Source organism: Bacillus sp. 204(2023) (genome assembly GCF_037027505.1).
Taxonomy (GTDB): domain Bacteria; phylum Bacillota; class Bacilli; order Bacillales; family Bacillaceae; genus Bacillus; species Bacillus subtilis.
Genome location: NZ_JAXCHE010000001.1, coordinates 460,565 through 787,870, shown reverse-complemented (window position 1 = coordinate 787,870; position 327,306 = coordinate 460,565). Strand labels below are relative to the sequence as shown.

At 43.5% G+C, this 327,306-nt stretch carries 379 protein-coding genes, 1 tRNA gene, 1 other RNA gene, 1 pseudogene and 4 riboswitches (1 of these 386 running past the window's edge); of the genes and pseudogenes, 74 read left to right on the top strand and 308 right to left on the bottom strand.

Features of this window, described 5'->3' with window-relative positions:
• Positions 1-162 precede the first annotated feature (162 nt).
• The 8 genes from odhB to cdaS all read right to left on the bottom strand — a co-directional run bounded on the left by odhB (position 163) and on the right by cdaS (position 11,784).
• A complete protein-coding gene (gene odhB, locus WA279_RS04385; RefSeq protein WP_015383870.1) occupies positions 163-1,416 on the bottom strand; it encodes a 2-oxoglutarate dehydrogenase complex dihydrolipoyllysine-residue succinyltransferase in 1,254 nt (417 codons plus the stop codon).
• Between the two features lie 15 nt (positions 1,417-1,431).
• Positions 1,432-4,266 carry a 2-oxoglutarate dehydrogenase E1 component gene (gene sucA / locus WA279_RS04380; RefSeq protein ID WP_015483337.1) on the bottom strand — a complete coding sequence of 945 codons (2,835 nt, stop codon included), beginning with the start codon at positions 4,264-4,266 and terminating at the stop codon, positions 1,432-1,434.
• 228 nt (positions 4,267-4,494) lie between these two features.
• Entirely contained in the window at positions 4,495-6,411 is a 1,917-nt protein-coding gene (locus tag WA279_RS04375; protein WP_336154388.1) for a nitric oxide reductase activation protein NorD, read from the bottom strand.
• 10 nt (positions 6,412-6,421) lie between these two features.
• Complete coding sequence (locus WA279_RS04370; RefSeq protein ID WP_010886530.1) at positions 6,422-7,336, bottom strand: AAA family ATPase; 915 nt, start codon at positions 7,334-7,336, stop codon at positions 6,422-6,424.
• A 62-nt stretch (positions 7,337-7,398) separates the two neighbouring features.
• On the bottom strand, positions 7,399-7,989 hold the full coding sequence (locus tag WA279_RS04365; protein WP_015251895.1) for a superoxide dismutase family protein: 591 nt from the start codon (positions 7,987-7,989) through the stop codon (positions 7,399-7,401).
• Positions 7,990-8,081: 92 nt separating this feature from the next.
• On the bottom strand, positions 8,082-9,326 hold the full coding sequence (cwlS, locus tag WA279_RS04360; RefSeq protein WP_004399265.1) for a D-gamma-glutamyl-meso-diaminopimelic acid endopeptidase CwlS: 1,245 nt from the start codon (positions 9,324-9,326) through the stop codon (positions 8,082-8,084).
• 381 nt (positions 9,327-9,707) lie between these two features.
• Positions 9,708-10,925 carry a macrolide family glycosyltransferase gene (locus WA279_RS04355; RefSeq protein ID WP_336154387.1) on the bottom strand — a complete coding sequence of 406 codons (1,218 nt, stop codon included), beginning with the start codon at positions 10,923-10,925 and terminating at the stop codon, positions 9,708-9,710.
• A 235-nt stretch (positions 10,926-11,160) separates the two neighbouring features.
• A complete protein-coding gene (gene cdaS, locus WA279_RS04350) occupies positions 11,161-11,784 on the bottom strand; it encodes a cyclic di-AMP synthase CdaS (protein ID WP_326248482.1) in 624 nt (207 codons plus the stop codon).
• Positions 11,785-12,049: 265 nt separating this feature from the next.
• On the opposite strand from cdaS, the gene WA279_RS04345 reads away from it, so the two are divergent.
• Positions 12,050-13,393, top strand: a complete 1,344-nt coding sequence (locus tag WA279_RS04345; protein ID WP_336154386.1) for an MATE family efflux transporter — start codon at positions 12,050-12,052, stop codon at positions 13,391-13,393.
• A gap of 30 nt (positions 13,394-13,423) precedes the next feature.
• A complete protein-coding gene (gene rsbRC / locus WA279_RS04340) occupies positions 13,424-14,272 on the top strand; it encodes an RsbT co-antagonist RsbRC (protein WP_014480032.1) in 849 nt (282 codons plus the stop codon).
• 25 nt (positions 14,273-14,297) lie between these two features.
• Here the strand turns inward: rsbRC and bshB2 are convergent, their stop codons facing one another.
• The 4 genes from bshB2 to rarD all read right to left on the bottom strand — a co-directional run bounded on the left by bshB2 (position 14,298) and on the right by rarD (position 16,579).
• Positions 14,298-14,963, bottom strand: a complete 666-nt coding sequence (gene bshB2 / locus WA279_RS04335; RefSeq protein ID WP_003231215.1) for a bacillithiol biosynthesis deacetylase BshB2 — start codon at positions 14,961-14,963, stop codon at positions 14,298-14,300.
• An 18-nt stretch (positions 14,964-14,981) separates the two neighbouring features.
• Entirely contained in the window at positions 14,982-15,332 is a 351-nt protein-coding gene (locus WA279_RS04330; RefSeq protein ID WP_003231213.1) for a YojF family protein, read from the bottom strand.
• Positions 15,329-15,607, bottom strand: a complete 279-nt coding sequence (locus tag WA279_RS04325; protein ID WP_336154385.1) for a hypothetical protein — start codon at positions 15,605-15,607, stop codon at positions 15,329-15,331. Before WA279_RS04325 ends, WA279_RS04330 begins: the two co-directional genes overlap by 4 nt.
• A gap of 75 nt (positions 15,608-15,682) precedes the next feature.
• Entirely contained in the window at positions 15,683-16,579 is an 897-nt protein-coding gene (gene rarD / locus WA279_RS04320; RefSeq protein ID WP_336154384.1) for an EamA family transporter RarD, read from the bottom strand.
• A 98-nt stretch (positions 16,580-16,677) separates the two neighbouring features.
• On the opposite strand from rarD, the gene gerT reads away from it, so the two are divergent.
• Positions 16,678-17,151 (top strand): spore germination protein GerT, encoded by a 474-nt coding sequence (gene gerT / locus WA279_RS04315; RefSeq protein ID WP_015383878.1) that lies wholly within the window; start codon positions 16,678-16,680, stop codon positions 17,149-17,151.
• 33 nt (positions 17,152-17,184) lie between these two features.
• On the opposite strand, the gene WA279_RS04310 is transcribed toward gerT, so the two are convergent.
• The gene (locus WA279_RS04310) at positions 17,185-17,421 is read right to left on the bottom strand and encodes a hypothetical protein (RefSeq protein ID WP_336154383.1); all 237 of its coding nucleotides are present in this window, start codon (positions 17,419-17,421) and stop codon (positions 17,185-17,187) included.
• Positions 17,422-17,505: 84 nt separating this feature from the next.
• Complete coding sequence (locus tag WA279_RS04305) at positions 17,506-18,840, bottom strand: gluconate:H+ symporter (protein ID WP_336154381.1); 1,335 nt, start codon at positions 18,838-18,840, stop codon at positions 17,506-17,508.
• Positions 18,841-19,202: 362 nt separating this feature from the next.
• On the opposite strand from WA279_RS04305, the gene WA279_RS04300 reads away from it, so the two are divergent.
• The gene (locus tag WA279_RS04300; protein ID WP_336154379.1) at positions 19,203-19,592 is read left to right on the top strand and encodes a tautomerase family protein; all 390 of its coding nucleotides are present in this window, start codon (positions 19,203-19,205) and stop codon (positions 19,590-19,592) included.
• A gap of 404 nt (positions 19,593-19,996) precedes the next feature.
• Here the strand turns inward: WA279_RS04300 and yodB are convergent, their stop codons facing one another.
• Entirely contained in the window at positions 19,997-20,335 is a 339-nt protein-coding gene (gene yodB, locus WA279_RS04295) for a transcriptional regulator YodB (protein WP_004399427.1), read from the bottom strand.
• Positions 20,336-20,464: 129 nt separating this feature from the next.
• Between yodB and WA279_RS04290 the strand changes: the two genes are divergently transcribed.
• Positions 20,465-21,073, top strand: coding sequence for a nitroreductase family protein (locus WA279_RS04290; protein ID WP_014477092.1), 609 nt, complete (start codon positions 20,465-20,467; stop codon positions 21,071-21,073).
• A gap of 42 nt (positions 21,074-21,115) precedes the next feature.
• Here the strand turns inward: WA279_RS04290 and WA279_RS04285 are convergent, their stop codons facing one another.
• Positions 21,116-21,718, bottom strand: a complete 603-nt coding sequence (locus WA279_RS04285) for an alpha/beta hydrolase (RefSeq protein ID WP_015714108.1) — start codon at positions 21,716-21,718, stop codon at positions 21,116-21,118.
• Between the two features lie 15 nt (positions 21,719-21,733).
• Entirely contained in the window at positions 21,734-22,645 is a 912-nt protein-coding gene (locus WA279_RS04280) for a ring-cleaving dioxygenase (RefSeq protein WP_063335180.1), read from the bottom strand.
• 183 nt (positions 22,646-22,828) lie between these two features.
• On the opposite strand from WA279_RS04280, the gene WA279_RS04275 reads away from it, so the two are divergent.
• Together WA279_RS04275 and WA279_RS04270 are read left to right on the top strand one after the other, a co-directional pair.
• A complete protein-coding gene (locus WA279_RS04275) occupies positions 22,829-23,029 on the top strand; it encodes a DUF3311 domain-containing protein (protein ID WP_003231189.1) in 201 nt (66 codons plus the stop codon).
• Positions 23,029-24,519 carry a sodium:solute symporter family protein gene (locus WA279_RS04270; RefSeq protein ID WP_336154375.1) on the top strand — a complete coding sequence of 497 codons (1,491 nt, stop codon included), beginning with the start codon at positions 23,029-23,031 and terminating at the stop codon, positions 24,517-24,519. Before WA279_RS04275 ends, WA279_RS04270 begins: the two co-directional genes overlap by 1 nt.
• 33 nt (positions 24,520-24,552) lie before the next feature.
• Here WA279_RS04270 and ctpA read toward each other — a convergent pair whose 3' ends face one another.
• Positions 24,553-25,953 (bottom strand): carboxy-terminal processing protease CtpA, encoded by a 1,401-nt coding sequence (gene ctpA, locus WA279_RS04265; RefSeq protein ID WP_123373185.1) that lies wholly within the window; start codon positions 25,951-25,953, stop codon positions 24,553-24,555.
• 152 nt (positions 25,954-26,105) lie between these two features.
• On the opposite strand from ctpA, the gene WA279_RS04260 reads away from it, so the two are divergent.
• Positions 26,106-26,807: a class I SAM-dependent methyltransferase gene (locus WA279_RS04260; protein WP_014480045.1), complete on the top strand. Its 702-nt coding sequence runs from the start codon at positions 26,106-26,108 to the stop codon at positions 26,805-26,807.
• An 88-nt stretch (positions 26,808-26,895) separates the two neighbouring features.
• Positions 26,896-27,147, top strand: a complete 252-nt coding sequence (locus WA279_RS04255; RefSeq protein ID WP_014477099.1) for a hypothetical protein — start codon at positions 26,896-26,898, stop codon at positions 27,145-27,147.
• Positions 27,148-27,217: 70 nt separating this feature from the next.
• Here the strand turns inward: WA279_RS04255 and ldcB are convergent, their stop codons facing one another.
• Positions 27,218-28,039, bottom strand: a complete 822-nt coding sequence (ldcB, locus tag WA279_RS04250; protein WP_251187763.1) for an LD-carboxypeptidase LdcB — start codon at positions 28,037-28,039, stop codon at positions 27,218-27,220.
• Between the two features lie 82 nt (positions 28,040-28,121).
• Positions 28,122-28,823: a purine-nucleoside phosphorylase gene (gene deoD, locus WA279_RS04245; RefSeq protein ID WP_251187764.1), complete on the bottom strand. Its 702-nt coding sequence runs from the start codon at positions 28,821-28,823 to the stop codon at positions 28,122-28,124.
• Positions 28,824-29,024: 201 nt separating this feature from the next.
• Between deoD and WA279_RS04240 the strand changes: the two genes are divergently transcribed.
• Entirely contained in the window at positions 29,025-29,150 is a 126-nt protein-coding gene (locus WA279_RS04240; RefSeq protein ID WP_003231174.1) for a hypothetical protein, read from the top strand.
• A 39-nt stretch (positions 29,151-29,189) separates the two neighbouring features.
• On the opposite strand, the gene yodL is transcribed toward WA279_RS04240, so the two are convergent.
• The 3 genes from yodL to WA279_RS04225 all read right to left on the bottom strand — a co-directional run bounded on the left by yodL (position 29,190) and on the right by WA279_RS04225 (position 30,429).
• Positions 29,190-29,504, bottom strand: a complete 315-nt coding sequence (yodL, locus tag WA279_RS04235; RefSeq protein WP_004399431.1) for a shape determination protein YodL — start codon at positions 29,502-29,504, stop codon at positions 29,190-29,192.
• Positions 29,505-29,564: 60 nt separating this feature from the next.
• The gene (gene pgpB / locus WA279_RS04230) at positions 29,565-30,176 is read right to left on the bottom strand and encodes a phosphatidylglycerophosphatase PgpB (protein WP_004399336.1); all 612 of its coding nucleotides are present in this window, start codon (positions 30,174-30,176) and stop codon (positions 29,565-29,567) included.
• A 76-nt stretch (positions 30,177-30,252) separates the two neighbouring features.
• The gene (locus WA279_RS04225; RefSeq protein ID WP_003231166.1) at positions 30,253-30,429 is read right to left on the bottom strand and encodes a YozD family protein; all 177 of its coding nucleotides are present in this window, start codon (positions 30,427-30,429) and stop codon (positions 30,253-30,255) included.
• 118 nt (positions 30,430-30,547) lie between these two features.
• Here WA279_RS04225 and WA279_RS04220 point away from each other — a divergent pair, with 118 nt between their 5' ends.
• Positions 30,548-30,691 carry a hypothetical protein gene (locus WA279_RS04220; protein WP_003231164.1) on the top strand — a complete coding sequence of 48 codons (144 nt, stop codon included), beginning with the start codon at positions 30,548-30,550 and terminating at the stop codon, positions 30,689-30,691.
• Here the strand turns inward: WA279_RS04220 and WA279_RS04215 are convergent.
• The 14 genes from WA279_RS04215 to cgeC form a co-directional block, all read right to left on the bottom strand.
• Entirely contained in the window at positions 30,688-31,368 is a 681-nt protein-coding gene (locus tag WA279_RS04215) for a hypothetical protein (protein WP_014480050.1), read from the bottom strand. The genes WA279_RS04220 and WA279_RS04215 overlap by 4 nt on opposite strands.
• Positions 31,369-31,514: 146 nt before the next feature.
• Positions 31,515-31,739, bottom strand: coding sequence for a YozE family protein (locus tag WA279_RS04210; protein ID WP_003231160.1), 225 nt, complete (start codon positions 31,737-31,739; stop codon positions 31,515-31,517).
• Positions 31,740-31,825: 86 nt separating this feature from the next.
• The gene (locus WA279_RS04205) at positions 31,826-32,104 is read right to left on the bottom strand and encodes a YokU family protein (RefSeq protein ID WP_004399539.1); all 279 of its coding nucleotides are present in this window, start codon (positions 32,102-32,104) and stop codon (positions 31,826-31,828) included.
• Positions 32,101-33,516 (bottom strand): lysine 2,3-aminomutase, encoded by a 1,416-nt coding sequence (ablA, locus tag WA279_RS04200; protein ID WP_004399420.1) that lies wholly within the window; start codon positions 33,514-33,516, stop codon positions 32,101-32,103. Before ablA ends, WA279_RS04205 begins: the two co-directional genes overlap by 4 nt.
• 28 nt (positions 33,517-33,544) lie before the next feature.
• Positions 33,545-34,372, bottom strand: coding sequence for a putative beta-lysine N-acetyltransferase (gene ablB, locus WA279_RS04195; protein ID WP_336154370.1), 828 nt, complete (start codon positions 34,370-34,372; stop codon positions 33,545-33,547).
• Positions 34,350-35,660, bottom strand: a complete 1,311-nt coding sequence (locus WA279_RS04190) for a peptidase (protein WP_336154369.1) — start codon at positions 35,658-35,660, stop codon at positions 34,350-34,352. Before WA279_RS04190 ends, ablB begins: the two co-directional genes overlap by 23 nt.
• Positions 35,661-35,668: 8 nt before the next feature.
• Positions 35,669-36,322, bottom strand: a complete 654-nt coding sequence (locus WA279_RS04185; protein ID WP_015383895.1) for a 3-oxoacid CoA-transferase subunit B — start codon at positions 36,320-36,322, stop codon at positions 35,669-35,671.
• Positions 36,307-36,996, bottom strand: coding sequence for a CoA transferase subunit A (locus WA279_RS04180; RefSeq protein WP_032725995.1), 690 nt, complete (start codon positions 36,994-36,996; stop codon positions 36,307-36,309). Before WA279_RS04180 ends, WA279_RS04185 begins: the two co-directional genes overlap by 16 nt.
• Before the next feature lie 6 nt (positions 36,997-37,002).
• A complete protein-coding gene (locus WA279_RS04175; RefSeq protein WP_251187768.1) occupies positions 37,003-38,337 on the bottom strand; it encodes an aspartate aminotransferase family protein in 1,335 nt (444 codons plus the stop codon).
• The gene (locus tag WA279_RS04170; RefSeq protein ID WP_015714119.1) at positions 38,318-38,473 is read right to left on the bottom strand and encodes a hypothetical protein; all 156 of its coding nucleotides are present in this window, start codon (positions 38,471-38,473) and stop codon (positions 38,318-38,320) included. The genes WA279_RS04175 and WA279_RS04170 overlap by 20 nt, the downstream gene beginning before the upstream one ends.
• Positions 38,467-38,616 carry a YjcZ family sporulation protein gene (locus WA279_RS04165; RefSeq protein ID WP_015251877.1) on the bottom strand — a complete coding sequence of 50 codons (150 nt, stop codon included), beginning with the start codon at positions 38,614-38,616 and terminating at the stop codon, positions 38,467-38,469. The genes WA279_RS04170 and WA279_RS04165 overlap by 7 nt, the downstream gene beginning before the upstream one ends.
• Positions 38,617-38,659: 43 nt before the next feature.
• Positions 38,660-39,439, bottom strand: coding sequence for a spore maturation N-acetyltransferase CgeE (gene cgeE, locus WA279_RS04160; RefSeq protein WP_251187769.1), 780 nt, complete (start codon positions 39,437-39,439; stop codon positions 38,660-38,662).
• A 28-nt stretch (positions 39,440-39,467) separates the two neighbouring features.
• Positions 39,468-40,748: a spore maturation glycosyltransferase CgeD gene (cgeD, locus tag WA279_RS04155; protein ID WP_335388611.1), complete on the bottom strand. Its 1,281-nt coding sequence runs from the start codon at positions 40,746-40,748 to the stop codon at positions 39,468-39,470.
• A 64-nt stretch (positions 40,749-40,812) separates the two neighbouring features.
• Positions 40,813-41,118 (bottom strand): spore maturation protein CgeC, encoded by a 306-nt coding sequence (gene cgeC, locus WA279_RS04150; RefSeq protein WP_014477111.1) that lies wholly within the window; start codon positions 41,116-41,118, stop codon positions 40,813-40,815.
• Between the two features lie 204 nt (positions 41,119-41,322).
• On the opposite strand from cgeC, the gene cgeA reads away from it, so the two are divergent.
• Positions 41,323-41,724 (top strand): spore crust protein CgeA, encoded by a 402-nt coding sequence (gene cgeA / locus WA279_RS04145; protein ID WP_336154362.1) that lies wholly within the window; start codon positions 41,323-41,325, stop codon positions 41,722-41,724.
• Between the two features lie 6 nt (positions 41,725-41,730).
• A complete protein-coding gene (gene cgeB, locus WA279_RS04140; RefSeq protein WP_336154360.1) occupies positions 41,731-42,684 on the top strand; it encodes a spore maturation protein CgeB in 954 nt (317 codons plus the stop codon).
• A 70-nt stretch (positions 42,685-42,754) separates the two neighbouring features.
• Here cgeB and WA279_RS04135 read toward each other — a convergent pair whose 3' ends face one another.
• Entirely contained in the window at positions 42,755-43,903 is a 1,149-nt protein-coding gene (locus WA279_RS04135; protein ID WP_283934436.1) for a phytase, read from the bottom strand.
• A gap of 371 nt (positions 43,904-44,274) precedes the next feature.
• Here WA279_RS04135 and WA279_RS04130 point away from each other — a divergent pair, with 371 nt between their 5' ends.
• Complete coding sequence (locus WA279_RS04130; protein ID WP_064671101.1) at positions 44,275-45,300, top strand: SDR family NAD(P)-dependent oxidoreductase; 1,026 nt, start codon at positions 44,275-44,277, stop codon at positions 45,298-45,300.
• 43 nt (positions 45,301-45,343) lie between these two features.
• Here the strand turns inward: WA279_RS04130 and msrB are convergent, their stop codons facing one another.
• Together msrB and msrA are read right to left on the bottom strand one after the other, a co-directional pair.
• Positions 45,344-45,778 carry a peptide-methionine (R)-S-oxide reductase MsrB gene (gene msrB / locus WA279_RS04125; RefSeq protein WP_021481498.1) on the bottom strand — a complete coding sequence of 145 codons (435 nt, stop codon included), beginning with the start codon at positions 45,776-45,778 and terminating at the stop codon, positions 45,344-45,346.
• The gene (msrA, locus tag WA279_RS04120) at positions 45,779-46,312 is read right to left on the bottom strand and encodes a peptide-methionine (S)-S-oxide reductase MsrA (RefSeq protein ID WP_014477117.1); all 534 of its coding nucleotides are present in this window, start codon (positions 46,310-46,312) and stop codon (positions 45,779-45,781) included.
• A 131-nt stretch (positions 46,313-46,443) separates the two neighbouring features.
• On the opposite strand from msrA, the gene WA279_RS04115 reads away from it, so the two are divergent.
• Positions 46,444-46,869, top strand: coding sequence for a MarR family transcriptional regulator (locus tag WA279_RS04115; protein WP_004398634.1), 426 nt, complete (start codon positions 46,444-46,446; stop codon positions 46,867-46,869).
• Between the two features lie 49 nt (positions 46,870-46,918).
• Here the strand turns inward: WA279_RS04115 and WA279_RS04110 are convergent, their stop codons facing one another.
• The 7 genes from WA279_RS04110 to ilvA form a co-directional block, all read right to left on the bottom strand.
• Positions 46,919-48,256: an MATE family efflux transporter gene (locus tag WA279_RS04110; protein WP_014477118.1), complete on the bottom strand. Its 1,338-nt coding sequence runs from the start codon at positions 48,254-48,256 to the stop codon at positions 46,919-46,921.
• Positions 48,257-48,327: 71 nt separating this feature from the next.
• Positions 48,328-48,522: a protein YpmT gene (ypmT, locus tag WA279_RS04105; RefSeq protein WP_003230808.1), complete on the bottom strand. Its 195-nt coding sequence runs from the start codon at positions 48,520-48,522 to the stop codon at positions 48,328-48,330.
• A gap of 12 nt (positions 48,523-48,534) precedes the next feature.
• The gene (locus tag WA279_RS04100) at positions 48,535-49,098 is read right to left on the bottom strand and encodes a YpmS family protein (protein WP_015251867.1); all 564 of its coding nucleotides are present in this window, start codon (positions 49,096-49,098) and stop codon (positions 48,535-48,537) included.
• 9 nt (positions 49,099-49,107) lie between these two features.
• Positions 49,108-49,875: an SGNH/GDSL hydrolase family protein gene (locus WA279_RS04095; RefSeq protein ID WP_038828635.1), complete on the bottom strand. Its 768-nt coding sequence runs from the start codon at positions 49,873-49,875 to the stop codon at positions 49,108-49,110.
• A 77-nt stretch (positions 49,876-49,952) separates the two neighbouring features.
• Positions 49,953-50,534, bottom strand: a complete 582-nt coding sequence (gene scuA / locus WA279_RS04090; RefSeq protein WP_024572006.1) for a cytochrome c oxidase assembly accessory protein ScuA — start codon at positions 50,532-50,534, stop codon at positions 49,953-49,955.
• Between the two features lie 147 nt (positions 50,535-50,681).
• On the bottom strand, positions 50,682-50,933 hold the full coding sequence (locus WA279_RS04085; RefSeq protein WP_014480066.1) for a DUF2535 family protein: 252 nt from the start codon (positions 50,931-50,933) through the stop codon (positions 50,682-50,684).
• Between the two features lie 85 nt (positions 50,934-51,018).
• On the bottom strand, positions 51,019-52,287 hold the full coding sequence (gene ilvA / locus WA279_RS04080; protein ID WP_014480067.1) for a threonine ammonia-lyase IlvA: 1,269 nt from the start codon (positions 52,285-52,287) through the stop codon (positions 51,019-51,021).
• A gap of 248 nt (positions 52,288-52,535) precedes the next feature.
• Between ilvA and WA279_RS04075 the strand changes: the two genes are divergently transcribed.
• Positions 52,536-53,531, top strand: a complete 996-nt coding sequence (locus WA279_RS04075) for a sigma-54-dependent transcriptional regulator (RefSeq protein ID WP_336154353.1) — start codon at positions 52,536-52,538, stop codon at positions 53,529-53,531.
• Between the two features lie 20 nt (positions 53,532-53,551).
• On the top strand, positions 53,552-54,193 hold the full coding sequence (trhA, locus tag WA279_RS04070) for a PAQR family membrane homeostasis protein TrhA (RefSeq protein ID WP_251187780.1): 642 nt from the start codon (positions 53,552-53,554) through the stop codon (positions 54,191-54,193).
• Positions 54,194-54,231: 38 nt separating this feature from the next.
• Here trhA and WA279_RS04065 read toward each other — a convergent pair whose 3' ends face one another.
• From WA279_RS04065 to WA279_RS04020, 10 genes are all read right to left on the bottom strand, one after another.
• Positions 54,232-54,852 carry a lysophospholipid acyltransferase family protein gene (locus tag WA279_RS04065; RefSeq protein WP_336154349.1) on the bottom strand — a complete coding sequence of 207 codons (621 nt, stop codon included), beginning with the start codon at positions 54,850-54,852 and terminating at the stop codon, positions 54,232-54,234.
• The gene (dfrA, locus tag WA279_RS04060; RefSeq protein ID WP_015383909.1) at positions 54,853-55,359 is read right to left on the bottom strand and encodes a dihydrofolate reductase DfrA; all 507 of its coding nucleotides are present in this window, start codon (positions 55,357-55,359) and stop codon (positions 54,853-54,855) included.
• Positions 55,360-55,501: 142 nt separating this feature from the next.
• Positions 55,502-56,035: a phosphatidylglycerophosphatase A family protein gene (locus tag WA279_RS04055; protein WP_003230797.1), complete on the bottom strand. Its 534-nt coding sequence runs from the start codon at positions 56,033-56,035 to the stop codon at positions 55,502-55,504.
• Positions 56,036-56,052: 17 nt separating this feature from the next.
• Positions 56,053-56,664 (bottom strand): YpjP family protein, encoded by a 612-nt coding sequence (locus WA279_RS04050; protein ID WP_335388617.1) that lies wholly within the window; start codon positions 56,662-56,664, stop codon positions 56,053-56,055.
• A 259-nt stretch (positions 56,665-56,923) separates the two neighbouring features.
• The gene (locus WA279_RS04045) at positions 56,924-57,697 is read right to left on the bottom strand and encodes a class I SAM-dependent methyltransferase (RefSeq protein ID WP_336154346.1); all 774 of its coding nucleotides are present in this window, start codon (positions 57,695-57,697) and stop codon (positions 56,924-56,926) included.
• A gap of 41 nt (positions 57,698-57,738) precedes the next feature.
• Positions 57,739-58,173: a bacilliredoxin BrxA gene (gene brxA, locus WA279_RS04040; RefSeq protein ID WP_003230794.1), complete on the bottom strand. Its 435-nt coding sequence runs from the start codon at positions 58,171-58,173 to the stop codon at positions 57,739-57,741.
• Between the two features lie 106 nt (positions 58,174-58,279).
• Entirely contained in the window at positions 58,280-59,956 is a 1,677-nt protein-coding gene (gene ilvD / locus WA279_RS04035) for a dihydroxy-acid dehydratase (RefSeq protein WP_009967560.1), read from the bottom strand.
• Between the two features lie 288 nt (positions 59,957-60,244).
• On the bottom strand, positions 60,245-61,378 hold the full coding sequence (locus WA279_RS04030) for a conserved virulence factor C family protein (protein ID WP_335388618.1): 1,134 nt from the start codon (positions 61,376-61,378) through the stop codon (positions 60,245-60,247).
• 59 nt (positions 61,379-61,437) lie between these two features.
• Positions 61,438-62,055 carry an Mn(2+)-dependent (deoxy)ribonucleoside pyrophosphohydrolase gene (gene hdhQ / locus WA279_RS04025; RefSeq protein WP_335388619.1) on the bottom strand — a complete coding sequence of 206 codons (618 nt, stop codon included), beginning with the start codon at positions 62,053-62,055 and terminating at the stop codon, positions 61,438-61,440.
• Between the two features lie 15 nt (positions 62,056-62,070).
• Positions 62,071-62,553 (bottom strand): glutathione peroxidase, encoded by a 483-nt coding sequence (locus WA279_RS04020; RefSeq protein ID WP_335388620.1) that lies wholly within the window; start codon positions 62,551-62,553, stop codon positions 62,071-62,073.
• Positions 62,554-62,895: 342 nt separating this feature from the next.
• On the opposite strand from WA279_RS04020, the gene metA reads away from it, so the two are divergent.
• The 4 genes from metA to cspD all read left to right on the top strand — a co-directional run bounded on the left by metA (position 62,896) and on the right by cspD (position 65,623).
• Positions 62,896-63,801 carry a homoserine O-acetyltransferase MetA gene (gene metA, locus WA279_RS04015; RefSeq protein ID WP_015714134.1) on the top strand — a complete coding sequence of 302 codons (906 nt, stop codon included), beginning with the start codon at positions 62,896-62,898 and terminating at the stop codon, positions 63,799-63,801.
• A gap of 230 nt (positions 63,802-64,031) precedes the next feature.
• Positions 64,032-65,180 (top strand): diglucosyl diacylglycerol synthase, encoded by a 1,149-nt coding sequence (locus tag WA279_RS04010; RefSeq protein WP_072175969.1) that lies wholly within the window; start codon positions 64,032-64,034, stop codon positions 65,178-65,180.
• Positions 65,181-65,260: 80 nt separating this feature from the next.
• Positions 65,261-65,407 carry a hypothetical protein gene (locus WA279_RS04005; RefSeq protein WP_120028300.1) on the top strand — a complete coding sequence of 49 codons (147 nt, stop codon included), beginning with the start codon at positions 65,261-65,263 and terminating at the stop codon, positions 65,405-65,407.
• A 15-nt stretch (positions 65,408-65,422) separates the two neighbouring features.
• The gene (gene cspD, locus WA279_RS04000) at positions 65,423-65,623 is read left to right on the top strand and encodes a cold-shock protein CspD (RefSeq protein WP_003153604.1); all 201 of its coding nucleotides are present in this window, start codon (positions 65,423-65,425) and stop codon (positions 65,621-65,623) included.
• Between the two features lie 51 nt (positions 65,624-65,674).
• Here the strand turns inward: cspD and degR are convergent, their stop codons facing one another.
• Complete coding sequence (degR, locus tag WA279_RS03995; protein WP_003230774.1) at positions 65,675-65,857, bottom strand: transcriptional regulator DegR; 183 nt, start codon at positions 65,855-65,857, stop codon at positions 65,675-65,677.
• A gap of 155 nt (positions 65,858-66,012) precedes the next feature.
• On the opposite strand from degR, the gene WA279_RS03990 reads away from it, so the two are divergent.
• On the top strand, positions 66,013-66,282 hold the full coding sequence (locus WA279_RS03990; protein ID WP_004398863.1) for a DUF2564 family protein: 270 nt from the start codon (positions 66,013-66,015) through the stop codon (positions 66,280-66,282).
• A 27-nt stretch (positions 66,283-66,309) separates the two neighbouring features.
• Here WA279_RS03990 and WA279_RS03985 read toward each other — a convergent pair whose 3' ends face one another.
• Both WA279_RS03985 and WA279_RS03980 read right to left on the bottom strand, forming a co-directional pair.
• Positions 66,310-66,492: a zinc-finger domain-containing protein gene (locus WA279_RS03985; RefSeq protein WP_004399003.1), complete on the bottom strand. Its 183-nt coding sequence runs from the start codon at positions 66,490-66,492 to the stop codon at positions 66,310-66,312.
• A complete protein-coding gene (locus WA279_RS03980) occupies positions 66,485-67,165 on the bottom strand; it encodes a ribonuclease H family protein (RefSeq protein WP_014477138.1) in 681 nt (226 codons plus the stop codon). Before WA279_RS03980 ends, WA279_RS03985 begins: the two co-directional genes overlap by 8 nt.
• An 82-nt stretch (positions 67,166-67,247) precedes the next feature.
• On the opposite strand from WA279_RS03980, the gene WA279_RS03975 reads away from it, so the two are divergent.
• From WA279_RS03975 to sspL, 3 genes are read left to right on the top strand one after another with little or no spacing between them, the layout of a single operon-like run.
• On the top strand, positions 67,248-67,937 hold the full coding sequence (locus WA279_RS03975) for a queuosine precursor transporter (RefSeq protein ID WP_014477139.1): 690 nt from the start codon (positions 67,248-67,250) through the stop codon (positions 67,935-67,937).
• Entirely contained in the window at positions 67,937-68,335 is a 399-nt protein-coding gene (locus WA279_RS03970; protein ID WP_336154343.1) for a reverse transcriptase-like protein, read from the top strand. The genes WA279_RS03975 and WA279_RS03970 overlap by 1 nt, the downstream gene beginning before the upstream one ends.
• Positions 68,336-68,376: 41 nt before the next feature.
• Positions 68,377-68,505, top strand: a complete 129-nt coding sequence (gene sspL, locus WA279_RS03965) for a small, acid-soluble spore protein L (RefSeq protein ID WP_003218255.1) — start codon at positions 68,377-68,379, stop codon at positions 68,503-68,505.
• Between the two features lie 7 nt (positions 68,506-68,512).
• On the opposite strand, the gene exnP is transcribed toward sspL, so the two are convergent.
• The 14 genes from exnP to kdgR all read right to left on the bottom strand — a co-directional run bounded on the left by exnP (position 68,513) and on the right by kdgR (position 83,151).
• Entirely contained in the window at positions 68,513-69,403 is an 891-nt protein-coding gene (exnP, locus tag WA279_RS03960; RefSeq protein ID WP_003230763.1) for a 5'-3' exonuclease ExnP, read from the bottom strand.
• A gap of 100 nt (positions 69,404-69,503) precedes the next feature.
• Positions 69,504-69,650 carry a hypothetical protein gene (locus WA279_RS03955; protein ID WP_003230761.1) on the bottom strand — a complete coding sequence of 49 codons (147 nt, stop codon included), beginning with the start codon at positions 69,648-69,650 and terminating at the stop codon, positions 69,504-69,506.
• Between the two features lie 74 nt (positions 69,651-69,724).
• Positions 69,725-69,982, bottom strand: a complete 258-nt coding sequence (locus tag WA279_RS03950; protein WP_014477141.1) for a YpbS family protein — start codon at positions 69,980-69,982, stop codon at positions 69,725-69,727.
• Between the two features lie 64 nt (positions 69,983-70,046).
• Positions 70,047-73,628, bottom strand: coding sequence for a dynamin GTPase (dynA, locus tag WA279_RS03945; RefSeq protein ID WP_336154341.1), 3,582 nt, complete (start codon positions 73,626-73,628; stop codon positions 70,047-70,049).
• A 176-nt stretch (positions 73,629-73,804) separates the two neighbouring features.
• Positions 73,805-73,894, bottom strand: coding sequence for a Fur-regulated basic protein FbpC (gene fbpC, locus WA279_RS03940; RefSeq protein ID WP_100069434.1), 90 nt, complete (start codon positions 73,892-73,894; stop codon positions 73,805-73,807).
• A 63-nt stretch (positions 73,895-73,957) separates the two neighbouring features.
• Positions 73,958-74,470, bottom strand: a complete 513-nt coding sequence (gene bpsB, locus WA279_RS03935) for an alkylpyrone methyltransferase (protein WP_336154339.1) — start codon at positions 74,468-74,470, stop codon at positions 73,958-73,960.
• Positions 74,471-74,473: 3 nt separating this feature from the next.
• Positions 74,474-75,571, bottom strand: coding sequence for a type III polyketide synthase BpsA (gene bpsA / locus WA279_RS03930; RefSeq protein WP_336154338.1), 1,098 nt, complete (start codon positions 75,569-75,571; stop codon positions 74,474-74,476).
• A 72-nt stretch (positions 75,572-75,643) separates the two neighbouring features.
• The gene (pbuX, locus tag WA279_RS03925) at positions 75,644-76,960 is read right to left on the bottom strand and encodes a xanthine permease PbuX (protein WP_021481516.1); all 1,317 of its coding nucleotides are present in this window, start codon (positions 76,958-76,960) and stop codon (positions 75,644-75,646) included.
• Positions 76,957-77,541, bottom strand: a complete 585-nt coding sequence (gene xpt / locus WA279_RS03920) for a xanthine phosphoribosyltransferase (protein WP_032726019.1) — start codon at positions 77,539-77,541, stop codon at positions 76,957-76,959. Before xpt ends, pbuX begins: the two co-directional genes overlap by 4 nt.
• A 90-nt stretch (positions 77,542-77,631) precedes the next feature.
• A riboswitch (purine riboswitch) is annotated at positions 77,632-77,731 on the bottom strand.
• A gap of 141 nt (positions 77,732-77,872) precedes the next feature.
• Positions 77,873-79,378, bottom strand: coding sequence for a carboxypeptidase (ypwA, locus tag WA279_RS03915; RefSeq protein ID WP_336154336.1), 1,506 nt, complete (start codon positions 79,376-79,378; stop codon positions 77,873-77,875).
• 112 nt (positions 79,379-79,490) lie between these two features.
• Positions 79,491-80,483, bottom strand: coding sequence for a 2-keto-3-deoxygluconate transporter (gene kdgT, locus WA279_RS03910; protein WP_015714144.1), 993 nt, complete (start codon positions 80,481-80,483; stop codon positions 79,491-79,493).
• A 44-nt stretch (positions 80,484-80,527) separates the two neighbouring features.
• The gene (gene eda / locus WA279_RS03905; RefSeq protein WP_015714145.1) at positions 80,528-81,118 is read right to left on the bottom strand and encodes a bifunctional 4-hydroxy-2-oxoglutarate aldolase/2-dehydro-3-deoxy-phosphogluconate aldolase; all 591 of its coding nucleotides are present in this window, start codon (positions 81,116-81,118) and stop codon (positions 80,528-80,530) included.
• 1 nt (position 81,119) lies between these two features.
• Entirely contained in the window at positions 81,120-82,094 is a 975-nt protein-coding gene (kdgK, locus tag WA279_RS03900; protein ID WP_015383934.1) for a 2-dehydro-3-deoxygluconokinase, read from the bottom strand.
• 37 nt (positions 82,095-82,131) lie between these two features.
• Complete coding sequence (gene kdgR / locus WA279_RS03895; RefSeq protein WP_089172577.1) at positions 82,132-83,151, bottom strand: pectin utilization transcriptional regulator KdgR; 1,020 nt, start codon at positions 83,149-83,151, stop codon at positions 82,132-82,134.
• 221 nt (positions 83,152-83,372) lie between these two features.
• Between kdgR and kduI the strand changes: the two genes are divergently transcribed.
• Both kduI and kduD read left to right on the top strand, forming a co-directional pair.
• Entirely contained in the window at positions 83,373-84,200 is an 828-nt protein-coding gene (gene kduI / locus WA279_RS03890) for a 5-dehydro-4-deoxy-D-glucuronate isomerase (RefSeq protein WP_336154333.1), read from the top strand.
• A gap of 1 nt (position 84,201) precedes the next feature.
• A complete protein-coding gene (kduD, locus tag WA279_RS03885) occupies positions 84,202-84,966 on the top strand; it encodes a 2-dehydro-3-deoxy-D-gluconate 5-dehydrogenase KduD (protein WP_077671375.1) in 765 nt (254 codons plus the stop codon).
• 41 nt (positions 84,967-85,007) lie between these two features.
• On the opposite strand, the gene WA279_RS03880 is transcribed toward kduD, so the two are convergent.
• A complete protein-coding gene (locus tag WA279_RS03880) occupies positions 85,008-86,933 on the bottom strand; it encodes an ATP-dependent DNA helicase (protein ID WP_336154331.1) in 1,926 nt (641 codons plus the stop codon).
• Positions 86,934-87,035: 102 nt separating this feature from the next.
• A complete protein-coding gene (locus tag WA279_RS03875; protein WP_336154415.1) occupies positions 87,036-87,227 on the bottom strand; it encodes a hypothetical protein in 192 nt (63 codons plus the stop codon).
• Positions 87,228-87,389: 162 nt separating this feature from the next.
• Between WA279_RS03875 and WA279_RS03870 the strand changes: the two genes are divergently transcribed.
• A complete protein-coding gene (locus WA279_RS03870) occupies positions 87,390-87,542 on the top strand; it encodes a YpzG family protein (protein ID WP_010327933.1) in 153 nt (50 codons plus the stop codon).
• Positions 87,543-87,594: 52 nt separating this feature from the next.
• Here the strand turns inward: WA279_RS03870 and WA279_RS03865 are convergent, their stop codons facing one another.
• The 9 genes from WA279_RS03865 to WA279_RS03825 all read right to left on the bottom strand — a co-directional run bounded on the left by WA279_RS03865 (position 87,595) and on the right by WA279_RS03825 (position 94,960).
• On the bottom strand, positions 87,595-88,752 hold the full coding sequence (locus tag WA279_RS03865) for a THUMP domain-containing class I SAM-dependent RNA methyltransferase (protein ID WP_021481520.1): 1,158 nt from the start codon (positions 88,750-88,752) through the stop codon (positions 87,595-87,597).
• A gap of 100 nt (positions 88,753-88,852) precedes the next feature.
• An RNA gene (rnpB, locus tag WA279_RS03860) (RNase P RNA component class B) lies at positions 88,853-89,234 on the bottom strand.
• A 65-nt stretch (positions 89,235-89,299) separates the two neighbouring features.
• Positions 89,300-89,596 (bottom strand): cell division regulator GpsB, encoded by a 297-nt coding sequence (gpsB, locus tag WA279_RS03855; RefSeq protein WP_003225629.1) that lies wholly within the window; start codon positions 89,594-89,596, stop codon positions 89,300-89,302.
• A 77-nt stretch (positions 89,597-89,673) separates the two neighbouring features.
• The gene (locus WA279_RS03850; RefSeq protein WP_015714149.1) at positions 89,674-90,216 is read right to left on the bottom strand and encodes a DUF1273 domain-containing protein; all 543 of its coding nucleotides are present in this window, start codon (positions 90,214-90,216) and stop codon (positions 89,674-89,676) included.
• Positions 90,217-90,304: 88 nt separating this feature from the next.
• On the bottom strand, positions 90,305-90,532 hold the full coding sequence (gene cotD, locus WA279_RS03845; RefSeq protein ID WP_010886551.1) for a spore coat protein CotD: 228 nt from the start codon (positions 90,530-90,532) through the stop codon (positions 90,305-90,307).
• Between the two features lie 83 nt (positions 90,533-90,615).
• Positions 90,616-90,744, bottom strand: a complete 129-nt coding sequence (locus tag WA279_RS03840) for a hypothetical protein (protein WP_003230707.1) — start codon at positions 90,742-90,744, stop codon at positions 90,616-90,618.
• Between the two features lie 100 nt (positions 90,745-90,844).
• On the bottom strand, positions 90,845-92,086 hold the full coding sequence (mrfB, locus tag WA279_RS03835) for a metal-dependent exonucleaseMrfB (RefSeq protein WP_230488221.1): 1,242 nt from the start codon (positions 92,084-92,086) through the stop codon (positions 90,845-90,847).
• A gap of 15 nt (positions 92,087-92,101) precedes the next feature.
• Positions 92,102-94,351 carry an ATP-dependent helicase MrfA gene (mrfA, locus tag WA279_RS03830; RefSeq protein WP_153256152.1) on the bottom strand — a complete coding sequence of 750 codons (2,250 nt, stop codon included), beginning with the start codon at positions 94,349-94,351 and terminating at the stop codon, positions 92,102-92,104.
• 102 nt (positions 94,352-94,453) lie between these two features.
• On the bottom strand, positions 94,454-94,960 hold the full coding sequence (locus WA279_RS03825; RefSeq protein ID WP_015483368.1) for a PTS sugar transporter subunit IIA: 507 nt from the start codon (positions 94,958-94,960) through the stop codon (positions 94,454-94,456).
• Positions 94,961-95,097: 137 nt separating this feature from the next.
• On the opposite strand from WA279_RS03825, the gene WA279_RS03820 reads away from it, so the two are divergent.
• Complete coding sequence (locus WA279_RS03820) at positions 95,098-95,517, top strand: Hsp20/alpha crystallin family protein (protein ID WP_336154326.1); 420 nt, start codon at positions 95,098-95,100, stop codon at positions 95,515-95,517.
• Positions 95,518-95,537: 20 nt separating this feature from the next.
• Here WA279_RS03820 and WA279_RS03815 read toward each other — a convergent pair whose 3' ends face one another.
• On the bottom strand, positions 95,538-95,915 hold the full coding sequence (locus WA279_RS03815) for a YppG family protein (protein WP_015251832.1): 378 nt from the start codon (positions 95,913-95,915) through the stop codon (positions 95,538-95,540).
• A 187-nt stretch (positions 95,916-96,102) separates the two neighbouring features.
• On the opposite strand from WA279_RS03815, the gene WA279_RS03810 reads away from it, so the two are divergent.
• Entirely contained in the window at positions 96,103-96,291 is a 189-nt protein-coding gene (locus tag WA279_RS03810; RefSeq protein ID WP_003230690.1) for a YppF family protein, read from the top strand.
• A 41-nt stretch (positions 96,292-96,332) separates the two neighbouring features.
• Here WA279_RS03810 and WA279_RS03805 read toward each other — a convergent pair whose 3' ends face one another.
• Together WA279_RS03805 and WA279_RS03800 are read right to left on the bottom strand one after the other, a co-directional pair.
• A complete protein-coding gene (locus WA279_RS03805) occupies positions 96,333-96,704 on the bottom strand; it encodes a YppE family protein (protein ID WP_336154325.1) in 372 nt (123 codons plus the stop codon).
• Between the two features lie 45 nt (positions 96,705-96,749).
• Positions 96,750-96,995: a YppD family protein gene (locus tag WA279_RS03800; protein WP_015251831.1), complete on the bottom strand. Its 246-nt coding sequence runs from the start codon at positions 96,993-96,995 to the stop codon at positions 96,750-96,752.
• A 198-nt stretch (positions 96,996-97,193) separates the two neighbouring features.
• Between WA279_RS03800 and sspM the strand changes: the two genes are divergently transcribed.
• Positions 97,194-97,298 carry an acid-soluble spore protein SspM gene (gene sspM, locus WA279_RS03795; protein WP_003225606.1) on the top strand — a complete coding sequence of 35 codons (105 nt, stop codon included), beginning with the start codon at positions 97,194-97,196 and terminating at the stop codon, positions 97,296-97,298.
• A 24-nt stretch (positions 97,299-97,322) separates the two neighbouring features.
• Here the strand turns inward: sspM and WA279_RS03790 are convergent, their stop codons facing one another.
• Positions 97,323-98,285 carry a DUF2515 domain-containing protein gene (locus tag WA279_RS03790; protein WP_336154324.1) on the bottom strand — a complete coding sequence of 321 codons (963 nt, stop codon included), beginning with the start codon at positions 98,283-98,285 and terminating at the stop codon, positions 97,323-97,325.
• A 40-nt stretch (positions 98,286-98,325) separates the two neighbouring features.
• Here WA279_RS03790 and recU point away from each other — a divergent pair, with 40 nt between their 5' ends.
• A complete protein-coding gene (gene recU / locus WA279_RS03785; protein WP_004399067.1) occupies positions 98,326-98,946 on the top strand; it encodes a Holliday junction resolvase RecU in 621 nt (206 codons plus the stop codon).
• 21 nt (positions 98,947-98,967) lie between these two features.
• The gene (locus WA279_RS03780) at positions 98,968-101,718 is read left to right on the top strand and encodes a transglycosylase domain-containing protein (RefSeq protein ID WP_336154323.1); all 2,751 of its coding nucleotides are present in this window, start codon (positions 98,968-98,970) and stop codon (positions 101,716-101,718) included.
• A 75-nt stretch (positions 101,719-101,793) separates the two neighbouring features.
• Here the strand turns inward: WA279_RS03780 and WA279_RS03775 are convergent, their stop codons facing one another.
• From WA279_RS03775 to WA279_RS03690, 18 genes are all read right to left on the bottom strand, one after another.
• Complete coding sequence (locus WA279_RS03775; protein ID WP_336154322.1) at positions 101,794-102,288, bottom strand: YpoC family protein; 495 nt, start codon at positions 102,286-102,288, stop codon at positions 101,794-101,796.
• Entirely contained in the window at positions 102,285-102,944 is a 660-nt protein-coding gene (gene nth, locus WA279_RS03770) for an endonuclease III (protein ID WP_009967580.1), read from the bottom strand. Before nth ends, WA279_RS03775 begins: the two co-directional genes overlap by 4 nt.
• A gap of 18 nt (positions 102,945-102,962) precedes the next feature.
• Entirely contained in the window at positions 102,963-103,661 is a 699-nt protein-coding gene (dnaD, locus tag WA279_RS03765; RefSeq protein WP_004398499.1) for a DNA replication protein DnaD, read from the bottom strand.
• A gap of 92 nt (positions 103,662-103,753) precedes the next feature.
• Positions 103,754-105,046, bottom strand: coding sequence for an asparagine--tRNA ligase (gene asnS, locus WA279_RS03760; RefSeq protein ID WP_004398777.1), 1,293 nt, complete (start codon positions 105,044-105,046; stop codon positions 103,754-103,756).
• A 143-nt stretch (positions 105,047-105,189) separates the two neighbouring features.
• Complete coding sequence (gene aspB, locus WA279_RS03755; protein ID WP_003230667.1) at positions 105,190-106,371, bottom strand: aspartate transaminase AspB; 1,182 nt, start codon at positions 106,369-106,371, stop codon at positions 105,190-105,192.
• Between the two features lie 22 nt (positions 106,372-106,393).
• Positions 106,394-106,879: a cell wall elongation/penicillin-binding protein regulator TseB gene (gene tseB, locus WA279_RS03750; RefSeq protein WP_014477164.1), complete on the bottom strand. Its 486-nt coding sequence runs from the start codon at positions 106,877-106,879 to the stop codon at positions 106,394-106,396.
• Between the two features lie 8 nt (positions 106,880-106,887).
• Positions 106,888-107,058, bottom strand: coding sequence for a YpmA family protein (locus WA279_RS03745; RefSeq protein ID WP_003225588.1), 171 nt, complete (start codon positions 107,056-107,058; stop codon positions 106,888-106,890).
• A 142-nt stretch (positions 107,059-107,200) separates the two neighbouring features.
• Positions 107,201-109,996, bottom strand: coding sequence for an ATP-dependent DNA helicase DinG (gene dinG / locus WA279_RS03740; RefSeq protein ID WP_336154319.1), 2,796 nt, complete (start codon positions 109,994-109,996; stop codon positions 107,201-107,203).
• A gap of 125 nt (positions 109,997-110,121) precedes the next feature.
• A complete protein-coding gene (gene panD / locus WA279_RS03735) occupies positions 110,122-110,505 on the bottom strand; it encodes an aspartate 1-decarboxylase (RefSeq protein WP_003225586.1) in 384 nt (127 codons plus the stop codon).
• A gap of 1 nt (position 110,506) precedes the next feature.
• Positions 110,507-111,367, bottom strand: a complete 861-nt coding sequence (panC, locus tag WA279_RS03730; protein ID WP_042976362.1) for a pantoate--beta-alanine ligase — start codon at positions 111,365-111,367, stop codon at positions 110,507-110,509.
• Position 111,368: 1 nt separating this feature from the next.
• The gene (gene panB / locus WA279_RS03725) at positions 111,369-112,202 is read right to left on the bottom strand and encodes a 3-methyl-2-oxobutanoate hydroxymethyltransferase (RefSeq protein WP_003230652.1); all 834 of its coding nucleotides are present in this window, start codon (positions 112,200-112,202) and stop codon (positions 111,369-111,371) included.
• A 245-nt stretch (positions 112,203-112,447) separates the two neighbouring features.
• Entirely contained in the window at positions 112,448-113,425 is a 978-nt protein-coding gene (locus WA279_RS03720; protein ID WP_046340246.1) for a bifunctional biotin--[acetyl-CoA-carboxylase] synthetase/biotin operon repressor, read from the bottom strand.
• Positions 113,410-114,603, bottom strand: coding sequence for a CCA tRNA nucleotidyltransferase (locus WA279_RS03715; protein ID WP_336154314.1), 1,194 nt, complete (start codon positions 114,601-114,603; stop codon positions 113,410-113,412). Before WA279_RS03715 ends, WA279_RS03720 begins: the two co-directional genes overlap by 16 nt.
• 4 nt (positions 114,604-114,607) lie before the next feature.
• Complete coding sequence (gene bshA / locus WA279_RS03710) at positions 114,608-115,741, bottom strand: N-acetyl-alpha-D-glucosaminyl L-malate synthase BshA (protein ID WP_033884169.1); 1,134 nt, start codon at positions 115,739-115,741, stop codon at positions 114,608-114,610.
• On the bottom strand, positions 115,738-116,448 hold the full coding sequence (gene bshB1, locus WA279_RS03705) for a bacillithiol biosynthesis deacetylase BshB1 (protein ID WP_336154312.1): 711 nt from the start codon (positions 116,446-116,448) through the stop codon (positions 115,738-115,740). Before bshB1 ends, bshA begins: the two co-directional genes overlap by 4 nt.
• Positions 116,441-116,854 carry a methylglyoxal synthase gene (gene mgsA / locus WA279_RS03700; protein WP_014477171.1) on the bottom strand — a complete coding sequence of 138 codons (414 nt, stop codon included), beginning with the start codon at positions 116,852-116,854 and terminating at the stop codon, positions 116,441-116,443. The genes bshB1 and mgsA overlap by 8 nt, the downstream gene beginning before the upstream one ends.
• 15 nt (positions 116,855-116,869) lie before the next feature.
• A complete protein-coding gene (gene dapB, locus WA279_RS03695; protein ID WP_003230638.1) occupies positions 116,870-117,673 on the bottom strand; it encodes a 4-hydroxy-tetrahydrodipicolinate reductase in 804 nt (267 codons plus the stop codon).
• An 11-nt stretch (positions 117,674-117,684) separates the two neighbouring features.
• On the bottom strand, positions 117,685-118,020 hold the full coding sequence (locus WA279_RS03690) for a nucleotide pyrophosphohydrolase (RefSeq protein WP_004398044.1): 336 nt from the start codon (positions 118,018-118,020) through the stop codon (positions 117,685-117,687).
• 139 nt (positions 118,021-118,159) lie between these two features.
• Between WA279_RS03690 and WA279_RS03685 the strand changes: the two genes are divergently transcribed.
• Entirely contained in the window at positions 118,160-119,032 is an 873-nt protein-coding gene (locus tag WA279_RS03685) for a YitT family protein (RefSeq protein WP_003230635.1), read from the top strand.
• A gap of 41 nt (positions 119,033-119,073) precedes the next feature.
• On the opposite strand, the gene ypjB is transcribed toward WA279_RS03685, so the two are convergent.
• The 36 genes from ypjB to WA279_RS03505 all read right to left on the bottom strand — a co-directional run bounded on the left by ypjB (position 119,074) and on the right by WA279_RS03505 (position 150,887).
• On the bottom strand, positions 119,074-119,868 hold the full coding sequence (ypjB, locus tag WA279_RS03680; protein ID WP_015251822.1) for a sporulation protein YpjB: 795 nt from the start codon (positions 119,866-119,868) through the stop codon (positions 119,074-119,076).
• 68 nt (positions 119,869-119,936) lie between these two features.
• Positions 119,937-120,530, bottom strand: coding sequence for a DUF1405 domain-containing protein (locus WA279_RS03675; RefSeq protein ID WP_017696530.1), 594 nt, complete (start codon positions 120,528-120,530; stop codon positions 119,937-119,939).
• Positions 120,531-120,640: 110 nt separating this feature from the next.
• Positions 120,641-121,408 carry a menaquinol-cytochrome c reductase cytochrome b/c subunit gene (locus WA279_RS03670; RefSeq protein WP_003225562.1) on the bottom strand — a complete coding sequence of 256 codons (768 nt, stop codon included), beginning with the start codon at positions 121,406-121,408 and terminating at the stop codon, positions 120,641-120,643.
• A gap of 34 nt (positions 121,409-121,442) precedes the next feature.
• Positions 121,443-122,117: a menaquinol-cytochrome c reductase cytochrome b subunit gene (gene qcrB, locus WA279_RS03665; protein WP_003225560.1), complete on the bottom strand. Its 675-nt coding sequence runs from the start codon at positions 122,115-122,117 to the stop codon at positions 121,443-121,445.
• A 1-nt stretch (position 122,118) separates the two neighbouring features.
• The gene (locus WA279_RS03660; protein ID WP_003230627.1) at positions 122,119-122,622 is read right to left on the bottom strand and encodes a ubiquinol-cytochrome c reductase iron-sulfur subunit; all 504 of its coding nucleotides are present in this window, start codon (positions 122,620-122,622) and stop codon (positions 122,119-122,121) included.
• 143 nt (positions 122,623-122,765) lie between these two features.
• Positions 122,766-123,212, bottom strand: a complete 447-nt coding sequence (locus WA279_RS03655) for a YpiF family protein (RefSeq protein WP_014480115.1) — start codon at positions 123,210-123,212, stop codon at positions 122,766-122,768.
• A 54-nt stretch (positions 123,213-123,266) separates the two neighbouring features.
• On the bottom strand, positions 123,267-123,806 hold the full coding sequence (locus tag WA279_RS03650) for a ReoY family proteolytic degradation factor (protein WP_004399171.1): 540 nt from the start codon (positions 123,804-123,806) through the stop codon (positions 123,267-123,269).
• Between the two features lie 71 nt (positions 123,807-123,877).
• A complete protein-coding gene (locus WA279_RS03645) occupies positions 123,878-125,149 on the bottom strand; it encodes a tetratricopeptide repeat protein (RefSeq protein WP_032726037.1) in 1,272 nt (423 codons plus the stop codon).
• 334 nt (positions 125,150-125,483) lie between these two features.
• Positions 125,484-126,770 (bottom strand): 3-phosphoshikimate 1-carboxyvinyltransferase, encoded by a 1,287-nt coding sequence (aroA, locus tag WA279_RS03640; protein ID WP_015251819.1) that lies wholly within the window; start codon positions 126,768-126,770, stop codon positions 125,484-125,486.
• A gap of 10 nt (positions 126,771-126,780) precedes the next feature.
• The gene (locus WA279_RS03635) at positions 126,781-127,896 is read right to left on the bottom strand and encodes a prephenate dehydrogenase (protein WP_336154309.1); all 1,116 of its coding nucleotides are present in this window, start codon (positions 127,894-127,896) and stop codon (positions 126,781-126,783) included.
• 48 nt (positions 127,897-127,944) lie between these two features.
• A complete protein-coding gene (hisC, locus tag WA279_RS03630; protein ID WP_336154308.1) occupies positions 127,945-129,027 on the bottom strand; it encodes a histidinol-phosphate transaminase in 1,083 nt (360 codons plus the stop codon).
• A 10-nt stretch (positions 129,028-129,037) separates the two neighbouring features.
• Positions 129,038-129,841: a tryptophan synthase subunit alpha gene (gene trpA / locus WA279_RS03625; RefSeq protein ID WP_336154306.1), complete on the bottom strand. Its 804-nt coding sequence runs from the start codon at positions 129,839-129,841 to the stop codon at positions 129,038-129,040.
• Positions 129,834-131,036 (bottom strand): tryptophan synthase subunit beta, encoded by a 1,203-nt coding sequence (gene trpB / locus WA279_RS03620; RefSeq protein ID WP_021481540.1) that lies wholly within the window; start codon positions 131,034-131,036, stop codon positions 129,834-129,836. Before trpB ends, trpA begins: the two co-directional genes overlap by 8 nt.
• The gene (locus tag WA279_RS03615) at positions 131,017-131,664 is read right to left on the bottom strand and encodes a phosphoribosylanthranilate isomerase (RefSeq protein WP_327829364.1); all 648 of its coding nucleotides are present in this window, start codon (positions 131,662-131,664) and stop codon (positions 131,017-131,019) included. Before WA279_RS03615 ends, trpB begins: the two co-directional genes overlap by 20 nt.
• Positions 131,665-131,668: 4 nt before the next feature.
• Positions 131,669-132,421 (bottom strand): indole-3-glycerol phosphate synthase TrpC, encoded by a 753-nt coding sequence (gene trpC, locus WA279_RS03610; RefSeq protein ID WP_336154302.1) that lies wholly within the window; start codon positions 132,419-132,421, stop codon positions 131,669-131,671.
• Positions 132,414-133,430, bottom strand: coding sequence for an anthranilate phosphoribosyltransferase (gene trpD / locus WA279_RS03605; RefSeq protein ID WP_336154300.1), 1,017 nt, complete (start codon positions 133,428-133,430; stop codon positions 132,414-132,416). The genes trpC and trpD overlap by 8 nt, the downstream gene beginning before the upstream one ends.
• A complete protein-coding gene (gene trpE / locus WA279_RS03600; protein WP_336154299.1) occupies positions 133,402-134,949 on the bottom strand; it encodes an anthranilate synthase component I in 1,548 nt (515 codons plus the stop codon). The genes trpD and trpE overlap by 29 nt, the downstream gene beginning before the upstream one ends.
• 216 nt (positions 134,950-135,165) lie before the next feature.
• Positions 135,166-135,549: a chorismate mutase gene (gene aroH, locus WA279_RS03595; protein WP_004398675.1), complete on the bottom strand. Its 384-nt coding sequence runs from the start codon at positions 135,547-135,549 to the stop codon at positions 135,166-135,168.
• Positions 135,546-136,634: a 3-dehydroquinate synthase gene (gene aroB / locus WA279_RS03590; RefSeq protein ID WP_043857724.1), complete on the bottom strand. Its 1,089-nt coding sequence runs from the start codon at positions 136,632-136,634 to the stop codon at positions 135,546-135,548. Before aroB ends, aroH begins: the two co-directional genes overlap by 4 nt.
• The gene (gene aroC / locus WA279_RS03585) at positions 136,634-137,806 is read right to left on the bottom strand and encodes a chorismate synthase (protein ID WP_004398727.1); all 1,173 of its coding nucleotides are present in this window, start codon (positions 137,804-137,806) and stop codon (positions 136,634-136,636) included. Before aroC ends, aroB begins: the two co-directional genes overlap by 1 nt.
• A gap of 74 nt (positions 137,807-137,880) precedes the next feature.
• The gene (gene cheR / locus WA279_RS03580; RefSeq protein WP_336154294.1) at positions 137,881-138,651 is read right to left on the bottom strand and encodes a protein-glutamate O-methyltransferase CheR; all 771 of its coding nucleotides are present in this window, start codon (positions 138,649-138,651) and stop codon (positions 137,881-137,883) included.
• Positions 138,652-138,887: 236 nt separating this feature from the next.
• Positions 138,888-139,337, bottom strand: coding sequence for a nucleoside-diphosphate kinase (gene ndk / locus WA279_RS03575; RefSeq protein ID WP_010886554.1), 450 nt, complete (start codon positions 139,335-139,337; stop codon positions 138,888-138,890).
• A 115-nt stretch (positions 139,338-139,452) separates the two neighbouring features.
• Positions 139,453-140,415: a heptaprenyl diphosphate synthase component II gene (hepT, locus tag WA279_RS03570; protein ID WP_336154413.1), complete on the bottom strand. Its 963-nt coding sequence runs from the start codon at positions 140,413-140,415 to the stop codon at positions 139,453-139,455.
• A gap of 25 nt (positions 140,416-140,440) precedes the next feature.
• Positions 140,441-141,142, bottom strand: coding sequence for a demethylmenaquinone methyltransferase (menG, locus tag WA279_RS03565; protein WP_003230580.1), 702 nt, complete (start codon positions 141,140-141,142; stop codon positions 140,441-140,443).
• A 6-nt stretch (positions 141,143-141,148) separates the two neighbouring features.
• Positions 141,149-141,904, bottom strand: a complete 756-nt coding sequence (gene hepS, locus WA279_RS03560; protein WP_014480130.1) for a heptaprenyl diphosphate synthase component 1 — start codon at positions 141,902-141,904, stop codon at positions 141,149-141,151.
• A gap of 163 nt (positions 141,905-142,067) precedes the next feature.
• Positions 142,068-142,295 carry a trp RNA-binding attenuation protein MtrB gene (gene mtrB, locus WA279_RS03555; protein WP_003230576.1) on the bottom strand — a complete coding sequence of 76 codons (228 nt, stop codon included), beginning with the start codon at positions 142,293-142,295 and terminating at the stop codon, positions 142,068-142,070.
• Positions 142,296-142,316: 21 nt separating this feature from the next.
• On the bottom strand, positions 142,317-142,889 hold the full coding sequence (gene folE / locus WA279_RS03550; RefSeq protein WP_003225516.1) for a GTP cyclohydrolase I FolE: 573 nt from the start codon (positions 142,887-142,889) through the stop codon (positions 142,317-142,319).
• Between the two features lie 187 nt (positions 142,890-143,076).
• Positions 143,077-143,355: a non-specific DNA-binding protein Hbs gene (gene hbs / locus WA279_RS03545; protein ID WP_003153447.1), complete on the bottom strand. Its 279-nt coding sequence runs from the start codon at positions 143,353-143,355 to the stop codon at positions 143,077-143,079.
• Positions 143,356-143,728: 373 nt separating this feature from the next.
• Positions 143,729-145,207 (bottom strand): stage IV sporulation protein A, encoded by a 1,479-nt coding sequence (spoIVA, locus tag WA279_RS03540; protein ID WP_003230572.1) that lies wholly within the window; start codon positions 145,205-145,207, stop codon positions 143,729-143,731.
• A 182-nt stretch (positions 145,208-145,389) separates the two neighbouring features.
• Entirely contained in the window at positions 145,390-146,124 is a 735-nt protein-coding gene (locus WA279_RS03535; protein WP_015714176.1) for a hypothetical protein, read from the bottom strand.
• A gap of 21 nt (positions 146,125-146,145) precedes the next feature.
• Entirely contained in the window at positions 146,146-146,349 is a 204-nt protein-coding gene (locus tag WA279_RS03530; protein WP_004399143.1) for a DUF2768 domain-containing protein, read from the bottom strand.
• Positions 146,350-146,687: 338 nt separating this feature from the next.
• The gene (locus tag WA279_RS03525; RefSeq protein ID WP_003230566.1) at positions 146,688-147,725 is read right to left on the bottom strand and encodes an NAD(P)H-dependent glycerol-3-phosphate dehydrogenase; all 1,038 of its coding nucleotides are present in this window, start codon (positions 147,723-147,725) and stop codon (positions 146,688-146,690) included.
• Between the two features lie 17 nt (positions 147,726-147,742).
• Entirely contained in the window at positions 147,743-149,053 is a 1,311-nt protein-coding gene (der, locus tag WA279_RS03520) for a ribosome biogenesis GTPase Der (RefSeq protein ID WP_021481550.1), read from the bottom strand.
• A 153-nt stretch (positions 149,054-149,206) separates the two neighbouring features.
• On the bottom strand, positions 149,207-149,401 hold the full coding sequence (locus tag WA279_RS03515) for a capping complex subunit for YIEGIA (RefSeq protein ID WP_014480135.1): 195 nt from the start codon (positions 149,399-149,401) through the stop codon (positions 149,207-149,209).
• The gene (locus tag WA279_RS03510; protein ID WP_003230562.1) at positions 149,398-150,291 is read right to left on the bottom strand and encodes a YIEGIA family protein; all 894 of its coding nucleotides are present in this window, start codon (positions 150,289-150,291) and stop codon (positions 149,398-149,400) included. The genes WA279_RS03515 and WA279_RS03510 overlap by 4 nt, the downstream gene beginning before the upstream one ends.
• Entirely contained in the window at positions 150,288-150,887 is a 600-nt protein-coding gene (locus WA279_RS03505; RefSeq protein WP_003230560.1) for a YphA family membrane protein, read from the bottom strand. The genes WA279_RS03510 and WA279_RS03505 overlap by 4 nt, the downstream gene beginning before the upstream one ends.
• 77 nt (positions 150,888-150,964) lie before the next feature.
• On the opposite strand from WA279_RS03505, the gene WA279_RS03500 reads away from it, so the two are divergent.
• Entirely contained in the window at positions 150,965-151,096 is a 132-nt protein-coding gene (locus WA279_RS03500) for a YpzI family protein (protein ID WP_003225499.1), read from the top strand.
• Between the two features lie 42 nt (positions 151,097-151,138).
• Here the strand turns inward: WA279_RS03500 and fni are convergent, their stop codons facing one another.
• From fni to WA279_RS03415, 17 genes are all read right to left on the bottom strand, one after another.
• Complete coding sequence (gene fni, locus WA279_RS03495; protein ID WP_336154289.1) at positions 151,139-152,188, bottom strand: type 2 isopentenyl-diphosphate Delta-isomerase; 1,050 nt, start codon at positions 152,186-152,188, stop codon at positions 151,139-151,141.
• Between the two features lie 12 nt (positions 152,189-152,200).
• On the bottom strand, positions 152,201-153,349 hold the full coding sequence (gene rpsA, locus WA279_RS03490) for a 30S ribosomal protein S1 (RefSeq protein ID WP_249850954.1): 1,149 nt from the start codon (positions 153,347-153,349) through the stop codon (positions 152,201-152,203).
• 232 nt (positions 153,350-153,581) lie between these two features.
• Entirely contained in the window at positions 153,582-154,256 is a 675-nt protein-coding gene (gene cmk, locus WA279_RS03485) for a (d)CMP kinase (RefSeq protein ID WP_015383984.1), read from the bottom strand.
• 78 nt (positions 154,257-154,334) lie between these two features.
• Positions 154,335-154,511 carry a YpfB family protein gene (locus WA279_RS03480; protein WP_021481556.1) on the bottom strand — a complete coding sequence of 59 codons (177 nt, stop codon included), beginning with the start codon at positions 154,509-154,511 and terminating at the stop codon, positions 154,335-154,337.
• Between the two features lie 44 nt (positions 154,512-154,555).
• Positions 154,556-155,209, bottom strand: coding sequence for a cyclic di-GMP receptor DgrA (dgrA, locus tag WA279_RS03475; RefSeq protein WP_336154284.1), 654 nt, complete (start codon positions 155,207-155,209; stop codon positions 154,556-154,558).
• Positions 155,210-155,302: 93 nt separating this feature from the next.
• On the bottom strand, positions 155,303-156,655 hold the full coding sequence (ypeB, locus tag WA279_RS03470) for a germination protein YpeB (protein WP_336154283.1): 1,353 nt from the start codon (positions 156,653-156,655) through the stop codon (positions 155,303-155,305).
• 34 nt (positions 156,656-156,689) lie between these two features.
• A complete protein-coding gene (sleB, locus tag WA279_RS03465) occupies positions 156,690-157,607 on the bottom strand; it encodes a spore cortex-lytic enzyme (RefSeq protein ID WP_014480142.1) in 918 nt (305 codons plus the stop codon).
• Positions 157,608-157,745: 138 nt separating this feature from the next.
• Positions 157,746-158,402, bottom strand: a complete 657-nt coding sequence (prsW, locus tag WA279_RS03460) for a glutamic-type intramembrane protease PrsW (protein ID WP_336154281.1) — start codon at positions 158,400-158,402, stop codon at positions 157,746-157,748.
• A 119-nt stretch (positions 158,403-158,521) separates the two neighbouring features.
• Positions 158,522-159,496, bottom strand: coding sequence for a YpdA family putative bacillithiol disulfide reductase (locus WA279_RS03455; protein WP_336154279.1), 975 nt, complete (start codon positions 159,494-159,496; stop codon positions 158,522-158,524).
• A gap of 108 nt (positions 159,497-159,604) precedes the next feature.
• Positions 159,605-160,879, bottom strand: coding sequence for an NAD-specific glutamate dehydrogenase (gene gudB / locus WA279_RS03450; RefSeq protein ID WP_003230536.1), 1,275 nt, complete (start codon positions 160,877-160,879; stop codon positions 159,605-159,607).
• Positions 160,880-161,034: 155 nt separating this feature from the next.
• The gene (locus WA279_RS03445; RefSeq protein ID WP_003230533.1) at positions 161,035-161,619 is read right to left on the bottom strand and encodes a genetic competence negative regulator; all 585 of its coding nucleotides are present in this window, start codon (positions 161,617-161,619) and stop codon (positions 161,035-161,037) included.
• 158 nt (positions 161,620-161,777) lie between these two features.
• Positions 161,778-162,557, bottom strand: coding sequence for a metallophosphoesterase (locus WA279_RS03440; protein ID WP_336154277.1), 780 nt, complete (start codon positions 162,555-162,557; stop codon positions 161,778-161,780).
• 86 nt (positions 162,558-162,643) lie between these two features.
• Positions 162,644-163,087 carry a YpbF family protein gene (locus WA279_RS03435; protein ID WP_015383991.1) on the bottom strand — a complete coding sequence of 148 codons (444 nt, stop codon included), beginning with the start codon at positions 163,085-163,087 and terminating at the stop codon, positions 162,644-162,646.
• A gap of 62 nt (positions 163,088-163,149) precedes the next feature.
• Positions 163,150-163,881, bottom strand: a complete 732-nt coding sequence (locus WA279_RS03430) for a LysM peptidoglycan-binding domain-containing protein (protein ID WP_336154276.1) — start codon at positions 163,879-163,881, stop codon at positions 163,150-163,152.
• Positions 163,832-164,434 (bottom strand): CPBP family intramembrane glutamic endopeptidase, encoded by a 603-nt coding sequence (locus tag WA279_RS03425; protein ID WP_336154275.1) that lies wholly within the window; start codon positions 164,432-164,434, stop codon positions 163,832-163,834. The genes WA279_RS03430 and WA279_RS03425 overlap by 50 nt, the downstream gene beginning before the upstream one ends.
• Before the next feature lie 26 nt (positions 164,435-164,460).
• A complete protein-coding gene (locus WA279_RS03420; protein WP_336154273.1) occupies positions 164,461-165,951 on the bottom strand; it encodes a RecQ family ATP-dependent DNA helicase in 1,491 nt (496 codons plus the stop codon).
• Positions 165,944-167,002, bottom strand: a complete 1,059-nt coding sequence (locus tag WA279_RS03415) for a helix-turn-helix domain-containing protein (protein ID WP_336154411.1) — start codon at positions 167,000-167,002, stop codon at positions 165,944-165,946. Before WA279_RS03415 ends, WA279_RS03420 begins: the two co-directional genes overlap by 8 nt.
• A 265-nt stretch (positions 167,003-167,267) precedes the next feature.
• On the opposite strand from WA279_RS03415, the gene WA279_RS03410 reads away from it, so the two are divergent.
• Positions 167,268-167,516, top strand: coding sequence for a ferredoxin (locus WA279_RS03410; RefSeq protein ID WP_003225461.1), 249 nt, complete (start codon positions 167,268-167,270; stop codon positions 167,514-167,516).
• Between the two features lie 39 nt (positions 167,517-167,555).
• Here the strand turns inward: WA279_RS03410 and fmnP are convergent, their stop codons facing one another.
• A complete protein-coding gene (fmnP, locus tag WA279_RS03405; RefSeq protein ID WP_004399159.1) occupies positions 167,556-168,128 on the bottom strand; it encodes a riboflavin transporter FmnP in 573 nt (190 codons plus the stop codon).
• Between the two features lie 153 nt (positions 168,129-168,281).
• Positions 168,282-168,416, bottom strand: a riboswitch (FMN riboswitch).
• A 208-nt stretch (positions 168,417-168,624) separates the two neighbouring features.
• Between fmnP and serA the strand changes: the two genes are divergently transcribed.
• The gene (gene serA / locus WA279_RS03400; RefSeq protein ID WP_004398713.1) at positions 168,625-170,202 is read left to right on the top strand and encodes a phosphoglycerate dehydrogenase; all 1,578 of its coding nucleotides are present in this window, start codon (positions 168,625-168,627) and stop codon (positions 170,200-170,202) included.
• A gap of 45 nt (positions 170,203-170,247) precedes the next feature.
• On the opposite strand, the gene aroD is transcribed toward serA, so the two are convergent.
• The 15 genes from aroD to scpA all read right to left on the bottom strand — a co-directional run bounded on the left by aroD (position 170,248) and on the right by scpA (position 184,128).
• Positions 170,248-171,015: a type I 3-dehydroquinate dehydratase gene (aroD, locus tag WA279_RS03395; protein WP_336154272.1), complete on the bottom strand. Its 768-nt coding sequence runs from the start codon at positions 171,013-171,015 to the stop codon at positions 170,248-170,250.
• Between the two features lie 111 nt (positions 171,016-171,126).
• Positions 171,127-172,233 carry an anti-sigma-X factor RsiX gene (gene rsiX / locus WA279_RS03390; protein WP_336154271.1) on the bottom strand — a complete coding sequence of 369 codons (1,107 nt, stop codon included), beginning with the start codon at positions 172,231-172,233 and terminating at the stop codon, positions 171,127-171,129.
• Positions 172,169-172,753 (bottom strand): RNA polymerase sigma factor SigX, encoded by a 585-nt coding sequence (sigX, locus tag WA279_RS03385; RefSeq protein WP_003230521.1) that lies wholly within the window; start codon positions 172,751-172,753, stop codon positions 172,169-172,171. The genes rsiX and sigX overlap by 65 nt, the downstream gene beginning before the upstream one ends.
• A 203-nt stretch (positions 172,754-172,956) precedes the next feature.
• A complete protein-coding gene (resE, locus tag WA279_RS03380) occupies positions 172,957-174,726 on the bottom strand; it encodes a sensor histidine kinase ResE (RefSeq protein ID WP_336154270.1) in 1,770 nt (589 codons plus the stop codon).
• Positions 174,723-175,445, bottom strand: coding sequence for a DNA-binding response regulator ResD (gene resD, locus WA279_RS03375; protein ID WP_003246107.1), 723 nt, complete (start codon positions 175,443-175,445; stop codon positions 174,723-174,725). The genes resE and resD overlap by 4 nt, the downstream gene beginning before the upstream one ends.
• Before the next feature lie 80 nt (positions 175,446-175,525).
• A complete protein-coding gene (resC, locus tag WA279_RS03370) occupies positions 175,526-176,701 on the bottom strand; it encodes a cytochrome c biogenesis protein ResC (RefSeq protein ID WP_336154267.1) in 1,176 nt (391 codons plus the stop codon).
• Between the two features lie 19 nt (positions 176,702-176,720).
• Positions 176,721-178,349, bottom strand: coding sequence for a cytochrome c biogenesis protein ResB (gene resB, locus WA279_RS03365; protein ID WP_336154266.1), 1,629 nt, complete (start codon positions 178,347-178,349; stop codon positions 176,721-176,723).
• Positions 178,346-178,885, bottom strand: coding sequence for a thiol-disulfide oxidoreductase ResA (resA, locus tag WA279_RS03360; RefSeq protein ID WP_003230513.1), 540 nt, complete (start codon positions 178,883-178,885; stop codon positions 178,346-178,348). The genes resB and resA overlap by 4 nt, the downstream gene beginning before the upstream one ends.
• A 94-nt stretch (positions 178,886-178,979) precedes the next feature.
• Entirely contained in the window at positions 178,980-179,714 is a 735-nt protein-coding gene (rluB, locus tag WA279_RS03355) for a 23S rRNA pseudouridine(2605) synthase RluB (protein WP_004398815.1), read from the bottom strand.
• A gap of 91 nt (positions 179,715-179,805) precedes the next feature.
• A complete protein-coding gene (spmB, locus tag WA279_RS03350) occupies positions 179,806-180,342 on the bottom strand; it encodes a spore maturation protein SpmB (RefSeq protein ID WP_003223896.1) in 537 nt (178 codons plus the stop codon).
• Between the two features lie 4 nt (positions 180,343-180,346).
• A complete protein-coding gene (gene spmA / locus WA279_RS03345) occupies positions 180,347-180,937 on the bottom strand; it encodes a spore maturation protein SpmA (protein ID WP_004398980.1) in 591 nt (196 codons plus the stop codon).
• Positions 180,925-182,073, bottom strand: coding sequence for a D-alanyl-D-alanine carboxypeptidase DacB (dacB, locus tag WA279_RS03340; RefSeq protein WP_336154263.1), 1,149 nt, complete (start codon positions 182,071-182,073; stop codon positions 180,925-180,927). Before dacB ends, spmA begins: the two co-directional genes overlap by 13 nt.
• A gap of 122 nt (positions 182,074-182,195) precedes the next feature.
• The gene (locus WA279_RS03335; RefSeq protein ID WP_014477219.1) at positions 182,196-182,735 is read right to left on the bottom strand and encodes a YpuI family protein; all 540 of its coding nucleotides are present in this window, start codon (positions 182,733-182,735) and stop codon (positions 182,196-182,198) included.
• A gap of 54 nt (positions 182,736-182,789) precedes the next feature.
• Positions 182,790-183,383 carry an SMC-Scp complex subunit ScpB gene (gene scpB, locus WA279_RS03330; RefSeq protein ID WP_014480158.1) on the bottom strand — a complete coding sequence of 198 codons (594 nt, stop codon included), beginning with the start codon at positions 183,381-183,383 and terminating at the stop codon, positions 182,790-182,792.
• Positions 183,373-184,128: a segregation/condensation protein A gene (scpA, locus tag WA279_RS03325; RefSeq protein ID WP_014477220.1), complete on the bottom strand. Its 756-nt coding sequence runs from the start codon at positions 184,126-184,128 to the stop codon at positions 183,373-183,375. Before scpA ends, scpB begins: the two co-directional genes overlap by 11 nt.
• A 280-nt stretch (positions 184,129-184,408) precedes the next feature.
• Between scpA and WA279_RS03320 the strand changes: the two genes are divergently transcribed.
• Positions 184,409-184,933, top strand: coding sequence for a DUF309 domain-containing protein (locus WA279_RS03320; protein WP_336154259.1), 525 nt, complete (start codon positions 184,409-184,411; stop codon positions 184,931-184,933).
• 13 nt (positions 184,934-184,946) lie between these two features.
• Here WA279_RS03320 and ribT read toward each other — a convergent pair whose 3' ends face one another.
• From ribT to sipS, 7 genes are all read right to left on the bottom strand, one after another.
• Complete coding sequence (ribT, locus tag WA279_RS03315; protein WP_335388641.1) at positions 184,947-185,321, bottom strand: GNAT family N-acetyltransferase RibT; 375 nt, start codon at positions 185,319-185,321, stop codon at positions 184,947-184,949.
• Positions 185,322-185,433: 112 nt separating this feature from the next.
• Positions 185,434-185,898, bottom strand: a complete 465-nt coding sequence (ribH, locus tag WA279_RS03310) for a 6,7-dimethyl-8-ribityllumazine synthase (protein WP_003223915.1) — start codon at positions 185,896-185,898, stop codon at positions 185,434-185,436.
• Positions 185,899-185,930: 32 nt separating this feature from the next.
• Positions 185,931-187,127, bottom strand: a complete 1,197-nt coding sequence (locus tag WA279_RS03305) for a bifunctional 3,4-dihydroxy-2-butanone-4-phosphate synthase/GTP cyclohydrolase II (RefSeq protein ID WP_336154257.1) — start codon at positions 187,125-187,127, stop codon at positions 185,931-185,933.
• A gap of 14 nt (positions 187,128-187,141) precedes the next feature.
• Positions 187,142-187,789, bottom strand: coding sequence for a riboflavin synthase subunit alpha (gene ribE, locus WA279_RS03300; RefSeq protein WP_014480161.1), 648 nt, complete (start codon positions 187,787-187,789; stop codon positions 187,142-187,144).
• A 10-nt stretch (positions 187,790-187,799) separates the two neighbouring features.
• Positions 187,800-188,885 (bottom strand): bifunctional diaminohydroxyphosphoribosylaminopyrimidine deaminase/5-amino-6-(5-phosphoribosylamino)uracil reductase RibD, encoded by a 1,086-nt coding sequence (ribD, locus tag WA279_RS03295; protein WP_336154256.1) that lies wholly within the window; start codon positions 188,883-188,885, stop codon positions 187,800-187,802.
• Positions 188,886-189,014: 129 nt separating this feature from the next.
• Positions 189,015-189,158, bottom strand: a riboswitch (FMN riboswitch).
• Positions 189,159-189,278: 120 nt separating this feature from the next.
• On the bottom strand, positions 189,279-189,623 hold the full coding sequence (locus WA279_RS03290; protein WP_336154255.1) for a hypothetical protein: 345 nt from the start codon (positions 189,621-189,623) through the stop codon (positions 189,279-189,281).
• Between the two features lie 234 nt (positions 189,624-189,857).
• Positions 189,858-190,412 carry a signal peptidase I sipS gene (gene sipS / locus WA279_RS03285; protein WP_015483398.1) on the bottom strand — a complete coding sequence of 185 codons (555 nt, stop codon included), beginning with the start codon at positions 190,410-190,412 and terminating at the stop codon, positions 189,858-189,860.
• Between the two features lie 267 nt (positions 190,413-190,679).
• On the opposite strand from sipS, the pseudogene WA279_RS03280 reads away from it, so the two are divergent.
• A pseudogene (locus WA279_RS03280) lies at positions 190,680-190,918 on the top strand (hypothetical protein).
• Here the strand turns inward: WA279_RS03280 and WA279_RS03275 are convergent.
• A complete protein-coding gene (locus WA279_RS03275) occupies positions 190,861-191,067 on the bottom strand; it encodes a zinc ribbon domain-containing protein (protein ID WP_003230483.1) in 207 nt (68 codons plus the stop codon). The pseudogene WA279_RS03280 and the gene WA279_RS03275 overlap by 58 nt on opposite strands.
• A gap of 168 nt (positions 191,068-191,235) precedes the next feature.
• Between WA279_RS03275 and WA279_RS03270 the strand changes: the two genes are divergently transcribed.
• Positions 191,236-191,448, top strand: coding sequence for a spore germination protein (locus tag WA279_RS03270; protein ID WP_003230479.1), 213 nt, complete (start codon positions 191,236-191,238; stop codon positions 191,446-191,448).
• A gap of 135 nt (positions 191,449-191,583) precedes the next feature.
• Here WA279_RS03270 and WA279_RS03265 read toward each other — a convergent pair whose 3' ends face one another.
• Positions 191,584-192,015: a peptidylprolyl isomerase gene (locus WA279_RS03265; protein ID WP_003223931.1), complete on the bottom strand. Its 432-nt coding sequence runs from the start codon at positions 192,013-192,015 to the stop codon at positions 191,584-191,586.
• 256 nt (positions 192,016-192,271) lie between these two features.
• Here WA279_RS03265 and WA279_RS03260 point away from each other — a divergent pair, with 256 nt between their 5' ends.
• The gene (locus WA279_RS03260) at positions 192,272-193,144 is read left to right on the top strand and encodes a DUF1002 domain-containing protein (protein WP_021479957.1); all 873 of its coding nucleotides are present in this window, start codon (positions 192,272-192,274) and stop codon (positions 193,142-193,144) included.
• Between the two features lie 29 nt (positions 193,145-193,173).
• Here the strand turns inward: WA279_RS03260 and lysA are convergent, their stop codons facing one another.
• The 23 genes from lysA to ansA form a co-directional block, all read right to left on the bottom strand.
• Positions 193,174-194,493 carry a diaminopimelate decarboxylase gene (lysA, locus tag WA279_RS03255; RefSeq protein WP_251187845.1) on the bottom strand — a complete coding sequence of 440 codons (1,320 nt, stop codon included), beginning with the start codon at positions 194,491-194,493 and terminating at the stop codon, positions 193,174-193,176.
• Positions 194,494-194,598: 105 nt separating this feature from the next.
• The gene (spoVAF, locus tag WA279_RS03250) at positions 194,599-196,080 is read right to left on the bottom strand and encodes a spore germination protein SpoVAF (protein WP_003230471.1); all 1,482 of its coding nucleotides are present in this window, start codon (positions 196,078-196,080) and stop codon (positions 194,599-194,601) included.
• Positions 196,031-196,642 carry a stage V sporulation protein SpoVABEA gene (spoVAEA, locus tag WA279_RS03245; RefSeq protein ID WP_003230469.1) on the bottom strand — a complete coding sequence of 204 codons (612 nt, stop codon included), beginning with the start codon at positions 196,640-196,642 and terminating at the stop codon, positions 196,031-196,033. The genes spoVAF and spoVAEA overlap by 50 nt, the downstream gene beginning before the upstream one ends.
• A gap of 7 nt (positions 196,643-196,649) precedes the next feature.
• Positions 196,650-197,000, bottom strand: a complete 351-nt coding sequence (gene spoVAE / locus WA279_RS03240) for a stage V sporulation protein AE (protein WP_003230467.1) — start codon at positions 196,998-197,000, stop codon at positions 196,650-196,652.
• A 1-nt stretch (position 197,001) separates the two neighbouring features.
• Positions 197,002-198,018 carry a stage V sporulation protein AD gene (spoVAD, locus tag WA279_RS03235; protein WP_003230465.1) on the bottom strand — a complete coding sequence of 339 codons (1,017 nt, stop codon included), beginning with the start codon at positions 198,016-198,018 and terminating at the stop codon, positions 197,002-197,004.
• Positions 198,019-198,030: 12 nt separating this feature from the next.
• The gene (spoVAC, locus tag WA279_RS03230) at positions 198,031-198,483 is read right to left on the bottom strand and encodes a stage V sporulation protein AC (RefSeq protein WP_003223947.1); all 453 of its coding nucleotides are present in this window, start codon (positions 198,481-198,483) and stop codon (positions 198,031-198,033) included.
• 12 nt (positions 198,484-198,495) lie between these two features.
• Positions 198,496-198,921 carry a stage V sporulation protein SpoVAB gene (gene spoVAB / locus WA279_RS03225; RefSeq protein WP_003230463.1) on the bottom strand — a complete coding sequence of 142 codons (426 nt, stop codon included), beginning with the start codon at positions 198,919-198,921 and terminating at the stop codon, positions 198,496-198,498.
• Entirely contained in the window at positions 198,911-199,531 is a 621-nt protein-coding gene (gene spoVAA, locus WA279_RS03220; RefSeq protein WP_015714205.1) for a stage V sporulation protein SpoVAA, read from the bottom strand. Before spoVAA ends, spoVAB begins: the two co-directional genes overlap by 11 nt.
• Before the next feature lie 126 nt (positions 199,532-199,657).
• Positions 199,658-200,425 (bottom strand): RNA polymerase sporulation sigma factor SigF, encoded by a 768-nt coding sequence (sigF, locus tag WA279_RS03215; RefSeq protein ID WP_003230458.1) that lies wholly within the window; start codon positions 200,423-200,425, stop codon positions 199,658-199,660.
• An 11-nt stretch (positions 200,426-200,436) separates the two neighbouring features.
• Positions 200,437-200,877: an anti-sigma F factor gene (spoIIAB, locus tag WA279_RS03210; protein ID WP_014477237.1), complete on the bottom strand. Its 441-nt coding sequence runs from the start codon at positions 200,875-200,877 to the stop codon at positions 200,437-200,439.
• Entirely contained in the window at positions 200,874-201,227 is a 354-nt protein-coding gene (gene spoIIAA / locus WA279_RS03205) for an anti-sigma F factor antagonist (protein ID WP_003223957.1), read from the bottom strand. Before spoIIAA ends, spoIIAB begins: the two co-directional genes overlap by 4 nt.
• A gap of 95 nt (positions 201,228-201,322) precedes the next feature.
• Entirely contained in the window at positions 201,323-202,492 is a 1,170-nt protein-coding gene (gene dacF, locus WA279_RS03200; protein ID WP_031315198.1) for a D-alanyl-D-alanine carboxypeptidase DacF, read from the bottom strand.
• Between the two features lie 154 nt (positions 202,493-202,646).
• The gene (locus tag WA279_RS03195) at positions 202,647-203,462 is read right to left on the bottom strand and encodes a purine nucleoside phosphorylase I, inosine and guanosine-specific (RefSeq protein ID WP_003230447.1); all 816 of its coding nucleotides are present in this window, start codon (positions 203,460-203,462) and stop codon (positions 202,647-202,649) included.
• A gap of 12 nt (positions 203,463-203,474) precedes the next feature.
• Positions 203,475-204,659, bottom strand: coding sequence for a phosphopentomutase (gene deoB / locus WA279_RS03190; protein ID WP_032722059.1), 1,185 nt, complete (start codon positions 204,657-204,659; stop codon positions 203,475-203,477).
• A 159-nt stretch (positions 204,660-204,818) separates the two neighbouring features.
• The gene (gene xerD, locus WA279_RS03185) at positions 204,819-205,709 is read right to left on the bottom strand and encodes a site-specific tyrosine recombinase XerD (RefSeq protein WP_336154248.1); all 891 of its coding nucleotides are present in this window, start codon (positions 205,707-205,709) and stop codon (positions 204,819-204,821) included.
• Positions 205,710-205,716: 7 nt separating this feature from the next.
• Complete coding sequence (locus WA279_RS03180; RefSeq protein ID WP_014477240.1) at positions 205,717-205,944, bottom strand: YqzK family protein; 228 nt, start codon at positions 205,942-205,944, stop codon at positions 205,717-205,719.
• Between the two features lie 123 nt (positions 205,945-206,067).
• Positions 206,068-206,517, bottom strand: coding sequence for a ferric iron uptake transcriptional regulator (gene fur / locus WA279_RS03175; protein ID WP_003223972.1), 450 nt, complete (start codon positions 206,515-206,517; stop codon positions 206,068-206,070).
• 112 nt (positions 206,518-206,629) lie between these two features.
• On the bottom strand, positions 206,630-207,274 hold the full coding sequence (spoIIM, locus tag WA279_RS03170; protein WP_014477241.1) for a stage II sporulation protein M: 645 nt from the start codon (positions 207,272-207,274) through the stop codon (positions 206,630-206,632).
• Positions 207,275-207,374: 100 nt separating this feature from the next.
• Complete coding sequence (locus WA279_RS03165; protein ID WP_336154246.1) at positions 207,375-207,590, bottom strand: hypothetical protein; 216 nt, start codon at positions 207,588-207,590, stop codon at positions 207,375-207,377.
• 99 nt (positions 207,591-207,689) lie between these two features.
• Positions 207,690-209,009, bottom strand: coding sequence for an NAD-dependent malic enzyme (locus WA279_RS03160; protein WP_004398731.1), 1,320 nt, complete (start codon positions 209,007-209,009; stop codon positions 207,690-207,692).
• Between the two features lie 17 nt (positions 209,010-209,026).
• Positions 209,027-210,433: a malate-H+/Na+-lactate antiporter MleN gene (gene mleN, locus WA279_RS03155; RefSeq protein ID WP_014480178.1), complete on the bottom strand. Its 1,407-nt coding sequence runs from the start codon at positions 210,431-210,433 to the stop codon at positions 209,027-209,029.
• A 140-nt stretch (positions 210,434-210,573) separates the two neighbouring features.
• The gene (gene aspA, locus WA279_RS03150) at positions 210,574-212,001 is read right to left on the bottom strand and encodes an aspartate ammonia-lyase (protein WP_014480179.1); all 1,428 of its coding nucleotides are present in this window, start codon (positions 211,999-212,001) and stop codon (positions 210,574-210,576) included.
• A gap of 44 nt (positions 212,002-212,045) precedes the next feature.
• On the bottom strand, positions 212,046-213,035 hold the full coding sequence (ansA, locus tag WA279_RS03145) for an asparaginase (RefSeq protein ID WP_004399032.1): 990 nt from the start codon (positions 213,033-213,035) through the stop codon (positions 212,046-212,048).
• Between the two features lie 181 nt (positions 213,036-213,216).
• On the opposite strand from ansA, the gene ansR reads away from it, so the two are divergent.
• Positions 213,217-213,567 (top strand): HTH-type transcriptional regulator AnsR, encoded by a 351-nt coding sequence (gene ansR / locus WA279_RS03140; RefSeq protein WP_004399024.1) that lies wholly within the window; start codon positions 213,217-213,219, stop codon positions 213,565-213,567.
• Between the two features lie 8 nt (positions 213,568-213,575).
• Here ansR and WA279_RS03135 read toward each other — a convergent pair whose 3' ends face one another.
• Together WA279_RS03135 and nudF are read right to left on the bottom strand one after the other, a co-directional pair.
• Entirely contained in the window at positions 213,576-214,739 is a 1,164-nt protein-coding gene (locus WA279_RS03135) for a TIGR00375 family protein (protein WP_336154242.1), read from the bottom strand.
• A complete protein-coding gene (nudF, locus tag WA279_RS03130; protein ID WP_251187842.1) occupies positions 214,736-215,293 on the bottom strand; it encodes an ADP-ribose pyrophosphatase in 558 nt (185 codons plus the stop codon). The genes WA279_RS03135 and nudF overlap by 4 nt, the downstream gene beginning before the upstream one ends.
• A 74-nt stretch (positions 215,294-215,367) precedes the next feature.
• Here nudF and mciZ point away from each other — a divergent pair, with 74 nt between their 5' ends.
• Together mciZ and WA279_RS03120 are read left to right on the top strand one after the other, a co-directional pair.
• Positions 215,368-215,490, top strand: a complete 123-nt coding sequence (gene mciZ, locus WA279_RS03125; protein ID WP_003230420.1) for a Z-ring formation inhibitor MciZ — start codon at positions 215,368-215,370, stop codon at positions 215,488-215,490.
• A gap of 62 nt (positions 215,491-215,552) precedes the next feature.
• Positions 215,553-216,473: an aldo/keto reductase gene (locus WA279_RS03120; protein ID WP_167408268.1), complete on the top strand. Its 921-nt coding sequence runs from the start codon at positions 215,553-215,555 to the stop codon at positions 216,471-216,473.
• Between the two features lie 31 nt (positions 216,474-216,504).
• On the opposite strand, the gene WA279_RS03115 is transcribed toward WA279_RS03120, so the two are convergent.
• On the bottom strand, positions 216,505-216,729 hold the full coding sequence (locus WA279_RS03115; RefSeq protein WP_003230416.1) for a YqkE family protein: 225 nt from the start codon (positions 216,727-216,729) through the stop codon (positions 216,505-216,507).
• 160 nt (positions 216,730-216,889) lie between these two features.
• Between WA279_RS03115 and WA279_RS03110 the strand changes: the two genes are divergently transcribed.
• Positions 216,890-217,807, top strand: a complete 918-nt coding sequence (locus tag WA279_RS03110; protein ID WP_085186438.1) for an alpha/beta hydrolase — start codon at positions 216,890-216,892, stop codon at positions 217,805-217,807.
• 39 nt (positions 217,808-217,846) lie between these two features.
• On the opposite strand, the gene WA279_RS03105 is transcribed toward WA279_RS03110, so the two are convergent.
• The 7 genes from WA279_RS03105 to WA279_RS03075 all read right to left on the bottom strand — a co-directional run bounded on the left by WA279_RS03105 (position 217,847) and on the right by WA279_RS03075 (position 222,025).
• Positions 217,847-218,086, bottom strand: a complete 240-nt coding sequence (locus WA279_RS03105) for a YqkC family protein (protein ID WP_003230411.1) — start codon at positions 218,084-218,086, stop codon at positions 217,847-217,849.
• Between the two features lie 12 nt (positions 218,087-218,098).
• Positions 218,099-218,422, bottom strand: a complete 324-nt coding sequence (locus tag WA279_RS03100; protein ID WP_003226552.1) for an iron-sulfur cluster biosynthesis family protein — start codon at positions 218,420-218,422, stop codon at positions 218,099-218,101.
• The gene (locus tag WA279_RS03095) at positions 218,419-219,450 is read right to left on the bottom strand and encodes a bifunctional GNAT family N-acetyltransferase/GrpB family protein (protein ID WP_336154240.1); all 1,032 of its coding nucleotides are present in this window, start codon (positions 219,448-219,450) and stop codon (positions 218,419-218,421) included. The genes WA279_RS03100 and WA279_RS03095 overlap by 4 nt, the downstream gene beginning before the upstream one ends.
• Positions 219,443-219,787 (bottom strand): antibiotic biosynthesis monooxygenase family protein, encoded by a 345-nt coding sequence (locus WA279_RS03090; protein WP_003230407.1) that lies wholly within the window; start codon positions 219,785-219,787, stop codon positions 219,443-219,445. Before WA279_RS03090 ends, WA279_RS03095 begins: the two co-directional genes overlap by 8 nt.
• A gap of 9 nt (positions 219,788-219,796) precedes the next feature.
• Positions 219,797-220,267: a GNAT family N-acetyltransferase gene (locus WA279_RS03085; protein WP_015384025.1), complete on the bottom strand. Its 471-nt coding sequence runs from the start codon at positions 220,265-220,267 to the stop codon at positions 219,797-219,799.
• A gap of 184 nt (positions 220,268-220,451) precedes the next feature.
• Positions 220,452-220,790 (bottom strand): YolD-like family protein, encoded by a 339-nt coding sequence (locus WA279_RS03080; RefSeq protein ID WP_003230403.1) that lies wholly within the window; start codon positions 220,788-220,790, stop codon positions 220,452-220,454.
• Positions 220,787-222,025 (bottom strand): DNA polymerase IV, encoded by a 1,239-nt coding sequence (locus WA279_RS03075; RefSeq protein ID WP_072175567.1) that lies wholly within the window; start codon positions 222,023-222,025, stop codon positions 220,787-220,789. The genes WA279_RS03080 and WA279_RS03075 overlap by 4 nt, the downstream gene beginning before the upstream one ends.
• A gap of 165 nt (positions 222,026-222,190) precedes the next feature.
• Here WA279_RS03075 and WA279_RS03070 point away from each other — a divergent pair, with 165 nt between their 5' ends.
• The 3 genes from WA279_RS03070 to WA279_RS03060 all read left to right on the top strand — a co-directional run bounded on the left by WA279_RS03070 (position 222,191) and on the right by WA279_RS03060 (position 224,382).
• Positions 222,191-222,397 carry a YqzH family protein gene (locus WA279_RS03070; RefSeq protein ID WP_095431485.1) on the top strand — a complete coding sequence of 69 codons (207 nt, stop codon included), beginning with the start codon at positions 222,191-222,193 and terminating at the stop codon, positions 222,395-222,397.
• Positions 222,398-222,940: 543 nt separating this feature from the next.
• The gene (locus tag WA279_RS03065; RefSeq protein WP_336154233.1) at positions 222,941-224,194 is read left to right on the top strand and encodes an MDR family MFS transporter; all 1,254 of its coding nucleotides are present in this window, start codon (positions 222,941-222,943) and stop codon (positions 224,192-224,194) included.
• A gap of 29 nt (positions 224,195-224,223) precedes the next feature.
• Entirely contained in the window at positions 224,224-224,382 is a 159-nt protein-coding gene (locus tag WA279_RS03060) for a hypothetical protein (RefSeq protein ID WP_335388684.1), read from the top strand.
• Here the strand turns inward: WA279_RS03060 and WA279_RS03055 are convergent.
• From WA279_RS03055 to WA279_RS03035, 5 genes are all read right to left on the bottom strand, one after another.
• Positions 224,379-224,765, bottom strand: coding sequence for a VOC family protein (locus WA279_RS03055; protein ID WP_327829330.1), 387 nt, complete (start codon positions 224,763-224,765; stop codon positions 224,379-224,381). The genes WA279_RS03060 and WA279_RS03055 overlap by 4 nt on opposite strands.
• A 4-nt stretch (positions 224,766-224,769) precedes the next feature.
• Complete coding sequence (gene coaA, locus WA279_RS03050) at positions 224,770-225,729, bottom strand: type I pantothenate kinase (protein WP_003245966.1); 960 nt, start codon at positions 225,727-225,729, stop codon at positions 224,770-224,772.
• A gap of 71 nt (positions 225,730-225,800) precedes the next feature.
• Positions 225,801-227,147, bottom strand: a complete 1,347-nt coding sequence (dsdA, locus tag WA279_RS03045) for a D-serine ammonia-lyase (protein ID WP_336154231.1) — start codon at positions 227,145-227,147, stop codon at positions 225,801-225,803.
• Positions 227,148-227,222: 75 nt separating this feature from the next.
• Complete coding sequence (locus WA279_RS03040; RefSeq protein WP_015483409.1) at positions 227,223-228,002, bottom strand: SDR family oxidoreductase; 780 nt, start codon at positions 228,000-228,002, stop codon at positions 227,223-227,225.
• 5 nt (positions 228,003-228,007) lie between these two features.
• Positions 228,008-228,967 (bottom strand): MBL fold metallo-hydrolase, encoded by a 960-nt coding sequence (locus WA279_RS03035; RefSeq protein WP_336154230.1) that lies wholly within the window; start codon positions 228,965-228,967, stop codon positions 228,008-228,010.
• A 404-nt stretch (positions 228,968-229,371) separates the two neighbouring features.
• On the opposite strand from WA279_RS03035, the gene proC reads away from it, so the two are divergent.
• The gene (gene proC, locus WA279_RS03030; protein ID WP_216998749.1) at positions 229,372-230,208 is read left to right on the top strand and encodes a pyrroline-5-carboxylate reductase; all 837 of its coding nucleotides are present in this window, start codon (positions 229,372-229,374) and stop codon (positions 230,206-230,208) included.
• Positions 230,209-230,248: 40 nt separating this feature from the next.
• On the opposite strand, the gene WA279_RS03025 is transcribed toward proC, so the two are convergent.
• Complete coding sequence (locus tag WA279_RS03025; protein ID WP_336154224.1) at positions 230,249-231,892, bottom strand: M20/M25/M40 family metallo-hydrolase; 1,644 nt, start codon at positions 231,890-231,892, stop codon at positions 230,249-230,251.
• A 171-nt stretch (positions 231,893-232,063) separates the two neighbouring features.
• Between WA279_RS03025 and namA the strand changes: the two genes are divergently transcribed.
• Entirely contained in the window at positions 232,064-233,080 is a 1,017-nt protein-coding gene (gene namA, locus WA279_RS03020) for an NADPH dehydrogenase NamA (protein WP_003230377.1), read from the top strand.
• A gap of 109 nt (positions 233,081-233,189) precedes the next feature.
• The gene (locus WA279_RS03015; protein ID WP_336154221.1) at positions 233,190-233,951 is read left to right on the top strand and encodes an alpha/beta fold hydrolase; all 762 of its coding nucleotides are present in this window, start codon (positions 233,190-233,192) and stop codon (positions 233,949-233,951) included.
• 43 nt (positions 233,952-233,994) lie between these two features.
• On the opposite strand, the gene rpmG is transcribed toward WA279_RS03015, so the two are convergent.
• Both rpmG and rnz read right to left on the bottom strand, forming a co-directional pair.
• A complete protein-coding gene (rpmG, locus tag WA279_RS03010; RefSeq protein WP_003226511.1) occupies positions 233,995-234,144 on the bottom strand; it encodes a 50S ribosomal protein L33 in 150 nt (49 codons plus the stop codon).
• 81 nt (positions 234,145-234,225) lie between these two features.
• Positions 234,226-235,149, bottom strand: coding sequence for a ribonuclease Z (rnz, locus tag WA279_RS03005; RefSeq protein WP_336154219.1), 924 nt, complete (start codon positions 235,147-235,149; stop codon positions 234,226-234,228).
• 226 nt (positions 235,150-235,375) lie between these two features.
• Between rnz and zwf the strand changes: the two genes are divergently transcribed.
• Positions 235,376-236,845, top strand: coding sequence for a glucose-6-phosphate dehydrogenase (gene zwf / locus WA279_RS03000; RefSeq protein WP_336154218.1), 1,470 nt, complete (start codon positions 235,376-235,378; stop codon positions 236,843-236,845).
• A 119-nt stretch (positions 236,846-236,964) separates the two neighbouring features.
• Here the strand turns inward: zwf and gndA are convergent, their stop codons facing one another.
• A complete protein-coding gene (gene gndA, locus WA279_RS02995; RefSeq protein ID WP_336154216.1) occupies positions 236,965-238,374 on the bottom strand; it encodes an NADP-dependent phosphogluconate dehydrogenase in 1,410 nt (469 codons plus the stop codon).
• A 109-nt stretch (positions 238,375-238,483) separates the two neighbouring features.
• On the bottom strand, positions 238,484-239,728 hold the full coding sequence (locus WA279_RS02990; RefSeq protein WP_336154214.1) for a DNA polymerase IV: 1,245 nt from the start codon (positions 239,726-239,728) through the stop codon (positions 238,484-238,486).
• Between the two features lie 72 nt (positions 239,729-239,800).
• Between WA279_RS02990 and mifM the strand changes: the two genes are divergently transcribed.
• From mifM to WA279_RS02975, 3 genes are all read left to right on the top strand, one after another.
• Entirely contained in the window at positions 239,801-240,088 is a 288-nt protein-coding gene (mifM, locus tag WA279_RS02985; RefSeq protein WP_010886563.1) for a membrane protein insertion/folding monitor MifM, read from the top strand.
• Positions 240,089-240,118: 30 nt separating this feature from the next.
• Positions 240,119-240,946 (top strand): membrane protein insertase YidC, encoded by an 828-nt coding sequence (locus WA279_RS02980; protein WP_336154212.1) that lies wholly within the window; start codon positions 240,119-240,121, stop codon positions 240,944-240,946.
• Positions 240,947-241,127: 181 nt separating this feature from the next.
• Positions 241,128-241,856 (top strand): YqjF family protein, encoded by a 729-nt coding sequence (locus tag WA279_RS02975; RefSeq protein ID WP_336154410.1) that lies wholly within the window; start codon positions 241,128-241,130, stop codon positions 241,854-241,856.
• Between the two features lie 40 nt (positions 241,857-241,896).
• Here WA279_RS02975 and WA279_RS02970 read toward each other — a convergent pair whose 3' ends face one another.
• From WA279_RS02970 to mce, 3 genes are read right to left on the bottom strand one after another with little or no spacing between them, the layout of a single operon-like run.
• Positions 241,897-243,012 (bottom strand): tripeptidase T, encoded by a 1,116-nt coding sequence (locus tag WA279_RS02970; RefSeq protein ID WP_336154210.1) that lies wholly within the window; start codon positions 243,010-243,012, stop codon positions 241,897-241,899.
• Positions 243,013-243,029: 17 nt separating this feature from the next.
• The gene (locus tag WA279_RS02965; protein WP_336154408.1) at positions 243,030-244,553 is read right to left on the bottom strand and encodes an acyl-CoA carboxylase subunit beta; all 1,524 of its coding nucleotides are present in this window, start codon (positions 244,551-244,553) and stop codon (positions 243,030-243,032) included.
• Complete coding sequence (gene mce / locus WA279_RS02960) at positions 244,546-244,968, bottom strand: methylmalonyl-CoA epimerase (protein ID WP_336154208.1); 423 nt, start codon at positions 244,966-244,968, stop codon at positions 244,546-244,548. Before mce ends, WA279_RS02965 begins: the two co-directional genes overlap by 8 nt.
• Before the next feature lie 89 nt (positions 244,969-245,057).
• Here mce and prli42 point away from each other — a divergent pair, with 89 nt between their 5' ends.
• Positions 245,058-245,150 (top strand): stressosome-associated protein Prli42, encoded by a 93-nt coding sequence (prli42, locus tag WA279_RS02955; protein WP_003226489.1) that lies wholly within the window; start codon positions 245,058-245,060, stop codon positions 245,148-245,150.
• 19 nt (positions 245,151-245,169) lie between these two features.
• On the opposite strand, the gene WA279_RS02950 is transcribed toward prli42, so the two are convergent.
• The 6 genes from WA279_RS02950 to brxB all read right to left on the bottom strand — a co-directional run bounded on the left by WA279_RS02950 (position 245,170) and on the right by brxB (position 249,717).
• Complete coding sequence (locus WA279_RS02950) at positions 245,170-245,700, bottom strand: L,D-transpeptidase (protein WP_336154206.1); 531 nt, start codon at positions 245,698-245,700, stop codon at positions 245,170-245,172.
• Positions 245,701-245,751: 51 nt separating this feature from the next.
• Entirely contained in the window at positions 245,752-246,720 is a 969-nt protein-coding gene (locus tag WA279_RS02945) for an aromatic acid exporter family protein (RefSeq protein ID WP_014480207.1), read from the bottom strand.
• 70 nt (positions 246,721-246,790) lie between these two features.
• The gene (gene artR, locus WA279_RS02940) at positions 246,791-247,513 is read right to left on the bottom strand and encodes an arginine ABC transporter ATP-binding protein ArtR (protein WP_004398740.1); all 723 of its coding nucleotides are present in this window, start codon (positions 247,511-247,513) and stop codon (positions 246,791-246,793) included.
• Entirely contained in the window at positions 247,506-248,165 is a 660-nt protein-coding gene (gene artQ / locus WA279_RS02935) for an arginine ABC transporter permease ArtQ (protein WP_003230340.1), read from the bottom strand. The genes artR and artQ overlap by 8 nt, the downstream gene beginning before the upstream one ends.
• Before the next feature lie 79 nt (positions 248,166-248,244).
• On the bottom strand, positions 248,245-249,012 hold the full coding sequence (artP, locus tag WA279_RS02930) for an arginine ABC transporter substrate-binding protein ArtP (protein ID WP_251187969.1): 768 nt from the start codon (positions 249,010-249,012) through the stop codon (positions 248,245-248,247).
• Between the two features lie 267 nt (positions 249,013-249,279).
• Positions 249,280-249,717 carry a bacilliredoxin BrxB gene (brxB, locus tag WA279_RS02925; protein ID WP_003226477.1) on the bottom strand — a complete coding sequence of 146 codons (438 nt, stop codon included), beginning with the start codon at positions 249,715-249,717 and terminating at the stop codon, positions 249,280-249,282.
• Between the two features lie 160 nt (positions 249,718-249,877).
• Here brxB and WA279_RS02920 point away from each other — a divergent pair, with 160 nt between their 5' ends.
• The 3 genes from WA279_RS02920 to bmrR all read left to right on the top strand — a co-directional run bounded on the left by WA279_RS02920 (position 249,878) and on the right by bmrR (position 252,950).
• Positions 249,878-250,771: a diacylglycerol kinase family lipid kinase gene (locus WA279_RS02920; protein WP_327829321.1), complete on the top strand. Its 894-nt coding sequence runs from the start codon at positions 249,878-249,880 to the stop codon at positions 250,769-250,771.
• Between the two features lie 100 nt (positions 250,772-250,871).
• Positions 250,872-252,041, top strand: a complete 1,170-nt coding sequence (gene bmr, locus WA279_RS02915) for a multidrug efflux MFS transporter Bmr (protein ID WP_336154203.1) — start codon at positions 250,872-250,874, stop codon at positions 252,039-252,041.
• A gap of 72 nt (positions 252,042-252,113) precedes the next feature.
• The gene (bmrR, locus tag WA279_RS02910) at positions 252,114-252,950 is read left to right on the top strand and encodes a multidrug efflux transcriptional regulator BmrR (protein WP_336154202.1); all 837 of its coding nucleotides are present in this window, start codon (positions 252,114-252,116) and stop codon (positions 252,948-252,950) included.
• Between the two features lie 61 nt (positions 252,951-253,011).
• Here the strand turns inward: bmrR and bfmBB are convergent, their stop codons facing one another.
• The 8 genes from bfmBB to WA279_RS02870 all read right to left on the bottom strand — a co-directional run bounded on the left by bfmBB (position 253,012) and on the right by WA279_RS02870 (position 263,083).
• Positions 253,012-254,286, bottom strand: a complete 1,275-nt coding sequence (bfmBB, locus tag WA279_RS02905) for a branched-chain alpha-keto dehydrogenase complex dihydrolipoyllysine-residue (2-methylpropanoyl)transferase (RefSeq protein ID WP_336154199.1) — start codon at positions 254,284-254,286, stop codon at positions 253,012-253,014.
• Between the two features lie 22 nt (positions 254,287-254,308).
• On the bottom strand, positions 254,309-255,292 hold the full coding sequence (bfmBAB, locus tag WA279_RS02900) for a 3-methyl-2-oxobutanoate dehydrogenase subunit beta (protein WP_336154196.1): 984 nt from the start codon (positions 255,290-255,292) through the stop codon (positions 254,309-254,311).
• A 13-nt stretch (positions 255,293-255,305) separates the two neighbouring features.
• Entirely contained in the window at positions 255,306-256,298 is a 993-nt protein-coding gene (gene bfmBAA / locus WA279_RS02895; protein WP_336154195.1) for a 3-methyl-2-oxobutanoate dehydrogenase subunit alpha, read from the bottom strand.
• Between the two features lie 21 nt (positions 256,299-256,319).
• Complete coding sequence (gene lpdA, locus WA279_RS02890) at positions 256,320-257,744, bottom strand: dihydrolipoyl dehydrogenase (RefSeq protein ID WP_336154194.1); 1,425 nt, start codon at positions 257,742-257,744, stop codon at positions 256,320-256,322.
• Between the two features lie 20 nt (positions 257,745-257,764).
• On the bottom strand, positions 257,765-258,856 hold the full coding sequence (buk, locus tag WA279_RS02885; protein ID WP_049141231.1) for a butyrate kinase: 1,092 nt from the start codon (positions 258,854-258,856) through the stop codon (positions 257,765-257,767).
• An 18-nt stretch (positions 258,857-258,874) separates the two neighbouring features.
• Positions 258,875-259,969: a branched-chain amino acid dehydrogenase gene (gene bcd / locus WA279_RS02880; RefSeq protein WP_336154191.1), complete on the bottom strand. Its 1,095-nt coding sequence runs from the start codon at positions 259,967-259,969 to the stop codon at positions 258,875-258,877.
• 11 nt (positions 259,970-259,980) lie between these two features.
• On the bottom strand, positions 259,981-260,880 hold the full coding sequence (yqiS, locus tag WA279_RS02875) for a phosphate butyryltransferase (RefSeq protein WP_336154189.1): 900 nt from the start codon (positions 260,878-260,880) through the stop codon (positions 259,981-259,983).
• Between the two features lie 124 nt (positions 260,881-261,004).
• A complete protein-coding gene (locus WA279_RS02870; protein WP_336154186.1) occupies positions 261,005-263,083 on the bottom strand; it encodes a sigma 54-interacting transcriptional regulator in 2,079 nt (692 codons plus the stop codon).
• Positions 263,084-263,235: 152 nt separating this feature from the next.
• Here WA279_RS02870 and WA279_RS02865 point away from each other — a divergent pair, with 152 nt between their 5' ends.
• Positions 263,236-263,472 (top strand): DUF2627 domain-containing protein, encoded by a 237-nt coding sequence (locus WA279_RS02865; protein WP_003230304.1) that lies wholly within the window; start codon positions 263,236-263,238, stop codon positions 263,470-263,472.
• A 41-nt stretch (positions 263,473-263,513) separates the two neighbouring features.
• Here the strand turns inward: WA279_RS02865 and prpB are convergent, their stop codons facing one another.
• The 9 genes from prpB to WA279_RS02820 all read right to left on the bottom strand — a co-directional run bounded on the left by prpB (position 263,514) and on the right by WA279_RS02820 (position 272,130).
• Positions 263,514-264,419 (bottom strand): methylisocitrate lyase, encoded by a 906-nt coding sequence (prpB, locus tag WA279_RS02860; protein ID WP_327847413.1) that lies wholly within the window; start codon positions 264,417-264,419, stop codon positions 263,514-263,516.
• 16 nt (positions 264,420-264,435) lie between these two features.
• Positions 264,436-265,854 (bottom strand): bifunctional 2-methylcitrate dehydratase/aconitate hydratase, encoded by a 1,419-nt coding sequence (locus WA279_RS02855; RefSeq protein WP_015251743.1) that lies wholly within the window; start codon positions 265,852-265,854, stop codon positions 264,436-264,438.
• A gap of 14 nt (positions 265,855-265,868) precedes the next feature.
• Positions 265,869-266,987 carry a citrate synthase gene (gene mmgD / locus WA279_RS02850; protein WP_336154184.1) on the bottom strand — a complete coding sequence of 373 codons (1,119 nt, stop codon included), beginning with the start codon at positions 266,985-266,987 and terminating at the stop codon, positions 265,869-265,871.
• A 33-nt stretch (positions 266,988-267,020) separates the two neighbouring features.
• Positions 267,021-268,160, bottom strand: a complete 1,140-nt coding sequence (locus WA279_RS02845; RefSeq protein WP_336154183.1) for an acyl-CoA dehydrogenase — start codon at positions 268,158-268,160, stop codon at positions 267,021-267,023.
• Positions 268,161-268,187: 27 nt separating this feature from the next.
• Positions 268,188-269,051: a 3-hydroxybutyryl-CoA dehydrogenase gene (locus WA279_RS02840; RefSeq protein ID WP_251187959.1), complete on the bottom strand. Its 864-nt coding sequence runs from the start codon at positions 269,049-269,051 to the stop codon at positions 268,188-268,190.
• Positions 269,052-269,075: 24 nt separating this feature from the next.
• Complete coding sequence (locus WA279_RS02835) at positions 269,076-270,257, bottom strand: acetyl-CoA C-acetyltransferase (protein WP_251187958.1); 1,182 nt, start codon at positions 270,255-270,257, stop codon at positions 269,076-269,078.
• A 126-nt stretch (positions 270,258-270,383) separates the two neighbouring features.
• The gene (locus WA279_RS02830) at positions 270,384-271,115 is read right to left on the bottom strand and encodes a glycerophosphodiester phosphodiesterase (protein ID WP_251187957.1); all 732 of its coding nucleotides are present in this window, start codon (positions 271,113-271,115) and stop codon (positions 270,384-270,386) included.
• 78 nt (positions 271,116-271,193) lie between these two features.
• On the bottom strand, positions 271,194-271,814 hold the full coding sequence (locus WA279_RS02825; RefSeq protein WP_077671425.1) for an N-acetylmuramoyl-L-alanine amidase family protein: 621 nt from the start codon (positions 271,812-271,814) through the stop codon (positions 271,194-271,196).
• A gap of 19 nt (positions 271,815-271,833) precedes the next feature.
• Entirely contained in the window at positions 271,834-272,130 is a 297-nt protein-coding gene (locus WA279_RS02820) for a hypothetical protein (RefSeq protein ID WP_086344612.1), read from the bottom strand.
• Positions 272,131-272,453: 323 nt separating this feature from the next.
• Here WA279_RS02820 and WA279_RS02815 point away from each other — a divergent pair, with 323 nt between their 5' ends.
• Both WA279_RS02815 and WA279_RS02810 read left to right on the top strand, forming a co-directional pair.
• The gene (locus WA279_RS02815) at positions 272,454-272,573 is read left to right on the top strand and encodes a hypothetical protein (protein ID WP_216999220.1); all 120 of its coding nucleotides are present in this window, start codon (positions 272,454-272,456) and stop codon (positions 272,571-272,573) included.
• Between the two features lie 72 nt (positions 272,574-272,645).
• Complete coding sequence (locus WA279_RS02810; RefSeq protein WP_336154180.1) at positions 272,646-273,764, top strand: NADH-dependent flavin oxidoreductase; 1,119 nt, start codon at positions 272,646-272,648, stop codon at positions 273,762-273,764.
• 465 nt (positions 273,765-274,229) lie between these two features.
• Here the strand turns inward: WA279_RS02810 and spo0A are convergent, their stop codons facing one another.
• From spo0A to WA279_RS02675, 27 genes are all read right to left on the bottom strand, one after another.
• The gene (spo0A, locus tag WA279_RS02805; RefSeq protein ID WP_003226427.1) at positions 274,230-275,033 is read right to left on the bottom strand and encodes a sporulation transcription factor Spo0A; all 804 of its coding nucleotides are present in this window, start codon (positions 275,031-275,033) and stop codon (positions 274,230-274,232) included.
• A 275-nt stretch (positions 275,034-275,308) separates the two neighbouring features.
• Positions 275,309-276,589, bottom strand: coding sequence for a SpoIVB peptidase (gene spoIVB / locus WA279_RS02800; RefSeq protein ID WP_021480004.1), 1,281 nt, complete (start codon positions 276,587-276,589; stop codon positions 275,309-275,311).
• A gap of 174 nt (positions 276,590-276,763) precedes the next feature.
• Positions 276,764-278,494: a DNA repair protein RecN gene (recN, locus tag WA279_RS02795; protein ID WP_336154178.1), complete on the bottom strand. Its 1,731-nt coding sequence runs from the start codon at positions 278,492-278,494 to the stop codon at positions 276,764-276,766.
• Between the two features lie 34 nt (positions 278,495-278,528).
• Entirely contained in the window at positions 278,529-278,978 is a 450-nt protein-coding gene (gene argR / locus WA279_RS02790; protein WP_021480005.1) for an arginine repressor ArgR, read from the bottom strand.
• A gap of 97 nt (positions 278,979-279,075) precedes the next feature.
• Complete coding sequence (locus tag WA279_RS02785) at positions 279,076-279,921, bottom strand: TlyA family RNA methyltransferase (protein ID WP_336154176.1); 846 nt, start codon at positions 279,919-279,921, stop codon at positions 279,076-279,078.
• Positions 279,918-281,819 (bottom strand): 1-deoxy-D-xylulose-5-phosphate synthase, encoded by a 1,902-nt coding sequence (gene dxs / locus WA279_RS02780; RefSeq protein ID WP_015384069.1) that lies wholly within the window; start codon positions 281,817-281,819, stop codon positions 279,918-279,920. Before dxs ends, WA279_RS02785 begins: the two co-directional genes overlap by 4 nt.
• A 174-nt stretch (positions 281,820-281,993) precedes the next feature.
• Positions 281,994-282,884, bottom strand: coding sequence for a polyprenyl synthetase family protein (locus WA279_RS02775; protein ID WP_336154174.1), 891 nt, complete (start codon positions 282,882-282,884; stop codon positions 281,994-281,996).
• The gene (locus WA279_RS02770; RefSeq protein WP_003226409.1) at positions 282,874-283,128 is read right to left on the bottom strand and encodes an exodeoxyribonuclease VII small subunit; all 255 of its coding nucleotides are present in this window, start codon (positions 283,126-283,128) and stop codon (positions 282,874-282,876) included. The genes WA279_RS02775 and WA279_RS02770 overlap by 11 nt, the downstream gene beginning before the upstream one ends.
• Complete coding sequence (gene xseA, locus WA279_RS02765; RefSeq protein WP_198878640.1) at positions 283,125-284,471, bottom strand: exodeoxyribonuclease VII large subunit; 1,347 nt, start codon at positions 284,469-284,471, stop codon at positions 283,125-283,127. The genes WA279_RS02770 and xseA overlap by 4 nt, the downstream gene beginning before the upstream one ends.
• A gap of 137 nt (positions 284,472-284,608) precedes the next feature.
• Complete coding sequence (gene folD, locus WA279_RS02760; protein WP_003230259.1) at positions 284,609-285,460, bottom strand: bifunctional methylenetetrahydrofolate dehydrogenase/methenyltetrahydrofolate cyclohydrolase FolD; 852 nt, start codon at positions 285,458-285,460, stop codon at positions 284,609-284,611.
• Positions 285,461-285,471: 11 nt separating this feature from the next.
• Positions 285,472-285,867, bottom strand: a complete 396-nt coding sequence (nusB, locus tag WA279_RS02755; protein WP_003230256.1) for a transcription antitermination factor NusB — start codon at positions 285,865-285,867, stop codon at positions 285,472-285,474.
• Between the two features lie 263 nt (positions 285,868-286,130).
• Positions 286,131-286,538: a fatty acid biosynthesis protein YqhY gene (gene yqhY, locus WA279_RS02750; RefSeq protein WP_003230254.1), complete on the bottom strand. Its 408-nt coding sequence runs from the start codon at positions 286,536-286,538 to the stop codon at positions 286,131-286,133.
• A gap of 20 nt (positions 286,539-286,558) precedes the next feature.
• Complete coding sequence (gene accC, locus WA279_RS02745) at positions 286,559-287,911, bottom strand: acetyl-CoA carboxylase biotin carboxylase subunit (protein ID WP_003230253.1); 1,353 nt, start codon at positions 287,909-287,911, stop codon at positions 286,559-286,561.
• A gap of 11 nt (positions 287,912-287,922) precedes the next feature.
• Positions 287,923-288,402 (bottom strand): acetyl-CoA carboxylase biotin carboxyl carrier protein, encoded by a 480-nt coding sequence (gene accB / locus WA279_RS02740; protein ID WP_003230252.1) that lies wholly within the window; start codon positions 288,400-288,402, stop codon positions 287,923-287,925.
• Positions 288,403-288,558: 156 nt separating this feature from the next.
• Entirely contained in the window at positions 288,559-289,215 is a 657-nt protein-coding gene (gene spoIIIAH, locus WA279_RS02735; protein ID WP_003230250.1) for a stage III sporulation ratchet engulfment protein SpoIIIAH, read from the bottom strand.
• Positions 289,216-289,905: a stage III sporulation protein AG gene (spoIIIAG, locus tag WA279_RS02730; RefSeq protein WP_017696430.1), complete on the bottom strand. Its 690-nt coding sequence runs from the start codon at positions 289,903-289,905 to the stop codon at positions 289,216-289,218.
• Entirely contained in the window at positions 289,898-290,518 is a 621-nt protein-coding gene (gene spoIIIAF / locus WA279_RS02725; protein ID WP_336154171.1) for a stage III sporulation protein AF, read from the bottom strand. The genes spoIIIAG and spoIIIAF overlap by 8 nt, the downstream gene beginning before the upstream one ends.
• Before the next feature lie 13 nt (positions 290,519-290,531).
• Entirely contained in the window at positions 290,532-291,731 is a 1,200-nt protein-coding gene (gene spoIIIAE, locus WA279_RS02720; RefSeq protein ID WP_336154170.1) for a stage III sporulation protein AE, read from the bottom strand.
• Between the two features lie 18 nt (positions 291,732-291,749).
• Entirely contained in the window at positions 291,750-292,151 is a 402-nt protein-coding gene (spoIIIAD, locus tag WA279_RS02715; RefSeq protein WP_003230228.1) for a stage III sporulation protein AD, read from the bottom strand.
• Positions 292,152-292,157: 6 nt separating this feature from the next.
• Positions 292,158-292,364, bottom strand: coding sequence for a stage III sporulation protein AC (gene spoIIIAC / locus WA279_RS02710; RefSeq protein WP_003153142.1), 207 nt, complete (start codon positions 292,362-292,364; stop codon positions 292,158-292,160).
• A gap of 22 nt (positions 292,365-292,386) precedes the next feature.
• Positions 292,387-292,902, bottom strand: a complete 516-nt coding sequence (spoIIIAB, locus tag WA279_RS02705; protein WP_014477309.1) for a stage III sporulation protein SpoIIIAB — start codon at positions 292,900-292,902, stop codon at positions 292,387-292,389.
• Positions 292,896-293,819 (bottom strand): stage III sporulation protein AA, encoded by a 924-nt coding sequence (gene spoIIIAA / locus WA279_RS02700; protein ID WP_029317922.1) that lies wholly within the window; start codon positions 293,817-293,819, stop codon positions 292,896-292,898. Before spoIIIAA ends, spoIIIAB begins: the two co-directional genes overlap by 7 nt.
• A 75-nt stretch (positions 293,820-293,894) precedes the next feature.
• Complete coding sequence (locus WA279_RS02695; RefSeq protein WP_004398639.1) at positions 293,895-294,176, bottom strand: YqhV family protein; 282 nt, start codon at positions 294,174-294,176, stop codon at positions 293,895-293,897.
• Between the two features lie 145 nt (positions 294,177-294,321).
• Positions 294,322-294,879 carry an elongation factor P gene (efp, locus tag WA279_RS02690; protein ID WP_003226377.1) on the bottom strand — a complete coding sequence of 186 codons (558 nt, stop codon included), beginning with the start codon at positions 294,877-294,879 and terminating at the stop codon, positions 294,322-294,324.
• A gap of 24 nt (positions 294,880-294,903) precedes the next feature.
• A complete protein-coding gene (papA, locus tag WA279_RS02685) occupies positions 294,904-295,965 on the bottom strand; it encodes an aminopeptidase PapA (RefSeq protein ID WP_015251726.1) in 1,062 nt (353 codons plus the stop codon).
• Positions 295,962-296,408, bottom strand: a complete 447-nt coding sequence (aroQ, locus tag WA279_RS02680; RefSeq protein ID WP_251187950.1) for a type II 3-dehydroquinate dehydratase — start codon at positions 296,406-296,408, stop codon at positions 295,962-295,964. Before aroQ ends, papA begins: the two co-directional genes overlap by 4 nt.
• A gap of 86 nt (positions 296,409-296,494) precedes the next feature.
• Positions 296,495-297,031, bottom strand: coding sequence for a YqhR family membrane protein (locus WA279_RS02675; RefSeq protein ID WP_003230222.1), 537 nt, complete (start codon positions 297,029-297,031; stop codon positions 296,495-296,497).
• Between the two features lie 226 nt (positions 297,032-297,257).
• Between WA279_RS02675 and WA279_RS02670 the strand changes: the two genes are divergently transcribed.
• Both WA279_RS02670 and WA279_RS02665 read left to right on the top strand, forming a co-directional pair.
• The gene (locus tag WA279_RS02670) at positions 297,258-298,214 is read left to right on the top strand and encodes a DUF1385 domain-containing protein (RefSeq protein WP_017696209.1); all 957 of its coding nucleotides are present in this window, start codon (positions 297,258-297,260) and stop codon (positions 298,212-298,214) included.
• Between the two features lie 39 nt (positions 298,215-298,253).
• Positions 298,254-298,649 carry an SA1362 family protein gene (locus WA279_RS02665; RefSeq protein WP_003226367.1) on the top strand — a complete coding sequence of 132 codons (396 nt, stop codon included), beginning with the start codon at positions 298,254-298,256 and terminating at the stop codon, positions 298,647-298,649.
• Here the strand turns inward: WA279_RS02665 and WA279_RS02660 are convergent.
• The 3 genes from WA279_RS02660 to lipM form a co-directional block, all read right to left on the bottom strand.
• Complete coding sequence (locus WA279_RS02660) at positions 298,646-299,521, bottom strand: patatin-like phospholipase family protein (RefSeq protein ID WP_003230220.1); 876 nt, start codon at positions 299,519-299,521, stop codon at positions 298,646-298,648. The two genes, WA279_RS02665 and WA279_RS02660, sit on opposite strands and share 4 nt — an antisense overlap.
• A 125-nt stretch (positions 299,522-299,646) precedes the next feature.
• A complete protein-coding gene (gene mntR / locus WA279_RS02655; RefSeq protein ID WP_003236923.1) occupies positions 299,647-300,075 on the bottom strand; it encodes a transcriptional regulator MntR in 429 nt (142 codons plus the stop codon).
• Positions 300,076-300,174: 99 nt separating this feature from the next.
• Positions 300,175-301,011: an octanoyltransferase LipM gene (gene lipM / locus WA279_RS02650; RefSeq protein WP_014664579.1), complete on the bottom strand. Its 837-nt coding sequence runs from the start codon at positions 301,009-301,011 to the stop codon at positions 300,175-300,177.
• Positions 301,012-301,201: 190 nt separating this feature from the next.
• On the opposite strand from lipM, the gene WA279_RS02645 reads away from it, so the two are divergent.
• Positions 301,202-301,582 carry a rhodanese-like domain-containing protein gene (locus WA279_RS02645; RefSeq protein WP_004398485.1) on the top strand — a complete coding sequence of 127 codons (381 nt, stop codon included), beginning with the start codon at positions 301,202-301,204 and terminating at the stop codon, positions 301,580-301,582.
• 34 nt (positions 301,583-301,616) lie between these two features.
• Here WA279_RS02645 and gcvPB read toward each other — a convergent pair whose 3' ends face one another.
• The 3 genes from gcvPB to gcvT are packed head-to-tail and all read right to left on the bottom strand — an operon-like array spanning position 301,617 to position 305,540.
• Positions 301,617-303,083, bottom strand: a complete 1,467-nt coding sequence (gene gcvPB, locus WA279_RS02640) for an aminomethyl-transferring glycine dehydrogenase subunit GcvPB (RefSeq protein WP_336154164.1) — start codon at positions 303,081-303,083, stop codon at positions 301,617-301,619.
• Positions 303,076-304,422 carry an aminomethyl-transferring glycine dehydrogenase subunit GcvPA gene (gene gcvPA / locus WA279_RS02635; protein WP_336154163.1) on the bottom strand — a complete coding sequence of 449 codons (1,347 nt, stop codon included), beginning with the start codon at positions 304,420-304,422 and terminating at the stop codon, positions 303,076-303,078. The genes gcvPB and gcvPA overlap by 8 nt, the downstream gene beginning before the upstream one ends.
• A 29-nt stretch (positions 304,423-304,451) precedes the next feature.
• A complete protein-coding gene (gcvT, locus tag WA279_RS02630) occupies positions 304,452-305,540 on the bottom strand; it encodes a glycine cleavage system aminomethyltransferase GcvT (protein ID WP_336154162.1) in 1,089 nt (362 codons plus the stop codon).
• A gap of 170 nt (positions 305,541-305,710) precedes the next feature.
• Positions 305,711-305,812: riboswitch (glycine riboswitch) on the bottom strand.
• A gap of 168 nt (positions 305,813-305,980) precedes the next feature.
• Between gcvT and WA279_RS02625 the strand changes: the two genes are divergently transcribed.
• The 4 genes from WA279_RS02625 to sinR all read left to right on the top strand — a co-directional run bounded on the left by WA279_RS02625 (position 305,981) and on the right by sinR (position 309,194).
• Positions 305,981-307,654: a DEAD/DEAH box helicase gene (locus WA279_RS02625; RefSeq protein ID WP_004398544.1), complete on the top strand. Its 1,674-nt coding sequence runs from the start codon at positions 305,981-305,983 to the stop codon at positions 307,652-307,654.
• Between the two features lie 20 nt (positions 307,655-307,674).
• On the top strand, positions 307,675-308,469 hold the full coding sequence (locus WA279_RS02620) for a YqhG family protein (RefSeq protein ID WP_003230200.1): 795 nt from the start codon (positions 307,675-307,677) through the stop codon (positions 308,467-308,469).
• Positions 308,470-308,651: 182 nt separating this feature from the next.
• Positions 308,652-308,825: an anti-repressor SinI gene (gene sinI, locus WA279_RS02615; RefSeq protein WP_336154161.1), complete on the top strand. Its 174-nt coding sequence runs from the start codon at positions 308,652-308,654 to the stop codon at positions 308,823-308,825.
• Between the two features lie 33 nt (positions 308,826-308,858).
• On the top strand, positions 308,859-309,194 hold the full coding sequence (gene sinR / locus WA279_RS02610) for a transcriptional regulator SinR (RefSeq protein WP_003226345.1): 336 nt from the start codon (positions 308,859-308,861) through the stop codon (positions 309,192-309,194).
• Between the two features lie 92 nt (positions 309,195-309,286).
• On the opposite strand, the gene tasA is transcribed toward sinR, so the two are convergent.
• The 3 genes from tasA to tapA form a co-directional block, all read right to left on the bottom strand.
• Positions 309,287-310,072, bottom strand: coding sequence for a biofilm matrix protein TasA (gene tasA / locus WA279_RS02605; protein ID WP_003230183.1), 786 nt, complete (start codon positions 310,070-310,072; stop codon positions 309,287-309,289).
• A 63-nt stretch (positions 310,073-310,135) separates the two neighbouring features.
• Positions 310,136-310,708: a signal peptidase I SipW gene (gene sipW, locus WA279_RS02600; RefSeq protein ID WP_003246088.1), complete on the bottom strand. Its 573-nt coding sequence runs from the start codon at positions 310,706-310,708 to the stop codon at positions 310,136-310,138.
• Complete coding sequence (gene tapA / locus WA279_RS02595) at positions 310,692-311,453, bottom strand: amyloid fiber anchoring/assembly protein TapA (RefSeq protein WP_029726724.1); 762 nt, start codon at positions 311,451-311,453, stop codon at positions 310,692-310,694. The genes sipW and tapA overlap by 17 nt, the downstream gene beginning before the upstream one ends.
• A 271-nt stretch (positions 311,454-311,724) precedes the next feature.
• Here tapA and WA279_RS02590 point away from each other — a divergent pair, with 271 nt between their 5' ends.
• Complete coding sequence (locus WA279_RS02590) at positions 311,725-312,051, top strand: YqzG/YhdC family protein (RefSeq protein WP_003246051.1); 327 nt, start codon at positions 311,725-311,727, stop codon at positions 312,049-312,051.
• A gap of 41 nt (positions 312,052-312,092) precedes the next feature.
• On the opposite strand, the gene WA279_RS02585 is transcribed toward WA279_RS02590, so the two are convergent.
• From WA279_RS02585 to corA, 10 genes are all read right to left on the bottom strand, one after another.
• Complete coding sequence (locus WA279_RS02585; protein ID WP_029726723.1) at positions 312,093-312,272, bottom strand: YqzE family protein; 180 nt, start codon at positions 312,270-312,272, stop codon at positions 312,093-312,095.
• 71 nt (positions 312,273-312,343) lie between these two features.
• Positions 312,344-312,718 carry a ComG operon protein ComGG gene (gene comGG, locus WA279_RS02580; RefSeq protein ID WP_029726722.1) on the bottom strand — a complete coding sequence of 125 codons (375 nt, stop codon included), beginning with the start codon at positions 312,716-312,718 and terminating at the stop codon, positions 312,344-312,346.
• Positions 312,719-313,102 (bottom strand): ComG operon protein ComGF, encoded by a 384-nt coding sequence (comGF, locus tag WA279_RS02575; protein WP_029317913.1) that lies wholly within the window; start codon positions 313,100-313,102, stop codon positions 312,719-312,721.
• A gap of 25 nt (positions 313,103-313,127) precedes the next feature.
• Positions 313,128-313,475, bottom strand: a complete 348-nt coding sequence (gene comGE, locus WA279_RS02570) for a ComG operon protein 5 (protein WP_336154160.1) — start codon at positions 313,473-313,475, stop codon at positions 313,128-313,130.
• Positions 313,459-313,890 (bottom strand): comG operon protein ComGD, encoded by a 432-nt coding sequence (comGD, locus tag WA279_RS02565; RefSeq protein ID WP_038829732.1) that lies wholly within the window; start codon positions 313,888-313,890, stop codon positions 313,459-313,461. The genes comGE and comGD overlap by 17 nt, the downstream gene beginning before the upstream one ends.
• A complete protein-coding gene (gene comGC, locus WA279_RS02560) occupies positions 313,880-314,176 on the bottom strand; it encodes a comG operon protein ComGC (protein ID WP_003230162.1) in 297 nt (98 codons plus the stop codon). Before comGC ends, comGD begins: the two co-directional genes overlap by 11 nt.
• Positions 314,177-314,189: 13 nt before the next feature.
• Positions 314,190-315,227, bottom strand: a complete 1,038-nt coding sequence (gene comGB / locus WA279_RS02555; RefSeq protein ID WP_336154158.1) for a comG operon protein ComGB — start codon at positions 315,225-315,227, stop codon at positions 314,190-314,192.
• Positions 315,214-316,284, bottom strand: a complete 1,071-nt coding sequence (gene comGA, locus WA279_RS02550; protein WP_004399124.1) for a competence protein ComGA — start codon at positions 316,282-316,284, stop codon at positions 315,214-315,216. The genes comGB and comGA overlap by 14 nt, the downstream gene beginning before the upstream one ends.
• 211 nt (positions 316,285-316,495) lie before the next feature.
• Complete coding sequence (locus WA279_RS02545) at positions 316,496-316,693, bottom strand: CBS domain-containing protein (protein WP_014480259.1); 198 nt, start codon at positions 316,691-316,693, stop codon at positions 316,496-316,498.
• 1 nt (position 316,694) lies between these two features.
• Positions 316,695-317,648: a magnesium transporter CorA gene (gene corA / locus WA279_RS02540; protein WP_004399136.1), complete on the bottom strand. Its 954-nt coding sequence runs from the start codon at positions 317,646-317,648 to the stop codon at positions 316,695-316,697.
• 142 nt (positions 317,649-317,790) lie between these two features.
• On the opposite strand from corA, the gene WA279_RS02535 reads away from it, so the two are divergent.
• Positions 317,791-319,119: a hemolysin family protein gene (locus tag WA279_RS02535; protein WP_014480261.1), complete on the top strand. Its 1,329-nt coding sequence runs from the start codon at positions 317,791-317,793 to the stop codon at positions 319,117-319,119.
• 52 nt (positions 319,120-319,171) lie between these two features.
• Here WA279_RS02535 and rsbRD read toward each other — a convergent pair whose 3' ends face one another.
• Positions 319,172-320,008, bottom strand: coding sequence for an RsbT co-antagonist protein RsbRD (rsbRD, locus tag WA279_RS02530; protein WP_336154157.1), 837 nt, complete (start codon positions 320,006-320,008; stop codon positions 319,172-319,174).
• Between the two features lie 85 nt (positions 320,009-320,093).
• Between rsbRD and WA279_RS02525 the strand changes: the two genes are divergently transcribed.
• Positions 320,094-320,164 (top strand) — tRNA-Gln (locus WA279_RS02525).
• Between the two features lie 66 nt (positions 320,165-320,230).
• Here the strand turns inward: WA279_RS02525 and mgsR are convergent.
• Positions 320,231-320,611, bottom strand: a complete 381-nt coding sequence (gene mgsR / locus WA279_RS02520; protein WP_014477337.1) for a transcriptional regulator MgsR — start codon at positions 320,609-320,611, stop codon at positions 320,231-320,233.
• A gap of 231 nt (positions 320,612-320,842) precedes the next feature.
• On the opposite strand from mgsR, the gene WA279_RS02515 reads away from it, so the two are divergent.
• Positions 320,843-321,088, top strand: a complete 246-nt coding sequence (locus WA279_RS02515) for a DUF2626 domain-containing protein (protein WP_003226300.1) — start codon at positions 320,843-320,845, stop codon at positions 321,086-321,088.
• A gap of 39 nt (positions 321,089-321,127) precedes the next feature.
• On the opposite strand, the gene WA279_RS02510 is transcribed toward WA279_RS02515, so the two are convergent.
• Positions 321,128-321,763, bottom strand: coding sequence for an MBL fold metallo-hydrolase (locus WA279_RS02510; protein WP_029726715.1), 636 nt, complete (start codon positions 321,761-321,763; stop codon positions 321,128-321,130).
• Between the two features lie 156 nt (positions 321,764-321,919).
• On the opposite strand from WA279_RS02510, the gene WA279_RS02505 reads away from it, so the two are divergent.
• A complete protein-coding gene (locus WA279_RS02505; protein ID WP_003230141.1) occupies positions 321,920-322,093 on the top strand; it encodes a DUF2759 domain-containing protein in 174 nt (57 codons plus the stop codon).
• Positions 322,094-322,124: 31 nt separating this feature from the next.
• On the opposite strand, the gene WA279_RS02500 is transcribed toward WA279_RS02505, so the two are convergent.
• The 5 genes from WA279_RS02500 to glcK all read right to left on the bottom strand — a co-directional run.
• A complete protein-coding gene (locus tag WA279_RS02500) occupies positions 322,125-322,439 on the bottom strand; it encodes an MTH1187 family thiamine-binding protein (protein WP_336154155.1) in 315 nt (104 codons plus the stop codon).
• Positions 322,440-322,441: 2 nt separating this feature from the next.
• The gene (locus WA279_RS02495) at positions 322,442-323,503 is read right to left on the bottom strand and encodes a hypothetical protein (RefSeq protein ID WP_336154154.1); all 1,062 of its coding nucleotides are present in this window, start codon (positions 323,501-323,503) and stop codon (positions 322,442-322,444) included.
• Between the two features lie 61 nt (positions 323,504-323,564).
• Positions 323,565-324,695, bottom strand: a complete 1,131-nt coding sequence (locus tag WA279_RS02490) for a M14 family metallopeptidase (RefSeq protein ID WP_336154405.1) — start codon at positions 324,693-324,695, stop codon at positions 323,565-323,567.
• Between the two features lie 82 nt (positions 324,696-324,777).
• Complete coding sequence (locus WA279_RS02485) at positions 324,778-326,694, bottom strand: LTA synthase family protein (RefSeq protein ID WP_003230133.1); 1,917 nt, start codon at positions 326,692-326,694, stop codon at positions 324,778-324,780.
• Positions 326,695-326,810: 116 nt separating this feature from the next.
• Positions 326,811-327,306 carry the 3' portion of a glucose kinase GlcK gene (gene glcK, locus WA279_RS02480; protein ID WP_003230132.1) on the bottom strand. 470 nt of this gene lie beyond the right edge of the window, so the window shows 496 of its 966 coding nt (coding positions 471-966); its start codon lies beyond the right edge, outside the window — the gene reads right to left on this strand; it ends in the stop codon at positions 326,811-326,813.

Below are 327,306 nucleotides of genomic sequence, written 5' to 3'. Positions count from 1 at the left end.
GAGAAGAGTTTCTTGTGTGGAACATGAGAAAGACACCGTCCTTTTCAGTCTTTCTTTTATTTTATTACAGGGGAATTGATATTTTAAGGGAAAAATAAAGGCTGTCGAGATTTTCTCGACAGCCTGAAGGTACATCACTTTATCGTGATGTACCTTTTTTTATTATCCTTCTAATAAAAGCTGTTCAGGATCTTCCAGTAAATTTTTGATTGTCACGAGGAAACCAACCGCTTCTTTACCGTCTACAATTCGGTGATCATAAGATAAAGCGATATACATCATCGGACGGTTTTCGAAACGCTCTTCATCAATGGCTACAGGGCGCAGCTGAATCTTATGCATGCCGAGTATACCGACTTGCGGGCTGTTTAAAATTGGAGTTGACATCAATGAACCGAAAGTCCCTCCGTTTGTAATCGTGAAGGAGCCTCCCTGAAGCTCGCTAAGGGTTAATTTATTGTTTCTTGCTTTTTTCGCAAGCTCGCCGATCTCTTTTTCGATTCCTGCAAATGTCAGGCGATCCGCATCCCGCACAACCGGAACGACAAGGCCTTCATCAGCAGCAACAGCGATTCCGATATCGTAGAATTTTTTAACGATCAACTCATCGCCTTGAATTTCTGCATTCAACAGCGGATATTTTTTCAATGCAGCCACGACCGCTTTCGTGAAGAAAGACATAAAGCCGAGCTTCACTTCATTTTGCTCAAAGAATTGATCTTTGCGGCGTTTTCTGAGATTCATGACAGCCGTCATGTCCACTTCATTAAATGTGGTCAGCATCGCTGATGTTTGCTGTACCTCTACAAGGCGTTTTGCAATCGTTTGTCTGCGGCGTGACATTTTTTGCACTTCAACAGGTTTGTCAAAGCTTTGCTGTGCTTTTTGAGCCTGAGGCTGCTGCTTTTGCTGAGGAGCCGGTTTTGATGCCGGTTTTTCGTACGCTTCGACATCCTGCTTGCGCACTCTTCCAAGCGGATCTCCAGTTGGAACTTGAGACAGGTCAATTCCTTTTTCTCTCGCCAGCTTACGGGCCGACGGAGAAGCGATCGTTCTTGATTTTGCTTCAGATTGTGCTTCCTCGCTCACCTCTTGTGCAGCTGGTTCAGCCTGTTTCTCTTCTTTTATGCTTTCCTTGCTTTCTGCTTTCTCTGTAGGAGCAGGGGCAGAACTTTCACCCGCGCCTTCTGAAATCGTACCGATAATTTCTCCGACCTGGACGGTATCACCCGAATCTTTCAATACCTCTTGAAGTACACCCGATTCTTCTGCTGTCAATTCAACATTCACTTTATCCGTTTCTAGTTCAAGCAGATATTCACCCTGTTCTACATAGTCACCAGGCTGCTTTAACCATTGGGCTATTGTTCCTTCTGAGATTGATTCTGCTAATTCAGGTACCTTAATTTCCGCCATTTTTTCATTTCCCCCTTAGTTTTTGCGAGTCAAGCTATCAGATACAATACGTTCCTGTTCTTTTTTATGAACTGTCGGATCTCCCTCTGCAGGGCTGGATCGTCTTCTGCGTCCAATATATTGAACGCTTACTCCCTCTGGTGCAATCTCTGTCAAATACGGGCTGATATAACCCCAAGCCCCCATGTTCTGCGGCTCTTCCTGCACCCAAACGATTTCTTTCAGGTTCGGAAGTTTTGCAAATAATTCTTTGACTCCTTTTGCCGGGAATGGATACAGCTGTTCGATTCTCGCAATGTGAAGCCACTCTTTACCGTCTTCTAACTTATTAAAATGATCGCTAATGTCTATAGACACTTTACCGCTGGATAATACAAGTCTGGTTACTTTTTCATAGTCATGAGAAAGTCCCGACTGTTCATAAACAGGCTGGAAGCGGCTTTCGCTGAGCTCCTGCACTTCCGACACCGTATTTGGGTTGCGAAGAAGGCTCTTCGGCGTCATAATGACGAGCGGTCTGATTTCTTCACGAAGCAGCATTTTAGCCTGTCTTCTTAAAATATGGAAATACTGTGCCGCGCTTGTCAGGTTGGCAACCGTCCAGTTGTTTTCCGCTGCAAGCTGCAGGAATCGCTCGATTCTTCCGCTTGAGTGCTCAGGCCCCTGTCCCTCGTAACCGTGCGGAAGCAGCATGACTAATCCAGATTTTTGGCCCCATTTCGCGCGTCCGGCAGAAATAAATTGGTCAAAATACACTTGAGCAGCGTTGGCAAAATCTCCGTACTGTGCTTCCCACAAAACAAGCGTTTCCGGTGAATGCACGTTATAGCCGTATTCAAAACCGAGAACTGATCCTTCAGACAGCGGGCTGTTATGAACAGCAAATGATGTGCTGCAGTCAGATAAGTGATGAAGCGGCACAAATTCTTTGCCCGTCTCACTGTCATGAAGCACAAGGTTTCTTTGGGCGAACGTTCCACGCTCGGAATCCTGTCCTGTTAAACGAATCGGTGTTCCGTCTTTCAAAATTGAAGCAAACGCGAGTGATTCTGCCAAAGACCATTCCACTTTTCTGTCATCATCGAACGCCTTGGCGCGTCTTTCTAAAATGCGCTTTAGCTTGCCGAAAACATTAAATGACTCCGGCCAGTTGATCAATTCGCCATTCAGCTTGCGGAGCACATCAAAATCAATCGAAGTGTCCACATCTGGGAAACCGTTTGATACAGGCTCTGGAAGTTCAATTTCACAAGCAGTGTGTTCCTTTTTAGACGGAACTTTCTGATATGCATCCTCAATGCGCTTCGTTACCGATTTTTCGATGTTTTGAACGACTTCCTCGGTAAGTACGCCTTCTTTTACCAGCTTTTCAGCGAAAATTTGTTTGACGGTCGGATGCTTTCTGACAGCATCATACAACATTGGCTGAGTGGTTGACGGTTCATCCATTTCGTTGTGTCCATAGCGTCTGTACCCGATCAAATCAATCAGAAAATCCTTGTTGAATGTTTTTCGGTATTCGACCGCAAACTTAACAGCTGAAAGACAAGCTTCAGGATCGTCCGCATTCACGTGAACAATCGGAATTTCATAACCCTTGGCCAGGTCGCTGGCATATTTTGTCGATCTGGATTCAGCGCTTTCTGTTGTAAATCCGATCATGTTATTGGCGATAATATGAATCGCACCGCCTACTTGATACCCTTTTAAAGAGCTTAAATTCAATGTTTCAGCTACAATTCCTTCCCCAGGGAATGCAGCATCTCCATGGATTAAAATGGCCAGCGATTTTGTTTCATCTTGTACCGGGTATCCGCTTTGTGTTCGCGTTTCCTGTGCCGCTCTAGTGCTGCCTTCAACAATCGGATTGATAAATTCCAAGTGGCTCGGGTTGTTCGCTAACGTAATGCGCGCTGATTTTGTTTCAGCGTCTTGAAGCTCCCGATTCGCCCCCAAATGGTATTTGACATCCCCTGTCCATCCGTAGCTGATTCCAATGGATCCCTCAGACGGAACAAGATCTTTATTCGGCGCATGCTGGAATTCAGAGAAGATGATTTCATACGGTTTGCCGAGCACATGTGCCAAGACATTCAGGCGTCCCCTGTGCGCCATCCCGATGTTGACACTTGTCGTGCCTGATTTGACAGATTGTGCAATAATGTCATCAAGCACTGGAACAAGAGCGTCCAGACCCTCAATGGAAAAGCGCTTCTGCCCGACGAATGTGCGGTGCAAAAACTGCTCAAAGCCCTCTACTTCTGTCAATCTTTCCAGCACAGCTGACAGCTTTTCAGCTGAGTTCTTCTGGAACAGCTCGCCAGATTCAATCTTTCTTGTCAGCCACTCGCGCTCTTTGAAGTCATGCACATGGTCAAATTCAAAAGAGATGGTTCTTTTATACGTATTTCGTAAATACTGAATGGCTTCTAAACCGTTCGTAATGTTTTTAGGAGCGTCTTTGCAGATGACAGACGCAGGTATTGCTTTTATTTCCTCTTCTGTTAGCCCGTAATCGGATAATGGAAAAAGTTCACTCTTTTTCTCATCCTTTCTGAGCGGATTGACGGAAGCGTTCAAATGGCCATAGGTTCGGATATCTTCTGCAAGTCTGACTGCGGATGCGATCTTTTGAATCAGATCGGCTGTAACACGTCCCTTTTCTTTTGTTCCCGAGGCCTCTTTTATATCGCTTGGCGGAGCACCGAGCTCGTCGAACATTTCCTTCAAATCCGGGTCAATGCTGTTCGGATCCTGGGTATACTGATCGTAAAGCTCCAGCGCATAGCCGAGGTTCGGACCGTAAAAATCTTCCCAATTCATTCGTTGTTTCATACTATTTTGAAACATTTGAATATTACCCCCAACTTAAATAATCAAGTGATTGATTCACTATCTTGAAATAACTTTCGAACGCTGTGTCCAAAATTATGTAATAAAAACGCTTCCAACGATATTTTACCACTGTTTGCAATTTGATTCTACCTTGATTGTTCACAAAATAGTAAAAAACCTTTATAAAAAACAAAAAATTTAATCATTCGAAAAAACAAACGCCAAAAAGCATAGGATTAAGGGCTATCCTATGCTTTTATGAAGCAGTTTTTTCAGCAGCGGATACAAAACATCCGGTAGCTGATCAACATCCGGGACAAATATACTGAATTTTCCGTACATATCCTGGATCGTCTTCATTTGCGATTCTTCTATTTCTGAGTTGGAGAGAAAAACATTTATCACTTCTATTCCTCTTTTTCGGGCTTCGATAACCGCCTCACTTGTATCGACGATCCCATTTTGTTCATAGCCAAATGCGGCCGGCTCTCCATCTGAGAAAACAATTAAGAACTTTTGCGCCTCGCTGCGATGCAGCATTTTTTTCGTCATCTGCCTAATTGCGTACCCGTCACGGTTATCTTCTTCTGGCTCAAGCTGCATAATGGCCGGTCCAGACTCTTGTCTTAATGATGATTGGAAGGGAATAACCGTATTGAAATAGTTTGGCTGGCTTGTTTCGGTTGCATCATTTGTGTCCTCCCAGAACCCGACAATCTGATGCGGAACCGCTACCGATTTCAACGCTTCGTGAAACAGCACGATTCCTCGTTTTGTTTCGTCCATTTTGTCGAACATGCTGGCTGAACAATCGACCAGCAATGTAAAAACTGCGTCTATTTCTGAAGATGGTTCTTGCTTTTTGTAGAATAGGCGCGGATTTCGCTCAGTGAAGTAGCGAAGAAGCTTATTATTCAGTCTCCCGGCATGAAGATCTGTTCTCGGCAATGTTTTTTTATGCTCCAGCGTTTTTTGAATCATTTGTTTCAAACGCTTTTGATACGATTCAATCGTTTTTGCCTGCTGTTTATAAGAAAGCTCCTCTTCACTAGTTGCCGGCTGCGGTTCTTTATAAATTGGAAATGCATATTTATTTTCTTTGCCGTCAGCCATACCCGCTCCGTTCGGCTGGTCTTTTTGAGACTCCAGCGCTTCCAGCTTGGAATAGTCTTTCCGTTTCGTTTGTCTGGCTGATCCTTGAACAGAGCCAAGGGCCTGATCTCCATCGTCGCCTTCCCTTGAAGCATCTTTTCCTAAATCTGATTTTGCGCCGTGTTCAATATCAAATTGAAGGAAGCTTTTAGACGGTGCTTCTGTTTCCCGATGCCATGTCGGCATTTCTTCTTCATGGATATCCTCATCACCGTCTGATTGTTTTGGAAGCGTGATGTCATCACTCAGCTTCGGCGCTTTTTTCTCTTCTTCAAATAACGGCTGTTCTGCAGCTTTTGCGTAGTCAAGCTCAGGCAAAAAGAAGTAGGTGTTCAACATGTCTTTATCGAGCACCTCTTCAAGCCCATCCATGAGGTCCTCAACAATTTTCAGAACCTGCCGTGTCGAATCTGCTTCATACACACGCAAGAGCTGCTGTTCAATAAACGGGCGCATTAGATCGATATCTTCACGCATGGACGGAAGGGTCTCAAGCGGCGATTCCGTTGTGAGCTTGACATAGATCGCGCAAAAGAGCGCATCGGTAAAAATGCTTCGTTCCAAATTTAAGGTCAGCTGGGTAGAGAAATGTTTTCTGTACATGTCTTTTCGCTTCGCAAATACATGTTTCGTACCCGGACGCTCACGTTTGATGCATTCTTCGATCCTAATGTCTTCAAGCAGCATAAAGAGCTGCTTGGCAAAACTTTTAAAGGTAAGATGGCGATGGATATCATTCAAAAAGTTCGCAAACTCATGCAGCGAGCTATATCTTGTTCCGACTGAACGCAGGTAGACGTCGCTTTTCAGACCCGCTTCCATGTCCTCAGCTGCCCTGTCTTTCCAAAAGTGGCTCATATAGATTTTCTTTTCAAATGGATTGTAATAGGACTGAACGCCATACTCCACTTCTACCGCTTCACTCTTGGTGAGTGTTTTGGCCAAATCAGTCAGCATCATAAATAAAAATGAATCAATCGTGCTGTCGTTAAATTTGATAAATTTCATCGCAGCCCCCTCATTCAAACAGAGTTTCTGCAATATTTCGGACAGCCGCTTTTTCCCGATCATCATCAAGCTTTTCTACAATTCCCCGCTCAATGGCACGACGCGGCGGAATATAAGCAGCTAAATCACATGTATCGATTAAAGCTCTGATGGATGCCGCTTCTTCAGACACCTGTCCGTTATTGGCCTGAACGATCAAGTCAGAGGAAAGCGTAATAAATCTGTCAATCAATTTCTCGTCTTTCAGGGCTGACTGAGACATGAGCACTTGTTTCAGCAGCTCGCCTTTAATATAAGGCACATCAATGATGACAAAACGGTTTTTCAACGCTTCATTCAGAGGAACAGTTCCGACATAGCCTTCATTGATGGCTGCAATGACTCCGAAACCGCTTTTAGCCCGTATGACCTCGCCTGTAAACGGATTTGTCATCATTTTTCTGTAATCTAATACACCGTTTAAAATAGGCAGTGTTTCCGGCTTCGCCATATTGATTTCATCTATATAAAGAAAATGGCCTTCCTTCATTGCCTTTGTAACAGGTCCTGAAACAAACTCGATTGTCGCCTGGCCAGATTGATTTTCAATCGTTTTATAACCGACCAATGCCTCAGCGTCCAAGTCGACTGAACAGTTGACGCTGTGCATCGGTTTATGAAAATAGCTGGACAATGTTTCTGCCAGCTTTGTTTTCCCTGAACCTGTAGGCCCTTTCAGCAGGACATTTTTCCCCATGGCTAATGCAATAATGGCGTCAAATAAAATGGCTTCATCCTCCGCCTCATAGCCTGATGTTCCTATAAGCGATTGAAACTCTGGGGAAATAGGCTGCTCTTTATATGATAAAAGCTTTTGTTGTATATCTTCCGGCAATGTTAAGTGCTGTAGTTGTGTTGTCATAGACAGATTCCCTTTCCTATTCATATTCCTTAACGAGTATACTAAAAAAGCCCCTGTATGCTCAATACAAAAGGGCTTGGATGATATTACTGCTTCTCGTTATTTCCCAAAAGGGCTCCGCAGACAATACGCGCACCGGAATTGCCGCTTGGGTTTGTCAGATAATCGTCCGCTTGTTCATGAATAATAAATGCACTTCCGTCCTCGTCGAGAATATTTAGTTTACTTCCTTTTTTCAGTGAAGTGTCAGGCGCATTCATTATGACATCTACCTTTCCATCAGCACCGACTTCAAGGTTCGGCAGATCTCCGGCATGATGCCCCATCGGATTATTGAAGCCGTGTTCTTTGTTCAGTGGATTAAAGGGACCGCCCGCTGATTCAAAATCCGGCCTGACACAAGAACCTTTCTCATAAATATGAAAACCGAGAGAAGCACCTGGACGCAGGCTGTTTGCGGAAATATGAATATCGAGGCCTTCATCATCTGATTCTTTGATCTCTATAAAGCCGACTGCTTTCCCTTCACGATTGACCAACTGGACATGATGACCAAACGCTGACGTTTCAACCACTTTTTTTTCCGGCACCCGGTTAGGAGGGTCTGGAGGTTTTTTTTGTCCGCATCCGGCAACTCCCAGTGCCGTCAGCATCATCAACAGCAAGAGACGGTACATACTGTCTCCCCCTTGTTTTTTCTAACAGTGTGGTCAATCATTGTCTGGTATAAACAAAAAAGCCTATAAAAGGCTTTTTGTCATACTCATTTTTAAAAATAACTTCTTGCGCCCAAGTACCGCTGTTTCCAATACGAATTGCTGAGATTGGAAATGTCGACGCCCGATGAGCTTGCATGAATAAAATCACCGCCGCCTAGATAAATCCCCATGTGAGACGGGCCGGATTTATATGTGGTAAAGAAGACAAAGTCTCCTACTGACGGCTGGCTGACTTTCTGCATGACATTCCAATACCCTGCCGTACTCAATCTTGATATAGATGATACATTATTAATGAGGTAATAAATGAAGCCGCTGCAATCAAAACCAGCAGGCGTGTTTCCGCCCCATCGGTAAGGCACTCCGACATATTTTTTCGCTTCCGTTATCATTCTGTCAATCTTCGAACCTATTTGAATGTTTGACCCTGAGTTATCTTTTGGCTTTGTTGGCTTTGTCGGATTTGAAGGATTAGATTTTGATGCTCCCGAAATAGTCAGAACCTGCCCGATTTGCAACACATCCGATGATAAATTGTTTTTATCACGGATGCTTTGGACAGTGACTCCGAGCCGATTTGCAATTTTCCACAGCGAATCGCCTGCTTTTACCTTGTACGTCGTTGTTTTTGAGGGATTGGAGTTTGACGGCTTTTTGGAACCGCTGTTTCCGTTCTTAGGTGAACTGCTTCCTTTTATTTTGAGCACCTGTTTAGGATAAAGTGTATCTGATGTTAAGCCATTTAAGGTTTTTAATTCGGCTACAGTCATATTTAAGCTGTTTGCGATTTTCCACAGTGAGTCACCAAGCTTGACCGTATATGTACTTTTTGAAGAACCTGAAGAATTGGAACCGCTGTTTTTCTTTGATCCATTTGATCCGCTTGAACTGCTTGTCCCTTTGATCTTAAGCTTTTGCCCCGGACGAATCAGGTCACTGCTCAGGCTGTTTAAGCTTTTAAGCTCAGAAACACTCATTTTATGATTTTTAGCAATCATCCATAGGGAATCACCATATGCAACTGTGTATGTTGATGTTTTGCTTGAGTTAGATGGGGATGTCGTGCTTTTTTTGCTGCTTTCAGGAACCTTAAGACTTTGTCCGACATAAAGCACCGTTGATTTCAATTTGTTTTCGGATTTCAGAGCTGATATTGTCGTATCATACTGGCGGGAAAGTTTCCAAAGAGAGTCACCGCTTTTTACTTTTATCGTTTTTGCTTCCGCTGGTGCTGCGGCCATCGACGACCCAACAACTGCAGAAACAGCCAAGCCGGCTACAATCTTCTTTTTCATTCATTCAACCTCCTAAACTGTTTTTTTGTAAAAACAGCTAGTATTTTGTTTCCAAAAATGGCACACAACTGTTTTATCGTCAATTTTTCAGCAAGTTAAACCCTTTTCAAACATTTGGCGCAGTATTTTCAGCATCGTTCGACCTTTAAACCTTCAAATAAACATCTAACATTTTACATAAGCATGATATGTTTTTCGAAAGTCTAAGGAACTATTTAAGTGAGGGTAAAAATGATGGTTTTCTATTGATGAACGAAGCAGTTTCTCCTCCTTTCTTGTCTATTTTTCTAATCAATTCTCTATCGGCGTGTCAAATCCCTTCCTCTGCATTCTTATGAAATGGCAAAAAGCCTGTTCTTTCGATAAGAACAGGCTTTTACACTATGCATTTGCTGATTGAGTTTTTTGTTTTACAGCTTCAAGAATGCTATCGGCCGCTTTTTTAGAGCCGCCTGCCACTTTCAGTGATTGTCCAATTTCTTTTGCCTTTTCAGCATACGAACGATTATTCATTACATCTTGTATCGTCTCTTTCAGAAGGCTTTCAGATAATTCTTCTTTTTTTAACACTTTTCCTGCGCCGACTTTTTCCACCTGATCTGCGACAACAAATTGGTCGCCTCCCATCGGAATGACAACGAGCGGGGTTTCAAAATACAAACCTTCACTTGTGCTGTTCATTCCGCCGTGTGTCACAAATAAGCTGGCTCTTTTCAATATCTCAAGCTGAGGGACATACGGGCGTACAATGAAATTCTCCGGAATGTCGTTTAACTCACTTGTTTTAATATGCTTGCCGATGGAAAGCACAACTTTACCGTCAAAGTCCTTACACACTTCAAGGCATTGATTAAAAAACTGCTTTTGATTATTAAAAATGGTTCCCATTGAAATAAACAGCACGTTTTCATTGTCAATCTGATCAAATGGGAAATCATTGTTTCCGGCTCTTTCTGTAATGGAAGGACCGACAAATACATATCGCTCGCCAAATCGCTCAGCCAGTGGCTGAAATCCCCTTGATGTAAAGACGATTGTCAAGTCACCATCAGCTAAAAAAACATCAAATGGCTTCTTGATCTCTGCTTGAAAATCATCATTTAACGTTTCTGCAAGCTGCTGGTATGATTCATAATGAGGCGAATCTTCAAGTGATCCTTTCATGTACGCTCCCATCATTTTCTTCGCAAATTCCTCATTCATCGCAAAGGTTGTACACAATGAAAATCTTGGCAGCTTCAGCATGTTGGCAATGACTTTACCGGCGAGAAGATGGTGATCATATATGACATAATCATACAATTCATGTTTGACTTCCTCATAAATATGAGTCGCGATATCCTTACAGGCTTTCAAAAAAGCGCAGAGCATTTCTGTGAAATCTCTTTCTTCATCGCCGGTTGCGTTTTTCCCGAAGTAATCTCCTCTGAAATCATGATACTCACGAAACTCAATATCAAGAGCTGTGATTTTTTCTTTATATTCCTTCACTGCGTAGTACGTAATGTTTTCTCCCCGGGATTTCAGCTCCTTCATCACACCGATAGAGGGATTAATATGCCCTTCACCGGGGAAACCGATCATTAATACATTTGCCATGCGGCAGCACCCTTCCTTTGAAAATTTATATAATATTTTATACGGTACTATAAATACATAAACAGGTAAAGTATTTCACTTGATTAATATTCATCACATATAACTTTTCTACCAGTTTATATTCCCTGTCTTCAAGACAAAAAGCATTCAGCTTGAAGCGAATGCTTTAATAAAGATACGAATTCAGTCATTTTGTCTCATGATAGGATTCTTAATCAGGCCCTTTTTATTATTTTTACGTTCTTGGTGAAATTAACGGATATAATACACCGTCTTTGGCAAACGACATCTTCCCTGTTTCCTCTGAAACCACGAGCACCAGTGCATCCGTATAGCCCGACATACCGAGAGCCGCCCGGTGCCGGGTTCCCAAATGGATATCCACTTCCTTAGTCGTCAGCGGGAGCACATTGGCTGCTGACACGAGTTTGTTTTCCCTCACTAACAAAGCGCCGTCATGAAGAGGGTTTCCGGGAAAAAAGATGCTTTCAATTAATGAAGAGCTGATCTCGGCGTGTAGGGAGGTGCCTTTTTGAATAAAATGTTCAACCGGGTCTGCTCTTTCAATCACAATTAAAGCTCCATGCTTATGTTCCGATAAGGCTTTAATCGCCTTGGCCAGCTCAATAAATGCCGGCGTAAATTCCTCAATGTATGATTGCAAATAAAAGGAGGATGCAATCCCCTGCATGTCCTGAAAAACGTGCCCCAAATCATCTAATTCACAAAGAAGGCACTGGTCTTTTTCGTGAAGCGTTTTCAAGATTAGAGATGCATCCCCTAATATTTGCTCTAAGTACACCTGTATTTTCCCCTTGAACGCATTTTCTGATATCTGCTCATAGCGCATAATCTTCATCTCCTGTTCAAATTTCCAACTTTTCACGAATGCTTATCTTATTGATGCACATTCTATTGGTAAAGGAGGGATGTAAAGAATGGAAATCGAAAGAATCATTCAGTATATTTGCACCTTTTTAGGCGTGATTTCGCTTTCTTTTATTTATGCCCAAATGTTTAGAAAAACGAAACCGACAAAAAAAGAATAGGCCCGGCGTTCATTGCTTTTTATACATAAAATGTTATAATTTCTCTCGTTATGAAAAAGAAACGGAGATCAATGTATGAAAGAAACTCAAAATGCCCGGGAAAAAATCAAACAGCTCTTGCACATTTTAATACCGATATTCATTACCCAGGCGGGGCTTTCTCTTATGACTTTTCTAGATACGGTGATGTCAGGGAAAGTCAGCCCCGCTGATTTAGCGGGTGTCGCGATTGGCTCAAGCCTTTGGACCCCTGTTTACACAGGACTTGCAGGTATATTAATGGCGGTCACCCCGATTGTCGCTCAGCTATTAGGCGCAGAGAAAAAACAGAAGATCCCCTTTACTGTTTTACAGGCTGTATACGTGGCCGCGCTACTTAGCATCGCCGTTTTATTGATTGGATATGCTGCAGTTGACCTTATTCTTGGCCGATTGAACCTTGATATTCACGTGCATCAGATTGCTAAACACTTTTTAGGCTTTTTATCACTGGGAATTTTCCCTTTATTTGTTTACACCGTGTTGAGATCATTCATCGACTCATTAGGAAAAACGAGAGTCACCATGATGATTACACTCAGTTCTCTTCCGATCAATTTTGTATTGAATTATGTATTTATCTTCGGGAAGTTCGGAATGCCGGCACTTGGGGGTGTCGGCGCGGGGCTGGCATCCGCGTTAACTTATTGGTGTATCTGCATCATCAGTTTTTTCATTATTCATAAAAACGCACCGTTTTCTGAATACGGGATTTTCCTTACCATGTATAAGTTCTCTTGGAAAGCATACAAAAATTTGCTCAAAATCGGGCTGCCTATTGGGTTCGCCGTGTTTTTTGAAACGAGCATTTTCGCAGCTGTCACGCTTCTCATGAGCCATTTTCATACAGTGACCATCGCGTCCCACCAGGCAGCCATGAATTTTGCGTCTCTTTTATATATGCTGCCGCTCAGCGTATCCATGGCTTTAACAATTGTTGTCGGGTTTGAAGCTGGTGCAGCCCGTTTTAAGGATGCACGCTCATATAGCTTAATCGGCATCATGATGGCGATCGGCTTTTCTTTGTTCACTGCCGCCTGTATCCTTTTATTCAGAGAGCAAATTGCGGGCATGTACACCTCTGACCCCGATGTGCTCCGGCTGACACAGCACTTTTTAATTTATGCGCTATTTTTTCAGCTTTCCGATGCTGTTGCCGCACCGATCCAGGGAGCACTCAGAGGGTACAAAGATGTGAACTATACGCTTGCGGCCGCTTTTGTCTCTTACTGGGTCATTGGCCTTCCGGTCGGTTATATGGTCGGTACGTTTACAAGCCTCGGTGCATTCGGCTATTGGATTGGATTAATAGCGGGACTCGCCGCCGGAGCAGTTGGGCTGTTTTTCAGGCTGGCAAAACTGCAAAAACGTTATTCGTAAAAACAACACATTTAAAAGAGGTGATCAATCATGGCAAAAAACAAAAAATTATTCGAGTATCTTTCCCAGCATGCGGAAACCATCAGTTCAACATGGTATGAAACAATCGAGGAGACTGATCCCAATTCCATTTATGCCTCAACAGACCCTGTTGTCATTCACAATTTAAAGAGCCAGAATCTTGCCTTTAACTATAAAATAAACCGTATTTTTATAGATGATGAGGACGTATACTTGCCTATACTGAAAGAATGGGCCTTTGAAGTCACACAGGATCAAGAGCATTTAAAAACTCCTATCCACTATATTATTCGGGAGTTTGTCAGAGTGAGAGATTTATATGTTTCCTATGTGAAAGAATTTGTCCATCTCAATCAAGATACTGTGAAAAGCGAAGAAGCCGAAGACCTGTATCACGCCCTTATAAAAGCGTTTGATCTTGTGATTCATATTTTTATAGAAGAAATGTACAAAAACACAAGCCTTCAGCTTCAGGCCCAAAAAGATATGATTACTGAATTGAGCGCTCCGGTCATCGTGCTGTTTCACAGCGTCGGACTGCTGCCTTTAATCGGAGATATTGATACAGTCCGCGCCAAGCTGATTATGGAAAACACACTGCATCAATGTGCGAAAAAAAAGGTGACACAACTGTATATTGATTTGTCAGGAGTAGCTGTGATTGATACGATGGTTGCCCATCAGCTGTTCAGTCTGATTGAGGCGCTTCGTTTAATCGGTGTTTCTTCAACTTTGTCTGGAATCCGTCCGGAAATCGCGCAAACAGCGGTTCAGCTAGGTTTGTCTTTCGAAGGTATTTCCTTGAGATCCACTCTCGCTTCAGCAATTGCATCGGACTTAAAATTAAAAAAGGTATAAGGCTTAAGGCCTTATACCTTTTTGATTAATCATTCCATTGATACGTCCAATATATTTCTTCTTCAAACCATGTTGCCATAACAGGTTCATTATTTTTCAATTTCTCTTCAAGCTCTCTGAGCATGCCTTCTGTTTGTGTGCGGTGAGCTCTTAACGCATTCATTTTAATATCAGCTACTTCTTTGATATCAAGTACGACATCAGCTTCGCCGAGAACCTCTTCTCTGTTGCGGGTAATGGCCATGCAGATTGTACGCGGACGGTCTTCTTTCTTTTTGCGATATAATGCACGGATAACCGCTTCCCCGCATGCATCATGGTCAGGGTGCACGCCGTGTCCGGGATAAAATGTGACAATTAAACTTGGTTTTACATCATCTATGATCTCTTCCATGATATCAGCTAAATACTCATCATCTTCAAATTCGAGCGTTTTGTCACGGAGTCCAAGCATACGAAGGTCATTGATATCCATTTCTTTGCAAGCGTTGATGAGCTCTTGTTTTCTTAGCAGCGGCAACGTTTCACGATTCGCGAAAAATGGATCGCCCATATTTCTGCCCATTTCACCTAAAGTGGCGCAGGCATACGTAACGGGAATGTCTTTTTTTCTGTTTAAGGCAATTAGACCTGCCACTCCATATGATTCATCATCAGGGTGAGGCAGGATTACTAGTACATGTTCTTTCATTATTATTCACCCTTTTCTTTAAACTGTGAACGGTTTTTCGCTGATTTGCAGAGAAATAGCCAGTTTACCGCCCGGCAGGTGTCCCGCCATTAATAAACGGTTTTCTTCATCTACCGTGTATTCAGTCAAGCCTTCAGCATAAATCCAGCCTTCTTCTGTTTTCAAGCCAACGCGGTAAGGTCCATTGCCTTTGATTTTTGCCTGATGATAAGTGACTTTTGCATTGCGGATATACGCAACAACCGTCATGTTCTTTTCATTTAAATGCGCTGAATAAGAACCTGTGGTGGTTTCTAAATGGATATATACAGGGCGGTCCGCATATCGTTCTAAAGATGCTTGCACATCTTCTTTTATGATTGCTTTCATGATTGCTCCCCTCTTTCTTCTTTTAAATACTCTGCACGTTTTGTATGTAATTTGACCAGCTGATATTTCACAGCCGGTTCGAGCTGTGAATTCACGATGCGCTGAATCGCGGCAAAATATTTTTCCAGCATCGGTTTTCGGAGTCTTGGATGTGTTCGTTTATCCAAAAGCTCAAGATCAATCGCCTCTGCTACCGCTTCTGCATTATCATGTGCGAGAGATCGGTTATTCCAAAGTGAAGCATAGGCTTTCACTATCTCTTTATCATTGTCCATCGTCTTGCTCCTTTATGTCTTACATACATGAAATGATTATACATAATATATGCATCAGCTGAAAAGCCAAAGGCCTCAATGGCTTTTTGACGCCCGTTTCCACTTCACTTGTGAAAACGTAAACAAGAGCAGCGCAGCCCATATACAGCTGAATGTAAAAGCCTTCGAGCTTGAAAATGGCTCATGGTAAACAAACAGCCCGATCAGCAGAGTAATGGTCGGCGCAATATATTGTAAGATACCGACTTGATACAGCGGCAGCCGTTTCGCTCCTTCCGCAAACAATAAGAGCGGCAAAGCCGTAAACACACCGGCCAAAAAGAGAAGCAGCCACGTCCCTCCGCTTTCTGCACCCGCTGGCTGAACATGTCCGCTGAACAGCAAATACCCCAATGCAATCGGCATAATCATGAATGTTTCCAGCGTTAAGCCGATGGCGCTCGGCAGGCTTGTTCTTTTTTTGCTTAACCCGTACAGCCCAAAACTGAATGCCAGCAGAAGCGAAACATAAGGAATGGAGCCGTATTGGAACGCCGAGATGATGACACCGGCTGCCGCAATCGAAACGGCCACTAATTGCAGGCGATTCAGTTTTTCCTTTAAAAATAAAATCCCAAGGAGCACTGATACAAGCGGATTAATGTAATAGCCAAGACTAGCCTCAAGCAAAAAGCCATGGTTGACAGCCCATATGTATACAAACCAGTTGATCGAAATCAGGATAGAAGCAAGAAATAAAGAGAGGATCCCTCCGTTCTTTTTCAGAGAGCGCAGCTCCTGCCATCCTATTTTCCATTGCCGCAAGAAAAAAAGTACGATACACATAAAAACAAAAGACCATATAATACGATGAGCCAAAATATCAAGAGCCGGCAGCTGTTCGAGAAGCTTCCAATAGAGCGGAAACAGGCCCCACATGATAAAGGAAACGGCTGTGTAAATAACGCCTTTTTTTGTTTCTGAATATTGCATTTATATCCCTGCCTTTCTTTAGAGCATCTTATATTATATCACGTGAAAGATCTGGCGGGCATATACTATTTTGTCCGTGAAGAAAGGATGTGAAGACAATGTTTGAGTGGAACAAGTACTTTCCTTTCCACAATCAATTTTCTAAAGAAGCATTAAAAAAAGCTGATCCGAAAGAAGTTGAAACGTATGTCAATCGTGTGATGGAAAGTGTGTTCGGCAGTGATTATGCGGCTCAATTTCCTTTCCGCGATCCTCTCCCCCAAAAAGAACAGCCCGCCAAACCTGATGCAAAACCTGATGTCAAACCTGATATTGATATATTCGAAACTGCAGACCATGTGTTTGTAAAGGTGCCAATCAGCGAAGAATGGCTGGAACAAGTGAGAATCAAACACACATCTCACGAATTATGGTTGGAAAACTTCCCAAGAGCAGATCATCCGAAAAAAGTAAATCTTCCTTGTTTAGTCAAACGCAAAGGAACAAAAGCCGTCTATAAGGATGGCCTTCTGGAAGTCATGTTTCAAAAGCAGCAAGACTACAATATGTCTGAGGTAGAAATCATCCGATAAAAAACGGCCTGCAATCGATGCAGGCCGTTTTTATTAATAGAAGCCGGGATATCCCCCGTATGGCTCGCCGGCACCAAAACCGTACGGTCCGCCTCCGTATCCATAAGGGCCAGGAGGATAGGCATAGGGACGAGAATAGTTAAACAGCGCACTCCCGAGAAAACCGCCTAATAAACCGCCGACTAGAGGAGCGCCAAACAAAAAAGGACTACGCGCCGGATATCCGGCTGGACCTGGGATTCCGCGTAAATACGAATGATGAGGGTACATGATTTTTTCCTCCTTTATGTCTGCCTATACGTAAAGTATTCAGCAAGGAAGAAAAACGATTGGGCTACGGACTGTCTATGATTGTTACATCACAAGCCCTGCCAATAACACACAGCCGAGCCCTGTAACCGAAAGAACTGTTGTAAGCAGCGTCCAGGTTTGAAATGTTTCTTTCATGCTCAAGCCGAAAAATTCCTTTACCATCCAAAATCCTGCATCATTTACATGACACGCAATGACACTGCCGGCTCCTGTTGCAAGCACCATTAACGCGGGGTTTACACTGCCAGCCTCCATAAGCGGAGCTGCCATTCCCGCTGTGGTAAGCGCAGCCACGGTAGCAGAGCCTAGACACAGACGCAGAACCGCGGCGATGGTCCATGCAACGAATAGCGGCGACATGTTTGTTTGACGGAAAAAATCAGCGACATAATCGCCGACCCCGCCGTCAATCAGCACCTGTTTAAACGCTCCTCCCCCTCCTATGATGAGCAGCATCATCGCAATTTGCGAAATTGATTCTGAAATAGATCTACTGATTTCCTGCATAGATATTTTACGGGCATATCCCATCGTATAGAGTGCAAGCAACAGCGAAATGAGCATTGCCGTTCCCGGAGTGCCGATAAATTCTATAATGTCTTTTCCTTTTGAATGTTTACTCAATAATAAAGAAAAAACTGTTGCCATTGCCATAAAGATAACCGGGAATAAAGACGTGACAGCACTGATCGCAAAGCCCGGTGTTTCATCCAGCTGAAATTCTTTCCTTGGTCCTAACTCCGATAAGTTTCCATGCTTTTGATACGCACCAGGAAAACGTTTCATCGCAAATTTATTAAATAAAGGCCCGGCAATCACAGTTGTCGGAACAGCGATGATGATTCCAAAAAGCAGCACCTGGCCAATATGAGCACCGTATGCAACTGAGATAGCAGTTGGAGCAGGATGCGGGGGCAAAAATCCGTGAGTAACATTTAAGGCGGCGGCCATCGGGATTCCCAGATACAGAAAAGGCATTTTTAATTCTTTAGCAATCGCGTAAACAATCGGTATCAACAGAACAAGACCCACTTCAAAAAACAGCGCAATACCGATGATAAAAGAGGCAACTACAACCGCCGCCTCTATTCGTTCCTTCCCGAATTTGTCAATCAGCGTAATGGCAATTCGGTAGCCGCCCCCAGCATCTGAGACAAGCCTCCCGAGCATCGCGCCAAGTCCAAACACTAAAGCTAAATGCCCCAGCTGCCCGCCAATTCCCGTCTCAATTGAAAGAACAATTTTATTGATTTCCATTCCAAGTCCGATGGCTACTAAAAATGAAACGACAATCAGTGAGACAAAGGTATTTAATTTTACTTTAATAATGAGAAATAACAGAATCAGCACTCCGACAGCTACAATTAAAATCGGCATGGTACCCCTCCAAAAGTGTTTTATATGATTCTCGCGACAATGTTTTGGCGCTTTTCATGCCTGGATGAAAAGAAAACGCTTTCATCAATAACTAAAAACGTCTTGGTTATATGATTGTTATCTTTTGATCAACTAATATGTTCATACTAATCTCCTAATCAATGACTGTCAATCGTTTTTATGAGCTTGTCTCGATACCTACCGCCTAACCAATGATTTATTAGTTATATGTTGATTAACTTTTGGTTATATGTTATGTTTTTTAAAGTTGACTGCCAATCATTATATCTATCCATTGTCTGGAAGCAAATGAGACAATATGAGAACAGACGGATAACAACTTCACAAGAGGAGGAGTACACATGCCATTATTGCGTTTTGATGTAATTGAGGGCCGTGATGAAAAAGCGCTGCAATTGTTATTAGATACTGCTCACCAAGCGATGGTTGAAGCGTTTGGTGTTCCGGAAAGAGACCGTTATCAAATTGTCCATCAGCATCCCGCAAACGAGCTTATAATCCAAGATACGGGATTAGGGTTTCAGAGAACCAAGGACCTGGTCATCATTAGCATGACAAGCAAAGCAAGAACCGAAAGCCAAAAGGAAAAATTGTATGCTCTGCTTGCTGAAAGGCTAGAAGAAAAATGCGGAATTTCCCCTGAAGACCTCATAGTATCTATTACTGAGAATGGTGACGCAGACTGGAGTTTCGGTCTCGGTGAGGCGCAATTTTTGAATGGAAAACTATAAGATTTTGTCTCCCCATAAAAAAAAAGAGAGAGCTCCAAAGAAGCTCTCTCTTTTTTCATAAATGCGGAAGTCATCAGTATAGAAGCATCCAGCAATACGAAAAACCTGGATTTCCTTTTAGATCCGGTTTAAATGCCAATTGGAAGCTGACTGGGTTTTGGCCGAAAATATAAAATTTTGCTGATTTGCATAATAAGATACATCATAATCCCCATTTACAATAGGTTGGATGTTATAACTTATTGATCATTTCCTATTTTATATATCCCCTTCATATGCACATGACACTTTTGCCAATCCAGAAATGTCAGTCTGACAAATATAAAAAGTCATGTAAACGGGTGTGAACCGTACTTACATGACTCACCATGGAAACAAACGCTCTTTTTCAGACGCCGCTTTCCTTATTTCTCTTCTTCACACACTGTGTCACCAGGCTCGCAAAATTGATCGGCCCATGCCTGCATCTCTTGAAATACAGCTTGAAGCGCTGTTCCTTTTTCAGTCAGCGTGTAGATGACTTTGACCGGCGTTTCAGGGAGAACCTGCCGTTCGACAATCTCGTTTTGTTCAAGCTCCTTCAAGCGCTCTGCCAACATTTTTTGGCTGATCATCGGTATTGTTTCCGTTATCTCTTTAAACCGTTTCGGCCCATCCATTAGCACATGGATGATCAGACCGTTCCATCGTTTTCCCAGCAATGAGAATGCGGATTCCATTTTAGGGCACATCGTATTTCCCACAAGCCTTCATCCCTTCATCTATTGATTGACATGTATTCAATGATCCATTACAATAATCTTTCAAGTTACATTTAGTAAGCTTCTAACTTTTCTATTATCATACCACGTTTATCCGAAGGAGGAAACACTATGACGAATACTCTGGATGTTTTAAAAGCACGTGCATCTGTAAAGGAATATGATACAAATGCCCCGATCTCTAAGGAGGAGCTGACTGAGCTATTAGACCTTGCCGCTAAAGCGCCTTCCGCTTGGAACCTTCAGCATTGGCATTTTACAGTATTCCACAGCGATGAATCAAAAGCGGAGCTTCTTCCTGTAGCGTATAATCAAAAACAAATCGTTGAGTCTTCTGCTGTTGTTGCCATTTTAGGCGATTTAAAGGCAAATGAAAACGGTGAAGAAGTTTATGCTGAATTAGCAAGCCAAGGCTATATTACGGATGAAATCAAACAAACATTGCTCGGCCAAATCAACGGTGCTTACCAAAGCGAGCAATTCGCACGTGATTCCGCTTTCTTAAATGCTTCTTTAGCTGCTATGCAGCTTATGATTGCCGCAAAAGCAAAAGGTTATGACACTTGCGCAATCGGCGGATTTAACAAAGAGCAGTTCCAAAAGCAATTTGATATCAGTGAGCGCTATGTTCCGGTTATGCTAATTTCAATCGGCAAAGCAGTGAAGCCTGCGCATCAAAGCAACCGTCTGCCGCTTTCAAAAGTATCAACTTGGCTGTAAGGATATGAAAAACCTTAGTCCGAAATCCGGACTAAGGTTTTTTTATACAATCGCCTCTTTGTACCATTCACGAGCCTGTTCAGCTTCATGCTGAGTCAGCTGATGGCCCCCGTCCTGCCAGAAAACGGAGGCTGATGCCCCGCTGTCACGTAAATAGCGGTAAAGCTCTTCTGATTCTTCCTTCGTGCAAAGAGGATCGTATTTCCCGGCACCGATAAAAACAGGGAGCCCCGCCATATCAGGCAGCTCGATACCCCGAATCGGAACCATTGGGTGATGCAGAATAGCCCCTTTTAACACATCTTTATAATGAAAAAGCAGGCTTGCCGCAATGTTTGCGCCGTTTGAATAACCGACTGCAATCACTCGGCCGCGATTAAACTGATGCGTTTCTGCAGCCTCGTCGATAAAATCTTTCAATTCTCTTGTCCTCACCACAAGATCCTTTTCATCAAAAACTCCTTCACTCAGACGTTTGAAAAATCGCGGCATTCCATTTTCAAGCACCGATCCTCTGACACCAAGCAAATGGGCATCAGGGTCTATAAACCGCCCCAATGAAAGCAGATCGTGTTCATTACCGCCCGTGCCATGCAATAGCAAAAGTACGTTGTCAGATGTTCCTTTTTCATAAATATGCTTCATTATAAATTCCCCCTTTTAAAGTTCAGGTAAAATGTCTGTAATTTGTTGTCTATGTTTCTCCAGCCATTCAGGCAGTTTTAAGGAAGTTCCTAGCTCAGCAAACGTTTCATCTGTCATAAATCCTGGTTCATCTGTGGCAATTTCAAATAAGATACCGCCTTTCTCCCTGAAATAAACTGATGTAAAGTATTCCCTGTCGAGAATTTCTGATGAAGGCAGATGGTTTTCAGCAATTATCGGCAGCCATTTCGCCTGTTCCTTTTTCTTAGTCCGAAACGCTACATGGTGTACCGTACCATATCCTCCGACTCCTCTTTTTTCAGGGTGTAAATGGACATCAATGACACCGCCGACGGCCGCTGAGGTTGCCAGTCTGACAATCTGGTCTTCTTCGGCCACTTTGGTATATCCAAAGCTTTCCGTTAACAATTGTATGGTCGCCTGCGGGTCGTAAGAATATAGCAGCACACCTTTCATTCCCGTAATTGCTTCATTTGTTGTGATCCCGTCAGGCGTCCACTCGCTTTTGCCGCTTTTCGCATCCTCCATGATCGCCAGCGGAAGGTCTTCTGTATCATCAAAAATAAGACCTTTTTCACCAAACAACGTTTTTTCCTCTAGGCTCAGCCCGCTTTTCTCAAGACGCTCCTTCCAAAAAGACAGGGAGCCTGAGGGAACTGAAAAGTACACCCGGCCCGCTTGGCCTTTTCCTACCGTTCCCTGTCCGCTTCCTTGGAACGGAAAAAAGGTCATTATTGTACCGGGATCTCCGTTTTGATTCCCAAAGTAAAAATGATACGTCCCGGGATCATCAAAGTTTACTGTTTTTTTAACAAGTCTGAGCCCAAGCACTTCTGTATAAAATCGCAAGTTTTCTTGCGGATCTCTGGCGAATGCTGTGACATGGTGCAATCCTTCTGTTTTCATTTTCTCACTCCTATTTATCTCGATTTCAAGATATTTATTATTTTAAACCTTTATTGAAAAGGATGCAAACCATGTGTTTTGTTTAAATAATTGAAAAAATCATTTTTTTCTAATAATTATCTTGTGATCTTTTCTAACAACTGCTATTATAGTGAGCATTATCATGTTTCAGGAGGAAAGTAAATGGTTAAAAAAGCACTTATTGTTATTCTCATTCTTTTGCCATTCGTTCAGCTCGCGCTTTTGCCGCTTGTGAATCGAATAGAACCGATTATGTTCGGCCTACCGTTTTTCCACTTTTGGCTGCTGCTGTGGATTATTGTTACGCCGTTATGCTCGTTTGGCATTTATCAGATGCAAAAAAAAGATGGAGGACTTGAATAATGCAAGGGAATCTGACTGCACTTCTCATTACTTCTATTATTGTTTTAACCGTTGTCTGTATCGGCTTTCTCGCCGGAAGAGACAAATCCTCGCGCACTTCTGTGGAAGAATGGTCTGTCGGCGGCAGACGCTTCGGCGGTCTTCTCGTCTGGTTTTTAGTAGGCGCTGACCTTTATACGGCCTATACTTTCTTAGGGTTGACCAGTACTGCTTTTACAGGCGGAAGTGTTGCATTTTTCGCCATTCCTTATTCTGTGTTGGCCTACTTTATCGCCTACTTCTTCTTGCCAAAACTTTGGAAAGTTGCGAAAATTCATAAATTAACAACACTCGCGGATTATGCCCGAGAACGTTTTAACAGTAAGCTTTTGGCAAGCCTCGTTGCCATCGTTGGGGTACTCATGCTTATTCCGTACATATGCCTTCAGCTGAGCGGCATCCAAGACACGCTTCAGGTTGCCGGCACTGGCTATATTAACGTAAAATTCGTTGTGATCATTTCATTTATTCTTGTTGCTCTTTACACATTCTTCAGCGGGATTAAAGGGCCCACATATACAGCCATCATTAAGGACATTTTAGTATGGGTCATTATGCTGTTTATGGTGGTGTCCCTCCCTCTCATTCATTTTAACGGCTGGACGCCAATGATTGACACGTTAGTGAAGGAAGCGCCGCAAATGCTGACGATACCGGCAGAAGGGCCAAAAGGCATCCCTTGGTTTATCACAGCATCTATTGTTTCCGCTCTGGCACTTTTTATGTGGGCACATGCCGCTACAGGTGTTTTCACGGCGAAAAGCGCTGATGCAGTAAGAAAAAACAGCATGTTTTTGCCGCTTTACAATATTGTGTTAATTTTGGTCATTTTTCTTGGCTTTATCGCCTTTCTTGTCCTGCCGGAAGATACAAATCCAAGGCTGGCGCTGCTGCATTTGATTCAAACATCTTACGGCGGCGTGACACAAGGCTTTGCATATGCCACGATCGCTCTTGCTTCATTAATACCTTGTTCCATTATGGCAATCGGCGCATCGAATTTATTCGCCAACAACCTATACCGGGATTTGATTCATCCGAATGTGTCGCAAAGCAAGCTGACCCTCGTCACACGTTCAATGGTATTTGTTGTCATCGGTCTCGCGCTGCTGTTTGGAATGCTGTTCCCGACTGCCTTAGTGACACTCCAGCTATTAGGTGTATCCGGCATGGTGCAAATCTTCCCGGCGATTGCTGTCAGTCTATTCTGGAAGCATCAAACGAAAGAAGCGACAGTTATCGGATTATTAGTCGGCCTTGCGGTTACGTTTATTGTGTATACCACTCAATCCGCACATGGCATTTATGAAGGATTCTGGGGATTGGCCGCCAACATGATCGCTGTGGTTATCCTGAATCCGCTGTTCGTTAAAAACGCGGGATCCAATCCTGTCATTGAAGGTTTATTTGGCAAAAAACAAGACGCTAATCCAAATCAAAAGGGTGCATAAAAAAACCATACGCGGCAGCCGCGTATGGTTTTTTTACATTTCTTTTTTCAGTGTTTCAATTGCCTTTTCCATTTGCGTATCATTATCAGACAGCTTCTTCTGAAGTTCTATCATTAATTTCGTTGTTGTATCGCCAGTCAGTATGCCTGTCTCTTTCAGCTTCTCTTTTTTCTGGAACTGTTTGACGACAGATACAAAGTCCTGGTCATACGTACTGTTAACGTTTACCTTGTAACCAAGTGCTTTGAGCATTTTCTGAGCCACTTTGACGTTTGTGCCTGTATCACCTGATTTGTACGTTTTATCTGCGTCCAAATACGGCAGCTTCGCGTAATCAGGCAGCTCTGCTTTCACTTGAGGCTTGATGCCTTTTTTGTGAATCCATTCGCCGTCAGCAGTCAGCCATTTGGCAACTGTCAGTTTGACAGTAGAGCCATCATCATATTCTTTTGCCGTTTGCACTGTACCTTTTCCGAATGTCGTCTCGCCGATTAACGGTACGTTTGACGATTCATGAAGGGCAGCGGCCATAATTTCGGCTGCGCTTGCTGTACCGTCATTTACTAAAACGACGGTCGGCTTGGTCACTTTCCGTTCTTTTTCGGCCTTCATGACTTCTTTTGAACCGTTTTTGTATTCAACCTGCATGATGTTTTTCCCTTTATCAATGAACAGGTTGCTCATCGTAATCGCCTGTTCCATTAAGCCGCCCGGGTTGCCTCTCAAATCTAAAATATAGCCTTTGGCGCCTTTTTTCTCTAAACTGTCAATCGCATCTGTCAGCTCTTTAGCTGTTGTTTCAGAGAAAGAAGTGATTTGAATTTCTCCGATGTTGTTGTCTTTCATCTCTGAATAGACAGTCTCTACAGGAATGGTATCGCGCTTAATGGAAAGATCGATATTCCCCACTCCCGCTCTGTTCAGTTCAAGCTTCACCTTTGTGCCCTTTTTGCCTCGGATTAAAGCGACGGCTTCATTTACATTCATGCCTTTTACGCTTTTTCCATTTACCTTAATGATTTGGTCCCTCGGTTTGATACCGGCTTTTTCAGCAGGTGAACCTTTAATTGGGGATACAATAAGGATTTCTCCGTCTTTCTCCTCTACTTGGGCTCCGATTCCTTCAAAAGATGCTGAAATCGTCTCGTCGAATGATTTCGCTTGCTCTTGATCCATATATGTAGAATACGGATCATCCAGTGATTGAATCATTCCTTTAATTGCTCCGTCTACTAATTTGTCATCATCTGTTTTTTGGTAATAATCACTTTTGATTTGCTCATACGCTTTATTTAATTTGTCGAACTTGCTGTCTCCTGTGCTTGTTGATTTTTGGCCCAGGATACTGGAATTGCCCGTAATAAATAAAGTAAGCGCCGAAGCGACAACTGCAGTGATCAGCACAATAAAAAACAGTTTTAATTGCCGTTTCAATTAAACACCACCTTTTTCTTCTTACATTATTATCATGGACGAATTCTTATTCGTCAACTCGGAGCAGAAATGAAAGAGAAACGCCCTTCTTTTGCTTTTCATAAACCTATGGCTTTATACGACATATGATAAGGAAAAAGGAGGATTCGATATTGAGCCGATATTTAGAAATGCTGTCCTTATTCGGTGTCGCAGGGGCGCACCCAGGCGGGCTGGCTTTTTCAAAAGCGGTCTTGCAAAAGGCTGCACCCTCTCCGAATCAGCCGATTCTTGATGCCGGATGCGGAACAGGGCAAACGGCGGCTTATTTAGGACATTTGCTGTATCCTGTAACAGTCGTTGATAAAGATCCTATTATGCTTGAGAAAGCGAAAAAAAGATTTGCGAATGAAGGGCTTGCCATCCCTGCATACCAGGCGGAGCTGGAACATCTCCCGTTTTCTTCTGAGTCCTTTTCCTGTGTCCTGTCAGAATCGGTCCTCAGTTTTTCACGCCTGACATCCTCTCTTCAAGAAATTTCAAGAGTTTTAAAACCCGGCGGGATGCTGATCGGTATCGAAGCTGCTTTAAAAAAACCGATGCCCCCTGCAGAAAAGAAGCAAATGATGGATTTTTACGGATTTACTTGCTTACATGAAGAAAGCGAATGGCATAAACTCCTAAGATCCTATGGCTTTCAAAAAACAGAAGCGATGACACTTCTTCCGGAAGACATGGAATTTGAACCAACCACAGAAATGGATTTATCGCAAACGATTGATCCCATCTATTACGATACGCTTCAAACACATTATCAGCTCATGCAGTTATATAGTGAGTACATGGGTCATTGTATTTTTATCGCGTACAAGTAAAACGGCGTATCGCCCCCTGTTTTCGTCCAACCTTTTTTTCCCCATCTATCATATGCTGATAGAAAGTCAGGATAGGAGGGGAACAATATTGGAGAGATATTATCACCTTTGCAAAAACCATCAAGGTAAAGTCGTCAGAATTACAGAGAGAGGCGGGAGAGTTCACGTCGGCAGAATTACCCGTGTAACAAGAGACAGAGTTTTTATAGCTCCGACCGGCGGAGGGCCAAGAGGTTTCGGTTACGGATATTGGGGCGGTTATTGGGGATACGGAGCAGCTTACGGTATTTCCCTCGGTTTAATTACAGGGGTCGCTCTTGCTGGTTTATTCTTCTGGTAAGCATAGTACAAATGCTAGATTCACCAGACACAATGAAGCCCGCTTATCTAGTGTAAGCGGGCTTTTCATTTTAAATTTTCTTCACTTTTTCAAAGTACTCTTCAAGCGTTAAATCATTATCTTGGATGACCTTTGCGGCTTTTTTGCCTACATAGCGCAGATGCCATGGCTCATATTCATATTTCGTGATATCTTCTTTATTTTTCGGATAGCGAATGATAAAGCCATATTTATAAGCATTGTCCTGCACCCATTTCCCGTCTGCCGTGCTTCCGAACGCTTCATTTAGCTCAAAGCCATTGCTCCGGCTCGAAATGTCCATCGCAAGGCCTGTTTGATGCTCGCTTTCACCCGGGTAAGCGACCGCTTCCTTTGCCTTCTTTTCCCCTTTTAGGCTTACTTCATTGTCAAAAATGACTTTCTGTCTGTCATACGAACGGTACCCTGAGACAGCTGCCAGTTCATAGCCTTCCTTTTTGGCAGCATCGAACATTGTTTTTAATGCGTCGGCCGCTTCTTTTCTGATGTAACGTTTTTGAATCTTTTCTTCAAAAGAAAACTCTACATCAGGTATGACAAGATCGCTAGGTTCATAGTTTCCGGGCAGTGCATATTGTTTATTGACAAGCGCGAGTATATTTTCTGGATTTTGAATGGTTTCCAGACCATCGACTTTTTTAATATCATTGAAATACTGGCTTTCCAATGAAAACTCACTGTTTTGAGTGTTTGATTTTTTGCTGTCAGCTGCTTTTTGTTCTGTTTGCTTTGTTTCTGCTGTGGTTTTCGTATCCTTTTGAGCATCACCGTTCGACATGCTGCAGCCGGCTCCGACTATTGCCGTTACACTCAGAGCGGCAGCCAGTGAGAACCATTTACCGGACTTTTTCATATTACATTACCTTCCTTTTATCAATCGTTTCCGCATTCATAAAGAAGAGGCTGCCGGCACCCAGCACGCCTCTTGATATATTTTATTGTGATACGGAATGTAAAGCCACTTCTATCATATCATGAAATGTCGTTTGACGCTCTTCCGCTGTCGTTTCTTCTCCTGTTAATACATGATCACTCACGGTGAGAATTGACAGGGCTTTTCTTCCGTGCTTCGCTGCTAATGTATACAATGCAGTTGTTTCCATTTCAACGCCAAGCACACCGTATTTTGCAAGTTTTTCAATTTGCGAATCGTCGTTGTAGAACTGGTCAGCTGTAAATACGCTCCCTACAGTCACCGGCACACCTTTATCCTTTGCGGCATCATAGGCATTTTTTAAAAGCTCAAAATCTGCGCAAGGCGCAAAATCAATGCTTCCAAAAGCGACTCTGTTCATTTGTGAATCAGTTGAGGAGGTCATCGCCAAAATGACGTCTCGCACTTTGACATCTTTACAAATAGCGCCGCAGGAACCGACTCTTATTAGATTTTGCACATCGTAGCTTTGAATTAATTCATTCACATAAATTGAAATAGACGGAACACCCATTCCCGTGCCTTGTACTGAGATTTTTTTACCTTTATATGTACCCGTAAATCCATACATGCCTCTGACTTCATTGTAGCATTCTACATTTTCAAGATACGTTTCTGCAATAAATTTTGCTCTGAGAGGATCTCCCGGCAAAAGCACTGTATCCGCAATTTGTCCTTTTTCAGCACCTATATGTACACTCATCTCATATCCTCCTGTAAATCTAAATTATCATCCAGCCCGTCCATTTTACAACGAATGTCATGATGAAACAAACTTCAGCATTGATTATAAAGGAATATGTCGAAAAAAGAAATGTTCGAGGATCTGTTAGGCACTTCCTCAGAAAAACGGATAATCGGGGTGTTAATTTGAAAACCTAACCGCAGGAAGGAGGGGTGGGACATGGGTAAAAAACATCGCAACCGGATCACCGGCCAAAAAAAGAACAATCATATACCTGAAAAAGATATCATTGCAGCTGAAGAAGCACACGGGAAAGAATATTCTGCTGCCAAACGCAAGCCTTAAAACTGCAGAAAACTGCGGGTTTCCGCAGTTTTCTTTTCATTATGTCGTTTGTACAATCAGACGATTGATTTTCCTCCAGCCGGCGGGAAGCAGTTGATAATATGTTTTCCCTTTTCTGCCTTCATCAATCAGGATCACGTCCCCTGTGGCCATGAATCTTGCATCATAATCACTCGGAACAGTGTCGAATACATTAAACAAAGAGAATGCTCTTTTCAGCACGTCTTGATGATCGCTCCCGTTCAGTTCAGTTCGATAGACGGCTCTGTAGCCCTTTTTTTCGCCAAACCGGGGTGTCTGAAATATTGTCACGTCATAGGAACAAGACTTCTTTTTAAACACGGATAACATCATCAAGATCCCCTCCCTTTTATTTCTTTAACATATTGGCGTTTTTGCTGTATTTTCCTCTCTCTATTTTTGTCGAAACCGCTTAATCTTTTCGTCAAAACCTTTTACTAGGAAAAACAGAAGCAAGCCGAGGCTAAAGCCTCCTAACACATCTGTCACAAAATGAACCCCCAGATACACTCTGCTTATGCCGACTAAAACAGCAATTACACCGGCTATGATATATACCATTTTTTTATGCTTGGACAAAAACGGGAGGTGTTTCACTAAAAAGTAGGCAATAACAGGATAGACACAAGCAGCATTCATGGAATGGCCGCTCGGAAAACTGAAAGATGATTCATGAACCAGCGGTGCAAAATCAGGCCTCACTCTTTCGATCCATTCTTTTAAGACTTTGTTTAACAGCCGATCTGTGCCGAATACTAAGAGCATCAACAGGCCGTCCCATGTTTTTCTGTAGAAAAACATGCCTGCTCCAATGATGACAATTAGAGGGAGCAGAAAAGAAGAAGCACCAAGATGCGTGATCCCCGTCATGACTTCATTAAGCCATGGCTGACGGATCAAAACAGCTGCCTTGCTTATTGCTTCATCTGCAGATTGAACAGCATTTGTATGAATGGCCGCAGCTAGAATGAGAAAGAAAAGAAACAAACTAACGGGCTTGTACAATTTAACCACCTCAATTTTTTCAGAAGTCATAGAACACGAATAATAAAACCGGAGCTGACCGCTCCGGTTTTAAGCCTCACTCATCTTCATCCAGCTCTTCATCTATCATACATTTTTCTATCAAATAATCAAAGGTGATATCAGCGATTTCAAACAGCTCATCCTCACTCGGTATGTAGCCCCGTCTTGCAAGCTCTCTGTAAAAAAATTCAGCGATTTCTTCCGTATCAATCACAAGATCTATTTCTTTCATCTCCGTACCGCCTCCTTTTTTATGTTTTATGAAAAAACAGGCTGAATTATACCCGGTGTTCTAAACAATTCTTTCAGTCATATATTGAATAAAAAACGAGCCATGGGAGGCTGACGCTATGATTGCTAAAATGATGGAAGCACTGGACGGAGAAAGATTTGATATCATAATGGAAAAAACGCTCAAAGGAATGACGCGTGTGATGATTTGGGGCTGTCTGCCATATTTTTTATATGTCTTGATCCGTATGTTCACAAACTAACTGAAATGCTCTTTTAAACTTTCCAAAACAAACATCATCATGTCTTTATATTCTTCATCATGAAACATTTCGTACAGAATTTTGTAGTCATTATAAATATCCAGAAGCTCATCAACAATTGACACAGCAAGGATGTGAAGGGTATCTTGATCTTCATCATCGCCTTCAAACTGAAGAAGAGCAGACGATGCGATATCTTCGCCGATCTCATGGCCAGTTTCTCCGACATAATGGACAAACAACAGCTGATGCACAAACTGGTCCATTTCATATTTTCTAAGCACCAGCGTGAGATCCTCTTCCTCCGTTTCAAGCCACTCTCCATCCTTTAAACGGGTCAGCTCATAAATGATATCTTCCCAGCCATCTTCTAAATATCTCCAAATTTCTGTTCTATGGCCGATAATGCGAAAGAGTTCTTTTCCATAATCTTTTACATAAACAACGTCCCCAATAAGGAATTCATACTCAATATCAAGCTTCTCCATGTCGACAATGACACCCTCATAATCTTTATAAAGCTGAATAGATGATTCAAAGTATAAAACTTCGTTATGATTGACTTCATAAAGATAGTGTTTATCAATTTGGTGCACTTTTGTGATGGTGCCGACTGTTCCATACATAATGACGACTACGATATCCCCTACTTGGAATTTCGGTTTATTTTGCTTCATGGTGTCTCCCCCTCGCCGCAACATTTCTCATACGCTATCGTATGCCGGGTGAAGCCAATTCGCATGGGCATGAAAACCAAAGGAAATATCCAATTATGGTATGGGGGACATAAAAAATCCGCAGTGATCTGCGGATGAAACAGCTATTATCTGCCGTGCACTTCAGACTCGTATTGATCCCAAGCTTCATCAAACGTCGCCATCGTGTGAAGGTAATCAGCATTCAGCTCCAAATATGAACTGATTTCATGATAATCGGTTGATGTTTTTGGAAAGCTGTGATCCTCATACGCCTGATTGGCAAATTCACTGATGCTGTCCTTCGGCTTAGGGTGTCTGTATTTCAATAAATAGTGATAAAAGGATTTCATGGGTTTCCCCTCCTGGTGTCTGTCTTTTGTTGTTCTATTATACAGTTCAAGTGTAAAATTACAACAAAAGAATACTGAAACATGACTCAGGAGAAGTCAAAATAGTTGCGTTTCAAAATTCTTTCTGTCTCCATGAGCTGCTGATATGTCAGGCTTTCAGGCAGTTTTTTTGTTTGAATTAAAAGCAGCTGATCCTCAATCTCCTTAACCGTGTTTTCCTCTTGATAAGTCATACCGCAGGAAGAACATACCATGGCAGGGGTGTCTGTCAGTTCTATAGCCCTCGTTCCATCAGGGAGCTCCCAGTACACCGTGTTCCTGCCGGGCACCGCTTCAAGCTCTCCGCACCACTCGCATGTTTTCATGAAGAATCCCCTCCGCATTCAGTCTCTTTCTGTTTTTTCTGCTGCGCCAAAAATTTCTTTTCTTTAAGCTGATCTCTTTTCTCACGCCGATCTTTTAATGTTTCATGCTCCGGATTTGCGATGTATGCCTCTCTCCTTTTGATTCTGTCTACATTTTCAGGTGTAAACGAAACTTCTTTGTCAGCAAAAATGGCACTCAGCCCGATCGGCTCCTTTTTGTCAGCGGTTTCAGGGAAAACAGACTCAAAATAGGCGTCTGCCTGATTGGGGATATAATTCTCTGGTTCCGGATATGACGTAATCACACCTTCAAAATTTCTTAAGATCACTTTGTCAGGACTTTGTGACAGTACATAGTTTGGCTGCAGGGCGATTTTACCGCCGCCGCCTGGTGCGTCAACGACAAAGGTAGGAACCGCATAGCCTGAGGTATGACCTCTCAGCCCTTCAATGATCTCCAAACCTTTGGAAACAGGAGCTCTGAAATGCCCAATTCCTTCTGACAGATCACATTGGTAAATATAATAAGGACGGACTCTGATTTTTACCAAGTCATGCATGAGCTTTTTCATAATTGGAACCGAATCATTAATACCTGCTAATACGACAGCCTGATTTCCGACCGGCACTCCCGCGTTCACCAGCTTTTCACATGCCTCAACGGATTCTTCTGTCATTTCGATGCTTGTGTTAAAATGGGTGTTCAGCCAGACCGGATGATATTTTTTCAATATCTCGCACAGATGATCGGTAATGCGCTGTGGAAAGACGACGGGCGCTCTTGTTCCGATTCTGATGACTTCCAGATGCGGAATGCTGCGCAGCTCTTTTAAAATATATTCTAAAATTTGGTCGTTGATGAGCAGCCCATCACCGCCTGAAATTAAACAATCGCGGATTTCAGGTGTTTCCCGGATATAAGCAATTGCAGCATCAAGCTGTTTTTTGGGGACTCCCATTCCGATTTGTCCGGAAAAGCGCCTTCTTGTGCAGTAGCGGCAGTACATGGAACATTGATTCGTGACAAGAAACAGCACACGGTCGGGATAGCGGTGTGTCAGACCGGGTACCGGTGAATCTTCATCCTCATGAAGCGGGTCTTCCAGATCGTATTTTGTTTTGTGCATTTCTTCAGAAAGCGGCACAGACTGCATGCGTACCGGGCATCTCGGATTGTCGGGGTCCATTAAAGAAGCATAGTAAGGTGTAATATTTAAGGGGATCGTTTTGGTAGAAATTCTGACGCCTTCCTCTTCATCCTCGGTCAGATTGATGACCTTCTTTAAATCATCTAACGTTCTTACAGTGTGTGTCAGCTGCCAAAGCCAATCGTTCCATTTCTCTTCCGGAACGTCCTTCCATAACTCGATCTCCTTCCAATGCCGTTTCGGTTTATACCATTTGTTTTTCAAACGAACTCCTCCTCGCGCATATTTTGACTTACAGTTGCTTGCACCAAATATTCATGTTTTCAAGGCCTTCGGCTATGAAGCAATTATTGACCAGCCTTCCGCCATACTGATAACCTGAATGGTACAACACAGCATTCATCCCAAAAGACGAAGCACGGGCGAGAGAAAACACATGAAAGATATCCTTTCCAGCCATTTCTTTTTCTAACGCCTTGATTAAAAAGCTTGTTAACGAATGGCCGCGATATTCCGGCAGCACAGCGCAATCGGTTATTTCTGCATGCCCAAGCTCTGGATTGATTTCTGCGCTTGCTGCGCTGATCAGGCGGTCATGATCAAGCATGATATAATACACCGTATTTGCATTCATCGTCTTTTCAATATAAGCGGGGTCAAATACCGGGGTTGGGTACGTGCGGAATACTTTTTTATACAGCATCGAAAGCTGGTACATGTCGTTTGTTTCTGCTCTTCTCATCGTAAAAACGGGTGTACTGTCGTTGCGAAGACGGGGCGCTGTGCGATATATGGCTTCGATGATCTCCTGTTCCTCTGTATAAGAATCTGTTTGTCTCCGGCTTTCTGACAGGTAACGTACCATGACACAAGCCGAATGGCCGAGATAATAGCCCTTTAGATAGCCCTCCGGCGCAAATAATTGTTTGGCAAACATTGGCTCATCATGCTGCTTCGCATAGACGATGATTTTTTCTGCATTCTCTTCTTTTGCCGCTGCCACGATATCCGGCAGGGCCTTCTCAATGGCTCCGTCATAACGGACCACTCTGATTCGTTTATTAAAGCCGTCATGGTCCAAAACTGCTGTGACACCGCTACTCTTTATTGACTTGAGCATCCGCATCCTCCCCATCTGTATGAAACCCGCACCAATCCATGACAAAAAGTGCAATAATTTTAGCAGATTCTATCATGGCTTCAACCTCAATGTATTCATTGGCCTGATGAGCCGTTTTTGTTTCCCCCGGCCCGAAAACGATTACTGGTGTATCTCCTGCATGGTACAAAAGCCCCCCATCCGTTCCCCACGGGGAAGCCTCAATAATCGGCTCTGTCTGTTTCATTTTTTGATAGGCTGATTGCAGCACAGAAATTAAAGGGTGATCATCAGGTAAATCGTTCGGCAGCCATTGAGCGCCAAACCATTCGACTTGTACGGGATGGCGTTTAAACCATTCGTCATGGTATTCTAAATCCTTCAGCCAGTTTTCCAATTCAAGTTTTACAGCTTCTGGTTTCTCATGGGGAGCAATTCCGCATCTCCCCTCTATGACGACACGGTCTGCAACTGAAGATGGCCAGGCACCGCCTGAGATGGTGCCGATATTCACCGGTACCGGTATTGGGATATTGTCATACAGCGGATCTGAAATTCTCGCATTGCGGACTTTCTCCAGCTCTTGTATCGCTGTGATAACGTGCATGCTTTTTTCAATCGCGCTTACCCCTTCGTAGCGTGTGCCCCCATGTGCGGATAATCCCTTCACAGTGATCCGAAACCACATCGAACCCTGCTGCTTAATAAATAGTTTCATATTCGTCGGTTCAGGAATCAGCGCCCCGTCAGCACGATAGCCTCTCATGATGGCGGACAGTGTACCGGCGCCGCCGCACTCTTCATCTACAACACTCTGAAACAATACATCTCCCTTCAGTTTGACATCGCAGGCGTGCAGGGCTTCTAAAGCAAAAAGAAGGGCTGTATTGCCTCCCTTCATATCCGTTGAGCCGCGGCCGTATATTTTACCGTTTTCTTCGACAGCTTGATACGGTTCATACTTCCAATCCTTTACGCTTCCTTCAGGCACAACATCGATATGGCCGTTCAAAATCAGGGACCTGCCTCCGCCGGCTCCCGTTTTTTTAGCCACGATATTCGGGCTCTCATGAAAATCGGATCGGTTAGATTTAAAGTAGGAATGCTGTTTTAATTGCTTTATGCTTGGCTCCCATACATCAATGTCCATATGAAATTGCCGCAGCTTTTCAAGCACAACAGCTTGGGCGTTAAACTCTGACCCCAATGTGCTTTTTTCCCCAATCAGCCTTTTGAGAAGACGAATGGCTTTGGCCGAATGCTGATCAAGCCACTCGATTACTTTTCTTTCAATGTCTTGCATCCTCATTCCCCCTCTTAAGAAAAAGGCATATCTATTTTGATTTCAGCTTCTGTCAGCCTCGTCACCTCATCGATTGTCGAGCCATTCATCAGCTCTTTTAAAATGAAGTGATGGCTATCGACCTCAAGAACCGCTTTTTCGGTAATAATCAAATCTACACAGCCTGCAGCAGTTAATGGCAGCGTACACCTTTCTGTTAATTTAGGCCTTCCCTTTTGATCTGTATGACTCATGACGACAACCACTTTTTTCGCTTTTTGGGCAAGCTCCATCGCCCCGCCCATACCAGGCACCTTTTTTCCCGGAACAAGCCAATTTGCCAAATCTCCTGATTGGCTCACCTGCAGGGCGCCTAAAATCGTAATGTCAATTTTGCCTTTTCTGATCATCGCAAAAGACATGGTTGTATCAAAATAAGACGCCCCTTTTACAGCGCGGACAGGATATCCTGCGGCGTTACATAAATGCGCATCCTCTTCTCCCTTTTCGGGACTTTCTCCAATGCCAAGGACACCGTTTTCCGCTTGAAACATGACCTGCATGTCAGGCGGTAAAAAGTTCGGTACCAAGGATGGGATACCGATACCGAGATTCACAATCATGCCTTGCTTAATTTCAGTAGCAGCCCGTTTTGCAATCTGTTCTCTTTCTGCTACTCCCAAGCCCATTTCCACTTCACTCCCTCGCTTCGTACAACTCCCTCAACAAAAACCCCCGGTGTGACAATCATTTCTTCAGAAATCTCCCCCATCGGAACGATACGCTCAGCTTCGGCAAAGGTTCTCCTGGCGGCCATTGCCATAAGCGGATTCATATTGCGCGCGGTTTTGTCATACGTTAGATTGCCGAATTCATCTGCAATGTAAGCATTGATAAAAGCAAAATCAGCCGTCAGCGCCTCTTCAATCAAGTATCGTTTTCCCGCCACTGTTACGATGTCCTTTTTTTCGCAAACCATTGGATTATCAATGCCCACATCGGTTAAAATACCGCCAAGTCCCGCTCCGCCAGCGCGAATCCGTTCCGCAAGCGTTCCCTGAGGTGAAAATTGAACCTCTAACGTCCCCTCTGTCATCTGTTTTCCGGCTACAGGATTGGAACCGATATGCGAGGCGATCAGGGTTTTGACCCGTTGATTAACAATAAGCGGGCCGATCCCTATATCCGGGAAACCGGCGTCATTGCAAATCACAGTTAAATCCGTTACACCGCTGTCCAATATCGCTTCAATCAATGAAGGAGGCGACCCGACTCCCCCAAAACCGCCAAACATCAGAACCGATCCATCCCGAACATCTGCAATTGCTGTGTCAATGCTGATTGCTTTTTGAAATGGCGCCATTTAATGTCAATCCTTTTTTAAGTTTTTTTCGACCGCTGCAACTGTTTCTGAAAAAATAGAGATAAGCTCTTCCATTTCACCGTCTGAAATGGTAAAAGGAGGAGCAATAATGACAGCATCTCCTTCTCCACTGTCTATTCCAGCTTTGGAAGGATAAACAATCAGCCCGCGTTTTTTCGCCTCGCTGACAATAAGCTGGGTTACCGCCTGCTCTGGCGGAAACACTTTCTTCGTTTTTTGGTCTGTCACAAATTCAATGCCTAATAGCAGTCCTTTTCCGCGCACATCACCTATAATGCCACTTTGAGATGCCGCCTCATCAAGCTTTTTCTTCAGCACAGCGCCCTTTTTTTCTGATTGTTTGATCAAGCCGTGCTTTAACACATATCGCAAAACTTCAAGAGCAGCTTTGGCTGAATAGGGATGTGCACTATATGTGTGACCGCTCATAATCACACCTGACCCTTGTTTTATCGTTTCAATAATAGAATCAGATACGACGGCAGCGGCAATAGGTGCATACCCCGCACCGAGTCCCTTCCCCAGTACAGCAATATTAGGTACGGTATCCCAATGCTCTGTCGCGAGCATCCTTCCTGTTCTCCCAAGCCCCGTCATCACTTCATCTGCAATAAAAAGCACATCGTGTGTGCGGCATACCTCACTTAATCTCTCATAATATCCCGGAGGCGGAGTAATCGCTGCTCCTGCAGCACCAATAATAGGCTCAGCCACAAAGCCGGCGATGAATTGGCTTCCGATTCTTTTGATCATAGTGTCCAGTTCATCAGCTGCAGTCTGAACAAAGTCTTCTTCCGTCTCATAATTCAGCCGATAAATATGTGGAGCTGAGATAGCTGGATACCGCTCAATGAGATGGGTGAACCGGTATCTCCTTTCATAAAAACCAGACAATGAAAGCGCTCCCAAAGTTATTCCGTGGTAACTGCTCCATCGAGACAAAAAGATGGATTTTTGTGTTTGCTTTTTTTCCTGCCAATACTGAATGGCGATTTTCATAGCTGTTTCTATCGCTTCTGATCCGCTGTTGACAAAAAAAGACCAATTCACGTCTCCGGGCAGCTCCTGTGCCAAGAGAGCGGCTAATTGCTCGGCGGGCTCACTCGTAAACTGTGAGCGGTAAGCAAAAGACACCTGATCAAGCTGTTCTTTCAGCTTCTCAGTCACATCACGAACTCCGTGGCCGATATTACATGTCACCGCACCTGACGAGCCGTCGAGATATTTTTTTCCGGTCTGATCATAAACAAATGAACCCTTCGCATAACTGACAATCGGATAGGCCGAGCTAAGCTCTGGCTTAATCAAATAACTGCTCATGCTCCCACCTCAAAACCCCTTTTACCATATTGTATGAGTGTCCAAATGGCGGCATGACGTTCCCCGCAAAAACTTTTTCACATAAAAAGAGCCTTCCTAATAGGGAAGGCTCTTTTGGAATTTCAGCATCTAGCAAATAAAAGCGGCTCCAACAATAATTAATAAAATGAACAAGACAACAATTAACACAAATGTATTTGTCCCGCAGCCAAATCCGTAACCGTACCCAGAGTATCCATACATACTGTTTTCATCCTTTCTTATCACGATATACGGCATTTTATGCGGGCCAAGTCCCAAATGGTTTGTGCAAACGCCTATTTCATGTAAGGAAATAATGAAATACAGTATGCACCCGCTCATATTTTTTAAACGTCAGCTTTTCGTAAAACTGAGTTGCACCGTCAGTGCTTGCAGCCACTAAGTAGGCTGCTTCCATTCCTAGTGATTTGGCGATGGACAGCATTTCTTTCACTAAGATACTGCCGTAGCCCTTCCTTTGAAACTGATCTAAAATTGCCACTTCTTCGATTTTAGCCGATTTCTCTTGATGATCGATAAACAGCTCGCCGCACCCAATGGGAACTTTCTGTGCCTGGTCGCTGTAACAAACAACAAGAATGATTATACCTGCTTCATAGAAAGGATATTTTCTTTTTAATTTTTGTTCAGCGATTGCTTCTCCAATATAAATGGAATCGTAAATTTTCATAATAGAAGATCCGTCGCTAAGACTTTTTGCCGTCCCCCATGCGGTTAAAGGATGTCCCATCTGCCCCTTCCAGTCACTAAGCTTCATGTCATATAGTAGCTCATCCTCGACGACAAAACCGCTTTTTATAAGCGACTGCTTCAAACCGAGCGGAAAAACATGCTGCGGCGACGCTTTTAAATGGAGATAATTCGCATCAAGCAGCTTTGGTACGGAGGGTAAAAAGTTAAGTAACCGCTCCAATGGAAACGTATCATGGAGCTGAACAAAGTTATGAGAAAAAATTTGCGGAAGCTGCGGATCTCTGTATACGCTGTAATGATCAAACGATGCCGATTCAGACGTTAACAATATATATTGATGTTCCGTTTTTGAATAATGTCCTGTCATGAACGTCTCCTTTTTATGACCTATACCTTTACTCTGTTGCAATATTCAATTTCTTTATAATCTCATCGTACACCGGATAAAACGGCTTTCCAATTGGAAATTGCTGAATATTTCGGAAAGAAGCGGAGATTGGCTTCTGATGTAAAAAAAACTTCCTTGTTACTTGTTCACTAATCGGGTGAAAGACGCCGTTTAGAAACAAAAACGGCTCGCGTTCGATGAAAAACAGACGTCGGCCAGGCGGATTTTTGATCAATTCAGATCGTTTCCACGTAATCGGCGGCCCTTCCGGAAGCGTCTCCATCTCTTCTTTTCCAATTGTCACTATGTCTTTTCTTTGAAATTGATAAAATTGAAACGCATACTGGTCCACAATTCGCCTTTTTTTTCCGGCTTCGATATAAAATATTGCAGGATGGTCAGCTTCCTTTACTAAAATATAATTCGGAATGTTTAAAATTTTGCCAATCCTATATTGAAATAAATATGGGTCTGGAACAGCGACAGTCCGATTTAGATACAAAAAACCCCACTTTTCTCCAACAGGATGCCTTACACCCTGATCAAAAAAATACACATTTTGATCTGAACCTTTTACAAAAGAGCCGTCAATCAAATCGGCGGGCAGAAACCGATATGCATTTTGAAATGAATCTGGGGTTTTATAGGTTGTGTCTAATACTTCATTTATCGGCAGAAATGGGGTAAAGTTGTTGAGTCTCGCCCAAAAAATTGCGTCGCCATGATTCCAATGCTTCATATCATCATCCCAGTAGCCTCCAAATTTATGGTGGATGAGATTAAGTAACGAACGGCGATGCATAACGGAGCAATGATCAACTTGAAAAGCGGCCTGATCAAGCACTGCATTGGCATTTCTGTAGAAATGTGAGATTTCCTCTCCCCTTTCGTTTACATGTACAACTTTTTGTTTTGAATAGACCGCCTGCGCTTCAGGCTTATGTGAAAACTCTTGCACCATACGGCTCAGCCGCTCAGGATGATAAACAGTGTCGTCAGTAAGATACGAAATGTAATCGCCGTCTATAAATGGGAGCGCACTGTTAATTAATGTGGCATAACGGGCTGTTTTTAATCGATCTGCAGGATGCACGAAACTGTTATGATATTGAATGCGCCGGTCATGGAGATACTTGTGAATCACCGCAGTTGTTTCTGCATTCGAATGATCATCCATGATAAAAAGCTCCCAAAGATCATGCGTTTGCTGTATCACGCTTTCGATCGCTTTTTGCAAATAATCGGGTTTGTTGTAACTTGTTAAAATAATAGACACTTTCTCTCCCATCTATACCGCCTCCCGCCGTCAAACATAAAAACGGCTCCGCAGCAAGCAGAGCCTCTGTCATCATTTAAAAAGCACCCCAGCTTACAACACTTGAGAGTGAAACATGAGATCTCGTGTTATTTAACGGGTTTTGGAAAATAACCAAATCAGTCAGAACTTCTTTTACGATGACATTTTGAAGTGTATCTCCGTTGATCAAATTGACTTTTGAAACCGGTACGCCCAGCTCTTTGGCAAAAACAAGCTGGCGTCTGAGGTCAGATGGATTTCCTTCAGAAGACGATTGACGTATCAGCAGAATCAGCAAAAGCAAAATAAAATGCAGTTCATCTTGGTTTTCTTCTCGATCCACTTGTTTCTCTAAATCCAAATCATCTCTCTCCCTTATCCTTATCTCTGTTTTACAATATGTACGACTCCGATTTATGGTATAGGCTATGTCCATTCCATTAAAAAATCAGCATTTTCCTTAAATAGGTGAAAAATAGATCAGGTACGGCGTTCGACTCATACCAAATTGCAACCAGAAGAATATGATTAACGTGAGTTCACTATCGAATAGGAGGTGTGTGTAATGAGCTCTGAAAACGCACAGTTAAAAAAGGATTTAATTAAAACCGTTTTAAGTCCTTTATTTCCAACTGCAACAGAAGGAGGAGAAAATATGGATAGTAACCTTAAAGACTTGCTTGAAGCTGCCATCGATCAAAGAGTAGATGAAAGTGAGACGGTTACGGCAGAATCTCTTTTAGACCCTTCCCTTCCGGCAAGATGGATTTTTGCCAGAGTTACGCCAGGCACGACAATCAGCATTGTAACCGATTCAGGAGACATGATCGGGCCGGTTGTCTTCGTTGCTTTCGATCAGGTTCACGGGATCGTATTTGTAACACAGGAAAGCTCCGTCACTCCAGCAGGCCAAGCTACAACATTAATTGATGTAGACAAAGTAGAAAGCGTTACGTTCTTTTCATAACATCCGATGAAAGTGTTGTATATCCAGTCGGGATACGGAGGAATATATTGTTATTTTGATCGCTGGGCTGAAGAATGTTTTCGGAACACTCATACAGAGTATATGTCTGCAGATACACTTGAAGCAGAAACTTTGGTGAAGATCGAAACGTTTCAGCCGGACTTCGCACTCTTGATGGTTGGAGACCGCGTTCCTCACGACTGGCTGACCTGGTTAAAGGGTAAGGGTATCCCCGTATATGTTTGGCTGACCGAAGACCCATTTTATATGGATATCAGCCTACAGGTAATCAAGCTCGCTGACGCCATATTAACCATTGAACAAAATGCCGTTCTCTATTATCAAGGGCTCGGCTACCAGCACGTCTATTATGTTCCGATACCAGTTAATCATCGGCTGTTTAAAAAAATGGGCACCGAACATTCCTATCATTCAAATCTGTTAATCATCGGCTACCCTTACCCTAATCGGGTTCAGCTTATGAAAGAAGCGGTCCATCTGCCATTCACGGTTCGGGTATTCGGCAAGGAATGGAGAAAATATCTGCCTAAAAAAGTGCTCAAACAGCCGCATATTGATGTCATCAGCACATGGGTTCCACCCGAACAGGCCGTTCATTATTATAATGGGGCAGACATCGTAATTAATGCGCATCGTCCCTATCATTTTGCTTTCAACCAAAATACTATGCGCATCAAAAATGCCAGTTTTAATAACCGAACGTTTGATATCGCTGCATGCGAAGCATTTCAATTAACAGATTTACCCGCGGCGCATCCTTTTTCATCCTTTATTTCTTATCACGGCATGAACGACTTTAAGGAAAAAGCCGCTTTCTATATCAACCACCCTGAAGAACGGCAAAAAGCTGCAGCAGCCAATTATAAAGAGACCGTACCCGCATTTACGTTTGATGAGCTTCCTGCAAAACTAAAAGCGATTCATCTGGCGCTTTCTTGAAAAATCGTTCATTGCTATGAACGATTTTTTTATTCATAGAAAAAAGCAGCTGCACAAGCTGCTTTCTATTCTAGCCGTCAGAACGGTCTTTCAGCTTCCTCGGATTTACCTGTTTATGAAGATCAGGCATTCCGCCGAGATGCTGTGCAATTTGTTCCCACGATACAATTTTGAAATTTTGATTGACGGTTTGTCCGTTATCGATATTTTCGCCATCCTGCGCCACAAAAATTCCGTACGGATATTTTGGGCCAAGTCCGAAACCGAGAACATCAATACCATCCGTGTCACTAGTACCGTCTATTTTCTCGCCATCTGTAATCTCAAAGTTGGCTACATAGCGATTTTTCCCCTGACGTTCATACATTGCATAGCTGTTATTTCCTTGACTTGAAGCCATGAGATATCCTTTGCCATTTGGTGCATAATAGATTGTCAGTCCTTCAATATCAGCTGTCAAATGATCTCCTGTCGCACGGTCAACAACCTGCCCCTTTGACCCTCCGCCGGGCTCAGCGTTAAATTTCCAGATGGCCTCATCTTCCTCTGCTATGTATAGGTTCCCATACTCATCATCCGCAACAAGGCCTTCGGTCTGAGAATTCAACTTAAATTCACGCACCTTTTTCCCTGTTACATAACCCTTTCCACCATCAACAATTTCATACTGCTCAAATTCCCCTTGTTTGCCTGTCACTAATGCGTAAAATGCTCCTGTTTTCTGGCTGTGATACAGGCCGAATCCATAAACCTCAGAAATATTTGTGGAAATAGGATGGTTCGGATCTGTAATGCTTTTCAATTTTCCTTTATCCCCGTCTATTGCATATACTTCAATTGTATTTTTTCCTTCGGACCGGTTGGATGCGGCAGCAATATCAATTTTTTCGCCGTTCAATGGAAAATCATAGCGCAGATCGACATTATTGAGCTTGCCAAACTCATAAGAATGAAGCTGTTTTCCGTCTAAATCATACACAACGAGCCCTGACTTCTTATTTGTTGTAATCAACTTGCTTTTTTCCGGGTGTTTTTCATGAACCCAAATGGCCGGGTCATCTGCTGCGTCATCGCCAGATGCGACCGGATCTGTCTCCGTGTGTGCAGTCACTTTGAAATGATGTTCCTCATTCACATAATGAGCCGACACCGAGGTTGCTGTCAGGCTAAGCAATAAACCCGCGGCAGTGCTTAGCAGCATTGTTTTTGAAACCTTCATTTGGTACCCTCCTCTTTTATCACTATCACTACTATTGTAAAATATATACAGGTGATTACCGTGAGGAAAATGAACCTTTTTTTATAGGGTTTCTGACTCATAAACAACTTATTCCCGAAAGAGGTACGTGAGATGGACTTTGCCAGATTTCCTTTTGCGGAGCGAAATAAAAATATGTTGAATATTTAGTACATTGTTTATTTAGTTTTGTCGTTCCCTAGTTACGTCCATTTTTCCATTTTCTATTAAAAAAGAACACTTTGTGACATGATCATTCCCCTAAATTTTGTTTTATTGGTTGCTTTCATTAATTCGATTACAAAGTTGAACATATGATGCATGGTAGAGAAACGAGAGTTGGAGGATAAGCCATGCCTAAACAGCAAACAGCAGAACTAAAACCATTTTTCCATAACAAAACAGTTTTAGTCACTGGCGGAACGGGTTCAATCGGGAGTCAAATTGTCAAACGCCTTTTGCTGCTTACACCTAAACAGGTGATTGTATTCAGCAAAGACGACAGTAAACAGTATGTCATGAGCCAAAAGTATGCGGAGGATAAGCGGCTATTATTTGTACTCGGAGATGTACGCGATCACAGAAGGGTGAATCAGGTGATGAAAGGCGTCGATATCGTCTTTCACGCGGCTGCGCTGAAACAGGTTCCGACATGTGAGGACCATCCATTTGAAGCGATTCAGACCAATCTCATCGGCGGACAAAATGTGGTGGAAGCTGCCCTTTCACACCGAGTGCAGCATGTCATTAATATCAGTACAGATAAAGCTGTATCTCCTGTGAACACAATGGGTGCCACCAAGCTGTTATCTGAAAAGCTGTTTCATCAAGCAAACCGCCACGTCCAAAACAAAGGAACCTTGTTTTGTTCGGTCCGCTTTGGAAATGTTCTCGGTTCCAGAGGTTCGGTCATCCCCATATTATTTGAACAGATGATGGAGGGTGAACCTCTGACCATCACAGACAAAAACATGACCAGATTTTTCATGTCAATAGACGATGCAGCTACATTGACATTACAATCGGCTGCTATTACAAAAGGCGGAGAAACTTTTATTTTCAAAATGGAATCACTGAAACTTGAAGAACTGATTCATGGGTTTGAAGAATATGCATCGCAGCACGGGCTCCCGCTGCCGGCTGCAGTAGAAGTGGGCAAGCGTCCAGGTGAAAAGCTTCACGAAGAATTAACATCTCCACATGAAATTGAATCACTGTATGAATGGGGCAACCTTTATGCAATCCTTCCAGAGCCGGAAAAACATCCTGACTTTCGCAAAGTCAATCTGCCTGGGTATCAATCAGATCAAGCCCCGCTCATTACGAAAGAAAGAATTGCTCAGATTATTGAAGAATTGCATCAAGAGAAAAAGGCATAAAAACAAGCCTGTCTATCCATTAGGCAGGCCTGTTTTTAACATTTTATTTATTAAAGAGATGCAGATAGCTTTCGTATCCTTCTTCTTTCAGCTTATGCTTCGGAACAAACCGCAGCGCTGCTGAATTTATGCAGTAACGAAGTCCGTTTGGACCCGGTCCGTCATTAAATACGTGGCCAAGATGAGAATCAGCAGTTCGGCTTCTTACTTCTGTGCGAATCATGCCGTGGCTCGTGTCCAGTTTTTCTTCCACTTCTTCTTCTTCAATCGGCTTTGTAAAGCTTGGCCAGCCGCAGTGGGAATCAAATTTATCTTTGGATGTAAACAATGGCTTGCCTGACACAATGTCTACATACAACCCTTCTTCCTTATGATCCCAATATTCATTTTGAAACGGCGGCTCCGTGCCGTTATTTTGCGTTACTTCATATTGCATGCGATTTAACGACTTCATTTTTTCTTCTTTATTGTACGCCATTTATTTAGCCCCCCAATGCTCGCTGATAAATCCCGCACGTCCGGAACCTGTCCGGTAGCGCTGATAATGTGCTGGATTCTTTTTATAAAAATGCTGATGGTAGCCTTCCGCTTCATAGAAAGGTTCAGCTTTTAAAATGTCCGTTACAATCGGATCTTTAAAGATGCCGCTTTCAGCCAGACGTTGCTTGGAAGCTTCCGCAAGCTCCTTTTGTTTATCATTATGATAAAAAATGGCTGCGCGATAGGAACTGCCGCGATCAGCAAACTGCCCCCCGGCATCTGTCGGATCGATTTGCTGCCAAAATAATTCAAGCAGTTTTTCATAAGGGAATACATCAGGATTAAACGTGATTTGAACGGCTTCACGATGTCCCGTCGTTTCACTGCACACCTCTTCATACGTAGGGTTTTCAGTATGGCCGCCTGTATACCCGGACACCACTTTTTCAATTCCCGGCTGTTCGTCAAAAGGTTTAACCATACACCAAAAACAGCCTCCTGCAAATGTGGCGATTTCTTTTTTTTCAGACATACTGGTGCCTCCTTTGTTAATACGTGGTATTATTATATTATAGCATGTAAAAATAGAATGAAAATGATTCTGCTTTTCAATAAAATCTATAGGTTTTAAGCAATATGCTTATGTAATGGAGGTTCACAAATTTGAAAGTAAGAACACAGATGATGTACGATATGGAAACTTTACTCCGTAAAGTCTTTAAACAAATACGCAATGAAATCAATGAAATTTTAGATAAAGAGCTGTCGCGGAATGAATTCACCATTCTTCGGATCCTCAGTGAACAAGGGCCTAAAAAAGTCACTGAATTTGCGCCTATTTTAGAAGTATCGGCAAGCCACATTACGGCTGTGACCGATGCGCTGGTAGAAAAGGAATGGATTACGAGAATCAGATCGAAGGAAGACAGACGCATCATCCGCATTCATATCACTGAAGCGGGCGAAAAAGTCCTTCAGCACTTTAACGAGAAAAAAACGGAATATTTCTTTAAACGCTTTGACTGCTACACTGATGCTGAACTTGCCACGTTAATCGAGCTCTTCAGCAAACTTGATAAAAAACGGTGAAAAAAAGCACATACCGATATATAGGTATGTGCTTTTCGCAGTGCTTCACTTATTTTTCAGTAAACAGCTTCATTGCTTTCCAGCGGCCATATCTATAATACAAAAATGCCGCGCAGCTGCTAAATAAAAAACTCATTCCGATTCCAAGCCCGATTCCTTTTTGTCCAAGCCAAGCTGAAAATAGAGCTGTGAAAGGATATCTCAACACCCAAAACGAGATCAAATTTAATACCAGAACCTGCAGCATCGCTCCCGCGGCCCTGACGATTCCGTTCAGCACAAAATTAATCCCAATAAAAGGGTAGAAAAACGCGATCCACTTCAAATATTGTTCACCAAATGCGACCGCATCGGGCTCACTGATAAATAACCTTATGAGATATTTACCAAATACCCAAATCATAACCGCAATCACCAGCATGCAGGAAATAACAGCTATCACACCCAGCCTTGCAATTGTTCCCACTCTTTTTTCGTTTCCGATTCCAATATTTTGCCCTGCCATACTGTTGACGGCCGTACCGGCAGCCATTGCTGGAAGCGTGATGATGCTATCAAGCCGCTGCACCGCGCCAAAGCCTGATACCACGTGATCCCCGTATGAGTTAACAACACTCATAATCGCCATCATACCGCCTGTAATCACCATCATCTGCAGACCTGCCGGAATCCCGAGTTTCAAAATCAGCGCGGACTCTTCCCACTTGGGCATTCTCGGAATCGAGAATGGCACAAGCTTGTGTTTGATGACATAAAACAACCCATACAGAAACGCAATTCCCTGTGACAAAATCGTTGAATAAGCCGCTCCCGCTATTCCCATGCGGAACACAGAAATAAAGAGCGGCGCAAGCACTGTATTCAGTACAACAGCAAACGCAATAAACCGGAGAGGTGTCTTGCTGTCGCCCAGCGCACGAAGCACAGTACTAATAAAGTTATAACCAAACAAAAATAAAATGCCGATAAATTGAATCTGTAAATACGTCTCAGCAAGCGGTATCATCGACTCCGGTGTTTTTAGAAGACGCAGCAAAAGCTCTGAGAGAAAAAAACCGGCCGCGCCGAATCCGATGCTTAGGCCTGTTAATAAAACAACAAAAGCGTTAATATACGACGCCATTCCTTTTACATCATCTTTTCCTTTTTGCTGAGATAAAATGGTTAACGTCGCATTGTTTAGGCCCAAAATAAAAGACAGCACGGTCAAAACAATCGTGCTTGATACCGCGGCTGCCCCAAGGGCCTTTGCCCCCAGTAAATTGCCGATCCACAAGCTGTCTATAAATTGAAAGGAAACCTGCAATGCGTTTCCGAGCATAATAGGCATTGAAAACAGTACAAGCTGTTTCAGCACGTTCCCCTGTGTAAAATCGTATGCTTTCATCTTTTCTCCTTGTGTTCTCAAATTTTCTTCGGACCGCACGAAAAAAGAGACGTTGTTTCATGTCTCTTTTTTCATGACTTATCGGTTTTTTTTCGGTCTCGCATACCGAATGTAAACACCATCACACTTAGGAACAAGGCACAATAGGAAACATTCAAATACATTTGATCCATATCTTCAGCAGCCAGATGATGATAAGCAAGCCAGCCGAAGTACAGGGAAAATGTAAAGGATAATAAACTGAAATACTGGTAAATCCGTTTCATTTTCAGTCACCTCTATTGTTTAGGATGGTAATAGGAAAACTCAATTTCATCTTTTTCTAAATTTATCTTATCCGCTTTGACATACATTCCATTCGTTAAAGGCATTTCTGACAAACGCACTTCAATGCTTTTATCTCCGGGGTGAACATGGACAAATGACGGCAATTCATAAAAGCTGTCCATATAATTTAACACAAAGCTAATTGGTATACTCAATTTCCCTAACGAAAATTTCGTGACATTCAGCTCTACATCACCGTTTTTTTTCACAGTCGGCTCAAAAGCGATAAACGCATCAATAGACGTGGAAAATGCCTTGATTTTCCCTGCGACATGAACATCATCATCAATCTCTACTTTATAATCAAGCTTGTTTGATGCTTTGTCGTTTAAATATGAGTTAACAAACGCAGCTAATGATTCTTTTGTGCTTGTCACTTGAAATCCATACTCGCTCTCAGATGAATCCTTCACCTGAGCCTGTTCCCCCGGGAGCAAAACAAGTGCCACAAACCCGGCGGCGAGGATAAAATTGATTGCAAGCAATATAAAAAACAGTCGCTTCCACTTATTCATGCTGTCACCCTACTCTTTCGGTAATCCTTCTTTTTTAATGGCTTGATAGACGCGCTTTGCGATAAGAGAATAACCCGTACCATTAGGATGAAAATCATCTTTCTCAGAAATTCGGCTGCTGTCACTTTTTTGATTGAACAAATCTTCGATATGAACGATTTTTGCATGTTTATCTTTTTTCAGCTCTTTTTCAGCAATATGGTTCCAATCCGTGACGACACCATTTATTTCATTTAGTTCTGATAATGTAAACGTAAACGGATTGTACATGCTGACATAAATCAGCTCAGCGTGATCATTCAGCTCGCGAATTTCAGAAATGATTTTTTCAAAGCGCTTTTCGTACGGTTTTTCCGCTTCCTGAAACGGTTCAACGGTTAATTGCAGAAAGTTTTGGCGAAGGATTTTCATCAAATCATTACCGCCAATTGTAAAAAAGACATAATCTGCGTCCTTTATGCCTTTTTGAACCTTTTTATCTTTTAGTTTTTCTAATAAATCATCCGAACGGTTCCCTTTTACGGCATAATTTTTCACGTCGACCGTTTTGACTTGTTTATCTGACCGGATAGAATCCGCCACCTTGCCGACATATCCCTTTCCGTCGGGATCTCCGACTCCTTCTGTCAGCGAATCTCCGACAGCCGCTATGACAATGTGTTCTTTTGTTTTCGTTTCATGGGCTTTTTGTTTTCCCTCAGATGATGTACGTATGCTCGTACACGCAGTAAGAAGCAAAATCAAACTGGCCATGATTGAAAAAATGCGCAGCTTCAATCTTGTTGCTCCTTCCCATTCTACTAGTGGAAAGTGTATCATGTTTTAGAAGATTTGCAAATGCCTAGTCTCTTAGCTTACTTGAGTGTACTGGCTGACTTCACATCGGAAATGATATCATCGTACGGTGTATTCTCCACTCCATTGTAATCTTTCAGCACCTTACCGTCCGGACCTACCAAATAAAAAGAAGATTGATGAATCACTTGGTCCTCTCCCTCCGGCTTCTTTACGATCGCTTTAAAGCTCTTAAGTGCGAACTCCTCAATCTCACTCTGGCTGTATCCAGTGAGAAAATCCCAGTTATCAAAAGATAATGGATAATTTGCGGCAAATTTCTTCAGCTGTTTCGGCTTATCGTTTTCTGGGTCAACACTAAATGATATGATGCGGACATCTATATTTTCGGCTTTCAATTTTTTTTGCAGATCAGTCATATGAGCGGTCATTGGCGGACATATAGTTTCACAATTGGTAAAAATAAAATCCGCCAGCCATACTTCTCCTTTTAAGCTCTCTAAAGAAACGTTCTTGCCGTCTTGGTTTTGAAATGTAAAAGGCTCCACCTCGTAATTGAGCGGATTTTTAATCTGCTGTCCTCCGCATGCACACAAAAACAGAAAAATCAGCCCAGCCGTTAACCCCTTGATAACCTTCATGACATCCACCCTTTCCAGCCAGCATAAAAACGCTTTCTAAAACCGTCCTTACTGTCCCATGTTTGTATTCGATACTGAGCAAAAAAAATCCTGCATGCCTCCCCATTAACGATTACAAAGGAGGGCATGCAGGTAAAAAACGGCATGTTACGCGTTGTGCTTTAACACCTCTTGATGAAATACAGCCTGATAATCTGCCCACTTCATCCGGCGCTTCATATAATGTCGGAAAGAATACACTTTTGCCCTGCTGTTTGATGAAAACACTTCTTTTAAGTAGAATTGCAAATGGTGATGTAACATAAAGAAATAGTGCTCATCTTCCTTTAATACAGGTATTTCTGTCACTTTCACCTGAATCCCGTCATCGCGTTTGAACTCTAGGCTTTTGAGTAACAAGCTATCAATCCTCTTTTTTGTTTTTCTTCTATTATATATGATGCCAGCCGGGCTGTCTGTCATTTTGCGCGGTTGTGTAAAAAAATTAGATTAGTAAATGGAACAAGTCCTCATCCTTGTTCACCTCTACATAATGAAACGGTTTTTTGTTCATCCGTTCAATCAGCGGCCCATAATCGGCTTTGTTCTGCAGCTCGATGCCGACAAGAGCAGGTCCATTGCTTTTATTATTTTTCTTCGTATATTCAAACCTTGTAATGTCATCATTCGGCCCGAGGACTTCGTCAAGAAATTCGCGGAGCGCCCCCGCTCTTTGCGGAAAATTGACGATAAAATAATGCTGAAGACCTTCAAAAATCAAGGAACGCTCCTTCATTTCCTGCATTCTTCCGATATCGTTATTGCCCCCGCTTACCACACACACCACGTTTTTCCCTTTAATTTCATCCTTGTACAAATCAAGCGCTGCGACAGAAAGAGCTCCAGCCGGTTCAGCAACAACTGCACATTCGTTATATAATTCAAGAATGGATGTACATACTTTTCCTTCAGGCACAAGGAGAATGTCATCAACGACAGTTTCCAGCGTCCGGAAGGTTTCCTCGCCAATTTTTTTAACAGCCGCCCCATCTACAAACTTATCAATTTTATCAAGTGTGACGACATGCCCAGCTTTGTTTGATTCAAAGTAGGATGCCGCTCCCGCCGGCTCAACAGCAATAACCTTTGTATCAGGAGACACGTTTTTCAAATATGTACCTACCCCAGAGAGAAGGCCGCCGCCTCCGACACTTGCAAAAAGAAAATGCGGTTCTGTATCAATGTCGTTTAAAATCTCGACTGCGAGCGTTCCCTGTCCGGCCATCACATCCGGATCATCGAACGGATGGATAAACGTCCGAGATTCCGCCTCACAGCATTCAGCAGCGCTTTTATACGCGTCGTCAAACGTATCGCCTGTCAAAATAATATCGATAAATCCTTTTCCGAATAGTTCAACTTGAGATACTTTTTGTCTCGGTGTAGTAGACGGCATAAAAATTTTCCCGTGAATGCCAAGATGTTTACACGAAAATGCCACACCTTGAGCGTGGTTTCCGGCACTTGCACACACAACTCCGTTCTCTGTCTGCTCGCTGGAAAGCTGTTTCATTTTATGATAAGCCCCTCTGAGCTTAAAAGATCTGACAACTTGCAAGTCTTCACGTTTTAAATAGATATTGCATTCATATCTCTCAGAAAGTCTGTCATTCCTCTGCAAAGGTGTGTGAATGACAACGTCCTTTACGTTTTGGTGAGCCTTCAAAATGTCTTTCACTTGGATGAGAGAGTTTTCTTTAAGCAACGGTTTCATGTACAGATTCCTTTCTTGTTTTAAATCCCTATTTAATATGCCATTATAACATGAATATTCAAAAAATAAGACAATTATTTTTATTTAATAATTAAAAAAATACAGACTATGTCCACCACATCTTGTGGTAACTTCTGTTCAACCATTATCCTGCAGAGCCAAGAAAAAAGATGATCGTAAAATAAAGGGTGTTTTCAACCAAAAGGCATGATATAATGAAACCAATTAGAACCAAAAGGAGCCAATTGATGAATAGTGCACCAAAACTCAATACATTTCAACAACTAATCGGAGAGCATCAAACTTTCCTGGAAGCGAAGCGAATCGCCAAGCAGTTCTCGTTATCGGAGCTTCCTGTCTTAATAACAGGAAAAATCGGAACAGGCAAAAATCACTTCGCACATGCCATACACTTGGAATCTTCGAGAAGCAATGAACCGTTTATAAGCGTCAATTGCAGCACCCATTCGGAAGAAACCCTTATTCATGAGCTTTTTGGCACTAACGGAAACACAGGTGTTTTTCAAAAAGCGGTACGAGGAACCCTTTTTCTTGATGATGTATGGCGCATGCCTGCTTCTGTACAAGCTCAGCTGTTAAAAGCGCTTGATTCAGACACGGAGAAACCGCGAATGATCTGTGCTTCTGCAGACCGATCCGTGGAACATACATTCAGGCAAGACTTATTCTACAGACTGAACATTTTAACGCTCGCACTGCCAGAATTATCGGAACGAAAAAGCGATATTCCGCTTTTGACACAGCATTTTCTCTCAAATTCCGGTCGGCAATTGTTAATCGATCCCTCCGTTTTTCCCGTGCTTGAGAAGCATGCATTTGAAGGCAATGTCAGGGAATTAAAAAACGCTGCAGATTATATGGCGGCAGTATCAAGCGGGGGAACGATTCAGCCATATGACCTGCCGCCATATATTAGAGGCGCGATAGACGGAAAAACATCGAAGAAAAAAGCGAAGCTGCTGACTTTAATGGAAAAAGCTGAGTTTTTGTTTATTTTGGAAACAATAAAAGTATTGAACGAAAAAGGAGAACCTGCCAGCAGACGGATCATTTCTGAACACAGCAAAAATACCCAAACCTCGTTAACGCCGCAGCAGGTCAGAAGCCGTCTCGACTATTTGGAGAAAAAAGATTATGTCACCAAAAGCCGCGGACGCGCAGGCACAAAAATTACCTTTGAGGGCTTGAGCTTTATAGAGACGTTAAAAAATCAAATGATCTAGTGATCGAAAGGAGAATGCACTTGTTTACAATCAAAGAAGAGATCGCCAATGCGATTACACACGGCATCGGTGTCCTCTTATCCATCCCAGCATTAGTGTTTCTAATCATATTTGCGGCTAATTACGGGTCTGCATGGGACATTGTCAGCTTTACAATATTCGGTGTCTCTATGCTGCTGTTATATTTGAGCTCCACCCTGCTTCACAGCATCACACATAAAAAAACGAAGGACATTTTGGAGATTATTGATCATAGCGCGATTTACGTACTCATCGCCGGAACCTACACGCCTTTTTTGCTTGGGCCGCTGAAAGGCACACTCGGCTTTACCCTGTTGGTTATCGTATGGTCACTTGCCCTAGGCGGAATCGTTTTTAAAATTTTCTTTGTGAAACGGTTTATCCTATTGTCAACCTTCGTGTATTTAGTCATGGGGTGGCTGATGATTATTGCAGTTAAACCTTTATATGCTTCACTGAGCGGAGCGGGATTCACCCTCCTTTTTCTCGGCGGCATTTTATACTCTGTCGGAACCATCTTTTACATTTGGAAAAAGATCCCCTTCCATCACGCCATTTGGCACAGCTTTGTATTGGGCGGGAGCGCTGCCATGTTTTTCTGCGTGCTCTTCTATTGTGTAAAGGTGCCGTTCCTTTCGTAACAGTAACAGAAAAGCGCAGTCTTCACGACTGCGCTTTTTTATGCACGTAATTGTTTTTCATTGGCAGGTATATAAGCTTTTGAAAAGGACAATTCAATGTCTGTCGGTTTTAAGCGTTTAAAAAACGAGCCCTTTTGCATGTTATCTGTTCCTTTCGTTTCCACCATCACCAACGGAAGATGATAGCGGGCCGCAAGTTCTACAGGATCAATAGAACCATCTAGTGAAAGAATCAGGCTTTGTCCCTTTTCCAGCTGTTTTGTCACATCTTCATATACCTTTTCTGAATCACCGTCTGAAATCACATCCATCCGATCCAGCCATTGCCCGATAAAAGGCAAGCGGAACACTTTTGGGTTGGCGATAAAGCCGGCCGGTTCCTCAATATATCCAGCAATTAAGGCCAGTTCAGCCAAACGCAAACGGGGATGCACATACAAAACAGGACCGTGTGGTATTGGCTCTGGCTGATGGATCGTCACAACTGAACCGGAGATGCCGATACAGCCTTCCAAAAACGCCTTTGGCTGTTCGTACACAAGAGTCATCTGTTTTTTGTATGACAGACGGGGATCGAGCATTGTTTGATTAAATAATTGTTTCATATTTTTTAACAGCATATACACAATATAAACCACTAGAAGGCTGTAGCGAACCAATTAAAATCCTCCCGCTTTAGAAGAATTCTTTTTTTCATACATTAGAAATTCGTAATCATACGGGTTTTTTTCGTCTTTGATCCCCTGCTCAGAAGAAACCAGCTTCCAATTGGATTCATCAAATTCAGGGAAGTGACGGTCACCCTCAAACTCGTGATGAATTTTCGTCATATACAGTCTGTCCGCATAAGGGAAAAGGTCCGTATAGAGCTGAGCCCCTCCGATCACAAAGCATTCTTCAGGGCCTGAACAAATGTCCAGTACATCCTTTAATGAACTGACAACCGTGCATCCCGGAAATTCTGAAGCCGGCGCTGAGGTAACGACAATATTTTTCCGATTTGGAAGCGGACGTCCGATCGATTCAAATGTTTTTCGGCCCATAATGATTGAATGGCCCGATGTTACTTTCTTAAAGTATGCAAGATCATTGGGCAAATGCCACGGCAAATCATTGTCTTTGCCGATAAGCCTGTTGGCATCCATTGCAAAAATGAATGAAATCATACGCTAACCGCCCCTTTTTGCTCTAAAACATGTCTGCATAAATCCTTATACTGTTTCATTTTTTTCATCCTTTAAAAGTAGTCTTCTAGTAGTGTAACACAATAAAAAATCATTTCTGAACCCAGAAATGATTTTTTTATAGTCAGCTGACGACAGGCTTTTCATCCTGTTCTTTTTCTTCATCTTGCAGATCCTGATGCGTATGTGCAATTCTGCTCGCCGCTGCTGCAGCAAGAGCTGCCACAATATCATCCAAAAAGGTGTGAATACCGTCTGGACTTTCATCAAGTTCCTTAATAATTCCAATCTTCTCTTTATCCAAATAACCGAAATTGGTCAAACCGATCGACCCGTACACATTAACGATTGAAAGCGGGATAATTTCATCTATGCCGTAAAGCGGTTCATCCGTTTCAACAAGGTGCTGCAGCGGCTCGGGGAGAAGCTTCTGTTCTGCAAGCTGATCGAGTGCAAGGCCTGTCAAAACAGCATGAATAATTTCACGTTTGTTCAGGACTTTTTCTACATTCTCCATGCAAACACTGAGCGGCAGATTTGGATTGTATTTTTCCTGAAGTTTTTGAACAATCCGTGCAATATCTTCTATCATAACGCCCCGTTTGTTCAGCATATCCTTTGTTATATCGACCATTTCATTCATTGTGTACTTTTTCATGTCTAATGGCATCTCCTTTAGGCACTCATCCAGTTGGGAGGCGTGTTGCGGTCCCAGTAAATGCTCCCAAGCTCATGATGTGATTGAAATCCATCTTCTGCTGTATGATAATGAAAATTAAACCAGTAGCCGTCATGCGGCGGGTGGTCTCTTCGCACATGGAATCTGAGAAGATCTTCTCCAGTTGTCCGATTGTAAACGTTGAAAATTTTTTCCGTTTTGCCCGCTGAAGGCATGCTTGAGATCACAACATCTTGGTACGCCTCATCATCTTGCAATGTCGCTAAATAATCACTAATCACATTTTCGATTTTTGGCAGGATCTCTTTCCGATAGTCAGCCTCAATGACAGGAGCGATTCTGCTGCCGAATTTTAAAAAGGACTGATCCTCAGCGCTGTCAAGGAGCTGTTCCTTGTACGATTGAAAAAGCAGTTCAGGATCTCGCCTGTCATCCGACTCATCATCGTACAGGTCATGCTCATCATAAAAAGCGGTGTAATCATTCTGCTCAAGACTGCTCGGCTGTCCGGAAGGCTTGTCCGCCATAAGGGCAGCCGGAGGAGATACGAGCCCGAACGTTACAATGGTAAATAAAACCACAAGGGTCTTTCTCATCCACAATTTCATGACTGCTTATTCCTCTCTATTTTATTGTCATGTTTCTCTTATTTTAGCACATCCAAAACATGCAAGTCATGTACTATATGAAACTGATATGCAAATTAGGAGATTCGTTGCTATGCACTTTGCGTAAAAACGCTTACAATATTCCATGAAAGGAGGCTTTCCGCATGATTGACGCTCTGTTTGCCACAGTTTCACTCTTAACATTGTTATACTTTGTCGTCATGGAGGTCACCGATTAACAGAAAGCCCGTGATATGAATCACGGGCTTGTTTGAATGACGCCATAATGGAACAGTGCTGTTTTTCTTTTCATGACGTTAAAACCAAACTGTTCAAACCGCGGGCTTTTCCAGTGGTCTTTTAGCACAACGCTTTTTCTGGCGACTCGTACCGCTTCATTGATACATCCTTCGTGCAAAACGGAATCCTCTGCCAAATCACGTAAAGGCGCGATGCCGTCAGAGGTCTCTACAGGTTCATGAAACATTGGATCGAAATAAACCACATCAACAGAGTTGTCAGGAAGCTGCTTGAGGTGTTCAAAGCAATCACCATTCTTCACCTGGATTCTTCTCATCGCAGCTTGAAGCTCTTCTATACCCGTTTCCCATGAATGCAGCCCCGTCCTCACTAAAACAGACACAAGATGGTTTTTTTCAATCCCAACAACAGAACCCGTTTCGCCTACTGCCATACTTGCGATAATGGCATCTGACCCCAGCCCGAGTGTGCAATCTAAAAACGCATCCCCTTCAGATAAGCCGGCAGCCCGAAGCATAGGCTCTTTCTCCCCCTGTAAGAAGCGTTTGGCTCTGAACATCGCTGTATTCGGATGAAAAAAGAATTTGGCACCTTGTTTCGTATACAGCTCAAACCGCTCTTTGCCGACCACAAGCAAATCACGTTCAGCTGACTTCAGCAGGTGTTCAACCGTTTGTTTATTCCGGCCGCAGTATGGCATATTTAGCTCTTTAGAAAGCTGCTTTGCGGTTTTTATGGTGTGTTCAGACGGTCTATAGCTTGTTGTTATCATCTTCTGTACTCCCAAAAAGAAAATGCCCGAAAAACGGGCATTTAGCAGTGCGCATCGAAGGCAGCAGTCAGATTTTTCATGATTTCTTCCATATCGTGTCCTTCAATTTCATGACGCGGAATAAAATGTACGACTTCTTTGCCTTTCAAAAGAGCCATTGATGGTGAAGAAGGCTCCTGGCCAGTAAAATACTCACGCATTTTCGCAGTAGCTTCTTTATCTTGGCCCGCAAAAACAGTCACCGTATTGTCAGGTGTTTTGTCATTCTGGAGGACTGCCTGTGTAGCCGCAGGACGCGCAAGGCCTGCCGCGCAGCCACATACAGAGTTAACGACTACAAGAGTTGTGCCCTCTGCCTTTTCCATAAAGTTTTCTACTTCTTCCGCTGTTGTTAACTCTTCAAAACCTGCTCCAGTCAGCTCGCGGCGCATCGGTACGACAAGCTGGCGCATGTATTCTTCATAAGCCATTGACATAAAAAAAGCCCCCTCTAGTATCCTTCATCTGAAGTAAAGGATACTATAGAGAGGGCCGGATTTCAAATGTTCACGCCTTAAAATAAAGAAAAGTGTCCCCAGCTGTCTAGATTTTCATAATACCGCCGGTGTTGGCACTTGTCACAAGTTTAGAATAACGTGCCAGGTAGCCGGTTTTCACTTTCGGTTCAAAACCTTTCCAGTTCGCTTTTCGTTTTTCCCACTCTTCTTCTGGCACTTGTACATCCAAGATGCGTTTTTCGATATCAACGATAATATGGTCTCCGTTTTCAACAAAGGCAAGCGGCCCGCCCTCAGCGGCCTCAGGTGATACGTGGCCGATTGAGAGGCCACGGGAGGCTCCGGAAAAACGTCCGTCCGTAATCAATGCCACTTTTGGTCCGAGTCCCATTCCAACGATTTGGGATGTTGGCGCCAGCATTTCCGGCATGCCAGGTCCGCCTTTTGGCCCTTCGTATCTGATGATGACAACGTCGCCTTCTTTTACTTTTCGGTTGATAATGCCGTCAAGCGCCTCGTCCTGAGAATCGAATACGACAGCCGGCCCTTCGTGTCTTGTAATCCCATTCTGTACGCCGCCTGTTTTAATGATAGCGCCGTCCGGAGCCAGATTACCGAATAAAACAGCAAGGCCTCCCTTTTCAGTGAATGGTTGATCCAGCGGATGAATGACGTCATAATCCTTTACTTCATGTCCGGCAATGGTTTCTCCAAGAGTTTTTCCTGTAACAGTCAGCGCATCTAAATGAAGCGCTCCTTCTTTCTTCGAAAGCTCATTCAGAGCCGCTGACACGCCGCCCGCTTCATGAAGATCTTCAATAAACACATCCGATGCAGGCGCCAGCTTGGCCAAGTGCGGCACGCGCTCAGCGACTTCGTTAATGCGTTCTAAAGAGTATTCAACGCCGGCTTCGTTTGCAAGGGCAAGCGTATGAAGAACGGTATTTGTAGAACCTCCGAGCGCCATATCGAGTGCAAACGCGTTATCAATCGCTTTTACTGTAACGATATCACGCGGTTTGATATCTTTGCGAATCGTTTCCATTAATTGCGCAGCCGATTTTCTCACAAACTCTTTGCGTTCCGGAGATGTCGCCAGAATAGTTCCATTACCCGGCAAGGCAAGACCAAGTGCTTCTGACAGACAGTTCATTGAGTTCGCCGTAAACATGCCTGAGCAAGACCCGCACGTTGGGCATCCGAACTGCTCTAGTTCTTGAAGCTCGTTTTCGTTGATTTTCCCTGCTTGGTAAGCGCCTACCCCTTCGAATACTGAGGAAAGGGAGATTTTTCGCCCGTCACTTGTTCTTCCTGCCGCCATCGGTCCGCCGCTGACAAAAATCGTCGGAATGTTGATGCGCATTGCCGCCATAAGCATTCCCGGTGTGATTTTGTCGCAGTTCGGAATACAGACCATTCCGTCAAACCAGTGTGCGGATACAACCGTTTCCACAGAGTCTGCGATAATTTCACGGCTTGGCAGCGAATATCTCATACCAATATGCCCCATTGCGATGCCATCATCTACCCCAATGGTATTAAATTCAAACGGAACGCCCCCTGCTTCTCTGATTGCTTCTTTTACGATTTTCCCAAACTCCTGCAAGTGAACATGACCGGGAACGATATCAATGTATGAATTACACACCGCAATAAACGGCTTGCCGAAATCCTCTTCTTTTACTCCTGCTGCACGAAGCAAACTGCGGTGCGGAGCTCTATCGATTCCTTGTGTGATCATATTACTGCGTAATTCTGCCATGGTGATCCTCCTAAATTCTTTCAATTGTTTGATTGGATTTTATTTTGACAATTTTCAGTTTATTTATGGGCTGTTTTTGCAAATAAGATAAATACAGGCCGCCCTCACCTTGTTTTGTTCTTTCGTGTTTTTATATTTATATAGCTTTCTTTCGATTTGAACCCTCCAACTATTAATATTGTTACTTACTATAAATAGTTTTTGGATATTTTTCAACAATATTCGAAATAATTTTTATAAAAAGTGAATTCACATAAAAAAGGTGCATGATCTGCACCTTTTTTATTTCTATTCGCCTTTTTTTCTGCTTTCCGTCATTTGTTTCCAAACAGAACCTTTTGCTTCTTCTCCATGCTCAATACGTTCAAGCGCCATTTTGACTTGAAGGCTGACCTCAAATTCGGGGTCATCTTCTGCAGCGCACAAAGCTTCAATTGCACTTTCATCGCCGACTTCGTACAGGAACATGGCCGCACGCCAGCGAACAAGCTTGCTGGAGTCGCTTAATGACTTGATCATAGCAGGAATGGCTTGAGGATCGCCGATATCAGACAGGCAGTCTCCGGCCGTTCTTCTGACTGATACAGCTTTGTCCTCAAGTGCTTTATACAATAGAGGAAGAACATCAGGTGTTTCAATCATTCCTAAGTACACAACAGCCTGTCTTCTGATGGACACCTTTGGATCATCCAATGCCTTCTGTAAAACCGGGATATCCTCTTCTTTCGGATCCATCTGTTCCAAGTGTGCATAACGCTTTTTCCAGTCCTCATCATCCAGCATATCAAGCGTTACTTTATACGCTTTGCGCTGTACAGCTTGTTTTGCTTCGCCCTTTCCTTGAGCGGCTGCTTCAGTCAGTCGTTTCAGCCGTTCATCACTGTATGCCGCCTGAAGCTCTTCTGTCACATCGTGGCCGATTTCATCAAAGTCACCGAATCTGACACCTTGTTCTTTCCAAGCCCGCTCAAACACAACATTGGAAGCTTCAGATCTAAGTTTTAAGATCGCCTGCTGAAAGCGTTCAGGTAAGCCGAAGCGTTCTTCCCGCTCTCCATCGGTTAATTTAACTTGCATAGGAATGCCGCTGAACATCTGCACAAAAACTTTTACCTCTCCAAAAGATTCTTGATCAGAACGATTTTCTTCTGCGCTTTCAGCACTTTCCATCCCAAATGCAGTGCGGACTTGCGGTAAAATGTCTTTCCAGTCGTATCTTGCATTCCGTTCAACAGCAAGAAAATCTGCGACGTGATATACCCCTTTAACTCCATCTATTTTAAGAATTTCCGCTATAACAGGCGGTGCGCCTTCTGCTTGCTCAGGTTTATAGTTATTGCTTTTGCCCGCTGGAAGCTCTTCCGTTAAGACGACTTTCATTGTATTCGGGCTTGGTGTAGGTTCAATTGATTTTATCTTCATGATCGTCCTCCTATAGCATATCTGTGACTTATTCTATCATAGTCGCTCCAAGCCTTCTATTACGACGTTTTGGCATCAATCACGGGTATTTCTGTTTCTAATTGGCGGACAAACTGAAGCATAAAATTGTGTCTTTCTTCTGCCAGTTCCCGTGCAGTGTCTGTATTCATCATATCTTTCAGCCGCAGCAGCTTATGAAAAAAATGAGCGTAGGCGCTTTGATCATCTCCATAAAGGCCATGCCCGTTTGCGCCCGCAAACATGAAAGCTCTCGCAATGCCGACAGCACCAATCGCATCAAGTCTGTCAGCATCCTGTACGGCTTTTCCCTCAATTGAGAGCGGCTCCTTCGCCAGCTTTTCCCTGTCTCGAAAGGACATCCTTGTTATAATATGAATCACTCTGTCTGCATTCTCTTTTCCTACTCCGAAAAAAACGAGCTGATCATATACTTCGCTCACAGAAAGCCTGACCGTGTCAGGCAGCTTCACATCAATTAAATCATGAACCAAAGCCGCCGTTTCAACAATGAACAAATCCGCTTTTTCCTTTTCTCCAATATACGCTGCAAGATCTGCTACTCTTGATACATGATGCCAGTCATGTCCAGAGCTTTCGTCAGTCAGGATAGATTGAACCCATGCCCTGATTTGCTCTGCCTGCTTCAATTCCTTCACAAAAACACCCTCTTTTTATTGCTCTAACAGCTTCACGATATCGTCTTCCAGCTCTTTCGGATTTGTATTTGGTGAATAACGGCCAACGATTTCTCCATTTCTATCCACTATAAATTTCGTGAAATTCCACTTGATTGCCTTAGTTCCCAGCATCCCTTTCGCATGTTCTGTCAAATACACAAACAGCGGGTGGGCGTTTTTCCCGTTTACATCCACTTTTGAAAACATAGGAAATGTAACACCATAATTTGTTTCACAAAATTCCTGTATGTCAGCCTCTTCACCAGGCTCTTGGTTCATGAATTGATTGCAGGGGAACCCTAAGATCTCCAGCCCATCCTGCTGATATGTATCATATAATTCCTGCAGCTGCTTCAATTGGGGAGTAAAACCGCACTTACTTGCTGTATTCACGATCATCAGTACCTTTCCCGCGAAAGGCTGAAGTGTCATGTCTTTCCCTGTGATTGTACGTACCTTCATATGATAAATAGACATGTAAGTCCCTCCTATGTCCCTGGTGCTGATTATTTTACCTTTTTTAAATCGCAATTCAAAATGTAAACATCAAATAAGAACTCATAAGAAACTTAACGATATGAGCGTCCGTTCATTATCAATTCATATGTCTCATTTTTTATCTTATCATTCTATAAAACATTACAATTCCCTCTGACATCTTTGAAAATCATTTTACTGTGAAACCAAAAGGCGTGTCAGTGCGTTTTATTTAAAGAGTTTTCTGTTGTTTCCCCCTCAACACGTATAGATAGATTGAAAATTGGCGTGAAAATTCCTATAATGAAGAAAATTAAACGGGGAAATAATGGAGGTGGCACGTTGCCTATTAATATACCAACACACCTGCCGGCAAAACAGGTGCTTGAAAGTGAACATATATTTGTAATGGATGAAAGCAGAGCATTTCATCAGGATATCCGGCCGCAAAAAATTATTATATTAAATTTGATGCCGAAAAAAATCCAAACAGAGACTCAGCTTCTCAGATTGCTTGGAAATTCGCCTTTACAGGTTCATTTCACATTTTTAATCCCAAGCACACACACGCCGAAAAATACTGCGAGAGAACACCTTGACGAATTTTACACGACTTTTTCCAATATCCGTCACAAGAGGTTTGACGGCATGATTATCACCGGTGCGCCGATCGAGCATTTGGCGTTTGAAGAGGTTTCATATTGGGAAGAGCTCAAGGAAATCATGGAGTGGAGCAAAACAAATGTCACTTCAACCTTGCATATTTGCTGGGGTGCTCAAGCAGGTTTGTATTACCATTACGGTGTGGAAAAAATTCAAATGCCGAAAAAAATCTTCGGTGTGTTCGAACATACCGTTCTTTCAAAACACGAAAGATTGGTAAGAGGTTTTGACGAGCTATACTACGTGCCGCATTCCCGGCATACAGATATAAATATGGAACAGCTTCAAGCAGTGCCCGAGTTAAACATTCTTACCGCATCAAAGGAAGCCGGGGTTTGCTTAATTGTGTCTAAAGACGAAAAACAAGTCTTTTTGACAGGGCACCCTGAATATGATACAAATACGCTTCTTCAAGAGTATGAAAGAGATTTGGAACGAAACCTTTCTACTGTCGAGGAGCCTAAACATTATTTTGCAAAAGGCAGCAACGAGCCAGTGAATCGCTGGAAAGCGCATGCCACATTATTGTTTATGAATTGGCTGAATTATTACGTTTACCAAGAAACTCCTTATGAATGGGACTAATTTTTCTTTTTTTAGTGATACGCTGAGCAAAAAATATGATAAAATACATCTGATTCAGTCTGCGTATAACAAAAATTTAAAATACTGGAATCCAAATCATTTAAAATTAGCTTAACTTTTTCACTGCATTAATAATTCAATTATGTATTTGTGTTATGTTTATGTATAGACAATAACTCCTTACGATGCATGAAGCTTGCTTGTTGTTGATTACATTGAGGTGAATTTACTTGAATACCAATAAAAGAGTATTAATTTTGACTGCAAATTACGGAAATGGACATGTGCAGGTAGCCAAAACACTTTATGAACAATGTGTACGGCTCGGCTTTCAGCATGTAACAGTTTCTAATTTGTACCAAGAGTCAAATCCGATTGTTTCAGAGGTAACTCAATACCTTTATTTAAAAAGCTTCTCAATCGGGAAACAGTTTTATCGTTTGTTTTATTACGGAGTTGACAAAATCTATAATAAACGTAAATTCAATATTTACTTTAAAATGGGTAATAAAAGATTGGGCGAACTTGTCGATGAACATCAGCCCGATATTATTATTAATACATTTCCGATGATCGTCGTGCCGGAATACAGACGCCGAACTGGAAGAGTCATTCCTACCTTCAACGTTATGACTGATTTTTGTCTTCATAAAATTTGGGTTCACGAAAACGTGGATAAATATTATGTGGCGACAGATTACGTGAAGGAAAAACTGCTGGAGATCGGCACTCATCCAAGCAACGTAAAAATCACAGGAATTCCAATCAGGCCGCAATTTGAAGAATCCATGCCGGTTGGCCCGATATATAAAAAGTACAATCTTTCACCAAACAAAAAAGTGCTTCTGATCATGGCAGGTGCTCACGGTGTATTAAAGAACGTAAAAGAGCTGTGCGAAAACCTTGTCAAGGATGACCAAGTGCAAGTGGTTGTCGTGTGCGGGAAAAATACGGCTTTAAAAGAATCTTTGAGTGCGCTTGAGGCGGAAAATGGTGACAAATTAAAAGTTCTGGGCTATGTGGAGCGCATTGATGAACTATTTCGGATCACAGATTGCATGATTACCAAGCCTGGCGGCATTACTTTGACAGAAGCCACAGCCATTGGAGTGCCTGTCATTCTGTACAAACCCGTGCCTGGCCAGGAAAAAGAAAATGCAAACTTCTTTGAAGACCGCGGAGCTGCCATCGTTGTGAACCGTCATGAAGAGATTCTCGAATCAGTCACTTCCCTTCTTGCAGATGAAGATACCTTGCAGCGCATGAAGAAAAACATTAAGGACCTTCATTTAGCAAACTCCTCTGAAGTGATTTTAGAGGATATCCTGAAGGAATCAGAAATGATGACTGCCAAACAAAAAGCCAAAGTGCTATCGTAATGGCGTACTTGAGAGCATACGAAAATCGTGTGCTCTTTTTATTTATATTCAGCCATCAATAAAAGCGGTTACATTTTTTTATGGAACTTGCCCTTCTTTTGAAAAATAAGCCGTTTCGCAACTTGACGGGTGCTCCCAGATGGTGTATAGTTGAACCATCATTTAACAATGAATCAAAGTTAAATGATGACAAAATTTTTTTTAGCACATGGGTGCTACAGTACTAGGAGGAATTAAGCAATATGCAAAACGGTAAAGTAAAATGGTTCAACAACGAAAAAGGATTCGGCTTCATTGAAGTTGAAGGCGGAGACGATGTATTTGTTCACTTCACAGCTATCGAAGGAGAAGGATACAAATCATTAGAAGAAGGACAAGAAGTTTCTTTTGAAATTGTCGAAGGTAATCGTGGACCTCAAGCTTCTAATGTTGTAAAACTCTAAACTCAATACATGATGATGAGATGACAAATAGAGGAGAGGCATTCGCCTCTCCTATTTGATTTTCATCTGGATTTCAATCGCCAAAATGTTTTGTTTGCACCTCTGTTCAATCTCTTCAACATACTTTTCCATTGATGGTTTTCCTTTTTTCGCGATATCCGCCAGTTCTTCTAAATCACTGTATATTTCTATAAATGTTTTGTGAAGGATCAACTTCAAGTCTTTATCATCCATAGCTGCGTTCCCCTTCTCTATCAAGATACCTCAAATAGTAAAACGGTCCTATTTATTCTGGTTCAATAGTTATATCGGCTTATTTTTATTTTCTTTTCTATTTTGGTACATAAATTTCAAAAAAACTCTGCAAAATAATGGCGGAGGTGTTTTTTGTGACTTCAGAATTTCATAATGAGGATCAGACTGGCTTTACGGATAAGCGGCAGCTGGAACTAGCGGTGGAAACAGCGCAGAAAACAACAGGAGCCGCGACGAGAGGCCAAAGCAAAACATTAGTCGACTCTGCATACCAAGCCATTGAGGATGCTAGAGAACTGTCACAATCTGAAGAGCTGGCAGCTCTCGATGATCCTGAATTTGTAAAGCAGCAACAGCAGCTGCTAGATGACAGCGAGCATCAGCTGGATGAATTCAAAGAATAAAAACCGCAGCTTCTGCGGTTTTTATTTTTAGTGATTGGTTAAGACATCTCCGTATTGTTTCAGCTTTTCACCAACCGTACATTTATTGATACAAAATGAATGCGCATAAGTTTTGCCAAATTCTTTGCGAAACTGCTTCTTAATAAAACAGTCCTTGCAATATTCATCGTGCAGTTCTGTCAGTTCTTTAAAGATCATTTTCTTATCCAATATCGTCATCTCCGTTACGGTCTAATTTCGTGTGGCTTTCTACGAATTGATGGGATAGAATTTTTTTAGCGAGGCCGTCAGCTTCCTGATTGTCTTTCCGTTGTATTGTTTCGTAGGTTGGAGTAAGCTTCAGCGATTCAAGGAGTGCTTCTATTTTGTCCAGCCATTCATTATGAGATGGATCATAACAAGGCCAGCTGCCGTCAAGCTGATTCAGCACAACAAGCGAGTCCCCTTTGATTGTAATTGAATTTCTGCTTGCCCCAAGCTCTCTTACTTCTCTTATTGCTTCATAAAGCGCTGCGTATTCAGCTTCATTATTGGTTTTCAGCCGGAAGCTTTTATTTTTTCTCAAGCGATGCCGGGTTCCTCCCAGTGAATAATAGATGACGATCCCGAGACCGGCCAGTTCGCTCTCCTTATCGAAACTGCCGTCAAAATAAACAGTAATGTCATCAGGCTCTTGAGCAAGCTCCTCTGTCAGCTTTTCCAATTCCTTCAGCGTCCAGCTGCCGCCTTTCTCGTCTTCGAACTCTAGCTCTTTCATGTATGGAAAACGTCCAAGTTCTCTGGCGAGCATACGTGCCTGCTGTGCTGTCAGCCAGTCTTCGCTAAAAAATGAGACGGATCCTGTTCCTTTTGCTTCTATTTTCAAATGCGGTCTGAGCTTCATTACAATCACCTTACCATTCATTAGTTGTCGGGCTTATGCTATAATCAAACCAATCTTACCCCGGAAAGGAAGCTTTTTCATCTTGTTTAATAATTCGTTTTGGATCTTTTTTGCGATCATTCATTTTATCATTGTTCTTTTATTTTATAAAGGATTTGGCAAAATGGGACTGTTTGTTTGGATCGGTTTTGCGACAGTCTGCGCCAACCTCCAAGTCGTCAAAACAGTCGAACTGTTTGGCTTAACAGCGACACTCGGGAATGTGATGTATGGCACAATCTTTTTTGCGACAGATGTGCTGAATGAAAAATACGGACCAGCTGAAGCCAGAAAAGCGGTATGGCTCGGATTCTCAACGCTCCTGACGCTGACATTTGTCATGCAGGGTGTGCTGCTTTTCGAACCGGCTTCCAGCGACATATCACAAACAGCGCTGGAAACGATCTTCGGATTCCTTCCGCGAGTTGCGTTAGGAAGTCTGCTTGCCTTTATCTTCAGCCAAACGCTGGATGTTTATGTATATTCGGCAATTAGAAGGATATTTCCTTCTGATCGGCTTTTATGGCTCAGAAACGGCGGCAGTACAGCAGTCAGCCAGCTGTTTGATACATTCATATTCACTGCAGTCGCCTTTCTCGGCATTTATCCGGCAGGCGTGTGGCTTCATATTTTTATTTCTACATATTTGATTAAGTTTGCGGTATCTTTGATTTCATTGCCTTATGCTTATGCAGCCAAAAAAATGATACCTAAAGATGAAAGGAGTTCATAATGCCTACAGAAATATACGTAGACGGCGCAAGCGCTGGTAATCCCGGGCCTTCCGGTATCGGCATTTTTATCAAACATGAGGGAACAGCAGAATCCTTCTCTATTCCAATCGGAGTGCATACAAACCAGGAAGCGGAATTTCTTGCATTAATTGAAGGGATGAAGCTATGTGCAACGCGCGGGTATCAATCAGTTTCCTTTCGAACCGATTCAGATATTGTGGAACGCGCCACTGAGCTTGAAATGGTTAAAAATATAACGTTTCAACCGTTTGTAGAAGAGATCATCCGATTAAAAGCGGCATTCCCTCTTTTTTTCATCAAATGGATACCGGGCAAGCAAAACCAAAAAGCCGATCTTCTGGCAAAAGAAGCGATTCGGCTGAATGAAAAGAATTAAATCTTGATCATTGGTTCATCCTAATGGCGAGGTGAACTAACATGAAAAAGAAAGATAAAGGCCGGCTGACCGGCGGTGTTACTCCGCAAGGCGACCTGGAAGGCAATACACATAATGACCCTAAAACAGAGCTTGAGGAGAGAGCAAAAAAAAGCAATACAAAACGCTAGAGAGGATCTAAACGATCTCTCTAGCGTTCAGCTTTTCAAGCATACGCTCAATTCCTTTAATTTGGTGGCGGCGAAGCATGTCAGCCGCCTGCTCCATTTGCAAAGTAAATAAAGCGTCTTTCAGTGTGCAGGCCAGCGGCACTGAGCAATGGATTTCCGCAAGCTTCCTCGACATCTCCAAATCGCTTAAACCTTGCTGAATTTTTCCCTGCTGTCCTTTTGGAAGAAGAGAAAGATTTTCCAATAAACGGTCAATCGTTTCGTATTCACGAATCAGTTTGTAGGCTGTTTTTTCTCCAATCCCTTTGACTCCGGGATAGTTATCACTGGAATCTCCCATAAGCGCTTTAATATCAATCAAAGCCTTCGGCATTACGCCTGTTTCTTCATAAAAAGTCTCTTTTGTATAGACTTTATAATTTCCGATTCCTTTTTGAAGCAAAGCAACGCTTACTTTATCCGTTAACAGCTGAAGTAAATCTCTGTCCCCTGTTACGACCGTAATGTCCGCTTCATTCGCAAATAAATCGGCAAGAGTACCGATACAGTCATCCGCTTCATAGCCGGCAAAGCCAATATTCATGATTCCAAGCTCTGCGGCTGCTTCCTTTGCCAAATCAAACTGCGGAATCAGCTCCACAGGCGGCGCGCTGCGGTTGGCCTTATAATCTTGGAACAAGTCATTTCGGTACGTTTTGCTCCCCATGTCCCAGCAGCAGACGACGTGTGTCGGCTGGAATGTTTCCACAGCTGTAATCAAATGCTTTAAAAAGCCGTTGACGCCGTTCGTCGGCACCCCGCTGTCATTTATCATAAAGTTGCGATGTACGGCCGTGGCAAAAAAGGCCCGGAATAAAAGAGCCATGCCGTCAACCAGCAATAGTTTATTATTATTCATCAATTAACTCCCTTTTCTTTCATTCCTTCTATTTTATCATAAAGCAGCCCAAAAATAAAAAACAGTATCTCTTTAATGAGAGATACTGTTTGGATATTTATCAATCGTTGTGTCTTTTGTTGCTGGCGATCAGCTTTTCAGCTTCGCGTCCTGCGTAAGAGTCAAAATGGGTTTGAAATCCGTTTTTCTTTTTGGCATTGTTATTCGCCTGTGCATTTCTGTTTCCGAGCTTTGTTCTGCCCAACATGAATCCCCCCTTACGTCGGATGCATATAGTATATGCTTCCGGCAGGAGGTTCACTCGCGACAGGATCATCCAGCTTACATGCGGCTTACGTATTCTCTGACCATTTCTTTTGATACAAGCCGTCTTGTCGGGACGATGCCTTTTTTAGCGAGCTGATTCATTTGCTCGGTAATTTCATTAATTGCATCTGTAGTATAAGGCTCATCGTTTTTGCATTTAGCAACAGCTTCTTCAATCGCCAATTCACGCATATTTTCAAGACGCATAAATGCTTTGATATGCTCGTGCTGTTTTGATGAATGTGCTGAAATTGCTTTATGTACCTCTGACATTAATCGTTCATCTCGCTTTTTTCTATTTAGTCTATCATGACTTGAAATACAAGCCAACTGAATTTTACATTTTTATTGTATTGTCTGAATTTTTCCAGGAGATGCACGCCTGGTACGCCATTTTAATCTCTTTCGCATGTTCCCCTTCCGCATATCCTCTTAAATATGTCTCTTTTTGATCTGTTATTTGCGCGATTGCTTTTTCACCCATATCTTCCTGTAAGCGTCTGAGGTGAGCAGTGTAATGAGAGATCAGGCTTTCTTCTTCATTTTTTATCCATGCCTCTGTGATTTTCGTAAGTTTCATCCGTACAGCTTCGATAAAGGCCGATTTTCCTTTCTGCTCGAAAAACTGCTTCGGTGATTTGACCTCTTTTAGTTCCTGCTCAAAAGCACGTTCTTCTATTTCCGGTTCAACTTCCTTCAACTGTATGCCGTTCGAATGCTGATCACCCTCATAAACGGAAAAATAGCCGTCCTCGTTTAATGTTTTTTGAAATTGATCCAGCCATTCTTCATTGATATGCCGTTCGATGAAACCGCTCATGCGAACATCAAGCGTTTTGATTTCCTGAATATATTCAAATTGATATTCATGTAAGGCTGTTGTCATCGCCTTACTGACGTTCTTTTTCCAATCCCCGTTTTGCAGCCCGGGATGAAATGCCGATTTTAATAAATCATTTGCAAAATATGATAATCGCTGTGTAATGTGATATAGTTGCTCTCTTGTATCTTTTTTTACTTTTTCAATGATGGTTTCTGAGTTCCGCCGTTTCTCGATATCGGCCGCTGTCCGCTCAAATGACAGCATAAGGCGCTGTTTCTGCGCTTCCTTCTCTTCTCGGGACTGATGCTGGGATTGGTGAAGCTGAAAAACAGTTTCGCATAGTTTGTCTGCCTCCGAACTGAGCTGCGCTGCTGACGCTTTTTTTACATCCACTTCGATAAACCGGTCTAAGTGTTTTCTTACTTTCGAGAACTGATTATAAAATGACTCCGGTTTTCCCACCAGTTCCTCCTTACTTGATACGGTAAAGAGCTGCGGCTCATAAACCCCTTCTTTTACAAGCTCTGCGCTGACATAATCGGTCACTGTTTCGAGCTCTGTTTTATCTTTTGCAAGGTCTGCAGCATTAATAATAAAAAACATTTTATCCATGCTGAGCGATTCTTTCACAAGTCCAAGCTTTCTCAAAAATGAACGGTCTCCTTTTGAAAAAGAGTGCTGATAATAAGTCATATAAAAAAATGCATCAGCATCTTTGATATATTGGAATGCCAGTTCTGTATGCCGTTTATTCATGCTGCTCGCGCCGGGTGTATCAACGATCGTAATCCCTTTTTCAGTGAGCGAGCATGTATAGTAGACCGTTACCTCTTTCACAGCACAGGCCGTTGTTTCCTCTGCTACATACGGCTTTAATTCAGATAGCGGAATCGTTAATTTCTTCTGTTCCTGTATATACTGATGATACTTCTCATATGCAAGCAGGAAATTGCTGATCAATTTCACGTGTTCTTCCTGCAGCCTGTTTTTTTTGACTGCCTTTTCCCACTTCTCTGTGAAGGAACGGCCTGCCGGCTCCTTTGGTATTCCGGTGAGCTGCAAAATTTCAGCCGTTATGTCATCCTCTGTCTTAAACACTACATCCGCTGTTTTGTTTAAGTTGCCATTGATTGGCATTGTGATCTTGTTAATTGTCGCTGTGGTTGGCGTTGGTGAGGATGGCAACACTCTTTCGCCGACAAGCGCATTGGCAAATGATGATTTCCCCGAGCTGAAGCCTCCAAAAAGAGCGAGTGTAAATTTCCGTTCCTCAAGCCTTTTCACCCTTTCACGAAACGCTGAAGTTTGCTTTAACAACATGCTGCATTCGCCTAAAAGGTCAGACAAAGTGTAAAAGCGTTTGATTTGGTCTTGAAGCGGCATTTCTTGTTCCATTTTGATTTCTGATTTCGGCATCGGCTGCGCCGTCAGCTGGCTTTGGCCTTGTTTCTGCTCTGGAGCCGCCACTCTTGTTTTCTTCGATTTAAACCATTCTGTGTCTATATGCATTGGGCATGCGGACTCTTCTTCCCAAATGGCCCACAGGCGATCGGTTTTCTCTCGGGCATGATTCTCTAAACGCGCCTGTTCTTGAAGAAAGACAAGTTTTTCTGATTCTTGGACGAGCCGGTCGTTAATCGTTTGCACGTCTTTGGAAACACGCTCTTTCACCATAGCGGAGAGCACCTTTATGATGTCTGCGGCTTCTCTTTTCGCCTCTTTCCGGATGAGCTCTGCCAAATCTTTTGTATATTGCAATACATATTCAGAAGAAAAGGCTGCACCATACTTGACCGCGCGTTCAATGATGCTTATATCAAGCGGTGTGCGATAGGCCTGAATCAGCTTTTCACTTTCAGCGGTATAGACATCAAATGCCTTGGCGAGTTTATGAAGCGTGTCTATCATATGCCAATCCGCTTCGGCCTCTGTTCGTTTTGCCACATCAGAGAAAAAAGCATTCCGCCTTTTATCTCTTTCCTGTGCAGTTTTCGCTTTAGAAAAGAAAAAGCCGGTTTTAAAGGAAGGCTCTTGTGATTCTAAAAATGCAGCCGCCAATTCACGCATTTCAAAAGGCGTCAGGTTGGCGTTTTTTAAAATACGATTGATTTCTTCCTGCATCCTCTTCTCTGCCTCAGTCGTTTGTTTTTCGGCCTCATCCAATTGATCACGCAGCGATTGGACCAGTCCAGTTTGGATATTAAGCTGTTCAGCGAAACTCGGAGCGCCTGTTTCGTCTTTCTTCAGCATTTCCGTATGTTCCTTTAGCAGATTACGGACTTTTTGTTCGGTTAAAGCCTGCATATTGCTTTTTGATTGCTGTTCTATTCTTCTTAACTCTTCTCTCAGGGCCCCCATCTGATTGAACGGGTGGTCCGGTTCTGTTACTGACGTAAAATAGAGCGCTTCCTTTGAAATCCCTTCATTGCAAAGCATCTCCTCTACCTGCGCTTTATAGTCTCCAAATTTCGTCTCCGTCTCATCATGGCGGTCAATTTGATTGACGATAAAATACACATTCGGAATGCTTTCTTTTATTGACCTGAGAAACTTTACATTTTCCTCAGAATGCACGTGATTATAGTGAACGACGTAAAACAGCGCATCCGCCTGGTGAAGAATAGAAGCAGCCGATAGAAAATGCGCATCATCAGTTGAATCTATCCCTGGTGTATCAATATACGCAACCCCGGAATCGATCTCAGTATACCTGTCAAAAATTTCGACGCTTTCAATCTGTTCCCCGTCTTTACAATATTGCTGCACCTTGTCTTTCTGGTAAGCCCCTTCCAGCTCAGCACACGCTCCATCTGTTGTATGAAGCCGAACTCGCTTTTCCCCGTTTCTGATCACAACAAGGTTAGCGCTTGTCGGAATCGGGCTTGTCGGCAAAATATTCTCCATTAACAGGCAGTTCAGCAGTGACGATTTTCCCGCTGAATAATGCCCGGTAAACGCGATATAAACCTCTTCATCAGCCGCTTTTTTCACGACCGCAGCCAGTTTAGCAGCCCTTTGTTCATCTTGATTCTCAATAAATTGCTTATAAAGTTCCCCGGTTTTATGCAAAAGCTCTTTTCTGTTTTGATCTGTCATAAGTCTGAACCCCTTTGTGCCGTTTCAATTGTGAACCTTTTTCGGAAAGATCTGAATTCATTCCCTTTTCATTTTACACAAGAATAAACCAAATTTCTTTAGGAGAATAGAAAAAAGCCGCCATTACGGCAGCTTCTATAAAAGAAAATCTGCAACTTTTACAAGTTCCAGATTCATCAAACAGATTTATTAGAGATTCCTTTTAATACAAAACCAATTAATACACTATATGTACAAACCGCTCCAAGCAAAAACAGCATTGTCATTTGCTTCACCATCCTGATTGAGAATCTTTTTCAAATTCATTTTAACATGGTTGAGAATGATTTTCAATCGCTATTTACGCTGTATTCCTGTAATGCTTTGTCTTCTGCGCGAATTCTGACGCTTAACAACACGGCATTGAAAATGGAAAACAGACACATGGTGACGTATGCTTGATAAAGCAGCGGAATCAGCAAAATTTCGAGTATAACAACGGCATAGTTTGGATGTTTCATCCATTTATATGGACCTTTTTTTACAAGCTCTACACCTGGAACAACAAGGATTTTCGTATTCCAATATGCCCCTAAGGAACAAAGCGCCCAATACCGTACGATCTGTACGCTTAAAATAACTGCAGCGATACCGAGCCACCAGCTGGACGGCTGTTTATTCATCAGCAGCACCTCGGCAATTAAGGACAGGAAAAAAAGGATATGCATCGTAATGATATACGGATAGTGGCTCTCGCCAAATTCAATTGCTCCTTGCTTCTTTACCTTTTGTTCGTTTTGCCTGGCCACTGCCATTTCTGCTGCTCTTTGAACAATGAGAATGGCGATCAACAACCAAAACATGAGTCAAGCCCCCTTTTCCCAGCTGAATAACAGCAACTCTGATGAGAAACCCGGCCCTAATGCGCCAATCAGTCCTCGTTCAGCTTCCTTTTTATGTCCGTTCTGCAGATGGTCTTTGATCACATACAAGATTGTGGCTGAAGACATATTTCCGTGCTTTTGCAAAATGCTTTGCGCAGATGAAAGCTTTTCTGACGACAGCCCGAGACTTTTGATGTATGCATCGATCACTTTTTTTCCGCCTGGATGAGCCAAAAAAACACTGATATCATGGAATGACAGCTTATGTTTGTCCAAAAAAATCTGTACATTTGTTTTGAGCCATTTTTCCACCAAGGTCGGAATGTCTCGTGAGAAAATGACTTTGAATCCTTGATCGGTAAAGTCCCAGCCCATGACATCTTCTGATTGTTTCATCAAAACAGATTGGGCGTCCATTATCTTCGGCGCAAGCTTCAGCTTTGACATCCTGTGGTCCGCCTTCTCTCCGCATAATAAAGCTGCGGCAATGCCGTCACCAAAAAGCGAGGTGCCGATCAGATTGCTTTTTGTTTTATCTTCCGGCTGGAATGTCAGGCTGCACAGCTCGGCAGCAATGACAAGCACAAAAGCCTCAGGATACGCTTTGCAATATTCGGCTGCACGCGCAAGTCCGCTGGCTCCTCCTGCACAGCCAAGCCCCCAAATCGGAATCCGCTTCGTATATGGAGAAAACGGAAGTTCATTCATAAGCCGCGCCTCGATACTCGGTGTGGAAAGACCTGTACTGGAGACGAAAAAAACAGCTTCCACTTTCTCATAAGGAATGGCTTCTTGAAAAAATTCCGGATGAGAGAGGCACTCACGAACAGCCGCTCTGCTGTGTTTAAGTGTTTCTTCTATGTATATTTGATTTTTTTCTTCAAAGCTGTGCCCCTCTTTATACCATTCAATCGGCTTAACAAACTGTCTCGAATAGATTTGCCCGTTTTTAAAGGAGGATAACAGCCGGTCAATATCCTTAAAAGAATGCTGAAACATATAGCGGGCGAACTCAGCCGCTTTCTCTTGATTTACATCATATACAGGAAGACTTGTGCCAATGGATAAAATAAACGCCATGCAATCACCTCTTTGCATACATTGTGCCGCAACGATCTTTTTTATATGCAAAAAAACTCCGCCGCGGCGGAGTTAGACTGCTGTTTTTTGTTCAGCGAGGTCAGCTTCTTGTTCTGTTTTTTTAGCTTTAGAAAAAACGTTATATACAATATTTAAGACGACTGCAGTAAAGCTGCCCGCCACAATGCCATTCGTTGTAAGCAGCGTTAAGGCACTCGGAAGCTGTTTGAAAATATCCGGCACAACGGTCACACCGAGCCCCAATCCCACTGAGCAAGCAACAATCAGCAGATTTTCCTGTTTCGCAAAATCAATGCGGCTGAGCATTTTAATTCCGTAAGCAATCACCATTCCAAACATCGCCACCATTGCACCGCCCAAAACAGCGGATGGAATAATGGTCGTGAAAGCAGCGATCTTTGGAAACAGCCCAAATGCCATTAGGATCACACCTGTGACCACAATGACGGCATTTTTTTTGATCCCTGTGAGCTGAACAAGCCCGACATTTTGAGAGAATGCCGTGTAAGGAAAAGCATTAAAAATACCTCCCAGAAGCACAGCCAGTCCTTCAGCTCGATAGCCTTTAGACAAATCTTTCTCTGTCAAACGGCGGTTTGTCAGGTCACCTAAAGCAAAGTAAACACCAGTTGACTCCACAAGGCTGACAATTGCAACGATGGACATCGTAATGATAGGCGCTGCATGAAAAGACGGCGCGCCGAAGTAAAATGGCTGAATCATTTGAACAACTGCCGCGTCCGAAACATTATCAAATTGAACTTTCCCCATAAAATAAGCGATGAAGGTGCCAATCAAAATACCGATCAAAATCGAGACGGACTTGATAAAGCCTTTTGTAAAACGGTACAGAAGCACAATGATACTCAACACTGTAAAAGCAAGAACAAGGTTGGAGAGATCTCCGAAATCTGCACTTCCTTCTCCGCCGGCCATGTTATTCATGGCAACCGGCATCAGTGTAATACCGATAATCGTAACAACAGAGCCTGTCACGACCGGCGGAAAAAACGATACGAGCTTTCCAAAGAAAAATGAAATAAGAATGACAAGAATGCCTGAAGCGATAATGCTGCCGTAAACTGTTGAAACCCCATATTCAGATCCAATCGCAATCATTGGCGATACAGCTGTAAAGGTACATCCAAGCACTACCGGAAGCCCGATCCCAAAAAATCGGTTGCTCCACACTTGCAGAAGTGTAGCCACACCGCACATAAAAATATCAATTGATACTAAGTAAGTCAGCTGCTCGACGGTCAGTCCCATTGCTTTTCCGACAATCAGAGGAACGACAATGGCGCCGGCATACATGGCGAGAACATGCTGAATCCCTAAAGACAGCGTTTTGCCGAATCCATTTCTCATGAATGAACCTCCTGTACGAAGGACACTTTTCCTTCTTCTAAAGACTGAATTCTTGCCAAAGATTCCACTCGGTAGCCCAGTTTTACAAGTTCTTCTCTTCCCGGCTGAAATGACTTTTCAATAACAATGCCAATTCCCGCGATAGAAGCTCCCGCTTGCTTCACAATCGACACAAGCCCGTGCGCTGCCTGTCCATTTGCCAAAAAATCATCGATAATCAGCACATGATCCTGTTCCGACAGGTGGGTCCCAGACACTGCGATTTGGCTTTCTGTTTGCTTCGTAAAGGAATAAACAGACGCTGTCAGCAAGTTGTCGGTGAGTGTTAACGATTTATGCTTTCTCGCGAAGACAACTGGCACACCCAGCTTCAAGCCCGTCATTACAGCGGGAGCAATACCTGATGATTCGATTGTCACAATTTTGGTAATACCGTCTTTTGCAAACCTGGACGCAAATTCGTCACCAACTCTCTGCATAAGCAGCGGATCAATTTGGTGATTCAAAAAAGAATCCACTTTCAATACCTGATCAGATAATACGACGCCTTCTTCCTCTATTTTCCGTTTCAGTGCTTCCATCTTGTCTTACCTCCGTTATGAGAATAAAAAAAGCATTGCCCGCTCAAATAAAGAGCAAGCAATGCTGATATCACAAAAAACCGTACACGTGCGGTTCCATTGCTCACCCATAGTCGGACATTTACGGTGCCCGGTAGAAACTTGCGTGCCATATCCACGCGATTATATGAGTGTTCCTATTATATTGTAATAAATTATATCAAGATTCTAATCTCTTGCATAGGCTGAAAATAAAAATTCCCGAACTTTATTTTTGTTTTTTTAGATATCATTCGTATTTCAAGGGTATACGATATAAAAGAGCCTGACGACCGCGCCGCCAGGCTTTTGATTATGACAGATAGAGATTTGAATATTTGTTTGATAAATAATCAATTAAATAGCGAACATTCAGCTCTTCTCCTGTTGCATCTTTAATAATGTCTAACGGCTTTTTCCGTTTTCCGTGAATGTGCACCTTTTCCGTCAGCCATTGCTTTATCGGATGGAACTCTCCTCTTTCCAAGAGAGCGTCAAATTCAGGGAGATCCTCAAGCATTTTTTGTTTCAGCTGAGCCGCATACATGTAGCCGAGCGCATAGGATGGGAAGTAGCCGAAATCTCCCCCTGCCCAATGGACGTCCTGTAAAATCCCCTCTGCGTCGGTCTGCGGTGTAATCCCTAAATAATCCTGGTATTTTTGATTCCAAAGCGACGGCAGATCTTCCACAGACACTTCATTGCTGAAAATCGCTTTTTCAATTTCATAACGGATGATGATATGAAGAGGATACGTCAATTCATCCGCTTCGACCCTGATAAATGAAGGTTTTGATTCATTGATTGCCCGGACAAAATCATCCAGGGAGATGTCCTTGAACTGTTCAGGTGATGCTTCTTGAATCTTCTGATAGTACGGTGTCCAAAAATGCTTGTTGCGGCCGATAAAATTCTCGTAAAATAATGATTGCGATTCATGAATTCCCATTGATGCGCCGTCTGACAAATTCGTGCCACTGAGTGCTTCATCAATATTTTGCTCGTATATCGCGTGCCCGCACTCATGAATGGTGCCAAAGATCGCCGTCCGGAAATCTTTTTCATCATATCTTGTCGTGACCCGAACGTCTCCCCGATTCAGCGTAGTTGCAAACGGATGAACGGTTTCATCAAGTCTTCCGCCATCAAAATCGTAGCCAAGCTCCTGTAAAAAATACAGACTGAGCTCTTTTTGCTTTTCTTTCGGGAACGCTTTTGTAATAAAGCTTGTATCTGGTTTATTTCCGGAAGCTGTCACCTGTTTAACAAGAGGGATAATCGCTTCCTTCAGCTCAGTAAACAGCTGATCAAGCACCTTTACCGTGACGCCGGGCTCAAACAAATCAAGCAATGCATCATAAGGATGCTCTTGATATCCCCAATACGTAATAAAACGTTTATTGAATTCAATCAGCTGTTCTAAATAAGGAGAAAACAAGCTGAAATCAGATTTTCCTTTCGCTTCCTCCCACGCTGTTTCTGCCTTTGAACACAGAATCACGTATTCTTTGTATTCAGCCTCAGGGATTTTCTTATTCTCTTCATACTCTTTTTTCGCCAGTTCCACTGCTTTTTTCGTATCTTCCGACAAGTCATCAAATCGTTCATACAGGACATCGATAAGCTCCTTCATTCGATCTGATGTTTGGATATTGAATATATCTGTTGAAAGCTGGCCGATACTTTCGGCACGATCTCCTGAGCCGTTTTTCGGCGCGCCTGTTCTGGAGTCCCAGTGCATTAACGCAACTGCTTCGCTGTAATGTGAGATTCTTTTTAATAGATCAAAAAATTCTTTTTCATATGTATGTATCTCCATATCCATTCCCTCCCTATTCTAGCCGTTCCATTACAGGCTAATGGAAGGGGGTATGAAAGTCAAATTGTTTGTATAAAAGGCTGCCGGTATGTTTTTATGGCAGCCTTTTTATTCAGTTGATCGTCATTTGATTTTTTGGCGGAGGTGTTCTCCGCTTTTTCTGCTTGATTTTTTTATCTACCCACACTGTTGCCAGCGGGGTTAAGAGCGAGGTGACAATAACGCTTGTCGCGATAATTGCAGTTGCCGACTCAGCAACTGGCGCAAATGAGGCATTCGCTTCCGCTAATGCATATGGCACGGCTACAGCCGCCCCTGCCGTAGAAGAAGCGGCCACTCCCGCGACACCATCTCCCCGCGCAATAAAACGATCAAGCAAAAACAAAGAACTGCCCGATAAAATGACGACAGAAACTCCGATAAAAATGCCGAGCAGCCCTGATTGGATCAGCATTCCAAAATTCAAGGTATTGCCGAGCGAAAAGGCGAAAAATGGAATGATCGCCGGCACAACCTTGCTGAATAAGTCTCTGAGATCATGATCCAGATTTCCAAGTATACATCCAAGTAAAAACGGGATGACTGTCGCTGCCAGCGTTTCCCATGGGAATGCGGCAAGTCCCGTCACACCAAACGTCACCATGGTCATAAAAGGACCAGATTCTGTACTGATAAAGGCGAAAGCGCCCGCATCCTCTTTTCTTCCCATATGGTTCATGAGCGCTAAATACAGTCCGCCGTTCGTTTCATTCATTACCGCGACAATTGCTAAAACAGAAAGGCCTGCAAAAAAGCCGGATTGTATGCCTTCGTCAGGTATAAATTGCGCTGCGATCACGCCGAGCAGCGCCGCAAATCCGATCTTCCCCAATAATAACGTGATTCCTTTTCTTGCGATATAGCCTGAAGAACGAAAATCAATCGTTGCTCCTACGCAAAAGATAAAAACACCCAGTATCGGCAGCGTTCCGGTAATCAAAGCACCCGTAAACCCTCCAAAGAACTCCGCTGTTCCAGGCGCAAACGTGTTGAGCGCCGCTCCAAGAAATAGCGGAATAATCATCATTCCGCCAGGTACCCGTTCAATTGTCGCCTTGATTTTCATATTGTGGATTCTCCCATCCTCCGGTTATGAAAAAACAATTCCACTTACACTTGGAAAACAGCCTGCAAATCCTCTTTTGAACAGCTGCCCAACTGGCTGCCGACTCCGACGGCGCCAGCTCCGGCTCTAAGCCAATCAGGCACTTCAGACGGATGTATCCCGCCTGTCGGAATAAAGGTCACCTGCGGGAAAGGACCCGCTAAATTTTTCATAAACGGAATGCCAAACACACCGCTTGGGAACAGCTTTAATGTCGTGAACCCGAATGTCAACGCTTCCATAATTTCGCTCGGAGTCAAGACGCCGGGGATATAATGTGTCTTTACAAAAGATAGATGTTCAGCAAGATCAGCTGAAAAACCCGGACTGACAATAAACTGCGCGCCAGCCTCAGCAGCTTCCCCAGCTTGCTGCGCGGTGATGACCGTGCCCGCGCCAATTAAAATATCTTCCCTATTACGGAAGGATTCGATAATATCTGATGCCTCGGGGGTCGTATACGTCACTTCAACTGCACGAATCCCTTTATCTAATAAACTCTCAATCTGCTGACAGGCCTCCTGCTTATCCTTTGAACGAATGACTGCAATCAGCTTTGCTTCTTTCAGACGGTTTTCAACGACTTTGGACTCCATATTAATAATCCCCTTTCTTTTGGTGAACCGTTCTTTGAGCAGATAAAAAAGAAGCTAATTTCTCCCTGGTCGGCAAACCGTCCATATCCCCCGGTGCCTGCACTTGCAAAGCGCCAATCGCATTTCCCCTTTGCACCGCATCCTTGTACGACAAACCGTCTAGGATACCGCTGATTACACCGACTGCAAATCCGTCTCCGGCGCCGACCGTATCAACCACCCGGTCGACCCGGCAGCCTTCTAGAAATCCTTCACTTGTCCCCGTTTTAAAGTAAGCGCCTTCTTTTCCAAGTTTAATAGCAACAAAGCTGGCACCTTTTTTCAAATAATAGTCGGCAATGCCTTCAGGTGTTTTTTCTCCGGTCAATAGCTCTCCCTCTGCGATACCCGGGAAAAACCAGTCTGCAAGCCCAGCCAGATCATTGATTGTGTGTACCATTGTTGCTTGATCAGGCCAAAGCGAAGGTCTTACATTAGGGTCGAATGAAATGGTCTTCCCTGCGTTTCTCATGTCGTTCATGACATGATACGTGAAGTCTTTCATCTCGGCTGATAAAGCAGGCGGAATGCCTGTCACATGCAAATGGCCTGCGCATTGAAAATAATCTCTCGGATATTCAGCTGAAGTTAATGTGCTTGCAGCTGAGTTTTTCCTATAGTAGGTAACTTGCGGGTCGCCTTCTTTCACTTTTGACTTCAGCAGCAGCCCGGTGGGATTTTCGTCCTGCGAGCGGATCACGCGGGACACATCCACTCCCTCTTTTTTAAGTTCCTGTACAATAAACGTTCCGAGCTGATCATTGCCGACCTTGCTCATCCATCCCATTCGAAATCCGAGTCTGGCAAGGCCGCAGGCGACATTGCTTTCTGCTCCGGCAAGCCCTTTAGAAAAAGTGGATACTTCATGAAGGCCTCCATACTCATTTGCATAAAACATGGCCATTGATTCCCCGAATGTCACCGCATCAAGCTTCATCTCTTCCCAACCTCCTCTTAGTTGAGGGCACCTAGGATTAAAGTGACTTTCTCATGATGACTTTTGCCTCTAATTCAATGGTTTGAGGCGCTCCTTTGTCACCTTCAATCCTTTTTAATACACGTTCCATCGCCGTCCTGCCCATATCATGTGACGGCTGGGCGATCGTTGTAATACCTGGACCGATCAGTTTATACCATTCTGTATCATCGAATCCTGCAATCCCTATATCTTGAGGGATGCGCAGGCCAAGCTCTTCCATACAGCTGATGATTTTCAGCATAATCAAGCCATTCAAAGCCAGAATCGCTTTTTTTTGCTCCGGCATTTCCTTGTGAAAAGAACGAAGCGCCGCCTTAAGCTGCTCCTTGTCCTTTACGTCAATTTCATGCAATCTGACAAGCCCGTTCACATTATGAACCGAAGCCATTTCCTGATACACAGCTGCTCTTTCTGCACGAGGGCTGATAGAGGAAATCGGTTCGGTAAACAGCGCGACATCAGTATACCCTTTGCTGTAAACCTTCTGAAGAATCTCTTTTGTGATCCATCTGTTGTCAGTCGTTACGGTATCCAGTTTCAGATCCGGCAGTTTCCGGTCAATTAAGATTGTTGGAATTTGCTGTTCAGCAAAAGCGCGCAGTACATCCTTGTTTTCCCCTGTTGCGTTTAAAATCAAGCCCTCAACCGAATGGGCTTCTAGCTTTAAGAGCATTTCCCGCTCTTTTTCAGGACTGTTATCTGTGTTGCACACCATAATGCTGTATCCATATTGATCACAAACCTCTTCGACTCCCCTGAAAGCAGCGACCGAAAAAGGATTTGTAATGTCAGCCACAACAAATCCGATTAACTTGCTTTTTTTTATTTTCAAACCTTGTGCCATTTTACTCGGCCGATAATTCAATTCTGCGATTGCCTTTTTAATGTTTTTCACTTTTTCAGGAGAAATCGCGTCAATTTTTCCGTTAATATAGCGGGAAACTGTCGATTTCGAAACTCCTGCACATTCAGCTACATCTTTGATGGTTGTATGGCCTGTTGTTTTCTTTTTCATTCAAGTGCTCCTGTATCTCTTATATTTGAAACCGATTTCAAAACCGTTACAACAAAAGAATACCATAATTTTAAAATTTGGAAAGAGTTTTTTTAATAATGTGTCCATTCATTATTTTTTCGTTGACTCTTTTCGCTATTTATCCTAAAATTTTCTTTGAAACCGTTACCAAAATATTTTCATTCAAGTGATGCTGAAATCCTAACCAAGGGGGAAATATAATGGAAAATCGTTATTCTGTACATCCTGAACAAGTAAAACGCTTTACAACAGATGAGCTTCGCAGTTATTTCTTAATGGATCCTTTATTTACAGAAAACAAACTTACGATGTATTACTCACATGAAGACCGGGTTGTCATCGGCGGAGCGGCTCCAGGGCAAAGTGAACTGAAGCTTGATGCAGGTGATTTTCTAAAAACAGACTTCTTTTTGGAACGGCGTGAAATCGGGATTATTAATGTCGGCCAGCCTGGTGCCGTTAGAGTCGGCGATGATGAATATGTGCTTCAAACAAAGGATTTTCTCTATATCGGAATGGGTAATCAGGATGTATCATTTTCAAGCCTGAACGGTGAAAAAGCGAAGTTTTACTTCGTCTCCGCTTGCGCCCACAAAAGCTATCCGACACAAAAAGCCGCCCTAGCTGAACTGACACCGGACCGCCTTGGTGATGATGCAGCGTCTAATGTCAGAAGTCTGTACAAAGTCATTCATCAGGATGGCATTAAAAGCTGTCAGCTGATGATGGGAATAACGATGTTAGATCAAAACAACAACTGGAATACGATGCCAGCACACGTTCATGACCGTCGGATGGAGGCTTATCTTTATCTGGATCTTGAAAAGGATTCAAAGGTATTTCATTTCATGGGCCAGCCGGACGAAACACGCCATCTTGTTGTTGGAAATGAGCAGGCTGTCCTTTCTCCCGCCTGGTCTATTCATTCTGGCGCAGGAACATCAAACTATAGCTTTGTGTGGGCGATGGCTGGAGAAAATTACACATTTACGGACATGGATCTCGTTCCGATGGATGGGCTGAAATAAGATGGGTTATCTACATGACGCCTTTTCATTAGAAGGAAAAACAGCGCTGGTGACAGGCCCGGGAACAGGGATCGGTCAAGGTATAGCCAAAGCCCTAGCCGGGGCTGGCGCTGATATTATCGGCACATCACATACAAGCAGCCTATCTGAAACACAGCAGCTTGTGGAACAGGAAGGCCGGATATTTACATCTTTTACATTGGACATGAGCAAGCCGGAAGCGATAAAGGATTCTGCAGCTGAGCTGTTTGAAAACAGGCAGATCGACATCCTTGTCAATAATGCCGGCATTATTCATCGGGAAAAAGCGGAAGATTTTTCAGAAGAGAACTGGCAGCACGTACTGAATGTCAATCTAAACAGCCTGTTTATTCTGACACAGCTTGCTGGCAGGCACATGCTGAAAAGAGGTCATGGAAAGATTATTAATATTGCCTCTCTCCTGTCTTTTCAAGGCGGCATCCTCGTTCCGGCTTACACCGCGAGCAAACACGCTGTTGCCGGTTTGACAAAATCATTTGCAAACGAGTGGGCAGCGTCAGGTATTCAGGTCAACGCAATCGCCCCAGGCTATATTTCTACTGCGAATACAAAGCCTATTCGGGATGACGAAAAGCGAAATGAGGACATTTTAAAGAGAATTCCTGCCGGCCGCTGGGGCCAAGCGGATGATATCGGGGGGACTGCAGTCTTTTTGGCATCACGTGCTTCAGATTATGTAAATGGACATATTTTAGCAGTTGATGGCGGCTGGCTATCCCGCTGACAAATAAAAAAAGCTGACGAACGATCGTCAGCTTTTTTCCATTACATCATGTGCGGTTCAACAGGCAAGACCTTTTTGACCTCATCAATGATGCGTTCATTTTCTCCGCCAGCGTAAATGTGAATCGAGCCGCTATCTTGATTCGAGCGTATCAGGCGCCCGATGCCCTGCCGTACACGTAACAACATATATGGCAGATCAACTTCTTCGAACGGATCTTTTTTCGCTCCGTTGCGCTTCGCTGTAAATACAGGATCGTGTGGCGGGAAAGGCAATGACCAAATGGTAACATTCTTCAATGCGTCACCGGGAATATCGAGTCCTTCCCATAAGTGAACTGAACAAAGTACTGTTTCCTCTTCCTCTTGGAATTTCTCTACTAAGCTGCTGATTTCCTCATCACCTTCGAAGAAAATTGGATACGGCAGCTCCCATGCCGCCGACAGCTCTTTAAACTCGTTTAATTCTTCAAAAGAAGGGAAAAGCACCAGCGTTCTTCCTTTGTAACGTTTGATTGTTTCAATCGTTTCAGCCGTTTTTTGTTCAGCGGCCATATCTGTTTTTGCGTACAGATTAATACTCATTTGCTCGTCATAATCATAAGGGGAATCAACAGTTAATGACAAATAATCATGAATCCCAAGACTGTCGGCAATATAATCAAACGAACCGCCTTCTGACAGCGTAGCAGACGAGAAGATATAAGGAATTTTCTTAGAAAACACTTTTTCGCCAAGTACTTCTGCTACCGTTCTCGGCATCACGACAAAGGTTGATTCTGCTTCCTTTTTCTCCAGCCAGCTGATTGCATCCTTTTGATATAGAGATAATGAATACGCCATTTGTTCAACATATTCTTCCACTACTGACAACTCGTATTGATCAATCGTATACATTTCAGACTCAAATACAAGTGCCTCACCGATTTTATCAAGTAAACGGCAAAGCTCGTCCGCCGCCTTTTTGACACGCTGGTCATTTGTTATTTCTAAACGGTGTGAACCGGCTACTTCCTTTGATTCTTCAGAAAGAACATAGAAAAATTCGTCGTTTGCGTGAAGCGCATCTTCAATCAATTCTGCAAACTCTTCTCTGATGTCATTTTGCAGCAATCGTTCTAAAAACAATTCAAGAGTAGACTGCTTCACTCTATAGGTTAGCGCTTTTTGCGCAGCAAACTCTAACAAATGCCCCTCATCAAATACAACTGCACTATGGTCAGGCAAGAGCGGCAGCTGGCCCTCTCGTTTGCGTGATTCTTCCGTCCATACATGCTCCATATAAAAATCATGGGAACAAATGATTAAGTCCGTTGACTTGCGGTAGTAATCTCTGGAAAGCGTCAGACCGCATCTGTGTCTCATATCACAAGTCAGACAGTCCTGAAACGAGTCGTAACTTACGTCAGACCACTCTTCATTCGATAGATTTGCGTACTGCTTACGGTCGCCATACGGATAAAAGCGCTGCATCGCCTGTGACTCGTGGACAAATGACGGTAACGACTCATAAAGATCCAGCCATTTATCATCATCAGAACGCTGCATTGTTTTTTCAAGCTTCTTCAAGCATAAATATTGCTCATGTGATTTTGACAGCCTTGTATCAATTTTCAGATCAAGATGCTCAGCCAGCTTAGAAATATCGCCCTCTTTTTTCACCAGCTGTTCAATTAATGTTTCATCTGCACAAGCGATGATGGCGGGTTTGCCGACATACCTTGCATAGCTGATTGCAAAAAGAAGATAAACCAGCGTTTTCCCCGTTCCCACTCCAGCTTCGGCGAACATGACTTTTTTCTCTTTAAACGCCCGCTCCAGCTGAAAAGCCATAAATACTTGCTCATCCCGAAGATCTAACCCTTTTTCGGGAAGGATATCGTAAAACACGTCACCAATCCAATTGTTCAATTCTTCATAAAAATTCTTTGTTTTCGTTAAAGAAAAAGGCAAACGTGATGTTGTCACCTAGTTCCAACCCCCAACTATTCGACATTCAGACCACCAATAATATCATTTTCCGCTGATGAATACAATAAAAAAACTTGGCAATGCCAAGTTTTTTGCAGTTTACTTACGATTGATCACATGCGACGATAAAAAAGGATGGTCTGTTGAATAAATATGTTCTACCGCTTTTTCTAAATCAATTTGCGCATGCGAAATCACAGACGGAGACGATTCAGTCCCGAGCTCCTTCAGCTCGTTTGCTGTTGCGTCAAGCGCCCTTTGAATAAGATTAAAATGTTCGCTGTTCAGCATGAGATCACCTCTGATGGAAATAATCATCATTGTATGCGAACTTTTCATTATATATACATGCTTCCCGCATGTTATCACCGAAACATGCACAAACTACACTTGATATTCCGTCTCCGGATTATCCGTCTTATCAACAATATTCTATCAGGGAGTGATGTTGACATGAGTTATAGAAACCGATTAGATCAGCATTCTGAACTGTTTCATCACAATTGGACGCGGCCTAAACGTTCTAAGTCTCAAGTAAACGGTCACACTGAAATGTCCCAAACCAACATTATATTGAGAAGCAACGCGAAAGCTCACCGTTGGTAACGATAGAATATGGCTGAAAGATGAAAGAAGACGCATGCAGAGCGTCTTCTTTTTATGCGTTTTCTGTTTTCTTTCGCTGCGGCCTTACTTTTGACCAATATTGATAATAATCTGTTTTAATAAACCCGTTAAAGAGTTTTCGTTTCTTCGTTGCTTTTCTGCCATATGCTTCCTCAAAGTTTTCATTTGATGTCAGCATATACACAGACCAAGTATCAAGCGGCTCGAACGCCTTCCCCATTTCTTTGTACATCTGCTCAACAGCTTTTTTCTCGCCGAGACGCTCTCCATATGGCGGGTTGCCGACAATTACGCCAAACTCCAGATTTGTGGTAAAGTCTTTGACCTGCATCTGTTTGAACTGGATTAGATCTCCCAATCCTGCTTCCTCTGCATTTTCTTTTGCTATTTGAACCATGCGGTGGTCTATGTCGCTAGCGAAAATTGTAAGCGGCTGGTCATAATTTGCCTTCTCTTCGACTTCAAGCCGCGCTTTGTTCCACAGATCTTTACCGATCCATTCCCAATCCTCTGAAACAAAATCGCGATTGAATCCCGGGGCGATGTTTTGACCGATTAGCGCCGCTTCTATCGCGATTGTTCCGGAGCCGCAGAAAGGATCAACAAACGGGCGGTCCGGCGTCCAATTGGTTAATTGCACCAAAGCGGCAGCAAGTGTTTCTTTAATCGGCGCACCGCCCTGATCGACACGGTATCCTCGTTTGTGAAGGCCTGTCCCTGATGAGTCCAGTGTAATCAAAGCCTGATCTTTCAATAAAGAAATTTCGACTTTATACTCGGCACCTGTTTCTTCAATCCAATCATTGGCTTTGCCGGACTGCAGCTTGAGCTTTTCGACAATTGCTTTTTTGACGATCCGCTGACAGTCGGGAACGCTTGCAAGTGTTGATTTTACCGATTTTCCGATGACAGGGAATTTCCCGTTTTCAGGTATAAATGAGCGCCAGTTAATCGCTTTCGTTTTTTCAAACAGTTCATCAAATGTTTTCGCTTTAAAAGAAGCAACCTGAACCTTTATGCGGTCGGCTGTTCTAAGCCAAAGGTTCGCACGGCAGATGGCAAGTGCATCACCTTCAAAAATAACTTTCCCGTTATCAACCTTGCATTCGTATCCTAAATCTCGTACTTCCTTTGCGACAACAGCTTCAATGCCCATCGGCGCCGTTGCAATTAGTGTATACTTCTTCATCGTATCACCCTGTCTTTTAAAACTTTTCTCTTTTCAAGATAAAAGCTCTCCTTATACGGGAGAGCTTGTTTTCATCATTTTAAATGTAAGTGGTCTAACGTTCTGTAAGCCATGTTTTGTTCCGTCGTACTGCAAACGGCTCATCACCTCGTACTCAGGCGGCAATCATCTATCTACAGAAAGTATTCTGTCCTTCTCTCCGTTGAATTCCGTTAAGAAGGTTCCCCTACCAAAATTTGGGTTTCTCGCTCGAGGGGTTTACCGCGTTCCACTCTCACCATTTCTAGTGAGACTTCGTCACTGTGGCACTTTCAAGGATACTCAGCCATATCCGAAGGACGTAGGCTTTTTTCCTGCCGTCAGCCTCTAAAGGCTGCCCTAGCTTATGACTTCGCTAGGCACGAACACTACGGGCATCTCAGCACCGTGCGAGCATGGACTTTCCTCTACAGATTCAAGATCTGCAGCGATTACCCGAACGTTAAGAACATGAATTATTATATAACAACTGATTACAATTTACAAGCGCCATTTTTTTCAAGCATGATCAATCATAAAGCTTGCTGCCAAAAACGTGTTTTTCTAAGTTAGACAGCCGTTTTAAAATATCAAAGTTTGTTGTGTTAGATTGCACAGGCTGTTTTTTGCTGGCTTCTTCAAGCTGTTTTTTCAGCTGCAGATTTTCCTGCTGCAGTTCTTCAATTTCTTGATGGAAGGTTTCATAATCCTTAATAATCATATCTAAAAATTTGTCAACGTCTTCTTGCTTGTAGCCTCTAACGCCTGTTTTAAATTCTTTTTCCAAAATTTCTTTCGCAGAAAGCTTTACTTTATCAGCAAGCATCTTTTTCACCTCGTATCGTGAATCATCACATATATTTTTTCAGAAATCTGTACGGTTGTCAAATTTCTCTCTCATTGTTAGTAGCTGTCTTCCTCCACTGTCACTCTCAAGTCATCCATTGTAATAAAGTAGATGGGATAGCTATCCTGTTCGCGCCTTTTTTCCGCTGTCCCAAGCATATACTTAGGGGAGCCTTCCTTTTCCGGGTCATATAAAAGCAGAAGCCCGTCGGACTTATCAATGAAGAACTGATTTTTTTGTTTGAATTGAAGCGGGCTTTCATAAGGACGGTGAGTCAGGCTTGCTTCATAGTCTGCCTGAGCCAGAACTGCTTCATACTGTTCCTTATTCGGTTCTTTCCAGTTCTTTTCCTGCTCGTAAAATGGTGTGATGACAGCTACCTTTAAGTCAGGGTATTCCTCCTGCAAATCATATGCAGCTTCTGCCGCCCACAGCTCAACTCCAAGCTGGCCCGAAATTAAAATCCATTCTAATCCTTCATCCAAAAAAGCAATCAGCCGGTTCTTAATGGCTTTTTTTATGTAATACAGCGCCTTGTCATCCTGCTTAAATATCCCCAGTTCAAACGGTTTATAGCCCGTTATTGCCAATACTTTCATCATTTCACCTGCTTTAAAAAATGGGGCTCCCGTGGGCCCCATTTGTTGTGCTGCATTGTTTACACCATCAAGCTGCACGTTTTCCATACTAGTAGTCGCAGCAAGGTTTTCCTGCTTGAAAATGCTGATGCGTAGCCGGGTCAACATTTGAGAAAGTGTGTGGAAAGTAGTGAACGTGCTGAAAATGCTGGTGGTTTACGTTTGTTGTATGCTGTGGGTGAATGTGCGGCACGATAGTCTTCGAAAACGTATGGTGTTCACAGCAATGAGTAGGATGGACAATTGGCGCCATCATATGCGGTCTGCAGTGATGCATGATAAAATCCCCTTTCCATAAACTTTATTACAATACTAAGCTATGAAAAATAAGGGGTACATGTTCTGATGCAAAGACCTATTTTAAAAGTGTGCAATTAAGCTGTCTTTAAAGTTTGAAAACACAAAAGCAATCAAAAATACCACAACAAAGAACAAGTAAAAAACACCCTTATACATACCAACTCTCCCTTTAAAAATAACTAACGTCATTTTACAGGATTCGCCGCTATTCTACAACAAAATCAATGTGAATTCAGCAAAAAAAATTCATGGCGAAACAAGTCGTCTTTTGCGCTTTCCCGGGGAATATTTAAGAGGAATATTTCCTCTTCAGCCGGGCAATTCTCACATGCAGTTTTTCAGTTTCTTTCTCTGATAAGCATGCCGCATCGCTAAGCAATTGCTCTGCTACTTGCAATGCTTTTCCGAATTCTTTTTTCTTATGCTCAAAATATTTCGCGAGCTCTATTACAGCAGCGTATCTGCACTTCTGGTTTTGCGAGCGGGACAGCTTTTCCCAAAGCGGCACTGCTTCTTCCAAGCGGTTTTGTTTTTTGTACAGGAGCGATAAATCCAGCCGTGCACTGTCCTGATCCTCAAACGATTTTTCTATAAGCCTTTCCAACTGCTTGATCGCTTGGTCGGTTTCCTTATGAGCCATAAACCATTTCGCCATAGCATAGGCTTCACTGTGTTCTTTTGGCGCATGTGATTCTGAAAGGATTTTTTTAGACATATGGATGTACAATGAAATGAGTGATAACACATCCATTTCATTATGATGCAGGACACCTTTTAAAAGATCCGGCTCTTGCGCCTTGATAAAATGAAAGTAAAGCATTGGCGCCAAGTAGCCCGGTGTGTCTTCTAGTCTGCGGATGCCGAGCTCCTCTTTTTCAACCGTGCCAAGAGATACGCGGTCCATTTTGTGTTTCCAGAGGCGTCTAGCTCCATGCAAAAGATCAAAGTGGCCAAATTCCGGAAGCTTCGGAAGTCTGTCACGGATCAAGGTGTGTCTTGTTTTCACCTGCGGCCAATCAAAGGCTTTGCCGTTGTAGGTCACAAGTGATGTAATGTCAACCTCGCTTAAAAAGCTTTGGTACAAGGCGACTTCGTTCCCCGGTTTGGGCAAAAGATGCTGTTTGACTGTCACTCGGTCTTCATAAACTCTCGCATGCCCAAGCAAAAAAATGGTATTCCCAGCTCCACCCCCAAGACCGGTTGTTTCTGTATCAAAGAAAAAGAGGTTGTTTTTGTTATACCCTTTTGCTGACAATGTATGCGACAGGCCGCTTTGATTCCACAGAGTGATCACTTCCTCAAGCTCAGAAAAGCTGTATAACCCATGGCGGTGAGAAAGCGGATATTCTACTTCTCTGATGAGGCAATATTCATCTTCGAAGATGAAAGGCTTCATGCCAAAAGCCTCCCACTCTTCTAAAAACGGGATGTCATCAAAGTGGTTTTCTTGTTTGCCTGCTTCTATTTTTTGTTCTCCTTCGTCGAGCGCCATGTGCTTTTTCATCCGCTGGAGTTTCCCTTTTAATGACATATCCGGCCTCCCTCCTTACGACATTTGATCCAACAGCTGCAAAATTCTTTCCTTTGCTTTTATCCCTTCTATTTCCGTACCTATACAAGACGGACAGCCGTCATGACAAGGACAATGTGTAATCAGTTGTTTCGCCGCTTCATTAATGTCTGAAAAACGTTTAAAGACTTCCTCCGCCAAACCGATACCGCCCGGATAATGATCATATAAAAATATGGTTGGCAATCCGGTATGGGCTGCTTTAATTTGAGAAACAACATGAACATCATTTCGATCACACATGATATACACAGGGACAATATGCTGCAGCACATTCGAGATGCCAAGAAGCAGCTGTTCCAGTGTCTTTTCCCCGATGTCTTCATCCGCTGTTTTGATTTCGAGCCAAGCTGCACTTGTATGCAGTTCTTCTTCCGGCAAATGAATAGGTCCAGACCCAATATTTTCAAAAGTGGTCATTTTTATTTTTTTAAAAATGGTCGGCAGGGCATTGACAGTGACGTCTCCGTAGTGCAATGACGTACGGCTTTTTTCTTTCGTTTTATCGATTTCTAATACCTTCAGCTGAACTGCCAGGTTTGCATCCGTATAATATTCGACATCGACTTTTCTGACATACGCCTTTTTATGGTCCCAATCGAGCTTCTCAACTTGATACTGAACGCCTTCATGCAAATAAATTGCTTCATCATGTAAAAGCGTCATCGCGCTAAAACGGTCCATTTCACCGATAATCCTTACATTTGCAATATCCGACTGATCAACTATAACGACATTTTCCTGGGAGGCGGAACGCAAACTGATGTTTGAAGCAGGGAACGACTCACTTGCCCAATGGTACCGTTCGCCGTTGCGGTGAAGAACAGCCTCTTCCTGAAGATACTCAAGAATATCACTGACTTCCATGGGACCAAATTCTTCATCAGCTCTAAAAGGAAGCTCATAAGCCGCACACTTTAAGTGGTCTACTAAAATAATCAAATTCTCCGGATTGATTCTTGCAGATTCCGGCGAACGATTAAAGAAATATTCAGGATGCCGCACAATATATTGGTCAATCGGTGTTGAATTGGCTACCATGATAATCAAAGATTCACCGTGTCTTCTGCCGGCTCGTCCCGCCTGCTGCCAAGCACTTGCAACACTTCCGGGATACCCCGTCATTACACACACTTGCAGCTGGCCGATATCAACACCAAGCTCTAAGGCATTCGTACTGACCACTCCTAAAATGTCGCCTTCTCTCAGTCCTCTTTCGATTTCTCTTCGCTCTTTCGGCAGATAGCCTCCCCGATAGCCTCTGATTGATTTTGTTCCAATCTCTTTTTTCACAAGCTCCTGAATATGGCTTAAAATAATTTCCACCCGAACTCTGCTTCTGGCAAAAACAATGGTCTGCACTTTGTTTTTAAGGAACTCTTTCGCCAGTTCATTCACTTCTGCGGTTGCGCTCCTTCTAATATTCAGCGGTTTGTTCACAATTGGCGGATTGTAAAACACAAAATGCTTGCGTCCGCTCGGGGCGCCGTTGTCATCAACTAGCCGCATCGGTTTGCCTGTCAGCTGCTCTCCCAATTCCTTTGGGTTGGCAATTGTTGCGGAAGTACAAATAAAAACCGGATCACTTCCATAAAACCGGCAGATCCGCTTTAGCCGCCGGATCACATTTGCCACATGGCTGCCGAACACACCTCGATACGTATGAAGCTCATCGATGACGATATACTTAAGGTTTTCAAACAAACTGACCCATTTCGTATGATGCGGTAGAATGGCAGAATGCAGCATATCGGGGTTTGTAATGACAATATGACCTGCTTTTCTCACCTTTTGTCTGATTGCCGGAGACGTATCCCCGTCATATGTAAAGCTTTTAATATCAATGCCCATTTCATCAATAATTTCATTTAGCTCGCTCTTTTGGTCTTGTGCCAGCGCTTTAGTCGGAAATAAATATAACGCCCGGTTTGTTTCATCTTGGGCGATGGACTGCAGGACTGGGAGGTTGTAGCATAACGTTTTTCCTGATGCTGTTGGCGTTACGGTAACGATGCTCTCTCCTTTTTGCACATATTGAAAAGCGGAATATTGGTGAGTATATAGTTCATCAATGCCCCTTTTCGAAAGGGCCGCTTTGATTCTCTCGTCTATACTTTCGGGCATAGGCCTTGTTTTTGCTTCCCGAGGCTCAATTTCATGCCAATTCACAACGTTTTCATTTCCTTTTAAATCAGAAATGAGTTCAGTCAGTGATTTCTTTTTCATTCTTTACACCTCTTTGTCAAGTACAGTTTACCGAATATTTGTTTGCATGGCTAGGTGCAAATTTTATACAGTTGAATAAAAAAAGCAAGGCATACGCCCTGCTTATTTCGCTTTTATTGTAAGGAGCTTTGATTCGCCTTTACGAGCAGCCTTTTCGCCTGCCGGTACAATTGATCCTACAGCCTCACCATTCATTATAACGATTGGGATGACTGTGCTGCTCGCTTTTTCTTTTATTAATTCCAAATCACATGTAATCAGCGGGTCACCGACCTTCACTTTATCCCCTTCTTTAATGTGGGCAGTAAATCCTTCTCCGTTCATATTAACTGTCTCCAGCCCGACATGAATTAACAGCTCAATTCCCGAGCGAGTCCGAATGCCAACAGCGTGTTTGGTGTGGAAAATCTGAATGACTTCACCTTCAGCGGGAGATACGATTTCACCGCTAGAAGGTTCCACCGCTATTCCTTCTCCCATCATTTTCTGTGAAAAAACAGGGTCCGGCACATCTGACAGGTCCATTACTGTACCGTCTGCCGGAGAATAAATAACCTCTTCTGTCACCTTTTCCTGAGTTTTGCCCATTCCGAATAATTTTTTCAGCAATGTATTTTCTCCCTTCTCATTCACTTCAACCGTTATCCCTTCATTCACCACTATTTAACCACACTTTCAATTTTGCTTCAATTTATAACAACATCTGGCATAGACGCATAATCTGGTTAAAAAAGGCGGTGGCGAAATTGGAATTCTATGATGACAAAAAGAACGAACTGCAAAAGAAAGAAGAAATCATAACGGAGGCAATCGACACTCTTTTCCAATCCTCAGCGTTCGGCAACCTTATAAACGGATTTCAGAACCTGATCAACTCGAGTTTAAAGGATGTGCAGACGACCATACATGTCAGAGAAAAAAATACTGGGCTGTATATCGATATTACCATTCCGGCGACGTTTCGAGATGGCGAGATCGTCGTTGATGTTAAATCGAGGTATCTCCATGTAACACTCCAAGAAAAACAGAAACACCAAAATGAGGCTACCTTTACAAGCATGACAAGAACGGTTCAGCTGCCTTATGAAGTTCGCCAAGAAGAAATGGAAACGTCTTGGAACGAGCAGACAATGACACTTTTCTTTCCAAAAAATAAGCATGAATGAACGATTCATTCATGCTTCTATCATTTAAAAAAGCTGGTAAATCCCTTTATTAAAGATCCGACCTGATTCATTGCACTCATTACTTGACCTGTCGTATCCATCATTTTATTAAAATCAAATTGCCCATTGGCTTTTTTGAACTGCGACATAATGCTTTGAAATTGCGAAGGCTGCTGTTGATTAGGCCTTGGGATAGGATAAGGGTTAGAAAATACAGGCGGCTGCATAGGCATAGGCTGGATCGGAGCATAAGGCTGATAATAATCCTGCTGTCCATAATGCTGCTGAGGCAGTTGTTGCTCTAAATAACCGGGTGCAGCCTGCTGATAATATCCTTGCATTTGCTGAGGATAATAATAGCCCATTTGCCGAGGATAGCTTCGAGAGCTCCCGTTCATTGCGATTCCCCCCTAAACACAACATATTTCTCTTCTATATATGTATGAATGACTTCTATTGTTTGTGTCACAAGTGATGATTAGCATTTGTCAAATTGTGTCGAAAGTTTAAATTTTTTAAAAACAGAAAAAAGTCGAATCATTATGGTACCATATTTTCAATACAGATGAGAGGGGATGCACCATAATGAACGTATCATACTTAAGCAAACGTTTTGCAGAAATGAAGAAATATGAAACAGACTGTATGAATAAACTGATGGACTTTGCCAAGTTCCTCTATATTCAAGGACATCTCAGCATAACTGAGTTTCGTAACAGTATGAAGGTTCTCGAAGCAAATGGAGCAGAAAGCCCGGCATATGAGATGAATTAACGTCCGGCCCCCTATAAAAACAACGAAAAGAAGACAGCCTTTTACCGGCTGTCTTCTCTTGCAATTTCATCCTTTACTGCGTGCAATGTATAAAGGACTGACTCAGTGATGTCCTTGAATCGTTTTTTATGAATATGATGAACATAAGATTGAAGGACCAATTCCAGGAAATTATCCTTTACGGCCTCAATTTGCTCTTTATGCACATATTTTGGCCGGCGGGCTTTTATCAATTCAAGAGCACCCTCTGCCCAGCGTATCGCCAGTTCATCATTCTCTTCAACTGCAGGCTTTATCGTCTCAAAAAAATCATAAGAATGACTACTGTTTTTTCCTTCCTGATACCGATCAGCGCCTTTATCAGCAACTTCAATCATTTGCTCGGTCATTTCCAGCAATGTTTGTGATAGCAATACCTTTCACCTCAATGCCTATCGTACCAAATTTCACTCACAAATTCAGCCGATGCGGTATACCTTCTCAAACGCATACCTGTGTTCAGGCGATTGATACAGCTCATTTATACAAATATGAAGATCTATGATTTCTTCTTCAAGCATACTTAGGCGATCGTTTTCCGTTTCCCGCATCTCAGCCTCTAATGCATTTACAGAATGATTCAGGCTTTGCTCAGCTCGCGTTAATTCATCTTCTATATCAGAAAGCATACGGAGAATATCTGTCTTGCATACATAACCGGACATTCGTGTACCTCCCTTTCCTTGTCTCTCCCGGTTAAAATTCTTTGCTCTCAAGGCTCTTTCCTTCCTCATGACAAAACTAGAAGCAAATCGCCAAACAAACAGGTATTCCACGAAAAGCTGAAGTTTTCGACAAAAACACCCGCAAAAATTGTATGATCCTCCTCCTTAATGCAAACGATACTTGTGAGGAGGTGCCGTATGAAAACAAGACCGAAAAAAGCCGGCCAGCAAAAAAAGACTGAATCAAAGGCAATCGATTCTTTAGATAAAAAATTAGGCGGCCCGAACCGCCCTTCTACGTAAGAAGCAAGGAATTTCCTTGCTTCTTTATTTTTTGAGCCACTGCTCCACCGCAAAAAGCGCATGAAGCTGGCGCTTTTTATGTAAATACCAGTCTGTCAATTCAATCTGCTTCGGCAATTCCTCGCGCCTAAAGAACGTTTTCTTTATCTTTCCATGAAACCAATCTGTTTTCGTTCCGTCTAATGAGTGGATTAACTCAGGGTAGCATGTCCTTAGCATAGGAGATGTTCTTTTTGTAATCCCGATCATCTTTTCCATATCAAAACGGGAACCTGTGTGCGGCACTGTGTGCAAAAAGTGATAAAAAGAGGAGAACAATTCTGGATTGAACAGCAATTGAGACAGCTGCTTACCCAGCCTTATCCTTTCCTCCGCCTTTGAAAAGCGTTTCACTGAAATGCCATAAAGAAACCCATTTGAGGAAGGAAAAATAACGGTGTTAAAATGAAACCAGTCACTTAAATAAAAAGGAATCGTGTCAAAAACATTCTTTTTAAACGAAGGATTTTGTATAATAGGTGTTTGGATAGTGTTTTGTTCATTTATAATGAGGGCATACATTAGCCGCTCCGTATTTCGCTCATGCCAAAAACGGGTCCATTCTTCCGACATAAATTGTGAGACGCCAAACACATGCAGAAGATGAAACAGCGGTTTCCCGACTCTTTTTGACCAGTGATATAAAAGAAGCTGCGGATAGGCATCCGAAAAAATAAGCCAGTTCGCTCTTTCATAGGCTAAAAAGAACCATTCTTGCTGTCTCTCACGGAGTCCAAGCTGAAACAGACTGCCTTTTAAGTCAGTCATTGACCAGCCGGCATTACGAGAAACGAAAGAAGCCAAAAGCGACCATTTGATTTCCGGGTGACGGTCGTAAAATGCTTTATAAGCATTTGTTCTTGAAATGTTATCCGCGTTTTTTATTTTTGTCTGCCGCTCAATCCGGCTCAGAATCTTTCTGATGGCCTGTTGTTCTTGCACGTTCATTCACTTCCGTCATGATTAGTTTAATAAGGAGGATGAGAAAGTGATTCGGTATCCTAATGGAAAAACATTTCAGCCGAAACATTCGGTTTCATCCCAAAACAGTCAGAAAAGGGCCCCGTCTTACAGTAATCGCGGAATGACCCTCGAAGATGACTTAAACGAAACGAATAAGTATTATCTGACAAACCAAATTGCCGTTATACACAAAAAGCCGACACCTGTTCAAATTGTAAATGTCCATTATCCAAAAAGAAGTGCCGCAGTGATTAAAGAAGCTTACTTTAAACAATCATCGACAACAGACTACAATGGGATTTACAAAGGGCGGTATATTGATTTTGAGGCGAAAGAAACGAAAAACAAGACCTCTTTCCCCCTGCAGAATTTTCATGACCATCAAATCGAGCATATGAAGCAGGTAAAGGCTCAAGACGGTATTTGTTTTGTTATTATATCCGCTTTCGACCAGGTTTATTTTTTGGAAGCCGATAAGCTGTTTTATTTCTGGGACAGAAAAGAAAAAAACGGCAGAAAATCAATTCGAAAAGATGAGTTGGAAGAAACAGCTTATCCGATTTCTCTTGGATACGCACCCAGAATTGATTATATTAGTATTATTGAACAGCTTTATTTTTCGCCATCATCTGGTGCGAAAGGTTGATTAACGAAAGGTTGAGATGTTATGTCAGATCAATTTAACAGCCGTGAAGCTCGACGAAAAGCGAACAGCAAATCGAGTCCTTCACCGAAAAAAGGCAAGAAACGAAAAAAGGGCGGATTGTTTAAAAAGACCCTTTTCACTTTACTCATTCTGTTTGTTTTAGGCGTAGTCGGCGGTGCTGTTACATTTGCCGTCATGGTTTCTGATGCGCCGTCCCTTGATGAAAGCAAATTGAAGACGCCTTATTCATCAACAATTTATGATAAAAATGGAAAAGAGATCGCCGAAGTCGGCGCCGAAAAACGGACCTACGTCTCGATAGATGAAATTCCCGATGTTGTAAAAGAAGCCTTTATCGCGACAGAAGACGCCCGTTTTTATGAGCACCACGGGATTGACCCTGTCCGTATCGGCGGTGCTTTAGTTGCCAACTTTAAAGACGGCTTCGGGGCTGAAGGCGGAAGTACGATCACCCAGCAGGTCGTCAAAAACTCCCTTCTTTCACATCAGAAGACGTTGAAACGGAAGGTGCAGGAAGTATGGCTTTCGATTCAGCTGGAGCGCAATTACTCTAAAGATGAAATTTTAGAAATGTATTTAAACCGGATTTATTTTTCTCCTAGAGCATACGGAATCGGAAAAGCGGCGGAAGAATTTTTCGGCGTTACAGATTTAAGCAAATTGACTGTCGAACAGGCTGCGACGCTTGCAGGAATGCCGCAAAGCCCGACAGCGTACAATCCCGTTAAAAACCCGGATAAAGCGGAAAAACGACGGAACATCGTACTCAGTCTGATGAAAAAACAAGGATTTATTTCTGATTCTCAATATAACAATGCGAAAAAAGTGGCAGTGAAAGACGAAGGCGTCGTGTCACAGAAGGAATATGAAAAAGCAAGTACAAACAAATACAGCGCATTTGTTGAAGAGGTTATGAAGGAAATTGATGAAAAATCTGATGTCGATCCATCTGCTGACGGATTAAAGATCTATACGACATTAGATACAAAAGCACAAGATAAACTAGATGAATTAATGGACGGAGACACCGTCGGATTTACTGAAGGCATGCAGGGCGGTGTGACGCTTCTCGATACGAAAACCGGAGAAGTTCGGGCGGTTGGAGCTGGAAGAGATTCTACGGTTGGTGGCTATAATTACGCGACCCAAGCCCAGCGACAGCCTGGGTCTACCATTAAACCTATTCTCGACTACGGTCCAGTGATTGAAAATAAAAAATGGTCAACTTACGAGCAAATTGATGACTCAGCTTACACGTATTCAAATGGAACACCTATCCGAGACTTTGACCGTTCCTATAAAGGGGTCATGTCTATGCGTGAAGCCCTTGCCCAATCACGTAACATCCCGGCTCTAAAAGCATTCCAAGCAGTCGGAAAAGATGCAGCAGTTGATTTTGCTAATGGACTGGGGCTCGGATTAAATAAAGAAAAAGTGTATGAATCATATTCTATCGGAGGATTCGGAGAAGGTAATCCCGGTGTCTCTACTCTAACTATGGCTGGAGCATACAGTGCATTCGGAAATAACGGAACATATAATGAACCGCATTTTGTGAAATCAATAGAATTTAATGACGGCACGAAGCTTGACTTAACACCGAAATCAAAATCAGCAATGAGCGATTATACAGCCTTCATGATTACAGATATGCTGAAAACAGCTGTTAAGACAGGTACTGGACAGCTCGCCCAAGTTCCGGGAGTGGAAGTTGCAGGTAAAACAGGTACAACAAACTTTGATGAAGCGGATATGCAAAAATACAATATCGCACAAGGCGGTGTACCAGATTCATGGTTTGTAGGATATACACCTCAATATACCGCTGCTGTTTGGACAGGTGTAGATTCTCAAAATAAGATAGGAAAAAAATCTTTAAATAAAACAGAGCAACAGATTGCAAAGCGCATATTCGCCCAGCTCATCGCCGATGTCGATGACGGAAGCGGATCATTTGAGAAGCCTGACAGCGTAGTGGAAGCCTCTGTAGAAAAAGGCTCAAACCCTGCAAAACTGGCAGGTCCAAATACGCCAAGCGATAAGAAGCTCACAGAGTACTTTGTTAAAGGCACAGCTCCTTCTACTGTTTCTAAAACATATGAGAAAGAAGAAAAAGAGGAAACTGCTAAACTGTCCGGTTTAAACGTGAAATACGATAAAGACAATCAATCTTTAACGTTAAGCTGGAATTACGACGGAGATGCGACCTTTGCTGTTAAGCAATCTGTTGACGGCGGCAGCTACTCGGAAATTCAAAACAGCTCTGCAAAAGAGGCAGTTATTTCGGGTGTGCAGCCAGGATCTGTGTACAAATTCGAAGTAACAGCCGTCAGTGATGATGGCAAAAGTACAGCTTCCACATCCTATGAGGTGCCAAAAGCTGAAGACGATGAAGATAAAAAAGACCAGCAGCAAACGGATGATGAAAAACAAGATGATGAGAAGACTCAGGATGATACACAAACTGATGATTCTCAAAAAGATGACGGTCAGACGGATCAAGATCAGACAGATGATTCAACAAACGATCAAGACAAAAAACAAGACAATACGAACACCAATCCGTCCGACAACAATAACCAAGACCAATCAAACGATAACGATAACGACAACAGTAACAACCAGGATACGTCGGATGGTGATTCGAACTCTGGTAAGAATGATTCAACAGGTTCTGACACGAATAAAAATAAAACAGACACATCTAATAAAACACAAACAAACTCATCATCAATTGAAAAAACAAATTAACCAAAAAAGCCGTCACCTTTGGGGTGATGGCTTTTTTGGCACACAATAAAAAACCTCCTGTTTTAACAGGAGGTTTTATCGATTCATCGCATGATATTTATAAAAATGCTTTTTCATTTCGGTAATCAGCTCATCAAGCTGAATAAAGCAATGGTATTGGGTCGGCTTAAGAAGAATAAATTCCACTCGTTCAGCCCAATTAATCGGCTTTGCGGGATATGATTTCTCCCTCAGTTCTTGCCAATCGAGCGATTTCACCGGCTCACCTGCTGTCCAATGTAACGAAGCCAGCAAACACACAATGCCCTTTAACATTTCGTTTTGGTCACATCTCGATTTTCGTGTTTGAAAGACTGGGAGAAGTGATGCTTTGATGTCATCCCACACTTCAAATAAAAGCGGAACGTATTTCCCGCTGTCTTCCCATGGCAAATCGCCTTTTAATTCCGTGCAGAAATCAAAATACACGGGATTGGTCTGCAAGGTTTTCTTCATATCCGAGGAACTCTTCTGGCCAAGACCGCGCAAGTATTGCTCATAGGAAGCCAACACTTCTTTTGCTTGCGTCATCGTTTCACCAGTCCTTTTTTATCTCTCTTCTGCCCTTCTCTGCACAAAGAAAGCAGCGGACACTCCGCACAGCGCGGAGATTGGGCTTTACAGTGATATCTGCCGAAGAAAATAAGCCGGTGATGCGTAACGGACCAGTCTTCTTTGGGAACCTTGCGCATCAGCGTCTTTTCAACTTCCAGAACCGAGTCCTTCCACCGGCAAATGCCCAATCGTTTGCTGACTCTCTCCACATGGGTATCTACGGCAATGGCCGGCACGCCAAACGCAACGGATACCACTACGTTTGCGGTCTTTCTCCCGACCCCTGGCAGTTTGACAAGCTCATCGCGGTCTCTCGGCACTTCTCCGCCGTAATCTTCAATAATCATTTTACTCAGCTTTTGAATATTTTTCGCTTTATTACGATATAAACCGATTGATTTAATATCCTGCTGAAGCTCTTCCAGCGGAACAGCCAAATAGTCTTCCGGCCGTTTATATTTTTGGAATAATGTTTTGGTCACTCTGTTTACAAGTGCATCTGTACATTGCGCAGATAAAGCAACAGCCACCACTAATTCAAAAGGATTGGAATGAACCAGTTCACACTCCGCATGAGGAAACATGTCACCTATCTTGTCTAAACAGAATTCAATTTGTTTTAGATTTAACACGATTGTCACCTTTTCACTTTATTGTTCAAGCCAATTGTAAAAAGGAACCTGCCTTTTATACTCTTTTTGCGGTTCATTCTGCTTTGCTTGTACACGCCGGAATTTTTGGCTGTGTATTTTTGCCTGCTCCACAGTTTTAAGCCCGTTTTTCTTCCATTCAAACAAAATCCGGTCAATGTAGCGGAAACTGAGTTTTCCTGATAGTACAGCCTCTTTTAACGCGTGTTTGATCAGTTGTGCGTCATGCTGATCCTGGTCCTGCCAGATCGCCAGCGTTTCACACTCCAAAGGCGATAACGGCCTTGCGAACTCTTCCTCAAAAATGGTATAAAGGCTTTTTTGTTCCCCTTCTGCTTTTCTTTCCTGTGTTTGATTCTGTGCAAGCTGAATATACTCGTACAGTTTCCCCCATAAAGGCTGAAGAGAATATTTCTCAAATTTGATGCCGTTTTGATCCTCGCATTCTTCAATAAACAGAAAGCCTTTTTGAATAAACATCCGCAATCTGTTTGTGCATTCTTCAACAGAAATTGACATACCTTCCTGCAGCTGATTCGGTGTAGGAAAATATGATCCTTTTTCTAAATGCATTTTAATTTTTAACAGCAGAATAAGTTCTGTTTCATTAAGCCCAAGCTGTTTATAATGAGTAAGCAGAAGATTGGGGATGGTTGATGTTCCCTGCTCCTGCATATCAATAAATTGCTGTTTTTTCATCGTCACACCTCTTACTGTAAAGGATTGTGATTGCCCCTTTACTGTAAAAAGTCTCCCTTGCAGGAGACTCTTTTTTGTTTCATTTGAATGTATTACGGATACAGACGGTTTAACAGTCTTGGGAACGGAATCGTTTCACGAACGTGAGGCGCTCCGCTGATCCAAGCTACTGTCCGCTCTAATCCAAGGCCGAAGCCGGAATGAGGAACTGATCCATATTTTCTAAGTTCAGCATACCACTTATATGCGTCAGAATCCAGTCCATGTTCTTTAAGACGCGATTCCAAAAGTTCCATATCGTGAATCCGTTCAGACCCGCCGATGATTTCTCCATAGCCTTCCGGCGCAATCAAGTCAGCGCAAAGCACAACGTCCTCACGGTCAGAAGCCGGCTGCATATAGAACGGTTTTAAGGATGTCGGATAGCGAGTGATGAATACCGGTTTGTCATAATGTTCAGCAATCGCTGTTTCATGAGGCGCTCCGAAATCATCTCCCCACTCGATATCGTCAAAGCCTTTTTCTTTCAGAAATTCAATCGCTTCATCATACGTGATTCTTGGGAACGGGGCTTTGATTTGCTCAAGTTTTGACGTGTCTCTTCCTAATGTGTTTAATTCAATTTTACAATTCTTAAGAACTGATTGCACGATGAAAGAAACGTAATTTTCCTGTACTTGAAGGTTTTCTTCAAATTCTACAAACGCCATTTCAGGTTCGATCATCCAGAATTCGATTAAGTGACGCTTTGTTTTAGACTTTTCCGCTCTGAATGTCGGTCCGAAAGAGAATACTTTTCCTAAAGCCATTGCCGCAGCTTCCATGTAGAGCTGGCCGCTTTGAGACAGATATGCATCTTCATCAAAGTACTTTGTCGCAAAGAGTTCTGTTGTACCTTCAGGTGCGCTTCCAGTCAAAATCGGCGGATCCACTTTTACGAAGCCTTCGTTATTAAAGAATTCGTAAGTCGCGCGAATGATTTCATTACGGATTTTCATGATCGCATGCTGGCGCTTTGAACGCAGCCATAAATGTCTGTGATCCATCAAAAATTCCGTTCCGTGTTCTTTTGGTGTAATTGGATAATCGGTCGCTTCGTGAATGACTTCAATATCTGTCACAGCAAGTTCATATCCAAGCGGAGAACGCTCGTCCTCTTTGACAATCCCTTTTATATAGAGCGACGTTTCCTGCGTCACTGATTTAGCTGTTTGGAAAATGCTTTCTTCCACTTCCGCTTTTACTACGACACCCTGAATAAAACCGGTACCGTCCCGAAGCTGTAAAAACGCAATTTTCCCGCTTGAACGCTTATTAGCGACCCAAGCTCCGATCGTTACTTCCTCACCTACGTGCTTGTACACTTGGTTGATTGTTGTTTTCAACATATTTCCCTCCAAAACAAGAAAGACATTCGGAAGCTCATTGCCCCGCGAACTCTTTTATCATCACTTTATTATACCCGCTCTTAACTAACCGGGTCAATGCAGATAAAAAGCGGCTTTTCTGTCAGCCGCTTTTTGATCTGTTAGCTATGTTTTTCTACAAAACGCTTGATTCTTTCAATGGCTTTCTCAAGGAGATCTAACGATGTTGCATAAGAAAGACGGACATTCTCAGGAGAGCCAAATCCGGATCCTGGAACAATCGCAACTTTTTCCTCCTCGAGAAGCGCTTTAACAAATTCATCTACATCTTTGAAACCGCAAGATTGAGCTGCCTCTTTTGCATTTGGGAACAAGTAAAAAGCACCTTCCGGCTTCACACAGCTGAACCCTGGGATTTCTATGAGCTTTGCATAGATCGTATTTAATCTATGTTCAAATGCTTCTCTCATTTCTTCCAATGGCTCAGAAGGCCCGTTATAAGCAGCAATCGCTCCGTATTGTGCGATTGATGTCGGGTTTGACGTGCTGTGGCTTGCAAGGTTCGTCATCGCTTTAATAATGTCTTCAGAGCCTGCCGCATAACCGATTCTCCAGCCTGTCATGCTGTGGGACTTCGATACGCCGTTTATAATGACCGTTTGCTCTTTCAGTCTGTCTGACAGCTGTGCAATGGAAACATGTTTCTTTCCGCCGTATGTAAGTTTTTCATAAATTTCATCTGACACAATCAAGATATCATGTTCAAGGCACACTTCACCGAGCGCAGATAGTTCTTCTTCCGTATACATGACACCAGTCGGGTTGCTTGGAGAGTTAATAACGATTGCTTTTGTTTTTTCCGTAATTGCATTTTTCAGCTGCTCAGGCGAAATTTTGAAGTGATTTTCCTCAAGCCCTTCTACATAAACAGGCTTTCCGCCAGCGAGTTTCACCTGCTCCGGGTAGCTTACCCAGTAAGGCGTTGGAATAATAACTTCATCTTCTTCATCCAAAATCACTTGGAAAAGGGTATACAGAGCATGTTTGGCACCAGTGCAGACAATAATTTGAGACGGTTTGTATTCAATATTCTGGTCGCGTTTAAATTTCTCTGCAATGCTGTTTTTCAGTTCAGCCAAACCACCGGAAGGCGTGTATTTCGTATGGCCCTCGTTCATCGAACGCACAGCGGCATCAATAATATGCTGCGGTGTATTGAAGTCAGGTTCGCCTGCTCCTAAGCCGATGACATCATGGCCTGCGGCTTTCAGTTCTTTCGCTTTCGCTGTGATTGCCAGTGTGGTTGATGGTGTTAATGCGGATACTCTTTTTGCCAGTTTCAACTTGAACTCCCCCTAATTCGTCTTAAGGCGTGATATTTTTGAGAATCTTTCCAGTTGTAAAGTCCACATAACTTAAACTGTATTGCCCTTCTTTGTCTAAGTACGTCACTTCCCAAAGCAGGACGTTTCCTTCTCTTGCCAGATGAACCTCTTTTTGCTTTGAAACCAGCCCTTCATCCTTTATGATTTTCGCCGCTTTGTCTTCAGAGATTCCCTCTTTCGCTTCTTTTGAGAGAATTTTTGCTTTTTTATCGGCAGGAACCCAGACATATAATGCAGTGCCTTTTTTATCCGTTCCCTTTACAACATAATATTTTTCTTTTCCGACAAATGTTTCGACTTGATCAACATTGGCGAGATCGGTTTCTTTTTTAGCTTCAGCAGCTGCTGCTTCGTGCCCCTCTTCCTTTTGTGCCATGGCTGATTTATAAATGCTTGCCGAGACAAGAAGTACTGCTAAAAAAATAATACCAAAAATGACGGTAAATATTAATGCTTTTTTTCTCATCTTCTCACCTACGTACGATAAATGGTAAAAACGGCTTGGTTTTTGTTTTCTTCATCCAGCGCAAGGCCGAACATCAGATTGTCTCTTTTCAATGTACGATTCAATGTGTCCACAATTTTATACAGATCATCAGAATGCTCTACATTAATTGTTGAAAGAATTTCGATTTTACTTTCCATTTTTTCATCCTCCAGTTTGAACAAATATTGTTAGTCATACTCCATTTCAGGACACGCCATACTAGTATCACAGAGCGGGAAATCCGCTTTTAAATAAAACACCATCCTACTCCCACACCGCAAAAGCCGCTTTATGCGGCTTTTATTCTTTTTCCCCTGCAACATAAGCTTCAAGCTCGCTGTCAGTCATTTCGGATACTGAGGTTGTCGGCAAGGCATCAAGAAACAGCCGGCCGTAACCAGCGGTTTTAATCCGTCTGTCCAATATCATAATCGTTCCCTTGTCTCCCGCAGAACGCAGCAAGCGTCCGATTCCTTGCCTGAAGGTCAGCACAGCTTCCGGTAATGACACTGTTTGAAACGGATTCTTTCCTTTTTTGCGGGCTAGCTCACATTTTGCAGCATGAAGCGGGTGATCAGGGGACCGGAATGGGAGCCTCACGATCATTACTGTTGTCAGCTCATCACCAGGGAAATCAACGCCTTCCCAAAAATGATTTGTTCCGAGCAGGATCGCCTGATTGGATGTTTTAAAAGTCTTCATCAGTTTGCCGGGACTTCCGCCTGTAATCCCTTGTGCCAAGAGCTGAATGCCGGAAGCACTCATGTTATGCTTGAGCTCCTGGTGAACCTTTTTCAGCATATCATGGGATGTAAACAGCACAAGGATTTTAGGCTGTTTTTCCTTTGCCATCAGTTCGATATAACGGGCTGTATCCTGTATAAATTCAGGTTGCCCGGTATCCTGAATTGATTTCATTTCCTTTGGAATCATTACCTGCATACGCTCATCGTAAGAAAAAGGTGACTCAATTCTCATTGTCCGCGGGAAAAAGTCACTCAGTCCCAGTCGTTCAATCATAAATTGAAAAGAACCTTCGACTGTAAGGGTTGCAGATGTCAGCACCACACTATTTTTGCGCGCAAAAAACTGATCAGCCAGAAGTTCACCAGGTTCAAGAGGCTGTGCGTAAATGGCCACTGCATTTTTCGCACCCTTTGCATCTATTTCAATCCAAACCGCTTCATCGTCATCAGACCCAAAGAAGAGCTTCTGCAACGTCTGACAGTAATGCTGCAAGCCTTTCATGCTTCTTTGGTATTCATCGGCTAAAAAGACGGTTTTGCTCTTCATACCCTTCAAATGTTTTTCCATCAGGGATGACTGCGCCTCAAAAAGCTGCTGCAAATGTGTCAGCATGGAACAAAGCCTCTCCGCACCATCTGTTAAGATCGACCAGCTTTTATCCTGGCTTTCTTTGTTCACCTTAAACACTAGACGGTTTAAGTCTTCTTTAGGTTTTCTTCGTTTGACAAAAGAATGTACAGAGCTGAAGAAAGCATCACTTTCTGCTTGAACGTGCTGAAGCCACTCTTCCAATTCGAAAAATGAATCAACCGTCAGGCTGTTTCGCTGGAATAGCTGTCTCATCTTTTTTAGAAGTCCCTGCTCCTTCAGAGTGCCGATTCTGCTCAATTTCGTATGCAATTCTATGTACGTGGCTCTTTTCCCTAAATGTTCGCTTGCCGCACGTTCAAAATGGTGTGCTTCATCAATAATAAATGTGCCGCTTTCGGGAAGCCTTTTTTTCTGGCTGCCTTCATCGGTCAGCAAAAGAGAATGATTGGTGATCACCAAATCGGAACGCATAGCAATCTGTTTGGCCCGCTCGTAAAAACCGATCACATGCTCACTGCGACTTCTTTTATAGGAGTCATCGTCATAAGCCAATCTGTCCCACAGCAATTTTCCGCCTGAAGGCAAATTCAGTTCCGCTACATCTCCTGTATTTGTCTCTGTCAGCCAAACGAGAAGCTGTGCCTTTGTCAGTACGGCATCATAATTATCATCTTCTTCATGAAGCACCTGCTCAAATTTATACAGGCATAAATAATGCGATTGCCCTTTTAAAATCGCCGCTGTTACCGGAAATGGAAACAGATTTTGGACAATCGGCAAATCCTTTGTGAGAATCTGCTGCTGTAAAAGCGTCGAATACGTGCTGATTATGACCGGCTTTTTTGATTTCTTGGCAAAAAGCGCAGCCGGAATAAGATAGCCAATCGTTTTTCCGATGCCTGGAGGAGCTTCAATCAACGCATGCTCACGATTGGCAAACGCATCAGCCACCTCTCTCATCATCATCATTTGGCCGTCTCTTTTTTCATACCCAGGCATTAACTCTGACAGCGCTTTTTCATTTCCCGCTTCCCAGCTTTCGATCTCAAATGAGAAGTTCTCGTCCTCATTTATACGAACATCGATAGCTTCAGGTTCTCTGACAGAAAACGAAGAAAAGCGCGTATAGCCCGGTATCTCGGTATGTCTGTTTTCATTAATGAACATATCCAACAAATGCGTCAGATCACTGATGAAATGCTGCGAAAGCCTTCTTAACTGCTTTAATGTCGGATAAGGAAGCTGCCGCAGCTTTTCAAGGATTTCCAAAAAAATAAGCCCTGTCACTTCAGCATCGCTGTCAGCCCGGTGCGGCTGATCATGCCGCAGCTGAAGCTCCTCGCTTAATTCCGTCAGCTTATACCCTTCAAATCCCGGAAAAACAATACGTGAGAGCTCGACAGTATCAAGCACTTCACAATCTGGGAGCTGAAAGCCCGCCTTATGTAGCTCATACTTGACAAATCCAAGGTCAAAATGGATATTGTGTGCGACAAAATAAGCGCCGTCAAGCAATTGGAATACTTCTTCAGCAACTGCTTCAAATGGCTGTTCATTCTCGACCATTTGATTAGAGATTCCAGTAAGCTGCTCAATAAAAGCAGGGATTGATTTATTTGGATTAATGTATTTTGAAAACCGCTCAGTAATTTGTCCATTTTCGATTACAACCGCTGCGATTTGTATGATTTTATCGCCTTTCTTCGGCGAATTCCCTGTTGTCTCTACATCTATAACAACGAACCGTTGCTTATTCATTAAAATGGACACCTCAATTCTTGCATACGACAAAAGTGTAACACGTTTTGTACGGAAATGGAGCGGCAAAACCGTTTTACTCTCAAAATCTTAAAAGAAAACCCCCGATAAAGGGGGCTTTTCTTCTACAAAATTGTACGGGCTGGTTCGTTCCCCAGCATTTGTTCAATTTTGTTTTGATCATTCAGAACAGCCACTTTCGGCTCATGGCTTGCCGCTTCTTGATCAGACATCATTTTGTAGGAAATAATAATGACCTTATCTCCTTCCTGCACAAGGCGTGCGGCTGCACCGTTTAAGCATATGACGCCGCTTCCCCGTTTACCAGGAATAATATACGTTTCAAGACGTGCTCCGTTATTATTATTCACAATTTGTACTTTTTCATTAGGAAGCATTCCCACAGCATCAATGAGATCTTCATCAATTGTAATGCTTCCCACATAGTTCAGGTTTGCTTCCGTAACAGTTGCCCTGTGAAGTTTGCCGCTCATCATTGTTCGATACATATTATATTCTCTCCATTTCTCGAATATCAATAATGATATTATCTATTAAACGCGCTTTTGAAAAAGCAACTGCAACAGCGAGAATCATCTTTCCAGCAATTTCATTCACAGGCTCGAGTTCCGGATAGGAATAAAGCTCTACATAGTCTATGGTTCCGCTAGTCGTTTCAATGATTTCTTTTGCAGCTTTTATCACCGCTTCAGGATCTCTTTCACCGGCCTGGATCAGTTCCGCACTTGTTTGAAGGGCCCGATACAGCTTAGGCGCTTCTTTTCTTTCCTCAGCTGTTAAGTATACATTGCGAGAGCTTTTGGCTAAGCCGTCTTCCTCTCTGACCGTATCGACAGGAACCAATTCAATATCCATGAAGAAGTCACTGATTAACCCATCAACAACAGCTACCTGCTGCGCATCTTTTAAACCGAAATAGGCACGAGTCGGCTTGACTAGATTGAAAAGCTTCGTCAGTACGATCGCGACCCCGTCAAAATGTCCTTCTCTTGAGCGCCCGCATAACACGTCTGTGCGTCTTTCTACATGAATCGTGACATTCTTCTCACCGGGATACATATCCTTAGCATCTGGCGTAAAAAGAATATCAACTCCGGCGTTTTCTGCAAGAGCTGCATCCCGCTCAATATCGCGCGGATATGCTTCAAAATCTTCATTAGGGCCGAATTGTGCAGGATTCACAAAAATACTCATAATAACGGCGTCGTTTTCTTGTCTTGCTTTGTCTGCTAAGGTTAAATGCCCCTCATGCAGAAACCCCATCGTCGGAACAAATCCGATTGACTTGCCCTCTGAATGGTATTGTTTTATGGCTTCTTTCAGCTGTGTAATATCAGTAATCTGTCTCATCTTATTTTCCCCCGTACAAGCCGTCAAGCACTGTCTGGTTCATTTGAAAGGAATGCTTTTGTTCAGGGAAAGCACGATGTCTTACATCCTGAACATATCCGCTGATTGCTGTTTCGATGGTTTCATCAATGCGCGTATATTGCTTTACAAATTTAGGTGTTCTCTCAACACCGTGGCCGATAATATCATGATAAACGAGAACTTGTCCGTCTGCTTTCACACCAGCCCCGATTCCAATGACCGGTATGCTTAGCGTCTCGGCAATTTTGGCTGTGAGTTCTGCCGGCACACATTCCAGCACAAGCATCATAGCTCCTGCTTCTTCGCATTTTATACTGTCTTCTATTAATTTTTTGGCGCTTTGTTCGTCTTTGCCCTGTACTTTATAGCCGCCCAGTACGCCGACTGACTGCGGTGTCAAACCTAAGTGACTGACTACTGGAATGCCTCCAAGCGTCAATGCGCGAATGGATTCAAACACGCCTTCTCCGCCCTCAAGCTTCAGTGCGTCAGCTCCGCTTTCCTGAACGATAGCCGCTGCATTTTTCAGCGTATCTTCCTTGGACAGGTGATAAGACATAAACGGCATATCTGTCACAATAAAGGTATTCGGCGCACCCCTTTTAACAGCTTTTGTATGATGGATCATGTCCGCAACTGTCACACCGACAGTTGAATCAAGGCCGAGGACGACCATTCCGAGTGAATCACCGACTAAAATCATGTCAACTCCCGCTTGTTCAGCAAGTTTAGCTGCCGGATAATCATAAGCGGTCAGCATGACAATCGGTTCTTCAGACTCCTTCATTTTTAGAAAATCCAGTTTTGTTTTCATGTTTTCTCCTCCTCATGTTTAGAGGAGATGATCTGCCGTTTTCTTCTGCAAGCCAAAAAACCTTCCGTTACAACGAGAAGGATTCTTCACTTTCTAAAGTTCGGCGAGTTTCATCCCTCTGTCCCAGTCCTTTTTTGGATCAAGGCAGACTGCTGCAATGTCTATCTATTTTAATAATAGGTGCAGTTCGCAGGCGATACTGCCCAATGGAAGTATACCAAAATCAACGGGCTTGTACCAACACATTAGCCCAATTCGATATCGGCAGAATAGATTTTTTTAATGCCTTCGTTCGTTTCTAAAAGCAGAACGCCTTCATCATTTATACCTAACGCCTTACCGTAAAAGGTTCCGTTTAACGTTCTGGCTCTCATATTAGTGCCAATACCGAGCGCATAGCTTTCCCATAAAAGCTTAATCGGCGTAAATCCGTGCGTCATATAATCCCGGTACCGTTTCTCAAAGCATAATAAAATATGCTGGATGACGCCGGCCCGATCAATTTTTTCCCCAGCAGCTTGGCTGAGGCTTGTCGCGATGTCCTTCAATTCATCTGGAAAATCATTAGGCTGCTGGTTAACGTTAATGCCGATCCCAATGATCACTGAACGTACGCGGTCTTCTTCAGCCTGCATTTCCGTTAGGATGCCAACTGTTTTTTTTCCGTTAATCAAAATATCATTTGGCCATTTAATATCCGTTTGGATGCCTGCTGCCTCTTCTATTCCCTGCACAACAGCTACTGCAGCAAGAAGAGTCAGCTGCGGTGTTTTTTGGAGCGGAATGTCAGGCCGCAAAATCAGGCTCATCCAAACGCCGTTTCCTTCTTGAGAATGCCATACCCTAGACATTCGGCCCCTTCCGGCTGTTTGTTTGTCAGCCACCACGAGGGTGCCTTCCGGTGCGTTATTATTCGCGAGCTCATGAGCCGTTTTTTGCGTGCTTGAAAGAACGTCATGATAAATAAGATGCTGGCCCATCACTTCCGTTTTTAATCCAAAACGAATTTCGCTTTCACTGAGTTTTCCGGGCTTTTTGATGAGCCGATATCCTTTTCTTCTAACGGCTTCTACTTCATAACCCTCTTTCCGAAGTTCTTCAATATGCTTCCACACAGCAGTTCTTGAACAGCCGAGAGCATCACTAATTTTTTGGCCGGAAATAAATTCATTGCCGGCCTGAGAAAATAATTCAATAAGGTCTTTTCTTAATGTTGACCGCATGTCTTCAGCCACTCCTCTATGTGTTTCTTTTGATTGGAGAGCTTCCCTGTCACAACAGCCTGCTCGATCCGCTGTAATTCTTCCGACACCCATTTTCCGGCCGGCCGGTTTCGAAGCGCAAGTAAGTCCTTACCCGTGATATCAAGATCCTTAAGGCTTTTGATCGGCAGGTTTTGATAAGCGTACTGAATGTCCTTCAGTTTCTTTTCATCCAGTTTTTCGTTTTGCCGAAGCTGCGATATTTTGGCCGCTGAGAGCAGTGCTTTTTCCCCAGCTCTGTACATTGTCATTACGTCAAGGCTCTGGCCAAACGTATCGGCAATGTGAATGGCTTCCTTGATCACTTTTCCCGGGAGCTTCCAGGCTTTCAGGAAAAGGGGCGCGTCTTTCAAAACTATGCCAAGGTTAATTAAAAGAGCAGCCCAAAGCTCCTCACGGGATGTTAAAGAGAAGAACGGAAACTCACTCGTTGAAATCAGGTTTTCTCGTTTATGATAAAAACCAGGAAGCTCTTCATACAATCTCGTTTGAATGAGTGTTTGAAGCGCCTGGCGAGAAGCTCTTCCCTGCAGCAATTTCTCGAACTCTATAGTTTTTCGTTCGACTGAAACATGGGAGAGGAATGATTTTTCTTTCGCAATGGCTTCTTCTGTTTCCGGTGAAAGCGTAAAGTCAAGCTGGCTCATAAAGCGTACGGCTCTCAGCATACGAAGCGCATCCTCTAGAAATCTATCCTCAGGCTTTCCAACGGTTCGAATCACTTTCTGATCAATATCTTTCTTGCCGCCAAAATAATCAAGCACCTTCCCGTCCGCTGTCATGGCCATCGCATTGATCGTTAAATCTCTGCGTTTTAGATCCTCTTCTAATGATGAGATAAATTGCACTTCTGACGGTCTTCTGAAATCAACATAATCAGATTCAGTCCGGAATGTCGTGACTTCATAGGTTTCATCCTCCCAGAGCACAATAATGGTCCCGTGCTCTTTGCCTACATCAACAGTCCGCTGAAACAGCCGTTCTACTTGATCAGGTGCCGCATCTGTCGCAATATCGACATCTCCGATCGTTCGTTTCATATAGCTGTCACGAACTGCGCCCCCGACAAAATAAGCCTGATGGCCTGCTTCGATTAAGATGCGGAGCACGGGAAGTGCTTTGATAAAAACTTTTTCCATGTGATCACTCCGGTTCTGCTAAATCGGCATAAATCTGTTCATACTGGCTGACAATTTTTTTGGAAGAAAATTCATTTTCAAGCATCTCTATTGCCGCCTTTGTAAAACGATTGCTTAGCTGTTCATCTTCTAAAATGCTCATCGCGCGGGCTGTTGCGGCCCCAACATCACCGACGTCCACCAAAAATCCGCTCACATTGTTTTTAATAACCTCAGGGATACCGCCAATGTTTGTTCCGATACAAGGCACTCCGCAAGCCATCGCTTCAAGCAGGACAAGGCCGAAGCTTTCTTTTTCAGATAGCAGCAGCTTCAAATCGCTAATAGAATAAAGCTCTTCAACACGGTCTTGATTTCCAAGCATTAAGACTTGGTCTTCCAAGCCATATTTTCTGATAAGCTCGCAGGCTGTCGATTTCTCCGGACCGTCTCCGACTAAAAGCAGCTTCGCTTTCGTTTTGCCAGCGATATTGCGGAACACACGGATGACATCCTGCACGCGTTTAACCTTTCTGAAGTTGGACACATGGATGACGACTTTTTCATCTGGTAAAATTCCATGTTTCTCTTTAATCGCCGCTGTGTTTTTCTTCAGATACACGCGCTCGTCTATAAAGTTATAAATCGTTTCAATTTTTTTCTCCGGTTTAATTAAATCGTACGTTTCAGCCGCAAGCGCTGAGGAGACGGCAGTCACCCTGTCTGATGACTCAATAGCAAAACGGATCAGATCTTTTAGAGACGGATCATAACCTAACACTGTGATATCCGTGCCATGCAAAGTTGTAACAATGCCGATATTGCGTTTCAGCATTTGTTTTGCAAGATAGGCGCAAACGGCATGCGGGAGAGCATAGTGAGCATGGATAATGTCTAAATTCTCCCGTTCCGCCACCTCTGCGATTTTGCTTGCCAATGTCAAATCATACGGAGGATACTTAAAAACAGCATATTGATTAACCTCAACTTCATGAAAATGAATATTGGGATGATATGTATTCAGTCTAAACGGAATGCTTGATGTGATGAAATGGATTTCATGTCCCTTTTCAGCAAGCTGCTTCCCCAGTTCTGTCGCAATGATGCCTGAGCCTCCAACGCTCGGATAGCATGTGATTCCTATTTTTAGTTTTCTCATTGTTCGCCCCCAAGCACATCATGATCAAGCATCAGCATCCGTTTGGAAAAGAATCCTTCGGCATACTCCACGCCCGCTTCTTTACCGTAAAGCTTTTCTCTCGCTTCAACGATCTCAATATACCCATTCGTCAGAGGAGTAGAAACGGAATCCTTTGACGGGATAAACTGGCTTTTGTAGGCGTTGAGGCTTTGTTTCTTTGCCTCTATAGTATCCGAGATATCAATAACAAAATCCGGCTGATGAAAACCATTTATCATATAATAGTAAACCTTGCTGACTTTATGCGCCGGAAGGCTTTTTTCGTCTTTATATTTATGGATTCCGGCGGAAAAGATCGCTTCTTCCACCAGTGCAGCCGCATTGCCGTGATCCGGATGGCGATCCTTTTTATACGGCATAAAAACCGCTTTTGGCCGACAGGTTCTGATGACAGTGACAATCGACCGAATTGCCTGCTCACTCATTATTAGGCCGCGGTCTGGAAGCGTTAGCTGAATTCTTTTATCTGCGCCTAATATGCGGGCTGCTTCAGCTGCTTCTTCTTTACGCAAACTGACCGTACCGTTAGAAGAGAGTTCCGCTTCTGTCAAATCGCATATCATTACTTTTTTTTCCTGTTTGACAAACTTCGCTATTGTGCCGCCCATTCCGATCTCGACATCATCACTGTGGGCGCCAAAAGCAAGAACGTCAGCATTATACATTCGGCTCTTCTCCCCGAAGAAGGTCACGGAATTCGAAAACACCTTCATCAAGTGTGCGGACAAGAATTTCCGCAGTACCCATATTTGTGGCGAGCGGAATGGAATACACATCACATAACCGGATTAATGCCGAGACATCCGGTTCATGCGGCTGCGCGGTCAGCGGGTCGCGCAAAAAAATGACAAGATCGAGTGCATTGGCAGCGATCAGTGCACCGATTTGCTGGTCTCCCCCTAAAGGGCCGGATTGAAAACGTTCAATTTGAAGACCTGTCGCCTCTTGAATCTTCAACCCTGTGGTTCCGGTTGCGTATAAATCATGATTCTTTAAAATATCCCGATAGGCAGTCGTAAATTGAACCATATCCTGTTTTTTCTTGTCATGCGCGATCAAAGCAATTTTCATTGTTTATCCCCCCGTCTAATCAATGATATTTTCTAAACCGTACACAAGCTGATCAATCTTCATGACTTGTTCCACTGACAGTTTAACGCCTGACATGAAAGAAGCACGGTTATAAGAATCATGGCGTATCTGAAGCGTTTGGCCATCCATGCCGAACATGACCTCCTGATGCGCGATCAGTCCCGGAAGACGGACGCTGTGCAAGCGAATGCCGTTTTGCTCCGCTCCTCTTGCTCCTGGGAGAATTTCTTTTTCATCCGGATGTCCTTGCTGCTTTTCTTTACGGACTTCTGAAATCATTTCCGCTGTTTTAAGCGCAGTTCCGCTTGGTGCGTCAAGCTTCTGGTCATGATGAAGCTCAATAATCTCAACATCCTCAAAATAGTTGGCAGCCATTTTTGAAAATTTCATCATCAGTATCGCACCGAGCGCAAAATTTGGCGCGATGATGGCTCCGATCCCTTTTTCTTCTGTTAAAGATGTGAGCTCTTTTAAATCAGCTTCTGAGAAACCGGTTGTTCCGACAACTGGACGGACTCCGTGCTCTAATGCAATTTTTGTATGTACTTTTCCGATTTCGGGCGTTGTTAAATCAATCAAGACATCCGGTTGTGTTTCTGTAAAACAGGCATGGATATCTGTGTAAATGAAAGCATCTGACTCAACAGGCATCACATCAGATAATTTTTGCTGATCGTATGTATGGTCTATGGCCCCGACAAGGTCAAAATGAGGTGTTCGTTCTGCCAATTTAACAGCTTCCTGCCCCATTCTTCCACGCGGTCCCGCAATGACTACTTTAATTGTTTCGTTTGACATCTCGATCTCCTCTACTTTCCTTCTTCTTTTCTGGTCCAGCGATCTTTATCTCTTGTATTAAATTTATGCATGACTCGGTCGTGGGCTTCCTCTAAAGAGATATCAAGGGAGTTGGCTAAACAAACCAATACAAATAGCACATCGCCCATTTCCTCTTCCATGCTTTTATCATCTTCAGTCGCTTTTTTTGGTTTTTCTCCATAACGGTGATTCACTTCTCTGGCAAGCTCGCCCAGTTCTTCAGTCAGCCTCGCCATCATGGCCAGCGGGCTGAAATATCCTTCTTTAAATTGGCCGATGTAACGGTCTACTTCAGCCTGTATGTCTTTCATTGTTTTATCACTCACTGAACGAAACCTCCTATCATCCTCTTACATGTTAGCTAATTCAGATACGTTTGACAAATGTTTAAGCACGTTTGCTGTTTTCTTTTTCATCCACTATAATATAAACGCTATCTAATGGAAGGAAAAGGGGTTTTGTGTGATGCTTGGAGAAATTAGATTAAAAAACATATTTTTTATTTTAATCGGAGCGGCAATTTTTTCATTTGGCTTGGTTCATTTCAATATGCAGAACAATCTGGCTGAGGGCGGTTTTACAGGTATTACACTTTTGCTTTATGCCCTTTTCCACATCAGCCCCTCTATCTCGAACCTGGTGTTGAACATTCCGATTTTTTTTATTGGCTGGCGTTTGCTCGGCAGGACAATGTTTGTTTATACCCTTGTCGGCACTGTAGCCTTGTCTTTGTTCCTCAGCATCTTTCAGCGATATGAAATACATATGCCCCTTCAGCACGACTTAGCGCTCGCCGCTTTATTTGCCGGCGTATTCATCGGAGCCGGACTGGGTATTATTTTTAAGTTCGGCGGTACGACAGGCGGTGTTGATATCATCGCACGTTTAGTGAATAAGTATTTTGGGATCCCGATGGGCAGAACGATGTTTGCTTTCGATGCCTGCGTCATCATTTTGTCTTTGCTTACTTATCTCTCCTATAAAGAAGCGATGTATACGCTGGTAGCTGTATTTGTAGCGGCAAGATTAATCGATTTTATTCAGGAAGGCGGATACGCTGCTAAAGGCGCTACGATCATCTCTTCGAAAAACGACCTGATTCAGAAAAAGATTCTTGAAGAAATGGAACGGGGCGTCACCATTTTGAAAGGACAAGGTTCCTACACAAAAGAGGATATAGATGTACTTTATTGTGTGGTGCCGAAAAACGAATTGGTGATGCTGAAAAGCGTGATTAACTCCATTGATCCCCATGCCTTTGTAGCGGTAAGCGATGTTCACGATGTGCTCGGAGAAGGATTTACGCTTGATGAAAATAAAAATCCGCTTCCGCGCTGACATGTAATAGAAAAAAGGCGGCTGACCGCCGCCCCTCATCCTTATTTAGGGTAGTCCCTTTTTTTCAGCTTGTTTTTTTCCGCCTTGTACTTTCTGTAACCGACATAGGTAAGAGCAGTAATGATGATACTGCCGGTTGTAATCATCACCCAGAGTAAAGATGGATCGGCATCATCCTCCTCCACCCTGTCAAACACATTTTTCAGGTCATGCTGAAGAAGGGAAAGCCGTTCAAGCTTCGTGCTCTCTGTCATTTGCTGAAATTCCTCTTGCTCAATAACATCTATATGTTTTCCGACTGTTTCAAGCTGATCCTCTGATACATCGATTGTAAGACTGGGGTAAATCAAGTCATATAAACTGATAAATTCATTCCATTTTTCATGAAAGCTTGTGCTTCCATTCTTTTGGACATCTCGCTTCAGCTCAGTAAAAGCTTCCATAATCGGTTTTTCCAGTGAGCCCCAAAGCGGGTCAGACCGATTGTCAACCGCATCCATCAGCATTCTGAACTGCGCGGCTGCTCTGAGTTTTTGTGTGTCTGATGTATCAGCTTGCTTTAAACTCCGAACCATATCATTATAGCCCAATGTGATTTGACGGATTTGGGCTCCCGTTAGCATGGGGTCTTGCTGTTTTTTCTCAGCGGATTTTAATGTTTTTTCAAAATACTCCAAGACTTGTAGCGCCTCTTCATATTTCGCCTGTCGGGTCATTTGGAAGACTGTATCGGATAAATCATTCAATTCCTCGAGGCTTCCCCGCTCTGCAGCCTTGGCATTTCCATTATAAAAAATAAGTGCAATCAACAAACAGATCGTCAGCTTTCGTTTCATGCAGGTCCCTCCCACTCTCTCTCCTTACAGAATATGAAGAAAGGGACAAGGATAGACCAACATTGTCTTTACATCAGCTCAAGCTTCGTTTGCTTTTTCGAGACCACAAGAAAGTAAGCAAGCCCGATTGAAAAGATGCTTAGCCAAAATGTTCCGTATCCTATTTCAGTCATATAATCAGAAAGCATAGAGTATTGCGGCATCATATCAAACAAGTAGTCAATGACATCGTTATGCAGTGTCCAGACTGCAGCAATTGCAAGATGCCAAAATGAAAAACGAAAATACGGACTGTATAATACGCCTTGAACTGCCATTGCAAAATGCGAAGCGATTAGCATGTAGCCCTCCCACGGCAAGTCACCAGTTACTGCAAGCACAAGAAAATTCATAGCCACCGCCCATAGGCCATACTTTACGAGGGTAACTAGCGCAAGCGCCTCAAAGAGCGGAGCATTCCGTTTCATGAGAAAGGCAAGCAGCACAAACAGAAAGAAAAACGTTGCTGTCGGACTGTCCGGAACAAAAATCAGGAAACGGGCCGGTGTCTCCAAAAGCTGCGGCAAGTACCAATAGTAGCCGTAAACCGTTCCCAGAAAATTAATGGCTAAAACAAGAATAAGCATCGGCCGCTGCCCTAATACATATTGAAACCATTTCACATCAAATCAACTCTCAGTCTGTAAAAATAATATGTCCATATAAAAAAGCTGACGCCGGGTCAGCTTTTGATAATAAAAGTATATCCTTCCATTTGACAATTCACAATACGTTATTTTGCGGTTGTTTCAGAAATAAATTTTGCAAGTTCTTCGAGCTGCTTATCATTTCCTTTGAACACACCCGCCGGCATTTTGCCTTTCCCTTCTACAGCGATTTTTTTGATTTCATCCGGTTTCAGCCCGCTGTCAACCAATGAAGGCCCGGCCGCTCCTCCTTGAAGGTTATCCCCATGGCAAGAAATACAGCCCTGTTCCTTAAAAACCTTATATCCTTCTGCATTGGTGTCAATGTCGGCTTCTTTTGTAATTTTCCCCTGTTCTTCTGCCTTGGCCCAGTCATGAGTAGCAACTGACTGCCACGTCAAAAATACAGCAGCGGAAATGGCCAGAAGCATCATACCGACAGCGACCGGACGCTTCCACGGCCTTCTTTCTGTCCCTCTGTCTAGGAATGGAGCCAAAAGCAGGGCCCCAAAAGCGAGACCTGGCATAATCATGGCGCCGACCACTGTAAAGCTTCCAGCGGCGTATTCATACTTCAACAGCTGGTATAAGAAAAGAAAATACCAATCCGGCAGCGGAATATAACCAGTATCAGTCGGGTCCGCCATCCGCTCCAAAGGCGGCTGATGCACAATCGTCAAAACGAGAAAACCGATGAGAAAGACAGCTCCAACCATCCATTCCTTTAACAAGAAATTTGGCCAGAAAGCCTCTGTTTTACCGGGATACTCCGAATAATCCTTCGGTATATTCGGCTTTTTTTCAGCCGGTATCCTTGAGTCGCCTACAAATTTCATCCCCTTGCCCCGGTGCATGTCATCCCCTCCCTTTTATTCGCAGATCAAGAGTTTAAAGCGGTCCTGAAATCCCCTGCTTCCGGATCATAATAAAATGTGCAGCCATCAGCCCGAACAATGCGGCAGGAAGAAAAAATACATGGATCGCAAAAAACCTAGTCAGCGTTTGGGCGCCTACAATATCCGGATGCCCTGCAAGGAGCGTTTTAACTTGCGTTCCGATCAAAGGCGTGGCTTCGGCGATCTGCAGCCCGACTTTTGTTGCAAACAGAGCCTTCATATCCCAAGGAAGCAAGTAGCCTGTAAAGCCAAGACCGAGCATAACAAAAAAGATCAGCACACCGACAATCCAGTTCAGCTCGCGCGGTTTTTTATACGCGCCTTGGAAAAAGACCCTCAGCGTATGTAAAAACATCATCACAATGACCAGGCTCGCACCCCAGTGGTGCATCCCCCTGACAATCTGGCCGAATGCCACTTCATTTTGCAAATAATATACCGATTCCCAGGCATTTTTGATATCAGGCACATAATACATCGTTAAAAACATTCCAGATAATACTTGGATAACGGTTACAAAAAACGTCAGTCCCCCAAAGCAATACACAAACGCAGAGAAATGATGGGCGGGATTCACATGTTCCGGTACTTCGTGATCGGCAATATCCCTCCACATCGGTGTAATATCAAGCCGCTCGTCTACCCAGTCATAAATTTTGTTCAGCATGTCACCCTTCCCCCTTAGGCTTTGCTTTTCCAAGATACAGGAAGCCGTCTTTTACTTCTTGCTCATAATGATCAAGAGGCGCAAGCGGCGGCGTGCCAGGGACATTGGTGCCGTCCTTTTCATAGAGTCCGTAATGGCATGGACAAAAGAATTTATTCGGGTTTTTAGGATCACTATTCCAGTTCACCGTACACCCTAAATGTTTACAAATTGGCGAAAGTGCTACAATTTCATCCCCGTTTTTGAAGACCCAGGCTGATCTTGACTCTTCTGACTCATACCAGGCATCGACTTGATTAATTTTAAAATCAAAGCGCTGCGGCTCTTTTGTCAACTCATCAACGCTGACAACCTGAACCATATCCTGCTTCCCTGTCGATTTTAATACCGGGTCGAGTGCGAAGCGAACCATAGGCATGAGCATACTAGCCGCCATAAAACCTCCTACGCCTGTGAGCGTGTAATTCAAAAATTGACGTCTGGATATATCATGTTTTCCGCCCATCTCTTCTCCCCCCCTCTAGGTCACCCCTGCAAACTGACTAAAATAGAAAATATTGCAATAACTCTAGACACCCTCATAATATATGAATCTCTCAGCAAGGTCAATATAGCCAAAATATTGTTTATAAGGAAATGTAAGTGTTTTTATGAAGTGCTCCATAACTGTAACAAAACGTTCAAAATTTCAGCAGTGCGTTCATCCAATATTTTTCTTTTTAAAGAGTCATTTAAATGCTCTAATGGAACAGACGGTGTAACAATCATTTTGCCTAACGCATCCTCAGCTCTCCAACTTTCGTCAGATGTGAGCAGGACAACATGCGGAAATTCCGTTATCAGCTCTTCCCGCAAATCCTTAAGCCCTTGAACGGTTATTTCATTTCTATCAACATATGTATAAGGCGGAAGTAAATATACCCGTCCCTTTAACTGCCTTTCAAGTTCTTCTGAGAGAAGCTGCGTAAACTCGCCTTTCTCCGCAGCCATTTTAAAATGGTTATTAACCCTTATGTTAATTAATGGTATGACAGCGGTATCAATGTAATCCTTAGCTTGTAAATAGTCCTTGGCATCAGTGATTCTCCACCTCATCGTTCTCCCCCTTTACGGCAACAAGCCTTGCAATTCACTGCAAGGCTGGTCATATTATGTGAGCTGATTTAATTGGCGCGATAATTGTTCAAATGCCTCTTTATCATGACGATCTAACGCGTCGTCAATGTCTTTTAATAATTTTTCTCTTTGGAATGTGGAAATAGCGTGCTCTAAAATCTGTTCCGCCAATCCCTGATCTTTTTTATTCTCAAAAAGGTTTTTCGGAATATGCGGGTTGGACTCCAGCACCGCCGCATATTCAGGTGAGCTGTAAGCCGAACGGAAATTAAGCTGGATAAACAAATCCTGCTGTTTATTTAATCTAATATCATGAAAAGATTTTTCCGCGTCGGTAGTCATGACATTCTCTTTATAGAACCGGAACGGAACTTCTTCAACACAATGTGTTGACATTATAATGCCTCTCGGGCAAAATTCAGCCTGCTCCACAAAATGAACCTTCTCCATGAGAGAATCATGGCTCATTAAGTAGTTCAAGATCCAAACGCACTCTCGGCGCTTTAACTGATAATGGTTTAAAAACCAACGGATAAAATCTTTTTTCTCATTGACAGAAACAGGGGTCTGCATGTAATTCCCTCCTCTATCGTTCGTATAATCTATATACTTATATGTTCCACATGAATGGTTAATATTCCTGCTTATCTAGAAAATTCATCCTCGATTCGCAAAATCGTTTCTTCAAGCTCTTCATTGGCTCCGTCCATTTCAAGAACCTTTTTCAAAAGCGGCAGCGCTTCTTTTTGAAGGCCTTCTTCTAATAGGAAGCTTGCGTATTCATATAAGAAATCTCTATCCTCCCGATAATGAAGATAGGCAGCCTCAAAGGATTGTTTTGCTTCCTCGTATTGCTCTAATTCAGTATATGCGCTTGCAAGATACCAATTGTATTTCGGATCTTCTTCACCGTAGCTTCGAACCTCTTGAATAAGATCAATGATCTGATCATAATCCTCTTCTTTGTGATACACGGCAAGAAGTGTATGAAGCGCCTCGACAAAGCCCGGATCAAGCGCAAGCGCCTCCTGAAGCAGCTTTTTCCCCTCTTCTGACTTCCCGATTTTTAAGGCCATTTTGGCGGCATAAAGGAAAAGTTCTTTGTTATATTCATCATATCTGATCCCCTCTTTTGCCGTTTTTAATGCCTCTTCATACATCCCTTCAGCTTCATAGCTTTTCGAGAGCGGCATATAAAGTGAAGTATAAGATGGATCAAGCTCCTTTAAATCAGACAGCTGCTTAATAGCTGTTTTCACAAGCCCCGCCTGTAAGGCTGTAAAACCATAGCCGAAAATCGTATTAGGATCAGGATTCTCATCGACAGCTTTCTCGTACCATGGAATGGCATCCTCAAATTCACCTGAGGCACTTAACGATTCTGCCAGTCTTTGATGGACATTAACGCCTCCGATCTCCCCCTGCTCCTCAGCCGTTGTTTTAAAATATTGAACCGCTTTTGCATAGGCTCCCTGAGCAAAGTAAAGTTCTCCCAGTGCAAAATCAATAACAGGTTCATTGTCCAGAATGGACTTTGCTTGTAAAAGCTTTTGTTCACTGACTTCGAATAACCCCTGCATCTGATAAAGATCCGCCATAAGCAGCAAACTTTCTGGATATGATGGATCTGTTTCCGGAATAGTCTCCAGCACAGCGAGGGCTTTTTCTTCTTCGTCAATATCTATTAAAAGTTCAGCGTAGAAATTCGTCAGTTCTGTTTCATTTGGATATAAATCATGTAGATCACTAATCAGTGAAATTGCTTTTTCTACATCGCCCCACTCGTAATAAAGCTGGGCTGCAATGGCTTTATCTTCATCATGCAGCTGTTTTTCAGCCTTCGAGAGCGTGTTGAGGCCTTTTTCTGTTTCACCTGCTTCAACTAATTTTATGGCTTCTTGAATCAATGTATTCAAATCGGACCGGTCCTTTCTTTTCCTATACAACATCAACCATACAAAAAAGCTTTATTTGTTCGGGTTAATCTTATCATAATTCAGACGAATGCCCCCGGCAAATAAGATGCTTCTGTACGGAAGGGAATTATTGAGTCTTATTAGTTTACCAAAAGATCTTGAGATAGAAAATGAAAAAAGGAAGATCGCCCTCTGTACAGTAAAGCAGCTCTTTGACCTGCCGGCTTGTAAGTAAAGCACATCCCCCCTTTTCGTTTTTCTATCCCCTCTATAAGACAAGCTATGTTTTTTTGCCTCAAATTATGATCTGCATAAAAAATCCTGAAGTAAAACTTCAGGATTTTTTCGAAAGCTTATTTAAATGCTCGAAGAAGGTTGGATAAGAAACGTGAATGGCATCCGTGTGCTCGATTTCAATCGGCTCCTCCGTTATACAGGAAGCAATACCAAGCATCATTCCGATTCGATGATCTCCGTGGCTGGACACTGCAGCGCCGCCTTTCAACGTTTGTTTGCCATAAACCTTCATTCCATCTGCTGTCGGTTCAATTTCAGCACCCAGCTTGCGAAGCTCAGAAACAACAGTATCAATACGGTTTGTTTCTTTCACTTTTAGCTCTGCCGCGTCCTTAATAACGGTGGTTCCTTCCGCCTGAGTCGCAAGAAGCGCGATGATAGGGATCTCATCAATTAAACGCGGAATGATATCTCCTCCGATTTCAACTGCCTTTAGAGATGACGTTTCTATAATCAAATCTCCATAAGGCTCTGCACCGCTATCAGCAGATGGTTTGATTTCAAGTTTTGCCCCCATGTTTTGAAGGACATCAATAATACCTGTCCTAGTCGGATTTAAACCTACGTTTTTCAATACAATTCTGCTGTTTGGAACCATCGCGCCAGCAGCAAGGAAAAACGCGGCTGAAGAAATGTCTCCAGGAACAAAAATATCAGCAGCTGTCAGTTTCTGGCCACCAGCAATGGAAACACTCGTTTGATCTTCAGAAAGCTTAACGCCAAAAGCAGAAAGCATCCGCTCAGTGTGGTCCCGAGATTTATGGGGCTCTGTGACAGTTGTTGTGCCCTCAGCCTGTAATCCGGCCAGCAAAACAGCAGATTTAATTTGCGCGCTTGCAACAGGTGATACATATTCAATGCCTTTTAATGAAGCGCCGCTCACCGACAGCGGTGTAAATTCTCCGCCGGCTCTGCCGTCGATTTTAGCCCCCATTTTTTTCAAAGGCTCAGTCACACGCTTCATTGGGCGCTTCGCAATGCTCTCATCTCCGGCTACCGCGCTGTAAAAAGGTCGGCCCGCCAATATTCCGAGCATCAGGCGAATGGTTGTACCTGAATTTCCGACATCTAAAAGGCTTTCTGGCTCTTTCAGGGCATCGATTCCTTTTCCGTGAATCACGACATCGCTGCCGCTTTGCTCAATGTGAACACCCATTTTTCTAAAGCAATCGATCGTGCTCAGACAATCTGCTCCCGGCAGAAAGTTTTTAACTGTTGTTGTGCCTGCCGCTAGCGCGCCAAACATAACAGAGCGGTGAGAAATGGATTTATCACCAGGAATATGTATTTCTCCATGTAAGGTCTGCACCTTTTCTCGTTTCATTTTTTCCACCTCAATCAGCATAAAAAGTTTCATATTCCGCCCGGGCTTCAATGCATTGTTCTGCCCTTTTGCGGTCGTCATCAGACTGAAAACTGATCCTTAAAATCCCATTAATATCTTCTCGTGTTTCGATAATGCGGATATTCGTGATACTGATGCGCTCCGCAGCTAAGATCGCTGTTATCTCGGATATCACACCTGGATGATCGGGTACATCCACATATAAATCATAAAATGCAGGTATCGCTCCCTTTTGCCGAAGCGGCAGCCCGTCGCGATAATCCTTGGCCGTTTTAAAATAACGAAATAGATTTTCCGCATCTTCTTGTTCTACATATGTACGGATCTTGTCAATTTCACGAATCCACTCATCAAAACGGTCTAAGATTTTATCTTTATTATGTAATAAAATATCCCGCCACATTGCCGGGCTGCTTGATGCAATCCTTGTAATATCTCTGAACCCGCCGGCAGCAAAACGCTTAACAAGCGGATACAGGTTTTCCGAATGATGGGTTTGGTGAACAAGACTAGCTGCTACAATATGCGGAAAATGACTGATTACACTTGTAACGCCATCATGCTCCTCTGGCGACATTTCCACAAAATGGGCATTCGTCCCCTTCAGCAGGTTTTTTAACTGTTCCACAGCTTGTTTGTCCGTTTTCTGGCCTGGGGTTAAAATATAAAATGCATTTTCAAACAGGAACTCCTTCGCAGCGGCCACTCCCGATTTATGTGAACCCGCCATCGGATGCCCTCCGACAAATTGATAGCGGCTAGGCAGCACTTGATCAGCGTAATCAACCACTTTTTGCTTTGTGCTTCCTACATCCGTAATCAAAAGCTCATGTTCAATTCCTGAATGAGCCAGCTCTTCAAGCATAACCAGTGTTTGTTCGACAGGTGTCGCAATGATTACTGTAGCTGCCTCTTTCGCACCGCTAATAAACGAATCAGCACGATCGTCTATCACACCTAATTTTAATGCCGCTACCGCCTGTTCATCAGAAATGTCGATTCCGATAATCCGTTTGCCGGGATGGTTTTTTTTGATGACTAGGGCAATCGAACCGCCTATCAATCCGAGACCAGCGAGCAATATTGTATCTTTCATTTGATTCATACGTCATCACCTGGTTTATAGACTAAAGAGGTGATATTTGATCACCTCTTATAAAATTTCAGCTAAAATGGCAAGTATTTCTTCATTTTGCTCTTTTGTTCCGATCGTAATCCGGAGTGATGTCGGGAAACCTAATGCGTTTCCTGACCGGACGATATAGCCTTTTTCCAGCAGAGCCTGAAACAGTTCATCAGCAGGACGTTTAAAGTCAATTAACACAAAATTTGTCTGTGAAGGGTAGCATTTTAAACCATGAGTTTTCGCAAAATCATAATACTGCTGAAGGCCTGCATTATTTTGCTCGACACAGGAAGCAATAAACGCTTGATCATCAAGTGCGGCAATCGCCGCAGCCTGGCCCAGACGGCTCGTATTAAACGGCTCTCTCGCCGGCTCAATCTGGCGAATCAGGTTCTCGTCAGCAATTCCGTATCCGACCCTGAGCGCTGCCAGACCGTATGCCTTTGAAAATGTGCGCAAAATCATCAAATTGGAATACTTGCTTAAGAGCGGCACGGTTTTCGGGTAATCCTCTGCTGTTACATATTCATAATATGCTTCGTCAAGAACGACAAGGACACGAGAAGGAACGCGCTCCAGAAATGCGAGTAATTCTCCTTCAGATGTATAAGTGCCAGTCGGATTATTCGGGCTGCATATCCAAACGACTTGTGTCTGTTCGTCGATGGCTTCTAACATGGCGTCTAAATCATGTGAGCCGTCGGGACGAAGTGCAATTTCACGTACTTCAGCACCTTCAATAACCGCATTATGTTTATATTGCGGAAAAGTCGGAACAGCAGTGATCGTGTTTGTTTTATCGTTTAAAAATGCCCGGCAGATGATCTGAATGATTTCATCAGAACCGTTGCCGAAAATAAGTGATGTTTCGCTGACATTGAGGTGCTTACTGAGCCTTGTCCGCAAAGCGGCGCTATACCCGTCCGGGTAAAGGGCTAGCTGTTGAATCTCATGATGAAGCGCCTCTTTTGCAGCCTCTGAACAGCCGTAAGGATTCTCGTTTGAAGCAAGCTTCACAACTTTATCCAAGCCATATTCTGATTTCACTGCTTCAATCGGCTTTCCAGGCTGATAAGGCTTCAGCTGTTTTAAATGTTCTTTGATACGCAAATCAGTCACCTCATTTTAAACTGTACAAGCCGCCAAACGCCATTGCGTAATCCTCAAACTCCTGCAGCGCCTGATTTCTCGTTTCAGCGCTGATGAGCCGGTCCTTTAATTCTTCTATTTTTCTGACGAGCGCACTTCCCACTACGACACCGTCACTAATTTCATTCATCTTTATGACTTGTTCACGGTTTGATATACCGAACCCTACAGCAACCGGAACAGTGCTGAGATTCTTCACTGTCCGAATGAACGGGTACACGGATGAATTGAACTCATTGCGGACACCGGTCACACCCAGAGAAGACACACAGTAGACGAAGCCCTCGGCTTGTTCAATAATGGTTTTCAAACGGCTTTCGCTTGTCGGCGCAACCAAAGAAATATACGTCACCTCATGGCTTTTACATTCCTCTTGAAGGATGTTGCTTTCTTCTAGTGGCAGATCCGGAACAAGCAGACCGTCAATATGATTTTCCCGCAGTAAAGCGAAAAAGTATTCTTTGTTCAATTGTAACACAGGATTATAATACGTAAAGAGGATAATCGGAATATTCACTCCGTTTTTTTTCATTTCTCCGCCTAATTCGATTGCCTTTACGATATTCATTCCTTGATCAAGTGCCCGCATTGAAGCCCGCTGGATCACCGGACCGTCTGCAAGCGGGTCAGAGTATGCAACACCAAGCTCCAATGCAGTGGCGCCTGCTTTTTGGAGTGACTTCGCCAGTTCAATCGAAACCTCAGGAACTGGATCGCCCGCCGTAATAAACGGGATAAACAATTTTTCTGATGGTTGAAGATCCAATTTAAACATGGGCTTTCACCTCTTCTTCCAATACCTTCATTAATGTGTTGACATCCTTGTCTCCCCGGCCTGATAAACAGACGAGAATGAGTTGACCGCGATCCATTCCTTTGGCGAGTTTGAATGCTTTCGCTAACGCATGGGCAGATTCGATTGCCGGCAAAATCCCCTCTTTTTCTGACAAAAGCTTTAATGCATCCACCGCTTCTTCATCAGTGATACTGTCATAAGTGACACGGCCGCTTTTATGCAAGTATGCGTGCTCCGGACCGATTCCAGGATAGTCGAGACCGGCTGAAATAGAGTAGGGCTCAATAATTTGCCCGAACTCATCCTGAATGAGATAAGTCAATGAACCGTGAATAACCCCTACGGTTCCTTTCGAAATAGTGGCGGCATGAAGAGGCGTATCAATTCCTTTTCCTGCTGCTTCAGCGCCGATCAGTTCAACATCTTCATTTAAAAATGCCTGAAACATACCTATCGCATTGCTTCCTCCGCCTACACATGCCACTACTTTATCAGGCAGAGTGCCTTCAATACGTTTCAACTGATCCTTCGCTTCCTCTCCGATCATTTTTTGAAATTCACGGACCACTTGCGGATAAGGATGCGGGCCGACAACTGATCCAATCATATAAAAGTGATCCTCACAATGCTGAACCCAGTACCGGATCGCCTCATTTGTGGCATCCTTCAATGTTCCGTTTCCGCTTGTTACAGGCACTACCTCCGCTCCAAGAAGCTTCATACGGAAAACGTTCAGAGACTGGCGGGCAACATCCTCTTCACCCATAAACACAGTACAGGAAAAGCCGAATTTGGCTGCAACTGTTGCAGCGGCAACGCCATGCTGGCCGGCACCGGTTTCAGCAATGATTTTCGTTTTGCCCATTTTTTTAGCAAGCAGCGCTTGACCTAGCGCATTATTGATTTTATGAGAACCTGTATGGTTTAAATCTTCTCGTTTCAAATAGATTTTCGCGCCGCCTAAGTATTCAGTGACTCGATCAGCGTATGTTAATGCAGTCGGCCGTCCGGAATAGTCCTTTAACAGCTTATAATACTCTTCACGAAAAGCGGGATCATCCTTGATTTGTTTAAATGCTGTTTCTATTTCATCTAACGGCTGCATGAGTGTTTCCGGAACAAACTTTCCGCCAAAATCACCGTATCTGCCTATTTCATTCGGATATGGATACATATCGGTTCATCCTTTCTTCTAAAAGCCTCATCAGATTCTGATCTTTTTGTCCGTTTTTTTCAATTCCGCTGGCAAGGTCAATTCCTTCTGGCTGCCATTTCAATAGGCCTGTGATGCTATCCGGATTCACGCCGCCAGCGATAAAGCAGCGTTTACCAATAGCCGCCTGCTGATATTCCGGCACACATTCCCAAGAAAATGCAACACCAGTTCCGCCTCTAGACCCTTTTACAGATGAATCAATCACAAAGCCGTCAACATGATCTTTAAAGCGGGCTATTTCTTGAGTTGTGTTATCTTGATGGTGAAGCGCCTTCCATATTTCACAACCTGTCAGCTTGCGAAGCGCATCAGCATCCGCCGGTTTTTCATCACCGTGAAGCTGAATAACGTCGAGCTTCAAGCTCTTGGCAACACATGACATCGTCTCTAGTGATTCATTAACAAAAACACCTGCAACCTGTTTTTCGACACGAACTTGGTTCAGCCATTTTTTCACATCTTGCGGAGATACTTTTCGTTTGCTTTCAGCAAAAATAAATCCTAGGTAATCAGCCTGTGATTCCGCCGCAAGCTGCAAATCCTTTAGTGACCGAATACCACAATATTTTAATGCCGGTTTCTTCACAACCTCACTCCCTAAACAAAGCATGGATTGCTTTACGCTGAGAAGTTTGTCTCATCAATGATTCACCGATAAGTACAGCTCGCGCCCCATGTTCATTGACAAAGGTTAAATGTTCTAAAGAACCAATTCCGCTTTCGCTGACAAGCAAGGATTCTTTCGGAACGAGAGATGCGATTTGTTCTGTCTGCTTTACAGATGTTTCAAACGTTTTTAGGTTTCGATTATTTACGCCGAGAATGTCGGGTGTGAACACTTTCAATATTTGTTCTAGCGTTGATGCATTATGAACCTCCACTAACACGTCCATCCCCTTTTCACCTGCTTCAAGATATAATTCATGAAGGTGTAAGGGATCAAGCACCTCGCCGATTAACAATATGGCATCCGCTCCGACTCTTCTTGATTCCTCTACTTGAAGAGAATCAATAATAAAATCTTTTCTAAGTACAGGGATCGAAACAGCACGCTTTACGTCTGATAAATAGCTGTTTTCCCCTTGAAAAAACGGGGTGTCTGTTAAAACAGAAATCGCATCTGCCTTCGCATCCTCATAGTCTTTTGCAATCTGCACAGGCACAAAATCCTCTTTAATAAGCCCCTTTGACGGCGATGCTTTCTTCACTTCGGCAATCAACCCGATAAACCGATTCGGGCTTGCCAGCGCCTCCTTAAATGAACGTTTCTCGAAAGGCTGCTCTACCGGCAGAACCAGTGTTTTCACTTCTTCTTTCTTTTGTTTGATGATTTTTTCAAGCATAGATCTCTTCCTCTTTCTGCTTTAGTCGTTCAAGCTGCGCGGCAGCGCCTCCGCTTGTAATCGTCTCTAACGCCAGCTCCGTTCCTTCCTTGAGTGAGGCGGTAATTCCCGCCGTGTAAATCGCAGCACCCGCATTAAAGGCCGTAATAGATAAAGCGGAACTGCTGCTTTTATTTTCAAAAATATTCTGAATGAGATAAGCGCTCTCTTTCGGTGACTGCACCTGTAAATCTTCAAGTCTGCCATTTGTGAAACCGAAATCTTCGGGTGAAACGGTATATTCCCGGCGCTCTCCGTCCTTTAATTCAATCACGTCGGTCGGTGCTGTAATTGAAAGCTCATCTAAACCGTCACGGCTTGATACAAACATGACGTGCTTCGGCTGAAACGTCTCCAGTGCGCTTGCCATCAGTCCAGCTTTTTCAACAGAATAGACCCCAATCACCTGACGCTTCGCCTGTAAAGGATTGCTGAGCGGTCCAAGCAGATTAAATACCGTTCTGAAACCTAGCTCTTTTCTAGTACCTGCTACATGTTTCATAGACGAATAGTAAAGCGGCGCAAAAAGAAATCCCATGTTGTTTGTTTCAATGCTGCTTTTGACCTTTTCGGGAGTGGTTTGAATAGAAACCTCTAGCTCCTCTAAAACATCAGCGCTTCCGCTTTTAGAAGAGACAGAGCGATTGCCATGCTTAGCGATTTTCGCGCCAGCTGCCGAGGCAACAATTGCCGAGGCCGTTGAGATATTAAAAGTGGAAGTACCGTCTCCCCCTGTTCCGCATGTATCAACAATATCAGGAAGTCCATCGACTGTAAGAGCGTGTGCCCGCATTGCCTTCACAAAACCCGCAAGCTCTTCTGGCGTCTCCCCCCGATGAGCAAGAATAGACAATATACCACCCATTTCAGAAGGAGTCATTTCCGCTGCCATCATCATATTCATCAGCGTTTCAGCCTCACCGGCAGTAAGGGTTTTTCCGTCAACGCACAATTGTAGAAATCTGTTCATCAGCTTTATCCTCCTTGCTATGAAACATGTCTTCTGCAATATGAATCGTTTTCAGCAGCGCACCGGCTTTATTACAGCTTTCTTCGTATTCGGCTTCCGGAACAGAATCAGCAACAATGCCAGCACCTGCCTGTATCGATGCAACGCCGTTCTTTACACTCATCGTGCGAATCGTAATACAAGAGTCGATATTCCCGTCAAACCCAATGTAGGTAATACATCCTCCGTATGTCTCTCTCGGTGTTGGCTCGAGCTCTTGCAAAAGCTGCATGGCACGGATTTTGGGTGCGCCTGTTAAAGTCCCCGCCGGGAAAGCAGACATCAGTGCATCGACAGGATGAACCCCTTTTTTCAATCGGCCTGTAACCACCGAGATAATGTGCATGACATGTGAAAAGGAGACAATTTTTGTGAACTCCGGCACAGAAACAGAACCATACTCTGCTACTCTGCCGATATCGTTTCGAGCAAGATCAACGAGCATGTAATGCTCCGCTTTTTCTTTTTCATCCTTCATGAGCTCAACCTTCAGTCTCTCATCTTCAGCTTTGTCTGCACCGCGTTTTCTCGTACCGGCAATCGGATGGATTTCTAAGTGCCCGTCTTGAACGTGGATTAACCGTTCCGGAGAGCTGCCGACTATTTCTCTGTCTAGCAGTTTCATATAATACATATACGGCGAAGGATTGACGATCCTAAGCACTCGGTATAACTCAAAAGCATCTGCTTTTATCGGCACCTCAAATTTTTGTGATAAAACACCCTGGAAGATATCTCCTGCTTTTATATAGCCCTTGATTTTTTCTACATCAGCCATAAAAGCCGATTTTTCATAATTAGAAGATACCGTCTCAAAGCTGGGTGTCTTGTATGAATCAGCAGAGAGAAACAGCTCTTTTATGTTTTTTTGGTCCATCATTTTTTCGATGAGATTTTGGAGCTCCAAATGATTTTGATGGAATACATCCATTTTTTCGTTTTCTGTTTCCTCTCCAGTGAGCCTTGCATATTGGATAAAGTGGACGTTTTTGGTTTCATGATCATACGCAATTAATGTCCGGCAAACAAACAGCATACACTTTTCCATGTCTGTTTCTTTTGTATGCGAAGGAACAGAAGGTTCAATCAGCGGGATCATATCATAGCTTAAGTACCCGACAGCTCCGCCGACAAAAGGAATGCCAAGCTGAGGAGTTTTGATTTTGTATGTGGTATTCATCCAGTTCAGCACTTCTTTTAGTTCATTTCCTGTGTAAAGAGATTTGCTGTCCTGATCAGCGGCCGAAAAACATCCCTGCTCTTCTTTAATTGTGAGAAATGGATTCAGGCCGATAAACGAATATCTGGACCAAGTGGATGTATCGTCCTTGCTTTCAAGAAGATACGTAATCTCCCTGTCAAGCTTCTCTATCATTTGAATGGGTGTCAGTGTATCGACTGTGAAGGTCTCCACAATCGGTATCGTGTGGTGGGACAAGCTGTCCTCTAAAAATGCGGAAATGTTTGATTGGAAATTCATTGCTCTCACTCCTTATGGCAAGGAGAATGAGAAGATGGCATGAGAGGATAAAATACTATATAACAAATAAACCCAAAAGAAAGACTTCTTTTGGGTAGAATAAACATACATGTCTCAGCTCAACTAAACTCATTCTCTGCTACCCTATTCTCTAACTCAACTCATTCTAATCGCTTTATACACACTCTTGTGTATTTCTAAGCTATTCTTATCGTATTACAATTCAGTATTTTTTGTCAATGATAAATCGGGCCTCAATACGACGGCTTTTTCTAAATATACATGTCTGATCTGATCCTGAGGGACATCTGTCTGGACGGTCATCATGACTCTTATGCACTTTTTCAGACCGCCTGTTACGTCCATTTCCTGCATACATGTTACCGGTACATACTGCCATCCTGAAAGCTCACGAACAGCTTTTGCCGGGAAAACAGCGTGCAAATCAGGTGTAGCCGAAAGAAGCATTTGAACAACATCTTCCGGTTTTGTATGATTTTCTTCTATGATTTTCTCTAACAGCTGTTTTGTTTTTTGTAAAATTTCTTCTTCAGTATCCCGTTCAACTGTAGTTGCTCCGCGAATTCCGCGAATCATCATGATGTCTCCTCCAATCGCCATTTGTTCAGCCAGCTCTCAAGTTCATTTCTGGAAAATGTATGATCAGCAACTTTCCCTAATTCGTTGAGCACAATAAACTGAATCTTCCCGCCGCGGGTTTTCTTATCATTCATCATACGGTCCAAGAGAACCGAAGTTTCCGTCTCTTTTCTGATTTGACTTGGATAACCCAGGCTTTTTAGCCAGCTGACCAAACGTTTTCTGTCCATTTCACAGCCTACAGTCTTTTCGCTTATATATAAAGCAAACTGCATTCCGAGGGCTACGGCATCACCGTGAGTGATCTGCCCGTATCCATATTCCGCCTCAACGGCATGACCGAGCGTATGCCCAAAGTTTAAGTAAGCTCTTATCCCCTCTTCTTTTTCATCCTGCTGAACGACAGACGCTTTAATTGAAATACCTTTAAAAATCATGTCATTCAGCTGATCATTGGTGATATCACGCAGTGAGTGGATATTCAGCAGCTCCTCCAGAAACGCTCTGTCATAGATAAACGCGTGTTTAATCACTTCTGCCATTCCGGACCGAAGCTCTTTTTCAGGCAGAGAACGCAGGAAATCTGTATCATAGAGCACGGCTTTCGGCTGATAAAACGCACCGATTAGATTTTTTCCAAGCGGATGGTTCACGGCTACTTTTCCTCCGACTGCGCTGTCATGCGCCAAGAGCGTCGTAGGCATTTGAATGAAATCAATGCCGCGCATAAAAGTGGCTGCCACAAAACCGGCAAGATCTCCTACTACACCGCCTCCAAAAGCGATGATGCATGAGGAGCGATCCATATGAAATCGAATCGCTTCACTCTGCAGCTTTGTGTACATGTCCATGGATTTCGCCTGCTCTCCACTCGGTACCGTCACTTTTTTCACAGGCCATTTATCTTGCAGCAAATGAAGCATTTCATCACCATACAGGCGGTCCACTTCTTCATCCGTGACAAGCATAATCCTTGTTAAAGGCCTGTTTAAAGAGGTTAATAGTTCGCAGGCCTTTTTTCTGATACCTTGTCCGATAAAAACAGGATATGACGAGGAAGCAGTTTGAACATGCAGTGTCTTCATTAAAATTCCCTCGACAGTTTTCTCATATTCTCCACATTTTCTCTAATGCGGTCAATTTGATCTAATCCGAATTGTTCAACGACTGCGTTCGCAATTTCCCAAGCGACAGCTGCTTCAGCGACTACACTTGCCGCAGGAACAGCACAGCTGTCTGAACGTTCTATGCTGGCGGAAAACGGTTCTTTCGTTTCAATATCGACACTTTTCAGCGGTTTATACAAAGTCGGAATCGGCTTCATGACTCCGCGGACAACGATTGGCATTCCTGTCGTCATGCCGCCTTCCAGTCCTCCAAGTCTGTTAGTAGCACGGGTGTATCCTTTTTCCTCGTCCCAAATGATCTCGTCATGGACTTCGCTTCCATTTCGCCCTGCTGCCTCAAATCCGATGCCGAATTCCACACCTTTAAATGCGTTAATTGACAGAACAGCGGCAGCAAGCTTGCTATCCAGCTTGCGGTCATAATGGACATAGCTGCCCACGCCTACCGGCATTCCCTCGACAATGACTTCTACTATTCCGCCGATGGAATCTCCGTTTGCCTTTGCTTCATCAATGGCAGCCATCATTTTTTTGCCTGCCTCTTCATCGTAGCATCTGACAGGAGACTCTTCCGTTACGCGCTGCAGGTCTTCAATTGACGTATATTCTGTTTTTTCAGCTTTAACAGCGCCAATTTGCAACACGTGGCCCGCCACCTTAATGCCAAGCTCAGAAAGAATCTTTTTAGCTACAGCCCCTGCCGCCACTCTGACAGTTGTTTCCCTTGCTGAAGAACGCTCAAGCACATTTCTCATATCACGATGATTATATTTAATTGCACCGTTTAAGTCAGCGTGCCCAGGTCTAGGTCTGGAAATCTGGCGCTTCATTTCCTTTTCTTCATCTTCTGTAATCGGAGCGGCGCCCATGATTTTTGTCCAATGCTTCCAATCGTTATTTTCAACTACGAGAGCAATTGGTGAACCGAGTGTACGTGCATGGCGCACCCCGCTCATAATTTTGGCCTGGTCTTTTTCGATCTGCATGCGGCGGCCGCGGCCGTGCCCTTTTTGGCGTCTGGCAAGCTCAAAATTGATATCTTCCTCCGTTATGTAAAGCCCGGCAGGTACACCCTCAATAATGGTTGTCAGTTGGGGGCCGTGTGATTCTCCGGCTGTTAAATATCTCATGACTTCTTCTCCCTTCATCGCATTAACGCTTTTAAGTAAGACTACTATAACATATTTTTCAGCAAAAAGTCAGTCTATCTTTTTTGATAAAAGAATGTATCGGCTGGGACTAGGCCAAATTTTTCGGGATTGAAGATTTGCTCGGTGCTGCCGACAAAAAGAACTCCATTCTTCTTCAAGCTATGTGCCATTTTTAAATACAGCTCTTCCTTCGCGCTTTCTGTAAAATAAATAAATACATTGCGGCACACGATTAAGTCAAAGTCTTGTTCATAACGATCCGCCAGCAAATTGTGCTTTTTGAAAGTAATATTCTTTTTGATTTCCGGTTTCACTTCATAACTTCTATTTGCGTTTTGCGTAAAATAACGATCTTTCACAGATAGCGGCACTTCCTGTAAAGACCGCTCCTGATAAATGCCTTTTTTGGCTTTTTCCAAAGCTTTTTCATCAATATCCGTCGCCAAAATCTGATAGCCCGGAAGACCTTTTTGCTGGTCCAAAAGCATGGCAAGCGTGTATGGCTCCTCCCCCGTTGAGCAGGCGGCACTCCAAATCTTTAAAGGCCTAGAGGTCTTGATTAACGGCAGAATTGCAGTCTCAAGAACTTCCCATCTTTTATAATTACGATAAAATTCTGAAACATTGATCGTCATTCTGTCCAATGTTTCATTTAAGAGAGCTTGATCCTTTTCCAATGCCGCAGCAAAGTCCTTAAAGCTTTGGAACCCCTTTTTCTCATAAAGTGACGTTAGCCTTCTCTTCATTTGTGCTTCTTTATATAGTGTTAAATCGACTCCGGTTAATTGTTTCCATTTCGTTGTAAATACGCTGTATGTATCCATCTCTACTCTCCCAGTCTCGCTGTCTTTTTGTCCTAGTATAGCTTGTTTTATCAGGAAATTGTATTGTTTCAATAAAAAAATCAGCTTTTCAGCTGATTTTAGATCGTTGGGAAAGGCAGAGGTCTGATGCACACTGCCATTCAACCCTTTATTCACTTTAATGTAAACCTTTACAAAACAGATCAAAAACCGGCGGCGTTATATGATGCCGGCTCTGTTACTAATTTTCACAATGATTAATAGATCCAGCCTGCCATAAGCTGCTGATATGATACTAATTCTTCATTCTTAAAGAAAATGTTAATCTCGCGTTCTGCACTTTCGAGAGAATCAGAGCCGTGGATGATGTTTTTTCCGACAAACATGCCATAATCCCCACGAATCGTACCAGGTAAAGCTTCTTTAGGGTTTGTTTTCCCGATCAGCTGTCTCGTCACTTCAATGACATTTTCGCCTTCCCACACCATTGCGAATACAGGTCCTGAAGTAATAAACTCAACGAGCTCTCCGAAGAAAGGCTTTCCTTGATGTTCGGCGTAGTGTTTCTCAGCCATCTGTTCAGTCACTCTCATTAACTTGGCACCAGCTAATTGTAAGCCCTTACGTTCGAATCTAGATAAAATGTCTCCAATGAGCTGACGTTGGACACCGTCTGGTTTCACCATGATAAAAGTCTTTTCCATCATATTCTCCACCCCATCATTATGTATGTATAGGCTTTCACACTGCACACCGAAATCGTAACATCTTTCTGATAATTAATCAATCCGGGGCGGAGAAATTTCTTAATATCTACAAAAATTAAAATTTTCTTTTACCGATATATTTTGCGATGGCTGCAAGAGACGAGCGTGCGCGCCCTCGAGGAAGCGTGTTTAATTTCTGAAAAGCTTTCTGCAGATACATCTCGCTTACTGCCATAGATGCTTCAATTGCATCTGTTTTTTTGATTTCTTCAATGATTGGTTCAAGTTGTTCCTGCGTTGTCTCACTGTTAATCAATTTAAGCTGGTTTTTTAATGCAGGATTTTTCAGGGCATACAGCACTGGCAATGTGACGTTTCCTTGAAGCAAATCTCCTCCAACGGGTTTACCCAGTTCTTCTTCAGTTGAAGTAAAATCAAGAATATCATCAATAATCTGATAAGACATCCCGACGTAATACCCAAACCAGTACAATGCCCTATGAATCTTCTCATCAGCTCCAGACGCAATGGCACCAAGCTGGCAGCTGACCGCGATCAAGAGAGCCGTTTTTCTTTTGATACGGCGGAGATACGTTCTGAGATTTTGTTCCATGTTGTATTTGTCTTTGATTTGCTCAATTTCCCCTAGACAAACTTCAACGATCGTCTGTGACAAAATCCTATGGGCTTTCGGTTCGTTAATTCTCGTCATCATTTCAAGAGATCCCGCAAGCATATAATCGCCTGTGTACATCGCAATACGATTGTCCCACTTTGCTTTGATTGTCGGTTTTCCTCGGCGAAGCTCCGCATCATCAATGACATCATCATGAACCAAAGATGCCATGTGAATCATTTCCAGAGTGACGGCGACATATTTAATCTTATTAATATCGTAATCGCCAAACATGCCGGAAAGCAGTACGAAAACAGGCCGAATACGTTTCCCTCCGGCCTGCAGCAAGTGAAGACCTGCCTCGCTTAAAAGCGGGTAATCGGAACGTACGGTTTGTTCAAGTTCTCTCTCGATTACATCAATATCGTCATTTAAAAAAGAGTAGGCCATTTTAAATTTCATATCATTCACCCAAACATCTGTGTTTTCATTTCCATCCGATATGCGTGGCAGCGACTCCGCCAGTAAACGAATGATATTTAACATTTTTCAGGCCCGCCTCTTCAAACAGGCCTGCCAGTTCCTTCATTCCAGGGAAATCTCTGGCTGATTCTTGAAGCCAAGAATATTCCTTATAGCTCTTCGCAAACAGTTTCCCGAAAAACGGCATAATGTACTTAAAGTACATAAAGTAAGCCTGTCTGAATCCGAACATTTCCGGCTGGGACGTTTCCAGACATACCACCTGCCCGCCCGGCTTCACTACACGTCTCATCTCTTTCAGTACAGTCAAGTAATCAGGGACATTGCGGAGTCCGAAGCCAATGGTGACATAATCAAATGTATCATCATCAAAAGGAAGCTCCATCGCATTTCCGTGCAGCAGTTCAATTTGGCTGAATCCGCCGTCTTTTACTTTCTGCTCGCCGACACTCAGCATATTTTCACTGAAATCCAAGCCCTTGATCTCGCCGCTTTTGCCGGCCGCTTTTGCTAGAGCGATCGTCCAGTCAGCCGTTCCGCAGCAGACATCAAGTGCTTTTGCGCCTTCTTTTACATTCATGATGCGCATCGTTTTGTCGCGCCATTTTTTATGCTGCTGAAAACTGATGACAGAGTTCATTTGGTCATAGTTTTTATATATTTTTTCAAATACCCCGTGTACGCGCTGTTCTTTTGAGTCCTGCATAATGGTTTACCCTTCTTCCACTTTCTGATGATAGGTTTGATCTTGGCTGATTGTCTTCAGACGGTTTATTAAAATGTTCTGAATAGGTGAATTTAGAGGCAGAAGTGACTCAATGCTGTTTTTCGCTTTTTTAAAACAATCTTCTAATATCTCTTCTTTTGTTTTTCCCAGCTGTATAAAACTGCCGATCACATCCAGAAATGCATCATTTCCGTTCATAAGCCGCTTAAATACAAAAAAATCACTCGACAGCTTTTTCCAGCGCGGGAGGCTGAAGTGTTCCGCCACACGATGGAATAAAGCTGATTCAACGATGCCGACACTTTCGAAAAAATCGTTTTCGTCCTTGAAAGAACGGTCATACAGACGAATTTTATGTTCGTTGATTTCTTTAATGGCTGTAGCAAGCGTCCGAATCATGTAGATATCCTTCATTTCAGATAGTAAAGAGTAGTACAGCCCGCTGAAATAATCGCCCGCGAGAACAGTCAATTGGCGGTTTTTGTTTTCGTCTCGTTTTATGACTCTAGCTGTCGTCACTTCATCATGGGTATCAAGGGCGCTTTGTACAAGCATCGCTGTTACAATATAATTTTCTCTGTCGTTGTTTTTTATGTCAGCTTCTTCAAATAAGGCATGAAAAAGAAGAAGCTTATCCTCATCAATTTTCGGCGCAGAAATATGCTTCGCTAAATAAGGATGAGACAGCTTTTGTTTTAATTTCGTGTTCAGATTGGCTAAAGTTCCGTAGATGTCTTGCAAAAATATCACCCTTGTCCCCAAATTCACATTTATTTCTTAATCTATGTATGAGTTTTATCTTTTCATTCGCTTACGCAGGTATCATTATAGCATAAAAAAAAGAAATTGGCTGTATCCTCCCGCTGTTTGCGAGCATTTGCTTTTAACAGCGGGGACAGCCAGCTTATTTTTTTTCGCTTTTCATTTCTCCGTACGCGGTTTGAATCAGTGCCTCTCCTCTGACTTTAATGGCAGAAGTATGCTCTGTAAACTGAGCGATGATCACTTCTCCCTTGTCGAGTTTTTCGGAATGGTGAAACTTTGTGTCTGTTCCTCTTGTCAGGCCGATCACATTCACTCCGTCCTCAACGGCTTTAATGACGACAAAATCACTTGAATGCTTTTGGTTCATTTATAGCACCCTCTATCTTTATTAGTCCTGGCGTTTAATATGTTCCAATACTTCTGCACGGGCAGCGGCATCATCTTTAAAAACGCCTCTGACTGCTGAAGTCACAGTTTTCGCACCCGGTTTTCTTACACCGCGCATCGTCATGCACATGTGTTCCGCTTCAACCACTACCATTACGCCATGCGGATCAAGCGTTTCTACGATGCTTTCTGCAATTGTAGAAGTGATGCGTTCCTGAAGCTGCGGGCGCTTTGCAACGGCTTCAACGGCACGTGCCAGTTTGCTGAGTCCTGTGACCTTTCCTCCTCGCGGGATATATGCAACATGTGCTTTTCCATAAAAGGGAACAAGGTGATGCTCACACATAGAATGAAACGCGATATCTTTTACAAGAACAAGCTCCTCATGGTTTTCACCGAAGATAGTCTGGAAATGTTCTTTTGGATCTTCATTCAAGCCGGAGAATACTTCGGCATACATCTTTGCGACTCTTTTCGGAGTATCAAGAAGCCCTTCTCTATTCGGGTCTTCTCCGATCGCTTCTAAAATTTGACGAACAGCTTGTTCGATTTGCTCTTTATTAACTTCTTTCATGTTCTATGTCCTCCACCAATGAATACATTTAATTTCGATTCTAGCACATATGCCCCGCTAAAAGCAAAGTGAATGCCCTGTCAGGAAGCCCATGCTCTTGAAATATGAAAAGCCCCTTAGAAAGGGGCTTTTCTGTGAAGAAATAAAGTGTATGTAAGCTAGATGCATACACGATCTATATTCACAATTATTTTCCGGCAACTGCGTCTTTAAGCGCTTTACCTGGTTTGAAAGCAGGTACTTTGCTTGCTGGAATTTCGATTTCTTCACCTGTTTGAGGGTTGCGTCCTTTACGTGCAGAACGTTCACGCACCTCGAAGTTACCAAAACCGATCAGTTGGATTTTATCACCGTTTTTAAGTGCATCTAAGATCGTATCAAAAACAGAGTCAACTGCTTTTGTAGCGTCTTTTTTAGACAATTCGCTTGCTTCTGCAACCGCATTGATAAGTTCTGTTTTGTTCATGCCTTTCACCTCCTCCCAAAAGGATACATTCAGTTCGTTTATTATCATTTCTTCACAGTTCAGTCTGATTCTAAACCTGTCTCACAAAAAAATAAGAGCAGGCAAGAGAAAGACAATTAAACGGCTTTTTAAGAAAAACTGCACTCTGAGGAATGTTTGTCCAACAAAGTGAAGAATTTCTGTATGTAGAGTAACACATATAAAAAGCCATATCAAGCATTTTAAAGCGTCAATCCCTTGCTCGTCAAGGATTTAACGTGTTTTACCGAACAAATATTCCTTTTTTTCCTTTTTTCATCCTATTCCTTGATCCTTTTCCATTATTAAGAGCAAAGAAAAAAGACCTCCCATTCTATAAAGAGGTCTACCGGTATTACAGGATGATGGCGATTAAGCCGCCAGAGCCTTCGTTTATGATTCTTTCTAATGTTTCTTTTAATTTATACCGTGCGTTTTCAGGCATTAATGACAGCTTTGCCTGAATCCCTTCTCTCACAATTGAGCTCAGCGACCTTCCGAAGATATCGGAGTTCCAGATGGAGAGCGGATCATCCTCAAAGTCCTGCATTAAATAGCGTACAAGCTCTTCACTTTGTTTTTCCGTTCCGATAATCGGGGCGAATTCGCTTTCGACATCGACTTTGATCATATGGATCGATGGAGCGACAGCTTTCAGCCTCACACCGAATCGCGAGCCCTGCCTTATAATTTCCGGCTCATCGAGACTCATATCAGCTAAAGCAGGCGCTGCAATGCCGTATCCCGTCTGTTTGACCATTTTTAAGGCATCAGACACTTGATCATATTCTGTTTTCGCATGGGCGAAGTCTTGCATGAGCTCAAGCAGATGATCTCTTCCTCTGATTTCGACGCCCACAACTTCTTTTAGGATTTGATCATATAGATGATCAGGCGCGTACAAATCAATTTCTGCCACCCCTTGGCCCAGCTCAATTCCGGCTAATCCGGCACTTTCAATGAATTCAAACTCGCTGAATTGGCCGACAACCCTGTCTACGTCCCGGAGCCGTTTAATATCCTTAACCGTTTCCTTCACGGACTCCTGATAGCTTTCACGCAGCCAATGGTTTTCTTTCAGCACCATTACCCAGCTTGGGAGATTGACATTCACTTCTAGCACCGGAAACTCGTAGAGGGCCTCTCTGAGCACACTCAGCACATCTGATTCCCGCATGCTCTCTACACTCATTGCCAATACCGGGATATCATATTTTTCGCTTAAATCCTGGCGCATGGCTTCCGTTTCCGGGTGATACGGCCTGACTGAGTTGATGACCATAATAAAAGGTTTGCCAACCTCTTTCAGCTCTTCAATGACTCTTTCTTCAGCCTCTATATAGTCACTTCTGGCGATATCTCCAATGGTGCCGTCTGTCGTAATGACAACTCCGATGGTCGAGTGTTCTTGAATGACTTTTCGAGTGCCGATTTCAGCAGCCTCATGAAATGGGATCGGTTCTTCGTACCAAGGCGTATTGATCATCCGCGGCCCGTTTTCATCTTCATATCCTTTAGCGCCGGGCACTGTGTAACCTACACAATCTACTAATCTTATATTCACATCGAGTCCGTCTGACACATGAACAGACATCGCCTGATTCGGAACAAATTTAGGCTCTGTAGTCATAATGGTTTTGCCGGCTGCGCTCTGCGGCAGTTCATCCTGCGCTCGGGCCCGGTCTGCTTCGTTACTGATATTCGGGAGCACCACAAGCTCCATAAATTTTTTAATGAACGTGGATTTTCCTGTACGGACAGCACCTACGACTCCTAAGTATATATCGCCTCCTGTTCGTTCAGCGATATCCTTGAAAATATCGACCTTTTCCAAGTGATCCCCTCCCGGACTTCCTATCCTTTTCAATTTTATTAAGCTCTTTCAATCAAACACAGGACACTATATGTGTATGACGTTGTCCTATTTGAATATGACATCTTTAGAAAATTTCTCATCCTCAATCTATTAAAGTATAAAAAAACCTTTCTCCCTATTTGTATGCAAGGGAGAAAGGTTCATTCCTTTTTCATATCATTTTCTAAAAAAACAGGTTCCTGTTTGTCATTTACCGTATATTTTACAGAAAACGCGGGGACAAAGGGGGTTTCCTGCCAAATCATATCCTGGATTTCAGTCCCGGGTTTAAACGTTTTCTTGCTTTTTTTGAGGCAAGAAGCCAGCTCAGTCCGGTAATCGGCATATATTTCTCCGTCTCCGTCAATCATAAGCGGCAAGGAATTCCCTGAGATTGGGCTTGTCACTGTAAGAGAGCTGCCATCCCCAAGCTTCTTCTCATCGAGTGTAAATAAATCACGAGATAGCACATCCTTGTAAGGCGGATATTGATGCTCCTGACGATACATTTGGATGCGCAATTTCACATCGCGAATTTTTTCTGCCATCTTTAGATCAATTAATTTAACAGTCGGATCGTTCTCTACGTCAACAAGCACGTATTGATAGTCTCCCCCGCTTTCAAATGCCGTACTTGGAGGTTCAGCTATGTATCTTGGCGCTAACCGGTTAAAGTCTATCGGATATTTTTGATATAGCGGTGTCGACATATCTTTGGTTTGAATGGGAAGCAGCCCTCCATTTGCCTTTTGAAATTCATCAACAGCAGATTGAACCTGCTTTAGCTGGTCTTGATAAGGAATGGCATGCACACTGCTTTTCCGTTCATTTGGATATAAACATCCGGATAAAAACACGACTGCCGCAAAAATGATTGCGCACTTCAGTTTACCCATACAGCACTTCCTTTTACAGCTTTATTCATTGACAGGGCCGCTAAAAACCACGACAAACACAATAATCCCAGATATGAGCATACACATGTATGCGAATGATGAAATCGCAATCTTCAAAAAACGGTTTTGGCACTTAAAGCGGCTTAAATAGATGGAAGCTACAGCCAGAAACATCAGACCCATGGACCCTAGAGCAAACCACATTTTCATCAATGCCAGATTCAATGACGTGCGCCTCCCCGATATGTATGATGTAAGCGTTATATTATATTTTAATATACAGCGCCGGAAAAGATCAACCAGATTTTCCATCCTTTGATAGAACAAAAAAAACTGAAGCAAAGAGGGGGACCTTCGCTTCAGTCAACTTGACTATATTCACCTGCACGTTTAAGAAACACTCTCTTGGACTTCGATGCTATAGTATGCGACTTGGCATACAGATGCATCCTCTATTGCCTAAATCGGCAAAATGTTTCAGGAGATCCCAAGACTTGGGTGTTCTTCTGTTTTTCGAGCTTTCGTTCAATTAAGATATGCGATTCACCATTTGATTGACACTTTTACTTCACTTGATTTTCAAACGTATTTACCAAATCCTCCATCTCGTGGGTTTTTCCTCTCGCCATTAAAGATTCAACAGCGGTTTCCACTTTTTGTCCGTTGAATAGGACCTGATGGAGAGCTTCTGTAATCGGCATTTTAACATCATATTTCTTCGAAAGCTGGTAAGCCGCTTTCGTCGTGCGGACGCCTTCGACTACCATTCCCATCTCTTCAAGAACATCTTCAAGCTTGTACCCTTTTCCGAGCAAATTGCCCGCACGCCAGTTTCTGGAATGAACACTTGTGCACGTCACAATCAGATCGCCTACTCCTGTCAATCCAGAGAACGTCAAGGGATTTCCGCCCATTTTCGTTCCGAGTCTCGCGATTTCGGCAAGTCCGCGTGTAATCAAAGCAGCTTTGGCATTGTCGCCGTACCCTAAACCATCTGTAATTCCTGCAGCAAGGGCAATAATATTTTTTAAAGCCCCTCCGATTTCAACTCCGATAATGTCAGGATTTGTGTACACCCGAAAATTGTGATTAATAAATAGATCCTGCACCTCTTCTGCTGCCCTCATGCTCTTTGAAGATGCAGTAACAGTTGTGGGGTGCCGCAACCCTACTTCTTCCGCATGACTCGGGCCGGAAAGGACAACGATATCTTTTCTGACATCACTCGGGAGCTCAATTTCCATAATTTCAGAAATGCGCAGAAGTGAATCTGGCTCAATACCCTTGCTGACATGAACAAAGACTGCCTTTTTCGTTATAAAAGGGACAGCCTGTCTCAGCACTTCCCGAATTGCTTTTGTCGGGACCGCAACGATAATGACATCTGCGTCTGAAACAGCCTCTTTCATATCTGTTGTTCCTTTAATGGATGTAGACAGCTTAACATTCGGCAAATAATCTTTGTTTTCATGCAACTCATTAATTTGATGAATTAAATCTGCACGGTGAGCCCACACACACACTTCATTTCCATTATCAGTTAGAACTAAAGCCAGTGCTGTTCCCCAACTCCCTGCTCCAAGCATTGTGACTTTTTTCATGTTTGATTCACACCTTTTTATTTTCTAGCTCTTGCAAATATTTTGATTGGTGTCCCCTCAAAACCGAACGCGTCTCTGATTCGGTTTTCTAAAAACCGTTCGTATGAAAAATGCATCAATTCCGGATCGTTTACAAACACAACGAAGCTTGGCGGCTTTACCGACACTTGAGTCGCATAGTAAATCTTCAAACGAGAACCGTTATGAGTCGGTGTCGGATTCATTGCCACAGCGTCCATAATGACATCATTTAAGACGTTTGTTTGAACTCGAAGTGAATGATTTTCACTTGCTTTAATAATCGCAGGCATCAGCGTATGGATCCGTTTTTTCGTTAAGGCAGACATAAATAGGATTGGCGCATAATCCAGAAATTGAAAATGATCGCGAATATTTTCTTCAAATTCTTTCATTGTGCTCTCATCTTTGTCAACAGCATCCCATTTGTTTACGACGATTACGACGGCCTTGCCCGCTTCGTGTGCATAACCGGCGATACGCTTGTCCTGTTCAATAATGCCTTCTTCGCCATCCAGCACAACCGCCACGACTTCTGAGCGGTCAATCGCTTTCAGCGCCCGCAGTACACTATACTTCTCAGTCGTTTCATAGACTTTCCCTTTTTTTCGCATACCTGCAGTATCGACAATGACAAACTCCTGCTGGTTGTAAGTAAATGACGTATCAACAGCATCTCTTGTCGTTCCAGCCACGTTGCTGACAATAACCCGTTCTTCGCCGAGCATTGCGTTCACAAGTGAGGACTTTCCGACATTCGGACGTCCGATCAGACAGAATTGAACAACTTCCTCATTGTATTTCGTTTCTGGAATGTTTTTAAAATGCTCTGCAACGGCATCGAGTAAATCACCCAGTCCGAGTCCGTGTGTTCCCGAAATTGGATACGGCTCGCCAAAGCCTAGCGAATAAAAATCATACATATTCGCTCTCATTTCTGTGTTATCCAGTTTATTAACCGCTAAAACAACAGGCTTTTTTGTGCGGTACAAAATTTTCGCCACTTCTTCATCAGCAGCTGTCACGCCTTCACGGCCGTTCACCATAAAAATAATCACGTCCGCTTCATCCATGGCGATTTCAGCCTGCTGGCGAATCTGCGCTAAGAACGGCTCATCACCGATATCAATACCGCCCGTATCAATCAAATTAAAATCATAATTCAGCCATTCAGCCGAGCTGTATATCCGATCCCTTGTCACGCCAGGGGTATCTTCTACTATTGAAATTCTTTCTCCCGCAATCCGGTTAAAGATTGTGGATTTTCCTACATTTGGTCTCCCGACAATGGCTACGACAGGTTTACCCATAGTACCCTTCCTTTCAATCCAGCCGCTTTCATTTTTACATAAATTTTCAACCGGTTATTAAAATCATTTCATTCACTTTTATGAAAAGAAACCCTTCAGAGGAAGGGCTTAACTCATTTATTATATCAGTTTTTACTGGGATCACAACTATTCTTAAAAATGTTTCACGATCAAATACACGTCATCTCCGATTCTGTGAGCTATTCCATCAAGGATCGCCTCAAGATTTTTAGCGAAAAGCTCCATCTCCTTTTGGTCATTGCAAAAAAAGACAGGTGCTCCCCCTGCAACCCGGTTTGGATTTGTCGTGATTACAGACAAAATCACTTTCGTAAGAGATTCACTCATCCTATCACCTTATCCTGATTCTTGATAAATTCAGTCGGCATTCTAATCGCATTTTCCAAGGTTGGAACATTGCTAATAATTTGAACAGCCGTTTCGGGATGGTGAATTTGCGGGAGAACAAATACCGCCACTCTCCCATCATTTAAATCCCGTTTTGCAATTGGTGTCAAAGATGGCTCTCCTGAATCCCGATAAACCCCGAGCACATTGGAAACATCAAATAAAATGGCCTGACGCTGCCCTAAATTTGCTATCGTCGCTGCTGAATTAAAGTTTTTTGGCGTTAAAATAAAGCCCATGCCATGCTTTAAAATCAGTTCCTGTTTCTCTGGAAGCCCGATATTCATCATATAAATATTATCAACAAACAGTCCCGGACCGTCAAAGCGCGGCTTTATGTACTCGATGTCTACAATATCCTTCAACACACTGCCCGACATAAATTTCATGGCCAGTAAAAAACAAACGACAGCCGCTATGACAGCAGCCCAGATGGATAAAAACACATACGCAGAGGTTGTCAAAAGCGCTGTAAAGATCACAATATAATTTCTGCTTTCAAACGCAATGGCAATCCCCTCAATATATGTGCTTCCCCTTGAGACAAGTTCATACGAATCCATTTGCGTCAATGTGTTCCGCTCCATGTTTCGGACATCTCTAAATTGCGTCGCTGCCAATGTTAAAAATGTGATGGCCGTAAATTCCTCCTGCAAAAGCGCCGGCATAATAATTGCACCTAAACCAGCCGCTATCAACCCCAGTGCGATGTGAATCACTTTCCCATGAACATAGGTCGGATACTGGCGGTAATCCGTTTTCAGCATATAAAGCCTTGTCGCTATTCCGGCAATGACCCCAGCAATAATCGGATAGATGTAATCACTCATGACATTTTGGTAGCTCCTTTGTTTGATCTTTTGCTTTTCTGACCAATCTGGCTTGCGAGGTGTTCGTATTTAGATATGCCAAACAGCAATATCATCCCCGCAGAACACGCATTCAGCCATTGAAAGCCGCCGACAGCCATAGCCCCGGCCAACTTCTGGATCACAAATGAATACACCAGTTCGCCTTGGCACATCCCTAGGACAAATAAGACAAGCTGCTTCTCAAAATTCCTTTCAACAGAAGCTGTTAAAAGCACTATTAATATAACAGCAGCCCACTCAGGTTTTATGATGAACCAAACCGGGTCATATAATGCAAAAAGATAAACAAACGCATACGCGGCAACAAGCGTCAGATAGACCATGATATAACGAAAACGATACATTCCCAAATACCCGGCATAGACACATCCACAAACGAAAAACATCAAATATGCAGCATTCAGGGAAAAATATAAAGCGATGTCATGTATGCTTAGAATAATATTAGTTAAAATAAAGACAGAGACGGCAATTCGTCTTTTCGTCTTTTCAAAAATAAATGTTGTCAGAACCCACAGAAACCACATTGACCAATAGTAATAAAATTGTTCCATTTTACTTCCTCCATATTCCCAGTATGGAGTTCAAGCACATTTTTTAAACAATCGATCTCACATTAAGGAGTATGATCATGGGAAAAGACAGACAAGAGAAAAAACTCAAAGCTTCAGGCAGAGTCGAATCAGACCGCGACCAGTCCATTCACTATGACGGAGCGACAAGCCTTGAACAAAACGGAAGATTCAAAAAGCGAAAATCATAATACAAAAAGCCCAAACCACATATGGTTTTGGGCTTTTATCATTTATCGCACACTATAGCTTGATGTATTGACCCCTCTCTCCGTGAGCCAATGATGGGTTTCACCTTTGATCACAAGGGGCGCCTTTTGTAAATCGGCAATCGTTCTGGCACCCAGCACGGTCATAATCATCTTTAATTCCTCAAGGATCAGCTGAATCTCCTCAAGCAGTCCTTCCTCACCGCTGTCAGTCAGCGCTTTTAAAAAATGCCCTGCCATTCCGGTGCAAGAGGCCCCAAGCGCAATTGCCTTTGCCACGTCAAGTGCATCTTGCAGACCGCCAGAGGCGATCATGGTGCTTGCAGGAAACTCAGAGCGGATTTCCGCCAAACTTGCAGCTGTCGAAATGCCCCACGAGTTAAAAAAGGAGATTTGCCGCTGTCTTCGGAGATTTTCGATTTTCGAGAAATTTGTTCCCCCGTAACCGCCAATGTCAACAGCTGCAGCACCAGCTTCATACAGCTTCCCTGCTGATTCTTTGCTCATACCGAATCCGACTTCTTTCACAATGACTGGTACACTGACATGACTGCAAATTTGTTCAATACGTTCCAGTGCGCCGCTAAAGCTTCTGTCTCCTTCAGGCATCACAATTTCCTGAATCACATTGAGGTGGATCTGCAGCGCGTTTGCTCCAATCATCTCAACAGCTTCCTTTGCCTGAGTAGCCGTTGCCTCGCTTCCCAGGTTGGCAAAAATCAGCCCGTTTGGGTTTTCCTTTCGAACAATTTCATAGGAAAGACGCTCTGATGGATCTTTTAATGCTGACATTTGCGATCCCACAGCAAGGGGAATTCCAGCCTGAGAAGCTGCTCGCGCAAGCGATTTATTAATCTCATATGTAAGTTTTCCGCCGCCGCCAGTCATTGCATTGATAAAAATCGGCGAACTGCTTGAAAGTTCGCCGATTTTTGTGGAAATATCTACTTGTTCTAATGCAAGATCGGGCAGACTGACGTGAACAAACGTAATATCATCAAGACCTGTTTCCCGCTTTTGGCCGGTGGACAGGGCATGATTGATGTGTTGTCTTTTCCGTTCTGCTCGAGTCACGTTTATCACCAATTATTTTAGTTTATTCAGCTTATCTCCGATCAGATCTCCAAGCTGGAAGCCAGTGCTTGTTTCTTCCTTCGCTTGATATTGACGGTAATCTTCCTGATCAGCTTTAGGCGTTTCTTCAAGTTCACGCATGCTTAATGAAATGCGCTCCTCATTTTCATTCACATCAAGAACCTTCACTTTTACAGTCTGTCCTTCTTCAAGAACTTCATGCGGCGTGCCGATGTGTTTATTGGAAATTTGAGAAATATGAACGAGACCTTCAACACCTGGAAGGATTTCAACAAAGGCACCGAAGCTTACAAGACGCTGTACGGTTCCTTCAAGCACATCGCCAGGCTTCACTTTTTCGCCGATTTGGCTCCAAGGTCCAGGCAGTGTATCTTTGATTGATAAAGAAATACGTTCATTATCACGGTCAACCGATAACACTTTCACTTTTACTTCTTGTCCCTCTTCAACAACGTCAGACGGCTTCTCTACATGAGCGTGGGAAAGCTGTGAAATGTGTACAAGTCCGTCGATGCCGCCGATATCAACAAACGCGCCAAAATCAGTCAGGCGCTGTACTTTGCCATCAAGTACACTTCCAACTTCAAGAGACTGAAGAAGTTCTTGTTTTTTATTCGCTTGTTCACTTTCAACAACAGCACGGTGTGAAAGGATCACGCGGTTTTTATCACGGTCAAGCTCTACAACGAGCAGTGACAGTGTTTTTCCTTTATAGTCAGTGAAGTCTTCAACGAAATGTGCTTCAACCAGTGATGCCGGAATAAAACCGCGAACGCCGATATCAACGACAAGGCCGCCTTTCACGACATCTTTCACTTCAGCTTCAAACACTTCTTTTGTTTCAAATTTTTTCTCAAGGTCTTCCCAAGCGCGGTCTGCATCAACAGCACGTTTAGATAAAATCAAAGCATCGTCTTCCACTTTTGTTACTTTCAGGTCAAGCTCGTCGTCTACTTTAACAACATCCGATGCTTTCTCTACATGAAGACTTGATAATTCACTGATTGGAATAATACCGGATTGTTTGACATTGATAATTTCTACATCTACATGTTTGTCTTCTACCTTTGTCACAATCCCTTTAACTACATCTCCAACCTCTGGCACTTGAACATCAATTTGATTCATTTCCTCTGTCATTTGAATAACCTCCTTGGTCCAAACCTACACAGCTTAATTAAAACGGTTTGAAAGCTGAACATATAACATGCCCGCTTTTAGCCGAATATGTATTAAAGAATCATCCAAAAAAGTTTTTTGAATGATCAATAAAAAGTTTTATTAGTATTAACTTCTAATAAAAGGACAGGTTTGTCAAGCAATAACATTCTATCTTCGTTGAAAAGTTCAAAAAAAGTGGCATTTGCCATCCTCAGCGGGACTTTTGCTCCACAGCCTCGAGGATTTTATCAGCTACCTCTTGAATGGAAAGCGATGTCGTGTCGATTTCAAGAGCGTCTTCTGCTTTGCGGAGCGGAGATACTTCGCGCTCTGAATCAAGCTTGTCTCTTCTTGCAATTTCCTCAATTAATGTTTCGTAGTTGACATCAAAGCCTTTTTTCACATTTTCTTCATAACGGCGTTTCGCTCTCTCTTCAACAGATGCCAGAAGAAAGATTTTTACTTCTGCATTTGGCAGCACATGCGTCCCGATGTCACGACCATCCATGACGACGCCGCCTTTTTCCCCAAGCTGCTGCTGGCGTTTCACCATTTCTTCTCTGACACTTCTGTGCTTGGCCGCAATTGAAACTTGGTTGCTGACTTCATCTGTTCTGATCGCCTCAGTTACATCGGTGCCGTTTACAAGCACTTTTTGTCCATCTTTTGTTGTAATCAGCTCAATGTCTGTCCGCTTTAGCAGCTCAGCCAGTTTTTCTTCATTTGTCAGCTCAACGTTTTCTTGTAAAGCCGCGTAAGTAATCGCTCGATACATTGCTCCTGTATCAATATATATGTACGATTTTTTCTCAGCCACAATTTTGGCAACGGTGCTTTTCCCTGCAGCTGCCGGGCCGTCAATTGCAATCGATAATTTCTTTTCCATAATTCCTCTCCTTGCTCTTTTCTCCTCTATGGATTGTATCACGAACTTTATGAAAAAGGGTGAAAAATTGATGAATAATTAATGTTTGAAGGTTTCAATCTTATTGTCCCCCTCCATGTTATCCACCCCTTCATATTGAATCACTTTTGATACGTATGGTTCAATATGCTGATAGTGAAAAAGAAATTGGACACCAAATAAAATGATGGCCTGAATGAACAATAATTTGATCAGCAGCCGTTCAAATGTTTTCATTGGAGCACCTCCATTACAAATAGTATGGAAGTGTTTGCCGATGTTTATTCCATTCGGGCCTTTCTTCTCTTATTTAACTGGCGCCTGATGCAGTATTGAAGCAAAGCCTGCTGGTCACCTGCTGCAATTTCCGAATACTCTAAAGTCATTTTGCGTTTTCCTGACTTGGGGTCATTAAAGATTCGTCTGACAACTGCTTCTGTTTCTATTTGACGTGTGTGCTCCTCTTCAGGAAGACGAATGATCAGACGCAATGATTCCCCCGATTGAAAAGAAAGGCCATCAGCTAAAACCACGGCGATGCCGCCTGCACTGATGTTATAGGATAGTGTGCGGATCTCTTCCTCATTTCCCGGCTGAATTTGCACATCTAATACCGCATCAGTTCTTACATATTGGCGGCGCTGGATTCTTTTCATTTTTTCACGGGGAGGCATTTCAAGACAGATCATTTGAAGTCTGTCCTTCACTTTACCTTTTATACGGCTTATAAAGCGATAAGGAACTTCGTCTTTTCCCACAAACTCTACCGTTACTTCCATATCGTTATGTAAAATCACAGTTCGCCCTGTAACTACATCAACAGGATACGCGATCAAAAGTTCATTGTTTTCGATGCTGACCGCCTTGCTTTTTGCCTTTTTCAATTCATTTTCTTCTATATATTCTAAAAGTACATTTTCTCCAATCTCTATCATTGACTTCACTCTTTCGCATTCAATATACTCACGTTTTTATTAAAGCACGTAATGAAAAAAAGGAAAAGACATTTAGTCCTTTCCTCCTGTTTTTTATAGGTCTTTATATATAGGTTCTGCATTTTTTAGTTTTTCAACCTTTTCTTCCGATCCGTCTTTGGCATTGATATACATTCTGAATGTGTCATTTTCAATTGTCCCAAGCATTTCGTAGCATAACACTTCTTGACCTAGTTCATTTGTAATCAAAGCGAGCCTTGTTTCTCTCACTTGTACATTTTTATTTAATTTAGACTTTGCCTCTGCTTCAGTAATTGCAGGCTTAGGTATGGTTCTTTTTCTGTGAGATGTGAGGAAGTCTCTTGCTGAAAAGCCGACAACCTCACCGTCATCCAAGGCCACTTTCATACGAATTGCCTCGGGGTACATCCGGACTTTATTTTCAACAGGAACATATGAAAATACACCGATTTTATCATATTGGGCACTTTCATCAATTTCCAAATCATCTGTTTCAAATCCGTTTTTCTTTAAAAATGCAAGCGCTCGGTTCGATCCGTCATTTAAACTGATTTTCTGATCTTTCACTTCTCTGTTTTGGATCAAGTATACCGGATGCCCGCCCTTCTTCGTAATATCCATATAAATCACTGCTTTATGGTCTGGATCTTTCATGCTGATGCTATATACATCGCGATTTGTTTTTTTTCCGCTCTTTACCACTTTAATTGAATAATTGTCATCTGGGGCAAAGCGCTCAGCAATTTGTTTTGCTTCCTGTTCGGAAATTTGTTTTCCCTTCAGATGGCCGAAGCCTTTCTCTTCTTTTTTCGTGCTGGTGAAACTCGGACCAAGATCAGTGCCAGTGGAGAATGCACCAACATTTTTTTCGACTGTTTTAAAGCTGTTGATAATCGTATTATCACTTTGTTTTTCGTCAGAAGCCAGGGCCATTTCTACGTCCATCCAACGAAGGTTTTTGCTCATGACAAGGTGCTGAACATGACGCAATTCATTTTGTATATCTTCGGACTGCTGATATAGCTTATTTAGTGATGTATACTCGTTTTTATCAAGCGGCTTTTGGTCCAAATCTCTGACTGACGTTTTATAGCTGAAATCGCCGATCTTTGATAATAGCTCTTCAGTTTTATTAAACGGCATTAATGTAAGCGGCAGCTGACTGACACTGTTATGAGCTTCTGATGTAATCCTCCACACATCGATCAATGCAGGCGACAGTGATTTTTGGCTGTTCATGGCAAGTGTTGTTCCGATTTTATCATGAAGCTGATCCATCTGATAGGTAAGCTCATGAAACGCCCGCTGATAGTTATTTTCAGCATGAAGAAGAACTGCGTCTTTTTCCTGGTGTTCTTTGTATCCCCAGTAGCCTGTACCGACTATTGCAATACCAAGCACGGCGATTAAAATTCCTCTGATCATTTATCACACCTCTTTTTATGCTTTCTCATATCTGCTACTCACAGAAAATGTGTTTACCGATTCTTTTAATCTGCGGACGCCCCCAAATCCACGGACTTGTTGCCGTATCCGGATTAAAGTAGTAAAGTGCTTCCTCTGATGGGTCCCAGCCATTGATGGCATCCAGCACTGCTTCTCGGGCCGTTTCATTCGGCTGCATGTAAATTTGTCCGTCGGCTACTGCTGTGAAGGCAAGCGGCTCAAAAATAACCCCCGCTACTGAATTTGGAAATAACGGGCTGTTCAAACGGTTTAAAATGACTGCTGCAATAGCAACCTGCCCCTCGTACGGCTCGCCCCGGGCTTCGCCATAAACCGCTTGAGCAAGCAGCCTGATATCGTTGTTGGAAAATCCACCAGGCATGTTCGCTGCTACCGCATCCTGTTTTCTTGCTTTTGCTGGTGTATTGTTTTGCTGTTTATTCGCATTCGCTTTAGGCTGCTGCGTTGTTTTTTCTGCAGGCTGTTTCTGCCGTGCTTCTGCTTGTTGTCTTGCCTTTTGTGTTGCTGCTTTTGATGGTTTCGTCTGATACTTTAGCGGAATTTTTCCGTAATGCGTGAATGTGTTCCCTTTATTGAGCTGTTCCATGACATATTCACGATAGTATTTTGATTTACATATTAAGGTTTGCTTTGTTTTAGCTCCTACAAGGCCGTCAACCTCTTTTAACCCGAATTGATCCTGAAAATTTCGAACTGCCCAGTACGTCCCCCATCCATAAACCCCGTCAATTTTTCCGTTATAATATCCGTTGTATTGAAGACGCGCCTGAAGCTCGACCACATCATCCCCTGTTGCCCCTCTTTGAATGACCTGATTCGAAAAGGCAGAGATGGTTTCAGTATTGAAAAACGTCGTTATTGTAAAGGAAAAAAGGATGAGACATGCCATAATCGATCCTTTGGACTTCATCTTTTCAAGCCTCCTACTGCAAATTTTTAAGTATAATCGTATTTTCTGTAACGAGGTTATTTTTATACACTCTTTCCTTGTTATCCCTCAGAACATAAAAACTGCACACAAAAAAGCCACACGGTTGCTGTGCGGCTTCTATACTTGCATCATATTAACGGCACGGGCTTTTTTCGCTTTACGCAAACCAAACCACCATAAAAATACCATAAATGGAAGCATATAATAAATCCAATTACTAAGCGCTGTTAGGATAAAATCATATGATCCATGCAAAAGGGATGGGACAACTAAAGAAAGAGTAAGCCACTTTACACGCGCCTTATCAGCGGAAAAACGGGCTTTTCCAAGGTAAAATCCCATTATAACGCCAATCAAGGCATGGCATGAAACAGGCAGCAGCGCCCTGACAAACGCATGCTCCACGCCGTGGCCAATTAAATAAAGAATATTTTCGAGGGTTGCAAAACCGAGTGATACACTTGTACCGTACACAATCCCGTCATAATGCTCATCAAAGTGGGCGTGCGGGTAAACACTGATCATCAGTATAAACCATTTTAATGATTCCTCCAAAAACCCCGAAGATAAAAAAGAAACGAAAAAGCTTCCGCCTCCTACATTCTCTTTTTCAAGTACATACTGGATAAACATGATGGGAAATACAAGAACAACCCCGAGAAAAAACGACCGTAGCACCATATGTACAGGTTCATTATCATACTGATCTTTTAAATAAAAATAACTTAATAACGCGATGCCGGGGGCAATTCCTGCAGAGATGATTGCAAACATCAGGCAACCTCTTTCCTTTATATTCCTACGTCTATCCTACCATGTTGTTTAAAATTTTACATCTGTCTGCACTTAAAAAAACAAAAAGAGCATACGAATGCATCATATGCTCCTCATCTTTAATGGTTTTCTCTTTTGGCGATTTCCGCTGCGATATGCCCCCCGTGAAACCTGCCGTTTTCAATAAATATTTCATTTGCATTGTTTCCCGCAGCAATAACACCGGCAATAAAGACACCTTCAACGTTCGTTTCCATCGTTTCTTCGTTGAAAAATGGACGCCCTGTTTCTTTATCAATTTCAACACCAATTTTTTCAAGAAATTGATGATCGGGATGATAGCCTGTCATGGCAAATACAAAATCATTTTTAATGGTAATGGGTTCTTTCTCTCCGGAGCGAAACACAACTTCATTCTCGGTGATTTTTTCGACACAAGCGCCAAATTCCATACGGATTGTACCGTTTCTGACGAGAGCTTCAAATTCCGGCAGAATCCACGGCTTAATGCTCGGAGAATACTCATTGCCCCTATATAAAACTGTGACACGCGCCCCAGATTTCACGAGTTCAAGGGCGGCGTCCACGCTTGAATTTTTCCCGCCGATAACAACAACATCTTTATCAAAATACGGGTGGCCTTCTTTAAAATAATGAAATACTTTCGGCAAATCCTCACCGGGTACATTCATATAGTTTGGATGATCATAATAGCCTGTGGCGATGATACAATATGGCGTCGTGTAGGTCTCTTTTGACGTCTCAATAACGAATGTGTTTTTTTGCGTTTTCGTCACTTTATGCACCATTTCAAATGCGTTAACACGGATGTTTTTCCGTTTGACGACTTCCCGGTAATACGATAAAGCCTGAATTCTGACAGGCTTCCTGTTTTCCGTAATAAATGCCACATCTCCGATTTCGAGCTTTTCACTTGAGCTGAAAAAGGTTTGATGCGTCGGATAATTGTAAATACTGTTAACGACATTGCCTTTTTCGATGACGAGGGCATCAATGCCAATTTGTTTTAGGTGAATGGCAGCAGATAGTCCGCAAGGCCCGCCGCCTATAATAATTGCTTTTTCTTGAATCATTTCTGTCAACTCCTGCGATTGGCATTTCACTTCATATTTTCTATTTCCGAATAAAAAAATCTCCTATTTTATCATAGGAGATTTTTTATTTTTATGCAAATCATCAACTTATATCCAGCCTCTAAAACGCGAAGCTTCAGCCATTTTGCGAACGCCGACCATATATGCAGCGAGCCTCATGTCAATTCTTCGGTTGTTAGCCATTTCATAAATATTGTTAAATGATTTGACCATCATTTTTTCTAATTTTTCTTCTACCTCTTCTTCACTCCAGTAGAAGCCTTGGTTATTCTGAACCCATTCAAAATAAGAAACTGTTACGCCACCGGCACTTGCCAGCACGTCTGGTACAAGCAGAATGTCCCGGTCTGAAAGAATTTTTGTTCCTTCAAGCGTTGTTGGTCCGTTCGCTGCTTCAACGACAATTTTAGCCCGGATATTATGGGCATTTTCTTCTGTAATTTGATTTTCAATCGCAGCAGGAACGAGAATATCACAATCTAGCTCCAGCAGCTCTTGGTTGGTAATGGTATCGTTGAAAAGCTTTGTTACGGTACCGAAGCTGTCGCGTCGGTCGAGTAAATAATCGATATCAAGGCCTTCCGGATCATAAAGTCCGCCATACGCATCTGAGATGCCGACAACTTTTGCCCCCGCATCATGCATAAATTTTGCCAAATAGCTTCCCGCGTTTCCGAAGCCTTGGACAACGACACGCGCACCTTTAATATCGATGCCTCTCTTCTTAGCCGCTTCTTTAATACAGATGGTAACACCTTTTGCTGTCGCAGATTCTCTCCCGTGAGATCCGCCAAGCACAAGCGGTTTGCCTGTAATAAATCCAGGCGAATTAAATTCATCAATTCTTGAATACTCATCCATCATCCAAGCCATGATTTGTGAGTTTGTAAATACATCCGGTGCCGGCACGTCTTTTGTCGGGCCGACAATTTGGCTGATCGCTCTGACATACCCTCTGCTCAGACGCTCCAGCTCTCTAAACGACATATCCCTTGGATCACAAACAATTCCGCCTTTACCACCGCCATATGGAAGATCAATTATGCCGCATTTTAAACTCATCCAAATTGAAAGCGCCTTCACCTCTTTTTCTGTTACGTTCGGGTGAAAACGTATCCCGCCTTTCGTTGGACCGACAGAGTCATTGTGCTGCGCACGATATCCTGTGAAAATCTTTACTGAACCGTCGTCCATACGAACAGGTATTTTTACCGTTAATAACCTCATCGGCTCTTTTAACAATTCGTATACCTCTTCGGGATATCCCAATTTTTCCAGAGCCTTATGTATTACGGTTTGGGTTGATTTTAATACATCAAGTTTGTCCTCTTCTGTATGACCGGTGTTTCGATCGGCTGCCATTTGAGTTAACCTCCTAGAATCTTCTGTTTCTCACATGCTCCCTTTCAGAGAATAGTATACACCTTCATATGATCTGTGCATAGAATAAACGTTATGTTTTTCCATGTTTTTTAACGAAAAAAAACTGCTGAAATCAGCAGTTTTCCGTTGCATTCTTATGAAAAATGAGTTTGTATCGTTTCTACGGCATTACCGTCCATAATGAGCTTACCATACTCTTGCAGGCGATAAATCGTTAAAGTTGTTGGATTGCCGTATTCGGCCAGAACCGCCACAACCCCTTCAGCCGTATGTGACCCTAGATCTTCAAGGCTTAAAAAGTACTGCCCGTCATAGTGGTAGACAGTTCCCCCTGTGATACCGATTCGCTGTAAGCTTTCTGAAAGCTGAATGATATCTTCAAAGGAATGGAATTGATATATGATGTCCGCGCTTTCATCAAGCTTGACTTGCATTTCGATGTAATCATCATCATACTCATCGTCTTCTGAATCGGCGTCTTGGTTCTTTGTTACAATCACGACCATCCCTTGTGCTTGGAGAGAATACACTTCCACTGCAATCGGTCCATTCGCTTCAAAGCCGAGCTCTGTATTTGCTTCATTCATCATATCTTTAAATAACTGGTGGACTTTAAATGAGTCCTTCCAGAGGTCTTCTTTTGTCAATCCCCGGTCTGTCAAATCATCGAGGGTTAAAAAGATTTTGATCTTATTATAATTCAGACGCTCAAGCCGCATAACGTTCCCTCCTGCCTCTACTTGCACACAAATCATATAACACATTATATGAGATGATGAGTCATAGGTTCTTAATTGTTATCAGTTTACACTGAGTTCACTAGTAAGACAAGCACAATGCAGTTTTTATTGCCATATGGATTTTTGCTTTTTAGAAGTTATTCTGGTCCGCAAAGAGTCACAATGTGTGTTTCAGGCTTAGCACCTAAACGAAGAGGCACTTTTGTCGTGCCGTAGCCGTTGCTGATCAGATATGCCGCGCTTTTAACAATACCTGTTTTTCCCAGTTCATAAGGGCCAAATTTTCCAAACCTGATCTGGCCTCCATGGGTATGTCCGCTGAATATCACATCAATACCGTCATCTTCATTGATTTGTTCATGAATCTCCGGATTATGGCAAACCAGAATATTCAGCTGGCTTTCATCAAGTTCTTTGATGGCTTCCTCATAATGATCCATCTCCATCCTGATATCATCAACCCCCGCAATCGCAATCGTATGCCCATTGTATGAAAACGGGACTGACTCATTTCTCAGAGTGATGACGCCGTGCGCTTTAAATATGGAATACAGCTTATGCTGCCTGACTTCATAATCATTATTCCCCCACACAAACACGATAGGGACCCCGAAATGTACGAGCCTTTTGATGTTTTCCTCGATTCTCGCACTGGGCACCCCGCCCTCAGCTAAATCACCGCCGATTATAACCAAGTGAGGGGCATGGCTTCGCGCTTTTTCTAAAAGGTCTTGATCGATGAGACGTTTGTGAATGTCTGAAATAAAAAAGATTGTCAGAGGCGGCTTGCCCTTCATCTTTGATAAAGGAAACGTATGTGTCTTCAAATGATTGCCTTTTGCTGTTGCATACATTTTTGCCGTCATTGCCGCTGCCGCAACAGTTAGTACACCGGCAATTTTCACTGATAGCTTCATAAAAAACTCTCCATTCTTTTTAGAACTTATCAATAAGACGGACAATAAAAAAAAGACGTTTCTATCGTTTGAGAAAACGCCCCATTTTATTTACTTTCAAAATATAGATTAATGTCATATTTGTGCTTCATCATATGAAAAACAGACTCTCTCGCCTTCCATTTATCGGGCTGTGGCCAGAGATCAGTGCTTTTCTGAATAATTTCACATCTCAGTTTATGGAAATCAATCTCGGATTTTTCTTCCTTTTTCTTGAAATAATATGAAGTGCAGTAGGCAAAAGCGGTTGCCAGCATCCAAAATAAATAAAAGGTATGGCTTAGTATTTCTTGAAGTATAAGCTGAGGCTCCGGGCTTTTGATCATGATCATAACACATAATAAGCCTAGGCAGATAAGTGAAGCCCATCGCCATCTGCGGCATTGTGCTGCATAATTTTCGAATTTTTGTTTTCGTTTTACCAGCGCTTGGAGCATCTGTTTGGTCGGCGCGTCTGTAAACTGATCCAGCTGATTCCATAAGGATTCCATACGCTTCACACCTTGTCCATTTTCATTGCTACAATATATGAACGTAAAATAAAAATAATACCCTATTCATCCATTAAGGGGATGTCCAAAACTTGTCCGGTGTAAACATCATTTCCATTCAGATGATTATACGCTCGAATTTTTTCTTCTCCTGTCCGGCTTTTATAATACTTCATGGAAATGCGGTATAGCGTTTCTTTCTTTTGGACGGTGTGCTTGACAACGCGATTCGGCACATTTTGAACTGGCTCAGCCGGCTGCTGTTGCTGTTCTTGCTGTTGTACTGTTGATTGGGAAGAGGAAGCAGCCGCGGCGGTTGCTTCCTCCTTATTTGCCGAGTCTTCTTTTTCCGCTACAGCAGTCTGTTTCTTATCAGCAGCTGTTTGCTCTTTTGGCTTGGAATCTTCTGGCTCTTTTTTTGACTCCTTCTGCAGTGCGGTTTCTTTAGTGTCTGCGGTATCGTTTTTATCCTCTGATTTCGGGACAACCTCATATTTGCTTTGGCTGCTGTCAATAAAAACGTCTTCATAATCGTCATGATTATCCGGGTGGCTCTTTAGATAAAATAACGTGACTAAAACGATAACTGGCACAAATACAAATATTACTGCGAGTACTGTGAATAATGGCGTTTTTGTTTTGCCTTGCTTTTTTTTCTGTTCTCTTTGATTTTTTACAGATTGTCTTGTCGGAAGGCTTTCTCCATCATCGACATAATCGTCCGCCAATGCGGCGTTTTGATCTTCATAAAGATCCTGGGCTTTTCTTCTCTCTACTCTCGACATGTTCGTCATGTTTATCCCTCCTCACATGTTCAAAACGAATCTGACAGGCAAACACGGCATCAATGATAAAATGCGCCGTCATCGGAACAAATAAGTTGCCGGTCCATTCATACATCAGACCGAGCAAAAAGCTGATTGCTGTCACCATAATAAATAACAGCCATTTTGACAAATACCGAAAGTGCAGAGCGGCAAATATAAGGCTGGCCGCCCATAAACCGATATGAGTCTGCAGCACTCCTCTGAATAACATTTCTTCCGCGAAAGCAATCAGAAGCGTTAAAAATATAATATGAGGGATTGACCTCTTACTGAATATTTTTTTATTGATTCCGCCGTCATCATATAAATGAGACGGAAACCATTTCATTACTGCCATATCGGCTAAAATAACAATAACAGCTATAGAAACACCATACCAGATGATTCGCATATCGCGAATGTCCCAGAGCTTTAATACGTCCCGTACATCCTCAAAAAAGAACAGTCCTGCTGCAGCAGCGGCAAAGATGATGAGTAGCTGCGTCAAATATAACTGCTTCAGCATATCACGGTCAGACATATGCTGAATATAATCTTTTTGCTGTTTCAGTTCAGCTCACCTACAGTCTGCAAGCTGAATATCCGGTTCAATTCCGAACTCCAGCTGTCTAATGGCGCCATTTTACTCCGTTCCCCTTTTTGTTCATACAAGGATAAATCAAAACCGCAATGTGAACAGCACGGGAGATTTCCGTCATCAGGCTCGTATGATTCATCAAAGTAGGTTAACAGTGCCTGCCTTAAACAGCCGTCACGCTGAAGCAAAAATGATACACGGTGCATTTTTTCCAGCTTCAGCTCCATGCGATATGAAATTTCTTTCTTCATCAGTTCAACTGATGTTTTTCCCTGCATAAAGAGATGAATCATCATACGGGCCTGTGTCTCTCCGACGCCATACTGAAGTAATACGTCACGCAGCCTTCTCTCATCCCGCTCCTCCGTCTTCTCCAGCACACGGATTACGTCGGCGATTTCTTCAGTTGTGACACTCTCCATCTGGATAATCTGTTCCTGCAATTCAAAATCCCCTGGCGCCCGCAGCAAAATGCTGACACTCGGCTTTCCATCGCGGCCCGCTCTGCCGATTTCCTGCATAAAAGCTTCTGCCGTCTGCGGGAGGTGAAAATGAATCACATATCTGATATCGGGTTTATCGACACCCATTCCAAACGCATTCGTACAACATATCACATCAAGCTGGTTATGAATAAACTGCTGCTGAATTAAAATCCTGTCCCCTGACTCCAAACCGCCATGGTAAAAGTCGGCTCTGCTGCTCGTTTTGCTTTTAATTTCACCCGCTAATTCCTCAGCCCATTTCCGTGTCGGACAATAAACAATTCCCGGGCCTTGCAGGTTTTCAACCAGCTGAATGACCCTATCTATTTTTTCGGCAGTGTCCGCCGCATTTTCAACCCTCAGTGCGATGTTTGGGCGGTTGACTGAGTTGAGATGGCGTACAGCATGCTGCAGCTCCAGCAGGTTCATGACATCTTGCAGCGTTTCCTTTGTAGCCGTGGCGGTCAATGCCAGAACGGGCGGGTGACCAAGTTTTTTTCTCAGCTGTCCGAGCTTTGAATAATCAGGCCTGAAGTCGTGTCCCCATTCAGAAATACAATGCGCTTCGTCAATAACAAATAGGCTGATCGGAACGCTTTTCAATTTTTCCAATACATAAGGAGACTGTAAAGCTTCAGGAGACAAGTACAAAAATTTATATCGATGAATATGTTCTAAAACAAATTGTCTTTCCTGCCTGTTAAGCATGCTGTTCAAAGCTGCAGCACGCTTTTCCCCCCGGGCTTTCAGCTGCTGCACCTGATCCTCCATTAAAGAAAGCAGCGGAGAAACGATTAATACCATGCCGTCAAGCATATAACCAGGCAGCTGGTAGCAAAGCGTTTTCCCTCCACCAGTCGGGAGCATTGCAATGGTATCCTTCCCGCTGAGTATGCTTTCAATAATGTCCTGCTGCCCTTTTTTAAAGGAAGTAAAACCAAAAAACTGATATAACGTTTGCTGTAATTTAGTCATATTGCTGCACCTGCTTTGTCAATGCCAGTCTGATTTGAAAGTAGCTGAACCGCTGTTCCAGCCCGTCGCGAATTTGTTTGATTTTATTCGTCCGCATCCGTTTAGCAAACTCTGCGATTTGGAGCTGGTCTTCTGCTGATACATAATCATTAATCATAAACGCAGGCTCATGGAGAGAAATCTCGACAATGTGGTCTTCAATCGTCGCTGTTTTCAGCTTTCTGATTTCAGCAATTCGCTGTATCGGAAACCCTTGTTTGACCATCTGCCATGTTTTCCTCGTCGACTCTGTCAGGGCATTATCTAAATGCACATCAGAAAGGAGATCCTTTAACAAAGCATCTTCACACTCCGGAAGAGAATGAATAAAATAATGTACCGAAGCCCAAAACATGATATAGACATACCATTCATCTTCTTTCAGCGTATCAGCAAGCTGCCTGCTCGTATAACCGATCCGATGGTGCGAGGTTAAGGAGTAGACAAAAATTTGCGCTGCTTTGTTTTCAATCTTTTTCAAATGCGCCTCAAGCATGGCAAAAAGGCTTTTTGCCATCTCTATATGATCCGTATGCCGGGACAGGTATTTCTTTACCCAGTGAAGTGTCTTATGATCCTTTGTGACAGGGATATACTGCCTGCTCCCTTGCTGTTTATGGGATAGGACCTGCACAAGCAGCGAAAGCCTTTTCCAAAGCACGCCGGCAGCCTGCTGATAATGAGCGCCGTGACAATAAACGGGCCACGGCCGCTCGCTAAGGGAATGTCTCAAAACTGCTGCGCCGCTGGCTGTCACTTTGTATGTATCTGTTTCAGACATTGGCGCGAGATATGAATGCTTTTCAAGCTTGTCAAGCGACGCAGAAATATCGCTTCTCGAACATTTTGCCGCCATTCCAAAGTATTTTGCAGTCTGAAATAAGCCGGCATCTTGAATGATTTGTGACGATCTCTTGCCTTTGAATAGGTGAAAAACAGCGCTTCCCGACCGTTCCCCGTTTATTTTGCAAAGACAATCGAGAACCATAATATCGAAGTAATTTAATGACAACCTATCCACCTACATTCTTCCTGACAAAAATCGTTGATTTGCTCTTTTTATTTTAACAGATTTCAAACAGAAATCGACGTTTAAAGTCATCGTTAAGGGGGATGTTATGTAGATAACCCCTTATGTGATAAGCATTCTCAATCATTTTTCTGTTGAAATGTAGCAGCAACATCATTACAATAAGTAAGAGGAATAGGTGTTAAATTGATTAAATATAAAGATTGATCCATTTGTTCCACCAAGAACAATCTGGGAGGTTTTATTCATGGCAAAGTACACAATCGTAGACAAAGATACATGTATTGCATGCGGCGCTTGCGGAGCTGCTGCACCAGACATTTACGATTACGATGATGAAGGCATCGCGTTCGTAACGCTTGATGAAAACAAAGGTGTTGTCGAAGTTCCTGAGGTACTGGAAGAAGATATGATTGACGCATTTGAAGGATGCCCTACTGATTCCATCAAAGTGGCGGATGAGCCATTTGAAGGCGATCCGCTTAAATTTGAATAGAAGTAACTAAAAAAAGCTCCCGAACGGGAGCTTTTTTATTTAATGGATATGTGCACTTCGCTGCTGCTCAATCCATGGCTTAAGCTTGATAAAAATTAGTGAGAATACAACCGTAATTACAATACCTTTTATCATGTTAAACGGCAGGATACCTGCGACGACTGCTGTTTTTAGCGCGCTGTCGGATAATGCCGGTGAATGTAAAAACCACGTGTATGCCGGAAGAATCAGAACATAATTTAAAATACTCATTAAAATGGTCATCGCTGCAGTTCCCAAAAGCAGGCTGACAGCCAAGCCCTTTGCTGAGTTGAGTTTTTTAAATAAGAAAGCAGTCGGTAATATAAAGAGTGTTCCTGCAATAAAATTCGCAACTTGCCCTACAGGAACTCCGGCCATGCTTCCCTGAATGATATACTGAAGAACATTTTTTATCGCTTCTACGGCAATACCCGCCAAAGGTCCGTAAATCAGAATGGCAATAATAGCGGGAACGTCGCTAAAATCGATTTTTAAATAATCCGGAAGACCCGGAAACGGGAAATTTAACAGCATCAAAACAAATGCAATGCTGCTCAGCATGCTGACCACAACTAATTTTTTTACTTTCACTTCATTCTCTCCTTTTCGATCACATCTTACTCGAAAACGGAAAGGTTCTTTTCCAGCCAATAAAAAAACCGCTTCATATATAAAAGCGGGGTTTCGAAAATTAGGCTAGGTAAAGAAACGTTTGAAAAATTCAATTTCAAAACGCTTATGAACCTCCATCTTCTCCCATCCAGACTGTACTGTCGGCTCCGGAATCTCACCGAATCCTGCTGTAAAGACAGCTCGCGGGCTTAGAGCCATTGGCTCATCACCGCCGGTAGGGAATTTCACCCTGCCCCGAAGATTGATCATATGAAATTTAATTACATTATAAACGATAACTGGTTGGCTGTATAGAGAATTGCTTCAAATTATATATATTACCTGCAAGCTGTCAAATCATTGATTTATTAGGCTTTACTTTTATCCTTTACTGCGTCAATACACGTTGACACTCTTTTAAGAATATGTTAAATTATCAGATATTTAGTTTGTCAATTTAGGAGGAAATCTAACGATGTTTCGAGTATTGGTCTCAGACAAAATGAGCAACGACGGTTTACAGCCACTTATTGAATCAGACTTTATTGAAATCGTTCAAAAAAACGTAGCAGATGCAGAAGATGAATTACATACTTTTGATGCTCTTTTGGTGCGAAGTGCGACAAAAGTAACAGAAGACCTTTTCAACAAAATGACTTCTTTAAAAATTGTCGGAAGAGCCGGTGTCGGTGTCGATAATATCGATATTGATGAGGCTACGAAACACGGGGTAATCGTGATCAATGCTCCGAACGGCAACACCATTTCGACAGCTGAGCATACATTTGCAATGATCTCTTCTTTAATGAGACACATTCCGCAGGCTAATATCTCAGTGAAATCCAGAGAGTGGAACCGCACAGCTTACGTCGGTTCAGAGCTCTATGGAAAAACGCTTGGTATTGTAGGATTAGGCCGAATCGGAAGTGAAATTGCACAGCGTGCGAGAGCGTTCGGTATGACAGTGCACGTTTTTGATCCTTTCCTAACGGAAGAAAGAGCGAAAAAAATCGGCGTAAACAGCCGTACATTTGAAGAAGTGCTTGAAAGTGCGGATATCATTACCGTTCACACGCCTTTAACAAAAGAAACAAAAGGCTTATTGAATAAAGAAACGATTGCAAAAACGAAAAAAGGCGTTCGCTTAATTAACTGTGCGCGAGGCGGAATTATCGATGAAGCAGCACTTCTCGAAGCTTTGGAAAACGGGCATGTTGCGGGAGCGGCTCTTGACGTTTTCGAAGTTGAACCGCCAGTTGACAACAAACTTGTTGATCATCCATTAGTCATTGCCACTCCTCACTTAGGAGCATCAACGAAAGAAGCACAGCTCAATGTCGCCGCCCAAGTGTCAGAAGAAGTTCTGCAGTTCGCAAAAGGCCTGCCTGTCATGTCAGCTATCAACCTGCCTGCCATGACAAAAGATGAATTTGCTAAAATTAAGCCCTACCATCAAATTGCAGGAAAAATTGGCAGCCTTGTATCACAGTGCATGAAAGAACCAGTACAGGATGTTGCCATTCAATATGAAGGCACAATTGCTAAACTTGAAACATCGTTCATTACAAAAGCCCTTCTGTCAGGCTTTTTAAAACCGCGCGTTGACTCTACAGTTAACGAGGTCAATGCCGGGGGTGTCGCAAAAGAACGCGGCATCAGCTTCAGTGAAAAAATTTCCTCTTCTGAATCTGGATACGATAACTGCATCAGCGTAAAAGTGACAGGAGACCGCAGCACCTTTACAGTAACGGCTACGTATATACCTCATTTCGGAGAACGAATTGTCGAGATCAATGGATTTAATATTGATTTTTATCCGACAGGTCACTTGGTGTATATCCAGCATCAAGATACAACAGGTGTCATCGGCCGAGTAGGACGTATTCTCGGAGATAATGATATTAACATTGCAACTATGCAGGTTGGCCGTAAGGAAAAAGGCGGAGAAGCCATCATGATGCTTTCCTTTGACAGACATCTGGAAGATAAAATTGTGAAAGAACTAACAAATGTCCCTGATATTGTGTCCGTGAAGCTCATTGATCTGCCATAATCCAAAAAAAAACTCAAGCTATAAAGCTTGAGTTTTTTTATTGTTCTATCCTCGTGTGTTTTTATGCAAAATGTCTAAGACACTCCTTAGCTCAGAAACAGGTATTTGACCTGGTGCGGACGCCTCTTCTCCAGCTCCAAAAGTACAAGCCGATCCAAAAATCTCACCGCTCAGCCTGCTGATGAGCCCTGTTGCAGCCATTGACATTGTAATAATGGGGCGGTCTGCATATTTTGTTTTCATTGTATACGTCGCATCAAGCAGCGTTAGGAGATCTCCAGTACCATTCGGCATGACAGCCATTTTGGGAATATGTGCCCCTAAATCCTGCATTTTCCGAAGTCTTGAAAGAATCTCATCTTTCGAAGGTGTTTTTTCAAAGTCGTGATTTGACATCACCACATAGACGTTGTTTTCTTCCGCCAGCAATACTAACGCCTTTACATTTGCATCTCCTGAAAATAATTCGATATCTATCAGATCGATGTCTTTTGTTTGGATTGCCGATTCCAGCAAAGCAAGATAGGAGCTTTCGTCCATCTCCATGCTCCCGCCCTCTTTGTGGGTTCTGAATGTAAATAGAATTAGCTTGTCTTCTAAAGATTTACGAAGCTTAGAAATGAGCTTTGTGACCGCTTCTCTGTCATTAGCTTTTTCAAATACGTCGACTCTCCATTCAACAATGTCCGGATTCAGTAATTTTACTGCCTCTGCTTCATTCAGAATTTGTTTTTCCGTCTTTCCCATCAGCGGAACGATGATTTTCGGCATTCCTTCCCCGATGGAAACTCCTTTAATTGTTAACACGTTCACTCATCTCAAATCCTTTCAATCGTTACCTTGTTTTATTATACACGTACAACTTTTTTTTGAAAATTTCTATTATATGAATAGCAACTAAAAAAGAGCCTCAAAGGGCCCATTTTAGTTTAAGAAAATCGGATTTGGAGCAGCCGGTACCGGAATTGCATCTGATACGTCATATTTGCCGATTTTGTTTGTTCTGGTTTCGGTAAAGGTCACTTCTGTGAAGCCAAACTCTTTTGCGGTTAAAAGAAGTCCCTCAATCATTAAAATACTGGCAATAGAATCCTCAACTTCTGAGTCCTTTGAGAAACGGATATATAAGTGCTTCTGTTTCTTCGTTACAGATTGGACAGTACCCGCTTGAATAAGCGGTGTTGTATCTTTTTGACTGCTCGATTCCATTTCATTAATCGCTTCTTTTACTGTATCAAAAGAATTATTTGACGGAACGAGAAAGTCTTGTCCTTGTTTATTTTGGTACAAGTAGTAGGATCGTTTTGACTGTTTGGGAATCGAAATTTCCGTAAAAGTGCCATATGAGCCAATCCGAACCCCAGTCTCATTTTGATCCGATAAAAATTTGACTTTTTCATAAGGACTCCATTTTAAGGATTCTTTAAGCAATTTTTTTAACAGTGTATCATCTTTTACAGAAAATGCCGTAGCTGGCTGATGGACTCGTATACTTAATTCCTTCTGCTTTGGTTTTTCTTTTATTTCTACTTCATCTACGAAGGATGGAATTGTAATGGCATGATCAAGGATGCCCAATTCACTACTTTCAAACAGCATATCCTGGATCGTTTGGTCTGCATTTGTTTTTTGAATGCTGACGGGTATGATTGCGGATGTATCGGCATCAGCAACTGCTACAGTGATGTAATTGTCTTGTTCCTTTTTAGTTACAACAAACGATGTCTGATCCAGGGATGATGCAGCTTTTGGGCTGTCTTCTGTCTCAGTTTTCGTTACTGCGTTCTCTTGGGACGCTTCTTTTTGTTGAGGCTGTGCCTGATCAAAGAAATGAGGAGAAATAATGAAGGCGATATAAACCGCAATTGCAGCGGCACACGCGGGGCCAATCCACCTGACAGCGGGCTTATTTTTACGCTTTGCCATCGTCAGCCGCTTATAAATATCCTGAGGCGAACGATGGTCTTTAACTGCCGGAAGTTGACTTAACAACTCCTTTATCTGTTCTTCGTTCCATTCTGACTTCATCATCCATTAGCTCCTCCCTCAAAAGCTCCATATGTTTCCGAAGTACTTTGAGCCCTCTGTGTTGGGTCGTTTTTACTTTGCTTTCCGAGAAGCGCAGAGCCTTGGCTGTTTCCTGTATTGAATATCCCTGAATAAACCGCAAGATAATCACAGCTCTTTGATCGATTGTACATTGATCAAGCGCAGCATAAATTTCCCGGACATTTTCATGTTGAACCGCAAGTTCGTCCGGCAGCAATTGCTGATCCCTGACATCCTGTGTATCCCAGTCAAATGTACCGAGTATACGCTGTCTGATTGTTTGCTGTTTACGAAACCAGTCTATCGCAACATGGCGTGCGATAGACAAAAGCCATGTTTTTTCACTGCTTCTTCCTTCAAACGTATGATAAGAATTTAATACCCGGATATAAACCTCTTGAAGAAGGTCTTCTGTCTGGTTTTTATCCTTTACCATATAAAATAAAAATTGGTACAAATCTTGATGATATGTATCATATAATAATTGAAAGGTTTCTTCCATTTGAAACCCCTCCGTTCACTTTTTTGTCGTATGAATAGCTTGAAAAGTTACATTACAACTATATTACGAGTAACTGGAATTTGGAAGGGAATTTATATTAACATATCCTTAAATTTTATTAATGTTGGCTATTAAAAAAACACCCGCTCAGTCAGCGGGTGTTTCTTATGGAACAAGATTCTTCGGCAAATTCAGACTCGATTTTACCGTTTTGTCGGAATATAAAAAGTAAATGTTGTTCCTTTATCTATTCGGCTGTGCACAGTAATTGATCCGTTGTGGGCTTCCACGATATTTTTAACGATAGCCAGCCCTAACCCGGTTCCTGCTCTGCCCCTTGTCCGCGCTTTATCTGCCTTATAAAACCGCTCAAAGATAAATGGCAGATCTTCTTCCGGTATGCCGGACCCGGAGTCTTTGATATCAATTTTCAATCCATCCTTCACAGAATGGACTAAAATGGAGACACTGCCGCCGGATGAAGTATGCCGCAGCGCGTTATCGATCAAATTGGTAAATACCTGCTCCATCTTGTCTTCATCAAACATAAATTCCTCTTCTGTAAGGGAAATGTCATGATGTAAAGCAATATTTTTTTCTTTCGCAACACCGGAAAACTTCCGAATGATCTTTTCTAAAAACTCATTCACATTGATTTTTTCATAATGTAAGCCTGTATGGCCTGATTCCATTCGGGCTAAATCAAGCAAATCATTAACTAAACGGCCCATTCGAAGCGATTCGTCATAAATGATTTGGGCAATTTCTTTCCGGTCTTCTTCAGAGCTTGCAATGTCATCGACAATTGCTTCACTGTATCCCTGAAGCATGGAGATCGGTGTTCTCAGCTCATGACTGACATTTGCGATAAAGTCCTCCCGCAGCTTATCAAGGCGGCGTTCTTCTGTCATGTCACGCAGTACGGCAACCGCTCCTCTAACGTGCGATTCCGCATAAAGCGGCGACATCAAAAGCACCCATGATCTGCCTTGCAGCGTCATCTCAATCATTTGTTCTTTTTCAGTGCTGACAGCGTTTTGAAACAGCTCTTTTGCTTCAGGCGGAAGGTTGTCGCCTTCTTTGATATTCATGTTCTGTTCATAATACCAAGCCTGAAGAAAACGTTCAGCCGGCGGGTTGGTCACAAGAATCGTACCGTCAATATTAATGGTAATAACCCCGTCAGCCATACTGCTCAAAATGTTAGAAAGCTGCTCTTTTTCTTGATTGAGCGCATTGATATGAAAGTTAAGCTGCCGGCCCATTTGATTAAAAGCGGTCGCCAGTTCCCCGATTTCATCCTGAGTTAAAATCGGGATTTTTGTATCGAACTTGCCCTTCGCCAAATCCTGCGCGCCTTCTCTCATTTTTCGGAGAGGGTACGTGACCCTGCTTGATAAAAAGAATGCGAAAAATGTGGTCAGCACAATCGCAATTCCAGCGGCAAGAAAAATATAGCGGGTCGTATGTTTTGTTGTATCTTTAACGGCAAGCAAAGACTGGGATAAAAAGACCATGCCTTTCTTTCCGTCTTTTTCATACGGGACACCTACAATCAGGCGTTCATTATCCGTGTCTGTATCGCTCAGTCCCGTCCGTTTGCTTACTTTTTTATGGTCTTGGAGAGCTTTATTTAAGTCTTTGTCATGCTGTATTTGCTCAACCGTAATAGACGACAGGCGATTTTTATCGTTCGGAGAATACCAGTGGTTCTTCTCATCCTGGATGATGGCAATGCTTGTTAAGTTATCAGCGAGCTCCCAAGTGATTGACCTTGCCAGTGCCTGGTCCTCGTGATTTTCTAGGATGACAGCAACTTTATTCGCAAGCTGTGTTAAATCATTCTCAGCTTCTTCCACATGGTAGTTTTCAATAAACTCCAGCAAAAGAACCGTTAAAATGAACAATACGATCAAGACGAGTGAAAGGATCGTAAACCACAGCTTGCCTACTACGCTTTTCCAAAATTTCATTCAGCGCCGACCTCAAATTTATAACCTACACCCCATACGGTGACAATTTTTTTCGCAGCTTCCGGAGATACCTTGTTCAGCTTCTCTCTCAAGCGTTTGACGTGAGTGTCCACTGTCCGTAAATCACCAAAAAACTCATATTGCCACACTTCTTTCAGAAGCTTTTCCCGATCATACACCTTGTCAGGCGTTTTCGCTAAGAAATATAGAAGCTCATACTCTTTTGGCGTTAGGCTCACTTCTGTTCCATCAGCTGTTACGCGGTGAGCATCATGGTCTATGGACAGATGTGAAAACACGAGCACATTTTTCGTCGGTGTATTGGCATTGAAATAAGAGGTTTGGGATGCTCTTCTCAAAAGGGCCTTTACACGAAGCACGACTTCTCGCGGGCTGAACGGCTTAACAATATAATCATCTGTTCCCGCTTCAAACCCCTGCACCCGGTTTGCTTCTTCTCCTTTTGCGGTCAGCATGATAATGGGTGTCGCTTTTTTTTCACGAATTTGCCGGCACACTTCAATTCCATCAGTCCCCGGCATCATCAGATCAAGCAAAATTAAGTCATAATTGGCTTCAAGCCCTTTGGCAATGGCTTCATCACCATTTTCAGCTTCATCTATAGCATAATTTTCACGTTCAAGATACATTCTTAAAAGGCGGCGAATTCTGGCTTCGTCATCTACTACTAATATTTTTGTTTCGTTCGTTTGGTCCATGTTTTCCCCCTGCTTTCCTTCTGTTACTTTCATTTTATCAAATCGTGAGAAAGTTTGAGAACTGTGTCGCTTTCAAAGGACTATGCATAAGAATGAAGTCCGGCAAGCACAAGATTTACGAATATTAAATTAAACATAATAATAGCAAAACCGATTACGGCCAGCCATGCTGACTTCTCACCGTGCCAGCCTCTTGACAGTCTTAAATGCAAGTAAGCGGCATAGAACAAAAATGTGATCAGCGCCCATACTTCCTTAGGGTCCCAGCCCCAAAATCTGGTCCACGCGAGCTGAGCCCAAATCATTGCAAAGATCAGCGCGCCGAGTGTAAAGATCGGAAATCCGATTGATACGGCCCTGTACCCAACCTCATCCACCAGATCAAGATTGACGTTTTTCACCAGCGGATGTAATAGAGCGCTGATTCTTTTTCTGATGATCAGACGGAGAGCCCCATACAACACAAGACCTGCTCCAAATGACCAAATGACAGTGTTCACTTTTCTGCCTGAGAAAAGCGCGGGAAGATCAACAAACGGTTCCATTCTTCCTTCGGTCAAAAGCTCTCCCTGATGCGGACCGACAAGCGCGGGCATTTCGTACACCATCACGCTTTTTTCTTTACTTTTGTCCACCCAGTTAAACTCCGCTTCATAGCCTGCAAGACGAAATGCTGATGTGATTGCAATAAAGGCGACGGTTGTGACCAGAATAAACATAATCGCTTCAAGCCAGAAGGTATCTTTGCTTGGCTTTGTCTGGTCTACATGCTTCAAAAGAAAGATGACACCAGCGACAAAGCTGATGGCAAGTATAGCTTGCCCAAGCGCGGCCGTTGTTACATGAATATACAGCCAGTTGCTTTGGAGCGAAGGAATTAAAGGCGAGATATCTGTCGGAAACATGCTGGCGTAGGCAATCAGCAATAAAGCAATTGACAGCGTAAACAGGCCTAATGAAGGCAATCTATAGAGAAAATAAAGAATGATAAACGCCAAAACAAGCATCATGCCAAAAGCGGTGGTGAATTCAAACATATTGCTGACCGGCGCATGGCCGCTGGCAGCCCACCTTGTGATGAAATATCCAAGGTGGCAGAAAAAACCGACAATAGAAAGGGTGATTCCAATGTTGGCCCATCGGTTTGGCTTGCCCTTTTTATCTTTATTCCCGCGTATGGCCCCGCCGAAAATTGGGACAGCGATTAAATACACAAGAAAGGCCGCATAAAGAAAATTTCCGCTCAGCTCTGCCATGACATCACTCCCTTTTCGCCTATTTCTGTGTTTTGATTAATTCTTTTTGGTCCACCGGTTCAGTCAGTCCGGAATCAGCCAATATAAATGCTAAATCCTTCTTCAGGCCAAACCAGTTTTTATTGGTATGCCCCGCTACCATAACTGCACCGTCCTGTGAGTGCAGCCAAATTCTTCGATGCTGCCAGTACATACCTTGAATGACACCGATCATAAAAATGGCTCCGCCGACAGCAAGCACCCAGAGTGTAAGGTCCTTTCTGACTGTAAGTCCAGTAATGTTTTTCGTTTCGACATGGTCAAATTTCAGCTTGTATTTATTATTGCCTGATCCTTCGATGGTTTCTTGGATGGCGACAAAGCTCTTTTCGCCTTTCGGTTTGTCCGGCGTTATAATATTAAAGACAAAAGCCGGATTGTTAGGGATCTTTGTTTTTGTGCTCGGCTCTCCGTCCTGATTAAAATAGAAGTCAGGCAGGTAGCTGGCGATTTCCACCTTGTAACCGTTGCCAAGATCATAGACCGAATCTGGATCCAGAAGGTTGATCTTCAGGCTCCCAAAGGATTTTTTTGTTTTTTTATCAATCAGCTGGAACACCATTTGGTCAAGCTGATTCTCTTTATAATCCACCTGGTAAACGGAAAAAGAATCAAAACGCAGCGGCTGATTGACACGGATGTCTTCTTCTGTTACTTTTTTCAGCTTCGGCTTCTCGCCATAAACAATTTTTCCTTCTCTCTTGTAGAGTACGGCATCGGTTTGAAAGTTCTTTGCCACTCTACCGTCCCCGACTCTGTCAATGGCATCTGCAAATACCTTTTTTTCCGTTTTGCTGTTATAGGTCTCTACGCTGAATTGATTGTTTTTCAAATAATATTTTCCGTCTGTACCCGGAATTGCTGCGGTTTCGCCTTCTCTGACCCAAAGCGTCTCATCAACGTACATGCCAGGCACAAATCTCAGCATCGCACCAACCAGAAAGATGATCAATCCAATGTGGTTGACATACGGGCCCCAGCGGGAAAAGCGTCCTTTTTCAGCAAGAATGCTGCCCTCTTTTTCTCTGATTCTATAATGTTTTTTCTTTAATAGAGCAACTATCTTTTCTTTCGATTCCCCGTTCAGTACAGTAACCGTTTCACTGAACAAGCGCTGCCTTCTTAAAAAAGCCGGGCTCCTTCTGACGCCTTGGTTTTTTAACGCTCTATACAACGGAATGACCCGATCAAGGCTGCAAATCACAAGTGAAATGCCGATCGAGGCAATGAGCAGCAAATACCACCAAGAACCATATAAATGATGAAACCCGAGCAAATAATAAAGCTGGCCAAACGTGCCGTACTGCTCCTTGTAATAAGTATCAGCCTGTGCGCCCGGAGGCAGATAGGCTTCCTGGGGAAAAATGGTGCCGAACGCTGATGCGGCAAGGGTTATGACGATAAGCCATATTCCCACCTTAACCGAGGAAAAGAAATTCCAAATTTTATCGATGATCGTTTTCTTATAGGTTTGCGAACGTCTTGCGCTTCCGTCATATCTCATATCAGCGAGCGGAGGTTGAGTTTCCTGAAGAGCTCTTCCGCACGATTCGCATAAAACGGTTCCGACCGGGTTTATATGTCCGCATTCACATTTGACTTGCTTCATCCCGAAGTCTCTCCGGGTTTTATGAGATTCATATAATCATGTATCATGCTTTCTGTCATAGTGCCGGTCACCACCTTGACAACTTTTCCTTCCGGATTGATCAAAAAGGTTGTCGGAAGCGGAGATACGTCATAGGCATCAAGCACTTGGCGATCTGTATCCAGAACAACCGGGAAATTGACTCCGTAGGATTTCATAAAATTATGTACTGCTATCTTTGACTCACCAACATTTACAGCGACAATTTCAACACCTTGGCTTTTAAAATGCTTATATTGGTTTGCCATATAAGGAAACTCTTTTTTGCACGGTTCACACCATGTACCCCAGAAATTCAAAAAAACACCTTTCCCTTTTAAGTCACTGAGCTCGATACGTTTCCCATTCGTATCCTCAAGGACAAAATTCGGTGCGTCGGACCCTTCGGATATACTCTCTTTGCCGGCAAATACAGCATTGTAAATGGTATAGCCGAGTGCGCAGATTAAAACGAGAAGGATGCCGGTCCGAATGAATAAACGCCTTTTTTTCTTCATTGTCCACTGCCCCCTTCCCCCTATTGCAGATCCATTCAATTATATCATTGCACGTTCATTTCACATTTCTTACTTTTTGAAGGTTATGTGAAATTTAGAAAGCGTTTTTACCGTGATCCGCCAGTGCTCTGAGCCTTTTTACTTCGTGAGGCGTAAGCTCTCTGGCATCGCCCGTGTGCAGGCCTCGCAGGTTTAAAAACGCGTATTCCTCACGCTTCAGCTTGATTACCTCATGTCCGATCGCTTCAAACATGCGGCGCACCTGTCTGTTGCGTCCCTCATGGATCGTCAGCTGAATAATGCTTGTCTGCTTTTTCTTATCCAAGGACAGCAGCTTCGCTTTAGCAGGCGCTGTTTTGCCTTCTTCCAGCCTAATTCCGCGCTCCAGCTTTCTGAGCAGCTCTTTAGGCGGGATTCCTTTCACCTTCGCCACGTATGTTTTGTCTATTTCATACTTAGGGTGCATTAGCTTATTGGCAAATTCGCCGTCATTGGTTAAAAGCAAAAGACCGCTCGTGTCATAGTCCAGACGCCCAATCGGATAAATGCGCTGCGGAATATTTTTAAAAAAGTCCGTCACCACTTTGCGACCTTTATCATCTTGCGCTGCGGAAATAACGCCTCTTGGTTTATATAAGAGAAAGTAAACCGGCTCTTCGCGTTCAACCTTTAACCCGTTTACCTCAATCTGATCAGAACCGGTGACCTTAACACCTAGCTCTGTTACTACTTTGCCATTCACCTTTACTTTTCCTTCTTTAATCAGCTCTTCTGCCTTTCTGCGCGACGCAACTCCGGCATGAGCAATCACTTTTTGCAGTCTTTCCATGTCTTTCACCTCAAGTATTATCTTACTTTTTTCAACCTTAACAAACAAGCTTTTTCAAATTCCGATGCCAAATCTAAAAAAAACGCCGTTTTCAGGCGCTCCCAAATAATAACGTAACGATGATGATAGATGCAACTACGCCGATTAAATCTGCAAGAAGTCCCACCTTTAATGCATCACCCATTTTTTTAATGCCGACTGCTCCGAAATACACAGTCAGTACGTAAAGCGTTGTATCTGTAGATCCCTGCATGACGGAAGCCAGCCTGCCGATAAAGGAATCGGGCCCGTATACTGCAATTAAATCGGTCGTCATTCCGAGTGCGGCCGTACCGGAGATCGGGCGGATCAGAGCAAGCGGCACTACTTCAGCAGGGATGCCGATAGCGGAGAAAACCGGTTTTAAAAGATCCATTATAAAATCAAGCGCGCCTGATGATCTGAAAACAGTTATAGCGACAAGCATTCCGACTAAATAGGGGATAATGGAAAAGGCAATTTCTATCCCCTCTTTCCCGCCTTCGACAAACGATTCATATGTTGGAACCTTTTTGATCGTTCCATAAAGAAGAATTCCGGCAATAATGATTGGAATCATGGCTAAAGACAGCCAGTTGATGATTTCCATCCGCTCACCTTCCCTTCTTTTTGCGGCGGTAATAAAAATACCGATCAATGATAATGGCACCGATTCCGGAAATAAGCGTTGCCAAAATGCTTGGCCCGACGATATCTGTCGGCGTTTTGGAGGAATAAGCCATTCGGACAGCGATCACCGTTGTCGGGATGAGTGTGATGCAGGACGTATTAACAGCTAAAAAAGTGATCATTGACCGGCTTGCTTCCGATCGGTTTCCATTCAGCTTTTTCATTTGTTCCATTGCTTTAATGCCAAGCGGAGTTGCTGCATTTCCGAGGCCGAAGAAATTCGCCATAAGATTAGATAAAATATAGCCCATCGCCGGGTGATCCGGCGGTATATCAGGGAACAGTTTAGATATAAAAGGCCTGCACATCCGGCTGAAAATATCCAAAAGCCCTGACTGCTCGGCGATTTTCATTAAGCCAAGCCAGAAAACAAGCACGCTCATTAATCCAAATGAAATCGTAATCGCTTCTTTCGCACCCTTAAACACGGCTTCATTTACATCTTGCAGAGTTCCGTTGCACATCGCAAAAACGAGTCCGATCACGGTTAAACTGACCCAAATTATATTGACCATTTTGCTCCGCCTGCCGCATTCAGAAAGATTGATTTAAACGTTTCAAAAAATTGTTTCTTCGGTTTTTGATGCCGCCCATTTTCATAATAGATCGGCACTTTTGCGATGGTTGCATCGTTGAACATGATCTCCATGTGCCCTACGATGTCAGGGATTTTCGAGGCATCTTTTTCCCATGCTTTTTTCGGCTTGAGCAGTGTGGTATTAATTTTCACATCTTCTTTTTCCTCTTCAGTCAGCAAATAGGTGATATCACGTTTGATAAAAGCCTTCGATTCATAAAATGTGCCTTTCAGCTTTGGAATATCCCCTTTTTTTGCAATTAAATAGGTTTGATAATGCTCAAACACATAGTTAAACATCTTCATATGGTCATCCCAATCATTAGGGTCATTAATGGTGACGGCTATCAGGTCAATGCCGTCCTTTGAAGCCGTAGAGACCAGTGTCCGTTTTGCAAGTTTTGTATAGCCTGTTTTTCCTCCTGTGCTGTACGGATATAGCATGGTCAGCAGTTTATTTTTGTTTTTCCATACGCTTTCCATCGTTTCCGCTTTGTATATTTTTGTGCCTGAAATCTTTTGATAGTCTTTCAGCTTCATAGCATACTTAGTTAAAATGGCCATGTCATAGGCTGTTGAATAATGATTTTCATGGTCGTCCAATCCGTGCGGGTTTTGAAAACGGGTGTTTTTCATACCAAGCTGCTCGGCTTTTTGATTCATCATATAAACAAACCCATCGAGGCTCCCACCGACATGCTCAGCAATCGCGACAGCGGCGTCGTTTCCTGATCTTAGCATCAGGCCATACACAAGATCTTTTAGCTTCACTTTTTGACCTTCTGTTAAATAAATGGCGGAGCCTTCTGTTCTGACAGCATTTGCCGAAACCGTCACCGTTTGATCCATTTTGCCGGATTCGATGGCGAGGACGGCGGTCATAATTTTTGTGATGCTCGCGATCCGCCTTTTTTGATGCTCATCCTTGGCATATAACACTCTGCCTGACGCACCGTCAATAATGATCGCGCTTTTTGCACTGACATCTATAGCAGCATGTGCTGTATTCACATTTACGGTTGCAATAAGAAAAGAAATCATGATCACGAATACTGCTTTTTTGAAAATGCGCATGTTTGCTCACGTCCTTGTGGTGGTTTGTACAAGTTTATGCGCATGTCCATCAGTTATGAATAACAATTATATTTCTGAAAGCAAACATAAAAAAACTCTCCCTGAAAAAGGGAGAGTAAACGTTATCTGATTGGCGCCATGCTTGATCCGGACGCTTCGTAATGAGCCAGCTCTTCCCTCATCTTCAGAAAGGCCGCGCTCAACGGCAATAATAATTGCTCAAGCGACGCAGGAACAGCATGATAAAACTCAATTGCGCTGACCCCGGTATAAGACGCCCGGCTATTTTCACACCACGTGTCTTTTTTCGGCATAAAGAACTCTTCAATGCATTGGTGATACACATTATAAAGTGTTTTTTCCGCTCTGGCTTCCTGAAAAGGCTCCTGCATCAGGAGACGGCGGCACGCTTCTGCGCCTCCTTCACAAAATACTGCCATTCTTCTCAGAGTGCTCAGCACATCACAGCAGTATCCTTTTTCAATAGGCAATTCAGCCTGTAAGGACTCAAGCGTCGTTTGATTTAGGTAATCGTTCACGGTATTGACAACCATTGATAAGAATTCGCCTGTTTTTTGAGTCTGCGCTCGCACAATCGAATGTCCCATTTCGTTTGGTATCTTCCCCTCATGTCTTTGTCTCTCACATTTTGCTTCTTTCATGATAGCTTCTTCCTTATATCTTATGATGATGAAAAAGCGCGATTCATTAAACTTCTATTTTATATCTTCGAAGGTTTGGTTAAAGTTTTCAAAAAATAAATCTGCTTCTTCTTGAAGAACGTCTTCTTCCGCATTTTCAGGCAGCGGCGGAAGCTCGTCCAGCGTTTTCAGACCGAATTGTTCAAGAAAAGTCGGCGTAGTACCGTATAAAATGGCCCGCCCCGGACCATCGGCACGCCCTACTTCACACAATAGCGCCTTCGCGACAAGACTGTGTAAAATCCGCTCTGATTTTACTCCTCTGATTTCTTCAATTTCTGCTCTCGTAATTGGCTGTTTGTATGAAACAATGGCCAGTACTTCTAAAGATGCTTGAGAAAGGCCCTTTGACGGCACTTCAATCAGTTTTTTCAAGTAAGGCGCAAAGTCTTTTTTGGTAGAGAGCATGTACGTATCTGCATACTCAATAAGTTCAATCCCTCGTGTATCTTCGCGGTATTCGTCCGCCACATCCGCCATGATCGTGTTCAGTTCAGGCTCTTCGATTTCAAGCACTGTTAACAGCTGCTTTTTTGTAAGCCCTTCATCGCCTGCCGCATAAAGAAGGGCTTCCACAATAGCTTTCCAATTCACGATATCAAGCCCCATGAATGGATTCACTCCCCGTAATGTAAATATCTGAAAAATTGTGCTCCTGTTCAATGAGGACCAGCTGATTTTTCATCAGCTCGAGAACAGCTAGAAAGGTCACTACTAAATGTTCTTTTTGCTCATATGGAAACAGATCCATAAAGTTGATTCTCGTACCTCTAGATTTCAAGCTGTGCACGATTTCGTTCATTCTGGCTTCGATTGGTATGTCCTGTCTTGTAATTGTTGTTTCCATCGGCCTGTTTATTTTTTTGCGTTTCAGCACTTTTTGAAAAGCTCCGATCATATCATAGACCGTGACAGAGAGCTTTTGCTCAGACTGTTTTACTTCTTTTGCATATTCACTCAAATCACTCGGCGGTTTCGTGAACGATTTTTGTCTTTCTTCTTCCCGTTCTTTTAAATCCTTCGCCGCATCTTTATATTTTCGATACTCAATCAACTTTTCAATCAGTTCCTCCCGCGGATCTTCTTCTTCAAGTAATTCATCTTCAAAAAGCTCCTCCTCTTGCTTCGGGAGCAGCATTCTGCTTTTAATGCTGAGCAGCGTGGCAGCCATAACCAAATACTCGCTGGCCATATCGAGCTCAAGCACACGCATCGTATGTACATATAATAAATATTGTTCAGTGATCTTCGCCACAGGTATATCATATATGTCAATTTCAAGACGATTGATTAAATGAAGCAGCAGGTCCAATGGGCCCTCAAACGTATCAATTTTCACTTGATATTCTTCCATCATCTCACCATTTTCAAGTATCACTCTCATTGCCGGAAAAACTGGCTACCCTATAGTATAAGCCACCAAAAAGCTCTCGTCCAATACTATTTCATTTCCTGTTTTGAACAAGTTTGTACAGAATATTCAAAACACGAGAGGTGTTTGCTCGGAGCGCAGAAGCGGGAGAAAAAGCCTTAGCTTCTGCTTTTCCTTTCTAAGAAGTAATAGAGGCCGAGCGTTCTTTTTTCCTTTTATCCCTTCTATGGTACACTAAAAGCACATTAAAGGAGGAAACACCTTGTATCCGAAAGCTTATATAGATTATCTCGTTGAGTTTCACGCGACACGGGATTATTTTGAATGCCATGAAATATTAGAAGAATATTGGAAGGAAGATCCGCCAAAGAAACGAAAACGCTATTGGGTCGGCTTTATTCAGCTTGCAGTGGCTTTATATCATCACAGAAGGCAGAATACAGCCGGGGCAAAAAGACTGATGGCGAACAGCATCCGGATTCTTCAAGCAGAACACCGGGCAGTCGAAGACTTAGGGCTTGATCATGGCCGTTTGCTCGAACTTATGCAATCGGTTTACGAACAAATCGAAATGGGCTCTGCCTATAAAAGCATTATGCTGCCAATCAAAGATGAGAAACTGGAGGAAGCATGCAGGATCGAATGCAGGAAAAAAAAGTATACATGGGGGCAGCCCAGTGCACTCAGGAACATATTTCTTATCGACAAACACCGTTTGCGGGATCGGACTGACGTCATCCGTGAACGTGAAAAAGAAATAGAACGCAGAAAAAAAAGCAGAGACTGATGACAGCCTCTGCTTAATTATTGTATGAAATGTCTTGATCCTGATGACCTTGACAACGTTCGAAAAAGCTCTGCGTTAATTCATTTGGAACCAGTACTTGCGTTTTGAATAAATGCTTTAAAGCATCCATCATCTGTTTTCCGATTCCTTGATGGCGATGAGAAGGATTCACACTGATATGCCGGATCTCAACCTCAGAATCCTTTTTTTCGACTCCGATTGCTCCGACGATATCCTCGTCCTCTTTCCAAAGAAAGAGCTGGCGGTCTGTATCCGTTTCGTAGTCCTTAATTGTCTGCTGAAGCTGCTTAAGGTCTTTTTCATTCGGCATAAACGAAAGAAGCCCCATCGCAATCTTTTCAAACGATTTTTTATAACGAATTAACATAAAAACCCCTCTATATCCAAAATGTCCAGTCTGCTATTAACGGATACGAATAGGTGATCCGTTTTCTCACATTATATCATTTTCGCCATATTTTTAAACTGTTTTCAGCAAATTATTCAAATGAGCGGTTTAAATTTGCCATTTCAATGGCAGAAACAGCACAATCTACACCTTTGTTGCCCGCTTTTGTTCCCGCACGCTCGATGGCCTGTTCGATGTTTTCAGTTGTTACAATTCCAAAGATGACAGGTACACCAGTAGTGTTTGCTGCTTGCGCGATGCCTTTTGCAGCTTCATTGCAGACATAATCGTAATGTGTCGTAGCGCCTCTGATGACAGTGCCCAATGTGATAATAGCATCATATTTTTTTGTTTCCGCCATTTTTTTCGCAGCAAACGGTATTTCAAATGCGCCTGGAACCCAAGCCACATCAATGTCATTTGTGTCTACGCCATGTCTGAGCAGCGCATCTTCTGCTCCGCTCAGCAGCTTGCTCGTAATAAAATCATTAAATCTTCCTACTACGATTCCGATTTTAAGACCTGTACCAACTAAATTTCCTTGTATGATATTCATATGATTCCCATCCTTTTTTGTGATATTTGTGATTAGAAATGAAGTAAATGACCTAGCTTGTTCATTTTGGTTTGCAAATATTTTTTATTGTGTTCTTTCGCCTCCATTTGAAGCGGCACTCTTTCTGAAATACTGAGTCCGTAGCCTTCAAGGCCTGCGATTTTTCGCGGATTATTCGTCAAAAGCTTCATATGCCGGACACCGAGGTCGCGTAAAATTTGTGCTCCGATGCCATAGTTGCGAAGATCCGGCAAGAATCCAAGCGCCTCATTGGCTTCTACGGTGTCATAACCTTGTTCCTGAAGCTTATAAGCTTTTAATTTATTGATTAAACCGATGCCTCGTCCTTCTTGGCGCAAGTACAGGAGCACTCCACGGCCTTCTGCAGCAATTTGGTTCAGCGCGGCGTGCAGCTGCGGTCCGCAGTCACAGCGATGAGACCCAAATACGTCACCTGTGAGACATTCTGAATGCACCCGGACCAATACCGGTTCTTCTCCGAACGGCACCTCTCCCATCACAAATGCGACATGCTCTTTTCCATCTACCTCATTTGTGTATCCATAAACCTTAAATGTCCCAAAATCAGTAGGCAGCGTAATGTCAACTTCACGCTCGACAAGTGTTGTCAGATTGTAACGGTATTGAATCAAATCCTTAATGGTGATCATTTTTAATTGATGCTTTTTCGCAATTTCAATGAGCTCAGGCACTCTCGCCATCGTTCCGTCTTCATTCATAATTTCACAAATGACGCCGGCTCCTGGAGATCCGCAGGCTTCAGCAAGATCAACAGCAGCTTCTGTATGGCCCGCTCTTTTCAGGACACCTCCTTTTTTCGCAATTAGCGGAAAAATGTGCCCCGGACGCTGAAAATCAGATGGCACGGATGTGCTGTCCAGCAATGCTTGAACGGTAAAAGATCTTTCTTGAGCGCTGATACCTGTTTTCGTTTCACGATGGTCTATGCTTACGGTAAATGCAGTGTGGTGAGAATCTGTATTATGCTCAACCATAGGGTGAAGATCAAGCCTGTCTGCGATTTCCTCACTGAGCGGCGTGCAGATCAGTCCTCTCCCATGTGTCGCCATAAAGTTAATGACTTCCGGCGTTGCATGCTCGGCAAGAGCCACAAAGTCTCCTTCATTTTCTCTGTCTTCATCATCTACAACGATGATGACTTCGCCTTTTTTTAAAGCGTCCAGTGCTTCTTCTATCGGATGAAACATGCAAATCTTCCTCTCTAAAAGCCGTTTTCGCTTAAGAAGGCTTTTGTAATGGTTTGTTGGGTCTTATTTTCATTGGCTTTATGCAAAAATCGATACATATATTTTCCGATCATATCGCATTCGATATTCACTTTAGAGCCGATCGTTTTTTCTGAAAAGATCGTTTCGCTGATTGTATGCGGTATTAAGGAGATCGTCACTGTGTCTTCTGTCAGGCCGAATATGGTTAAGCTCACGCCATCCACAGTAATTGATCCCTTTAAAACCAATGTTTTTGTTAATGACGGGTCCATTTTTAAATCATAGTAAACTGCGTTGCTTTTCTCTTCAATTCGTGTGATTTCCGCAGTTCCGTCGACATGGCCTGAGACGAAATGGCCTCCGAAACGGCCGTTTGCCGCCATTGCTCTTTCCAGATTTACTTTGCTTCCTTTTGTTAAATCATTCAGTGACGTAGCTTTGACTGTTTCAGGCATAACATCCACTGTGAATTGATTTTTTGTAAAATCAGTGACAGTCAGACAAATGCCGTTCACTGCAATGCTGTCGCCAAGATGAACATCCTCTAAAATCTTTGAGCATTTAATTGTTAAGGCCATTGAATGCCCTGCTTTTTTCATGGATTCGATTGTGCCTGTTTCTTCGATAATTCCTGTAAACATGGTCACCATCCTATTCCTTTGTCGGTTTTGCCGTCAGTTTGATATCACGGCCGATTTGGGTTATATCAGTGAATTGTAATAAGGGGACATCTTTCATTGATTGAAAACCTTCACCGGAGATTAAGCTGGGAGCATGCGTTCCTCCGATTAGTTTAGGGGCAAAATAGAAGATGATTTCTTGAAAACAGCCTTCTTTGACAAAGTTTCCGTGAACAGCTGAACCGCCTTCCACATACACCGACATGATGCCTTCTTCCGCTAGGATCTTCAAAACATCGGGAATTTGAATGCGCTCGGTTTCAAGTGTAAATATGTTCACTCCGAAAGCTGAAAGCCGTTTTTTCTTTTCCTCGTCTGCGCGTGCCGTCGTAAAAATCCATGTCGGCGCTATTTGATCGCAAATCACTTTAGCGTCCTCAGGAATCGAGAGTACGGTATCAAGTATGACCCGAACCGGCTGTTTTGTTACATTCGGCAGTCTGCAGGTTAAGCTCGGATTGTCGGCTTTCACTGTGCCAACTCCGACTAAAATGCTTTGGTGTGTTTTCCTGTATTGCTGAGCATCCTGTCTTGCAGCCTCTGACGTGATCCATTTGCTGTCACCCTTGCTGGTAGCTATCTTGCCGTCAAGGCTGGCAGCCGCTTTTAGCGTGACGTACGGAAGGCCTGTCCTCATAAAGTGCAGAAATTTTTCATTCAGCCTCTCCGCCTGGTCTGCCAGGATGCCTTCCCTTACCTCAATGCCGGCTTCTTTCATCATGCTGATCCCTCTTCCAGCCACAAGCGGATTAGGATCTCTCATCGCCACGAACACTCTTTTGATGCCAGAGTTGATAATCAATTCTGCACATGGCGGTGTTTTTCCGTAATGGCTGCACGGTTCGAGTGTAACGTAAATATCGGCACCCTCTACATGTGCTCCAGCCATATGGATGGCATGAACTTCTGCATGAGCTTCACCATATTTTAAATGGGCGCCCATTCCGACAATTTGTCCGTCCTTTACGACAACAGCGCCGACGAGCGGATTGGATTCGGTCTGTCCTTCGCCCTGCTTCGCAAGATCTAACGCCAGCTTCATATAATACTCTTCCATTTGTTTCCCTCCCCTCTTTTGTTATTTACCGTCAAAAAAGCCCCGAATTTATAAAAAATTCAGGGCTTTAGGTATTTTACGCAATAGGAAATAACACTATGCATTTTTGAACCATTTGCATAGCGGTTCATCATCCTTCTCCCATCCAGACTTTCACTGTCGGCTTCAGCTTAAACTGAATCCACCGCGTGCTTATGCACACGGGTCACGGGCTCTAAAGCAATGTGCTTTACTACCGCCGGTCGGGATTTCCACCCTGCCCCGAAGGATACAATCTTTATTCATTTGTCCTTATTGGCTATTATAGCGATCCTTTTTAAAGTACGCAATGAAATAAACTTACAATTTGAGAAAAACAAAACATCACCCTTCGATCCGAAAGGTGATGTTTTGTTAATCATTCACTTTTGCAACCTTGATTAATCCGTCGATCCGCTTTGATTTGCTGAAGTAAGCCTTAATCTTGTCACCTTCTTTTATATCAGATAAATCCTGATTTAATTTTTTTCCGTTGAAGATGATTTTCGTTCCGTTTTCTGCTACTCCATGATACTCTGAGCCGTCAATTTTCGTCACTTTATATTCCTGGATGGAGTATTCCTCTTCTTCCGAGGACAAGGTTTGTCCAATTGCTGTCGGAACATCCTTCAGCTCAACATCATTTATGTACATATAACCGCCTGCAAGTAAAAGCAAAAGCACTAACAGAATGGTAATCTTGGTTTTTATTCTTCCCATTTCTAAACCTCCAGCCAATATGAATCTATTCATTCATATGAGTTATTCCTTTTTTTCATGAATAAAAAACCGTAACTTCTCGTAAATTATTAATATAACGATGCATAACGGGAATATGTTTCACATTTCTGCAAAAATTTCTTTTCTATAGATATACGAATTTATGTTCTGTTTTTAGGGGATGACCGTAAAAAAGATATAAAAAAAGCAGCCCCAATGGGAAACTGCTTGATCCTAATTTGTTTTGCGCATTTCGTTAAACGGGTAGAAAACAAACTTTGACGTACCCGCAATTTGTTTTTTCGTGAAGAGGCCAAGTCCGTTACGGCTGTCCATGGAATTCCGACGATTGTCACCCATCACAAAATACTTGTTATCAGGCACTTTAACCGGGCCGAAATCATCGGTCAAATGGTCAAAACCGTCCTGTTTCGCTCTCTTTTTATTAGCTGCCAAATAAGGTTCGTCCACCTTTTTCCCGTTGATATAGAGCTGGTCATTTTTCATCTCAACCGTATCGCCGGGAAGGCCGATAATACGTTTGACATAGTGAACATCATCTCCGTTTAACACGACGATGTCTCCTCTATCAAACTCGCCGATGTATTTGACTGTCATATTAACAAAGACCCTTTCACGGTTGTGAAGTGTAGGATACATAGAGTCACCATCAACGACATACGGCGCAAAAATAAAGTTGCGGATGAGCAAAGCAAGAACGACAGCAATCACAATTGCTTTTGCCCATTCTAATATTGTTTTTTTCTTCGAAACATTTTCTGATTTCAACTGATTTCCTCCAATAAACAACGGTCTTCAATTTATGTTATCACGAATCGAAAAAAAATCCCATTAGGACCATTGAAGTGATTTTACAAACTGTTAATCTTCATCTTCTACCCACATCATGCCTATTTTTTTCTTGTCGATCATAACTAAGCCTGCAAATATTGAAAGAAATGAATCGCATAATTCAGAAGAGATGGACTCAGAAGAAAGAGAGTTCTCATATGCTAAATCTTTAGATCGTATATAAGGCATGAGGTTACGAACAGTTTGTTCATTTACTGCATTCCATTGATCTCTCAGTCCATGATACCCATGGCACTTGACAAAAAACAATTCACGTTATAAAGGTTACTGGAATGTTGGCGGCAACCTATTTCACAGGTGATAAACGCACCCCGTTTTTTGCTTTCATAATATGTTTAAAATCATTCAAGCTCGAAAATATGGATCAGCCTCCAAAAAATAAATCCAATATATTCCCAGCAGTTGAAGACTCTTTATTATAAAACTCTGAATATCCGCAGTTCTTACAGTAAACCACTAGAAATCGGTTATGCTGCACGTCAAACAGCTTTGATAATCCCGTACCGGTTGTGGCTATTTCTTTTTGTCCGGCTTCAGTACTGCCGCATTTTATACAGCCTTTGTTGTCCATATCGCGATCTCCTTTTCATTACATCACGTTTGTTTGATTTATTTTACTACAAAATACCAATCCCAATGAACAGGCATCTCCTAAATATTTTTGCCGATAAGTTTACGCTAATCAACTCTAGCACTAATACATATAAAAAATAGAAAATATGAAAGGAGACTTGATAGTATGATTGATTATCCTATTAATATAAACAACGTTTCCGGGAACAGTGTAATTAACGTAGGCGGCGCTTTTATGATCAGGCCTTTAACTTTGTCCAAATCTGTGTTTGGCTCCGGAGGTTTAAACACAGGAATTGTCTTTGAAAATAACTTTGTAAGCAAGGCTAAAATGATTAATCATCAATTTACTGATCAAAACGTCACCAAAACTTTTTAATCTATTCAATACACGGGGGTCACTAACTAAACACCTGGTTTTGCCAACCGCCATCAGCATTCGGCGGTTTTTTATTGAACATTTTTGGCCAATAAAAAAAGCTTCCTCTCTAAGAGGAAGCCTTTTGCCTGCCGATTAGCCTTCTACACGAACTTCTTTCATGACGTCGCCATTAGACATGTTTTTCGCGAATTCTAATCCGCTTGTTACTTTACCAAATACAGTGTGAACACCGTTCAAATGAGGCTGTGGCTCATGAACGATGAAAAATTGGCTGCCGCCAGTGTCTTTTCCGGCATGTGCCATAGAAAGTGCGCCCGCCTCATGTGTATGCGGGTTTCCTTCTGTTTCACATTTGATTGTGTATCCCGGACCGCCAGTACCAGTTCCGTGCGGGCATCCGCCTTGGCTGACGAAGCCAGGGATCACTCGGTGGAATGTAAGCCCGTCATAAAAGCCTTCGTTTGCAAGCTTTTCAAAGTTTGCAACAGTTCCAGGTGCAGCTTCAGGATAAAGTTCAAATTCAATTTTGTTCCCGTCTTCTAATAAAAAGTAACCTGTTTTCAATTGTATGCCTACTTTCTTTATTTTAATTTTCAAAGGAGATTATGTATGATAGGTTATAGCCTGTCTCTCCTTGTCGCGGCTATTATACCACACCTTTCGGGGGAAAACGAATCTCCCGAGCTTTACTAAAAAATAAAAATGAAACCTGAATCTCTTTATCTCCGTCTAACCTAACGGAACTGTATTTTTCATGATTCAGGTCCTCACAAAGCAGCACTATCCAGCTGCTTGTGAAATTGAAGGAGGTCAAACTGCTTTGAAGAAAATTTGGATTGGAATGCTGGCAGCGGCCGTTTTGCTGCTGACGGTTCCGAAGGTCAGTCTCGCGGATGCCGCAGTTGGAGATGTCATTGTAACACTGGGTGCTGATTTGTCAGAATCCGACAAACAAAAAGTGCTTGATGAAATGAATGTCCCTGATAATGCCACAACGGTAACCGTGACCAATAAAGAAGAACATGAATATTTAGGAAAATATATATCAAACGCGCAAATCGGATCGAGAGCGATTTCTTCATCGTCAATCACCATTGCCAAAAAAGGCTCTGGATTGAATGTTGAGACCCATAATATCAGCGGCATCACGGATGAAATGTATCTGAATGCACTGATGACAGCCGGTGTGAAAGATGCGAAGGTGTATGTTACAGCACCGTTTGAAGTATCCGGGACTGCGGCTTTAACTGGATTGATTAAGGCGTATGAAGTTTCTTCTGACGAAGCGATCTCGGAGGATGTTAAGCAGGTCGCCAACCAAGAGCTTGTCACGACATCAGAGCTTGGAGACAAAATCGGTAACGAAAATGCATCAGCCCTGATTGCAAAAATCAAAGAAGAGTTTGCTAAAAACGGGGTGCCTGATAATAAAGCTGACATCGAAAAACAAGTGGACGACGCAGCTTCTGATTTAAATGTCACGCTTACAGACAGCCAAAAGAATCAGCTTGTCTCCCTATTCAATAAGATGAAAAACGCTGACATTGACTGGGGACAGGTCAGTGACCAGCTAGATAAAGCGAAAGATAAGATTACGAAATTTATAGAATCAGATGAGGGCAAAAACTTCATCCAGAAAGTCATTGATTTCTTCGTATCTATCTGGAATGCGATTGTATCTATATTCAAATAAGAAAAGCGCCGAAAAATCGGCGCTTTCTTTTATTGCTTTACACCCGTTTTAAATGGCAAATCAAGTTTTACAATATCTTCGTATGTTTCTCGCTTCACGACTAAATGAGCCTCACCGTTTTCGACAAATACAACGGCGGGTCTCGGAATACGGTTATAATTGTTGGCCATGCTGTATCCATAAGCGCCTGTACAAAAAACGGCAAGAAGATCGCCTTCTTTTACTTCCGGCAGGTCAATATCCCAAATCAGCATATCTCCGCTTTCACAGCACTTTCCGGCAATCGATACCGTTTTGTCATGCGCTTCTCCGATCCTGTTGGCTGCCGCAGCTTCATATTTAGCTTGGTAAAGCGCAGGACGAATATTGTCGTTCATGCCTCCGTCTACAGCCACATATTGGCGGACACCCGGCACTTCTTTTTGAGAGCCAACCGTATAAAGAGTTGTGCCTGCGTCTCCCACGAGAGAACGGCCCGGTTCGATCCAAATTTCCGGGATGTCAAAACCGTAACGGGAAGCATTTTCTTTCACAGCTTCAATAATTTTTTCAACGTATTCAGTGGCATGAAGCGGTTCATCATCTTCCGTATAACGAATGCCGAAACCTCCTCCAAGGTTCAGCACCTTGGATACAAATGAATATGAATCTCTCCACTCGTCTAGTTTTTTGAAGATTTTTTCCGCTGCTAACACAAAACCGGCCGTATCAAAGATTTGCGAGCCGATATGGCAATGGACACCCAGCAGCTGAATGTGTTCCGATTGTAATACTTGTTCAATGGCCCGTTCAGTTTGTCCGTTATGAAGATCGAAACCAAACTTTGAATCTTCCTGACCCGTTGTAATGTAGTCATGCGTATGCGCTTCTACTCCGGGCGTGATCCGAAGAAGAACGTCGATGGAGTGACCCGTTTCTTTACATAGGTCTTCAAGAAGCGCAATTTCATAGAAATTATCCACCACAATGCAGCCGATGCGGTGCTCAAGCGCCATCCGCAGTTCTTCCCTGCTCTTATTGTTCCCATGAAAGTGGATGCGTTCTGCCGGAAAGCCTGCCGCAACAGCCGTATATAGCTCTCCTCCGGATACGACATCTAAAGAAAGTCCCTCTTCCTCAGCGAGCTGAATCATTGCGACTGATGAGAATGCTTTGCTCGCATATGCCACCTGTGCTTTCAGCCCTGCAGAAATAAACGCCTGCTTAAAGCTTTTAGCACGCTCACGTATTAAAGCCACATCATATACGTAAAGAGGTGTACCAAATTTCTCCGCTAAATAGAGAGCATCCACACCTCCGATTTCTAAATGACCATGTTGATTTTGTCTGCTTGTGCCGTGTAAGAACAATGTCATTCCCTCTTTCTCCGCTTATGGATGAAAGGACAGTTTTATGGACTGTCCCTTCATAATTAAGACATACATTATCATACTCTTCAGTCAGTTTCAATGCGATTATGAATTGGTAGGCTGTCTTAAGCGATTTTTGGGGTGAACGATACTGGGTCTTACTTTTGCGCCAGGTTTCGCTGTGCGGACAAGAACCTGCCACAGCGCCTTTCCGTTAAAGGGAATCAGCGGCCATAAGTACGGTGTCTGAAGGGATTTGATGCTTGCCATGGCAATAATTAGCACTGTAAATCCGATGACGAGCCCTTTTATATGAAATAAGGCAACGAGTATCATGAGGACAAGACGGCTCATTTTGTTTGCCAAGCTTAATTCATAACTAGGCGTCGTAAAGGTTCCAATCGCCGCAAGTGAGACGTACAGAATCACCTCAGGCGAAAAAAGGCCGACCTCAATCGCAATCTGCCCAATCAGAACAGCGGCAATTAAACCCATTGCTGTCGATAAAGCCGTCGGGGTGTGAATGGCAGCCATTCTAAGAAACTCGATTCCTAAGTCAGCTAAAAATATCTGCAGGATGATCGGGATATGCGTATCTTTATTTAAACCGATAAATTTCATGTTGTCCGGGAGCAGATCAGGCTGAAGCACAAAGAGAAACCAGATCGGAAGAAATAAAGTAGAAGCAAGAATACCGAAAAATCTTACCCATCTTAAAAAGGTCCCGACTGAAGGCGCCTGCCTATATTCTTCAGCATGCTGCACATGGTGAAATAAAGTCGTCGGGGTAATGATCACACTCGGCGATGTGTCCACTATAATGATAACATGGCCTTCTAGAACATGATTTGCGGCCACATCCGGTCTTTCTGTATAGCGCACGAGCGGAAAAGGATTATAGCTTTGATTCACAATGAATTCCTCGACAGTTTTGTCTGCCATTGTTAATCCATCGACATCAATGGATGCAATTTCTTTTTCTACGATCTCAACCAGATCCGGATCAGCTATATCTTCTATATAACAAATGCTTAAATCCGTCTTTGACCGCTCGCCAACTTTAGTCATCTTGACTCGAAGGCGCTCGTCTCTGATCCGCCTTCTGAGAAGGGCCGTATTGACGACGATATTTTCAACAAATCCGTCTCTGGCTCCTCTGACTACCTTTTCCGTATCAGGTTCTTCCGGGTTTCTGCCCGGATAGCTTCTGACGTCAATTATAAATGCGAAGCCTGCACCTTCAACAATGACAGCGACGAGCCCGGACAGCACTTGGTCGGTGGTTTCATCCAAGGTTTTTACTTTTTCGACCTGGGCGTTAAGCAGCCTGTTTTCGACGATGTCGACCAGCTCATCAGGGTCTTCTTTCCGATTGTTAATGGCAACAAGCTCTCTCATTAAATGAATAATATAGGCTGTATCGCATAATCCATTTAGATAGTAAAGCTGGATCTCTTTATCTAAAATCGTGAGTTTGCGAACACCTACATCATAGCTCGTCCCCATCCCAACACGGTTTTTGAAATACTCTTCATTTTTAGCTGGATTCCGATAGACCCGAATTTTCTCTTCCTTGTGGTCCGGCATGATACCCGCTCCTTTCTAAAATAAACTCGACCGCTTTCATGGTGATTGGCGACCCTTTTGAGATATCGTCTTTTCTGCCCATTTTGCCGATATCCCCGATACCGACAATAAGCGGGAGATCAAGTTTATCAAGGCAATAGACTGTATCTCCACTCATTCTGTGGTCATCAAATTCTCTTTCCCCGACTTTATCGACGCCGTATTCAGTTATTTCTCCATTGCGATCAATGCTTACATCGACCCTGGTCCATTCAGCCTGATGTGTTTTTGACGCGACCGCAATCACACCGAGCACTTCAATAGACGGATGGGTTGCGACATAGGTTAGAGCGGCTTCTCCCGGACCCTCTCCTTGAAGGCCGGAGTCGTCAAACATGACAAATACAGGATCATACGGTGCTGAGGCGATCAGCTTGACAAGCTCGGCGCCGCTGCGGGTGGAAGGATTCCCTTTTGATTGTGAAATGCATCGACCTCCCACTTTGCTTGCGGCGTATTCAATTGTTTTAGCGGCATAAACATCCCCGTCTGTTACCAGTATGACCTTGCGTTTTGTCGTCATGTCGGCATTATCCTTTCGGTTTGAAAATAACAGCTACGATAAAGGCGAAAAGAATAGCGGCTGAGATACCGGCCGAGGTCAGCTCAAAAATCCCCATGCCGATACCGATAAATCCGTGTATATGCGCCTGATGCATGGCGCCGTGCAGAAGACTGTGACCGAAGCTGACGATCGGAACGGTGGCGCCTCCTCCGGCAAATTCAATAAATTTATCGTAAATGCCGAAACCATCTAATATTGCACCGATTACAACAAATGATGTCATAACATGAGCTGGCGTCAATTTAAAAATATCCAAGAGCAGCTGGCCGACGATACAAATGGCCCCGCCGCAGACAAAAGCCAAAAGGTAGTCCATGTTAAGATGCACCTCCTGCACGCTCAAATACAACCCCGTGGGCGATAGTCGGGATGGTTTCTTTTTGCTGGATCATCGTCGGGCTTAATAGCGCCCCGGTCGCCACGACAAATACACGGTTTAGTTTTCCTTCTCTCAGCTGCTTAAAAATATGAGAGTAGGTGACAACCGCTGAACAAGCACAGCCGCTCCCCCCGGCAAAGACCTGCTGATCCGGAGTGTAAATCAGAAGCCCGCAATCATCATGCTTTGTGCCGACTGGATATCCATCTTCTTTTAAGATGTCTTTTACGATTGGAGAACCGACGCCTGACAGGTCACCTGTCAGGATTAGATCATAATCATCCGCTGTCCGGTTGAGATCTTTAAAGTGCTGCTTAATCGTATCAGCTGCAGCCGGAGCCATAGCCGATCCCATATCAAAAGGATCTGTAATTCCTAAATCAGAAACCTTTCCGACAGTCGCACTTGTGATTTGGATATCACCCGGTGTCTGACTGATGACAACTGCACCGCTTCCGGTTACAGTGGAGGTAGCAGTGTCCGGTTTTTGCCCTCCGTATTCTGTCGGATAGCGAAACTGTCTTTCCGCAGTTGCATTGTGACTGCTAGTGGCAGCGAGTGCCCTTTTGGCAAACCCGCCATCAACTAAGGCTGATGCGACAGCCACTGTTTCCATTGATGTTGAACAGGCGCCAAACATACAAAGAAATGGGATTTTCAAGTGTCTTGCCACATAGTTAGCCGTCACGTTTTGGTTCAGCAAGTCGCCTGCCAGCAATAGGTCAATATCATCTTTTGTCAGATTGTTTTTTTGAAGCGCAACATTAACAGCGTCTTCCATCAGCTGCCGTTCCGCCATTTCCCAGCTTTTTTGATTACAATGCATTTCGTCATAGGTTTTATCAAATAAAGAGCCGAGCGGTCCGTCTTTTTCCTTTGGTCCTGCTGCCGTTCCCGCTGAGTTGACAAATATGGGATGTTCAAATACCCAGGTTTGCTTTCCTGTTAATTTCATTTTCTTCTCCTCCTATGACATCAGTTTCTCAAAAGCAAACCGAATCATTCCAACGATGTATGCAGCTACAACTCCGAAAACAATAACATTACCTGCCAGTTTAAACATATTTGTCGCTACTCCAAGCACTAATCCTTCGCTTTTATATTCAAGAGCCGCGCTTGCCATACTGTTGGCAAAACCTGTGACAGGTACGGCTGAACCTGCGCCTGCGAATTGTCCGATTCTGTCATAGATGCCGAACCCTGTAAGCAGGGCAGAAATTAGTATCAGCGTTGCAGCTGTTGGATTCCCCGCAGTTTTTTCATTGAAATCAAAAAAATGGATATAAAAATTTTGCAGACCTTGCCCAATTGCACAAATCAGCCCGCCCACTAAAAAGGCTTTTACACAGTTCCAGACGTAAGGCGGCTTAGGCTGATATGTTTTCACTTTTGATTTGTAATTTTCTTTTATGTTTGTCATCTTGAAATCTCCTTATGAATGGTCAATAAAGTACAGCCAGTGAAATAAAGATCCCGCGATTTTCCCAATCACGATGGCCATTAATAAAATAATGATTTTACTTCTGAGCCCGATTCGTTTCGCCAAAATTGGCAGGACATTTAAAACCTCTGTAAGAGCAGCCGCTAGCATCCCGACGAACAAACCTGCCAGAAGCCCGACCGGCACAGCTATCCATTTTGTTAGATAAAGATGATTCATATGAAGCGTCTCCCATCCCCCGCAAACCGCGCCAAGAATAACAGCCGCTTCATAAGCCTGAACAAATCTCATTGTTTTGGTGAGCTGCATCAGCCGCGGAATGATTCCCATTACGGTTAAAAAAGCAACGAAACCCGCCCCCACCGTTATGCCTCCGCCGAGCCCGACAAAAATAATGAACAATACACTAACGATCATGCAGATCCTTTATGGTTTCTTGATTCTCATGCATGGCCACATATTGATCGAGATCAAGCTGATAGTTAAACATCTCAACCTCCAGCGGGCTGGGCTCTTCATTTAGGCGCTTTTTAAATATGTGGTTAAAAAACACGATCATCCCCAGTCCCAAACCGATGCTGTATGGGATTTGAAGCAAATATGGATAGTCATTCCTCTCTCCGGTTATGATTTCATATAGTGCGATATGAACATCTCTCATGCTTACATCCTCATGAAAGTTCATGATGGCAAGACACGATCCAATAAACAGAAGCAGCCAGACACCGATAAATAGAACCGTTGATAAATTTCGCTTTCGATATTGAATTTCAACAATGGTTTCTGCTCCGCCTACGGTTTGAACATCAAGTGTCGGATCTTGTAAATGAATGGCTCTGAGGACTTGTATGATATCCAGAATTACGATATTTTTATCTTTTTCGCTCACCTGATAAAGCGGCATAGCCGAAAGTTTCTTTTTCAGCTGAAGCTGCCCTTCTATTTGCGCGGCATCTCCAACGGTAATAATATCCCCTGGATGTGCCAGCACCCGGTGGCGAAGCCGGATAAATATTCGTCGTTCCATCATTGATCACCATCTTTCGGTGGTTATATATGTAGTATGTGGTTCGATTTTGTTCTCATTCATCCGCTCGAAAAGACCATAAATTACCACGCTTTTGCACATAAAAAAGCTAGCCTGCACTGCAGACTAGCCATCCGTATGATCCATTTGAACCTTGATCTGTTTTAATATTTTCTTTTCAAGCCTGGAAACCTGCACCTGAGAGATCCCGAGCCGCTCAGCCACCTCAGACTGTGTCTGGTCTTTATAATATCTGAGATAGACGATTAATTTTTCCCTTTCCTCCAAATCGCTGATCGCTTCTTTCAGCGCAATTTTGTCAAACCATTTTTCTTCTGAGTTGTCAGCGATTTGATCGAGCAGGGTAATCGGATCTCCGTCATTTTCATAAACGGTTTCGTGAATCGAAGATGGAGCCCTTACCGCCTCTTGGGCCAGTACAACATCCTCAGCTTCAATCTCCAAATGGTCAGCGATCTCCTGCACCGTCGGCACTCTTCCCAGTGTTTTCGAAAGCTCATCCTTCGCGCGCCGGATTTTGTTTCCAAGCTCTTTTAATGACCGTGATACCTTTACAGTTCCGTCATCACGGATAAATCGCTGGATTTCTCCGATAATCATCGGCACTGCATACGTTGAAAAACGCACATCATAGGTTAAATCAAATTTGTCAACAGATTTTAACAGCCCGATGCAGCCGATCTGGAAGAGATCGTCAGGCTCATATCCTCTGTTTAAAAACCGCTGTACGACAGACCAAACAAGACGCATGTTTTTTTCTATGAGGAGGTCTCTTGCCTGCTGGTCGCCATTTTGGCTTTGTTTGATTAATTCCTTTACTTCATGATCCTTCAGCTGAGCGTTTTTGCCGTTTTTCTTAACCTCCACATCCATAACAAATCTCCTTAATTACAAAGCGCTTTGCTTTTTGATAAGTGCTTTGTTAAGCGAATCGTTGTTCCCATTTCAGGCGATGAATCGATACTGACATCATCCATGAAATTTTCCATAATGGTAAAGCCCATTCCAGAGCGCTCAAGCTCAGGCTTAGTCGTAAATAGAGGCTGACGGGCTTCTTCAAGATCTGTAATGCCTAAGCCTTCATCACGAATGGTCATATATACGACATGATCTTCCAGCGTCACTGAAATGTAAACTTTCCCTTCACAGTTCTCTTCATATCCATGGATAATCGCATTCGTGACAGCCTCTGACACGACTGTTTTGATTTCAGTCAGTTCATCCATTGTCGGGTCCAACTGAGCTATAAATGAAGCAACTGTCACACGGGCGAACGATTCATTCTGACTGAGGGCAGAAAACTCAATGTGCATTTCATTTTTCATGATGCCACCCCCAGTGTCAGGAGCGCCTGCTGTTCAGATTGTTCAAATCGGATAATTTTAAACAGGCCCGACATATCAAACAATCGCTTCACCGCAGGAGAGATAGCGCAAACGACCATTTCCCCGCCAATTTGCTTAATTTGCTTGTATCTTCCTAAAATAACGCCAAGCCCCGAGCTGTCCATAAAGGAAAGGTCCTCCAAGTTCAGCACGATATGGCGAATATCATCCTTCTCCAATGATTGAGTCACTTTTTGCTTCAGGGTTTCAGCCGTATGGTGATCGAGTTCGCCTGTTAATCGAATACAAAGCACAGATTCTTTGACATGCATGTCAATTCCAAGGCTCATGCTCATTCCTCCTTGATATGATCGGATAATGAGTGTTTCGATTTCGACGGAATGAATTCCTTCACCGTGACAAAACTAGTGGTCATTCGGCATAATTACTTAAATTTTGTCCAGTCTCCCATCGTCCGCTTCAAGAATGTGATAAACCCGGCTTTCTTCATATCTTCTTTTGCAGCAACAGGACTTTCAGCGAGTACTTCTCCATCCTTTTTCAGAACAAGAGTGCCAAGCTCTTGGCCTTTTTGAATCGGAGCACTAATATTGTCCTTCATCTTGATTTCTTTTTTCACATCGTTCATATCCTCGCCTTTTTTCGTCAATATTGAAATCGGCTCAGATGTAGTGAGTTCGATAAATTTTTGTTTCCCTTTTTTGACCTTTACTTTTGCTACTGTTTCATTTCGTTTATATAAAGGATGCGTTTCATACTGGCTAAAGGCGAAGTCAAGCATTTTTGTCACTTGCGCGTTTCTTTCTTTAGGCGTGCTCGCTCCGAATACAACCGCTATGGCCCGCATGTTTCCTTTTTTAGCCGAAGCAGTCAGACAATATTTCGCTTCGCCTGTATAGCCTGTTTTTACGCCGTCTACACCAGGATAAAATTTGATAAGGCGATTTGTATTTACAAGCCAAAACTTTTTATCTGTATTTTCACGCAGATAATCTTCATACGTGCCGGTAAACTTCGTAATTGATTCGTATTTCAATAATTCCTTAGCCATGATTGCCATGTCATAAGCAGAGCTGTAGTGTCCTTCCTCGGTCAGTCCTGTTGGGTTTTTAAAGGATGTATTTTTCAATCCCAGCTCTTTTGCTTTTTTATTCATTTTCTTCACAAATTCTTCTTCAGAGCCGGAAATAAATTCAGCCATGGCAACGGAAGCGTCATTTCCCGAAGCGATTGCGATGCCTTTCAGCATTTCTTTGACAGTCATTTCTTCGCCGGGCTCAAGGAATATCTGTGAGCCGCCCATTGACGCCGCATGCTCGCTTGTACGGACCTTATCACTCATTTTGATTTTGCCTTTATCTAAAGCTTCCATAATCAAAAGCATCGTCATAATTTTCGTCATGCTTGCAGGCGCCAGTCTCTCATTGCTGTTCTTGTTGTAAAGCACTTTTCCCGTATCACGTTCTATCAGCACCGCAGACTTCGCTTCATGAGCAAGCTCCGATGTACGTTTTCCGTCTTGTTTTGCAAATGCAGACGGTGCAAATGTAAGCAGCATTATACCAATCAACAAAGTGGATAAAAGACGTTTCATCTCAAAAGCCCTCCATTTCATAATCCTTTTTATTTTTTCCAAGCGGGATGGTTTTATACGCCACTGATGGAAAATGTTTCGAATTTTGGGCATAAAAAAAGACAGCTGTGTGATATCAGACACAGCTGTCTTTTGGTCCTGCATTGATTCATATTTATTCGTACTGAGCGACGATCGCTTTAACAAGCTTTAAGAATCCAGCCTTTACTTTTTCGGTCACTTCCATAACTTCATCGTGACTTAAAGGCTGATCCAGAATTCCGGCTGCCGCATTAGAGATGCAGGAAATGCCAAGAACCCGCATTCCCGCATGATTCGCTACAATGACTTCCGGAACAGTAGACATGCCGACTGCATCAGAGCCCATCGTTCTTAAGAAACGGACTTCTGCCGGTGTTTCGTAAGAAGGTCCTGTCACAGCAGTGTACACGCCTTTTTGAATTGGGATATTAAGGTCTTTCGCAATCTTTTCAGCCAGGCTGGACAGATCTTTGTCATAGGCTGAAGACATATCTGGAAATCTGGCGCCGAAATCTGCTTCGTTTGGCCCGATTAACGGGTTTGTTCCCATAAAGTTGATATGATCGGTAATAATCATTAAATCTCCCGCACGGAATTCAGTGTTGACACCGCCTGCGGCATTTGTCACGATCAACGCTTCCACACCGAGCGCTTTCATCACGCGTACAGGGAATGTGACTTTCTCCATTGAGTAGCCTTCATAAAAATGAAAGCGGCCCTGCATTGCAATGACGGAAACTCCTTCAAGAGTGCCAAGCACAAGCTGTCCGGCATGCCCTTCAACAGTAGATACCGGGAATTCAGGTATGTCTTCATATTTCAGCTTGACCGGATTTTCGATTTCGTCCGCCAAAATGCCAAGACCTGAGCCTAAAATAAGGCCGATCTTCGGAGATTCCGGCAGGTTTTGTTTAATAAAAGCGGCTGCGCGTTCAATTCTGTCCTTCAAGAAACAGTCCCCCTATTGTAATAAAGATAAAAAGCTTTTCCCGTATTTCGGTTTATTCGTTTGGAAATTATCAGCGATCGTTGCGCCAATATCGGCAAATGTATCTGCAAGCGGCAGCATTTGCGCTTTCTTATGTTTTTTGCTGTAAGCGAGAATCGGCACATACTCGCGTGTATGGTCAGTCCCATGATGAATCGGATCATTGCCGTGGTCGGCTGTAATAATTAACAGATCGTCTTCTCTCATTTTTTCAAACACTTCCGGAAGCCGCGCATCAAATTCTTCAAGCGCGCGTCCGTAGCCTTCAGGGTCACGGCGGTGTCCGAATAACGCGTCAAAATCAACAAGGTTCGCAAAGCTCAGACCCGTAAAGTCTTCTCCCAGCGTATCGATCACCTTGTCCATTCCGTCCATATTAGAAACCGTTCTGCGTGAAGAAGTAATGCCTTCTCCGTCGTAAATATCAGAGATTTTACCGATTGAAATCACATCTAAGCCGCTGTCTTTCAATTCATTCATGACAGTGCGATCAAACGGTTTAAGGGCATAGTCATGGCGGTTTGGCGTTCGTTTGAATTGACCCGGCTCTCCGACGAACGGCCGTGCAATAATGCGGCCAACCATATATTTCGGATCAAGCGTCAGCTCTCTCGCCGTTTCGCAAATGCGATACAGCTCCTCAAGCGGCACAACCTCTTCGTGAGCGGCAATTTGCAGAACAGAGTCAGCAGACGTGTAAACAATTAAAGCCCCTGTCTCCATGTGCTCCTGACCAAGCTCATCCAAAATCGCTGTGCCGGAAGCCGGCTTGTTTCCAATAATTTTGCGGCCAGATCTCTTTTCCAGCTCTTGAAGCAATTCATCAGGAAAGCCTTCCGGGAACACTTTAAATGGTTTATCAATGTATAAACCCATAATCTCCCAATGGCCGGTCATCGTATCTTTTCCGTTTGACGCTTCTTGCATTTTTCCATAATAGGCAAGCGGATGTTCTGTTTTTTCTACACCTTTGATATCTTCGATAAGACCAAGGCCGAGCTTTTCCATATTCGGCATATGTAATCCGTTCATATGCTCGGCAATATGACCGAGCGTATGAGCGCCTTCGTCATTAAAGTCAGCGGCATCCGGCGCTTCGCCGATTCCGACTGAGTCCATCACAATTAAAAACACACGATTATATTTGTATGCAGGCATCTTGAAAGCCTCCTTTTTTTCTATACGTCTATTGTATCGCTAAGAGGTCTGACAACTCAAGTATAAACCGTTTTCATTCCCGTTGACAATGTATTTGGAAATAATGAGAAACTTCAATATTTTCTGTCGCTCTAAACAAAAAAGCCGCAGCCACTGCGGCTATGCTCGCGGATGAAACTGCTTGTACACATCCTTCAGCCTTGTTTTCGTCACATGCGTATAAATTTGCGTCGTGGATATATCCGCATGACCGAGCATTTCCTGCACCGCTCTTAAATCTGCCCCGTTCTCAAGCAGATGCGTCGCAAAGGAATGCCTGAGTGTATGCGGAGTCAGCTCTTTCTTAATGCCGGCTTCCAACGCGATTTTTTTCAGGTTCTTCCAAAATCCCTGGCGGCTGATCTGTTTGCCGTGATGATTTAAAAAGAGGGCGTCAGATACATTATTTTTTAACAGTTTTCCCCTGGCTTTTGTCATATATTCCTCAATGGCGGAAGCGGCGGCTTCACCAATTGGCACAATCCGTTCTTTTCTTCCTTTGCCGAAGCATCGGATAAACCCCATAGATAAATGAACATCTGCCGTTTTCAACTCAATCATTTCACTGACTCGTATTCCTGTCGCATAAAGCAGCTCCAGCATTGCTTTATCCCGATATCCGAAAGGGCTCGTCAGCTTAGGCGTGTCCAATAACCGCTCGACTTCATTGAGTGCGAGCACCTTCGGAAGCGCCCGTTCCGTCTTTTGTGTTTCGATATGAACGGAAGGGTCCTTATCCGTTATTTTTTCCCTGAGCAGAAATTGATGAAAAGAGCGAATGGATGCCAAATGCCGCGCCGATGTCTTGCCGGATTTCCCCGAGTCCTTCAAATGCTTTAAGTATTGGATAATATGTATGCGGGTAACGTGATTCCAATCCGTCACATGAAGGGTTTCTGTTAAGTAGAGAGAATAGCTTTTCAAGTCACGTTCATAGGATACGATCGTATTTTGAGAGAGCCCTCTCTCTACCATGACGTAGTGGATGAAATCCTTTATTTGATCTTTCACTCTTGATCTACTCCCCGTTTTGGTAAAAAAAGATCAACCGGTCGAGCCATCCGCCTTTTTCATCCTGATCCATTTCAACAACTTTTACAGCGGAGCCTTCCGGTTTATCATACCGATGATAGTTTTCATACTCTTGATTCACCCATATCATAGCATAATAGAACAAAGCGGTAAAACCGGTAAACAGGATGAAAACTTTCAATGCATCGACAGCTGTTTTCAGGAATCTTCCCATGTCCTAATCGATCCTTTCCTATGGTTCCAGTTATATAAACCATATGCCAAATCAGAAAGGTTTTATACATAGAAACAGCAAAAAACCCTTTCCCCATGAGAAAAGGTTCGCGCTCGGCACCGTCTATTCAGTTTCTTTTCCGTTACAGCGGTGGCAAATGCCGTGAAACGTCAATCTATGATCTTTAATCTTAAATTTCCAATCACGTTCAATGATTTCTTCCACGTCTTCAAGCAAATCTTCTTCAATTTCATCAACGGCTCCGCACTCCATGCACACCAAGTGGTGATGAAAGTGAGCTGCGCCCTCTTTCCGAAGGTCGTAACGGGACACACCGTCTCCAAAGTTAATTTTATCTACGACTTTTAATTCAGTTAATAATTCAAGCGTACGGTATACTGTAGCGAGACCGATCTCAGGAGATTTCTCTTTTACGAGGAGGTATACATCTTCTGCGCTTAAATGGTCTTCTTCGTTTTCAAGCAGCACTCTTACTGTCGCTTCACGCTGTGGCGTAAGTTTATAGCTGGATGAGTGCAGTTGTTTCTTAATTCGATCAATACGGTTTTCCATGTCTTTCCCTCCTACGCCGCATTCCATGACTCATTATAACAAAATACGCGCAGAGTTCCAACTATAATTATTATAAACTGATAAATAAAACGGTTTTCTTTTAATAATAATTTTAAAAAAGTCTAGATGTAAGCTTTTCCATTAAAACAGGAGATAAGTATGCTTCAAAGAGAGATGAAATCAGCGCTAAAAACAGAATGACCAGCAGCACAAAAGCATACCGCCCGAACCATTGAATTGGCGCGTCATGCAGGCTTCGTTTCACGAACAGCTGTCTGATTAACTTTAAAGAAAACGCAATTGCACATGTGCCCATAATGAGATAAGCCGGAATCAGCAGCACATTTTGCGGCAAAACGGAGACAAAAGATAGGAAAAACCCGCTTACTCCCATCTGATTGACTAGGAACCCGACAGTAAAGCCGACAACGATCCCTTTCAGAAAGACCATGATGAAAATAATCGGCATCCCAATGACAGAAATCCCCAGGATCCACATCAGGCCTAAATACTTTGCATTATGAAAGATACTTTGCCCAAACATATCAGCTGAACTTGCCTGTTTTCCATCCGAAAGCTGTCCAAAAAATTGACTTAAATAGTAGTATAAATCTTCTTTCTGGCTGATCGTCATGCTGTTGACAATAATCGCGCCAAAGATGACGCCCATGAAAAACAGCACTGACACAAATATATAAAGAGAAAGATGATCTTTGACGTGCCTGAGAAACATGTCTTTATAAGAGATTTTTCGCATACCGTTTCCTCCCGCCCGCTCTAGTGATTTGATTTAATAGATTGTATGAAAGAAACGGAAAAACATGCCCTTTTTCAAAAAGAAACGATAGAGACGAATGCTAGGCGGCTTTTTGGGGCACAAAAAAATCCTTATCATCAACTGCTGTATGATCATAAGGATTCTTATGCTTCCGTTTATTCAAAATCTCTTTTTTGCTTTTTGTCATTCTTTCATGTGTGCTAAAAGATGGTGCGCTGCCTCTTGATAATAAGACGTCACGTCCACCGTTTCTTAGTTGATGCTCCCGCTTCTTTTTCGCTTGGCTTTTTGCCATGTGATCACTCCCTTTTTTATTTTCATAGTAATGATAACAAAATTGAACACTGATAAGAAAAAAACAGCACCTGCTATGACAGGTGCTGTATAGCTACATTTATTTCACTGCTGTAAGAGCTGCATGCTCGACAGCTGCTGCTACCGCATGATGGACTTTTGAATCAAGCGGCTGAGGGACAACATCACCTTGTTTAGTGCAAGCTGCGATGGCCTCTGCTGCTGCGACAAGCATATCATGATTAATCTCCGTGCTTTTTGCGTTAAGCGCTCCTCTAAAAATCCCTGGAAAACCGAGTACATTATTAACAGAACGCCCGTCAGCTGCATATGCGGCGCCAGCCTGCAGTGCGGCCTCCGGCTCAATTTCCGGCTTCGGATTCGATAAAGCCAGAATCACTTGACCAGAACGTACAAATGCCGGTTTTATTAAACCCGGAACGCCCGTTGTAGCAATGACAATATCACATGTTTCCATAAGCTCCTCAATACTGGAAACTGCCTGTCCGCCGTATTGTTCGAGACGGTTCATTGCTGACTCTGATTTGTCTGTTCCGTACACAGCATTCACACCATAAGCCATGAACATCCGGCAGATGGCCACGCCTGCTGCGCCAAGGCCGATTTGCCCCACTTTCGCTTCCTTCAGGTCAACCCCCGCACTCCTGCATGCCGAAATGGCAGCTGCCAGTGTCACTACAGCTGTACCATGCTGGTCATCGTGCATAACAGGGATGTTCAGCTCCTCTTTTAGGCGATCCTCGATTTCAAAACAATGCGGCGAACCGATATCCTCAAGAAGGATGCCGCTAAAGCCCGGAGAAATATGTTTTACTGTTTTGATGATTTCTTCAGGATCACTCGTATCAAGCAGTATCGGAATGCCGCTAATACCCGCCAGCTGATCAAACAAAGCAGCCTTTCCTTCCATGACAGGCATGCCAGCCACAGAGCCAATATTCCCAAGGCCTAAAATTGCGGTTCCATCCGTTACAATTGCAACAGAATTGCTGATCGTTGTGTAAATAGAAGCTTTTTCAGGTTCTTTTTCGATCAGTCGGCACACGTCCGCAACACCTGGTGTATACACACGTCCCAGCTCTGCCAGTGAACGGATCGGCATTTTGCTTTTCATTTGGATTTTTCCGCCTTCATGTGCGGATAGGACTTCATCAGATACGGTGTGAAGCCTGATCCCTTCTCCGAGGGCCTGTACAGCCGCGATCACTTCCTGAAGCTGTTCTTCATTCTCCACTTGAACGGTAATATTCCGCATTGTGTAATTGGGTCCGACTTTTACCGTCTCCACTTCACCAATATCTCCGCCCAGAAGGCCGATTGCCGTAGCTACCCTTCCAAGATTTCCGGGAACCGAAGGCGTTTCGATCATCAGTGTCCGAATCATGTGTTTCGCTATCATTCAGTGATCCTCCCCTATTAGCCTAGTTTTTCGGCTTTAACTGTATTGTTTTTCGTATACCATATAAATTTTCCTGTATAACCATAGATAATTGCAAGACCTATTGCTACAAAACTGAGCCACATAAACGGCAGATAAGAGAAGGTAGAAACACCTAAAATACCAGCCATGTAAATCCCATTATCAGACCAAGGAACCATCCCCGAAGTCAATGTTCCCCCGACCTCTGAGTTACGTGATAACACTCTTCTGTCCAGATGTAAGCGATCATAGCTGTCTTCCATAATTTTCGGAGTCAAAATAAGAGATACATACATCGCACAGCCGAAGATGTTTGCTAAAAACGCTACGATCAGTGTAGACAATGTGACATTGCCGGCTGAAGTTAATTTCTTTTCAAACGTTGAAACAATGACTTTTAACACGCCGAGTTTCTCAAGCAGACCGCCGAAACCAAGGCCAAAGATGATGACGACGAGAGAATCAAGCATACCGACAATTCCACCGCGGTTTAACAAGCCGTTCAAAAATTCAACATCGGTTTTAATAGAGAAGCCGTTGTACGCAGTTGCAATCGCATGGGCAATATCCATTCCTTGGAAAACAACAGCCCAGATTGCACCGAGTAAAGCACCAATTACGATAACCGGCATAGATGGCTTTTTCATCGCCAATAAGACTATGACGACAACTGCCGGGATCAGCATCCAAATATGAATGTCAAACGTGTTTTGCAAAGATGATTTTAAAAATTCAACTTTATCAAGATCAATATTTTTCCCGCCGTACATAAATCCAACAACTGTAAAGAGTATAGCTGTAATGACATAAGCAGGTATTGATAAATAAAGCATTGCTCTCACGTGAGCCAATACATCGACTTTTGATAGTGAAGAAGCTAGAACTGTACTGTCAGACAGCGGAGACAGCTTGTCCCCGAAATAAGCACCTGAAAGAATAGCTCCCGCTACTAGAGGAAGCGGAATGCCTAAACCCTCTCCAATTGCGATCATGGCAATGCCGGCAGTTCCGACTGTTCCCCATGACGTTCCTGTTGCCACAGACATAATGGAACAAATAATTAACGTTGCCAGCAAAAAGATACTTGGGTGAATAAATTCCAGTCCGTAATAAATCAAAGTCGGCACAACGCCTCCGGCAATCCATGTTCCGATGAGCGCCCCAACTGAAACGAGAATCAGTACGGCTTCAAGGCCATTTGATATCCCATGTACAATCGCATTTTGTAAATCTTTATAAGAATAACCGAGTCTTATACCTAAAAGCATTGCAATAAACCATGAAACAAAAAGCGCCAGCTGTATCGGCAAGTCGAGAAAGACTGTAAACGATAGAACAAGTGCTAAAAATACTCCTAGTACAATAATAATTTCAAATAGTGTTGGCAATCTTACATCCTTCAAAAGAAGTCCCCCTTCATGTAAAAGCTAAAACGCTTTCAATATATAGTGCAACACGTATACTATACTTCCTCATCCCTATGTTGTAAACAGCTTATTCATCCGACTATTCGGAGATGAATAAGCTGTATTTTGTACAAATTTTATTTTTCTAATAGTTCTTTCCCTGCGATACCTGGTTTGGTCATCTCATATGGGTTTAAAATAATATCCAATTCTTCTTCAGTCAGCACATCATGCTGCAGACAAAGATCCCGGACAGATTGCCCTGTCATAATTGCTTCCCTGGCAATTCTAGCTGCCGCTTCATATCCAAGATGCGGATTGACTGCAGTGATCACTCCAGCGCTTTTTTCTACATATTGCTTCAACCGCTTTTCGTTGGCTTCGATGCCTTTTAAGCAATGATCAGTGAACGAACGGAAGCCGTTGTTCATGATGCTGATGGATTGAAGCAAATTAAAGACAAGCACGGGCTCCATGACGTTCAACTCAAGCTGGCCCGCTTCTGAAGCAAGGCAGATTGTATTGTCGTTTCCGATAACCTGGAACGCAATTTGGTTGATCAGCTCCGCCATAACCGGATTGACTTTCCCCGGCATAATAGATGAACCCGGCTGACGTGCAGGCAGAGAAATTTCCGCAAGTCCGGCGCGCGGCCCCGACGCCATTAAGCGCAGGTCGTTTGCGATCTTCGACATGTTCATCATGCAGACTTTTAATGAAGCTGATACCTCTGTATAGGCATCTGTATTTTGTGTCGCATCAACAAGATGATCAGCGCCGACAAGAGGAAGCCCGCTAATATCAGCAAGGTGCTTTACTACCTGTTTGATATATTCAGGATCAGCGTTCAGCCCTGTACCAACAGCAGTTGCGCCCATGTTGACTTCATACAGGTGCTGGCGCGATTGCTTGATTCGTTTGATATCACGCTCGAGAACACGGCTGTAAGCTTCGAATTCCTGGCCAAGACGGATCGGAACCGCATCTTGAAGGTGTGTCCGGCCCATTTTAATAACAGAGTCAAACTCCTGTGCTTTTTGCTTAAACACACTATGCATATCTTCCATTGTTTTCAGCAGTTTTTCCAAGAGCTTCAATGTGGAAATATGAATAGCAGTCGGGAACACATCGTTCGTAGACTGTGACATGTTCACATGTGTGTTTGGACTTAAATGGATATAATCTCCCTTTTTATGGCCCATGATTTCAAGCGCCCGGTTTCCGATAACCTCATTCGCGTTCATGTTCATAGAAGTTCCGGCACCGCCCTGAATCGGATCGACGATAAACTGATCGTGCCACTTGCCTTCCAGAATCTCGTCAGCGGCTTGTACGATAGCTTGGCCAATTCCTTCATACAGCCGTTTCACGTCCATGTTGGCAAGAGCCGCAGCTTTTTTCACAATCGCCAGTGCGTTAATCATTTCCTCATGGATTTTGTATCCTGTGATCGGGAAATTTTCAGAAGCACGGAGCGTCTGAATTCCGTAATAAACATCTGCCTCAATTTGTTTTTCCCCAAGGAAGTCTTTTTCCACGCGATATTCTTTTTGGCCGTTTAACATAATCTTTAACCTTCTTTCTCTTTGCTGGTTATCGTTTTTACATTTTACAGGACAACGTCATCAGCTATCGGCGTTTCCATAATTCTCTTGACGACAGGAAGATCCGAAGACTGACCTAGCGCCCACATCAATTTTGGCACAATTGCTTCTGTGTTCATATTTCTTGATCGGATAATTAAGTCTTGGTTGACTCTGCGGCCAACCTCGTAAATGCTCATGTCTTCGCCTTCTTCAAGACATTGAGTCGTAATGACGACGACAATGCCGCTTTCGATCAGTTCATTCACTTTTGACAAAATGTCTCTGCCTTCAAACGGCACCCCTCCGCTGCCATAACTCTCAATGACAATTCCTTTGTACATGCTTTTCAGGGCATCAAACATTTCGGGCTTTAAGCCTGGATGCAGCTTCAGCAGACATACATCTGTGCATAGTGAAGTGTCAACTGTGAAGGTGTCGTTCTCAGGTTCCGTTACTTGTTTGTTGTATTCGATCCCGTCTTCATTGATAAAAGCGATATATGGGTAATTGATGCTTTCAAATGCGTCGTAGCTTTTCGTTCTTAATTTGATCGCACGCGTTCCCTGAATGACTCTGCCGTCAAATACAACATAAACGCCGCCCACGCCTTCACAGGCAAATCGAATGGCATCAGTAATATTTTTTTTGGCATCGGTTTTTTGGAACGTGATCGGAATCTGCGAGCCGGTGATGACAATCGGCTTTTTGGCATGCTGCAGCATATACGATAGTGCGGCAGATGTATAGGCCATTGTATCTGTACCGTGAGTAATAACAAACCCGTCATAGGCATCATAATTTTCCTTAACGGCTTCCGCTATTTCCACCCAGTATTCAGGCTGCATATTGGTGCTGTCTATATTCATAAGCGACTGAGTTTCCATTGTGTAATCGTTATCAAGTTTTGATACGTAACTTAATAATTCATCAGCCTTGACTCCGGGAGCCAGCCCATTTTCCCCTTCAACTGAAGCAATCGTTCCCCCAGTTGTCAACATCAATAATTTTTTCATACCATGCACCTCTTCACTGTATCTAAAGATGGGTTGCGAGAAGGTATTCGCTTTTCGCATACTTTTAATGCAATTATAGACACGGAAAATAAAATACGCAAGACATTATTATTCAATTCGCGTACACTTCCTAATACCTATATGATATAATCAGCTCAAGGTGAAAAAGGAGCGGAAGTTCATGAATCTAGATCGTTTAACTGAATTGAGAAAAAAGAAAAATTGGTCGCTTCAATATACAGCTGACCTTCTCGGTATCGCAAAAAGCACATATGCCGGCTACGAGTCAGGCTACCGACGGCCTTCACTTGAAGCGCTCGCCATGCTGGCTGACCTCTTTGACACAACCTGCGATGAACTTTTAGGCCGCGAGAAACAAAAGCAGACTGCTCCTCAGGCCATAGAATTGGCCACGTGGAGCAGCCTTGACTTTACCATTTCTGTTGATGGCCAGCCGCTGAGTGAAGATGAAATCATCCAGCTGATTACCTTTATACGCACAAAAAGAAAAGTACAGGAGGAACTGAGTTAATCTTTAACTCACGGTTTAATTTTACCGTAGGTTCCTCCTCCTCCGGCTTTCAATTCCAGTTTTCCGGATCTCGCTTTTACGATAAGCGCCGCGGTTTTCGGCGGGACAACGCGAGCCAAATCTTCTTCTGCAGCCTCGTAAAGAACAGCCATTTCTGTTCCGAAGGCTTTTTTTAGTTTGTCCAGCGTTTTCGGGCCTACACCCGGAACAAATTGCAGCGGGATCTGATGTACATATCGCGGACGCGGGACGCGAACTTCAAGCTGATCACTCAATTCACGCAATCTTTCGCTGACTCCCTTGGTAAATCTGGCATTTCCGCAATTCGCGCACGCTGTTTCCCCGCTTACAGCAGGCTCTCCGCACGCTTCGCAAGCCGTCTGATAATATTTCCCCAATAACGGGTCCAAGCCATAATTTGCGATAATTTTCCTGTCATCTTGTCCCTTTAATGCAAGAGCAAATTCAGTAAAATCAGCTGACTGCACATATAGTTCATTATATTCTCTGCCGATTTTCCCCAACGAATGCGCATCAGAATTTGTTAAAAAAGGATACGGATTCAATTGCGATACGTGTGATGCCATGTCTGTATCACAGCTTAATCCAAGCTCCACCGCGTCTATCATAGATGGATCAAAAACCTCAGTTAAGCTTGATTTAACCCCTTTTCCATATAAGCTTTTATGCGGCGTAAAGATATGGGCGGGGATAAACAAGCCGCCCATATCCTGCACTTTTTTTTGCAGGTTTAAGCCCGTTTCATAAATCCGCTGCGAGCTTAAATGAATATTTTTCAGCCGGGCTGACAGCCAGTTTGAAAACTGTTTCATATCAGCCAGCGTCGGCATAAATACGAGCACATGGATCGGTCCGCTGCAGGCTTCATCATAAATCTCCAGCTCGCTCCCCAATAAAAGAGTCGTGCTGCGATAACGGATTCCTCCCCCATCAAGCTCGCGATATTTTCCAGATGAAATGCCTTCCTCAAGCTCTAGAATGACTTCCGGAGAATGACAGTCGATAATGCCGAGGAGTTCAATTCCTTTATGTTCACTGGCTTCAACCAAAATTCTGTCCAGCGTTAATGTTTTGGCGCCTGTTATTTTGACAGCCCTTCCTGTAAAGGTCCGGCCGATATGAATGTGCAAATCCGCGTAAATCTTTTTCATTTTTGTGCTTGGAGCGCTTCTTTCAGTTGAAGATACTGAATCGCGTAGGCTGTTTTAGCATCATATACTTCACGCGATTCAACCAGCTTTAGCGCATCTTCAAGCGTCACCTCCATCACTTCAACAAACTCGTCCTCATCAAGCTCCCGTTTTTCTTCAAGCACAGAAAGCTCCTCAGCAAGAAAAACGTGAACGATCTCATCTGCAAATCCGGGTGATGTATAAAACGCAGTTATTTTTGTCAGTTTTTTTGCTGTATAACCGGTTTCCTCTTCAAGTTCCCGAAGTGCCGTATACTCCGGCTCCTCACCTTTTTCAAGCTTACCGGCCGGAATTTCAACGATCGTCCGCTCAAGCGGCTTACGGAATTGTTTGACCATGATGATTTTCCCTTCATCTGTGACGGCTAGTACCGCTACAGCTCCAGGGTGTTTCACAATTTCACGTTTACTGGCTTTGCCGTTTGGCAGCTCTACATCCTCGACAAAAAGATCAATGACTTTACCCGAAAAGATCTGTTCTTTGGCAATTGTTTTTTCTTCTAATGATTTCATTTCTTCATCTCCCGTTCTGTCTCTATATGATGCCCCATACATTTTATCATACTAGAGCAAAAGGGGGCTTCTTCGTGAAAGTGCACCGCATGCCAAAAGGTGTTGTCTTAGTCGGAAAAGCATGGGAAATTCGGGCGAAGTTAAAAGAGTATGGACGCACATTTCAATATGTGAAAGATTGGATCTCAAAGCCATAAAAGTTGAAACTTTAGCTCCTTTATATTACGGTCAATACAAAGCCTAAAAAAGGAGTGTGCACATGAGAAAGCGCAAATTGGGTACATCTGATTTAGACATTAGTGAAGTCGGACTCGGCTGTATGTCTCTTGGAACTGAAAAAAACCAAGCTTTGTCCATTCTGGATGAAGCGATCGAGCTTGGCATCAACTATTTGGATACAGCGGATTTGTATGACCGGGGACGCAACGAAGAAATTGTCGGTGATGCGATCCAAAACAGACGCCAGGATATTATTCTGGCAACAAAAGCGGGAAACCGTTGGGATGACGGAAGCGAGGGCTGGTATTGGGACCCTTCAAAAGCTTACATAAAAGAGGCGGTAAAAAAGAGCCTTACACGGCTGAAAACAGATTATATCGACCTTTATCAGCTCCACGGCGGCACGATAGAGGACAACATTGATGAAACGATTGAAGCGTTTGAGGAATTAAAACAAGAAGGTGTCATCCGCTACTACGGCATTTCTTCCATCCGCCCGAATGTGATTAAAGAATATGTAAAAAAATCAAACATCGTCAGCATTATGATGCAATTCAGCCTGTTTGACAGACGCCCTGAGGAATGGCTCCCGCTTTTAGAGGAACATCAAATCAGCGTAGTCGCCAGAGGTCCTGTTGCCAAAGGGCTCTTAACTGAAAAACCGCTTGATCAAGCTTCAGACAGCATGAAACAAAACGGGTACTTGTCCTATTCATTCGAGGAACTGACAAATGCACGCAAGGCAATGGAGGAAGTGGCTCCCGATCTTTCCATGACAGAAAAGTCGCTGCAGTATCTGCTAGCACAGCCGGCTGTCGCTTCAGTGATTACAGGCGCCAGTAAGATTGAGCAGTTACGGGAAAATATTCAGGCAGCAAATGCACGGCGTTTAACCGAAGAGGAAATCAAAGCGCTCCAATCTCATACGAAACAAGACATTTACAAAGCTCATCGCTCATAGCAGAAAAACCAGCACCTGTACGGGTGCTGGTTTATTTATATTGATGCCAATCCATTTGGCTTTCATTTAGGAGTTCTTCAAAGCTCTTATTTTTTTCGATCTCTTTTTTCTTTCTAATCTGTTCTGCTTTTTCTCTTTCCTGCCTCTTTTCATCCTCTTCCTTCAATTGGCTCTTCATCTCCATAAGCTTTGCTTTGATATCGGATTGAAGGCCGTCTTTTAGCTGGTGTTTGTCAGCGGATTTTTGTTTTTTCATTCAGACTTCCCCCATGTTTTGTTTTGAAGACAGTTTATCACGGAGCATATACACTGAACAAGCAGACTCTCTTCTGATTACTTTCTCAGCGAAGCAGTGTTTAGGTATAATGATTTTAAACACGAATTACCTATATTTAGTTGAAAGGTGCTGTGACTTGTTGAAGAAAATCTTTTTGGCCATTGGCGCTCTCGTAACAGCTGTCATCGCAATCGGAATTGTTTTTTCGAATATGATTCTATACATCAAGAAAAAAACGGATGAAGACATTATCAAAAGAGAGACAGACGACGGACATGATGTGTTTGAATCATTTGAACAAATGGAGAAAACCGCTTTTGTGATACCATCCGCTTACGGGTACGACATAAAAGGATACCATGTCGCACCGCATGACACACCAAATACCATCATCATCTGCCACGGGGTAACCATGAATGTGCTGAATTCTCTTAAGTATATGCATTTATTTCTAGATCTCGGCTGGAATGTGCTCATTTATGACCACCGCCGGCATGGCCAAAGCGGCGGAAAGACGACCAGCTACGGGTTTTACGAAAAGGATGATCTCAATAAGGTTGTCAGCTGGCTCAAAAACAAAACAAATCATCGCGGATTGATCGGAATTCACGGTGAGTCGATGGGAGCTGTGACCGCCCTGCTTTACGCTGGTGCACACTGCAGCGATGGCGCTGATTTTTATATTGCCGATTGTCCGTTCGCATGTTTTGATGAACAGCTTGCCTACCGGCTGAGAGCGGAATACAGGCTCCCGTCTTGGCCCCTGCTTCCTATCGCCGACTTCTTTTTGAAGCTGAGAGGCGGCTATCGCGCACGTGAAGTATCTCCGCTTGCTGTCATTGATAAAATCGAAAAGCCGGTCCTCTTTATTCACAGTAAGGATGATGACTACATTCCTGTTTCTTCAACCGAGCGGCTTTATGAAAAGAAACGCGGGCCGAAAGCGCTGTACATTGCCGAGAACGGTGAACACGCCATGTCATATACCAAAAATCGGGATACGTACCGAAAAACAGTGCAGGAGTTTTTAGACAACATGAATGATTCAACAGAATAAAAAAGCGAAAGGCCTCTTCGGCTCTTTCGCTTTTTTATGTTACAGAACGTCGGTAATGCCATCCATATTTTCTCTTATCCATTCAATCGCAAGATCTATCGTTGTAAACTCCTGCGTCTCGAAGGTCATTTCATCCTGCAATAGCCAGACATCTTTCTTGATGGACTCTGCTCCTCCAATTGACCAGTGAAGCAAGGTATAGGGATGGTTTTGATTCAGGAAGGATACCCACGTTTTATTTTGTGCTGTGTTCTTCATTGCCTTCAGCTTTTGTTCCACGTTTCGCGTCTCCTACTTTACTAATATGCTCATTCTGGGGCTGAGCATTTCAGCCGGGCTTTTCAGCGCCAATGTTTTGGCTTTTTCATTGTAATCGATCGTCATTTGATCGTCAAAAAACACTTTTTGCGACGATTGGATATACAGCGGAATGCCGTTCGTTTCCAGCTGCTCGCACTGTCCCGTTAATTCTTCTGCCAGCCAGATTGTCGGGACACCGCTTACCGCGCAGCCGCATCCTTCTGCATCGTAACGAAGCTGGGCTTTTTTCCCCGGGTTGGCGTCAAACGCCTGCTGCAGTGCCTGTTTTGCTGCATCTGTCACATGTATGTTCATAAGGTGAAACCCCCGTTTTCATCATTTTTGCTATTGTAGCATACAACACTGCCATTCGCATTGTTTCTGCCTTTTTTCCACCGCTTCGCATTTTCTTCTGCAGTCTTGATCCACTCATCTTTCCCTTGTATGTACTGATTGATGCTGTCAGGGTGCTGGGCCGCCAGCCGTTTTTTGAGAACGGCGTATTCTTTCGCTATGTTTGGATGAGCTCTGAGATAATCTCTGAATAACAGATGCCTTTCAATAGCAGGGTTTCCCTGTTCGTACATATGGACATGATGAGTGCGTTTATTTCCGCCCTTTTGGAAATAACGCCTGCCCGCTATGCCGTTCTCACCTTTTGGTGTATAGCCGTTAGCCTTCATTTGTTCATCAAATTGGCTCACGGCTTCAATGCTTCTGACTTCAATTAACATATCAATGATTGGCTTCGCTGCCATGTTCGGTATTGATGTGCTTCCGATGTGATGAACAGCGATAATCTCCGGCCCGAACACAAGTTTCAGCCGTTCTTTTTCTTCATCGAAACATTCTGCCCATTTTTCGTTGTAGAGAATGACCTCAACTTTTCTTTTCGGATACAAATGAAAGACCGACAGCAATAGACCCTGCGCTGCTTTGACGGTTTCTGCCTTTTGGAATCCAGCCTGTGTATAGAGTGACACGGCCGGGGTATTGTTCTCGGCTGTGACTACTTCGATTTTCTCAGTGTCTTCATTATAATCAATGACAAATTGCAGAAGTGCTCGTCCAATTCCTTTTCTGAAACCGTCAGGATGCACAACAAGCCTGCAAATGGTGAGATGATGCATGTTTTTCTCATATGAAATGACACCGATCAGCTTGCCGTTTTTCCGATATCCCGCAAACCGTTCATGGGATGCTTGAATATCCTTCACCTTCTCTTGTAAAGCGGGAATACCGTCAAAACCGATAATCTCTGTTTCCTTTATGTAGGCGGGGATCTGTACGGCTAAAATCTCACGCGCTATCGTATCTTCCTTATGCTGGAGAAATTCAATCATTCGTGTTCTCCTGAAACAGCCGCTGTCTGTCGACTTTTGCGACGCGGACTGCATACGACTCGTACCAAACGCTTTTTCCTTTTTCTTTTGCTGCTTGATGTTCAGTGTGATGCCTCCAATGGTTAATTGCGTCCATACTGTCCCAATAGGAAACTGTGATGCCCCTTCCATCCGCTTCACGTACGCTTTCCACGCCTAAAAATCCAGGCTGATCCGCCGCAAGCGATACCATCCGCTCCGCTGTTTCTCCATATCCTGTGTCATTTTCGCTTTTGACAGAAGAAAAAATGACTGCATAGTAAGGAGGCTCAGGTGTTTTTGATAAAAAATTCATCATATTTCCCCCTCATATGTTTTTGACAAACAGTACCCTGTCTTGGCCTGGGCCATCATAGTTTGCAAACACTGAGATGCCATTTACCGTCTTGGTGCCCTTTTCAATATCAAACCCCAATTTTGTGTGATATGCGATTGATACCTTATTCACAGGTGAAGTGACGCACTTTACCCGGGTGCAGCCTCTTTGTTTTACTGTTTCGATAAATACATCATACAATTGTTTCCCAATTTGCATTTTTCTGAAATCTGGATGCACACCGGAAAAATGAATGTACGCCGTTTCAGAATCCGATTGCGATTGAAATCCGATTAAAAATCCCGTCATGCTGTTATGTTCGGATGTAATAAAGCTTGTGTCCTGAAAATGCTCAAAAAATAGTCTCGGCAATTTTTCTTTCAGCTGTCTGCCGCCCCACCATTCATTCAGTACAGACGTTACCATTTCATAATCTGAAGACGTGATTGTTCGAATATCCATTACGATTTGATCTCCCTCCGTCTGGCAAAACGAATGTCAGCTCTTTTTCTCACAATATAAAAATTATATTTTGCCTGGCTGGAATTGTAAATGCCTTCTTTCCTTTATCATACGTTTCCAGACTGCCGAGGGAACAATGTTTCATCATTTTAGCCTATTTCTCCCCCAAGCAGGAGGAGAGACTTTACAGCACAATATCAAGCACTTGATCAAGTCTCAGCTTATAAAGCTGATCCTCGTCTCCTTTTATCCATACTGCTTTTTCAAACTCTTCATACCGGCAGATCTTCCCGGTGCAGCGGACAATCTCACCGTCCTGAAAGCAGCTGACAGTGATATCCTGAGCGAACTCCATCGCGGCGCAAAGCGTTTGATTCATCTCTTCCAGCTTATCGGGGTCAAGGATCGGCTTTTGCAGCTTCTGTTTAAGTCGCTTTCTCTCCAGCAGGCTTTGCTTATGTTCCGGCAGAAACATCCTGCTCCCTTCCCACAGCAGGTTGCCCCTTTTTAAATGATCGTTCATTTATAATGCCCCCCTATTTTAGCCGCACGTTCAAATGCCTGGCCTGCCGCTGTCAGTGACGCCGCCCTGATGATTGCTGTGTCGCCGAATCGATTTTTAATGCCGTCCATCACATAGCCTAGGCTCATTTTCTTTGCATAATCCTGAAATAAATTGAGCTGCCATATGTCATCAGATGAGAGCTGAGACAGATTGACACCGAGACGGCGGACAGGTTTCCCGTCCCAAAATGTAAGAAACAGCCGGCGTACAGCCTCATATACATCCTGCGTAGAATTAGTCGGCTCTGCCAGCTTCACTTGCCGGTTGAAGCCCGTCGGCCAATCAAAATCAGCACCCCGGCAGCTCACTGACACCGTCTGCCCCATGACCCCGGCGTTTCGGCTTCGCCTGCACACTTCTTCACTCAGCTCAAGCAATACGACCTTGATTTCTTTGTCAAAGTGTTCGTAGTCTCTCGGGAGAGTCATTCCATGGCCTATCGCCTTTTGCCCGTCCAGAGACGAAGTTGACACAGGGGAATAGTCGATTCCGTTTGCCGTCATCCACAGCACGTGGCCGTTAATGCCCCATTTCTTTTTTAAAAGATCGAGCGGAAAAGCCGCGAGCCCGCCGATCGTGCTGATGCCCATTCGATTTAAATGATGCTTCATGCGGCTCCCGACGCCAAACATGCTGCCCACCGGGAGCGGCCACATTTCGGTTTTCATATTTTCTTTCGTTAAGGTAAAAATACCGTTCGTATTCTTTTTTGCAAAATTGTCACACGCAATTTTGGCCAGCGCTTTGTTAGGGCCGATTCCGACCCGTGCATAAACGCCGATCTCCCGCATGATTCTGCCCTGAATGCTTTTCGCGATCTCCATCGGCGTCCCAAACAGCTTCTGGCTGCCTGTAATGTCCATGAACTGTTCATCGATAGAATAAGGCTCCACAAGGTCTGTATACTCCTCGAGAATGGCCGTAATTTGCAGTGATACATCAATATACCGCTGCATACGCGGCCGGAGCACAACAGCCTCAGGACACTTTTCCTGCGCCTCCCACAGCCGTGAAGCATTCACCACACCCTTTTGTTTCGCCAGCGGGCAGGCAGCCAATACGACTCCGCCCCTTTTTTCAGGGTCACCCGAAACAATGACGGGCTTATTTTTCAAATATGGATTTTCCGCTTTCTCTACAGATGCATAAAACGATTGCATGTCAACGAGAAAAATCACTTTTTCTTTCATCATACACACCTCTAAAAAGAACTTATGTTCGTTTTTCATTATATGCGAAAGTATGTTCGTTTTATACTGGTAAATGATTCTTGTCTGACAGAAAATATGATCCAAGGGTTTGAGAGAAGAAAAACATTTAGTAGAATAAAAGCGAAGCATAAGGATAGGAGAGTCATGATGGAGAAATTTGTCGAAAAAATGATGGAACAGGCATTGCGGCAATACGGCAGAAACGTTGCTATAGATCCGTTAAGCCCGTATGAAAAACAAAGCCTGAAAGCAGCTCTAGAAGAGAGACGGAATGAAGAACCAGATGAGGATTTGCATGCTCATATAGAAGATATCATTTATGACTATGTCACAAACCAAGGCTTGTTCTCTTAAACGTATGACTGCCAGTGCTTTCAGCCGCTGATGCGGCTTCACTTTGAAAACACCGCCTGAAACAAATAAACAGTCTCAGGCTTACAGAAAAAGCAGGATTTTCTCACGCTCCATAGATTCATATGGCCTGGCGTAAAATTCCCCCTCAGAACTCGCGCAAAACGGAATAAGCTGTCCATGATCACGCGTATACACTTTTTCGAAGAGATGTGCTCTCTTGTTCTGTCATGCGGCCCATGCCGGTTTTCAGCTTACATCTTGATCTCATAGCCGGTTTCACTGCCGATATGATCTACGTCCTGGCGGCTTAAACTAACACACTCTCACTGACCAATCGCTTTGCTTTTCATCGGACATCCCGTCATTTTCCTTCTTTCAAGATGTAACCCCCGCCACACGCATCCTCAACGCATAGTATATTGCCATTCATACAATCAGGCATACTACATGTCAATAACGAAATATTTTGAACGATCTATTGGAGAAGGAAATTTTTTCATATATGATAGAGAAAGATCATACATACAGGAGAGAATATAATTCATGAAGAAATGGAAAGACATCCACCCGATCAGCTGGACAATTATAATCGGAACCATTTTCGGCAGAATGGCAACATCGATGAGCATTCCTTTTTTAGCGATTTATTTGACAGCCGTCCAAGGCGCATCAGCTTCCTATGCAGGGCTGGTCATCGCCGCGAGCTCATCAGTCGGCATCCTCGCAAGCTTTTACGGCGGATATATCTCAGATAAATTCGGCAGAAAAAACATGATGCTTGTATCAATTTTCGGATGGATGCTGGTATTTGCAGGCTTTGCGGCGGCATCTCATCTCTGGGTGTTTTTTGTAGTTAACGCATTAAACGGTCTTTGCAAATCACTGTTTGAGCCCGCTTCAAAGGCCTTGCTGTCTGATATGACAGAAGAAAAAACGAGACTGCTAGTTTTTAATTTACGCTATGCGGCTATTAATATCGGCGTTGTCTTCGGACCTGTGCTTGGCCTATATTTCGGCTCATCGCAATCGACTACGCCCTTTTTGGTGCCTGCAGTCATTTACGGACTATACGGAATTGTGCTTGCCCTCCAATTTAAAAAACATCCATCCTTATCAGCACCAGCCCAGCCCCGAAATTTGAGCGTGCGGGAAGCGTTTATGGTTACGCAAAAGGATTATCTTTTTACCATTGCTTTGGTCGGCATTACGCTATGCACCTTCGGCTACTCACAATTGAGTTCCACATTCCCTCAGTATATGGCGCAGAGCCCCTTGATCGGCAATGGAACGAAGCTGTATGGGCTGATGCTGACATTAAACGCAATCGTTGTGTTGGCGACGCAATTTCCCATTGTCCATTTTGCAAAACGTTTTTCGCCGCTTTGTTCTCTGATGCTCGGTAATGTGATGGTTAGTATCAGCATGGCCATTTTCACCGTATCACACGGTGTTTCATCACTTGTGATGATTGTCATCACTTTTACAATCGGCGAAGTGCTTTTGTTCTCTATGATGGATTTGTTTGTAGACCAGATTGCAAAACCAGGATTAAAAGGCACTTATTTCGGGGCAATCGGTTTTTCCCAGCTCGGAAACGTCATCGGCCCCTGGGTCGGAGGGATATGTATAGACCTGTTTGGCGCTGGCCGGCCAATTTTTATTTTTTCTGTCCTGAGCGGCATTACCCTGCTCGGACTGCCATTTTTAGCGGTCGCCTATCGGCAGATGAAAACGGCAACCACAAAACACGGTTCCCGTCTGGAAAAGCAGCTTTACATAAAAAACGGAAGAGAATGAATCTCTCCCGCAAACATGAGGTGAAGAACATGTATATAGGTGATGTGATGTTTCAGCTGTTTGTATTTATTATATTTGCCGCTGTCATCTTTGCGGCTGTTACAGGCTTCAAGTATGCGAAAAACCGAAAAGCGCAGCTGGATCGCATTGAGAAAAAGCTGAACAGCCTGTCCGAAGATCACGATTAACAGCTTGGGGCAACGAGCTCTACCTTAATCCGGTCTGGATCCTCACAAAAGACTGCATAATGCCCGTCTCCTCCGGCAAAAGGATGCCTGTCTCGGTACAACACACGATAACCTTTTGCCGTCAATTTTTCAGTCATCTGATCGACTTGAAGCTTGGATTTAGCATGAAATGCGAGATGGTTCAGACCGACTCGGCATCTATGGTATTTCGGCTCTAGAAATGGCTCTTTCGCCTGCACAATCACTAGGTAAAAACGATCTTTCTTCCAGCTGATGCCTGAGCTCCATTTTTGATACTCTTTATAGCCAAGTTCTTTTAAGAACCAGCCCCAAAACCGCCTAGACGCCTCCAAATCAGAGACATACAGTTCAATATGATGCACAATTTCATACCCTCCTTACCAGCACTTCCTCGACCTTATGCCCGTCTCCCTTACGCAAAATGAGATCTGACCTGAATTTAGTCGGCAAAATATTTTCATATAAATTCGGCCGGTTGACACTCTCCCAAATCGAGGCTGCCATCTCGTCAGCCTCCTGATCGGACAAGTCTTTAAATTTATGAAAATATGAATCAGGATTTTGAAAAGCAGTTTCCCGAAGCAGGCGAAAACGCTCTAAATACCAAGTGAAAATCCGGCTTTCCTCCGCATCCACATAAATCGAAAAATCAAAGAAATCGGAAACAAAAATACGCGGGTTTTCCCGGTCATCCTCCAAGGTGGGCGACTGAAGAACATTAATGCCTTCAATAATCACAATATCCGCCTGTTCTACAACCTCGAACACACCTTCCTCGCGGTCATAGGTTAGATGGGAATACACCGGGGCCTTTACGCTGTCCTTTCCTGATTTTAAGTCATTCAAAAACTCAAGCAGCGCCTTTACATCATAGCTTTCAGGAAAACCTTTTCTAGACATCATATTTTTCTTTTTCAGCTCGGCAGTAGGAAATAAAAAACCATCTGTCGTGATAAGGCTCACTTTTGGACGGTCAGGCAAACGCGAAAGCAGCTTCTGCAAGATCCGCGCCGTCGTGCTTTTTCCGACTGCGACACTGCCGGCAATGCCGATAATAAACGGAATTTTGGCTGAATGTGGGTGCTTCAAAAAAACATTGACATGCTTATTGCGTTCAGCCGCAGACTTGACATGTAAATGAAGCAAGCGAACAAGCGGAATATAGATCGTCTCCACTTCTTCAACAGATAGATAATCATTCAATCCTTCCACAGCTTTTGCCTCTTCTTCAGATACAGCAATCGACAAATGCCCCCCAAAACCAGACCAAGACTCCCGATTGTGCTGTGTATATAAAGTATGTAGGTTAAGTTCTTTATTTTTCACTGTTTACACCTGACTCTCTGTAGGTTAAAACCCTTACAAAGATTGTAACGGAAAACCTTTTCACTGTCTGCTTATTTTTCATTTCGTTTTTTTAGCAAATCAGCACCGATTCGGTTATACGCAGCCATTTCATCTTTTGGAACCATGCTTCCTCCCGTTCCCCAGACGACATGTACGGCATGTTCCATCTTATATTTCTGAGCATAGCGCCTTCCCTCTTCTGTCGTAAAAAGCTGAACCGGCCCGAACATGCCGGCAAGAGCAGAGGGCTCTAAATATTTATCTTCAGATACAGCCAGCATATGAAGCAAAGTATAAAGCGTATTGTCCTCTACCGTATAACAGCCGCTCAGAAGCGGTTCAATCAGCTTGCCGACAAATCCTGACGGCCTCCCTACGGCAAGTCCGTCAGCAGCCGTCTGATTATCCAGGCCGATATCCTGGACGGAGATCTTCTCGTGAAGTCCTGAATAAAGCCCTAACAGCATACAAGGTGAATGAGTTGGTTCTGCGAAAAACACATGAACATCATCTCCGTATAAAAGCTTCAGCCCAAATGCTACACCGCCCGGTCCTCCGCCGACTCCGCACGGCAGATACACAAACAAAGGCGTCTCAAGACTTGGCTTTATATTCATACAGTCAAGCTGTGTTTTTAATCGGCTTGCAGCAACAGCATATCCTAAGAACAGCTGTCGAGAATGTTCATCATCAATAAAATAACAGAATGGATCTTGTTCCGCCTGCCGTCTCCCTTCGTTCACCGCTTCGCTGTAATCTGTTTCGTACTCCATAACAGTAACTCCCTTTTGGCGGAGGAGATCCTTTTTCCACTGCTTAGCATCGGCGGACATATGCACTGTCACGCGAAACCCGAGTGCCGCGCCGATGATGCCGATGCTTAAACCTAGATTTCCTGTCGAACCGACAGCAATCGAATAGCGGGAGAAAAACCCGGTAAACCGCTCTTCCTGTAAGATGCGGTAATCATCGGTTTCCTGAAGCATTCCTTCTTGAAGCGCGAGATTTTCAGCATGCTTTAACACTTCATAAATCCCGCCCCTCGCTTTAATCGATCCTGAAATCGGAAGCTCATGGTCGCACTTTAAAAGCCATCTTCCCGGAAATGGCTGCTGATATGTTGCTTCCAGCTTTTCCTTCATATGCTGCACCTCAAAAAGCGGAGACTCGATGATTCCTTTAGCGCCTTTCGTCTCAGGAAACACCTCGGCAATGTAAGGTGCAAACCGCCGCATTCTTTTTTCCGCTTCCTTTATCTCGGTTGCCCACTCATCTGCACGGGGTAATGGCCCCTCTTTCTTGCCTGAATTTTCCCAGAATACAGGCTCTGCATCAATCAGTTTCTGAATAAACAGATCTTTAAGCAGAGCATGAAGGACTTCTGAATGAAATGACATTCAACAATCTCTCCCTTCCACTATCAAAAACTGCCTCGTGAGAAACAAGCCACTCCACCACAGGCAGTTCTATCATTATTTTTTCATGAGCGCGCGTCCTGCCAGCTTTTCTACAAGAGCTGGAAACAGCTGATACAGCTTAGTGCCGGCATTCATTAAACGCGGAAGATTGATCTCCCGCTTTTTCGTAAAAATTGCAGCTGTAATTTGAGCTGCCACGTCATCAGGATCAAGCATCCAGCGGCCGACATTTTTGGCGTAGTCCCCGCCTTTATCAGCAATGGAAAAAAAGTCCGTCTGAATCGGTCCCGGGTTGACTGTTGTCACATAAATGCCGGTTCCCGAAAGCTCCATCCGCAAAGCGTTTGAGTAACCTAACACGGCATGTTTGGTCGCGGAATACAGGCTCGACTTCGGTGTTGCGATTTTCCCCGCTTGAGAGGCGATATTGATGATATGGCCCTTTTTTTGCTCAAGCATTTGCGGAAGCACCGCTTTTGTACAGGCGATCAGGCCGAAGACATTCACATCAAACATCGCTTTCATGTCATCCAATGTAGAGTCTAAAACCGTTTCAAATATACCGAAGCCTGCATTGTTAATCAGTACATCAACCGAGCCGATCTGATCGCGGACCCGGGCGATATCCTCTAGGCGACCGACATCCAGAGGAAAAATCTCACACTGTCCGCTCCATTCCTCGGTTATTTTCCTTTTGATTTCTATCAAACGATCCTCGCGTCTAGCCGACAGCAGGACATGGGCTCCTTCAGCCGCGCATAAGTATGCGATTCTTTCACCAAGCCCTCCTGAAGCGCCGGTTATCCAAATCCTTTTTCCCGCTATATGTTTCACCCATTTCACCTCTTCATTGTTTTAAAGTATGCGGTATTTCCTTCCCAATATGACGTGATGGCTTCTTCAGCCTCCAACACATCAAGGTGACCTGCCGTTTCTGACATCGTTAAAAACAATTCCTTTTCATATACAGCAGGAAAAAGCTGCTGACAGACCTGAAAAGCGGTCATCGGCTTTTCATCCAGCATGCGACGCACATCCTCCGTCCTGTTCCTCTGCTTGTCAAAACGCTTCTCAATCAGCGCTTGTACACTGGTGATAGGCTCGCCGTGACCAGGAAATACGATTGTTGGATCAAGTTGAGACAGCCTTCGCAATGACCGCTGATAATCCACTAAAGGTTTTGACCTGACGTCTCCCGTTTTCGGCGCTTCCAAAATCGGATTAGACGAGCTGTTGGCCAGCAGTAGATCGCCGCCAAGCATCCTTCCGCTTTTTTCATGGAACAGAACGATATGCGATTCAGCATGTCCAGGCATCTCCAACACAGACCAGCCCTCAAGCCCATCTATGCCCATACCTTCTCTGATTGATTTTGTCAGAGATCTCGTACAGGAAAATGCGTACGCTGACCGAATCAGCTTTTCCGCCTTCCCCGTATCAAATGGAACGCCTAATTCAGGCAGCAGCTTTTGAAAAAAACGTTTTTGCCAATCCATAAAGGCTTGATTTCGGCTGATATAAGGTTCGTTGAACGCATGCCCAATCACTTCGATTTCATCTGAAAAGACATCAAGCAAGCCTGCATGGTCAGCATGATGGTGAGTTAGTACAACCTGCTCGATATCTGACATTTTCACATTTACAGCGGCAAGCTGCTCTTGTAGGGCTCTGGCAGCCTCTTTTGTATTCGGCCCGGCATCGATAAGTGTCAGCGCATCACCTTTTACGAGGTAAACGATAACATCGCCGACAGCAAACGGCGTCGGGACGCGGATCGCAATTACATCTTCAGTTGTCATCCTTTCGCTCCTTGTCTTCATTCATTATTCATATTTTAGCTTTTTCTCGGTCTTGTGTCATTATTGCAGAATGAGAACAAACCTTTTTGAAAAAGCTATTGACATTAGCTTGTCCGCCATTGCATAATGAACAACAAACTAAAACGAGAACCATTGGAACGCTATGACGAGGAATAGTATACAAGGCAATGGCCTAAGAGAGCGATACCCCCGGCTGAAAGGTGTTGCGGCCCGCTTGTTTGTAGAACCTGCCCTTAAGTCGCGGTTAGGAAAACCTAAACGTTTCCCGCGTTACGGGATTTGAGCTGAGCACAATTTGTGCTAATGAGGGTGGTACCGCGAACCTTTTCGTCCTTTACGTGATGAAAAGGTTTTTTTGTTGTTCTGATAGAAGGAGGATATCAATGAAAAAGATAGGATTTGTCGGCGCCGGGTCAATGGCAGAAGCAATGATCAACGGCATTTTGCAGAGCGGCATCACAAAACCAGAACATATCTATATTACAAATCGCTCAAATGACGAGCGTCTGATTGAATTAAAGGAAACGTACGGCGTGCGTCCATGCAGAGATAAAAATGAGTTTTTCACTCACACCGATATCATTATCCTCGCTTTCAAACCGAAAGACGCGGCGGAAAGCATCGACAGCATCCGGCCGTATATCAAGGACCAGCTTGTCATTTCAGTACTTGCAGGCCTTACCATCGAAACCATTCAGCATTATTTTGGCAGAAAGCTCCCGGTCATTCGCGTCATGCCTAATACATCAGCGGCAATCAGAAAATCAGCAACCGGATTTTCCGTAAGCGCTGAAGCAAGCCAGAATGATATTAGTGCCGCAAAAGCTCTATTGGAAACAATCGGTGATGCAACACTGGTTGAGGAGCGGCATCTTGACGCTGTCACTGCAATCGCAGGCAGCGGCCCGGCCTATGTGTATCGTTATATTGAGGCGATGGAAAAAGCGGCACAAAAAGTAGGATTAGATAAAGAAACGGCAAAAGCACTCATTTTGCAGACAATGGCAGGGGCAACAGATATGCTCCTCCAAAGCGGCAAACAGCCGGAAAAGCTACGTAAAGAAATCACCAGTCCTGGGGGCACTACAGAGGCAGGTCTTCGCGCTTTACAGGACTCCCGCTTTGAAGAAGCAATTATTCACTGTATTGAAGAAACAGCTAAACGGAGCGCAGAAATCAAAGAACAGTTTGCCGGTGCCGCCTTAGAGAGACATTCTTAGATGTAAGACAAAAACAGAAGGCACAGTGCCTTCTGTTTTTTTATTTTCCCCGCAACAGCTGACCGGCAGACTCTGATTGCTTTAATAGCGCGGAGATTGTAAATGAAAGCAAATCGGGAAGCACTTCAAAGGAATAAGGCATATACAATCTTTCCGTCCATTTATGCGGGTCTTTACCAGCCGGACCGACATTTAAAACCGGAACATATAAAGCCTGAGTTTTACCGTTTGGCAATGAATATCCTCTGTTAAAGAGCGGCATATTGCTTGTGTATGCATCAACCTCCTGTTTTTCCAGCTGAAGATAACTCAAGTCCGAAAGTCCGGGGAAGTACTGGACCTCCCGTAATGCAATGCCGTATCGCTCAGCCGCATAATGCTTTAACTGATCTGCTGTATTTCTGATCAATTGATCATCCTTTGAAGAAACAGCTGGATAAAGCGGCGGACTATAAAACAGAACGATGAGCGGCGCATCCTCCTTACAAAGCGAAGCAAGCTCAGAAACAATTTTCGTCGAAAAATCCCTGTCTCCAAGCTCGCCCCTGTTAGCAAAGGCATAATTTAGAGCCCGCTCTGTTTCCGAGATCCCCGCACGCTTTTTTGCACGCGAGACCAGCTCATCAAATGTCAAAACAGTGACGTCCCGCTCAATCGGCTGAAATGGCTCAAATTGTTGAAAATCCTGTGTTTTCTTCCGAACGTTCGACATGATTTCCTCCGCCGCCTGTTCTGCTGTTTTAAGCAGCATCTGATGCAGCTCACTAGCTGAGCGTTTCATTGACAGCACATTAAATAATGTGACAGCTGTATGCGGTGTCTGGACTGAATATGCCTCTTTCAAGTCCTTTTGCATTAAGTTTACCGGCGGCGGAGTGACCTCGCCATCAACCTTTTCGCAATAATCAGCATTCAGTTCAAGCAAACGGTTAATCTCAGATACCATTAAATTCGCGTTTAGGCCTGAAAACGGCTCTCCAACATGTGTCTCAATCCCCTTGCAGAAAAAACCCGCAAGCACCTTGCCAATGCTTCCTGTATAAAAATATTGCTGCTGATCGCCGGGAAATTTTTCAAACATCGGTTCGGCATTCAGGCAAGCGGTTAATGTGATATCATGCTTTTTCTCCATTTCCTTCAATGCAGGAACCGCTTCAATCATGCCTCTTGAATTCACTTCCTCGTCCGGAACCGTTATCAACAGCAGATTGCCCTCAAAATGTCCGTTCATTGCCCTCTCCAGCATCGACAGTTGAACACAAAGCCCCGCTTTCATATCCATCGTCCCTCTTCCGAACAGCCAGTCTCCGCTTTCGGCATCTCTTCTCACACGTTCCGGGAGCAGCTCTTTTTTCTCTAAAAAGGAGCTCAAAAGCTCAGCAGGCTTGCAAGCCATATGTTTAAATTCGCCGTAATCTTCTATGTCAACGACATCAAAATGACTCAGCAGAAGCACTGTCTTTTTGACATTCTTCTTTTTGACTAGAGCCGTAAGAAAAGATCTGCCATCGTCCATCGGATGAAGTGTTACATCATCAGGGTGCTTTTGAAAATAGGGCTTGTCCTTCAAAATAAAATAAAGATACTCTGCAAGCGCTGCCTCGCCCTTTGAACCGGTGATGCTTTCGTATTGCACAAGAGAAGTTAAAAGTGCCAGCAATTCGTCCTTCGTCTGCCAATTCATTGATTCCGCCCCTCCTATGAATAAAAATGCTTCAATACTGAAAAATAAACTGATTTCTCGTCTATTATACAGAAATATTTGACAAAAGCGGTTCTTTTGAGCAGTTTATATGACGGGAAAGAAATGACTTGATATAATCAATCTCTAAAAACCTTACGGGAGGCGAAAGAAATGGCCAGAAAATTATTTACACCTATTACAATTAAAGATATGACGTTAAAAAACCGCATTGTCATGTCGCCAATGTGCATGTATTCTTCTCATGAAAAGGACGGAAAATTGACACCGTTCCACATGGCACATTACATATCGCGCGCAATCGGCCAGGTCGGACTGATTATTGTAGAGGCGTCAGCGGTTAACCCTCAAGGACGAATCACTGACCAAGACTTAGGCATTTGGAGCGACGAGCATATTGAAGGCTTTGCCAAACTGACTGAGCAGGTCAAAGAACAAGGTTCAAAAATCGGCATTCAGCTTGCCCATGCCGGACGTAAAGCTGAGCTTGAAGGAGATATCTTCGCTCCATCGGCGATTGCGTTTGACGAACAATCAGCAACACCTGTAGAAATGTCAGCAGAAAAAGTAAAAGAAACGGTCCAGGAGTTCAAGCAAGCGGCTGCCCGCGCAAAAGAAGCCGGCTTTGATGTGATTGAAATTCATGCGGCGCACGGATATTTAATTCATGAATTTTTGTCTCCGCTTTCCAACCATCGCACAGATGAATACGGCGGCTCACCTGAAAACCGCTATCGTTTCTTGAGAGAGATCATTGATGAAGTCAAACAAGTATGGGACGGTCCTTTATTTGTCCGTGTATCTGCTTCTGACTACACTGATAAAGGCTTAGACATTGCCGATCACATCGGTTTTGCAAAATGGATGAAGGAGCAGGGTGTTGACTTAATTGACTGCAGCTCAGGCGCCCTTGTTCACGCAGACATTAACGTATTCCCTGGCTATCAAGTCAGCTTCGCTGAGAAAATCCGTGAACAGGCGGACATGGCTACTGGTGCCGTCGGCATGATTACAGACGGTTCAATGGCTGAAGAAATTCTGCAAAACGGACGTGCCGACCTCATCTTTATCGGCAGAGAGCTTTTGCGGGATCCATTCTTTGCAAGAACTGCTGCGAAACAGCTCAATACAGAGATTCCGGCCCCTGTTCAATACGAAAGAGGCTGGTAATGCCCATAAGAGATATCCTGTAGAGGATATCTCTTTTTTTATTTTTAGAGAAACGATCGGCTAAGGTTCTCCGTCTCCCTAGTAGAACCAATTAGAGGAGATGACTCCAATGAAATCAGCTTGGATGGAAAAGACATATACAATTGACGGATGTGCATTTCATACACAGCACCGGAAAGGATCAAGCGGTGTAACGATTGTCTTTGAGGCCGGCTATGGTACTTCTTCTGAGACGTGGAAACCATTAATGGCGGACATTGATGATGAATTTGGCATTTTCACATATGATCGGGCAGGCATAGGAAAAAGCGGGCAAAGCAGAGCTAAACGAACAGCTGATCAACAAGTGAAAGAATTGGAGAGTTTGCTTAAAGCAGCTGATGTAAAACCTCCTTATTTGGCTGTTTCACACTCATACGGAGCTGTCATCACCGGTTTATGGGCCTGCAAAAACAAGTATGATATTATCGGCATGGTCCTTCTTGACCCAGCTTTAGGTGATTGCGCCAGCTTTACCTTTATACCCGAAGAAATGTACAAATCACATACGAGGAAGATGATGCTTGAGGGCACACATGCAGAGTTTTCAAAAAGTCTGCAGGAGCTCAAAAAGCGGCAAGTCCACTTAGGAAACATGCCTCTTCTTGTGTTGTCATCAGGAGAACGGACTGAGAAATTCGCTGCTGAACAGGAGTGGCAAAACTTGCACAGCAGCATATTGTCTCTATCTAACCAAAGCGGCTGGATTCAAGCTAAAAACAGCTCCCACAACATCCATCATGATGAACCTCATATCGTTCACTTGGCTATTTATGACGTATGGTGCGCAGCGTGCCAGCAGGCCGCTCCTCTTTACCAGGCAGTCAATTAACGTAAAAAAAGACCGGGCCGTAAGGGATTCCCGGTCTTTTATATTATTTTGTTTCACGGTGAAGGGTATATTTCTTTAAACGCGGTGAATATTTTTTCAGCTCTAAACGGTCTGGATTGGTGCGTTTATTTTTTGTTGTGATGTAATTTCGGTCTCCCGTTTCAGTGCAGGCTAAAGTAACATTTACTCTCATGATTAACATCTCCTTATAAAGCGTAATGATTACGTTTTATTATACAACGTCATCACAAATTGTCAAATAAGAGCTCCGCCTTCAGCCTCGCGGGACGTTTACCTCTAAGAAATCATATGCCGCCACGCTATTGGGGAAAACGTCAACCGCTTCTTTTTGAAGCTCCAAAGAAGCATCTCCCTGATATCTTGCGCTGATATGGGTTAAAATGAGCTGCTTCGCTCTTGCTTCTTTCGCTGTTACAGCCGCTTGTTCCGTTGTACTGTGATAATAATCATAAGCAAGTTTACGGTCTTCCTTAGCAAAGGTTGCTTCATGAACTAGCACATCACAATCCCTCGCAAGCTCTTTTAGTTTGTCACTTACTCTCGTATCACCGGAGAACACAACAGATCTTCCCTTTTTAGGAGGCTCCAGAAAATCATTGCCATTGATAATTCGTCCGTCTTCAAGCGTTACCGTTTCGCCTTTTTTGATTTTCTGATATACAGGTCCGGGCGGGATGTTCATTTCTTTTAATACATCAGCCTTCAAGGAACCCAGTACGTCTTTTTCCTGCACACGGTACCCGAAGGCTTCCACTCCATGAATAACAGATACCGCTGTGACAATAAACTGATCGTCCTCAAACACGATTCCTTCTTCAATTTCCTGGATCGCAAGCGGATATGTCAAATGGGTCTTCGTGACGGCAAGGCTTGTTTCAATAAACGCCTTGATCCCTTTAGGTCCGTACACTGTAAGCTCGTCCTCTCCGCCTTGAAAGGAACGGCTCCCCAGAAGCCCCGGAAGTCCGTATACATGATCGCCGTGCATGTGTGTAATAAAGATTTTCTCTATTTTACGAGGTTTAATCGTTGTATGTAAAATTTGATGCTGTGTGGCTTCCCCGCAGTCAAAAAGCCATACCGAACGCCTTTCTTCAAGCAATTTTAATGCCACCGACGTTACATTTCTCGCCTTGGCGGGAATGCCGGCTCCCGTCCCTAAAAAAAGTAATTCCACGTTTCCTTCCTCCTACTAGAACCAGATACCTACAAGAATACAGGATCAAGCGCAAAATGTGAATCTTGCCTCTGAAAAGAACAATCCTTTCGTGCTAGAAACATTTTTTCAGCATTCTGCTTAAAAAAGGGCTTAAATGTTTGCTTTCGTTGAATTTTAGATTTAAAATGAAGGAAATATACGGGGTGTACTAAAATAAAGCTTCGAATAAAGTGAGGTACTTTTAGTGAAAACAAACCAACAACCAAAAGCAGTAATTGTCATATTCGGTGCAACTGGAGATTTAGCAAAACGAAAATTGTATCCGTCTATTCACCGTTTATATCAAAACGGACAAATCGGAGAAGAGTTTGCAGTGGTAGGAGTTGGAAGAAGACCTTGGTCTAATGAGGATCTTCGCCAAACTGTTAAAACATCCATTTCCTCATCTGCAGATAAGCATATAGATGATTTCACGTCTCATTTTTACTATCACCCGTTTGACGTGACAAACCCTGGCTCTTATCAAGAGCTTAACGTATTGCTTAACCAGCTGGAAGATACATATCAAATTCCTAACAACAGAATGTTCTACTTGGCAATGGCTCCTGAATTCTTCGGAACGATTGCAAAAACATTAAAATCAGAGGGTGTAACAGCTACAACCGGCTGGTCCCGCCTTGTCATCGAAAAACCGTTCGGCCATGATCTGCCAAGCGCACAGGCATTGAATAAAGAAATCCGTGAAGCGTTTACGGAAGATCAAATTTACAGAATCGACCATTATCTAGGCAAACAAATGGTTCAGAACATTGAAGTGATTCGATTTGCCAATGCGATTTTCGAACCGCTCTGGACAAACCGCTACATCTCAAACATTCAAATTACGTCTAGCGAATCACTTGGCGTAGAAGACCGTGCAAGATATTACGAAAAATCAGGCGCCCTGCGCGACATGGTGCAAAACCATATTATGCAGATGGTTGCCCTCCTTGCAATGGAGCCGCCGATCAAATTGAACACAGAAGAAATCCGCAGCGAAAAAGTGAAGGTGCTGAGAGCACTGCGCCCTATTGCAAAAGATGAAGTGAATGAATACTTTGTGCGCGGACAATATCAAGCCGGTGAAATTGACGGTATGCCTGTTCCTTCTTATACAGAAGAAGATAATGTCGCTCCTGACTCCAATACAGAAACCTTTGTTGCCGGCAAGCTCTTGATCGACAACTTCAGATGGGCTGGTGTTCCATTCTATATCCGTACCGGAAAACGAATGAAAGAAAAGTCCACAAAAATTGTCGTTCAATTTAAGGACATTCCGATGAACCTGTACTACGGCAATGAAAACAACATGAATCCAAACTTGCTTGTCATTCATATCCAGCCTGACGAAGGCATTACGCTTTACTTAAATGCTAAAAAGCTTGGCGGAGCAGCACACGCACAGCCAATCAAACTCGATTATTGCAGCAATTGCAATGACGAGTTGAACACCCCTGAAGCATATGAAAAACTAATTCACGACTGTCTTCTTGGCGATGCAACAAACTTTGCACACTGGGATGAAGTTGCCCTTTCTTGGAGCTTTGTCGACTCCATTTCTGAAACATGGGCAGCAAACAAAACCTTATCTCCTAACTACGAATCAGGCTCAATGGGACCGAAAGAATCTGATGATCTTTTGGCGAAAGACGGCTTACACTGGTGGAATATATAAGAAAAAAAGCCGAAAATGCTTGTAAGCATTTTCGGCTTTTTTGCAGCTGTCACAAAGGTATAGCACTCTCTTTAATAACAAAACCCCCAAAGCTCTAAAGCTTCGGGGGTTTCTATTGATTACTTCATCCATTCAGTATGGAAGATGCCTTCTTTGTCAGTACGCTCATAAGTATGAGCGCCAAAGTAGTCGCGCTGTGCTTGGATTAAGTTTGCAGGCAGTACGGCTGTGCGGTAGCTGTCATAGTAGGCTAATGCGCTTGAGAACGATGGCACCGGCACACCTTGAGCAACTGCAAGTGAAATCACTTGGCGAAGCGCTCCTTGGTAGCTTTCTACAATATTCTTGAAATAGCTGTCAAGAAGCAGGTTGTCAAGCTCAGGCTCGCGATCGTAAGCTTCTTTGATCTTCTGAAGGAATGCCGCGCGAATGATGCAGCCACCGCGGAAGATCATAGCGATTTCACCATATTTCAGGTCCCAGTTGTATTCTTCAGAAGCAGCTTTCATTTGGGCAAATCCTTGCGCGTATGAGCAGATTTTACTCATAAACAACGCTTTTCTGACCGCTTCAATCAGCTCTTCTTTATTTTCTGTAACAGGCTTCACTTCTGGTCCTGAAAGAAGGCCGCTCGCTTTCACACGCTCTTCCTTCATAGCTGAGATAAAGCGCGCGAATACAGATTCAGTAATAATCGGAAGCGGAACACCTAAGTCAAGTGCGCTTTGGCTTGTCCATTTTCCTGTTCCTTTTTGGCCTGCTTTATCAAGAATCACATCAACAAGCGGTTTGCCTGTTTCTTCGTCTTTTTTCGTAAAGATGTCAGCTGTAATCTCAATCAAGTAGCTGTCAAGCTCACCTTTATTCCATTCAGCGAAAACTTCATGAAGCTCATCAGCAGAAAGGCCCAGCACCTGTTTCAGAATGAAATATGATTCAGAGATCAGCTGCATATCTCCGTATTCAATTCCGTTGTGCACCATTTTTACGTAATGGCCGGCGCCGTCCGGACCGATATATGTCGTACAAAGTTCTCCGTCAACTTTTGCAGAAATGGCTTCAAGAATCGGTTTTACAAGCTCATGTGCTTCTTTTTGTCCGCCAGGCATGATAGAAGGTCCTTTAAGTGCCCCTTCTTCTCCGCCGGAAACGCCTGTTCCGATAAAATGAATGCCGCTTTCAGCGAGTTCTTTGTTACGGCGCTGTGTATCTTTATAGTATGTATTACCGCCGTCAATTAAAATATCATCCTTCTCTAGATGAGGAAGAAGAGATTGAATTGTCGCATCTGTTGCAGTTCCCGCTTTAACCATTAATAAGATTTTGCGCGGTGTTTCCAAGGATTGGACAAATTCTTCAATGCTGTATGTGCCAACAACATTTTTTCCTTTTGCCTCCTGTAAAAACTCCTCAGTTTTACTGCTTGATCTGTTGTAAACAGAAACAGAAAATCCCCGGCTTTCGATATTTAAAGCCAGATTTTTACCCATGACCGCAAGTCCGATAACGCCGATTTGTTGTTTTGACATATTCTAACGTCCCTTCTGCAAACGTTTAATCATTTTAAAATTTAAATTAAAATAAAATGATATTTATAATAAAGAAATTACCATACATTCACCCTTTTTTTCAAGCGATTCAGCTTTTCTTTTCATCTTGAAAAAAATCTTTATTAAAGCTTGTTCCCTTTGTTCTGCTCTCCTCTTTTTTTAACGTTGCCCCTTTTCTGATCAGTTTGGTACCGTACTTTTTATTCAGCTTTTCCATCATCTGCTGAATGGGCTCATCCTTCGCATCTTCATTAAAGCTGAACAAATCGAGCTGTTTATAGGCCTGCTCTTTTTCTACTAAATCCGTTCCGGTAATGCCAAGCAGCCTGACAGGATTTTTATTCCAATGTTTAAAAAAGAGGTGCTCCGCTTCTTTCAAAATGTCATTTTTTTGATCAATCGGGTTTCTCAACGTGGTGCTTCTTGTGATGGTTTTCCAATCCGCATATCTAATCATAATAAAAAGCTTCGAAGCCATGACTTCCTTGCGCTGTAAACGGTCACTCACAGAAGCGGCAAGCTTTCTAAAGACGCCTAACAGCTCTTCTTCATCACTGGAATCATGGGAAAGTGTCGATGAGTTGCCGACGCTTTTAAATTCGTAAATGCGCTCCGGGTCAACCGGCGCATGGTGAATGCCATTTGCTTTATTTTTAAGGCGCGGACCGTTGATGCCAAGCAGGCGCTTCAGCGAGTGTTCATCAGCTGCAGCTAGCTCTCCGATTGTATGGATGCCGAGTCCCTTCAGTTTTTCCGCTGTCTTTTTGCCGACTCCGTGCATCTCTCCAACAGGAAGCGGCCACAGGATATCAGGCACTTGCCTCTTTCTTAAAATCGTGATTCCAAGCGGTTTTTTCATATCAGACGCCATCTTAGCGAGAAATTTATTCGGCGCGATCCCTATGCTTGACGGGAGCAGCAGCTCTTTTTGCAGCCTGCTTTGGATTTCTTTTGCCGTCTCCAGCGCCCGGCTGCTGTATGGTGTATCGGTCATGTCCATATAGCCTTCGTCGATGGAGACAGGCTCCACTAGGTCAGTATATTCACGAAGAATGGTAAACATCGCTCGTGAAGAGTTTCTATAGCGGTCAAAGTTCGGCGGAAGAACGATGAGCTCAGGACAATGGCGCTTCGCTTGCCAAACCGGCATCGTTGTTTTGACGCCGCGCGCTCTTGCTTCGTAGCTGCATGTTACCACGATGCCCTTTCGCTCCTTTACGTTTCCGGCAACTGCGACCGGCTTTCCCCGGAGAGCCGGATCATATGCCATTTCAACCGACGCATAAAAGCTATTCATATCAATATGGAAAATAATTCGGCTCTTTCCCGGCATAAACAAATCTCCTTTTCGTTCATTAGACAACAGCTTGTACATATAGTAAAATGAAGGTATTGAATGGATGTGGTGACAATGTTTGTGGAATCGATAAATGACGTTTTATTCTTAGTCGATTTTTTCACAATTATTCTTCCTGCTCTGACGGCAATCGGGATTGCATTTCTCTTACGGGAGTGCCGTGCGGGCGAGCAATGGAAATCAAAACGAACAGATGAACATCAGACGGTCTTTCACATTAACCGAACAGACTTTCTTATTATTATATATCATCGCATTACAACTTGGATACGTAAAGTCTTCCGCATGAATTCGCCTGTGAACGATGAGGAAGACGCCGGTTCTCTTCTTTTATAAACCGCATTTATAAAAAGGAGGAGAACAAAATTGTTAAAAACATATCAAAAACTTTTGGCTATGGGTATCTTTTTGATCGTATTATGCTCGGGCAATGCTGCATTTGCAGCGACTAATCAGGTGGGAGGCCTCAGCAACGTAGGTTTTTTCCACGATTATTTAATCGAACCGTTTTCCGCGCTGCTTAAGGGTGTTGCCGGGCTGTTTCACGGAGAATACGGACTCTCTATTATCCTCGTAACCATTATTGTGCGTATGGTTGTACTGCCTTTGTTTGTTAATCAGTTCAAAAAACAGCGCGTGTTCCAAGAGAAAATGGCCGTTATTAAACCTCAGGTTGACAGCATTCAGGCCAAATTGAAAAAAACGAAGGACCCTGAAAAACAAAAAGAACTGCAAATGGAAATGATGAAGCTGTATCAAGAGAACAACATCAATCCGCTTGCTATGGGATGTCTCCCAATGCTGATTCAGTTTCCTATTGTGATTGGGTTTTATTACGCGATTCGCTCTACACCTGAAATTGCGTCACACTCGTTTTTATGGTTCAGTTTAGGACAATCTGACATTCTCGTGTCTCTTAGTGCGGGAGCAATGTACTTTATCCAGGCCTATGTCGCTCAAAAACTGAGCGCGAAATATTCCGCTGTCCCGCAAAACCAAGCGGCACAGCAATCCGCAAAATTGATGGTGTTCATCTTCCCTGTGATGATGACGATTTTCTCGCTTAATGTGCCGGCAGCCCTCCCGCTGTACTGGTTTACAAGCGGACTGTTTTTGACAGTGCAAAACATCGTCCTTCAGATGACGCATCATAAAAGTAAAAAAACAGCCGCTCTTACTGAGCCGGTGAAATAAAAAAGCAACCCCGCGCGAAAAGCCGGGGTTGTTTTTTTGTTACTTGCAAAGCATACCGCGTCAAACAGTCTTGTTTATCATGGCTGAAGCAGAAATGGCCATCCAAAAAATAGCCGTATCGTTTAAAAAGAAGGAAATAGGGAATACCTTTACTCATCTCCAAACGAAAGGAGCATATACGTTGACGGAACACTTTCAGCAAAAAAACATTTCTGTACCTGAAGGAATCTGGATCATGAGACAAACCTGGAATGATGTCTTATTTGCTCACTGGCCTGTTGAAGTTTCTATCCTTCGCGCTTTGGTACCGTCCGTTTTAGAATTAGATACATATAACGGGCAAGCTTGGATCAGCATGCTTCCCTTTATGCTCACGAACCTGAGGGCGCGTTATCTTCCTGCCATTCCCGGTGCGCGTGCATTTCCTGAGCTTAACCTCCGCACCTATGTCACGTATAAAGGCAAGCCCGGCATTTATTTTTTTAGCTTAGATGCCGATCATCGGCTGGCCGTCCTTGGCGCTCGCACATTCTTTCATCTGCCTTATTTTTATGCGGATATGAAAGCCAAAAAAAACGGTGATCGCATTGACTATGTCAGCAAGCGGAAAAATGACAAAGAAGCAGTATTCCGCGCCGCATACCGACCCATTTCAGCGCCTTTTACAGCAGAAAAGTATTCGCTCGATTACTGGCTGACAGAACGATACAGGCTCTATACTACCAATCAAAACAAACTCTATTACGAAGACATCCATCATCATCCATGGCTGTTGCAAAACGCCGAAGCGGAAATTTCAGTCAATACGGTGACTGATGCTCACGGCATTACATTGCCAGAGTCAGACCCCTTGCTTCATTACGCTAAAAAACAGGATGTGTTATTTTGGCCGCTTAGGAAATGGAGCTAAAAAAACCCGATGCGGGAAATAGCACTCGGGTTTTCTTTTTTTATTTTGCTGCCTCTTCAATAATGGCAACAACCATTTCTGCCGTTTTAACGAGCTCTTCGACCGGCATTTTTTCATTTTTAGTATGAATTTGCTCATAACCGACAGCAAGATTGACCGTCGGGATGCCATGACCAGCGATTACGTTCGCGTCGCTTCCGCCGCCGCTCGTTTGCAGCTCGCTTGGACGTCCGATTTTAGCAGCCGCTTTTTTCGCGATTTCAACAACTTGGTCGCCGTCTTGATATTTAAAGCCCGGATACATAACCTCAATTTCGACTTCTGCGCGTCCGCCCATATCAGCTGCGGCCTCTTCAAAAGCAGCTTTCATTTTTTGAACCTGAGCTTCCATTTTCTCAGGAACTAAAGAGCGCGCTTCAGCAAGAATATGAACTTCGTCGCACACAATGTTTGTTTGTGTGCCGCCTTCAAACCGGCCGATATTAGCTGTTGTTTCTTCATCGATACGGCCCAATGGCATTTTTGAAATGGATTTGCTAGCGATTGTAATCGCTGAAATGCCTTTTTCAGGTTCAACCCCGGCGTGCGCGGTTTTCCCGAAAATTGCCGCTCTTACCTTCGCCTGTGTCGGCGCGGCCACAATAATATTTCCGACTTTTCCGTCTGAATCAAGAGCATAGCCGTAGGATGCAGTGATCATAGAACGGTCAAGAGCCTTCGCTCCGATCAGACCCGATTCTTCCCCTACTGTGATGATGAATTCAATCGTGCCGTGTTCAATGTTTTCTTCTTTCAGCACCTTAATCGCCTCAAACATTGCAGCCAATCCCGCTTTATCATCAGCGCCTAAAATCGTCGTGCCGTCAGTTTTGACGTAACCGTTCTCTACAACTGGTTTTACGCCGTTTCCGGGTACAACTGTGTCCATATGAGATGTAAAATAGATCGTATCTGTTTGTTTTGTCCCTTTTAGCGTGCAAATCAGGTTACCGGCTCCGTGGCCCGTGATATCCATTGTATCGTCTTCTTTAACGTCCACACCTAAATCAGAAAATTTTCGTTTCAGCACTTTGCAGATTTCAGCTTCGTGCTTTGTTTCTGAGTCAATTTGGACAAGCTCTAAAAATTCTTCCAGCAGGCGTTTTTCATTCACCATTTGTAAGTCCCTCCATATTAAAGCGGTATGTTACCGTGCTTTTTTTTCGGTCTCTCTTCTGTCTTATGTGCAAGCATATGAAAAGCTTGAATCAGTTTTCCCCTTGATTCTTCCGGCAAAATGATGTCATCGACCATTCCACAAGCTGCCGCTTTGTATGGGCCGGCGTTTTGCTTTTTGTATTCAGCTGTTTTTTCGCGTTTCGTCTTTTGCGGGTCAGCTGAAGCTTTGATTTCCTTTTCATACAAAATCGATGCCGCACCTTCTGGACCCATCACTGCGATTTCAGCATTCGGCCATGCAAACACAAGGTCTGCTCCGATCGCTTTGCTGTTCATGGCCACATAGGCGCCGCCGTACGCTTTTCTAATGATGAGTGTGACTTTTGGGACAGTCGCTTCAGCATAAGCAAACAATAATTTTGCTCCATGTCTGATGATTCCATTGTGCTCTTGCTGAATACCCGGCAGAAACCCCGGGACATCTTCGACAGTCAATAGCGGGATATCAAATGCGTCACAAAAACGGATGAACCTTGCTGCTTTATCAGCAGCGTCAATCGTCAGGCTTCCCGCCAGATGCTTCGGCTGGCTCGCCACGATGCCGATTGCTTTTTCACCCAGCCTTGCAAACCCAATGACAATGTTCTTCGCAAAAAATGGCTGAATCTCAAAAAAAGACTGCGGGTCAGCCAGCTCCCTGATCACCTTCCGAACATCATAAGGCTTTGTCGTATCAGCAGGGACAAGATGGTTTAATAATGGTCTGGACGCCTCTTTCTCTGGCTTCGGCTCTGTTGTCCGGCCATTCAGCGGCAAATAAGACAGCAGTTTTCTCACCCCTGTCAGAACCTCCTTTTCCGTATGCCCGGAAAAGTGGGCGTTTCCGCTGACGGCATTATGTATCCCCGCTCCGCCTAAGCTCTCCGCATCAACCTGTTCCCCTGTCACTTTTTCAATCACCTTCGGGCCGGTAATAAACATCCGGCCGGTCTGTTCAGCCATAAATATAAAATCTGTGAGTGCCGGAGAATATACAGCGCCTCCAGCGCACGGCCCTAAAATAACCGATATTTGCGGAATGACTCCGGAATATAAGACGTTTCGGTAAAATATGTGACCGTATCCATCTAATGATACCACACCCTCTTGAATTCTCGCACCACCTGAGTCATTCAGCCCGATAATCGGCGCCTTATTTTTTGCTGCCAGATCCATCAAAGCGCAGATTTTCCTGGCATGGGTTTCGCCAAGCGCCCCTCCGAACACTGTGAAGTCTTGCGCAAATACATAAACTGAGCGGCCGTCAATTGTGCCGTACCCTGTCACGACCCCATCCCCTAACATGCGCTGTTCTCTTGTTAGCACTTGACTTTCCATGAAGGGATGTAATTCGATAAAGCTGTCCTGATCTAGAAGAAATATGATCCTTTCCCGAGCAGTGAGCTTGCCCTTTTGCCGCTGCTGAGCCAGCTTTTCCTGTCCTCCGCCTTCTTCTGCCTGCTTGCGTTTCGTGTATAAATGATCCATGTGCTCATTCATGTTCATTGAGTTGGTCTCCTTTCGGTTCACAAAGCTCTACAAGAACACCGTTTGTTTCCCGAGGGGAAATAAACGCAATCTTTTTCCCGTTCGCTCCCTGTCTTGGGTACCTGTCAATCAATTGAACATGCCGGTCAGACAATGCTTGAAGCTGTTCAGATAGGCCGTTGCACAAAAACGCAATATGATGCAGTCCCTGCCCTTTCTTCTCCAAAAATAAACGGACGGGGCTGTCAGCTGTCAACGGCTCTATCAGCTCAAGTTTGACGCCACCAGCTTGAAAAAAAGCAACATTCACCTTTTGCTCTTTAACCGTTTCTTGATGAAGAAATGCAAGCCCCAATACATTTTCATAAAAGCTTCTAGCATCTTTTATCGAAAAAACGGCTATCCCGATATGGTCAAGCCTGTTCATTTGCATCCCTGCTTTCGCTAATAGATTTCGCTTGTCCGCCCATTCAAAACACGCTAAAATATAGACAGATTGTTTAAGGAGTGAAAATCATGTCTCAAAAACTGATGAAAAGCGTTTTGATCGTGATTTTGGGAGTTTTTATTCTTTCAACTGTACTCTCAGGAATCGTCATGTTTTTATAACGATAAAAAAGCAGGCGCCTTATTCATTGGGAATATCCTGCTTTTTTATCAGAGCTTTATGCTCGATGGCAATATCCTCAAAAGAGCGGTTGTCGTCCGTGATCAGCACTCTCGTTCCTACTGGTATCGTTTGAAACAAATGAACAACCTCATCGTTATGCATACGTATACAGCCGTTAGACACAAATTTCCCTACTGATTCCTCTCGGTTTGTCCCATGAATTCCATAAATCCGCCCGTCCGTTCCTTTCGCGTCAAATCCGATCCATCTTGCCCCAAGCGGGTTATCAGGAGATCCCCCTTCAATATTTTTCTTTCTGTAGTAAGGATTTTCCGCTTTTACCGTTACCGAAAACTCTCCTTCAGGCGTCAAATCATCTGTTTTTCCAGTCGCCACACTATACACGCCTTCTACTTTGTTGTCGAGGATAACAGCAAGTTCATTTGTTTGCTTGTTGACAATAACATATGGATCACCCGGCAGCGGATTTTCGCCGAGCGGCCAAATCGGTGAAATCATCATAAAAATCGAACATAAGAAAAAACGCATAAGCTCCTCCTTTTTCATTAGGTTGACCAATGAAGGAAGAGCTCATGCGAATCATCCGAGTGATTTTTGCGCTTTTATTCCTTTAAAATAACTTTTAATCACTAAATATTGTTCCATTTCGCCGAGAAGATGGAAGAGAGCGGCCCTCGCTTCAAATTCCTCTCTAGTCGCAGGAAGCGGCATCTCCTCAAATTCTTTTCTCATGTCAGCAAGTCTTTTCAGAAATTTGTACGCCGTATTCCCAGGGTGTATCGCCTCCCGCAAATCATGAATAAATTCAGCGATCATTTTTCCCTGATCTACCGTAATGGAGATCGATGTCACTTTAGGGAGAAGGCGTTCGATAATTTCAAATTGCTTTTCTCTCATTTTAAAATAATGATAATGCAGATTTTCATAACGCAAAATGTGGTTTTGCACATCTCGATATGCCAGGTTTTTAGCCTCCGTAATGAGCTGGTGCGTTTCCGGAATTTCTTTTCCTGACCAATCTTGCTCACCAGTTAACAAATACCGTTCGATTTCTGCAAAAATGACAGCAAAGTTATCCTCTATCTTTTTGCGGTAGGCAATCAGTTTCCGGTCAAGACTAGGCATATACAAGTTCATCAATAGAGCGACGCCGATGCCAACCGTAATCAGCTGAACTTCATTCCAGATGAAAGCAAGCGTAATGCCGCCGGACATGTATAAATGAAGGATAATAACGGAACTGGTGACGATACCCTCGTTAATTTTTAACAGAACCGTTATCGGAATGAATATCAAAAGAAGCGCTCCGATCACAAACGGGTGGTAGCCAATAAGCTCGAAAAAGAGATAAGAAAAAACAATTGCCAGACAGCATGCCGCAAAGCGGGCCCATGAGGCCTGAAGCGACCGTTTTTGTGTGATTTGTATGCACAAAATGGTGATGATTCCTGCTGATGCGAAGTTTTGCAAATGCAATAACTGGCTTATATAAATAGCCAAAGCTGTTCCAAGCGCGGTCTTTATTGTGCGGTAACCAATTTTAAACATGTCGGACTCCATTTCTATTTGTTTCTTCAATAAAAAAGAAGAGGCGGCCAGCCTTCTTCTTTTTTATATTCTATAATATTTTCTCTAAAAAGTCCTGCGCTCTTTTGGATTTTGGCGACATAAAAAATTCCTTCGGATTGCCGTCTTCGACAATCATTCCTTGGTCCATAAACAGCACACGGTCTGCCACTTCTTTTGCGAAGCCCATTTCATGTGTGACAATCACCATGGTCATGCCGGTTTCGACCAGCTCTTTCATCACCTGTAGCACTTCTTTGACCATCTCTGGATCAAGGGCGGAGGTCGGCTCGTCAAACAGCATGATGTCCGGATTCATCGCAAGAGCCCTGGCAATCGCGACACGCTGTTTTTGTCCGCCAGACAAACGGTTTGGATAGTCATTTCGCTTTTCAAACAAACCGACTTTGCGGAGCAGGTCCTCAGCTTTCTCCTGTGCAGCCTGTTTTGATTCTTTTTTTACATTGACAGGCGCGTACATGATGTTTTCGAGAACCGTTTTGTGCGGAAAGAGATGAAAATGCTGAAAAACCATCCCGATGTTTTCCCGGACCTTTAATGTGTTGGTTTTTGGCTTCGTAATCTCTGTGTCTTTTATTGTAATGGTTCCGCCGTTAGGCTTTTCCAACAGGTTTAAACAGCGTAAGAACGTAGATTTGCCTGAGCCTGAAGGACCGATCACGGCAACAACCTCACCCTCAGCGATTGTTGTTGAAATGTTTTTTAATACTTCGTGTTTCCCAAATGATTTTGACAGCTTTTCAACCTTAATCATTGGATTTCAGCTTCCTTTCTACAGCCTTGCCGATAAACGTTAAAATCAGGACAAGCACATAATAAATCAATCCCGCGATAATGAGCGGCTCAAGGTAATTGTAAGTGGCGGCGCCAGCTTGATATGCGCGTCTCATGACATCACCAAGCCCGATGACGGTGACGATCGCCGATTCTTTTGTTAACGTAATTAATTCATTCACAATTGCAGGTGATATATTTTTGAAGGCCTGCGGCAGCAGCAGATCCTTCATCATTTTTCCATACGGGACACCGAGTGCAACAGCAGCTTCTTTTTGCCCTTTATCAATGGCATTGATTCCGGCTCTGATAATTTCCGATACATAAGCGGCGGAATTCAAAGACAATGCGACAACCGCAGCCCAAAACTGGTCAATTTGAAATCCGAGCAGCTGAGGAAGGCCAAAATAGACAATCATAAGCTGCAGCACTAAAGGCGTGCCTCGGAACACTGATGTATAAAAATCAGCGATCCAGATAAACGGGCGGAATGTGCTGATCTTGCATAAGCTTAGCACAATACCGAGTATAAGTCCGATAATAGCAGATACAACAACAATTTTTAATGTAATTGCCAAGCCTTCTAATATAAAAGGAATTTGGGGGATCGTTGCTGAAAAATCCAAATTCATAGCCTTTGTCTCCTTTTCTTACAGGAAAAAAGTTTCCTATTCAATAAAAAGGCTCAACGAAAAAGTTGAGCCGCTTTTTTTACTTCTCGCCAGTGAACCATTTTTTCTTCAATTTCTCAAGCTCTCCGTTATCTTCCATTTCCTTGAGCGCTTTATTGAATTTGTCTGTCAGTTCACTGTCCTTTCTGAAAGCAATTGCTGAACCGGCTTCTTCCGCTTTCGCATCAGGAATCACAAAGCCTTGCAGGTCATCATTTGATTTGAAATACCCTTCTGCAACAATGTCTTCAATAATCGCGGCATCGAAGCGGTCAGATTTGATTTCCTGCACCAAATCAGAAATTCTGTTGCGGTCTTCTGTTTTAAAACCATATTCAGGAGAAAGCTCTTTCCCCTTCTCTTCCTGAATAGAGCCAAGCTGAACGCCAACTGTTTTTCCTTTCAGGTCTTTCAAAGATTGAATGCCGCTGTCTTTTTTGCTGACAATCATATGGTTCGCTGTGTAATACACATCAGAAAAATCAACTTGTTTTTTACGCTCAGGCGTTGGTGTCATTCCTGACAAAACGATATCCACCTGTTTTGATTTAAGCGCTGTAATTAAGCTGTTGAAGTCCATATCCTGCACTTCAATTTCATAGCCAGCCTTCTTCGCCAGAGCTTTTGCCAGCTCCACATCAAAGCCGACAATATTATCGCCTTCTTTATATTCAAACGGTTTATAATCCGCCGAAGTACCCATAATTAATTTTTTCTTTCCGCTTTCTGAACCTGAATTGCTTGAGCCGCACGCAGTTAATGCAAAGGTGATGCAGGCAGCTACAAGTAATAAGAGCCATTTTTTCATGATCCATTTCCCCCGTATTCATTACTTTTGGTGTATTTGAATATTTATTCGTTAATTTGTATTTTAAACAGTTTCTTATTTTTATGCAATACTATTTTTAAAAATTATCTTCAAGCTTATCTTTCCAGTGATCTCTTTTGATATTACTAGATAAAAATTAAATCGCTGTACAATCAGATTGAATAATCCCTTAATATTTATTCATATACCCTTGGAAATTTATGCACAAAAAAAACCCGGGCCGCTTGGGCATCCGGGTTGTTCGTCTTATACTTCTTCACAATATTCTTCAAAGGCTTCCTGCAGCTTTGCCACTACGGCCATCGGCTCGTGGCCTTCAATTTCATGGCGCTCTACCATTTTCATGATCTTTCCGTCTTTCAAAATCGCAAAGGACGGAGAAGATGGCGGATAACCTTCAAAATAGTCACGCGCACGCGCTGTCGCTTCTTTGTCCTGTCCGGCAAAAACGGTGACGAGCTGATCAGGTCTTTTATCATAGTGAACGGAATGGTAGGCTGCCGGTCTTGCAATTCCTCCGGCGCATCCGCAAACAGAGTTTACCATGACAAGCGTCGTTCCTTTTTTCGTAAGTGCCTCATCCACCTCTTCGGCTGTTTTAAGCTCGGTGTATCCGGCAGCTGTTATTTCTTGTCTCGCTTGGCGGACAATATCATTCATAAATAAATTAAAGTCCATGTTCAATGAAGACCTCTCCTTTTTCATCATCTGTTCTTATGATAGCAAGGAAACGTCCATATCGGCAAATGACTTTGCTTCGCCGTGCACTTTTTTTGCTCTTCGTTTACTGCTTACAGAAAAAGGGGATTATATAATAAGAAGTAAAATAAAGGAGCAGTTGTATATGAGCCACAGGAAAGCGTTACTGATTCATAACGGAAATGCCGGCAACAAAAATATAGAAAAAGCACTTGGTGCTGTGGTGCCGGTTTTATCTCACCATTTAGATGAGGTGATTATTAAGCAGACAAAGAAAAAGGATGATGCGTATCATTTTTGCCAATCCATTGATGATTCTATCGACACCGTCTTCATTCTCGGCGGCGACGGCACGATCCATCAATGCATAAATGCTATCAGCGCTCTAGAAAGAAAACCCGCGGTCGGAATTTTGCCCGGCGGCACGTGCAATGACTTTTCAAGAGTGCTTGGCATCCCTCAAAATCTTGCAAAGGCCGCGGAAGCACTTATGGCAGGAAATAAAACCAGCGTAGACGTATGTCAGATGAATGACCGTTATTTTTTAAATTTCTGGGGGATCGGCTTAATTGCAGAAACGTCGAATCAAATCAACGAAACGGAAAAAGCATTATTGGGAAAAATCAGCTATTTTACAAGTGCATTGCGAACCGTCTCATCCGCTGCATCGTTTCCGATGACATTGAAAATTGACGGAAAAGAAATTAAAGAAGAAGCCGTTATGCTGCTTGTGATGAATGGCCAATACATTGGAACGAATCGAATTCCTCTGCCCGATGCCAGTATTGAAGACGGCTTACTTGATGTTCTCATATGCCGCAACACCAACCTCACCGCGTTGCGGGAGCTGATGAGCATGGAACAGGGCTCAATTGATCGTTTTACCGGAGAGCTGTCCTATGTCCAGGCCTCCCGTATCGAAATTGAAACAGACACTGCCAAAAAGGCGGATATGGATGGAGAAGTTTATACACATACACCCGCAGTCATTCAGGTCCTGCCGCAGCATATCGACATGCTTGTTCCCGCAAATGAATAACTGTCATAAGGCTTTAGAAAGATTTTGCAAATCCGTTGACTCTCCCCTAGGAGGAGGTCTTACAGTATAAGGGATATACACTTGAAAAAGGGGAAGTCATATGGAGAAGAAAAATATTACCTTAACGATATTATTAACCAATTTATTTATTGCTTTTTTGGGGATCGGGCTTGTGATTCCAGTAACGCCGACCATTATGAATGAATTGCATTTATCGGGGACCGCGGTCGGCTATATGGTTGCCTGCTTCGCTATTACACAGCTCATTGTCTCACCAATAGCCGGACGATGGGTTGATCGCTTCGGGCGCAAGATCATGATCGTGATCGGCCTGTTGTTCTTTAGTGTGTCGGAGTTTTTATTCGGCATTGGAAAAACAGTTGAGATGTTATTTATCTCCCGTATGCTGGGCGGTATCAGCGCAGCCTTCATTATGCCCGGGGTCACGGCTTTTATTGCAGATATCACGACCATTAAAACGAGGCCGAAAGCGCTCGGTTATATGTCAGCCGCTATTTCAACAGGATTTATTATCGGCCCCGGCATCGGGGGATTTTTAGCAGAAGTCCATTCCCGGCTGCCTTTTTTCTTTGCGGCAGCTTTTGCACTGTTAGCAGCCATTTTATCAATCCTCACGCTGCGCGAGCCGGAACGAAACCCTGAAAATCAGGAAATAAAAGGACAGAAGACAGGCTTTAAACGGATTTTTGCCCCCAAGTATTTCATAGCTTTTCTCATTATCTTAATTTCGTCTTTTGGTTTAGCATCATTTGAATCTTTATTTGCATTATTCGTAGATCATAAATTCGGATTTACGGCCAGCGACATTGCCATTATGATTACAGGAGGAGCGATTGTTGGCGCCATTACGCAAGTCGTCTTATTCGACCGCTTCACAAGATGGTTTGGCGAAATCCATTTAATTCGGTACAGCTTAATTCTCTCGACGAGTCTGGTATTCTTGCTGACAACGGTACATTCATATGTTGCGATTCTGCTGGTGACAGTTACCGTATTTGTCGGATTTGATCTCATGAGGCCTGCGGTAACGACTTACCTGTCAAAGATTGCGGGAAATGAACAGGGGTTTGCCGGCGGTATGAATTCAATGTTTACAAGTATCGGCAATGTATTCGGGCCTATTATCGGCGGAATGCTGTTCGATATTGATGTAAACTATCCTTTCTACTTTGCAACGGTCACCTTAGCCATAGGGATTGCACTAACCATTGCTTGGAAAGCGCCTGCACATCTTAAAGCCAGCACGTGATAAGAAGCGCATTCTTTGTGTACTGCAAAGAATGCGCTTCTTCTTTATACTGATGATAGAAGGAGTGATGGCATGAAGGAATCGTATTACTCAATTGGGGAAGTTTCAAAACTGGCAAACGTGTCGATTAAAGCGCTCCGTTATTACGATAAAATTGATTTATTTAAACCAGCCTACGTCGACCCGAATACCAGCTACCGCTATTATACAGATTCTCAGCTCATTCATCTGGATTTGATCAAATCATTGAAATATATCGGCACACCTTTAGAAGAGATGAAAAAAGCACAGGACTTAGAGATGGAAGAACTGTTTGCTTTTTATACCGAGCAGGAGAGGCAAATCAGGGAGAAATTAGACTTTTTATCAGCACTGGAGCAAACCATTTCATTGGTGAAAAAGCGGATGAAACGGCAGATGGAATATCCCGCGCTCGGTGAGGTGTTTGTTTTAGATGAAGAAGAAATACGGATCATTCAGACAGAGGCAGAAGGAATCGGGCCTGAAAACGTGCTCAATGCCTACTACAGCAAATTAAAAAAATTTATCGAATCAGCAGATGGATTTACGAACAATAGCTACGGCGCTACTTTCTCTTTTCAGCCCTACACCAGCATTGATGAAATGACTTACCGTCATATTTTCACGCCTGTATTGACGAATAAACAGATTTCATCAATTACGCCGGATATGGAAATCACAACAATCCCTAAAGGGAGGTATGCGTGTATCGCGTATAATTTTTCGCCTGAACATTATTTTCTCAACTTACAGAAGCTTATCAAGTATATCGCAGACCGCCAATTAACAGTTGTCAGTGATGTATACGAGTTAATCATACCGATTCATTACTCCCCGAAAAAACAAGAAGAATATCGGGTTGAAATGAAAATACAGATCGCTGAATAATAAAGCATAGAAAAAGAGCATTTTTTGAAACAAAACTTCAAAAAATGCTCTTTTTGCTTATTTAGTAAACAGATGTCTTCTCGTCAATCGATTCTAAAATTTGTTTCACACGTCCCAGGAATCGTCCGCACACGAGACCGTCAAGCACTCTGTGATCTAAGGACAGACACAGATTAACCATGTCTCTGACAGCAATCATGCCATTGTCCATGACAACCGGGCGTTTGACGATGGATTCTACTTGAAGAATCGCAGCCTGAGGGTAGTTGATAATGCCCATCGACTGAACAGAGCCGAACGAACCTGTGTTGTTGACGGTAAACGTGCCTCCCTGCATGTCATCTGCAGTGAGTTTTCCGTCTCTTACTTTTTTAGCTAGGCCGGTAATGTCTTTCGCAATGCCTTTAATTGTTTTTTCATCAGCGTTTTTAATCACTGGTACAAATAAAGAATCCTCTGTGGCAACTGCAATTGAAATATTGATATCCTTTTTCTGAATAATTTTGTCCCCCGCCCACATGCTATTCATTTGCGGGAATTCTTTTAACGCCTGAGCGACCGCTTTTACAAAAAAGGCGAAGAACGTTAAATTAAAGCCTTCTGTCTTCTTAAAGGAATCTTTTATACTGTTGCGATATGCAACCATATTTGTGACGTCGACTTCCATCATCGTCCAAGCATGCGGAATTTCTGTTTTGCTTCGCGTCATATTGGAAGCAATTGCTTTTCTTACACCTGTAACAGGAATTTCTTTATCACCAGCTGCAGACGCAGGATATGACGTCTCTTCTTTTGGCTCAGGTTTTGATGCAGACTTCGGTGCAGGAGCTGCTGTTTTAGGCTCCTCAGCCTTCTGTTCTTGTACGCCGCCTGTTTCAATTAAGCGCTGAATGTCTTTTCGTGTAATGCGCCCGCCGGCACCTGTTCCTGTTACTTGATCAAGATCAATGCCGTGCTCTCCGGCCAAACGGAGTACAGCTGGCGAGTAGCGCTTTTTATTGGGCTGATCAGCTGCTTCGGCACTTTTTGCAGCAGGCGTCTCAGCGGCTTTTGAAGCAGCTGGCTGTTCTTGTTTTTGTTCAGCCGGATTCGCGCCTTCTGTTTCAATTTTGCAAATCACTTCTCCGACTTGCAGGGTTTGGCCTTCTTCTCCCACAAGCTCTGTTATCGTACCAGTAAAAGAAGACGGAACCTCTGCATTTACCTTATCTGTCATGACTTCCGCGATCGGATCGTATTTGTTCACTTTATCACCGGGGGCGACAAGCCATTTGCTGATCGTCCCCTCTGTTACGCTTTCTCCAAGCTGCGGCATCGTCATTTGTTCAATTGCCATGATTGTATCCTCCCTTACGTCTTTAAAACTCCGCTAATTCTCTCATCGCCGCTTCCACTTTATCAGGGTTGACCATAAAGTATTTTTCCATTGTCGGCGCATAAGGCATAGCCGGAATATCAGGACCTGCAAGCCGTTTGATCGGCGCGTCTAAGTCGAACAGACAATGCTCGGATATAATTGCGGCTACTTCGCTCATGATGCTGCCTTCTTTTGTATCTTCTGTGACCAAAAGAACCTTTCCAGTTTTGGACGCAGCTTCGATGATGGCTTCTTTATCAAGCGGGTAAACTGTTCTTAAATCCACCACATGCGCTGAAATGCCATCTTTTTCGAGACGTTCTGCAGCTTGTAAGGCGAAGTGGACACACAGACCGTATGTGATCACTGTGATGTCGTCGCCTTCCCGTTTTACGTCAGCCTTGCCAATTGGCAGGACATAATCATCAGCCGGAACCTCTCCCTTTATCAGACGGTATGCCCGCTTGTGCTCAAAAAACAGCACTGGGTCTTCATCACGAACTGCGGCTTTTAAGAGCCCTTTCGCGTCATATGGCGTTGATGGCATGACAATTTTCAGTCCTGGCTGGTTGGCGAAAATTGCTTCGACTGATTGAGAATGATACAGGGCTCCGTGCACGCCTCCGCCGTATGGCGCTCTGACGACAACCGGACAGCTCCAGTCATTGTTGCTGCGGTAGCGGATTTTAGCCGCCTCAGAAATAATTTGGTTGACCGCCGGCATAATGAAATCAGCAAACTGCATTTCAGCAATCGGTCTCATTCCGTACATTGCCGCTCCGATACCGACTCCTGCGATCGCAGATTCAGCAAGCGGCGTATCCATAACGCGCTCTTCCCCAAATTGTTCATAGAGTCCGGCTGTCGCTTTAAACACACCGCCTTTTCTTCCTACATCTTCCCCAAGGACGAAGACGCGAGAATCTCGTTCCATTTCTTCTTTCATCGCCAAATTGATTGCATCAATATATGACATTACTGACATTTGTTCTTCCTCCCTACTTCGCATACACATAATCAAGCGCTGACTCAGGAGCTGCATAAGGGGCGTTCTCCGCTTCATCCGTCGCTTCATTTACGATTGCCATAATTTCATCCAGCATGGTTTGTTCTATCTTATCGGACAGCAGGCCTGTTTCCTTTAAGTAAGCTTGATAAGTAAGCAGGGGATCACTTTTTTTCGCTTCCTCTACTTCTTCACGGCCTCTGTAGCTGCTGTCATCATCATCACTGGAATGTGGTGTAAGGCGGTAAGAAATCGTTTCAATTAATGTCGGGCCTTCTCCTCTGCGTGCCCTTTCGCGTGCTTCTTTGACCGCTTGATAAACTTCCAGCGGATCATTTCCATTCACAGTTACGCCAGGCATCCCATAGCCTATGGCACGGTCGGAAATGTTCTCACATGCGACTTGCTTATCGTAAGGCACTGAGATTGCGTATTTGTTGTTTTCACACATGAAAATAACCGGCAGCTTATGGACAGCGGCAAAGTTCGCCCCTTCATGGAAATCGCCTTGGTTTGAAGACCCTTCCCCAAATGTAACAAAGGCTGCGATATCCTTTTTCTCCATACGTCCCGCAAGCGCAATACCGACTGCGTGCGGCACTTGCGTTGTAACCGGAGATGATCCCGTCACAATGCGGTTTTTCTTTTGTCCGAAATGCCCTGGCATCTGGCGGCCTCCTGAGTTCGGATCTGCTGCTTTTGCAAACCCGGACATCATTAAGTCCTTTGCTGTCATGCCAAACGCGAGCACGACACCCATGTCTCTGTAGTACGGCAATACATAATCCATTTCACGGTCAAGTGCGAAAGCCGCTCCTACCTGTGCTGCTTCCTGTCCTTGACAAGAAATTACAAATGGAATTTTGCCAGAACGGTTTAACAGCCACATTCTTTCATCGATTTTTCTTGCTAACAGCATGGTTCTATACATATCAACGGCTTCCTGATCAGTCAGCCCTAGTGCTTGATGTCGGTTTGTACTCATTCAAGCCCCTCCTTTATGCTTTTAAAAATGAATGGCTTTGCCATCTGCGGCAAGCGCTGCTTCTCCAATTGCTTCAGAAAGCGTTGGATGCGGGTGAATCGTTTGCCCGACCTCCCACGGCGTTGCGTCCAGCACTTTGGCAAGACCCGCTTCAGAAATCATGTCGGTGACATGCGGGCCGATCATATGAACGCCGAGAATATCATCTGTATCTCGGTCCGCCACGATTTTGACAAATCCGTCGCTTTCACCGTATACAAGCGCTTTTCCAATCGCCATAAATGGGAACTTGCCGATTTTGACATTATGCCCGTTCGCCTTTGCTTCGTCTTCGGTTAAGCCGACACTGGCAGCTTCAGGGCTTGAGTAAATGCACTTCGGCACAAGCGTCGGATCAAGCGGATGCGGATTGAGACCTGCAAAATGCTCAACAGCAATAATTCCCTCATGTGAAGCAACGTGAGCTAACTGCAGGCCACCGATTACGTCTCCGATTGCATAAATATGAGATTCCTTCGTCTGGCAGCTTTCATTGACTGAAATCATGCCATTTTCAGTAACAATATCGGTGTTCTCTAGGCCGATGCCTTCGATATTTGCCTGTCTGCCGATGGAAACAAGCATTTTCTCAGCAGAGTAGGTAACGGTTTCTCCGTCTTTTTCCGCTTGTATGCTGATATCGTCTGATGTTTTTGTCATTGTGTCAGGCAGCACTTTTGCCCCTGTTATGAACTGGATGCCTTTTTTCTCAAGAAGACTTTCCATTTCTTTTGAAATCTCTAGATCTTCAGTCGGCAATATGCGATCCGCGTATTCAATAACCGTTACCTTCACGCCAAAATCATGAAGCATAGACGCCCATTCGATACCGATAACCCCTCCGCCGACAATGATGATTGATTGTGGCAGCTCCTCCATTTTGAGCGCCTCATCTGAAGTCAGTACAGACTTACCGTCCGCTTCAAGACCCGGAAGCATTCTCGGTCTTGATCCTGTTGCAATGATCACTTGTTTCGGGATCAGCATGTCATTTTCTTCGCCATTTCCCCGCTCAACAGAAATTGTTCCCGGCAGCGGAGAGAAGATTGACGGTCCAAGGATACGTCCATATCCGGTGTACACGTCAATTTTTCCTTTTTTCATTAAATGATTTACACCCGCTGCAAGCTTATCAACAACGGCTTGCTTACGCTGCTGCACTTTTTCAAAATTGAGGGACACGCCAGCCGTTTCCACCCCGAATTGATCGGCTTCACGAGCTGTCCGGTATACCTCTGCGCTTCTAAGCAGCGCTTTACTCGGGATACAGCCTTTATGCAGACATGTTCCTCCAAGTTTTTCCTTTTCCACAACGGCTGTTTTTAAGCCGAGCTGAGCGGCTCTGATGGCCGCAACATAACCGCCAGTACCGCCGCCCAGAATGACTACGTCATACTCAGTTGCCATGGTGACTCACTCCTGTCTGTCTATTCAATACGATATTGTTTGGATTGCTCTTCGCCCAGCAACACTCTGAGCGCCCCTTGGGCAAGAGACTGCAGTTCATTTTCACCCGGATAAACTAAAACGTCTGAAATCCAATCTATGTATGATCTGATAGCAGAAACAAAGCTTTTGCCGTACGCAAGGCCTCCCGTCAGCACAATCGCTTCAACTTCGCCTTTTAACGCCGCGCTGGCTGCCCCGATTTCCTTTGCTACCTGATATGCCATGGCATCATAAATGAAGCGGGCTTTTTCATCGCCCCCCTGAATCATTTGTTCCACTTTTACTGCATCATTTGTACCGAGATAGCCTAAAAGTCCGCCGGTGCCAACAAGCTTTTTCATGATTTCTTCTTTTGTATATTCCCCTGAAAAACATAGATCAACAAGATCTCCCGCAGGCACTGTTCCTGCTCGTTCAGGACTGAATGGTCCCTCGCCGTGCAGGCCGTTATTGACATCTACCACTCGCCCGCGGTCATGGACGCCAATTGTAATACCTCCGCCCATATGGGTAATAATCATTTTCATGTTCTCATATCGTTTGCCAAGAGAGGCTGCCGCTTTACGAGCGACAGCTTTTTGGTTTAACGCATGGAAAATGCTTTTCCGTTCAATTTCAGGCATGCCTGAAACTTTCGCAAGCACTGACATTTCGTCTACGACAACAGGGTCGACGATATACGAAGGGATATTCAGGCCATCAGCGATTTCCCGCGCGATAATGCCGCCGAGATTAGAAGCATGCTGACCGGCGTAGCCGCTTTTCAAATCCTCAATCATCTCATCATTCACTACGTAGGTCCCGCCTTCAATTGGCCGGAGAAGGCCGCCTCTTGCGCAGACTGCATCAAACTTTGAAATATTGATTCCCTGTTCATGAAGCGTTTCGAGAATATGGTTTTTACGAAATTCATACTGATCAATAATTCGGTCAAATCGCTGCAGCTCTTCTATGTTGTGTCTCAATGTTTTTTCAAAAATGCTTCTTTCGTTATGAAAAACACCGATTTTCGTTGAAGTTGAGCCTGGATTAATTGTGAGAATGCGTTTTTCGTCATGTAGCACTTTCATAACCTCCAGATCAATTTCTTAACGTCTGCTTAATACACTGTGGCCGTTTTGCAAAAACTGGCTTCTTGAGCGGCGCATGCGTTCAATCCGTTCCTCTGCCAAGCGGTCAGCCGCTAAATATGCAGGAATGCAGTCACGCTGAGAAATCTCAAGTACACGCTCGATATTGCCGTAAATGCCTTCAACTTTTTTCAATGCACGTTCTGCATTATAGCCGTAAAGCTCATCTGCCACGTTGATAACACCGCCCGCGTTAATCACGTAATCCGGTGCATAAACGATGCCCATTTCGTGAATTTGATCACCATGGCGTGTCTCTTTTAATTGGTTGTTAGCCGCACCTGCGATCACTTTCGCCTTCAGCTGTTTAATGGTATCGTCGTTAATAGTCGCACCAAGGGCACACGGCGCATAAATATCGCAGTCTTGTGAATAAATATCATCAGGATCTACCGCACGGGCGCCAAAATCTTCAACTGCACGCTGTACAGATTGTTTGTTGATATCCGTAACGATTAAGTTTGCTCCTTCTTCATGCAGGTGGCGGCAAAGGTTATAGGCTACGTTCCCAACACCCTGTACAGCAATAGTTTTTCCTTCAAGAGAGTCGGTTCCGAAAGCAGCTTTAGCTGCTGCCTTCATTCCTCTGTACACCCCGTACGCTGTGACTGGGGACGGATTTCCAGAAGAGCCGAAAGCAGGAGAAATCCCTGTAACGTAGTCTGTTTCATCATGAATGATATCCATATCCTCGACCGTTGTGCCCACATCTTCAGCCGTGATGTATCTGCCGTTCAGCCCTTGAATATAGCGGCCAAACGCGCGGAACATTTCTTCATTTTTGTCTTTGCGCGGATCGCCGATAATGACTGTTTTTCCGCCGCCAAGGTTTAAGCCTGCCGCCGCGTTCTTATAGGTCATGCCTCTAGCCAATCTGAGCGCATCTTCAATTGCCGCTTCTTCATTTTCATATGTCCACATTCTCGTTCCGCCAAGCGCCGGACCAAGCGTTGTATCATGAATGGCGATAATCGCTTTTAATCCAGATTGTTCATCCTGGCAGAATACCAATTGTTCGTAATCGTATTTCTCCATATATTTAAAAAGTTCCATGTTCGTTCCTCCTAATGTGTGTATTCTTCAGATGCGCATATTGCCAGCGCAATGGAATACAGTTTATTTTCAGCAGAGTCCGCTCTGCTTGTTAAGGCAATCGGTGCTTTTGCTCCTGTAATGACAGCCGCCACGCTGGCCTTGGCAAAATAAATCAGTGATTTATATAAAATATTGCCGGCCTCAATTGTTGGGACGAGAAGAATATCTGCGTTGCCCGCTACGTCTCCCGAAATGTTTTTCTGGGCCGCGGCAATTTGTGAAACTGCGTTATCCAAAGCAAGCGGTCCATCAACAATGCAGCCTTTGATCTGGCCCCTTTTGTACATTTGAGCTAGAGCAGCTGCATTCACGGTTGCTTCCATTTTTGGGTTCACCGTTTCGACCGCTGCAAGAGCAGCTGCTTTTGGCATATTGTTCCCTACTGCATGGGCCACATGAACGGCATTTTGCAAAATCTGCCGGAGCTCTTCCAGCGAAGGAGCAATATTCATTGCCGAATCTGTCACAAACATCAGCCGGTCAAAATCCGGTATATCGAAGACAGCCACGTGAGAAAGGACACTTGCTGACCGAAGCCCCTCCTGTCTGTTCAATACCGCTTTAAGCAAAACAGAAGTCGGCACATTCCCTTTCATTAAAACGTCCGCTGTTTTATGATGCACAGCACGAACCGCTAATTTCGCCGACTCCTCAGGTGTATCGGCATGGACGATTTCCACTTGATGCCCTTGCATGGATGATGTCAGCTCGTTCAGTTTTTTGCTGTCGCCCGTTAACAAGAAACGGGCGGATAGGTGCTCGGCAGCCAGCTTTACAGCCCGGATCACTTCCTCATCCTCAGCATGAGCAACCGCAATGGTCTTGTTTTTGTGCATCGACGCTTTGCCAATTAAATCTTTCAGCTTCATCTGCTACCACCTTTCTTGTTTCGACTCCGCTTTTTATTATGCAAGTTTCGTGCCAGCTCTTAAGGATGCTGTCATACCAGGTATATTGAAACATTCGTGCAGATGTTTGCGTTTATTCTGCAAATTATTGCATGCCTTCATTTGCAAGGCCATATTTATCCATTTTGTAATATAAGTTTCGAATGCTGACACCGAGAGCTTTTGCTGTTTTTGTCCGGTTAAAATGATGCTTTTCAAGCGTTTGCTGGATCAAATGCGCTTCAAATTTTTCTACTGCGACAGACAGCTTTTCGCCTTCAATATCCGGAAAATCAAAACCTGTTCCCTGATCTGTGTCATTTTCTTTTTTCTCAAGTTCGAATACAGGCAAGTGATCTTTTTCAATCCATTCCATATGCGGATTCAGAAAAATCATGGCTCGTCCAAGGACATTTTCAAGCTCCCGGACATTCCCAGGCCAATGGTAAGCAGATAAGGCGCGCAAGGCTTGCTGCGAGAGCCCTTTTACATTCCTGCCGTAATCCCGGTTGATCTTTTGGATAAGTCTGACGCTTAGTGCTTCAATGTCCTCCAACCGCTGACGCAAAGGCGGAATGGAGATGGGATAGCGGTTGATCCGGTAATACAGGTCTTCGCGAAACTTTCCATCCGCCATCGCCTTTTCAATATTTACATTTGTCGCCGCGATCACTCTGACGTTGACAGGGATCGCTTTCGTGCCGCCCACTCTGACGATTTCCTTTTCTTGAAGGACGCGTAGCAATTTGGCCTGCATATTTTGTGTCAGCTCACCGATTTCATCTAAGAAAATACTGCCGTTATTTGCTTCCTCAAATAAACCCTTTTTACCGCCGCGCTTCGCTCCTGAAAACGCACCATCCTCATAGCCGAACAATTCTGATTCGAGCAGGTTTTCAGAAAGGGCTGCACAATTCACGCGAATAAATTTATTGTATTTCCGGTCACTTTCGTTATGGATGGCATGGGCGAACAGTTCTTTCCCTGTTCCTGATTCCCCGCGCAGCAAGATGGTTGCCGGTGTTTTCGCACCGAGCTTCGCCTGCTCAAGCGCAACCAACATTTGCTCGCTTTTGCCGATAATGTCGTCAAACGTGTATTTCGCTTCAAGCGTGCGAATAATTTGTCTGGCGCGATTAAGCTCCGCTGTCAGCATTTTAATTTCGGAAACATCGTGAATCACGCCGACGCTGCCTTTCAAAATCCCGTCCACAATCACCGGTGCTACATTAACAATGACCTCTTTTTCATTCGGGCCGACCTTCATTCTGACACCGCGGACAGGACGTCTTGTTTCAAGCACCTTTAAATGCATGCTTTCACCTTCGGAAATATCAGTGTTTGCAGGCTTGCCGATGACTTCTTTTTCAGAAAGCCCCGTCATTTTCGTATACGCTTTATTGATTAGCAGGCCGATGCCGTTTTCATCAACGACAGAAATCGCCTCATCGGAGGATTGAATAATTGCCTCCAGCATCGTACGGACCTGCTTTAAGTTGGTCACTTCCTCTGCCAGCTCGACCGCATCAGTGATATCTTTAAACACACAAAGAGCCCCGAGCAGACGTCCGCCTTCATCAATAATCGGCAGTCTTGTGGTCACAATTTGCAAATGGTCGCCTAACAGCTGCTTCTGGTTGTATTCAGGCACTCTTGTTTTTAAAATCCGCGGCATCTTAGTGCTCGGAATCACTTCTTTTATTGGGCGCCCAATGACTTCCTCACGTTTTTTCCCGACCATTTTTTCGGCCATATGGTTAAAGAGAATGATTTCTTCATTGATATCAATAAAAATCATTCCATCATGGGTGGAATTAAAAATTCTGTCATATTTATAGGTTTGCTCTTTTAGCATTTGAATCAGGTGCTGCTTTTCTTCCATCAGCTGAAAAACGATGTATGCCATTTTTCCCGGCATGACAATGGTATCTTCATGCTTTCTTTGAAGGAGCTCGTCAAACACGGCTTGATCGCCGGTGGTATGAATGACGATATCCGGTTTTTGTTGTATGTAAGGTTTCCAATCAGATGAAACGGCAATCCCATACTGTTCTGCTTCTTTCAATCCCGGCGCCTCGGGGTCTTTGTCAACTACGGCAATGATATCTATGATGGCTGTTTTAATCAGAATATGTAATAACGCCGTTCCCCTTTTGCCGGCACCTACTATCAGTACCTTTTGCATCCCGATACCCCTTTGTATGAAAAAATTTGCACACCTATTTATTCCGTTGCAATAATTTGCACAACCCTATGTTACCACGTTTTCTTCTCTTGACAAAATATTTTTTCCGCTGGACAATAAAGGAAATGAAAAGATAAAGGGGTTTTCTGAAGATGAGCCGACTTCTTGCGCTTTTGATATTAGTCATCCCCGGGGCTATTTCTGCTTTAGGCATTAAACTGATGAGAGATACACTTTTCGGCCATACAATCAAGCCATTTTCAGCTCTTTGGCTCCAAGGGTTGTCAGGATTCATCTTTTTTGCGATCGGCCTCTATGTGCTGGCCGGATTCATTTTATACAGAGACAGAAAACGCAATCAAGTCAGCCCGCGATTCAGAAAACGATAGCTGAAAAAAAGCCGGAGAATACTCCGGCTTTTTTTGTTGCATTATTCGTCAGGCAAAACGGTCTTGGCAATCGTTTTGTCTAACGCTTCATAGTCATAATAAGAAATCGTATCGTACAGTTCTTTTCGTGTCTGCATATCATGAAGTCCTTCTTTTTGTGAGCCGTGCTCCTTCATCAAACCAAACATCCGCTCACAAGCTTTTGACGCCGCTCGAAGCGAGGTGACAGGATATATCACCATGTGAAACCCCATATCTTCGAATTCATCGGCACGATAATACGGCGTTTTCCCAAATTCAGTCATATTCGCAAGGAGCGGAACGGAGATACGCTCAGCAAACTGGCGGAATTCATTCTCCGCCTGTAGCGCTTCCGGGAAAATCGCGTCCGCTCCCGCCTCAATGTAAGCCTCTGAACGTTTTATTGCGGCATCAAGCCCTTCCTGCGCCCTGGCATCAGTACGGGCAACAACAATAAGGGAGGGTGCCGTTTGTTTAATGGCTTTTATTTTTTGCGCCATTTCCTTTATCGGAACTAACTGTTTGCCATTTAAATGTCCACATTTTTTTGGGAGCTGCTGGTCTTCTATTTGAACGGCTGCTACCCTGGCTTCAAGCATCTCCCGAGCTGTTCGGGCGGCATTTAAGACACCGCCAAATCCCGTATCGATATCCACAAGCAGAGGCAGATCAGCTGCACGCACAAGATCTTTGGCCCGTTCAGCTATCTCTGCCGATGTGATGATCCCTAAATCAGGCAGCCCTCTGCTGGCTGTATAGGCAGCACCGGACAAATAAATAGCAGAAAAACCGGCTTCTTTCGCAAGCAAAGCGGCCATCCCGTCATGGGCGCCGGGAATTTGAAGAATGTCCGGTGCTGACATCAGCTTGCGGAAACGCCCGGCAAGCTCCTCTTGTGACGATTGCTTATTGACGATCCACGACATGAAACAAATCCCCCTTTTACATGCAGAACATGTCTACGAATTCATTTACGCGCATCGTTTGTAATGTCTCATAGCTGGTACAGCGCTCATAAATGTGTTTGTGCTGTTTATCAGGAAAATGGGTTTTGAGATTGTCAGAAAACTTTTCCAGCAGTTTCGGCACTGCTTCCTCTCTTCGAAAACGATGGCCGAGGGGAAACTCACATTCCACCATTTCCGTGCTCGTTCCGTCTTTAAAATGAACCTGAACGGCATTTGAGATGGAACGTTTATCAGGTTTTAAATAATCCTCGGTATATGTTTTATTTTCAGTTACTTCCATTTTATCACGAAGTTTATCTATTCTCGGATCACTCGCTGTTTCAGCTTCATAATGCTGTGCGGTGATATCACCAAAAAGCAAACCGATTGCTGTAATGTATTGGAGACAGTGATCGCGGTCTGCCGGATTGTGGAGCGGGCCTTTTTTATCAATGATTCGGATAGCGGATTCATGCGTTCTGATGACAACACGGTCAATCTCGTCAATCCGGTTCTTTACCTGCGGGTGAAGAATGACGGCGCACTCCGCCGCTGTCTGGGCGTGAAATTCCGCAGGATAAGACACTTTAAATAACACATTTTCCATGACATAAGCGTCGAGCGGACGGGCAAGCTTGATCTCTTTCTTATTGAATAAAACGTCTTGGAACCCCCAACCCGGTGCACTCAGGGCTGTCGGATAACCCATTTCCCCTTTTAACGACATCAGCGCCAAATGAACACCTCTGCTCGTTGCATCTCCTGCCGCCCATGATTTGCGTGAGCCCGTATTCGGTGAATGGCGGTAAGTCCTCAATGCTGCATTGTCAATCCATGCATTCGAAAGCGCATTTTTGATTTCTTCTCTTCCGCCGCCCAAAAGCTTTGCTGCAACAGCAGTTGTCGCAACTTTGACAAACAGCACATGGTCAAGGCCAACTCGATTTAAGCTGTTTTCTAACGCCAGCACACCTTGAATCTCGTGTGCTTTGATCATCATCTCAAGTACGTCGCGTACTGTTAACGGCTCTTTTCCTTCAGACAGCCTCACTCTTGATACATAATCAGCAGCGGCAAGGATTCCTCCCAAGTTATCGGATGGATGCCCCCACTCCGCCGCCAGCCACGTATCGTTGTAATCGAGCCAGCGAATCATGCAGCCGATATTAAACGCTGCCCTCACAGGATCGAGAACATATGACGTTCCCGGCACTTTGCTTCCATTCGGCACAGTCGTTCCTGGAACAATCGGGCCAAGCAGCTTTGTGCATTCCGGATACCGTAGCGCCAAGATCCCGCAGCCCAGGGTATCCAGCAATACATGCCCCGCTGTAGTATACGCTTCGGCACTAGTAATCTCTTTCTCAAGCACATAGTCTGTGATTTCTTCGATAACACGATCCGTTTTCGGCATTCTACCAGTTCCTTTCATGGTTTTGTTTGATATCGCGGGCCCATGTAACTGACACGGGGACGGAAGAGCCGATTATTGGCATGCTGTTCTATCACATGGGCGCATAAACCGGACGTTCTCGCGCTGAAAAAGACCGGCGTATATAAAGGAATCGGTATGCCGAGCATCCAATACACTGGGGCAGCATAGTAATCCAAATTCGGGTAAAGCCCTTTTTCCTTCTCCATCAGCCGCTCACCCGCTTCGCACATCTCATATAAACGATGGTCACCGGCTTTATCGCATAATTGCTGCAGCGCCTCTTTCATCATGAGTGCTCTCGGGTCCATTTTTTTCATATACACCCGGTGGCCGAAGCCCATGATTTTTTCTTTTCTTTTCAGTTTTGTTTGCAGAAGCTGCTCAAAATCAGATGTCGTTTTTGCCTCCAAAAGCAAATACATCACAGCTTCGTTTGCTCCTCCGTGAAGATTCCCTTTCAGGGAAGCGACAGCTCCAGTCAAAGCGCCATAAAGGTCTGAATGTGTAGATGCAATGACCCTGGCCGCAAAGGTTGAATTCGGCATCTCATGCTCACTATACAGGACGAGCGACCGGTCAAAAATCTGTTCTTCCAATGAAGACGGCAATTTCCCTGTCATCATGTAGAGAAAATTCGCACTGTAGGATAGGGTTTGAAGCGGAAGAATCGGTTCTTTCTTATTAATGATCCTGTAGCTGGCAGCAGTGAGGGCAGGCATTTTCCCAAGAAGCTGATAGGCGCGTTCTTTGTTTGCGGAAGGAGACCGATCATCAATTTGCCGATCATAGCCAGCAAGTGCCGACAGGCCGGTACGCAGACTATCCATTGGATGAGTGTTCTCAGGGAGCAGCTCAAGCAGACGGAGATGATCAGCAGGCAGGCTTGCGGCACTGTTTATTTTACGTTCCAGCGTCTCCATTTCACTTTCTTCTGGCAGCCTGCCCTCCAGCAATAAATAGACAAGCTCCAGATAGCTTTTTGTTTCAGAAAGTTCTATTAAATCATAGCCTCGTATCAAAATCTGGCTGGACTGCGTGTCGAGATAAGAAATATGAGTTTCTGCCGCAATCACACCGTCCAACCCTGGAGAATAATGCTGGTTCTCCTCCATATCCTCAACCTCCGTTTTTGCGTTTTTTGTCTATCAAGTTCCGCCAAGCAAATGCTTGGAAATAATCAGTCTTTGAATCTCATTCGTCCCTTCATAGATTTGCGTCACCTTTGCATCGCGCAGCAGGCGCTCAACCGGATAATCCTTCATATAGCCATATCCTCCATAAATTTGAACAGCGTCTAACGCTGCCTTCACGGCTGCATCGGAAGCAAATTGTTTAGCCATAGACGCTTCTTTTCCACAGTTTAGGCCACGGTTATGAAGGTCTGCGGCGTGGTAGACAAGATGTCTTGCCGCCTCAGCTCTAGTCGCCATGTCAGCCAGCTTAAATGAAATGGCTTGATTGGCTGCGATCGGCCTTCCAAATTGCACTCGCTGCTTCGCATAATTAACGGCATGATCAAGAGCCGCCTCTGCAATTCCGAGGGCCTGTGCCGCAATGCCGATCCGGCCGACATTTAAATTCGCCATGGCAATGTGAAAGCCATCCCCCTCTTTGCCAAGCAAATTGGCTTCAGGCACTTCTGCATTATCAAAAATCAGTTCCGTAGTATTGGAGCCATAAAGCCCCAGCTTTCTTTCTTTTTTTCCAACGGTAAAACCGGGTGTGTTTTTTTCAACAATAAAAGCCGAAATCCCGTGCCTGCCTTGATCTGGAGCTGTTAAAGCAAATGTGATATAGATATCAGCTGCTCCGCCATTCGTTATGAATATTTTCGATCCGTTTAATAGATATTTGCCGTTCTTTTTGATTGCTGTTGTGCGGAGGCTCCCGGCATCCGACCCCGAGTGAGGCTCCGTCAGTGCAAATGCGCCCAAATGGTCTCCTGACGCGAGCTTTGGTATATATTTCATCTTCTGTTCTTCGTTGCCGAAATACAGAATCGGATTTGTGCCGACTGAGGTATGAACGGAGAGAATTACGCCGACAGCCGCGCTGATTCTAGAAATCTCATGAATCGCCAAAATATAAGAAACAACGTCCGCCCCGGCACCGCCGTATTGTTCCGGCACCGGTATTCCCATCAGTCCGTGTTCACCCATTTTTTTGATCAGCTGAAAGGGAAATTCGTCCGTTTTCTCCATGATTTCCGCAGCGGGAGCAATTTCTTTTCGTGCAAAATCACGCACCATTTTTCGCATCATGACTTGCTCTTGGGTTACATGCAACTCGGCCACCCCCGGATGGAATAGACTTCAGGAAGTCCTCTCCTCATAGTCATAAAAACCGCGTCCGCTCTTTTTGCCAAGCCAGCCTGCTTTGACATACTTGCGGAGCAGCGGGCATGGACGGTATTTGGAATCGCCAAGGCCTGAGTGAAGGACTTCCATAATTGATAAACACGTATCCAGTCCGATAAAATCCGCTAATGCAAGCGGACCCATCGGATGATTCATGCCCAGCTTCATCACTTCGTCTATTGCCTCCGGCTTCGCCACTCCCTCATACACGCAATAGATGGCTTCATTAATCATTGGAAGAAGCACACGGTTGGAAACAAACCCAGGAAAATCATTGACTTCTACCGCTGTTTTCCCCATCTTTTTCGCTAATGCCATAACATCTAAGGCCGTTTCTTCTGATGTAGCCAAGCCGCGAATCACTTCAACCAGCTTCATTACAGGGACGGGATTCATAAAATGCATGCCAATAACCCGTTGAGGCCGGTTTGTTACAGCAGCGATTTCTGTAATAGGCAAGGAAGATGTATTGCTGGCCAAAATCGTATGAGGCGGGCACATGCGATCAAGTGTTTTAAACATCTCAGTTTTTGCCGCCATGTTTTCTGCGATAGCCTCAATCACAATGTCCGCATGCTCTGCCTCCTCAAGCGTTTGAGAAATCGAAATGCGGCTGATTACGCTCTTCACTTCCGTCTCGGTCCTTTTTCCTTTCTCAGCATCACGGGCCAGCTGTTTCTTCAGCCGTTTCAATCCTGCCTCCGCAGCCTCTTTATTCACATCATACATCCGCACATAAAAGCCCGCGTCGGCAGCTGTTTGAGCAATTCCGCTTCCCATCTGACCTGCGCCAGCTACCATGATTTGTTTGATTTCCATTCAAATCCCCTTTTTCATCATGTTTTAATGAACCTGCACTAAGACGGCGTCTCCCTGTGCTGCCCCGCTGCAAATAGCGGCAACGCCTAGACCCCCTCCCCGCCGCTTTAATTCATAAACAAGCGTCATGAGAATTCTCGCCCCGCTCGCGCCAATCGGGTGGCCGAGCGCGATCGCACCGCCATTTACATTTACTTTTTCAAGATCGAAACCTACGATTTTTTTACATGTCAAAACAACTGAAGCAAAAGCTTCATTTACTTCAAACAAGTCAATATCTTGGACAGTTAAACCGTTCTTTTTCAGGAGCTTGTTAATGGCAAATCCCGGCGCTGCCGCCAGCTCGTGCGCTGGCATTCCCGTAGTTGAAAAACCAAGAATTGTAGCCAGAGGCCGTTTGCCAAGCTCAGCAGCTTTTTCCTCAGACATCAGCACGAACGCGCCGGCTCCGTCATTGACCCCAGGAGCATTGCCGGCTGTGATAGAACCGTCACTTGTATAAATCGGAGCAAGTTCCGCGAGCTGATCCAGACTTGTGTCACGGCGAATCGCTTCATCTTTATCAACTACGTTTGGTTTTCCTTTTCGGCCGATCCAGTTGACGGGAACAATTTCATCCTGAAACTTCCCTTCATCGGCTGCCTTAGCTGCCCTTGCATGACTTCTCAACGCCCATTCGTCCTGCTCCCTTCGTGAGATTGCATATTCCTTGGCAGCTGTATTTCCGTGAACAGCCATGTGCACCTCGTCAAATGCGCAAATTAATCCGTCATACACCATTAAGTCCCTAAGCTCGCCGTCCCCCATCCGTGCTCCCCAGCGCCCGGCGGGAACGGCATACGGAATATTGCTCATGCTTTCCATTCCCCCCGCAACAAGTATGTCCGCATCCTGCGCCCGAATCATTTGATCACATAAAGTGACAGCGCGAAGGCCGGAAGCACAGACTTTATTCAGTGTTTCTGACGGCACACTCCAAGGCATTCCCGCCAGACGGGCAGCTTGACGGGAAGGTATCTGCCCTGAGCCGGCCTGGACAACCATGCCCATGACGTTTCCTTCTACATCATTTCCAGAGACTCCAGCCCGTTTCATCGCCTCCTTCATCACAATGCCCCCAAGCTCAGCAGCTTTCACCTCTTTCAAAACTCCGCCGAATTTGCCAAATGGCGTTCTTGCAGCACTTACAATGACTGTTTTCCTCATGATTTCACCTCATTCAGAAGATAGACAGCGCTTACAATTTCTAGTTGTCTTCTATGAATGTATGCTTTGAAACGGGCATGAATGAATGAAAAAAGAAGGCTGCGTCAAACAGCCTCCTTCTAACAACTATTCATTTTTCAGCAATGCCGAAGCCTTTTCTGGAAAGTCGGTAAACATGCCGTCTGCTCCCGCTTCAATGAGACGCTTCATATCTTCCGGACGATTGACTGTATACGGCCTTACCTTAATCGAACTGTTCCTCATTTTCTTTAGCACTTCATCTGTGACCCCTGGGCTGTTTAACTTCGGGTGATAGCCGGAAGCCGGAATAGACGCGATATATCGATCTGCCTGGTAAAGCACATCTGAAGTTAATACTGCCCGTTCGATATGCGGCGCAAGCCGGGCGCATAGCGCCAAGCTGTCATGATTAAACGTGGATAGGATGACTCTGTCCTCTACATTGAATCGCTTCACTGCCTCCAGCACTTTTTCTTCCATTCCCTCATAGCGGATCACGCTGTTTTTTAATTCAATGTTGATGAGAAAATCCTTTTTTACCGCCCACGAGAGCACATCTTCTAGCAGCGGCACTTTTATATCGCTGTACGCTTGATCGTGACCAGCGGCCGCATTCGCAGTCTTTACCTCATCATAGGCTGTATCCTTCACGAATCCTTTAAGTGATGTCGTGCGATTAAGTCTTTCATCATGAATCACAACAATGCGTCCGTCTTTCGTCAGCTGTACATCAAGCTCTATCCCATCCGCTCCGGCTTCAATTCCTTTTTCAAATGCAAGCATTGTATTTTCGGGAAATTGACCTGAGGCCCCCCGGTGGGCAAAAATCTTTGTCATCGTTTCACCTCAAACCCTAAAGTTTTCTCCATTATACTTATTTTGTCGGCTCCACTCTAGGATTAAGGCTGTATCAATCTACTGATCATAATAAGAATCAATGCCGTTGACAATCGCATCTGCGGCCTTTTGCTGGTATTCTTCACTTCCCAGCTTGTCCGCATCAGAGCTGTTCGTGATAAACCCAAGCTCCGCCAACACACTTGGCATTTGTGAATATGTAATGACGTAAAAGTCTGATTCTTTCACGCCCCTGTCTCTCGTTTGTAAGGAAGAAACGAGCTCTGACTGAATATCGGATGCGAGACGCCGGCTGCTCTCCCCTTCATAATCAGATTGAAAATACGTTTCTGTTCCTGAAGCTGAAGCAACCCCTGAATTCACATGGATGCTGACAAAAAGGTCAGCCTGATTGGCACTTGCCTTAGCCACTCTTTCCTCCAAGGTCAGAAAATGATCGTCAGACCGGGATGCAACAGGATTGGCTCCCTCCTCTTTTAGTTTGTCTGTCACATGCTCTGAGACAGCCAAATTAATATCCTTTTCAAAGAGCCCGTTTCCGACCGCTCCACTGTCTTCACCGCCGTGTCCGGCATCAATATACACTGTTTTTCCTTCTATCGGCTCTGCTGCCTGTGCACAAGGCGCGAGCGTCAAAGCCAATCCGCACAGCGCCAAGCTCCTCCATAACATTCTCAACTTACTCCCTCCGGTTTTTTTATGACGAGTTCTTTCGCAGCTGAATATCTTCCAGCTGTAAAGTTCCATTATCCTTCTTTGTATATTTCACCAGGACATGTGTCTGATCTGGCAGTGATTCACATTCATTACGTTTATCCTTCGGAACTTGTATCATGGTTTCTTCTCCATTAAGAGAAACCGCAATCGTATGAGGATCAGCCGAGCCAATGTATTTTCCCTCTTCGGTAAACCTTGGCACTGAGTCATCCGCACTTGCAACACTGCACCCCGAAAGAAAGAGCGCAGTAAACAGCAAAAGAACCGTTTGTTTCACATGACCACCTCTTCCTGATGTTTGGCTTTTATCTTTGACCAGAATGGCGAATTTGTAAAGACAACGCGAATGCAGGCGAGCAAGTTCCATGATTTTCAAAAGGGCTATACGACCCGATCATTTCCTGTTGTTAGAAAGATAACGAGCAGATTTGTCTATGAGGATGGCTCTAATTGAGGCGCCAATTAGAAAAAATTAGCGGAAAGAAGCAACTTTTTATTCATTTTTAAAAATTTGAGAATAGGGTGAGCAAATCGTTTGACGGGTGGGTCAGCCAGGCGTAACCTTTTAAAGGATATTTACTTTATTGAAAGAAATTCGTTCTGCTGCTGGCGGCAGCTGTCATCACATGCTCCATCGGCCACCAAATCAGCGGCGGCTACAAAGGCCCCGAAAAAGAGCGGCGAAAACATCACTCTGCACTCAAGATATTCAGTCGGTAAAGCAGATCAATTGCATTAATTTTTACATATAGGCTAGAATATGTGCGAATCCAAACGAAAGAAGATGATCAAATGAATCCTAAGTATCAGCCACTTTTTGAACCATTTACGTTTAAAAGCGGCGTTACAATCGACAACCGGATCGCAGTAGCACCAATGACTCATTACGCTTCTAATGAAGACGGTACAATTTCTGAAGCAGAGCTTGACTACATCATTCCCCGTTCAAAAGAGATGGGAATGGTGATTACAGCCTGCGCAAATGTTACACCGGACGGAAAAGCATTCCCCGGGCAGCCGGCCATCCATGACAATTCCAACATTCCAGGTTTAAAAAAGTTAGCACAAGCTATTCAGGCACAAGGCGCTAAAGCCGTTGTACAAATTCATCACGGCGGCATCGAATGCCCGTCTGAGCTCGTTCCTCAACAGGATGTTTTGGGGCCAAGTGACGTGTTTGATAACGGCAAACAAATTGCTCGCGCATTAAAAGAAGAAGAAGTGGAAAACATTGTAAAGGCGTTTGGAGAAGCGACAAGACGTGCCATTGAAGCCGGCTTTGACGGTGTCGAAATTCACGGTGCAAACGGCTACTTAATTCAGCAGTTTTATTCTCCGAAAACCAACCAGCGCACGGATCGCTGGGGAGGAAGCGATGAAAAACGATTAGCCTTCCCGCTCGCTATTGTCGATGAAGTGAAAAAAGCCGCTTCAGAACATGCGAAGGGTGCGTTCTTAGTCGGCTACCGTCTGTCTCCGGAAGAACCTGAGACACCGGGGTTGACAATGACTGAAACTTATACGCTTGTTGATGCTTTAGGGGATAAAGAATTGGATTATCTTCATATCTCACTGATGGACGTGAACTCAAAAGCGCGCCGCGGTGCAGATCCGACTCGCACACGCATGGACTTATTGAATGAACGTGTCGGAAACAAAGTGCCGCTGATCGCCGTCGGTTCCATCCATTCCGCTGATGACGCGCTTGCCGTCATCGAAAACGGCATTCCGCTAGTCGCTATGGGACGCGAAATTCTAGTTGACCCTAACTGGACGGTAAAAGTAAAAGAAGGCCGTGAAAAGCAAATCGAAACAGTGATCAAAGGCACAGATAAAGAAAAATATCATTTGCCTGAACCGCTATGGCAAGCAATTGTGAACACGCAAGGCTGGGTGCCTTATAAAGATTAATGTGCAAAGACTGCCGAAACGATTCGGCAGTCTTTTTTCCCTTTATATAAATAGTTTATGTACACATCTAAACAGCAAAAGAAAGAGCTCCCCACCTACTTCGAAAAGAAAATCTAGGAAAAACCCCTCACGCTTTCTTGCTTTTTTCTTTTTCATTCGTACGTCTCCTTTTTACATGAATACGCCTTACTTACGATTTTGCAGGAGAAAGGTTTCATTTTATAACGGAAACATCTAGAGTCGATCATGCTTCGTGATCCTATAAGATGAATGAATGGACCAAGAGTGCAGGTAATACCCCCATTTGCTTTCCTTACTTTTCAAACCTATCCTTTACTATATGCGGATACTTACTATTCTTCTCCCATACTAACAAATGTCCTCAAAACAAAACGCCTCCTATTTATCAGCGCAAACTAATAAATAAAAGACGTTTGATTTAATGACCACTTAATAAGCTCATGTTTAAGAAGCCTTATGTTCTAATCTCAGCTTATCCGCAACCATTGCAATGAATTCCGAATTTGTCGGTTTAGCTTTTGTCATGCTGACAGTATAACCAAACAACGAGGAAATGGAATCAATGTTTCCTCTGCTCCATGCCACTTCAATTGCATGGCGGATCGCTCTTTCTACACGGCTTGCGGTTGTGTTAAATTTTTTGGCGATGTCCGGATAGAGGACTTTTGTAATGCTGCCGAGCAATTCGATGTCATTGTATACCATTGAGATTGCTTCGCGCAGATAGAGATAGCCTTTAATATGGGCTGGGACGCCGATTTCATGGATAATGCTTGTGATGCTCGCGTCGAGATTTTTCTTTTTTGGTTCAGGCTGGCTGCTGCGTATAATACTGCTTTGCGATGATGGCGCACGATGCGTCACACTGCTGGCATTTCCGCTGACCTGGCGGATATGGCCGACAAGGTTTTCCATATCAAACGGTTTGAGAATAAAGTAGGACGCGCCTAAATCGACGGCCTTTTTCGTGACATCTTCCTGTCCAAAGGCTGTCAGCATAATGACATTCGGCTGTTTTTTCAGATCTGATTCCCTCAGCCTCTCTAAAACCGCAAGTCCGTCTAAATGCGGCATAATAATATCTAATACGAGCACATCGGGATCTTTTTCTTTAAACAGCGACAGGCATTCCTGTCCGTTATAAGCAACGCCGATCACTTCCATGTCTTCCTGTCCTTCTATATATTCACTTAACAGGCTTACCAGCTCTCGATTATCATCAGCAACACAAACTTTAATTTTCTCCACGTTTCTTCCTCCCCAAATGTAGTTAACAGGATTCACCCTTGCTACATGTTTACATTCGACAAAACCGCTATATACCCTCTAAAAAAATCATAATCACCAATATTAGTGGCATATCTTTGTTATTCTATGTTTTTCTCTGTTTTTCGACTAAAAATGAAATTTGACAAACAAGGAAACGTGAATTTGTCGAAAAATCTTCTTTTGTATATTTTACCGTATGTATTCTGAGAAGTGAAGAGGGATCAAAATAAAAAAACTGCCGGAAACTCCGGCAGTCAGCTTGCTTTTTCTTTTCCATAAATATCGATTCCTGCTTCTGACAGCATCCATTCAATATGAACACCGTAGCCGCTTGTCGGGTCATTTACAAATACATGGGTGACAGCACCGATCACTTTTCCATTTTGAATGATCGGGCTTCCGCTCATCCCCTGTACAATGCCTCCTGTTTCTTTCAACAGCCTTGGATCGGTAATTTTCAACACCATTCCTTTTGTCGCAGGGAATTTTTGCGGCGTTGTGCTGACGATTTCAATATCGAATTTTTCTACTTTGTCATCATCAATAACGGTTAAAATTTCAGCCGGCCCTTTTTTGACTTCGGTAGAAAACGCAACCGGCAATGCTTGATCTGATATGTTGTTTTGAATCGGCTGATGCAGCGTGCCAAAAATTCCAAATGGGCTGTTTCTGTTAATATCCCCGATCGTTTTGCGTTCTGAGGAAAATCGCGCCAGTTTTTCTCCCGGATTACCGCCTGTCCCTTTTTCAATTGATGTTACAGTGGATTTAACGATTTCTCCATTCTCCACTACAATTGGTTTCTTTGTGTCCATATCGGAAATCACGTGGCCAAGTGCTCCGTATTTTTTTGTTTTCGGTTCATAAAAGGTCATAGTGCCGATGCCGGCAGCAGAATCTCTGATATATAACCCGATTCTGTATTTGCCTTCTCCTTCATCCTTTTCTGGGATCAGCTTCGTTTTGATTTTCTGTTTATCACGTTTGATCAGTAAATCTAAAGATTCACCAGTTTTCCCAGCCTTTTGAATAAATGGGGCTACATCATTCATTTTTTCAATTTTCTGTCCATTCATCTCAATAATGATGTCGCCCGCTTCAATTCCGGCCGTTTCTCCCGGAGATTTTTTGCCTTCACTTGTATTGATTTGATGAAATCCGACGACAAGAACACCGACGGAATGAAGTTTTACACCGATTGATTGTCCGCCAGGTATAACTTTTAAATCAGGAAGAACGTGCACTTTTGTTTTTTTAATTGGAAATCCGGCAAGATCGTATACCAATTCTGACTCACCTGATTTTTTGCCCGTCACCTTGATTTCATGCGGATCTTTCTTTACTGTAAACGCTTCTGAGGATTCTGATGGCTGAGCGTTTACCGATAAACTCGTTTCAATCGCTTGTGTTTGGGTTTCAAATACTCTCATTTGCGTTGGAATCAGTAAATATTCTTTTAGCGGTTTGCATAAACCTACACTTAATAACGAAACAAGGAGAATTAAACCTACTGCTTTTCTGATGTTATCGGGCATTCACTACTTCACTCTCCTCGCTCCTATCCCACACCTTCTTTATGACTTGCTGCTACATCATTTAATTTTGCCTTCTGACGGCTTATTTATAACTGTCATATGAAGAAAAACATTGGATATACTGATGAACGAATGGATGCGCACGAAAAAAATAAGCTGCGCTTCTCGCGCAGCTTACCCAGTTGTTTTGACTTGATCCGCTTGTTTTAAAAGTTCTTTCGCATGGCGTTTCGTTAAGTCGGTTACTTCGACGCCTGCAATCATGCGCCCGATTTCCGCTACCTTTTCCTGCATAGAGAGCGGCTTGACACGTGTCGTCGTTCTGCCGTCTTTTAACTCCTTCGCAATATAAAGATGCGTATCGGCCATGGCAGCCACCTGAGGCAGGTGTGTAATGCACAGCACTTGTGAACCTATTGACACCTTATGGATCTTCTCAGCGATTGCCTGTGCGACCCTGCCGCTTACACCGGTATCAACCTCGTCAAAAATGATCGATGTCACATCCTGTTGTGAGGAAAAAATGCTTTTTATGGCAAGCATCACCCGTGACAGCTCTCCACCTGAAGCGACTTTCGAAAGGGATTTCAGCGGCTCGCCTGTATTGGTTGAAATTAAAAACTTCACAAGGTCAATCCCTTGTTCAGTCAGCTGAACGGGCTGGCCGTTTACAAGCGGCGCCTCTTCATTGCGTGACGCTGTTCTGACCTTAAATTCCGTATCAAAAGTTGATTTTTCCATGTACAGGCTTTTTAATTCCCGATGAATCTCATCAGCCAGCTTTTTCGCCCATGTTTTTCGGATTTGTGAAACATTTGCCGCTTCCACTGCGACATCTTTGCCGACGGAGTCAAGCTCCTTTTTCAAGCTTTGAAGGTGGCTGTCCCTGTTTTCAATTTGGTCAATCTCTTCTTCAATTTTAGAAGCATATTCCAAAATGTCTTCAACAGTGGCACCGTATTTTCGTTTCAGCTGTTTGATTTCATTAAGTCGTGTCTCAATATAGTTCAGGCGTTCCGGATCAAATTCAAGCTCATCCAGCATATTTCTCATCTGAAATGTGGCATCCTCAAGCAAATAGTAGGAGTTCGAAACACTTTCAGACAGTTTTTTCAGCGGTTCGTTAATATCAGAGATATCTTCAAGCTGCGCTGATGCCATTCCGACCCAGTCCAATCCGCCCTGCTCACTGCGAAGCGCGTTATATGCATTTTGCAGCGACTCATATATCTTCTCAAAGTTTGAAATTTGCTGGCGCTCTTCTTGGAGCTGTTCATCTTCGTTAAGCTCAAGCTTTGCCGATTCGATTTCTTCGAGCTGAAATTGAATAAGATCAAGACGATGGGCCATTTCCTGTTCGCTTTCAGAAAGCTGCTTAAGCTTTTTGAGCAGCTTCATATACCGCTGGTACCCTTCCTGATACGTTTTGAGCGCGCTTTCCACTTCGGCCCCGGCAAACTTGTCCAAAAGCTGGAGATGATTTTCGTCTTCCATTAACAGCTGGTTATCGTGCTGCCCGTGAATATCTAATAAAAGCCTGCCGATCTCTCTTAGCGAAGCAATCGTGACAAGCTTGCCATTGACACGGCAAACGCTTTTCCCGCTCGTGCTGATATCCCTTCTCATGACGATCATTTCGTCTGAAACGTCGATTCCCTGCTCAGCGCATACGCCTAAAACAGGATGGCCGCTCTCCAACAGAAACAGCCCTTCAAGTTCAGCTTTTGCTTCCCCATATCTAACAAATTCAGATGATCCGCGGCCTCCGACTAAAAGAGAAATGGCATCTATGATAATGGATTTGCCGGCTCCGGTTTCTCCTGTTAAAACCGTAAGCCCGCGTTCAAAAGAAACAGTCAGTTCCTCAATAATGGCAAAGTTTTTAATCGATAGTTCAGCTAACAAACAGCATTACACCTCTTATCTTTGTTAGATTCTGTTACAGCAGTTCAAGCAGTCTGTTTTTTACACCCTCTGTATCTCCAGGAGTCCGGCAAATAATTAAAATCGTGTCATCTCCGCAAATGGTTCCCATAATTTCATCCCAGTCCAAATTGTCCATCAGCGCCCCGATTGCCTGAGCATTGCCCGGCATCGTTTTCAGTACGATCATATGGCTTGCAGAGTCTATTTTCACAAATGCGTCCATCAAGGCCCGCTTTAGCTTAGACAGCGGATTGAAACGCTGGTCCGCCGGAAGACTGTATTTATAAGAACCATTATTTGTAGGCACTTTTACAAGGTGAAGTTCTTTAATATCCCGTGATACCGTGGCCTGCGTTACTTTGTATCCATCCTGCTTTAGCATGTCGACCAATTCATCCTGCGTTTCGATTTCATTGCTTGTAATGATCTCTCTGATTTTAATATGCCTCTGGCCTTTGTTCATGTAAGCACCTCTATTTCCAAGCTTATCTGTTCTTTTATGTTATATGATTCTCTGCACATTGTACATGAATGCAGAAAAAAGGAATAATAGCGCCCTATTATTCCGGTACATCTGCTTTTTTTTCTTTTAACGTCTTATGTGCTTCTTCTACAACGCGCATGATCTCTTCTTCCGGCAGCTCCTGGCCTTCCTGTCCATCTCCCGGCCAATGCAAATGAAGGAGAAACTCAATATTTCCGTCTCCTCCCGTGATTGGAGAAAATGACAAGCCTTTACAGATATAGCCTTCAGCGGCAGAAAAACTGATCATTCGCTTGAGCACATCAGCATGCACTTTAGGATCTCTGACAATCCCTTTTTTGCCGACGGATTCCCGTCCCGCTTCAAACTGAGGCTTAACTAGAGCCATGCAGTCGCTACCCGGTACAAGTAAAGTCCTTAGGACAGGCAGGATGAGCCGCAGTGAAATAAAGGACACATCAATTGTGGCAAACTCCGGCATGCCCTTTGTAAAGTCTGCCGGTGTTGCATAACGAAAGTTCGTTCGTTCCATCACGACGACCCGTTCATCCTGTCTAAGCTTCCACGCAAGCTGATTATAGCCTACATCCACAGCGTATGACTGTTTAGCTCCATTTTGCAAAGCGCAGTCCGTAAAACCGCCGGTGGAGGAGCCAATATCAATCATAATCTTATCTTTGACAGAGACGGGAAATTCCTTCAGCGCTTTTTCGAGCTTTAAGCCGCCCCTGCTCACATACTTCAGCGGGTTTCCTTTGACTGTTAGCGGAAGGTCGCGATCAATTTTTTCTCCAGGCTTGTCCAAGCGGTTTTCGTTTGAATAGACGATCCCCGCCATAATGGCTCTTTTGGCTTTTTCACGCGTTTCCGCCAGCCCTCTTTCCACTAATAATACATCTAATCGTTCTTTCTTTGACGTCATGATCCAATTCCTTTGTGTGTCTTTGGCGGCATCAGTAATCTAATACGATTTGCCACCTGCTGTTTTGTCAGTCCAATTTCCTCAAGAAGCGCTGTTACGCTTCCGTGTTCAATAAACCGATCAGGTATACCCATTCTGTCAATCGGAGTATGATATTCACCTTGATCATGAGCGAATTCTAAAATCGAGCTTCCGAAACCGCCTTCTAAGACCGCTTCTTCAATTGTTAAAATTGGCAAGCCTTCTTTTAGGATACTCTTCATCATCTTTTCATCAATCGGCTTAATAAAACGCGCATTCACAACGCGCACGGAAAGGCCTTCTTTCTGCAGCTCTTCGGCTGCTTCAATCGCCATTTCGATTGTTGTGCCGAATGTTAAGATGACAGCATCGTTTCCTGGACGCAGCACCTCCCACGTACCGATCGGAATCGTTTTCAACTGTTCATCCATTTTTACGCCGAGTCCGTTTCCGCGCGGAAAACGCATCGCTATCGGGCCTTCGTCATAGCTAAGTGCTGTATGAACCATGTGCTGGCCTTCATTTTCGTCTTTCGGCATCATTAAGACCATGTTTGGAATGTGGCGCATAAACGCAATATCAAACACGCCTTGATGTGTCTCTCCATCAGCGCCGACGAGTCCTGCACGGTCAATTCCAATAAACACATTGGCGTTTTGGCGGCAGATGTCATGAACAACTTGGTCATATGCCCTTTGCAGGAAGGTTGAGTAAATCGCCAAAAACGGCTTCATACCCTGCATTGCCATAGCTGCTGCCATCGTTGCGGCATGCTGTTCTGCGATTCCTACGTCGAACATCCGGTCAGGGAATTCCTTTGCGAAACCTTCAAGCTTTGAACCGACAGGCATAGCCGGCGTAATGGCTACAATGCGTCCGTCCTCGCGCGCCATTCGCTGCACAGTTCCGCTGACAAGACCGCTCCACGAAGGAGCTGCGGCTTTCGGCTTTACAAAGTCACCGGTATTAATTTTATATGGTCCGGTACCATGCCATGTCCCAATCGTATCGGTCTCAGCCGGTTTGTACCCCTTCCCTTTTTTCGTGATGACATGCAGAAGAACAGGGCCTTTCGTTTTTTTGGCGTATTGAAGATTCTCAATCAGCTCATGATAAGAATGTCCGTCCACTGGGCCCAAATACGTAAAACCGAGCTCCTCGAAAAACATTCCGGAGACGAGCATGTATTTCAGGCTGTCTTTGACTCGTTCCGCCGTGGCGGCAAGCTTGCCCCCAACTGCCGGAATCTTTTTAAATAAGTATTCAAGCTCATCTTTGACCCACTGGTATTTCCCCGCAGTACGGAGCCGTCCGAGCATAGAGTGAATGGCACCGACATTCGGCGCAATACTCATTTCATTATCATTAAGGATGACAATCATGTCTTTTTTCTCGTCGCCGATGTGGTTAAGGGCTTCGAGCGCCATTCCGCCGGTCAGCGCGCCGTCACCAATGATCGGAATAATATATTCATCCGTTCCTTTAATATCACGGGCAGCTGCCATTCCCATCGCGCCTGACAGAGAAGTCGAGCTGTGCCCGGTTTCCCAAACATCGTGCTCGCTTTCACTCCGCTTTGGAAATCCGCAAAGCCCTTTGTACTGGCGAAGCGTCGCAAATTCTTTTCCGCGTCCTGTCAGCAGCTTATGGACATACGATTGATGGCCTACATCCCATAAAAATTTGTCTTTCGGGCTGTTAAATTCCTTATGCAGAGCAATAGTAAGCTCTACGACACCTAAGTTTGGGCCGATGTGGCCGCCGGAAGCGGATAAACTTGTAATTAAAAACTGACGGATTTCATCACTTAATTTCTCTAATTCATCAATGGACATGTTTTTTAAAAACGACGGGTCCTGTATTGATAAAAGATCCAAAGCGGATCAACTCACTTTCAGCATGAATTTCTGCAATGATACATGTCTTTTGCATGCCGAGCTGACAATAATCTCAGACATAAAAAAAGACAAACGCGCTTTTCCTTTTCATTTTTCATATAAACTGCTTACATTTTACCATATCTCGTGCAGCCGCTTCAAATTAGGATCGTTTTAGTGATCTCTTGCCGCAATTAAATCACAAAGCTCATATAAAAGTTCTTTTTGAAGAGAGAGTCCGCCGATCAATCGCTTCGCCTTTTTTATATGAACATCCAATTTATGTTTGGCCCCTTCCAATGAAAGAAGCGACGGGTATGTCGATTTGTCATTTGTGGTATCCGAGCCGATACGTTTGCCGATTTTCTCTTCACTGCCTTCTAAATCTAAAATATCGTCTCTGATTTGAAATCCGATTCCAATGTGGCTGCTGAAGGTACGCAGTGTTTCAATGTCTTCCTCAGGCGCATCAGCCAAAATAGCACCGGCGATTACACAAAAGCCAAGAAGCTTGGCAGTTTTCCGTTCATGAATGGATTCGAGCTCTTCAAGCGTGACTTGTCGGTTTTCCGCTTCCATATCAGCTACTTGCCCCCCGACCATGCCTTCGGTGCCTGCCGCTGAAATCAGTTCATTCACAAGCCGCAGGCGCTTTTCTGCTGACACCTCGTCTGACACGTGGGAGGTAATCAGCTTAAAGCTTTCTGTGAGCAGCCCGTCACCCGCTAATACTGCCGTCGCTTCACCAAACACTTTATGGTTTGTCGGCTTCCCGCGGCGCAAATCGTCATCATCCATGCATGGAAGATCATCGTGAATTAACGAATACGTGTGAATCATTTCGACAGCACAGCCGACCGGAATGCCGTCTTTTTCGCTTTTTCCATATGCGTTTAAAACAGCCAGTACAATCAGAGGCCGCAACCGCTTTCCGCCGGCCTGTAGAGAATACAGCATAGACTTCTTTAATGAGTCCGGCATATCAAGCTTTTCTGTATAGACAGAAAGCTGATTTTCAATTGTTTTTTTTCGGTCCGCCAGAAAGCTCGTTAATTTATTTGTCACCTTCGTCTTCCTCCTGAACACTGAAAGGTGCCAGTTCGCCATCTTCTTTTAAAATGAAGTCCATTTGCTTTTCGACTTTTTGCAGCTTTTCATGGCACATTTTTGACAGAGCCATGCCTTCTTGGAAATAGTTAATGGCTTGCTCTAGAGGCACATCTCCCTCTTCAAGCTTTGATACAATGCTCTCAAGCCCTTTCATCGCTTCTTCAAATGTCATGTTTTCATTTTTTTTCACGTCTGTCATTTTTCTTCCCCTCTCTTTTCTAATACTTCACAGGTCAGCACGCCATCCTTCAGCTTGACTTCAAGCTGGTCCTGCTCTTCTATTTGACTGACACTTTTAATGAGTTTATCTTCTTTATAAGCCAAGCTGTATCCTCTCTCCATCACTTGAAGAGGACTTAGTGCATTCAGCTTGCCAAGAACGGTTTGAAATTGGGAATGCAGCTGCTTCATTTGGATATTCATATTTTTTCTCAGCTGATTTGTTTGTTCCTGGTATCGTGTTCTCGCTTGTTTCAGCTGTTCATGAGGATGCAGTGCCTCTAATCTGTACGTTTCACGCTCCAGCTGTCTGCTTTTCCGATCTAAAAGAGCGGTCAGCTGTGCTTGAAACTGCTGGTACGCGAGGTCAAACTGCTGCTCTTTTTGCGCATACAAACGCTTTGGAAAACGAAAGGCATAGGACGATTGCAGCGTTTGTATCCGTTCTTTTTTCTGGCCGAGATGCTGCTGCATTGCTCTTGTCATTCTGACTTCCGCTGTTTTTGTCCGTTCGATTAAATCAGTGGTATGAGGCACAGCAATCTCAGCTGCTCCTGTCGGCGTCGCAGCTCTGATATCGGCGACAAAATCACTGATCGTAAAATCCGTCTCATGTCCGACTGCCGATATAATCGGAATATTGGAAGCAAAGATGGCGCGTGCTACAATTTCTTCATTGAATGCCCACAGTTCTTCTATCGAACCGCCGCCTCTCCCGACAATTAATACGTCGCAAATCTCTTTTTCATTTGCCTCTTCAATGCGCGTAACGATGGATCTGCTCGCATTTTCACCTTGTACGAGCGCTGGAAGAACAATGACTTTTACAAGGGGATATCTTCTTTTTAGAGTTGTAATAACGTCTCTGACAGCGGCACCCGTTGGAGATGTCACAACCCCGATTGTGGCTGGAAATGCGGGGATTTGTTTTTTGTAGCGGTCGTCAAATAAACCTTCTCCGGCAAGCTTCTTTTTTAATTCTTCATACGCTAAATAAAGCGCTCCAACCCCGTCAGGCTGCATTTCTTTGGCATATAATTGATAGTTTCCGCTCGGTTCATATACGGAAATTCCGCCTCTTACCAGCACTTTCATTCCGTTTTCAGGTTTAAAAGGCAGACGCTCGCTTTGTCTCGCGAACATCACCGACTGCATTCTTGCGTTTTCGTCTTTTAAAGTGAAATAAATATGCCCTCGTGTGTGTATCTTTACATTCGACAATTCGCCTTTAATCCAAATATTTTCAAGGTGAGGATCTACATCGAATTTTCGTTTTATATACTTTGTCAGCGCTGAGACGGTCACATACGCTGCTTCACCCATGTCTAAAAACTCCTCTCCTAAGCATTCCTGCACCATAACTAAAGAAAACCCGCCCTGGCTTTAGGAGCCTGAAGAAGCGGGTATCGTGCTCATATTCATGGCGGGTAAACATTTCGCCTGTGAATATCTCCAATTATCTATGATAACGTACGTTTCGCAGATTTAACAGTATTATGCGCGAGCATCGTGATGGTCATCGGACCTACTCCGCCCGGAACCGGCGTGATGAAGGACGCTTTTTCCTTTGCCCCTTCAAATTCAACGTCTCCGCAAAGCTTTCCGTTTTCCAGACGGTTAACGCCGACGTCAATGACAACAGCGCCCTCTTTGATCTGGTCTGCACTGATGAAGTTGGCTCTGCCGACTGCCACCACCAGGATGTCCGCTTTTTTCGTATGTTCAGTAATATTTTCTGTTCTTGAATGACAGTAAGTAACCGTCGCGTTTTCATTTAATAAAAGCTGGCCGACAGGTTTGCCGACAATGTTGCTTCGGCCGACTACAACAACCTCTTTACCAGAAAGGTCAATATTGGTTTTCTTCAAAAGCTCAACAATTCCATGAGGCGTGCAAGGAAGAAACGTATCTTCGCCAAGCAGCATTTTCCCTACGTTTAACGGATGAAAACCGTCTACATCTTTATCAGGGGAGATACGTTCGATCACCGCTTTTTCAGAAATATGGTCTGGGAGCGGAAGCTGAACGAGAATGCCATGAAACTCAGGGTCTTGGTTATATTGATCAATAATGGAAAGCAGTTCAGCTTCTGTGAGGCTGCTGTCAAATTGATCGAGCTTGAAATTCATTCCCATTGTTTCTGCCGCTTTTTTCTTTCCTCGCACGTAAGAGTGAGAAGCAGGATCATCTCCAATCAAAATAACCGCCAGTCCGGGAGTGACGCCTTGCTTTTTAAGCTCTTCTACCTCTTTTGCCAATTGTTCGCGTTTTTCTCTAGCCGTTTCTTTTCCGTCGATGATTGTTGCAGTCATTTTCTTTCCTCCTATGATTGTTCAATATCAGATTTAATGTTAGAAAGAACCCCGTTTACAAACTTTGTCGCTTTGTCATCACCAAACCGTTTTGCCAGCTCAATCGCTTCGTTCATGGAGACATTCACCGGAATGTCTTCGGCATATGCCATTTCATATGCTGCCAGGCGCAAAATCGCACGGTCAACATTGGCAATCCGATCGAGCTTCCAATTCACCAGATGCTTGGAGATCATTTCATCCAGCTGGTCTTGGTGTTCCAATACCCCGTGTACAAGCTGTTCAAAGAAAGGATCCGTTTTTTCTTCATCCAGTGCGTGTTCTATGGCTTCATTCACTGCAATATCGCTGACATCAATTTGAAATAGTGCCTGCAAAGCTTTTTCTCTTGCTGTTCTTCTTTTCATTTTCTTTCTCCTTTGATCCTCTTTATCCGCTTGTCGTTAAGCCACAAAGAGATCATAACATATTTTTTTCGTATCCGCATATTGAAATCAAGGTTTTTTTACCCTATTGCCGAATATTTTCACACACCTTAATATGATTATTCGGATTTCACGTTCATGAAGAAACTCGGCTATGTAAGCCGGCTTTCTTCATGCTTTGAAATAAAGGGTAACGTGTAAAAAAACCAAAGGGCCGCCCTCCCCTTGGTTTCGTGTTAAGCCATTTACATTTCTTCGTCGATTTGGACTTCTTGGGCTTTTGTGTCAAATTGAATGCCGACGATGTGAATATTGATCTCGTTAATCGAAAGAGACGTCATATTTAATAAGGTTTGACGAATGTTTTCCTGAACGGATGCTGCAACTTTCGGAATCGAAACGCCAAATGTAACGACACAGTATACATCGATCGTAATTCCGTCATCCGCCAGGTCGACTTTGACACCTTTGCCATGATTCACTTTGCCAAAGCGCTCAACGACGCCTGTCGCAAAGTTTCCGCGCATTTCGGCAACCCCATCAACTTCTGATGCTGCAATGCCGGCAATGACCTCAATGACCTCCGGTGCAATCTCAACCTTACCCAAATGCGTATCTTCGTGATCCATTTTAAGCAAGCTGTTGTCTTTCATTCAATTCACCTCCGTAAAAATTATGAGCCCATTACATCATATGTTTCTAAAAATTTCGTATTAAACTCTCCGCTCACAAAAGTTTCGTGTTCAAGCAGTTTTAAATGGAAAGGGATTGTTGTCTCAATGCCTTCGATGACGAATTCGCTCAATGCGCGCTTCATGCGGGCAATCGCTTCATCCCTCGTTTTTCCGTATGTGATTACCTTTGCAATCATGCTGTCATAGTACGGTGGGATGGAATAGCCAGGGTACGCAGCTGAATCAACACGGACACCAAGACCGCCAGGAGGCAGGTACATTTTAATTTCACCAGGTGACGGCATGAAATTTTTACTTGGGTTTTCTGCGTTGATTCGGCATTCGATGGCCCAGCCTTCAAATTCAACATCTTCTTGCTTGAGGCTCAGTTCCATTCCTGATGCCACTTTGATTTGTTCCTTGATCAGGTCAGTTCCCGTCACCATTTCTGTGACTGGGTGCTCTACCTGAATTCTCGTGTTCATTTCCATGAAGTAATAGCGCTGTTCATTGTAGTCATAGATAAATTCAACTGTTCCAGCACCTGTATAGCCAACCGCTTTTGCAGCCTTTACCGCTGCATCTCCCATTTGCTCCCTGATTTCTGAATCAAGGGCAGGAGATGGTGATTCTTCCAAAAGCTTTTGCAGGCGTCTTTGGATCGAGCAGTCGCGTTCGCCCAAATGAATCGTATTTCCGTAGTTATCAGCAAGCACTTGGATCTCAACGTGGCGAAAATCTTCTATGTATTTTTCGATGTATACACCTGGATTTCCGAATGCAGTTGCCGCTTCCTGCTGTGTAATCTTAATGCCATTAATCAGTTCCTCTTCAGTGCGAGCAACCCTAATTCCTTTTCCGCCTCCGCCTGCGGTGGCTTTTATAATTACAGGATACCCAATTTCATTAGCAAGCGAAACCGCTTCTTCCACATTTTCTATAATTCCCTGTGAACCCGGTACGATTGGCACGCCGGCCTGTTTCATCGTTTCCCGCGCAACGTCTTTTGTCCCCATTTTTGAAATGGCGTCAGCGCTCGGGCCGACAAACGTGACATTCACTTCTTCACATAATTCAGCGAAATCAGCATTTTCAGCTAAAAATCCGTATCCCGGATGAATGGCGTCCGTGCCAGTCAGCTTTGCAACACTCACAATATTTGTAACGTTTAAATAGCTGTCTTTTGATGCTTTCGGTCCGATACAAAAAGCTTCATCGGCCATTTGAACATGAAGGGCATCTTTATCAGCTTCTGAATAAACAGCGACAGTCTCAATTCCGAGCTCTCTGCAGGCTCTGATGATTCTGACAGCAATTTCTCCTCTGTTGGCGATCAATAGCTTTTTAATCATGTTCAGTCTCCTTACTCCGCTTTTACAAGAAATAGAGGTTGTCCGTATTCGACCAGCTGGCCGTTTTCTACTAATACTTCAACGATTTCGCCTTTCACTTCTGCTTCGATTTCGTTGAAAAGCTTCATCGCTTCTACAATGCAGACAACTGTGTTTTCATTTACTTTTGAACCGGCTGTTACATACGGGCCAGCTTCCGGTGATGAAGAAGCATAAAATGTTCCTACCATTGGTGAAGTGATTTTATGCAGATTCTCATCTTGCTTTGGTGCTTCTTGGGCAGGTGCCGCTGCTTGCTGCGCTTGCGGCTGAACTGCCTGCGGAGCCTGTGCTTGTACAGGTGCTGCCGGTGCCTGCTGCATGACTTGAACCGTGCCTGCTTCGTGTTTTTTCAATTTTAAGGATACACCTTCATTTTCATATACGAATTCGTCAATTGTAGACTCGTCAATTGCTTTAATCAGCTCGTGGATTTCTTTGATATTTAACATTCAATCGCACTCCTATGTATGAAATTTCTTTTTTTATAGGTTACTACTAAAAGTACATACTATGTTCATCTTACAGGAGCAGACTTTTGAATTCAACTCTAATATGACAGCAACGCAAAAAGCCCGCTTGTTTAGCGGGCTTCTTTTTCCTCTTTCTTACTTGGATGGTTCAAATGTGACAGCGACATCTTTCATTGTTTTGATTTCTTTTGCCACAAGGTCTATAATGGCTGTCGCCTTCGATTTGGAGTGTTTGTCTGATTTGACTGTAATATTGATTTTATCTCCTTCAGCATTAACAAGCGCATCCTCGTAACCTTGTGTTTTAATCAGCGTTTCCAGCTGTTTTTCTGTTCCTTCCACTTCACTGAGAGCCGTCATTTTATCGTATGCTTCGCTTTTCTCCTTGGCTGTTGCATCATCGCTTGATACAATGGCATTCAGCTCTTCTCTTTCTTTGCTTCTGGCATCTTCTAAATCAAGACGGTACGTTGTAAACAAATCATCATCGGCTGTTTCCGTAACAACAGTTCCTTTTTCACTGGCTTCAGCGGATGTTTCCTTGTCTGCTGATGAATCTTTCGTTCCCTTTGTTCCATCTTCTTTTCCTTTTTCAGTTTCTGTACCGCTTTTTTCCTTCGTGTCTTGCTTGGCAGGCGCTTTTTCAGTTGCGACCTCTCCGCTGTCAGACGCGCTTTTTTCACTTTGCATCTGCACGGCGTTTTTGCTTTCCGGCGACATGATATAGTAGACGCTTAACACCACGACAAGACTAAGCATTGTTAATAGCCAAACGGTTTGTTTTTTAAGCATTTATGAATCCTCCTTTATTTTTTTAGGGGCAACCGCAACCCGGTGGCTTGGAACATCCAGGACCCGTGTCACCGCTTCGATAATGGTTTGTTTTATTTGAACGTTGTCCACTCCTTGAGCAACAACGAGTACACCGCGTATATCAGGTTTTTTCGTTTGGACGACGACAGGTGTTTCTTTATCGCCGTTTTTGATCATGACGATTTCTTCCTCCGATGTTTGGTCTGTAACGCTTCTTGTTCCGCCTTCTTTGTCAGTTTCTTCAGTGGTTGTATTTTTGTTTGATTTGTTTTTTTCGTATACTTTCAGCGACGTTGCATCTACATTCACGACAACCGAGACATCGTCCACACCAATGATTGTTTCAAGAATTTCTTTCAGCTGATTTTCGTATTCTTTTTCATAGTCATCGATCGAGTCTTTAGGTTTATCAGATTTTGAGGCTTTAAACACTTCAGCTGTTTTCTCTTTGCTGCCCGCGGAATGTTGTGATGATACGGCCGTTATCGTTTTGGCGTTTTCTGTTTTCTCAGGTGAAGAAAACAGCTGGCTGACAAGCATAAAGGAAACTCCGAGAACAAAAACGAATAGAAAGTAATGATATTTGGTCAGCTTCGGCTTTTCGCCGTCCTTCGTTTGTCCCGGAAGAAACTGCTTTTTCAATACATTCCATAATCCGTTTTTATTCATTGCCGACACTCTCCCCGCCTTCCATATGAACCGTAATTTTCTCACTTCCGATTTCCCAAATGTCCGCGAGCTGCGTTTGTATCTGTTTGGCTTCTTTTTGTTCGGCTGCTTCTTTCGTTACGTATGCATGATCTGTATCAATGTGGACCGGCGCGACCGTTTGGACCGTTTTTTCAGAAGACGGGGCCATATACACGCTGATTGTTTTAATATCCTCTTCTGAATCTACCTTTTCTCCTGCCGTGAGTTTGATGCGGCCTACTTTATATTCATCATGACTGAATCTCTCCTCCGCTTTCTTTTTTAGTTGGACAGCCATTTCTTCTAGAATATATGCGCGCTGGGAAGCTTGTATTTCTATTTTTTTTGAATTCATTTGATTTTTTATGTCGGCAGACTCTGACTGCCCGTTTTTTGTGAGGTATTCAAAGATGACTTCGGGGTCTGTCTTGAAAAGTTTAAAAATCGGCGTAAGCATGACGACAATCAATAGCAGGCTGACTACCATTTTTGCGTACTTTTGCATGCTGGAGCTCGGCAGCAGCATATCAATCACAATTGCAAATAGGATAAACAACACGATGGTGGTAAGCCATTCCGTTAAAAAACTCATTCGCCTGCCTCCTTCATTTCATCATCATCGTGAGGTTTCCGGCTGTGATTATGACAGTAAGGCTTAAAAAAAACATGAGAGACACAATGGCGAGAGCTGCAAAAATATAAATGACGCTTTTGCTGATGACGTCGAGGCAAGTGATGACGGGCCCGCCTCCAAGCGGCTGAAGAATCGCGGCTGCCAGCTTATAAATAAAAGCGAGGGAAAGCACTTTGATTGCCGGAAATGCCGCAATACAGATCAAAATAGCGACACCGAGAATCCCTACCGTATTTTTCAGCAGCAAAGAGGCGCTGATTACTGTATCTGTTGCGTCTGTAAACATTCGGCCAAGCACAGGAATAAAATTTCCGGTTATAAATTTAGCCGTCCTGAGCGTAATGCCGTCTGTCACTGCAGCTGAGGCTCCCTGAACAGAGATGACGCCAAGAAAGATGGTAAGAAAAACAGCCAGTGCTCCGATGGCGATATTTCTGAGCAGGTTAGCCAGCTGCGTTACTTTGTATTGTTCAGTCATCGTGCTGACAATGCTCAGAATCGCTGATAAAAAAATCAGCGGCATGACGATATTCTGAATCAAGAGACCGCTCGTGTTCATCAGGAAGAGGATAACAGGATGAAAGAAGGCAGCAGATACAGCTCCGCCTGAGGAAGCCAAAAGCGCCAAGAGGAGCGGAATGAGCGCCAGGATAAAGCTGGTCATCGTCTGAATCGCCTCAGTTGCATAGTTAATTGCCACATGAAAGCTATTAAGCGCAAGGATAATCAGCACCATGTACACAATTGAGTAAGCGACCTTACTGACGGTGCTTTGCTGAAAAGCATTTTGCAAAAGCTGCAGAATGACGCAAAAAATCGTGAGCAAAATCAATGTGCCCAGCAGCTTTCCGTTGGCAAGCACTTCATGAAACAAATAAGAAAAGAGGGCTTTCAGCCATTCTTGCGGTGAGAATGATTTATCGCCATTGATAAACTCTATTAAGCTGCCTTTTTGGCTTTCCGGCAGCAGTCCGCCGTATTCTGTCATAATGTCATTCCAAAATTCTCCGATCTTATCTGTTTCAAGCGAGGCTGCTGTCCTTTCCGCTAATTGCTCGGCTGTTTCAGCATGGTCTTCCGTTTGTTCTGCATTACCAGCTGCTTGTACAATTTCTGCACGGCCTGCTATGATCAGCACGGCCAAAAGCAAAACCCATTGAAAGCGCTTCAATCTACCGCCTCCTTTCGGTTATGACATAGAAGGTATAAGTCCGAGAATCGTTTCGATAATGACGGTTAAAATAGGCACAGCCATTACGAGTATTAAAATTTTCCCCGCCAATTCTATTTTCGAGGCGATGGCTCCTTGACCGGCATCTTTTGTGAGCTGTGCCCCGAATTCAGCAATATAGGCGATTCCGATAATCTTTAAAATGGTTTCAACATAGACCATGTTGACATTTGCATTAATCGCAATTTTTTCTATCATTCGAATAATGTCGTAGATTTGGTCTACCAAATAAAGAAAAATGGCACATCCGGCAAAAACGACGATTAAAAACGCAAAAGTCGGCTTTTGTTCTTTTACAATTAAAGAAAGGAAGGTGGCGATCAGTCCTAAACCTACAATTTGAACAATGTCAATCTGCAAGCCCCCCTATCCTTGGAATAAAAACACAGCTTTTATCTTTTTAAATAGGTCATCTACAATCGTGGCGACCATAAATAAAATATAGATAAAACCTAACAGCGTCACCCACTGAGCATATTCTTTCTTGCCCATCTGATCCAATATCGTGTGTAAAAAAGCGACCACGATTCCCACTCCGGCGATTTGAAATATGACATTCACGTCTACTCCCATTTTATTTTTGCTCCCCTCACGTTTACATCAATAGAAGAATGAGTAACAAGCCCGCTAAAAAGCCCAAACTTTTTATCATCTTTTCATTTTTCGCTTGCGCCTGCTCAGCATCCGCTTCAGAGGCTTCCAAATGTGTCAGCGCCAGCTTGATGTGCTTTTGCTGAGAGATTCGATCATGAATCCCGAGCGTCTCGCCAAACTGCTTCAGCACTTCGTATTCGCTTTTTTTCAAAGACAGGGTATCCCATACCTTCTTTAAGCTTTGCTCCCACGCCGTTTTCGCGGAATCACTTCCCTTGTCCAGCTGATCACTGAATGCGGAAAAAAGAGCTGAAACAGGCTGTGCGAGCTGTTTGGCAATCTGCTGTGAAGCAGTATGAAGCGGTGTATGGCCGTACATGATTTCAGCCTCGAGGGATTGAAGCGCCGCACGCAGCTGGCGGATTTGCCGCGGCCGTTCTGTATAAATCTTCGCCATCTCAAAACCTGTCCATGTTGTCGCTACCACAATGAATACAGCGCCCAGCAGCTTCAGCATGTTTTCACGCCCGTCGTCCTAGACAGCACATTTCCGTCTTTGTCATAAATTTGGCTCACTGTGCCCGGCCCTTTTGCTCTTGATAATTCCAAATAGCGGTCAAAGGCTCTTTCTTCCCACAAACGCTTCAATGAAGGCCGCTTCATCAGGTCGGATATGCTCCAGCCATGCGCCGATACAATTACTGAAACACCAGCATGCAGTGCCTCCAGAAGTGCATCTGTATCTTCCATACGCCCGATTTCATCGACAATCATCACCTCAGGGCTCATGGATCGAATCATCATCATCAGCCCTTCAGCTTTTGGACAGGCGTCTAACACGTCAATTCTCTGACCAAATTGATGCTGCGGAATGCCGCGAAGACATCCGGCAATTTCTGACCGTTCATCGACGATTCCTGTCTTTACGGGCAGCATGGGTTTTTTGCCGGTGCTTGAGAGCCTCGCAAGGTCCCGGAGAAGTGTTGTTTTGCCGGTTTGGGGCGGTCCGATAATCAGCGTATTCAGCCAGCTGTTTTGATATAAGTATGGAAGCAGCGGCTCCGCAATCCCCAGCTTTTGCCGGGCAATTCGTATATTAAAAGATGCGATGTCACGGAGGCCTTTCACACCTCCGTTTTCCGTAATGACTCTGCCCGCCAGTCCGACTCTGTGGCCGCCTCTGATCGTGACATACCCTTTCTTCAGCTCTTCTTCAAGTGTATACATACTATAGTTGCTGAGCCGGCTCAGGATCAGATGGGCATCCTCGGCCGTGCCCGCATAGGACAAATAAACAGGTTGTCCTCTTCGAATCAATTCAACAGGGCGGTTGATCCGAATTCTGACTTCTTCGATTTCCAGCCATTGTTGTTCCGGTATTTCAGAAAGGGCGTTTTTCATGGATTCAGGGAGAACCTCAGCGATTTCGTTCAACAGAGCCTCCTCCTTTCTACCGATTGGCTTCTTTAAAATGTATGATGTGAGGCAGACTTTATGACAAGCCTCTCTTTATTTATGAACACCCGCCAAAATCAAGACAACACCCGTAAAAATCAGAATCAGCTTTGCATACGAAAGCTGCCCGGCAATTTGGTAGATTCCGACAGTCATCGTAATGATAAAAATCAACGGACCGACAATAGCGAGAATGCTGTTAACCACAACCGCCTTCCGGACATCGTTGGTCACAAGCATGACAATTGCTGCCGTCAGCTCAATCATAGAGGATAAAACTCGTAATCCCGCCATTGTTAAAACAGTAGAATTGATATTTCCAAGTAAAAATTTCATAGCACTCTCCCAACCTCCCATTTTTTTATATGATATGCTCTAGCTTGCTGAAGTAGTCTTGTCATTTTCGTATAAAAGAAAGATTCTGTTTTTGGGCACAAAAAAAAGCCTGCTCCCATTTGGGAACAGACTTCTTTTTTTCTTTCTATGCTCTTGAAACGTAAGAACCGTCTGATGTATTGACAACAAGTGTGTCGCCTTCATTCACAAAGAACGGCACGTTTACAACAAGCCCGGTTTCAGTTTTCGCAGGTTTTGTACCGCCTGACGCTGTATCACCTTTAATACCAGGTTCAGTTTCAACAACTTTCAGCTCAACTGTGTTTGGAAGCTCGATACCAAGTGTTTCATCCTGGTACATCATGATATGCACAGACATGTTTTCTAGCAGGTATTTTAATTCTTCTTCGATTTGAGTTGCGCTCAGTTCAAGCTGCTCATAAGAAGAAGTATCCATAAATACGTGCTGATCTCCGTTTGCATATAGATATTGCATTGTTTTGGTTTCGATTTGCGCTTTCGCTACTTTTTCACCAGCGCGGAATGTTTTTTCCTGAATCGCGCCAGTGCGAAGGTTGCGGAGTTTAGAGCGGACAAATGCCGCACCTTTTCCAGGTTTTACGTGCTGGAAGTCAACGACGCGCCAAATGCCGCCATCTACTTCAATTGTTAATCCTGTACGGAAATCGTTAACTGAAATCATGTTTAATGTCCTCCTATATTCCAATCACAAAATAATAAGTTCTTTTGGGGAATGGGTGATTGTCCGGTTGCCGTTTTCTGTAATCACGATGTCATCTTCAATGCGGACACCGCCTGTTTCTGGTATGTAAATGCCCGGCTCCACTGTGACCACCATACCCGGTTCAAGGATAGCTGAAGATCTGACGGATAATCCCGGCGATTCATGAACTTCCATGCCGAGCCCGTGCCCGGTTGAATGGCCGAAATAGTCACCGTAGCCTTTTGCAGCAATATGATCCCTTGTGAGGGCGTCAGCCTCTTTTCCTGTCATTCCCGGCTTAATATGTGCGACGCCAAGCGCCTGAGCATCAAATACAACCTGATAGATCTCCTTCAATTGATCACTGGGCTGACCTACAGCGACCGTCCGGGTAATATCAGAACAATATCCTTTATAATAAGCGCCAAAATCAAGCGTAACAAGGTCTCCGCTTTCAATCAGTTTGTCACTGGCCACACCGTGCGGAAGGCTTGAACGAAGGCCTGAGGCGACAATCATATCAAAAGAAGAGCTGTCTGCTCCCTGGCTTCTCATATAAAACTCCAGCTCATTGGCAACAGCGATTTCAGAAATGCCGGGTTTCATAAACGTCAAGATATGTCTGAAGGCATCATCTGCAATCTTCGCAGCTTCCTCTAATATCTTAATCTCTTCACTAGACTTAATCAAGCGCAACTTTTCCACGGATTCAGCCACAGGCACTAATTCGGCATCACTGATAACGGCGCTGTATGAAGCGTAAGTGCCATATGTCATGCTGTTCTGTTCAAAGCCGAGACGCTTGATGCCAAACGATTCAACAGTGTCGGCAGTGGTCTGAATCAAGCTGCCGCCATGTTCAATGATCTCAAAACCCTTTACCTGAACCTTCGCCTGCTCAGTATAACGAAAATCCGTAATAAACGCTGCTTTGTCACCCGATATAACAGCCAAACCCGCCGAACCTGTAAACCCTGTCATATAGCGTACATTCGTGCTGCTTGTAATCAGCATGCCGTCAATTCCCAGCTGTCCAAACAGGTTTCTTAATTTCTCTAGCTTCATCTTGATTCTCCCCCTTGCTGGCTTAATAAGTAGCGAACAGCAAGCTTGTAGCCTTCAGCTCCAAGACCGACAATCTGCCCTTTCGCAACAGGAGCGATAACCGACTGATGCCTGAATTCTTCCCTGGCGTATAAGTTTGATAAATGCACCTCTACCACAGGAAGACTGATGGTTGAAACAGCATCCCTGATCGCATAGCTGTAATGACTCAGGGCGCCGGGGTTCAGAACAATCCCGCTGTATTGCTCCTCAGCCTCATGTATCGCATCTATCAAATCACCTTCGTGATTAGACTGGAAGAAAGTGAGCTGGATATGTAAGGCTTCAGCAAACTGAAAAAGATCTGTTTCAATATCGGTCAGTGTCTGGCGGCCGAATACTTCAGGCTCACGCTTCCCAAGCCGGTTAACATTCGGTCCGTTTAAAATCAAAAAATGAGGCACATAATCTCTCCTTTTCGCGAGGGTTTCTCATGTAAAAAATGTTCACTTCTCGTGAACATTTTATCATACTGGAAAAGGATTATACACTATTCTCTATGCATTCCCAGCGCACGTGCAAGCTTTTCCGAATTAAGCTCATTGTATTCAAATGAAATGGAATACCCGACAAACAGCCCGTAAAGCAAATAAATGCAAATGGTCGTAATAATTGTATCTGATGTCAGTTCGGTCACCGTGCGCACATCTGGAAAAATCGGATTAAAAACAAAAAACACGAGCAGCCAAAGCACCAAGCCGTATAAAATACCCGGCCACATTGTTTTTAAACGTTTCAATAGAAGAAAATAAAGAAACGCTGCGCCAATTGAAATTACTCCAATCAAAATGATGCTGATTACCGTTCCCAGCCCATGTTTTTTCCACTCTCCAAGCACAAACGGCTGCAATATCATATTCGGGCTGATTTCGGAAAAATGAAACAAATATGCGATATAAGCAACGAAACTCCAAAGTACGCCTCCGCAAAAACCTGTTGCCGCCACTCTGCCGGCCATTGAAACAGGCGGCTTTTGCTTCTCATTCAATTCTTCATTTTGTTCTGTATCTTTTTCGCTTGTCATCATGGCACCTCCAGTTAAAGTGTGCCCAAAAAATGAAATGTCAATAAAAAAGCTCACACTTTTTGACAGCTGCGAGTAAAATTTGAAAATAAAGGGTATAATGCATGTAGAAAAAGCAAGGCTATGGCAATTTTTTCAGCCTGTCAATCTAGAGGTTTAGCGCTGTTTCCTGTACAATAGAGTGAAAGGAAATGGTTAGCAATCCTAAAGAAATAGGCAGGTTGATAATATGTCAAAACATAAAGTTCCGCCCGCTTACGGCGGGCAGGCTGTTGTGGAAGGCGTTATGTTTGGCGGAAAGCATCATTACGTTACAGCCATCAGAAGAACGGATGGAAGCATTGACTTTTTTAAGCTTCCCCGCAAACACAACCCGAAACTGAACATCGTGAAAAAGATACCGTTTTTACGGGGGATCGCGGCCATTATCGAAGCGAGTGCAAACGGCACAAAGCATTTGAATTTTTCAAGCGAACGTTACGGGCTCGATCCATCTGAAGACGAGACACTTGAGCAGGAAGAAAAAAAATCCTCCGGGCTGTCTATGTATCTCAGCCTCGCAGTTATAGGCGTCCTATCATTTTTGTTCAGTAAATTTGTATTTACATTGGTTCCAGTTTTCTTAGCGGAACTGACAAGGCCGATTTTTTCCTCGGACACGGCGCAAATCGCGGTTGAAAGCCTGTTTAAGTTGATTTTGCTGCTCGGTTACATCTATTTTTTGTCCATGACACCGCTTATTAAAAGAGTGTTTCAATATCATGGAGCCGAACATAAAGTCATAAACTGTTATGAACAGAATTTGCCAATTACTGTGGAGAATGTCCAAAACCAATCTCGGCTTCATTACCGCTGCGGATCAAGCTTTATTTTATTTACGATTATTGTCGGCATGTTTGTTTATTTACTCGTTCCGACAGATCCGCTTTGGCTGCGTGTTATAGATCGTGTCGCACTGATACCGGTCGTGCTTGGTATATCCTTTGAAGTTCTGCAGCTGACAAACAAAGTGCGTGACATTCCCGGTCTGAAATTACTTGGGTACCCGGGACTTTGGCTTCAGCTGTTAACCACAAAGGAACCTAAGGATGACCAGGTTGAAGTTGCCATCGAAAGCTTTAACGAACTTCTCAGACTCGAAGCATTGTCTGAGCAAAATCAGAAGCCTTCTCACAACGTCATCTAAAATCCGTTGCCCTGCTATTACTTTCGGAGGTGGACAGTTATGAATCATCGTGTACAACCTATAATTGCTGTATTAATTGCGCTGGGAGCGTTCGGTTTCCTCTATGTGCTGGTAACCAATCCCGGAGAAATGGCAAAAATGGCGGTAACCGTCATCGTGGCAGGTATCATTATTTATTTTATTGTGAAATATGTAATGAATCGAAATGCGGGCAGCGAAGGAGCAGCCTTCAAAAAAGCGGCGAAACAATCGCGGCGCCGGATGAAAGAACAAAAAGCAAAACACCGCGCCGGACATAAGGGACGTGTCAGCCACCTGCGAAGCGTTCCGAGCGCCAGCAAGCCTAAGCCGATGATTCTCAAGAAAAAAAGCCAGACTCAGCTGACTGTTATAGAAGGGAAAAAAAACAAAAAGAAAAACAGAGCGCTTTTTTAATAGGTCCACTGCTTTAAAAACAGCTCTGTCCGTCTTTTACCTAGCTCAATCAGGGCTAGTTTTTTTTGTTGTGTTAAATGAAAATCAGTGGCCATTACGTCATCGACAGGGAGAAAAATGATATTTTGTTCATAGCGTGACGCAATGTGCCTTGCGTCATGAGCATCCTTCATCGTTTCAAACAGGGCGCCGAACAGTTCAAAAGCGTTGCGGATATTTTTTTTCGGACGCTCTCTTTCACGCGGCGCAAGCGTGACACCGATCACAGGGCGCTTTCTTTCCTTTGAAAACAGCCAGATTGGAAAATTGCTTAACACGCCTCCGTCGACAACCGTGGCGGTGCCTGTGTCCGTTTTTAATTTTATCGGTTCAAAGAAATACGGGATGCTGCAGCTCATTCTGACCGCTCTGGCAACCGGGAACATATCTGGATTTAACCCGTAACGGGCCAAATCGTCCGGCAAAACAATCATGGTGCCGTTTGTCAGATCAGAAGCAATAAGGCGCAGAGACCCTTTCTGCAAATCGCCGAAAACCCTTATGCCTTTCGCTCTTAACAGATCAGCAATCCATTTTTCTATCGTATCGCCTTTGTATAAGCCAAGACGCCAGTAGATGGACACCCACTGGAGCATCTTTAAGGGGAGAAATGAGTACCTCTGATCCAGCAATTTCTCTCCGTCCACTTCTTCAATTAAAGCGTGGATTTCCTTACTGGTGTAACCTGACGCAATGAAAGCGGCAATAATGGCGCCGGCGCTTGTACCCGCAACTCTTTTAAAGCGGAAGCCTTTTTCCTCAAGCACTTCATAAGCGCCTGCGAGCGCAATGCCTTTTACTCCTCCGCCGGAAAACACACCGTCAATATACATCTCATTCCCTCCCCCTCCATCCGATCGTTTATTACCATTTTAAGAAAACACGCGAAGAAATAGACCAACGAATGACGGGTGGCGTCAGCGTATCAAAAAAGACGGCCTCCTTCGAGACCGCCTTTTTACTGATTATGATGTTCTGTTTTCTTTTGGATTGATTTTAGATCTTTTTTACGGGCATCATCTTCTTCAAAATATTGAACAAGATCCCCGATGCGATCAATACTGTTCCAGCTTAAATGATGTTCGATTCCTTCGACATCGTTATATATTTTCTCTTCATCAACACCAATGATTCTTAAAAACTGCTCAAGCAATTCATGTCTGTATACCAGCCGTTTGCCTATTTTTTTCCCTTTAGACGTTAACACGAGACCGCGATATTTTTCATAAATTAAATATTCGTCTTTATCTAGTTTTTGAACCATTTTTGTTACAGAGGAGGGATGGACTGCCAATGCTTCCGCGATATCGGAAACTCGTGCATATCCTTTTTCTTCAATCAGCATATAAATCTGTTCAATATAATCTTCCATACTTGGTGTTGTCATCGAAACCCTCCCAAAAAGCACCTTAACTTTATAAACCATTACAAGTTTACACTAATGAACTTGAAAAAACAAGGATGCTCCGCCGGTCAAAAGCCCTGTTTACCGCTTATAATTCCATTCATCTGAAGCGTACTTTGTTTCAGCCAAGTGATGAACAAAATCAAGCTCTTCCTGAGAAAGTTCATATGGCTCCAAATGAATGTTAAGACCTGTTTCAAATCCTTCTTTAAAGGCTTTACGAGCCTCATCCATCGTCACCCGCTTTTCAGTGAGTTCATTAATGGCAACCGCTTTATTTTTGAAATTGCGCTGCATCCGTTCTCTTACTCTTTCACTCGGATATAAGAACAGATCGAACAGCTTATCCTCATCCAAATCAAGCAGAATGGAGCCATGCTGAAGAATCACGCCTTTTTGTCTCGTTTGCGCGCTTCCCGCCACCTTGCGCCCCTCAACCACTAGCTCATACCATGAAGGCGCGTCAAAACAAACAGATGACCGCGGATTTTTTAAGCTTTCTTTTTCTTTTTCAGTTCTCGGGATGGCAAAGTAAGCGTCCAGACCGAGATTTCTAAAGCCTTGAAGTATGCCTTCTGAAATAACCCGGTAAGCCTCAGTAACAGTTGCCGGCATCTCGGGGTGCTCTTCCGAAACAATTACGCTGTATGTCAGTTCCTGATCGTGCAGCACACCTCTCCCGCCGGTCGGGCGTCTGACGAATCCGAGATTATATTTATGTACTGCTTCAAAATTGATTTCCTTTTTAATATTTTGAAAATACCCTACAGAAAGTGTCGCCGGATTCCAGCCGTAAAAACGGATAACCGGGGGGATTTTCTTTTCGCTGTGCCAATATAAAAGCGCTTCATCAAGCGCCATATTGAATGCAGGACTTGCATTGCCTGAGTCTATAAACCGCCAAGTTTCTTTTTGCATTTTAAGACCTTCCTTACCGTTTTAATAGAATCAGTTTATCAAACTGTCGGGAAAATGAAAAATATTTTAGTTCCATTATAGATGACAATCACGCTGTGCTTTACTATAATAGTATTTGTCGAAAACGGCTCTATGACCTTGTTTTATGAAGCAGGGTTTTGATTTTATATGCTAAAGGAGTAGAATCACATTGTCTAATATGATCGTTTTGATTATTTTTGCTGCATTTATCATCTATATGATTGCTTCATATGTCTATCAGCAGCGAATTATGAAAACACTTACCGAAGAAGAATTCCGCGCGGGTTACCGCAAAGCGCAGCTTATTGATGTTCGTGAGCCAAATGAGTTTGAGGGCGGACATATTTTAGGCGCCCGCAACATCCCGCTTTCCCAGCTGAAACAGAGAAAAAATGAGATCCGTACGGACAAGCCTGTTTACCTGTACTGCCAAAACAGTGTCCGCAGCGGACGCGCGGCACAAACCCTGCGCAAAAACGGCTGCACTGAGATTTACAACCTAAAAGGCGGCTTTAAAAAATGGGGCGGAAAGATTAAAGCGAAGAAATAAAGCAAACAGCTGTCTGGTAGACAGCTGTTTTTATTTATCTTTCTTCCGCCTCGTATCTGAGCACCGGGTGTCTCGCCGCTTTTGTTTCATCCATTCTTTTTACAATCGTTGTATGCGGGGCCTCCTGAACAAGCTCCGGATTCTCCTCCGCTTCTTTTGCGATTTGAATCATAGCATCAATAAACGCGTCCAGTGTTTCCTTTGATTCGGTCTCTGTCGGCTCGATCATGATGCATTCTTCAACATTAAGCGGGAAATAAATCGTCGGCGGATGATAGCCGAAATCAAGCAGCCGTTTTGCAATATCAAGCGTACGCACTCCCAGCTTTTTCTGCCGCTTCCCTGATAATACAAATTCATGCTTGCAATGGCGGTCAAACGGAAGATCGTAATAAGGCGCGAGTTTTCTCATCATATAATTGGCGTTTAACACTGCGTTCTCAGTAACAGCCTTTAATCCGTCAGGCCCCATGGAGCGAATATACGTATACGCTCTCACATTAATGCCAAAGTTGCCGTAATACGGCTTCACACGGCCGATCGCATGAGGGCGGTCATAATCAAACGTAAAGCGCCCTTCTTTTTTAACTAAAACTGGCTTTGGCACATAAGGAATCAGATCTTCTTTTACGCCGACAGGGCCTGAGCCGGGGCCTCCGCCGCCATGAGGGCCTGTGAATGTTTTATGCAGGTTGAGGTGCACCACGTCAAATCCCATATCTCCAGGTCTCGCCTTGCTTAAAACGGCATTTAAATTAGCGCCGTCATAATACAGTTTCCCCCCCGCTTGGTGTACAATTTCCGCCATCTCTGTAATCTGCTCCTCAAACAAGCCGAGCGTGTTCGGATTCGTCAGCATGAGAGCTGCAGTTTCTTCATTCACTGCTCTTTTTAAATCCTCTAAATCAACAAGCCCATTTTCATTCGATTTCACCGTAACAGTTTCAAAGCCTGCTACTGTCGCTGATGCAGGATTCGTCCCGTGCGCGGAATCAGGGACAATGACCTTCGTCCGCTTGAAATCCCCGCGAGCTTCATGATAGGCACGGATCATCATCAGCCCTGTCCATTCGCCGTGCGCTCCGGCAGCAGGCTGAAGCGTAACCTCATCCATTCCCGTTATTTCTTCAAGGTGCTTGCTTAAATCATATAAAAGCTCTAATGCGCCTTGCACCGTGTCTTCATCCTGAAGAGGATGAATCGCAGCAAAACCAGGTATACGCGCGATTTTTTCATTGATTTTCGGATTGTATTTCATCGTGCAAGAACCGAGAGGATAAAAACCGGAATCCACCCCGTGATTGCGTTTGGACAGCGCTGTATAATGGCGCATGATGTCCAGCTCTGAAACCTCCGGCAGCGTTGCGTCTTCGTCACGAATATAGGTGTCTGACAAGAGGTCCTCCAATTCGATTTCCGGTACATCGAGCTCCGGCAGACTGTAGCCGATTCGGCCTTCTCTTGAAAGTTCAAAAATAAGTGCCTGGTCCTGATTACTCATGGCGATCCCCCAATTCCTGAATGAGTGCGTCAATTTCTTCTTTTGTTCTCAGCTCCGTTACAGCAATCAGCATATGGCAGTCCAGCTCCGGATACGTCAACCCAAGATCATATCCGCCAATCATGCCTTTTGCCAGCAAACGCTTGTTCACAGCTCTCACCGGCTCATCCAGTTTGATGACAAATTCATTAAACATCGGCCCGTCAAACATAACAGTAAGGCCTGCTTTTTTTGCTTCTTGCTTTGCATAGTTGGCTTTTAAGAGATTTTGGCGGGCTATATCTTTTACGCCGTTTTTTCCGAGAGCAGTCATGGCCACTGATGCTGCCAGCGCATTTAAAGCTTGGTTCGAGCATATATTTGATGTTGCTTTATCCCGGCGGATATGCTGCTCCCTGGCTTGCAGGGTAAGCACAAAGCCTCTTTTTCCGTTTTCGTCTTCCGTTTGTCCGACGAGACGGCCCGGCACCTTTCTCATTAATTTTTTAGTAACGGCAAAAAAGCCGCAATGCGGGCCGCCGTATGCTGAAGGAATGCCGAAAGGCTGCGCATCACCGACGACGATATCAGTGTGAAACTTGCCAGGTGGCGTGAGGAGGCCCAGTGCAAGCGGGTTGGCTGATACAATAAACATGGATTTCCCTTGATGAGCGACAGGCTCAATATCCTGTAACGGCTCAATCCGGCCAAAAAAATTCGGGTATTGAACGATCACTGCGGCTGTGTCCTCGCAAACGGTTTGGCGCAAAGCATCAAGATCTGTAACGCCATCTGCAGCGGGTACTTCAACAACTTCGATATACTGACCTTTTGCGTACGTTTTCAGCACTTCCCGCGATTCAGGATGCACGGTTTTTGACACAACGATTTTTTTCTTTTTCGTGTGGCCTGAAGCAAGCATTGCTGCTTCTGCCAAGGCTGTTCCGCCGTCATACATCGAGGAGTTGGCGATATCCATGCCTGTCAGTTCACAGATCATCGTTTGGAATTCAAAAATAGCCTGGAGCTCTCCTTGTGAAATCTCTGGCTGATAAGGCGTATATGCGGTATAAAACTCAGAGCGCGAAATAACATGATCCACAATGACAGGCTGATAGTGGTCATATACACCCGCTCCTAAGAAGGAAGCGTATTGTACGGTATCACGATTTTTAGAGGCCAGCTTTGTCAGTTCTCTTGTTAATTCTGTTTCTGATTTCGCTTTTTTAATTTGATACTCTTTTTTATATTTGACATTTTCCGGTATATCAGCAAATAAATCATCGATGCTGCTTACGCCGATAGTAGCAAGCATCTCCTGTTTATCCTTTTCTGTTGCGGGCAAATAACGGTGCTTCATGTGTTGTCTCCTCTCTCCAAGAAAAAATATTAGCGTTTATAAAATGGTGTTTTGACAACCTTTGCTTTCACTAATTTTTTGCGAATCTCTACATCTACAACAGTCCCGATCTCACTCGTTTCCGAATCAATTAAGGCAAGGCCGACGTTTTTCCCTAATGTCGGTGACTGCGTGCCGGTTGTCACCTTTCCGACAGACTTGCCATTTTGGAAAACCTCATATCCGTGCCGCGGTATCCCTTTTTCAATCATTTCGAGACCGACCAGTTTGCGCTTCGCTCCGTTTTCTTTTTGTTCACTCAATACTGACTTACCGAAAAAGTCAGACTCCTTTTTGTGCTTTACAGCAAAGCCTATACCTGCTTCAATCGGTGTAATATCCCGGGTCAGCTCCTGACCGTAGAGCGGGAGCTTCGCTTCAAACCGGAGTGTATCACGTGCACCGAGACCGCATGGAATCAATCCGTATGCATCCCCTGCATCGATGATTTTTTTCCAAATATGCATAGCATCATCACTGCGGCAGTAAATTTCATACCCGTCTTCTCCCGTATAGCCAGTGCGTGAAATAAGTGCTTTGCGGCCGCTGATATCGGCTTCATCAATAAACGCAAACGGCTTTAATGCAGACACATCCGCATCTGTCAGATTTTTTAAGATCGCTTCTGCTTTCGGTCCCTGTACAGCCAAGAGCGCGATTTGATCTGACTGATTGTCAATCTGCACATCACCTGCTGCATGTTCTTTCATCCAAGCCAAGTCTTTATCTATATTAGAAGCATTAATGACAAGCAGATAGCGGTTCTCTTCTTTTTGATAGATAAGCAAATCATCGACGGTTCCGCCATCCGGGTAACACATCGCTGTATATTGAGCACGGCCTGGCGTTAACGCGGAAACATCATTTGTCATCAATCTTTGCAAAAAAGACAGACTGTCGTTTCCTGACACTTCGACTTCTCCCATATGAGATACATCAAACAAACCGGCTGCAGTTCGGACAGCCTCGTGTTCTTTTTTTATAGAAGAAAATTGAACAGGAAGCTCCCAACCTCCGAAATCAATCGTTTTTCCTCCATATGCCTTATACAGGTCAAATAACGGCGTTCTTTTCAGCATCTAATTCCTCCCCTTTATCAACGGCGCAGCTAAAAACATACAAAAAAGGACAGAGAAACACCTCATGTAAAATGAAGGTTCTCTGTCCTGGCACCTGAAAGTTTACTTTGCATACGCAAAGACGTCCCCTTTGGTGGTTTGCGCATCCGCACAAACACTCTCCAGAGTTGCGTCGAGCAAGAGTTCTTTTGCCTGAGAGATTCACTCCGCAGTTTGCTCCTTCGGCGCCTGTATCCCGAGGTTTTCGGTCAGGTCTCTCCCCTTGCTGTCATTCGCTCATATTTTCATGCTGTTATGGACATACTATAGCAATATCTTACATCAAATACATACTCATATCCTACCATCATCACTATATGCTGGGCAACAGCAATTTGGGCAGATTTTTCTTATATTATTCATCTTAAGAATCGAAGAATAAGAAAGGCGGTTTCAAAGCAATGAATACAGAAATGATCTACGATGCAAAATGGCCTGAAGAATTTGCTGAAAGACTGAAAAACGATGGCCCTTGGGCAAACTGGGAACTGTACAAGCTCTCTGCAGAAATCCAGAAAACATTAGCAATTCCAGAGTTTGAAGGCTTACGGGCTCCTTTATATCTGCCTTCCTTTACGCCGCTCCCCCACCAGCTTGAAGTGGCGCAAAAAGTGGTTGAAAAAATGAACGGGAAAGCGATTTTAGCAGATGAGGTTGGTCTCGGAAAAACGGTTGAAGCTGGACTGATTCTAAAAGAATATATGATTCGCGGGTTAGCAAAAAAAATTTTGATCCTTGTGCCCGCTTCCCTTGTGTCACAATGGGTCAAAGAGCTTCAGGAAAAATTTTTGATTCCGGCTGTTGAACAAAAGAAAAGCTATGTGTGGGAGCAATGCGATATTGTCGTCTCATCAATAGACACCGCGAAGCGCTCGCCCCATCGAGAAATCGTTCTGTCTATCCCATATGATCTTGTCATTATTGATGAGGCACACAAACTGAAAAATAGCAAAACGAAGAACTATGAATTTGTCCGGAATCTCGTAAAAAAATATTGCCTGCTTCTTACCGCGACGCCAATCCAGAACCGTATCGAAGAGATTTTCAATTTGGTGTCCTTATTAAAACCCGGCCATTTAGGCAGTCAGAATCACTTTCAGGAGGAGTTCGCCAAGAAGAAATCCAGTTTAGAAGCGCATGAACATTTAAAAGATCTTGTGAATAAAGTCATGATCCGTAACAGGCGGCATGATACAGGGCTGAATTGGAAACAGCGCCATGTTGAAACAGTGCCGATTCAATTTTCTCCATCAGAGCAGGCGCTTTATGATGAAATTTCTCGCTTGAAGGACAGTATCAATAAACCAGCTAGCATGTTCTCGATTATGACCTTGCAAAGAGAATGCTGTTCGAGCAGAGAAGCGGTATATATGACGCTGAAAAAGATGCTTGATCAAAAAGAGAAACAAGCACCTGCCATTGATGAGGATACGATTTCAGTTTTGATAGATCGCATCAATCAAGTGACACAAAACTCTAAAGCGCTTCAAGTTGTTGACTTGATCAAAAAGATCGACGATAAGGTCATCATTTTTACAGAATACCGTGCAACCCAGATTTATCTGCAGTGGTTTCTTCAGCAAAACGGCATCAGTTCTGTGCCGTTTAGAGGCGGATTTAAACGTGGAAAAAAAGACTGGATGAAGGATCTTTTCCGCGGAAAAATCCAAGTCCTTATTGCAACTGAAGCAGGCGGTGAGGGAATTAACCTGCAATTTTGCAATCACATGATCAACTATGACCTGCCATGGAACCCGATGCGGCTTGAGCAAAGAATCGGAAGAATTCACAGACTCGGGCAGGAGCGTGACGTGCATATTTATAACATGGCGACAAAACATACGGTGGAAGAGCATATTCTAAAGCTTTTATATGAAAAAATTCATTTGTTTGAAAAAGTGGTCGGTGAACTTGATGATATTTTAACGAAAATTCAAGTGAACAATTTTGAAGAGCACCTTCATGACATTTTGTATCACTCAGCAACAGAAGAAGAAATGAAAATAAAAATGGATAACTTAACCTCATTTTTGTCTTATAAAAAACAGCTGCCTGCTGAAAAAAGAGGATCTTAGCCTGTAAGGAGGTTTTATTAGTGAGACAGCAAGAGGTTCACGATTTTCTGCTGCGTTTTTTTCAAGCAAACAGCTGCCAAATCGTCGATCAAGGCTTAGGCTATATGACAGTGCAGCTTACAGTTGAAATGGACAAACAAATCATGAACCGCCCTTTCTACTGGCATTGGCGCGAGAAGACAGGCGGTGATCCGAATCCAATGAAAATCACTTTTATTACAGATAAAGAAAATGCGCCAAAAGACCTAGATGGTGAATTTATATATTTTGGGGCCCCGCGTCTTTTTCAAATATTTAAAGCTGTTAAACAAAATGGGAGATTTACCAGAATGTATGAGAAAATTGAATCAGCCGGAGCTAAAGTCCCACTTCAGCCTTGGCTTGGTATAAATGTCACGATTTCATACCAGTCCGACATGAAAAAGGATAAGTTATTGTCACTAGGTCTTCACCTAGTCTCTGGAACGATAATTGAAGATTTTCAAAGCAAGCTGACCCAGTTTTCACTGACGTCTCAAATATGTGACTATTGCTTCACCATTTCACCTATGATCAAACCAGAAAGCGGACTTAAGCGTATGGAAAACTATATTTCCAAATCCGCTATGCAGGAGCCGTCCGACTGGGCGGAACAGGCGGTTAACAGGTGGAAGAATGATATGACATTGCTTGATAAGTTTTACGAGCATATAGAAGAAAAACCAGAAGAATACCATCTAGAAAAACAGGCGCTGAAAACCTTGTATCAACCAAAGATATCAGTTGAAATTGAAAATGGCGGATTGTTTTATCTGCAAAATAATATTTCAAGCTAACTTTTTTACCATTCGACATCATTCTCGTTTTTTTTGAGAAAATACGATTATAATAAAGGTATATTGGAAAAAAATTCTGGCGATTTAATGGCAAATGACTTCCAGAGACTAATGAAGCATACAATAAGTCATGGCCGGACTGGCTGAAATACATAAACAAGTATTTTAGGAGGAGAAACTGCATGAAGAATGCAAAACAAGAGCACTTTGAATTGGATCAAGAATGGGTTGAATTAATGGTGGAAGCCAAAGACGCAAATATCAGCCCGGAAGAAATACGAAAATATTTACTTTTAAACAAAAAGTCTGCTCATCCTGGTCCGGCAGCCAGAAGTCATACCGTAAATCCTTTCTGAATGTGCTATAATATCACAAGGAAGGTGATGACATTGATTGGCCAGCGTATTAAACAATACCGTAAAGAAAAAGGCTACTCACTATCAGAACTAGCTGAAAAAGCTGGGGTAGCGAAGTCTTATTTAAGCTCAATAGAACGAAATCTACAAACGAACCCCTCCATTCAATTTCTCGAAAAAGTCTCCGCTGTTCTGGACGTCTCGGTTCATACTTTGCTCGATGAGAAACATGAAACCGAATACGATGGTCAATTAGATAGTGAATGGGAGAAATTGGTTCGCGATGCGATGACATCCGGGGTATCGAAAAAACAATTTCGTGAATTTTTAGATTATCAAAAATGGAGAAAATCTCAAAAAGAGGAGTAGTGCCTGAGCAGAGGCACTAACTCCTCTTTTGTCAATAACCATCGAGACGGCCCAGTATATGAATACTGGGCCGTCTCTTTTTATTGCTGTTATTAATTTTTATCCTCGCTGTGCGCTTTTTCATTTTCTTTCACATAACCGTCTTTATCAGTATGGTCCTTTTTGATTGTCAAGCCGTTCCACTGTGTAGCTTCGAACGAGAATTGAAGCTTAATGGAGTTGCCTTGATATTTATTTTGAACCATAAGCCCGTTTTCATCTTTTGTTTTATCATCTTTGAATTGGATTTCCATTTGAACCTGATCGAAGTCAGTTGGTGTTTTTGGAACACCATCATATTCAGGAGCGGTTTTACCGTCAATTGTTGCTACATTGACTTTACCGCTTGCATTTAAGAATTTAGGGTCAATTTGTTTTTTGATTTTTTCAGTAGCCGCTGCATCATTTTTAGCAGACATCAAATACAAGTCTTTAAGGTTCGCATCATCTAAAATAATGTTTTTCGGGTAACCATTGCCGCCCTCTTTTCCAACTGTCAACAATGTCACTTCAAACTGGCTGAGGAAATCTTCTGGAGATGTATTGCTGCCGCCGTTTGCTTTAAAATCTCCATAATTAAGCGCCATTAAAACTTCTTTGATTGCAAGTGATCCGTTATTTTCAAATTGGAAATCCTTTGTCAACTTATCTCCCGGCTTTAGATTTGATAAGTTCACACTCGCTGAATTCTCTTTAGCAGATAAATCAAGCGTACCTGATGCAAAAGTAGCATCCTTTGATTTAATGTCGTTAAATGCTGCCCATGTTCCTCCTCCAACTAATGCTAATCCTAGTGCTGCAGAAGCAACTCCTAAACTCAATTTCTTTTTCATACCCATGGTAAACTCCCCTTTTATTGAATGATTTTATATCGAAACCTGTTGCCAGGTTTACAACTGAAGTTAAGTAGACATGGTGCTGTCCTTTGTATCTGTTTCCAAGGCTTTTGTCTTTCTTTCAATTTCTCTAATGGCGCTGCTGATCGTCACAAAAGCGTAAACTAACAGCATCACGCCGGGAACAATCAATAATACAGCCGTTCCAATCGGCTGGCTGGCAAAATGAAGCATATAGCCGGCATATGGAAGCTGAAAACCTGTGTATTGTGCGCGAACATTTTCGTCCGATACAGGCGCTGAATCAGCTGCTGCATTATTATCACCTTTTGTTTTAAATAACAAATGGTCTCCTTGCTTTGTTATGTCAACAATTCTGTGGGTGACCGCCGTATTTGCATCCTGCATAAATGTAATAACGTCACCTTTTTGGAGCTCTTTCACATCAGTGATTTCTTTGACCAATATTAAGGAACCTGTATTGAACTCCGGCTCCATCGAACCTGACAGAACTGATTTCAATGTATACCCAAACACTGCCGGCTCTCCCCCGGATGAACGTGTTGAAATCACGACAAGTGTCAGCACAATAATAAGAGTAAAGATGATCACGTATAGAATATTACTGATCAGCTTCATTGCTTTTTTCATCCTCTTCCCCGCTTTCCTTCTGGTCTGATTGAGTTTCATTTTCTTTGGTTACAGCTTCTTGAGATGTTTCTTCTTTCATTGTTTTTTCCTGTATATCCTTTTGTGTTGTTTCATTCTCCTTTTTAACGTCCGACTTTGTTTCTTTTTTAGGGACTGTCGGTTTTTCATCGCATTTTGCAAGCGTCATAGGCTCCGACCACTCAAATGTACTGCCGTTTGCCGGGTAGCCTGCCGGTTTATATACTTTAAATGCATAAATGCCGGGTTTCATTTTTTTCTTCGTCTCAATTTTATAAAGTGAATCGCCGATTTGATTGGAGACAAATCCTTTTTCGATCACGTTCCCATCCTTTAACGGTTTGCGGGCATTTTCAAGCTTATGAAGCTCCCACTTCCACTTTGATTTCTTAAGTTTCTCACCTGTATTTTCGAGCACAGCAAATAAGGCGAAAGGTGAGCATACAGTGCCTTTCGTATCCGTTTGATCTGATATGTGCAAATCACTTTGATCCCAGCGTTTATCATAATGGCAGTTTTTATCTGTATGCTGAAAGTCTTTACACGTTTGAAGTGAGACATCAAATGTTTCAATATCATGAAAAGCTGCGCTTGTATCATCGGAAAATTGTAAGCATATTGCGGCAGTCAGACTGAAAATGACTGAAAGCTGAAAGATAAGCAGAACTTTCAGTTTCGTCTTCGCCTTTTGCTGATTGTGAAACAATCGAAACATATCTTACCTCCTGTAAAACACTGTAACTTGATATGACAATCGTTCTCTTTAAAGAACTTCATAAATAGAGTATAATCAACGATTTATAGATTTAAAAACACCGAAATCGCTCATTTCGTTCGTTTAAAAGAATGTTTTCATCATATTACAAAGTCTTGCTCAGTATTGCTCATTTTTTCAATTTTTTTGAAATTTTTGGGATTGTTATGTGAGAATTTAAATGCATATCCCATTATTATTTGGTAATAATAAACAAAGAAAGGGTGACAGCATGATGATCAAACAATGTGTGATTTGTCTATCTCTTCTCGTCTTTGGCACCACAGCCGCTCACGCAGAAGAAACACCGCTTGTAACCGCCCGCCACATGTCCAAATGGGAAGAGATTGCTGTAAAAGAAGCAAAAAAAAGGTACCCGCTTGCACAGGTACTGTTCAAACAAAAAGTATGGGACCGTAAAAGAAAAGATGAAGCAGTGAAGCAATACCATTTAACTCTGAGGGAAGGGTCAAAAGAATTCGGCGTTTTTGTGACGATTTCATTTGATCCTTATAGCCAAAAGGTCAATAAAATCGCCATATTAGAAGAATATCAATAAGGTCCTCCATTTTTTGAAGGACCTTATTCGTTTATTTGCGGTTATTTTTTCCGTTTCAGCCAAAGTCTGAAGCCATAGGGTAAAATACCGAACAACTGCTGGGAAACAGGCGTTTTTGTTTCTTTCCGCACCTCTTTTCGTTCTTTTCGCTCATCTCTCGGAGTATCTATATATTTGACAAATTGCTGCGTCATATATTTAACATAATCATTCGTTTTCACGTGATCACCTCATCATTCAATTATTATGAAGTGTTGTCTCACATGACTTTTTTTATACCCTTTACACTGTTTTATTCTGTCCATCTCAGCAGTTTTTTCTGTTTTTGATCAAACACGATCTGTGCAGTTCTTTCTGTTCCCGACTCCGTTGACACTCTTAAGTTGATTTCTTTTTGTTCTTTTATCGATGTATCATGAATGTAATAAGAAACCCGTCCATATGGAAATTGCTCCGTACCCTCCTGGCCTTTCCGTTCCTCTAGAACATGCCGGACCGAAAGAAGCACCCCATTTTGAAGCAAATTCTCTCCTATGTATAACTCTTTTGTTTCCTTCTCAAACATGCAGCGTGAAATATATTGAGCAGCAGCAAAGTTCACGATTAACAGCACAAGCGCTGACACAAAAAGAACAGCTGGGTAAATAAACCCTCTTGTACAATACATTCACCCCCCTCCTAAATACGAATAGACTGGAAAAGCAGTTTGATACACTTTTTGGTCCTCACTCTCAATTTTCAGCAAAACAACACCATTTTCAAAATCAGCTTTCATGGCAGTAATATGATCTAAAATCGGAACATGCCCTTTACCATCCACTCTTTTTCTTATCATTGAATGATAAATTTCGAAACGGATGTCCTGCCCGGAAAGATTGGTGCAGATTAACACGCTCCCATGCTCGGCTGTCTTAACTGCCTGTGACTCCTTGCATTCATTCATCATCTGTTCTATCGAAATCATCCATTCTTGCTGTGTGAAACCGTCATGTTCCTGCTGTCGAGACAAAAACAGATGGAAAATCGCAGCTAACGATCCTGATATGAGCAAAAAGACTGAGAGCGAAAATAATACGTTAAGAAGCGTATAGCCATTCTGTCTGCAGGATGCTGAGGCAAAATGATTTTTCTTTATAAGCTGTGGCTTTGATACATACGTTTTGATATTCGCCCTCCTCCTCCCACTTCATTGCATAGATATGATTGTTCTTTGTAATCGTTTTTGACGCGGCTCCTTCACCACTCATGACATATTTGCTAATGCTCTCATTCATCATCTGATAGCCAATTTCTCGTGATTCCGCCATTTTTTCATCAGCTATCAGCTTGTCCCACAAGGGGACGACTGTCAGCAGCACAAACAGCCACAGGCTTAGCGCAGACATTGTTTCTATTGTAGAAAAACCTTTATTTTCTCTCCACATTGACTCTCCCGCTCCCTAGATAAACTGTTATATCATATACGGCATGGCCATTTACTCGTATTTTTCCGCCTGCATTCGGGTGCCCTTTCTCATTAAATTCCAAACGGTCTTTTAATGTCAGCAGTTCTATAGAAAGTCCCCTTGCATACGGACGTTCAATGACCGTATCACCAATGACTAATTGATATTCTTTTTTATGAAAGAAAATTTTTGTTCTTTGTTGACGGGAAATAGCAGCCTGCTGTGTGAGCATAATATCATTTTTCAGCTGCCTTGCTGCCTGTCGGACAGCTGTATTGTCATAAGCAGGAGGAAGTGTAGTGAAGACGGCCACCAGGAGGATAGAGGCAAGGCTTAACACAAGCAAACTTTCTAAAAGGGTAAACCCCTCCTCCTCGTTTAATTTAATGTTCAACCTTAACTTCTCCGCCGGTGATGATAATGCGCTTACCATTTGGACAGACAGCATCCTTTTTCACATAGCCCTCTGACTGTAAATCGGCAAGGCTCGGAGTTTGTCCTTCATGATCAAGCTCAAATGCAGTCATTTGTGCCTTAACCATGTTTTGTAAGCCTTCACAGCCCTTTTTTTGAATGGTTTGGTTATGTTTCGTGACGTTCGGTATCGTAATTAAAAGCAAAATCGAAATAATAAAGAGCACGATTAACATTTCAACAAGTGTAAATCCTTTCTCATTCATCAGCCTCTTCCTTTCACATTTGATTCATCATCTGATACATAGGCACAAGCATAGATAAATACACAAGTAAGATCATCGCTGCAACAAATCCATAAATCATTGGCTGAAGGATGCCTGTCCATTTTTGCGCTTTGTGTTCCAGCCGCTGTAATATGAATTGGCTGTATGTGAAAAGCTCCCGATCCAATCGGCCGCTCAGCTGGCCGTGAGATATGACTTTTGATAAATCAGTTTCATAAAAAGGGCTTCCACAAATAGCGGATTCAATTGACTCACCGGCTTTTAGCCGTTCAATCAATTGTTCAGCCTCGCAGCGGTAGAAAGGGAGAAACGTTTGATGTTTAAATGCATTAAGGCTGTCATAAATTGAGAGGCCTGATTTTAAAAGGCTGCTTAGTTGCAAAGAAAAAAAGTAGCTGTTAAACAGCTTGACAAGCTTTCCAACCAAAGGAATCCTGATACAAATCAGCATTTGCCGGGCAGGTGATTTTTTCTTAAACACAAGCCAATAATAAATCCCGATACCTGCTGTAAAAAGAGCCAGCAAAATGATCACAAAATCAATATGCTGGAAAAAAGCAAAAAGCATATCGGTTGAACGTGAGGTTTCCATATTCATCGATTGATAGATACCAGAAAACTGAGGAATGATGATGGACTGTAACATATAAAACATGACAGCGACCGTAAAAATGAGGAAAAGCGGATAGCGCAGCACTCTTTTCAGCTGGTCTGCCTGTGCAACTTTTCGTTCCAGCAGCTCTCCGCTCTGGATCATGGAAGCAGGCAGTTCACCATGTGTTTCAGCAAAATAACAAATACCTACGGCTTCCTTATGAAATGACAAACTCTTTAGTACTTGATAAAACGGAGCCCCTTCCCTCAAACAAGTGACCGTATCAGTCAAGTCAGCCGCCTGCCTCTTATTCATCTGAAGTTCCATCAGGCGTAATCCATCCAGAAGCGTATATCCGCCCGCAGTCATTTCACCGAGCCTCTTTAATAACCTCGCTTGATCCTTTAACGACCAGACTTTTCTAATCTTTTTCATGATAAACCCACCGGTCATAGTTGTTTGTCGTTAAATAGCCGAGCGCAATTCCTTTCCTGATAATTTGACGAAGCGTTTGATATTGGTAATTTGCATGATTTCCTTTTGCCTCCTGGATACATTGCTGAAGATTTTTCCCGTAAAGAAGCTCATAAACGCTAGCTCTCCTGGTATTTCGTGACTGGCGACAATACACTGATGAACATCCGTTTTCACAAAACGGGCAAGCCAAATCAACCAAGCGCTGAGCCGCTATTGCAATGACAGTCTGTTCAATTTCATTCATATTGATACCGAATTCAAGCAGTCTGTAAATTGCGCCCTTTGCGTCTCTCGTATGAAGGCTCGTTAGTACCAGATGTCCCGTCATCGCTGCCCGCACCGCAATTTCAGCTGTTTCCGCGTCTCTGATCTCACCTAAAATAATCATATCGGGGTCATGGCGCAAAATTGCTTTCAGACCTGCGGAATAAGTTACACCGGCTTTTTCATTCACCTGAACCTGAAGAACATCTTCGTCCCTTGTTTCAACAGGGTCCTCTAATGTGACAATATTTCGATTAAAGTGTTTTTTTGCATATTGAACGAGAGAGTATAGTGTGGTAGTCTTCCCTGAACCAGTTGGCCCGGTAAAAATGAGCATGCCATGGGAATGTTTTAAAAACGAGAGTAATGTGGCTCCTGTCTTCGGAAATAGCGACAATTTATCAATCGAAGGGATATTGTATTGGGGCATCACTCTGATCACGAGGCTTTCTTCATTAATTGTGGGCAGCGTTGACATTCTTAAATGAACATTTCCCTCTTTCAGCTTTAACGTAAGCGAACCGTTTTGCGGCTTTCGCCTTTCACCTATATCCATTGCTGAAAGAAATTTAAAATGTGAAATCAGTCTTACGCACTCTTCTTTTTTCATGTCCCTTTTTTTCAGCAAGGCATGATCGACCCGAAAATGAATGATAGCGTCCCGCTCCCTCGGCACAATGTGAATATCAGAAGCCTTTGTTAGATATGCTTCTTCAATCAAGTTTTTGCTTACCTTTTCTATTGAATCCAATTTGATTCCCTCTCCTTTCAATGCGTATTGTAGAAAAAGAAGGAGCGGTAATCAAACAGGGAAAACGTGATTTTGTGAGACGTTATATGCTGAAAAATCCCTTCTTTCTGGCAAGAAAAAGACTTTCAACTGAATGTACCCCTGTCATTATAATTTTCCCTATAAATAAAAAAGCAGACATGGTCACCATGCCTGCTAGATTCCATTTTCATTATGCTGTTTTCGCTTTTTGACCAGTATCTTTCTCAACGGAAAGGTCGCCTAATGCAACAATACCGGCAATTTGGCCATATTCAAGAATCGGTAAACGGCGGATTTGATGCTCTGCCATAAGCGCCTTGACATCGTATCCGGTCACCCTGATATGACTGGTGAAAAAACGGGGCACGCTGTACAAAATATGAAACATCCTATAGAGTCCGCCTTTTTCGAGGTTTCTTTTTCTTCTTCCGCTCCTGCAGCATATCTCCCGTCCAGCCTTTTTTCCTCAAATAGAGATAGATCAGGACTGTAGATGTGACAATCAATAAGAGAGAAAAGAGATATCCGTATTTCCAATTCAGTTCCGGCATCACAGAAAAGTTCATCCCCCATAAGGCCCCCAGAGCTGTAATCGGCGTAAAAAGCGTCGTGAAAATGGTCAGCGCTTTTACAATTTCATTCCCCCTATGTGAGGTAATGACTTCCTCTGAATGCAGCAGATTGTTAAGCTCCCCTTCAAATTCGCTGATGTATGTAAATCCCCTGTCAATTTTCAGTTGTGTCCGCTGATAATCCTTTTTCCCTTCATTTTGAGGTAAAAAGGTTTCTTTCAACGCCATTTCAATTTTTTTAGCGCTTAATATCAAATTTTTCCAAATCATCAGTTCATGGCGCAGGAGATGGACGCGGTTTAAAATGCTTTTGCTATTGTCGTCTTTAATCTGCCATCTAAGCTTTCTCAGCTTTACTTCAAATTCATCAACACCGATTAAATACGCATTCATTAGTTCGCCGAGAAGAATTAAAAACCCCTCTATCGCATTATCCGCTCTTTCCATTTGCCGGACAACTTCTTTTCCTTTAATCTCTCTCAAAATCGAAAAATCAAAGTTGATTGTAAAAAAATATTGTCTGGTGATATAAAAGTGAAAAACAGTATGATCTTTTTCTTCACCAAGCCCCTGATCATAAACAATCGACCCAAATACCGCTTCATTTTCCGTTTCAGTTGTATCTACTCGCAAAAAATTAACGTGATGGTTATTTTCAAACCACTTTTCACACTGAGGCCAGTGAGAAAAATGGATTAGATCTCTTGCCTTACTTCTTTCTTGAGGCCCCATTTGGTACCAAAACCAATCCTTTCCTGTATGTGCCTTCATGTCAAGATCCTCCAAACTTTTGTTCTTTATTCTTTAATTGCCCAATAACCGCGTCACTAAACCAGTCTGCCGCTTCAACACATGTTTTATGAGCATTTTCAGGTGGTATGGAATGTAGAAAGACATCGGAAAAGGGAGGTGCATGCCTTCCTTGGAGAAGGCAGTTGTTTTGGAATTTGTCAATTTACTAGCAGTCGCTATTCTCATTTTGTTAACAGGATTTTTTGTTGCCGTAGAATTTTCAATCGTGAAAGTGCGGCGGTCCAAAATTGATCAGCTTGTCGCAAAAGGAAAGAAAGGTGCTAAAGCGGCAAAGCATGTCATCACTCACCTTGATGAATATTTATCAGCCTGTCAGCTGGGCATCACAGTCGCAGCCTTAGGACTGGGATGGCTTGGGGAACCGACTGTGCAAACTCTGCTTCGACCGCTTTTTCATAAAGCAGGCTTAAATGAATCGCTTACCCACCTGCTTTCACTCGTCATCGCATTTTTAGCGGTTACGTATTTAAATGTCGTTATCGGGGAGCTGGCTCCCAAGAGTTTCGCCATTCAAAAAGCAGAAAGCATTACCTTGTTGTTCGCTAAACCGCTTATTTGGTTTTATAAGATCATGTTTCCATTCATTTGGCTGTTGAACCACTCTGCCCGATTGATTACAGGAGTGTTTGGACTGAAGCCGGCATCAGAGCACGAGCTGGCATATACAGAGGAAGAACTTCGGGTCCTATTGGCTGAAAGCTATAAAAGCGGCGAGATTAGAAAAAGTGAATTAAAGTACATGAATAATATCTTCACCTTTGATAAACGAATGGCAAAGGAAATTATGGTGCCGCGAAATGAAATGGTCAGTTTGTCACTAGATGAAGACTCCATTTCAAATCTTCAGGAAACAGTCAAGCAAACAAAATATACACGGTACCCAGTTGTAAGAGAGGATAAAGATAACGTTATTGGCGTGATTAATATGAAAGAAGTGCTGTTTTCCATGCTGACGAAAGATTTTTCAATCAAGAAGCATCAAATTGAACCTTTCGTACAGCCCGTTATCCATGTCATTGAGACGATTCCTATTTATAAACTATTGCTGAAAATGCAAAAGGAACGCACTCATATGGCGATCCTCATAGATGAATATGGCGGGACGTCCGGTTTGGTCACTGTCGAGGATATTATCGAGGAAATTGTAGGAGAAATCCGTGATGAATTTGATGCGGATGAAGTGCCTCATATCCGCGAACTTGGAAAGGATCATTACTTGTTAAATGCAAAATTATTAATCAGCGATGTTAACAGCCTGCTTGGAACCGATTTATCAGAGGCTGAAGTAGACACCTTGGGCGGCTGGTTTTTGACACAAAACATAGATGCTGAGCCTGAAAGTACCATAGAATATGATGGCTACTCTTTTAAGGTAAAAGACATCAACAGCCATCACATTTTATTTATAGAAGTTAAAAAAGCTGAATAGCCCGTGAAAGGCTGTTCAGCTGCTATCTTTCAAGATTAACATGGCAAAGGCATCAACACTCTTTTATTTTAAACCCTTTATTGGCCAGGGCTTTAGCAAGACTTTGCTCGGTTTTCACATTCGAAAAATCCAGACCCAGCTTCACGACAGTTTGGGCAATTTCCGGCCTGATTCCTGAAATAATCGTCTCAATGCCGAGCAATTTGGTGCTGTCAATCACTTTAAAAATTTGATAGGCTACCATGGTATCAACGATAGGAACGCCCGAAATATCTAAAAATAAATACGAGAGCTTTAACGCTGAGCACTGCTCCAGCACAGACTCCAAAATCGTCCTCGCTCTGTGCGTATCAATTTCACCGACAAGCGGAAGAATCCCAATTCCATCAGTAATCGGCATAATCGGCGCACTCAATTCATTAATCATTTCTTTTTGCGCGTTTAATTGTATCATGGTCACCTGGTGATATTCTTCCGTAAACACTTCGATGATCTCATCAATGTTTTGATTCAAGATCCGGCTCCACTCATAAAATTCCTGAATGCTGATGTCTTGAGAAGAAGCTTCGCTGAATTTCTGAATCCATTCAAACATGATGTGCCTGAAAGTGTTAAACTGGCCGACACTTTGTGTAACCGTCACTTCATGAACGGCACGGTCTCTGGCGCATTGAAGAGACCACCGGTTGAGCTCATCCTCTACGTCTTCTTTTCTAAGGGATTTTGCTACGATGGTCACCAATAATTCATGCTGGTCTTTTAACTTTTGTTCTAGTTTTTGCTGATCTTTCGCTGAATACAGCCAGCTGCCTTTTGACGTACAAACTTCCAGCCATTGTTGCGTAATATCTTCTTTGTGCTCTGTTAAGTGCTGATCAAGAGCTTTCATCTTAATGAGCTCCCTCCTGTTTTGAAAAATGTACGCTATATATGTATAACGCGTCTGCCTTTACACATACTATGTTTAGATTCAATGGGCTATAGCCAAGCGGTAAGGCAATGGACTTTGACTCCGTGATCGTTGGTTCGAATCCAGCTAGCCCAGTTTCTGAACAGGTGAAAAACCGAAGATAAGCTGATTCGAATAAATCAGCGGATCTTCGGTTTTTCATCATGCAGATTGATGAACCGTTTTCTTCTTCGATAACTTCAACAATTCTCCCGGGTTATAACCAATCACCAGCTTTTTGTTGTCTACTAGAATCGGGCGTCGCAAAAGCTTCGGCTTCTCGATTAAAAGTTCCAGCACCTCATTTACCGTCATTTCTTCAATGTTTAAATTTAAATTTTTGAAAGTCTGGCTTCTTGTCGCCAAAATTTCATCAATTCCTTCTGTCGTTAACGATAAAATGTACTTTAATTCTTCTATTGTCGGGGTTTCTCTGAATAAGTGCCGTTCGTTAAATTCAATTTGATGTGCTTTAAGCCAATGTTTTGTTTTTCGGCATGACGTGCAGCTTGGATATGAGTAAAAAGTTAATTGTTGTTCCATTCGTTTTTTCCTCCTCAGTTAACCATCTCTTTGTAGAATAACTACCCGGATCATTTTTCATTTAAACCATTTACAGAACTTTTTTCGGATTATTTTTTAAAAAACATTCATACAATAGAAAACACAATCAAAAGGACAAATTCCATTTGTATATTAATAATGAAAATGTTTACATTTCTAGGTGTGATCTATTATAATAACAGTCAGAGGGACTCTCGGGAGGGGATAAAAATGAATCGCATGTTCCGGGTGTTAGGATTTTGGACGGGAATTTTTGCAGTCATGTTTTATTTAGGTGATATGAAAGATGCTTCCCTTTTATTTTTTGGACAGACGATCTTATTTGTGTTTCTATCGTATTTGAACTTAACCGAACGCATGTATATTTATATTTTTGGCGCTTATTTAACAATTTTCTTCGCCGGCTTTACATATTACTCAATTTTTATTATGGTGCCCGGCGGCGGAGGCCATTAAATGCAGAAAGAGACAAACCTTATCGGTTTGTCTCTTTTTTTACAATGAAAACCCATTTAAAAACGGATTTTGATCCTGCTCAGTCAGTACGTCTGTTTCAGGTCCATGGCCGCTTAACACCAGCGTGTGTTCCGGAAGCGTAAGCAGTTTTTCATGAATGGACGTCAGCAGCGTCTCTTGATTGCCGCCTATTAAATCCGTACGTCCTATACCGCCTTGGAACAAGACATCTCCGGAGATAACCAAGTCTGCATCTTTCACGTAGTAAGACACACTGCCTGGTGAATGTCCCGGCGTAAATAATGTTTCCAAATGAAACGGCCCGATATTCAACTCACCGTCGCCTTCAATTAGATGATCTGCAGGCTTAGCTGTTACTTCTATCCCTCGCAGCATGCCGGAGCCGTTTAAAGAAGCGTCCGTAAGCCAATTTTTTTCATTTTGATGCAGGTAAACAGGGATATCCCATTTTTCTCTCACTTCATCAAGTGCCCCAATATGGTCAAAATGGGCATGTGTAAGCAAAATGGCTAAAGGCGTCAGCCCTTTTTCTTTTATGTATTGATTGATTTTATGTCCCTCGCCGCCCGGATCAAAAATCAGGCATTGATCATCATTGATGAGAAAATATGCGTTCGCTTGAATCGGCCCTACTGGCATTCGTCTCCATTTCACTATTATCACCTCTTTCTTTTTTATGCTCTTATTATGAGGGTTTTTTAAAAAAGATTCAAACAATCGCAATGAAAACGCTATCGACAAACCTATAAAAAACAGGTAGAATAAAACTGGAAAGAATTGCAGGTTTTTCAATGTAAAGGGGGCTGTGTTATGTTACTTGTCGTGATTTTCGGCCTTGTCGCTCTTTTCGCTTTATGGGGAGTCTTGCGTTCTGTTAGAAATAAAAATATACTCGGGTTTTTATTAGCCGGTGCCACCTTATTTGTCTTTGGATGGTTTACCGTGATGACCGTAATAAACAGCGGGTATCCAACCGCACATTAAAACCTGTATCCGATCGGATACAGGTTTATTTTTATGGCTGTAAATGTTTATTGACACTTTCTATTTTGCTCTCAAGCGTCGTTTTTTTGTCACGCCTGTCATCGATACGGATATTCGTTGCCACTCTGTGCAATCCTTTTTGAAATGGCGCTTCGTGAATTGCCTGAATGACTGCAAAAAGATCACTGAGTTCTCCCTCGATCAGCGTATTCATCGGTGTCAGCTGATATTTGATTTTCCCTTCTGCTTGATATTCTTCTAATATCTTTTGCACATCGGCTACGTAAGCACTGACACTGGGTGTTTCCGTACCGATTGGGATAATGGTTACATCTGCGATAGCCATCGTTATTCCATCTCCTTTTGATCAATGATGAGTTGCTTCGTTTCATGTGATTTCAATAAAATAATTTGCTCAAAATGAAAGCCGTATAACGCATATTTCCCGTTCGGAGATATTTGAATCGGCTCCATTTCCCGCAGAGACACAAGATCTTTTGTCTCTCCCGATGCTACATTGATTGCTGCGAGCATATATGCATCGCCGCTTTGTTTGAATGTATAAAACAGGCCTCCTGCTTCATCATAGTCATACTCCATTGGAGCCAAATTTGTATATTTCGCTTGGAGCGGCCATTTCGCTGTAACAGGTGATGTTGATTGCGGCGTTTTAAACTGATACGTCCCTTTTCCTCCGGAAGCTGATTTGACAGTAAAACTCATTTGATGGAAAGAATCGAAGAATAGAACGTCATCCTCAAGCTTCTGTTCCGTCTTAGAAGCTGTATCGAACGTATATAAAGGCCCTGTTTTATCGTCTCTTCCCTCTTTTACATAATCAAATGTATTTTTGGATGTCCAATGAATGAACGGAACCTGTACTGGGCTTAAGAAAGATTCGTCTTTTTTAGCATTCACCTGATATGTATGGAAATCCCAGTTTTCATTGAATTCCGTCACCATCATTTGATAAGGATCATACTGATTCCAAGCAGCCTCAAGCTCATACGTTTCGTAATCTTTTTCGTAAAGCGTCTCCCCTTCTGCATTAAGCAAAACCACTGCCGTCTTTTGGCTATGTGTGATTTGCAGCAGAATCATCTGCTCCCTCGCATTGATTTGAACATCAACGATTTGACCATCCGTTTGATAGAGCTTTTTCGCTTTGCCTGTAAAGATGCGGTACGCAAAAAGCTCTGTTTTCGTCGGATTAGACGCAGTATATAATATTGTGTTGTTATTCAGCCAGCCTTCCGCCCCATCCGCTTTTTCCACGGAAAGCGGTATGATGTCTTTTTCCTCATCTTTTGCCGCCGATGCCTGTTTTTGCTGCTGATGAGATGGTTCGCATGCCGATAAACTAAACAGCAATACCGTCAGCAGAATAAAACAAACTGATCTCATCAGCATTCCCCTCCGATCATCTTTATTCTCTCATATTTGCTTCGGCAGAAAAAAGAAAAAGTTTCAGTTACTCATGAAAAAATAACGCCCTCCACAAGATGCCGTTTGTGGCGTTATATATGTGTGAAAACTGCTGAAACGGCAAAGGATTTTGGCCTTTTCCAAGTTCCACCGTATACCCTTCCTTAAAATAATGGTGAATAAACCAATCACGAAATCCAGCATAGCTGTCTATATCCCTTACTCCCTTATAAATGTTCCCGCTTAACTCCTCAAAATCCTTTATGACGGCAGCAGATTCCTCAGGCTCAAGGCCTTTATAGCCCCAATAAATTTCTTCTCCTTGAGTATGAAGAGCCAGCAGTCTGTCAGGCGGATTCTCCGTGATCAGCCGGTACATCGCAATAGATTCCGGCTCCGTAAGCGGAGAGATTCCCGGAAAATCGCGGTAGCTGGGTGCTGTCGGTTTTCGGTATTTTTCAATTTCCCATAATGATGGAAATTGTTTATTTAAATCAACCCCGTTTATATTCGCCTTCCATTCATTAAAATTTGGACGATGTTCATTTAGCCTTTCGAGCTCATCTCTTCTGGCTCCCATGACTTCTGATCCGTTTAAAACAAGATCAACGCCATCCGGATTGACAAGAGGAACGAGGGATAAGGATGTGCTGTTAAACAGCTTTATGGGAGAAAAGCCAAAGAAAGGCGAATTGCAGCATAATGACATACAGTATTCCTTAAACCATTTTAGCAGGACAGACGTTGTAATCCACTCATTCGCATGAAATGACGCGTTCATATGGATCTTTTTTACGGCATGCTCCCCACCAGCCTTCAGCTCCCAGATAGGCCTGCCGAGTACAGAACGGCCAATTTCCCGGCATGAGACAAACGGGAAAATATCAATAATCTTCTTTATTTCCTTTTCAACAGCTGAATCATCATAGATTTTCTCTTGCTCAATCCAGCTATCAGAAAGTTTCAGCTGCCGAGGCTGTAAAAAGCGCTTTATGTCCTGAATGGTTTGAAGCTCTTTGCCGCTATGCTCCTCTATCACATAACTAGGGCAATACAATTGATGTTTTTGTGCGGAGCGATTTGCACTTTTAAGCAATTCCTCGTCTATCTTCAGTTCTTTCGCCACTCTGGCCAAATTGTTCTTGATCTCAGGTTTCACCGTAATAAACGCCATCATCATCCCCCTTTTTTGTTACTATATGACAGCGTATTTAAAAAAAGAAAGCCTCCCGCTCACTTTGATGCGGGAGACATTGTGATTACGATGCCTGATCAAGCATTTGTTTTTCTTTCCGTTTTGACGAATTGTCCAGCCTTTTCTGATCATAAAATCGCAACAAATCCCCATAAATGATTTCATCAGAAAGTGATAGCTCCTGTTTTGCTTTATCAGCAAATGCTTCACATTGTTTTGTCTCTTCTAATGGTTTTCCCGTCTCTTTGTCATAACACGCACCGTCTGTATAAACAACCTGATCTGTGATAAAGCTCCCGTCCCGGAGCACCGTAAAGTCCAGTTTTTCGTCTGAAAGCAGATCGTTGCCGAATTGAATTTGATCTTTCGTATCAATCCCTAAAAGATTCATCAGCGTCGGCCTGATATCAATCTGCCCGCCTACTGTTTCAATGGTTTGCGGCTTTTTATCAGTAATACCCGGAATATGAATGACCAGCGGCACTTTTTGGAGCTGCACCTCTTCAAATGGGGTTATTTCTTTTCCTAAAAACTGCCCCATCGCTTCATTATGGTTTTCTGATATACCATAATGGTCACCATATAATACAATAACAGAGTTGTCGTATAACCCGTCTTCCTTCAGCTTTTCGATAAACCGTTTCAGCGCCTCATCCTGATAACGCACTGTCGGAAAATATTTATTTAGCGTCTGGCTGCTTGAATCATATTCATCAATCAATTGATCCTCTTCATCAAGATCAAACGGGAAGTGGTTCGTCAGTGTAATCAGCCTCGAGTAAAACGGCTGAGGCAGATTTTTCATCAGCTCTGAAGACTGCTCAAAAAATTCTTTATCCTTAAGTCCCCAGCCGACTGAATTTTCGTCAGTTACATCATACGAGTTAATATCAAAAAACGAATCATATCCAAATGAGTCGTACATTAAATCACGATTCCAAAAGCTCTTATTATTAGCGTGGAGCACCGCTGAATAGTATCCGCTGTTTTTCAAAATTTCAGGAGCGGCCATATATTGATTGCCCGCATTCGTAAAAAATACGGCACCTCGTCCAAGCGGATACAGTGAATTGTCCACGATAAATTCAGAATCCGAGGTTTTCCCCTGGCCTGTTTGGTGGTAAACATTATTAAAGTTGTAGCTCTGTTTTATAAAGTCATTCAGAAAAGGCGTGATTTCTTCTCCATTCAATTTTTCATTAATCACGAAGCTTTGCGTCGACTCTAAGGATACGAGAATGACGTTCCTTCCTTTTGCAGCGCCGAATAAGCGTTTGTTGGCATCCTTCGCATTAGCGGTTACGTAGTTTTCAATCTCCGTCAGGCTGTTGCTGTCTGCCAACGCTCTCTGTGCGGATTGCTTTGACTGAAGAACGCCATCGTAAATATGAAAATTAAACAGGCTAATGTTTTTAACAAGCATTTCTCTGTCAAATGAGCGTGTCAATAGCTGAGGTCTTTCCGCCTCAGACAAGCCCAGGTTGAAGAAATAAACAGAAGCAACGAACAAAAAATAAGCCGCCCGTTCATTTTTCGTTGAGGGAATGTCCGATTGAAAAGCTTTTTGCCGGATGTGAAGCCATATTAAAACCGCAATATCTACAGCTAATAGGAGGTCTGTCGGCTCAAGAAGTGTTCCGATGCTGCTTCCGAGATCACCCATATTGCTCGTTTGAAAAAGAACAGGGATTGTTAAGAAATCATTGTAAAAACGGTAAAAAACCATATTTGCCAGCAATACAAACGTGACAAGACAGCTCATCGCGATAATGTAGCGATTTCTGTTTTTGCCTTTTAAAAACAGGCTGAGGCCAAAAATAAGCAACAAAAAACTCAATGGGTTGATAAACAGAATAAATTCCTGTGTTAGATTGTCGATTTTAATATGAAAACTGGTTTTGTAAACAGCATACGTTTTCAGCCACATCAATAAAATGGCAATCAGCATAAATGAAATCTTCGAAAAAAACGTTTTTCGCATTTCAACCTCCTATGCAGCACGCTCAAAAAAATCAGTCTATTCCCAACATTCTCATTAACACATCAAATTAAATCTTAACCTGAGCACAACAAAAAATCAATTTCATTTACACAATTTTAACAATTTTGATGTTTCAGCCATTCATTTTTAGCGATCCAAGCGCCTCCGATAACGCCGGCATCATTTCCAAGTGCTGCGATTGAAATATCAGCAGCTTGGGCTGCCCGCGGAAACGCGCATTTGCGGAATGTTTTCTCGACTTTTGATCTCAGCAGTTCTCCGGCTCTCGATACGCCGCCGCCAAGAACGATTTTGGATGGATTAAGCGAGCTTGCCAAATTTCCGAGCACCAAACCAAGATGCTTGGCTACATAATCAACCACCTCAAGGGCAATTTCATCATTTTCACCCGCCGCTTCAAACACATCCCGCGCTGACAATTGTTCGGTTGCTTTTAAACGTGTCGTCTTTTTAGCATTTGCTATTTTTTCTTTTGCAATTCTTACAATTCCGGTTGCTGACGCAATTGTTTCGATACAGCCCGTTTTGCCGCAGTTGCAGGGCGCTCCGCCTTCAGGGATGCTGCAAATATGGCCGATTTCTCCGCCGGCG

Excerpts from the sequence above, each read along its gene's own strand:
- hbs (WP_003153447.1), bottom strand. The coding sequence starts at position 143,355 with ATGAACAAAACAGAACTTATCAATGCGGTTGCAGAAGCAAGCGAATTG.
- rluB (WP_004398815.1), bottom strand. The coding sequence starts at position 179,714 with ATGGAAAGACTGCAAAAAGTGATTGCTCATGCCGGAGTTGCGTCGCGC.
- spoVAF (WP_003230471.1), bottom strand. The coding sequence starts at position 196,080 with ATGCCGGACCACAAGGAAGAGAAAATTCGGGTCTATCGGAATCCAGCT.
- yodL (WP_004399431.1), bottom strand. The coding sequence starts at position 29,504 with ATGATGTTATCCGTGTTTAAAAAGAAGTCTTGTTCCTATGACGTGACA.
- WA279_RS03095 (WP_336154240.1), bottom strand. The coding sequence starts at position 219,450 with ATGATTGAATTTCTCCAGCATAAGGAAGATACGATAGCGCGTGAGATT.
- bfmBAA (WP_336154195.1), bottom strand. The coding sequence starts at position 256,298 with ATGAGTACAAACCGACATCAAGCACTAGGGCTGACTGATCAGGAAGCC.
- gndA (WP_336154216.1), bottom strand. The coding sequence starts at position 238,374 with ATGTCAAAACAACAAATCGGCGTTATCGGACTTGCGGTCATGGGTAAA.
- trpB (WP_021481540.1), bottom strand. The coding sequence starts at position 131,036 with ATGTATCCATATCCGAATGAAATAGGCAGATACGGTGATTTTGGCGGA.
- WA279_RS02500 (WP_336154155.1), bottom strand. The coding sequence starts at position 322,439 with ATGGCTATCGCAGATGTAACCATTATCCCAATCGGTACGGAAACACCC.
- resE (WP_336154270.1), bottom strand. The coding sequence starts at position 174,726 with ATGAAATTTTGGAAAAGCGTAGTAGGCAAGCTGTGGTTTACGATCCTT.
- spmA (WP_004398980.1), bottom strand. The coding sequence starts at position 180,937 with ATGGTCAATATAATTTGGGTCAGTTTAACCGTGATCGGACTCGTTTTT.
- comGB (WP_336154158.1), bottom strand. The coding sequence starts at position 315,227 with ATGAAAAAGATTAGAAAAGTCTGGTCGTTAAAGGATCAAGCGAGGTTA.
- WA279_RS04300 (WP_336154379.1), top strand. The coding sequence starts at position 19,203 with ATGCCATTATTGCGTTTTGATGTAATTGAGGGCCGTGATGAAAAAGCG.
- lipM (WP_014664579.1), bottom strand. The coding sequence starts at position 301,011 with ATGCAAAAAGAAACTTGGCGGTTTATAGACTCAGGCAATGCAAGTCCT.
- dgrA (WP_336154284.1), bottom strand. The coding sequence starts at position 155,209 with ATGATAGAGATTGGAGAAAATGTACTTTTAGAATATATAGAAGAAAAT.
- WA279_RS04355 (WP_336154387.1), bottom strand. The coding sequence starts at position 10,925 with ATGGCAAATGTATTAATGATCGGTTTCCCCGGTGAAGGGCATATTAAT.
- rsiX (WP_336154271.1), bottom strand. The coding sequence starts at position 172,233 with ATGATGAAGTCAGAATGGAACGAAGAACAGATAAAGGAGTTGTTAAGT.
- ribE (WP_014480161.1), bottom strand. The coding sequence starts at position 187,789 with ATGTTTACAGGAATTATCGAAGAAACAGGCACAATCGAATCCATGAAA.
- aroC (WP_004398727.1), bottom strand. The coding sequence starts at position 137,806 with ATGAGATATTTAACAGCCGGAGAATCACACGGCCCCCAACTGACAACC.
- WA279_RS02590 (WP_003246051.1), top strand. The coding sequence starts at position 311,725 with ATGATGATCAAACAATGTGTGATTTGTCTATCTCTTCTCGTCTTTGGC.
- WA279_RS03090 (WP_003230407.1), bottom strand. The coding sequence starts at position 219,787 with ATGATGAATTTTTTATCAAAAACACCTGAGCCTCCTTACTATGCAGTC.
- sspM (WP_003225606.1), top strand. The coding sequence starts at position 97,194 with ATGAAAACAAGACCGAAAAAAGCCGGCCAGCAAAAAAAGACTGAATCA.
- mmgD (WP_336154184.1), bottom strand. The coding sequence starts at position 266,987 with ATGGAGGAGAACCAGCATTATTCTCCAGGGTTGGACGGTGTGATTGCG.
- prli42 (WP_003226489.1), top strand. The coding sequence starts at position 245,058 with ATGTCTCAAAAACTGATGAAAAGCGTTTTGATCGTGATTTTGGGAGTT.
- WA279_RS03950 (WP_014477141.1), bottom strand. The coding sequence starts at position 69,982 with ATGTCAGAGGTACATAAAGCAATTTCAGCACATTCATCAAAACAGCAC.
- WA279_RS04325 (WP_336154385.1), bottom strand. The coding sequence starts at position 15,607 with ATGGACAATGATAAAGAGATAGTGAAAGCCTATGCTTCACTTTGGAAT.
- WA279_RS03440 (WP_336154277.1), bottom strand. The coding sequence starts at position 162,557 with ATGAAGCTATCAGTGAAAATTGCCGGTGTACTAACTGTTGCGGCAGCG.
- serA (WP_004398713.1), top strand. The coding sequence starts at position 168,625 with ATGTTTCGAGTATTGGTCTCAGACAAAATGAGCAACGACGGTTTACAG.
- brxA (WP_003230794.1), bottom strand. The coding sequence starts at position 58,173 with ATGTCAATGGCTTATGAAGAATACATGCGCCAGCTTGTCGTACCGATG.
- WA279_RS02865 (WP_003230304.1), top strand. The coding sequence starts at position 263,236 with ATGAGCCGACTTCTTGCGCTTTTGATATTAGTCATCCCCGGGGCTATT.
- xseA (WP_198878640.1), bottom strand. The coding sequence starts at position 284,471 with ATGGGTGAAGCAGCGTATGTGACCGTCTCAGCGCTGACAAAGTATATA.
- WA279_RS04375 (WP_336154388.1), bottom strand. The coding sequence starts at position 6,411 with ATGAAATTTATCAAATTTAACGACAGCACGATTGATTCATTTTTATTT.
- ribT (WP_335388641.1), bottom strand. The coding sequence starts at position 185,321 with ATGTTAATTCGTTATAAAAAATCGTTTGAAAAGATTGCGATGGGGCTT.
- fur (WP_003223972.1), bottom strand. The coding sequence starts at position 206,517 with ATGGAAAACCGTATTGATCGAATTAAGAAACAACTGCACTCATCCAGC.
- WA279_RS03275 (WP_003230483.1), bottom strand. The coding sequence starts at position 191,067 with ATGGACAACAAAGGCTGTATAAAATGCGGCAGTACTGAAGCCGGACAA.
- WA279_RS04020 (WP_335388620.1), bottom strand. The coding sequence starts at position 62,553 with ATGTCTATTTATCATATGAAGGTACGTACAATCACAGGGAAAGACATG.
- WA279_RS03635 (WP_336154309.1), bottom strand. The coding sequence starts at position 127,896 with ATGAATCAAATGAAAGATACAATATTGCTCGCTGGTCTCGGATTGATA.
- WA279_RS02855 (WP_015251743.1), bottom strand. The coding sequence starts at position 265,854 with ATGCCGAAAACGGATCGTGTTATCGAAGAAATCACAGACTATGTGCTT.
- spoIIIAG (WP_017696430.1), bottom strand. The coding sequence starts at position 289,905 with ATGAATAAAAACGGATTATGGAATGTATTGAAAAAGCAGTTTCTTCCG.
- WA279_RS04030 (WP_335388618.1), bottom strand. The coding sequence starts at position 61,378 with ATGAAGATAAAATCAATTGAACCTACACCAAGCCCGAATACAATGAAA.
- WA279_RS03015 (WP_336154221.1), top strand. The coding sequence starts at position 233,190 with ATGAAATCAGCTTGGATGGAAAAGACATATACAATTGACGGATGTGCA.
- scpA (WP_014477220.1), bottom strand. The coding sequence starts at position 184,128 with ATGGAAGAATATCAAGTGAAAATTGATACGTTTGAGGGCCCATTGGAC.
- prsW (WP_336154281.1), bottom strand. The coding sequence starts at position 158,402 with ATGTTTGCAATCATCTCTGCAGGAATTGCCCCCGGCATCGCGTTATTA.
- WA279_RS02670 (WP_017696209.1), top strand. The coding sequence starts at position 297,258 with ATGTCAAAACATAAAGTTCCGCCCGCTTACGGCGGGCAGGCTGTTGTG.
- WA279_RS03410 (WP_003225461.1), top strand. The coding sequence starts at position 167,268 with ATGGCAAAGTACACAATCGTAGACAAAGATACATGTATTGCATGCGGC.
- WA279_RS03510 (WP_003230562.1), bottom strand. The coding sequence starts at position 150,291 with ATGAGTGATTACATCTATCCGATTATTGCTGGGGTCATTGCCGGAATA.
- WA279_RS04185 (WP_015383895.1), bottom strand. The coding sequence starts at position 36,322 with ATGGGCTTGGGAGTAGCAGAAAGAGAACAGATTGCAAAACGGGCTGCT.
- rsbRD (WP_336154157.1), bottom strand. The coding sequence starts at position 320,008 with ATGAAAGCTCTTGATCAGCACTTAACAGAGCACAAAGAAGATATTACG.
- cgeD (WP_335388611.1), bottom strand. The coding sequence starts at position 40,748 with ATGGGAGAGAAAGTGTCTATTATTTTAACAAGTTACAACAAACCCGAT.
- tasA (WP_003230183.1), bottom strand. The coding sequence starts at position 310,072 with ATGGGTATGAAAAAGAAATTGAGTTTAGGAGTTGCTTCTGCAGCACTA.
- aroA (WP_015251819.1), bottom strand. The coding sequence starts at position 126,770 with ATGAAACGAGAAAAGGTGCAGACCTTACATGGAGAAATACATATTCCT.
- kduI (WP_336154333.1), top strand. The coding sequence starts at position 83,373 with ATGGAAAATCGTTATTCTGTACATCCTGAACAAGTAAAACGCTTTACA.
- WA279_RS04180 (WP_032725995.1), bottom strand. The coding sequence starts at position 36,996 with ATGGCGCCATTTCAAAAAGCAATCAGCATTGACACAGCAATTGCAGAT.
- WA279_RS02835 (WP_251187958.1), bottom strand. The coding sequence starts at position 270,257 with ATGAGGAAAACAGTCATTGTAAGTGCTGCAAGAACGCCATTTGGCAAA.
- bshA (WP_033884169.1), bottom strand. The coding sequence starts at position 115,741 with ATGAGAAAACTAAAAATAGGAATCACATGCTATCCGAGCGTTGGAGGC.
- dinG (WP_336154319.1), bottom strand. The coding sequence starts at position 109,996 with ATGAATAAGCAACGGTTCGTTGTTATAGATGTAGAGACAACAGGGAAT.
- WA279_RS03535 (WP_015714176.1), bottom strand. The coding sequence starts at position 146,124 with ATGGGTAAACTGAAGTGCGCAATCATTTTTGCGGCAGTCGTGTTTTTA.
- sucA (WP_015483337.1), bottom strand. The coding sequence starts at position 4,266 with ATGTTTCAAAATAGTATGAAACAACGAATGAATTGGGAAGATTTTTAC.
- resC (WP_336154267.1), bottom strand. The coding sequence starts at position 176,701 with ATGGCAGAGCTGAGCGGAAATTTTCTTTATGCGGCCTTTCTTGTGTAT.
- ribH (WP_003223915.1), bottom strand. The coding sequence starts at position 185,898 with ATGAATATCATACAAGGAAATTTAGTTGGTACAGGTCTTAAAATCGGA.
- nusB (WP_003230256.1), bottom strand. The coding sequence starts at position 285,867 with ATGAAAAGAAGAACAGCAAGAGAAAAAGCTTTGCAGGCACTATTTCAA.
- ypmT (WP_003230808.1), bottom strand. The coding sequence starts at position 48,522 with ATGAAACGGATTTACCAGTATTTCAGTTTATTATCCTTTACATTTTCC.
- odhB (WP_015383870.1), bottom strand. The coding sequence starts at position 1,416 with ATGGCGGAAATTAAGGTACCTGAATTAGCAGAATCAATCTCAGAAGGA.
- deoB (WP_032722059.1), bottom strand. The coding sequence starts at position 204,659 with ATGCCTGCATACAAATATAATCGTGTGTTTTTAATTGTGATGGACTCA.
- degR (WP_003230774.1), bottom strand. The coding sequence starts at position 65,857 with ATGGATGATAAAGACTTGAAGTTGATCCTTCACAAAACATTTATAGAA.
- WA279_RS04365 (WP_015251895.1), bottom strand. The coding sequence starts at position 7,989 with ATGTACCGTCTCTTGCTGTTGATGATGCTGACGGCACTGGGAGTTGCC.
- sleB (WP_014480142.1), bottom strand. The coding sequence starts at position 157,607 with ATGAAGTCCAAAGGATCGATTATGGCATGTCTCATCCTTTTTTCCTTT.
- mce (WP_336154208.1), bottom strand. The coding sequence starts at position 244,968 with ATGAACAGGCTTGACCATATCGGGATAGCCGTTTTTTCGATAAAAGAT.
- dnaD (WP_004398499.1), bottom strand. The coding sequence starts at position 103,661 with ATGAAAAAACAGCAATTTATTGATATGCAGGAGCAGGGAACATCAACC.
- WA279_RS03160 (WP_004398731.1), bottom strand. The coding sequence starts at position 209,009 with ATGATAGCGAAACACATGATTCGGACACTGATGATCGAAACGCCTTCG.
- WA279_RS03525 (WP_003230566.1), bottom strand. The coding sequence starts at position 147,725 with ATGAAAAAAGTCACAATGCTTGGAGCAGGGAGTTGGGGAACAGCACTG.
- menG (WP_003230580.1), bottom strand. The coding sequence starts at position 141,142 with ATGCAGGACTCAAAAGAACAGCGCGTACACGGGGTATTTGAAAAAATA.
- WA279_RS02770 (WP_003226409.1), bottom strand. The coding sequence starts at position 283,128 with ATGACAGACGTGAAAAAAAATGAAAACATGACATTTGAAGAAGCGATG.
- WA279_RS03515 (WP_014480135.1), bottom strand. The coding sequence starts at position 149,401 with ATGAGTGAATCTCTTACGAAAGTGATTTTGTCTGTAATCACGACAAAT.
- dynA (WP_336154341.1), bottom strand. The coding sequence starts at position 73,628 with ATGACAGATCAAAACAGAAAAGAGCTTTTGCATAAAACCGGGGAACTT.
- WA279_RS04280 (WP_063335180.1), bottom strand. The coding sequence starts at position 22,645 with ATGAAAACAGAAGGATTGCACCATGTCACAGCATTCGCCAGAGATCCG.
- fbpC (WP_100069434.1), bottom strand. The coding sequence starts at position 73,894 with ATGACAATGCTGTTTTTGCTTGGAGCGGTTTGTACATATAGTGTATTA.
- lpdA (WP_336154194.1), bottom strand. The coding sequence starts at position 257,744 with ATGGCAACTGAGTATGACGTAGTCATTCTGGGCGGCGGTACTGGCGGT.
- spoIVB (WP_021480004.1), bottom strand. The coding sequence starts at position 276,589 with ATGCCCGATAACATCAGAAAAGCAGTAGGTTTAATTCTCCTTGTTTCG.
- scpB (WP_014480158.1), bottom strand. The coding sequence starts at position 183,383 with ATGGGGCTTGATATCGTGAATTGGAAAGCTATTGTGGAAGCCCTTCTT.
- nudF (WP_251187842.1), bottom strand. The coding sequence starts at position 215,293 with ATGAAATCATTAGAAGAAAAAACAATTGCCAAAGAACAGATCTTTTCG.
- WA279_RS04045 (WP_336154346.1), bottom strand. The coding sequence starts at position 57,697 with ATGATAACAACAAGCTATAGACCGTCTGAACACACCATAAAAACCGCA.
- WA279_RS03270 (WP_003230479.1), top strand. The coding sequence starts at position 191,236 with ATGATTGATTATCCTATTAATATAAACAACGTTTCCGGGAACAGTGTA.
- spoVAEA (WP_003230469.1), bottom strand. The coding sequence starts at position 196,642 with ATGACGACAAAACGCAAGGTCATACTGGTAACAGACGGGGATGTTTAT.
- WA279_RS02625 (WP_004398544.1), top strand. The coding sequence starts at position 305,981 with ATGAATACAGAAATGATCTACGATGCAAAATGGCCTGAAGAATTTGCT.
- artQ (WP_003230340.1), bottom strand. The coding sequence starts at position 248,165 with ATGAATTTGGATTTTTCAGCAACGATCCCCCAAATTCCTTTTATATTA.
- WA279_RS03455 (WP_336154279.1), bottom strand. The coding sequence starts at position 159,496 with ATGATTCAAGAAAAAGCAATTATTATAGGCGGCGGGCCTTGCGGACTA.
- WA279_RS02785 (WP_336154176.1), bottom strand. The coding sequence starts at position 279,921 with ATGACGTCAAAGAAAGAACGATTAGATGTATTATTAGTGGAAAGAGGG.
- WA279_RS03810 (WP_003230690.1), top strand. The coding sequence starts at position 96,103 with ATGAACGTATCATACTTAAGCAAACGTTTTGCAGAAATGAAGAAATAT.
- WA279_RS02660 (WP_003230220.1), bottom strand. The coding sequence starts at position 299,521 with ATGTATATTGACGGTGTGTTTTCCGGCGGAGGAGTAAAAGGCATTGCG.
- cgeA (WP_336154362.1), top strand. The coding sequence starts at position 41,323 with ATGAGCTCTGAAAACGCACAGTTAAAAAAGGATTTAATTAAAACCGTT.
- bfmBB (WP_336154199.1), bottom strand. The coding sequence starts at position 254,286 with ATGGCAATTGAACAAATGACGATGCCGCAGCTTGGAGAAAGCGTAACA.
- WA279_RS04330 (WP_003231213.1), bottom strand. The coding sequence starts at position 15,332 with ATGAAAGCAATCATAAAAGAAGATGTGCAAGCATCTTTAGAACGATAT.
- trpD (WP_336154300.1), bottom strand. The coding sequence starts at position 133,430 with ATGAACAGATTTCTACAATTGTGCGTTGACGGAAAAACCCTTACTGCC.
- WA279_RS02505 (WP_003230141.1), top strand. The coding sequence starts at position 321,920 with ATGTTACTTGTCGTGATTTTCGGCCTTGTCGCTCTTTTCGCTTTATGG.
- WA279_RS03135 (WP_336154242.1), bottom strand. The coding sequence starts at position 214,739 with ATGAAAAAGATTTACGCGGATTTGCACATTCATATCGGCCGGACCTTT.
- cotD (WP_010886551.1), bottom strand. The coding sequence starts at position 90,532 with ATGCATCACTGCAGACCGCATATGATGGCGCCAATTGTCCATCCTACT.
- ilvA (WP_014480067.1), bottom strand. The coding sequence starts at position 52,287 with ATGAAACCGTTGCTTAAAGAAAACTCTCTCATCCAAGTGAAAGACATT.
- WA279_RS02870 (WP_336154186.1), bottom strand. The coding sequence starts at position 263,083 with ATGCAAAAGGTACTGATAGTAGGTGCCGGCAAAAGGGGAACGGCGTTA.
- WA279_RS03720 (WP_046340246.1), bottom strand. The coding sequence starts at position 113,425 with ATGCGGTCAACATTAAGAAAAGACCTTATTGAATTATTTTCTCAGGCC.
- WA279_RS03865 (WP_021481520.1), bottom strand. The coding sequence starts at position 88,752 with ATGAAGAAGTATACACTAATTGCAACGGCGCCGATGGGCATTGAAGCT.
- efp (WP_003226377.1), bottom strand. The coding sequence starts at position 294,879 with ATGATTTCAGTTAACGATTTCCGTACAGGATTAACAATTGAAGTAGAT.
- WA279_RS03290 (WP_336154255.1), bottom strand. The coding sequence starts at position 189,623 with ATGGGAAGAATAAAAACCAAGATTACCATTCTGTTAGTGCTTTTGCTT.
- rpsA (WP_249850954.1), bottom strand. The coding sequence starts at position 153,349 with ATGACAGAGGAAATGAATCAAATTGATGTTCAAGTGCCAGAGGTTGGA.
- spoIIIAB (WP_014477309.1), bottom strand. The coding sequence starts at position 292,902 with ATGCTGAAGCTGCTGGGCGCTGTATTCATTGTGGTAGCGACAACATGG.
- WA279_RS04135 (WP_283934436.1), bottom strand. The coding sequence starts at position 43,903 with ATGAAGGTTTCAAAAACAATGCTGCTAAGCACTGCCGCGGGTTTATTG.
- hepT (WP_336154413.1), bottom strand. The coding sequence starts at position 140,415 with ATGAAATTTAAAATGGCCTACTCTTTTTTAAATGACGATATTGATGTA.
- resB (WP_336154266.1), bottom strand. The coding sequence starts at position 178,349 with ATGAAGCAAGTCAAATGTGAATGCGGACATATAAACCCGGTCGGAACC.
- WA279_RS03815 (WP_015251832.1), bottom strand. The coding sequence starts at position 95,915 with ATGAACGGGAGCTCTCGAAGCTATCCTCGGCAAATGGGCTATTATTAT.
- WA279_RS04110 (WP_014477118.1), bottom strand. The coding sequence starts at position 48,256 with ATGAAAGCATACGATTTTACACAGGGGAACGTGCTGAAACAGCTTGTA.
- cgeE (WP_251187769.1), bottom strand. The coding sequence starts at position 39,439 with ATGACAGGACATTATTCAAAAACGGAACATCAATATATATTGTTAACG.
- resD (WP_003246107.1), bottom strand. The coding sequence starts at position 175,445 with ATGGACCAAACGAACGAAACAAAAATATTAGTAGTAGATGACGAAGCC.
- qcrB (WP_003225560.1), bottom strand. The coding sequence starts at position 122,117 with ATGCTGAACAAAATTTATGACTGGGTAGACGAGCGGCTTGATATTACA.
- WA279_RS03425 (WP_336154275.1), bottom strand. The coding sequence starts at position 164,434 with ATGTCTGACCGTGATATGCTGAAGCAGTTATATTTGACGCAGCTACTC.
- WA279_RS04370 (WP_010886530.1), bottom strand. The coding sequence starts at position 7,336 with ATGAATAGGAAAGGGAATCTGTCTATGACAACACAACTACAGCACTTA.
- bcd (WP_336154191.1), bottom strand. The coding sequence starts at position 259,969 with ATGGAACTTTTTAAATATATGGAGAAATACGATTACGAACAATTGGTA.
- WA279_RS03025 (WP_336154224.1), bottom strand. The coding sequence starts at position 231,892 with ATGAATTGGCAGACGAAGGACGAATTGCTGGCACTTTTAACTTCTCTT.
- WA279_RS04290 (WP_014477092.1), top strand. The coding sequence starts at position 20,465 with ATGACGAATACTCTGGATGTTTTAAAAGCACGTGCATCTGTAAAGGAA.
- WA279_RS04310 (WP_336154383.1), bottom strand. The coding sequence starts at position 17,421 with ATGTACCCTCATCATTCGTATTTACGCGGAATCCCAGGTCCAGCCGGA.
- WA279_RS02485 (WP_003230133.1), bottom strand. The coding sequence starts at position 326,694 with ATGCGAAAAACGTTTTTTTCGAAGATTTCATTTATGCTGATTGCCATT.
- bfmBAB (WP_336154196.1), bottom strand. The coding sequence starts at position 255,292 with ATGTCAGTAATGTCATATATTGATGCAATCAATTTGGCGATGAAAGAA.
- accC (WP_003230253.1), bottom strand. The coding sequence starts at position 287,911 with ATGATTAAAAAGCTATTGATCGCCAACAGAGGAGAAATTGCTGTCAGA.
- spoVAE (WP_003230467.1), bottom strand. The coding sequence starts at position 197,000 with ATGGACTACCTTTTGGCTTTTGTCTGCGGCGGGGCCATTTGTATCGTC.
- yqiS (WP_336154189.1), bottom strand. The coding sequence starts at position 260,880 with ATGAAGCTGAAAGATTTAATTGGCAAAGCGTCGATGCACAAAAACAAG.
- comGE (WP_336154160.1), bottom strand. The coding sequence starts at position 313,475 with ATGTGGAGAGAAAATAAAGGTTTTTCTACAATAGAAACAATGTCTGCG.
- WA279_RS02535 (WP_014480261.1), top strand. The coding sequence starts at position 317,791 with ATGCCTTCCTTGGAGAAGGCAGTTGTTTTGGAATTTGTCAATTTACTA.
- papA (WP_015251726.1), bottom strand. The coding sequence starts at position 295,965 with ATGAAGCTAGAGAAATTAAGAAACCTGTTTGGACAGCTGGGAATTGAC.
- WA279_RS04165 (WP_015251877.1), bottom strand. The coding sequence starts at position 38,616 with ATGCCGTATATCGTGATAAGAAAGGATGAAAACAGTATGTATGGATAC.
- WA279_RS02840 (WP_251187959.1), bottom strand. The coding sequence starts at position 269,051 with ATGGAAATCAAACAAATCATGGTAGCTGGCGCAGGTCAGATGGGAAGC.
- spoVAD (WP_003230465.1), bottom strand. The coding sequence starts at position 198,018 with ATGAAATTAACAGGAAAGCAAACCTGGGTATTTGAACATCCCATATTT.
- dacB (WP_336154263.1), bottom strand. The coding sequence starts at position 182,073 with ATGCGCATTTTCAAAAAAGCAGTATTCGTGATCATGATTTCTTTTCTT.
- gpsB (WP_003225629.1), bottom strand. The coding sequence starts at position 89,596 with ATGCTTGCTGATAAAGTAAAGCTTTCTGCGAAAGAAATTTTGGAAAAA.
- sigX (WP_003230521.1), bottom strand. The coding sequence starts at position 172,753 with ATGGAAGAAACCTTTCAATTATTATATGATACATATCATCAAGATTTG.
- WA279_RS03980 (WP_014477138.1), bottom strand. The coding sequence starts at position 67,165 with ATGAAGCTCAGACCGCATTTGAAAATAGAAGCAAAAGGAACAGGATCC.
- spoIIIAC (WP_003153142.1), bottom strand. The coding sequence starts at position 292,364 with ATGGGAGTAGACGTGAATGTCATATTTCAAATCGCCGGAGTGGGAATC.
- WA279_RS03655 (WP_014480115.1), bottom strand. The coding sequence starts at position 123,212 with ATGAGGTGGAGAATCACTGATGCCAAGGACTATTTACAAGCTAAGGAT.
- ilvD (WP_009967560.1), bottom strand. The coding sequence starts at position 59,956 with ATGGCAGAATTACGCAGTAATATGATCACACAAGGAATCGATAGAGCT.
- WA279_RS02490 (WP_336154405.1), bottom strand. The coding sequence starts at position 324,695 with ATGATGGCGTTTATTACGGTGAAACCTGAGATCAAGAACAATTTGGCC.
- WA279_RS04215 (WP_014480050.1), bottom strand. The coding sequence starts at position 31,368 with ATGAAGCAAAATAAACCGAAATTCCAAGTAGGGGATATCGTAGTCGTC.
- bmr (WP_336154203.1), top strand. The coding sequence starts at position 250,872 with ATGGAGAAGAAAAATATTACCTTAACGATATTATTAACCAATTTATTT.
- WA279_RS02495 (WP_336154154.1), bottom strand. The coding sequence starts at position 323,503 with ATGCTGATGAGATCAGTTTGTTTTATTCTGCTGACGGTATTGCTGTTT.
- WA279_RS03115 (WP_003230416.1), bottom strand. The coding sequence starts at position 216,729 with ATGAAAAAACAAAAATCCGCTGACAAACACCAGCTAAAAGACGGCCTT.
- sinI (WP_336154161.1), top strand. The coding sequence starts at position 308,652 with ATGAAGAATGCAAAACAAGAGCACTTTGAATTGGATCAAGAATGGGTT.
- WA279_RS03775 (WP_336154322.1), bottom strand. The coding sequence starts at position 102,288 with ATGACGCAAGCAAAAGAAGTGTTGGCTTCCTATGAGCAATACTTGCGC.
- proC (WP_216998749.1), top strand. The coding sequence starts at position 229,372 with ATGAAAAAGATAGGATTTGTCGGCGCCGGGTCAATGGCAGAAGCAATG.
- WA279_RS04225 (WP_003231166.1), bottom strand. The coding sequence starts at position 30,429 with ATGAAAGAAATAGATCTTGTGATTGATACGGAAGAAATCGCTGAATTT.
- WA279_RS04005 (WP_120028300.1), top strand. The coding sequence starts at position 65,261 with ATGGAACTTGCCCTTCTTTTGAAAAATAAGCCGTTTCGCAACTTGACG.
- ndk (WP_010886554.1), bottom strand. The coding sequence starts at position 139,337 with ATGATGGAAAAGACTTTTATCATGGTGAAACCAGACGGTGTCCAACGT.
- WA279_RS02515 (WP_003226300.1), top strand. The coding sequence starts at position 320,843 with ATGAATCGCATGTTCCGGGTGTTAGGATTTTGGACGGGAATTTTTGCA.
- cwlS (WP_004399265.1), bottom strand. The coding sequence starts at position 9,326 with ATGAAAAAGAAGATTGTAGCCGGCTTGGCTGTTTCTGCAGTTGTTGGG.
- corA (WP_004399136.1), bottom strand. The coding sequence starts at position 317,648 with ATGAAGGCACATACAGGAAAGGATTGGTTTTGGTACCAAATGGGGCCT.
- kdgK (WP_015383934.1), bottom strand. The coding sequence starts at position 82,094 with ATGAAGCTTGATGCGGTGACATTCGGGGAATCAATGGCCATGTTTTAT.
- prpB (WP_327847413.1), bottom strand. The coding sequence starts at position 264,419 with ATGTCGTGGATCGTCAATAAGCAATCGTCACAAGAGGAGCTTGCCGGG.
- bpsB (WP_336154339.1), bottom strand. The coding sequence starts at position 74,470 with ATGTTTTGGTTGTTGATCGCCATTCTCATTGTTCAAAGAGCAGCAGAA.
- WA279_RS03075 (WP_072175567.1), bottom strand. The coding sequence starts at position 222,025 with ATGATGAAAGAAAAAGTGATTTTTCTCGTTGACATGCAATCGTTTTAT.
- WA279_RS03660 (WP_003230627.1), bottom strand. The coding sequence starts at position 122,622 with ATGGGCGGAAAACATGATATATCCAGACGTCAATTTTTGAATTACACG.
- WA279_RS03685 (WP_003230635.1), top strand. The coding sequence starts at position 118,160 with ATGCTTGGAGAAATTAGATTAAAAAACATATTTTTTATTTTAATCGGA.
- deoD (WP_251187764.1), bottom strand. The coding sequence starts at position 28,823 with ATGAGTGTACATATAGGTGCTGAAAAAGGACAAATTGCGGATACAGTG.
- artR (WP_004398740.1), bottom strand. The coding sequence starts at position 247,513 with ATGATTAAGGTTGAAAAGCTGTCAAAATCATTTGGGAAACACGAAGTA.
- comGC (WP_003230162.1), bottom strand. The coding sequence starts at position 314,176 with ATGAATGAGAAAGGATTTACACTTGTTGAAATGTTAATCGTGCTCTTT.
- cdaS (WP_326248482.1), bottom strand. The coding sequence starts at position 11,784 with ATGAAGATTATGCGCTATGAGCAGATATCAGAAAATGCGTTCAAGGGG.
- mtrB (WP_003230576.1), bottom strand. The coding sequence starts at position 142,295 with ATGAACCAAAAGCATTCAAGTGATTTTGTCGTCATTAAAGCCGTTGAG.
- spoVAB (WP_003230463.1), bottom strand. The coding sequence starts at position 198,921 with ATGATCGTTAGTGTATTGTTCATTATTTTTGTCGGGCTCGGCGGAGGC.
- WA279_RS04130 (WP_064671101.1), top strand. The coding sequence starts at position 44,275 with ATGCCTAAACAGCAAACAGCAGAACTAAAACCATTTTTCCATAACAAA.
- panC (WP_042976362.1), bottom strand. The coding sequence starts at position 111,367 with ATGAGACAGATTACTGATATTACACAGCTGAAAGAAGCCATAAAACAA.
- spoIIAA (WP_003223957.1), bottom strand. The coding sequence starts at position 201,227 with ATGAGCCTTGGAATTGACATGCATGTCAAAGAATCTGTGCTTTGTATT.
- WA279_RS02545 (WP_014480259.1), bottom strand. The coding sequence starts at position 316,693 with ATGTTTCATATTTTGTACAGCGTGCCCCGTTTTTTCACCAGTCATATC.
- der (WP_021481550.1), bottom strand. The coding sequence starts at position 149,053 with ATGGGTAAACCTGTCGTAGCCATTGTCGGGAGACCAAATGTAGGAAAA.
- WA279_RS02665 (WP_003226367.1), top strand. The coding sequence starts at position 298,254 with ATGAATCATCGTGTACAACCTATAATTGCTGTATTAATTGCGCTGGGA.
- WA279_RS03070 (WP_095431485.1), top strand. The coding sequence starts at position 222,191 with ATGGAGAAATTTGTCGAAAAAATGATGGAACAGGCATTGCGGCAATAC.
- rpmG (WP_003226511.1), bottom strand. The coding sequence starts at position 234,144 with ATGAGAGTAAATGTTACTTTAGCCTGCACTGAAACGGGAGACCGAAAT.
- WA279_RS03715 (WP_336154314.1), bottom strand. The coding sequence starts at position 114,603 with ATGGAAAAAGTTTTTATCAAAGCACTTCCCGTGCTCCGCATCTTAATC.
- WA279_RS04055 (WP_003230797.1), bottom strand. The coding sequence starts at position 56,035 with ATGAAAAAGTACACAATGAATGAAATGGTCGATATAACAAAGGATATG.
- exnP (WP_003230763.1), bottom strand. The coding sequence starts at position 69,403 with ATGAATAATAATAAACTATTGCTGGTTGACGGCATGGCTCTTTTATTC.
- WA279_RS03870 (WP_010327933.1), top strand. The coding sequence starts at position 87,390 with ATGAGTTATAGAAACCGATTAGATCAGCATTCTGAACTGTTTCATCAC.
- kdgT (WP_015714144.1), bottom strand. The coding sequence starts at position 80,483 with ATGAAAATCAAGGCGACAATTGAACGGGTACCTGGCGGAATGATGATT.
- ablB (WP_336154370.1), bottom strand. The coding sequence starts at position 34,372 with ATGCTCAAGTCAATAAAGAGTAGCGGTGTCACAGCAGTTTTGGACCAT.
- spoIIM (WP_014477241.1), bottom strand. The coding sequence starts at position 207,274 with ATGCGAAAAATCTCTTATAAAGACATGTTTCTCAGGCACGTCAAAGAT.
- dsdA (WP_336154231.1), bottom strand. The coding sequence starts at position 227,147 with ATGTCATTTCATTCAGAAGTCCTTCATGCTCTGCTTAAAGATCTGTTT.
- ansR (WP_004399024.1), top strand. The coding sequence starts at position 213,217 with ATGAATCTAGATCGTTTAACTGAATTGAGAAAAAAGAAAAATTGGTCG.
- panD (WP_003225586.1), bottom strand. The coding sequence starts at position 110,505 with ATGTATCGAACAATGATGAGCGGCAAACTTCACAGGGCAACTGTTACG.
- cheR (WP_336154294.1), bottom strand. The coding sequence starts at position 138,651 with ATGGATACATACAGCGTATTTACAACGAAATGGAAACAATTAACCGGA.
- gcvPA (WP_336154163.1), bottom strand. The coding sequence starts at position 304,422 with ATGAAGCACCGTTATTTGCCCGCAACAGAAAAGGATAAACAGGAGATG.
- WA279_RS02965 (WP_336154408.1), bottom strand. The coding sequence starts at position 244,553 with ATGAATGAGCACATGGATCATTTATACACGAAACGCAAGCAGGCAGAA.
- WA279_RS04345 (WP_336154386.1), top strand. The coding sequence starts at position 12,050 with ATGAAAGAAACTCAAAATGCCCGGGAAAAAATCAAACAGCTCTTGCAC.
- WA279_RS03850 (WP_015714149.1), bottom strand. The coding sequence starts at position 90,216 with ATGAAAGTATTGGCAATAACGGGCTATAAACCGTTTGAACTGGGGATA.
- WA279_RS04075 (WP_336154353.1), top strand. The coding sequence starts at position 52,536 with ATGAATAGTGCACCAAAACTCAATACATTTCAACAACTAATCGGAGAG.
- WA279_RS03430 (WP_336154276.1), bottom strand. The coding sequence starts at position 163,881 with ATGACGAACATGTCGAGAGTAGAGAGAAGAAAAGCCCAGGATCTTTAT.
- ypjB (WP_015251822.1), bottom strand. The coding sequence starts at position 119,868 with ATGAAACGAAAGCTGACGATCTGTTTGTTGATTGCACTTATTTTTTAT.
- WA279_RS04205 (WP_004399539.1), bottom strand. The coding sequence starts at position 32,104 with ATGAAAACATGCGAGTGGTGCGGAGAGCTTGAAGCGGTGCCCGGCAGG.
- WA279_RS03085 (WP_015384025.1), bottom strand. The coding sequence starts at position 220,267 with ATGGATATTCGAACAATCACGTCTTCAGATTATGAAATGGTAACGTCT.
- ypeB (WP_336154283.1), bottom strand. The coding sequence starts at position 156,655 with ATGATCAGAGGAATTTTAATCGCCGTGCTTGGTATTGCAATAGTCGGT.
- trpE (WP_336154299.1), bottom strand. The coding sequence starts at position 134,949 with ATGAATTTCCAATCAAACATTTCCGCATTTTTAGAGGACAGCTTGTCC.
- WA279_RS02695 (WP_004398639.1), bottom strand. The coding sequence starts at position 294,176 with ATGAAATTTTTACTTGGAAATATCAATTCTACTGTTTTAACAATGGCG.
- aroH (WP_004398675.1), bottom strand. The coding sequence starts at position 135,549 with ATGATGATTCGCGGAATTCGCGGAGCAACTACAGTTGAACGGGATACT.
- eda (WP_015714145.1), bottom strand. The coding sequence starts at position 81,118 with ATGGAGTCCAAAGTCGTTGAAAACCGTCTGAAAGAAGCAAAGCTGATT.
- mgsA (WP_014477171.1), bottom strand. The coding sequence starts at position 116,854 with ATGAAAATTGCTTTGATCGCGCATGACAAGAAAAAACAGGATATGGTT.
- gudB (WP_003230536.1), bottom strand. The coding sequence starts at position 160,879 with ATGGCAGCCGATCGAAACACCGGTCATACAGAAGAGGACAAACTTGAT.
- WA279_RS02945 (WP_014480207.1), bottom strand. The coding sequence starts at position 246,720 with ATGTTTAAAATTGGTTACCGCACAATAAAGACCGCGCTTGGAACAGCT.
- WA279_RS03445 (WP_003230533.1), bottom strand. The coding sequence starts at position 161,619 with ATGCGGCTTGAGCGTCTGAATTATAATAAGATCAAAATCTTTTTAACC.
- WA279_RS04240 (WP_003231174.1), top strand. The coding sequence starts at position 29,025 with ATGGGTAAAAAACATCGCAACCGGATCACCGGCCAAAAAAAGAACAAT.
- msrA (WP_014477117.1), bottom strand. The coding sequence starts at position 46,312 with ATGTCTGAAAAAAAAGAAATCGCCACATTTGCAGGAGGCTGTTTTTGG.
- spoIIIAH (WP_003230250.1), bottom strand. The coding sequence starts at position 289,215 with ATGCTTAAAAAACAAACCGTTTGGCTATTAACAATGCTTAGTCTTGTC.
- WA279_RS03970 (WP_336154343.1), top strand. The coding sequence starts at position 67,937 with ATGCCTACAGAAATATACGTAGACGGCGCAAGCGCTGGTAATCCCGGG.
- WA279_RS03780 (WP_336154323.1), top strand. The coding sequence starts at position 98,968 with ATGTCAGATCAATTTAACAGCCGTGAAGCTCGACGAAAAGCGAACAGC.
- WA279_RS03500 (WP_003225499.1), top strand. The coding sequence starts at position 150,965 with ATGGGAAAAGACAGACAAGAGAAAAAACTCAAAGCTTCAGGCAGAGTC.
- folE (WP_003225516.1), bottom strand. The coding sequence starts at position 142,889 with ATGAAAGAAGTTAATAAAGAGCAAATCGAACAAGCTGTTCGTCAAATT.
- bshB2 (WP_003231215.1), bottom strand. The coding sequence starts at position 14,963 with ATGAAAGAACATGTACTAGTAATCCTGCCTCACCCTGATGATGAATCA.
- WA279_RS03120 (WP_167408268.1), top strand. The coding sequence starts at position 215,553 with ATGAGAAAGCGCAAATTGGGTACATCTGATTTAGACATTAGTGAAGTC.
- ldcB (WP_251187763.1), bottom strand. The coding sequence starts at position 28,039 with ATGAAAAAGTCCGGTAAATGGTTCTCACTGGCTGCCGCTCTGAGTGTA.
- WA279_RS03080 (WP_003230403.1), bottom strand. The coding sequence starts at position 220,790 with ATGAACGATCATTTAAAAAGGGGCAACCTGCTGTGGGAAGGGAGCAGG.
- aspA (WP_014480179.1), bottom strand. The coding sequence starts at position 212,001 with ATGTTAAACGGCCAAAAAGAATATCGCGTGGAAAAAGACTTCCTTGGG.
- WA279_RS04050 (WP_335388617.1), bottom strand. The coding sequence starts at position 56,664 with ATGAAATTGTGGATGAGAAAGACCCTTGTGGTTTTATTTACCATTGTA.
- WA279_RS04220 (WP_003231164.1), top strand. The coding sequence starts at position 30,548 with ATGATTGCTAAAATGATGGAAGCACTGGACGGAGAAAGATTTGATATC.
- WA279_RS02970 (WP_336154210.1), bottom strand. The coding sequence starts at position 243,012 with ATGGTGAATGAAAAACGCCTGCTGGAAGAATTTTTAGAGCTTGTCCAA.
- WA279_RS04190 (WP_336154369.1), bottom strand. The coding sequence starts at position 35,660 with ATGAGGATGCAAGACATTGAAAGAAAAGTAATCGAGTGGCTTGATCAG.
- WA279_RS03060 (WP_335388684.1), top strand. The coding sequence starts at position 224,224 with ATGTATATAGGTGATGTGATGTTTCAGCTGTTTGTATTTATTATATTT.
- buk (WP_049141231.1), bottom strand. The coding sequence starts at position 258,856 with ATGAAAGTGCTACATGACGAAAAACGCATTCTCACAATTAATCCAGGC.
- rarD (WP_336154384.1), bottom strand. The coding sequence starts at position 16,579 with ATGCAATATTCAGAAACAAAAAAAGGCGTTATTTACACAGCCGTTTCC.
- mrfA (WP_153256152.1), bottom strand. The coding sequence starts at position 94,351 with ATGAAAAAGAAATCACTGACTGAACTCATTTCTGATTTAAAAGGAAAT.
- WA279_RS03800 (WP_015251831.1), bottom strand. The coding sequence starts at position 96,995 with ATGTCCGGTTATGTATGCAAGACAGATATTCTCCGTATGCTTTCTGAT.
- WA279_RS03035 (WP_336154230.1), bottom strand. The coding sequence starts at position 228,967 with ATGACAACTGAAGATGTAATTGCGATCCGCGTCCCGACGCCGTTTGCT.
- WA279_RS02810 (WP_336154180.1), top strand. The coding sequence starts at position 272,646 with ATGAATCCTAAGTATCAGCCACTTTTTGAACCATTTACGTTTAAAAGC.
- sigF (WP_003230458.1), bottom strand. The coding sequence starts at position 200,425 with ATGGATGTGGAGGTTAAGAAAAACGGCAAAAACGCTCAGCTGAAGGAT.
- WA279_RS04285 (WP_015714108.1), bottom strand. The coding sequence starts at position 21,718 with ATGAAGCATATTTATGAAAAAGGAACATCTGACAACGTACTTTTGCTA.
- WA279_RS03165 (WP_336154246.1), bottom strand. The coding sequence starts at position 207,590 with ATGGCAAAAAGCCAAGCGAAAAAGAAGCGGGAGCATCAACTAAGAAAC.
- spoVAA (WP_015714205.1), bottom strand. The coding sequence starts at position 199,531 with ATGGAACGACGAATATTTATCCGGCTTCGCCACCGGGTGCTGGCACAT.
- rsbRC (WP_014480032.1), top strand. The coding sequence starts at position 13,424 with ATGGCAAAAAACAAAAAATTATTCGAGTATCTTTCCCAGCATGCGGAA.
- WA279_RS02920 (WP_327829321.1), top strand. The coding sequence starts at position 249,878 with ATGAGCCACAGGAAAGCGTTACTGATTCATAACGGAAATGCCGGCAAC.
- ypwA (WP_336154336.1), bottom strand. The coding sequence starts at position 79,378 with ATGGAGATACATACATATGAAAAAGAATTTTTTGATCTATTAAAAAGA.
- spoVAC (WP_003223947.1), bottom strand. The coding sequence starts at position 198,483 with ATGACAAACATAAAAGAAAATTACAAATCAAAAGTGAAAACATATCAG.
- pbuX (WP_021481516.1), bottom strand. The coding sequence starts at position 76,960 with ATGAGAAATGGATTCGGCAAAACGCTGTCTTTAGGGATTCAGCATGTT.
- WA279_RS03420 (WP_336154273.1), bottom strand. The coding sequence starts at position 165,951 with ATGACTAAATTACAGCAAACGTTATATCAGTTTTTTGGTTTTACTTCC.
- tseB (WP_014477164.1), bottom strand. The coding sequence starts at position 106,879 with ATGAGAAAAAAAGCATTAATATTTACCGTCATTTTTGGTATTATTTTT.
- WA279_RS03065 (WP_336154233.1), top strand. The coding sequence starts at position 222,941 with ATGAAGAAATGGAAAGACATCCACCCGATCAGCTGGACAATTATAATC.
- cgeB (WP_336154360.1), top strand. The coding sequence starts at position 41,731 with ATGAAAGTGTTGTATATCCAGTCGGGATACGGAGGAATATATTGTTAT.
- kduD (WP_077671375.1), top strand. The coding sequence starts at position 84,202 with ATGGGTTATCTACATGACGCCTTTTCATTAGAAGGAAAAACAGCGCTG.
- sspL (WP_003218255.1), top strand. The coding sequence starts at position 68,377 with ATGAAAAAGAAAGATAAAGGCCGGCTGACCGGCGGTGTTACTCCGCAA.
- bmrR (WP_336154202.1), top strand. The coding sequence starts at position 252,114 with ATGAAGGAATCGTATTACTCAATTGGGGAAGTTTCAAAACTGGCAAAC.
- WA279_RS03670 (WP_003225562.1), bottom strand. The coding sequence starts at position 121,408 with ATGCACCGGGGCAAGGGGATGAAATTTGTAGGCGACTCAAGGATACCG.
- comGG (WP_029726722.1), bottom strand. The coding sequence starts at position 312,718 with ATGTATTGTACAAGAGGGTTTATTTACCCAGCTGTTCTTTTTGTGTCA.
- WA279_RS03790 (WP_336154324.1), bottom strand. The coding sequence starts at position 98,285 with ATGAACGTGCAAGAACAACAGGCCATCAGAAAGATTCTGAGCCGGATT.
- spoIIAB (WP_014477237.1), bottom strand. The coding sequence starts at position 200,877 with ATGAAAAATGAAATGCACATTGAGTTTTCTGCCCTCAGTCAGAATGAA.
- accB (WP_003230252.1), bottom strand. The coding sequence starts at position 288,402 with ATGTTAAATATCAAAGAAATCCACGAGCTGATTAAAGCAATTGACGAG.
- gcvT (WP_336154162.1), bottom strand. The coding sequence starts at position 305,540 with ATGCTGAAAAGAACGCCGTTATTTGACCTGTATAAGGCATATGGAGGA.
- gerT (WP_015383878.1), top strand. The coding sequence starts at position 16,678 with ATGTTTGAGTGGAACAAGTACTTTCCTTTCCACAATCAATTTTCTAAA.
- dfrA (WP_015383909.1), bottom strand. The coding sequence starts at position 55,359 with ATGATTTCATTCATTTTTGCAATGGATGCCAACAGGCTTATCGGCAAA.
- WA279_RS03305 (WP_336154257.1), bottom strand. The coding sequence starts at position 187,127 with ATGTTTCATCCGATAGAAGAAGCACTGGACGCTTTAAAAAAAGGCGAA.
- ribD (WP_336154256.1), bottom strand. The coding sequence starts at position 188,885 with ATGGAAGAGTATTATATGAAGCTGGCGTTAGATCTTGCGAAGCAGGGC.
- WA279_RS04275 (WP_003231189.1), top strand. The coding sequence starts at position 22,829 with ATGGTTAAAAAAGCACTTATTGTTATTCTCATTCTTTTGCCATTCGTT.
- argR (WP_021480005.1), bottom strand. The coding sequence starts at position 278,978 with ATGAACAAAGGCCAGAGGCATATTAAAATCAGAGAGATCATTACAAGC.
- WA279_RS03100 (WP_003226552.1), bottom strand. The coding sequence starts at position 218,422 with ATGAACATACATGTGACAGATGCAGCAAAACAGGCACTGCAGCAGGCG.
- artP (WP_251187969.1), bottom strand. The coding sequence starts at position 249,012 with ATGAAAAAATGGCTCTTATTACTTGTAGCTGCCTGCATCACCTTTGCA.
- trpA (WP_336154306.1), bottom strand. The coding sequence starts at position 129,841 with ATGTTTAAATTGGATCTTCAACCATCAGAAAAATTGTTTATCCCGTTT.
- sipW (WP_003246088.1), bottom strand. The coding sequence starts at position 310,708 with ATGAAGCTGATCAGTAATATTCTATACGTGATCATCTTTACTCTTATT.
- xpt (WP_032726019.1), bottom strand. The coding sequence starts at position 77,541 with ATGGAAGCACTGAAACGGAAAATAGAGGAAGAAGGCGTCGTATTATCT.
- mrfB (WP_230488221.1), bottom strand. The coding sequence starts at position 92,086 with ATGTCATTAAAAGGGAAACTCCAGCGGATGAAAAAGCACATGGCGCTC.
- yqhY (WP_003230254.1), bottom strand. The coding sequence starts at position 286,538 with ATGAAAGACAACAGCTTGCTTAAAATGGATCACGAAGATACGCATTTG.
- WA279_RS03840 (WP_003230707.1), bottom strand. The coding sequence starts at position 90,744 with ATGACGTTAGTTATTTTTAAAGGGAGAGTTGGTATGTATAAGGGTGTT.
- WA279_RS02675 (WP_003230222.1), bottom strand. The coding sequence starts at position 297,031 with ATGATGACAAGCGAAAAAGATACAGAACAAAATGAAGAATTGAATGAG.
- trpC (WP_336154302.1), bottom strand. The coding sequence starts at position 132,421 with ATGCTTGAAAAAATCATCAAACAAAAGAAAGAAGAAGTGAAAACACTG.
- WA279_RS02830 (WP_251187957.1), bottom strand. The coding sequence starts at position 271,115 with ATGACAAAGATTTTTGCCCACCGGGGGGCCTCAGGTCAATTTCCCGAA.
- WA279_RS04175 (WP_251187768.1), bottom strand. The coding sequence starts at position 38,337 with ATGAGCAGTTATTTGATTAAGCCAGAGCTTAGCTCGGCCTATCCGATT.
- aroB (WP_043857724.1), bottom strand. The coding sequence starts at position 136,634 with ATGAAGACACTGCATGTTCAAACTGCTTCCTCGTCATATCCTGTTTTT.
- WA279_RS03480 (WP_021481556.1), bottom strand. The coding sequence starts at position 154,511 with ATGAAAACATTTGAACGGCTGCTGATCAAATTATTGTTCATTCAGGCC.
- WA279_RS03875 (WP_336154415.1), bottom strand. The coding sequence starts at position 87,227 with ATGCTGAACAGCGAACATTTTAATCTTATTCAAAGGGCGCTTGACGCA.
- WA279_RS03435 (WP_015383991.1), bottom strand. The coding sequence starts at position 163,087 with ATGGAATCCTTATGGAATCAGCTGGATCAGTTTACAGACGCGCCGACC.
- cmk (WP_015383984.1), bottom strand. The coding sequence starts at position 154,256 with ATGGAAAAGAAATTATCGATTGCAATTGACGGCCCGGCAGCTGCAGGG.
- dacF (WP_031315198.1), bottom strand. The coding sequence starts at position 202,492 with ATGAAACGTCTTTTATCCACTTTGTTGATTGGTATAATGCTGCTTACA.
- mgsR (WP_014477337.1), bottom strand. The coding sequence starts at position 320,611 with ATGGAACAACAATTAACTTTTTACTCATATCCAAGCTGCACGTCATGC.
- bshB1 (WP_336154312.1), bottom strand. The coding sequence starts at position 116,448 with ATGTATAATGCTGACGTTCTTGCTTTTGGCGCCCACAGTGATGATGTC.
- scuA (WP_024572006.1), bottom strand. The coding sequence starts at position 50,534 with ATGAAGGTTATCAAGGGGTTAACGGCTGGGCTGATTTTTCTGTTTTTG.
- WA279_RS02950 (WP_336154206.1), bottom strand. The coding sequence starts at position 245,700 with ATGCGTTTTTTCTTATGTTCGATTTTTATGATGATTTCACCGATTTGG.
- tapA (WP_029726724.1), bottom strand. The coding sequence starts at position 311,453 with ATGTTTCGATTGTTTCACAATCAGCAAAAGGCGAAGACGAAACTGAAA.
- panB (WP_003230652.1), bottom strand. The coding sequence starts at position 112,202 with ATGAAAACAAAACTGGATTTTCTAAAAATGAAGGAGTCTGAAGAACCG.
- folD (WP_003230259.1), bottom strand. The coding sequence starts at position 285,460 with ATGACTGCAACAATCATCGACGGAAAAGAAACGGCTAGAGAAAAACGC.
- resA (WP_003230513.1), bottom strand. The coding sequence starts at position 178,885 with ATGAAGAAAAAAAGGCGTTTATTCATTCGGACCGGCATCCTTCTCGTT.
- msrB (WP_021481498.1), bottom strand. The coding sequence starts at position 45,778 with ATGGCGTACAATAAAGAAGAAAAAATGAAGTCGTTAAATCGCATGCAA.
- mntR (WP_003236923.1), bottom strand. The coding sequence starts at position 300,075 with ATGACAACACCAAGTATGGAAGATTATATTGAACAGATTTATATGCTG.
- WA279_RS04305 (WP_336154381.1), bottom strand. The coding sequence starts at position 18,840 with ATGCCGATTTTAATTGTAGCTGTCGGAGTGCTGATTCTGTTATTTCTC.
- dapB (WP_003230638.1), bottom strand. The coding sequence starts at position 117,673 with ATGTCAAACGAAACAATTAAAGTAGTCATTGCGGGACCGCGTGGAAGA.
- bpsA (WP_336154338.1), bottom strand. The coding sequence starts at position 75,571 with ATGGCGTTTATTTTATCCATTGGCACAAGTCTTCCTGTATATGATGTA.
- spoIIIAF (WP_336154171.1), bottom strand. The coding sequence starts at position 290,518 with ATGAGTTTTTTAACGGAATGGCTTACCACCATCGTGTTGTTTATCCTA.
- WA279_RS03505 (WP_003230560.1), bottom strand. The coding sequence starts at position 150,887 with ATGGAACAATTTTATTACTATTGGTCAATGTGGTTTCTGTGGGTTCTG.
- cspD (WP_003153604.1), top strand. The coding sequence starts at position 65,423 with ATGCAAAACGGTAAAGTAAAATGGTTCAACAACGAAAAAGGATTCGGC.
- WA279_RS02990 (WP_336154214.1), bottom strand. The coding sequence starts at position 239,728 with ATGCCGGGAAAGAGCCGAATTATTTTCCATATTGATATGAATAGCTTT.
- namA (WP_003230377.1), top strand. The coding sequence starts at position 232,064 with ATGGCCAGAAAATTATTTACACCTATTACAATTAAAGATATGACGTTA.
- WA279_RS03335 (WP_014477219.1), bottom strand. The coding sequence starts at position 182,735 with ATGAAAGAAGCAAAATGTGAGAGACAAAGACATGAGGGGAAGATACCA.
- WA279_RS03180 (WP_014477240.1), bottom strand. The coding sequence starts at position 205,944 with ATGGGAAGATTCCTGAAAACAGCTGTCGATGCATTGAAAGTTTTCATC.
- WA279_RS04100 (WP_015251867.1), bottom strand. The coding sequence starts at position 49,098 with ATGAATAAGTGGAAGCGACTGTTTTTTATATTGCTTGCAATCAATTTT.
- gcvPB (WP_336154164.1), bottom strand. The coding sequence starts at position 303,083 with ATGAGTAATCAGGACCAGGCACTTATTTTTGAACTTTCAAGAGAAGGC.
- WA279_RS03955 (WP_003230761.1), bottom strand. The coding sequence starts at position 69,650 with ATGTTGGGCAGAACAAAGCTCGGAAACAGAAATGCACAGGCGAATAAC.
- WA279_RS03650 (WP_004399171.1), bottom strand. The coding sequence starts at position 123,806 with ATGCAGACCCCTGTTTCTGTCAATGAGAAAAAAGATTTTATCCGTTGG.
- spmB (WP_003223896.1), bottom strand. The coding sequence starts at position 180,342 with ATGGAAATCATCAACTGGCTGTCTTTAGCCATGATTCCAATCATTATT.
- WA279_RS04210 (WP_003231160.1), bottom strand. The coding sequence starts at position 31,739 with ATGAAATCCTTTTATCACTATTTATTGAAATACAGACACCCTAAGCCG.
- WA279_RS04270 (WP_336154375.1), top strand. The coding sequence starts at position 23,029 with ATGCAAGGGAATCTGACTGCACTTCTCATTACTTCTATTATTGTTTTA.
- WA279_RS03745 (WP_003225588.1), bottom strand. The coding sequence starts at position 107,058 with ATGGAAAGTAAAATCGAAATTCTTTCAACAATTAATGTAGAGCATTCT.
- ansA (WP_004399032.1), bottom strand. The coding sequence starts at position 213,035 with ATGAAAAAATTATTGATGTTGACAACTGGGGGAACGATTGCTTCAGTT.
- kdgR (WP_089172577.1), bottom strand. The coding sequence starts at position 83,151 with ATGAAAAAGAAAACAACAGGCCATACAACCATCAAAGATGTAGCTGAA.